Annotated in this window: 409 protein-coding genes, 3 tRNA genes, 1 other RNA gene, 7 pseudogenes and 1 riboswitch; of the genes and pseudogenes, 251 read left to right on the top strand and 169 right to left on the bottom strand. The window is 45.2% G+C overall.

Annotation, left to right across the window (positions count from 1 at the left end):
• Window positions 1–184: 184 nt before the first annotated feature.
• Complete coding sequence (locus ICN11_RS02085; protein WP_216228901.1) at window positions 185–952, bottom strand: fumarylacetoacetate hydrolase family protein; 768 nt, start codon at window positions 950–952, stop codon at window positions 185–187.
• A gap of 56 nt (window positions 953–1,008) precedes the next feature.
• Between ICN11_RS02085 and ICN11_RS02080 the strand changes: the two genes are divergently transcribed.
• Window positions 1,009–1,944, top strand: a complete 936-nt coding sequence (locus ICN11_RS02080; protein ID WP_216228900.1) for a glycine/sarcosine/betaine reductase selenoprotein B family protein — start codon at window positions 1,009–1,011, stop codon at window positions 1,942–1,944.
• On the opposite strand, the gene ICN11_RS02075 is transcribed toward ICN11_RS02080, so the two are convergent.
• Window positions 1,941–2,945 (bottom strand): polyprenyl synthetase family protein, encoded by a 1,005-nt coding sequence (locus tag ICN11_RS02075; RefSeq protein ID WP_216228899.1) that lies wholly within the window; start codon window positions 2,943–2,945, stop codon window positions 1,941–1,943. The genes ICN11_RS02080 and ICN11_RS02075 overlap by 4 nt on opposite strands.
• Before the next feature lie 75 nt (window positions 2,946–3,020).
• Between ICN11_RS02075 and rplU the strand changes: the two genes are divergently transcribed.
• The 4 genes and pseudogenes from rplU to proB form a co-directional block, all read left to right on the top strand.
• A complete protein-coding gene (rplU, locus tag ICN11_RS02070) occupies window positions 3,021–3,332 on the top strand; it encodes a 50S ribosomal protein L21 (RefSeq protein ID WP_041484800.1) in 312 nt (103 codons plus the stop codon).
• Window positions 3,333–3,365: 33 nt separating this feature from the next.
• On the top strand, window positions 3,366–3,626 hold the full coding sequence (rpmA, locus tag ICN11_RS02065; RefSeq protein ID WP_015420374.1) for a 50S ribosomal protein L27: 261 nt from the start codon (window positions 3,366–3,368) through the stop codon (window positions 3,624–3,626).
• Window positions 3,627–3,713: 87 nt separating this feature from the next.
• Window positions 3,714–4,808: a GTPase ObgE gene (obgE, locus tag ICN11_RS02060; protein ID WP_216228898.1), complete on the top strand. Its 1,095-nt coding sequence runs from the start codon at window positions 3,714–3,716 to the stop codon at window positions 4,806–4,808.
• Window positions 4,809–4,837: 29 nt separating this feature from the next.
• Window positions 4,838–5,614, top strand: a pseudogene (gene proB / locus ICN11_RS02055) (glutamate 5-kinase); the annotation flags it as partial.
• A 29-nt stretch (window positions 5,615–5,643) separates the two neighbouring features.
• Here the strand turns inward: proB and ICN11_RS02050 are convergent.
• Both ICN11_RS02050 and ICN11_RS02045 read right to left on the bottom strand, forming a co-directional pair.
• The gene (locus ICN11_RS02050) at window positions 5,644–6,213 is read right to left on the bottom strand and encodes a CNP1-like family protein (protein WP_255539848.1); all 570 of its coding nucleotides are present in this window, start codon (window positions 6,211–6,213) and stop codon (window positions 5,644–5,646) included.
• Window positions 6,210–6,806, bottom strand: coding sequence for an RNA pyrophosphohydrolase (locus tag ICN11_RS02045; protein WP_216228896.1), 597 nt, complete (start codon window positions 6,804–6,806; stop codon window positions 6,210–6,212). The genes ICN11_RS02050 and ICN11_RS02045 overlap by 4 nt, the downstream gene beginning before the upstream one ends.
• A 50-nt stretch (window positions 6,807–6,856) precedes the next feature.
• On the opposite strand from ICN11_RS02045, the gene ICN11_RS02040 reads away from it, so the two are divergent.
• Entirely contained in the window at window positions 6,857–8,599 is a 1,743-nt protein-coding gene (locus ICN11_RS02040) for a proline--tRNA ligase (RefSeq protein WP_216228895.1), read from the top strand.
• A gap of 21 nt (window positions 8,600–8,620) precedes the next feature.
• Here the strand turns inward: ICN11_RS02040 and ffh are convergent, their stop codons facing one another.
• Window positions 8,621–10,003 (bottom strand): signal recognition particle protein, encoded by a 1,383-nt coding sequence (ffh, locus tag ICN11_RS02035; RefSeq protein ID WP_216228894.1) that lies wholly within the window; start codon window positions 10,001–10,003, stop codon window positions 8,621–8,623.
• Between the two features lie 20 nt (window positions 10,004–10,023).
• On the opposite strand from ffh, the gene ICN11_RS02030 reads away from it, so the two are divergent.
• From ICN11_RS02030 to ICN11_RS02010, 5 genes and pseudogenes are all read left to right on the top strand, one after another.
• On the top strand, window positions 10,024–10,872 hold the full coding sequence (locus ICN11_RS02030) for an inner membrane protein YpjD (RefSeq protein ID WP_216228893.1): 849 nt from the start codon (window positions 10,024–10,026) through the stop codon (window positions 10,870–10,872).
• The gene (ampD, locus tag ICN11_RS02025; protein WP_216228892.1) at window positions 10,826–11,692 is read left to right on the top strand and encodes a 1,6-anhydro-N-acetylmuramyl-L-alanine amidase AmpD; all 867 of its coding nucleotides are present in this window, start codon (window positions 10,826–10,828) and stop codon (window positions 11,690–11,692) included. Before ICN11_RS02030 ends, ampD begins: the two co-directional genes overlap by 47 nt.
• Before the next feature lie 273 nt (window positions 11,693–11,965).
• Window positions 11,966–14,932 carry a ribonucleoside-diphosphate reductase subunit alpha gene (locus tag ICN11_RS02020; RefSeq protein WP_216228891.1) on the top strand — a complete coding sequence of 989 codons (2,967 nt, stop codon included), beginning with the start codon at window positions 11,966–11,968 and terminating at the stop codon, window positions 14,930–14,932.
• Window positions 14,933–14,977: 45 nt separating this feature from the next.
• On the top strand, window positions 14,978–16,162 hold the full coding sequence (locus ICN11_RS02015; RefSeq protein ID WP_216228890.1) for a ribonucleotide-diphosphate reductase subunit beta: 1,185 nt from the start codon (window positions 14,978–14,980) through the stop codon (window positions 16,160–16,162).
• Window positions 16,163–16,497: 335 nt separating this feature from the next.
• A pseudogene (locus ICN11_RS02010) lies at window positions 16,498–16,949 on the top strand (histone H1-like DNA-binding protein).
• 81 nt (window positions 16,950–17,030) lie between these two features.
• On the opposite strand, the gene ICN11_RS02005 reads toward ICN11_RS02010, so the two are convergent.
• The 7 genes and pseudogenes from ICN11_RS02005 to ICN11_RS01980 form a co-directional block, all read right to left on the bottom strand.
• Window positions 17,031–17,990, bottom strand: coding sequence for a carbohydrate kinase family protein (locus ICN11_RS02005; protein WP_216228889.1), 960 nt, complete (start codon window positions 17,988–17,990; stop codon window positions 17,031–17,033).
• 57 nt (window positions 17,991–18,047) lie between these two features.
• Window positions 18,048–18,503 carry a DUF3426 domain-containing protein gene (locus tag ICN11_RS10695; RefSeq protein ID WP_370623585.1) on the bottom strand — a complete coding sequence of 152 codons (456 nt, stop codon included), beginning with the start codon at window positions 18,501–18,503 and terminating at the stop codon, window positions 18,048–18,050.
• Between the two features lie 171 nt (window positions 18,504–18,674).
• Window positions 18,675–19,595, bottom strand: a pseudogene (prmA, locus tag ICN11_RS10690) (50S ribosomal protein L11 methyltransferase); the annotation flags it as partial.
• Between the two features lie 27 nt (window positions 19,596–19,622).
• Complete coding sequence (gene accC, locus ICN11_RS01995) at window positions 19,623–20,993, bottom strand: acetyl-CoA carboxylase biotin carboxylase subunit (protein WP_015420389.1); 1,371 nt, start codon at window positions 20,991–20,993, stop codon at window positions 19,623–19,625.
• Between the two features lie 52 nt (window positions 20,994–21,045).
• Window positions 21,046–21,510: an acetyl-CoA carboxylase biotin carboxyl carrier protein gene (accB, locus tag ICN11_RS01990; RefSeq protein ID WP_216228887.1), complete on the bottom strand. Its 465-nt coding sequence runs from the start codon at window positions 21,508–21,510 to the stop codon at window positions 21,046–21,048.
• A gap of 36 nt (window positions 21,511–21,546) precedes the next feature.
• Window positions 21,547–21,996: a type II 3-dehydroquinate dehydratase gene (aroQ, locus tag ICN11_RS01985; RefSeq protein WP_216228886.1), complete on the bottom strand. Its 450-nt coding sequence runs from the start codon at window positions 21,994–21,996 to the stop codon at window positions 21,547–21,549.
• A gap of 250 nt (window positions 21,997–22,246) precedes the next feature.
• Complete coding sequence (locus tag ICN11_RS01980; RefSeq protein WP_216228885.1) at window positions 22,247–22,774, bottom strand: TlpA disulfide reductase family protein; 528 nt, start codon at window positions 22,772–22,774, stop codon at window positions 22,247–22,249.
• A gap of 26 nt (window positions 22,775–22,800) precedes the next feature.
• Between ICN11_RS01980 and mpl the strand changes: the two genes are divergently transcribed.
• Genes mpl through mtgA form a run of 6 tightly spaced genes read left to right on the top strand, consistent with a single transcriptional unit; the run spans window position 22,801 to window position 29,485 of the window.
• Window positions 22,801–24,207: a UDP-N-acetylmuramate:L-alanyl-gamma-D-glutamyl-meso-diaminopimelate ligase gene (gene mpl, locus ICN11_RS01975; protein WP_216228884.1), complete on the top strand. Its 1,407-nt coding sequence runs from the start codon at window positions 22,801–22,803 to the stop codon at window positions 24,205–24,207.
• A gap of 5 nt (window positions 24,208–24,212) precedes the next feature.
• A complete protein-coding gene (gene fabG, locus ICN11_RS01970) occupies window positions 24,213–24,941 on the top strand; it encodes a 3-oxoacyl-ACP reductase FabG (protein WP_216228931.1) in 729 nt (242 codons plus the stop codon).
• Window positions 24,942–24,943: 2 nt separating this feature from the next.
• Window positions 24,944–26,932 (top strand): ribonuclease catalytic domain-containing protein, encoded by a 1,989-nt coding sequence (locus ICN11_RS01965; protein WP_216228883.1) that lies wholly within the window; start codon window positions 24,944–24,946, stop codon window positions 26,930–26,932.
• On the top strand, window positions 26,916–27,776 hold the full coding sequence (locus tag ICN11_RS01960; protein ID WP_216228882.1) for an energy transducer TonB: 861 nt from the start codon (window positions 26,916–26,918) through the stop codon (window positions 27,774–27,776). Before ICN11_RS01965 ends, ICN11_RS01960 begins: the two co-directional genes overlap by 17 nt.
• Before the next feature lie 42 nt (window positions 27,777–27,818).
• A complete protein-coding gene (gene aroE / locus ICN11_RS01955; protein ID WP_216228881.1) occupies window positions 27,819–28,727 on the top strand; it encodes a shikimate dehydrogenase in 909 nt (302 codons plus the stop codon).
• A 17-nt stretch (window positions 28,728–28,744) separates the two neighbouring features.
• Entirely contained in the window at window positions 28,745–29,485 is a 741-nt protein-coding gene (mtgA, locus tag ICN11_RS01950) for a monofunctional biosynthetic peptidoglycan transglycosylase (RefSeq protein WP_216228880.1), read from the top strand.
• A gap of 28 nt (window positions 29,486–29,513) precedes the next feature.
• Here the strand turns inward: mtgA and pyrF are convergent, their stop codons facing one another.
• Window positions 29,514–30,359, bottom strand: coding sequence for an orotidine-5'-phosphate decarboxylase (gene pyrF / locus ICN11_RS01945; protein WP_015420399.1), 846 nt, complete (start codon window positions 30,357–30,359; stop codon window positions 29,514–29,516).
• 73 nt (window positions 30,360–30,432) lie between these two features.
• On the opposite strand from pyrF, the gene corA reads away from it, so the two are divergent.
• Window positions 30,433–31,404 (top strand): magnesium/cobalt transporter CorA, encoded by a 972-nt coding sequence (corA, locus tag ICN11_RS01940; protein WP_015420400.1) that lies wholly within the window; start codon window positions 30,433–30,435, stop codon window positions 31,402–31,404.
• 18 nt (window positions 31,405–31,422) lie between these two features.
• Here corA and ICN11_RS01935 read toward each other — a convergent pair whose 3' ends face one another.
• Genes ICN11_RS01935 through thiL form a run of 3 tightly spaced genes read right to left on the bottom strand, consistent with a single transcriptional unit; the run spans window position 31,423 to window position 33,544 of the window.
• On the bottom strand, window positions 31,423–31,947 hold the full coding sequence (locus ICN11_RS01935; RefSeq protein WP_216228879.1) for a CinA family protein: 525 nt from the start codon (window positions 31,945–31,947) through the stop codon (window positions 31,423–31,425).
• Window positions 31,944–32,525, bottom strand: a complete 582-nt coding sequence (locus tag ICN11_RS01930) for a phosphatidylglycerophosphatase A (protein ID WP_216228878.1) — start codon at window positions 32,523–32,525, stop codon at window positions 31,944–31,946. Before ICN11_RS01930 ends, ICN11_RS01935 begins: the two co-directional genes overlap by 4 nt.
• Window positions 32,522–33,544: a thiamine-phosphate kinase gene (thiL, locus tag ICN11_RS01925; RefSeq protein ID WP_216228877.1), complete on the bottom strand. Its 1,023-nt coding sequence runs from the start codon at window positions 33,542–33,544 to the stop codon at window positions 32,522–32,524. Before thiL ends, ICN11_RS01930 begins: the two co-directional genes overlap by 4 nt.
• Window positions 33,545–33,628: 84 nt before the next feature.
• On the opposite strand from thiL, the gene ICN11_RS01920 reads away from it, so the two are divergent.
• Window positions 33,629–35,956: an NADP-dependent malic enzyme gene (locus ICN11_RS01920; RefSeq protein WP_216228876.1), complete on the top strand. Its 2,328-nt coding sequence runs from the start codon at window positions 33,629–33,631 to the stop codon at window positions 35,954–35,956.
• A 138-nt stretch (window positions 35,957–36,094) separates the two neighbouring features.
• On the top strand, window positions 36,095–36,715 hold the full coding sequence (locus tag ICN11_RS01915) for a barstar family protein (RefSeq protein WP_015420405.1): 621 nt from the start codon (window positions 36,095–36,097) through the stop codon (window positions 36,713–36,715).
• A gap of 55 nt (window positions 36,716–36,770) precedes the next feature.
• On the opposite strand, the gene ICN11_RS01910 is transcribed toward ICN11_RS01915, so the two are convergent.
• Window positions 36,771–37,532 (bottom strand): 16S rRNA (uracil(1498)-N(3))-methyltransferase, encoded by a 762-nt coding sequence (locus tag ICN11_RS01910; protein ID WP_216228875.1) that lies wholly within the window; start codon window positions 37,530–37,532, stop codon window positions 36,771–36,773.
• A gap of 43 nt (window positions 37,533–37,575) precedes the next feature.
• Here ICN11_RS01910 and tkt point away from each other — a divergent pair, with 43 nt between their 5' ends.
• Both tkt and gap read left to right on the top strand, forming a co-directional pair.
• Entirely contained in the window at window positions 37,576–39,570 is a 1,995-nt protein-coding gene (gene tkt / locus ICN11_RS01905) for a transketolase (protein ID WP_015420407.1), read from the top strand.
• 56 nt (window positions 39,571–39,626) lie between these two features.
• On the top strand, window positions 39,627–40,655 hold the full coding sequence (gap, locus tag ICN11_RS01900) for a type I glyceraldehyde-3-phosphate dehydrogenase (RefSeq protein ID WP_015420408.1): 1,029 nt from the start codon (window positions 39,627–39,629) through the stop codon (window positions 40,653–40,655).
• Window positions 40,656–40,760: 105 nt separating this feature from the next.
• On the opposite strand, the gene fur is transcribed toward gap, so the two are convergent.
• Window positions 40,761–41,219 (bottom strand): ferric iron uptake transcriptional regulator, encoded by a 459-nt coding sequence (gene fur / locus ICN11_RS01895; RefSeq protein ID WP_083893734.1) that lies wholly within the window; start codon window positions 41,217–41,219, stop codon window positions 40,761–40,763.
• 43 nt (window positions 41,220–41,262) lie between these two features.
• Here fur and ICN11_RS01890 point away from each other — a divergent pair, with 43 nt between their 5' ends.
• The 10 genes from ICN11_RS01890 to hemL all read left to right on the top strand — a co-directional run bounded on the left by ICN11_RS01890 (window position 41,263) and on the right by hemL (window position 52,142).
• Window positions 41,263–41,898 carry an outer membrane protein assembly factor BamE gene (locus tag ICN11_RS01890; RefSeq protein ID WP_255539847.1) on the top strand — a complete coding sequence of 212 codons (636 nt, stop codon included), beginning with the start codon at window positions 41,263–41,265 and terminating at the stop codon, window positions 41,896–41,898.
• A gap of 153 nt (window positions 41,899–42,051) precedes the next feature.
• Window positions 42,052–42,852: a 4-hydroxy-tetrahydrodipicolinate reductase gene (gene dapB, locus ICN11_RS01885; RefSeq protein WP_216228930.1), complete on the top strand. Its 801-nt coding sequence runs from the start codon at window positions 42,052–42,054 to the stop codon at window positions 42,850–42,852.
• A gap of 51 nt (window positions 42,853–42,903) precedes the next feature.
• Window positions 42,904–45,576: a leucine--tRNA ligase gene (gene leuS / locus ICN11_RS01880; RefSeq protein WP_216228874.1), complete on the top strand. Its 2,673-nt coding sequence runs from the start codon at window positions 42,904–42,906 to the stop codon at window positions 45,574–45,576.
• 34 nt (window positions 45,577–45,610) lie between these two features.
• Window positions 45,611–46,138, top strand: a complete 528-nt coding sequence (lptE, locus tag ICN11_RS01875; RefSeq protein ID WP_041484804.1) for an LPS assembly lipoprotein LptE — start codon at window positions 45,611–45,613, stop codon at window positions 46,136–46,138.
• Between the two features lie 19 nt (window positions 46,139–46,157).
• Entirely contained in the window at window positions 46,158–47,219 is a 1,062-nt protein-coding gene (holA, locus tag ICN11_RS01870) for a DNA polymerase III subunit delta (protein WP_015420414.1), read from the top strand.
• 62 nt (window positions 47,220–47,281) lie between these two features.
• Window positions 47,282–48,568, top strand: a complete 1,287-nt coding sequence (locus ICN11_RS01865) for a glutamate-5-semialdehyde dehydrogenase (protein WP_255539846.1) — start codon at window positions 47,282–47,284, stop codon at window positions 48,566–48,568.
• A 62-nt stretch (window positions 48,569–48,630) separates the two neighbouring features.
• Window positions 48,631–49,056, top strand: a complete 426-nt coding sequence (locus tag ICN11_RS01860) for a CopD family protein (protein WP_216228873.1) — start codon at window positions 48,631–48,633, stop codon at window positions 49,054–49,056.
• Between the two features lie 77 nt (window positions 49,057–49,133).
• A complete protein-coding gene (locus ICN11_RS01855; RefSeq protein ID WP_216228872.1) occupies window positions 49,134–50,600 on the top strand; it encodes a class I SAM-dependent RNA methyltransferase in 1,467 nt (488 codons plus the stop codon).
• 24 nt (window positions 50,601–50,624) lie between these two features.
• Window positions 50,625–50,795 carry a rubredoxin gene (locus ICN11_RS01850; RefSeq protein ID WP_011902084.1) on the top strand — a complete coding sequence of 57 codons (171 nt, stop codon included), beginning with the start codon at window positions 50,625–50,627 and terminating at the stop codon, window positions 50,793–50,795.
• Window positions 50,796–50,849: 54 nt separating this feature from the next.
• Window positions 50,850–52,142 (top strand): glutamate-1-semialdehyde 2,1-aminomutase, encoded by a 1,293-nt coding sequence (gene hemL, locus ICN11_RS01845; RefSeq protein ID WP_216228871.1) that lies wholly within the window; start codon window positions 50,850–50,852, stop codon window positions 52,140–52,142.
• 16 nt (window positions 52,143–52,158) lie between these two features.
• Here hemL and ICN11_RS01840 read toward each other — a convergent pair whose 3' ends face one another.
• Both ICN11_RS01840 and ICN11_RS01835 read right to left on the bottom strand, forming a co-directional pair.
• Window positions 52,159–52,998, bottom strand: coding sequence for a symmetrical bis(5'-nucleosyl)-tetraphosphatase (locus tag ICN11_RS01840; RefSeq protein ID WP_216228870.1), 840 nt, complete (start codon window positions 52,996–52,998; stop codon window positions 52,159–52,161).
• Between the two features lie 36 nt (window positions 52,999–53,034).
• Window positions 53,035–54,525, bottom strand: a complete 1,491-nt coding sequence (locus tag ICN11_RS01835; protein WP_216228869.1) for a deoxyribodipyrimidine photo-lyase — start codon at window positions 54,523–54,525, stop codon at window positions 53,035–53,037.
• A gap of 79 nt (window positions 54,526–54,604) precedes the next feature.
• Here ICN11_RS01835 and ICN11_RS01830 point away from each other — a divergent pair, with 79 nt between their 5' ends.
• The 8 genes from ICN11_RS01830 (at window position 54,605) to ICN11_RS01795 (ending at window position 61,096) form a co-directional block, all read left to right on the top strand.
• Window positions 54,605–55,423 (top strand): YdcF family protein, encoded by an 819-nt coding sequence (locus tag ICN11_RS01830; protein ID WP_216228868.1) that lies wholly within the window; start codon window positions 54,605–54,607, stop codon window positions 55,421–55,423.
• Window positions 55,424–55,582: 159 nt separating this feature from the next.
• On the top strand, window positions 55,583–56,122 hold the full coding sequence (locus tag ICN11_RS01825; RefSeq protein WP_255539854.1) for a YqgE/AlgH family protein: 540 nt from the start codon (window positions 55,583–55,585) through the stop codon (window positions 56,120–56,122).
• A gap of 10 nt (window positions 56,123–56,132) precedes the next feature.
• Window positions 56,133–56,540: a Holliday junction resolvase RuvX gene (gene ruvX / locus ICN11_RS01820; protein ID WP_144050735.1), complete on the top strand. Its 408-nt coding sequence runs from the start codon at window positions 56,133–56,135 to the stop codon at window positions 56,538–56,540.
• A gap of 1 nt (window position 56,541) precedes the next feature.
• Window positions 56,542–57,048, top strand: a complete 507-nt coding sequence (pyrR, locus tag ICN11_RS01815; protein ID WP_216228928.1) for a bifunctional pyr operon transcriptional regulator/uracil phosphoribosyltransferase PyrR — start codon at window positions 56,542–56,544, stop codon at window positions 57,046–57,048.
• Entirely contained in the window at window positions 57,045–58,025 is a 981-nt protein-coding gene (locus tag ICN11_RS01810) for an aspartate carbamoyltransferase catalytic subunit (RefSeq protein ID WP_216228866.1), read from the top strand. Before pyrR ends, ICN11_RS01810 begins: the two co-directional genes overlap by 4 nt.
• Before the next feature lie 18 nt (window positions 58,026–58,043).
• Window positions 58,044–59,411, top strand: a complete 1,368-nt coding sequence (locus ICN11_RS01805; protein WP_255539845.1) for a hypothetical protein — start codon at window positions 58,044–58,046, stop codon at window positions 59,409–59,411.
• 25 nt (window positions 59,412–59,436) lie between these two features.
• Complete coding sequence (locus tag ICN11_RS01800) at window positions 59,437–60,336, top strand: DUF6492 family protein (protein WP_216863122.1); 900 nt, start codon at window positions 59,437–59,439, stop codon at window positions 60,334–60,336.
• 4 nt (window positions 60,337–60,340) lie between these two features.
• Window positions 60,341–61,096 carry a hypothetical protein gene (locus ICN11_RS01795; protein ID WP_216228865.1) on the top strand — a complete coding sequence of 252 codons (756 nt, stop codon included), beginning with the start codon at window positions 60,341–60,343 and terminating at the stop codon, window positions 61,094–61,096.
• Here the strand turns inward: ICN11_RS01795 and ICN11_RS01790 are convergent.
• Complete coding sequence (locus ICN11_RS01790) at window positions 61,071–62,477, bottom strand: hypothetical protein (RefSeq protein WP_216228864.1); 1,407 nt, start codon at window positions 62,475–62,477, stop codon at window positions 61,071–61,073. The genes ICN11_RS01795 and ICN11_RS01790 overlap by 26 nt on opposite strands.
• Before the next feature lie 108 nt (window positions 62,478–62,585).
• Between ICN11_RS01790 and rfbB the strand changes: the two genes are divergently transcribed.
• Genes rfbB through waaC form a run of 5 tightly spaced genes read left to right on the top strand, consistent with a single transcriptional unit; the run spans window position 62,586 to window position 67,199 of the window.
• The gene (gene rfbB / locus ICN11_RS01785; protein WP_216228925.1) at window positions 62,586–63,644 is read left to right on the top strand and encodes a dTDP-glucose 4,6-dehydratase; all 1,059 of its coding nucleotides are present in this window, start codon (window positions 62,586–62,588) and stop codon (window positions 63,642–63,644) included.
• Between the two features lie 7 nt (window positions 63,645–63,651).
• Entirely contained in the window at window positions 63,652–64,614 is a 963-nt protein-coding gene (gene rfbD, locus ICN11_RS01780) for a dTDP-4-dehydrorhamnose reductase (protein ID WP_216228863.1), read from the top strand.
• A gap of 25 nt (window positions 64,615–64,639) precedes the next feature.
• Entirely contained in the window at window positions 64,640–65,563 is a 924-nt protein-coding gene (gene rfbA / locus ICN11_RS01775) for a glucose-1-phosphate thymidylyltransferase RfbA (protein ID WP_216228924.1), read from the top strand.
• The gene (gene rfbC, locus ICN11_RS01770) at window positions 65,560–66,126 is read left to right on the top strand and encodes a dTDP-4-dehydrorhamnose 3,5-epimerase (RefSeq protein WP_216228862.1); all 567 of its coding nucleotides are present in this window, start codon (window positions 65,560–65,562) and stop codon (window positions 66,124–66,126) included. Before rfbA ends, rfbC begins: the two co-directional genes overlap by 4 nt.
• 41 nt (window positions 66,127–66,167) lie before the next feature.
• Window positions 66,168–67,199, top strand: coding sequence for a lipopolysaccharide heptosyltransferase I (gene waaC, locus ICN11_RS01765; protein WP_216228861.1), 1,032 nt, complete (start codon window positions 66,168–66,170; stop codon window positions 67,197–67,199).
• A gap of 19 nt (window positions 67,200–67,218) precedes the next feature.
• Here waaC and ICN11_RS01760 read toward each other — a convergent pair whose 3' ends face one another.
• A complete protein-coding gene (locus ICN11_RS01760) occupies window positions 67,219–68,829 on the bottom strand; it encodes a TolC family protein (RefSeq protein ID WP_216228860.1) in 1,611 nt (536 codons plus the stop codon).
• A gap of 121 nt (window positions 68,830–68,950) precedes the next feature.
• On the opposite strand from ICN11_RS01760, the gene ICN11_RS01755 reads away from it, so the two are divergent.
• The 3 genes from ICN11_RS01755 to trmB are packed head-to-tail and all read left to right on the top strand — an operon-like array spanning window position 68,951 to window position 71,098.
• Complete coding sequence (locus ICN11_RS01755) at window positions 68,951–69,802, top strand: undecaprenyl-diphosphate phosphatase (protein ID WP_216228859.1); 852 nt, start codon at window positions 68,951–68,953, stop codon at window positions 69,800–69,802.
• A 41-nt stretch (window positions 69,803–69,843) separates the two neighbouring features.
• On the top strand, window positions 69,844–70,302 hold the full coding sequence (locus tag ICN11_RS01750; RefSeq protein WP_015420436.1) for a DUF2721 domain-containing protein: 459 nt from the start codon (window positions 69,844–69,846) through the stop codon (window positions 70,300–70,302).
• Window positions 70,259–71,098, top strand: a complete 840-nt coding sequence (gene trmB, locus ICN11_RS01745; protein WP_216228858.1) for a tRNA (guanosine(46)-N7)-methyltransferase TrmB — start codon at window positions 70,259–70,261, stop codon at window positions 71,096–71,098. The genes ICN11_RS01750 and trmB overlap by 44 nt, the downstream gene beginning before the upstream one ends.
• 47 nt (window positions 71,099–71,145) lie before the next feature.
• Here the strand turns inward: trmB and ICN11_RS01740 are convergent, their stop codons facing one another.
• The 4 genes from ICN11_RS01740 to ribBA all read right to left on the bottom strand — a co-directional run bounded on the left by ICN11_RS01740 (window position 71,146) and on the right by ribBA (window position 74,966).
• Window positions 71,146–72,618, bottom strand: coding sequence for an NAD-dependent succinate-semialdehyde dehydrogenase (locus ICN11_RS01740; protein ID WP_216228857.1), 1,473 nt, complete (start codon window positions 72,616–72,618; stop codon window positions 71,146–71,148).
• A gap of 160 nt (window positions 72,619–72,778) precedes the next feature.
• Window positions 72,779–73,273, bottom strand: a complete 495-nt coding sequence (nusB, locus tag ICN11_RS01735; RefSeq protein ID WP_216228856.1) for a transcription antitermination factor NusB — start codon at window positions 73,271–73,273, stop codon at window positions 72,779–72,781.
• Window positions 73,274–73,281: 8 nt separating this feature from the next.
• Window positions 73,282–73,797 (bottom strand): 6,7-dimethyl-8-ribityllumazine synthase, encoded by a 516-nt coding sequence (gene ribH, locus ICN11_RS01730; protein ID WP_015420440.1) that lies wholly within the window; start codon window positions 73,795–73,797, stop codon window positions 73,282–73,284.
• A 17-nt stretch (window positions 73,798–73,814) separates the two neighbouring features.
• Window positions 73,815–74,966: a bifunctional 3,4-dihydroxy-2-butanone-4-phosphate synthase/GTP cyclohydrolase II gene (gene ribBA, locus ICN11_RS01725; RefSeq protein ID WP_216228855.1), complete on the bottom strand. Its 1,152-nt coding sequence runs from the start codon at window positions 74,964–74,966 to the stop codon at window positions 73,815–73,817.
• Between the two features lie 131 nt (window positions 74,967–75,097).
• Between ribBA and ICN11_RS01720 the strand changes: the two genes are divergently transcribed.
• From ICN11_RS01720 to ICN11_RS01695, 6 genes are read left to right on the top strand one after another with little or no spacing between them, the layout of a single operon-like run.
• Window positions 75,098–75,409: a hypothetical protein gene (locus tag ICN11_RS01720; RefSeq protein WP_216228854.1), complete on the top strand. Its 312-nt coding sequence runs from the start codon at window positions 75,098–75,100 to the stop codon at window positions 75,407–75,409.
• Window positions 75,406–76,056: a hypothetical protein gene (locus tag ICN11_RS01715; protein ID WP_216228853.1), complete on the top strand. Its 651-nt coding sequence runs from the start codon at window positions 75,406–75,408 to the stop codon at window positions 76,054–76,056. The genes ICN11_RS01720 and ICN11_RS01715 overlap by 4 nt, the downstream gene beginning before the upstream one ends.
• Window positions 76,053–76,382 (top strand): hypothetical protein, encoded by a 330-nt coding sequence (locus tag ICN11_RS01710; protein ID WP_216228852.1) that lies wholly within the window; start codon window positions 76,053–76,055, stop codon window positions 76,380–76,382. The genes ICN11_RS01715 and ICN11_RS01710 overlap by 4 nt, the downstream gene beginning before the upstream one ends.
• A complete protein-coding gene (locus ICN11_RS01705; RefSeq protein ID WP_255539844.1) occupies window positions 76,379–76,969 on the top strand; it encodes a GspH/FimT family pseudopilin in 591 nt (196 codons plus the stop codon). The genes ICN11_RS01710 and ICN11_RS01705 overlap by 4 nt, the downstream gene beginning before the upstream one ends.
• A 47-nt stretch (window positions 76,970–77,016) precedes the next feature.
• Window positions 77,017–78,132 carry a bifunctional diaminohydroxyphosphoribosylaminopyrimidine deaminase/5-amino-6-(5-phosphoribosylamino)uracil reductase RibD gene (ribD, locus tag ICN11_RS01700; protein WP_216228851.1) on the top strand — a complete coding sequence of 372 codons (1,116 nt, stop codon included), beginning with the start codon at window positions 77,017–77,019 and terminating at the stop codon, window positions 78,130–78,132.
• A 35-nt stretch (window positions 78,133–78,167) separates the two neighbouring features.
• Window positions 78,168–78,785, top strand: a complete 618-nt coding sequence (locus ICN11_RS01695) for a riboflavin synthase (RefSeq protein ID WP_216228850.1) — start codon at window positions 78,168–78,170, stop codon at window positions 78,783–78,785.
• 6 nt (window positions 78,786–78,791) lie between these two features.
• Here ICN11_RS01695 and queC read toward each other — a convergent pair whose 3' ends face one another.
• From queC to pal, 3 genes are read right to left on the bottom strand one after another with little or no spacing between them, the layout of a single operon-like run.
• Window positions 78,792–79,532 carry a 7-cyano-7-deazaguanine synthase QueC gene (gene queC, locus ICN11_RS01690; RefSeq protein WP_216228849.1) on the bottom strand — a complete coding sequence of 247 codons (741 nt, stop codon included), beginning with the start codon at window positions 79,530–79,532 and terminating at the stop codon, window positions 78,792–78,794.
• A gap of 12 nt (window positions 79,533–79,544) precedes the next feature.
• The gene (gene ybgF / locus ICN11_RS01685) at window positions 79,545–80,276 is read right to left on the bottom strand and encodes a tol-pal system protein YbgF (RefSeq protein WP_216228848.1); all 732 of its coding nucleotides are present in this window, start codon (window positions 80,274–80,276) and stop codon (window positions 79,545–79,547) included.
• 5 nt (window positions 80,277–80,281) lie between these two features.
• Window positions 80,282–80,782 (bottom strand): peptidoglycan-associated lipoprotein Pal, encoded by a 501-nt coding sequence (pal, locus tag ICN11_RS01680; RefSeq protein WP_015420453.1) that lies wholly within the window; start codon window positions 80,780–80,782, stop codon window positions 80,282–80,284.
• Between the two features lie 174 nt (window positions 80,783–80,956).
• Between pal and ICN11_RS01675 the strand changes: the two genes are divergently transcribed.
• Together ICN11_RS01675 and ICN11_RS01670 are read left to right on the top strand one after the other, a co-directional pair.
• Window positions 80,957–81,457, top strand: a complete 501-nt coding sequence (locus ICN11_RS01675; RefSeq protein WP_216228847.1) for an antitoxin Xre-like helix-turn-helix domain-containing protein — start codon at window positions 80,957–80,959, stop codon at window positions 81,455–81,457.
• Window positions 81,454–81,942 carry an RES family NAD+ phosphorylase gene (locus ICN11_RS01670; RefSeq protein ID WP_216228846.1) on the top strand — a complete coding sequence of 163 codons (489 nt, stop codon included), beginning with the start codon at window positions 81,454–81,456 and terminating at the stop codon, window positions 81,940–81,942. Before ICN11_RS01675 ends, ICN11_RS01670 begins: the two co-directional genes overlap by 4 nt.
• A 14-nt stretch (window positions 81,943–81,956) precedes the next feature.
• Here the strand turns inward: ICN11_RS01670 and tolB are convergent, their stop codons facing one another.
• Genes tolB through tolQ form a run of 4 tightly spaced genes read right to left on the bottom strand, consistent with a single transcriptional unit; the run spans window position 81,957 to window position 85,166 of the window.
• Window positions 81,957–83,222 (bottom strand): Tol-Pal system beta propeller repeat protein TolB, encoded by a 1,266-nt coding sequence (tolB, locus tag ICN11_RS01665; protein ID WP_255539853.1) that lies wholly within the window; start codon window positions 83,220–83,222, stop codon window positions 81,957–81,959.
• A gap of 45 nt (window positions 83,223–83,267) precedes the next feature.
• Window positions 83,268–84,068 (bottom strand): cell envelope integrity protein TolA, encoded by an 801-nt coding sequence (gene tolA, locus ICN11_RS01660; RefSeq protein WP_216228845.1) that lies wholly within the window; start codon window positions 84,066–84,068, stop codon window positions 83,268–83,270.
• Window positions 84,069–84,087: 19 nt separating this feature from the next.
• Window positions 84,088–84,507: an ExbD/TolR family protein gene (locus ICN11_RS01655; protein WP_015420456.1), complete on the bottom strand. Its 420-nt coding sequence runs from the start codon at window positions 84,505–84,507 to the stop codon at window positions 84,088–84,090.
• A 2-nt stretch (window positions 84,508–84,509) separates the two neighbouring features.
• Window positions 84,510–85,166: a protein TolQ gene (gene tolQ, locus ICN11_RS01650; RefSeq protein WP_041484806.1), complete on the bottom strand. Its 657-nt coding sequence runs from the start codon at window positions 85,164–85,166 to the stop codon at window positions 84,510–84,512.
• Window positions 85,167–85,242: 76 nt separating this feature from the next.
• On the opposite strand from tolQ, the gene glyA reads away from it, so the two are divergent.
• Window positions 85,243–86,487, top strand: a complete 1,245-nt coding sequence (glyA, locus tag ICN11_RS01645) for a serine hydroxymethyltransferase (protein ID WP_216228844.1) — start codon at window positions 85,243–85,245, stop codon at window positions 86,485–86,487.
• Window positions 86,488–86,507: 20 nt separating this feature from the next.
• On the top strand, window positions 86,508–86,954 hold the full coding sequence (gene nrdR, locus ICN11_RS01640; protein ID WP_015420459.1) for a transcriptional regulator NrdR: 447 nt from the start codon (window positions 86,508–86,510) through the stop codon (window positions 86,952–86,954).
• A gap of 18 nt (window positions 86,955–86,972) precedes the next feature.
• On the opposite strand, the gene ICN11_RS01635 is transcribed toward nrdR, so the two are convergent.
• From ICN11_RS01635 to ICN11_RS01625, 3 genes are read right to left on the bottom strand one after another with little or no spacing between them, the layout of a single operon-like run.
• Window positions 86,973–87,149, bottom strand: coding sequence for a hypothetical protein (locus ICN11_RS01635; protein WP_216228843.1), 177 nt, complete (start codon window positions 87,147–87,149; stop codon window positions 86,973–86,975).
• A 14-nt stretch (window positions 87,150–87,163) separates the two neighbouring features.
• Window positions 87,164–87,853: a hypothetical protein gene (locus tag ICN11_RS01630; protein WP_216228842.1), complete on the bottom strand. Its 690-nt coding sequence runs from the start codon at window positions 87,851–87,853 to the stop codon at window positions 87,164–87,166.
• Complete coding sequence (locus tag ICN11_RS01625; RefSeq protein ID WP_216228841.1) at window positions 87,850–88,374, bottom strand: hypothetical protein; 525 nt, start codon at window positions 88,372–88,374, stop codon at window positions 87,850–87,852. Before ICN11_RS01625 ends, ICN11_RS01630 begins: the two co-directional genes overlap by 4 nt.
• A 252-nt stretch (window positions 88,375–88,626) precedes the next feature.
• Here ICN11_RS01625 and ICN11_RS01620 point away from each other — a divergent pair, with 252 nt between their 5' ends.
• Complete coding sequence (locus ICN11_RS01620; protein ID WP_216228840.1) at window positions 88,627–89,391, top strand: hypothetical protein; 765 nt, start codon at window positions 88,627–88,629, stop codon at window positions 89,389–89,391.
• Between the two features lie 77 nt (window positions 89,392–89,468).
• On the opposite strand, the gene adk is transcribed toward ICN11_RS01620, so the two are convergent.
• The 6 genes from adk to ICN11_RS01590 form a co-directional block, all read right to left on the bottom strand.
• A complete protein-coding gene (adk, locus tag ICN11_RS01615; RefSeq protein WP_216228839.1) occupies window positions 89,469–90,134 on the bottom strand; it encodes an adenylate kinase in 666 nt (221 codons plus the stop codon).
• 104 nt (window positions 90,135–90,238) lie between these two features.
• Window positions 90,239–90,994, bottom strand: coding sequence for a 3-deoxy-manno-octulosonate cytidylyltransferase (gene kdsB / locus ICN11_RS01610; RefSeq protein ID WP_216228838.1), 756 nt, complete (start codon window positions 90,992–90,994; stop codon window positions 90,239–90,241).
• A 13-nt stretch (window positions 90,995–91,007) separates the two neighbouring features.
• Window positions 91,008–91,187, bottom strand: coding sequence for a Trm112 family protein (locus ICN11_RS01605; protein ID WP_216228837.1), 180 nt, complete (start codon window positions 91,185–91,187; stop codon window positions 91,008–91,010).
• Window positions 91,188–91,199: 12 nt separating this feature from the next.
• Window positions 91,200–92,291 carry a tetraacyldisaccharide 4'-kinase gene (gene lpxK / locus ICN11_RS01600; protein ID WP_216228836.1) on the bottom strand — a complete coding sequence of 364 codons (1,092 nt, stop codon included), beginning with the start codon at window positions 92,289–92,291 and terminating at the stop codon, window positions 91,200–91,202.
• A 21-nt stretch (window positions 92,292–92,312) separates the two neighbouring features.
• Complete coding sequence (locus ICN11_RS01595; protein WP_216228835.1) at window positions 92,313–92,771, bottom strand: biopolymer transporter ExbD; 459 nt, start codon at window positions 92,769–92,771, stop codon at window positions 92,313–92,315.
• On the bottom strand, window positions 92,768–93,409 hold the full coding sequence (locus tag ICN11_RS01590; protein WP_216228834.1) for a MotA/TolQ/ExbB proton channel family protein: 642 nt from the start codon (window positions 93,407–93,409) through the stop codon (window positions 92,768–92,770). The genes ICN11_RS01595 and ICN11_RS01590 overlap by 4 nt, the downstream gene beginning before the upstream one ends.
• 314 nt (window positions 93,410–93,723) lie before the next feature.
• On the opposite strand from ICN11_RS01590, the gene xseA reads away from it, so the two are divergent.
• Window positions 93,724–94,929, top strand: a complete 1,206-nt coding sequence (xseA, locus tag ICN11_RS01585; RefSeq protein WP_216228833.1) for an exodeoxyribonuclease VII large subunit — start codon at window positions 93,724–93,726, stop codon at window positions 94,927–94,929.
• A gap of 86 nt (window positions 94,930–95,015) precedes the next feature.
• Entirely contained in the window at window positions 95,016–96,065 is a 1,050-nt protein-coding gene (locus ICN11_RS01580; RefSeq protein ID WP_216228832.1) for a GSU2403 family nucleotidyltransferase fold protein, read from the top strand.
• 4 nt (window positions 96,066–96,069) lie between these two features.
• Here ICN11_RS01580 and murB read toward each other — a convergent pair whose 3' ends face one another.
• A complete protein-coding gene (gene murB / locus ICN11_RS01575; protein ID WP_216228831.1) occupies window positions 96,070–97,110 on the bottom strand; it encodes a UDP-N-acetylmuramate dehydrogenase in 1,041 nt (346 codons plus the stop codon).
• Between the two features lie 120 nt (window positions 97,111–97,230).
• Between murB and ICN11_RS01570 the strand changes: the two genes are divergently transcribed.
• The 4 genes from ICN11_RS01570 to xerD all read left to right on the top strand — a co-directional run bounded on the left by ICN11_RS01570 (window position 97,231) and on the right by xerD (window position 99,335).
• Window positions 97,231–97,716 (top strand): YajQ family cyclic di-GMP-binding protein, encoded by a 486-nt coding sequence (locus ICN11_RS01570; protein WP_015420471.1) that lies wholly within the window; start codon window positions 97,231–97,233, stop codon window positions 97,714–97,716.
• Window positions 97,717–97,856: 140 nt separating this feature from the next.
• Entirely contained in the window at window positions 97,857–98,066 is a 210-nt protein-coding gene (locus tag ICN11_RS01565) for a ParD-like family protein (protein WP_216228830.1), read from the top strand.
• Window positions 98,066–98,344, top strand: coding sequence for a type II toxin-antitoxin system RelE/ParE family toxin (locus tag ICN11_RS01560; RefSeq protein WP_216228829.1), 279 nt, complete (start codon window positions 98,066–98,068; stop codon window positions 98,342–98,344). Before ICN11_RS01565 ends, ICN11_RS01560 begins: the two co-directional genes overlap by 1 nt.
• Before the next feature lie 43 nt (window positions 98,345–98,387).
• Window positions 98,388–99,335, top strand: coding sequence for a site-specific tyrosine recombinase XerD (xerD, locus tag ICN11_RS01555; protein WP_216228828.1), 948 nt, complete (start codon window positions 98,388–98,390; stop codon window positions 99,333–99,335).
• Between the two features lie 41 nt (window positions 99,336–99,376).
• Here the strand turns inward: xerD and ICN11_RS01550 are convergent, their stop codons facing one another.
• Window positions 99,377–99,781 (bottom strand): type II toxin-antitoxin system VapC family toxin, encoded by a 405-nt coding sequence (locus ICN11_RS01550; protein WP_015420475.1) that lies wholly within the window; start codon window positions 99,779–99,781, stop codon window positions 99,377–99,379.
• Window positions 99,781–100,020: a type II toxin-antitoxin system VapB family antitoxin gene (vapB, locus tag ICN11_RS01545; protein ID WP_216863121.1), complete on the bottom strand. Its 240-nt coding sequence runs from the start codon at window positions 100,018–100,020 to the stop codon at window positions 99,781–99,783. Before vapB ends, ICN11_RS01550 begins: the two co-directional genes overlap by 1 nt.
• Before the next feature lie 96 nt (window positions 100,021–100,116).
• On the opposite strand from vapB, the gene plsY reads away from it, so the two are divergent.
• From plsY to ICN11_RS01515, 6 genes are all read left to right on the top strand, one after another.
• Window positions 100,117–100,752 carry a glycerol-3-phosphate 1-O-acyltransferase PlsY gene (gene plsY, locus ICN11_RS01540; RefSeq protein ID WP_216228827.1) on the top strand — a complete coding sequence of 212 codons (636 nt, stop codon included), beginning with the start codon at window positions 100,117–100,119 and terminating at the stop codon, window positions 100,750–100,752.
• A complete protein-coding gene (locus ICN11_RS01535) occupies window positions 100,749–101,120 on the top strand; it encodes an MAPEG family protein (RefSeq protein ID WP_216228826.1) in 372 nt (123 codons plus the stop codon). Before plsY ends, ICN11_RS01535 begins: the two co-directional genes overlap by 4 nt.
• A 46-nt stretch (window positions 101,121–101,166) precedes the next feature.
• Window positions 101,167–101,958: a GTP cyclohydrolase I gene (folE, locus tag ICN11_RS01530; RefSeq protein ID WP_216228825.1), complete on the top strand. Its 792-nt coding sequence runs from the start codon at window positions 101,167–101,169 to the stop codon at window positions 101,956–101,958.
• A gap of 14 nt (window positions 101,959–101,972) precedes the next feature.
• Window positions 101,973–102,206, top strand: coding sequence for a hypothetical protein (locus ICN11_RS01525; RefSeq protein ID WP_216228824.1), 234 nt, complete (start codon window positions 101,973–101,975; stop codon window positions 102,204–102,206).
• A 148-nt stretch (window positions 102,207–102,354) separates the two neighbouring features.
• The gene (locus tag ICN11_RS01520; protein WP_216228823.1) at window positions 102,355–102,663 is read left to right on the top strand and encodes a high-potential iron-sulfur protein; all 309 of its coding nucleotides are present in this window, start codon (window positions 102,355–102,357) and stop codon (window positions 102,661–102,663) included.
• A 119-nt stretch (window positions 102,664–102,782) separates the two neighbouring features.
• Entirely contained in the window at window positions 102,783–103,322 is a 540-nt protein-coding gene (locus ICN11_RS01515) for an HPP family protein (RefSeq protein WP_216228822.1), read from the top strand.
• 24 nt (window positions 103,323–103,346) lie between these two features.
• Here the strand turns inward: ICN11_RS01515 and ICN11_RS01510 are convergent, their stop codons facing one another.
• Entirely contained in the window at window positions 103,347–103,493 is a 147-nt protein-coding gene (locus ICN11_RS01510; RefSeq protein WP_216228821.1) for a hypothetical protein, read from the bottom strand.
• 220 nt (window positions 103,494–103,713) lie between these two features.
• Here ICN11_RS01510 and ICN11_RS01505 point away from each other — a divergent pair, with 220 nt between their 5' ends.
• The 4 genes from ICN11_RS01505 to ICN11_RS01490 are packed head-to-tail and all read left to right on the top strand — an operon-like array spanning window position 103,714 to window position 108,415.
• Window positions 103,714–105,222, top strand: coding sequence for a mannose-1-phosphate guanylyltransferase/mannose-6-phosphate isomerase (locus tag ICN11_RS01505; protein ID WP_216228820.1), 1,509 nt, complete (start codon window positions 103,714–103,716; stop codon window positions 105,220–105,222).
• Window positions 105,222–106,214: a GDP-mannose 4,6-dehydratase gene (locus tag ICN11_RS01500; RefSeq protein WP_216228819.1), complete on the top strand. Its 993-nt coding sequence runs from the start codon at window positions 105,222–105,224 to the stop codon at window positions 106,212–106,214. The genes ICN11_RS01505 and ICN11_RS01500 overlap by 1 nt, the downstream gene beginning before the upstream one ends.
• 48 nt (window positions 106,215–106,262) lie before the next feature.
• The gene (gmd, locus tag ICN11_RS01495) at window positions 106,263–107,393 is read left to right on the top strand and encodes a GDP-mannose 4,6-dehydratase (protein ID WP_216228818.1); all 1,131 of its coding nucleotides are present in this window, start codon (window positions 106,263–106,265) and stop codon (window positions 107,391–107,393) included.
• A 50-nt stretch (window positions 107,394–107,443) separates the two neighbouring features.
• Window positions 107,444–108,415 (top strand): GDP-L-fucose synthase, encoded by a 972-nt coding sequence (locus ICN11_RS01490; protein ID WP_216228817.1) that lies wholly within the window; start codon window positions 107,444–107,446, stop codon window positions 108,413–108,415.
• A gap of 29 nt (window positions 108,416–108,444) precedes the next feature.
• Here ICN11_RS01490 and ICN11_RS01485 read toward each other — a convergent pair whose 3' ends face one another.
• Together ICN11_RS01485 and ICN11_RS01480 are read right to left on the bottom strand one after the other, a co-directional pair.
• Window positions 108,445–109,248 carry an alpha-1,2-fucosyltransferase gene (locus ICN11_RS01485; RefSeq protein WP_216228816.1) on the bottom strand — a complete coding sequence of 268 codons (804 nt, stop codon included), beginning with the start codon at window positions 109,246–109,248 and terminating at the stop codon, window positions 108,445–108,447.
• Between the two features lie 52 nt (window positions 109,249–109,300).
• A complete protein-coding gene (locus ICN11_RS01480; protein WP_216228815.1) occupies window positions 109,301–110,320 on the bottom strand; it encodes a glycosyltransferase family 2 protein in 1,020 nt (339 codons plus the stop codon).
• Window positions 110,321–110,602: 282 nt separating this feature from the next.
• Here ICN11_RS01480 and ICN11_RS01475 point away from each other — a divergent pair, with 282 nt between their 5' ends.
• Together ICN11_RS01475 and ICN11_RS01470 are read left to right on the top strand one after the other, a co-directional pair.
• Window positions 110,603–111,553, top strand: a complete 951-nt coding sequence (locus ICN11_RS01475; RefSeq protein ID WP_216228814.1) for a glycosyltransferase family A protein — start codon at window positions 110,603–110,605, stop codon at window positions 111,551–111,553.
• Window positions 111,540–112,556: a glycosyltransferase family 10 domain-containing protein gene (locus ICN11_RS01470; RefSeq protein WP_216228813.1), complete on the top strand. Its 1,017-nt coding sequence runs from the start codon at window positions 111,540–111,542 to the stop codon at window positions 112,554–112,556. The genes ICN11_RS01475 and ICN11_RS01470 overlap by 14 nt, the downstream gene beginning before the upstream one ends.
• Here ICN11_RS01470 and ICN11_RS01465 read toward each other — a convergent pair.
• Genes ICN11_RS01465 through rfbF form a run of 6 tightly spaced genes read right to left on the bottom strand, consistent with a single transcriptional unit; the run spans window position 112,542 to window position 118,436 of the window.
• Entirely contained in the window at window positions 112,542–113,483 is a 942-nt protein-coding gene (locus tag ICN11_RS01465) for an NAD-dependent epimerase/dehydratase family protein (RefSeq protein WP_216228812.1), read from the bottom strand. The two genes, ICN11_RS01470 and ICN11_RS01465, sit on opposite strands and share 15 nt — an antisense overlap.
• Entirely contained in the window at window positions 113,483–114,400 is a 918-nt protein-coding gene (locus ICN11_RS01460) for a transketolase family protein (RefSeq protein WP_216228811.1), read from the bottom strand. Before ICN11_RS01460 ends, ICN11_RS01465 begins: the two co-directional genes overlap by 1 nt.
• The gene (locus ICN11_RS01455) at window positions 114,397–115,215 is read right to left on the bottom strand and encodes a transketolase (RefSeq protein ID WP_216228810.1); all 819 of its coding nucleotides are present in this window, start codon (window positions 115,213–115,215) and stop codon (window positions 114,397–114,399) included. The genes ICN11_RS01460 and ICN11_RS01455 overlap by 4 nt, the downstream gene beginning before the upstream one ends.
• A 14-nt stretch (window positions 115,216–115,229) precedes the next feature.
• Window positions 115,230–116,573 (bottom strand): lipopolysaccharide biosynthesis protein RfbH, encoded by a 1,344-nt coding sequence (rfbH, locus tag ICN11_RS01450; protein ID WP_216228809.1) that lies wholly within the window; start codon window positions 116,571–116,573, stop codon window positions 115,230–115,232.
• Window positions 116,574–116,586: 13 nt separating this feature from the next.
• A complete protein-coding gene (rfbG, locus tag ICN11_RS01445; RefSeq protein ID WP_216228808.1) occupies window positions 116,587–117,666 on the bottom strand; it encodes a CDP-glucose 4,6-dehydratase in 1,080 nt (359 codons plus the stop codon).
• Window positions 117,666–118,436, bottom strand: coding sequence for a glucose-1-phosphate cytidylyltransferase (rfbF, locus tag ICN11_RS01440; RefSeq protein ID WP_216228807.1), 771 nt, complete (start codon window positions 118,434–118,436; stop codon window positions 117,666–117,668). Before rfbF ends, rfbG begins: the two co-directional genes overlap by 1 nt.
• Window positions 118,437–118,900: 464 nt before the next feature.
• Here rfbF and ICN11_RS01435 point away from each other — a divergent pair, with 464 nt between their 5' ends.
• The 16 genes from ICN11_RS01435 (at window position 118,901) to ICN11_RS01360 (ending at window position 133,175) form a co-directional block, all read left to right on the top strand.
• Window positions 118,901–119,770 (top strand): Wzz/FepE/Etk N-terminal domain-containing protein, encoded by an 870-nt coding sequence (locus ICN11_RS01435; RefSeq protein ID WP_216228806.1) that lies wholly within the window; start codon window positions 118,901–118,903, stop codon window positions 119,768–119,770.
• A 114-nt stretch (window positions 119,771–119,884) separates the two neighbouring features.
• On the top strand, window positions 119,885–121,051 hold the full coding sequence (locus ICN11_RS01430) for a nucleotide sugar dehydrogenase (RefSeq protein ID WP_216228805.1): 1,167 nt from the start codon (window positions 119,885–119,887) through the stop codon (window positions 121,049–121,051).
• A 10-nt stretch (window positions 121,052–121,061) separates the two neighbouring features.
• Window positions 121,062–121,436 carry an FdtA/QdtA family cupin domain-containing protein gene (locus ICN11_RS01425; protein ID WP_216228804.1) on the top strand — a complete coding sequence of 125 codons (375 nt, stop codon included), beginning with the start codon at window positions 121,062–121,064 and terminating at the stop codon, window positions 121,434–121,436.
• Window positions 121,437–121,438: 2 nt separating this feature from the next.
• Window positions 121,439–122,542 (top strand): DegT/DnrJ/EryC1/StrS aminotransferase family protein, encoded by a 1,104-nt coding sequence (locus ICN11_RS01420; RefSeq protein ID WP_216228803.1) that lies wholly within the window; start codon window positions 121,439–121,441, stop codon window positions 122,540–122,542.
• Window positions 122,539–122,877 carry an ABC transporter permease gene (locus ICN11_RS10770; protein WP_216228802.1) on the top strand — a complete coding sequence of 113 codons (339 nt, stop codon included), beginning with the start codon at window positions 122,539–122,541 and terminating at the stop codon, window positions 122,875–122,877. Before ICN11_RS01420 ends, ICN11_RS10770 begins: the two co-directional genes overlap by 4 nt.
• Before the next feature lie 72 nt (window positions 122,878–122,949).
• Window positions 122,950–123,405, top strand: coding sequence for an ABC transporter permease (locus tag ICN11_RS10765; protein ID WP_216228801.1), 456 nt, complete (start codon window positions 122,950–122,952; stop codon window positions 123,403–123,405).
• A complete protein-coding gene (locus ICN11_RS01405; protein WP_216228800.1) occupies window positions 123,402–124,700 on the top strand; it encodes an ABC transporter ATP-binding protein in 1,299 nt (432 codons plus the stop codon). Before ICN11_RS10765 ends, ICN11_RS01405 begins: the two co-directional genes overlap by 4 nt.
• On the top strand, window positions 124,700–125,389 hold the full coding sequence (locus tag ICN11_RS01400; protein ID WP_216228799.1) for a bifunctional 2-polyprenyl-6-hydroxyphenol methylase/3-demethylubiquinol 3-O-methyltransferase UbiG: 690 nt from the start codon (window positions 124,700–124,702) through the stop codon (window positions 125,387–125,389). Before ICN11_RS01405 ends, ICN11_RS01400 begins: the two co-directional genes overlap by 1 nt.
• 14 nt (window positions 125,390–125,403) lie before the next feature.
• Complete coding sequence (locus ICN11_RS01395) at window positions 125,404–126,309, top strand: class I SAM-dependent methyltransferase (protein ID WP_216228798.1); 906 nt, start codon at window positions 125,404–125,406, stop codon at window positions 126,307–126,309.
• An 81-nt stretch (window positions 126,310–126,390) separates the two neighbouring features.
• On the top strand, window positions 126,391–127,437 hold the full coding sequence (locus ICN11_RS01390) for a class I SAM-dependent methyltransferase (RefSeq protein WP_216228797.1): 1,047 nt from the start codon (window positions 126,391–126,393) through the stop codon (window positions 127,435–127,437).
• On the top strand, window positions 127,434–128,273 hold the full coding sequence (locus tag ICN11_RS01385) for a glycosyltransferase family 2 protein (RefSeq protein WP_216228796.1): 840 nt from the start codon (window positions 127,434–127,436) through the stop codon (window positions 128,271–128,273). The genes ICN11_RS01390 and ICN11_RS01385 overlap by 4 nt, the downstream gene beginning before the upstream one ends.
• A complete protein-coding gene (locus tag ICN11_RS01380; RefSeq protein ID WP_216228795.1) occupies window positions 128,270–129,394 on the top strand; it encodes a glycosyltransferase in 1,125 nt (374 codons plus the stop codon). Before ICN11_RS01385 ends, ICN11_RS01380 begins: the two co-directional genes overlap by 4 nt.
• 2 nt (window positions 129,395–129,396) lie before the next feature.
• Window positions 129,397–130,209: a class I SAM-dependent methyltransferase gene (locus ICN11_RS01375; protein ID WP_216228794.1), complete on the top strand. Its 813-nt coding sequence runs from the start codon at window positions 129,397–129,399 to the stop codon at window positions 130,207–130,209.
• Window positions 130,206–131,180: a hypothetical protein gene (locus tag ICN11_RS01370; protein WP_216228793.1), complete on the top strand. Its 975-nt coding sequence runs from the start codon at window positions 130,206–130,208 to the stop codon at window positions 131,178–131,180. The genes ICN11_RS01375 and ICN11_RS01370 overlap by 4 nt, the downstream gene beginning before the upstream one ends.
• Window positions 131,181–131,240: 60 nt before the next feature.
• Complete coding sequence (locus ICN11_RS01365; RefSeq protein WP_216228792.1) at window positions 131,241–132,260, top strand: EpsG family protein; 1,020 nt, start codon at window positions 131,241–131,243, stop codon at window positions 132,258–132,260.
• Window positions 132,261–132,416: 156 nt separating this feature from the next.
• Window positions 132,417–133,175, top strand: a complete 759-nt coding sequence (locus tag ICN11_RS01360; protein WP_216228791.1) for a glycosyltransferase family 2 protein — start codon at window positions 132,417–132,419, stop codon at window positions 133,173–133,175.
• A gap of 525 nt (window positions 133,176–133,700) precedes the next feature.
• Here the strand turns inward: ICN11_RS01360 and ICN11_RS01355 are convergent.
• Together ICN11_RS01355 and ICN11_RS01350 are read right to left on the bottom strand one after the other, a co-directional pair.
• On the bottom strand, window positions 133,701–134,783 hold the full coding sequence (locus ICN11_RS01355; RefSeq protein ID WP_216228790.1) for a glycosyltransferase: 1,083 nt from the start codon (window positions 134,781–134,783) through the stop codon (window positions 133,701–133,703).
• A gap of 125 nt (window positions 134,784–134,908) precedes the next feature.
• Entirely contained in the window at window positions 134,909–135,937 is a 1,029-nt protein-coding gene (locus ICN11_RS01350; RefSeq protein ID WP_216228789.1) for a calcium:proton antiporter, read from the bottom strand.
• Between the two features lie 144 nt (window positions 135,938–136,081).
• On the opposite strand from ICN11_RS01350, the gene ICN11_RS01345 reads away from it, so the two are divergent.
• Window positions 136,082–136,444 carry a sirohydrochlorin chelatase gene (locus tag ICN11_RS01345; protein WP_216228788.1) on the top strand — a complete coding sequence of 121 codons (363 nt, stop codon included), beginning with the start codon at window positions 136,082–136,084 and terminating at the stop codon, window positions 136,442–136,444.
• Here the strand turns inward: ICN11_RS01345 and cobA are convergent.
• Genes cobA through ICN11_RS01330 form a run of 3 tightly spaced genes read right to left on the bottom strand, consistent with a single transcriptional unit; the run spans window position 136,367 to window position 139,554 of the window.
• Window positions 136,367–137,215, bottom strand: a complete 849-nt coding sequence (gene cobA, locus ICN11_RS01340; RefSeq protein WP_216228787.1) for a uroporphyrinogen-III C-methyltransferase — start codon at window positions 137,213–137,215, stop codon at window positions 136,367–136,369. The genes ICN11_RS01345 and cobA overlap by 78 nt on opposite strands.
• A 23-nt stretch (window positions 137,216–137,238) precedes the next feature.
• Entirely contained in the window at window positions 137,239–137,787 is a 549-nt protein-coding gene (locus tag ICN11_RS01335; RefSeq protein WP_216228786.1) for a DUF934 domain-containing protein, read from the bottom strand.
• 33 nt (window positions 137,788–137,820) lie between these two features.
• Window positions 137,821–139,554 (bottom strand): nitrite/sulfite reductase, encoded by a 1,734-nt coding sequence (locus tag ICN11_RS01330; protein WP_216228785.1) that lies wholly within the window; start codon window positions 139,552–139,554, stop codon window positions 137,821–137,823.
• 337 nt (window positions 139,555–139,891) lie between these two features.
• On the opposite strand from ICN11_RS01330, the gene ICN11_RS01325 reads away from it, so the two are divergent.
• From ICN11_RS01325 to ICN11_RS01305, 5 genes are read left to right on the top strand one after another with little or no spacing between them, the layout of a single operon-like run.
• Window positions 139,892–140,854: a hypothetical protein gene (locus tag ICN11_RS01325; protein WP_216228784.1), complete on the top strand. Its 963-nt coding sequence runs from the start codon at window positions 139,892–139,894 to the stop codon at window positions 140,852–140,854.
• Window positions 140,855–140,900: 46 nt separating this feature from the next.
• Window positions 140,901–141,587: a hypothetical protein gene (locus ICN11_RS01320; RefSeq protein WP_216228783.1), complete on the top strand. Its 687-nt coding sequence runs from the start codon at window positions 140,901–140,903 to the stop codon at window positions 141,585–141,587.
• Window positions 141,584–143,602 (top strand): DDE-type integrase/transposase/recombinase, encoded by a 2,019-nt coding sequence (locus ICN11_RS01315; protein ID WP_216228782.1) that lies wholly within the window; start codon window positions 141,584–141,586, stop codon window positions 143,600–143,602. Before ICN11_RS01320 ends, ICN11_RS01315 begins: the two co-directional genes overlap by 4 nt.
• A complete protein-coding gene (locus ICN11_RS01310) occupies window positions 143,599–144,603 on the top strand; it encodes a TniB family NTP-binding protein (RefSeq protein WP_216228781.1) in 1,005 nt (334 codons plus the stop codon). The genes ICN11_RS01315 and ICN11_RS01310 overlap by 4 nt, the downstream gene beginning before the upstream one ends.
• 1 nt (window position 144,604) lies before the next feature.
• Window positions 144,605–145,660 (top strand): TniQ family protein, encoded by a 1,056-nt coding sequence (locus tag ICN11_RS01305; RefSeq protein ID WP_216228780.1) that lies wholly within the window; start codon window positions 144,605–144,607, stop codon window positions 145,658–145,660.
• A 135-nt stretch (window positions 145,661–145,795) separates the two neighbouring features.
• On the opposite strand, the gene ICN11_RS01300 is transcribed toward ICN11_RS01305, so the two are convergent.
• From ICN11_RS01300 to ICN11_RS01275, 6 genes are all read right to left on the bottom strand, one after another.
• Window positions 145,796–146,140, bottom strand: a complete 345-nt coding sequence (locus ICN11_RS01300) for an aegerolysin family protein (protein ID WP_216228779.1) — start codon at window positions 146,138–146,140, stop codon at window positions 145,796–145,798.
• 303 nt (window positions 146,141–146,443) lie between these two features.
• On the bottom strand, window positions 146,444–147,223 hold the full coding sequence (locus tag ICN11_RS01295) for an FRG domain-containing protein (protein ID WP_216228778.1): 780 nt from the start codon (window positions 147,221–147,223) through the stop codon (window positions 146,444–146,446).
• A gap of 57 nt (window positions 147,224–147,280) precedes the next feature.
• On the bottom strand, window positions 147,281–148,060 hold the full coding sequence (locus ICN11_RS01290) for a sulfite exporter TauE/SafE family protein (protein ID WP_216228777.1): 780 nt from the start codon (window positions 148,058–148,060) through the stop codon (window positions 147,281–147,283).
• A 4-nt stretch (window positions 148,061–148,064) separates the two neighbouring features.
• Entirely contained in the window at window positions 148,065–149,603 is a 1,539-nt protein-coding gene (gene nadB / locus ICN11_RS01285; RefSeq protein WP_216228776.1) for an L-aspartate oxidase, read from the bottom strand.
• A gap of 481 nt (window positions 149,604–150,084) precedes the next feature.
• A complete protein-coding gene (locus ICN11_RS01280; protein WP_216228775.1) occupies window positions 150,085–150,648 on the bottom strand; it encodes a hypothetical protein in 564 nt (187 codons plus the stop codon).
• 52 nt (window positions 150,649–150,700) lie between these two features.
• A complete protein-coding gene (locus ICN11_RS01275; protein WP_216228774.1) occupies window positions 150,701–151,369 on the bottom strand; it encodes a helix-turn-helix domain-containing protein in 669 nt (222 codons plus the stop codon).
• 87 nt (window positions 151,370–151,456) lie between these two features.
• Between ICN11_RS01275 and ICN11_RS01270 the strand changes: the two genes are divergently transcribed.
• From ICN11_RS01270 to ICN11_RS01225, 10 genes are all read left to right on the top strand, one after another.
• Window positions 151,457–151,714, top strand: a complete 258-nt coding sequence (locus ICN11_RS01270; protein ID WP_216228773.1) for a helix-turn-helix domain-containing protein — start codon at window positions 151,457–151,459, stop codon at window positions 151,712–151,714.
• 72 nt (window positions 151,715–151,786) lie between these two features.
• On the top strand, window positions 151,787–151,987 hold the full coding sequence (locus ICN11_RS01265; protein WP_216228772.1) for a hypothetical protein: 201 nt from the start codon (window positions 151,787–151,789) through the stop codon (window positions 151,985–151,987).
• Entirely contained in the window at window positions 151,984–153,489 is a 1,506-nt protein-coding gene (gene istA / locus ICN11_RS01260; protein WP_216228771.1) for an IS21 family transposase, read from the top strand. Before ICN11_RS01265 ends, istA begins: the two co-directional genes overlap by 4 nt.
• 43 nt (window positions 153,490–153,532) lie before the next feature.
• Window positions 153,533–154,276, top strand: coding sequence for an IS21-like element helper ATPase IstB (istB, locus tag ICN11_RS01255; protein ID WP_216228770.1), 744 nt, complete (start codon window positions 153,533–153,535; stop codon window positions 154,274–154,276).
• A gap of 23 nt (window positions 154,277–154,299) precedes the next feature.
• The gene (locus ICN11_RS01250; RefSeq protein WP_216228769.1) at window positions 154,300–155,241 is read left to right on the top strand and encodes a hypothetical protein; all 942 of its coding nucleotides are present in this window, start codon (window positions 154,300–154,302) and stop codon (window positions 155,239–155,241) included.
• Between the two features lie 242 nt (window positions 155,242–155,483).
• Complete coding sequence (locus tag ICN11_RS01245) at window positions 155,484–155,861, top strand: MbcA/ParS/Xre antitoxin family protein (RefSeq protein ID WP_216228768.1); 378 nt, start codon at window positions 155,484–155,486, stop codon at window positions 155,859–155,861.
• The gene (locus tag ICN11_RS01240; RefSeq protein ID WP_216228767.1) at window positions 155,821–156,528 is read left to right on the top strand and encodes an RES domain-containing protein; all 708 of its coding nucleotides are present in this window, start codon (window positions 155,821–155,823) and stop codon (window positions 156,526–156,528) included. Before ICN11_RS01245 ends, ICN11_RS01240 begins: the two co-directional genes overlap by 41 nt.
• Window positions 156,529–156,771: 243 nt before the next feature.
• Window positions 156,772–157,089: a hypothetical protein gene (locus ICN11_RS01235; RefSeq protein WP_216228766.1), complete on the top strand. Its 318-nt coding sequence runs from the start codon at window positions 156,772–156,774 to the stop codon at window positions 157,087–157,089.
• A 62-nt stretch (window positions 157,090–157,151) separates the two neighbouring features.
• Window positions 157,152–157,610: a helix-turn-helix domain-containing protein gene (locus ICN11_RS01230; RefSeq protein ID WP_216228765.1), complete on the top strand. Its 459-nt coding sequence runs from the start codon at window positions 157,152–157,154 to the stop codon at window positions 157,608–157,610.
• Window positions 157,603–158,427 (top strand): nucleotidyl transferase AbiEii/AbiGii toxin family protein, encoded by an 825-nt coding sequence (locus ICN11_RS01225; protein WP_216228764.1) that lies wholly within the window; start codon window positions 157,603–157,605, stop codon window positions 158,425–158,427. Before ICN11_RS01230 ends, ICN11_RS01225 begins: the two co-directional genes overlap by 8 nt.
• 8 nt (window positions 158,428–158,435) lie before the next feature.
• On the opposite strand, the gene ICN11_RS01220 is transcribed toward ICN11_RS01225, so the two are convergent.
• Window positions 158,436–158,807 carry a hypothetical protein gene (locus tag ICN11_RS01220; RefSeq protein ID WP_216228763.1) on the bottom strand — a complete coding sequence of 124 codons (372 nt, stop codon included), beginning with the start codon at window positions 158,805–158,807 and terminating at the stop codon, window positions 158,436–158,438.
• A gap of 40 nt (window positions 158,808–158,847) precedes the next feature.
• Entirely contained in the window at window positions 158,848–159,075 is a 228-nt protein-coding gene (locus ICN11_RS01215; protein ID WP_216228762.1) for a hypothetical protein, read from the bottom strand.
• A 184-nt stretch (window positions 159,076–159,259) separates the two neighbouring features.
• On the opposite strand from ICN11_RS01215, the gene ICN11_RS01210 reads away from it, so the two are divergent.
• The 4 genes from ICN11_RS01210 (at window position 159,260) to ICN11_RS01195 (ending at window position 162,372) form a co-directional block, all read left to right on the top strand.
• Window positions 159,260–159,838 carry an HdeD family acid-resistance protein gene (locus ICN11_RS01210; RefSeq protein WP_216228761.1) on the top strand — a complete coding sequence of 193 codons (579 nt, stop codon included), beginning with the start codon at window positions 159,260–159,262 and terminating at the stop codon, window positions 159,836–159,838.
• A 30-nt stretch (window positions 159,839–159,868) separates the two neighbouring features.
• Window positions 159,869–160,057, top strand: coding sequence for a hypothetical protein (locus ICN11_RS01205; RefSeq protein ID WP_216228760.1), 189 nt, complete (start codon window positions 159,869–159,871; stop codon window positions 160,055–160,057).
• A 50-nt stretch (window positions 160,058–160,107) separates the two neighbouring features.
• Complete coding sequence (locus tag ICN11_RS01200) at window positions 160,108–161,184, top strand: acyltransferase (protein WP_216228759.1); 1,077 nt, start codon at window positions 160,108–160,110, stop codon at window positions 161,182–161,184.
• Window positions 161,185–161,367: 183 nt separating this feature from the next.
• On the top strand, window positions 161,368–162,372 hold the full coding sequence (locus ICN11_RS01195) for a nucleotidyltransferase domain-containing protein (RefSeq protein ID WP_216228758.1): 1,005 nt from the start codon (window positions 161,368–161,370) through the stop codon (window positions 162,370–162,372).
• 133 nt (window positions 162,373–162,505) lie between these two features.
• Here the strand turns inward: ICN11_RS01195 and yjgA are convergent, their stop codons facing one another.
• The 3 genes from yjgA to ICN11_RS01180 are packed head-to-tail and all read right to left on the bottom strand — an operon-like array spanning window position 162,506 to window position 163,725.
• A complete protein-coding gene (gene yjgA, locus ICN11_RS01190) occupies window positions 162,506–163,033 on the bottom strand; it encodes a ribosome biogenesis factor YjgA (protein ID WP_216228757.1) in 528 nt (175 codons plus the stop codon).
• Window positions 163,034–163,064: 31 nt separating this feature from the next.
• Window positions 163,065–163,382 carry a helix-turn-helix domain-containing protein gene (locus ICN11_RS01185; protein ID WP_216228756.1) on the bottom strand — a complete coding sequence of 106 codons (318 nt, stop codon included), beginning with the start codon at window positions 163,380–163,382 and terminating at the stop codon, window positions 163,065–163,067.
• A 40-nt stretch (window positions 163,383–163,422) separates the two neighbouring features.
• Window positions 163,423–163,725: a type II toxin-antitoxin system RelE/ParE family toxin gene (locus tag ICN11_RS01180; protein WP_216228755.1), complete on the bottom strand. Its 303-nt coding sequence runs from the start codon at window positions 163,723–163,725 to the stop codon at window positions 163,423–163,425.
• Between the two features lie 117 nt (window positions 163,726–163,842).
• Here ICN11_RS01180 and ICN11_RS01175 point away from each other — a divergent pair, with 117 nt between their 5' ends.
• The 6 genes from ICN11_RS01175 (at window position 163,843) to ICN11_RS01150 (ending at window position 171,443) form a co-directional block, all read left to right on the top strand.
• Complete coding sequence (locus tag ICN11_RS01175) at window positions 163,843–165,477, top strand: GMC family oxidoreductase (protein WP_216228754.1); 1,635 nt, start codon at window positions 163,843–163,845, stop codon at window positions 165,475–165,477.
• Window positions 165,470–166,399 (top strand): EamA family transporter, encoded by a 930-nt coding sequence (locus ICN11_RS01170; protein WP_370623583.1) that lies wholly within the window; start codon window positions 165,470–165,472, stop codon window positions 166,397–166,399. The genes ICN11_RS01175 and ICN11_RS01170 overlap by 8 nt, the downstream gene beginning before the upstream one ends.
• Window positions 166,400–166,545: 146 nt before the next feature.
• Window positions 166,546–167,730 (top strand): ABC transporter substrate-binding protein, encoded by a 1,185-nt coding sequence (locus tag ICN11_RS01165; RefSeq protein WP_216178981.1) that lies wholly within the window; start codon window positions 166,546–166,548, stop codon window positions 167,728–167,730.
• A gap of 146 nt (window positions 167,731–167,876) precedes the next feature.
• Complete coding sequence (locus ICN11_RS01160; protein ID WP_216136276.1) at window positions 167,877–168,755, top strand: branched-chain amino acid ABC transporter permease; 879 nt, start codon at window positions 167,877–167,879, stop codon at window positions 168,753–168,755.
• Entirely contained in the window at window positions 168,755–170,683 is a 1,929-nt protein-coding gene (locus tag ICN11_RS01155; RefSeq protein WP_216228753.1) for an ATP-binding cassette domain-containing protein, read from the top strand. Before ICN11_RS01160 ends, ICN11_RS01155 begins: the two co-directional genes overlap by 1 nt.
• Window positions 170,684–170,714: 31 nt before the next feature.
• Entirely contained in the window at window positions 170,715–171,443 is a 729-nt protein-coding gene (locus tag ICN11_RS01150; protein ID WP_216178985.1) for an ABC transporter ATP-binding protein, read from the top strand.
• 79 nt (window positions 171,444–171,522) lie between these two features.
• Here the strand turns inward: ICN11_RS01150 and ICN11_RS01145 are convergent, their stop codons facing one another.
• Together ICN11_RS01145 and ICN11_RS01140 are read right to left on the bottom strand one after the other, a co-directional pair.
• On the bottom strand, window positions 171,523–172,020 hold the full coding sequence (locus tag ICN11_RS01145; RefSeq protein WP_255539843.1) for a hypothetical protein: 498 nt from the start codon (window positions 172,018–172,020) through the stop codon (window positions 171,523–171,525).
• 59 nt (window positions 172,021–172,079) lie between these two features.
• Complete coding sequence (locus tag ICN11_RS01140) at window positions 172,080–172,904, bottom strand: sulfite exporter TauE/SafE family protein (RefSeq protein WP_216228751.1); 825 nt, start codon at window positions 172,902–172,904, stop codon at window positions 172,080–172,082.
• 66 nt (window positions 172,905–172,970) lie between these two features.
• On the opposite strand from ICN11_RS01140, the gene ICN11_RS01135 reads away from it, so the two are divergent.
• Genes ICN11_RS01135 through ICN11_RS01125 form a run of 3 tightly spaced genes read left to right on the top strand, consistent with a single transcriptional unit; the run spans window position 172,971 to window position 174,425 of the window.
• On the top strand, window positions 172,971–173,843 hold the full coding sequence (locus tag ICN11_RS01135) for an MBL fold metallo-hydrolase (protein WP_216228750.1): 873 nt from the start codon (window positions 172,971–172,973) through the stop codon (window positions 173,841–173,843).
• Window positions 173,844–173,850: 7 nt separating this feature from the next.
• Window positions 173,851–174,174, top strand: coding sequence for a metalloregulator ArsR/SmtB family transcription factor (locus ICN11_RS01130; RefSeq protein WP_255539842.1), 324 nt, complete (start codon window positions 173,851–173,853; stop codon window positions 174,172–174,174).
• Between the two features lie 38 nt (window positions 174,175–174,212).
• Window positions 174,213–174,425 (top strand): DUF2892 domain-containing protein, encoded by a 213-nt coding sequence (locus ICN11_RS01125; RefSeq protein ID WP_216228749.1) that lies wholly within the window; start codon window positions 174,213–174,215, stop codon window positions 174,423–174,425.
• 56 nt (window positions 174,426–174,481) lie between these two features.
• On the opposite strand, the gene ICN11_RS01120 is transcribed toward ICN11_RS01125, so the two are convergent.
• From ICN11_RS01120 to ICN11_RS01100, 5 genes are read right to left on the bottom strand one after another with little or no spacing between them, the layout of a single operon-like run.
• On the bottom strand, window positions 174,482–174,913 hold the full coding sequence (locus ICN11_RS01120) for a hypothetical protein (RefSeq protein WP_216228748.1): 432 nt from the start codon (window positions 174,911–174,913) through the stop codon (window positions 174,482–174,484).
• Window positions 174,910–175,737: an FAD:protein FMN transferase gene (locus tag ICN11_RS01115; protein ID WP_216228747.1), complete on the bottom strand. Its 828-nt coding sequence runs from the start codon at window positions 175,735–175,737 to the stop codon at window positions 174,910–174,912. The genes ICN11_RS01120 and ICN11_RS01115 overlap by 4 nt, the downstream gene beginning before the upstream one ends.
• On the bottom strand, window positions 175,734–176,288 hold the full coding sequence (locus ICN11_RS01110; protein ID WP_216228746.1) for an FMN-binding protein: 555 nt from the start codon (window positions 176,286–176,288) through the stop codon (window positions 175,734–175,736). Before ICN11_RS01110 ends, ICN11_RS01115 begins: the two co-directional genes overlap by 4 nt.
• Before the next feature lie 33 nt (window positions 176,289–176,321).
• Entirely contained in the window at window positions 176,322–176,501 is a 180-nt protein-coding gene (locus ICN11_RS01105; protein WP_216228745.1) for a hypothetical protein, read from the bottom strand.
• Window positions 176,502–176,536: 35 nt separating this feature from the next.
• The gene (locus ICN11_RS01100; protein ID WP_216228744.1) at window positions 176,537–177,451 is read right to left on the bottom strand and encodes a DUF6662 family protein; all 915 of its coding nucleotides are present in this window, start codon (window positions 177,449–177,451) and stop codon (window positions 176,537–176,539) included.
• 148 nt (window positions 177,452–177,599) lie between these two features.
• Here ICN11_RS01100 and ICN11_RS01095 point away from each other — a divergent pair, with 148 nt between their 5' ends.
• Complete coding sequence (locus tag ICN11_RS01095; RefSeq protein WP_216228743.1) at window positions 177,600–177,839, top strand: DUF3820 family protein; 240 nt, start codon at window positions 177,600–177,602, stop codon at window positions 177,837–177,839.
• 4 nt (window positions 177,840–177,843) lie between these two features.
• Here the strand turns inward: ICN11_RS01095 and ICN11_RS01090 are convergent, their stop codons facing one another.
• Window positions 177,844–178,863, bottom strand: coding sequence for a DNA/RNA non-specific endonuclease (locus ICN11_RS01090; protein WP_216228742.1), 1,020 nt, complete (start codon window positions 178,861–178,863; stop codon window positions 177,844–177,846).
• A gap of 520 nt (window positions 178,864–179,383) precedes the next feature.
• On the opposite strand from ICN11_RS01090, the gene ICN11_RS01085 reads away from it, so the two are divergent.
• Window positions 179,384–180,367 carry a transglycosylase SLT domain-containing protein gene (locus tag ICN11_RS01085; protein ID WP_216228741.1) on the top strand — a complete coding sequence of 328 codons (984 nt, stop codon included), beginning with the start codon at window positions 179,384–179,386 and terminating at the stop codon, window positions 180,365–180,367.
• 75 nt (window positions 180,368–180,442) lie between these two features.
• Here the strand turns inward: ICN11_RS01085 and ICN11_RS01080 are convergent, their stop codons facing one another.
• Window positions 180,443–180,790, bottom strand: coding sequence for an FKBP-type peptidyl-prolyl cis-trans isomerase (locus tag ICN11_RS01080; RefSeq protein ID WP_216228740.1), 348 nt, complete (start codon window positions 180,788–180,790; stop codon window positions 180,443–180,445).
• A gap of 75 nt (window positions 180,791–180,865) precedes the next feature.
• On the opposite strand from ICN11_RS01080, the gene ICN11_RS01075 reads away from it, so the two are divergent.
• Window positions 180,866–181,882, top strand: coding sequence for a DUF6352 family protein (locus ICN11_RS01075; protein WP_216228739.1), 1,017 nt, complete (start codon window positions 180,866–180,868; stop codon window positions 181,880–181,882).
• Here ICN11_RS01075 and ICN11_RS01070 read toward each other — a convergent pair.
• Window positions 181,879–183,078 carry an MFS transporter gene (locus tag ICN11_RS01070; RefSeq protein ID WP_216228738.1) on the bottom strand — a complete coding sequence of 400 codons (1,200 nt, stop codon included), beginning with the start codon at window positions 183,076–183,078 and terminating at the stop codon, window positions 181,879–181,881. The genes ICN11_RS01075 and ICN11_RS01070 overlap by 4 nt on opposite strands.
• 251 nt (window positions 183,079–183,329) lie before the next feature.
• On the opposite strand from ICN11_RS01070, the gene ICN11_RS01065 reads away from it, so the two are divergent.
• Entirely contained in the window at window positions 183,330–185,564 is a 2,235-nt protein-coding gene (locus ICN11_RS01065) for an NADP-dependent isocitrate dehydrogenase (protein ID WP_216228737.1), read from the top strand.
• A gap of 68 nt (window positions 185,565–185,632) precedes the next feature.
• On the opposite strand, the gene ICN11_RS01060 is transcribed toward ICN11_RS01065, so the two are convergent.
• Window positions 185,633–186,280, bottom strand: coding sequence for an energy-coupling factor ABC transporter permease (locus ICN11_RS01060; protein WP_216228736.1), 648 nt, complete (start codon window positions 186,278–186,280; stop codon window positions 185,633–185,635).
• Window positions 186,281–186,444: 164 nt separating this feature from the next.
• Between ICN11_RS01060 and msrP the strand changes: the two genes are divergently transcribed.
• Genes msrP through ICN11_RS01040 form a run of 4 tightly spaced genes read left to right on the top strand, consistent with a single transcriptional unit; the run spans window position 186,445 to window position 189,545 of the window.
• Window positions 186,445–187,407, top strand: coding sequence for a protein-methionine-sulfoxide reductase catalytic subunit MsrP (gene msrP, locus ICN11_RS01055; RefSeq protein ID WP_216228735.1), 963 nt, complete (start codon window positions 186,445–186,447; stop codon window positions 187,405–187,407).
• A gap of 21 nt (window positions 187,408–187,428) precedes the next feature.
• Window positions 187,429–188,016: a sulfite oxidase heme-binding subunit YedZ gene (locus ICN11_RS01050; protein WP_216228734.1), complete on the top strand. Its 588-nt coding sequence runs from the start codon at window positions 187,429–187,431 to the stop codon at window positions 188,014–188,016.
• A gap of 13 nt (window positions 188,017–188,029) precedes the next feature.
• The gene (locus ICN11_RS01045; RefSeq protein ID WP_216228733.1) at window positions 188,030–188,605 is read left to right on the top strand and encodes a lipocalin family protein; all 576 of its coding nucleotides are present in this window, start codon (window positions 188,030–188,032) and stop codon (window positions 188,603–188,605) included.
• Complete coding sequence (locus ICN11_RS01040; RefSeq protein ID WP_255539841.1) at window positions 188,580–189,545, top strand: MBL fold metallo-hydrolase; 966 nt, start codon at window positions 188,580–188,582, stop codon at window positions 189,543–189,545. The genes ICN11_RS01045 and ICN11_RS01040 overlap by 26 nt, the downstream gene beginning before the upstream one ends.
• A 9-nt stretch (window positions 189,546–189,554) precedes the next feature.
• On the opposite strand, the gene ICN11_RS01035 is transcribed toward ICN11_RS01040, so the two are convergent.
• Window positions 189,555–190,331 carry a hypothetical protein gene (locus ICN11_RS01035; RefSeq protein WP_255539840.1) on the bottom strand — a complete coding sequence of 259 codons (777 nt, stop codon included), beginning with the start codon at window positions 190,329–190,331 and terminating at the stop codon, window positions 189,555–189,557.
• Between the two features lie 109 nt (window positions 190,332–190,440).
• Between ICN11_RS01035 and ICN11_RS01030 the strand changes: the two genes are divergently transcribed.
• Window positions 190,441–191,211 carry an SDR family oxidoreductase gene (locus ICN11_RS01030; protein ID WP_216228732.1) on the top strand — a complete coding sequence of 257 codons (771 nt, stop codon included), beginning with the start codon at window positions 190,441–190,443 and terminating at the stop codon, window positions 191,209–191,211.
• Between the two features lie 6 nt (window positions 191,212–191,217).
• Here ICN11_RS01030 and ICN11_RS01025 read toward each other — a convergent pair whose 3' ends face one another.
• Entirely contained in the window at window positions 191,218–191,757 is a 540-nt protein-coding gene (locus ICN11_RS01025) for a DUF2889 domain-containing protein (protein WP_216228731.1), read from the bottom strand.
• Between the two features lie 101 nt (window positions 191,758–191,858).
• Here ICN11_RS01025 and ICN11_RS01020 point away from each other — a divergent pair, with 101 nt between their 5' ends.
• Both ICN11_RS01020 and ICN11_RS01015 read left to right on the top strand, forming a co-directional pair.
• On the top strand, window positions 191,859–192,593 hold the full coding sequence (locus tag ICN11_RS01020; RefSeq protein WP_216228730.1) for a pseudouridine synthase: 735 nt from the start codon (window positions 191,859–191,861) through the stop codon (window positions 192,591–192,593).
• A complete protein-coding gene (locus ICN11_RS01015) occupies window positions 192,586–192,882 on the top strand; it encodes a 4a-hydroxytetrahydrobiopterin dehydratase (RefSeq protein ID WP_370623582.1) in 297 nt (98 codons plus the stop codon). Before ICN11_RS01020 ends, ICN11_RS01015 begins: the two co-directional genes overlap by 8 nt.
• A 4-nt stretch (window positions 192,883–192,886) precedes the next feature.
• Here ICN11_RS01015 and ICN11_RS01010 read toward each other — a convergent pair whose 3' ends face one another.
• From ICN11_RS01010 to ICN11_RS01000, 3 genes are read right to left on the bottom strand one after another with little or no spacing between them, the layout of a single operon-like run.
• Window positions 192,887–193,105: a hypothetical protein gene (locus ICN11_RS01010; RefSeq protein ID WP_046329638.1), complete on the bottom strand. Its 219-nt coding sequence runs from the start codon at window positions 193,103–193,105 to the stop codon at window positions 192,887–192,889.
• A 58-nt stretch (window positions 193,106–193,163) separates the two neighbouring features.
• A complete protein-coding gene (locus ICN11_RS01005) occupies window positions 193,164–193,706 on the bottom strand; it encodes an isochorismatase family protein (protein ID WP_216228728.1) in 543 nt (180 codons plus the stop codon).
• Window positions 193,707–193,717: 11 nt separating this feature from the next.
• The gene (locus ICN11_RS01000; protein ID WP_216228727.1) at window positions 193,718–194,248 is read right to left on the bottom strand and encodes a GNAT family N-acetyltransferase; all 531 of its coding nucleotides are present in this window, start codon (window positions 194,246–194,248) and stop codon (window positions 193,718–193,720) included.
• A gap of 74 nt (window positions 194,249–194,322) precedes the next feature.
• On the opposite strand from ICN11_RS01000, the gene ICN11_RS00995 reads away from it, so the two are divergent.
• The 4 genes from ICN11_RS00995 (at window position 194,323) to ICN11_RS00980 (ending at window position 197,036) form a co-directional block, all read left to right on the top strand.
• A complete protein-coding gene (locus ICN11_RS00995; protein WP_255539839.1) occupies window positions 194,323–195,132 on the top strand; it encodes a sulfite exporter TauE/SafE family protein in 810 nt (269 codons plus the stop codon).
• A 19-nt stretch (window positions 195,133–195,151) separates the two neighbouring features.
• Entirely contained in the window at window positions 195,152–195,469 is a 318-nt protein-coding gene (locus ICN11_RS00990) for a hypothetical protein (RefSeq protein ID WP_216228726.1), read from the top strand.
• A gap of 48 nt (window positions 195,470–195,517) precedes the next feature.
• Complete coding sequence (locus tag ICN11_RS00985; protein WP_216228725.1) at window positions 195,518–196,336, top strand: peptidyl-prolyl cis-trans isomerase; 819 nt, start codon at window positions 195,518–195,520, stop codon at window positions 196,334–196,336.
• Window positions 196,337–196,472: 136 nt separating this feature from the next.
• The gene (locus ICN11_RS00980; protein ID WP_216228724.1) at window positions 196,473–197,036 is read left to right on the top strand and encodes a phasin family protein; all 564 of its coding nucleotides are present in this window, start codon (window positions 196,473–196,475) and stop codon (window positions 197,034–197,036) included.
• A 5-nt stretch (window positions 197,037–197,041) separates the two neighbouring features.
• Here the strand turns inward: ICN11_RS00980 and ICN11_RS00975 are convergent, their stop codons facing one another.
• The gene (locus ICN11_RS00975; RefSeq protein WP_216228723.1) at window positions 197,042–198,010 is read right to left on the bottom strand and encodes a sodium-dependent bicarbonate transport family permease; all 969 of its coding nucleotides are present in this window, start codon (window positions 198,008–198,010) and stop codon (window positions 197,042–197,044) included.
• Window positions 198,011–198,013: 3 nt separating this feature from the next.
• Window positions 198,014–198,886: a LysR family transcriptional regulator gene (locus ICN11_RS00970; protein WP_216863117.1), complete on the bottom strand. Its 873-nt coding sequence runs from the start codon at window positions 198,884–198,886 to the stop codon at window positions 198,014–198,016.
• Window positions 198,887–199,005: 119 nt separating this feature from the next.
• Here ICN11_RS00970 and ICN11_RS10680 point away from each other — a divergent pair.
• From ICN11_RS10680 to ICN11_RS00930, 9 genes and pseudogenes are all read left to right on the top strand, one after another.
• Window positions 199,006–199,674: pseudogene (locus tag ICN11_RS10680) on the top strand (TerC family protein); the annotation flags it as partial.
• A gap of 93 nt (window positions 199,675–199,767) precedes the next feature.
• Complete coding sequence (locus ICN11_RS10675; RefSeq protein WP_255539850.1) at window positions 199,768–200,277, top strand: universal stress protein; 510 nt, start codon at window positions 199,768–199,770, stop codon at window positions 200,275–200,277.
• 158 nt (window positions 200,278–200,435) lie between these two features.
• Window positions 200,436–200,768, top strand: coding sequence for a hypothetical protein (locus ICN11_RS00960; protein WP_216228721.1), 333 nt, complete (start codon window positions 200,436–200,438; stop codon window positions 200,766–200,768).
• A gap of 315 nt (window positions 200,769–201,083) precedes the next feature.
• Entirely contained in the window at window positions 201,084–202,349 is a 1,266-nt protein-coding gene (locus tag ICN11_RS00955) for a TolC family protein (protein ID WP_216228720.1), read from the top strand.
• Window positions 202,346–203,692: an efflux RND transporter periplasmic adaptor subunit gene (locus ICN11_RS00950; protein WP_216228719.1), complete on the top strand. Its 1,347-nt coding sequence runs from the start codon at window positions 202,346–202,348 to the stop codon at window positions 203,690–203,692. Before ICN11_RS00955 ends, ICN11_RS00950 begins: the two co-directional genes overlap by 4 nt.
• Before the next feature lie 5 nt (window positions 203,693–203,697).
• Entirely contained in the window at window positions 203,698–206,793 is a 3,096-nt protein-coding gene (locus tag ICN11_RS00945) for an efflux RND transporter permease subunit (RefSeq protein WP_216228718.1), read from the top strand.
• Window positions 206,790–207,113, top strand: coding sequence for a P-II family nitrogen regulator (locus ICN11_RS00940; protein ID WP_216228717.1), 324 nt, complete (start codon window positions 206,790–206,792; stop codon window positions 207,111–207,113). The genes ICN11_RS00945 and ICN11_RS00940 overlap by 4 nt, the downstream gene beginning before the upstream one ends.
• A gap of 112 nt (window positions 207,114–207,225) precedes the next feature.
• A complete protein-coding gene (locus ICN11_RS00935; protein WP_216228716.1) occupies window positions 207,226–210,123 on the top strand; it encodes an FAD-binding and (Fe-S)-binding domain-containing protein in 2,898 nt (965 codons plus the stop codon).
• Between the two features lie 90 nt (window positions 210,124–210,213).
• Window positions 210,214–211,574, top strand: a protein-coding gene (locus ICN11_RS00930; RefSeq protein ID WP_216228715.1) for an IS3 family transposase whose coding sequence is annotated in 2 segments (ribosomal slippage) — window positions 210,214–210,673 and window positions 210,673–211,574 — 1,362 coding nt in all. Because the reading frame shifts where the segments join, the coding sequence is not laid out codon by codon here.
• Between the two features lie 71 nt (window positions 211,575–211,645).
• On the opposite strand, the gene ahpF is transcribed toward ICN11_RS00930, so the two are convergent.
• Together ahpF and ahpC are read right to left on the bottom strand one after the other, a co-directional pair.
• Complete coding sequence (ahpF, locus tag ICN11_RS00925) at window positions 211,646–213,190, bottom strand: alkyl hydroperoxide reductase subunit F (RefSeq protein ID WP_216228714.1); 1,545 nt, start codon at window positions 213,188–213,190, stop codon at window positions 211,646–211,648.
• A 120-nt stretch (window positions 213,191–213,310) separates the two neighbouring features.
• Window positions 213,311–213,874, bottom strand: coding sequence for an alkyl hydroperoxide reductase subunit C (gene ahpC, locus ICN11_RS00920; RefSeq protein WP_015420576.1), 564 nt, complete (start codon window positions 213,872–213,874; stop codon window positions 213,311–213,313).
• A gap of 227 nt (window positions 213,875–214,101) precedes the next feature.
• Between ahpC and ICN11_RS00915 the strand changes: the two genes are divergently transcribed.
• Window positions 214,102–214,710 carry a glutathione S-transferase gene (locus tag ICN11_RS00915; protein ID WP_216228713.1) on the top strand — a complete coding sequence of 203 codons (609 nt, stop codon included), beginning with the start codon at window positions 214,102–214,104 and terminating at the stop codon, window positions 214,708–214,710.
• A 101-nt stretch (window positions 214,711–214,811) separates the two neighbouring features.
• Here the strand turns inward: ICN11_RS00915 and ICN11_RS00910 are convergent, their stop codons facing one another.
• The 5 genes from ICN11_RS00910 to ICN11_RS00890 form a co-directional block, all read right to left on the bottom strand.
• Window positions 214,812–215,009 (bottom strand): antitoxin VbhA family protein, encoded by a 198-nt coding sequence (locus tag ICN11_RS00910; RefSeq protein WP_015420578.1) that lies wholly within the window; start codon window positions 215,007–215,009, stop codon window positions 214,812–214,814.
• Between the two features lie 373 nt (window positions 215,010–215,382).
• Window positions 215,383–216,057: a bifunctional 2-polyprenyl-6-hydroxyphenol methylase/3-demethylubiquinol 3-O-methyltransferase UbiG gene (locus ICN11_RS00905; RefSeq protein ID WP_216228712.1), complete on the bottom strand. Its 675-nt coding sequence runs from the start codon at window positions 216,055–216,057 to the stop codon at window positions 215,383–215,385.
• A 37-nt stretch (window positions 216,058–216,094) separates the two neighbouring features.
• Window positions 216,095–217,477: a TolC family protein gene (locus tag ICN11_RS00900; RefSeq protein ID WP_216228711.1), complete on the bottom strand. Its 1,383-nt coding sequence runs from the start codon at window positions 217,475–217,477 to the stop codon at window positions 216,095–216,097.
• Between the two features lie 15 nt (window positions 217,478–217,492).
• Entirely contained in the window at window positions 217,493–217,702 is a 210-nt protein-coding gene (locus tag ICN11_RS00895; RefSeq protein ID WP_062306426.1) for a DUF2892 domain-containing protein, read from the bottom strand.
• Between the two features lie 19 nt (window positions 217,703–217,721).
• The gene (locus ICN11_RS00890) at window positions 217,722–220,940 is read right to left on the bottom strand and encodes an efflux RND transporter permease subunit (RefSeq protein ID WP_216228710.1); all 3,219 of its coding nucleotides are present in this window, start codon (window positions 220,938–220,940) and stop codon (window positions 217,722–217,724) included.
• 100 nt (window positions 220,941–221,040) lie between these two features.
• On the opposite strand from ICN11_RS00890, the gene ICN11_RS00885 reads away from it, so the two are divergent.
• The gene (locus ICN11_RS00885) at window positions 221,041–221,349 is read left to right on the top strand and encodes a metalloregulator ArsR/SmtB family transcription factor (protein WP_216186606.1); all 309 of its coding nucleotides are present in this window, start codon (window positions 221,041–221,043) and stop codon (window positions 221,347–221,349) included.
• A 25-nt stretch (window positions 221,350–221,374) separates the two neighbouring features.
• Here the strand turns inward: ICN11_RS00885 and trxC are convergent, their stop codons facing one another.
• Together trxC and ICN11_RS00875 are read right to left on the bottom strand one after the other, a co-directional pair.
• On the bottom strand, window positions 221,375–221,794 hold the full coding sequence (gene trxC, locus ICN11_RS00880; protein ID WP_216228709.1) for a thioredoxin TrxC: 420 nt from the start codon (window positions 221,792–221,794) through the stop codon (window positions 221,375–221,377).
• 23 nt (window positions 221,795–221,817) lie between these two features.
• Window positions 221,818–222,093: a hypothetical protein gene (locus tag ICN11_RS00875; protein WP_216228708.1), complete on the bottom strand. Its 276-nt coding sequence runs from the start codon at window positions 222,091–222,093 to the stop codon at window positions 221,818–221,820.
• Between the two features lie 324 nt (window positions 222,094–222,417).
• On the opposite strand from ICN11_RS00875, the gene ICN11_RS00870 reads away from it, so the two are divergent.
• A complete protein-coding gene (locus ICN11_RS00870; RefSeq protein WP_062310620.1) occupies window positions 222,418–223,581 on the top strand; it encodes an IS30 family transposase in 1,164 nt (387 codons plus the stop codon).
• Between the two features lie 184 nt (window positions 223,582–223,765).
• Here ICN11_RS00870 and ICN11_RS00865 read toward each other — a convergent pair whose 3' ends face one another.
• From ICN11_RS00865 to ICN11_RS10670, 4 genes and pseudogenes are all read right to left on the bottom strand, one after another.
• On the bottom strand, window positions 223,766–223,963 hold the full coding sequence (locus tag ICN11_RS00865) for a hypothetical protein (RefSeq protein ID WP_015420586.1): 198 nt from the start codon (window positions 223,961–223,963) through the stop codon (window positions 223,766–223,768).
• 2 nt (window positions 223,964–223,965) lie between these two features.
• The gene (locus ICN11_RS00860) at window positions 223,966–224,484 is read right to left on the bottom strand and encodes a zeta toxin family protein (RefSeq protein ID WP_015420587.1); all 519 of its coding nucleotides are present in this window, start codon (window positions 224,482–224,484) and stop codon (window positions 223,966–223,968) included.
• Window positions 224,481–224,678, bottom strand: coding sequence for an antitoxin VbhA family protein (locus ICN11_RS00855; RefSeq protein ID WP_041484814.1), 198 nt, complete (start codon window positions 224,676–224,678; stop codon window positions 224,481–224,483). The genes ICN11_RS00860 and ICN11_RS00855 overlap by 4 nt, the downstream gene beginning before the upstream one ends.
• 104 nt (window positions 224,679–224,782) lie before the next feature.
• Window positions 224,783–224,941 (bottom strand): annotated as a pseudogene (locus tag ICN11_RS10670) (4-oxalocrotonate tautomerase family protein); the annotation flags it as partial.
• Window positions 224,942–225,031: 90 nt separating this feature from the next.
• On the opposite strand from ICN11_RS10670, the gene ICN11_RS10760 reads away from it, so the two are divergent.
• Window positions 225,032–225,301: a reverse transcriptase domain-containing protein gene (locus ICN11_RS10760; RefSeq protein WP_015420590.1), complete on the top strand. Its 270-nt coding sequence runs from the start codon at window positions 225,032–225,034 to the stop codon at window positions 225,299–225,301.
• A 358-nt stretch (window positions 225,302–225,659) separates the two neighbouring features.
• Here the strand turns inward: ICN11_RS10760 and ICN11_RS00845 are convergent, their stop codons facing one another.
• The gene (locus tag ICN11_RS00845) at window positions 225,660–225,866 is read right to left on the bottom strand and encodes a DUF3079 domain-containing protein (protein WP_083893705.1); all 207 of its coding nucleotides are present in this window, start codon (window positions 225,864–225,866) and stop codon (window positions 225,660–225,662) included.
• 206 nt (window positions 225,867–226,072) lie between these two features.
• On the opposite strand from ICN11_RS00845, the gene ICN11_RS00840 reads away from it, so the two are divergent.
• The 4 genes from ICN11_RS00840 to ICN11_RS00825 are packed head-to-tail and all read left to right on the top strand — an operon-like array spanning window position 226,073 to window position 231,331.
• Window positions 226,073–226,498 (top strand): PAS domain-containing protein, encoded by a 426-nt coding sequence (locus ICN11_RS00840; protein WP_015420591.1) that lies wholly within the window; start codon window positions 226,073–226,075, stop codon window positions 226,496–226,498.
• An 11-nt stretch (window positions 226,499–226,509) separates the two neighbouring features.
• A complete protein-coding gene (locus ICN11_RS00835; RefSeq protein ID WP_015420592.1) occupies window positions 226,510–227,664 on the top strand; it encodes an NnrS family protein in 1,155 nt (384 codons plus the stop codon).
• Between the two features lie 45 nt (window positions 227,665–227,709).
• Entirely contained in the window at window positions 227,710–228,930 is a 1,221-nt protein-coding gene (locus tag ICN11_RS00830) for a nitronate monooxygenase family protein (RefSeq protein ID WP_216228706.1), read from the top strand.
• Window positions 228,911–231,331, top strand: a complete 2,421-nt coding sequence (locus tag ICN11_RS00825) for an adenosylcobalamin-dependent ribonucleoside-diphosphate reductase (RefSeq protein ID WP_216228705.1) — start codon at window positions 228,911–228,913, stop codon at window positions 231,329–231,331. The genes ICN11_RS00830 and ICN11_RS00825 overlap by 20 nt, the downstream gene beginning before the upstream one ends.
• Window positions 231,332–231,352: 21 nt before the next feature.
• Here the strand turns inward: ICN11_RS00825 and ICN11_RS00820 are convergent, their stop codons facing one another.
• Entirely contained in the window at window positions 231,353–232,318 is a 966-nt protein-coding gene (locus tag ICN11_RS00820; RefSeq protein WP_015420595.1) for a potassium-tellurite ethidium and proflavin transporter, read from the bottom strand.
• A gap of 17 nt (window positions 232,319–232,335) precedes the next feature.
• Between ICN11_RS00820 and ICN11_RS00815 the strand changes: the two genes are divergently transcribed.
• From ICN11_RS00815 to ICN11_RS00750, 14 genes are all read left to right on the top strand, one after another.
• On the top strand, window positions 232,336–234,186 hold the full coding sequence (locus ICN11_RS00815) for a type IV pili methyl-accepting chemotaxis transducer N-terminal domain-containing protein (protein WP_216228704.1): 1,851 nt from the start codon (window positions 232,336–232,338) through the stop codon (window positions 234,184–234,186).
• 40 nt (window positions 234,187–234,226) lie between these two features.
• Window positions 234,227–234,886 (top strand): response regulator, encoded by a 660-nt coding sequence (locus tag ICN11_RS00810; protein WP_216860525.1) that lies wholly within the window; start codon window positions 234,227–234,229, stop codon window positions 234,884–234,886.
• 128 nt (window positions 234,887–235,014) lie between these two features.
• Window positions 235,015–236,277: a nitrate/nitrite transporter gene (locus tag ICN11_RS00805; RefSeq protein ID WP_216228703.1), complete on the top strand. Its 1,263-nt coding sequence runs from the start codon at window positions 235,015–235,017 to the stop codon at window positions 236,275–236,277.
• Between the two features lie 24 nt (window positions 236,278–236,301).
• A complete protein-coding gene (locus ICN11_RS00800; RefSeq protein WP_216228702.1) occupies window positions 236,302–237,684 on the top strand; it encodes a NarK family nitrate/nitrite MFS transporter in 1,383 nt (460 codons plus the stop codon).
• A gap of 20 nt (window positions 237,685–237,704) precedes the next feature.
• Window positions 237,705–241,478, top strand: a complete 3,774-nt coding sequence (locus ICN11_RS00795) for a nitrate reductase subunit alpha (RefSeq protein WP_216228701.1) — start codon at window positions 237,705–237,707, stop codon at window positions 241,476–241,478.
• A 12-nt stretch (window positions 241,479–241,490) separates the two neighbouring features.
• Window positions 241,491–243,014 (top strand): nitrate reductase subunit beta, encoded by a 1,524-nt coding sequence (gene narH / locus ICN11_RS00790; protein ID WP_216182441.1) that lies wholly within the window; start codon window positions 241,491–241,493, stop codon window positions 243,012–243,014.
• Between the two features lie 8 nt (window positions 243,015–243,022).
• Window positions 243,023–243,700 (top strand): nitrate reductase molybdenum cofactor assembly chaperone, encoded by a 678-nt coding sequence (gene narJ / locus ICN11_RS00785; RefSeq protein WP_370623581.1) that lies wholly within the window; start codon window positions 243,023–243,025, stop codon window positions 243,698–243,700.
• Window positions 243,697–244,398, top strand: a complete 702-nt coding sequence (narI, locus tag ICN11_RS00780) for a respiratory nitrate reductase subunit gamma (RefSeq protein WP_015420604.1) — start codon at window positions 243,697–243,699, stop codon at window positions 244,396–244,398. The genes narJ and narI overlap by 4 nt, the downstream gene beginning before the upstream one ends.
• A 19-nt stretch (window positions 244,399–244,417) precedes the next feature.
• Window positions 244,418–245,092 carry a carbonic anhydrase gene (locus tag ICN11_RS00775; RefSeq protein ID WP_015420605.1) on the top strand — a complete coding sequence of 225 codons (675 nt, stop codon included), beginning with the start codon at window positions 244,418–244,420 and terminating at the stop codon, window positions 245,090–245,092.
• Complete coding sequence (locus ICN11_RS00770) at window positions 245,082–245,672, top strand: nitroreductase (RefSeq protein WP_255532669.1); 591 nt, start codon at window positions 245,082–245,084, stop codon at window positions 245,670–245,672. The genes ICN11_RS00775 and ICN11_RS00770 overlap by 11 nt, the downstream gene beginning before the upstream one ends.
• A gap of 68 nt (window positions 245,673–245,740) precedes the next feature.
• Window positions 245,741–246,289, top strand: a complete 549-nt coding sequence (locus tag ICN11_RS00765; RefSeq protein ID WP_216182467.1) for an HPP family protein — start codon at window positions 245,741–245,743, stop codon at window positions 246,287–246,289.
• A gap of 819 nt (window positions 246,290–247,108) precedes the next feature.
• Window positions 247,109–248,266: an efflux RND transporter periplasmic adaptor subunit gene (locus ICN11_RS00760; RefSeq protein WP_255539838.1), complete on the top strand. Its 1,158-nt coding sequence runs from the start codon at window positions 247,109–247,111 to the stop codon at window positions 248,264–248,266.
• Complete coding sequence (locus tag ICN11_RS00755) at window positions 248,263–249,453, top strand: ABC transporter permease (protein ID WP_216228699.1); 1,191 nt, start codon at window positions 248,263–248,265, stop codon at window positions 249,451–249,453. The genes ICN11_RS00760 and ICN11_RS00755 overlap by 4 nt, the downstream gene beginning before the upstream one ends.
• 1 nt (window position 249,454) lies before the next feature.
• Window positions 249,455–250,147, top strand: a complete 693-nt coding sequence (locus tag ICN11_RS00750) for an ABC transporter ATP-binding protein (protein WP_216228698.1) — start codon at window positions 249,455–249,457, stop codon at window positions 250,145–250,147.
• Between the two features lie 585 nt (window positions 250,148–250,732).
• On the opposite strand, the gene ICN11_RS00745 is transcribed toward ICN11_RS00750, so the two are convergent.
• From ICN11_RS00745 to tsaE, 3 genes are all read right to left on the bottom strand, one after another.
• A tRNA-Lys gene (locus tag ICN11_RS00745) sits at window positions 250,733–250,808 on the bottom strand.
• 86 nt (window positions 250,809–250,894) lie between these two features.
• On the bottom strand, window positions 250,895–252,232 hold the full coding sequence (locus tag ICN11_RS00740; protein ID WP_216228697.1) for an N-acetylmuramoyl-L-alanine amidase: 1,338 nt from the start codon (window positions 252,230–252,232) through the stop codon (window positions 250,895–250,897).
• A gap of 2 nt (window positions 252,233–252,234) precedes the next feature.
• Window positions 252,235–252,765 (bottom strand): tRNA (adenosine(37)-N6)-threonylcarbamoyltransferase complex ATPase subunit type 1 TsaE, encoded by a 531-nt coding sequence (gene tsaE, locus ICN11_RS00735; RefSeq protein ID WP_216228696.1) that lies wholly within the window; start codon window positions 252,763–252,765, stop codon window positions 252,235–252,237.
• Between the two features lie 43 nt (window positions 252,766–252,808).
• Here tsaE and queG point away from each other — a divergent pair, with 43 nt between their 5' ends.
• From queG to ICN11_RS00720, 3 genes are read left to right on the top strand one after another with little or no spacing between them, the layout of a single operon-like run.
• Window positions 252,809–253,903: a tRNA epoxyqueuosine(34) reductase QueG gene (gene queG / locus ICN11_RS00730; RefSeq protein ID WP_216228695.1), complete on the top strand. Its 1,095-nt coding sequence runs from the start codon at window positions 252,809–252,811 to the stop codon at window positions 253,901–253,903.
• A gap of 24 nt (window positions 253,904–253,927) precedes the next feature.
• Complete coding sequence (locus ICN11_RS00725; RefSeq protein WP_216228694.1) at window positions 253,928–254,713, top strand: AzlC family ABC transporter permease; 786 nt, start codon at window positions 253,928–253,930, stop codon at window positions 254,711–254,713.
• A complete protein-coding gene (locus tag ICN11_RS00720) occupies window positions 254,713–255,054 on the top strand; it encodes an AzlD domain-containing protein (protein WP_216228693.1) in 342 nt (113 codons plus the stop codon). Before ICN11_RS00725 ends, ICN11_RS00720 begins: the two co-directional genes overlap by 1 nt.
• Window positions 255,055–255,077: 23 nt before the next feature.
• On the opposite strand, the gene ICN11_RS00715 is transcribed toward ICN11_RS00720, so the two are convergent.
• Together ICN11_RS00715 and ICN11_RS00710 are read right to left on the bottom strand one after the other, a co-directional pair.
• Window positions 255,078–258,170, bottom strand: a complete 3,093-nt coding sequence (locus ICN11_RS00715) for an FAD-binding and (Fe-S)-binding domain-containing protein (RefSeq protein WP_216228692.1) — start codon at window positions 258,168–258,170, stop codon at window positions 255,078–255,080.
• Window positions 258,167–258,850, bottom strand: a complete 684-nt coding sequence (locus ICN11_RS00710; protein ID WP_255539837.1) for a GntR family transcriptional regulator — start codon at window positions 258,848–258,850, stop codon at window positions 258,167–258,169. The genes ICN11_RS00715 and ICN11_RS00710 overlap by 4 nt, the downstream gene beginning before the upstream one ends.
• Before the next feature lie 179 nt (window positions 258,851–259,029).
• On the opposite strand from ICN11_RS00710, the gene ICN11_RS00705 reads away from it, so the two are divergent.
• The 3 genes from ICN11_RS00705 (at window position 259,030) to ICN11_RS00695 (ending at window position 262,117) form a co-directional block, all read left to right on the top strand.
• Window positions 259,030–260,214 carry an alanine--glyoxylate aminotransferase family protein gene (locus ICN11_RS00705; protein WP_216228691.1) on the top strand — a complete coding sequence of 395 codons (1,185 nt, stop codon included), beginning with the start codon at window positions 259,030–259,032 and terminating at the stop codon, window positions 260,212–260,214.
• 73 nt (window positions 260,215–260,287) lie between these two features.
• Window positions 260,288–260,692 (top strand): heme-binding protein, encoded by a 405-nt coding sequence (locus ICN11_RS00700; protein ID WP_216179580.1) that lies wholly within the window; start codon window positions 260,288–260,290, stop codon window positions 260,690–260,692.
• 6 nt (window positions 260,693–260,698) lie between these two features.
• Entirely contained in the window at window positions 260,699–262,117 is a 1,419-nt protein-coding gene (locus ICN11_RS00695) for a DEAD/DEAH box helicase (protein WP_216228690.1), read from the top strand.
• Here the strand turns inward: ICN11_RS00695 and gluQRS are convergent.
• Window positions 262,104–263,057 carry a tRNA glutamyl-Q(34) synthetase GluQRS gene (gene gluQRS / locus ICN11_RS00690; protein WP_370623580.1) on the bottom strand — a complete coding sequence of 318 codons (954 nt, stop codon included), beginning with the start codon at window positions 263,055–263,057 and terminating at the stop codon, window positions 262,104–262,106. The genes ICN11_RS00695 and gluQRS overlap by 14 nt on opposite strands.
• A gap of 15 nt (window positions 263,058–263,072) precedes the next feature.
• Here gluQRS and dnaE point away from each other — a divergent pair, with 15 nt between their 5' ends.
• Window positions 263,073–266,699, top strand: a complete 3,627-nt coding sequence (dnaE, locus tag ICN11_RS00685; RefSeq protein WP_216228689.1) for a DNA polymerase III subunit alpha — start codon at window positions 263,073–263,075, stop codon at window positions 266,697–266,699.
• A gap of 30 nt (window positions 266,700–266,729) precedes the next feature.
• Here the strand turns inward: dnaE and ICN11_RS00680 are convergent, their stop codons facing one another.
• Genes ICN11_RS00680 through ICN11_RS00670 form a run of 3 tightly spaced genes read right to left on the bottom strand, consistent with a single transcriptional unit; the run spans window position 266,730 to window position 269,463 of the window.
• Window positions 266,730–267,887 carry a glycosyltransferase family 9 protein gene (locus ICN11_RS00680; RefSeq protein WP_216228688.1) on the bottom strand — a complete coding sequence of 386 codons (1,158 nt, stop codon included), beginning with the start codon at window positions 267,885–267,887 and terminating at the stop codon, window positions 266,730–266,732.
• 20 nt (window positions 267,888–267,907) lie between these two features.
• The gene (locus tag ICN11_RS00675; RefSeq protein WP_255539836.1) at window positions 267,908–268,732 is read right to left on the bottom strand and encodes a glycosyltransferase family 2 protein; all 825 of its coding nucleotides are present in this window, start codon (window positions 268,730–268,732) and stop codon (window positions 267,908–267,910) included.
• Entirely contained in the window at window positions 268,684–269,463 is a 780-nt protein-coding gene (locus ICN11_RS00670) for a glycosyltransferase family 2 protein (protein WP_216228687.1), read from the bottom strand. The genes ICN11_RS00675 and ICN11_RS00670 overlap by 49 nt, the downstream gene beginning before the upstream one ends.
• A gap of 10 nt (window positions 269,464–269,473) precedes the next feature.
• Between ICN11_RS00670 and msbA the strand changes: the two genes are divergently transcribed.
• Window positions 269,474–271,237 carry a lipid A export permease/ATP-binding protein MsbA gene (msbA, locus tag ICN11_RS00665; protein ID WP_216228686.1) on the top strand — a complete coding sequence of 588 codons (1,764 nt, stop codon included), beginning with the start codon at window positions 269,474–269,476 and terminating at the stop codon, window positions 271,235–271,237.
• Between the two features lie 7 nt (window positions 271,238–271,244).
• Here msbA and rng read toward each other — a convergent pair whose 3' ends face one another.
• The 8 genes and pseudogenes from rng to ICN11_RS00625 form a co-directional block, all read right to left on the bottom strand.
• Complete coding sequence (rng, locus tag ICN11_RS00660; protein ID WP_216228685.1) at window positions 271,245–272,708, bottom strand: ribonuclease G; 1,464 nt, start codon at window positions 272,706–272,708, stop codon at window positions 271,245–271,247.
• Window positions 272,705–273,328, bottom strand: a complete 624-nt coding sequence (locus ICN11_RS00655; RefSeq protein ID WP_216228684.1) for a nucleoside triphosphate pyrophosphatase — start codon at window positions 273,326–273,328, stop codon at window positions 272,705–272,707. Before ICN11_RS00655 ends, rng begins: the two co-directional genes overlap by 4 nt.
• A 7-nt stretch (window positions 273,329–273,335) precedes the next feature.
• Entirely contained in the window at window positions 273,336–273,779 is a 444-nt protein-coding gene (rlmH, locus tag ICN11_RS00650; protein WP_216228683.1) for a 23S rRNA (pseudouridine(1915)-N(3))-methyltransferase RlmH, read from the bottom strand.
• A gap of 13 nt (window positions 273,780–273,792) precedes the next feature.
• Window positions 273,793–274,179, bottom strand: a pseudogene (rsfS, locus tag ICN11_RS00645) (ribosome silencing factor); the annotation flags it as partial.
• Window positions 274,180–274,233: 54 nt separating this feature from the next.
• Window positions 274,234–274,938, bottom strand: coding sequence for an adenylyltransferase/cytidyltransferase family protein (locus ICN11_RS00640; RefSeq protein ID WP_255539835.1), 705 nt, complete (start codon window positions 274,936–274,938; stop codon window positions 274,234–274,236).
• Window position 274,939: 1 nt separating this feature from the next.
• Window positions 274,940–275,851, bottom strand: coding sequence for an oxygen-dependent coproporphyrinogen oxidase (gene hemF / locus ICN11_RS00635; protein WP_216228909.1), 912 nt, complete (start codon window positions 275,849–275,851; stop codon window positions 274,940–274,942).
• Window positions 275,852–275,917: 66 nt separating this feature from the next.
• Window positions 275,918–277,195 (bottom strand): phosphoribosylamine--glycine ligase, encoded by a 1,278-nt coding sequence (purD, locus tag ICN11_RS00630; RefSeq protein WP_216228682.1) that lies wholly within the window; start codon window positions 277,193–277,195, stop codon window positions 275,918–275,920.
• Between the two features lie 48 nt (window positions 277,196–277,243).
• Entirely contained in the window at window positions 277,244–277,963 is a 720-nt protein-coding gene (locus tag ICN11_RS00625) for a YebC/PmpR family DNA-binding transcriptional regulator (protein ID WP_216228681.1), read from the bottom strand.
• 141 nt (window positions 277,964–278,104) lie between these two features.
• Here ICN11_RS00625 and ICN11_RS00620 point away from each other — a divergent pair.
• Together ICN11_RS00620 and ICN11_RS00615 are read left to right on the top strand one after the other, a co-directional pair.
• Window positions 278,105–278,189: transfer RNA gene (locus ICN11_RS00620), tRNA-Leu, on the top strand.
• Between the two features lie 622 nt (window positions 278,190–278,811).
• Complete coding sequence (locus ICN11_RS00615) at window positions 278,812–279,897, top strand: autotransporter outer membrane beta-barrel domain-containing protein (RefSeq protein ID WP_216228680.1); 1,086 nt, start codon at window positions 278,812–278,814, stop codon at window positions 279,895–279,897.
• A gap of 93 nt (window positions 279,898–279,990) precedes the next feature.
• On the opposite strand, the gene ICN11_RS00610 is transcribed toward ICN11_RS00615, so the two are convergent.
• The 3 genes from ICN11_RS00610 to lptF all read right to left on the bottom strand — a co-directional run bounded on the left by ICN11_RS00610 (window position 279,991) and on the right by lptF (window position 283,261).
• Window positions 279,991–280,932, bottom strand: a complete 942-nt coding sequence (locus ICN11_RS00610; RefSeq protein ID WP_216228679.1) for a CysB family HTH-type transcriptional regulator — start codon at window positions 280,930–280,932, stop codon at window positions 279,991–279,993.
• A gap of 62 nt (window positions 280,933–280,994) precedes the next feature.
• A complete protein-coding gene (gene lptG, locus ICN11_RS00605; protein ID WP_216228678.1) occupies window positions 280,995–282,149 on the bottom strand; it encodes an LPS export ABC transporter permease LptG in 1,155 nt (384 codons plus the stop codon).
• On the bottom strand, window positions 282,146–283,261 hold the full coding sequence (gene lptF / locus ICN11_RS00600; protein ID WP_216228677.1) for an LPS export ABC transporter permease LptF: 1,116 nt from the start codon (window positions 283,259–283,261) through the stop codon (window positions 282,146–282,148). The genes lptG and lptF overlap by 4 nt, the downstream gene beginning before the upstream one ends.
• A gap of 124 nt (window positions 283,262–283,385) precedes the next feature.
• Between lptF and ICN11_RS00595 the strand changes: the two genes are divergently transcribed.
• From ICN11_RS00595 to ICN11_RS00570, 6 genes are all read left to right on the top strand, one after another.
• Window positions 283,386–284,981, top strand: a complete 1,596-nt coding sequence (locus tag ICN11_RS00595; protein ID WP_370623584.1) for a leucyl aminopeptidase — start codon at window positions 283,386–283,388, stop codon at window positions 284,979–284,981.
• Window positions 284,982–284,993: 12 nt separating this feature from the next.
• On the top strand, window positions 284,994–285,458 hold the full coding sequence (locus tag ICN11_RS00590; RefSeq protein ID WP_216228675.1) for a DNA polymerase III subunit chi: 465 nt from the start codon (window positions 284,994–284,996) through the stop codon (window positions 285,456–285,458).
• 19 nt (window positions 285,459–285,477) lie between these two features.
• Window positions 285,478–286,275, top strand: coding sequence for a prolipoprotein diacylglyceryl transferase (gene lgt, locus ICN11_RS00585; RefSeq protein ID WP_216228674.1), 798 nt, complete (start codon window positions 285,478–285,480; stop codon window positions 286,273–286,275).
• Window positions 286,276–286,398: 123 nt separating this feature from the next.
• Entirely contained in the window at window positions 286,399–287,709 is a 1,311-nt protein-coding gene (locus tag ICN11_RS00580) for a malonyl-CoA decarboxylase (RefSeq protein WP_255539834.1), read from the top strand.
• A gap of 116 nt (window positions 287,710–287,825) precedes the next feature.
• A complete protein-coding gene (locus tag ICN11_RS00575) occupies window positions 287,826–288,824 on the top strand; it encodes a tripartite tricarboxylate transporter substrate binding protein (RefSeq protein WP_216228673.1) in 999 nt (332 codons plus the stop codon).
• Window positions 288,825–288,863: 39 nt separating this feature from the next.
• Window positions 288,864–290,387, top strand: coding sequence for a malonyl-CoA synthase (locus tag ICN11_RS00570; RefSeq protein WP_216228672.1), 1,524 nt, complete (start codon window positions 288,864–288,866; stop codon window positions 290,385–290,387).
• Window positions 290,388–290,403: 16 nt separating this feature from the next.
• Here ICN11_RS00570 and ICN11_RS00565 read toward each other — a convergent pair whose 3' ends face one another.
• The 8 genes and pseudogenes from ICN11_RS00565 to ICN11_RS00530 form a co-directional block, all read right to left on the bottom strand.
• Entirely contained in the window at window positions 290,404–291,222 is an 819-nt protein-coding gene (locus tag ICN11_RS00565) for a sulfite exporter TauE/SafE family protein (RefSeq protein ID WP_216228671.1), read from the bottom strand.
• A non-coding RNA gene (gene ssrS / locus ICN11_RS00560) (6S RNA) lies at window positions 291,223–291,441 on the bottom strand.
• A 99-nt stretch (window positions 291,442–291,540) separates the two neighbouring features.
• A pseudogene (locus tag ICN11_RS10750) lies at window positions 291,541–291,759 on the bottom strand (cell division protein ZapA); the annotation flags it as partial.
• Entirely contained in the window at window positions 291,740–292,024 is a 285-nt protein-coding gene (locus ICN11_RS00550) for a hypothetical protein (protein WP_216228670.1), read from the bottom strand. The gene ICN11_RS00550 and the pseudogene ICN11_RS10750, both read right to left, overlap by 20 nt.
• Window positions 292,025–292,075: 51 nt before the next feature.
• A complete protein-coding gene (locus tag ICN11_RS00545) occupies window positions 292,076–292,837 on the bottom strand; it encodes an ABC transporter ATP-binding protein (protein WP_216228669.1) in 762 nt (253 codons plus the stop codon).
• Window positions 292,834–293,811, bottom strand: coding sequence for an iron ABC transporter permease (locus tag ICN11_RS00540; protein ID WP_216228668.1), 978 nt, complete (start codon window positions 293,809–293,811; stop codon window positions 292,834–292,836). Before ICN11_RS00540 ends, ICN11_RS00545 begins: the two co-directional genes overlap by 4 nt.
• Window positions 293,811–294,716: an ABC transporter substrate-binding protein gene (locus ICN11_RS00535; RefSeq protein WP_216228667.1), complete on the bottom strand. Its 906-nt coding sequence runs from the start codon at window positions 294,714–294,716 to the stop codon at window positions 293,811–293,813. Before ICN11_RS00535 ends, ICN11_RS00540 begins: the two co-directional genes overlap by 1 nt.
• Window positions 294,717–294,719: 3 nt before the next feature.
• Window positions 294,720–296,657, bottom strand: coding sequence for a TonB-dependent receptor domain-containing protein (locus ICN11_RS00530; protein WP_216228666.1), 1,938 nt, complete (start codon window positions 296,655–296,657; stop codon window positions 294,720–294,722).
• 147 nt (window positions 296,658–296,804) lie between these two features.
• Window positions 296,805–297,020: riboswitch (cobalamin riboswitch) on the bottom strand.
• A gap of 70 nt (window positions 297,021–297,090) precedes the next feature.
• Here ICN11_RS00530 and ICN11_RS00525 point away from each other — a divergent pair.
• The 6 genes from ICN11_RS00525 (at window position 297,091) to ICN11_RS00500 (ending at window position 303,787) form a co-directional block, all read left to right on the top strand.
• Window positions 297,091–297,708: a Crp/Fnr family transcriptional regulator gene (locus ICN11_RS00525; RefSeq protein ID WP_216179112.1), complete on the top strand. Its 618-nt coding sequence runs from the start codon at window positions 297,091–297,093 to the stop codon at window positions 297,706–297,708.
• Between the two features lie 211 nt (window positions 297,709–297,919).
• Window positions 297,920–299,629 carry an oxalyl-CoA decarboxylase gene (gene oxc, locus ICN11_RS00520; RefSeq protein ID WP_216228665.1) on the top strand — a complete coding sequence of 570 codons (1,710 nt, stop codon included), beginning with the start codon at window positions 297,920–297,922 and terminating at the stop codon, window positions 299,627–299,629.
• 72 nt (window positions 299,630–299,701) lie between these two features.
• Complete coding sequence (gene frc / locus ICN11_RS00515; protein ID WP_216228664.1) at window positions 299,702–300,952, top strand: formyl-CoA transferase; 1,251 nt, start codon at window positions 299,702–299,704, stop codon at window positions 300,950–300,952.
• A gap of 95 nt (window positions 300,953–301,047) precedes the next feature.
• The gene (locus tag ICN11_RS00510; protein ID WP_216228663.1) at window positions 301,048–301,470 is read left to right on the top strand and encodes a PAS domain-containing protein; all 423 of its coding nucleotides are present in this window, start codon (window positions 301,048–301,050) and stop codon (window positions 301,468–301,470) included.
• A 135-nt stretch (window positions 301,471–301,605) separates the two neighbouring features.
• Window positions 301,606–302,853 carry a formyl-CoA transferase gene (frc, locus tag ICN11_RS00505; RefSeq protein WP_216228662.1) on the top strand — a complete coding sequence of 416 codons (1,248 nt, stop codon included), beginning with the start codon at window positions 301,606–301,608 and terminating at the stop codon, window positions 302,851–302,853.
• Between the two features lies 1 nt (window position 302,854).
• Window positions 302,855–303,787, top strand: coding sequence for a methionyl-tRNA formyltransferase (locus ICN11_RS00500; protein ID WP_216228661.1), 933 nt, complete (start codon window positions 302,855–302,857; stop codon window positions 303,785–303,787).
• 28 nt (window positions 303,788–303,815) lie between these two features.
• Here ICN11_RS00500 and panC read toward each other — a convergent pair whose 3' ends face one another.
• From panC to metG, 4 genes are all read right to left on the bottom strand, one after another.
• Window positions 303,816–304,667 (bottom strand): pantoate--beta-alanine ligase, encoded by an 852-nt coding sequence (gene panC, locus ICN11_RS00495; RefSeq protein ID WP_216228660.1) that lies wholly within the window; start codon window positions 304,665–304,667, stop codon window positions 303,816–303,818.
• On the bottom strand, window positions 304,664–305,533 hold the full coding sequence (locus tag ICN11_RS00490) for a ScpA family protein (RefSeq protein ID WP_216179124.1): 870 nt from the start codon (window positions 305,531–305,533) through the stop codon (window positions 304,664–304,666). Before ICN11_RS00490 ends, panC begins: the two co-directional genes overlap by 4 nt.
• The gene (locus ICN11_RS00485; protein WP_215299638.1) at window positions 305,526–305,714 is read right to left on the bottom strand and encodes a DUF3460 family protein; all 189 of its coding nucleotides are present in this window, start codon (window positions 305,712–305,714) and stop codon (window positions 305,526–305,528) included. The genes ICN11_RS00490 and ICN11_RS00485 overlap by 8 nt, the downstream gene beginning before the upstream one ends.
• 150 nt (window positions 305,715–305,864) lie before the next feature.
• A complete protein-coding gene (gene metG / locus ICN11_RS00480; protein ID WP_216228659.1) occupies window positions 305,865–307,535 on the bottom strand; it encodes a methionine--tRNA ligase in 1,671 nt (556 codons plus the stop codon).
• A 136-nt stretch (window positions 307,536–307,671) separates the two neighbouring features.
• On the opposite strand from metG, the gene ICN11_RS00475 reads away from it, so the two are divergent.
• The 4 genes from ICN11_RS00475 (at window position 307,672) to ICN11_RS00460 (ending at window position 311,771) form a co-directional block, all read left to right on the top strand.
• A complete protein-coding gene (locus ICN11_RS00475; protein WP_216228907.1) occupies window positions 307,672–308,514 on the top strand; it encodes a formate dehydrogenase accessory sulfurtransferase FdhD in 843 nt (280 codons plus the stop codon).
• Between the two features lie 41 nt (window positions 308,515–308,555).
• Window positions 308,556–309,122 (top strand): dCTP deaminase, encoded by a 567-nt coding sequence (gene dcd, locus ICN11_RS00470; protein WP_041484826.1) that lies wholly within the window; start codon window positions 308,556–308,558, stop codon window positions 309,120–309,122.
• 48 nt (window positions 309,123–309,170) lie between these two features.
• Entirely contained in the window at window positions 309,171–311,438 is a 2,268-nt protein-coding gene (locus tag ICN11_RS00465; RefSeq protein WP_216228658.1) for an arginine/lysine/ornithine decarboxylase, read from the top strand.
• A 108-nt stretch (window positions 311,439–311,546) separates the two neighbouring features.
• Entirely contained in the window at window positions 311,547–311,771 is a 225-nt protein-coding gene (locus tag ICN11_RS00460; RefSeq protein ID WP_216228657.1) for a type II toxin-antitoxin system Phd/YefM family antitoxin, read from the top strand.
• A gap of 24 nt (window positions 311,772–311,795) precedes the next feature.
• Here the strand turns inward: ICN11_RS00460 and ICN11_RS00455 are convergent, their stop codons facing one another.
• The 3 genes from ICN11_RS00455 to argH are packed head-to-tail and all read right to left on the bottom strand — an operon-like array spanning window position 311,796 to window position 315,300.
• Entirely contained in the window at window positions 311,796–313,328 is a 1,533-nt protein-coding gene (locus tag ICN11_RS00455) for a TRAP transporter large permease subunit (protein WP_216228656.1), read from the bottom strand.
• Window positions 313,325–313,876 carry a TRAP transporter small permease subunit gene (locus tag ICN11_RS00450; protein WP_216228655.1) on the bottom strand — a complete coding sequence of 184 codons (552 nt, stop codon included), beginning with the start codon at window positions 313,874–313,876 and terminating at the stop codon, window positions 313,325–313,327. Before ICN11_RS00450 ends, ICN11_RS00455 begins: the two co-directional genes overlap by 4 nt.
• Before the next feature lie 5 nt (window positions 313,877–313,881).
• Entirely contained in the window at window positions 313,882–315,300 is a 1,419-nt protein-coding gene (gene argH / locus ICN11_RS00445; protein WP_216228654.1) for an argininosuccinate lyase, read from the bottom strand.
• 43 nt (window positions 315,301–315,343) lie between these two features.
• Here argH and hemC point away from each other — a divergent pair, with 43 nt between their 5' ends.
• Complete coding sequence (gene hemC / locus ICN11_RS00440; RefSeq protein WP_216228653.1) at window positions 315,344–316,324, top strand: hydroxymethylbilane synthase; 981 nt, start codon at window positions 315,344–315,346, stop codon at window positions 316,322–316,324.
• A 22-nt stretch (window positions 316,325–316,346) separates the two neighbouring features.
• The gene (locus ICN11_RS00435; RefSeq protein WP_216228652.1) at window positions 316,347–317,156 is read left to right on the top strand and encodes a uroporphyrinogen-III synthase; all 810 of its coding nucleotides are present in this window, start codon (window positions 316,347–316,349) and stop codon (window positions 317,154–317,156) included.
• On the opposite strand, the gene ICN11_RS00430 is transcribed toward ICN11_RS00435, so the two are convergent.
• Both ICN11_RS00430 and ICN11_RS00425 read right to left on the bottom strand, forming a co-directional pair.
• Window positions 317,153–317,725, bottom strand: coding sequence for a chorismate lyase (locus ICN11_RS00430; protein ID WP_216228651.1), 573 nt, complete (start codon window positions 317,723–317,725; stop codon window positions 317,153–317,155). The genes ICN11_RS00435 and ICN11_RS00430 overlap by 4 nt on opposite strands.
• 2 nt (window positions 317,726–317,727) lie before the next feature.
• Entirely contained in the window at window positions 317,728–319,281 is a 1,554-nt protein-coding gene (locus ICN11_RS00425; RefSeq protein ID WP_216228650.1) for a DEAD/DEAH box helicase, read from the bottom strand.
• A gap of 192 nt (window positions 319,282–319,473) precedes the next feature.
• Here ICN11_RS00425 and leuE point away from each other — a divergent pair, with 192 nt between their 5' ends.
• Window positions 319,474–320,196 (top strand): leucine efflux protein LeuE, encoded by a 723-nt coding sequence (gene leuE, locus ICN11_RS00420; RefSeq protein WP_216228649.1) that lies wholly within the window; start codon window positions 319,474–319,476, stop codon window positions 320,194–320,196.
• A gap of 21 nt (window positions 320,197–320,217) precedes the next feature.
• Here leuE and ICN11_RS00415 read toward each other — a convergent pair whose 3' ends face one another.
• Window positions 320,218–321,621 (bottom strand): coniferyl aldehyde dehydrogenase, encoded by a 1,404-nt coding sequence (locus ICN11_RS00415; RefSeq protein WP_216863115.1) that lies wholly within the window; start codon window positions 321,619–321,621, stop codon window positions 320,218–320,220.
• Window positions 321,622–321,671: 50 nt separating this feature from the next.
• Here ICN11_RS00415 and msrA point away from each other — a divergent pair, with 50 nt between their 5' ends.
• The gene (gene msrA, locus ICN11_RS00410) at window positions 321,672–322,244 is read left to right on the top strand and encodes a peptide-methionine (S)-S-oxide reductase MsrA (protein ID WP_216228648.1); all 573 of its coding nucleotides are present in this window, start codon (window positions 321,672–321,674) and stop codon (window positions 322,242–322,244) included.
• A gap of 2 nt (window positions 322,245–322,246) precedes the next feature.
• Here the strand turns inward: msrA and pdxH are convergent, their stop codons facing one another.
• A complete protein-coding gene (pdxH, locus tag ICN11_RS00405; RefSeq protein ID WP_216228647.1) occupies window positions 322,247–322,882 on the bottom strand; it encodes a pyridoxamine 5'-phosphate oxidase in 636 nt (211 codons plus the stop codon).
• Window positions 322,883–322,904: 22 nt separating this feature from the next.
• On the opposite strand from pdxH, the gene ICN11_RS00400 reads away from it, so the two are divergent.
• From ICN11_RS00400 to ICN11_RS00375, 6 genes are all read left to right on the top strand, one after another.
• Window positions 322,905–323,687, top strand: coding sequence for a ThiF family adenylyltransferase (locus ICN11_RS00400; RefSeq protein ID WP_216228646.1), 783 nt, complete (start codon window positions 322,905–322,907; stop codon window positions 323,685–323,687).
• Between the two features lie 272 nt (window positions 323,688–323,959).
• Complete coding sequence (locus ICN11_RS00395; RefSeq protein ID WP_304609469.1) at window positions 323,960–325,285, top strand: amino acid permease; 1,326 nt, start codon at window positions 323,960–323,962, stop codon at window positions 325,283–325,285.
• Window positions 325,286–325,295: 10 nt separating this feature from the next.
• A complete protein-coding gene (gene ald / locus ICN11_RS00390; RefSeq protein WP_216228644.1) occupies window positions 325,296–326,414 on the top strand; it encodes an alanine dehydrogenase in 1,119 nt (372 codons plus the stop codon).
• 127 nt (window positions 326,415–326,541) lie between these two features.
• Complete coding sequence (locus ICN11_RS00385) at window positions 326,542–327,117, top strand: TMEM165/GDT1 family protein (RefSeq protein WP_216228643.1); 576 nt, start codon at window positions 326,542–326,544, stop codon at window positions 327,115–327,117.
• Between the two features lie 33 nt (window positions 327,118–327,150).
• Entirely contained in the window at window positions 327,151–329,769 is a 2,619-nt protein-coding gene (pepN, locus tag ICN11_RS00380; RefSeq protein WP_216228642.1) for an aminopeptidase N, read from the top strand.
• Between the two features lie 54 nt (window positions 329,770–329,823).
• Window positions 329,824–330,834: a class 1 fructose-bisphosphatase gene (locus ICN11_RS00375; RefSeq protein ID WP_216228641.1), complete on the top strand. Its 1,011-nt coding sequence runs from the start codon at window positions 329,824–329,826 to the stop codon at window positions 330,832–330,834.
• A 100-nt stretch (window positions 330,835–330,934) separates the two neighbouring features.
• Here ICN11_RS00375 and cphA (ICN11_RS00370) read toward each other — a convergent pair whose 3' ends face one another.
• Both cphA (ICN11_RS00370) and cphA (ICN11_RS00365) read right to left on the bottom strand, forming a co-directional pair.
• Window positions 330,935–333,505 carry a cyanophycin synthetase gene (cphA, locus tag ICN11_RS00370; RefSeq protein ID WP_216228640.1) on the bottom strand — a complete coding sequence of 857 codons (2,571 nt, stop codon included), beginning with the start codon at window positions 333,503–333,505 and terminating at the stop codon, window positions 330,935–330,937.
• Complete coding sequence (cphA, locus tag ICN11_RS00365; RefSeq protein ID WP_216228639.1) at window positions 333,506–335,698, bottom strand: cyanophycin synthetase; 2,193 nt, start codon at window positions 335,696–335,698, stop codon at window positions 333,506–333,508.
• A 208-nt stretch (window positions 335,699–335,906) separates the two neighbouring features.
• Between cphA (ICN11_RS00365) and ICN11_RS00360 the strand changes: the two genes are divergently transcribed.
• The 10 genes from ICN11_RS00360 (at window position 335,907) to ICN11_RS00315 (ending at window position 345,956) form a co-directional block, all read left to right on the top strand.
• Window positions 335,907–338,255: an ABC transporter ATP-binding protein gene (locus ICN11_RS00360; protein ID WP_216228638.1), complete on the top strand. Its 2,349-nt coding sequence runs from the start codon at window positions 335,907–335,909 to the stop codon at window positions 338,253–338,255.
• Window positions 338,252–338,728, top strand: coding sequence for a DUF1854 domain-containing protein (locus ICN11_RS00355; protein ID WP_216228637.1), 477 nt, complete (start codon window positions 338,252–338,254; stop codon window positions 338,726–338,728). Before ICN11_RS00360 ends, ICN11_RS00355 begins: the two co-directional genes overlap by 4 nt.
• A gap of 186 nt (window positions 338,729–338,914) precedes the next feature.
• Window positions 338,915–339,913 carry a tripartite tricarboxylate transporter substrate binding protein gene (locus tag ICN11_RS00350; protein WP_216228905.1) on the top strand — a complete coding sequence of 333 codons (999 nt, stop codon included), beginning with the start codon at window positions 338,915–338,917 and terminating at the stop codon, window positions 339,911–339,913.
• 85 nt (window positions 339,914–339,998) lie between these two features.
• Window positions 339,999–340,526, top strand: coding sequence for a tripartite tricarboxylate transporter TctB family protein (locus ICN11_RS00345; protein WP_216228636.1), 528 nt, complete (start codon window positions 339,999–340,001; stop codon window positions 340,524–340,526).
• 40 nt (window positions 340,527–340,566) lie between these two features.
• A complete protein-coding gene (locus tag ICN11_RS00340; RefSeq protein WP_216228635.1) occupies window positions 340,567–342,066 on the top strand; it encodes a tripartite tricarboxylate transporter permease in 1,500 nt (499 codons plus the stop codon).
• Window positions 342,067–342,163: 97 nt separating this feature from the next.
• Complete coding sequence (locus tag ICN11_RS00335) at window positions 342,164–342,535, top strand: DUF2946 domain-containing protein (RefSeq protein WP_216228634.1); 372 nt, start codon at window positions 342,164–342,166, stop codon at window positions 342,533–342,535.
• 71 nt (window positions 342,536–342,606) lie between these two features.
• Window positions 342,607–342,786, top strand: a complete 180-nt coding sequence (locus tag ICN11_RS00330) for a hypothetical protein (protein ID WP_216228633.1) — start codon at window positions 342,607–342,609, stop codon at window positions 342,784–342,786.
• Window positions 342,787–342,830: 44 nt separating this feature from the next.
• A complete protein-coding gene (locus ICN11_RS00325) occupies window positions 342,831–344,972 on the top strand; it encodes a TonB-dependent receptor (protein WP_216228632.1) in 2,142 nt (713 codons plus the stop codon).
• Window positions 344,973–344,998: 26 nt separating this feature from the next.
• On the top strand, window positions 344,999–345,415 hold the full coding sequence (locus ICN11_RS00320; protein ID WP_216228631.1) for a DsrE family protein: 417 nt from the start codon (window positions 344,999–345,001) through the stop codon (window positions 345,413–345,415).
• 64 nt (window positions 345,416–345,479) lie between these two features.
• A complete protein-coding gene (locus tag ICN11_RS00315) occupies window positions 345,480–345,956 on the top strand; it encodes a copper chaperone PCu(A)C (RefSeq protein ID WP_216228630.1) in 477 nt (158 codons plus the stop codon).
• Window positions 345,957–346,048: 92 nt separating this feature from the next.
• On the opposite strand, the gene ilvD is transcribed toward ICN11_RS00315, so the two are convergent.
• Window positions 346,049–347,737 carry a dihydroxy-acid dehydratase gene (gene ilvD, locus ICN11_RS00310; protein ID WP_216228629.1) on the bottom strand — a complete coding sequence of 563 codons (1,689 nt, stop codon included), beginning with the start codon at window positions 347,735–347,737 and terminating at the stop codon, window positions 346,049–346,051.
• 229 nt (window positions 347,738–347,966) lie between these two features.
• Between ilvD and ICN11_RS00305 the strand changes: the two genes are divergently transcribed.
• The 3 genes from ICN11_RS00305 to ICN11_RS00295 all read left to right on the top strand — a co-directional run bounded on the left by ICN11_RS00305 (window position 347,967) and on the right by ICN11_RS00295 (window position 349,726).
• On the top strand, window positions 347,967–348,593 hold the full coding sequence (locus ICN11_RS00305; RefSeq protein WP_216228628.1) for a response regulator transcription factor: 627 nt from the start codon (window positions 347,967–347,969) through the stop codon (window positions 348,591–348,593).
• A gap of 81 nt (window positions 348,594–348,674) precedes the next feature.
• A complete protein-coding gene (locus tag ICN11_RS00300; RefSeq protein ID WP_216228627.1) occupies window positions 348,675–349,100 on the top strand; it encodes a helix-turn-helix transcriptional regulator in 426 nt (141 codons plus the stop codon).
• 77 nt (window positions 349,101–349,177) lie between these two features.
• Window positions 349,178–349,726: a hypothetical protein gene (locus tag ICN11_RS00295; RefSeq protein ID WP_216228626.1), complete on the top strand. Its 549-nt coding sequence runs from the start codon at window positions 349,178–349,180 to the stop codon at window positions 349,724–349,726.
• A 34-nt stretch (window positions 349,727–349,760) separates the two neighbouring features.
• Here ICN11_RS00295 and glnK read toward each other — a convergent pair whose 3' ends face one another.
• The 4 genes from glnK to trxB all read right to left on the bottom strand — a co-directional run bounded on the left by glnK (window position 349,761) and on the right by trxB (window position 353,475).
• Window positions 349,761–350,099 (bottom strand): P-II family nitrogen regulator, encoded by a 339-nt coding sequence (gene glnK, locus ICN11_RS00290; protein ID WP_015420723.1) that lies wholly within the window; start codon window positions 350,097–350,099, stop codon window positions 349,761–349,763.
• 51 nt (window positions 350,100–350,150) lie between these two features.
• A complete protein-coding gene (locus ICN11_RS00285) occupies window positions 350,151–351,770 on the bottom strand; it encodes an NAD+ synthase (protein WP_216228625.1) in 1,620 nt (539 codons plus the stop codon).
• A gap of 17 nt (window positions 351,771–351,787) precedes the next feature.
• Window positions 351,788–352,324, bottom strand: a complete 537-nt coding sequence (gene ppa, locus ICN11_RS00280; RefSeq protein ID WP_046329807.1) for an inorganic diphosphatase — start codon at window positions 352,322–352,324, stop codon at window positions 351,788–351,790.
• Window positions 352,325–352,518: 194 nt separating this feature from the next.
• On the bottom strand, window positions 352,519–353,475 hold the full coding sequence (gene trxB, locus ICN11_RS00275) for a thioredoxin-disulfide reductase (RefSeq protein ID WP_216228624.1): 957 nt from the start codon (window positions 353,473–353,475) through the stop codon (window positions 352,519–352,521).
• Window positions 353,476–353,589: 114 nt separating this feature from the next.
• On the opposite strand from trxB, the gene ICN11_RS00270 reads away from it, so the two are divergent.
• The 3 genes from ICN11_RS00270 to serS are packed head-to-tail and all read left to right on the top strand — an operon-like array spanning window position 353,590 to window position 357,875.
• Entirely contained in the window at window positions 353,590–355,827 is a 2,238-nt protein-coding gene (locus ICN11_RS00270) for a DNA translocase FtsK (protein ID WP_370623575.1), read from the top strand.
• Window positions 355,787–356,521, top strand: coding sequence for an outer membrane lipoprotein carrier protein LolA (locus ICN11_RS00265; RefSeq protein ID WP_216228622.1), 735 nt, complete (start codon window positions 355,787–355,789; stop codon window positions 356,519–356,521). The genes ICN11_RS00270 and ICN11_RS00265 overlap by 41 nt, the downstream gene beginning before the upstream one ends.
• Window positions 356,522–356,564: 43 nt before the next feature.
• A complete protein-coding gene (serS, locus tag ICN11_RS00260) occupies window positions 356,565–357,875 on the top strand; it encodes a serine--tRNA ligase (RefSeq protein WP_216228621.1) in 1,311 nt (436 codons plus the stop codon).
• On the opposite strand, the gene ICN11_RS00255 is transcribed toward serS, so the two are convergent.
• Together ICN11_RS00255 and ICN11_RS00250 are read right to left on the bottom strand one after the other, a co-directional pair.
• Entirely contained in the window at window positions 357,876–358,298 is a 423-nt protein-coding gene (locus ICN11_RS00255; protein WP_216228620.1) for a type II toxin-antitoxin system VapC family toxin, read from the bottom strand. It abuts the gene before it with no gap.
• On the bottom strand, window positions 358,298–358,543 hold the full coding sequence (locus ICN11_RS00250; protein WP_216228619.1) for an AbrB/MazE/SpoVT family DNA-binding domain-containing protein: 246 nt from the start codon (window positions 358,541–358,543) through the stop codon (window positions 358,298–358,300). Before ICN11_RS00250 ends, ICN11_RS00255 begins: the two co-directional genes overlap by 1 nt.
• Before the next feature lie 144 nt (window positions 358,544–358,687).
• Between ICN11_RS00250 and ICN11_RS00245 the strand changes: the two genes are divergently transcribed.
• Window positions 358,688–358,777: transfer RNA gene (locus ICN11_RS00245), tRNA-Ser, on the top strand.
• Between the two features lie 371 nt (window positions 358,778–359,148).
• On the opposite strand, the gene ICN11_RS00240 is transcribed toward ICN11_RS00245, so the two are convergent.
• A complete protein-coding gene (locus ICN11_RS00240; protein ID WP_216228618.1) occupies window positions 359,149–360,063 on the bottom strand; it encodes a LysR family transcriptional regulator in 915 nt (304 codons plus the stop codon).
• Between the two features lie 100 nt (window positions 360,064–360,163).
• On the opposite strand from ICN11_RS00240, the gene ICN11_RS00235 reads away from it, so the two are divergent.
• The 7 genes from ICN11_RS00235 (at window position 360,164) to ICN11_RS00205 (ending at window position 366,008) form a co-directional block, all read left to right on the top strand.
• A complete protein-coding gene (locus ICN11_RS00235; RefSeq protein WP_216228617.1) occupies window positions 360,164–361,279 on the top strand; it encodes a muconate/chloromuconate family cycloisomerase in 1,116 nt (371 codons plus the stop codon).
• A gap of 33 nt (window positions 361,280–361,312) precedes the next feature.
• Window positions 361,313–361,603 carry a muconolactone Delta-isomerase gene (gene catC / locus ICN11_RS00230; protein WP_216228616.1) on the top strand — a complete coding sequence of 97 codons (291 nt, stop codon included), beginning with the start codon at window positions 361,313–361,315 and terminating at the stop codon, window positions 361,601–361,603.
• A 33-nt stretch (window positions 361,604–361,636) separates the two neighbouring features.
• Entirely contained in the window at window positions 361,637–362,296 is a 660-nt protein-coding gene (locus tag ICN11_RS00225) for a 3-oxoacid CoA-transferase subunit A (protein WP_216228615.1), read from the top strand.
• 14 nt (window positions 362,297–362,310) lie between these two features.
• The gene (locus ICN11_RS00220) at window positions 362,311–362,961 is read left to right on the top strand and encodes a 3-oxoacid CoA-transferase subunit B (RefSeq protein WP_216228614.1); all 651 of its coding nucleotides are present in this window, start codon (window positions 362,311–362,313) and stop codon (window positions 362,959–362,961) included.
• Window positions 362,958–364,169, top strand: a complete 1,212-nt coding sequence (gene pcaF, locus ICN11_RS00215; protein ID WP_304609467.1) for a 3-oxoadipyl-CoA thiolase — start codon at window positions 362,958–362,960, stop codon at window positions 364,167–364,169. The genes ICN11_RS00220 and pcaF overlap by 4 nt, the downstream gene beginning before the upstream one ends.
• Window positions 364,170–364,174: 5 nt before the next feature.
• On the top strand, window positions 364,175–364,954 hold the full coding sequence (pcaD, locus tag ICN11_RS00210) for a 3-oxoadipate enol-lactonase (protein ID WP_216228903.1): 780 nt from the start codon (window positions 364,175–364,177) through the stop codon (window positions 364,952–364,954).
• A 127-nt stretch (window positions 364,955–365,081) separates the two neighbouring features.
• Window positions 365,082–366,008 (top strand): tripartite tricarboxylate transporter substrate binding protein, encoded by a 927-nt coding sequence (locus ICN11_RS00205; RefSeq protein ID WP_216228902.1) that lies wholly within the window; start codon window positions 365,082–365,084, stop codon window positions 366,006–366,008.
• A 270-nt stretch (window positions 366,009–366,278) separates the two neighbouring features.
• On the opposite strand, the gene ICN11_RS00200 is transcribed toward ICN11_RS00205, so the two are convergent.
• From ICN11_RS00200 to ICN11_RS00170, 7 genes are all read right to left on the bottom strand, one after another.
• Window positions 366,279–367,937: a recombinase family protein gene (locus ICN11_RS00200; protein ID WP_216228613.1), complete on the bottom strand. Its 1,659-nt coding sequence runs from the start codon at window positions 367,935–367,937 to the stop codon at window positions 366,279–366,281.
• 11 nt (window positions 367,938–367,948) lie between these two features.
• On the bottom strand, window positions 367,949–368,341 hold the full coding sequence (locus tag ICN11_RS00195) for a DUF2924 domain-containing protein (protein ID WP_216228612.1): 393 nt from the start codon (window positions 368,339–368,341) through the stop codon (window positions 367,949–367,951).
• A gap of 4 nt (window positions 368,342–368,345) precedes the next feature.
• Window positions 368,346–368,741 carry a DUF3489 domain-containing protein gene (locus ICN11_RS00190; RefSeq protein ID WP_216228611.1) on the bottom strand — a complete coding sequence of 132 codons (396 nt, stop codon included), beginning with the start codon at window positions 368,739–368,741 and terminating at the stop codon, window positions 368,346–368,348.
• A 104-nt stretch (window positions 368,742–368,845) separates the two neighbouring features.
• The gene (gene terL / locus ICN11_RS00185) at window positions 368,846–370,276 is read right to left on the bottom strand and encodes a phage terminase large subunit (RefSeq protein ID WP_216228610.1); all 1,431 of its coding nucleotides are present in this window, start codon (window positions 370,274–370,276) and stop codon (window positions 368,846–368,848) included.
• A gap of 3 nt (window positions 370,277–370,279) precedes the next feature.
• On the bottom strand, window positions 370,280–370,777 hold the full coding sequence (locus tag ICN11_RS00180) for a DUF5681 domain-containing protein (protein WP_216228609.1): 498 nt from the start codon (window positions 370,775–370,777) through the stop codon (window positions 370,280–370,282).
• Window positions 370,770–372,116 carry a DNA methyltransferase gene (locus ICN11_RS00175; RefSeq protein ID WP_216228608.1) on the bottom strand — a complete coding sequence of 449 codons (1,347 nt, stop codon included), beginning with the start codon at window positions 372,114–372,116 and terminating at the stop codon, window positions 370,770–370,772. The genes ICN11_RS00180 and ICN11_RS00175 overlap by 8 nt, the downstream gene beginning before the upstream one ends.
• Before the next feature lie 86 nt (window positions 372,117–372,202).
• Window positions 372,203–372,709 (bottom strand): hypothetical protein, encoded by a 507-nt coding sequence (locus ICN11_RS00170; RefSeq protein WP_216228607.1) that lies wholly within the window; start codon window positions 372,707–372,709, stop codon window positions 372,203–372,205.
• A gap of 132 nt (window positions 372,710–372,841) precedes the next feature.
• Here ICN11_RS00170 and ICN11_RS00165 point away from each other — a divergent pair, with 132 nt between their 5' ends.
• The gene (locus tag ICN11_RS00165) at window positions 372,842–373,033 is read left to right on the top strand and encodes a hypothetical protein (RefSeq protein ID WP_216228606.1); all 192 of its coding nucleotides are present in this window, start codon (window positions 372,842–372,844) and stop codon (window positions 373,031–373,033) included.
• Window positions 373,034–373,100: 67 nt separating this feature from the next.
• Window positions 373,101–374,021 carry a DnaB-like helicase C-terminal domain-containing protein gene (locus ICN11_RS00160; protein WP_216228605.1) on the top strand — a complete coding sequence of 307 codons (921 nt, stop codon included), beginning with the start codon at window positions 373,101–373,103 and terminating at the stop codon, window positions 374,019–374,021.
• Here the strand turns inward: ICN11_RS00160 and ICN11_RS00155 are convergent.
• Complete coding sequence (locus ICN11_RS00155; RefSeq protein WP_216228604.1) at window positions 374,013–374,330, bottom strand: helix-turn-helix domain-containing protein; 318 nt, start codon at window positions 374,328–374,330, stop codon at window positions 374,013–374,015. The two genes, ICN11_RS00160 and ICN11_RS00155, sit on opposite strands and share 9 nt — an antisense overlap.
• An 86-nt stretch (window positions 374,331–374,416) precedes the next feature.
• On the opposite strand from ICN11_RS00155, the gene ICN11_RS00150 reads away from it, so the two are divergent.
• From ICN11_RS00150 to ICN11_RS00115, 8 genes are all read left to right on the top strand, one after another.
• The gene (locus tag ICN11_RS00150) at window positions 374,417–374,842 is read left to right on the top strand and encodes a hypothetical protein (RefSeq protein ID WP_216228603.1); all 426 of its coding nucleotides are present in this window, start codon (window positions 374,417–374,419) and stop codon (window positions 374,840–374,842) included.
• Window positions 374,843–374,881: 39 nt separating this feature from the next.
• The gene (locus ICN11_RS00145) at window positions 374,882–375,406 is read left to right on the top strand and encodes a hypothetical protein (RefSeq protein ID WP_216228602.1); all 525 of its coding nucleotides are present in this window, start codon (window positions 374,882–374,884) and stop codon (window positions 375,404–375,406) included.
• Window positions 375,407–375,495: 89 nt separating this feature from the next.
• On the top strand, window positions 375,496–376,467 hold the full coding sequence (locus ICN11_RS00140) for a YafY family protein (RefSeq protein WP_216228601.1): 972 nt from the start codon (window positions 375,496–375,498) through the stop codon (window positions 376,465–376,467).
• Window positions 376,468–376,550: 83 nt separating this feature from the next.
• On the top strand, window positions 376,551–379,550 hold the full coding sequence (locus ICN11_RS00135; RefSeq protein WP_216228600.1) for a type I restriction endonuclease subunit R: 3,000 nt from the start codon (window positions 376,551–376,553) through the stop codon (window positions 379,548–379,550).
• The gene (locus ICN11_RS00130; protein ID WP_216228599.1) at window positions 379,543–380,853 is read left to right on the top strand and encodes a restriction endonuclease subunit S; all 1,311 of its coding nucleotides are present in this window, start codon (window positions 379,543–379,545) and stop codon (window positions 380,851–380,853) included. Before ICN11_RS00135 ends, ICN11_RS00130 begins: the two co-directional genes overlap by 8 nt.
• Window positions 380,850–381,974 (top strand): AAA family ATPase, encoded by a 1,125-nt coding sequence (locus ICN11_RS00125; protein ID WP_216228598.1) that lies wholly within the window; start codon window positions 380,850–380,852, stop codon window positions 381,972–381,974. Before ICN11_RS00130 ends, ICN11_RS00125 begins: the two co-directional genes overlap by 4 nt.
• Window positions 381,971–383,578 (top strand): type I restriction-modification system subunit M, encoded by a 1,608-nt coding sequence (locus ICN11_RS00120; RefSeq protein ID WP_216228597.1) that lies wholly within the window; start codon window positions 381,971–381,973, stop codon window positions 383,576–383,578. Before ICN11_RS00125 ends, ICN11_RS00120 begins: the two co-directional genes overlap by 4 nt.
• A gap of 110 nt (window positions 383,579–383,688) precedes the next feature.
• Window positions 383,689–384,738 carry a DNA cytosine methyltransferase gene (locus tag ICN11_RS00115; protein WP_216228596.1) on the top strand — a complete coding sequence of 350 codons (1,050 nt, stop codon included), beginning with the start codon at window positions 383,689–383,691 and terminating at the stop codon, window positions 384,736–384,738.
• A gap of 395 nt (window positions 384,739–385,133) precedes the next feature.
• Here the strand turns inward: ICN11_RS00115 and ICN11_RS00110 are convergent, their stop codons facing one another.
• From ICN11_RS00110 to ICN11_RS00090, 5 genes are all read right to left on the bottom strand, one after another.
• Window positions 385,134–386,810, bottom strand: coding sequence for an ATP-binding protein (locus ICN11_RS00110; RefSeq protein WP_216228595.1), 1,677 nt, complete (start codon window positions 386,808–386,810; stop codon window positions 385,134–385,136).
• A 167-nt stretch (window positions 386,811–386,977) separates the two neighbouring features.
• Window positions 386,978–387,841 carry a hypothetical protein gene (locus ICN11_RS00105; protein ID WP_216228594.1) on the bottom strand — a complete coding sequence of 288 codons (864 nt, stop codon included), beginning with the start codon at window positions 387,839–387,841 and terminating at the stop codon, window positions 386,978–386,980.
• 558 nt (window positions 387,842–388,399) lie between these two features.
• Window positions 388,400–390,055 carry a recombinase family protein gene (locus tag ICN11_RS00100; RefSeq protein WP_216228593.1) on the bottom strand — a complete coding sequence of 552 codons (1,656 nt, stop codon included), beginning with the start codon at window positions 390,053–390,055 and terminating at the stop codon, window positions 388,400–388,402.
• On the bottom strand, window positions 390,052–390,447 hold the full coding sequence (locus tag ICN11_RS00095; RefSeq protein ID WP_216228592.1) for a DUF2924 domain-containing protein: 396 nt from the start codon (window positions 390,445–390,447) through the stop codon (window positions 390,052–390,054). Before ICN11_RS00095 ends, ICN11_RS00100 begins: the two co-directional genes overlap by 4 nt.
• 4 nt (window positions 390,448–390,451) lie before the next feature.
• Complete coding sequence (locus tag ICN11_RS00090) at window positions 390,452–390,817, bottom strand: DUF3489 domain-containing protein (RefSeq protein ID WP_216228591.1); 366 nt, start codon at window positions 390,815–390,817, stop codon at window positions 390,452–390,454.
• Between the two features lie 537 nt (window positions 390,818–391,354).
• Between ICN11_RS00090 and ICN11_RS00085 the strand changes: the two genes are divergently transcribed.
• Window positions 391,355–392,095, top strand: coding sequence for a glycosyltransferase family 10 domain-containing protein (locus ICN11_RS00085; protein ID WP_216228590.1), 741 nt, complete (start codon window positions 391,355–391,357; stop codon window positions 392,093–392,095).
• Between the two features lie 10 nt (window positions 392,096–392,105).
• Here the strand turns inward: ICN11_RS00085 and ICN11_RS00080 are convergent, their stop codons facing one another.
• On the bottom strand, window positions 392,106–392,315 hold the full coding sequence (locus ICN11_RS00080) for a hypothetical protein (RefSeq protein ID WP_216228589.1): 210 nt from the start codon (window positions 392,313–392,315) through the stop codon (window positions 392,106–392,108).
• 310 nt (window positions 392,316–392,625) lie between these two features.
• Here ICN11_RS00080 and ICN11_RS00075 point away from each other — a divergent pair, with 310 nt between their 5' ends.
• From ICN11_RS00075 to ICN11_RS00065, 3 genes are read left to right on the top strand one after another with little or no spacing between them, the layout of a single operon-like run.
• On the top strand, window positions 392,626–393,663 hold the full coding sequence (locus tag ICN11_RS00075) for an ELM1/GtrOC1 family putative glycosyltransferase (RefSeq protein ID WP_216228588.1): 1,038 nt from the start codon (window positions 392,626–392,628) through the stop codon (window positions 393,661–393,663).
• 24 nt (window positions 393,664–393,687) lie between these two features.
• A complete protein-coding gene (locus ICN11_RS00070; RefSeq protein ID WP_216228587.1) occupies window positions 393,688–394,569 on the top strand; it encodes a hypothetical protein in 882 nt (293 codons plus the stop codon).
• Window positions 394,570–394,616: 47 nt separating this feature from the next.
• A complete protein-coding gene (locus ICN11_RS00065; protein ID WP_216228586.1) occupies window positions 394,617–395,297 on the top strand; it encodes a polysaccharide deacetylase family protein in 681 nt (226 codons plus the stop codon).
• 47 nt (window positions 395,298–395,344) lie between these two features.
• Here ICN11_RS00065 and ICN11_RS00060 read toward each other — a convergent pair whose 3' ends face one another.
• On the bottom strand, window positions 395,345–396,982 hold the full coding sequence (locus tag ICN11_RS00060) for a glycosyltransferase family 39 protein (RefSeq protein WP_216228585.1): 1,638 nt from the start codon (window positions 396,980–396,982) through the stop codon (window positions 395,345–395,347).
• 827 nt (window positions 396,983–397,809) lie between these two features.
• Here ICN11_RS00060 and ICN11_RS00055 point away from each other — a divergent pair.
• Together ICN11_RS00055 and ICN11_RS00050 are read left to right on the top strand one after the other, a co-directional pair.
• Window positions 397,810–398,826 carry a sulfatase-like hydrolase/transferase gene (locus tag ICN11_RS00055; protein ID WP_216228584.1) on the top strand — a complete coding sequence of 339 codons (1,017 nt, stop codon included), beginning with the start codon at window positions 397,810–397,812 and terminating at the stop codon, window positions 398,824–398,826.
• A gap of 23 nt (window positions 398,827–398,849) precedes the next feature.
• A complete protein-coding gene (locus ICN11_RS00050) occupies window positions 398,850–399,962 on the top strand; it encodes a glycosyltransferase (RefSeq protein WP_216228583.1) in 1,113 nt (370 codons plus the stop codon).
• Between the two features lie 36 nt (window positions 399,963–399,998).
• Here the strand turns inward: ICN11_RS00050 and ICN11_RS00045 are convergent, their stop codons facing one another.
• Together ICN11_RS00045 and ICN11_RS00040 are read right to left on the bottom strand one after the other, a co-directional pair.
• A complete protein-coding gene (locus tag ICN11_RS00045) occupies window positions 399,999–401,774 on the bottom strand; it encodes an ABC transporter ATP-binding protein (protein WP_216228582.1) in 1,776 nt (591 codons plus the stop codon).
• Window positions 401,771–402,973, bottom strand: a complete 1,203-nt coding sequence (locus tag ICN11_RS00040; RefSeq protein WP_216228581.1) for a glycosyltransferase family 1 protein — start codon at window positions 402,971–402,973, stop codon at window positions 401,771–401,773. Before ICN11_RS00040 ends, ICN11_RS00045 begins: the two co-directional genes overlap by 4 nt.
• Before the next feature lie 74 nt (window positions 402,974–403,047).
• Between ICN11_RS00040 and ICN11_RS00035 the strand changes: the two genes are divergently transcribed.
• The 7 genes from ICN11_RS00035 to ICN11_RS00005 all read left to right on the top strand — a co-directional run bounded on the left by ICN11_RS00035 (window position 403,048) and on the right by ICN11_RS00005 (window position 410,847).
• The gene (locus ICN11_RS00035) at window positions 403,048–403,986 is read left to right on the top strand and encodes a glycosyltransferase family 2 protein (RefSeq protein ID WP_216228580.1); all 939 of its coding nucleotides are present in this window, start codon (window positions 403,048–403,050) and stop codon (window positions 403,984–403,986) included.
• 43 nt (window positions 403,987–404,029) lie between these two features.
• Window positions 404,030–405,229: a glycosyltransferase gene (locus ICN11_RS00030; RefSeq protein ID WP_216228579.1), complete on the top strand. Its 1,200-nt coding sequence runs from the start codon at window positions 404,030–404,032 to the stop codon at window positions 405,227–405,229.
• Between the two features lie 32 nt (window positions 405,230–405,261).
• Window positions 405,262–406,251 (top strand): NAD(P)-dependent oxidoreductase, encoded by a 990-nt coding sequence (locus tag ICN11_RS00025; RefSeq protein WP_216228578.1) that lies wholly within the window; start codon window positions 405,262–405,264, stop codon window positions 406,249–406,251.
• Window positions 406,251–408,197, top strand: a complete 1,947-nt coding sequence (locus tag ICN11_RS00020; protein WP_216228577.1) for a glycosyltransferase — start codon at window positions 406,251–406,253, stop codon at window positions 408,195–408,197. The genes ICN11_RS00025 and ICN11_RS00020 overlap by 1 nt, the downstream gene beginning before the upstream one ends.
• A gap of 51 nt (window positions 408,198–408,248) precedes the next feature.
• Window positions 408,249–409,118, top strand: a complete 870-nt coding sequence (locus ICN11_RS00015) for a lysophospholipid acyltransferase family protein (RefSeq protein ID WP_216228576.1) — start codon at window positions 408,249–408,251, stop codon at window positions 409,116–409,118.
• A gap of 272 nt (window positions 409,119–409,390) precedes the next feature.
• Window positions 409,391–410,095 (top strand): hypothetical protein, encoded by a 705-nt coding sequence (locus ICN11_RS00010; protein ID WP_216228575.1) that lies wholly within the window; start codon window positions 409,391–409,393, stop codon window positions 410,093–410,095.
• A gap of 5 nt (window positions 410,096–410,100) precedes the next feature.
• The gene (locus tag ICN11_RS00005; protein ID WP_216228574.1) at window positions 410,101–410,847 is read left to right on the top strand and encodes a trypsin-like peptidase domain-containing protein; all 747 of its coding nucleotides are present in this window, start codon (window positions 410,101–410,103) and stop codon (window positions 410,845–410,847) included.
• The last annotated feature ends 363 nt before the right edge of the window (window positions 410,848–411,210 follow it).

Raw genomic sequence — 411,210 nt, 5'->3', positions numbered from 1 at the left:
ACCCTGAGGTAGCCCCCAGACCTTAAATACTCAGTAACCACTTTTAGCTTGAACTGAGTGCTGTGTTTGCTCATGAAGCTGACCCCTTTGAGTTGGATTTAGTGTCCAACTTTTGTGGGTCAGTTCAAATCATGGTGAGGGTTTTTGTTTTAAAGGCCTAGTTTTGATTTGCGAATTAGATAGCTTATTCAAAACGATTATCTAAGCGCCCAACGCCATCAATGATGATGCTGACATTACTGCCGGGCTTCATTGAACCCACTCCAACAGAGGTGCCGCAAGCGATGATGTCGCCAGCTTGTAGTGGAACATCTTGAGATATCAGACTGACCAATTTTGCTGGCGGGAAAATCATGTCAGCGATGGGGTAGTTTTGACGCTCTTGCTCATTCAAAATAGTTTTTATTGTTAGCTTGCTTGGATCTACGTCAGTCGTGATGTAGGGGCCAAAGACGCCAAAGGTATTAAAGCTCTTAGAGCGTGTCCACTGTGCGTATCCAGGATCGCGATTCAAAATTTCAATTGCTGTGACATCGTTAATACAGGTGTAACCAAAAATTGCAGCAGCAGCTTGTGCCTCATCTACTTCATGACAGGCTTTGCCGATGACAATTCCGAGTTCGCCCTCATAAACAACTTTTCCAGAGTAGGACTTTGGAGTGCGAATAGTTTGATTGGCCGCCAAGAAAGAGTTGTTGCCTTTCAGAAAATACAAAGGCTCGGCTGGTACCGCATGCTCCAGCTTAGTGACAAGAGCATGAAAGTTATCCACCATCGCAACCATTTTGGAGGGGATGCATGGGATATCGATAGTGACATCGGATAGTTTTAATGTCTCGCCAGTGGCTTGTGGGTTATTAAATAGATCGCCGGTGTACACGGTAATCCGATCACCCTGTACTTGACCTAAACCGGATTTGCCTTGATGTTGAAATCTGAGCCATTGAGCCATAATGAATTCTCCTGATAGTTAATATTTGATAAGCAATATCTTACAGGGATGAATTGATGACCAAGAATTCTGAATTGCTGTTTGCACCTGAATTGGACCAGCCAGTTCGCTATATTGAGCGCACTCGTAATTACTATCTTGGATTGGGCTATGAGACACCCTATGTTTGGGCCCATTACATCGATGTGCCTTTTGCCTCGTTGCAAAAGCCCCTCAATCAATCGATCCTAGGTTTGGCTACTACCGCAGTGCCCTATGATGCCAACAAAGGCCCCCAGGGGCCTGGCGCAGCGTACAACGCTGCTGCCAAGTTTTATGATCCCTATGTTCGCTCGATTGATGAGGACGCAGACTTACGTATTGCGCATGTTGGTATTGATAGGCGCAATGCCAACATGCAGGACAGCAACTGTTGGTTTCCATTGGATGCTGCGAAACGCGCCGTTACAAAGGGCCGTATTCAATCTCTATCCAAACATTTTTACGGGCTACCAACCAATCGCAGTCAACGTCATACCCTGGAGATTGATGCTCCGTTGATTCTTAGTAAGATGCGTGCAGATCAGGTTGATGTTGCTGTATTGATTCCGAATTGCCCTATTTGCCATCAGAGTCAAAGTTTATTGGCGCGTTATTTGGAGGCTGCCGGTATTCCTACAGTCATCATTGGCACAGCGAAAGATATTGTGGAGTATTGCGGTGTGCCACGCTTGCTCTTTAGCGACTTTCCGCTTGGTAATGCCGCAGCGCTACCTAATAACGTTGAATCGCAAGACTCCAATTTTGAATTAGCTCTACGTTTGCTTGAGGGCGCGCCGGGAGCAAGAACAACAGTGCAGTCCCCTTTAGTTTGGGCTTCTGATCCTGCGTGGAAACTAGATTATTCCAATCTTGAACGACTTAGTGCTGAGGAAATTTCACGTTTGCGTGATGAGGCAGAAAAAGCACGCATCACTGCGCGCGATATCAGGGTAAAAAGTGTTGGTGCTTAGGTCTGTCTAGATAAAGAGTACTTGCACAAGGCGTGTAATGCTGAACTAGCCTCGTTTGCAGGGAAATATTTGAGACATTCAAGTGCTAAGTCAACTTCTCGTTTTGCGGCAGCTTGGGTGTAATCCAAAGCCCCGGAATTTTGAACTGCGCTCAGAATCTGCTGGAACACATCATCCGGTAAATCTTGATTTTGTTCGATTGCGGCGCGAACCAGTAAGCGTTCTTCAGTACTGCCATTTTCAAGCAGGTAAATGAGCGGCAATGTGGGCTTACCCTCCCTTAAATCATCGCCAGCATTTTTCCCCATTTGGGATGCATCGGCGGTGTAATCAAGAAGGTCATCCATTAATTGGAAGGCGGTGCCAATATGGCGACCAAATGCTGCGGACTGCTCTCTTTGTTTGGCATCAGTCCCGGCCAAAATTGCCCCAAGTTCTGTAGATGCTTCAAATAACTTAGCGGTTTTATAGCGAATTACCCGCAAATAGCTTTCTTCGTCTACTTCGGGGTCATTCATGTTGAGGAGCTGTAAAACCTCCCCCTCGGCAATCGTATTAGTTGCATCGGACAGGATTTCCATCACCCGCAGGTCATTGGGCCCAACCATCATCTGAAAGGCCCTAGAGTAGAGGAAATCACCCACCAGCACGCTTGCAGCATTCCCAAATGCAGCATTGGCAGTCTCGCGACCCCTTCTCAGGGTCGATTCGTCGACCACATCATCATGCAGGAGGGTGGCTGTATGGATAAATTCCACTACGGCCGCCAGTTCTAGGGCATGGGGGGTTTCTTTACCGTTGGCTAAGGCTTTGCTTACTAGGAGCAAAAGGGCTGGCCGAACCCGTTTTCCGCCCGCCTGGATGATATAAGTGGAGATTTGGTCGATTAAAGCCACTTTTGAGGCTAATCGTAGGCGAATAACCTCATCTAAGGCCTTGAAATCTAAGGCAATTGGGGCCAAAATTTGGCTTAAGTCATTGGTTTTGACAGTGCTCGTCATGCAAGATATAATAATCGGCTTAGCTCATCCAGGGTGGATTAGCTTAAATGTAGATATTAATTGAGGTTTCAAACCATGTACGCGGTCATAAAAACCGGTGGCAAACAGTATAAAGTTGCTGCAGGCGAAAAATTGAAAATAGAACAGATACCAGCGGAAATCGGCAGCGAAATCACTCTTGACCAAGTCTTAGCCGTAGGCGAAGGCGCTTCACTCAAATTGGGTGATCCATTGGTTAATGGTGCAGCTGTGATGGCCACTGTCGTCTCCCAGGGACGTCACGATAAAGTGACAATCTTTAAGATGCGCCGTCGCAAGCATTATCAAAAGCACCAAGGCCATCGTCAGAATTACACAGAAATTCTGATTAACACGATTAAAGCCTAATTTAGGCTAACGGCTAAATAGCAGGAGAAAGATATGGCACAGAAAAAAGGCGGCGGCTCGACACGAAATGGCCGCGACTCAGAATCGAAACGCTTAGGCGTTAAAGTTTTTGGCGGCGAGCAAATCAACGCTGGCAGCATCATCATTCGTCAACGTGGTACACGAGTACATCCGGGTATGAACGTTGGTATTGGTAAAGATCACACTTTGTTTGCCTTAGTTGACGGACAAGTGGAATTTGGCGTTAAGGGTGCTTTGAAGAAGGCCCAGGTTTCAGTTCTCCCGCGTTCATAAGACGCCTGACTGAGAGACGTTTGATTCAGATTTATTCCGAATTTAACTCTTAGGAACAGGCCTCGCTAAGCGAGGCCTTTTTTATTCATGAAATTTATAGACGAAGCTCGTATTGAAGTCATAGCTGGCCAAGGTGGCGCCGGGAGTGCCTCCATGCGCCGCGAAAAGTTTATCGAATTCGGTGGCCCCGATGGTGGTGATGGCGGCAAAGGTGGAAGCGTTTGGGCTACTGCTGATCGCAACATCAACACATTGATTGACTATCGCTATGCTAAAACGCACACCGCAAAAAATGGTGAGCCTGGTCGCGGTGCTGATTGTTATGGTCGTGCAGGCGACGATATTGAGCTGCGTATGCCAGTTGGCACCATCATTTCTGATTACGAAACTGGTGAGCCGATTGCTGACTTAACTACCCACGGTGAACGTCTTTGTTTAGCGCAAGGCGGTGTTGGTGGTTGGGGAAATATCCATTTCAAAAGTAGCACGAACCGCGCACCTCGCCAAAAGACGAATGGCAAAGAGGGCGAGCGTCGTAAGCTCAAACTTGAATTAAAAGTATTGGCTGACGTTGGTTTGTTAGGGATGCCTAATGCTGGTAAATCGACTTTGATTACTGCGGTATCTAACGCGCGTCCAAAGATTGCAGACTATCCGTTTACAACCTTGCATCCAAATTTGGGTGTGGTGCGTGTAGGTGCTGAGCGTAGCTTTGTGATTGCCGATATTCCAGGATTGATTGAGGGCGCTGCAGAAGGTGCAGGCTTAGGTCATCGCTTCTTAAGGCACTTGCAGCGCACTGGTGTGCTGTTGCATTTAGTCGATATCGCACCATTTGATGACAATATTGATCCAGTGGCAGATGCTGTTGCTATCGTGAATGAGTTACGTAAGTACGATGAAGCTCTAGTTGAAAAGCCACGTTGGTTGGTATTAAACAAAGTCGACATGATTCCCGAGGAAGATCGCAAGAAAGTAGTTGCAGATTTTATTAAGCGGTTTAAGTGGAAGGGTCCTGTTTTTGAGATCTCCGCTTTAACAGGTTTAGGTTGCGATAAGTTGTGCTACTCATTGCAGGATTATTTAGACTCTATTCGCAAGGATAGGGATGATGAGGATGAGCGTGCTGCTGATCCACGTTATCAAGCGCAAGCTCAACCAGAAGATAAAACTCCAGATTAAGTAGTAGTCATTTGGGATCCGCATTTGATATGAATACTCAGAAAGCTAAACGAATCGTAGTGAAAGTAGGTTCTAGCCTGGTTACCAATAATGGTGAAGGCTTGGATCGTGCTGCAATCGGCATGTGGGCAGAGCAAATGGCTGCCTTGTTAGCTGCTGGCCATGAGGTATTGATGGTGAGTTCCGGTGCGATTGCAGAGGGCATGCAACGTCTAGGCTGGAGCAAGCGTCCAACAGAAATTCATCAACTACAAGCTGCGGCTGCAGTTGGCCAGATGGGATTAGTGCAGGTTTATGAAAGTTGTTTTGCGCGCTTTAATTTACGCAGCGCCCAAGTGCTATTAACTAATGCAGACTTAGCGCATGCTGAGCGTAATGCTAACGCCAAGGCAACTTTAGATACATTGTTAAAGCTCGGTGTTGTTCCAATCATCAATGAAAACGATACCGTAGTTACTGATGAAATCAAATTCGGTGATAACGACAGCTTAGCTGCTTTAGTAACGAATCTAATCCATGCGGATTTATTGGTGATCCTGACTGATCAAGGCGGATTGTTTACTGCTGATCCACGTCAAGATACTTCCGCCACTCTTTTAAGTGATGCTATTGCTGGCGATCCTGCTTTAGAAAAAATGGCTGGTGGCGCTGCTAGTGAACTCAGCAAGGGCGGCATGTTGACCAAGGTATTGGCTGCGAAAGTTGCTGCTCAAACAGGTGCTGCAACTGTCATTGCCTCTGGACGTGAGCCTCAGGTTCTCACTCGATTGATGAGTGGCGAAAAAATTGGTACTCATCTGACTGCTGCTTAAGCGTCAAATTCAATCAATCCTTTTTAATTAATCACGCCAAACGAGTTGGTGGGTTTTGTACCGCCAGTAAACCCATTTGGATTCAGTGACTGAATAATATTTTTGATGCTCTTCTCTTGTGAGTTGAAGTTGCAGAATGCACCCTGCGCCAATGCGGCCTGGTAACGATTTGGTGTGTGGTCTTTGATCGGGTTCCAGCTGGAAAGGGGGTTCTCTTTCCAGACATTGGATTCAAAGGTGCCATAGAGGCGCCATTGGAAAGAGTCGCAACGAATACCTTCGTATTGAACTTGGCTGTTGCCATTCGGGCTCGTCAAAATAACGGTGTATCTGGTGATGCCATCGTTACCAATCAAAATAGAGTCGGTATCCACTGCAAACTTAAAAATAGTTTGTTGTGACACATAAAAAGGCTGAATAGTTGCTTTATTGGGAGGGTTGAGTGGCATTGCTGTTGCGCCCTCTTTGAAAACCATCGGCGCAAAAGGATCAACCCCGCTCTCCAGGGGATCGCCCGCACATCCTGTTAGGGCTAAGCTGACAGCCAAGCCAAGAATTGGAAGTCGAAGACTGGAAATAGAGAGTTTCATCATGGCTTATCAGTAGGTTTTGCTTCTTTGGGCTCATCTTCTTCGCCCCCATATAGGGATTGAAATAAATCGAGCGGAGATCCCCAGGCAAGTTGCTGCATACGTATGCCACGAGATAGGTAGCGTGCAAGTTCGGAAAGTGCTAATTGATAGACTTCGCGCTTGAAATCAATCACGGAGTCTAGTTGAATCCAAAAAGGAACCCAGCGCCAGGCATCAAACTCTGGATGCTCTGAGGCACGTAGGTGGATATCGCTGTCTAAACCGACTAAACGTAGCAAAAACCAGATTTGTTTTTGGCCGCGATAACTAGCTCGATGGGTTTTGGAGGTATGTTGACGACGCAAGAACTCCTCTGGGACGTCATAACGAAGCCAGTCCCTAGTTCGTCCAATAATTTGGACATGTTCTGGCAGCAAGCCAACTTCCTCATGCAATTCGCGGTACATGGCCTGCTCTGGGCTCTCACCATGCTGAATCCCGCCCTGCGGGAACTGCCACGAATGCTGCCCAACGCGTTTTCCCCAGAAAACCTCGTTATGGCTGTTGAGGAGGACTATGCCGACATTGGGTCGATACCCTTCACGGTCAAGCATGAGATCGTGCCTCAAATCCTTTAAAATCAATGATTTGATTATATCCATACATGAAAGCTTCACAATCATTTCTCGCCACGCTAAAAGAAGCCCCCTCCGATGCTGAGGTGGTTTCGCACAAACTGATGGTGCGAGCCGGTTTAATTCGCAAGCTCAGTGCTGGCATCTACAACTATTTGCCCTTGGGCTTGAAGTCCATTCGCAAGGTGGAAAACATCATTCGCGAAGAAATGAATCGCGCCGGGGCAATCGAATTGCTCATGCCAATGATTCAGCCTGCAGAGTTGTGGCAAGAAACGGGTCGCTGGGAAAAGATGGGGCCAGAGTTGCTCCGTATTAAAGATCGTCATGATCGTGACTTTTTAATTCAGCCAACCTCTGAAGAGGTGGTGACTGATTTAGCGCGTAACGAAATCAAGAGTTACAAACAGTTGCCGGTAAATTTCTATCAAATTCAGACGAAGTTCCGTGATGAGCGTCGTCCACGTTTTGGAATCATGCGTGGGCGCGAGTTCAGTATGAAAGATGCTTATTCATTCGATCGCGATACCGAAGGATTGAAGAAGTCTTACCAAATCATGTTTGATGCTTACACTCGCATCTTCAAGCGTATGGGTTTGAAGTTCCGTGCAGTGACAGCAGATAACGGCGCCATTGGTGGATCAGGTAGTCAAGAGTTTCATGTGATTGCTGATACTGGTGAAGATGCCATTGTGTATTGCCCGAGCTCGGATTACGCTGCAAATTTAGAGGCTGCTGAATCAGTCTCATTGATTGCAGCACGTGGTGCCGCAACTCAAGCAATGACAAAAGTCGCAACACCAGACCAAACAAACTGTGCTGACGTGGCAAAGTTTTTAAACTTACCACTAGAGCAGACTGTGAAGTCATTACTGTTTGCTGCCGATCAAGAGGAGGGCCCAGCTAAATTATTTATGGTGCTAGTGCGCGGTGACCATGAGCTCAATGAAATCAAAGCAAGCAAGATTCCTGGTATGGCTGAATCCCGCTTTGCAAGTGAGTCTGAGATCAAGCAAGCCTGTAATGCACCAGCGGGCTACTTAGGCCCTGTCGGAACTGCTGCTGATGTAACCATAGTTGCAGATCGTACTGTTGCCAATATGGCTGACTTTGTATGCGGTGCTAATGATGCTGGCCATCATTTAACTGGCGTGAACTGGGGCCGTGATTTACCAGAGCCTTTAGTAATGGATTTACGTAATGCTGTAATCGGCGATCCTTCTCCTGATGGTAAGGGTGTTGTCGATATCTGTCGTGGTATTGAGGTGGGCCATGTATTTCAACTGGGTACGCGTTACTCCGAAGCAATGGGCTGCACTTACTTAGATCAACAGGGCAAAGCGCAACCAATGGTGATGGGTTGCTATGGCATTGGCGTGACGCGTTTGCTGGGTGCTGCAATTGAGCAAGGTAATGACGAGCGCGGAATTATTTGGCCGATTTCAATGGCGCCATTTGAAGTCGTAATCTGCCCAATGGGTTACGAAAAATCCGAAGCTGTCAAAGCTGCCGCAGATCAATTGCATGATGAGTTACTAGCTGCTGGAGTGGATGTAGTGCTCGATGATCGTGGAGAAAGACCGGGCGCGATGTTTGCTGACTGGGAATTAATTGGCGTTCCATTCCGTGTGGTGATCGGCGATCGTGGTCTTGCAGATGCTCAAGTGGAATTTAAAGGTCGCACTGATGCTGAATCAGAAAATATTCCGCTGGCAGAAATTAATGCAAAAGTGATTGCTGCGGTTGATGCTGCTAAGAAACTGGTTTCTTAAGCTAAAAAAAGCCGTTAACTATTATTTTTTAAAGAGGCCGCCAATACCTTTGGCGGCTCCTTTAGCGGCCATGGACGCCATGGTGCGCGCCATCTTGCCACCTTTGAATTGCTTCATCATGGTTTGCATTTGTTCAAACTGCGCCAATAGGCGATTCACTTCCTGAACTTCGACGCCCGCACCAGCAGCAATGCGACGTTTGCGAGTGGCCTTCAGTAATTCAGGTTTCGCACGCTCCTTTGGCGTCATGCTGTCGATGATGCCGCGCATACGCCGAGTTTGTTTATCAGCAGCACTCAAATTGGTTTTGGAGGCTGCTTGTGCCATGTGGTTTGGTAACTTATCCATCAAGCTAGCCATGCCGCCCATTTGTTGCATCTGCGCCAGTTGATCGCGGAAGTCACCCAGATCAAATCCACCTTTAGAAATCTTGCTAGCTAATTTTTCTGCTTTAGCAACATCGACGTTTTGCTGTGCTTGTTCGACCAAGGCAAGAATATCGCCCATACCCAAAATACGGTTTGCCATTCGGTCGGCATCGAATGCTTCGAGGCCATCCATCTTTTCGGCAACACCAATGAATTTGAGTGGAACACCAGTAACTTGACGCACGGAGAGTGCGGCACCACCGCGTGAGTCACCATCTAACTTGGTGAGAATTACACCTGTGAGTGGCAGAGCTTCGTGGAAGGCTTTGGCCGTGTTGACGGCATCTTGACCTAGCATGGCATCAACCACAAACAAGGTTTCAATTGGATTGAGATTAGCGTGCAAGGTTTTGATTTCTTGCATGAGTGCCTCATCAATACCGAGACGACCTGCTGTATCCACTAAGAGCACATCAAAATAATGACGACGTGCCCAATCTAAAGCGGCAGCGGCAATTTCACTGGGTTTTTGATTGATATTGCTTGGGAAGAATTCAGCGCCCACTTGTTTGCTGACGGTTTCTAGCTGCTCGATAGCGGCTGGACGGTAGACGTCACAAGAAACAGTGAGGACTTTCTTTTTCTTCTTCTCTTGCAAAAACTTGGCCAACTTACCAACTGAAGTGGTTTTACCTGCACCCTGCAAACCAGCCATCAGAATTACTGCTGGCGGTTGAGTAGCTAGGTTGAGTTCACCACTTTGGGAAGTATCGCCACGCATGACTTGAGCAAGTTCACGCTGCACAACGCCTACTAGCGCTTGGCCTGGGCTGAGACTGCCAACCACTTCTTCGCCAAGGGCTTTAAATTTAATTTGTTCTAGTAAAGATTTAACGACAGGAAGCGCAACGTCGGCTTCCAATAAGGCCAGGCGGATCTCCCGTAGCATTTCTGCGGTGTTTGCTTCAGTGAGGCGAGCTTGCCCCCGCATTGTTTTAACAACACGAGATAGGCGGTCGGTGAGATTCTCTAGCATTTATCGATTAGACTTTCCAGATGGATATTTTAGGTTACTCAGGCTCGGGATGGCTCCCATCTGCACTTTATTTGCTTCTTTTGGTCTTTTTAGGTTCGCGGCCAAAGGGAAAAATTGAATCCCCAGCTTTTACAGGCTTGGTTCAGGCATTCATCTTATTGATTTTGCTGGTACACGGAATTCAGTTACACGACTCGGTCTTTACGCCCGAGGGATTTGTTTTTGGTTTTGCCCAGGATCTGTCGCTCATCGCTTGGGTTGGCCTCGCTTTTTATTGGTTTCAGTCTTGGTTTTTGCCAATCTCCAGCTTGCGCTGGTTGGTTTTGTGTTTTGCACTGATCTGTTCCGCATTACCCGCCATTTTCTCTGGCACCCTAATTTCTCCAAAAGCCGTCTCTGATCCTTGGTTTAAGGGGCACTTTATTGTTGCCACTATTTCAGTTGGGCTTTTGAGCTTGGCTGCGATGCATGCCATGTTGATGAGTGTTCAGGATCGAGCATTGCATCGCCAGTTGGCCATCATTCCCAATAGCCGTATTGCACATTGGCTGGAGGATTTGCCGCCCTTAATGACAATGGAAAGCTTGCTGTTTAATTTGCTCTATGTGGGTGTGGCACTTCTGACCTTAACTGTATTTTCTGGCCTACTCTTCTCTCAAACATTGTTTGGCAAGCCACTGGTTTTTGATCACAAGACCATCTTTGCATTGATCTCCTGGTTCTTATTTTCTGGCCTCCTAATAGCGCGTTGGCGGGTTGGCTTGCGTGGGCGCGTAGCCGTTCGTTGGGTCTTGAGCGCATATACCGCCTTGCTCCTGGCCTATGTTGGCAGTAGATTTGTTTTGGAAGTCATTCTTCAGAGAGCATGACCTTTTGATTAAATGGCTTCTACTATTTGCTGGCGCAGGCGTTTTGTACCTTTGGATCAAAGGAAAAAAACAGGCAAAGCTCAACACGGATGAGGCTGCCAAGATCAAGGCTCAACGCAGCAAAGTTGCTGAGCCTGAAGTGATTGTCCAGTGCCAGCATTGTTCAGTACATCTTCCAAAGTCTGAGGCAATAAAACAAGAGGATCGCTTTTATTGTTCTCAAGAGCACCTGAGTGGTTTGGATGCTCAGGGTTGGATAGGTTCTGCCGTTTGGCGCAACTCACCCAATCAAGATGTTCGACCAGAAGGCCTTGCGCCGGATTTGGTGGTGATTCATCACATCAGCTTGCCACCTGGTGGTTTTGTTTCCCGTAGTTCCACCCAATTTATTGTGGATTTTTTTCAAAATAAGCTAGATTCATCGCTACACCCTTATTTTGAAGAAATTGCCGATCAAAAGGTATCCAGTCATTTCTTGATTGCACGCAGTGGTGAGGTCTTTCAGTTCGTATCCACCCAAAATAAAGCCTGGCATGCTGGCGTGTCATCCTTTTTAGGTCGTGAAAAGTGCAATGATTTCTCGATTGGGATTGAGTTGGAGGGTGATAGTGATCATCCTTTTGAGGATATTCAGTATTCAGTCCTGGCTAAATTAAGCGCTCAACTAGGCGCCGTTTATCCCAATCTTCAATTTGCTGGCCATAGCGATATTGCCCCTGGCAGAAAAGCAGACCCCGGTATTCAATTTAGTTGGCAAAAATTCCAAGCCAAAACTGGCATTTCAGCCAAAAAAATACCCTTCGGTTTGGACCCTCGTTAGAACTCCAAAGTAGTATGTGAGCACACGCTCACTTTCTTGCCCTTTAGCTAAAAAGGACTAATAATTTCGCACCAAAATAGCTCCTAAATTGTTGGAATACCTAGGAAAAATACTTATAAATATTCATCAGAAATGTCTTACCTAATTCCGAATATTTCCCTATACTTAGTATCAAATGCACTTCGAGACACTAGATGTAGTGTTTGAATACAGCAATACCCTATTGTTTTTTAACGTTTTTTGTCCAAATAACTATATATAAGCAGGAAAAATATGACATATGCCAACCCCCAGACAGCAGGACAGACTGCCGGCACAAATAATCCAGGAATGAATCCTTCTGAAGCCATGAACCAAGCCCCATCTGCTGGCTTTGTTGCTGGTGGAGTAGGCGGCGGCCAAGCCACCCAGTTATCTGACTACAAAATTATTCGCCGCAATGGCTCGGTGGTGGCATTTGAGCCATCCAAAATTGCCATTGCAGTTACCAAAGCATTTTTGGCGGTTAATGGTGGTCAGGGCGCAGCTTCTGCACGCGTTCGCGAACAAGTAGAGCAATTAACTCACTCAGTAGTGCGCGCCTTGTTGCGTAGTCGCCCAAATGGCGGCACTTTCCATATTGAAGATATTCAAGATCAGGTTGAGTTGGCGTTGATGCGAAGTGGTGAGCACAACGTTGCTCGTGCCTATGTTCTTTATCGTGAAAAACGTAATCAAGAGCGTGCAACACAACAAGGCATTGCTCAGGAGACTCTAACTGCAACTCAAGCTGGTGAGTCTGGCATCAAAGTAACTGACAACGGCGTAGAGAAGTGGTTGGATATGGCTGCCTTGCGCACCATTATTGAGGCGGCATGTGAAGGTCTCGGTAACAACATTGATGCAAGTCCAATCATCACTGAAACCATCAAGAATTTGTACGATGGCGTGCCAATGGCTCAAGTGTATGACTCTGCAATTTTGGCATCACGTACTTTGATTGAAAAAGATCCTGCGTATAGCCAAGTAACTGCCCGCATTTTGATGCACGTCATTCGTAAAGAAATTTTAGGTCGCGAAGTATTGCAAGGCGATATGCAAGCTGAGTACAGCACTTACTTTGCTAAGTACATCAACGAAGGTATTTCTGCTGAGTTGTTAGATCCACGTATGCGTGAGTTTGATCTCCCGCGCTTAGCTGCCGCTTTGAATGCCAGCCGTGACTTGCAGTTCAACTACCTCGGTTTGCAAACTTTGTATGACCGTTATTTCTTGCACATTGAAGATCGTCGTATTGAAATGCCACAGGCTTTCTTTATGCGCGTTGCAATGGGCTTATCTTTGAATGAGTTGGACCGTGAGCGTCGTGCGATTGAGTTCTATGAAATCCTTTCTACTTTTGATTTCATGTCCAGCACGCCAACCTTGTTTAACTCAGCGACAACACGTCCACAGTTATCAAGCTGCTATCTAACAACAGTAGATGATGATCTTGATGGCATCTACGAAGCGTTAAAAGAGAATGCGCTCTTGTCTAAGTTTGCCGGCGGTTTAGGTAATGACTGGACTAACGTTCGCGCCTTGGGAAGTCACATCAAGGGTACTAACGGTAAGTCACAAGGTGTTGTGCCTTTCTTAAAGGTGGTGAACGATACAGCGGTTGCCGTGAATCAAGGTGGTAAGCGTAAAGGTGCGGTTTGCGCGTACCTAGAAACATGGCACTTGGATATTGAAGAGTTCCTCGAGTTGCGCAAAAACACGGGTGATGATCGTCGCCGTACGCACGACATGAATACATCTAACTGGATTCCAGACTTGTTCATGAAGCGTGTGATGGAAGGTGGAGAGTGGACATTGTTTTCACCTTCAAATACACCTGACTTGCATGACAAATTCGGTAAGGCTTTTGAAGAGGCATATGTCGCCTATGAGAAAAAAGCAGATGCTGGTGAATTGAAACCATTCCGTCGCATTCCTGCGCAACAATTGTGGCGCAAGATGTTGGGTATGTTGTTTGAAACCGGCCACCCATGGATCACATTTAAAGATCCTTGCAACATTCGTAGCCCACAACAACACATCGGCGTAGTCCACTCTTCTAACTTGTGTACTGAAATTACTTTGAACACAAACGAAAGTGAAATTGCAGTATGTAACTTAGGTTCTGTGAACTTGACAGCGCACATGACTACCGATGCGTCTGGCAAGATGATTTTGGATCACGAGAAGCTCCAGAAAACAATTCGCACTGCAATGCGTATGTTGGATAACGTGATTGATATCAACTACTACGCTGTCGCTAAAGCACGTAACTCCAACTTGAAGCACCGTCCAGTTGGTATGGGCATCATGGGCTTCCAGGATTGCTTGCACATGCAACGCATTCCTTACGCTAGCGATGAGGCAGTGAAGTTTGCGGATTCATCTATGGAAGCAGTGTGCTACTACGCTTACCAAGCCTCTAATGAATTGGCTGAAGAGCGTGGCGTTTACAGCACATACAAAGGCTCATTGTGGGATCGCGGCATCCTTCCACAGGACTCAGTAGCCTTGTTAGCGGCCGAGCGCGGTGGTTACCTCGAAGTGGATAGCTCATCCACAATGAATTGGGATGGTTTACGTGCCCGTATCAAGCAGCACGGTATGCGCAACTCCAACTGTGTAGCGATTGCACCGACAGCAACGATTTCCAACATCATTGGTGTGTCAGCTTGTATCGAGCCAACATTCCAGAACTTGTTCGTGAAATCCAACCTCTCAGGTGAGTTCACTGTAGTAAATGAGTATTTGGTGCGTGATTTAAAGGATCGCGGCCTCTGGGATGAGGTCATGATTGCCGACTTAAAGTACTTTGACGGTACTTTGTCCAAAATTGATCGTGTTCCACAGGATTTACGTGATTTGTACGCTACTGCGTTTGAAGTGGAGCCAAGCTGGTTAGTTGAAGCTGCTTCACGTCGTCAGAAGTGGATTGACCAAGCGCAGTCACTCAACATCTACATGGGCGGTGCATCAGGCAAGAAATTGGATGACACCTACAAGTTGGCTTGGTTGCGCGGTCTGAAAACTACTTACTACCTCCGCACGATGGCTGCAACGCACGTTGAGAAGTCAACCGTTACAAGCGGTCAGTTAAACGCTGTATCCAGTGGTGGTGGTGTGAATGGTACTGATGCTGCAGCTGCACAAGAGGCGGATGGTCCAGTTTGCACAATGCGCCCAGGTGATGCTGGCTTTGAAGAATGTGAAGCATGTCAGTAAGCTATTTGCTAACTGATTTAGAAAAATAAGAATTAGGAGAGAGTTATGTTGAATTGGGAAGAAGAAGTTGCACCGGCACTAGCGAAAGCAGGTCTCGCGCAGCAACCAGTTGTGGCAGAGCTACAGCGCCCACAAGCAGATGAGGTTGCAATTGCCCCTCAAGTTGCTGCACCTGCAGCAGCTGCGAGTGCAGCTTTATCTGGTGGCGCAGCGTTGCGCGTCAACGCTGCTGATAAGCGTGTGATTAATGCCAAGACTGACGTAAATCAGTTGGTTCCATTTAAATATAAGTGGGCCTGGGAGAAGTATCTGGCTGGTTGTGCAAACCATTGGATGCCACAAGAGATCAATATGAATCGCGATATCGCGCTTTGGAAAGATCCGAATGGCTTAACTGAAGATGAGCGCCGCATCATTAAGCGCAATCTTGGTTTCTTCACTACAGCGGATTCTTTGGCGGCTAACAACATTGTTTTGGGTACTTATCGCCACATTACCGCCCCAGAATGCCGTCAATATCTATTGCGCCAGGCGTTTGAAGAGGCGATTCATACTCATGCATACCAATATATTGTGGAATCTTTGGGTTTGGATCAGAGCGAAATCTTTAATGCGTACAACGAAATTGAGTCTATTCGCGCCAAAGATCAGTTCTTAATTCCTTATATTGATGTGTTGACCAACCCAAATTTCAAAACTGGGACATTGGAAGCTGACCAAACATTACTGCGATCACTCATCGTTTTTGCTTGCGTGATGGAAGGTTTGTTCTTTTATGTTGGTTTTACGCAAATACTTGCAATGGGTCGTCAAAACAAAATGACGGGTGCTGCTGAGCAGTATCAATACATCCTTCGCGACGAGTCTATGCACTGCAATTTTGGTATTGATTTAATTAATCAAATCAAGCTGGAGAACCCGCAGTTATGGACTTCTGCGTTCAAAGACGAGATCAAATCTATCTTCGAAAAAGCAGTTGAATTAGAGTACCGTTATGCAGAGGATACGATGCCTCGTGGAGTACTCGGATTGAACGCGCCGATGTTCAAAGGGTACCTAAGATACATCTGTAATCGCAGATGTTTGCAAATAGGACTTGACGCAATGTTCCCAAATGAAGAGAATCCATTCCCATGGATGTCAGAAATGATTGATCTGAAAAAAGAGAGAAACTTTTTTGAGACACGCGTTATTGAGTATCAAACTGGCGGTGCGCTAAGTTGGGAATAAGTAGTTAATTAAAAAGCGCATAGCCGGCTAAATAGGAGATTAGACGGTTGGATAGTTTTAAAAGTCAGCAAAACCAGACTCAAATCCGAAAACCCTTGTCCAAGGGTGTCTGGGCTATTCTCTCTATTTTTTCCAGCAAATTTAAGAAGCCGTTGTCCTTTGGGGCCACGGCTTTTTTTCCAGGATTCATTAGCGTGCAGCACTTAGTATCAAGCCGCGCGCCGATGAATGGCTCGCTCGTCGGCTCCAAGCGGTTGCAAAACCAGGCGGAAATGAATAGGTCGGGTCTTCTTAATCGGTAGTTTGTATTAATCCTCACGTGAAGGAGCATTACTATGGCAATCGCCAAGAAAAAAGTTGCTGCAAAGAAACCAGCTGCAAAGAAAAAAGTAGCTGCAAAGAAGCCTGCTGCTAAAAAAGTAGCTAAGAAGAAGCCTGCTGCTAAGAAAGTAGCTGCTAAGAAGCCTGCTGCTAAAAAAGTAGCTAAGAAGAAGCCTGCTGCTAAGAAAGTTGCTCGCAAAGTAGCTGCTAAGAAGCCTGCTGCTAAGAAAGTAGCTAAAAAAGCTGTTGCTAAGAAGCCTGCTGCTAAGAAAGTAGCTAAAAAAGCTGTTGCTAAGAAGCCTGCTGCTAAAAAAGTAGCTCGTAAAGTAGCAAAAAAAAAGTAAGTAAGCCTGCTGCGAAGAAAGCGGGCAAAGCTGTAAAAAAGCCCGTGGCTAAAAAAGCTGCCGCTTCAACAACGTTGAATCCTGCTGCTGCTTGGCCCTTCCCAACTGGCACACGCCCATAAGCTTTGCTTGTAGACGTGTGAAGTTCAAAGGGATCTCTCACGAGATCCCTTTTTTATTGCTAATCCCAGGAATTATTGGGCTTAGAGTGCAAATCCAAACGCGGATTTGAATTGAGCGGCGATTTCATCTTTGCTCATTTGGTGATTCTGTGGTCCCTGGTGGGCAATTTTGATTGAACCCATTAGGCTGGCAAGTCGGCCAGTGGTTTCCCAGTCCATGCCATTTTCCAATCCAAATAGCAGTCCACCCCGGAATGCATCGCCACAACCAGTCGGATCAATCACTTTTGCTGCTGGCACCGGCGGAATTGCGATGCATTTGCCATCAAAGTAAATATCCGCGCCTTCAGCACCCTTGGTAACAATCAGTGCTTTCACTCTTTCGGCTACTTTTGCCAAGCTCAGCCCTGTTCTTTGGGAAAGCATTTCGCCTTCGTAGTCATTCACGGCAAGGTAGCTTGCAATATCTACGAGTTCTAGCAGTTCTGGACCATTGAACATGGGCAAACCCTGGCCTGGATCAAATACAAATGGAATGCCTGCTTCAGCCAGTTGGTGACAGTGCTCCCACATTCCTTGGCGACCATCTGGAGCAACGATGCCAAACTTGGCTGCGCCCTTGGCATTCTTGCTACGCTCGGCAACCACGGTAGAAACTTGGTTTAGGTGGGATTCACCCATTGCGCCAGGATGAAACGCGGTAATTTGATTATTGGCTTGATCGGTAGTGATCATTGCCTGCGCAGTGAATGCTTGTTCAATTTCACGGATGTGCGTTGCATCAATCTTGAGTTGTTTGAGGCGATCAAGATATGGCGCTGCATCACCGCCTACCGTTGCCATGATGATGGGGTCGCCACCAAGAAGGCTTAGGTTGTAAGCAATATTGCCTGCACAGCCACCGAATTCACGGCGCATTGTAGGGACGAGGAAAGCGACGTTGAGGATATGAATCTGCTCTGGCAGGATTTGATCGGCAAATTTGCCTTCAAAGTTCATGATGGTGTCGTAAGCGATGGAACCGCAGATCAAGCTGGCCATAAATAATTACTTTCTAATAAAAATCAATTGGAATAGGTGTGAATTAGAGTTTGCAGTCTATTTTTCAGGGTAAAAAATTCTGACACGATAGCCAGCAGCATTTTGCGGGAGGGAAATCGGTAACGTGGACGCAAAGATTTCACCGGAGGGAGCGCCATGACGCAAAAAATCCGGATGCGACTCTTGCCAAGCAGTTGGCAACCATTCTTGTGGAGAAAATTGAATCGTTTTAATCTCCGATTCTTCTGCATCAGTGAGAGAAATTTCTAAATTTGGAAATAAAACGGGTATTGCAAGACGATTTTGTATTTCAACTTGCAACACTGATTGATTTAAAGCGTTTTTAAGGCCCTCTCGCGCGTTTTCAGGTGAAAGGGTGACCGATATTATTTTCCAAGCTGCAAAATCGCTTACAGAACGATTTACGCACCCTAGTGCACGACACAATTGCTCATCTAACTTCTGTAAAAGAGAAAAACTACTTGTTGCAATCGCAGAAGAGCTGCCATCCACGCGCGTTGCTAGTGTTGGCAGTAAAGAATTTCTAGAAAGATGCTCGCCAAAAATAATGAGCAAGAGGAAAAAAAGACCAAGAAGGATTAATTTAGGGCTTTTTTTTTGAGCCGGCACCGAAGTGTCTGTGGTTTTGACGTTAGCGCTCGATTTCTCACCTTGCGCAGGTAGCGTGCCATGCAAGCAGACCCAGCCTTCACTTTCTTTCCAAACGGAAAGAGTTAACCACTGGCTATAAGTTGCGATAACTTCCTCTGCTTGGCGAGCAAGAACACCTGAGAGAACAATTTTTCCCCCTGGACGCATCTTGTTTACCAAGGCAGGCGCTAAAACTTGTAGTGGATTGGCTAAAATATTAGCCATCACGATGTCGTATTTGGTTTCTGCAGCAAGTTCTGGCGCATTTTCATTTGGCAGAACAAAGCGAATGGTCGTATTGTTGATTTCTGCATTGCTGCGAGCTGCAACCATGGCTTGTGGATCGATATCGGTACCTACAACTGGTTTGCATCCCAGTTTCGCAGCGGCAATAGCCAGAATTCCGGATCCACAACCGTAATCGAGCAAACTTTGATTCGCAAGCTGTGTATTTTGTTCAAGCCAAAGTAGGCAAAGGTGCGTAGTAGGGTGACTGCCGGTACCAAATGCGAGACCTGGGTCGACTGCTAGGCAAATAGCATTCGGGTCGGTAGGCGCTTCATGCCAAGAGGGCACTACCCAAATACGCTCACCAATTTGAATTGGGGCGAATTGACTTTGCGTTAGGCGAACCCAGTCTTGTTCCTCAACAATCTTTTCTTGCGGAGTTTGAAGATTGAACCCCGCCTCTTTGAGGGATGCGAGGAGCTCGGAGATGAAGTTCACCGCATCCGACTCATCAATCTCTGGATTAAAGAGCGCAGTTACTGAAGAACGATCCCACGCTTGAACTTCAGGTGAGAGTCCTGGCTCGCCATAAAGCGGGTTTTCATCGTAACCACCAGCAGCATCATCTTCAACAGTGACGGAGAGTGCGCCCACTTCCAGCAATGCGTCACCTAAAGGCTCGGCAATTTCTGCTGGTACCGTGAAAACGAGTTCACGATAGGACATGCTTACTCCAAATGGGCATCAATTGACTTAAGACTTCGGGTTGCCACGACTGGCGGCTTGCTCTTCGAGGCGATGCTCTAAGTAGTGAATACTGGTTCCGCCTTCCATGAAGTTCGGATCGAGCATCAACTCACGATGAAGGGGCACGTTGGTTGTAATGCCATCAATCACCATTTCAGAAAGCGCAATTTGCATACGACGAATCGCTTGTTCGCGAGTATTGCCGTAAGAAATCAGCTTGCCAATCATCGAATCGTAATTGGATGGCACAACATAACCACTGTAGGCATGTGAGTCGACACGAATTCCAGGGCCGCCTGGCATGTGGAACGAGCCAATTTTGCCTGGGCTTGGTGTGAACTTAAACGGATCTTCTGCATTCAGGCGACATTCAATGGCGTGACCACGGAAAACAATGTCTTTCTGGCGATAACTGAGTTTTAAGCCTGCAGCAATTCGAATTTGCTCTTGAACGATATCAACACCAGTAATCATTTCAGTGACTGGGTGCTCTACTTGAACGCGGGTATTCATCTCAATAAAGAAGAATTCGCCATCTTCGTATAAGAATTCGAAAGTACCAGCACCACGGTAACCAATTTTTCTACAGGCTTCTGCACAGCGTTCGCCAATCTTCGCAATCAAACGACGATCAATGCCTGGTGCTGGAGCTTCTTCAATCACTTTTTGGTGGCGACGTTGCATTGAGCAATCACGCTCGCCCAGCCAAATGGCATTGCCATGGGTGTCAGCCAAAATCTGGATCTCTACGTGGCGAGGTTTCTCAAGAAACTTCTCCATATAGACTTCTGGGTTACCAAAAGCGCGACCAGCTTCTTCTTTGGTCATATTGACCGCATTCAGAAGGGCGGCTTCGGTATGCACTACGCGCATACCGCGACCGCCACCACCACCGGCAGCTTTGATGATGACCGGATAGCCCACCTTTTTTGCCGTAGTAATAATTTCTTTTGGATTGTCAGGCAATGCGCCTTCAGATCCAGGAACGCAAGGCACGCCCGCTTTAATCATGGCGCGCTTGGCTGAAACTTTATCGCCCATCAGGCGAATTGAAGCGGCAGTAGGGCCAATGAATGCAAAACCGGATTTCTCAACACGCTCAGCAAAGTCGGCATTCTCAGAGAGAAAGCCATAGCCTGGATGGATAGCTTCAGCATCAGTCACTTCTGCTGCTGAAATGATGGCAGGCATATTGAGGTAGCTCAGTGGTGATGGAGCAGGCCCAATGCAGACGGCTTCGTCTGCAAGCTTCACGTATTTAGCTTCTTTGTCTGCGGTCGAATAGACCACTACAGTTTTAATTCCCAACTCGCGACATGCGCGTTGGATACGGAGAGCAATTTCTCCGCGATTGGCAATCAGAATCTTATCGAACATGTCGGCTCTGAGTTAAGTAACGGTGGATTGGAATAGATCTAAGAGAGATCTATTAAGCGATGATGAATAGCGGCTGGTCAAATTCAACACCTTGACCGTTTTCACACAGAATTTGCTTAATGACACCAGCTTGTTCGGATTCGATCTCATTGAGAAGCTTCATCGCTTCAATAATGCACAGCGTTTGACCAACTTTGATCGTATCGCCGACTTTGACAAAGTCTGGAGACTCTGGATTTGGCGCGCGATAGAAAGTTCCCACCATTGGTGAGCGAGCTACAAAACCAGTTTCAGCAGGCGCTTCTTCGGCGGCTGGTGCGGCAACAGCTGGCGCAGCTGCGGGAGCGGCTTGCATTGCCTGAGCCGGTGCTGGATTGGCGTAAACCACTTGACCAGCAGGAGCTGGAGATCCGGCATTCACAATGCGAACACGATCTTCACCTTCATTCACTTCTAGTTCAGAAATTCCTGATTCAGAAACGAGGTCGATTAGGGTTTTTAGTTTTCTCAAGTCCATGGAAAGGCTTCCTCTCTTGTAATTCTTAATTAATCTTTATTTTTGTAAACGTGCAATTGCTGCTTGTAAGGCCAGTTCATATCCAATCGCTCCTAGTCCGCAGATCACACCAGTGGCGATATCTGATAGAAAGGAATGTTTGCGGAATTCTTCACGCTGATGAATATTGGATAGGTGCACTTCTGTGAATGGGATAGCAACCCCAGCCAGGGCATCACGTAAGGCAACGCTAGTATGGGTAAAGGCGCCTGGATTAATGATGATGAAATCCACCCCATCTTGTTTAGCTTTTTGAACTCGGTCAATCAGCTCGCCTTCATGATTGCTTTGAAAGGTAGATAGATCGACTGAGTGCGACTTGGCAATTGCGCCAAGCTTTGTATGAATATCTTCTAGGGTAGTTTTACCGTAAACCTCTGGCTCACGGGTGCCCAACAGATTGAGGTTGGGGCCTTGGATAACGAGAATTGAAGTATTTTTCGACATAAATCGATATTTTTAGAGGAAGTTAAGTTTAATTACGTTAATAAAGCATTTCTCTAAAACCGCTTACTTCATGAAGAATCCTCTTCACCAAGCACAGGGAAAGTATACCCCCAGAATCTACTGGAAAGTCCAAAAAATGGGGGATAAATTAGCTATTTTTTATGATTTTAAGAGCAGATATTGCAAAATTCAGGTAAAGAATGCCCCATTCTTGACCACATGATAGCCATTCAATAGTTCTTAAAAATCCTTATAAAGCTGATTTAATCTCTTTTCTGAGCTCTTCTTCGCTTATCTTCCCTAACATACTGCTAGTGGACTTACCTTGAGCATTAATGATGATGGTGTAGGGAAGGGCTCCCTGGCTATTCCCCATTTGCTTGGATAAATTACTGCCTTCTAGTCCGCCAATCACGATGGGGTAAGAAACTGGGGTTTTTTCTAGGAATTCGCGAATATTAGAGGGGGAATCGATACCGATGCCGACAAATAAGACATTTTGAGTCTTAAATTCTGCTTGTAATTTGTCCAAAGTCGGCATTTCTTCGACGCAAGGTGGGCACCAGGAGGCCCAAAAGTTCACCACGAGGACTTTTCCTCGCCATTGTTCGGTATCAGCTGATTTTCCATCGGGCGTTTGCCATGGGTTGGCAAAAAAGGCATTGATAGCGGGATCACTTGCAAGACCTGTTTTGTAAATCCATTGCGAAGTCAGGACCCCAGCAAGGAGCGCTGCGAGACTAATCGCGATGATGCTAATCCACTGTCTTCGATTCATTGCTACTCCTTAGCTAAAATTCCCCAATGCATATTCATATCTTGGGCATTTGCGGTACTTTCATGGGCGGCATTGCCGCAATCGCTCGGCAGGCCGGACATCGCGTAACTGGCTGTGATGCCAACGTGTATCCACCAATGAGCACTCAGCTTGAGGCGCAGGGCATTGAGCTCATCGAGGGATTCTCGCCCGACCAATTATTACAGTTTGAGACGATGCCGGATTTATTTGTCATCGGCAACGTCGTTTCTCGTGGCAATCCGCTGATGGAGGCCATTCTTAATCAAGGGCTTCCTTACACATCTGGACCACAGTGGTTGGGCGAACAAGTTCTGTTTAGTCGACATGTTTTGGCTGTTGCTGGCACTCACGGTAAAACAACCACCTCTGCAATGCTGGCTTGGATTTTAGAATTTAATGATTACAAGCCGGGCTACTTAATTGGTGGAGTGCCATTGAATTTCACGGTATCCGCTCACTTAGGCGAGAGTAAGTACTTTGTGATTGAAGCAGATGAATATGACACAGCGTTTTTTGATAAACGCAGTAAGTTTGTTCACTATCGTCCGCGTACTGCTTTGTTAAATAATCTCGAGTTTGATCACGCCGATATCTTTGCTGATCTTGCCGCAATCGAAACACAGTTTCATCATTTGGTGCGCACGGTGCCGGGCAACGGTCTCGTTGTGGTGAATGGTGAAGAACCTGCACTAGAGAGAGTCATCGCACGAGGTGCTTGGGCACCTGTTGAAAAGTTTGGCCAAGATAAAAATAATGCCTGGTCTTTAATTTCTCAAGCGGCGGATGGCTTTATCGTTTTGCATGATGGCAAAGAAGTTGCAACAGTCGCTTGGGCCCCAGACTCTGGTGTCATGGGTCGTCATAATCAGCTCAATGCATTAGCGGCGATTGCCTCAGCTAATCACATTGGCATTTCACCGACCGATGCAGCGCGTGCACTTGCCGAGTTTAAGAATGTGAAACGACGTTTAGAAACAATTGGTGTCGCAAATGGGGTGACGGTCTACGATGATTTTGCGCATCACCCTACAGCAATTATTACGACGGTAGATGGTTTACGTCGCCGTGTAGGACAATCTCGCATTTTGGCAGTCTTGGAGCCCCGTTCTAATACGATGAAACTCGGCGTCATGAAAGCACAACTACCAAATAGCTTGGAGGCAGCTGATCAAATTTTTGCTTATGGTGCCAGCACTGGTAAAGATTCTTTGGGCTGGGATTTAAATGAGGTCTTAGCCCCATTAAATGCCAAAGTAAAAGATCGTGCCTTAGCGTTTGATGATTTAAGTGCTCTGGTAAATGCGGTGTCGAAAGAGGCTAAGCCTGGCGATCACATTTTGGTGATGAGTAATGGCGGTTTTGGTGGCGTGCATCAAAAAATATTGACTGCAATACAAGAGAAAGCAAAGTAATGAGTATGAGACTGAAAGATAAAGTAGCCATCATTACTGGAGCCGCAAAGGGGATTGGTTTCGCAACGGCAAAGCGCTTTGCGCAAGAGGGCGCGAAGGTCATGATTGCGGATGTGAATCCCGAGGCGGTTAAGTCTGCAGTTGATCTTATTCCAGGTTCAGAAGCCCATGTGATGAATGTGACTGATCGTGCGAGCGTTGAAGCGGCTGTTGATCAAATCATGCAGCGTCACGGGCGTATTGATATCTTGATTAACAATGCTGGCATCACCCAAGATGCACGCTTAGTCAAAATGACCGAAGCGCAATTTGATTCAGTGATTGATGTCAATTTGAAGGGTGTTTTTAACTGCACGCAGTTGGTAGTGCCGCACATGTTAGAGGCCGGTAAAGGTGCTGTTGTCAACGCTTCGAGCGTTGTTGGAATTTACGGAAATTTTGGCCAGACAAATTATTCTGCCACGAAATTTGGTGTGATTGGTTTCACTAAAACCTGGGCGCGAGAATTGGGTGCAAAAGGCATTCGGGTAAACGCCGTTTGCCCAGGCTTTATTGCTACTGAGATGGTTAAAGCCATGCCAGAAAACATTCTGAAAGATATTGAAAGGCGCAGCTGGCTTGGTCGCTTAGGTACTCCAGAAGAAATGGCAAATGTGTATTTATTCTTGGCTAGCGATGAAGCTAGTTATGTCAATGGCATAGCGCTTGAGGCCAGCGGCGGGATCTCACTCTAAGTATGCATCTTTTATATGAAGAGGGTGGCGACATCAAGGTCGCCACAGTCCAGTCCGCCTCCGGCGCAGGAGATGCTGAGTCATGGCAAGCAACCAGCCTTTCTGGCAAAAAAATTAAGTTAAAGGCGAAAGAAGTTTGGCTTCGTTTTGAAAAGCCAGAGCCACAAGCTTTAATGGATGAAGCTAGTGCTCTATCTAAAGAGATTGATCTGCAATTTTTATGGGACTGTGCACCAGATGAAGAATTTGGTTTGGTGGATGTTGCTCAAGAATACTTTGGTGCGCAAGCCAGCATTCCACAGCAGACTGCATTAGCCATTGCTCTGCAGGGCGCGCCAGTATTTTTTCGTCGCAAAGGGCGGGGGCGTTTTCAAAGGGCGCCGCTGGAGCAATTGCAGGCTGGTTTAGCAGCGCTTGAGCGTAAGCAAAAAGAGCTGGAGCAGCAAGCCGCTTGGCAAAAAGAGCTTGTAGCTGGCGTCTTTCCAGAAATGCTCAAGTCTCAAGCAAATCAACTTTTGTTTTCTCCGGATAAGAACACCTCTGCTTACAAGGCATTGATTGCTGCTTGTACTGAGTCGGGGGAATCGCCTGCCCAATTGATGATCCGCTGTGGTGCGATTGATTCACCTTTGCAATATCACCAGGGCATGTTCTTAAAGGCGCATTTTCCTCAGGGTGCTGCACATGACCGAAGTTTGATGGTTGATCAAGCCGCATTAGATGCTGCTATTGCAGAATTACCTCTGGCTGAAGTGACTGCGTTCTCGATTGACGATTCAGGTACTACTGAAATTGATGACGCCTTATCGGTCACTTCGCTTGAGGGTGGCGGACATCGTATTGGTATTCATATTGCAGCGCCTGGTTTTGTGATTGGTAAGGATGATGCTTTAGATAAGGTAGCGCGTACGCGGATGTCTACGGTGTACTTCCCTGGCGACAAGATTACGATGTTGCCCGACACAGTGATTTCGCAGTTCTCATTGGATGAGGGTGCCGCTCGCCCAGCTTTATCGATTTATGTAGATATCGATTCCGCTGGAGTGGTGGAGAGAGATTCCTTGCAGTTGCGCGCTGAGATGGTTCCGATGGGAGCAAATCTGCGCTTAGAGAATTTGGAGCATCTGGTAACAGAGGAAAGTTTGGCTGATGAATCAGCTGAATATTCGTATCGTCAGGAGCTCAGCGTTTTGTGGGGTGCGGCAAAGTTATTGCATGCAGGTCGCCAGGAGCAACGAGTAGCTAATGGATTACGCGCCGAGCAACTAGGGGTCTTAGATCCCAATGCTTTGGCGAGAGACTTCCATTTTCAAATCAAAGAAGTGGATGGTTCACAGCGGGTAGACATTACTCCGCGCCAGCGCGGTTCAATCCTGGATACCATCGTTGCTGAGTGGATGATTTATTGCAACAGTGCTTCAGGACGTTTGTTGGCAGATCATGGGATACCTGGTTTGTTCCGAACTCAAAAGGGCTGGGGCCCTTTGCGTACTCGTATGCAGACAACCCCTGGTCCGCATGAAGGCTTAGGCTTGGAGTATTACGCTTGGTGTACATCGCCCTTGCGCCGCTATTCAGACTTGGTGAATCAGTGGCAGTTGATTGCGATAGCCAAGCATGGCATTACTGCCAAGATGGTGGCGCCATTCCCGCCGCGAGATGCTGCTTTGATGGGTATCGCTGCTGACTTCGAAGCTTGCTATTCAGCCTATGGTGAATACCAGGATCGCCTTGAGAAATATTGGTGCTTGCGCTGGGTTGCTCAGGATGAGGTGCCTAAGCAAGTCTTTGTGAGACATCTCAAAGAAGGCATGTCCCGGGTTGAGCCCATTCCATTGCATTTACCGGTCCCAGAGTTGGCTACGCATCCTCGTATGACTCGAGCTGAAGTCAGTATTGCTGACGTAGATCTTTTGCAACTGACTGCAGGAGTGCGAGTTCTTCATATAGAAACTCCAGAAGTTCCTGAGAGTGATGCAAGTCCCACCTAAACTCGCTCAATTAGTAGAGCGCTTAGATGGTAGTTGGCGCCGCTACCCATTTGGCTATGCATTGGGCCTCTCTATTCTGGCTCACTTGATCTTCTTATCATTTCGCTGGGGTATTGGTGAAATAGAAAATCGCCGTTTAAATACGCCACTCAGCGTTGTCTTGGTCAACGCTAGTAATCAGGTGGCACCTAAGCAGGCCAATAAATTAGCTCAAGCGGATCTGCATGGAGGCGGCAATACCTCCAATCAAGATGCTAGCGCACTCCATCGCGCAAGACTCGGTGCAGATGCCCGTCTCGAAGTTTTAGAGAAGCAGCAAAAGCAAATGCTGGCAAAGCTCGAAGCAGATCGAGCAATGTCAGGTGGTCGTAAAAGTGGGGATGAGCAAAAAGCCGCATCGCAACTGAACTCCTTAGAGGCCGAGTTAGCAAAGCGTTTACAGGCCAATGGTCGCGAGCCTCGTCGTAAAGTCTTGACTGGAGCTAGTACGAAAGCGGTTGTATTTGCACAGTATTACGATGCAATGCGTCAAAAGATAGAGGCCTATGGGAGTGCATTTTTCCCGCGAGCCAACGGACGTCCCTTGTATGGGAGTTTGGTAATTGTGGTGAGTGTTGATGCTCAAGGACGTATTGCGAATAATGCACAGGGTAAAGATGGATTAAGTATTGGGCGTAGCTCTGGCAATCCTGAGTTAGATCGCCAGGCCTTGGCAATTGTTCGAGCTTCTGCTCCCTTTGGAGTTTTTCCTGTAGAAATGCGTAATCAGATTGATATCTTGGATTGGGTTTCCACTTTTGATTTCACAAGAGATGGATCTGATCGCCTAGATTTGCGCCCTTAATTCAGACATGCGTTACACAATTTCGCTTATCCTGTACCCAATATGAGTCAAGCCACTTCTACTGAGTTGCATACCGACCCCACCCAATTCCCTGGTGTGGATGTCTATGCGGTTGCGGGTCATCCGATCTCACACAGTAAATCACCTGCTATTCATAAACGCTTTGCTGAGCAGTCAAATCAAAAAATGCACTACGGTCGTTTGCAGCCTGCCCTTGATGATTTTAAAACTGCTGCGCAATCTTTCTTTGCTGCTGGCGGCAAAGGCATGAATGTCACCGTACCATTTAAGTTAGATGCTCAGACTCTTGCGGACGTATTAACGCCGCGTGCACAGCTTGCTGGTGCTGTAAATACTTTGCGCATTGAAGATGGAAAAATCTTTGGTGACAATACCGATGGCGCTGGTTTAGTCAGAGACCTATTGGCGCAGGGTATTCAGATTAAAGGCTCTCGAATTCTATTGTTGGGAGCGGGTGGTGCGTCGCGCGGAGTGCTGAGCCCATTGCTAGAGCAGTCGCCGAAAGAATTAATGATTGCCAATCGATCCAATACTAAGGCTGATGAATTGGTTCAATTGTTTGGTCGCTTGGCTAGCTCACTGGGTGTTGCACTACAAGCGGTTTCTTTAAGTGATCTTGAAGATGCTAGTAAGACTACATCTCCTTTTGATCTCATTATTAATGCCACTGCTGCCGGCCTATCCGATGTATCACCGATTGGCGATGCGGCAGCAAGCAATATCTTTATCCCAAAATCTTTCGCCTACGATATGGTCTATGGCAAAGTTACTGCCTTTATGCAGCAAGCATTAAATCGAGGTGCTCGCGTCAGCGATGGCTTGGGCATGCTGGTAGAGCAGGCTGCTGACGCCTTCTTAATTTGGCGTGGTGCCGAGCTTGCTAATGCGATCGATCCTCGCGCTGTATTAACAGAACTTCGTCATTCCTAGTTTCTAGCTGAGCTTTGATGCGCTGGCTTTCTTATCTTCTGAAATGTTTGTTAGGCGGTTTTCTTGCCATGCAAATGTACTTTGTCATTCAGATTGGGTTGTGGGTGGTGCTGGACCCCAGTAGCACTGCTTTTCAGAGGGCTGAGCGCTGGCGCCTTTGCGGCCTGTCCTGGTCTTGCCCAGTGCAGTCAAGTTGGGTTCCTTACGACAAAATCTCTGGCAATCTTAAGCGTGCGGTCTTGGTGAGTGAAGACGATATCTTTTTTCAGCACATGGGTGTGCGAGTAGAGGATATGCAAAAAGCATGGGCTAAAAATTCACAGCTCAGTCAACAGGGCGGTAAATCCAAAACTGCTTTACGTGGTGGTTCCACAATTACACAGCAACTAGCAAAAAATCTCTTTCTCTCATCTGAGCAGAATTATTTTCGCAAAGCGCAGGAGCTGATTATTACTGGCCTGCTTGAGGTAATGCTAACCAAGCAGAGGTTGTTCGAGATTTATCTAAATTCAGTAGAGTGGGGTGAAGGTATTTTTGGAATTGGTGCGGCTTCTCAACATTACTATGGAGTAAAGCCGGCAGCACTTGATCGTGAGCAGGCAGCTGCCTTAGCCTCTGCATTGCCAGCACCGAAATGTTTCGACAAAGCGCAGTATTGCCGTAAGTCCAATATTCATTTCCCTACGCGGCAAGACTTTATTTTGGAAAACATGGATAGAGTGGCTTTAGCACCCACTCCAAAACCAAAGGCGCGTTAGATTTGCTGTAACCCAACCCAATTTCTTTTTATTTGATAGCCGCAGCTCTTAATGCATCTCTCGTGGTGATGGCTACTTTTCTGGCTGCCTCAGCAAAATCATTGCCTGAGCTCGCGTACAGGATTGCTCTGGAAGAGTTAATCATCATGCCGCTACCTGGTTTATTCGGGATACTGCCAGCCTTAACAGTGGCATCGATATCTCCGCCCTGAGCGCCAATACCTGGAATGAGCAAAGGCATCTCGCCCACAATCGCTCGGACCTTGGCAATTTCGTCGGGGAAGGTTGCACCAACCACTAAGCTGATTTGGCCAGAGGCATTCCACTGTTGTGCAGCTAGTTTGGCGACATGCAGGTAAAGTGGCTCGCCCTTGGGTGACACATTCAGAAACTGAAGATCAGAACCTCCAGGATTTGAGGTGCGACATAAAACAATCACACCCTTGCCAGCGTGTTTTAGATAGGGGTCGATGGTGTCAAAGCCCATGTAAGGGTTCACGGTCACCGCATCTGCACCGTAGCGCTCAAAAGCCTCTAAGGCATAGTGATCTGCTGTACTGCCGATATCACCACGCTTGGAGTCCAAGATAACGGGGATATGGGGGTATTTATCTTTGAGGTAGCGAGTGAGTTTTTCTAGTTGAGCTTCAGCTCTTTGGGATGCGAAGTAAGCAAACTGGGGCTTAAAGGAGCAGGCGGTATCCGCAGTGGCATCAGCAATCTCGCGGCAGAACTCAAAAATCCCTTCAGGCTTACCCTGAAATACGGCGGGCAAGCGCTTGGGATCTGGATCGAAGCCCACACACAACATGCTGCCTTGGGAAGCCCATGCAGACTGGAGTTGTTGGGTAAAGGTATTTGGGCTGGAGTTCATTAGGATTAACTTATTTTAGTGAAACTGTCATGATCTATAGGATAAACTAGCGACCATTCCTTAGGAGTTCACCATGATCAACTTGTTCGTCCTGCAAAATGGCCGCCTCTCTCAAGAGCAAGTGGAAGATCGCAATGAATTGTTGCAATACTCCAACCCTATCTGGATTGACGTTGTTGATCCAGAAGAAGAAGAGCTCCTGTGGATTAAAGAGGCTTTTGGCGTTCTTTTGCCTGAATTGGATGATTTGGGCGACTTAGAGGCTTCTGCGCGCTATTTCGAGGCTGATGACGGCCACCTCCACATTCGTACCGATTTCTTATTGGACGAAGAAGAAACTTCTCGCAACGTGCGAGTTGCTTTCGTGATGACCAAGCAAGTTTTGTTCTCTATTCATGATGAAGATTTACCGGTCTTCCGTTTGGTGCGTTTGCGTGCGCGTTTGCGCCCAGGCTCAGTGAGTAACGCGAAAGATGTTTTGCTCGATCTGTATTCCACTGATGCTGAGTATTCTGCCGATGCTTTGGAGGAGGTTTATGAAAACCTCGAGCAAGCAGGCAAGCGCGTTCTGCAAGATGACATTACCGATAACGATGCAGAAGAAGTACTCGAAACCATTGCCAAGGAAGAAGATACCAACGGACGCATTCGTCGTAATGTGATGGATACCCGTCGTGCACTATCTTTCTTAATGCGCAGCAAATTATTGTCTGATGAGCAGCAAGAAGAGGCGCGTCAGATTTTGCGAGACATTGATTCACTAGAAAACCATACTGCGTTCTTGTTCGACAAGATTAACTTCTTGATGGATGCGACGGTCGGTTTTATTAATTTGAATCAAAGTAAGATCATCAAGATCTTCTCGGTGGTATCTGTTGCCTTAATGCCACCTACTTTATTGGCGAGCGTATGGGGTATGAACTTCCGCTACATGCCTGAGCTAGAGCAGACTTGGGGTTATCCGGTTGCCATTATTTCTATGGTGATTTCAGCGATGATTCCATTGGGCTACTTCCGCCACAAGGGCTGGCTAAGCTCACGCTAATTCTGTAGTACTGCCTTATTAGGCGTTTTTAGGTTTAAGAATTTCCAGAAATTGCGAGAGTGCAAAATCACGCGCTTGTTCTCGTACGATTTGACGATCACCCTTGAAATGCTTGGTCATTGTGGCGGTATTGATTACATCAATTCCAGTGGGCTCTTTAATTGTCCAGCCAAAGCAGACCGTACCAACCGGTTTTTCAGGTGAACCACCTGTTGGGCCAGCGATGCCAGTAATGGAGATGGCGGCATTAACGTTCGCATTGTGTAGAGCGCCCTCAGCCATTGCTTTAGCAACGGGTTCACTCACTGCTCCAAAGGATTCAAGCGTTTCTACTGGAACATTTAGGCATTCAGATTTCGCAGCATTGCTATAGGTGATGTAGCCTCTCTCAAGCCAATCACTAGAGCCTGCTAAATCCGTCAGAGTGGCGCAGACAAGACCGCCAGTACAGGATTCAGCCAAGGCAATCTTCCAGCCTCGATTGATTAGTGTCAGCGCTACAGCTCTCGCTAATTCATGCTGGGGATCATTATTATTTTTCATGAGATGTAGCTCAATCCAATATGCAAGAGCGTGATGGTGAGTAAAGTGAAAAATGCTGCAGCCAAATCATCGGCAATGATTCCGAAGCCGCGCCAAAGCATTAAACCAAAATTGGATGGAGAGGAATGATCACCGCCTTCTAAATGTTTAAAGTGTCGATCAATTATTCCGATCGGACCTGGCTTGACGGCATCAAAAAATCGGAAGAGTGCAAATGCCACAATTTGCACCCATAGGCTTGCCGGCATGATGAAGACCAACACGAGCCAAAAAGCGACAACTTCATCCCACACAATTCCACCAAAATCTTTTTTTCCTAACTCTTCGCTGACTTGTCCGCAGATCCAGCAACCCACTAGAACTCCCATACCAATGATCCATAACCATGCTTGGGTAGATAAAAAATACTCGCCTATCAAGAATGCAGCCCAGGCCCACAGAGTTCCCGCGGTACCCGGTGCAAATGGCGCCAGGCCACTGCCCATACCGAAGGCAAGGGCGCGACTAGGTTTACTAAAGACCCACTTAAAGCTGGGGGTCAATATGGGGGCGCTTGGCGAATTGGTTTGGGTATTCATGCAAAGTGGTCAAAAGATTTCAGGAGTAAATCCGATTCTTGAATGTTTAATGCTTTTCCATCGCTATCGATGATGCGTATCTCGGGTGTTGAGTGTTGCATAGATTTGATGCTGCCAATTTGAGTCAGCGGAAGATGGAGATCGGCACTAATTTTGGCAATCACATCCCTTTTGCTGCTTAGTGCGGTAAAGCACAGCTCGTAATCATCTCCACCACGCGCAGCATATTGATTTTGGATGGCTTGCGATTGCTTGAGTAGCGCACTGGATTTTGGAATTCTGTCTAAAAAGATTTCTGCATCTTTGCCTGATTGCTTCAGGGTATGCCTCAGGTCACCCAATAGGCCATCAGAGACATCTAAAGCCGAATTAGCAACACCTCTCAAGGCAAGACCTAAATTCACTCTTGGGGTGGGTTGATGCATTCGTGCCTCAATGTCCGCTAAATCTTCTTTTGACAATTCAATTTCATGACGCAGTGCAGCAAGAGTAAGTCTGGCATCACCAACAAATCCGGATACCCAAATGTCATCACCCGCTAATGCCCCCGATCTACGAATGGCTTTATCTTTCGGAATGCTGCCAAAGGCGGTGATGCAAATATTGAGTGGGCCAGCAGTCGTGTCACCGCCAATAAGTGGGCAAGAAAATTGATTGGCAATTGCAAATAAACCCTTGCTAAAGGCTTCTAACCATGCTGAATTAGGCTCTGGCAATGCGAGTGCCAAAGTAAATCCGACCGGCTGAGCACCCATGGCCGCCAGGTCTGAGAGGTTGACTGCTAGGGCTTTCCAGCCGAGCCACTCAGGATTAGCGTCTGGAAAAAAATGCCGCCCAGAGACCAGCATATCGCTGGTGATCGCAATCTCGCCAGTAGGATCGGTTTTTAGTAGGGCGCAGTCATCTCCTATTCCCAGCTTTACTTGGCCGGGATTATTCGCAAGCATGAGATCTGACTGCGTTTTAAAAAAACGTTGAATCAGGTCAAATTCGCCGAGTGGGGAGGTTTGAGATTGCATGCCCCATTTTATGGCTCTTGGGACTCTTTCATCCGAGAGGAATAGAATTGGAAGCTTGAATACGTCTGATTGATGAGTGAACTGATGAGTAAACCAAGCAATAGCAGCAAAGAACAGCAAATAGCGGATTTAAGAGCAGCCGCTCTCCACTATCACGAGTTTCCTGTTCCAGGAAAAATCGAAATCGCCCCAACAAAGCAGTTAACCAATCAGCGAGACCTCGCATTGGCTTACACGCCTGGTGTTGCCGCAGCCTGCGAAGAGATTGCTAAAGATCCCGCTAATGCATTTCGCTACACAGCGCGTGGCAATTTAGTTGGTGTGATTACTAACGGAACTGCAGTCTTGGGCTTAGGAAATATTGGACCACTGGCAAGTAAGCCAGTGATGGAAGGTAAGGCAGTTCTTTTTAAGAAATTCGCTGGCATTGATGTGTTTGATATTGAAGTCAATGAAAACGATCCAGACAAATTAGTTGAAATTATTGCCGCACTTGAGCCGACTTTTGGTGGTATCAATTTAGAAGACATTAAAGCACCAGATTGTTTTGTAGTTGAGCGCAAGTTACAGGCGCGTATGAAGATCCCGGTCTTTCATGATGATCAACACGGAACTGCGATTGTGGTTGCCGCTGCGATTCTGAATGGCTTGAAAGTCGTTGGCAAAGATGTGAGTAATGTGAAATTAGTTACCTCGGGTGCTGGCGCTGCTGCATTAGCTTGCTTAGATCTATTAGTTGACCTGGGTATTCCACGTAAAAATATTTGGGTTACTGACTTAGCTGGTGTTGCCTATAAGGGCCGCAAAGAACTCATGGATCCAGAGAAGGAGCCGTTCTGCCAGGAGACAGATTTACGCACACTCGATCAAGCAATCGAAGGTGCGGATATTTTCTTGGGCCTATCTGCTGGCGGTGTATTGAAGCAAGATATGGTGAAGAAGATGGCGCCTAAGCCATTGGTCTATGCCTTGGCAAACCCAACCCCAGAGATTCTGCCTGAGGAAGTAAAAGAAGTTCGTCCTGATGCAGTGATGGCTACTGGCCGTACTGACTATCCAAACCAAGTTAATAACGTGTTGTGCTTTCCATTTATCTTCCGTGGTGCATTAGACGTTGGTGCAACCACTATTACACGTGGCATGGAAGTCGCAGCAGTTAAGGCTGTAGCTGAGCTAGCGCAAGCTGAGCAGAGCGAAGTAGTAACCTCTGTATACGGTATTGAAAATTTATCCTTTGGCCCAGAATATTTAATTCCGAAACCATTTGATCCACGTCTGATTACTGTCATCGCACCTGCGGTTGCTAAGGCGGCGATGGATGATGGTGTTGCTCAGCGTCCTATAAAAGACTTTGACGCTTACCGTAATCAGTTGCAACAATTTGTCTACCACTCTGGTACTTTGATGAAGCCACTGTTTAGCATTGCTAAACGTGTGCCTGCCGCACAAAAACGTATCGTGTTTGCCGAAGGCGAAGATGAGCGCGTATTACGTGCAGTACAAATCATTATTGATGAGCATTTAGCGACGCCAATTTTGATTGGTCGCCCAGCGGTGATCGAGCACCGCATTGGTAAATTTGGATTGCGTATTAAAGCTGGTGAAGATTTTGAGATTGTGAACCCAGAGAGTGATTCACGTTTCCGTGATTTCTGGCAAACCTATTTAGCTCTGACAGAACGTAAAGGCGTCACTGAATCTTTCGCCAAGTTAGAAATGCGTCGTCGTAATAGCTTAATTGGTTCAGTAATGATTGCCAAAGGCATGGCTGATGGCATGATTTGTGGAACCGTTGGCAACTTAGCAACGCATTTGAAATATGTTGATGAAGTAGTTGGTCGTGAACCTGGCGCCAATGTTTATGGCGCAATGTCTGGATTGATTTTGCCGGGACGCCAAGTATTTTTATTAGACACTCACGTCAATATCGATCCAACTGCAGAGCAATTAGCTGAATTGACCTTGATGGCTGCAAGTGAAATGCGGAAATTGGGTTTAGCGCCTAAGGTTGCACTCTTGTCGCACTCTAACTTTGGTTCAAGCAGCGCTCCATCCGCAGTCAAAATGCGTGAAGTCTTGGCTTTGATTCAAAAGGCAGACCCAACTCTCGAGGTTGATGGTGAAATGCATGGCGATAGCGCTTTGGATGAAACCATTCGCGCCAGTGCAGTTACTTCATCCCCTCTAAAAGGCGATGCTAACTTGTTGGTCCTGCCTAATATTGATGCCGCTAACATTTCTTATAACTTGTTGAAGACTGCTGCTGGTAATGGCATCGCAATCGGACCATTGCTCTTGGGCGCTGCTAAGCCGATTCATATTTTGACGCCATCAGCTACTGTGCGTCGTATCGTGAATGTCACTACTTTGGCAGTAGTTGAGGCAGCAAGTAATGCTAGGGGCGTAGTCTAAGAGGTAGAGGTGAGCTTATATTTATGTTAGTTAGCAATAACTAACATAAATAATTATTATATAAATCAATAGTTTATATAAAATGCACTGTAATTGGGCTTGATTTGATGGCGTGTTAAGGGTAACCTAGCACCCATCATGAATAATCGCTCTGAAAACGGCACTACAGTAGGCTTCGACGAACATAGTCGGGCTGAGAGTTGGGATAGTAACGATCGACTTGAAACTGAGTCATCTGCTGCCAACATCTATGCTGAGGGTGGTTTATCTCGTTTACAAACCTATGCAGCAAATCAAGTTTCGGGGAAAAAAGTGACAGCTTCTTGGCGTGCCGCTTTGGCCGTTCGCGATGCCGGACCGCCGGCAATGTTGCGCAGTGTGCGCCCTAATATCGTGCAATCTATTCGTGCTTTCCGCACGCCTGACCTTCAGGAAGCGGCTACAGAGCTTGGCCAACATTTCATTTATGCCAATTGTGCAAATGCAATGACTAAAGGCGAAGTGTTGGAGGCGATTGCAATTGCTTACACATTTACAAAGCAACAGGCGAAGAATTTTGATCCTTTGTTGGATGCTTTGACTACTACAGTGGATAAGTCGGGCCCACAACCTGGTTTCGTAGTGGTGCTCGAAGGTTTACCTTGCACACAGAAGTTTGACAAAGAAGCTCGTGAAACTTTGTTAGATGTTTTCCGCGATGCAGTGGATTTCTGGTCTGAGCGCCGCACTCCATATCGCGTATTCTACTCTTTTGCCTAATAACTGGATTGATAACTAGCTAGGCAGGTAAGTAGTACGGAAACACAGATCGCCTCTATTTGAGGCGATTTTGCATTTCTGGACCCCAAATACTGTGAACAGCAGTAATTGCCACAATTCCGGCAGTTTCGGTTCGTAGCACTCGATCACCCAATGAAACCAGTTGATAGCCAGCCGCTTGGGCTTGCGCTTCCTCGTCGGGAGAATGCCCCCCTTCAGGGCCGATCATCAAAATAACATCTTGAGGCGCTTCTTGAATCAGTACTGAATAGAGGCTTTTGTCAGTATCTGGGCTTAAAAGTAGTTTAAGTTTCTCTTTTTGTGGCTTTTGTAGATAACTTTCAAAATTCTGGATAGGTTCCACAGAAGCCAAAACTGTACGATCGCATTGTTCGCAAGCGGCTTGAACAATCCCCTGCCAGTGTAAAAGGCGTTTTTGAGCCCGATCGGCGTCACTAGGGCGCGTTAATTTGATGACCGAGCGCTCACATTGCAAGGGCGCAATGACCTGGGCGCCGGTCTCTATGGCTTTCTCCATCACCCAATCCATCTTGTCTCCTCCAGCCAGGCCTTGAGCCAGTGTGATGGCGTAGGGACTCTCTCGGTGTGTGTCTACGCGAATATCGCTTAATTCGGCTTCTCCAGACTTATTGCCTAGGGAGAGTAGTTTGGCTTTGGCAACTTGGCCTTTGCCATCAAATATGGGGAAGAATTCGCCGACTTGGATGCGGCGGACGCGCAAGTGATGTGCAAGCTCAGGAGTGAGGGTATTTGGCTTTTGGTTTTCCCATGGCCCGGGAAGATAAAATTGAGGCATTACTGAAATATAGCTAATTAATTCTCCAGAGACCAAATTTACGATGTCAAACCTTCAAATTCGTATGGCCAACGCCATTCGCGCTTTATCCATGGATGCAGTTCAACAAGCCAATTCGGGTCATCCTGGAATGCCAATGGGTATGGCTGATATTGCAGTCGGTCTTTGGAATGAGCATCTACAACATAACCCAACAGATCCGCATTGGATGAATCGCGATCGATTTGTTTTATCTAATGGCCACGGTTCGATGTTGCTGTATTCACTTTTACATCTCACAGGTTACGACTTACCAATGAGTGAGTTGAAGAATTTCCGTCAGCTACACAGTAAAACTGCGGGTCATCCTGAGTATGGAATTACTCCTGGCGTAGAGACAACTACTGGTCCTTTAGGCCAAGGTATTTCCAATGCAGTGGGTATGGCGCTGGCTGAAAAATTATTGGCGCAAGAATTTAATCGTCCGGGTCATGACATTGTTGATCACTACACCTATGTATTTTTAGGTGATGGTTGTTTGATGGAAGGCATTAGTCATGAGGTCTGTTCATTGGCTGGCACGCTCAAGCTCAACAAGTTAATTGCGCTGTGGGATGACAACGGTATCTCGATTGATGGCAAAGTCGTTTCTTGGTTTAACGAAGATACGCCAAAACGTTTTGAGGCATATGGTTGGAATGTGATTCGTGATGTTGATGGTCATGATGCTGAGGCAGTGTCTAGTGCAATTGCTCAAGCCAAGAAAAGTGACAAACCTACCTTGATTTGTTGCAAGACAGCGATTGGCCAGGGCTCGCCAAATATGGCTGGTAGCGACAAGGTCCATGGCTCACCTTTAGGCGCAGCTGAAATTGCCGCAACCCGGGTTGCTTTGAACTGGCCGTATGCGCCATTTGAAATTCCAAAAGATATTTATGAAGCCTGGGATTTCAAGAAGCGCGGACAAGCTGCAGAGCATGAGTGGAATAAAGAATTCCAAGCCTATAGAAATAAATATCCAGAACTGGCTTCTGAGTTGCAGCGTCGTATGCAAGGTGAGCTGTCTAAAGACTTCTCCAAGACTTTGGATGCATATTTAAAGACATGTGAAACCAAAGCAGAAACCATTGCTACTCGTAAGGCAAGTCAAAATGCCATCGAAGCATTAGCACCTGCTTTGCCAGAATTTATGGGTGGCTCTGCCGACTTAACGGGTTCTAATTTAACCAACTGGTCTTCATGCAAAGCTGTGCGTGCTGATCAGTGGGGCAACCATATTAACTATGGTGTGCGCGAGTTTGGTATGAGTGCCATCATGAACGGTATCGCTTTGCATGGTGGGTACATTCCATTTGGCGGCACATTCTTAACTTTCTCTGATTACAGTCGCAATGCATTGCGCATGGCGGCATTGATGAAGTTACGTAGCATCTTTGTCTTTACCCATGACTCGATTGGTTTGGGTGAGGATGGTCCTACGCATCAATCTGTTGAGCATGTAGCGAGCCTGCGATTGATTCCGAATTTAATGGTTTGGCGTCCATGCGATACCACTGAGAGTGCGGTTGCATGGGGTGCTGCGATTGAACGTAAGCATGGTCCAAGCGCTTTGATCTTCAGTCGTCAAAACTGCCCATTTGTGTCTCGCAATAGCCAACAAGTAAAAGATATTGCGCGCGGTGGATATGTATTGCGTGATCCAAAGAAGTCGAAGATCGATGCAGTGATTATTGCTACGGGATCTGAGATTGCTTTAGCGTTGCAAACTGCTGAGCGTTTAGAGGGTGAAGGTTTTGGAATCCGCGTAGTGTCGATTCCATCAACGACCGTATTTGATCAACAAGATGCTGCTTATAAAGCAAAGGTTTTGCCGGCTGACGTTCCGCGCATTGCTGTTGAAGCAGGTGTGAGTGATTTCTGGTGGAAGTACGGTTGTGCAGCAGTGCATGGTGTTGATACCTTTGGTGAATCAGCCCCAGCACCGGTGCTCTATGAATACTTTGGTTTAACAGTCGATCAGATTGCTAAAACCGTGAAGCAATGCATCGCAAAGAAATAGACAAGACAAGAAGCAAAGCTTTTATTTAAGAATTCAAAATTAGTAAGGGGAATGGAATGACAATTCGTGTCGCAATCAATGGTTATGGTCGTATTGGTCGTATGGTCTTACGTGCTTTGTATGAAGATCAAGTGAACGGTAAGCCAAGGCGTGATATCAAAATCGTTGCAATTAATGCGATGGGTGATATTGATATCAATGCGCACCTGACGCAATATGACTCTGCGCATGGTCGTTTTCCTGCTGAAGTAAAAGTGGATGGCGATTGCATGGTGGTCAATGGCGATCGCATCAAGATGTTCTCCACCCGCAATCCTTTAGAAACTCCATGGGGTGAGTTGGGTGTGGACTTGGTGCTTGAGTGTTCTGGCAAATTCACTTCAAAAGAAAAAGCCATGGTGCATATCTCCCAGGGTGCGAAGAAGGTATTGATTTCTGCTCCCGGTGAAAAAGATGTGGATGCCACAATCGTTTACGGTGTAAACCAACAAGTTCTCAAGCCAAGCGATATCGTTGTTTCTAACGCGAGCTGCACGACTAACTGTTTAGCGCCATTGGTTAAGCCATTGCTAGAAAAGATTGGTATCGAGTCTGGCTTGATGACCACAATTCATGCATTTACCAATGATCAGGTTCTGACTGACGTCTATCACAAGGATATGCGCCGTGCGCGTTCTGCTGTGACCAGCATGATTCCAACGAAGACAGGCGCTGCAAAAGCGGTAGGCTTGGTATTGCCAGCTTTGGCAGGGCGCTTTGATGGTTTTGCGATGCGCGTCCCCGTCATTAACGTTTCTGTTGTGGACTTAACCTTTGCTGCCAGCCGCGCTACCAGCGTGGACGAGGTGAACTCCATCCTCAAAACAGCGAGTGAGGGCGAATTGAAAGGTATTTTGGGTTTCAACACCCTGCCTTTGGTATCCATCGACTTCAATCACGACCCACGCCCCAGTATTTATGATGCTTCCCAAACTCGCGTCTCAGCGGATGGTAAGTTGGTCAAAGTATTGGCTTGGTATGACAACGAGTGGGGCTATTCAGTCCAAATGCTCAATGCCGCTGAAGCATTAATGGCTGTAAAGTAATGAATTAATCGGGTTTTAAGGCTAAAATCCCTTAAATTCTTGCTTTATATGTAAAAAAGACCTCAATTGAGGTTTTTTTTCAATATCTGCTCTTATCTTCTTAAATTAGAGCTTTGGCTTATTTCGGCAATTCTTCTTTTGGCAGTGACCATACATAGCCAAAGAGTGCTCTTGGAGCTTAAAACCGAGGTTTTTGGCAATATCGCGCTGCCTCTTCTCAATTGCCTCATCGACAAACTCTTCAACATGGCCGCAATCTAGGCAGACTAAGTGGTCATGGTGTTGGCCCTCATTGAGCTCATAAATAGCCCTACCATCACCTTTGCTGGACTCAAAATGACTACGGAGCAAGAGCCCTGCTTGTTCAAACTGGGTGAGTACCCGGTATACCGTAGCCAAGCCAATTTCTTTGTCATCTTTGGCTAAGGCCATAAAGACATCTTCAGCGCTAAAGTGAGTGCCGCCATTTTGATGAAAAAAATCCAAGATTTTCATGCGTGGACCGGTCGCCTTGAGGCCAATATCGCGTAAATCTGCTGGAGTCGGGTTTTGGTTCATATTCATGGGTTTGGGAGCTAAAATCAATGTCTTAATGATACGGCCTGCCATGCAAAATTGCCTTCAACTTTTTACCCGTCTATTGAACTCCATTTTTAGGGTTTTCGACCTCGCTCGGACGGGGTTAATTATTGCTGCACTTGGTTCGGTATTGCTTGCTACTGGCTGTACCAGCGCTGTTGATGACACGCAACGCGCCTGGATGAACAAAGTCTTTAGACCTTATGTGCCGGATGTGGTGCAGGGCAACTTTATTTCGAGCGAACAGTACGCCAAGCTACAAGTTGGTCAGAGTCGCGAGCAAGTTCGCCAAATTCTGGGCACACCTTTGCTCGCTAGTTATTTCCATGCCAATCGCTGGGACTATGTTTTTGAATTTAAGCGCGCTGGCCAGCCAATGAGTAAAGAGCGTCGCGTCACCGTATTTTTCGAGGGTGATAAGTTAGTCAAGTTCCAAGGTGATGCATTACCAACAGATGTAGAGTTGGTCGAGGAAATCGATGGCTACGCAAAATCGAAGAGATCATTCTGGGATGTGATGACGGGGTCGAACAAGCCTCCAGTAACACCGCCTTTGCAGCAACCCGAGTTACTAGTTCCTAGCCCAACTAACAATTTGCCGGCTGGGGCGACTGTGCCTGCGGCTCCTGCTAGCAGTTCTTTTTGGGACTTCTTTAGTTTTTAAAAAAAATCGCCAGATGCCCAGCCAGCGCCTCAACAGTTAGGTCCTGGTGCTCTCAACGTTCCGCAGGCTAGTGAAGTTAAATAAAGATTACTGTTGTGTTGATGTCGAGTGATTTCTTTCGACAACCTTGAATAAGAAACGAAGATACAAATGATGAGAATCGCAATTGCTGGTGCCACTGGCCGTATGGGAAAAATGTTGATCGAGGCTGTACTCAATTGCTCAGATGCTGAGTTGGTTGGCGCCTTGGAGCATGAGTCATGCCCTTTGCTTGGTGAAGATGCTGGTGCGTTTTTAGGAAAAAAAACTGGTGTAGCAATTACGTCTGATATTACAAAGGCTTTAACTGACGCTGAGTTTTTAATTGATTTCACTCGCCCAGAAGGCACGATGGCTCACTTAGCCGTAGCGCAAAAGACGGGTAGCAAAATGATTATCGGCACTACTGGTCTAAGTCCAGAGCAAATTGAAAGCCTTAAGAAAGCTTCCGCCAATTTAGCTATCGTATTTGCTCCCAATATGAGTGTGGGTGTCAACGCGACATTTAAGTTGCTAGAGATTGCTGCCAAGATGTTGAACGAAGGTTATGACATTGAAATCATTGAAGCTCATCATCGTCATAAAGTAGATGCGCCTTCTGGCACTGCACTCAGAATGGGTGAAGTGATTGCAGATGCGCTTGGTGAGAAATTAGACGATGTGGCTGTATATGCCCGCGAAGGTCACACGGGCGAGCGCAAAGTTGGCTCAATTGGTTTTGCCACTATTCGGGGTGGAGATATTGTGGGCGATCATACCGTCCTATTTGCAGGCGAGGGCGAGCGTATTGAGATCAGCCATAAATCTTCTAGCCGCCAGTCTTACGCGCAGGGTTCATTGCGCGCTGCACGCTTCTTACAAGCGCAGAACTCAGGCTTGTATGACATGCAAGATGTTCTTGGCCTGCGCAAGTAAGTAAAGTAATTCAGTGAATTAAATCAGAATAGAAGAAAAGAGTTGTATTGAATGAGTAAGGATTACGATCACCGCAGTATTGAAGCTGCAGCACGAGCTGATTGGGAAAGCGCACAAGCTTATAAAGTAGCCGAGAACGCAGTGGATGCTTCCGGTAAGCCAAGACCAAAATACTATGCCTGTTCCATGTTGCCTTACCCATCGGGTAAGTTGCATATGGGTCACGTTCGTAACTACACCATTAACGATGTGATGGCGAGACAGTTGCGCATGGAGGGCTATAACGTACTCATGCCGATGGGCTGGGATGCGTTTGGTATGCCGGCAGAGAATGCAGCGATTCAGAATAAGGTGCCACCAGCTAAATGGACCTACGACAACATTGCTTATATGAAAAAGCAAATGGCGGCGATGGGTTTGGCAATTGATTGGTCGCGTGAAGTTGCTACTTGCAGTCCTGATTACTATCGTTGGAATCAATGGCTCTTTTTGAAGATGCTTGAAAAGGGTGTTGCTTATCGCAAGACTCAAGTGGTGAACTGGGATCCAATCGATCAAACGGTATTGGCTAATGAGCAGGTGATTGATGGGCGCGGTTGGCGCTCTGGAGCCTTGGTTGAGAAGCGTGAGATTCCTGGTTACTACTTCAATATCACGGCCTATGCAGAACAACTCCTCTCTGGTTTGGATAGCTTGGGTTGGCCTGAACGCGTCAAAACGATGCAGCAAAACTGGATTGGTAAAAGTCGTGGCGTACGTTTTGCGTTCAAACATGAGATTGCTGATGCGCATGGTCACTTTGTTCAAGATGGTCAGCTGTATGTATTTACTACACGTGCAGATACCATCATGGGTGTTACTTTCTGCGCGGTTGCGGCTGAGCATCCATTAGCAACGTTGGCTGCCACAACGAATCCTGAGTTGGCAGCATTTATTGAAAAATGCAAAACGGGTAGTGTGATTGAGGCTGATCTAGCTACTCAAGAAAAAGAGGGCATGTTCACCGGTCTGTATGTGACGCATCCACTCACTAATGAGCCAGTACCAGTTTGGGTTGGTAATTATGTCTTGATGTCTTACGGCGATGGTGCTGTTATGGGCGTGCCTGCACATGATGAGCGCGACTTTGCCTTTGCTCTCAAATATGACTTGCCGATTAAGCAGGTGATTGCCTTGCGCGCTCCTTCAGATATGTTCAACACCAGCCAATGGCAGGATTGGTATGCGCAGAAGGATGATGTTGTTTGTCTCAATAGCGGTAAGTACGATGGTTTGTCGCATGAAGAGGCAGTTGATGCAGTAGCCAAAGATTTAGAGCAAATGGGTATTGGTGAAATCAAAACCACTTACCGTTTGCGTGATTGGGGTATCTCTCGTCAGCGCTACTGGGGTACGCCGATTCCGATTATTCATTGTGGCGATGAGCAGAACCCAGGCTGTGGTGCGGTGCCAGTACCCGAGGCCGATTTACCCGTGGTGTTGCCTGAAGATTGCGTGCCAGATGGTAGCGGTAATCCACTGAATAAACGTGCTGATTTTCTCAATGTGAAGTGTCCAAAATGTGGCAAGCCTGCACGTCGTGAGACTGACACCATGGATACCTTCGTAGATTCATCTTGGTATTTCATGCGTTACACCGGTCCAGATGCCAAAACCATGGTGGATGGCCGTAATGAATACTGGATGCCAATGGATCAGTACATTGGCGGTATTGAGCATGCGATTTTGCATTTACTTTATGCGCGCTTCTGGACTAAGGTCATGCGCGATCTCAATCTCATTACCTTTGATGAGCCATTTCAAAACTTGCTGACGCAGGGCATGGTGCTCAATGAGACTTATTACTCTGAAGAGGCTTCCGGTAAAAAGACTTGGTTGAATCCTTTGGATGTAGAACTCGAGTTAGATGAAAAAGGTCGCCCTCAAAGCGCTAAATTGAAGGGTGATACTTCTGGCACTCCAGTCATTATTGGTGGTGTTGAGAAGATGTCCAAGAGTAAAAATAATGGCGTTGATCCTCAAGCCTTAATTGATCAATATGGTGCCGATACTGCACGCCTCTTTGTCATGTTTGCTGCTCCTCCTGAGCAACAGCTTGAATGGTCTAGCGCTGGTGTTGAAGGCGCTTCTCGTTTCTTGCGTCGCGTATGGATGTATTCCAGCAGTCAGGCTGAAGCGATCCGCGCCGCTAGTGAAGTGTTGCCAAATGATTTGAATGACGCAGAAAAAGAATTACGTCGTGAAGTGCATACCATCCTGAAGCAGGCCAACTTTGACTATCAGCGTCGCCAGTACAACACCGTAGTCTCTGCAGCAATGAAGATGCTGAACGTCTTAGAGCCTGTGAAATTAGGTGATAAGTCTGCGGTGCGACCTGCTGTATTGCGTGAGTGTTTGAGCATTTTGATTCGGGTGCTTTACCCCGTTGTACCTCACCTAACCCATGCCCTCTGGAACGAGATTGGGTACGAGCAATCTTTTGGCACTCTATTGGATGCACCATGGCCCATCGTTGATGAAGCTGCGCTGATCCAAACTGAGTTGACCATCATGTTGCAAATCAATGGCAAGCTGCGTGGAGATATTCGGGTACCTGCGGATGCGACTAAAGAGCAAATTGAGGCCTTGGCATTACAAAGCGAGCCTGCTGTGAAAGCATTAAACGGCGCTGCACCTAAGAAGGTGATTGTGGTGCCAGGCCGCTTGATCAACATTGTTGCTTAGATCCTTGCAAATTACTTTAAATAGAAACTAACAGATGCGCGTAAATCACCTTCGACGTACTATGCTTGGATTTCTGGCACTGGCTCCGGTCAGTGGTTTGATCGCCTGTGGCTACCGTTTGCGTGGCATGGTGGATTTGCCATTTAAGGTAATTGCGATTACTGGTAGCCCATCACCACCCCTGAGAACTGATCTACAAACAGCCATTTTGACGGGTACTGATGCGAAGGTAGCAATCAACCCTAAAGATGCTGATCTTATCTTAGAGATTACAAGCGATCTCAATGGCCGCGAAATCTTGGCGTACAACTCGAATGGTCAGGTCTCTGCCTATCGCTTAAACATGCGGGTTGGTTTTAGAGCGTATGACAATGCCGGAGCAGATGTGGTGCCCGAAGCGGAGATTTATATGACGCGTGATATGGACTTCTCGGTGTCCACAGTTTTAGCAACGGATGTTCAAATGCAGCAATTCTTGTCTTTGATGCGCAGAGATCTTGCAGTACAAATTCTGCGTCGTGTTGCTGCGTCGGCCCGAGCGCCACGGGCTAAAAGCTTTTAAAGAATGACGAGCAAATCGCATGGTTAAGAGCGATGCCCTGCAGATTCATTTGAAGTCACTGAATTCAGCGGCTTCATTAAAGCCTCTCTATATATTTAGCGGTGATGAGCCTCTCCTCATGATGGAGGCGATGGATCAGTTGCGTGCCACTGCAAAAAAAATGGGTTACACCGATCGGGAAGTCTTATTGCAAGAGCGTGGGTTTGATTGGAGCGCTTTACTCAGTGCCGGCCAAACCATGTCTTTATTCGGAGATAAGCGCTGGGTTGAGTTACGTATCCCGACCGGGAAGCCTGGTCGTGATGGTGCGGATGCACTCAAACAATTCTCTGCCCAAATCGAGTCTCAGTCGGTGGGATCTGAGGGACCAGACACTATTTTTTGCATCATCCTACCTAAATTAGATGGCAAGACTAAAACCTCTGCTTGGTTTAGCGCCTTGGATGAAGCGGGCATGGCGATTCAGTTGGATTCCTTAGATCGCACGCAATTACCGCAATGGATTGCTGGGCGCCTGAAGAAGCAGGGTCAAGAAGTGCAGTCAGGTCCAGATGGGCAACGCGCTTTGGCATTCATTGCGGAGCAGGTTGAGGGCAACCTCATAGCAGCTCATCAAGAAATTCAGAAGCTGGGTTTATTGCATCCTGCTGGCGTCCTTACTGAGGAGCAAATTCGATCAGCCATTTTGAAGGTGGCCCGCTATAACGTCTTTGAATTGACTGAAGCGATGTTGGCTGGCGATTTGCCTCGCTTAAATCGCATGTTGGATGGTCTCAAAGGCGAGGGTGAGCCTTTAGTTTTGATTCTGTGGAGCGTGACTGAAGAGCTTCGGATACTATCGAAACTGAAGGCAGCAAGTGATGCCGGGGAGTCTGTACAGAACTTAATGCGTGCTAATCGCATCTGGGGCAATAAGGAGCGCTTATATCCCATGGCCCTAAAACGGGTGCAGCCTTTGAAGTTGCGCAGAGCGATGCAGGTGGCAGCAGGTTTAGATCGTCAGGCCAAAGGGTTGCATGCTGCTGAGTTGCCAGCAGATCCTTGGGATGGTTTGCGTTTGGTAGGTAATTTATTGCGCTAGATAAAACTGGCATGAAAAATCCAACTTAGATACAACAATATTAATTTTGACTTAGTAAATATATGAGTAATTCAACGAACACCATTCAGCAAATGATGCAAGATATCGGCCGACGTGCTCGTCAGGCCTCACGCGCAATGGCGCGGGCATCTAGCGAACAGAAAAATCAGGCTTTATTGCATATCGCGAAGTTGGTTCGTGAACATTCCGAAGAAATTCAGCGTGTGAATGCGCTTGATGTTGCCCGCGCAAAAACGAATGGCCAAGATGCCGCCTTTATCGATCGCCTGACTATGATTCCAAAGACGATTGAGTCCATGGCCTTGGGTTTGGAGCAAATTGTTTCTCTGGAAGATCCAATTGGGAAGATTACAGCTTTGCAAAAACAGGCCTCTGGTATTGAACTCGGTCAGATGCGTGTGCCACTGGGGGTCATCGGCATTATTTATGAGTCTCGTCCAAATGTGACGATTGACGCAGCCGCCCTTTGCTTGAAGTCGGGTAATGCGGTTATCTTGCGTGGTGGTTCAGAGGCAATTGATTCAAATGCCTTGTTGGCGCAATTGATTCAAGAAGGCTTAGATGCTGCTAATTTGCCAATGGATGCGGTACAGGTTGTGACCACTACAGATCGTGCAGCTGTTGGTGAAATGATCACTATGACTGAATATATTGATGTAATCGTGCCACGTGGTGGCAAGAGTTTGATTGCCCGCTTGATGGCGGAGGCACGCGTGCCGATGATTAAGCATTTGGATGGCATCTGCCATACCTATATTGATGCTGACGCAGATATCGCGATGGCGATTAAGGTTTGCGATAACGCTAAGACCCAGCGCTATGCCCCTTGCAATGCGATGGAAACACTCTTGGTCAACAAAACCATTGCACCTCAAGTCTTACCAGCCCTATGCAAAATCTACCAAGATAAGGGTGTGGAGTTGCGTGTTGATAGCCTTACCCGCAATACTTTAGAGGCTGCAGGATTCACAAATTTAGTTAATGCAGTTGAGGAAGATTGGCAAACAGAATATTTGGCACCAATCTTGTCAATTAAGACTGTTGCCGATATCGATGAAGCAATTAGTCATATTGAGCAATACGGTAGTAAACATACTGATGCCATCATTACCAATAATCAAGCACAGGCAAATCGCTTCTTACGCGAGGTCGATAGTGCTAGCGTGATGGTCAATGCCAGCACCCGTTTTGCCGATGGTTTTGAATATGGTTTGGGCGCAGAGATCGGCATTTCCAATGACAAGTTGCATGCTCGTGGCCCTGTCGGCTTAGATGGACTTACTTCACTCAAATATATCGTCATGGGTCATGGCGAAATTCGCACTTAAATGCGCACTTAATCAATCCTGATTAAAGAACGATAAAAACTACAGAACGGGAACTACTTATCATGGGCAACGCATATTTATGGACTAAGACTTTTCACATTGTCTTGATTGCCTCTTGGTTCGCAGGCTTGTTTTATCTCCCGCGTATCTTTGTAAATCTGGCTGATGAAAAAAATCCTGAAGTGTATGCACGTCTACTCGGCATGGCTGATCGCCTTTTTCGTTTCATGACAATTTTGGCAGTACCGGCCGTCTTATTGGGTTTAACCCTTTGGTTGCATTTCAAGATTGGTGCTGGTGAGGTTTGGATGCATGCCAAGATGTTCTTTGTCATCCTGGTTATTGGTTATCACCATGCTTGTTGGAGCTTGCTGAAGAAGTTTCGCAATGGCGTTAATACCCGTTCGGGAGTTTGGTTCCGTTGGTTTAACGAAGTACCTGTCATTCTGCTATTGATCGTGACGGCTGTAGTCGTGATTAAGCCTTAGAGCCGAACAACAGACAACTGTTAACTGTTTAATTGTTTTTATTATTTTTTCTTTACCCTTTTTAGATTGCTAGCCTCATGAGATTTTTTGTTGTTTGTCCAGGCGGACTGGAAGTGCCTCTTGCACAAGAGCTAGCAAGTATTGCGCAGCGCCCCGACTGTAAAGCTTTGGGTGCTTGGGTGATTGATCCTACGCCGACGAGCCCTACAGGTGGAGTGGGTTTGGCGGCACCTATCTCTGCGGCGATGGCATTGAACCTGCATTCACGAATTGCAAGCCGAGTTTTACTGCAGATGGCGGAATCGCCATACCGCCAAGAAGAAGATCTCTATAAGTTGGCTAGTGGCTTGGCTTGGGAGGAGTGGTTTTCTTCCAAGCAAACTCTGCGGGTTGATGTGACTGCACACCGCTCGCCCTTAAAGAGCTTAAATTTTGCAACCTTGAAGATTAAAGACGCGATCGTGGATCGTTTGCGCGATGTGACTGGTGATCGCCCAAGTATTGATACTGCGTTTCCGGATGTGCGCGTTCAGGCTCATCTGACAGCTACTCATGCCACTATTTATTTAGATACGTCTGGTGAGGCCTTATTTAAACGTGGCTGGCGTGATGAAAAAGGTGATGCACCTTTAAAAGAAAATCTCGCCGCAGGAATCCTATCGATTACTGGCTGGAAGCCTGCCCAAACCTTATTTGATCCGATGTGTGGAAGTGGCACTTTTCTAATTGAGGCTGCACAAATGGCTTTGGCTATACCGCCGGGAGCTATTCGGGCGGGGATGTATGGCGATGATGCTAAGCCGAGTCGTTTGGCTTACCGCCCATTGGTTACTTCAGCGCATGGTTTTGGATTTCAAAGATTAAAACCATTTAATGAAGCCACTGAACAAAAGCGCTGGATTTCTCTAAAAGAAGCTGCTCAGGCTGAGATGATGGAAAAGCGCAAGCAATTTCCAGATTCAGAATCTTTAGGTATCAGTGGTGGCGATATTAATGAGCGTTTGGTGGCGATGTTCAAAAGTAACTGGCAGCGTGCACAGTTACCTGGTTTACCTGTCACTCGTCAGATTGATGCCTTGGCTAGTAAGCCGCCAGCGAGTGCTAAAGAAGGCGTGATGCTCTTGAACCCCCCGTATGGTGAGCGTCTCGTGATTAAGGGTGGCCGAGGTCAGGATCGTGCTGCGGGCGGTGATATGGAGCGCGACTCCTATGAGCAAGCTGAAGAGCCAGAAGATCGCTATGCCTTTAATCTGGAAACAGGGCGTCAAAGTGCTAAACGCTCTAGTCGCGAGTCTCTTAAAAAGTTACAAGCCCAAGAAGAACAAGATCCGAAATTTGTGGAGTTCTTGAGGCAGTTTGGTCAGCACCTCAAGGATGCTTTTGGTGGCTGGAATGTATTTGTGCTCACAGCAGATATGGCGTTACCAGGGCAGTTGCGTATTAAAGAGTCTAAGCGTACGCCACTATTCAACGGTCCTCTAGAGTGCAGGCTATTTAAGTTTGAGATGCATCAAAAACGCGATGCTGCAGCGGATTTAAAATAAAAAACATAGATAAGGGAGACGGCGATGGAATTTAAAACATATATGTGCTTAATTTGCGGCTGGGTTTATGACGAAGCTGCTGGCCTACCTGAAGAGGGCATTGCCCCAGGCACGCTATGGAAGGATGTGCCCATGAATTGGACTTGTCCTGAGTGTGGTGCACGTAAGGAAGATTTTGAAATGATGGCGATCTGATCGCCTCAAGTGAATTAACTAATAAAAATACTTTAGCGAAGGCAGGGCGGCATTTTGGGACAAAACGAGATCTTATTTGAGCGTGCGCAAAAGACTATTCCGGGTGGGGTGAACTCACCGGTGCGTGCTTTTCGTCAGGTGGGTGGTACGCCCCGTTTTGTTGCTAAGGCTAAAGGCCCTTATTTTTGGGATGCTGAAGGCACGCGCTATATTGATTTGATTATGTCTTGGGGTCCCATGATTGCGGGCCATGCAAATCCAGAGGTGGTTGAGGCTGTTAAGCAGGCTGCAGAAACTAGCTTTAGCTACGGCGCTCCTACCGCAGGTGAAATCGAATTGGCGGAACGTATTTGCCAGTTGGTTCCTAGCATTGAGCAAGTGCGCATGGTCTCGAGTGGTACAGAGGCAACGATGAGTGCTTTGCGCCTGGCGCGTGGCTATACAGGTCGTGATCTCATTATTAAATTTGAGGGCTGCTATCACGGCCACGCTGATAGCTTGCTCGTTAAGGCAGGCTCTGGCCTTTTAACTTTTGCGGACTCCACCCAGAATGCACCATCTTCTGGCGGTGTTCCTCATGATCTAGTAAAACATACGCTGGTGTTGCCATATAACGATGTAGCAGCGTTGAAGGAAGTTTTTCAGAAGCAGGGCGATCAGGTTGCGGCGGTGATTATTGAGCCTTTTGCTGGCAATATGAATCTGATTAAACCTTCAAAAGAATTTTTATCGACTCTTCGTCAGCATACTAGTGAGCATGGCAGTGTATTGATTTACGATGAGGTGATGACGGGCTTTCGGGTTGCTTTAGGTGGCGCGCAATCCCTGCAGGGCATTACTCCTGACCTCACTTGTCTTGGTAAGGTCATGGGTGGCGGCATGCCGATGGCTGCTTTTGGTGGCAAAAAAGAAATCATGTCTAAGCTAGCTCCGCTAGGTAACGTTTATCAGGCGGGCACCTTGTCAGGTAACCCAGTAGCGGTAGCTGCAGGCTTGAAGACCTTGGAGATTATTTCTAGGGAAGGTTTCTATGAGTGTCTGACTGGTCAAACTGAAAAACTGATGGCAGGTTTAAAGCTCGCTGCCGATGAAGCAGGTGTGCCGTTCGCTGTGGATAGCGTTGGCGGCATGTTCGGCTTCTATTTTGCTAATGAGGTCCCAACTTCCTTCGAGGCGGTGACTAAAACCGATATCGAAGCGTTCAAGAAATTCTTCCACTTGATGCTCGATCAAGGAGTGTATTTAGCGCCTTCTGCTTATGAAGCTGGATTTACTTCCATTGCGCATGACAATGCCGTGCTGGATGAGATCATTGCTGCAGCTAAAACTGCATTTAAAAAGTTATAAGAGCTAGTAGGCAGGATTACATTCTGAGTGGATGGTCGTAACCATCTACTTGGATAATCTTTAGATCCTTGCTTGGCTTGCCTGACTCTGGAATTTCCATGGCGGTGAGTTTGCCACCCCATACGCAACCTGTATCCAGTCCAATGACATTCTCGTGTCGTAGTAGTCCTAGAGTTGACCAGTGCCCAAAGTAAATCAGGGAGTCTTTTGTTTTTCTCTTGGGAGCTTTGAACCAAGGGATATAGCCCTTTGGGCCATCTTCAAAACCTTCTTTGCTTTCAAACTCCATGGTACCTGTGGGCGTGCAAAAACGAATACGGGTTAGCGCATTGGTAATGATGCGTAAACGCTCATACCCTTTTAGGGAATTACTCCACTTATTTGGAGTGTTGCCATACATATTCGCTAAAAAATCTTTATAGGATTTTTTGCGAAGCACTTTTTCTACTTCTTGCGCGCACTCAATTGTTTGCTGCAAATCCCATTGAGGCACGACGCCTGCATGGACGGTCAGTACCTTGCCATTACTTAATGCCATCGGTCGATGGCGTAACCAATGGATTAAGTCAGCTCTATCGGGCGCATCGAGAATAGGTTGAACAGTATCGAGCCCCTTAGTTTTACGAATACCCGCATCGACTGCGAGTAGATGAAGGTCGTGGTTTCCGAGAATGCATTCGACGCGCGCTTCTTCTTGTAATTGCTTGAGATGGCGTAGGGTACCCAAAGAGTCTGGACCTCGATTAACTAGATCGCCTAAGAAAATCATCTTAGACTGTTTTGGGAGTTTTTTGACGAGACTCTTTAATGAGGGCGCACACCCCTGAATATCACCGACGGCATAGATCTTGCTCATACCCTATCTTAAATCGGAACGCACTACAGCCCGTAATTAAGTTGTGAATTCCTCGGGAGTCACTTTTTTAACTACGCTGTAGCGCACCAAGGTCTTTTTGCGCGCTTCATCGTGATTAACAACTGGTAGGGGATAGTCACGACCAAGCAGAATACCAGCAGCCTCCAGTTCAATATGGCCGGCTTCCCAAGGCGCATGAATAGATTTCTTGGAGAGTTTGTCGAGCTGCGGTAAATAGCGACGAATGAACTTTCCTTCAGGGTCAAACTTTTGGGATTGGGTAATCGGATTAAAGATGCGGAAGTAGGGTTGTGCATCGCATCCGGAAGAGGAGGCCCATTGCCAGCCGCCATTATTGGACGATAGCTCGAAGTCATTAAGATGTTTTGCAAAATACATCTCACCCCAGCGCCAATCAATTCCTAGATCTTTGGTCAGAAAGCTCGCAACCACCATCCGTAAGCGGTTATGCATATACCCGCTTTGATTCAGTTGATGCATGGCTGCATCTACTAATGGATAGCCCGTTTTGCCATCACACCAGGCTTTAAATAACTTCTTGGCAATGGCACCGCTTTCCCATTCGATATTGTCATAGTCAGGCTTGAAGGCTGCGCCTTCAGCAAGACGCGGATGGTTCGCCAGAATCATGAAATAAAAATCACGCCAGATCAGTTCGCTCAACCAGATTGTTGCACCCATGCTGCCTGCCAGCATGCGGCGATGTGCTTCTCTTACCAAGCCTCTAATAGATAGCATGCCAAAGCGCAGATGGGTGGATAGATAACTCACACCCTTAATCGCAGGGAAGTCTCGGCCAATTTGATATTGATCGATGCGGTGGAGGAAATCTTCTAAGAAGCTTTGGCCACCTTCAGATCCCGGTGGTAGATAGGTTTCAATACCGGTTGGGCTAAAGCCCATAGACTCTAATGATGGGAGGGGGGATTCCAAAGTGCTTGGGATGGCTGCGAATTGCCCTTTTTTGGGTGTGCAGTCATAGGCCGCAATATCTTTTTCTTGCAGCGTCTTGAGCCAATTATTTTTGTATGGCGTGAAGATTGAGAACACCGTATTGGAATTGGTGAGAATTTCTTTCTTCTCAAAAATGACTTGATCTTTAAAAGTCTCAAAATCAATCCCAAGCTTTTCTAATGAAGCTCCCACAGAGTGATCACGGGCAATCGCTGATGGCTCGTAGTCATGGTTGGTATACACAGTATTGACACCCAAAGTCTCAGCTATCTTCGGAATACACGTAGTGGGCTTACCAAACTGAACAATCAGTCCGCCGCCCTGTTTACGTAACTGTGCATCAATTTGTTGCAAGCCCTGCCAAATGAAATCGACGCGTCGATCGTGCGTTAAACCACCGCTCGCCTGATCATCGACCTTCAGTGGCTCAAGGATCTCAGTATCGAAGATGAAGGTCATCCAGACCTGGGCGTTATTGGTAAGGGCGTGGTGAAGCGCTGCATTGTCATAGAGACGCAGGTCGCGACGGAGCCAAACGAGAGCTTTTTGCATAGCCCCTATATTAGGGCTTATTGGAGACCTTCGCTGGGCTTACGAGTAATATCCTGCTTATTAAATAGACTGATAGCTAATGGATACATTATTTTTCGTATTTTCAAAAGTGGTGCAGTTTTGCATTGAGCCACTTAATTGGTTGATTGTTTTTGTAGTACTCAGCCTGTTATTTCTGAGTCTTAGAAAAACTCATTTGTGCAAACGATTCTTGCTACTCGCTTTGGCAGACTTATTGCTGGTTGGATGGTTGCCCACTTCTGAGGTCCTTTTAAGAACTCTCGAAGATAGCGTGCCCAAGGTTCAGCTTGCGCAGATGTCAGAGGCGGACTTTGGTGGGATCATTATTTTGGGCGGTGCCATTGAGGGCGGTGAGATTGCAGTGGATCGTGGTGAGATATCAATCTATTCCTCGGCTGAGCGTGTCACCAAAGCCTTTGAGCTTATTCGTAAGTACCCCGATCTCCCTTTTATCTTTAGCGGCTTCTCCGGGCGCCTCTCTCCCAAGGGCATTTCAGAGGCGGATGCCTTCAAACAGCTGGTAGCGGAGCAGGGTTTGCCAGATAAAAACGCCCATTATGAAAATCAATCTCGTAATACTTATGAAAATGTCATATTGATGAGGCCCATGATCTTGGAGTTGGGTGCTAAAGCTGCCAAAGAGTCTGATGCACCCCCAAAACCTTGGCTCCTGATTACTTCGGCATCACATATGTTCAGATCGGTAAAGATTTTCCAAAAACAGGGGGTGGAGGTGATTCCGGTTCCGGTGGACTACCAAACTAGTAACCAGCTACGCTGGGGTAAGTTTGACCTGGAGGATGGTGTGCAAAACTGGAATAAGGCGATGCATGAAGGGATTGGTCTTTTAGCCTATTGGATTACCGGAAAGATCTAGCTCAGGCGGGGGAATTCGGTAAAATAAACCCACATGAATATGGCTAAAAAAGCCCCTGTGGGTCAAGCTACAACGCCCGCCCAGACTACCCAAGCTTCTGCTATTGGGTCCTCAATTGCTTATTCCGCTGATCATCTAGCAAACCAATTCTTAATTGCCATGCCAGGCATGGTTGACCCCAATTTTGCGGGTTCCGTCATTTATCTTTTTGAGCATACCGAGCGGGGTGCCATGGGATTGGTGATCAATCGCCCGACCGAGCTTGATATGGGCGCCTTATTTGAAAAAATTGAGGTCAAGCTGGAAGCTGAGCCGGTATCGGATCAGCCGGTCTATTTTGGCGGCCCAGTGCAAATTGAGCGCGGCTTTGTCTTGCATGAGCCCACTACAGAGGTGGCTTATAGCTCTTCCTTAGCGGTTCCGGGCGGTCTAACCATGACTACATCTAAGGATGTGCTTGAGGCGGTGGCAGCCGGTTTTGGACCCAGTAAATTCTTAATGACTTTGGGTTATGCGGGTTGGAGCGCTGGACAGCTTGAAGAAGAGATTACTCTTAATGGTTGGATAAACGTGCCCCTGTCCCAGCAACAAATGATTGAAATTATTTTTAATACGCCTTCTAGCCAGCGTTACGAACGAACGATGAGCCTTTTGGGATTTGACCCCTCTCATTTATCGGGTGAGGCAGGGCATGCCTGAGGGTGCCAAGATGGATAAGGAACTCACCATCATGGCTTTTGACTATGGCACACGGCGCATTGGTATTGCTGTTGGCAATACTCTGACTAAAGCCGGTCAGCCTTTGAAGATGATTGCGGAGCCATCTGAGGATGTGCGTTTTAGAGCTATTCAGGTCCTCATCAAAGAGTGGCAGCCAAATCAGCTGGTGGTGGGAATGCCGTGCCATCCTGACGGTACTGAGCATGAAATGAGTGCCAAGGCCCGTCGCTTTGGTAACCAGTTGCACGGACGCTTTCAGTTGCCGGTCGATTGGGTTGATGAGCGTTATACCTCTGCTGTTTTAGAGGGAGATCCAGACATGCGAGACAATTTGGATGCCGAGTCTGCGGCCTTGATTTTGGAGCAGTATTTTCTTGAAAAGAATTGGATTAGTTGAGATGAATGCAGAGCAGTCCTATCTGAAATTATTAGAGACCTTGAGTCAGCGCATAAAGGCTGGTGATTTATTTGAGTTGGCTGGTCTTGCAATGGGCGGAGCTTGGATTGCAGAACGTTTAGCCGCTGACCTCAATTTGCCTCACTTTGGCGTAATCAATGTAGCGTTTCATCGAGATGACTATGCCGAGAAGGGCATGACAGCGCTCCGTACTGCCAGCACAATGTCCACCCATCTTCCTTTTGAGGTCAATGGCGCAAATGTGATTTTGATTGATGATGTTTTGCTCACTGGCCGCACGGTTCGAGCAGCACTCAATGAGTTGTTTGATTTTGGTAGACCTGCGCAAGTGGAGTTGATGGTTTTGGCGGATCGTGAGAATCGTGAATTACCAATTTCAGCTGACTTTGTGGGAGAGCAAGTGAGCGTTCCTGAAAATCAAATTTTAGTTCTAGAAAAAAATGATGCTGGTAAGTTCAGCTTCCAATTAGAGGAGCGTGCAGAATGAGCGGCATTAATAATTCAGTGATTACTTCAGTAAATCAATTCAATGCCGCTGGTGAGTTAACTCATTTGTTGACTTTAGAAGGTTTACCAAAGGAGCAAATCCTCCATATCCTTGATACCGCCCAGCAGTTTGTGAGCGTTACTGATCTTGCTAGAGAAGTAAAAAAAGTGCCACTATTGCGGGGCAAGAGCGTCTTTAATCTGTTCTTCGAAAATTCCACTCGTACTCGCACTACTTTTGAAATCGCCGCTAAACGCTTATCAGCAGATGTCATTAATTTAGATATCTCCACATCCTCAACTGCTAAAGGCGAAAGCTTGTTGGATACGATTGATAACTTAGTGGCAATGCAAGCAGATATTTTTGTAGTGCGCCATAGCACCTCCAGGGCTCCGATTGAAATTGCGCAGCATGTGCCATCTCATGTGCACGTTGTGAACGCAGGTGATGGTAGCCATCAGCATCCAACTCAAGGTTTATTGGATATGTATACGATGCGCCATTTCAAGAGGGACTTTAGTGGCTTAAAGGTCGCTATCGTGGGCGATATTGTGCATAGCCGAGTTGCCAAATCCAATATCTGTGCTTTGAGAACCTTGGGTTGTACAGATATTCGTGCGATTGGTCCTGAGAGTCTTTTGCCAAGTGATTTAGATATGCTGGGAGTGAAAGTCTTTCACAGCATGGAAGAAGGCCTTAAGGGTGTTGATGTAGTCATGACCTTGCGTATCCAGAAAGAGCGTATGGAAGCTGGTCAGGTCCCAGAGGGTGATGCGTTCTTCAAGCAATATGGCTTAACTTCAGCACGTTTAGCTCTGGCTAAGCCCGATGCCATTGTGATGCACCCAGGCCCTATGAATCGTGGTGTGGAGATTGATTCCGCTGTAGCAGATGGTCCGCAGTCAGTCATCCTCAATCAAGTCACCTTTGGTATTGCAGTGCGTATGGCAGTGATGTCTATCGTTGCTGGTAACTAGTCAGATCGGACATAGCACTTGAGCACTCAAAGCGCCATACAGTTGCCAGCAGTGATCGACAAGAAGCGTTGGCTGATCTTGACCCATGCATTTAATATGGATGGGCGTGCTGCAAGTTTGACTATTACCGACAAAATTCCATATCTTTTGGAGGCTGGTGTCGAGCCCATTGTATTTAGTGCAATTACCGGAATAAAAGACCGGCGTTTCCCACATTACCAATTCATTGCTTGGGGTCCATCAGGATTTCGTTTTGACTTTCGTCACTGGGTTGCCAATAAGTATGGTCGCGGCTTGATTTATAAATTAATGACTAGAACAGTGTCGTTATTACTTTCACCCTTAATTGCAGTTGAGAAGTTATTGCTTGGTTACTCAAGTCAGTGGTCTTGGGCGCTGCCCGCCTTCTTTCATGGATGGCGCTTAATACGTGCTGGTAAAGTAGATGTTGTTTTTTCAGTAGGCAGCGCATGGTCCGCCCACCTCACTGGAGTTTGGTTAAAGAAGGTGACGGGCATTGAGTTGATTTCTGAGGTTCATGATCCTTTGGTAATCCGTAAGAATCCAGAGGATCAGGGTTTTGAAAAGCCTAAAAACCGGGATGCCCGCTTTCGTCACTATTTAGAAAGTCAACTCACTCGGTTTTCTGACAAAGTCTGGTGGTTTACCGATGGGGCTTTGCATTACGCCAAGGTGCGTAACCCAAATCTGAACACCCTTAATAATGCGCATGGTTTTGTAGTGACCCCAGGTGCTGAGCCCCCTGGAAGTCTAGATGCTAATCAATCACACCGTTACACAGAACAACTTAACTTATGTCATTTTGGCTCCTTGGCAAATGACCGCTCACTTTCTACCATTCTTAAGGCCTTGGTGCCTTTGTTAAAAAAATATCCAGAAGCCCGAGATCAGATTCGAGTGCATGCTTATGGCGCGCCATTGGATTCATTATCGATCGATGCAATAAAGCAATTGGGTTTTGAAGATGTTTTACTGGCACATGGTCGTTTGGAAAAAGATCCTGTGACTGGCAAATCTGGTCGTGAGCAGGTGGCTGAAAAAATGCAAGCTGCTGATGTTTTAATCTTGCTGCATGGTAACGATGAGTGGTGTGCTGAATATATCCCATCTAAGTTCTACGATTACCTGTGGACGGCTCGACCAATCTGGGGAATTACCCATCGCAACCCACAGTTAGATCAAATGTTGCTATATAGAGGGGCCTATCTTAGTCCGCAGAGCGAGGCCACCGAGATCGAGATGGCTTTGGAAAAAATCTGGATAGATTGGAGTAATCGGCAGTTGATTCAACCGGTTTGGAAGCCCATTGGGGTAGACCAGGCAGTTTCTACGATTTTGACTCAAGTGCAAAACAGATCTAAATAAACAAAAATAAAGAACAGGAATCCATTTGAACAACTTTGTTCTTTATTGCAAATCCTACTCACGGGATTTCTTGCGCCTGAAGAGGCTCTTAGAGTCGGTCAAGCGACACAACGTTGATCACATTCCTTTTTATATCTCTACACCAGCTTCCGAGAAGGCATTATTGGAAGAAGTAATCGGTAAAGTTGATTACGATTGGGTGGCAGATGAAGAAATCGTTGCCACTAATCCCCGTGCTGATTTAGTTAAATATCGTGAAATGCCTGGAGGGCTTTCTCAGCAAATTGTCAAAGCAGAATTTTGGCGTTTGGGTTTAGCTGAAAACTACCTTTGCTTGGATTCAGATAGCAAATTTGTTCGCGACTTCAAGCAATCTGATTTTGTGACAGATGCTAATGTACCTTATACAGTTTTGCATCAGAATAAAGAGCTATTTCAGCTTGCCACTAATCGTGGTCACCACAAAGTGGAGCATGACCTCAGAGTAGAGGCTGAGCGTGTTCAGAAATTGTTTAATCGAGTTGGCCCTCATTTTTATTGCGCACCAGCTCCATTTAACTGGTCGGCAAAAGTTTGGCAATCTTTAGATCAAGAATACTTACAGCCCAAAAGTATTAGTATTTGGGATCTCATTACACCAGAGCATCCAGAGTCATTAATCTATGGTGAGGCGCTCATGAAATATTGCGCCATTCCCCTGATTGCAATTGAACCCCTATTTAGAACATATCACTATGACTGGCAGTATTTCTTGATGAAGCGTTTAGGTGAAACCGAAGCTAAATTGGCGAAGCACTATTTCGGAGTGATATATCAGTCTGCGTGGGATATGGATGGGCATCTTGGCGCCCCAAACAAATCACTTCCTTCTCGCCTATTGCGAAGAATCAAGCGTTTTGGTAGATTTCTACAGAGTTACCTATAGATTTATGGATAAATTGCCACCAATCCTTCTAACTTCAAGTGTTACTGCAATGGATCAATCCGTTCAGCTGAAGGATGAGAAATTAAGGGTATTCCACACTTTAGAGTCAATTCAAAAGTGGTTGGATATCTCTCCACAAAATAAATATGTGTTGTGTGACGGGTCTGGCTTTGATTTTTCTCTCTTGGTGTTGGAGCGTTTTCCAGGCGCGAACATTGAATGCATCTCTTTTAGTAATGACCCAGATCTGATTCGTTTGCATGGAAAGGGGTATGGAGAGGGGGAAATTATCCGTTACGCCTTAGAGCATTCAAAAACTCTGCTACAATCGCAGTGGTTTGTAAAATGCACGGCTAAACTTTGGGTTGATAATTTTTTAGAATGTATTCAATCTTGGAATGGACATTTCGTATGCCAAGCTTTTTTTTCAAATGTTTTTTCTTTTAAAAAAAGTCAACTGGAGTATGTCGATACAAGGTTTTATATGATTGATAAAGACTTCTATGTCAATCATTTATCAAAAGCCCACATTGGTATTGGAGGGCCATCAGGCATTGGTATAGAGGAAAGGTTTCTTGAGATGGTGACACGAGAAAAGTTGAGCCGTTTTCTCTTTGAAATTCCTCCAGTCGTTTGTGGGATGGGAGGCGGGTCTGGAAAGTATTACAAAGACTCTAGGGTTAGGCGTCTGAAAGAGAGATTTCGGGCTTGGCTTGTTTCTCAAAATTCAGAATTTAAGCTATTGTTTTATAAACATTAGTTCTTTTATTCTCCTTGTATTTGAGACCTTTGGCAATAATTATTCCCAGTAAAAGAGCCAACACAAAAGCCTGCATTTCTAACATCTGATCTCTCTGTGTCGAATCAAGAAGGCCCCTTAAGATCCATAAAAAGGAGCTGGCGAAGAGCGCCATGCCGAATGGAGTGACGGATGGCATGTTCGATATGAGTGCGCCCCATCCTTTACTCAGATAAGTTAAGAGTACCAATAAAAGTAATGCAGAACCTGGGATTCCAATTGCGAGCGCGGTATCTATCCAGGCATTATGTGTATGTGAAATGTATATAGCGGGGGCAATATTACATGATTTTGTAATAGCCTGTTGATAAGACTGTCTTGATTGGTCTATACCCATTGGGTTTTGAATTGTTAGAGAAGCGCCAGATCGCGCAGCCATTATCCGAGCACCATCTCCATCCACAATGCTACTTAAGCCTTTTTGAATTTCGGGAGTAATTGCCACTCCTTTGGATTTGAGGGTTGATTCTAGGGTGCCTATACCTTCGCAATAGAGTTTGTTTGGATCACCCTCAAATCCAAGGGAAACTCTGGAGATAATCCCGCCCCATCTATTTGGATCATTTATTAGTCCAATTTGGTAGGTGGCTGCAATCAGAATAAAAACTGATATAGCCCCTATAAGCTTATTTCTCAGGCTGACTTTATATCCCTCTCCTATAAAGAAGTAGGCGAGGGATATAAAGAGAATTCCAATGAGGACGAATCCTGTTCCCCCTCGGCTAGATGCCAACAGGGGTGAAAATATACATGCGGCAAGAAGAATGATTGTTACCAACTTCAAAAATCTAGATTTCGTTTGATATAGCAAATAGGTAAATAAAAATATCGAGGCTTGCAGAGCTGTGTATCCTAAGTCCCCATGTATCTCATTTATCCCCCAATAACCCCAAGGTATTGAGTTAATCTGGACGCCTTTAATAGATGACAGTATCAGATGAGTGTAAAGGGGTATAGAAAACGCAATGCCAAGAAAGAGAAGGATCTTGGTGGAGCCCCATTTCTCTAGAAGTTGCCCTACGCCTGCGCCAATGATTGAAAACAGAATAAAGTGCATCCACTCAGCGCGAAAGTTATTGAAAGCGATCTCATAATTCTTAGAAAAAAATATGAGCTGTATAAATAAATAAACGAAGAAAAAGGCTAGAGCTTTGTTTGCTAGGAAAAAAGTCTTCCAATCAGATTTATATGTAAAAACTAGAATTAATAGAAATCCTTCGCAGAAATATCTTCCGGCAATCGTGTGTGGGGTATTCCAAAGTGGAATAAGGATAAGAAGCAGAAGAAGCGCTGTAATTTTTTGAAATCGTTGTAAATTTAAGTTCATTTTCTGCTTATCCACACAATATGCCCATGATTATTGCTCAGAATTTGACTTAGACCCTTATTGTGAAGATGTCGAGGGTAAAATCTATTAATATATAAAATCTCATCCTTAGAGAAAATTATGATGATTTTAGTAACCGGTGGCGCTGGCTTTATTGGGGGCAATTTCGTCTTAGATTGGCTAAAAGTGCCAGGCAATGAGGGTATTATTAATCTAGATAAGCTGACCTATGCGGGTAATTTAGCTACCCTTGCATCTTTGAAAGATGATTTGCGTCATATCTTTGTCCATGGTGATATTGGCGATCAAGTGTTGGTTACTAGGTTATTAAAAGAGTACCAACCCCGCGCTATCATTAATTTTGCTGCCGAGAGCCATGTTGATCGCTCAATTCACGGGCCTGCTGAATTTGTGACAACCAATATTGTTGGCACTTTCAATCTCCTTGAATGTGCTCGTGAGTATTGGAGTGGTTTATCTGCATCCTCCAAGAATGCCTTCCGCTTTCATCATGTGTCCACTGATGAAGTTTATGGCTCCTTATCTGCTACTGATCCCGCATTTACAGAAACCAATTCCTATGAGCCTAATAGCCCATACTCCGCCTCTAAGGCTGCTTCTGACCATTTGGTCCGTGCGTGGTTTCATACTTATGGCTTCCCAGTAGTGACGACCAATTGCTCGAATAACTACGGCCCATATCACTTCCCGGAGAAATTAATTCCATTGGTGATTCTCAATGCACTTAATGGAAAACCATTGCCAATTTATGGTGATGGTCAGCAGATTCGTGATTGGCTCTATGTTGGCGATCACTGCTCTGCGATTCGTGAAGTATTGGCCAAAGGCAAGTTGGGCGAGACTTACAACATTGGTGGCTGGAATGAAAAGGCTAATATTGAGGTAGTTAAAACTATCTGCATAATTTTGGATGAGCTAAAACCTCGTATCGATGGCAAGTCATACATAGATCAAATTACTTACGTTAAAGATCGTCCTGGGCATGATCGTCGTTATGCAATTGATGCTGGCAAGATAGAGCGTGAGCTTGGCTGGCGGCCGGCAGAGACCTTTGACACGGGCATTCGTAAAACGGTGCAATGGTATTTAGATAACCCCGTTTGGATTGAGGGTGTAGTCAGTGGCTCTTACCGTGACTGGCTTTCTAAGCAGTACAACTAAAGAGCAAATGAAGATCCTCGTATTTGGCAAGGATGGCCAATTTGGAAAAGCCTTCCAAGAAGAGTTGGGCGTACGCACCTCAACATTACTTGCTAAGCCTGTTGTTCAGTATGCTGGACGCTCCGAATGTGATCTTGCTAATGAGGAAGCGCTTACTCAGCTGCTGAATCAATTTCAGCCACAATTGATTATTAATGCTTCAGCATATACGGCAGTCGATAGGGCGGAGACAGAATTCGATTTAGCTTTTGCTATCAATGCAAAAGCTCCAGAAATCATGGCTCAATATGCTGCTGATCACAATGCGACCTTCTTGCATTACTCCACTGACTATGTGTTTGATGGTGAGAAATATGGTTTTTATCTAGAAGATGATTTACGCAATCCTTTGGGTGTTTACGGTAAAAGTAAAGCCGCAGGGGAAGAGGCCATTACAAAGGTGTTTTCTCAAGCTCAAGGTACTGGGCAATACACTATTTTTAGAACCAGCTGGGTATATGGTGAGGGCAGTAATTTCATTCGCACTATTTTGCGATTAGCGAAAGAGCGTGAAGAGTTGAAAATCATTCATGACCAGTTTGGCGTTCCCACGAGTGCCAATTGGTTAGCGCAGGTGAGTTTGAACTTGGTCCTGGATGAACATGCTCGCTTAAGAAAATTGTCATCGGGCATCTATCATGCGGTTCCTACCGGTGAGACTACTTGGCATGGTTTAGCGTGTTTGGCTGTGCAAGTAGCCCTGGATGCTGGGGCAACACTGAAGACTCATCCAAGCGCTATTAAACCTATTCTTGCTGTGGAATACCCTTTGCCAGCCTCAAGACCCATGAATTCAAGGATGTCCACTGATAAGCTCCATCAGGTGTTTGAGGGTCGGGGTGATATGTCAAAATTGGAACAATTAAAACAGCCTTGGGATGAGGCTCTCCGCTCTTATGTCACTAATTTGGCTAAAGACGGACTTATCTAGAAAGAATGCTATGGCACTAAATCACATGAATCGTAAAGGCATTATTTTGGCGGGAGGCTCTGGCACTCGCTTATATCCAGTGACTCAAGCTGTATCCAAGCAGCTGATGCCTGTCTATGACAAGCCCATGGTTTATTACCCTTTGACAACCCTAATGCTTGCTGGCATTCGGGATATTTTGTTGATTTCTACGCCGCATGACACGCCACGTTTTGCCGAGTTGCTCGAGGATGGTTCTCAATGGGGTCTAAATATTGAGTATTGTGTTCAGCCTTCTCCTGATGGATTGGCTCAAGCTTTTAATCTGGGTAAAAATTTCGTAGGTAATAATCCAAGCGCCTTAGTTCTTGGAGATAATATTTTTTATGGCCATGAATTGGTTGATCAGCTCAACAGCGCTAATGAGCGCGCTAGTGGTGCAACAGTCTTTGCTTATCACGTGAATGATCCTGAGCGATATGGCGTTGTTGAATTTGATAAAGATTACAAAGCATTGTCTATTGAAGAGAAGCCCCTTAAGTCGCGAAGTAGTTATGCAGTAACAGGACTCTATTTCTATGACAATCAAGTGTGCGATATTGCCTCTTCGATTAAACCAAGTGCACGTGGTGAGCTCGAGATTACCGATGTCAATCGCGTTTACCTTGAAAAGAATGAGCTCAGTGTAGAAATTATGGGTCGTGGTTTTGCCTGGTTAGATACTGGAACGCACGATTCTTTATTGGATGCTGCAGGCTTTATTGCCACACTGCAGAAACGCCAAGGCCTTATGGTGGCATGCCCTGAAGAGATTGCCTACCGTCAGGGCTGGATTAGCGCTGAAACAGTACAAAAAGTAGCTGCTCAGTTAAGTAAGAATAGTTATGGCCAATACTTGAGCAAAATATTGAATGAGCTCAACACTTCTGCGCAACCGGTTTCTTTATCTCATAAGAAAGTGGTTGGATGACTGCGTCTTCTAAGCTCCAGATAACGCCGACTGCTATTCATGATGTACTGGTAGTCGAGCCTAAAGTCTTTGGGGATGAGCGCGGTTGGTTTGCCGAGTCCTTTAATGCGCAAGATTTTTCTGCTACTACTAGTTTGAATGTGGAGTTTGTGCAAGATAACCACTCCTTTTCACGCCAATGGACATTACGTGGCTTGCATTACCAGCTAGAGCAAGCACAGGAAAAGCTAGTGAGAGTTGTGGCTGGAAGTGTTTTTGATGTCGCGGTCGATATTCGTAAATCTTCGCCGACATACGGAAAGTGGGTTGGCGTCGAGTTAAGCGCTCAGAACCATAAGCAGTTATGGATACCGGCGGGTCTCGCTCATGGTTTTTTAGTCTTATCTGAAACTGCGGAGTTTCTCTACAAAACTACAGATTACTATCACCCTCAAAGTGAGGCCTGCTTGGCTTGGAATGACCCGACTGTAGCCATCGAATGGCCCTTGCCTAAAGGTGCCACCCCGAATATGAATGCCAAAGATTCTGCTGGTTTATCGTGGGATAACGCTCCTAAGTTTTAAGTAAATTTAGGGCTGCTTTTAAAAGATAAGATAATGCTCGCATGAGCGCTTCCCCCAAAATCCTGTTGGTAAAACTATCCTCTCTCGGGGATGTATTGCATAACTTGCCAATTGTGTGCGATTTGCGTGCACACTTACCAGACGCTCAAATTGATTGGGTGGTGGAAGAAGGCTATGTCCACTTACTTGAGCCCCTATTATCGCGTGATGGTTTTCGGGGGATTGATCACATCATTCCTTTTGGCTTACGTCGCTGGAAGAAAAATCTCTTTAGATTGGCAACATGGAAAAAGTTTTTTTCGTTTCGAAGAGCACTTCAAGCCACCACATATGACGTATTGATTGAAACCCAAGGGCTTCTTAAATCTGCCATCGTATGCTCACTAGCTAAAAAAAGTTCTAGCGCAGTGGTTGCTGGTCTTGCTAATGCCACAGAGTTTTCAGGTTATGAGCCCCTCGCCAGATCTTTCTATAACCAATCAGTACAAGTTCCAACACAGTGCCATGCGGTAGATCGTTCACGTTGGGTAATGTGCTCTGCCTTAGATTGGCCGTTGCTACATAGAAGTGATGCGCCACAGTTTTACCCCAAAGCATTTGTAGAAAGCATTCCAAAAGCTATGGTTGAAGGTTTGAAAACACCTTATATATTGTGTTTCCACTCTACGGCTCGAGAAGCTAAGCGTTGGTCTAATGACAATTGGATTGCGCTGGGTAAAGGCTTATCTGCTCGAGGATGTCAACTGGTTTTCCCTTGGGGGAATGCCACAGAAAAATCTGTTAGCCAATTGCTGGCTGCTCAGATTCCTGGGGCCCTAGTGCCGCCAGCCTTTTCTATTGAAGAGGCATTTTCGGTAATTGCTGGAGCAGCTTTAACTTTGGGGGTGGATACTGGCCTGACCCATTTATCGGCAGTACTTGATAAACCGACTGTCGAAATCTATTGTGACTCACCACGTTGGAAGACTGAAGGTTATTGGTCTAGTCAAATCTGTAACGTGGGCGATATTCAAAATCCACCAAGCGTTCAAGAGGTTCTTAATGCATCTTTAAAGCTTTTAGATCAAGCTTAAATATTTACTGATTATTTTTTTAGCGCAGCAAAGTATTGATAGCAACTAGATCTTCATCTGATAGTGCTGCTGCATGGGCTTTTAGCTTAATGGCATTGAGAATCGTGTTGTAGCGAGCCTGCTGTAATTGTGAGCGGGTGGTGATCACGGTATCTAATGCGATCAACACATCAATGTTGATCAAAGTTCCCACCTGAAATCCGAGCTTGCTAGATTCAAGCGCCGAAGTGGATGAGCGTTCTGCAGCCTCGTAGGCTTTAACACTTGCCAGTCCGCCATAGAAGCCAGTAAATGCTGCACGGGTACTTTGGGCCGCGGTACGGCGTGCATTGTCATAGTTTGCTTTAGCAGCGTCTAGCAATGCTGCGTTTTGACGAATGAGTGAGCTGTTGTATCCACCAGAGACCAATGGGATAGTCATCTGTAAGGCGATCGTGTTGTTATAAATATTTGTTTGTGACGGGGTTAAGCTATTGGCCGTTCCATTGGATGTGTTGTAACCCGCTGTGCCCACGAAATTCAGAGAGGGATAGTTCAGCGCTTGCGAGGCTTTATAAGTACTTTCGGCTAAGTTGACAGATAGTTGGCCAGCAAGCACATTAAAGTTTGCGGTCTCTGCTTGGTTGATCCAGTCTTCCAAAGTTTGCCCTTTGGGTAGCTGAGGATTAACGCTATCTGCAATTGGAATCCCATTGCCATCTTTTGACTTAGAGCGAGGGTCTTTGAGAACCCCATCAATCTTAGCCTCTTTGATAAGTGGCTTTAGAGCGCCGACAGGGTGGCCCACTAATTGCTCTAAGACACCTCTCTTAACAATCAGATCGGCTTGAGCAGCAATTTCTTGAGAGTTAGCAAGGTCTAGGGCTGCTTGTGCGGTATTAACGTCAACAATAGTTGCTAGTCCAGTATCAAACTTGGCTTGAGCAATTTCTAGTTGTTGCTTAATTAATCCTTTTTTATTCCGATAGAGCTCTACGTTATCTTGGCTAGTGAGTGCATCGAAGTAGGCCTGGGATACGCGAATGATTAAATCTTGCTGCGCTAAGTAAAAGCGCATGTCGGCAATTTTGGTATTGAGGTCGCCTTGTTTAAATGCCTCAAATGCTGCCATATTGAAGACAGGTTGAGTGAGGGTGACGGTATAGTTTTTTTGGTCGTACACCCGCGAACCTGAATACGAGTTAGCCGGTTGATTACCTGCGGTATGTTGATAGTAGCGAGTCCCACCAGGAACGGCTGTAGCTTGTGGCAATAAGAGTGACAAACCCTGCCAATAGAGTTCTTTGCTGGCTTGATAGTTAAAGCGCGCAGCATTTAAGACGGGATCGCTAAATGCTGCCTCTTGATAGAGACGAATCAGATCTGAAGCTTGCCCAACGTTGGCAGCATTTCCACTCAGGTTTGAGGGTGCTGGGCTACTGGGTATGGCTGGTTTTGGGGCGATCACCATTTGAGGTGGCATATCTAGGCCCACTAAGGACTGTGCACTCATGGGGGTTGGCAATGAAGGCTTGGCCCCATTAGCGCTTTGTGCAAAGGTGCTTGGTGAGATGAAGCTGAGTCCGAGCGCCTGGCTTAGGAGTAAACCTAAGGTGCTGAGTTTCGAAAGGCGAAAGCGGGGCGGGTTCATCTCATTCAGATACGTTTTTATGTGCCATGAAGTTTAAGGCTTATTTGTGTATAACGCCTTAATTGGTTACCATTTTGCCAAATCCCCTCCAAGGGTTTGATCTATCTATAAAATTGCGATTATGGATCTAATTTTGCTAGGCAAGGCCTTAATACTGGGGGTAGTGGAAGGCTTAACAGAGTTTTTGCCCATCTCTAGCACGGGACATCTCATTTTGGTGGGTGATTTACTCGACTTCAATGACGAACGGGGCAAGGCCTTCGAAGTCATCATTCAGTTTGGAGCCATTTTGGCGGTTTGCTGGGAGTTTCGTGAAAAGCTCTGGAAAGTCGCCTCTACTGTCAAAAGTAGCGCGATTTCCCGTCGTTTTATTCTCAATCTCCTGATTGCCTCCATTCCGGCATTGGGCTTGGCGTTTGTATTTGGCAAGCACATTAAAGCGGTATTGTTTGCTCCTATCCCGGTAGCAAGTGCTTTTATATTGGGTGCGTTGGTCATTTTTTGGGCTGAACGCCGTCAAACCAAACTGATGCATTCGCCGCTTAAGTCTCATATTCAGTCAGTTGATGATTTAACCCCTTCAGATGCGCTGAAGGTTGGCCTTGCTCAATGTGCCGCATTGATTCCGGGAACCTCTCGTTCGGGCGCAACCATTATTGGCGGTATGTTATTTGGTTTGTCTCGTGCAGTGGCGACCGAGTTTTCTTTCTTCCTAGCAATTCCCGTGATCGGTGGTGCAACTGCTTACGAACTTCTCAAGCTTTGGAAAAATCCAGTGTCCTTATCTGGTGACTTTACTTTAGCAATTGTGGTGGGCTTTATCGCCGCCTTTATCTCTGCTTTTATTTGTGTACGCTGGTTGATTCATTATGTCGCTGGACATAATTTCATTCCATTCGCCTGGTATCGAATTGTCTTTGGTGTGCTGGTATTGGTAAGTGCATACACCGGTCTCGTGGCTTGGTCTCACTAATTTAAATCAATGAAATTTAATAGACGTAGATTGGAATAAATATGGATGTATCGATTGACGCTATTACTAATAACATTCAACTGGCATTAGCCCCAGTATTTTTATTAACTGCAGTAGCCACCTTAATTAATGCGATCTCTGCCCGCTTAGCACGATCAGTAGATCGTATGCGCGCTATTCAGCACCGAATTCAGGAGGGCGGAATTCAGGATCCAGACATCCTAAAGCATATGATGAAAGAGGCGAATGAGGCAAAGGTACGCGGTCGTCTTTGTACGGCTGCCATCTTTTTTGATGTCTTAAGTGGTGTATTTATTTCTTTAACAGTCTTAGAGTTATTTTTCTTCCAAGCCGGTGCCGTGCGTTCCTTGCAGGCTACTTATGTGATTTGGACATTTGTGCTTGGTCTCATATCATTCATGACATCCTTATCTATCGTTTTAGGTGAAGTGGTCTATGCCTATCGCTCAGCAGGGTGGAACACTCCATTCCCAAAATAAAGGTATTGCTACAGTGACTTTTCCTAGAACAGATCGTATCCGCTCATTTGTATTGAGGGCTGGCAGAACAACCGCTGGTCAGCAGCGCGCCATCGATGACTTAGGTCCTCAGTTCTTGGTGCCGTTTCAAGATACGGTATTAGATCTTCCGCAGGCATTCAATGGTTCATCGCATCCTAAGATATTAGAGATTGGTTTTGGGATGGGCGAGACGACTGCCAAAATTGCTGCTTTACGCGCTGAAGATGATTTTTTGGCGATCGAAGTACACCCACCGGGTGTGGGTGCTTTGCTGAAATTAATTGGCGAGAACAATCTCACTAATTTGCGATTGATTCGGCATGATGCGGTTGAGGTACTGGAGAAGATGCTTGCCCCAAATTCTTTGGATGGCATTCATATTTATTTTGCAGATCCTTGGCATAAGAAGCGTCATCACAAGCGTCGTCTGATTCAGGCGGAGTTTGTGAAGTTGTTAGTCTCACGCCTCAAGCCTGGCGCCTATTTACATTTGGCTACCGACTGGCATAACTATGCCGAGCAAATGCTCTTGGTATTAAATGCAGAATCAGCCCTTGTTAATACATCTTCCGAGCAAGTGCAGGTAGAGACATTCACAGCGGAAGATGTAGCTAAATCTGAAGATTCAAAAGAATTCAGGCCTACGCTAGAGCAGCTCAGCGCTCAGCATCCGGGATACGTAGAGAGACCCGCTTACCGACCGATTACCAAGTTTGAGAACCGCGGCATTAAGCTGGGTCATGGAGTTTGGGATTTGGTTTACAAAAAGAAATAAAGCCGCTATTAAGCGGCTTGATTGATTTGCTGCCGTAATCCTTGCTCTTACAGTCCCAAGCAAACGTACTTGAGCTCAAGATACTCATCCATGCCGTAGATGCTCCCTTCACGCCCTAAGCCCGATTGCTTTACCCCTCCAAATGGACCCACTTCATTAGAGATGATTCCTGAGTTCACTCCCACAATGCCGTACTCCAATGCTTCAGCCGCCTTCCAGATGCGACCAATATCTCGGCTGTAAAAGTAGGAGGCTAATCCAAATTGGCTATTGTTCGCCAATCTTATTGCTTCCTCATCACTTTCAAAGGCAATGATGGGGGCTACTGGGCCAAAGGTTTCCTCATAAGTAATGAGCATGTCATTAGTGACATTAGACAAAATCGTTGGCTCATAGAAAGTGCCGCCCAAGGAAGATCGCTTTCCGCCGCTAATGAGCTTTGCGCCTTTGCTAAGCGCATCAGCCATATGTTTCTCCACCTTCTCTAGTGCTGCTTGTTCAATCAGCGGGCCTTGAGTAGTGCCGGCTTCCATGCCGTTACCCACCTTAATCACTTGAATGGCTTTAGCAAACTTCTCCACAAATTGATCGAGGACATTCTTGTGTACATAGAAGCGATTTGCGCAAACACAGGTTTGACCAGAATTACGATACTTAGATGCCATTGCACCAGAGACTGCTGCATCGATATCTGCATCTTCAAACACAATGAAAGGCGCATGACCACCAAGCTCGAGTGCTAATTTTTTTACGGTAGGCGCGCACTGCGCCATCAAAATGCGACCCACTTCTGTGGAGCCAGTAAATGAGAGGTGACGCACTACAGGTGAAGCACAGAGCGTTTTACCAATCGCAATCGATTGATCGGCATCTGCCGTCAGAATGTTGACCACGCCAGCTGGGACACCAGCGCGCTGTGCAAGTTCAGCTAGAGCCAAGGCGGACAGTGGAGTTAGCTCAGCTGGTTTGATAACAATCGTGCAACCTGCAGCCATTGCTGGTGCAATCTTGCGGGTAATCATCGCAATTGGAAAATTCCAGGGCGTAATCGCCACGCAGACACCAATCGGTTGCTTCATGACGATGAGGCGTTTATCACTCCATGTCGTACTTGGAATAGAGCCTGCTACGCGTTTTGCTTCCTCTGCAAACCATTCAATAAATGAGGCGCCGTAGGCTACTTCACCGGCTGCCTCCACTAAGGGCTTGCCTTGCTCTAGGGTCATGAGGGTGGCCAGGTCTTGCGTATTTTGAATAACAAGATCAAACCATTTGCGCATGACGCTAGCGCGTTCTTTGGCAGTTTTACTTTTCCATTCTTGGAAAGCGCTCTCTGCAGCCTGGATGGCTAGCTCTGCATCTTTTGGCTCAAGATTGCTTACTTGAGCAATTTCTTCGCCGGTAGCTGGATTGGTCACTGCGAAGGTATTGGCAGTCTTTACCCAACCACCGTTAATGAAGGCCTCTTCTTTAAAAAGGCTTGGATCTTTGAGTAACTTACGAATATCTATCTTTTGCATGACAAAGTCTCCAAAATCGTTCTAGCTATTGATGTTTAGTAGCTTAATGTATTTGATCAATTAATTTTATCCCTCAAGCAAAGGTAATGAAAAACCCCTGGACTCTGAAAGGAGTGCAGGGGTTGGTGGGCTGTCTTTAGACGGATTAGCTCATCTTGACTTAGCCTGCCTGAATCTCTGTACTGCGGAGTTTTTGAGCTAAGAGGTCTAGTACGCCGTTGACGTATTTATGGCCATCGGTACCGCCAAAGGTCTTGGCAAGTTCTACAGCCTCATTGATAGCCACTTTGTATGGCACAGATAAATCCATAGCCAGTTCATACACGCCAATTAACAAAGCGGCATGCTCTACAGGTGAGAGCTCATTAATAGGGCGATCTAGCGCAGGAGTGATGATGCCTTCGAGTTCATCTGTACGTTCTAATACGCCAGCAAAGATGCCCTGAAACAAGTCATGCTGGCAGCGACGAAAGCCAGGATCTTCAGCTAACTGTTTGGCGATGGCTGCGGCATTTGGCAGGCTACCTGCGCGACGCATCACCAGGCTTTGATAGACGCCCTGTAAGGCGTATTCACGAGCACGGCGACGTGGTGTGAGGGAGCGCTTTGGTGCGCTAGCTACAGGGGCTTGTGCAGTTGCAGGGGTTTTAGTCATATCAATCTTTATTCTTCGCTAGGATTGATTTCAAAATCAATGTCTGGTGTGAGGGCTAATGCTAAGTTGGCCATTTCAACTACGGCTTTTGCGCAATCGGCACCCTTTACTTGAACGCGAACCTGAGCCTGCTCATCTGTCTCGCAGGTGAGGACGCCATTCGCGATTGGTAATCCAGACTCTAGGCAAACACGGGTGATGCCAGCACCAGATTCATTCGACACGAGTTCAAAGTGATAAGTCTCGCCACGGATGATGGCGCCTAGCGCAACCAAGCCATCGAACTCACCTGTTTCAGCTAACTTTTGCAGTGCAAATGGAATTTCTAATGCGCCCGGCACAGTGACTAACTTGATATCAGATTGAGAGACGCCTAACTTGATGAGTTCTTCAATACATGCAGTAGTGAGTGCAACGCAGTGTTCTTCATTAAAGCGCGCTTGCACAATGCCAACCCGTAAGTCTTGACCATTTAGATCGCTAGCCAATACGCCTACTGCGGATTCATTGTTTGATGTATTCATGATGCTTTCGGAATAACTTATAAATTCGATTCAAGATTAGATGCAAAAGGGGTGTAGCCAGTCACTTCCAGCTTATATCCAGATAGGCTTGGTACTGGACTTGGATTGGCTAGCAAACGCATTTTTCCTACGCCCAGATCTTTGAGGATTTGCGCGCCGATACCGTAAGTGCGGAAATCGGTTTTGCGAGCCGGCGGTGTCTCGGTATTTTCTGAGTGCGTACCATTGAGCTTGTGAAACTGCGCCAGCCAATCTGCATCGCCGGGAGCGGCAATGCCAGATGCATTGAGTAAAACAGCGACACCAGCCGGTGATGAAGCAAGTTTTTGTAGTGCGTGGGCGAGTGGCCAAGAATGGGTGCTCACATTGGCATCCAAGAAATCTAATGCTGTAAGGGGCTCGTGTACACGTACTAAAGTTTCTGTGCTCTCTGAAGGCTTGCCATGAACCAAAGCTAAGTGAATGCATGAGCTTGGTGTATCGCGATAGACGATGCCTTGGAACTTACCCCAAGGCGTCACAAACTCACGCTCACCTTCGCGCACCACAATGCTTTCATGTTGGCTACGATATTGAATGAGATCTGCAATACTGCCAATCTTTAATTGATGTTCTTTTGCAAACTCTAGCAAATCTGGCAAACGTGCCATGCTGCCATCGTCTTTCATGATTTCGCAAATGACGGCGGTAGGCGAGCAGCCCGCCATGGCGGCTAAATCACAACCTGCTTCTGTGTGGCCAGAGCGAATCAATACGCCACCTGGCTGCGCCATTAACGGAAAGATATGTCCTGGCTGAACTAAGTCATTGGGCTTTGCATTAGCGGCAACCGCAGTTTTGATAGTGTGGGCACGATCAGCTGCTGAGATTCCGGTGGTGACGCCACTAGCTGCTTCAATTGAGACTGTGAAATTCGTGCCCATTGAAGTGCCGTTATCACGCACCATCAAAGGTAGGTTAATTTGTTGGCAACGTTCGCGCGTCAAAGTGAGGCAAATCAGTCCACGACCATGTTTGGCCATGAAATTGACTGCTTCAGGGGTGACATGGTCAGCAGCGAGTACTAAATCGCCTTCGTTCTCGCGATCTTCTTCATCGACCAAGATCACCATCTTGCCGGCTTTCATGTCAGCAACGATTTCTTCGGTGGAGGCGAGAGTATTTTGCATAGCCCTCTATTTTAAGCTGAGGAGGGGTTTTTGGGTCCCACTTGGCATCCTTAGCTCAATATCCAGCTTTTCTGACGACTAGCGCCCATCTAAAGCCTATTTCCACTTGATATGACCTTGGAAAATGGCCCATGCCCAACATTCCGCCTGGATCCGTCAAGAAAGCGAACAAGAGACCCGCTAATGTTCATGAATTAGGTGGACAAAGTCATGGCTTTGTATTGCTAGAGGTCCTGGTGGCAATGACCTTGGTAGTGACCAGTTGGATCAGCTTGGGCAATACCTATCAAAAATTGGTGCTGAGTATGGGGCAATTAAGGGAAAAGCGCGTGCAAATACATCAAGAGTTAGATCAACATGAGATTGCCCAAGCCAAAGCAGCAAAAATTGTTTCAATAACGGATATGCCAAAAGTGCGTTTGCGCACTAAGTCTTTCAAATGAGCTTGTTGGAATGTCTCGTTGGATTCGCGCTATGTCTTATCTTGGTGGGGCCGCTATTAAAAAATAGTGGGGAGCTGATCGCCAAACAAATTGAGCTTGAGAAAACCCAATCACTCGCACTTGAAGCGGATCGCGCTCTGGAATTGATTGGTCGTTCTATTCGGATGGCGGGATATCGGAATGCACCCACTCTAAGCGCCAAGAGAATGGAAAAATCAAAATACAGTTTCATTCAAATTCAGAAGGGCGTGGGATTTCAAAGTTCAGATTCCATTATGGTGAAACATGAAGTTTCTCGAGGGGTGGATTTTGATTGCATTGGTAACGTTATTACTCAAGAGCGTAGCAAGCAGAATTTAGCTCAACATGGATTTATGGTGGATCGACAGGCAAGCATTCCCAAGGGTATGCGTGTGAATGGCGGCTCACTTATTTGCCAGTCTCTGGATCGCCAAGGACGCTTACAAAACACTACCTTAATGAATGGTATTAACCGTTTATCAATCGAGCCTATACAGGCTAGCACACAGACCGTAGTGCCATCTGATGCGGGTGCACAGACATTCAGGGTGAAATTAGAAATGACTGATGGCGCAAAGATTCAGCGCATATTTGAGCGTACTTTTTCTACAAGAAATCTCTCGTGATTATTGCTTGGGTCTTATCTCTATTGATGCTGCTAGCTTCCTTGGTAAACATCTTGGAGCGTTCTGTTGCGCTGGAGCTCATCAGTCTTCATGCTTCAGTCGACTCAGGAAGAAAATTCATTGCATCTGAAAAAGCGCTTTTGGAGTGTGAGGAGTATTTAGGGAATATTGCCGTACTCAATCACTCCGCTTGCCATATTCAATCTGCAGGAAAAAATCTCTGGTTAATTTCAACTAAAGAAAAACCCACACTCCAGATCTTAGTTTCTCTGGATGAAAAGACTAAACAAGCCACCCGCTTAAATTGGCGCCAAGAATTTGAATGAATCGCATGAATGAAAACCAGAATGCAAATGAAGTGAAGTGCTTAGTAAATGAGCGCGGTGGGAGTTTGCTGGAGTTAATGGCTGTGGTGCTATTGATTACGATCATGGCAGTGATGTCGATGCCGACACTTCAGTACTACATGGCCGTTCGAGAAATCGATACTATTGCCCGACGTTTTATTGCGCATGCGCAATTTGCCCGAGGGCAGGCTCTCATTCTTGGTATTCCTATTCAGATTGCGCCTATAAGTGGCAATCTGTGGGATGAGGGATGGGCGGTGAGGAATGCCTGTTCAAACAAGCGCGCCTCATCGGCTTGTGTGGAGCGCAATTGGTTTTCTCAGGGGGATATTGCGCCCATCTACTTTAAGGGTGGGGGTAAACAATTTATAGATCCGCACAGCTCAAAACGGGGGATTTTGTTCAATGCTGCTGGTGCCGCTAAAACTGGGCAGGGCGGCTTTGTGGCTAATCGCCTGGTATTGGGTCATGAGCAAGATGCAAGCTTGGAAAGACAGTTGATTCTGGGTAGTGGTGGCCGCTGGAGAATTTGCGATCCTTATAAGGACTCCAAAGCCTGTAAGTAGGACGGGTAAATTTGCTGCTTCTGCCCACAATCGGTTTTAATAGACCCATGTATACCGCTGTTGACCATCAATTGATGAGTGAAGCCTTGGCTGAAGCTCAAAAAGCCCTTTATCTATCCAATCCCAATCCTCGGGTAGGTTGTGTCATCGTCAAAGATGGACAGGTGATTGGGCGAGGCCATACCCAAAGAGTGGGCGGTCCTCATGCCGAAGTTCAGGCATTGGCGGATGTGAAGGCGAAAGGCTTGGATCCCGCTGGATCGACAGTCTATGTCACCTTAGAGCCATGCAACCATACCGGCAGAACTCCACCTTGTGTTGATGCCTTGATTGAGGCGCAGCCAGCCATGGTGATTGCCGCTATGTCTGATCCAAATCCTTTGGTGGGTGGTAAGGGCTTAGAGCGATTGAAGGCTGCAGGAATTGAGGTGCGTTGTGGTTTGTTAGAAGCAGAGGCAAAAGCGCTTAATCGAGGATTTATTTCTCGGATGATGCGAGGTTTGCCTTGGGTGCGGATGAAAATTGCTGCCAGCTTGGATGGGAAGACGGCACTCCCCAATGGCCAGAGCCAGTGGATTACAGGACCACTTGCAAGAGCCGATGGTCATCACTGGCGCGCTCAAGCTTGTGCCATTTTGACCGGCGTAGGTACCGTTAAAGAGGATGATCCAACTCTCAATGTCAGAGAAGTAAAAACGGAGCGTCAGCCATGGCGGGTAATTGTGGATTCTAAATTAGAGACGCCACTGCATTCCAAGGTGCTCAAGCAGTTGGATCAATCTGGAGTCATTCTAGTTTGCGCCTCATTAGACTCCCCAGTTGCAAAAGAAAAGGCTGCAGCCTTTGACGCCTTCGGTATTGAAGTGATTGCCATGGCCAACGCTCACGGCAAAGTAGATTTACCTAAACTCTTTCAGTACCTCGCTCAAGAACGCCACATGAATGAAATCCATGTCGAGGCCGGATTTAAATTGAATGGTTCTTTGCTCCGCGAACATTGTGTCGATGAGCTACTCCTCTACTATGCCCCCTTCTTTATTGGTGAGGGTATTGGTATGGCAAACATTTCACCCTTGGGGGCATTGGATCAACGTCAAGATTGGCAAATGATCGATCAAGATAGATTTGGCTCTGATATCCGTATACGTCTCATCAAATCCTAATTTTTATTAAAAGTATTACAAGCTAAAATCTCACTATGTTTACTGGAATTATTACTGCCGTTGGCAATATCAAAAGCGCTCAAGAAAAGGGCGATGGCTTACATTTATTGGTAGAAGTGCCGACAGGCTATCTCGATGATGTTGCTTTAGGTGACAGCATTGCTATTCAAGGTGCATGCATGACTGCTACTCAATTGACTAGCAATACTTTTGCATTGGATATTTCTCGCGAGTCGTTAAATAAGACGGTGGGTCTCGATAAAGTGGGCCCTGTAAATCTAGAAAAGGCGCTTCGCCTCAATGATCGCTTGGGTGGTCACCTAGTGAGTGGTCACGTTGATGGTGTCGGTAAGGTAGCGCAGTTTGCTGCCGTGGCTAAAGATGCGTATGGTTCATGGTTGCTGCAGATTGAAGCGCCCAAAGAGCTAGCTTCATTCTTGGCCTATAAGGGCTCGATCGTAGTGAACGGCGTTTCACTGACGGTCAATCAAACGCATGACACTAAAGATGCTTGCTTAGTCGATATCAATATCATTCCGCATACTCTTGAGAACACGACATTAGGTAAGCTCAAGCAGGGTGATGCAGTAAATCTAGAGGTTGATTTGATCGCGCGTTATGTGGCACGAATGCTGGAAGCTCAAATAAAGTAAACCGAATTACTTTTTCTGATAGCGAGTTGGATCATTCAGATTTGCTTGCTTAAAGCCTACCTGCCTTAAGCGACAAGATTCGCACTCACCACAAGCTTCACCTAAGTCATTAGCTTGGTAGCAGGAAACAGTTTGCGAGTAATCCACTCCTAGCGTGGTTCCTAGCTGGATGATTTCCGCTTTGCTCATACTGATGATGGGCGCGTGAACCCGAAAGCGATTGTCATCATTGATAGCTTCAACCCCAGCCTTGGTGGCGAGGTTAGCCATCGTTTCAAATGAGGCAACATATTCTGGGCGGCAGTCAGGGTAGCCAGAGTAATCCACTGCATTAGCGCCATAAAAAATATCTAATCCACCCAATGATTCTGCCCAGCCTAAAGCGAGTGAGAGCAGGATGGTATTACGTGCCGGTACATAAGTGACGGGGATCTCTTGATCCTTGCCGGGAGTAATGGGCACATCAATTGTGGAGTCAGTTAATGCAGAGCCACCAAAACGAGTGAGATCTAAATTCACGACCTCGTGACGAATAACCCCCATTTTTTTTGCGATATGTTTTGCTGCAGCCAGCTCTGAGGAGTGGCGTTGCCCATAGCCTACTGATAAAACATAGGGTGCGTAGCCAAGATCTTTTGCAAGCGCGAGAATCGTGCTGGAATCTAATCCGCCAGAAAACAAAATAACTGCAGGAGCATTTGGTTTGCGGGGAGCAATATTCTGAAACGCGGCAGATAGAAAAGACATGGCGAGCGGAACTTACTTGATTGCAGCGTTCAGCTGCTGAGCATCTTTTGCTGACTCAGTATCTGGGTACTTACTAATGATCTCGCTGAATGTTTTTTTGGCTGCTGCTTTGTTGCCGCTTTCCAATTGCGAATTTCCGAGTGTCAACATCGCAGAGGGAACACGGGGATGAGTTGGATAGCGTTTAATCAAGCTTTGTAACTGCGCAATTGCGCCAGCGTAATCTTTGTTGGCATATTTACTATTACCGCTCCAGAAAAGCGCTAATGGTAAATAAGGGCTTTTCGGATAGCGGTTAGCAAATGCGGAGAATCCTTCATCCGCCTTTTTGAGGTTGCCTGCCTGAAAAGCCTTCAATGCATCGTCGTAGGCTTTTTTCTCATTCGGTTGAACTGTGCCACTAACACCTTCAATCGTGGCGGTGCGAGGCTCAAAATTCCCGAGACGGTTATCTAAATCCTGATAATACGTTTTTTGGCTGGTGCTGATATCTTCACCTTGCTTCTCCAGGCTCTCTACCTTGCCACGTAATTCCGCATTGTCCGCTTTGAGCTTCTCAATTTGGTTTTGTAAATCCATTTGCGTAGTTGCTAGAGACTTACGTAAGTCAAGAATAGCCTTACGCGCATCATCGTCAGCAAAGAGTGCCCAGGCACTGTTGGACATCCCTAGAAAAATAGTGATGGCACTTAAACAAAACGCTCGTGAGAGCGTTTGTTTAAAAGAGTGATTTGGCTTACGCATGAGCATTAGTTCGTGATGTAAACAATATCAGCACGGCGATTCTCTGCCCAGGCGGCTTCATTGTCACCTTCTGCTTTGGGCTTCTCTTTACCAAAGCTCACGGCTTCCATTTGGTCATCAGAGACGCCCATTAAATTAAGTGACTTACGTACTGCGTCTGAACGACGTTGACCCAATGCTAAGTTGTATTCGGCTGTGCCGCGCTCGTCGGTATTGCCTTGAATAATGATTTTCTGCTTTGGGTTAGCCTTCAAGAAGCTGGCATGTGCAGATAATTGTTTCTGATATTTGGTCTGAACAGTGTATTCGTTGAGATCAAAATAGACGCTACGCTGGAAGAGTGGGCTGCTTGGATCATTCCATGGCTGTGAGCCGAAGTTGCCACTGCCACCACCATTGGCGCCATCAACATCATCTAATTTGACGCTTGAGCAAGCGGCCAAAAATAATGCTGTTACACCTACGAGGGTGAATGTTGCGGCACGGCGTGCGATAGAAATCTTCATGATCTTTCCTTTTTCCTACAAACGAGGCTATTAAATAAGCTAATAGCCAATATTATGCCCCCAAGACCGCTGAATTTGAATGGAAATTACCGTGTGCAGTAGCCTAAAGCAGTTGTGGATGCTTTTACTTTTACTCAAATGAGGTAAAATAAATCCTCACATGAGGAATTTAATATGCCTGGCGTAATCCCAAAAAAGACTGCGACGAAAGTGCTTCATAAACCCCAAGCGGGGTTTGATCAACAGGATCTATCTTTTGCCACTATTTATCGAGTTGAGCCTATGGATCGCATCAAGTTGATTCGAGATGGGATTCCCGCCAGATATATCAGCGTCATTTCTGACTCCATGGGAATTACAAAGGAAACCTTATTTAAGTTCTTGAACTTACCGAAGTCGACCATTGATAAAAAATCCGTCGCAAATCAAATGCTGCCGATTGAACAGGGCGAGCGTTTAATTGGTATGGCTAAGCTGGTGGGGCAGGTGGAATCAATGATTGCTGAGTCAGGAAACCCAGATGGCTTTGACGCTGCTAAGTGGGTGGCAAGTTGGCTTGAAAAGCCTTCCCCAGCATTGGGTGGCGAGAAGCCTTCAGCCTATTTAGATACAGTTTCTGGTCAAGAGATGATTTCTGATCTCCTTGCCAAAATTCAAACTGGAGCATACGCATGAGTGTTCAGGCAGTTTGGAGAATCGCGCTCGATGCTCCCATGTTTAAGGCCGATGATCTTAGTGGGGAGGGCGCAAAAAAATCAGGTGGAAGATGGAATAAAAAAGGAACACCCGTCTTGTATACCTCGGAGTCCATCGCACTTGCTTGCCTGGAAACTCTGGTGCATATCAATGCGCAAGGGCTTCCCTTAACCCGCTATCTGGTCCGAATTGATATCCCGACGAGAGTGTGGAATTTGGCTAAGAGCTTGAATGCTAAAACGGCTGGCATTGGTTGGGATGCATTGCCGGCTGGAACTGCCAGCATTGAGAAGGGTCAGAAGTGGCTGCAATCAAACGCAAGTGCCTTGTTATTGGTACCTTCCGTTGTAATTCCACAAGCAAGCAATGTATTAATTAACCCCTTGCATCCAGATATAAAACTGATTAAAGCAAAGAAAATTGAACAGTTTTCTTATGACCCACGTTTAGTGGGTCAGACCTAATACATTCATCAGTCTTAATCCATAAAGGGGCCCCAGGATGGCTGACGCACATCGGATCCTGGAATGCTGAGTACCTGCTTAGAGTTGCCGTCCACAGAGACTGCCGCCAAGACCCGTTTGCCGCCGACTTTGGTGGAATACAGCACATAGCGACCATTTGCAGCGAAGGAGGGGGATTCATCGCTAGTGCCATCAGTAAGGGCTTGCGAGTCGCCTGTAGCGAGGTTAAGGATGTAAAGACGGAATGCCCCGCCAATATTAGCGATATAAGCCAAATACTTGCCATCAGGAGAGATGCGCGGTGAAGTCACAAAGCCTTGCTTATAAGTAATGCGCTTTGCACCTTCAACTTGTTCGCCCTCAGCACTCATACGATAGATTTGTGGATTGCCACCACGATCGCTCGTGAAATAGATGTAGCGACCATCTGCGGAGTACTGTGGTTCAGTATCAATGGTGCGGCCGCGCGTGAGGCGTTGTAGTCCGGTGCCGTCCGCATTAATGCCGTAGATCTGGGTGTTGCCGTCTTTGGAGAGGGATACGGCCAATTTCTTGCCATCAGGCGACCAAGCAGGTGCGCTGTTATTGCCCTTTTGATTTGAGAGAGAAATACGACGACCAGTAGCGAGTTCATGAGCGTAGATGACGGGCTTACGATCTTCAAAAGATACATAAGCTACTTTCTTGCCATCTGGTGACCATGATGGGGAGATGATAGGTTCACCACTATTCATAGCATTGCGAATGTTCTGACCATCCGCATCGGAGATGACTAAGCGATAACGCTTGCCTTCTTTAATGACGTAGGAAAGGCGTGTTGAGAAGATGCCACGCTCACCCAATAATTTGTAGATGATGTCATCAGCAATTTTGTGCGCAGCTGCACGTAAATTATCGGCACTGGAATTAATATTTAAGCCGCCAAGACTCTCGGACTTCCGAACATCAAATAACTTGTAGCGAATCTCAAACTGAGAAGCACCAGTTTGCACTACCGAGCCAAGAACCAAAGCATCCGCACCACGAGCCGACCAGGATTTGTAGTTTGGTGTGCCTTCATCGCTTTCACTCGCATTACCATTTTCAGTATTTTTAAAGTAACCACTGCGCGCTAAGTCTTGGCGAATAATTTCAGTAACACTGGTAGGAAGTTTGTTCTCATCTTTGAAGCGCATCACGGCGATGGGGTAGAGCGATTGCCCTACGCCAGTGATTTCAATATTCATTTGTGCTACAGCGGGTGTGCTCAATCCAGTGATTGACAGCATCACTGTAAACATTGTTACCACTGATAAAAAATACTTTTTAGCTACTTGCCACATGCTTTAGTCCTTGGGTTTAAAGGTCAGCTTAACTTCTCTTTGAGGAATTTTTCCATTGTCGTCTTTTGGCAGGCTCTCCGCACGGGTTAGTGCAAGTAACACTGCGCGATCCCAGCCGGCGTTGCCGCTAGAGGTAATGAGATCGGTGCTTAAGATTGCGCCATCGGGTGCCAGATTGACTTTAACGACTGCCGCAGGATTACCGCTAATGGATTCTGGGTTGAACACAATTAGAGGCTTAACCTTTTTGATAACTTTATCCGTCCATCCTGGAGGTGCATTACCACCGCCACCAACACCACTTCCACTGGTTCCACCGCTGCCACCTTCAGCCCCAGCAGCAGCGCGCAGACGGGCTAATTGGTCGGCACGCACTTTCTCGGCGGCGGCATTGGCTTTAGTTTCGGCGGGGGCAGTTGCTTTCGGGGCTTCAGCCTTTTTTGGTTTCTCTTTTTCCTTCTCCTTAGGTGGAGTCGGTTTCGGTGGCTTAGGGGTTTCTTTCACCACTTCTTTTTTAGGCGGCTCTTTCTCAACCTTCTTTTTCTTGATGGCGATGTCGGCCGCTTCTTCTTTCATTTCCGTTTTGAGTTCTGGCACAACAGGCGTTTCGACTTGCTGACTCGCATCCCAAAGCTCAACTTCTACTCCTGATGGTGTGGAGTTATTCCAACTGATGCCGATGACTAAGAATGCGACTAAACCTAAGTGCGCAGCCAGTGAAAAACTAAAAGCACGTTTAGTACTTTCGTTTTTAGTAGGCCGGCCTCGTGAGAAGCTTGAGTGAAAAGTTTGCGCGCTATTCATGAATGAAAGACAAAGAGACCTATTGGCTCTTCACGGCAAGGCCGACACGTTTCACACCATTTTCTTTGAGCTTGGACATCACTTCCATCACTACTTCGTACTTAATGGATTTATCAGCAGCAAGAACAACGGGTTGCTCGGCGGACTTCTCGGCTTGTGATCTGGCAAAGGCGCCAAGTTCAAATTTATTCAAAGTTTGAACCGGATCACCGTCTTTACGAACAATGACATTTTCATTGGCATCAATCGTTAAAAAGACGGGTGGCAAGGATTGCACTTTTGCACCACCTACAGTAGGCAAATTCACGACACCGGGATTGACCATCGGTGCGGTCACCATAAAGATGACCAGCAATACCAACATCACATCGATATAGGGCACCACATTGATGTCGGCCATTGCCCGACGCTTAGAGGACTTTCTGAGTGAGCCGGCCATGCTTATTTACCTGCAGCTTGACGTTGCAAGATGTTGGTGAATTCTTCTATAAAGGTTTCAAAGCGGATGGATAGGCGATCTACATCGGTTGCCGCGCGGTTGTAAGCCACTACTGCAGGAATCGCAGCAAATAGGCCGATCGCGGTTGCGACCAGTGCCTCAGCAATACCAGGGGCTACTGCCGCCAGGGTGGCGTTTTGAACGTTAGCCAAGCCACGGAACGCATGCATGATGCCCCAAACGGTGCCAAACAAGCCGATGTAAGGAGACACAGAGCCGACCGAAGCTAAGAATGGGAGATTAGCCTCTAGGGCGTCCATCTCACGTTGATAGGTGGCTTTCATGGCACGGCGGGCAGCATCGATTTCACGTACTTTCATGAACTCTTGCATGCCAGCTTCAAAGATATGCTCTAAAACGGCATCGCTACGGGTATTACGCTGCGCTGCCTCCAGAAGGGTGCCAAGGTCGCCGCCAGACCAAAAATCCCGCTCAAAACGCTCGGTATCTTGTCTTACGCCTCGCAAAATAGCCGTTTTCTTAAAAATGATGGTCCAAGAGGCCACAGACATCCCCAGTAATAACAACATTACTAACTGGACTAATAGGCTGGCATTAAGGACTAGGGAGAGGAATGAGAGGTCTTGAGTAGGTGTCATGGTGGATTTTGTATGATGTAGGTTGATTTTACTAAGTTAATTAACGTAGCAATCCAACTTCATTAGGATTATCACCATGTTTGACCGCCAAAACACTTTAGCCAAAACCGACCCAGAATTGTGGGCAGCGATTCAGAATGAAAATAAGCGTCAAGAAGACCATATTGAGCTGATCGCTTCTGAAAACTACACCTCCCCAGCAGTGATGCAAGCTCAAGGCTCACAGTTGACCAACAAGTATGCTGAAGGCTATCCAGGTAAGCGTTATTACGGTGGCTGTGAATTTGTGGACGTGGCTGAGCAATTAGCGATTGATCGTGTAAAAGCGCTATATGGTGCAGAGGCGGCGAACGTACAGCCGCATTGCGGCGCATCTGCTAACCAGGCAGTGTTCTTGGCATTCTTAAAGCCAGGCGATACCTTCATGGGCATGAGCTTGGCTGAAGGTGGTCACTTAACCCACGGCATGGCTTTGAATATGAGCGGTAAGTGGTTTAACCCGATCTCCTATGGCCTTGATAAAAACGAAGTGATCGATTACGAGCAAATGGAGCGTCTGGCGCGTGAGCACAAGCCAAAACTCATTATTGCTGGAGCATCTGCTTATTCATTGGTGATTGATTGGGAGCGAATCGGTAAGTTAGCAAAAGAAGTTGGCGCTATTTTTATGGTGGATATGGCGCATTACTCTGGTTTGATTGCTGCTGGCGTATATCCAAGCCCCGTGCCACATGCTGATATCGTAACTTCCACAACGCACAAGAGTTTGCGTGGTCCTCGCGGCGGCATCATCTTGATGAAGGCTGAGCACGAGAAGGCTATTAACTCCGCAGTATTCCCAGGCTTGCAAGGTGGTCCTTTGATGCATGTGATTGCTGGTAAAGCAGCTGCATTTAAAGAGGCGCAAGAGCCAGGCTTTATTGATTATCAAAAACAAGTGATTGCAAACGCAAAAGCATTGGCCGAGACTTTGATCTCACGCGGTCTACGTATTGTTTCTGGTGGTACAGATTCTCACGTCATGTTGGTTGATCTACGCGCTAAGAAGATGACTGGTAAAGAAGCTGAGCGTGTATTGGGCGAAGCACACATTACTTGTAACAAGAACGGTATTCCAAACGATCCAGAGAAGCCAATGGTGACTAGCGGTATTCGTTTGGGTTCACCAGCTATGACAACCCGTGGTTTCAAAGAAGCTGAAGCGCGTCAAGTTGGTAACTTCATTGCGGATGTTCTAGATAATCCAAATGATGCTGACAATATTGCTAAGGTGCGCGCTCAAGTAGCCGAGCTCACTAAGCGCTTCCCGGTTTACGGCTAAAAGCGTAAAGAGAGCACTCATTGCGCTGCCCCTTTTGTCATAACGACGATACCCAGGTATTAGATACCCGGGTATCGGATGAAGGCGACACTATTCGCCGCCGCCGCCGTTGTGCCAAATGCGATAAACGATTTACTACCTATGAACGTGTAGAGCTGGTGTTGCCGGCAATCGTGAAGAAGAATGGCAGTCGTGTTGAATACAGTCATGACAAGCTCGTGAGCTCAGTCAAGCTGGCATTGCGTAAGCGTCCCGTTTCCTCCGACTCAGTTGATGAGTCAATTGCCCGCATTGAAGAAAAGCTACTCAGTCTGGGTGAAAAAGAAATCCCCAGTGAGCGTGTTGGCGAACTCGTCATGCGTGAACTCAAGCGCTTAGACAAAGTCGCTTACATTCGCTTTGCCTCTGTCTACCGAAGCTTTGCAGATATTGAATCTTTTGAGAGTGCGTTGAAAGAGTTGAAGTAGTTATTTTAGGGCTGCAATTTATCCTTTTTTAGCTTCATCGGTGCTCTTGCAGTGTTTCGTTTTATTTCTGGCCCCCCATATAAATTTTCCAAAATTTTTAGTGAGTATTACAGTTGGCACTTCGCAGCGATCAAGTCCACGTATGGTTTGGTGCATTTCATTAATAATTCTGCTGGTCGATTTTATATTTGTCATGATCAATTCCTTCCTTACATTCCGGCCAGAATTCTTAGTCTCTCAATAATCGTAGCGGCTCGACCTTGTTCTGTTGACGCTGGATTTAGGAGCCACGGAAGTCGATCTATAAAGTCTGGGTCGATTAATAGATGTTCAATCTCCTCGCGGATAAATGATTGAACATCTATGGGAGCAGCCGCTAACTCAATATTCAAATTTGATTTGCCATCAACCAAATTGACGATATCCTCGATGTCATGATGCGTATAGTCGCCATTGCCACGATCATTAAATGATTCAAGTTTGCTTGCAATAAATAGTGGCGCTGAAATATGCCGCAACATCAATCCACTCGGAAGTGTTATAGGAATGGATGTTTGCATTGCAAGCTCGTGCCACCGATTACTAAACCCCAAAATGGCAGGGTCAGTAGGCATGAGGTCGATTAGCACCTCATCTTTTGTCCAGCGGCAGATTGCCTCGCTATTTTCTTTGAAGCCTGCGTTACGTAGAGCCTCGCAAACTTGATAGTACTCTGCTCGATCTGATACTTTTGTCACTAAGTCGACGTCCAAAGTCGGTCTTGCCGGTGGTCGACCAGCGTCAGTAATGAGGATTCCAACTACTGCCCCGCCAACAAGCACAACGCTATTGCGAAATTCACCCAAGGCTTCGGCAACATATTGAATATTTACTAAATTAGGATCGGTTTGTAAGTTCAAAGCCGTTTTCCAATTTCAGAAATTGCCATTTCACGTTCCCGTGCTGCGCCACAGCGAATAGCATCCACAAGGACTAGGAATTCATATAGCCTTGAATCTACTTTTACTGCTTCAGTTACCGAGTGATGGAGGGGTAGCAAAGATTGCCCTCTTACGGATCCATCAGGGGTTGGCCAAACCAAAGGAGCTTCATTAGTCTTCGCAAAATGTTGATTGAGTGGTGCCGCACTCACACTGGTGGGTACACCACGTTCGATCGTGCCAATAACTGCCGGAAACGCATATTTCATACCATGCTCTATAAATTCACGTAAAGCGGATCCGATAAACTCCATCTTTCCACTGGATCTTGAAACAAGGCGGGATTTTTCTGCTCTAAGAAACGCCGCATGGATTTCAGAAATTGACATATTTAACTCCGAGGCCAATTGATTAAAAGTAAATTGGCGCTCTCGATTTGCAGCGATTTTTAATGCAACCACTAAATCTTGAGGTTTAAGTGAGGGTTGTTTAAGGCGCATATTTATATTGTTTGTTAAGTATTCTTTATTCTTGAATTTAGAATTCTACCTAATAAGACTGAAAAAAGACAATTATTCTTTATTCTTGAATTTAGAAAACTTTGCGCTATGCCCTTGATGAACCAGATGATTTGTAAAAAAATGCAATTTTAGTATGTAAAATACTAAAAAAGTATATTTTTTTGTATAATTTCACTCATACTAATAGCTGTATGTATTCATGTAAATAACACTCATTTCAAGGTTATCCATATGGAAGTAAACATCAAAAAAAGAAGTCCTCGTGCGCCAGGGGTGACTCTGAACGAAGCGCTAGAACGCGCATTCCAGATTTATGAGGCAGAAAGATTGCATCCAGCCCCAACTGATGTCGTGGCGCAAGCATTGGGTTATAAGAATGCAAATAATGGTGCCGCACTGGCTCTGATTGCCTCACTTCGCTATCTGGGGTTACTTAGTCGCCCAAAGGATGGATTTTTAGCGGTGACTAAGGAGCTTGAAGCATATAAGTTTGCGCCAGATGAAACCATGAAACGTTCTTTGCTAATTGGTTTTTTACGCCGCCCTCAGTTATATACAGAGTTATTGGAGCGTTATAGCTCGGGGTTGCCATCAGATGCCAATTTAAAGTTTGAGCTTATTCAGCGTGGCTTTGCTCCTAATACGGCGGAAATAGTATTAACGGTTTTTCGTAAATCGGTTGAATTTGCTGGGTACTTTGATGGTGCGAGTAACTCAACCTCAGAAGATATATTAATTGAGGGTGACGGTGAAATACTAAACCCACAAGTCGAATCCGTTGAACGGCAAAAGGTGGAGGCAAGCGCTACTGAAAATATATTTGGGCAGCAAGTTCAGGCGCCCTCAGAGTCGGTCAATATTGATAAGATTCCAGTGCGATTGTCTGGTGGAAGGCGGGCATGGCTACATATCCCAATGCCATTCTACGAGGCTGATAAAAGTCGTTTAAAAGCGCAAATTGATCTATTGATGACAGAAGAGGATGAAATTCAATAGAGAGTTAATGTATATAAGATAAAGGTAGGACTGCAATGCAGTCCTGCTGTCATAGGGTGTTCAGACTAGCCAATGGTTTATTTGAGTTCCGCAAAGATAGAAGCAGTAATGTCATCAACACTACCAGTGCCGCTGACTTTGCGATAGGCGGGTGCCTTTACTTTGTCAGTAGGATTACCTTGAGTGGCCCATGTGGAGTAGTACTCAACTAATGGACGGGTTTGATCGTTGTATACCTGCAAACGCTTGCGGACGGTTTCTTCTTTGTCATCATCACGCTGAATCAAATCTTCGCCAGTCACATCATCTTTGCCTGCCACTTTTGGTGGGTTGAACTTGACGTGATAGGTGCGACCAGAGGCTGGATGAACACGACGACCACTCATGCGATCAATGATGGCATCAAATGGCACATCAATTTCAAGAACGTAATCGATTGGTACGCCAGCATCTTTCATGGCTTGCGCTTGAGGAATGGTTCTTGGGAAACCATCAAACAAATAACCTTTGCTGCAATCGGGCTGAGTAAGGCGATCTTTTACTAGGCCAATGATGATGTCATCGGAAACAAGGCCACCGGCATCCATAATTTTTTTGGCAGCGATGCCAAGTTCAGTTCCCGCTTTCACGGCAGCGCGCAACATGTCGCCTGTCGAGATTTGTGGAATGGCAAATTTTTCGCAAATGAACTGAGCTTGTGTTCCTTTGCCAGCACCTGGTGCACCGAGCAGAATTAACCGCATTGTTTTCCCCTTAGAAGACCCTCATTGTCCCGTATTTTTTCGGGATCCCTTGTAACTAATTCCTAGGATTATCCCCGAGAACCCATGGATAACCAGATTCTTGCTTAGTTGACCAAGATGCGACGGACTCGCTCTAGGTCTTCCGCGGTATCTACCCCTGCTGGCGGGGCTTCGCTGGCAGTATGGACAGCAATACGGTAACCATTCCAAAGGGCGCGCAGCTGTTCAAGGGCTTCTGCCTGTTCAGGTGGGGCTGGTTCTAATCGGGTGTAAGCCTGTAAAAAGTCAGCTCGATAGGCGTAGATGCCCAGATGGCGTAAATGTATTGCTGATTGGGCTAGCCCTGGGTCACGTACAAACGGGATACTTGCTCTGGAGAAATACAGTGCCTCGCCAGAGCGATTGAGAACCACCTTAACAACATTCGGATTGGTGATTTCTGCTTCATCTGTAATGGGCACGGCAACGGTTGAGATAGCGCAAGCTGGATGATCGGCCAAAGTTTGGGCTACTTGGTTAATCAGCTCTGGAGGAATGAGGGGTTCATCTCCCTGCACATTCACAACCAGAGTATCAGCTGGCAGTTTTAGTAATTGGGCTACTTCTGCAATGCGATCAGTTCCCGTTGGATGATCTGAGCTAGTCAATAGACACTCAATGCGGTGCTCATCACAGGCTGCTTGTATTTCTGGGGAGTCTGTTGCGACCACAACGCTTTGCGCCAAAGATTGCTGGGCTCGTTCAGCTACTCGAATCACCATCGGTTTACCACCGATATCGGCTAGTGGTTTGCGTGGCAGGCGAGTTGAGCCTAGTCTGGCTGGAATAACAACTAAAAATTCTGTTGGCTTAGCGCTCATGAATGTAGATCAATTATTGGCACTCATCAGCGGTCAAGCTGCGTGCCTCATCAACCAGCATGACCGGAATGTCATTGCGGATTGGGTAAGCTAAGCGATCTGCTTTGCAAACGAGCTCATGCTTCTCACTATCTAAATGCAAAGTACTTTTGCATAAAGGGCAGACCAAAATTTCGAGTAAGCGCTTATCCATATCTGATCTTTTTTATAGGGTGTATTGATTGGGGTCGGGTCTTTGCAAAATCGATTGCAACCAGTCGGCAAAGGCATTCGGTAGGTCTAAAGTCATTGGCACTACCCAAATGCGTTCATCCTCTATTGAGGAGCATTTTACGGCATCCTTTTCTGTAATGAGGATGCATTCAGCATGAATGGCGGAGAAAAATTCTGGGGTATAGCTAGCATGATCAGCTAAACCAATACATTTGCCTGCAATACCTTGTTTGAGTAAATCATCAAAAAAGCGTTGGGGGTTACCAATGGCTGCTACAGCAGTGATTTTGTTGGGCAGATAGGTATCGGCGATTGAGGCGAGTGACTGAGTATTGGCGGGGTGAATGAGTTGATAGGGCATTCCTAATTGAGTACCCAAAGTAAATGCTCTTCTTCCCGCGAAATACTCATCAACCAGGCTTATGGGCGTGGCAACACCAGTCATGAGGGTTGCATCCCGTTCTCGCGTTGCCAGCTCACGTAGGGGGCCAGCGGGCAACAAGAAGCCATTGCCTTCACCACGCGCATCCCGCACCACCAATTCGATATCACGACCACCTTCTCTAGCTGGCCAACGCGCTAAAGCACGGTGTTGCAAACCATCATCACTGATGATGACATTGACCGAAGGATCTTTCTTGAGAAGAGCACGAATACTCTCGACACGTTTTGGATAGACCCAGATCGGAAATTGATTCTGTGCGCGTTTAGCAATCAGTACCGGCTCATCACCCACGACCGATGGATCTGAATCACTTTGCACCTGAGTAGGTGCCCTTAATCCTACAGCACCATAACCCCTGCTGATAATTCCGGGCTTCCATCCCATGCGAGCTAGGCGTTCAGCTAGAGCAATCACGATAGGTGTTTTGCCGGTACCCCCCACGCGGATGTTACCCACAATAATTACGGGCACTGCTTGTGGTTTGCTGCTACCAATTCCTAGGTCGTTGATGAGATCAAGGGCGCGATTGATTAAACCGTATACCCAAGATAGGGGCCAGAGCACGATGCTGGTAGGGCCACGTCGCTCCCAAAACTGAGGGGCCTTCTTTAGGCTGGCGGAGGATTTTGTGGATGACATTAAAAGTAATTTAAATGCTTTTTACTTCTTTGTCTGACTACTAAAAACAATATTAGATAGATTGGCATCACGAGCAGCTTCTAGCGCGCTCATCACTGCTTGATGGGGTGCTCTCGCATCTGCATCGATATTGATCTGAATACCACCCTCTTTATTAGCGCTGTTCTGATTGAGTAAATTCAGTGCATTGCTAAGTTGGTTGCGGTCAGTCACTTTGCCGTTGATTGCAAAGCGTCCATCGCGACTTACTGCAATATGAATTTGTTTCACCTCGGTCTGACTAGCTGCGCCATTGGCGGTGGGAAGGGTGATAGCGAGTTCTTGGTAGCGCGTAAAGGTGGTGGAGATCATCAAGAAGATGAGTACCACTAAGAGCACATCAATAAAAGGGATGAGGTTAATCTCTGGCTCTACTGGGGCAGATTTAATGCCCAGGGAGAATCGACCCTGATAACCAATGCGATTGTTTAACCAATTCATTTTGAAGTGGTGGAGTTGGGATATAACTTCTTAAACAGCTGACGAGTAAATTCTTCGCACTCATGCTGACGCTGATTGGCCATCGCACGTAAGCCACGCCACGCAGCCAATGCTGGAATGGCAATGAGCAGTCCAAATGCCGTGTTGTAAAGCGCTACAGAAATTCCATGGGCTAGTTGTTGAGGGCTGCCTGCGCCCCCATGAATTGCGCCTTGACTGCCGAAGATCTCAATCATGCCCACCACGGTACCAAAGAGGCCAAGTAAGGGTGCAACTGTCGCAATGGTAGCTAGTGCACCTAAATAACGATCCAGCTTGAGCCACGTGGTCTGAGCTGTTGCTTGCAGCTCCTCTAGAGCGGAGTCTGCTGAGCTGCCAGCTGATTTCTCGCGCAAGATACAAGCAAAGAGCGAGCCTGCGGGGGAAATTTGGCTAACTGCAGTGATTTCGTCCTCAGAAACCTTTTTTTGCCCTGAAATGGCATTAGCCAAGGCAAAAACAGATTCAAGGCTATCTTTAGGAAAAATGTGGATTTGGCGCAAATACCAAGCTCGCTCGAGCATGATGGCGAGGCCAATAATGGAGATGATGAGGAGTGGCCAGATAGGCCAGCCAGCAGACAGTAAGATTGAGTACATAAGCTCAGTACTTTAGCTGAATTAAAAACCCGTTTTCTGAAAGTCAGCCTGTGGATAACTCTGTGCAAAACTTTCTAGGAAATGGCTTGTAAGTCCTTGATTGATGGTAAAGATGTCCGATTTTGGGCAAATACACTCAAAATCGAGAGTGATAATTTATGATATAAATCAAAAGGATAGAGATCATCTGTTGGATTTATGAGACGTTTTGGGTCAGTAATTACTTACTTTTAGCGGTTAAATCGCAGGCGAATGTGCTTCTGTGGATATTTATTGGCCGCTAAGCCAGGTGCTTGTGTAGAAATAGAGAAAAAATGTCGGAAATATCAAGGGAAATTCTGAGTGTTGGCGACCTAAACCGCGCCATTGCGAGCTCTTTAGAGGAGCGCTTTGACACCGTATGGGTGAGCGGGGAGATTTCTAATTTCAAGGCTTATGACAGTGGCCACTGGTACTTTTCTCTCAAAGACGAGGAAGGGCAAATCCGCTGCGTAATGTTCCGGGGTCGTAACGGACAGGTCGGTTTTATGCCCCAGTCTGGTGATTTGGTGGAAGTCAGTGCTCAGCTGGGAATGTATGTTCCCAGGGGGGATATTCAGCTCACAATTCAAACCCTAAGACGTGCTGGTATGGGCGGGCTATATGAAGCCTTCCTCAAACTCAAGGCTAAATTAGCCAAAGAAGGTCTCTTTGATGCTGAGACTAAGCGTGAGATCCCAACCCATCCAAGATCCATTGGCATCATCACCTCGCCACAGGCTGCTGCACTCAAGGATGTGCTCAGCACTTTAGCGAGAAGAGCCCCCCATATTCCGATTGTGATTTACCCAACCCTAGTGCAGGGTCCGGATGCGCCTGCGGGAATTATTTCCGCAATCAAAGCTGCTGAAAAAGAAAATGCTGTTGATGTCATTTTGTTAGTGAGGGGTGGCGGCAGTATTGAAGACCTCTGGGCATTTAATGATGAGAAGCTGGCTTATGTAATTGCCCAATCGCGCATCCCAATAGTCAGCGGTGTTGGTCATGAAACTGATGTCACGATTGCAGACTTTGTTGCTGACTTGCGAGCACCAACCCCAACAGGCGCTGCTGAGTTGGCAGCACCACGTCGTGATCAAATGTTGCAAGAGCTTGATGCCATCATGCAAGCGCTCTTGCAAAGAGTGAGTCAGCGTGTAGAGCGAGAAGCGCAAACTCTAGATCAATTAGCATTGCGCCTAGGCCATGCTTTACCAAACCCTGATCGCATGCGTGAGCAAATTGCGAGCTGGCAACAACGCCTCAATCAAGCATGGGGTGTGCGGGTAGAGAGTTGGAAGCGCAATCAAGGCCACTACCAAGCCCAACTAGAAATGCTCAACCCGCAAAGAACGCTAGAGCGAGGCTACGCAGTCATCTTGAGCAAAGAGGAGCAAGCAATGCATGCAGTACGCAACCCCAAGGAGCTCAACACGAAAGAGGTATTCCAGGTGCAGCTAGCAGAAGGTCAAGTGGAAGTCGAGTTTGCAAATATCAAGTAAGGTGTCGACTGGACTTATCCATTCAAAGTCAGTAACTACTTAATCTTACTGGTTATTATACAATTATTTTTCTGTATAATAACGAGATGAAATCAGATCTATACACCCCTCTATCCTTGTCTGCGCAAACAGCGTATGCGGAGTTGCAAGATCAATTACGAATTCAGAGCATCGATCGATTTCGGATATTACCGGGCGCGTTTCATAAACAAATGCAAAAGGGAAGGCCCTATATCTATTACGGCTATAGGGACCTAGATGGTACTGGTCGGATGGCTTATGTAGGACCAGAGGATGACAGGATTCTCGATTTGATTAAAAAGCATGATGCTGTAAAAGCGGGTGATTTGCAGATCAAAATCAAGGCGCTAGCAAAGTCTGCTGAGGCGCTGGGTTGCGCAAGTGCGCTGACTAAGCATTTTAGAGTAATCAATCGATTGGATCAGTACGGTTTCTTTGGTGCTGGTGGGATATTGATTGGGACCCACGCCTTTTTAGCTATGGGCAATATGCTGGGAGTGAAATGGCTCTCATCAAATTTGACGATGGATGTTGATTTTGCTCACGCAGGTAAGAATGTGTCGATTGCCTTATGTGCGAATGTCAAAATTTCCGTTCACGATGCCTTGAATTCACTTGAGATGGGCCTTTTACCAATCACAGAGTTTTCTGGCAAAACTGGTGCCCAGTATCGCAATCCAAAAGACCCGGAGTTGCGACTAGATTTTGTTACCCCTCAAACTCGTAACGGTGGGCCTGTAGTTTTGCCCGAGCTAGGTCTAGCATTGGAATGCCTGAAGTTTATGGAATTTTCGTTGATCGATACAACGCAAGCAGTTTTGCTTTCCAAAGAAGGAGCTTGTATTGTTAATATTCCTTCGCCTGAACGCTACGCGGTCCATAAATTAATTATTTATGGTGAGCGACCCGTTAGCGAGCGATCAAAGGCAAATAAGGATCTTGGGCAAGCCGCAGCAATTTTTAAGGTGCTTTTTGAGAGTGGTAATGCCAATTTAGTGAGAGATGCATGGTCTGATGCATTGTCGCGTGGTCCAGGATGGATTAAAAGATTAAATCAGGGAAAGCAAGCTTTACTGAGGCAATATCCAGAATTACTTACATTAAATATTGACTAATTTTTTAGAAAATATTCGGCTCAATCTCAAGTTGAACGCCATAGATTTCACGTACTTTGTCTTGAATGGATTTGGCTAAATTAAGAATGTCTTCAGCTGTGCCATCGCCATGATTGACTAGTACCAGAGCTTGGTTTTTGTAAACGCCAACAGAACCAACCGTCTGACCTTTGAATCCGCATTGATCGATGAGCCATCCAGCAGCCAGTTTGCGCATACCTGTTTGGTCTGGATAAGAAACTAATTGCGGATGGACCTGTAGTAAATCCAGGTATTGCTTGTCAGGAACGATGGGGTTCTGGAAAAAACTGCCAGCATTGCCAATCACTTTAGGGTCTGGCAATTTTTGTGAACGAATATTGCAAACGGCTGTGAAAATTTGCTGAGCAGTCGGCTTAGTATCTGCACCAGCAAATTGTCTAGCTAGGTCAGCATATTGAAGTCGTGGTTCCCAGGCTTTGGGGATTTTAAAAGCGACCTTTGTCACGATAAATCGATGGGGATTTTGCTTGAAGTAGCTATCGCGATAAGCAAACTGGCATGCTGCTTTCGGGAGGGTGACAAAGGCATGGGCTGCTGTATCAAAAGCTTCGATGCTGTCGATAAAGTCAGCTACTTCTGCGCCATAAGCCCCGATATTTTGGATGGGAGCTGCGCCAACTGTTCCGGGTATGAGGGCAAGGTTTTCAAGACCTGGCAATTGCTGCTCTATGGTCCAGGAAACGAAGTCATGCCAATTGACCCCAGCGCCTACCGTAATCACCGTATTACTCTCATCAGACCGGGTGATTTCTTGTCCTGGAATGTTCATTAGGAGGGTTACGCCAGGCAAGACTTTGGGCAAAATGACATTACTTCCTCCGCCAAGAACTCGCCAAGGTAATTTCTGCTCTGCAATTTGCTGCATCACCTTCGGAATTTGTTCTGCAGCAGTGATCTCATAGGCTGATTCCGCGCATACCTCAAAGCCAAAGGTGTTGCGGTACTTTAACGCCATATTGGGCGTCAATTTTGGCGAGGTGGGCGCATTTTGTGCGGAGTTCATGCCACAATCTTATTCGCAATCGTATTTTCTGCGGTCTTTCTGCTTCAAAATTACAGAAAGCCCATGAGATTTGCCAGAACAGAATATCCAAGATTACTCAAGATTAACTAAGGAGTTGAAATGCCATCATTTGACGTAGTGTGCGAACCCGACATGATTGAGTTAAAAAACGCGATCGAACAGTCCAATAAAGAAATCACCAATCGCTTCGACTTCAAAGGCTCTGATAGCCGTGTTGAGCAAAAGGACGAGACTTTGATCCTCTTTGGCGATGACGACTTTAAATTGGGCCAAGTGCGCGATGTACTGATTAGCAAGATGGCTAAACGCAATGTGGATGTGCGTTATCTTAAGGATGATAAAACTGAGACTATTGGTGGCGATAAGCGCAAGCAAACCATGAAGATTCAGAAGGGCATTACTTCTGAGTTATCTAAAAAAGTAGTACGCATCATTAAAGATAGTAAGATCAAAGTTCAAGCTAGCATCCAAGGTGATGCGGTTCGTGTTACTGGCACTAAGCGGGATGACTTACAAGAGACGATGGCTTTGCTTAAGAAGGAAGTAACAGAAGCGCCTTTAGGCTTTAATAACTTCCGTGACTAAATTTAGGGCAAGTTCTCGCAAACCCATCCCCCACTCAGAATTGGTGGTGAAGGCATAAAGCTTCTTTAGCCGGATTTAGATAAATTGGTTCCTTTTTGGAACCTATATAGCTATAATGGACCTATCTCAAGGAGAAAAATATGTCTATTAACGTTAAGTTGTCTGAAAGTTTGGTGGAACAGGCTAAAGCTTATGGGCAAATTGAGCACCGCTCGGTGCCTAAGCAGATTGAATACTGGTCGCAGATTGGTAGGGTTGCTCAAGAGAATCCGGACTTACCGTTTTCTATGATTCGAGAGATTTTGATTGCAGATCAAGAGCCAATCATTGGTGAGTATGCGTTTAGTTGATGCGCTTACTTCTGACGGCCTCGTTTGTAAGGGCTATAAAAAAATTACACCCGCAACAAAAATCTGAGTTGGACGGTGCGGTTAGGGCCATTGGTTTAGATCCATCTATTGGGGAGGCTAAGATCGGAGATTTACTGGGCGTGCGAGTTTTTAAGTTTCGACTTTCACAGCAACAGTGTCTGTTGGCCTATCGAATTTTGGATGAAGAAAGTATTAAGTTATTGACCTTTGGCCCGCATGAAAATTTCTATCGTGATTTAAAGCGACAGGATGATTGAATTTCACTTCAATCAAAAATAATTTGAAGAAACATTTGTGCTTATGGCGACTGTTGAACAGGGCTTGACTCTATTGCTTAAGCCGTCGATTGCATTGACAAGCCAAGAAGCCATTGAGCGCTTCTGTGATGCTTGTTGGCTTGAGGATGGATTAGCCCAGAATAGCTTGTCAGCCTATCGTCGCGATCTACTCCTTCTAGCACAGTGGCTTTTTAAAGAATCTGGCGCTGATCTCTACAGCGTTACAGAAAAAGATCTCACAGCCTACATAGCCCATCGTCGTGCGGATAAGGCTACTACTGCTAATCGACGTCTAACAGTTTTCAAGCGCTTTTATCGTCATGCACTTCGTATTAATTTGGTCAAGAGTGACCCTTGCATTGGCTTGCGCGCTGCTAAGCAGGCGCTGCGCTTTCCGAAGACCTTGAGTGAAGATCAGGTTACTGCCTTACTCAATGCCCCTGATATCGATACTCCACTGGGACTGCGTGATCGCACCATGTTGGAGTTGATGTATGCCAGTGGCTTACGTGTCTCGGAGATTGTTACTCTCAAGACGGTGGCGCTTGGCTTAAATGAGGGTGTGGTTCGGATCGTGAATGGTAAGGGTGGTAAAGAGCGCCTAGTGCCTTTTGGCGGAGAAGCAGGGCAGTGGTTGCGTCGTTATCTGACTGAAGCAAGAACGCCATTGCTTGAAGGTAAAACTACAGATGCTGTATTTGTGGGTCGTCATACTGGGACGGGTTTAACGCGTCAAGCCTTTTGGGCTTTAATCAAGCGTTATGCCACGATTGCCAATATTCCTGTGGCCTTATCTCCACATACCCTGCGCCATGCTTTTGCCACCCATTTGCTCAATCATGGGGCGGATTTGAGGGTAGTGCAGCTGCTTTTGGGACATGCTGATATCTCTACTACTCAGATCTATACCCATGTGGCTAGAGAGCGTCTTAAATCGATTCATCAGCAGCATCATCCTAGGGGCTCTTAAGCTACTAATCCAGGGGATATTACTACCGCATGTCTCTAAATTTAGGTCTCAACCCAGTTCTCTAGAGCAAGGTTTGCAACCCTTTTAAATTCACGTAAATTATTCGTTACTAGAATAAGCCCCAGGCTAATTGCATGGGCAGCAATATGTATATCGTTCTCACCAATCGTTTCACCCTTTCTCTCAAGCGTCGCTTTAATTTGGCCGTAGTGTTGAGAAGCTTTTGCGTCATAAGGGAGTACATCTAGATGGCTAATGAATTCCTCTATTGCCTCTAAATTCTTGTCGACGTTGGGACTCTTCTCCGCGCCATAAATTAACTCAGATAAAGTGATGCTTGAAATTGCCATTCGACTCGCATTCGTGTTGAAGATCTTCAACACTTCTGCTGGTCTGCGTTTGAGTACATATATAACAATGTTGGTATCCAGTAAATACTTGAGCATTAAAGGTCTTCTCGCTTAACTGGTTTTTGCTCCCCGCGTTCATTCATAAAGTCACTAGATACGGATGGCCCATTTAGGAAAAAGTTATCCCAAGTGTTTTCAAATGGCGTAATAATTCGCTCTCGACCGCGAATGCGGACAATGACCTTTTTCACCTCATCCGGTAAACGGGCTTCTGCCGGCAATCTAACTGCTTGGCTGCGATTATTGGTAAACACTGTGCTAATTGCTATGGACATAGCGCTCCCCTTATGTATATAGCAATAGTATATAGCATTTGATCCAGGTTTGGTAATCCAAAAATAATTCGTTAGATAAGTGTTTAAGATAGCAGCATGAATTTCACTCTAGACCTGTTGCTCATCCCAATTGCTTACCTCATTGGATCTATTTCATTTGCGGTAGTGGTCAGTAAGTGCATGCGTTTGCCCGACCCCCACTCTTATGGCTCTGGTAATCCTGGTGCTACCAATGTTCTGCGCACCGGCAATAAGCTTGCCGCCGTTCTGACCTTAATTGGCGATGCACTTAAAGGCTTTTTTGCCGTGATGCTCGCCAGAATCCTACTAGGCGATGAATCGCTGACTTCAACACTGAGCTCTTGGTTGTTATGTGGTGTTGTCATCGCTGTGTTCCTGGGCCACTTATTCCCCATCTTCCACGGTTTTAAAGGCGGCAAAGGTGTTGCAACTGCCTGCGGTATTTTGTTTGGCATCAATTGGATTCTGGGCTTAGCTACATTAGGTACCTGGATTATTGTGGCGGCATTCATGCGCTACTCTTCTTTAGCTGCTTTAGCTGCCGCAGTATTTGGTCCGATCTACTTTGTATTCTTATTTGGTTTCCAGCCGATGGGCATTGCGCTGCTTGCAGTTTGTCTTTTGCTGATCTGGCGTCATCGCAGCAATATTTACAATCTCATCAACGGTAAAGAAAGTCGCATTGGCTCCAAGAAGAAGGCGCAATCATGACTATTGCTTATTGGTGTGTGCTGTTCATGGGATTATTTCCCTATGTTGCTGCTGGAATTGCTAAAAAAGGATTTGAGGGTTATGACAATGGCATGCCCAGACAATGGCTTGCGAAGCAGACAGGATTTCGGGCGCGCGCCAATGCCGCTCAAGCTAATCTTTTTGAATCTCTTCCCTTATTTTTCGCCGCTGTCATCATTGCCACTGTAGCCAACGCACCGCAAGCTAGGGTTGATTTATTGGCAATCGGATTTGTTGCTGCACGTATTGCTTATTTAATTTGCTATGTAGCGGATTGGCCAACCACCCGATCAATAGTGTGGCTTGCTGGCTTGGCTTGCGTAGTGGCAATCTTATTCCAGATTTAATAGATCTAAAACTAACTTACAAAATTCACCGAGATAACTAATAGATATGCCCACTAAAAAAACTCCTACGAAGACGGTTGCCAAGGCTCCTGCTAAGAAAACCTCTAGCGTTAAGTCTGCCAAGAATGCCACTCAAAAATCCACTCCAAAAAAGAGCGATGCTGGGACACCATTGTCTGTAGTGATTCGTCGACGCATTGAGGCGCAAAAGGCGCGCTTTCATGCGAATGACAATATTTCTAAATTCATTCAGCCTGGTGAATTAGAGGGCTTGGTGGATGAGGTTGCAGAAAAGATGCAGGCTGTTTTAGAAAGTTTAGTGATTGATACTGAGAGTGATCACAATACGAAGAACACCAGCCAGCGTGTTGCGAAAATGTTTATTAAAGAAGTATTCAATGGCCGTTATGTTGAGCAGCCTACGCTGACTAAATTTCCGAATGTCAGCCGCCTCAATGAGTTGATGATCATTGGCCCGATTACTGTTCGTAGCGCTTGCTCGCATCATCTTTGTCCGATCATGGGTCGTATTTGGATTGGGGTATTACCAAGCAAAGAATCTGCTCTCATTGGTTTGTCAAAGTACTCACGTTTAACTGAGTGGGTAATGTGCCGTCCACAAATTCAGGAAGAGGCAGTAGTTGAGTTGGCCGACATGCTGGAGAAGAAAATCAAGCCGATTGGTGTTGCAATCGTGATGGATGCAGATCACTTCTGCATGCAGTGGCGCGGTGTAAAAGATCGTGACTCGAAGATGGTGAACAGTGTGATGCGAGGCGCCTTCTTAAAAGACTCTAATTTGCGTAGAGAGTTTTTATCTCTTCTCGATAAAAGGTAGGCAATAGCTAGAGCATGACACTATCTAAATTGGGTTGGCATCTGACGGTAGTCACCTTTACATTCGCAGTGGGATCTATTTTGATGGGTTGCTCTTTGTATCCCGACGTCAATACCGATCCAGCCAAAAATAATAAGGCTACTTTTCGCCAAGATGCTCTTGATTGTGCGCAATCCTATCCAGAATCAGGATCAGGTATCCACGTAAAACAGCGTATTGCCTGCATGAATCTCAAGGGCTGGCATTAGAAATTTGCAGTAAATTGATTTTGAGAACAATTCTCAACAAAATAGTCATACAAATCAGATGCTTAGAGTGCCTATAGTCGACTAATTTGATCTGTTTTATGATCCACTCAGATGCAATCTTTGTTCTATTTCACTCTCTGGAGAACGTATGAAAAATAGTCGTCGCCAATTTATGATTTTGTCCGCTGCTGGTGCTTGCACCTTGGCTTTGAACGGTAAAGTTCAGGCTCAAGCCATGGTTGCTGAAACTGATCCACAAGCTGCTGCTTTGGGTTACAAAGCTGATGCCTCAAAAGTAGACAAGGCAAAGTTTGCTAAGTATGCTGCTGGTCAACAGTGCGATAACTGCGCCCTGTACCAAGGCAAAGCTGGTTCAGCTGCCGGCGGTTGCTCTTTGTTTGGTGCCAAACAAGTTGCTGGTAAAGGCTGGTGCTCTGCTTACGCTAAAAAGGCCTAATGCCAGATTAGTTAGGAGTTCAATAAAAAAGCTGCTTCGGCAGCTTTTTTATTGCGTGCGTGGATTTGACTCAATTGTGCGCAGGTTTATGATTGCTTGAGAACATCAATAGATAAAGCATGAGACATCAATACAAGAATCTACTCAAGCACTGCTCCTTTTACTTTGGCGGGGATCAGCCGCATGTGCCTTGGCTTGAGAAAATTCGCTCCGTTGCAGGAGCTTTTATTGGTTTGATGTTAGTACTCACTATCGCCAAGTTCCTTGGCGATTTAAGTGGACTTGATGAGTGGCTGATGGCTTCCCTAGGAGCAAGCGCTTTACTTGTCTTTGCCTTGCCAGGGAGTCCGATGGCTCAGCCCTGGGCTGTAATTGCAGGCAATACCTTATCCGCCTTAATCGGTATTGCAACCATCCACTTAGTTAGTGAGCCCTTATTGGCAATGCCCCTCGCTGCTAGCCTATCGATTTTGGGGATGTTTGTATTGCGCTGTTTGCATCCACCAGCTGCAGCAGTAGCTTTAATTGTGGTCCTGGGGCATGTCATGCACTACCGATACGCTTTTTTCCCAGTAATGGTCGATTCAATATTGCTGGTGATAGCTGGGGCGGTTTACAGTAACTTAACTGGTAAACGCTACCCCAATAGACCAAATTAACTATTTAAAAACAATGACTTGTAATTATTTTTGCTTGGTGGCTGCAATAGAAGCGATGCAATCTTTGATGCCGTAATTGTGATATTTGCCCGCATTTTCCTTTTTCAGGGATTGGGCGCATTCGATAACTGAATTGCGGACGTTGATTTTTGGGATATTGCTTGTAGACATTTTTTGACTCCAATAATTTAATTTCAAAACCAGCTTTAACCGCCTTATATCTTCAAGGCTAGTCAACAACAGTGGACTTTAAGAGTGCTATCTTGCGCTCAATTTAATTCTATTCAATTTCGCAGGATCCGTGTAAACCTTAATAAAGCCCGAATTGGCTCATAAAGCCTATAAAATCATGGATTATTTACAAAAAGCATAAAGGCTTTACCCATTCGATATGGTTCAAGTGATTCCAGCTACCGAAGTAATTCCAGTCATTCTGTGTGGCGGCTCTGGAACTCGTCTGTGGCCCTTATCCCGCTCTGGTTTTCCAAAACAGTTTTTAGTGCTCTCTGGCGATGATTCTGCCAAGAGCCTTTTTCAGCAAGCGGTTGAAAGGTTAAATGCTATTGGCTCACCTGAGATTCAGTTGGGCAGAACAGTTGTGGTCACGAACGAGGAGCATCGCTTCTTAGTTCTTGACCAATTGCGTGAAATTCCCAAGGTTAAAGCAACGCTATTACTTGAGCCAGTGGGTCGCAATACAGCCCCGGCACTGACATTAGCCGCCATGTATGCAGGCGAGCAGTCTGGCGGTGAGGTCGACCCAATTTTGGTGATGACGCCAGCCGATCAAACCATCCAAAATGGTCAAGCTTTTTCTAAAGCGCTGCAAGAATGTATCTCCGTGGTTGCGGCAGATACAGCCAAGAAAACGGTTGCGATTTTGGGTATCACTGCTACTGCACCCGAAACGGGTTATGGATACATCAAAAGGAGTGGCAGCCAGGGTGTCCATGGTGAATATACCGTAGAGCAGTTTGCAGAAAAGCCGGATGTGCAAACAGCTAAATCGTATTTAGAAAACGGTAACTATTTTTGGAATGGCGGTATGTTTGTAGTACGTGCGAGCACTTGGCTTGCTGCCTTAAAAGAATATCGGGCCGATATCTTAGATACTGCCAAAACCGCTTGGGTGGCACGAACGATTGATCAATCGGCCGATACCGACTTCGTGCGCCCTGATAAGGAGCTCTTCAAGGTTATACCGAGCGAATCTATTGACTATGCTGTGATTGAAAAGTGCCCAAGCTCAAGTCAATTTGCGATCAAGATGGTTGAGCTCAATGCTGGCTGGAATGATCTTGGTGCCTGGGATGCAGTGTGGCAAGTAGGTAAAAAAGATGAGTACGGAAATGTTACCAGTGGCGATACTCTGCTGAGCAATACAAAGAACTCATTAGTTCATGCTAGCAGTCGTTTGGTGGGTACAGTAGGCATTGATAACTTAGTCATTATTGAAACCGCTGATGCAGTCTTAGTTGCTGACAGGACCAATAGTCAAGATGTTAAAAGTATCGTCATTCAACTAGAACAACAAAAGCGTGAAGAGAAGAATTTACATCGCAAGGTTGCTAGACCTTGGGGTTGGTATGACAGCGTGGATGAAGGCGAGCGCTTTAAGGTGAAGCGTATTCAGGTAAAGCCTGGGGCAAGCCTGTCATTACAAATGCACCACCATCGTGCTGAGCATTGGATTGTGGTTAAAGGTACCGCAGAGATTACTAATGGTGACAAGGTGATTATGCTTACCGAAAATCAAAGCACGTATATTCCACAGGGGCAAACCCATCGCTTAGCAAATCCAGGAAAAACCCCGCTAGAAATTATTGAAGTTCAGTCCGGCAGCTACTTGGGTGAGGATGACATTGTGCGTTTTGAAGATAACTATGGGCGCTCTAAATAATGAGTGACGCTAATCCAGTGATGAATCAACCCAGCAATTCAAATAAACGTACTGCATTAATTTGTGGGGTCAGTGGTCAAGATGGAAGCTACTTAGCTCAATTGCTTTTGGATAAAGGTTATGTAGTTTTTGGTACTTCCAGGGATGTACAGGGATCCTCCTTCTCAAACCATCAAAAGTTAGGTATTCAGGATCAAATTAGCTACATCTCGATGGTGCCCGAAGACTTTCGGAGCGTCTTAGTAGCATTGCGCAAGGGCAATCCTGATGAGATCTATTATTTAGCGGGTCAGTCATCCGTAGGTTTATCTTTTGAGCAACCAGCTGAAACGATTCAGAGTATTACCTTGGGCACCTTGAATATCCTAGAGGGCTGCCGAATGATGGATAAATCGATCAAAATCTATCACGCAGGCTCTGGTGAATGCTTCGGCGATACCCATGGCGAACCTGCTAACGAGAACACTGCGTTCTACCCCATGAGTCCTTATGCGGTTGCTAAAACCTCTGCCTATTGGTTGGTTAATAACTACCGCGATGCGTATGGCCTATTTGCGTGTACCGGTATCTTGTTCAACCATGAGTCCCCATTACGCCCCGAGCGTTTTGTAACGCAGAAAATTATTCGGGCTGTGAAGCGTATTGCGGAGGGTAGCAAGGAGAAATTAAAACTCGGCCGCTTGGACATCGCAAGAGATTGGGGTTGGGCTCCTGAGTACGTTGAGGCGATGTGGTTGATGTTGCAACAAGATAAGCCAGAGGATTATGTGATTGCTACTGGCACTACCATTACCCTCGAAGAATTTGTGAAGGTAGCATTTGAGCAGGCAAATCTGAATTGGAAAGATCACGTCATTCAGGACCCTAGCTTGTTTCGTCCTACGGACTTAGCTGTGGGTCGCGCCGATCCTGGCAAAGCTCAAAAGGCACTCGCTTGGGAGTCTTCGACTAAAGGTGTTGAGGTTGTTAAAAGCATGTACCAATCTTTATAATCAATTTACAAATACAGATAATTAGCTAAATCGCATTTAGTCAAAAATATGAAAAAAATCCAAAAAGTTGCCCTAATTACAGGCATCACCGGTCAAGACGGTTCTTATCTCGCAGAGTTCTTACTGGAAAAAGGTTACATAGTTCACGGCATTAAACGTCGCGCCTCTTCTTTTAATACTGAGCGCATCGATCACCTGTATCAAGACCCACATGTCAATCACCCTGATTTGATTTTGCATTACGGTGATTTAACAGATACAAGTAACTTGGTCCGCATTATTCAAGAGTGCCAGCCTGATGAGATTTATAACCTAGGTGCTCAGTCACACGTAGCCGTTTCTTTTGAATCTCCTGAGTACACGGCGGATGTCGATGCCATGGGCCCACTGCGAATGTTAGAAGCCATTCGTATTTTGGGATTAGAGAAAAAGACCCGCTTCTACCAAGCCTCGACTTCTGAGCTCTATGGCTTAGTACAAGAAATTCCTCAAAAAGAGACCACACCTTTTTATCCGCGTAGCCCCTATGCCGTAGCTAAGATGTACGCCTACTGGATTACCGTGAACTACCGTGAAGCCTATGGGATGTATGCCTGTAATGGCATCCTCTTTAATCATGAGTCTAAGCGTCGTGGCGAGACTTTTGTGACTCGTAAAGTGACGCGTGGTTTGGCAAATATTTCTCAGGGATTGGAGAAGTGCCTTTTCATGGGTAATATTGATGCGCTACGCGACTGGGGTCATGCAAAAGACTACGTGCGCATGCAATGGCTCATGCTCCAACAAGTCAAACCAGAAGATTTTGTAATCGCCACAGGTGTGCAGTTCACAGTGCGTGAATTTATTATCCGTAGTGCTAAGCAATTGGGCATTACCTTAAAGTTTGAGGGTACCGCCGAGAATGAAAAAGCTGTTGTAGCTTTGATTGAGGGCGATAAAGCCCCGGCACTCAAGGTTGGGGATGTGATTGTCCAGATCGATCCACGCTACTACCGCCCTACAGAAGTTGAAACCCTCTTGGGTGATCCAACCAAAGCCAAAACTAAACTGGGCTGGGTGCCAGAAATTACCTTAGATCAAATGATTGTGGAGATGGTGGCCAATGATTTAGAAAAAGCCAAGCAGCATGCACTTTTAGAAAAGCATGGCTACTCTGTAGCGGTGGGTAAAGAGAATTAAGAATTAGAAGTAATAGCAAGAACTTAGAGCGGATAGAGAAGAGCACAAACATGCCAACAGAGGTAAGCCAAAAGATCTACGTTGCTGGCCATCGCGGTATGGTAGGTTCAGCCATTGTTCGCAATCTACAAGCCAAGGGCTTTAGTAATATTGTCACTCGCACTCATAGCGAATTAGATTTGACTAATCAAGCCGCGGTACAGGCCTTCTTTGAATCAGAGAAACCTGATCAGGTCTATCTAGCGGCAGCTCGCGTAGGGGGGATCCATGCCAACAATACCTTCCCCGCTGAATTTATCTATGACAACTTGATGGTGCAAAACAATGTAATACATCAAGCCTTTCTGTCTGGGGTAAAGAAACTCTTGTTTTTAGGGTCTAGCTGTATTTATCCTAAGCTAGCTCCCCAGCCTATGAGTGAAGATGCATTACTTACCGGTAAATTAGAGCCTACCAATGAGCCCTATGCTGTGGCGAAGATTGCCGGTATTAAGATGTGCGAGAGCTATAACCGTCAGTATGGTCAAAGTCATGGGGTGGATTACCGCTCAGTCATGCCAACCAATTTGTATGGACCTGGCGACAATTACCATCCCGAGAACAGCCATGTCATCCCAGCCCTGATTAGACGATTTCATGAAGCTAAAGTAAGCAATGCGCCAGAGGTTGTGATTTGGGGGACGGGTACCCCTAGAAGAGAATTTCTTTATGTGGACGATATGGCTGCAGCATCAGTATTTGTGATGAACCTTGATAGAGACATCTATGATCAACATACATCTCCAATGGAGAGTCATCTCAATGTAGGTTATGGCAGTGATATCACTATTGCTGAATTAGCTACCGCAGTAGCTAGAGCAACAGGGTATCAGGGAAAGATTAGCTTTGATGCTAGTAAGCCCGATGGAGCCCCAAGGAAGTGGATGGATTCCAAAAAATTAAATGCTTTGGGTTGGTACCCAACCGCATCACTTGAGTATGGTATGAATCAGGCTTACGCTGCCTATCTAAATAGACTCTAATCTCTGTGTAAATTGGTAAGACCTCTTATTTAGGTATATAGCATTTGGAAGTTTCCAAGCCGGTTAATTACTGCTGCAATTTCAACTGAATCCCCCCAGTTTTTGGGTAGAAGTACTACCCCCCTTGTATTGAGGGCTGCAGCAACAAGGCTAAATTGGCTATTTGAGCAAATGAGAACACTCGCCATTCTCATAATACAGTGGGCGGTGATGGCATCAATGCTGTCCAGAAAAATACATTTTTCAAATTTAGAATTAAAGCCATCCTTTAGTTCTTGAGAAATTCTAGAGTCTGAGATGACAACAATCGTTTTGCATAACGAATTGAATTTATTGGCAGCATTCAAGAAAACTTCATTGGGCATGAGGTGGCTAGCTACATTAATGTAGTCTCCACGGCGAATATGAGCGCAGAGATAATCATTTTGACCCAAATCAAAGGTGCTGTTGGTTATATTTTGAATGGAGAAATAGCGTTTAGTCGCATCATTTTCTAGGGCGTTTAGAGCAAGCGAGATTTTATCTGGGCCATCAGCAATTAGATGTTCTTTTAATATATTTCCATTGGTAAAACTTTTAAAGTCTGAGGGATTAATCCCAAAAGGAGTAAGTTGCCATGCCCACTGAGAAATTTGGCCTACTTGTCCTTCGGTAGCTAATTCAGCTGGATTTTCAAAATAACTAAGGTCGGCATAAACCTCATTACCTGAATCCCGCATAGAGAAATAAATTGCTGCACTTAGAATTTGAGCACCCATGCCACCAGTGAAAGTGATAATCACTTTTTTGTTTTTTCTTATTTTAGGAATTAATAATGAGCTGAGATTAAACATGGGATATAAGAAAGTGATCAAGCTGATTTTAAAAAATGAGTTTCTTCTAATATTATTTTCGGAAAAAATCCTTGAACTTTTTTTCGTAGGGACGTAGTTTTGAACTTACCTTTTTTTTATTTATATAGCACCATTTGAATATTGGATCAGGAATCAAAATATAGGGGATCCATTTGAACCAAAGACTTGGCCCATTATGTACGTTAATAAGATCGCGTATTACGAGGTGCCTTTCTTTAATCCCCCAAAATTTTGCGATTGGAATTGATTGAAGGGCGTATTTTCTATCTTGACGAAGATACCAATTAACTAAACTTCGTTCATACCCCATCTGGCGCATCGCCTTATAGAGCTTGCCTGATGCTAGTGCGATTGCAATTCGAGAGTCACCATCACCAATTTTTACTGCTTTTTCACTGCCGTCTCTAACTTTGACGATTGATCTATTGCTGACAAATGAATCGCCCTGTAGAAGTAATTCAAAAAGTCCATAGGCAAATACAACATGTGAACTCAGTGCTGCAGATAAATCCAGAGAATTCCAAGACTCTCTTTTAATAATTAAAGATGAAATTGCACCCCATCGCCCCCTTGAATTTAAATGGAACTCTTTGGCACTTTGACAGTAGGAATCTTTCTCAATTTCAATTCGCTCAATCACATTTTTTAAGGCGGAGTCATATTTATCAAAATTGACCTGTATTGCTTTTAAATTTGGATGACTATCGATCAAACTCAATGCATAATCTATTGCGCCATCACACAACACATCATCATCTCCAAGTAGCCAAACAAATTTTCCAGCCGCCCTCTTGAAAAGCAAATCAATATTTCGATCAAATCCAAAGTTTATTTCATTCTTGTGGTACGAAATTTGCAGGTCATTTTTAGATTCAAATTCTCTAACGATGCTAGCAGTTTTATCGATGGAAGCGTTATCGGAAATCAAAATCTCAACTCGATTTAGGTTAGCGCAATTAATTTGACGACGCACCCCATCCAGGCATTCGGCAAGGTAGGCTTCGCCGTTATATGTAGGGATTCCAATTGTTAGCGCTATTTCAGTTGACATATTTTCATTTGCCTCTTTAAAGCTAATTTTAAAGACGGGGTCATAATTTAATATTTAAGGTCACCATACTATCATTGAGATCAAGCCTTCGAAGGTTCCTTTCTAGCGCTCTATGTGCCATTAAATACCTAGACGATTTGCAAGTTGTTATTGTGGCAGTGCTTGTAAATTCAAGTTTTTGAAAAATATATTACGTCTGCTGAAAGGTCATCACCAAGTTAATTGGCAGTCAGAGTTCTGTAGGGGAATCGCTTAAGGATAAAACAGTGCATACTATCCTCCATGCCTAATGTTTTGGAAATATTCCTCCTTACGCACAATCGTCCTCTACAGGCTATTGAGGCTGTCAGGTCAATTCTGGCTCAATCTGACCAGCGATTCAGGCTAATCGTTTCTGATAATTCAAGTAATGATGGGCTTTCAGTTTTGTTGGGGAGTTTTGGATCTTCTTTGACTTATGTCTATCGGAATAATAGCCAATGCCTTTCTGCTTTTGACCATTTTAATTTATGTATCTCTGAAGTGAATAGTCAATATTTTTCACTTCTTCATGATGATGATCTGGTACTACCTAATTATGTATCTGATTTCTGGGGGGCTAAAAAAGCCTTTCCTAATGCGATTGCTTTTGGCTGCAATGCCAGGGTTCGGCACTTAAACGGAATTGAGCACTCCTCTTTCATTAATAGTAGACGGTATTTTGGGCCAATTACACCCCATGTCTTAGCTTGGCAATATTTTGGTAGGCATAAGCTTGGGATTGCACCTTTCCCCTTTTATATCTATAACAAGGCAGCAATAGGTAGCACTCGTTTCTCAGTTCAAATGGGTAAATATAGTGATGTTGCATGGCTTTTAGACCTGGCTAATACAGGTCAAATGATGTGGATCAATGCCATCATGGGCATTTATCAACTGCATGAAGGAAATGATAGTAATTTTGAGTCAAGACAAGATCGATTACGATTTTTAGCTTATTTAAAGCAACATAAGTTACCAAATCATACTTTGCTAGTAACTTTGTACCGCCAATTTTTATATAAAAAATTGCTACCTTCAGATAGGTTGGTGATTGACTCTAGGCGGTTTGAAATATTACGTCGGTATATGGCCGACCCCTTTTATCGTGCACACACCTCTTTTTATAATCTAATCGCTTTGGTGGCTAAGTGCAAAGTGAAGACTGAGTTATTCATTATGAAGACTTTGGATGGGTTCAATGCGATACGCTAATATTTTTGCTGTGGGACATAGGGATAACTCCCTTTTTAGAGAAACTGATCCCACTCATTTATACAATCCCACCTATTTAATGAGGCGGTTAAGGGCGGAGTTTGAGGTCGTTGGTATAGAAATTAACACCGCAGATAGAGGGGTTTGTCATGATATTGAGTTCGAGCTGTATTTGGAAGGTCAAGCTCTAAGCGAAAAGAAGGTAAACAAATATTTATTGGCCTTAGAAAATCCCCTTATCAATACATTAAATGCTAATAAAGAATATTGCCTTCAATTCGAGCATGTATTTACTTGGAATGAAGAAATCGGTAAGTTGCCCAGCGCTACTGTTTTGATGGTCCCCAATCAAGTTCGAAAACAAACCTTCCCCACTTTTGCGAATCGCCAAATTTTTTCTTGTCTCATTAATGCAAATAAGCGTTTTAAGTCTTCTAGTGAATATGATTTATATGAAGAGCGACTGCGTGTAATTCGCTGGTATGAGTCTCATTACCCAACTGATTTCGAGCTTTATGGTTTGGGATGGGATAAGCCCAGCCCTGCATTTACTCCCTCAGAAAAGCTATTTCGACGCGTTAATAGATTGCGCTCACAAGCGTTTGGTTGTCGCCCATTTCCAAGCTTTGTGGGTCCCATAGCTAATAAAGACGATGTACTTTTGAATGCTAAATTTTCATTTTGCTATGAAAATGTAAAAAATTTACCCAATTATATTACTGAGAAAATATTTGATTCCATGATGGCGGGTTGCGTTCCCATATATTGGGGTGCAAATAACATAGCCAGTTACATTCCTAAAGAGTGCTTCATTGACCGCAGGGCATTCGACAGCATGGAGTCATTGCATGCATTTCTTAAGAAGATTGATTCCATTCAATATCAGTCATATCAAGATGCAATTGCTAAATTTCTGCAGAGTGAGCGGATGCAATTGTTTGATGCAGATCATTATGTTAGGGCTATCGTCCATCAGATTAAATCTGATCTAAAAGTGAGTTAAGCCAGACATGATGGCATGCATTTCTGTCATGATGCCGTTTAAGGATGAGTACTGTGGTACGAAGCCAAGACTGGCTGCCGTCTTATTCAGCGAGTAGTAATTACTCTTATTGCCGGTTAGATTCTGATTTATGCCCAATTTTGTAAACTCAAACTGAAGATTAAATTGCTCGTGTAGCGCATCCAGCAAAGTGAACTTATCAACAGGTGATTGGCTATAGCAATCAAGGGCTATATTGAATGGGGCTGAGCTCAATACTGTGATCAATAGATTGCAAAAGTCTTTTGGGTGAATATAGTCACGTACTATATTATTTTCATTTGTTAGTAAAACTTGTCGATTTTTAATGGCCCTTGCAATATCGGTAATTAAGTAATTAGAAGATAGATTTTGACTGCGGCTAAAGTAATTAAAAACCCTGACATCTACTATGGATAAATGATTGTGTGAGCGATGCCCGCATTCTGCTGCCAGTTTAGCTTTTGAGTACCAGTTCGATGGCGATAGCATGTTATTTTGAAGATTTGCGCGTGATTGGTTATCGACGGGCAATTTAAAGTCTGGACCGAAGATCGAGCCACTACTCAGAAAAATGTATCGGCATTTTGGGAAATGCTCCAGATAGTTGATGACCATATTGTCATAGTGCTGTGTGACATTCAAAATCTCATCACCAATCTGTTCGATCCGCTGAGGATTGCCAGCCCCAATGAAATTAATGATTACATCAAAATGGCGGGAGTGATTGAATTCATCTAGCGCTAGAGATTGAAGTTGCGTCGGTAAATTTAGACTGGAAGCCCATTGAGAGGTATGCTCGGGGCGACGAGAGAATAGGCATAATTCGTATTGTAGGTATCTACCCAAGAAGCTAATAACATCTTTTGCGATTTCGCTAGTAGCGCCTAAAATAGCGATGAGCATCATTATTTTTGACTCAGAAAGCGATTAATTTTTTCAGCAATTGCGCTTTCATCTAAACCATGCTCTTTTAGCAGGTACTCATATGAGCCGCAGTGGGTAGAAAAACGATCCTCCACCCCAATTCTTAAAATATGGCTTGGGCTATGCTCGCTACTGATTTCTGCAATAGTTGAGCCAAGACCACCCAATACGGAGTGCTCTTCCAGGGTAATGATTTGCCGATGTTGTTTGCAAATTTCAATAACCTGATTCGCGTTAATGGGCTTAATGAATGGGGCACTCCACATGGAGGCGCCGGAATATTGGGCATTAGTCAAGGCCAATGCGGTCGAACTCAGCGACCCTGTCGCAATGAAGGCTAATGTTGAATGAGGTATTTGTTTGATTGCTAATAAATCTCCTGTGTTGGGCGATAGTGGTGTAGCGTGCACCTCACCTCGATCTGATTTCCCTATCCGAATGTACACAGCAGAATTGGACTGGTAGGCTGATGTCATGCAAGTAATTAATTCATGAGCATCGGCCGGCGAGTATACCGACAGGTTGGGAATGGCTCTGGTGCAAGCAATATCCTCTGTCGACTGATGACTAGTTCCCAGGTGGCTATAGACAAAGCCAGCACCATCCCCGATGAATACCACTGGTAAATTATCATGCGCTACATCTAACTTAATTTGCTCTATTACGCGCACAGGTATAAAAGCGGCTAAGCCATATACAAAAGGTTTAAATCCAGCTCGGGCTAATCCAGCCGCCATACCCACCATATTTTGCTCTGCAATTCCAGCGTTGATGTACTGATTTGGGCATTCGCGTCTAAATGCATCAAAGAGAGCGTAACCATGATCGCCAGTTAATAACAATATATTTGAATCTGCTTTAGCCAAGGCAACCAAGGTATTTGAAAATGCGTCCCTCATTTATTGGCTCCATTTACTTCCAAGAGTGCTTGCCGATATGCATCTTCACTCAAACGGGTGTAATGCCAAATATTGTCATTCTCCATAAAGGAAACGCCTTTACCCTTAACGGTTTTAGCAATCAATGCTTTTGGACTGGTGGATTGACTGGCCCAAAGTTCAGAAATAGCCCCATCAATAGCAGATTCATCATGTCCATCAACGGTGATACTCTCAAATCCAAAGCTAGCAAATTTTTCCTCAATAGATCCTAAGTTGAGAATCTCGTCGGTAGCACCCATAGCCTGAAACCCGTTCTCATCAACGATGGCCATAAAATTTTGCAATTGATGATGACAGGCAAATAAAGCGCCTTCCCATATTGGACCCTCATTAATCTCACCATCACCCACCAAAGCATAGGTTTTCTGGGCTGTATTGCGAAGTTTTGCGCCAAGAGCCAGTCCTACCCCAACTGAGAACCCATGACCTAATGATCCTGATGTCACCTCTAAACCTGGTATGCGTGAATCGGATAATCCTTTTAAATCGCTACCATTCGAAAAGTATTGAGTAAAAGCCTCTTCTGGCAACCACCCCAGTTCACGCATACACGCATACTGAGCCATCACACCATGGCCCTTACTTAAAACCAAATAGTCACGACCCGCATTTAACGGATTATTTTCAGGGTACTTCAAATATTTCCGGTATAAAACAGCCAAAATTTCAATAATAGAAAAGGCGCAACCTATATGTACGGTTGAGCCTGCATAGGCCATATCCAATACGGTCTTTCTCAATACCTTAGGGTCAAATGCTTTTTCCTGGCTCATATCTGTGTTGGCTATTAAAAATTAACGCCCAAATAGGATTCTATTTTTTCAACAACAAATTCCAACATCTCTTTAGTTAGTGCGGGTTGCACACCAATCCAGAAGGTATTGTTCATGACGTTGTCTGTGTTGGTTAATTCTCCGCTAACGCGATATTGGGCATTCACCATATAAGGTTGTCTTGTCAAATTGCCGGCAAACAACAATCTTGTACCAATCTTATTTTGATCTAAATAAGTAGTTAGATCTAATCTTGAAACGGGCGAACCCTCTTTCACTGTAATCGGAAATCCAAACCAAGAAGGATCTGCCCCCTCTTCAATCACGGGAAGCTGTAAAAATTCTTCACAAGTGCTAAGGCGCTCTTTCAAAAATTTAAAATTGTCTTTACGGGCTTGAATAAATGCTGGCGCTTTTTCTAATTGCGCCAAAGCACAAGCCGCCTGCATATCGCTGATCTTGAGGTTGTAACCCAAATGGCTATAGGTATATTTATGATCGTAGCCTTTAGGCAAATTGCCTAGCTTCCAGCAAAATCGTTTGCCGCATGTATTGTCTTTACCAGGGGGGCAGTAGCAGTCACGCCCCCAATCCCTAAAACTCTCGGCAATTTGTTTTAATTCAAAATTATTGGTGAATACAGCGCCACCTTCACCCATCGTGATGTGGTGCGCTGGGTAAAAACTGAGCGTTCCAATATCGCCAAAGGTGCCCACCATCTGACCCTTATAAGTTGTGCCGAGCGCATCACAGCAGTCCTCTACCAGCCAGAGATTGTGCTTTTTGCAAAGGGCAGTTACAACGTCTAGGTTAAATGGGTTGCCAAGCGAATGGGCCAGCATGATAGCTTTAGTTTTAGGGCTAATTGCCGCCTCAATCTGTGAGGCGGCAATGTTATGGGTGTGCTTATCCACATCTACAAATACTGGAATAGCGCCAAATTGAATAATTGGATTTACGGTTGTGGGGAAGCCGGCGGCTACACCAATCACTTCATCGCCTTGCTTGATCGCACGATCGCCCAACTTGGGTGAGGTTAATGTAGAAAAAGCCACTAAGTTAGCAGATGAGCCTGAGTTCACTGTAATGGCATGTTTAACGCCAATAAATTCCGCCAACTTCTTTTCAAACTGCTCATTAAAACGACCGGTAGTAAGCCAGCCATCTAAAGAGGCATCCACCATGTTTTTTAGTTCTTCTGTGCCAATTAATTTTCCAGATGGAGGGACAACCGTTTGCCCTGGCTCAAATGCCTTTGGAGAAAACTCAATCGCAGCATATTGATCTACCAGCGCAGCAATTTGCTTACGTAATTTATCCTGCTCTAGTTTTCTAGTGTCGATAGTGTGTGTATTCATTGTTGTGTATTTGTTATTTAGAATTCATATAGTTATTAATTTGCGCAAGACTAACTTCTTGCATATTTACTTTTGCTTGAAAGGCTTTTTGCCATTCAACAATTTTTTGCGTGGCTACTTCTAGATTCCATTTGGGAATCCAGTCTAGTTGTCCATGCGCTTTTGAGCAATCCAGCTTTAAAAGTTTTGCTTCATGTGGCTGCTCGGAGCCCTCTTTTTCCCAACGAGCGGAATCACCCCATCCAGAAGTAATAAGCTCGACCACCTCTTGCACAGAACGATTATCTTCATCGCGTGGGCCAAAGTTCCATCCGGAGGCAAACTTCGAATCCTGCCCATATAGCGCTTGAGCCAAAATGAGATAGCCCGAGAGGGGCTCTAAAACATGTTGCCAAGGTCGCGTTGCCAAAGGATTGCGAATCATCAATGGTTTATTTGCCTCAAACGCTTTGATCGCATCAGGAATCAAACGATCTTCAGACCAATCTCCACCACCAATAACGTTACCCGCTCTAGCAGAGGCAATCTGATTGGTTGAATTGGGGCCTGAGAAATAAGACTGGCGGTAAGCGGAAGTTACTAATTCTGCGCAGCCCTTGCTGTTGCTGTAGGGGTCATAACCACCCATGGGTTCATTTTCTCGATAACCCCAAATCCACTCCTTATTCTCGTAACATTTATCGGTAGTCACAACCACAGTGGCACGAACTGTATCAATTGCACGCGTACTCTCAAGTACATGCACGGTGCCCATGACGTTGGTTGCGTACGTCTCTACTGGATTGGCATAGGAATAACGTACTAAGGGCTGGGCTGCCATATGAATTACGACATCAGGCTTTGCCTCAAACATGGCTTTTTGCAGAGTAGCTAAATCACGAATATCGGAGATATAGGATTTCTCAATCAGAGAGCCAATAGCCAATACATCAAACAAATTTGGTGTTGTATTGGGTGCTAATGCGTAGCCCGTTACCTTGGCTCCCATTGATGTAAGCCAAAGCGATAACCAGCTACCTTTAAATCCAGTATGCCCGGTTAGAAAGACTTTTTTGTCTTTCCAAAAAACGGGGTCAACCTGAGCGGGTTGCATTACCAAGATTTCCAGGGAGCATTGCCTGTGGCCCAAAGCTCTTCGAGGTGATTTTTATCGCGTAGCGTATCCATTGGTTGCCAAAAACCTGTGTGCTCAAAAGCGGCAATCTGATGATCGCGAGCCAAAGACTCAAGAGGTCCTTGCTCCCAGACAGTTGAATCATCTTTTATCAGGGTAATGACGCTAGGGGATAAAACAAAGAATCCCCCATTAATCATGCCGCCATCACCCTTAGGCTTTTCTTTAAACGTAGTGACCTTGTGATCCGCAATATCAAGAGCCCCAAATCGACCTGGCGGATAGACTGCGGCCAACGTAGCTGGCACTGCTTGCTTGCGATGAAACTCAATGGAGGCTCCAATGTCAATATCAGAAACACCATCGCCGTACGTAAAGCAAAAAGCCTCTTCACCTTTAACGTATTGAGCCACCCGCTTCAATCGGCCGCCTGTCATCGTATCTTCACCTGTATCTACTAGGGTTACCTTCCAGGGTTCGGCGAATCGTTGGTGAACTTCCATGCTATTTTTTTGCATATCAAAGGTTACGTCCGACATATGTAAAAAGTAGTTCGCAAAATATTCTTTGATGAGATAACCCTTGTAGCCGCAGCAGACAATAAAATCATTAACTCCATGGCTGGAATACATTTTCATGATGTGCCAAAGAATTGGTTTTCCACCAATTTCAATCATTGGCTTGGGGCGCAGGTTGGTTTCTTCGGAAATTCGGGTGCCTAGACCACCGGCCAAAAGAACTGCTTTCATAGAATTATTTCCATCATTAGCTGTGGGTGTTATTTTATCCTTTCCGGGTTGAATAATGGGTGGTGATTAGCGCTCAAAGGGGTATTTTGGGTATTTGGCCGAAATAAGATGACTGGTTCAAAAAAATTTCATCAAAGGAACGACGATGGGGTCAATATCACTACCCTATGGCTGCATCTTTGGAATCTTATTTAATCCCCTACCATTGATAAAAGGGCGAATCACTAAAAACCAACCCAAATCTAGGTTCACAAGCGCATTTCTGGCTAGCTTTTGATTTTAATCTAGCCCATAGGTCTTGGGGCGCTCAAAAAAAAGCAGCTGATGATTGGGTGGATCATCAAGTATCCAATAAGTAGTTGCAGGTAATTAATACCTGTGAATTTTATAATGAGATAATAGGTCTCAATTAACTCAAAATTCAATATAATTAATTATCGAATTTATCTTCGAAAAGATACTGCATGAGCCAGCAAGACAGATCTAGTGGAGTTCACTCTTCGCCTAATGGCCGCGATGATAATGATATCTCCCTCATCGACATCCTGCGCTTTCTCAAAAGTGCCTACAAAGCGATTGCGATCTTCGGGCTTGCCGGAATAGCCCTGTCTATTGCATACCTAGCGATGACCTCCAAGCAATATGAGGCGAGCGTCCAAATCGCCATGGCGCAAATTGGTGCTACAAACAACAACATCAATCCCCCGGGAATCAATATCGAGGAGCCAGCCCTCTTGATATCGCGCCTGTCTTCCCCAACCAGTTATACACCAGAGGTAATAGCGGCCTGCGGATTGCAAGGCCAGGCAAATGCCACCGTATCTCTTAGTAAGTCGATTAAGTTGACACCTGCCAAGGGGGTGGCGAGCGTGGTCGAGCTCAAGACTTTTGGCCTAACACCGCAAGCAGCCCAGGAGTGTGCGCTAGGGGTGTTTGAGTTGATTAAAACCACTCAGGCCCAAATTGTGGCTCCTTATATTGAGGAAGCCAAAATCAAGTTAGCAGATGATCAAGAGCGTCTCCAAAAAGCAAAGGACCTAGTCGCTAGGTCTGACAAGTCAGGCGCTGCGATGAGCGCAAGTTACCTATCAACGCGCGATGAGATCCGCTACTTATTAGACGAGATCACGGCCTTAAAAAATGTCGTAACCAGCAATCAAAATCGGGCCACCCGGATGGTCGCCCCCATCTACGCCAGCGACACACCCATTGCGCCAAAAAAACGCATGGCTTTGGCGGCCGGACTATTGGGTGGGCTCTTTTTAGGATTGCTGATAGCCTTAGCGCGCCAGATGGTGTTAATGCTAAAAAGCGCATCTGTTGGTGTATTGTGATCTTGGGTCTCATGCAGTTATTGGCGTGAGATCGGTCATTAGCGGGCCTCATGCTTAATTAAGTACTAAATAAATCAAAAAATAGCTATCAGCATTTATTAACAGAAAGTCTTCATGAAGATTGCAATTGTCGGAACTGGGTATGTAGGACTCTCTAATGCAATTTTACTTTCCCAGCACCATGAAGTCGTTTCTATAGATATTGTTTCGCAGCGGGTTGATTCTATTAACCGCCGAGTGTCTCCCATCACGGACGCGGAGATCGAAGAGTACCTTCAAACCAAAACCCTCAACTTAAAGGCGACTCTCAGTACAGAAGAGGCTTATGTCGGGGCTGATTTTGTCATTATCGCAACGCCCACTGATTACGATGAGGCGACGAACTACTTTAATACGGGTTCGGTTGAAGTGGTAGCGCGTGATGTAATCGCAATCAATCCCAATGCGCTGATAGTGATTAAGTCGACCATTCCCGTGGGATTTGTGGAGCAACTGCGCAAGAAACTCAAATGTCAAAACATTATTTTTTCTCCTGAGTTTTTGCGGGAGGGCAGAGCGCTTTACGATAACTTGCACCCCTCACGCATTGTGGTGGGTGAGCAGTCTGATCGAGCGAAAGTCTTTGCGGATCTCCTTAAAGAAGGCGCGATTAAGAAAGATATCCCAACCCTCTTTACGAATCCAACAGAAGCTGAAGCAATAAAACTTTTTGCTAATACGTATTTAGCGATGCGGGTGGCTTACTTTAATGAGCTCGATACCTATGCAGCTATTCATGGCCTGGATACCCGTCAAATAATTGAGGGGGTCGGTTTAGATCCACGAGTGGGTCCTCACTACAACAACCCTTCATTTGGATACGGCGGCTATTGCCTGCCAAAAGATACCAAGCAGTTATTGGCGAATTATCAAGATGTGCCACAAAACTTAATGCAGGCGATTGTTAATTCGAATTCGACTCGTAAAGATTTTATTGCACAAGATATTTTGGCTCGCAAGCCAAAAGTGGTTGGCATTTATCGACTCATTATGAAGGCGGGATCGGATAACTGGCGAGCATCGAGTATCCAGGGGATTATGAAACGCCTCAAGGCAAAAGGTGTTGAGGTGATCGTGTATGAACCCATCCTAGGTCAAAAAGAATTCTTTAATTCTGAAGTGCTTGATGATTTAAATGAATTTAAAAAGCGTGCCGAATTAATTGTTTCTAATCGTTTAGTCGATGAGTTAAAGGATGTGAGAGTTAAAGTCTATACACGCGACTTATTTGGTGGCGATTAAGGGGTTATATATGACATCACATTTCATAACGTTACAGTTACCAACATTTACAGATCTGCGAGGTTCGCTGACTGTTTTAGAAAATGCACTACCTTTTGATGTGGTTAGGATGTATTGGATTCATGAGGCAGATGGGCAAATACGTGGGGGTCATCGCCATACGTACACGCGACAAGCACTGATTGCCATGAGGGGGCGCATTTCGATATATATGAATGATGGGGTTAGTGAAGAAGTAATTGAATTATCGCAACCTAATAAATGCTTGTTGGTAGAGCCTAAAGATTGGCACACCATGACATTTGGCCCAGATTCGATATTGATGGTTCTATCCTCTCACACCTATGATCGAAGTGAATATATTGATTTACCTTATGGAGGGTGAGCATGATTGAGTACGAAAGCCTAGTAAATTCAAATGCAGCCTATATGGCTGATCTGGAGTCTGCGGCATCTCGTGTTATTCGTGGTGGCTGGTATGTGCTAGGACAGGAGGTTGGGGCATTTGAAAGTGAGTTTGCACAGTATGTTGGTGCCAAGCACTGCATTGGCGTCGCCAACGGCTTAGACGCCTTGATTCTCACGATTGAGGCGTTGGATTTACCTAAAGGTAGTGAGATTTTAGTCGCTTCAAACACTTATATTGCTACTATTTTGGCTATTGTGCGAGCAGGACATAAGCCGGTTTTGGTTGAGCCGGATATTGAAACTTACAATATAGACCCAGCAAATCTTATGGGAGCAATGACGTCGAAAACGCGTGCGATTTGTGTTACCCATCTTTTCGGCAAAAGCTGCCGTATGGACGCGATTGGAGAATTTGCGAGTTTACATAACCTGAGATTAATTGAGGATTGCGCTCAGTCACATGGAGCCAAACTAAGAGGTCAAATGACGGGTACTTTTGGTGATGCGGGGTGCTTTAGTTTTTACCCTACTAAAAATTTAGGCGCCATTGGGGATGCTGGTGCAGTTGTAACAAACGATGATGCACTTGCTGATCGTTTACTATACTTGCGCAATTATGGCTCTAAACAGAAGTATGTTAATAATTATGTGGGTGTTAATTCACGTTTAGACGAAATACAGGCTGCATTATTGCGCGTCAAGCTGCGCCATCTGGATGAGATGACGCAGCATAAACGCGCCATGGCAGAAATTTACTTCCGAGACCTCCCAAGCTGGTTAAATCTGCCGCGCCGCAGGGATGACGAATACGATGTCTTTCATATCTTCGGTGTGCGCCATGCCCGACGGGACGAATTGCGTGCCTGGCTATTGGAGAATGGAGTTAAGACTGAAGTGCATTACCCAATTCCTCCCCACAAACAAAAAGCGATGCAAGGGACTTTAAGTGGCGATTGGCCGATTGCTGACGAGCTACATGCTACAGAGCTAAGTTTGCCGATTTCAGTTGGCCATACTGAAATCGATATTCATGCTATCTGTGGGGTTCTCAACAAAGCAACATTAAGGTTTCTTCAAGTATGAGTTTAGAGAGTTCATTAAGGGAAAAAGAGTGGGATGTTGTCATCGCACCACGGAGTAAAGTAGTCGACTTAAATCTAGGAAACGTATGGCGTTATCGTGATTTGATATGGATGTTTTTCAAGCGCGATTTTATTGCGTTCTACAAGCAGACTATTCTTGGCCCTCTTTGGTATCTGATACAGCCCATATTAACTGCAATCACCTACTTCGTCATATTCGGGAAAATTGCTAATATTTCTACGGATGGACTGCCTCCGTTTATTTTTTATATTTCCGGCATTGTGGTGTGGACATATTTTTCTGCATGCCTGACCAATAATGCGGAAGTGTTTTAAAAAAATGCCCAGCTTTTTGGTAAGGTATATTTCCCTAGACTTGTAGTACCGATTTCGGTTGCTATCAGCGGCATGGTCGCCTTTGCTATCCAGTTTGCGCTGCTACTGGTTGTGAGTATCGGCTTCCTATTAGCTGGGGCGGAACTAAATTTGTATTGGCAAGCGTTGCCAATTGTTCTTTTACTAGTGTTTTATGTTGCCTGCCTTGGTATAGGTGTGGGGTTGGTCGTATCAGCCTTAACAGTTCGGTTTAGGGATCTTGCTTTCGCCACCGGTTTTGTTATCCAGTTGTGGATGTTTGCCTCTCCGGTTGTTTACCCGTTCAGCCAAATACCGGAGAAGTACCGTGTCTTTTTCCATCTTAATCCCATGACTGCACCCATTGAAAGCCTTAGAGCCCTTATGTTCGGCACGGAAGGCGTTGGCATTACAATCTGGCTTGCCAATATTTCTATTACCTTGGGCTTGTTGATTCTTGGTCTGGTGTTATTTACGCGCGCAGAATCGAACGCAATGGATACGGTATGACGGAAGCAGCCATGGCAAAGGACATAGTCATTCACGCCCACAATATAAGTAAGCACTATAGGCTCGGCGTCATCAATCACGGCACCCTTTATCGTGATTTACAAAGCTGGTGGGCAAAAATCCGTGGCAATCCAGATCCCAATGCAACGGTAGGTGGCGCTTGGAGTCACAGTCAATCGCGCGTTGAAGGGGATTTGTTTCGGGCCCTTGAGGGAATAAGTTTCGATGTTTCCCGTGGCGAGATTATCGGTGTTATTGGTGGCAATGGGGCTGGAAAATCTACCCTGCTTAAAGTGCTTTCGCGAATTACGGCACCCACAGGTGGTTGGATCGGGCTATCCGGGCGGGTCGCTAGCCTGCTCGAAGTTGGTACGGGCTTTCATCCTGAGCTTACCGGACGTGAGAATATTTATTTGAACGGTGCAATTCTCGGAATGTCCTCCCGCGAGATATCACGCAAATTCGACGAAATTGTCGAATTTGCGGAGATCAGTCAATTCATTGACACCCCAGTCAAACGTTATTCTTCTGGAATGTACGTTCGATTAGCATTTTCGGTAGCGGCTCATTTAGAGTCTGAAATTCTTCTCGTTGATGAAGTTCTTGCCGTTGGAGATATCGCTTTCCAAAAAAAATGTCTGGGTAAGATGGAAGACATCGGATCAAGCGGGCGCACAATACTTTTCGTCAGTCACAATATGGCCGCTATTGAAAACCTCTGCACTAAGGCCTTAGTGCTCAAAGATGGGCGAGTCGATTTTCACGGAAACGTTAAGGAAGGTATTGAACACTATCACGCGTTTTTCGGAGAATCTGAGGGCATCAATTTAGAGGGCGCCCCCAGATCGGGAGATGGCAGAGCGAGGATTTCCGATGTCTGGTTTTCAGATACAGAGGGTAACCGACTACCAATCTTAAAGTCGGGTCAAGAGGTGCAGCTACATATCGCCGTAAATCCCGTTGCTGAGAAATGCAGCAATTTGATTCTTGCTGCAGGTATAACTACTCTACAGGGTGAAGGGGTGCTCCATTTATCTACTGAAACAGGTGGACTGCCGCTTCCTAGTCTCGATACCGCTACTGTGTTGACTTGTACAATCCCAAGGTTGACATTGCGCGGAGGTTACTATTCAATGAATCTGTTTCTTTCCGCCAACGGGACAGTAACAGATTGGCTTCAAGGGGGATATAGATTTCAAATTGAAGACGCTGATTTTTATAGAACTGGTAAATTGCCCCCTGAGGGGTACTCAACATTTCTTGCGGATTTTTCTTGGGCCATTGCGAAAGAATAATGTTAAAACGTATCTTAAAGTATAGTCATTGGCAATTGAGTCGCTTAGTTAAAGCGTTAGACCGTGATTCTAAAAAATATCATGACGATTCAGTGCAATTCCAAAAGCTCATGGCGGCCAACACCGAAAGAGTCTTTGAGCAAATGTATGCAGACCCACAACTTTTACAACATTATCTAGTAAAGAGTCGACTCGACTTTTATCGATTGGTTGCTAGTAAAGTAGCCGATCTATTTACTGGAGATAAGGTTGGCGCTGCTTGCGTTGACATAGGATGCGGAACTGGCCACCTACTAGCTGAATTGCGTAAATCCGGCTTTGGAGGTCGCCTTGTCGGGCTTGACTCGGCAACTGCGGCCGGAGATCAGGTTCGATCTCATGGTGCAAATCTGGAATTCTATCCGGGCTATTTATCTGATCAGAAGTGGCGTAAAGAGTTTGATCTAGTTCTCTGTACGGAGGTACTTGAGCATTGTGACTATCCCGCCGAAATTGTCCGGGAAATGATTCAAGTAACAAAAACTGGTGGGATGATCGCAATCACCGTTCCTGATGGCAGAAACGATACTTGGGAAGGGCATATCCATTTTTGGAGCCCAGAAAGCTTTAAGCTCTTTATTGAAGGCTTTCAAATAAATGCTACCTTTGATTATTTCGAAAATACTAATTTTTGCATGCTGCATTGCTGAATCTAGAGATAGATATGCTGAAGAAATTTACAAATAGTATCTTTAAGTTATTCGGTCTTGAGATGCGGCGAGCTGAAAAGCGAAAAAATACATACGTTTCTCGTTCAGCATGGGAGTATCAATCTCTGTACGTTATGCCAAATTTTGGGGGGACTGATCGTGTGATAGATATTGGCTGTGGGGCGGCCCCATCTCCAATAGCCTCAGTGCTCACAGATTTCTTTCCTGATGAAAGCATCCATCGGGCACGGCCGGTGGTGGAGGATCGGCCGTTGATAGTCTGCTCTGCGAATCGAATGCCAATAAGAGATAAGTTCTTTGATTTGTCCATATGCTCGCACGTACTTGAGCATGTGCCAGACCCGGCCAGTGCCGCATCAGAAATAGGCCGTATTTCAAAAAAGGGGTATCTAGAAACTCCAGCCTATGGAAAGGACGTGCTGGTTGGTACAGGTCATCAGCATATCTGGCAGGTAGTTAATGACAACGGCCAGTTCCATTTTTTTCCCTACACACAACGTCAACATCAAGCCCATGCGAATTCGTCTTTTATGTCGATCTGGTGCCAGGATGAATATCACCCATGGCAACCTTTCTTCTGGGAAAGGCAGGACATTTTTAATGCTATTCAATTCTGGGAAAATTCTCCCAATGTTTGTGTTCATGAAATTCAATTTTGCAAGGAAAGACAAGCTGTTTCCGAGTGGCAACCGATTGCAACTGAGCGACTGCCTAGCACTCCATCTGCGCTAAGTCAGGAAGAAATTGCCTTGCTGGAATCTTGTTTAATTTCTCCCGACGGTGGTGGCGCTATGCGATATTTAAATGGTGAGTTCGTTGACGCCACGGGAAGGATTAAATATCCAGTGCGGGGAAAGCGCATTTATTTTGAGATGGCCCCCCTTGTCGAATTGATTTGATAACCCGCTTTAAGCTTATCGTGCAATATCATTATTGCTGGGTAAGTCGATCTTTAGCGCCCAGGAAACAAAGCTTTGCAAATGAAAAAAAATACAAAAGTGAATCGCGCTTTCGGAAAAGGTCTCACATGCTGTCCTGTATGTACCAATATTGAGACGACAACTGTTCGCCCAGTTTTTGACGATCGCTATGGTTGTCCCGACATGTTCTCCCTAGTTCGATGCAATGCCTGCGGCCATATTATGACTTCTCCAGCTTTGCAGGAGGATGAGCTTGGTGGGCTATACAGCACTTATTACCCCCGTAAGAATGTTGTGTCCGCAGACTTGGTTGCAGTAGCCAAGGAAGCCGCAGAACCATGGGCTCGGCTGTACCGTTGGTGGGGTGGAACTAATAACCAAGGTCAATACATGGTGTCTCGCGGTCAAGTCATGCTTGATGTCGGCTGTGGGAGCGGCTTATCGCTTTTGGAAGCTCAAGAGTTAGGAGCGGAGGCCTATGGCATTGAGGCCGATCCCAATATCCGTCGTATTGCAGACGAACTCGGGCTTCGAGTGCATATCGGCAGCCTACATGATCAGCCTTTTCCAGGTGTCAGCTTCGATTTGATTGTGCTCAACCAGGTAATTGAGCACATTCCAGATCCCAGTATTGCCTTGGTCGCTCTGAAGGAGCGGCTAAAACCAACTGGGCGACTCGTACTAGTTTTTCCCAATAGACGTTCTTTTTGGCAAAGACTTTCCGGTGCAAAGTGGATAAATTGGCATATTCCCTATCACCTTCATCACTTTGACGCGAATGGTTTTAAGGTTTTCGCACAACGTCATGGCTTCAGGGTTATTCGCCAAAAAACGATTACCCCGAACATCTGGTCCATTCTTCAGTTGCGGGCAGTGCGCCAATCGCCTGAACCCGGGATGCCGAGTACCATGTGGGAGGTGAAATCAGCTGCGCCAGTCGTTTCCAGCGATCTGGGCAAGTCACTTATTTTGAGCTCGCAACGAATATTGAGAGGGCTGTTGAAGCGGGCGACATTTGTTGGTTTAGCCATCTTGAATCGCGTTTTGGATATGGTTGGACAGGGTGACAGCATCTTGGTCGAGCTCCAGATCAAAGAAACACAATGACAGTCCACGTACTGGTTCCCGTATTTAACCGCCTGGAATTCACTAGGCGAGTGCTTAACTGTTTGAGAATTCAGGTGGTAGATGAGCCTCTCAGGCTAATCGTGATTGATGACGGATCAACTGACGGTTCTGCAGACTTCCTAGATGCTCAACTGGATATTACCGTCCTCAAGGGAGATGGCTCGCTCTGGTGGGGTGGGGCGATCGAGCTTGGTTTGCAGCGTGTGCTTGTGGATTGTCAACTTTCAGACTGGGTTCTGCTTGTTAATAATGATACTCAGTTTGATGCAAATTTTGTCCAGCGACTGGTCGATACAGCCCGTGCCTATGCTCCGGCCGCTGTCGGCAGCGTAATTTGCGACGAGTCAGTTCCCGATCAACTGTTGTCAATTGGTGCGATTTTGGATACTTGGAGACTAAAAGTACGCGACAAGCTGGATCAAACGCGACCCCGCGATACAGCGAAGGGCCCTCACCCTGTCGATGCCTTGAGTGGGCGCGGTACGCTCTATCCCATAGCAGCCTTCCGTAGTGCGGGCACTATGAAGACTACTTGGCTTCCCCACTACTTGGCCGATTACGAACTTGCATTTCGTGTGCGCAATGCCGGCTACAAGCTGTTGGTATCTGAAGCCACAGCGGTTCTTTCGGAAAACGAATACGGCAATTCATATCAGCCTTCTGGATTGCGAGATAAATTTTTCGCAGTTCGCTCTCCCTATTATTTACCTGCCGTTTTGGCTTTCTGGTGGCGAGCCAGTTCTTTAGTGGAATGTTTGACGCTGCTGCCAAGACTTATTTATGTGAGTCTTAAACTTCGCCGGTCTCTTTCATGAAAATTGTTATCGTTGATACCTACTACCCAGCCTTTTTGACTCGCTTTTACGCGCAACAAAATGGATTGGCGGCGACCGACTACTCGACTCAACTACAAGCTCTTTTGAATGCCTGCTTCGGTACTTCGGATTTCTACAGCCGCCATCTGAATTCATTGGGTTGCGAAGCCCAAGATCTAGTAGTAAATTGCATCACGCTGCAACAAGCTTGGGCAAACGCGAATAATCTCCCCTTCTCGCAGTTGGCGTTGAAGATTCCCCATCGCCTGTTTCGTGTGCCCCTATTCGGGAAATTTCTAGCCGACCTCCCCGGCCTAATGGATGTAGCCATCGCCCAGATCAAGGCTGCAAAGCCAGATATTCTTTACTGCCAAGACTTATCTTTTTTCCCGAGCGAGGTTCTATGTGAGCTAAAGCAGCATGTACGCCTAGTCGTTGGCCAGATAGCCTGCCCTCTGCCGCCCGAATCCTTCCTTAAAGGCTACGATCTGATTCTGACGTCTTTTCCGCACTTCGTTGATCGCTTACGCGCGCTTGGTGTTGCATCTGAATATTTTCGCATTGGCTTTGACGAGCGCGTATTGTCATTGCTAGGTAATGTGGACAAGGACATTGACTTTAGTTTTGTCGGTGGCATCAGCCGCCACCACGGCGGGGCAATTCCTTTGCTGGAATATTTGACAGAGCGTACCACGATACGTGCGTTCGGTTATGGTGTCGATAGCCTCCCTTCGTCCTCCCCCATGCGCCAACGACACGGTGGCGAAGTTTGGGGATTGAATATGTACCGCGCACTCGCACGCAGTCGAATTACGTTGAATCGCCATATAAATGTAGCGGAGAATAACGCTAACAATATGCGGCTGTATGAGGCTACCGGGGTTGGGGCCATGTTGCTGACCGACCGCAAGGACAACCTTCATAAACTTTTTGACATTGACCGCGAAGTCGTTGCCTATTCAAGTAAAGAAGAGGCCGCTGAGATGGTCCGTTACTATCTCGATCATCCGGATGAGATGGCGAGCATCGCCCAAGCCGGCCAAGCACGAACCTTGCGTGAGCATACTTATAGGCAGCGGATGCAGGAATTAATGCCCATACTCAAGCGCCACATGAGGTAAAAATGAAAGTTGTCATTATTTCTGTATTAAACCGTTTTCCCAGCCTGAAGCGCGTGCTACGCCGAGTACGCGGCCACCTTTTTCCAGAAGTCGGCGTTTCCTCTAATTATGTCAGCCTTCAGGTTGAAGAGGTCAATGCGGAAGGCCGGCGCCTGCGCAATTCCTGGCAAGATGATGCTTTACCTCAAAGGCAGCGTGAACTGGTAGATCGGCAATTGCTCCAGTATCGATCTGGAGCCCGAATCGATGTCTTCGATATATTCTTAGAGTCTATTCGCGCCTTGCCTAATTTAGATTCGCTCACAACTTTGCTAGAAGTCGGCTGTTCTAGCGGTTTCTATTCTGAAGTCGTTGAAATTTCCGGACTGCCGATCAAATATTCTGGCTGCGATTATTCCGACGCATTTATCCGGTTGGCAAGGGAAAGGTACCTGTCCATAGATTTCGCGGTAGAAGACGCCGCTGCACTACATTACGCCGATAGTAGCTTTGATATCGTGGTGTCGGGCTGCTGCCTGTTGCATATTCCAGAGTATAAAAAAGCCATTGAAGAAACTGCGCGCGTAGCCCGCCGCTACGCAATATTCCACCGCACACCAGTGGTTTGGGGGCAGCCCGATCAGTGGTATCGCAAAAATGCCTATGGTGTTGAAACGGTGGAGATTCATTTCAATGAACCGGAGTTTCTCAATCTGCTAGATAAGCACGGCCTTGAACTGATTGCCACCCATACACTAAGCGAGGAGAGATTGGACGCTTTTAGCAGTCTCGGCCATGCCACCCGCACCTATGTATGCAGAAAGAAAAGCCAATGACCAAACGCTATTTCTGCACGCTGTTCGACAGTGGCTACCTCCTCAAGGGCTTAGCGATGATACGCAGCTTAGCGAAATTTTGTCCCGAGATGAGGATTCATGTGCTGTGTATGGACGATCAGACTAAAATTCTTCTCGAACAGCTAAACATGCCTTTCGTCAATTGCATTTCATTGATAGAAGTTGAGGACAACGAATTACTCAAGGCTAAGGCCGACCGCGGCGTGGCCGAATACTGCTGGACGCTCTCATCATGCTTTACTTGGTACGTAATGCAAAACTACCCAGAAATCGATCTCTTAACCTATGTTGATGCCGATCTTCTGTTTTACTCTGATGTGCAACCCATATTTGACGAGATCGGAGATGCATCCATCGCCATCATCGAACACCGTTTCACCGAGCGCCTTAAAGACAGAGGGGTTAACGGTCGATTTTGTGTCGAGTGGGTCGGTTTCAAACGCGATGATCAAGGGCTGGCTTGCCTCTCGCGCTGGCGTGAGCAGTGTATTGAATGGTGTTACTACCGCCTAGAAGATGGGCGGATGGGAGACCAGAAGTACCTGGATGAATGGCCAAGTCTTTACTCAGGTTGTCATATCATAATGCACCCGGGTGCCGGTATCGCGCCATGGAATTATGCCCAATACCGTTTTGGAAAAGCTTTGAGTGGCAGCCTTATGGTTGAAAGTGCCCCGCTGATCTTTTATCACTTCCATCAATTCCAATTACTTGAAAACGGAAAGTTTGATCGCCTATCTAGTTTTTATACTTCCGAATGCCCGGAACCTTTTGAAATTTATGAAATTTATGAGGAAGAATTAAAAAATCTTCTCTCTAAAGTCAGAGTTATAAGACCTGACTTTAGAGGTGGATTGAAGCAAGCGCATAGGGTTACCTTGCGTAGATTAATTCAACAATATATTCCTGGCGTTGTAAAGAATGTGATTCGTAGATTTGTTCGTATGTAATGCAATTGTTGAAATATTTAGTATCAATCAATGAAAATACGGACTGACACTTCTTTGTATTTGAGTGCCACCCTTCTTTTGGTGTTTGCTCTATCATTTTGGGCGGGCCTAAGGGGTTTGGATGGCGCGGATACTGAGGTATACCTTCTTTTTTATCAAAAGCTGATTGATGAAGGCGTTATTGGGATTCAAAGCTGCCAATCATTCGAGCCTTTATTTTGCGGCCTATCTCTAGTTGCTAGCTACGCCTTAGGTTCTAGTATTTTGACCCAGTATTTTTGGGTGTTTCTGTACTTTTCGGTAACTCTTAGAGCGTTTTCATTACTATATGGTTTGGCGTTTCCAGATAATAAATTTAGATTCGTTGCGGTTTTGTATTTTGCATTTATAGCAATAAATTATATTGATCCGCAAATTGTATTTTTTCTAACCCGACAATATGTTGCAAGTGCTTTTCTTATGTTGGGGTTTGCAAAGATAGCGGGCGAAAAAAATCCGTCAATTAATTTTCTTATAGCAACGCTAATACATTTTGCCGCCTCTCCTATTGCGTTAATCGCATACATCTTCTCAAGAAAATTTGAGTTAAGGTGGCAATATGCAATACCAATTTTCGGTTTGGTATTTTTATTTTTTATGGACAGTTATATCTTTGAAGTATATTTTGAATCATTAAAATATAAAATGATGGAATATTCCGATAAGAATGATGGTGCTGTTACGCTGACTCAGGAGTTAAAGCTTTTTATATACTGGGGATTGTCCATTTGGTTTTTTCTTCGCAGTCGGGTAAGGTTGGTATTAGCGTTAATATTTATTTATTTATTTTATTTAGGGACTGGTTTTAATGAATTATTTCACTTACGTTACTACAAGTACCTTGAGTCGATGTCTTGGCCGAGCGCATTAATGGTTATTTATCTTTTTAAAAGGGAGGCTCCTTGTATTATTGCCGCAGGGCTATCTTTAAGGATTTATAAATACTTAACCTTGATTTCACCTGAGTCTAGTATTTTTTACCTATTAGTATTTCTTGCTGGGCACGTGTTGTCTTTGTCTCTGTCATTGTTAGGATTTTGATATTGTTCCGCGTTGATCCATGCCATTTCTTAGTAACTCTTGAGTCCCTTTATGATTCCAAGCGAGCATTGGGGCGATATCATGTAACTGCGCTATTCAAGGCCAGAGCAATATTGCGCCAGGTACGCTGGCTTCGGTAACTTAAAAGAGAATCTCTTGATTAAAATTTCGGTAATAACAGCTGTCTACAATAGCCGGGACACTTTGGAGCAGGCTCTTGCTTCTATACTTTCTCAAAGTCATCCCGCTGTAGAGTTGATAGTGATCGATGGTGCATCTACTGACGGCTCATTGGATATATTAGAAAGATATAGACAATATTTTGATGTATTCATTAGCGAAAGTGATGATGGAATATACGATGCCCTCAATAAAGGCATCAAGAGTGCAACAGGTGATGTGGTCGGTTTCTTGCATGCTGATGATGTTCTGCAAAATACCGAAGTGCTGTGCAAAGTGGCGGCCGCATTTTCGGACCCTGCGGTTGATGCTGTGTACGGCGATCTCGTGTATGTAGCGCGCAAAAATATCAATCACGTACTTCGTTACTGGCAAGGGGGGGTATATGATGAAAAATCCTTCCAGTGTGGATGGATGCCACCACATCCTACATTTTATGTTCGTAGATCCATTTTTGAACGTCTAGGTGGATTTGATGCGCGGTACCATATAGCTGCCGACTACGATTTGGTCTTACGATTTCTGGCGGTTGAAAAAATTCGTTCTATTTATATTCCTGAGGTTATGGTGCGAATGCGCGTCGGGGGAATCAGCAACCAATCATTAAAATCAATTGTGCGCAAATCTCTGGAAGATATTGATGTCCTGCGGCGTAATAATATTGGCGGGGTCTGGACGTTATTAATAAAAAATATCAGAAAGGTTAGTCAGTTTTGGAGGCGTAAGGTTATGTGAGGATGGAGGGGGATTTTGTCTGTCATCTTCGAGTTGGTGATTATGCGCGAGAAGAGCCCCCTGTTTTCCTCTACATTAGTTAGTTGTGGGTAGCCTCAAGATAGCGAAACTTTTTCTTCTGGATTTATATCTACAAGTAGACATTCTTTCGCTTCTAGTGTCTAAATTATTTCCTTCTGAGTTTATTTTTCGGCATGTCAATTCAAATTCGGACTACTTGCACTTTATGGGTAAACTCACGGCGGGGTTTAGTGTGTAACTGTAGATTGTTGAATCTGGGCCAGCGTATCTGCTATGCTCTAGATATCTCATCACTGTATCCGTTTTTGGCCATCTTCCGCGCTACATAATAATTGGCATACTTGCTCCAGATTTAAATAAATCCTGAGCAGCGCCTACTCGCATAGAGTGGCCGCTGATACCCTAAATTGCCGATTTATCTAATCTAGCCTGCCCCAATTTTGCGGCTTACATCTAGCACGCCGTTTAGGCCACAATACAACAGTATCTCGCTAACTATTCTTGCTATTCGATGTGTATCCACCCCGGGGTTTTGAAGGAAACAATTCTGCTATAGAGCCAAACGTACGTTAAGGTAAAGAGCAGTAGAAATACGATGAGTATGGCGGTATCGCGCCAGAAAATCATTGCTGGAATAACAGATAGTGTCGTCAGGATCCAAAGGTATGGTGAGGTTTTAGCGTTAGCACTAAACCATTCGTTCTCATCTTTGATAACTTTCGAGTTCAGAATTCTTCTGAAGATTAGGGAGTGGAAGTGAATGCCATCGGGTTGTCCCGGACTTTTCCCTTGATGAATTTTTCTGCGGTAGATGGTGAAGAGCGTCTCTAGAATTGGATATCCATTGATCATTAAGGCAAACCAAGGAGACACTTCAGAGTGTCTCGCAACTACCAGCACGCTTAGTGTTGCCACCCAAAATCCAATGAGGTAGGCACCGCCATCCCCAAGAAAGATTAGCCCCCTGGGGTAATTCCAAATAAAGAAGCCCAAGACTGCGCTCGCCATAGTGAAGCTTAAATTGGCGAGCAAGCCATCTCCCAAGACGATGCTGACATACCCCAATGCGATTAAGGTGATGATTGCAACCATGCTGGACAGGCCATTAAATCCATCAATAATGTTGTAAGCATTGGAAACGCCGGTAATAGCGAATATGGTTAACAGGATAGATAGGGCGGGGAGAGTGAGAAGGTAGTCAATGCCCGGAATATCCAGTCGCGGGATTTGGGCTCCGATCATGATCGTAGCCAGTAGAGCGCCGATTGCAGTAAAGAGCAATCTTGTCTTAACGCTAATTCTTTTGCTGAGGTCTTCTGCTAGTCCAATTGCAAAAACGGGAACTGCACATAAAAGTAGGGTGTACTCAAGACTTTGATTGGGGGAGCCTCTCGCGTTGGCAAATATAGCAATGATGATTCCTAAGGCTACTCCAATCCCGCCGATTCTAGGTACGGAATGAGTATGAAATTTCTGGGGCCCATCTAGCAGAGAGTCGCCGGTAAAGCGCCAGTGAAGTTTTTGTGTGCGAATAATGAGTATCGTAATGATGCAGGAAACAAAGAAGGCGATCAGTAAATTACTCATAAGATGATTATAAAATCTATTTATATTAATGCATTAAATTAATTTTTATTTAATTCCTTGCTTTTTCTTAAAGATTGCAGGCTCCTAGGATTTGCGGGAACTTTCGTACTCATATGTCCGGGCGCTTAGGGTACCAAACTCAAGAACAAGTACTCAAAGAAGATAATCAGGTGTACCACGCCCTGCAATAGGGTGGTTCTCCCAATAGCCAATGTGAGTGCACCAATAAAGAATGATAGGTACATCAGCGTCATATTTAAGCTGCTAATACCAAGACTGATTGGTAAGCCAAAAAATATAGCAAATGCAGCTACAGTAGGGATGGTTAAGCCAATACTGGCTAAGGCTGAGCCCAAGGCTAGGTTCAAGCTACTTTGTAAACGATTGGCTCTTGCCGCTCTGACTGCTGCGTAGCCTTCAGGGAGGAGAACGAGCATCGCAATAGCAATGCCCACAACCGTTTTGGGAGCACCAGCCGCATTAACTCCAGCCTCGATTGCTGGGTTTAGAGCTTCAGCTAAACCGACTACAACCGCAAGAGATAGTAGTAGTAGAAAAACACTTACAGCAGTTTTGAGGTTGCTCGGTTCATCTGCATGGACTGCGCTATCTGTCTTCTTGTCTTCTGCATGAGGAAGGTAGTAGTCGCGGTGACTGACTGTTTGGAAAAAGATAAAAGCGCCATACAAAGCAAAAGAAGCAATGCCCGCAAAAGAAAGTTGGCTCTTGGTGAAGTCTGGTCCAGGTGTACTCATAGTAACGATCGGCATTACCAGAATGAATGTTGCTAATGCGGTGAGGACTGCTAGTGCAGAGTTTGTTCCCTCATTGCGGAAAGACATTTCATGATGGTTAAAGCCCCCCATAAAGATACAGATACCAATGACGCCATTCACCACAATCATGACGGTAGCAAAGACGGCATCGCGAGCAATAAATTGCGAGCCCTCATGACCAGCAAACATCATGGCAATAATCAGGGATACCTCAATAATAGTGACGCTAATAGCTAGCACCAATGTCCCGTAGGGCTCACCAGTCTTGTGGGCAATGACCTCCGCATGATGAACTGCGGATAAGACTGCTCCAATTAAAGCGGTAGCCATTAAGGCGATGAACCAAGTTTGGCTCAGTAGTGCGTCCAAAGAGGGCATAAATATTTAGGTCTTTTATGGTGAGAAGTGCAATTGCTCGTTAATATGGAGTGCTAATTAAATAGCTTCCTGAATATAGTTATTTTAAGACGATTTAATTGGGATTATTTAAAGTACTTTGCCATTAGCTCTATAAAGATTGATATGAAAGCCCTTATTCTGTTTGGTCATGGTGCCCGTGATAGCCGTTGGCGTGAGCCGTTTGAGCGTTTAGCCTTGATCTGGAGGGCTCGGCACCCTCAGGTGCGAGTCGAATTAGCTTTCTTGGAGTTAATGCAGCCGAGCCTCGCAGAGGCCGTTACCTCCTTGGTGGGTTCTGGTGCCCGTAATATCGTTGTGGTGCCCGTTTTTTTTGGGCAAGGCGGTCATTTACGCAATGACTTTCCAGTGCTGCTATCTGCTTGCCAGGAAAAATTCCCCGATGTAGTTTTAAGCGCTACGCCTGCCGTCGGTGAAGATGAGGCTGTCTTGCAGGCTATTGTTGATTTTGGCGCTAGAGCTCTGTAAGTCTTCAATTTGTTTGATTATTAGCTTTTCTCGTAAGGCTTCGCCGACCATAATTAGCGCAGGCGAAGCGCTGTCAAACCAGTCATTTGCCTTTCCATTAGCTAGTTCTTCTAGCGTGCTGGACCAATGGCGCTCATTCTTGGTGCTAACTGCTTCCAGAATATGCACTGGTGTATTGCTGGTGTACTGTGAGCTTTTTATCAATTGTTTTGCAATGTTTGCAGCATCTTTGCGACCCATGTAGTACACCAAGGTATCGGCTTGCGGATTTTGAATTGGCAGCTGTGGATCTTCTTGATTTGCAAGATTTTCAGTGCCCTGGGCCAAAGTAACAAAAGCAACGCTACGAGAGACTCCGCGCAGAGTAAGCGATTGTTGAATTGTCGCTGCGCCTGCTAATGCCGCTGTAATACCTGGCACCACTTCTACTTCGATATTGTGATTCTTAAGCGCTTGGATTTCTTCATCGGCACGACCAAACATCATAGGGTCGCCACCCTTTAGGCGGACTATGATTTGATATTTTTTTGCAGCATCAATTAGTCTTTTATTGATAAAGTGTTGTGCAGAGGAAAGCTTTCCGCAACGCTTGCCCACGGGTTCTTTAATAGCTTGCGGGCAGAGCTCCAGCATGGCTGGATCCACCAAGGCATCATGAAACACAATATCTGCCTTTGCTAGCAGATTCGCGCCACGCACGGTGATGAGATCAGCGGCGCCAGGACCTGCGCCAACTAAATACACTTTACCGAGTTTGCTTATATTGCTCATAGTCTGCCTATGCTATTTCCCGTTTAGTTGACTTCGTGGGTGCTGCGTTGATCACGCCAGCTGTTTTGTGTCACTACTGGGAAGAGATTAAATTGCTTGAGGGCAACATCGAGGTTTTGATCAGGACGAAGTTCAAAAGCATCAAAACCCACCCGAGCGCCTTGTAGCAATTGATCAATTAAGACATCGCCAATTGCACGAATTTCACCTTGCCATTCAAAGCGGTCTCTTAAAAGGGCCGCAGTACTAAAGCTTCTACCGTCTCTAAAAATAGGGAAGTGCGCACCAACTACTGGCCATAAGGACTTGCCAGCTTCAATAAGCTCAGCATGCTTGAGGATGTCATCATCGGCAGCGAACCAAACGCCAATTTCACCTTTATTGGCACGTTCAATGACATCGGCATTCTTATGATACGTAATCCACCAATGGAAAGGCGCTAAGACTTGATGCATCGCATGTTCTAGATCGGGAATGCCACCCTCATCGCGCTCACCATCCCATACCTGCCACTCATTTGCGATGAGGGATGGTTTGCCATCTTTTGGAAAAGAAATAATCTGTTTGTTCATAACTTGTAATTTATTTGCCTACTCTTTTGATCACTAGGCTACTGGTTCTTTATGCTTTTCTTTGCTTTGAGCGTTCTTATAAGCAGCCTCTTTAAAGGGGTTTACGCCAAGCCTGCGGTAGGTCTCAATAAAAGGCTCATCTGCAGTTATCTGCTCTACATAGGTATTAATAAGGCTAGTCATCACATCCGGAATCTCATTGGCATAGAAAGAAGGCCCAATGACTTTGCCAATAGATGCATCATTGCCTTGCTCTCCACCTAAGGTGATTTGGTACCACTCTTCACCATCTTTATCGACACCCAGAACGCCAATATTGCCGACGTGATGGTGGCCGCAGGAGTTAATGCAACCAGAAATATTTAAAGTGATATCGCCTAAATCGTGCAAGTAATCCAAATCATCAAAACGTTCTTGAATGGCTTTGGCAATCGGCAGTGATTTGGCATTAGCTAGTGAGCAGAAGTCACCACCAGGGCAGGCAATGATGTCTGTGAGTAAACCAATATTAGGTAATACCAAGTTATAGTTTTTAGCAGCGCGCCACAAATTGAGTAACTCTGCTTGCTCAACATCAGCTAGCACTAAGTTTTGTTCATGGGTGACGCGTAATTCACCAAAACTATAGTGATCTGCTAAATCTGCAATGGCATTCATTTGCGCGCTAGTAGCGTCGCCAGGGGCAGCAGTGCCATGGGGTTTGAGTGACAGAATGACTGAGGCATAACCGGGTACTTGATGGGGTTTGATGTTGCGCTCTAGCCAGCGTGTAAATGCAATCTTCTCATTGGCTTCTAGTTTGGATTCCACATGAGACTGTAATTGTGCATTGCTCAATGCCGGCAAGGTTTTATAGTTTGGCTTAGTGAAGTGTTTAGCAACGCGTTCCCACTCGGCTTGTGTGAAGTTATCTTTACTCTGCTTGGTGTCGTTATGCAGTTGAGCCCATTCTCCCTCTACTTGGCGTGCGAATTCTTCTGGACCTAAGGCTTTCACCAAAATCTTAATGCGTGCTTTATATAAGTTATCTCTTCTACCAAAGCGGTTATACACACGTAGGAGTGCAGTTAAGTAGCTTGGTAGAGCTTGCCAAGGCAAGCCTTGCTTAATTAATGATCCCAGTATCGGTGTGCGACCCATGCCACCACCCGCATAGATGTCTGCAGTCAATTCTCCATTATTGATCTCTGGGTTTTTCTTTAGCTCAATACCGACGTCATGACAAAGCAAAACTGTGCGATCTTCTTTTGCACCATTAATTGCAAACTTGAATTTTCGCGGTAGATGAGCAAACTCGGGATGTAAGGTTGACCATTGACGGAGTAACTCGCAGATGGGTCTTGGGTCGATATATTCATCAGCGGCAACACCAGCAAAGGCATCGCTTGTAATGTTGCGAACACAGTTCCCCGATGTTTGGATGGCATGCATCTCGACTTTGGCTAGTTCTGCCAAGATGTCAGGTGTCTGTTCTAGCTCAACCCAGTTAAATTGAATGTTTTGACGGGTCGTAAAGTGGCCATAACCGCGATCGTATTTATCGGCAATAAAGGCGAGGGTGCGTAATTGCTTGGCACTCAACAAGCCATATGGAATGGCAACGCGCAGCATATAAGCATGGCGCTGGTGGTAGAGACCATTCTGCAGGCGAAGAGGGCGGAATTCTTCTTCGGCTAGCGTGCCGTTGAGGCGTCGCTCAACTTGGTCTCGGAACTGGGTAACCCGTTGATCTACAAGGGTTTGGTCAATGTGGTCATATTTGTACATAGACCCATATTGTCTAGGGCTAATGTTATTCCTACAAATACTTAAATATTGATTCTATATATCAATATATGTATATAAGGATCAAGTTTGATCGAAATTCTCCAGTGATGACCTTGTTGGGATGTGCGTTGACGCATAACTTGCAAGTTTTACCGCATAACCTGCATGTTTTGACCACATAAATTGCAACTCGAAGTTATTAATGGAGGAGCTTTTTTGGTTTTCTGTTGCGCAAGCAATGTAGCTTCTTGTGAGTGACGCCTTGAGTATTGAATTAAATATCACCTTGACAATTTAGGTGTTGCCTGCTACACTTAAAGAAATTGGAAAAGTAAATATGAAAAATCAAAGCCTCAATACTCACCAGATTTTAGAGCTCAGCATGGATGAAGCTAGAGAGTGGCCATCCGTTGCGGCCTATATCTTGGAGGTCGAAAAAAACAACATTTGGAATAAAACCCATCGCAATTTCACTGACTGGTTGGTTGATATTAGTAAAAAATTATCAATACATGAAAGTAACCTATGGCGCTATTACCGAGCGGGAAAGTACTATCCTCAACTGCTTAAGGTGTTGGGTGATAGGGGAATTCAGGCGCCAACTTTTGATTCGATTGCAAATAAGATTAGTGCAGAGAATTTGGATACCCTTGAAAAAATTGAAAGAGCAGCTCCAAAAGAAGTTTTTTTAGATTTGGCAAGCAGGGTGGTCAATAGCAGAATCAAGCGAAACGAATTGAGGGCTGCTTGGGTAGCGTATAGAAAGGTATTGGATGGAAAGACAGCCAGAGGAATCGGAGTCACAAAGCCAAGAGTGGAGCGTGGAAATATAATTCAGGCTCAAAGAAGTGCAGAGGCTCAAGTTTTGATGGCTCTAAATTTAGCACCCAAGAATTGGACGGGTTTTATCAATCCTGAAATATTTGAGGTGATGCCAAATCTTCGGATTCGCCCGAATGATTCTACTCAGAGCGCATTCGACGTGGACGCCGCCATATTGATACAGGGAGATGTGTGTAGTCCGATAAAAATTGGGGTAGTAGAAATTAAATCAAATAATAGGTTAAAAATTAATATTAATACGCTAGATAAGCAGAGGCCCTATTTTGACTTTCAATGGATTGCATTTGAGAATTTCCATCAAAAAAATGGGATCGATAACTTGCCAGCCCATGTTGGGATTTTGAGCTTAAAAAATGGAGTTTTTGAGGTGGTTAGACCGGCATTAGATATGCCATTAGGTGGATCAGAAACGAACGTAACAGCCAAGACAATTTTGGCAAAGTTAATTAGACGCTAATTTTTTTATTTAATTAGGTGTTGCCGGCAATATTAAAGAGGAATAAATGAAAATAAGACAAATTAGATTTCCAGACCAAGGTAAGGATAGGGTAGCCGAGATAGTTAAAAGGTCTAACAGTAAGCCAACTGGAAAGTTTCCAAGTTGGAAGATGGGTCGAATGATGCAGTGGGAGAGCGTTTCCCACCTATGCGCTTTTCGATTGCTAGATTGCGATCCCTTGGTCCAGTCTTTTGCTGAGCGCCCTTTAGAGATTGTTTATGAATACGAAGGGGTAATACAAATCGAGCGACCAGATATTTTGGTAGTTATTAATGGCCAAAAAGAGTTATGGAAAATAGCTCGAGAGTTGGAATGCAAGAATTGGCTTAAAGGTTTGAATATGTTGTCCGAAGAGTTATTGTTTCACGGCTACTTTCTAAAGACGGTGAGTAGTGACGATATGGGGAGTGATCCAAGACTGAAAAATGCAGTCACAATCCTCAAATTTGGTAGGCGTGAAATCAGTCCAGAGGAGCGGGAGCAAGCCCGTTGTTTATTTTTAGCAAGACCGGCGGGTGTTTTGTGGAGTGAGATATTAGGAGGTATTGCTGGCCCCTCTAGTAAAAATGTTATGTGTCGGTTGGTCCTTGAGGGGGTGGTTCATGTTGATCAAGTTAAGTTATGGTGTGGGTCAACATTATTCACATGGGCTGATTCTAGGGATGAACGCATTGGGAGTATTTCGCTGTGAGCTGTTCATCATTTAGGGTCAATACAAACATTCAAATTGGGACCTATAAATACGTCCTCAAATCTAAAATAAATTCCGAGATATGGCAGTTGCAAGACTGTAAAACCCTTTTGCTTAAGGAGTATTCCGAAAAAAAACTACAAGAGTTATATGTTCTAGGGGAGCTGCGGTTCGAGGATGGGCTGGTATCTGGTTCGGATGTTGATGTGAGTAATAGAATTTTGGCGCATGAGTTTAGTGAGAGCGAATGGTGTGCCCTTAAGAGAAAAAGAGCATACGTAGTTAGTGTGCTGAGTATCCCGGCCTCCGAAACTGCTATGAGACCCGTTATTGAGGATGTGGCGTGTCAATTGGGTGAATCTGAAAAGCCACACTGGATAACCGTGTGTCGCTGGAAGAAAAAATATATAGCCTCAGGATCAGATATAAGGTCTCTGGGGGTCAATGAAAAGAAGCGAGGAAATAGGTCTCCAAGATATCCCGGTGAAGTAATTCAACTTGCAAAAGAGGGGATAGATAAGTTCTACATGACCCGTGAACAAAAAAATGTTCAGCAAGTGCTGGATTTAATTCGAGCTCAAATTGCAAGAGAGAATAAGCTTCGGCCGGATTCAATGGTGTTGCCGATCCCGGAATTAAGATTAATTCGTAGATTAATAGATACTATTCCAGCCTTTGATAGATCATTAGCAAGAGATGGAAGGGAGGCGGCTAATAAAAAGTATCGAAGCGTACTATCACATCGCATTACTCAGGCTCCGCTAGAAAGGGCTGAAATTGATCATACTCAACTTGACCTAATGGTTGTCGACGGCAATGGATTTCCGCGAGGTCGCCCATGGCTAACGGTGTGTCTTGACGATTATTCGCGAAGTATATTGGGTATTGTTATTGGATTTGAGCCGCCGAGCTTTCGTACTGTAGCGCAGTGTTTAAAGTCAGCAATTTTGCCAAAGGTGGGATTAAGGAGTGAGTTTCCAGAGATTTTGAATGATTGGCATAGTCATGGTGTTATGCGAGAGTTGGTTGTCGATAATGGGGTCGAATTTCATAGTGCCAGCTTAGAAAATGCATGTTATGCACTCGGAATCGAAATTCATTATTCGGCCAGAAAGACGCCTTGGTTTAAAGGAAAGATTGAGCGATTTTTAGGGACATTAAATTCTCAGGTCGCTCATGGTAATCCTGGCACCACTTTTAGCAATATCTTTGAGAAAGATGATTATGACCCCGTCAAGCATGCGGTTGTGCGGTTTGAAACTTTAAAGTTAGTTATAAACAAATGGGTTGCAGATGTTTACCATCAGGAAACTCATCGAACTTTAGGGGCGAGTCCCTCCTTGGTTTGGGTGAATTCAATAGATTCATCCGACATATTGCTTCCCGACAATATTACTCAACTCGACGCGCTCCTTGGCCACACTGAAAAACGTGTTTTAACCCATAAAGGTATCGAATTTAGCGGGTTGCTTTATAACTCAAGCGAGTTAACTGGGCTCAGAAGACGTCTTGGGGATAAGTTGAAGGTGGATATCAGGGTGGATGAGTCCAATTTAGGATCTATTGTGGTTCTATCTCCTGATAAGAAGCAGATGTTCATCGTACCAGCTCTGCAAGGGGAATATGCAAATGGCTTGTCGACATTTCAACATAGGATGTGTAAGAAATATGCTTGGAGAAATTTTGGTAAAAATGATGATTCATCTTACTTGGAGGCAAAGCTAGTTATTGCCGAAATTATTGAAGGCGAATCAAAATCAGGCAGGAAAAAACAAAGAGCAAAAGTCGCGCGATACCAGGGTGACGGCATATTGAGGCAAGAGGATGCGCCTCTTGTACTGGATGTACCTGCAAAATTTATTCCAGGGGAGTCGGATATTTCCGAGGCAATACCCGGAAAATCTTCTTTTAAAAGTTCTAATGTAGATCGCAAACAGAGAAAGTTTGAGCCAATTGTTCGCGAGCGAACTTCACAACTGAATCAGGTTCACTCTGAGAACAAGGAGAATCTATGATTAAGCCTCAATATATTGTGGAGAGTACATTGGTCCCGCACTCGGCCTTTATTGAGGCAGGCGCTCGAATCGAGCGCTGTATGCACAACACAATTAACAGTCCAGAATCAGCATGTGTTGCGATTGTAGGTGAATCAAGGACTGGGAAAAGTACGGTATTGGATGAGTTTTGTAGAAATCACCTTGAATATAGAAAGGAAGATGGTTTGTATACCCCCGTACTTAAGGTTGTCACACCCTCCAATCCTACTGTAAAGGGTTTAGCTGAGCTGATGCTTGAAAAGATGGGGGATCCTCGTTATGAGTCTGGGACTGAAATTGCCAAAACAAATCGGCTAAAAGTCTTAATGCGAAATTCCAAAACAAATATGGTTGTCATAGATGAGTTCCAGCATTTTTGCAGCAGGCGAAATGGAGTTGTTGCGCACCATGTTGCTGACTGGCTTAAAACTTTGGTTGACGAGAATAGATGTGGTTTGGTTGTTGCTGGATTGCCTAGCGGCCTTGCAGTATTGGAGCAAAACGAACAGCTAGCTGGAAGATTTTTTACGCCCATGCTAATGCCAAGATTTGATTGGAGAATTGATGAGCATCGCGAGGAATTTCTTGGAATACTGGGTGCATTCCAGGGGTCGATTGGCCGATATTTTGATATTCCTAGGCTTGATGAGGAGGATATGGGATTTAGGGTTTTTCGTGCAACCGGTGGTTTAATTGGATATTTAAGTAAATTTTTAAAATATGCAGTGTGGGGCGCAATAGAAGGTGGGCAAAAAGTAATAACTCTAGAGGGGTTGCGAAAGGCGTATCAGGAATCAATTTGGGATCCCAATTCCCCTTCTGATACGGCGAACCCATTTGACAAAAATTATCAGCCTAGACATATTGAGGGGCAAATTGGCATTGCATTAAATATTGGCTGCGCAAAATTACCAAACGTTTTGCCACGCAGGAAAATCCCTTTTAGCTCGGATGATCAGCTGGTTTCGGGTAAATTTTGAAATGAGTGAGCAACTCCCATTGCTCGTTCGCACTCCGACCCCTTTCGAGGATGAGAGTTTATTTGGATATTTACTGCGAATTTCGGAGGCAAATGGATACACCTCTTTAGCAGAAGTTGCCCCTTTAGCAAAGCTATCTGTAAAGCAATTTAATTCAAAGCACTTACCCGTTAAAAAGCTTGCAGGGATTTTGGGGTTTTCTCAAGAGAGTTTGGACCGGTATAAGTACATAGAAACTTCTCAATCATTACATCCAAGAATTCAATTACTTGGCCACGATCTTTCTAGCGCAAATAATGCAAGAAGGTTATCCATTAAATCTAGGGTTTGCCCATTATGCATAGGTAGTAATGGATATATTAGCGCGTTTTGGGATCTATCATTAGCCCTAGTATGCCCACGACACGGAATTATCGCGACAACAAAATGTGCTAAGTGTAAAAACACATTAAGTTGGAACAGGCTTGGGGTAGCAACTTGCAGGTGTGGAGCAGATCTTACTGGTGTGTCTCAGAGGAAGGCTCCATCAAGCTATGTTGATCTAATGCAGATTATTCATTTAAAGCTTGCTCGCATTCCAATCTCTACGCTAAAGCAGAAATCGGGGTTTCCATTGAGTGATTTTGAAAAAATTCCTTTAGGTCAATTTTTGGATATTTTGTTCGCATTTAACTCATTCACCTTGAATAGGAAATACTCCGCAAGTTCTGATTCCAATTATGCGTATCTAAATGTAATAGATACCGCATGTAATATTTTTTCAGATTGGCCAAATGGCCTCAGAACTTTTTTGCGTAGTGACAACAATCGGCATATATATTCCGATAAAAGCTTTTGGACAAGGTTTAAGGGTCTTTATAGAGTGCTAAACAAAAGTCTTTGGTTTGATGCGAATTGCAATTTTATCTCCGATGAAATCATTAAGTTTGGCATAGACGAGATGGGGGAACTTAACGATACTCTTTTTGAAATCAGCCCGATAGCCTTGATTGCGTATTACAGTGAATGTTGCCACTCATTCCAATTCAAAGCTGGCAGTCATTCCATTGGAAAGTAGTCCAGTAATTCCGGTGGGACTCGCCACAATAAACGATGCATTTATTGCAAAAGATGGTTATCCGTAATCTGTGATTGATTTTGACTAAATTCCCATCAGAAGTCGGTCAGCGTAATGTTTAAACAGCCTAAAAGGTTAGACTGATAAATCATTTTTGATGGCTCTTAAAAGATTGTCGAAATGGATGTGGCGGATTTCACGCGGCCCATCATTTGTATCAATTATTCCTTGCACAGCTTTACTAGCTTCTTCTGACCCAAAAATTGATACCCTAGTTTGCCAAAGCGCAAAGGTCTTACTGTTTTCGTCACTTGGGCTGATCGCCGCTATATGCAGGGCATCCAATAACCCAAGATAAGCCTCTCGCTTTTCTTGGTATTGGAGGGCTGACCTATCTTTTTTAGAAGATAGTATTGTGTCAAGTATGGTTTTGATAATTGCGCCAACTCCAAAAGCCCCAAAGAGCGTACTCCAATCCATATTGCCCCCTCCATGAAAAAAACAGTGTCTAATTTTGATTCGGTTTGACGCATGGCGCAGTTACTGTATTAGCCCGCCACATAGAGTGTCGATAAATTATCCCTATTGAAATTTTGATTGGCTATTAAGCAACTCACAAGAAGAATCAAACTCCCCCAGCCTAAATTATTCTAGTTGAAGTCAATCACAGATTGCGGATACCCCAAAAGATTAACTCTTAATTTTCAACAAGACATCATTTTGGGTGATGTTACCAATATTTGTGAAGGATCAATCAACGACTCTGCTGACTAAGAACCAGCCTTAATCGCTCTTATAGCCCACCCATGTCATTTCTAGCTCATAAGCCATCGATCGCGCAAGACCATCTAAGTCAGGGAATAGGGTTGAATGGGTAATATTCATACGATAGAGCGCCTGCATAGCTTCAAAGCGCATGGACTGCGAGAGAATAATTTTCTTAATCAAACTTTGGTCCGCTTGATAGTTGTCAATAATTTGGTCAAGAGTCTTATTTAATACCCCTGGCACCACAAAAGTACCCGACTGGGCTACTAGCCTTCGATCCATTTGCCTAGGCTCGCCAACCCATAGCAATTCATGGGCATTAGGTAAAAAATATTTGGCAAAATTGCCCTTAGCCCTTGGATCAATGGTGGATCTTGTTAGCTCAGGATCTTGCATTGGGGACCTTCTCCAGAGTTTTGGAGTATCCAATGCAAAAACAGCGCAATCATTTTTGGCATCACAGAGCGCAAAAAATGCCGCCACAAAGGGCGACTTGGTAAAATCAAGCATTCGAGTGCGGGCCCCATGGTGCTGCATTAAGGCTAGACAACGCAAATCATCATCCAGCACAGTGGGATCATCTAGAAAATTATGAGCCTTGCGCCTAAAGATACGCAGGGCCCGCTCTTCTCGAATCGGCCACTCCCTTGCGTCGGGAATGTATTGGGCTAGATACCTAGATAAAGAAGAATCTAGCGACCAATTTGCATCTTCTTGACCTCGAAAGACCCACCCGTCAAACTGTGAAATAAGTCCAATAAACTGCTCCCACGTTTGAATGCTAATTGCTTCCATCTAAACCTTAAATATTTAATATCACTACAAAGATCGCCATAGAGCAGGTCTATGAGGCTACACAAGACTGACCACTGCTGTTTTAATCGCCAGCCCAACCATCAATAAGCCAAATGCTTTTCTCAGGTAGGTGGTTGAAATGAGTCCAGCCAATTTCACCCCTATTTTAGAGGCGGGAATTGAGCATAAGCTCATTAACAATAAAGCGTATAGATCAATATAACCCCAGCGCCAATCATGCGGCATTCCCGAGGTGATGCCAAATCCCATCACAGCCCCCAAAGAAATTGGCAAAATAACACCTGTAGCAGTACCTATGGCTTTGCGCAATGGTAAACCCACCTTCATTAAGTAAAACGTCATCACTGAAGCGCCACCCAGGCCTGCTAACGAGTAAGTTGCCCCGGAAAAGAATCCGGCAACAACATAAAAACGTGCAAAAAGCGGTGAGCCTTCCATGTTGCCAGACAGCAACCCCAGAAGCTTTATTCCAAAATAAAAGAGCATTGCCGTAAGCGCGATTGTTAACCATACCCCAGGAATCTGCGTGGCAATCAAAGCCCCAATGAATGCACCAATCCCAGAGGCAAGATAGAGTTTTTTGAACCACCCTAAATCTACATTGCCAGCCTTTAGCTGGCTTAAAAATGATGATAGCCCCGTAAAGGCCATAATCGCTAGAGAGGTGCCAAATGCAAGACGGATAGAGTCGGTTGAACTCATATCGGCAGCCTTATAAACGCCAATTAATACAGGGATCACCAAGGCCCCGCCTCCAATCCCAAACAAACCCGCCAATAAGCCCGCAACAGTTCCGCCAAGAATAAAAATTATCATCTGATTAGCCTTGATAGTAGGATTTATTCACGCCGTCAATCGATGTCTTATTGGGGTGGGATTGACTTGGAAAATCTTCATTAAAGTGCCCGCCCCTAGATTCGTTGCGCGAAATTGCGCTTTGCATAATCAGGCTCGCAGCATCAAATGTATTGCGATTACGCAATGCTTGACCATAGGGCTGTGATTTCGCAGGTCGCATCTCAATTTCTTTAAGCTTGTCTACACCCGAGGCCATTCCATTTGAATTGCGAACAATACCCGCACTTGCCCACAATAGGCTTCTTAGCTCATCAATAATGAATTCGCTTAATGGCGCATTAATCTGACTTGGTATAGCTGGGGTCGGTTTATTACTTCGTCCACCCTCAGATGATTCGATGGATTTAGCGCACTCTCGTCCCATCACGACACATTCCAGCAAGGAGTTGCTTGCTAGTCGATTGGCTCCGTGCAATCCAGAATTTGCAACCTCACCAATCGCATATAAGCCCTTAACGGAAGTGCGTCCAGCCACATCTGCAGCAATACCCCCGCAGGTATAGTGCGCCGCTGGAGAAACGGGAACCTTCGAAGTGGAGAGATCGACCCCATAGGCGTTAGTTAGCTTTGTGAGGTTGGGAAAGTGTTGTTCAACAAATTGAGGCCCTTTATGAGAAATATCCAAAAATACATTGGGGGCATTATGAATTTTCATCTCAGAGTAAATAGCGCGCGAGACAATGTCTCGCGGAGCCAACTCTTTTTGTGGCGAATATTGCTCCATAAATCTAATATTCTGCGAGTTGTATAAATAACCCCCTTCACCCCTGACTGCCTCGGTAATCAGGCTGACAACCTTGCCATCCATAAGAAATGCCGTCGGATGAAATTGAATAAATTCAAGGTTCTCTATAGTAGCTCCAGCCCTCCAAGCTATTGCAATTGCCTCTCCCTTGCCGGCATTCGGATTTGTGGCATATGGATAAAGGCCCGTTATTCCACCTGTTGCAAGCACAATTTTGGTGGAGTAAAAAATTGAGACTTCCCCATCAATTAAGCTTTGAGTAATAACCCCGGAGACTGCCTCACCATCCGTGATTAATTCCAAAACCTCATGCTGCCTTAGCCATGCGATATTAGGTAGTATGCTAACCTTTTGAACGAGGTTTTGCATGATTGCGCGGCCAGTCATATCATCAACGTGCGCAACTCGCCTTTCGCTGTGACCGCCTTCGCGGGTTAGGTGAATTAATCCACCCTCCTTAGTAAATGGTATTCCAGCATCGATTAACCATTGCAGTGCCGATGGGCCATCTGCAATAATTTGCTTAACTACCACTTCATCGCAAATTCCGTCGCCGGCAATCAGCGTATCTTGAACGTGCTTGTCCAGATTGTCTTCCGTCGAGAATACTGCTGAGATTCCGCCTTGCGCATAAAAGCTCGAAGATTCTGAAAATTTATTTCTAGAAATAACACCAATTTTTAAATTGCCTGGCAAATGCAAAATCAGAGAAAGGGCGGCGAGTCCCTCACCAATTATGAGGATGTCAAATTTCAATCTAATGCCTCCGTTGTTTCGTTTGGCAGGGCTAAGTCAAGTTGCCCCAGAAAATACAGGCCCGGAGATATTTGCATCCCATTAAAACAAAGCCTGCCTTGCTCTTGCTGCACTGCATGTTGCATTATGGTCCACCCCCCCCCCCTATAGATTCATCAGTAATTACCCTTGTTTATGAGTTTTTAAAGAAACTTTTTTATAAAAAGATAACTTTCATCATTGAAAAATATAAATTTAATATTTTTATATTCAAGTCAATCCCTTGAACATGGGGCAGCGGAGTTTGCACGAGTTCAAGCAAGCATCATGACTGAAATCTAGGAAGAGGCGCATCGCTAATGACTTCAAGAAAACAATTGCATCCCTATGATGCAATTGTTTGATGAGCGCCATAAAAACATAAACAAGTGCTCTTGATATTTTCTGCTCGAACGACTCTTGACCGCTATTACAGAAAATCTCTCATGCCGCGAAATACCCGCTAGAGAGGTAAATCTTCCCGATCAGCTCCAGATTGTTTTAGGATTCGGCCGGGCAAAATAAATAGGCTAAGTACAACCCAAAGCACAATTGAGAAAATGACATAAGTCAAAATGAGCTGCAAGATGTGCTCTGCGGTTTCTAGCTCTTGATTTTGTGTCAGTGCGTATAGTCTCGCAAATACAACTAACCCAATAAAGACAACATAGGCCCAGCCAAAGATGGTGATCCAGCGAGAAGGTTTTTTCAATATGGCTTTTGTGCGATTAATGACTAGCTGCCCAGAGCGCTTGAGGATGCGGATTTCTTTATCACTCAAATCATATCTTGTGAGCATGTCAATTACTTGCTTGCGCACGGGTGTGGTTGCTTCAAAGCCAAATCGATATTTAAAAAGATAGTTATTGTCTTGTGCCATCTCATTTAAACGCTCACGAGACTGCGTAGCTAGCACCAGCTTGATTGATCCTGGAATGAGCATTTCATAGTAATCGCGACCTGCATTGCGATTGGCTTGCCCTAAATTGAGCTGACTAATATCAACTGATTCTTCGTTTTGTGACATGCTGCAATCCTTTCGGGTTGGTTAGAAGATTTGAAAAGAGTGCTGAGGAAAATTACTTTTCGTGAAAGTCGCGACCCGCATTGCGTGAATTGTGATTCAAATTGATTTGGACTGCTCCACCCTGATGCGCGCGCATTAGTGCTGATAATTTATCTAGGGGCTGTTTGGTTTCAAAATAGGCAATGACCGATTCGAGCAGATCCTTATAACGTGCGCCAGTATCAGCGTTGCCAAGACAGCCGTTATAAAGCCCCAAAGCCAAATCGAGATGGGCATCGTCAGTATCCAATGAGTTCAGAAGGTCCTTATAGTGCGCATCATCATTACTCAGGTCGGTGATGCTTTCATTGCGTAGCAAGTTGAGCAAGCCTTTTGCATAGGGGTTATTGCACTCAATGGCCGCTTGCACAAGGGCAATTTGGAGTTGAATGGTTTTAAATAGCTGCAGATCAATCGGACTTGTCCCTGTTCGAGTGCCTAAGCCAGTAAGCAACCAGTCGATCGAAATACCAAAGACGCTACGCAAAGAAAACAAAAACTCCGTTCCCGGCCTTTTATTTCCCCGGGCGACATCACTTAAGAACCCAGGAGAAACGCCTAGCTTGCCCGCAAATTCTGTTTGATTTAGGCCTGAATGGACAATAGTCTGCGCTATGCGGCCAGCAAAGCCATCCAATGCTAATTGCGATGGCATCGAAAAGTCTTGATTTTCTTTATTCATTAGATTTAAAATTGTCTCAATAGAGAAAATAAATGTATATTTAAAGCAAATATTAACCCATAAATGATGAAAAATCACCTATAAATCATGGATGCTCTTGAAATTGCCTACCGCTTGCGCCTCTTAGGTAAGAGGCAGACGGATATTGCAAAGGAATTAGGAATTTCTCCTCAAGTCGTTCATAGGGTCATTGGTGGCCAGATCACAGCACACACTGTCGCCACGCATATTGCCCTTTTGTTGGGCAGCACCCCCCAAGCGCTTTGGCCGGGGCGCTACGTATTTAAGCCTCGAACATCCATCGCTAAAACCAGAAACGCTATGCAGGAGGATCGCATGACATAAGTACTATGCCAAGCGCCAAATGAAAAACCCCAAAGCGCGAACTTTGGGGTTTAGGCAATGCTGGAGAACTTCATGAAGTCAAATATTGTCCATCAACTTCAGGATTATTTTCTCTCGCACTTCTTTATCTGTCAATACCTTTCATTTGATTGGGGTGGTGTGCGCTATTACGCGCCACCAGCGACGGCATTTGGCCAATACTCGCCCAAGCCCTTAACGGGTTTTCATAATTACATTGGTTTGAATACATGCCCAATTGGAGAATTTGTATGAGAAAAATTAAGGCCGTCTTACGCCTACATTTTGAGGGTGATTTGAGTCAGCGCGCTATTGCTAAAAGCCTTGGCATTTCAAAAGAAGCCGTGCGCGAATATATAAAGCGATTTATTGCAGCAAAAATAGCTTGGCCTCTACCTGAAAATTTAAGCGATGCAGAACTGGAAAGTCACCTATTTCCAGCGGACCCAAATGCACCACGTAAGGCTGAGCCCGATTGGGCTCTAGTGCATTGTGAGATGAAACAAAAAGGTGCCACACTAGCCATACTGCATCAGGAACATCTAGAGCAACATCCAGATGGCATTGGCTATAGCCGCTTTTGTGAGCAATACCGGAAATATACGCTATCGCTCAAACGCTATATGCGCCAAACCTATCCTGCTGGAGAACGCGCATTTGTTGATTATGCCGGCCCCACAATTTCGATTGCCAATATCCAAACGGGAGAAGTGAGAACAGCGCAAATCTTTGTTGCAGTCCTTGGGGCATCAAATTACATCTATGCCAGAGCCAATTGGTCGCAAAGTCTGCCCAATTGGATTGATGCCCACATCAAATTTTTTGAACATATTGGCGCCGTGCCAAAAGTGATTGTGTGCGATAACCTCAAATCGGCAGTAACTAAAGCTTCTCGCACAGAACCCATCATCAACAGTACTTATCAAAACATGGCTGAGCACTATGACACTGCGATTTTGCCCGCAAGAGCATACAAGCCTAAAGATAAAGCTAAGGCGGAAAATGGGGTGCTAATTGTGGAGCGCTGGATTATGTTTGTTTTGCGTAAGCGCTTATTTACGAGCCTTGGCGAGTTAAATGTTGCCATTAGCGAGCTACTAGAAGAAATAAATCGCAGGCCCTTTCAAAAGCAAGACGGCAATCGCAAGCAATTATTAGAAACTGTAGATCGCCCAGCTATGAAATCCTTGCCCGAAAATCCCTATGAGTACGTCGAGTTTCACAGATTGCAAGTTGGCCTTGATTACCATGTACAACTTGATGATTGTCGATATAGCGTACCGCACACTCTGGCACGAAAAGTAGTTGAGGCGCAGTTAACGGTGCGCACCGTTGAAATATTGTATCAAGGCAGGCGGGTAGCTAGCCATGTGCGACAAGATAAAGGCATCATCACCGATGCCGCGCACATGCCGTCAGAGCATCGCTACCTTGCGCAGTGGAATGATGGGTTGGCTCTGGATTGGGCCGGAACGATCGGCATCTGCACTCAGCAATTTCTAGAAAAACTCTTGGCAGAAAAACGCGCGCGCGAGCAAGGTTGGCGTGCTCATCACGCCTTAAAGAAGATATGTGAAGAGTATGAGGCACTGCGACTAGAGGCTGCCTGCAAAATTGCTCTTGAAGCGGGGGTTAGGTCAGTTAGTCGCTTAAGAATCATTCTTGCCAACCAAATGGATCGCAATCCATTGGCAACTGCAGAACAAGAAGCCAATTTTGACCATATCAATATTCGCGGTGCTAACTATTACCACTAAAGCAGGCGCCATCAACTGAGAAATTTTTAAAAGGGGTTACAACATGCTATTACAAGAAACCTTCCGCAAACTCCATGAAATGAAGCTTTTGGGCATTGCCCAGGGGCTGGAGGAGCAGTTACAAAATCCTACAAGCCAAGATCTAGCATTTGAGGAACGTATTGGCTTGCTGGTCGATCACGAGCATACCCACCGAGAAGCTCGGCGACTCAAACGATTGCTAGCAAAGGCTAAGCTGCGCGAGAACGCTTGCCTAGAAAATATGGACTATCGCACGAATCGCGGTTTGGATAAAGGCCTGATTGCCTCGCTTGCCATGGGTGCTTGGATTGAGCAAGGAGCTAACCTGATTATTACTGGCCCCACTGGCGGAGGTAAGACCTGGATTGCTTGCGCACTCGGAAATCAAATGTGCAGACAAGGCAAAAGTGTGATTTTTCAAAGACTCTCGCTCTTGCTAGAAGAGTTTGGAATGTCACATGCAGATGGCACCTTTCGGCAAAAGCTAGCTCAATTAGCAAAAGTAGACTTACTAATACTGGATGATCTGGGTATTTCCACATTGAGCCCAATCAATCGAAGCGATTTACTAGAAGTCATTGAGCAGCGTACAGGCAGAGGCTCAACCCTCATTACCAGTCAAATGCCAGTTGAAAGATGGCATGACTATCTAAGCGGAGGAAATCCTACTGTAGCTGATGCGATTCTCGATAGACTTGTTAGCGGGTCATATCGAATTGATATTAAAGGGGAGTCTATGCGAAAGAAAAATCCGGCAAAAAGTTAGCCCTCTCAGAGGCCCATCATTTGATGGGCTTTTCTTTATTGCTACTGACTACCCCTACTGGAATGAGTGGGCTACTTTCCGCTGGAATGAGTGGCAGGTTTGGACTGGAATCGGTGACGGGTTTGACTGGAATACACACCTTGATCACAAGAACTGGGATTTCTAGCAAATACCTCAAATTAAATGGTTTAAGTAAGGAAAATTTAAATCATGAAAAGCTAATCAACCTTGCTCGGCTAGGATTAATCTTCTCAGAAAAAAAGGCGGCTAGCTATTTGAAGTTGCCAATCAAAGTTTTTGAATTGATTGTGGATGCTGGCGTGCTTGATGAATTTTTAAATTTAGATCCTTCAAAAACACCACTTTTTCCTTGGTCCCGAGAGGAGTTAGATAGAGTAAATAGGGCTGCTGCTGATCTCAAGCCTACGTATTACCAAGAAATAAGCTCGCTTCGTCATGGAGTTGTGTTGAGGAAGGTTGCCAGTCAGGACAACATTGACCTTGATATTAAGGCTGCAATTATTCGTGATGTCTTGGCTAAGAAGTTGGAGGTATTAGATGTTGTCGGGGATTGTTTGGGTGGGGTCATGGTTGATGCGCGGGATGTGATTGACTACGTAGTGAATAGGCAGTTGAATCGTCTTTTGGCGACATCAAAGGATGACGCGGTTGCGCAAATTAATTCCCCGGAATGGGTTATTGACTTGCTTGTGCGCTTGGGTTTTTTGGATTCGATCATGGCCAATAAAGAACCTCAGATTGTTCAGTACTCAATAAATAAATTTACTGAGAGCTATATTAGCGAAATTTCGCTCGCCAATTATCTCGGTATCGAAAGCCATGAGTTAACTTGTAAGGTTGACGAGTTGCGAATCCCAAGCATTAATCTCCCGGACGCTTCAGGGGCAAAACCTTTTTCATTCATCTCAAAATTATTTCTTCCTCGTTTGGAGGGGTCTCATTAAAACCAAGAGGCAGATTTTTTTTGGCCCAAATCTGAAACTTGCAACATATGGTGTTTTTTATAGTGATTAATGCAGTTTATGGGTAGCTTACTTGCAACATATGGGGCAGGGCATTTGCTAACCTATTGATATTATTGAGACTATAGTTGCAGGTTATGTGTTAACGCACAGGATGTATACATTAATTTCAACAGGAATTTATATGTAATAATATTTCATATGAAATTCATTGACTCAAAATCATGACATCAGCGCATCAAATTAGGCCAATTCCAAGTTCCGCCAGCGTATTGGGGAAGGCAGTCATTCGAGCTGCAGATAGATTACAGATTTCTCATGCTTTGTTGTCAAAAGTCCTTGGGCTGAGCCCTCCTACGATTACGCGTCTATACCAGGGGGCGTATCAATTAAAGGAGGGGGGGAAAGAATGGGATTTTTCACTCTTGTTTGTACGTTTATATCGATCACTAGACTCTATCGTGAGTGATGATCAGATTGCCCATCAATGGCTCATCAGTGAGAACCTCGGCCTTCATTCAAGGCCCATCACCCTAATACAAACAACGGAGGGATTGGTACGTGTCGTTCAATACTTGGACTCCTCACGCGGTATCGTCTGAAGCTTTTCCTTGGCGGGAAAGAGTTTGGCGGATTGTTGAGGCACAGCATGTTGCGTCAACAATGAAGTTGGTTGACGACTTAGATGAGCAGCACACCCTAGAAGCATTGCTTGAGGGTAGCAAGCCAATGATGAGGCCTGGCACATCAAGCCTAGATTATTTACTTGCGACTCCATTTCGCTACCACCCTAAAAGAGGGGGCTCAAGATTTCGATCTGAAATAGACCCAGGAGTTTTTTATGGAGCAGAATCTATTCGAACTGCTGGCGCGGAATTGGGATATTGGCGCTGGCGTTTTTTGAGAGATTCTGTGGATCTAGATTGCCTGGGGCCGGTTGCACACACCGTTTTTTGTTCTGAACCATCATGCCAAGTTATAGATATAAGGCGCCCACCTTTTTCCCAGGACGAGGCACTCTGGACTATGCCGGATCGCTATCTCGAGACCCAAGAGATTGCTCGAGTGGCACGAAAGACTGATGTTCAAGCAATCATCTATGAGTCTGTGCGAGATGAGAATCCAGCTTGGTGTGTTGCCATATTGAACCCCGATGTCTTTGGGGATATCAAGCCAAAAATAGATGTGATGGCTTGGTTTTTATCGGTCACTCAAAAGTCGGTTCAGCTGAAAAGTCAGCAAGAATCTTATAGTTACAAATTTAACTAAAGTAATTAATAGTCTAATTTTTAGGTTTATCAAATTTACCTTCTTGACTAAATCAAACCATGTACTAAAGATGGTTTTTACTTCGTTAAAATTTCAATACGAAACAATTTTTAAAGCATGAAGGCCACACCCCGACTCTTCATGGATTGCAGCATTCATTTTTACTTGCTCGCTTCGCTTAAGTCCTAACCACTAATTCTAATAAGGAGATCGACATGACGTAACTATCAAAAGGAGTTTGTTATGTCACGTACATTTAGAAGAAAGAATCAGCAGCATGACTATGAGTGGGTCTTAATCGACTGGAAATCTCGTATTCCAGGAGTCCGATCTCCGCGTCATGATCCACGATCTGTATTGGGTCGAAAAGCGATTGCACACTATCACTCTGACAGTCAGATGACGATGAGCAGTACTGCGCCGCGCTGGTATCGCAAGGTATATGACCATCGACTACGCACACGAAATAATCGACAAATGAGTAAGTGGTTTAGAGATCCAGAATTTGATCCAGTCTTTGAGGTATCTCATCGGCATGATGCTAATTACAGTTGGTGGTAATTCCTTATTTAATGTTTCTTAAAGTTTACAAAATACATAATTTGTATATAATAAGAAACATTATGAACAATTCATTTCTAACTCAGCAGCTTGATTTGGGTACAAAGATTGCCTCCCAAAGGAAGGCATTAGGTGTTCGCGCTCAGTCTGCCGCCAGGTCAGCGGGGATTTCACGGGTGACTTTGCATCGAATTGAAAAAGGTGAGACCTCTGTTAGCTTGGGCGCGTATTTACAGGTGTGTCACGCGCTTGGGCTCCATTTAGGGATCTTGGCTGCTGATGAAGGGCAGCCAACAAATCAATTAACACCTGAAGGCACGCGCATTCGGATTGGCGATTACTCTCAGCTGACAGCTTTGGCCTGGCAGTTAGACGTCAACACACTCATTACTGATGAGCAGGCCAGGGGAATCTATGAGCGTAATAAACGCTTTCTAGATATGCAACAAATTGATAGTCATGAACGAGCTCTAATGCAAAGATTGATTGCGGAAAAAGGAATGGAGAATTTACTTGTTTAAGCGCGAGCACCATCAAAAAATTTTCGAGGTTCTTCAAAGGCTTGATGCCCAAATTCTAAAAAATCATGCATGTTATTTTGGTGGCGGAACTGCAATTGCTTTAATGAATGGTGAGTATCGAGAATCGGTAGATATTGATTTTTTAGTTTCGGACCTTATGGGTTATCGAGCTCTACGTGAATTGCTAACGGGACCAGAGGGAATCGCAGCTATTACAAAAAGCGGTAGAGAGCTGGTTTTGGCTCGTGAAATTCGTACAGATCAATACGGCATTCGAGCTATGCTGCGTGTGGGTGGCATCAATATTAAGTTTGAAATTATTTCGGAGGGGCGTATTGCTTTTGACGCCCCTAATGACAAAGATTGTGTAGGGGATATCGTCACTCTATCAAGAATTGATTTAGTGGCTAGTAAGATTTTGGCGAATGCAGACCGATGGAGCGATGATAGTGTCTTTAGCCGAGATGCAATTGACTTGGCGATGATGAGGGTAAGTAAAAAAGAATTGCATCAAGCGTTTGAAAAGGCAAGGGTGGCATACGGCGATATTGTTATTGTCAGCCTAGAAAAGGCAATCGATCGGCTATTTACAAGAGAGGGTTTGCTGGATGGCTGCATGGCAGCAATGAAGATTTCAGTGCCTAGAGCTGTGCTTTGGCAAAACTTGGAGAACTTAAGAGCAATAGCACTTACCGATACAGTTGGTAGGGGTAAAGAGGTGTCAATTCAGGCCATATCAGACAAAGAGCTTAATTCATTCTTGGAACAAGATTTACCCAAGATAAACGATGTGTTGGGTTATCTCAAGGATAAGTAAGGCTGACCTTAAAGCTGAAATTCTCTGTAATGCCTATATAGATTAGCAATCGATGCAAAGCCCAGGACTACGATCAGAACGGCAAAAAGGTAGTCAATCGTCAGGTAAGTAAATACACCTGTCTGAATGGCAATCGCTGCGGCAATAAAGGCGGCAATTGCACCCAGTACTACTAACTTGAAATTTGGGATAAATGCGCCCAAAGTGATTGCAACAAACAGCAGAATCAGTTCGGAAACCAGCTGATCGGCCATGAAGAAGATCCCGTTGGTGAACTCCGGGTTGGTGATCTTGCCAACGACCGCAAGCACCAGAATGCTTCCCAGTACCGCAAAGTTGAGCTTTGCTTTCTTAAGAATCGTGAGTAGCTGATCATTCATTTTGCGTGGTGTTCCTGGGTTTTTCTTCTTTTAGTTGCTCTTAGTAATTGGGGCTGCCGCTGAATACCAGGCTGATGCCAATCCACAAGAGAATGAAGGCGATCAAAATAGTGAAGCCCAATTTCTTGAGGAAATATCCCAGGGTATCCATATAAGCTTCGTCATTACGACCAAAGTATTGATCAAAGCGCTTCCAGACCAATCGACCCACTACAAGTGGCAATAGCATGGCAACAATGCCAAGAACAACGGTGAGAGTGGTATCCATCTAAATTCAATACTTTCTTATGCTGGCGGCTAGTTACTAGCCATATAAAAGAAGTAAGAATACCCGTTTTTGAATTGGGTTAGCCCTGCCTATGGGGGCTTGGAACTCGATTTATGCTCTAAAACCCTGAGATAATAGAGTTACTAGAGTTTTTAATAGTCAATTTTTCTTCGAAAGCCTGTAAATGACCGATTTATCCCTGACTCAAATTAAAGAGATCCGCGCCGCGGTCCTGGGTGCTGCAGCTAAAGTGCCTGGCACATTGATTGGCATGGGTGTTCTTTTTATTGCCTTGGGCATGATTGGTATTGCTGGTCAGACATTGTTTTCATTTGTCACTATTAATGTATTGGGCGCCTTCTTGATCTTTGGTAGTGCAGTGCAATTTGCCCATGCCCTTAAATCAACCGGCTGGAAGAGTGTTGGTATTCAAGTGGTATTGGCTGTTTTGTATATTGCCGCTGGTGTTTACACTTGGGCCTTCCCAATTCCCGCTCTCGAAGCAATTACCCTCTGGCTTGCTGCAATCTTTTTTATTACCGGCTTTCTGCGTTTAATCTCTGCATTTCAGCATCGCCATTTCCGCGAATGGTTTTGGTTGGTATTGTCTTCTGCGATTTCTATCTTGATGGGTGTTCTCATCATGAATGGTTATCCAGAAAGCAGTCTGTGGTTGCCTGGCTTACTCATCGCCATTGAATTACTCTTGCAAGGTTGGTCATTGTTGTTCTTGGGTCTAGCAGCGGGCTCATTAACTAAGTAATCCTGGGATCTATTTAGGAATTCAATCACCATGACAATGAAAAAAACAGATCTCTACAAGAACCTGGCGTTAACCACGGCACAGCGCATGAAAAATGCTGCTAAGACACCAAAGCCCGGCGCTGCAGAGCGTATTGCGAAAACTAAAAAAGAGCTCGCCAGCAGCAATCCCATGCTGGCCTCTTTGATGGGCAAGGCAAAACCCGAGAAATCCAAATAATTACTCTTGTCAGCACTCTTTATTAATTTGAGTACTGGTCCATTTCTGTTTTGAAGCAAACCCAACCCCTTTTCTTAATTGATCTTCTCAAGGTCTTCGCGGCGCTGTTAATCATTCTGCATCACCTATCTAGTTACGGTCAGATAGCAGAAGATGCGCGCTTAGTCTTGCCTGGCTTGATGACATGGCTCTTTGAGTATGGTCGTTATGCTGTGCAAATCTTTTTGGTGATGGCGGGGTACTTGGCAACTCAGTCACTCACGCGTTTCGCAAATGCTAAATTCAGTGGTCAGAATTTGCTGCGAGTGATCATCAATCGCTATTTACGCTTATTTGCCCCCTACATTGCCGCTTTGATTTTCACGATTCTTTGCGCTTGGATTGCGCGCTTTTGGGTGAATGATGAATTCGTTGGTGAGCAAGAGACGCTGAGCCAATTTATTGCCCACCTATTTTTTCTGCAGGGCATTCTAGGTCTTGACTCGATCTCTGCCGGCGCCTGGTATGTGGCAATTGACTGGCAGCTGTACTCAGTACTGGCTGTATTACTCATTTCTTTTTCTTCTTATCAAGCCTTGATATGGTTGATCAGCATTGTTGCCGTGAGCTCTTTGCTGTACTTCAATCGATCTGCTGAATACGAAGCCTATTTCATTTACTTCATCGGCTCTTATGGCCTTGGCGTGCTGGCTAATCTCGCTAAGAACTTTGCTGATAAGAAGATTCAAGGCTTAGCCAAGTTTGCACTCATTACTATTGGGGTGGTTATTGCGGTTTCCACTTTTCAACAAGTATGGTTGCGTAACTTCTTGGCTTGGTTTGTGGCCTTACTATTATTTGTGTGGGGCAATACTACTTATCCCTCTGTTGGAACTGCAACGCGAGGATTGAAAGTAACAACACTGCGAGCAATTGCTTGGGCCAGTCCCCGCTCTTACTGTGCATTCTTAATTCACTTTGCATTTATCTTGTTAGCAAATACGCTCTACATTGCTTCTGGAATGCACGCTCATGAGAGTGGCCTACTCGCAATGGGACTAATGCTGGGAGTTGTGGTGTGTAGCACTATTTCTGCTAGCTACATGTATCGCTTAGTGGAGATTCCTTCGGCCAAGCTGAAGATTTAATATGTATTTTGCTATTTCTTATGATTTCAAAATTCAATAAAATTCAATAAAATTCAATTAAATCAAATACCTAAAGCTCTTATGGGTGACTCTAGTCAGTAAATAACCCTATATTTTCACAGTAAAAATATAAATTTCAATATTTACTGTGAAAAATAAGATTTATTGATACACTGAGGTCATATGGCTTTTACGGACCTTTCTAACGCCCAGGCGATGCAATTAACCAATGCCTTGCAGGTTTGGCAGGGTGTTGGCTCTGCAAAATCTGCAGCTTATGCTCATCGGGGCTCTATGAAGTGGCGCACCATCAATGGTACGGATTACCTGCTTCATGTATCGCCACTGGGATCTCAGCATAGCTTGGGGCCTCGAGATTCGGGGATGGAAAAGGTGCGCGATAAATTTATGAAGGGCAAGCTCGAGTCTGAGAACAGACTTAAGTCCCTAAAGATGCAGCTGAAGCAGGCTATTGCAGTGAATCGCGCCCTCCGGGTGGGTCGTGCGCCAAATATTTTGATTGATATATTGCATAGTATCGAGAAAGCTGGCCTCAAGGATCACTTTATGGTGATTGGCACCAATGCCTTGTATGCCTATGAAACCCAATGTGCAGCGCGTTTTGATAATGATGTCGTGGCAACTTTAGACTTGGATATTTTGTGGGACTCTAGAAAGTCCATCAAACTCGCCATCACAAAAGCAATCCAAAAGGAAGGGCTGTTGGGTGTCTTAAAGAAGGCAGATAAATCTTTTGAATTAATTGATGATCAAAAATATACCGCCATTAATAGCGAGGGTTATATGGTTGATTTAATAAGGCGCGGTAGGCAAGATTTAACGCTGGACGAGGGTTACCCTAAATCGCTAAGTAGAGCGCCTGATGATATTTGGGCGGTCAAAATTCCGACGGCAGATTGGTTGTTAAGCGCCCCAAAATTTAGAGAGGTAGTTGTTGGCGTCAACGGCAAGATGGCTGAAATGACTACAGTTGATCCAAGGGCTTATGTAATTTATAAAACCTGGTTATCCAAGAAAAAAGATAGAGAAGCTCAAAAGAGGGGTAGAGATTTTGCCCAGGCGAAAGCAGTAGCTGATTTGATTTCCCAAAGAATGCCGCATTTAGATGTGTCGCAAATTCATGCTTTGCCGTTTAATCTGAGGGAGCAAGCCAAAACACATTTTTAAGGTCATCAAGATGTATCGCCGTACTAGATGCGTGTGTGATGTACCCAAAAACAGCTCAAGAATTTATCGAGCTATTAGAGAGGGTTGGCTTAGTGGGTTTTGCTGATAAGTTAAAAGAGGCTGCAGAGCTAATTTAAATGCCCATATCTTTTAAGACGCGGAATATCTCTCTAAAAGCTTTAGGTGGTTTGTTGGCTTCTTTTTCTTTGCGCGCATTACGGATGAGGGTGCGCATATTCTGAATATCCATATCGGGATATTGCTCAATCATCTTGGTGAAAGATTCATCGTTAGCAATCAATCGATCGCGATAAGACTCTAGATGGTGGAGCTTTGCAGTCTCTGCTTTGCTAACGCCCTGAATCGCATCCAAGCGCTTCTGAATCGCATCTAACTCTTCTTCGTCCAAAAAGCGCATGAGTTTGCCAAGGTATTGCTTGTGGCGACGAATTGCCTCAAAACTTTTAATCTTGTTCGTTTCTGCGATGGCGGCCTTAATGGCCTCATCCAATGGGATGGTCTTTAAAGCATCGCTGCTGAGTGCTGCTAGAACCTCGGCCAGCTTTTGGCGCTCAGTCATCTGGCGCTTTAGCTCGGATTTGCTTGGCCCCTCATCAAGATCTTCTTTCTTGGGGGTGCGGTTCTTTTCATTGACATGCATATCTACATTTTAGACGTGTATTGGACTTTAACTACTCTTTATTGATTTTCTGTTTTAGTAGTTTCAGGTCAGTGCTGGAAAATAACTGGCTTCTTCCAATGATTGATGTAGGCTTTAATCTGCCAGACTGTACATACCTTCGTAAAGTAGGAAGTGAAATCTCTAAAAATTCCGCAGCCTCTTCTGCTGAAAAAGTAGCATTCCTGAGGTGTCCAAATACTTGCTCATGCGTGTAGTCAGTCTCTTGGAAGGCATTTATTGCGATTAAAGAGAAAAATTTAATACGTTCTTTTGAGGGCATTTTTCGCACGTGAGCAAAAAGATCCTCTGCAGTCATATATTGAGTCATATGTAGACCTTGCTTTCTTTATTGAAATGGCTTGAAGTTGTCATTTGAAGCGAATAGATTTTTTTAATTGAGTATAAAAATTCTCATGAGGTCCGATTTTGCAAAATTCAATCCAGGTTATTTCAGTTACACCAGCAAAGTGATCAAATTGATATGCCATTAAATATTCTTGTGCATTAAAGCGAAACTTGTAAACGAACACCCCCTGAAGATCCCCCAGCTTTTGCTGACCTATCCTAGGGTTATCGCAAACTTCAGCGACCTTGATTTCAATTACTAACTGCAAAGGTATGGATGCCTTTTTTACAAACTGGGCAAAAGCTTTTTTAAAGGTAGTTCTCATGATCTAATATTAGATCAATAATGACTCTATATCAAATCAACAAAAATGACAAGGAATACCTGATTTTTTGTATTGGTAAATAATAGGATCAAACAAAATCTATCTGTTGCTAAGACTATGACTCAAACAAACACCTACGACTACATCATCATTGGCGCCGGTAGCGCCGGCTGCATGTTGGCCAAGCGTCTAACTGAGAACCCCGCTAAACGCGTGCTCCTGATTGAGGCTGGCAAGAACGATAACTACATTTGGATACATGTTCCGGTTGGCTATTTATATTGCATCGATAACCCTAGGGCAGATTGGCGCTTTAAGACTTCTGCTGAAAAAGGCCTAAACGGCCGTTCACTTCTGTATCCGCGTGGCAGGGTGCTGGGTGGATGCTCATCCATCAATGGCATGATTTACATGCGTGGTCAGGTTGGTGACTATGACTCCTGGGTGGCAGCAACAGGCGATGACTCTTGGTCTTGGCAAAACGCATTACGTCGTTACAAATCATTTGAGGACTATCACGGTGCGGCTAATGAGTGGCACAGCAAAGGTGGTGAGTGGACTGTTTCCAAACAGCGCTTGCGTTGGCCCATCATGGATATCTTTAGGGAGGCAGCGGTACAAGCCGGCATCCCCTCATCGGATGACTTTAATCAAGGCGATAACTTTGGAGTCGGTTACTTTGATGTAAGTCAGCGCAAAGGTTGGCGACTCAATACCTCCAAAGCATTTTTACGTGATGCAGCTAAGCGGCCTAATCTCACAGTAATTACCGAGGCTATAGTTAATAAATTATTAATTGATGGCGTCTCTAAAAATTGCTACGGCGTTCAATATATTAAAGATGGCAAAACAGTAGATGTACATTGCAGTAATCACAGTACTGGTTCTCAAGGAGAAGTAATTTTGAGTGCAGGCGCCATTGGTAGTGTGCAGGTTCTAGAGCGCTCTGGTGTTGGCTCGGCTGCACACCTCAATAAGCTGGGCATTCCGGTGGTTGCTGATTTACCTGGCGTAGGTGAGAATCTGCAAGACCATTTGCAATTGCGCATGATCTACAAGGTCAACAACATCAAGACTTTAAACACTAAGGCCAATTCTTTATTGGGTAAGTTGTTAATTGGTATGGAGTATGTGTTTAAGCGCTCGGGCCCAATGTCGATGGCGCCATCACAGCTGGGTGCTTTTGCATACAGTTCGCCCGATCAGCCTTCGGCAAATTTGGAGTATCACGTACAACCTCTATCGCTGGAAAAGTTTGGCGAAGACCTACATTCTTTCAATGCGATTACGGCAAGTGTTTGTAACTTACGTCCAACATCTCGCGGTAGTGTGCACATCAGCTCAATTGATCCAGAAGCGCCTCCAGTGATTGCACCAAATTATTTATCGACTGATGAAGATCGCAAGGTGGCTGCAGACGCATTGCGACTCACCCGCAAGATTGTAGAAAGCCCAGCACTCAAGCCTTACACGCCTGATGAGTACAAGCCAGGTAAGCAGTATCAAACCGATGAAGAACTTATCAAAGCTGCTGGTGATATTGGTACTACGATTTTTCATCCGGTAGGTACTTGTAAGATGGGGCGCGATGATGATCCGATGGCAGTGCTCGATTCACAATTACGGGTGAGAGGTATTCATCATCTGAGGGTGGTGGATGCCTCTGCGATGCCAACAATTACTTCTGGCAATACTGCGGCTCCAACGATGATGATTGCGCAACGCGCTGCTGAATTGCTAACTAGTGAGTAGTTCAAAAATTCAAGGCGGCTCGCACTCCAATGCTGGGCTCCCAGCAAGTCACTTGCTGTTAGCGCTCGCCATTGTTGCGGTGTGGGGAACCAACTTTGTTGTTATCAAAAATAGTCTGGCATCTTTCCCGCCGTTTTACTTTGCCGCATTACGCTATATCTTTGTTTTATTGCCCTTAGTCTTTTTTATGCCTAGGCCAAAAATAGCCTGGAGCAATCTCTGTATTTACGGATTAGCCACTGGGGTTGGGCAATTTGGTGTCATGTACTACGCAGTGAATAGTCAAATTTCTCCGGGCTTAGCCTCGCTTGTAGTTCAGACCCAAGTATTTTTTACCATTGGCTTTGCCATGCTGTTTGCCAAAGAGGGTCTCAAGCGATATCAGGCAGTCGCAGTTGGTATCGCTTTGCTTGGCCTTGGAATTATTGCGCTGCACACAGATTCAACAACAACATTCTTAGGTTTGGCGCTGGTGGTCTTTGCGGGCCTCTCCTGGGGAATTGCGAACACGGTGAGTCGCCAGGCTGGTTCGATCAATATGCTGTCATACGTAGTGTGGGCTAGCGCCTTCTCGATTCCACCGTTGGTACTGATTGCGCTGATCTTTGAGGGTGGTGTAGCCCACTTGTGGGATGTGACCTTAGCCGCTCCCTTAGGGGCTTGGGTTGGGGTCCTATGGCAGTCTTGGGCCAATACCTTGTTTGGCTATGCCGCTTGGGGTTGGTTGCTGTCAAAACACCCTGCGGCACTGGTAGCCCCAGCACCTTTATTGGTACCCATCTTTGGAATGGGGGCATCTGCTTTCTTTTTGGGGGAGGCTTTGCCACCCTGGAAAGTTGAGGCTGCCAGCTTGGTAATTGCTGGCCTCATCATCAATCTTTTCTGGCCGAGCTTACAAGCTCAAGTTCGTAAGTTTTTTTAAAACGACTTTTATCTTTCAGGGCTAATGTAAAACCCTAATACAAACACCGTTTTTTTGCCCCTACATTAACTGTAAGATGGCTATTCGTTTCAAGTTGTACCTAAAAAAGAATTTATTTAATTAGCATTTTTAGTCATGGAGACTTTATGAATATTCGTCATCACATTTTTGCTGTAGCTGCTGCGGCAATGTTAACAACTGGCGCTTACGCTGCCGATATCAAGCTTGGTGTTTCTGGTCCATTTACTGGCGGCTCCGCATCCATGGGTGTGAGTATGCGTGACGGTGTGCGCTTGGCTGCAAAAGAAATTAATGCCGCTGGCGGTATTAACGGAAACAAAATCGTTTTGGTTGAACGCGATGACGAAGCAAAAAATGAGCGTGGCGTACAAATTGCTCAAGAGTTGATCAATAACGAAAAAGTAGTTGCTACTTTGGGTTACATCAACACTGGTGTGGCATTAGCCTCACAGCGCTTCTATCAAGATGCCAAGATTCCAGTAATGAACAACGTTGCTACTGGTTCAATCTTGACCAAGCAATTCCCTAATGCACCAGAAAACTATGTTTTCCGTAATGCTGCTCCTGACAACATCCAGGCTCCATTAATTGCTAAAGAAGCGGTTGAGAAGCGTGGCTTGAAGCGTGTAGCAATCTTGGCTGACTCTACAAACTACGGTCAGTTGGGTCGTGAAGACTTAGAGAAGGCATTGAAGGGCTATGGCGTAACACCAGTAGCAGTTGAGAAATTCAACATTGGTGACGTAGATATGACTTCACAATTGCTCAAAGCAAAAAATGCTGGTGCTGATGTGATTTTGACTTACGCAATTGGACCTGAGTTGGCACAAATTGCTAACGGTATGGCGAAGTTGGGTTGGAAGAAGCCAATGATCGGTTCATGGACATTGTCTATGGCTAGCTTCATTGATACAGCTGGTAAGAATGGTAACGGCGCAACAATGCCACAAACCTACATTCAAACTCCATCTACAACTGCTAAGCGTAAAGCTTTCCAAGCAGCTTACTTGGCCGAGTTCAAGCCTAAGAACAACAACATTGCATCTCCAGTTTCTGCGGCACAAGGATATGACTCTGTTTACCTCTTGGCAGCAGCGATCAAGCAAGCAAACAGCACTGAAGGACCAAAGATTGTTGCAGCATTGCAAGATCTGAAGACTCCAGTTGATGGCGTTGTTATTACTTACAACAAGCCATTCTCTGCAACTGATCATGACGCTATCAAGATGAAAGACGTAGTGATGGGTGTAGTTGAAAATGGTCGCGTTGAGTTCTTGAATGCTGAGGACGCAACTGCTAAGAAGAAGTAATTCACCTTATCAAGCGGGCAATCTGAATATTTATTTTGCACTGCAGCATTAGTAAACGCAAAGCGCCGCCCAAAAAGCGGCGTTTTGCTTACAATGTCGGATTCGTTAATAAAACAGTTTTAAGTATTTTCTTTTAGGCCAAAAAAATGGACATGCTTGCACAAATCCTCTCAAGCGGTATCGCGGTGGGGATGATCTATGCGGTAATCGCTTTCGGTTTCCAGCTAACTTTTGCCACATCAGGCACTTTGAACTTCGGTCAAGGTGAAGCGCTGATGTTAGGTGCTCTCGTAGGTTTAACCTGCGTAGACACTTTTGGCATGAACTATTGGGTCATGATTCCCGTAGTTTGCTTATTTGGAATGTTGCAGGGTGGCTTTGTTGAGCTCATCGGTGTGCGTCCAGCTATCAAAATTAAATCTGAGTTTGGTTGGATTATGTCCACCATTGCGCTCGGTATTATTTTCAAGAACGTAGCTGAAAATATCTGGGGTCGTGATGCATTGCCATTCCCATCACCATTGCCAATGGAGCCAATGGAATTCCTCGGCGCAAACATTTTGCCAATGGAAATTTTGGTAGTGGTTGGTGCTTTAGTAATGATGATGTTGGTAGAATTTTTTAACCGTAAAACAATTTACGGTAAAGCGGTGGTTGCAACTGCAAACGATCGCGATGCAGCAGGTTTGATGGGTATCAACACTAGTGTGGTGATTACCTTCTCTTATGCGCTTTCTTCCTTAACTGCAGCGTTTGCCGGCGTATTGATTGCACCTCTGACATTGACTGGTGCGAGTATGGGCGGCGCCTTAGGCTTAAAGGCTTTTGCAGTGGCGATTATTGGTGGCCTCTCAAGCGGTATGGGAATCATTGTGGGCGGTTTGATTCTGGGTATCGTTGAGACTGCAACCGGTTTCTATATTTCTACTGGCTACAAAGATGTGCCAGGTTTGATCTTGCTCTTGCTAGTGCTTGCATACAAACCATCTGGCCTCTTTGGTAAATCTGCAATTAAGAAAGTTTAATGATGAAGAAGTCCCTAATACCTCTATTAATTGCGATCGCGGCACTCTTTACCCTGCCGTTATTTATTCACAATCCTTATTACATTCACTTAGTTGAAACCATTCTGATCTACACCATTTTGTTATTTGGTTTGGATATCGTGGTGGGTTATGTTGGTCAGGTTTCCTTAGGTCACGCAGCGCTGTTTGGTATCGGTTCATATACCGCTGGTGTTCTGTACTTCCACTTTGGTTGGACTATCTGGGGAACACTGCCAGCATCTATCGTGGTGACTTCCATCTTCGGCGGTATCTTGGCATTGCCAGCATTGAAGGTAATCGGACCTTATTTGGCGATGGTGACCTTGGCTTTTGGAACGATTGCACAGATTCTCATTAACGAGATGACTTGGTTGACTGAAGGCCCATTGGGTATCAAGATTCCAAAGCCTGATTTAATGGGCGTACCAATGACCAAGGCAGAATACTTCTGGTTGGTTGGCGTCATCTTGATCATTTCCATGATCGTTGTAGACCGTTTTGTGAAGTCACAAATTGGTCGCGCCTTTGAGGCCTTGCGTGATAGCCCAATTGCCTGTGACTGTATGGGTGTTTCCGTATATCGTTTTAAGGTGATCGCATTCGTAATCAGCGCTGGCTTTGCTGGTTTGGCTGGTTGTTTGTATGCTTATTCAGAGCAATACATTTCACCAAATACTTACAACAACGAACTCGCTGTTTTGTTCTTGCTCGGTATCATCATGGGTGGACGTAAGTCTCGCCTCGGCGCCTTGATTGGTGCAGCCATCATTGTGTTGTTGCCTAAGCTCTTGGACGACATCAACTTGTTCCGTATCGTTGCTTCGATCATTGCAGTTGTAGTGCTGGTTGGTGCTGGTATGGCCTTGTCTAAGAAGACAACTACACCGCGTCGCGTTGCTGTACCTATCGCTGGCGTAGTGGGCTTGGCAGCATTCTCATTCTGGCTCAATACGATTTCTGACTGGCGCTTGAGTATTTTCGGCTTCATGATTTTATTGGTCGTGTACTACTTGCAAAACGGTATCGTTGGTTTTGCAAAGAGCTTCTATCAGTCAATCGTTGGCAAAGCTAAAACTACTCGTGGTGGTGATGCTGAAGCAGTGGATGACTCTATTAGCTTCATTAGCAATGTATCCAACGCAGATACTGGTGCTGAGCTCTTGAAAGTTGACTCTGTATTGATGCAGTTCGGTGGCCTGAAAGCATTGAACAACGTTGATCTGAGCATCAAGCGCGGCACTATTCATGGCTTGATCGGTCCTAACGGCTCCGGTAAGAGTACGATGATGAACGTGTTGACTGGTATTTATGTGCCTACAGCAGGTAACGTGTTGTACGCTGGCGAAAGCGTTGTTGGTAAGACATCTTCCGACATCGCCTTATCTGGTATTGCACGTACCTTCCAAAACGTTCAGCTTTTCGGTGAAATGACTGCTATCCAAAATATTTTGGTTGGTTTGCATCACACCTTCAAGTCAAACATGGTGGAAATTGCTTTGAATCTGCCACGCTACAAGCGTGAAGAGGCTGATGCTCATGCTCGTGCAATGGCGCTCCTCAAGTTTGTTGGTTTAGATGACTTAGCTAACGAAGAAGCACGTAACTTGCCATACGGTAAGCAGCGCTTGCTAGAGATTGCTCGTGCCTTGGCATTGGATCCTGAGTTGCTCTTGTTGGATGAGCCGGCAGCAGGCTTGACAGCTCCTGACATTAAAGAACTCTTGCGCATTATTCGTAAGATCCGCGATAGCGGTATTACCTTCATCCTGATTGAGCATCACATGGATGTGGTGATGTCAGTTTGCGATACCGTTTCTGTATTGGACTTCGGTCAGAAGATTGCAGAAGGTAAACCAGCTGAAGTTCAGGCAGACGAGAAGGTGATTCATGCCTACTTGGGTACTTAATCACTAGAACCATATTGAATCGGTAAATACCATGTTATCTATTAAGAATCTTGAAGCAGGCTACGGCAAAGTAAAAGTTCTGCACGGCATCAATATTGATGTTCCTAAAGGACAAGTCATTACTTTGATCGGGTCAAACGGCGCCGGTAAAACAACAACCATGCGTGCTATCACCGGCATGATTAAGCCAACTGGTGGTGAAGTAACCTTGGGTGGCGAAAAAATTGATGGTTACGACTCTCATAAAATCGCCCGCTTAGGTTTGGCTCATAGCCCAGAAGGTCGTCGTGTGTTTACGACTATGTCAGTCAATGACAACCTCTTGTTAGGCGCATTCCCACGCTTTACAGGGAGCCGTCCAAAAGGCGATATCAAGAGCGATCTAGAGCGCGCTCTAGAAATGTTCCCACGCTTAAAAGAACGTCGCAACCAATTGGCTGGAACATTGTCAGGTGGTGAGCAACAGATGTTGGCGATGGCTCGTGCCGTGATGCTCAACCCAGAGATCATTCTCTTGGATGAGCCGTCAATGGGTCTGGCGCCAATTTTGGTTGAAGAAGTATTTAAGATTATTTCTAACCTCAAATCTCAAGGCGTAACCATGTTATTGGTTGAGCAATTTGCTGCCGCAGCTCTGAACGTTGCTGACTATGGTTATGTACTTGAGAATGGCAAGATTGCTACTCATGGTCCAGCCGACAAGTTGATGCATGATCCAGCTGTAAAAGCAGCTTACTTGGGTGGTGCTGGCGGTCACTAAGATTAACAGTACTCAGTTTGTTAAAAAGCCCTCGAAAGAGGGCTTTTTCTATTGAGGTGTAATGAAGTAGTTCACCTGGCTAGCTTTGAAGCAGTGAGATTGCCTCTCGTATCAGTAGGGCGCGATAGCCCATATACATGGCGACACCTACAAAGCCCAGAAGAAATATCTTGGGCACTAAAGCACCCTCAGCCACCAATTCTGAATTGAGAAGACCCACTGCAATAGCCAAGAAGAATATAGCGCCTAGACCTAAGACAATCCAGTTCTCATGCTGACTTACTTTCTGAGTCTGATTGGCATAAGCAAGCACCTGAAAGCCATTGCCTTTTTGATAGCCAGAGACTGTCACAGTATCGCCATCACCCACCACCATAGGCGTTGAGAATTTGGCTTCAATAGCACGGTCACCTAAAGTAAATTTGGATATAAAGAAGCGCTGGTAATACACCGAAGAATGATCGTGAGTAGGCTTTTCGGGGTTTACATATTCTAGAAGCTCATTATTGAGATTGCTGACCGTTCCGGAAATGGTGGCCACGGAGCTAGTTAGAAAAGAGCTGGGTTTCAGAGTCATGAGTAGAGCCCCCATCAGTACGAGAGAGGAAATAAGAAGAAAAGATAGAAGGGGTCGTTTCACAGATTCAAAGTTAGCACACCTTTAATGAGTAGGCTAATTGCAATCGCTAGAGTGAAGATCGAGAAAATGAGTTGGGTATGCGGACCACTTAACTTTTTACCTAAGAGGAGTCCAATCAATAGCCCTCCTAATGCCGCCAGAGCAAATGGTGCCGCTACCAATATATTAAGAGTGCCAGAAGCTGCTGAGAAAATCGCACCTCCACCAGTGATGATGGCAAGTACCCCGAGTGAGGTGGCAACAATGGATTTAATTGGTAAATCGGTATAGCGTTTTAGGGCGGGGACGATGATGAAGCCGCCACCAACACCGAGTAATCCAGATAAGAAGCCAGCGATGCTGCCGGCAAACATCAATGCACGCGCACAGGGCAGGGTCCATTGGAGTTTTCCAATGGCTGGGTTCATTAGGCAGGGAGGCGGCTTTCTGCTTGCTTCGGGGATGCCATTGATTTGATTGCGGGCTTGACTCAATAAGCGGGCAGCTACATATAAGAGAATCAAGCTAAACAGAATCTGTAGTGGTGCATTCGGGATCTGTGGGGCAAGCCAAAGCCCTAGAGGGGATAGCGCCAAACCGAAGAGGGCCATGAATCCTGCCGCCTTGTAGCGCAAGATTTTATTTCTTAACCCCAGGATGGCTCCAACACTGGAGGCTAGGGCAACAGCACAGAGCGCAATCGGCGCTGCCTCTGCAATGGGGAGGCCTAGAAAGAAGACTAGTAAAGGGACCGACAAAATACCGCCCCCGGCGCCGGTGAGGCCCATAAGGACGCCCACTAGGATTCCTAGTGCTGGGCTGATAAGGGTTGAGTAGTCCATTGCAATTTATTTTAGATTAATATAGTATATAAATATATATAATATTTGTTCAATCGAAAGAATATCGTGACGACACAGCAAAACCCGCTCATTAAGGACTTTTTTGATCCAGACACCTGGACCTACACCTATGTGGTCTATGAAGATGATGGCAGTCCGTGCGTCATCATCGATTCGGTTCTGAACTACGACCCTAAGTCAGGCAGAACTAGCACCAAATCAGCTGATGAGGTCATTGCTTTCGTTAAAGAGCACCAGCTTCAGGTAAGTTGGATTTTGGAGACCCATGCCCATGCAGACCATTTAACTGCTGCCCCTTACTTGCAAAGCCACTTGGGCGGTAAATTAGTGATTGGGGATCACATCATCAATGTCCAAACCGTGTTTAAAGGCGTCTTCAATCTGGATGATCGCTTTAAAGCTGATGGCGCCCAGTTTGACTACTTACTTAAAGAGGGTGAGTCACTCGTCTTTGGAAATCTTTCCTTAAAAGCGCTTTTTGTGCCTGGCCATACCCCTGCCTGCATGGCTTATGAAATCGGTGATGCAATCTTTGTAGGGGATACCTTGTTTATGCCAGATGTTGGTACGGCTCGCTGTGACTTTCCTGGTGGCGATGCGAAGACACTCTATCGCTCGATTCAGAAGATCTTGTCTTATCCTGGCCAGACCAAGCTGTATATGTGCCATGACTACCCACCAAATAATCGTCCTGCCACTGGTATGACTACCGTTGCCGATGAAAAAGCTAACAATATTCACGTGCATGATGGTGTCACTGAAGATCAATTTGTACAGATGCGTACAGCGCGAGATAAAACCTTAGAAATGCCAACATTAATTTTGCCTTCTATTCAGGTGAATATTCGGGCCGGGCATTTTCCTGAGCCAGATGCCAATGGCGTTGCGTATCTAAAAATCCCTTTAAACGCACTTTGATTGTGAGATGACTGTGAATATGCCTATCTCAAAAGCAGAGTTAAAAAAGATGCAGTCATCAGCAGATGATGCTTGCAGGCTCATGAAGGTCTTATCCAACCGTGATCGCATGATGCTCTTATGTGAAATTGGCCAGGCTGAAAAGTGCGTTGGGGAGTTAGAAGCTGCATTAGATTTGCATCAACCAACCCTCTCGCAGCAGCTTACCGTGTTGCGCAAGGAAAAGCTGGTCAAAACACGTAGGGAGGGTAAGCAAATTTATTACTCCCTCTCAAGTCAAGTCGCTGTAGCAGTTATGAGCTTGCTATATAAGCACTACTGTAAGAAGTAATTAAAGAATTATTTAATCGTTTTTAAAGGGAGTTCAATATGAAATGTAACGTCGGTGGTATCGATCGTATCTTAAGAATCTCAGTAGGCATTGTGCTGGTTGCGCTTGCAGCTAACGGCATCGTAGGCTGGTGGGGCTGGCTTGGACTAATCCCTTTGGCTACAGGCATTTTCCGTTTCTGCCCAGCTTACCCGCTATTGGGAATGAATTCTTGCGGAACATCTTGCGATAAAGATTCTTGCTGTAAGTAAGTTATATCTTGTGTGATTAAGGCGTATTGAGAGATAAAACTCAATGCGCCTTATTTTCATTTGGAGTAACCTCTTTTTTTTGCATAAACACCGTGCAACAAAAAGATGGTAAAGAATGCGATACCGATCATCCAGTGGGTTGTGATGACGCTATCTCGAATTTCTTCAGGGCCGTAGTACAGCAGGGCGCCTGATATCAATAGAGTAGCTAAAAAAGCCAATTGGCTTAATCCGCTCCACAGCTTCCTCTTGGACTTGAGGCCAGCCTTGAGGTGAAAGGGTAAGACTGAGCCCAAAGCCATCGTAGCCATCATTGCGGCAATGCCATGCCACATCAATATTGAGTGAGCGCCCAATGCAGCAGCTTGAACATGAAATTCATGACCAAGTAAATAGGCTGTGCCGGTAAGCGAGCAACTCAACATACCAACGAGGACGAAATGTCTTTGCCATGACGGCATCTTTCCAAGGCGACTACTATTTTTCATAAGGTGATGGTCTGAGGAATTTTGATCGCGTGAGCAGAGAAATGATTCAAGCAGGGATGTTGGGCGTTACCAGAAATGCTGACTACCTTTGTTAGGGCGTCGGCGTAGACGCATTCATTGGCAATCACTGAGTAAGACTCTGAAAACTCAATATGCTCTTGATTGAGGGGGTTGACCATATAGCTTTTGGCATCAGCGTCGCGCTTTGCAAAGTAGAGGCTGCTAGTCGCAATTGCACCCATCTTCATCTTGCCAATCTGAATGAGCTCATGAGGTTTTGAGGGATTGCGGATTTGAATATCTTGAGTGAGATTTCCAAAGACGCGCATATCACCACCAGCATTAACTGATCCAGATTGGATGTCGTGAGCAAACAAGACTTCTACTGCTTTATCAACTGCATACCCTTTGGCAATGCCACCAAGATCAAGACAGAGTGGGAGTTTGGATTGAACCAAGTTTGGCTCAATAAAGCGAAGATCTTCAATGCCTCCGAATGACTGATCATTCAAGTTGATATGCCTTGGCAGAAGCCCTGCCTCTACCAGGCGATGGCCAATGCCACAATTAAATATGCCTTGAGACTCAAGTTGAATCTCTTTGGCAATGGCCAGCACCTCGGCTGTCCAGGAGTGAATACGAATCGGCTCTAAATGGGATCTAGCATTAATTTGAGAAAGCTCGCTGTCAGGATCATGAAAGCCCATCAGGGATTGAACCTGTTCAATGGCTGTAAATGCCATCTCTATTGCATGGGGTAAATGCTCTCCATCTTCAGTTGAAATTTCAACAAAGGTGCCTAAGAGTGGTTTGCAGCGAATCATTTTGCCTTTGGTGCTTGGGATTGATTTTTGAGTGCAATGTCATAAAGCACTGCAACACGTTTGACGCCATCAGTGAGATGTTTGCAAGAGAGAGTGGCGCCACCAATATTTTGAATATCTTGATTAAGCTTAATAGGGTCCGATGCAGTTTTGCCAACAAACTGATTGCGCCACTGGGCTTCTGCTACTTCATATCCATAGGATTCAACATATTCCAGGATCTCGATGCCGGTGACTGCGCCCGATGGGCTCAGTGCTACGGCATAAGTAATCATTTCGTGTTTACCGACCACCTCATCTACGATGAACCAGCCTCCGTCCGCCGCCCTCCAGATACGATCTCCTTGAAAGGTTTGGCGAACACCTGATGCTGAGCGCATTTTGTCCTGCAGTTCATCTGTAATGATGATGGGATTTTTGACAAGCGGTTTATTGGGTATGAGTATCTTTTGCGCTTGCTCGACGGATACATATATCTTGGCGTGCGCAACTATCGGTGCAGATACTGCGACTAATCCAATAATAAGAAAAGGGTTCGGTTTCCAGTTCATGTTCAAAATTCTTCTGCTAAAGGGTGATATAAATTAATTAGCCAGTAATTCATTGGCCTGAAAGCAAAGCTCATCAAGATCTTCAGTGCTTTCGCCTGTCTGAGCTAAGGCTTCAAACATCATCAAAGCTCGCTCTCTCGCAGTGGCGCAATGGGTTGATTGAAACTTAATTAAATGTATTAGTGCGGCCATTAATAAATTTTGCTTTTCCATAATTACCTTTAAATTAAAAATACGAGAGATCTTGTTCAGTTCAATGGGAAGCCGAATTTGACGATAAATTCATTTACTGAGTGACTATCCCAAACGCGAGCATTGGAGCACTCTGCAGTTCCATCACCCATGCAGTTATTACCTTTGAGTTGATAGCGCCAAGCACCGGTAACCCACCAGTCTTTTTCTGCGTAATGTAAGTTGGGGCCAACAAAGGTAGCTCTTTGCACTTGGTTTTGTAGGTTGTAGCTAGAGTAGTCATTATGAAAACGAGCCTCAACGCCACCAGACCACTTTGGTGCAAATCGATAGCTCGCCCCCACCAGGAAATCCAGCATCGACTCAGGGACATTGCCATTGCCAACGAACTTCAATTGCTCATTAGCGACAACTACGTTTCCAGCCAAAACCAATTTGTCATCTATAAAGTTTGATTGCAGTAGCAAGCGCGCTTCAATTTCATTTTTGTTCTTGCCTATGGTTGGCTCTAAATACAGTCCGACTCCGACTGGAGAGGTGACTGGATTGGTGATGCGATAGATTGCTTCTAAGGACCCACCTTCGATGCCACCTTTTCGGTATGGTGACGCTGGGTTATGTGACTCTGGTACGGGTTGCCCTCCAGTACAAGAAGCGCTGTCGCCACAGGCCTCTGGATTGGTGTAATTTTGATTTGCATTGACGTAATAGGCATTCAGGTAGCCCGCAATCTGAAAGTCATTCGTGACGCCATATTCCAATTCTGATCTAGAGAACCATGCGTTATAGGATCCTGCTGCTTGTTGTTTATTCAGTTGTAAGCGCTGCTCAAACTCGAGCTTCCCTTTTGGCTGTAGATCTAGGGTGTAAATCCACCCAAAAGCACCTTCACCCGCATTGGCGAATGAGAAGTGCAAGGCGGTGGCTAATAGGATGCTAAAGGCAACAAGTCTTTTGATGGTCAGTTTCATGGTGTGAAGGGGCTGGTTAGTAAAAGTAATTGAGAATCATTCGCAATATACAGCAATTGAGAATAATTCTCAATTGAAAAAATGACCCTCTGTGCTTAGGTGTTGAGATTTACCCGGTGCGAATGCCAAGCTTGTAAGATCCATAGCTATGGATTCAGAAGCCCTGGTGAAGCTGGTCACAATGAAGATGCCTTATGGCAAGCATGCTGGTCGTGCGCTCGCGGACTTGCCTGGTAATTACTTGGCCTGGTTCGCTCGCGAAGGCTTTCCTAAGGGCGAGCTTGGTCAGCTCCTGGAGCTAATGCATACCCTTGATCACAATGGATTACGGGGCTTGTTGGCGCCCATTCAGCGGGCCCATGGAATTGCTCCCCGGACTCGGGGATAACAATTTATTTAGTGCGCACTATCGCTATGACGCGATTGTGTTCATAAGTCACATTAGGTGAGTCCGGTGGACTGCTTTGCGAGAGTGTGACCAAGATTGAACTCTGTGCTTCAATCTCTTTTGCTAGGCTTTGAGCCAAATTGAGGTTGCGATCATATTGAAGCTCTATGCTGGCAACTCTTCCTGACTTGATATTGGAGATGAGTGCCGCCACCTTCTCCGGTGAGTATTGGTCAAAAAAGACCGGATACCAGCCGCCCACTAATTGCCTAGGCTCTGAGTTGCCCTTTACAGCAGGTTTGCTGGCCTTGCTCTCGGTGCTCTCTAACGCTAGGTGAAAGTCAATCCCGGTTTTCTGAATCAGATCAGCATAGGAGATTGGCGCGCTCATTTGCGCATCGTCGGTATTCTCGACCCAATAAGCCCAAGCTAATTTTTTGTTGGGGTCATAGACCAGCTTATATAGATGGCTCGGAATAGTGACCTTACTTTTACCAATGCTGCCTGCATTGCCAACCGATCCAGTGAATACATATACATCGCCTTGCGCGCGTTTGATATACATCCTCGTAGGCTCTTCAACCCGTTTTGCCCAGATACCCTGATTGTTTTGCCTGGCTTGCGGCATCATATTTGCCAAGGAGAATGACTGCGCCATCCCCTTTTCGCTTGTCATGTCACCGGCTGGCACGTTGTGGCCACGGTCATACCCACTGCCACGATAGTCTGCCAGTAGGGCGCGTTCATGAAAAGGCAGTCTAGCCTCTTCATAAAACTGATTGGTTCGACGTGGGTGGGGGGCTTGGAGCTGCTCACCATTGAGTTTCTCAATGGTGTAGATGGGTTTTTTATCTGAAGGCGAGTAGTAGATCGCAAAATCATCAAAACAAAGGTCCCGTCCCGCCTGAGTCGTTGTGGGTATTTGCTGGGCTGGGAACAGATCTTTACATTGATCGAAGAGGGCGAACGCACTTAACGGTAGCCAAAGCAGGCTAAGTAAGATGGGTTTGACCAGGAATTTCATTGCATGTCAGTGTAATGAGTGCTGCTATCAACAGGTAAAAGTTTTTCTTCTATCAGGCATTTAAGTTAGCTCTAGAGCTAGTGTAGATGGCGCTTGAGAAGCATTTTGCACGGCTGCTTTGCATCGCTGTAAGGCGCAAAGATTGCAAGAGTCTCAACTTTTGGTGAAGATCATCAGAGCACTACCGGTAGAAAATCTAGCCCACTGGAATACTAGATGTATGGGTCAGGTAGCTCTTTTGAAGTTGAAAAATAGTAAAAAAGTTGGATTTCGAGCACTTTTTTATTATATGAAATAAGTCCCCACTAACTTATTTAAGTCCTTGAAATTAAAGGGTTAAATATAAAAATCAGGGGCTTGATTGGGGATCATCCTTATTTCAAGACCTAAAAGTCATAGAAATAGAGTTCTTTATTCTTGACTTGATATAAGAACCTTCTTAGGATGGCTCATGTTTTTTTACTTATTGCATCGCAACATAAATCAGAAGTTTGATTTTCGGTGTGCTGCAAGACCATGAATGATTAAATGTTTTTCTACCAATTCGAGTGACTTACAACTAGCGCAACCAGCAACGGTTAACGCTAAAGAGTTGTTAGCTCACGCACTGTCCCCTGTGTATCGGGTGATGAATGGTTTATTGATCGTGACTGTTTTCATGATCGTGGGACTCTGGCTCTCCGGCAATGGAACTCAAGCAGGCGCTTTTGATTTGGCTCGCATCCTGGTTCCCGATGAGGCGCGCCATATGGTGTGGCAAAACGGTTTTGGAATGCTCGATCAGTACCAGGATGAAACTCCAAAAGCCATTGCAGATAAAGAAATTGCCAATGTGATCTACGGAAAGGCTTCGGTCAGCCCTAGTAGCGGTCTCATGAGCGCCAAGCAGCAAACAGTTGCCCTCTTGATGCCTTCAGTGGCTCATGCCCAGGTAAAGCCGATTTCTCATTTATCAGATCGCATCCCCGCTTCGAAAATTGATCCTCAGGCGCTCGATTCGAAGTTGATGGTATCCATTCAGAATCAACGTGCAGTTGCTGACTTCTTTGAGAAGAAGTACAAGTTAGATCGTGCCAAGATTGAGGAATACGTTTCCAATACGGTGCTGATTGCAAAAGAAGTCAACATTGATCCAGTTTTGTTGCTTGCCGTAATTTCAGTTGAGTCGAACTTTAATCCGCTGACTAAAAGCCAGGCTGGTGCCGAAGGTTTGATGCAGGTGATGACTACCATTCATAAAGATAAATATGCTTTGTACGGTGGCGCTACTGATGCTGTGAAGCCTGAAGTGAATATTCGGGTAGGCGCTTATATCTTGAAATATTTGATTGCCACTAGTGGTTCATTGCGCAATGGCCTGAAATACTATGTTGGCGCTGCAAATGCGGAGACTGATGGTGGCTATGCTGATAAGGTGATGGCCGAAAGAAATCGTTTGATTGGTTTGTGTCAGCCAGCAATGCAAAATAAATTAACCTTGAATGGAAAAGACTTACGTTCCTAAGATCGATAGTTTTCTCTGGTAAAAAATAAGGCCACTCATCGAGTGGCCTTATTACTTGCAGATGCTAGCTTGGAATTAATTTACTCCGTGTAGCTCTACGTCAAATACCAGGGTTGCATTTGGTGGAATGACACCGCCAGCACCACGTTCGCCATAACCCATCTCAGATGGAATAATGAGAGTGCGTTTGCCGCCAATCTTCATGCCTTGTACGCCTTGATCCCAGCCCTTGATTACATGGCCGGCACCCAAAGGAAAGCTAAATAGTTGGCCACGATCCAAGGAGCTATCAAACTTCTGGCCTTTGTTATCTGGCGCTTTGTCATCAAACAACCATCCGGTGTAATGCACGTCTACATGGTTGCCAGCAGTCGCCTCTTTGCCATCACCAACAACGGTATCTATTTTTTGGAGTTCGCTCACGTTTATCTTCCTCTTTGGCTGAAATTGAAGGGCTAGTATATTCTGAGCGTAATCTTTTTGTTCGAGCAAACTAACATGACAAACTTTTGGCCCCATTCTGCGTATAAAACCCTTGCGGTTGGCTCGGACAATCAGCTGCAGGTGACCGATGATTTTCTGCGCACCTACCTATTGCGCCCAGAGTTAAATCTTGTTCCTGAATCCTGCGATGCAGAGCGTGCACTGCATCAGCGTCTCAGCGAGAATCCTCGAGCAGCCGTTTCAGATCAAGAAATTGCTGCAATGGCGGATCTGGATATTCAAGTGAACTATCAAGTTTGGTTGAGATATCGAGCTAAGCTATTGGCGGCCAGTTCTTTAGAAAACTTCTATATGAGTTTGTTTAAAGGTGATGGTGTAGATGTACCGCCATTATTCATTTCTCAGTTGGCACAAATATTTATTCGACATATCCTGGGTGAAGATTGCCATCCTTTGGATGCGCGTATGGGTGAGATTTTCTTCCGAACTCAAAAGATTACCGTGCTGGAAGATGGCGTTGTGATGGGTGCGGATGATGAGGTGGTAACTCGCAATGCGCAAGCCGGAGAGACTGGCAATATTCTTGATCTTCTGAAGAGTAAGTCGATGTCTATGCGCTCGATCGATTTAGATGTACTGCATGAAGAAAATGCTGATCTGTATTGGGAGAAGAATGAAGATCATGATTTTGCAGTACAGTTCAATTTTGGTCAGCCACCCATCAATCATTTTTGCCGCGTCCTCGAAAAATGGATTCAACATTTTTTAGGCGCTCAAGTGCGCATTACTCCAATGCAGCAAATTAGCGATCCTAAGTGGTCTTGGCATGTTGGCCTAGATGCTGCTGCAACCGATATCCTGAATAAGCTCTATAACAAAGAGCCGGTTGATTCTGATGAGCTTGAGAAGGTGATTTGTTTATTCCGTCTAGACTTTATTGATGAGGCTGCCGTTACCCAGTCTCAGGCTGGCAAGCCGGTGTACATGGGTATTGCCATGAATGATGAAAAGCAACTCAAACTCAAACCGCAAAACTTACTCTTCAATTTACCTCTGGCTAAAGCTTCCTAACCGGACGCTGAGCTAGTCTTTTTACGATTGGCGCTCAGCCAAATTAACGCGCCGGCTGTAACGGCAACAGGAAGCAGTGATCCGATATTTAGGATATTCCAGCCCTGCGAAGTAATGAGTGCGCCGGATCCAAATGAAGTGAAGGCCATGGTGCCAAACACGAAGAAGTTAATTGCTGCCTGAGCTTTGTCACGCTCTTCTGGGCGGTAAGCTGTCATCGCTAATGAGGTCGAGCCAGTAAATAAAAAGTTCCAGCCGACACCCAATAAAAATAGTGCGATTAAGAATTGATGCAAGTCGGTGCCGGATAGTGCAATTGCAATACACAGGAGATTGAGGATCACTCCAACGCCCATGATCTTGAGTGTGCCAAAGCGCTGAATGAGTGAGCCAGTAAAAAATCCAGGTGCGAACATACCAATTACATGCCACTCCAATACCAGTGCCGTCTCGGAAAATGGTAGCCCACAAATCTGCATGGCCAGTGGCGTAGCCGCCATAAGCAGGTTCATTACACCGTAGCCCAGAGAGGCACCAATCACGGCAACCATAAAGACGGGTTGACGAAGAATGGTCTTTAGATCTCTCCCATCAGAAAGTGAGTGTTGGGTTTTGAACTCTTCTGGGAAGTGGATGAACTGCATCACGATAATCCCGATGAAGCCGGCTATCGAGAGGGTGAGGTAAGCACCCAAGAAGGCGGTATCAAAGAAGTCTTTCGTCCACGAGGCAAGGTTAGGCCCAATGACGGCCCCAAGAATTCCTCCAGCCAACACCCAAGAGACTGCCTTATCCCTTTGGCTGACAACGGTTAGCTCGGCAGCTGCAAATCGGTAGAGCTGCCCATTGGCGCTGTAGTAGCCCGCAATAAAGGTTCCCAGCACGAGAAGCCAGAAGTTCTTGGTAATGGCGGCGTAGGCACACAGGAGTGCTGAAAAGACGGCTACCAAGAGGCCCAGTTGAAAGGAGATCTTCCGGCCAAAGTAATTTTGGGTTTTGGCCACAATCGAGGTCGAGAATGCTCCCCCTACAACGTAGCCCATCACCGGCAAGGTAGCCATCCAGGCAACCGGGCTCAGACTGAGCCCAACTAGGCCATTAATGGCAATAAAGGTCACATTATTGGTTAAAAACAAGCCCTGGCAGAGAATCAACAGTACGAGGTTTTTGTTGAGTAGGGGGTGCTTGTTAGTCATGTATCGCAGTTTACGTTGTAAGTGGGCGGGGGATTGGCTTGGTGGATTCCCTTAAATTGGCCAACTTCAGTCAATTTGGTACTGAAAAGCCCTTAAATTACCGGGGGCGATGATTTAAAATAGATGTCTCGGTCCAGTGCGTGAAATTACACCCAAGACAGCCAAAAGCGCCTGAAGTGTTGCGTGCGGAATGCGAGAGTGGTTCGGTATAAGACCGGGCCCTAATATTTATCCATATCGAGGAAACATCAATGGCTTCAGAGAAATCAAAGATCATTTACACGCTGACAGACGAAGCGCCCTTATTGGCGACCTGTGCATTTTTACCAATCATTCGTACTTTTACAGCGCCGGCTGGGGTACAGGTTGTAGAGAGCGACATTTCTGTTGCGGCACGTATCTTGTCAGAGTTCTCTGATTGCTTAACTGCTGAGCAGAAGGTTCCTGATAATTTGGCCGAGCTTGGCCGCATGACTTTATTGCCTGATACCAACATTATTAAGTTGCCTAATATCAGTGCTTCAGTTCCACAGTTGCTCGCCGCTATTAAAGAATTGCAATCTAAGGGCTATAAGATCCCTGATTTCCCAGAAGATCCTAAGGATGATGCGGAAAAATCCATCCGCACTCGTTACTCCAAGTGCTTGGGTAGTGCAGTAAACCCAGTATTGCGCGAAGGTAACTCAGATCGCCGTGCACCTAATGCTGTTAAGCGTTATGCCCGCAAGAACCCACACTCTATGGGTGAGTGGAGTCAAGCTTCCCGTACGCACGTATCCCACATGCATGGCGGCGACTTCTACGCAGGTGAGAAGTCAATGACTATGACTAAGGCATGTGATGTGAAGATGGATTTGGTAACGAAGAGTGGCAAGACAATTGTTCTTAAGCCAAAAGTCTCTTTGCTTGCCGGTGAAATTATTGACAGCATGTACATGAGCAAGAAAGCACTCTGCGAGTTCTATGAAAAAGAAATCGAAGATGCTTATAAGACTGGCATGATGTTGTCCTTACACGTGAAGGCAACCATGATGAAGGTGTCACACCCAATCGTGTTCGGTCACGCTGTAAAGATTTTCTACAAAGATGCTTTTGAAAAGCATGCCAAGTTGTTTGAAGAGTTGGGCGTTAATCCAAACAACGGTATGAGCAGCTTGTACGACAAGATCAAAACTTTGCCAGAATCTAAGCGCGAAGAAATCATTCAAGATTTGCACGCTTGTCATGAGCACCGCCCAGCATTGGCGATGGTGGATTCTGCAAAAGGTATTGCCAACCTCCATTCACCAAGCGATGTGATCGTGGATGCATCCATGCCAGCGATGATTCGTGTTGGCGGCAAGATGTGGGGTGCTGATGGCCGTTTGCATGACACCAAAGCGGTTATTCCAGAAAGTACCTTTGCCCGTATTTACCAAGAGATGATTAACTTCTGCAAGACTCACGGTAACTTCGATCCAACAACGATGGGTACAGTGCCAAACGTGGGCTTGATGGCTCAGCAGGCAGAAGAGTACGGCTCACATGACAAGACTTTTGAGATCCCTGAAGCTGGTGTAGCTCGCATTGTTGCGGATGACGGCACAGTATTGCTCGAGCAGAACGTTGAAGAGGGTGATATCTGGCGTATGTGCCAAGTTAAAGATGCGCCGATTCGTGACTGGGTCAAGTTGGCAGTAAACCGCGCACGTTTATCTGGTACCCCAGCAGTATTCTGGTTAGATGAGTACCGTCCACATGAAGCTGAGTTGATCAAGAAGGTTCAAACCTATTTGAAAGATCATGACTTAACTGGTGTAGATATTCAGATCATGTCTCAGACTCGTGCAATGCGCTTTACATTAGAGCGCATCATTCGCGGTAAAGATACGATCTCTGTGACAGGTAATATTTTGCGTGACTACCTGACTGACTTGTTCCCAATTATGGAACTCGGTACCAGCGCCAAGATGTTGTCTATCGTGCCATTGATGGCGGGTGGCGGTCTCTTCGAAACTGGTGCGGGCGGCTCTGCTCCTAAGCACGTTCAACAGTTAGTTGAAGAGAACCATTTACGTTGGGATTCTTTAGGTGAGTTCTTGGCCTTGGCTGTTTCATTGGAAGATATCGGTGATAAAACCAATAATCCAAAAGTGAAGATTTTGGCTCGCACTCTAGACGAGGCAACCGGTACATTGTTAGACAACAATAAGTCACCATCACCACGCACTGGTGAGTTGGATAACCGTGGTAGCCAGTTCTACCTGGCGATGTACTGGGCTCAAGCCTTAGCTGCGCAAACCGAAGACAAAGAGCTACAAGCTCACTTTGCTCCGATTGCAAAAGCTTTGACTGAGAATGAACAAAAGATTGTTGCTGAGTTCAAGGCAGTACAAGGAAAGCCAGCTGATATTGGTGGCTACTTTATGCCTGATCAAGCCAAGTTCAAAGCAGTGATGTGCCCAAGCACTACGCTCAATGACATCTTGAGTAAAGCAGCAGCTTAAGCTGAGTTAGCTTCACAAAAAAGGCAAACCAAACGGTTTGCCTTTTTTCTTATGTAGAGCTGAAATACTTAAGCGCTCATATATTGCTCTTCTTGGTAGGTGCTAACCCACTGCGGTCTGTATACCAGGAGAATAGCCAGTAGCATTCCTGATAGTGAGCCCTCCATAAAGGAGAGGACAAGCAAGCCTAAAAACCAGCCTAAAGGATCACTAGTTCCGAATGAGCTAATTTGAAAAATTTGCTGCAATCCATAAATCAGTAGACCAGTTGCAAAAGTGCTAATAAAGCCTGCAAGATAGCCATTGCCTAAAATAAGAACAAATAAATGCTTCGGCAAAAATCGATCCACTGCTCGAATGACTAGATAGGCAAAGATTGCTGGAATCACACTCACCATGATGTAGTGACTAGTAGCCTCTACCAAATCCCCGCTGAAAGTAAAAATACCCGCTAGGGCAACGATAAAGAGTAGGGTAATGGCACTCCAGAATCCAAAAAGAGCTACAAGGAGCGAGGCACCAAAAAAGTGGAACGATAAATCAATGAAGTTTTGAAGATTGCTATTGGGCATATGGGCGCGAATATTCCAAGCAATGGCCAATAGGATGATGCAGGAAATAAAAAGATTCCGCAGCCGGGGCTGCAAGAGGACGCCGTCCCGACTCTTAAAGATGCCAAATAGGAAAATGGCGCATGCCAAGAAAATCCAAGCCATATTCATCTCTCAAGGGACTAAAACCATTATTTAACTGCGTAATGTGGCCTGCAGGTATCAGATTTAACCCTATTATCTAGAGAGGGGTTCAGCAATAAATCCTTAAGCGTAGGAGAATAAACATATTCATCGTGTAGTTTGACGACCATCAAAGAGATATTGATATGCCTAAAAATAACCCGAAGTTACTTTCTGAAGAAATTACCCCTAAGGCAGTTTTTGAGAGCCGCCGCGAATTAATTAAGTCTGCAGCGGCGGGGGCATTTGGATGTGCTTTAGCGCCTTGGTTTTCTCGTGAAGCTATGGCGGTCAATCCGCAGAAGTTGGCTGCCACTCCAAGTCCTGCTTTTATGGCAAAAGATGACCCAACTAGCTATAAGTACGTTACTACCTATAACAACTTCTATGAATTCGGGACTGATAAATCTGATCCCGCTGCTTATGCTCACACCCTCCAAACAAGGCCATGGACAGTGAGTATTGAAGGTTTGGTAAAAAAGCCTGTCACTTTGGATATCGATGCTTTATTAAAGTTAGCCCCGATGGAGGAGCGCATCTACCGTATGCGTTGTGTTGAGGGTTGGTCAATGGTAATTCCTTGGGATGGCTACTCTTTATCAAAGCTCTTGAATTATGTTCAGCCACTCGGTTCAGCAAAATATGTGGAATTTATTTCCTTGGCAGATAAAAAACAGATGCCGGGACTTGGGGATAACATTATTGACTGGCCTTACCGTGAAGGCTTGCGTTTAGATGAGGCAATGAACCCACTGACGCTACTCACTTTTGGTCTGTATGGCGAAATGCTACCAAAGCAAAATGGAGCTCCAGTGCGCATTGTGGTTCCTTGGAAATATGGCTTTAAGAGTGCTAAGTCGATTGTCAAAATTCGCTTAACAGAGGAAATGCCTAAAACTAGCTGGGGAAGAATTGCTCCTCGAGAATATGGTTTTTATTCCAATGTAAATCCTTCGGTGGATCATCCGCGTTGGAGTCAGGCTACTGAGCGCCGTATTGGAGACTCTAAAGGAGTTTTCGCTCCGAAGATCAAAACAGAAATGTTTAACGGCTATGGTGATCAAGTGGCGAGCATGTATGCTGGAATGGATCTCAAGAAGCTCTATTGAAGGTGATGAAATAAAGCGTTTATGAAGGTGATAATTTTTTTTCTAGCGCTCTTGCCACTGGATCGATTAATTTGGCTTGGTCTGACGGATGATTTAAGTGCTAATCCGATTGAGTTCATTACACGCTCAACGGGGACATGGGCGCTAGTCTTTCTGTGCTTGACGTTGGCGATGACGCCATTACGTTTGCTGACAAATTCAGTGACATGGATTCGGTATCGCAGAATGTTGGGCTTGTTTAGTTTTTTCTACGCCTGCCTACATTTTGGTATTTGGCTATGGCTGGATCAAGACTTTGACCTAGTAGAGATGCTTAAAGATGTTGCGAAGCGGCCATTTATCACTATGGGATTCATTAGCTTTGCATTGCTCATTCCATTGGCTTTGACTTCTACCCATTGGGCCCAAAGAAAGCTGGGGCGTCGTTGGGCGCAACTTCATCGGCTGATCTATCTCATTGCTTGCACCGTGATCCTGCACTTTTGGTGGCACAAGGCGGGCAAGAACGATCTTGATACCGTAACAATCTATGCAATCGTTTTGCTATTGCTGTTATGTTGTAGGATTCCTTATATCCGCAAGCTCTTGGGCAGGCGATTCATCACTTAACATCACCTCATCTATGACTCTGTTTTCACATTCTCGCGTTTCACTTGTTTCGATATTGGGCGCGCTGCTGATTGGTCTAGGATCATCGCAGGCCACAGCTCAGCAAGCTGAGCAAGCGGTGAAGACTGTAGCCTCTCTAGATGTCCCTCGCTATTTGGGAACCTGGTATGAGATAGCTAAGTTTCCAAACTGGTTTCAGAAAAAATGTGTTTCAAATACCAAGGCCGTATATACCGCTAAGCCTGATGGCAATCTTCGAGTACTCAATAGCTGCAAAACGGCTGGTGGAGAGACTTCAGAGGCAGAGGGCTTAGCTCGTCAAATTGGGGCTAAGGATTCACCAAAATTAGAAGTGCGCTTTGCTCCAGAGTGGCTCTCATTTCTACCGCTGGTATGGGGCGATTACTGGGTGATTGATTTGGATTCGCAATATCAGGTGGCAGCTGTAAGTGATCCGAGAAGAGAGTACCTTTGGGTTTTGTCGAGAACGCCTCAGCTCGATCCTAAAGTCTATGCTGATTTATTGCAGCGTTTGAAGCAGCAGCAATTCGATATTCAAAAGCTTGAGCTTACTTCTCAGAAAAATTAACGTGCCTGAAAAGCGAATTGGCGATTACTTGCTGCCTCCCGGAATCGATATTTTCGAACGTGGGTGGTTATCGGCAAATAATATTTTTCTTTTCGGCGAGGATGATGTTTCCCTGGTTGATACGGGCTATTGCGCCCATCAACAGATGACTGTTGATTTAGTCGCAAATGCGCTTAAGCAGCATGGTTTAAAAAAGCTCAATAAAGTCGTCAATACCCATTTGCACTCAGATCATTGTGGTGGCAATGCAGTCCTGTCAAACGAATTTGATTGCGAGATCTGGATACCAGAAGCCGAGGGAGTTGCTGTACAAAACTGGGATGAGAGTTTGCTCAGCTTTCAGCAGTTGGGACAAGAATGCCCGCGCTTTAGACATCATGCCCTCCTAGTGCCAGGCGAAGAAATCATCTTAGGCCCGTATCGCTGGCAAATTCTTGCAGCTCCTGGGCATGACAACCATTCCATCATGCTCTACCAAGAGCAACATCAAATCTTGATCTCTGCTGATGCGCTTTGGGAGGAGGGCTTTGGAGTCATCTTTCCTGAGCTCTGGGGTGAGGGTGGCTTTGAAGAGGTGGCGCAGACGCTAGAGCTAATTGAAGGGCTCTCAGTTGCCTTGGTTATTCCGGGGCATGGCAAACCTTTTACTGACGTAAAGAAGTCTATTGAGACTGCTAAATCCCGCCTGGATTACCTCTCAAGTGATGCTTATCGCAATGCTCGTCATGGCGCTAAGGTGCTCCTAAAGTACAAATTATTGGAATGGCGTAATCAGGAGCTGACAAAAGTTAACCAGTGGATTTCAGATACGCCAGTGCTGGAAAGTATTCGTCAGCAATTGCATCTCGGTGCTGAAGAGTTTCAAGCTTGGTTAGTGCAGGCTTTAGTGAAATCGAAAGCGGCAACTATCGAAAAGGGTTACCTAGTAAATCTTGATTAATTCTATTAACTAGAAATTAAACGAGAGCTTTCCGTAAAAAGACCAGTCATAAACAGGATAGCTCTGCACTACCTGTTTGCTTGCCCCCACGGCAAATAAGAAGTGTTTGTTGAGTCGATGAGTCACCATGGCATCAAGTGGCACAAACCAGCCACCACCTCCACCAGTGTTCCATGCAATTCCGTTTTCATCCCAAAAACGAATTTGCGTATCGGGAAAAATATTAAATCCTAGCGTTGGAAAAATACTCAGATTGCGAACTAAAGGAGGTTGGCTAGAATTATTGGCAAATGAATTGCCTTTGGTATTAAACCCGTACATATATCGCAGGAGTGGTGAGAAATCTGAGAGCCGCGAGTCAGATCCTTTTTTGGGGACGTATACAGTACCTATCTGGGGCCCAGCTGCCCATTGCCCATAATTACCAAACGGAAAGACTATTCGACCGCCTAAAGTTCCTTCCCAATTTTTTAGAATACTAGGATGGTTTCCCCAGACGGTAAGCATTGTGTTGCCCGCACTATAGGTTCCAGATGATTGCTCTGGAAGTTGAGGTCCATAAGTAGATACATAGGAGGTATCTAGGCGCAAGGTACCTCGCCATTGATCCAGTTGAAGGGGTTGGTAGTAGCGCAACTTCAGGGTGTCGCTTTGAGTTTGCTCTCCGAAGGTGTCGTGATAACCCCAAAATTCGAGAACCCGTTGGCTAGAGTACTGATCAGATGCTTTCTCAAGGTCTAAAAAACCTCCCGAGAACTTACTTTCATCAGCCATCGCTTTTCCCATCAAACCTATCAGGGCCAATGAAAGCAGTAGGTGAGCCATAATCCGCAACAATGTCATATAGGCAGTAATATAAATGACTCAGTCAATTTAGAAGATAAGCAGAGAGAATATGGAACATACAGTATTGGTAACCGGCGCTACAGCTGGCTTTGGAGAGGCAACTGCTAGACGATTTTTAGCGCATGGCCATAAAGTGATTGCTGTAGGCAGAAGGGTGGAGCGCTTAGAGGCATTAAAAGCATCCCTACCTGCAGAGCAACAGAAAAAATTACTCACCTTAGCTGTGGATGTATGTGACAGCGCGAAGGTGGATGGTCTTGCGGCAACATTGCCAGCGGACTTTGCCAGGGTAACGTTGCTGGTCAATAACGCTGGATTGGCTTTAGGCTTAGAGCCAGCACATCAAGCATTCCTCTCGGATTGGGATCAGATGATTGATACCAACATCAAGGGCCTCGTGCATATGACACGCGCTTTCTTACCGGGAATGGTGGAGCGTAAATGTGGACACGTCATTAATCTAGGTTCTGTAGCAGCAAACTATCCTTATCCAGGTGGCAACGTATACGGCGGTACTAAAGCCTTTGTGCAGCAATTTAGCCTGAACCTCAGGGCGGATTTAATTGGCACGCCGGTGCGTGTTACTTGCGTTGAGCCTGGCATGTGCTCTGGAACAGAGTTTTCCAATGTGCGCTTTAAGGGTGATGATGATAAGGCTGGCCAGGTCTATACCGGTGTTAAAGCATTGAGCGCGGATGATGTTGCTGAGGCTATTTATTGGTCCGCCAACTTGCCAAGCCATATGAATATTAATTTAGTCGAGCTGATGCCAGTGCAGCAAGCCTTCAACGGCTTTAATGTTCACCGTGGTGAGTTTTAAGGAAATCTAGACCGTCGGTTTCCACTTGTAAAACTTGGGATAGACGCGCATTACTACTGGTCCATCAAAGTCCCAAGATTTACAGGTTCCCAAATAGAGTGGTGGCTTGTTGTCATCCGGATCAAATAAGGCTCCGGGAATAGATTGGAAGGCCGCTGTTGCAATATTGCTCAGCAGCTCTCGCAAGTGCGTGCACCCTTTAATTCCGCCAAGATGTTCATTGATGGTTTTGCGCCAACCTTTGCCAAGGCGGGCGCCAATTAGCGCATCCATCGGAGGTATGACTTGGGGGCATTCGGGGTGCGGATGACTATCCATTGCCACCTCAATTGCTTGAATGATTAATTCTGTATTGACGGTAATGCGAACCCACATATCGTGAAAAGCTTGGCCAGGCTCCCAGGTCTTTCCACCAGTAGTAAATGGGTGAAATTTGAAATCCCGTAAATGGGCCTCAATGTCCCACAGACCGTCTTCTCGAGCATACCCCTGAAAGGTAATTTCACGGGTATGTAAGGGGTTTCTGGGGGCTGGGGTTGAGAGCATGGCGACAGTAAGTAAGAAGCTAAAAGAAGGTATATATCAATCATAACGGCTTCATTTGAGGGTCGCGTAGTCAGTCTGCTTTGTAGTATTCTCGGCAACATATGGCCAAACCAATTTCTCTCGAAAAAATATTATTTAGCCAAGGATTTGGCACAAGGCGCTATTGCAGCGATTTAGTTTATGCCGACCTAGTCAAGGTCAATGGTGTGTTGGCGGAGGATCCAGAGGAGCGCATTGCGACAGAGGGTTTAATGCTCAATGTGGAAGGCAAGGACTGGGAGTTTCATGAAAAGGCCTATATTGCCTTTAATAAGCCCCCAAACTATGAGTGCTCTCACAAAACTACGCATCATCCAAGCGTCTATAGCTTATTGCCTAAGCCATTTGTAGAGCGGGGCTTGCAATGTGTTGGCCGTTTAGATTTTGATACTACTGGCTTAATTCTGATTTCAGATGATGGCCAGTTTATCCATAAGATGACTACGCCAAAGAAGAATATTGGCAAGGTGTATGAGATCACCACTCCAGAGCCTATTACCCAAAAACAGATCGACCACTTGCTCAATGGTGTCGTGCTGGATGACGATCCAAAGCCTTGTTTTGCCACAGCATGCAAACAGCTCAGCGAAAATGTATTGGCAATGACTATCGTTGAAGGCCGCTACCATCAGGTGAAGCGCATGATGGCCGCAGTAGGCAATCATGTGGCCAAACTACACCGTACTGAAATCGGCCAATACCTGATGCCTGCGGATTTGGCGGAAGGTGAGTGGCGTTGGCTATATCCAGAAGATTTACAAAAGTTATCTAAAAGCGTGGATGCCCCTAGTGCCTAAGCTAGTTGCAAGCGATTTTGATTTTGAAAAAATACTGCCCGAGTGGCAGGTGAATCGGAGCGCTCAGGAGTTAACTCGAGTATTTGAGTTTAGAGACTTTAAAGACGCATTTGAATTTATGACGCTTTGCGCACACTTTGCTGAAGAGCTCGATCATCACCCAGATTGGTCTAATTCTTGGAATAGGGTGTCAGTGCGCCTGAGCACTCATTCGATGAAAGCCTTGACTGAGCTAGACATCACCATGGCAAGCGCTATGGATCAATTTGCCCGTCAAGTCTTGGCCTAGCTATTTACTGAACTTCCTCGTCATCTTCATCTTCGGAAGTAATACTCATGAGGATGGTTGCCAATAGACCATAAACAACTTCGGTTGCGATCATGCCATCTTCATCAAGCTCGTCAATCAGATCATTCAAGCAATCTTCTGTCGGCTCATTTAAGAGTGTCATGGCGCATTCGCACCCATAATCAAAATCTTCGTCGTTTTGGGTTTGAGTGTCGTTTGTCATATGAATCCTTTAAGTGATGATGCAGAATAGCAAATAAAGCCTCACTAGCCCAGCTCTATTATTTCAGTAGAGCAAGAACTTCTTTGAAGGCTGGATTTTGAGCGCTCTTGAGCCACTCAAATCCCAGCATCTCTCCAGTGATCAGTCTGGCCCCAGCGATTCGCAGTCGGTCTAGCGCGATTTGCTTATCGAGTGCTCTGCGTGAGCCAACTCCATCTACCACTACCGATACATCGTAGCCTTCATCGATGAGTTTGAGTGCTGTTTGCATTAAGCAAACATGGGTTTCGCATCCCATCAAAATGCATTGCTGACGATTGCCAGGAATTGCAGCAGTAAGACCATCGGCACAGGCGTTGAAATGCTCTTTGCTAATGGTCGTGCTGCAAAAGGACTTGATGGATTCAATATTGCTTCCCAGGCTATTTGGGCTCTGCTCCGTGCCGATAATCGGAATCTCGAGTAGTTGGGCAATTTTGGCGGTACGAATGCATTGATTTAGTACTGCCTCGCCTTGATCTATTGCGGGCATCAAGCGCCCTTGTAAATCGATCAAGATCAAGATGGATGACTCAGCATGAATTTGATTGGATGTATTCATAGACATTAGGCTCATAGAAGAAGGCTGACAGTTTTAAAGTCGGGGTCGTCATCGAGATTGGAAATCTGAAAACCCAGATCAGAAACAAGGTGCAACATTTTAAGATTCTTACTTAAGACATAGCCTAGCATTTCTTGTAATCCATTTTCTTTTGCATGCGCAATCAGGTCAAGCATCAGATGTGTACCAATACCATGTGCAGTATGGCTATCACTTACGCTCAATGAGAATTCGCAACTACTTTTCTTAGGCGGTGTCACATAACGTGAAATTCCAACAATCTCCTGCATGCCTGAATGATTTGTTATGACTGCAACTAGGGCCATTTCTTTATTATAGTCTAGGTGCAGAATGTCATCCAGAAAATCATCCGGTAATTTGGAGATCGAATGGGCAAATCGAAGGTAGCGACTCTCAGGTGAGAGGTGATTAAAGAGCCCAATGATTCGCTCTCGATCATCCAGCTGAATGGGTCGAATAAGATAGTGCAACCCACCATCAAGCGCATATGTCTTATTGGAAAATGAAATCGGAGTCTTCATGGTTTGGAGATGGACAAGGTTTCATGCTTCAGGATACCTTTTTATGGCTACCTTCATAGTGTTTTAGCTCTAAAATGAGTCTCCAGCTCACCCCATTTAGCAAGCCCCTCATGATTTCTTTGGTTCAGGCATATACCGACCACTCCTCAATCTTCTTTGTATTGGCTGCAATTAGCGTCTTAATCGTAGGGATTTCTAAAAGTGGATTTGGTGCGGGTTTAGGAGTGCTTTCATTGCCGTTGATGGCAAGTCAGTCCAGCATTAATGAAGCCCTGGCAATCTTATTGCCACTCTTGATTGCTATTGATTTGGTCGGATTACGACGTTTTCTAAAAAATGCCGATTGGAGAATACTCAAGCTGATCTTGTTGCCAGCCGCATTTGGAATGTTATTAGGCTGCCTTTTCTTTTCAGCTATTACGCCCAAGATTCTTTCTCTTTCAATTGGCATCTTTACCTTACTCTTTTTAATTCAAAGCTTTGTGATGTCACGCTTGGACCTGAAAGAGGCTAAGCCATTCCCCTGGCTCGGAAGATTGATGGGGGGTGTATCAGGCTTTACCTCTTTTGTTGCGCATATAGGGGGTCCGCCAATCACCATCTATATGCTGAGGGAGAAAGTTTCACCGATGGTGTACACCTCAACATTGGGGATATTTTTTACGGTGATTAATTTTGGCAAATTAGCCCCATATGCCTATCTTGATTTACTGAACTTTAATCAGTTAGCCACCTCAATACTTTTTTTACCTCTAGTGCCGGTAGGGGTATATTTAGGTTTTTATTTGGCCAAGAGGATTTCGGCTAAGTGGTACTACATCATTGTCCAATTTTTCTTATTGGTAGCTAGTATTAAATTAATTGCTGATGGCTTGCTGGCCTAAGTACAACCAAGAAAGATTTATGAATTACTCTATTCGGCTTATAACGTATTTGATCTTCGGAATCACTTTTAGTTTTACATTTCCAGTTGGTGTGAATGCGCAGACATTCTCACCCTATACTCCCAAGCAAATTCAAGAGTTTAATAATCAGCCGATTGCGCCGATGGAAACTCCCTCAGGCCCGGTTTATGTGGATCCACCACCCGTTAGCCAGAAGCCAAAAGTGCCTTTTGATTCACGCTATGTCAAAAATCCAGATGGTGAAGAGCAGGCTGAAGCGCAGGAGACTGAATCCGCTGCGCCTTTTGAGCCAATACCTGCCACCTTTACCTTCTAGTAACACCCAACTGTTAAAATTGCTTCTACATTTTAGAAAAGAGTTCTCATGAAATTACATTCCATTCGTTTGCTTGCAAGCGCTGTAATAGCCCTAGGCTTTGTTACGGCGGCCCATTCCCAAAACTCGCTGCCGATTAATGCAGCTGCCTCTGTTAATGGCTACATTATTTCCAACGACCTTGTTGAGCAAGGTATTCAAGCAGCCTTGTCTCAAGGTCAAAAAGATTCTCCAGAGCTCCGCAAAGCGGTCTTGGCAAAGATGATTGAAATTGCCCTCTTATCACAACAGGCCGATAAAGATGGCCTCGCAAATTCTGATAGAGCTAATAGTCAGTTGGCCATAATTCGTCAAAATTATTTAGCAGACTTAGAGCTATCTACTTATATGTCGAAAAATCCCGTTAGTGATGCGGATGTCCAGGCAGAGTACAACCGTGAGATTGCTTCTTTAGGATCACAGGGCATGATCGTGGAATACAAGGTGAGTGATATTGCTGTTGCTACTGAGGCGGATGCGCAAGCTGCCTTGGCCAGAATTAAAAAAGGTGAGTCTTTCGATAAAGTGGCTAAGAGTGTTTCATTGGCCCCAAATAAGGTTCAGGGTGGTGCTGTAGGTTGGGTACAGGCAGGTCAGACCTTGCCGCAAATTGCCAGTGTTCTGACAACCTTGTCTAAAGGCCAGGTTTCTCCAGCGCCAATTCAGATGCCACAAGGCTGGTACTTAATTAAGCTGGAAGATAAAAAATCCAGCAAGCCGCCAACTTTTGAACAAGCTAAAGCAGCTATTCGTAATGGTTTGATGCAGAAGAAGCAGTTTGAATTCTTGTCCCAATTGCGTCAGGGCGCTACTATCGTCGTACGTTAAATCAGGTCAAATGATTAAAAAGGGCGCCTGAGGGCGCTCTTTTGCATTTCTGCCAGTCTCTAGTGGTATTTCTCTATCTCCTTGCCAATCATTCGGGAGTAGATTGAAAAATCACTGATTAAATAAGGGAGTGCAAATGAGCAAGAATCCGTTTGATTTAGGTGCAATGGCAAATCAGGCAAGGGGAATGAAGGCTGCTCAGGCGGCTGGTCAGGCTGCGCTGACAAGCGCTCAGGAGATCGCCCAATTAAATCAGCGTGCTGCGCAAGAGCTATCTTCTCGATTGCAAGCCAAAGTTGCAGAACTCATGAAAACACAGGATCCAAAGGCGGCTTTTGATTATGTACATGCTGAGGTATTGCAAGAGGCTGCAAAAGAGGTTGCTGACTATCAGGCCCAGCTTTTTCAAGCTTTCGCCAGCGGCAATAAAGAGCTCGCGCAAATTGCTGAGACGATGATTAAAGACTCGCAACATGACTTAATTCATTTTGTGAATGAAGCCACTCAAAATGCTCCGGCTGGAACTGAGCCTTATACCTCTGTGTTCAAAACCTCATTTAATAATGCGCTCCAGAATTTTGAATTGATCCGTGCGGCAATGGCAGACTCATTTGTAAGCTTTGAGAAGAGCGTAGAAAACATGAGTCAGTTTTCATCAGTACAAAAAAGTAGTGATACACCGAAACCAAAAAAGAAATAGCGCTTTTATATTACTAGCTTGGCAAGCATGGCATAGAGAGGAATGCCCAAAATAATATTGAATGGGAAAGTAATACCTAGCGACATGCCCATATAGAGGGCTGGATTCACCTCCGGTAAGGCATGTCGTAAAACAGCTGGCACGGCAATATAGGAGGCGCTTGAAGCAAGGACCATCAGCAAAATAGTATTGCCAAGTGGCAGGCCTATCAACTTGCAGAGTGCTAATGCGATGAGAGCATGTGACAGTGGAGAGGCAATTGCATAGAGGAGGGTGATGGGCGGTTTTCCCTTCAGACCTTTTATATTTCTGGCTGCCATCAAACCCATATCCAGTAGAAAAAATGCGAGCATTCCCTTGAAAAGATCAATGGAAAAGGGTGCCATGAGTTTTTGACCCGCATCTCCACTTACCAAGCCAACTACCATGGATCCAAGCAGTAAAAGTTGTGCGCCATCGGTAAAGGACTCATGCAGTATTTTTGAGATCCCTGTTTGCGTAACTTCAGTTTGAGTTTGTTTTGTGTGTGCAGCCCTCGCTTTATTTGCTAGCACTATCGCCAGAATGATTGCTGGAGATTCCATCAGCGCCATCGCTGCTGCCATATGGCCACCATAGCTGATATTGAATTGATCCAAGTATTGGGTGGCTGTGATGAATGTTACGGCACTGACAGAGCCATAGGTAGCGGCAACAGCCGCTGCATCAAATGCGTTTAGCTTTGTTCTGAGGATTTGATAACCAATGATAGGTACCAGGACGGCTAAAAATATTGCGAGACCAAGTGAGAGGGCGATTTCAGTTGTAAACCCAGATTTGTGTAGTGCGAAACCACCCTTGAGTCCCAATGCCATTAATAGGTAGAGTGACAGAAAGCGGGCGATGGGTTGTGGAATTTCCAGGTTCGATTTCACAGCGCCAGCAAAAGCGCCAAATATAAAAAACAGGATTGCCGGGTCTAAAAAATTTGCCATCGCCTAACGCCTGATAATTGCTTCTACTAGTGGGTGCTGAATTTTCTTCTCCGAGCGAATGGCATAAAAATATTCATATATATCCTCGCACTTACCAATCATTTCGATGTGATAAGTTTCTTGTAAATCTTTCTTGATGCTTTCTCCAGCTGGGAAGACTCCAAGGCCACTGGCTGCAAAGGTTTTCAGTAGGGCGCTATCCTCAAACTCCCCTGCAATATTGGGGTTGATGCCATTTTCAGCAAACCACTGGTCTATCAAATGGCGAACCTTCGAGTGAGAGGTTGGCAGCAGAATGGGTAACTCATTTAGGCAGGCGGGAAAAGCCTTCTTAGAATTTTTGAGTAGTTTCTTGGGGCCAAACCATGCAATGGCTGACTTGATTAATTCTTCACTGTAGACGTGAAGATTTTTGTTGATTGGGGCAGGTCTGTCTGCAAGCACAACATCTAATCTATGAAGTGCTAGGTCTGCCAAGAGATCTTCAAATTCACCTTCATGCGCAATCAGCTGCACATCATTTTTTTCTAAGATCGGTCCTAGCAGCTGTCTAGTGACTAGCTTGGGAAGGCCATCGGATACACCAACTGTAATTTTGGTTTTAGGAGAGCTTGCGGCTTCCCTTACTGCCTCCGGCAAGCGTTCGCCCAAGAGAAAAATTTGATCAGCAATTTCTAGGGCGGCAAAGCCAGACTCAGTGAGGGTGATACCTCGACCCGCAGGCTTAAATAGTAGATATCCCAGTGATTTCTCTAATTCGTGTACTTGGGCGCTAATCGTCTGGATTGCGATATTGAGGCGTTCAGCGGCTTTAGACATACTGCCTTCTTTGGCCACTACCCAAAAGTAGTAAAGGTGACGGTAGTTATAGAGCATTTTAATTATCAGGTTTTTACGAAATTATTATCAATATATCTCTGCTTTTAGTTAAGTGCAAATCAGCCTAAATTAACCCCATAGAAATCCATGGAATTCATGGGTAATTAAATGAGGAGATGAAATTGGAACTATTTAGCCCCGAATTTTTTTCGGCTTTACTGGCAATTATTGTGATTGACTTGGTGCTTGCGGGTGATAACGCCATTGTGATTGCGATGGCTGCTAGAAATCTTCCAGCGCATCTGCAGAAAAAGGCAATTATCTGGGGCGCTGTCGGTGCGATTGCAGTTCGAAGCGCAATGACGCTATTGGTTGTCTACTTACTGAAGATCCCCGGTTTGATGCTGATAGGTGGTTTGCTATTGGTTTGGATTGCCTACCGCTTGCTAAATCCCGAGCAAGAGAATGATGAGCATGGCCAAGCATCCACCACTTTTTGGGGTGCTATGAAAACGATTGTGATTGCCGATGCCATCATGGGCTTAGACAACGTTCTTGCAGTGGCAGGTGCTTCGCACGGTAGCTATGTGCTGGTTGTCCTTGGATTGTTAATTAGCATTCCAGTGGTGATCTGGGGTTCGACACAAATCCTCAAGCTGGTCGAGCGCTACCCTTCAGTTACCTACTTAGGTGCTGGCGTACTGGCGTGGACGGCCGCAAAAATGATGACTTCTGAGCCTCTCTCTCAAGATTGGCTTGCTTCCCAGAGCCCAGCTTTGGAATATGTGATTCAAGTGGCTGTTGTATTGGGTGTATTAACTAGTGGGTTTATTAGAAGTAGGCGTGCGCTTGAAGGTGTGATTGCTCCTTCGGTTGTTGTTCCCGAGTCTGCAAATGTCGTTTTACAAGAGCAGTCCCCTAATTATGGAGAAAGCAAAATGAATAAAATTTTAATTCCTGTGGATGGTTCAAAAAATTCAGAAATGGCAGTAAAGCATGCTGTGAAGACCTATGGCCAGGACCCCAGTGCACATTTTTACTTGTGCAATGTGCAGCCTACCTTATATCGCCACATCGGCAAATTTTTGAGTAAGCAAGATATTAATGAGTGGCATGCTGAACGTGCTGCTCAGGCTGCAGCCTCAGCATCTGCATACCTTGAAAATCGCGGCCTAAACTTTTCCTTTGCTTATGTGTGCGGAGATAAAGGTAGCGCGATTCGTGATGAAGCGGTGCGACTTGAATGCAATCGCATTGTGATTGGTACCTCGAAGAAAAACTCTTTGAGCCGCTTATTTGAAAACTCTACTACCGCTAAGTTGCTTGAAATCAGCGATATTCCAGTGGAGGTAGTAACTGGCAGTTCCTTGCCTGCGCTTGAGCGTTGGGGCATTCCGGCTCTGGGTGCTGGCGCAGCAACTGCACTGATGGCAGTAGTGATCGATTAGTTTTAATCCAGCTGTTCTCTTTTATGCCCTCGATCTGAGGGCATTTTTTTTCTTATCAATATTCAGTTAAATACTGAATTAAAGTCAATTAAATTCTGCTTTATTAGAAGTAAAGATTGTCCTATTCTGAGCTTGTGTTTAACAGAGGAGAGATGCGAATGGATGTGATCTTAGATGCGAAAGAAGTCGTAGAGCCAGAATTAAAGGTCTTCACCGAGAATCGGGTGAAGTTCTCTTTGAAGCGGTTGTTTTGGATGGTTCGAAAAATTAAGATTCGATACTCTGCAGTCCCATCATCAAAGGCGACCTGCAATCAACATTGCATGATTAGCTTAGAGACATTTGACCACCATCAAATCGAAGTGAGCATGACCGCGAGAGATAAGCGTATGGCTCTGGAAATGTGCCTAAAGAAAATTTATAAGCTGATTCAGAAGACGTTTCATAAAAGTCAAAAATATGGGCGATTTTCAAAACACGTCTACGTATGAGAAAGTCGTCCTCAATTCAATTTATTCGTCACAAGTATGATCTAATTACCTCTTTACATGTGGGGAGTAGCCTGCTCAGTCCTCTGAGTCCTATATATCGTCAATTCGGCCTTTGGGCCCGGTATATGGGTGATACATCATCAAGGCAAGACCATTTAAATTTTTATAAATGGTTATCTTTTGAATTTGCAGCCCCAATCAGTGATTTATCTACTCAAAATCGTGCCCATATCCCTTATTTGGGGAATTCCACGTATTTTCTCTTTAATAGGGCGAGATAATGAGAGATCCTACTTATTCTCTAAAATTGTCGTAATGAATCGCTTGTTTCCAGCATTAATACTTACAGTCTGCAGCTTGTTTGCAGGCGGAGCTAGTGCGCAAGCTCAAAAGCCACTTACGCTCAATGAGTTGATTGGCATTGCATTGGAATCGAGCCCCCAAGTATTAGCCGCGCGAGATCAATCGAAGGTAGTCAAGGGTCAACTCTCTACAGCTCGAGCAATTCCAAATCCAGAGTTTGAGTTAAATACCGGACAACAGCGTTCGGTATCGGGTCCATTGACTACAGGTAATGTGTCATCGTGGTCCGTAACGCAACCTTTGGATATGCCGTATACCCGTTTTCCCAGAGTGAATGCTGCCGAGGCGAATGTTCGTGCTGCGGATGCGACTCGCATTGCGTTCGAGATTGAAATGATTTCAAGAGTGCAGCAGCGTTTTTATGAATTGATGCGTCGTGATGCGGAATTAAAAGCTGCTGAAGAAGATTTGGGATTGACCAAGCAAATTCGTGATCGTATGCAAATTCGGTATGACGTTGGTGAGACTGCTCGATTTGAATTAATTCGCGCGCAAACAGAATTTCTGAATGCGCAGATTAATACGGAATCTAGCAAGCTTCGAGTTGAACAAGCCAAAGGGCAACTCAGACAGGTGGTCGGACACAATTTGCCGGCTGACTACGAGGTGGTTTCTCAAGCCTTCAAGATTGAGCCTTTACCTCCTTTACCAACCTTGCTCAGTGAGTTGCACGCCCAGAGTCCTGAGTTACAAAGAGCAAAAGCAGAGGTTGAGGCGACTGAATCTAGGCTCAGTTTTGAGCAGAATTCTCGCTTACCAAAACTATCGATCAAGGCGCAGCAATATAACGACCCTAACTTCACTGACCGCCTCTATGGCTTGGTGGTGAGCATTCCTATCTGGGACTTTAAGGGCGGTCAAATTGCGGAGGCAGAAGCCAATGCATCAAAAGCTAAGAATCAATTGAATGCACAAAGCCAGAGTCTGGAGCAGCAGTTAGAAACGGCATACAAGCTCTATCAAATGACTAGTTATCAGGTAAAGATTCTGGATCAAGATGTAGTTCAGTTGGCCTCAAGTGCACGACGGATTGCGGAGGTTTCTTATCGTTATGGCGAGCGGGGCATGCTCGAGTATTTGGATGCACAAAGAACATTTAGAGTGGCGCGAAATGATTTGATCAAGGCGCGATTTGATTTAGCTTCAGTTGTGACGGAGATTCAGCGTTTAAGGGCAACCCCAGAGTGGATTGCAAAAATTGAGAGTGGAAAGCAATGAAGCAAGAATTCACGGTAATGATGGATAAATTAAAGGGCTTGTACTCCCGCTATATGGCGATTGCAAAAGTCTATGCGCGTGAGTGGATTGCTCTCGTTATTAAAACCCAAAATGATTTATATGTGCTTACCCATGAGTGGTTTAGCACTCATTTACCCCGTGTGGCTCATCAGTACGATAAGAGTCCGCAGTGGACGCAAAAAGGTCTTTTTTACTTTCCTTGGTTTTGTTTATTTCTGATCATCCTAAATTACTTCAACGTATTTGATCGCAGTCCAGCCATCAAGTCTGTGCAAGATCCTAACGTGGTGATCGTAAACAGTGATCTGCGAAATATGATTACAGATGGACGCATCTCTACTGGGTCTTTTGTAGAGGAGCTACGAGCCTCTGGCCGCATTGATTTCAACGAGCTCTTTTTATCCCGCATTGGTGCGAACGTCACGGGTCGTGTTTCCGATATCTTGGCAATCCCAGGACAGGTTGTAAAGCAGGGTGATATTTTGGCGAAGATCACTTCTACTGAATTGACGCAATCCCAGCTGTCTTACTTAAAGGCAAAGAGTGCTAGCCAGTTAGCGGATCAAGCTGCTAATCGCGCCAGAATTTTGTATAAAGAAGATGTGATTGCTTTGGCTGAGCTTCAAAAGCGAGAGGCTGAGGCGAGTAGTGCAAAAGCAGAATATCGTGCAGCAAATGACCAATTACGCGTTCAGGGCATGGATCAGCCAAGTATTGATCGTTTAGCAAAAACAGGCGTGATTGAATCTACCAACAATGTAATTGCCACCATTCCTGGTGAAATTGTGGAGCGTAAGATTAATAAGGGTCAAGTAGTTCAGCCTGCCGATGCCTTATTTACTGTTGCTGACCTGGGCTCACTGTGGGCTGTTTCAGAAATCCCCGAGAGCAATGCTTATTTGATTCATAAGGGTCAAAAAGTAAATCTGATTATTCCTGCCTTAAGGAATGCAGAGATTGAAGGTGTAGTTGCGCACGTAGACTCTATCGTTAATCCGCAAACGCGTACGGTAGTGGTCAGAATGGAAGTGCCCAATAAAGAGGGTCTAATTAAGCCTGGCATGTTAGCAACCATGATGATTGAAAGTCAGCCTACAGAACGATTATTAGTTCCAGCTAGTGCAGTTATTCGTGAAGACAATCATGACCACGTTTTCATACGTGAGGATGACGACACCTATCGCATGGTTACCGTTAAATTGGGCCCAGAGGGTAAAGGTTATCGCCCTGTCGTCTCCGGCCTTAAAGAAGGCCAAGAAATTGCTATTAATGGTGCTTTTCATTTAAATACTGAACGTAAGCGACAGTTGAGTGGTGGCTAGTTAAAATGATTGAAAAAATTGTTCGCCTCTCACTGCAGCAGCGCTTGTTGGTTGTCATCATTGCGTTGGTGTTGTTCGTTGCAGGTTTGCTTGCAACAAAGCGACTATCAGTAGATGCGTTTCCGGATGTCACGAATGTACAGATTCAGATTGCAGCAGAAGCACCTGGCCGCTCACCTGAAGAGGTAGAGCGCTTCGTTACGGTGCCGATTGAGTTGGGCATGACTGGTTTGCCTGGCTTGACTGAAATGCGTTCGCTGAATCGCAACGGCTTATCAGTTATCACCTTGGTATTTACAGAAAAGACCGACCTCTACTTTGCTAGGCAGCTTGTTACTGAGCGTTTGATTGAGGTCGCTTCTGCTATGCCAGTAGGAATCACTCCTGTCATGGCGCCTCCATCAACAGGCTTAGGTGAAATCTACCAGTACACACTTGATCATCCCTCTGATGGCGATAGGCAGCTAACGGTCGAAGAGCTTGAAGAGCGTCGCACGATTCAAGATTGGGTTGTGCGTCCGATGTTGCGCTCCATCCCCGGCGTTGCCGAGATCAATACACAAGGCGGATACGCACGTGAGTACCAGGTCTTAGTCAACCCGGAAAGATTGCGTCACTATCAATTAGGTCTACGCGACATTTACGAAGCCCTAGCTAGAAATAATGCGAATTCTGGAGGCGGGCAGTTACCGACATATGCAGAGCGCTACCTTATTCGCGGCGTGGGTCTAGTTAATAAGCCCGAAGATATTGGAAAGATCATTCTCAAAGAGGTAAAAGGCATTCCGGTCTACGTTAAAAATGTGGCTGAAGTAACCATCGGCAGTGAGATCCGGCAGGGCGCAGCCATTAAGAATGGCTATACCGAAAGTGTTGCTGGCATTATTCAGATGATTCGTGGCGGCAATGCCCGTGAAGTGGTCAATCGCATCAAACTTAAAGTTGCTGAGATTAACGAAGGCAAGTTATTGCCCGATGGCCTGCAGATCGTTCCTTTTTACGATCGCACAGATTTAGTCAATGCTGCAATGTTCAATGTGGCCAAGGTATTAATTGAGGGTGTCATTCTCGTTGTCATCCTCCTGTTTTTATTCCTAGGTGATGTTCGCTCTTCACTCATTGTGGTGGCAACTTTAATTCTGACGCCCTTGCTGACATTCTTGGTGATGAACCGTTACGGCATCTCTGCCAACCTGATGTCACTTGGCGGCCTTGCCATTGCGATTGGCATCATGGTGGATGGATCAGTAGTGGTGGTAGAAAACACCTTCGCCAAGTTAGGTGAAAGACTCAAAACAGGTGAGTCTAAGATTCGTATTATTTTGGAGGCAGCTACTGAGGTGGGTACGCCCGTACTGTTCGGTGTTGGCATCATTATTTTGGTTTTCATGCCCTTACTCTCTTTGGAGGGAATGGAAGGAAAGATGTTTGCGCCAATGGCTATTACGATTGCGATTGCACTAACTATTTCACTAATTCTTTCATTTACTTTATCCCCAGTTCTTTGTTCTTACATCTTGAAGGGTGGGGGTGAAGATGACACCAAAATTGTGGCTCGTTTGCGCGCGCCATATGAGCGCTGGTTGCATTGGTGCCTTGCTAACCCGAAGTTAGTTGTCAAAAGATCTTTAATAGGATTGGTAGCCAGCATTATTGGATTTACCCTGCTTGGAAAAGCTTTTATTCCGGTGATGCAAGAAGGCTCTATTACGCCAGTGATCGTGCGTGCGCCTAATATTTCCCTGGATGAGTCCATCAAACTGGAGTTTGAGGCTATTAAACGCATCATGACTATTCCAGATGTGAAGATGGCTGTATCGCGCCTGGGTAAGGGCGAGTCTCCGGCCGATCCAGGTCAGCCAAATGAATCAGATCCAATTGTGACGCTCAAGCCTATAGGTGATCGCAAGTTCAGTCAGGAGGAGATTGCTCAGCAGATCCGTGACAAGTTAAAAACTTTACCGGGGATTGAGCTCTCTATTTCTCAGCCAATTGCCGCTCGTGTAGATGAGATGGTTTCTGGAGTACGCTCGCAGGTAGCTATCAAGATTTTTGGAGATGACTTGGTAGTTTTGCAAAAGCTAGGCAGCCAGATTAGCCAGATTCTGACCAAAATGAAGGGTAGCAATGACTTACGTATTGAGCAGGCCTCTGGACAAAATTATTTAAATATCAATATCAATCGTGATGCTATCGCGCGCTACGGCATTAATGTTTCTGATGTGAATGAAGTTATTGAAACGGCAATTGGTGGCAAACAAGCCAGTACGATTTATGAAGGTGAGAGGCGCTTTCCATTAGTGCTTCGTTACCCTGGGCCGTATAGAGATAATGTTGATGCAATTAGTAATATTATTTTGCATTCTCCAGATGGAGCCCAGGTCTTATTGCGCGACCTGGCAGATATTTCCCTCGTAGATGGTCCAGCGCAGATTTCTAGAGAATCTGGCAAGCGCCGTCTTGTAGTAGGTGTGAACGTCGATGGTCGAGATCTGGGTGGATTCGTTCAGGAGGCGCAAGAACTTATTGCAAAAGAGGTGGAACTTCCCCAAGGATATTCTTTGCAGTGGGGCGGTCAGTTTGAAAATATGGAACGTGCGATGGCGCGCTTGATGATCATCATTCCAATCACAATTTTGGCAATCTATTTCTTGCTCTTCATGCTCTTTAAGTCGCTACGCTTAGCTGGACTCATTATTTTGGTTTTACCATTTGCTTCGATTGGTGGTGTATTTGGTTTGTTCATCACCGGAGAATATTTATCGGTCCCAGCTGCAGTTGGGTTCATCAATCTCTGGGGTATCGCGGTCCTGAATGGCGTGGTCTTAATCTCATTCATTAAGCAGTTGCGTGAAGATGGCTACTCTATGGAAGATGCTTTGCTACATGGCTGCGGCCACCGCTTTAGGCCAGTCATGATGACCGCCTCAGTGGCGATGTTGGCTCTAGTCCCGATGCTCTTTTCTGGCGGACCTGGTTCTGAGGTAACTCGCCCATTGGCGGCTGTAGTAATCTCAGGACTAATAACCTCAACCGCATTAACATTACTAGTATTACCCGTCTTATATAGATGGTTTGAAGATAAAGAGGTGGAAGCATGATGGAAGTGAAGGCGGTCATTCGCCCAAATAAATTAGCTGCCCTCAGAACGGCGCTCCTAGAGACCCCAGGTTTCCCGGGGATGACGGTAACTAAAGTTGAGGGCTGTAGCGCACCCAATCGCACTGGTAAATTCAATATCAAAGATGAACTTACGGACTACTCTGCGAAAGTGAAGGTTGAAATTGTTTGCAATGATGAGGTCGCACAGGTTTTCATGGACCGGATTGTGACTATTTGCCAAACAGGTCAAGTGGGAGATGGTGTAGTTTGGTGTACCGAGGTTCCCAAGGCATTTTTTATTGCAAAATCCACGCCATAAACGAGTGTAAATTCAGCATATTTGGATAATCTGCCAAGAATCACAAAACGGCAGAAATTGTTAGAATGTACAGTGCCCATTAAAGGGTAAGCGCATCTAACAAGGATTGAATATGGGTGGTATTTCTCAGTGGGAGCAGCTCAACGTTGAGCTCACAGCAGCTCTTGGAAGTTCTGTTCATTTCGATACAGCCCATCAGGCTGTATACGCCTCTGAAGCATCAAACTACCGCCAAATTCCGATTGGGGTTGTCACCCCTAAAAATACCGAAGAATTTGTAAAAGGTATCGAGATCTGTCATCGCAATAAGGCTCCCGTATTGATGCGCGGCGCTGGTACCTCTATGAATGGCCAGACAGTGAATAACGCTGTCGTGTTCGATATCTCTAAGTACTGCAACCACATCCTCGAATTGGATCCAACTGCTGGTAATGCGGTAGTTGAGCCGGGGGTCATTTGTGACTCCCTGCGCGATGCCGCTGAGTTACATGGCTTAACTTTTGCTCCAGATCCATCCACGCACAGCCGCTGCACTTTAGGCGGTATGGTTGCCAATAATTCCTGTGGTGCGCATTCGGTGATGGCGGGTAAGACGCTTGAGAACACCGAGGCTTTAGAAATTCTAACTTACGATGGCGAACGTTTTTGGGTTGGCCCAACATCTGATCAAGAGCTGCAAGAAATTATTGCTGCTGGTGGACGCAAAGGTCAGATCTACCAAGACCTACTTACCTTGCGTAATCGCTATGCCGATTTAATTCGTGCGCGCTTCCCCAATATTAAGCGCCGCGTTTCTGGATATAACTTAGATCAACTCTTACCTGAGAACGGTTTTAACGTTGCGCGTGCATTGGTTGGTACCGAAGGTACCTGTGCACTCACGTTGGCTGCCAAGGTGAGGTTAGTGAAGAGTCCTGCTAAGCGCGTGGTACTGGTTTTAGGTTTCGATGATATCTATTTGGCCGGTGATGCTGTGCCCGAATACCAATCCTTTAACCCTATTGCGATCGAAGGCTTAGATTACAAAATTATTCGTGGCTTGCAAGAGCGTAATTTAGCTAAAGCTGAAATTGATTTACTTCCCCCTGGAAATGCTTGGGTAGTGGTGGAGTTTGGTGATGACACGCTTGAGGGCGCGATAGCTCAGGCTGAAAAAGCACAAGAGTATTTCAAGTCGCGTACTAAGGGGCCTCGCCCATCGACATGGCTCGAGCCTGATCCATTGGTGCAAAAGCGTGTTTGGTCTATTCGTGAGAATGGTGCATCTGCCACCCACCTATCCATTGATCCTAATTCTCCTGACCCAGTAGTGGGCTGGGAAGATGCTGCGGTAGATCCAGCGCGTTTAGGTGAGTATCTACGCGCCTTCCAGGCATTAGTGGACTCTTACGAATATGAAACCTCACTCTATGGGCACTTTGGCGACGGGTGCATCCATGCGCGCATTACCTTTAACTTGCGATCTGCAGAAGGGGTTGCCAAATTTAGATCCTTCATTCGAGATGCTGCGACTTTAGTTGTCGAGTTTGGTGGCTCACTTACTGGCGAACATGGTGATGGCCAGGCTAGAGCAGAATTTTTGCCGATTATGTTTGGTGAAGAGTTGATGGGTGCGATGCATGAGTTCAAGCGTATCTGGGATCCACAAAACAAACTCAATCCCGGTAAAGTAGTGCACCCATATCGCGTAGATGAAAACCTCCGTATGGGTCCGGAATACAAAGTTGTGAATATCAAGACGCGCCTGAATTTCTTGAGCCAAGAGGGTAACGGCTTTCAGAGGGCAGTTGAGCGTTGCGTTGGTATGGGTAAGTGCCGTAGTGAAAAAATCGGCACGATGTGCCCAAGCTATCGCGCTACCAAAGAAGAGCGCTTCTCCACTCGCGGACGCTCACGACTCTTTTGGGAAATGCTCCAGGGCGAGGTGATTAAAGATGGCTGGGAAAGCAAGGAGTTAAAAGAGGCCCTGGATACCTGCCTCTCCTGTAAAGGTTGCAAGTCAGATTGTCCTGCGCACGTGGATATGGCTTCCTATAAGGCGGAGTTCTTATCTCATTATCATGAGACTAATAGCAGGCCACGTCAGGCCCTCACTATGGGGCGTATTGGTGATTGGGCGCCGCTTGCCAGTAAGCTCTCTTGGCTTATCAATGGGGTGATGCAAACACCTGTGATTTCTAGTCTTGCTAAATGGGTTGGTGGCGTAGCGCAAGAGCGTAGCTTGCCTAAGTTTGCAAGCCAATCTTTCAGAAAGCAATTTCAGAAATCCAAGAGCGCAAGTATTGGGCAGAAGAAGGTGATCCTCTGGGTAGATACTTTCTGCGAGCATTTTCATCCTGAGGTCGCTAATGCGGCAGTAGAAGTTTTGGCTCATGCGGGCTTTGAGGCAACTCTGCCAAAGACTCCGCTATGTTGTGGCCGTCCTTTGTATGACTTTGGTTATTTGGATCTCGCTAAGCAAAAACTAGAGAAAATTCTGGAAGCTATTGGAGATGAAATTAACGCAGATCTAAATGCACCTATCGCTGTAGTGGGTCTTGAGCCTGGTTGCATGTCGGTCTTTAAAGATGAGCTATTAAAGTTCTTTCCTCATGATCCAAGAGCGCAACTCTTGGCTTCTAGCACCTATTTGCTTGGAGACTTCCTGCATGAGAAGGGCTACACACCACCACCTCTAGACTGCAATATTTTGGTTCACTCCCATTGTCATCAAAAGTCTTTATTTGGGACCAAAGGTGATGTAGCCTTGTTAGCTGCTTTGGGCGCAAAGGCGAATTACATCGATAGCGGTTGTTGCGGTATGGCAGGTTCATTTGGATTTAATCCTGAACATGTAGAGATATCTAAAGCCGTTGGAGAATTGGTTTTACTTCCAGCTGTCCGAGCTGCCGATCAAGAAACAATCATCCTCACCAATGGCTTTAGTTGCCGAGAGCAGATTGAACAAGAAACTGGCCGTAAGGTAAAGCATTTGGCAGAGCTTTTACAGATGGCACATCAAGCTCAATAACTGCCTCAGTAGTCCAAAAGAATAAAGCCCCAACTAATGAACTGACCCACAAAAGTTGGACACCCAATCCAACCAAAAGGGGTCAGCTTCATGAGCAAACACAGTGCGCAGTTCAAGTTAAAAGTAGTTAATGATTATCTAAGAGGTGGAGGCTACCTGAGGGTAGCTAATCATTACGGCATCAATACCACCGATGTCCGCAAATGGGTTTTGACCCATAAGCTACATGGAGTATCTGCCCTGCAAAAGAGGGGTTATCAACAGTACACCCCACAGTTCAAACTATTGGCGCTCGAGCACATGAGGGCCAACAAAGCATCCCCACGATCCACGTCCGCCCAATTTAATATTGCCTCCCCTAGTACCATTTTGGTTTGGCAGCGCCTCTACAATGAAGGCGGCATTACAGCCTTGCAATCAAAACCTCAGGGACGACCGCCCATGTCAAAGCGCAGTGAGATCCAAGCACTTCTCGCCAAACCTTCAGAACAACTCACGCATGAAGAGCTCTTACTGAAGGCGCAGTATTTAGAGGTGGAGAACGCTTATCTAAAAAAGCTCGAGGCCTTAGCACAGCAAAAGAACTTGGCAAGCAAGAGCAAGCCCAAGTCGTCACTGAGCTAAGGCAGCAATACCCTTTACAAACGATCCTAGGCATTGCCAATATGCCTAGAAGTGTCTATTACTACCAACTGAGCGTAAGCAATAAAACCGATCCCTATCTGGATGTCAAAACTCGGATTGGCGTGATCTACCATCGCCACAAGGGTCGTTATGGCTATCGACGGGTGCAAACAGAGCTCGGGCACGAGAAGTGCCATCTCAACCCTAAGACGGTGCAAAAGCTCATGAGTAAGCTCGGTCTTAAGTCAACCGTTCGCCCTAAGCGCTATCAATCCTATAAGGGGCCTGAAGGCAAAGCAGCGCCAAACTTACTGGAGCGCAAGTTCAATGCAACTGAACCTAATCAAAAGTGGGTGACTGATGTCACGCAGTTCAATATCGCAGGGAAAAAGATATATCTCTCACCCGTCCTAGATCTGTATAACCAAGAGATCATCTCCTATGAGATCGCTGATCACCCCCAAATGAGTATGGTGATGCAAATGCTGAATAAGGCCTTTAAACGCCTTCAACCTAAAGACAAGCTCATGCTGCACTCAGACCAAGGTTGGCATTATCGAATCGCGCCATACCAAATGGCGCTCAAGCAAAAGGGTGTTGCGCAGAGCATGTCAAGAAAAGGTAACTGCTTAGATAACGCCGTCATGGAAAACTGGTTTGGGATCATGAAAACAGAGTTCTTCTACCAAAAGAAGTTTGATGATGTCCAAACATTTAAAACTGAGTTAAAGGAATATATCCACTACTACAACCATGATCGGATCAAGCAAAAACTAAAGGGATTGAGCCCGGTGCAATACCGAACTCAATCCCTTCTGGTAACCTAATCAAACTGTCCAACTTTTGTGGGTCAGTTCAAATTCGGGGCTTTTCTACATTCAGATCTTACTAAGAAGGGTTATGACCGAATCAAGTAATCAAATGCTGAGAGGGAGGCTTTTGCGCCTTCACCCATAGCAATAATGATTTGCTTGTAAGGTACGGTGGTGCAATCTCCTGCAGCAAATACACCAGGCATAGATGTTTCTCCTTTAGCGTCAATAATGACCTCGCCGCGAGGGGATAAATCAATCACGCCTTTGAGCCAATCGGTATTTGGCAATAGACCAATTTGCACAAAGATACCCTCAAGCGCAATGTCATGCATTTGATTATTGGCGCGATCTTCATATCTCAGGGTGGTTACTTTGCCATCAGCACCCAAAACTTCTTTACTCAAAGCGTTGGTAATGATGGTTACGTTAGACATGCTATTTAATTTCTTTTGCAAGACTGCATCGGCACGTAGCTTGGTATCGAATTCAACCAATGTGACATGACTCACAATTCCTGCCAAATCAATGGCAGCCTCAACCCCAGAGTTTCCTCCGCCGATCACTGCTACACGTTTTCCTTTGTAAAGGGGTCCGTCACAGTGCGGGCAGTAAGCCACGCCTTTACCGCGATATTCTTGCTCGCCCGGTACATTCATTTCACGCCAGCGTGCGCCAGTACTCAAAATAACGGTCTTGCTTTTCAGAACTGCGCCATTCTCTAAGGTGATGGCAATTTCATCGCCAGTCTTGCTTAAGTTCTTGGCAGTTTGTAGATTCATTAAATCGACTTCGTATTCCTTCACGTGCTGCTCAAGAGCCATCACTAATTTAGGCCCTTCAGTTTCTTTAACAGAAATGAAGTTTTCAATGCCAACAGTATCTGCAACTTGGCCGCCGAATTTCTGGGCTACTACACCAGTTCTAATGCCTTTACGAGCGGAATAGATCGCTGCTGAGGCGCCTGCTGGACCACCACCAATGATGAGGGAGTCATAAGCAGCCTTACCACTCAATTTTTCTGCATCACGGACTGAAGAGTTGGTATCCAATTTGGCGGCAATTTCTTCAACGCTCATCCGGCCTTGTCCAAACACTTCACCATTCAGAATCACTGTAGGCACTGCCATGATTTGATATTGATCTACCAAGCCCTGGAAGAGGGCGCCATCAATCATTTCATGTTCGATTTCAGGATTCAGTGCAGCCATGAGATTCAAGGCCTGAACGACATCTGGGCAGTTGTGGCAAGACAAAGAGATGAATGTCTGAAAACGCTTCTTACCCTCTAAACCCTTAATACTTTCGATCACATCTTGCTCCACTTTTGGTGGGTAACCACTGCTTTGCAAGATTGCTAAGATGAAAGAAGTCATCTCATGACCCATTGGCAGGCCTGAGAATGCAATGCGGGCAACTTCATTAGCTTTGGCAACAGTAAAGCTCGGAATGTTTTTGCTGCTGCCAGAAGTCTGTACTGTGATCTTGGCAGATTGTTCGGCAACCTCATTTAAAAGCTCCAACATCTGAGCCGACTGAGGGCTGTCATCTAAAGTAGCCTCCAAAACAATGGGGCTCTCAATTTTTTCAAAATAGGTCTTGAGTTGGGCCTTAATGTTGGTATCTAACATGGTGTATTCCTTGATATTGAATCTTGATGAGTCTATTGGGCAGGGCTGCTACTGCTCATCCTGCCCAATAGACTCTCCGAAGAGAGTCTATGGATTGCTAATGCGATGTACTGACTTTGATTAGATCTTGCCTACGAGGTCTAAAGATGGAGTCAATGTTGCTGCGCCTTCTTTCCATTTGGCTGGGCAAACTTCACCTGGGTGAGCGGCTGTGTATTGAGCTGCTTTGAGCTTGCGCAATGTCTCAGAGATGTCACGAGCGATTTCGTTAGAGTGAATTTCAGCTGTTTTGATAACGCCTTCTGGATTGATGATAAATGTGCCGCGCAATGCAAGGCCTTCTTCATCAATATGCACATCAAAACCACGTGTCAATGTGTGTGTTGGATCGCCAACCAATGGGAACTTTGCTTTACCTACTGCAGGTGAAGTCTCGTGCCATACTTTGTGTGAGAAATGGGTATCTGTAGTGACGATGTATACCTCTGCACCCATCTTTTGGAACTCAGCATAGTTATCAGCTGCATCTTCAATTTCTGTTGGGCAGTTGAATGTGAATGCTGCTGGCATAAAAATTAATACAGACCATTTGCCTTTGAGAGACTCGTCGGAAACAGTGACAAACTTACCATTATGGAAAGCCTGGGTTTTGAATGGGATTACTGGTGTGTTGATTAATGACATAGGGTTCTCCTGAAAAAATGAAATAGTTGATTCACAACAGGACTCATTCTAGAGACTATTTATTTATTTGCATAATGAATAATTTAGATATTAATGATCTATTTATTAGATAATTAGCAGATGCCTAGTTGATGCTAAATTCAAGCTGCAATTGAGGGTTTAGATGGCCATGATTTGCTTGAGGTTCCAGTTATCAGATATCAGGGAGCCCGTTATAAACTGTCTTGATGACCCCAGTTTTGTATTCTTACCGACGATGCCCTTATGCCATGCGTGCTCGCATGGCATTAAAGTATGCCGACATTCAGGTTGAGCATCGTGAGATCGATTTCAGAAACAAGCCTCAATCTATGTTGCTTGTTTCACCCAAAGGTACTGTTCCAGTCCTCTGTGTCGATGGAATTATTTTGGACCAGAGTCTGGATATCATGCATTGGGCCTTAGGCAGGTCTGATCCAGATGGTTGGAAGCAGGTCGATAACGTGGTCTCTCAAGCTTGGATTGAGAAAAACGATGGCCCATTTAAGGTGCTGCTAGATCAATATAAATACCCTAATCGGTTTCCAGATCTAAACGAAGGACATGTGCTGAATAGCGCCATAGACCTCATGCTGAAGCCCATGGAGAGTGCTCTTCAATCTAGTAATTATTTACTAGGCAATAAAATATCTTGGGTAGATGTGGCTATTTTTCCGTTTATAAGACAATTTGCTGCAGTCAATCCGAAGCGGTTTGAAGAGCTGCCATTTACCTCAATCAATGCATGGCTCAATCAACATCTGGAGTCAGACTTATTTAACTCGGTGATGGATAAACACCCAACTTGGCTTGATTAATGTTTAGCCTGATGAGAATGATTTTGCCCGTCCATCATTTTCGGCTTACTTGATAATCTGCAAATTTTCAAAGTACGTCTGTACCTAGGTAGCAGTAAGTGTCATCCGCGTCGTAGCGTGACATAACGTTGTTTGGTTTCTTCCAATATCTGGGCAATACTCTTTTTGCCGGCAACGAATTCAGCAAGGTTTTGCTCTAACTGCTTAGTTGGAACAATACCTTCAATCCGAGCAGATGCCACAGCATTGGAAACGTTGTATTGGCGGGATTGAGATTGGGTAGCAAACTTAGTTGGCATCGATCTACTTTAGTGGATTTGGGGCTGATTTCATAGTCAGAATATAGCCCTAAAACATGCTTTAAAGAGCTATCTCGAAGAATGATGTGAGTAATAAAAAAGCCCCGCAAAAGCGAGGCTTAGTATTGCTTGGTGGGTCGGGCGAGATTCGAACTCGCGACCAACGGATTAAAAGAAGTTGTGGCGCTTTTAAAACCGATATAAATCAATGGTCTATACGGCTAAAAAGTAACTGTGCGATTGAGTGTGCGATTGCATAATGACGCATAGTTCGAGTCTGTGGGCCGGACACCAAATTTTGAGCGTTACCTTAAGTAATGGCGCTGACGCTAAAGGCCATTCTTGTAATGGTTGGAAAATAATTCACTGCTGATTATGAAAACATCGGCATCATAATTGCTGATAGGGCGAACTGCCATATCGATACTGGCTTCTTAATTGCCACCACCCCAATTAGTGCTGATGTTCCAGAATGTGCTTTTCCCTCACTTAATTCTGCTTCATAGCTTTTTAAGACTTCAATTTTTGTATTCTTAAGCAAAATATTTATCATTCGTTCTGTGTACAAATTTTCAATCTGACTTGGCCCACCGGTTTTATATTCCAATTGCTTGGGTGTGTAACCCTGCAGGATTAAGACGCCGCCCGGCTTTAATGCTAGTAGCATATCTTTAAATAATCGTGAGCGTTCTTTGGGGTTTGAGAATTGAATGAATATCGCAATGATTGCATCGTAATCGCCCGCCTCCCAATTGATTGACTCGCAATCAGATACAACGTAATTGACCTCTACATTTTTACTGCTCGCAAACTTTTTTGCTTTCTCAATTGCAATATCAGAAAAGTCAAACGCATCAACTTGGTGATTCTGCTGGGCTAGCCAAGTAGAGTTTCTGCCTTCGCCATCTGCAATACACAAAATTCGGGCATTTTCTTTGAGGTGCTTTGGGGCCATCTCTTGTAAAAATGTGTTTGCTTCAGTTCCGAATAGAAAGTCTTCGCTATTAAAGCGCTCATCCCACATTTTTTTAGCTTCTAAATGCCTCATCTGATTTCCTTCGTTCTTTTAAGTTTGCCTTGTTGGATCAATTAAGGTATGCATTTACCATTGAAAGATCCTGCTCTGAGATTTCACCCGTAAGCGCAGCTAGACGTAATCGATTAAGAAGATAGTTCACTTTTTCCATATAAAGCGCATAGTCATTGGCAATGAGGTCGCTTTCAGCTCCCAAAAGTTCCATCGTGGTGCGAGAGCCATTCGAATACCCGACCCGAGTAGAGCTTAACCTTGCTTCCCCAGTCTTTTGGGCGCTTGATAATGCCGTCAGCTTATCCTTTGCGCTATTGAGTGAATACCAAACTGATCTTAAGGTCCTCTCTAGATTCTGCTCAGACTGGTTGTACTCGGCTTTAGTTTTTTCAACTAAAAGCAATAACTCTTCTTGCTTAGCCGTGCGGTAGCCGCCGGTATATAGAGGGATTGAAAGCTGTAATCCAACGAGATAATTATTGGTTGCTGTATTGCTAGCGGGGCCAAAATTGCCAGATCCACTTAAGTTATCTTTGGAGGACTGTGCAACCGCATCCAACTTAGGTGAGGCTGCTGCACCATACTTTTCAGCCTCTTCTTTCGCTACTTTTTCTTGCGTTGAAAGCATTTGCAGTTGGATATTCTGGGACTTAAGCTTTCCTACATGAGTTTCGAGGTTTGGAAGTGATAGTTGCGCAACATTTAAGTTGATTTTTGATTTCTCAATATTAACTACGCCCCCGAATAAGTCCTGTAAGGCAAGTTTTTTGACTGCAAGATTATTGCTTGCATCTAGAGCGCGTACTTTTACCGTGTCCAATCTCTCGTTTGCTTCTTGCATATCAGTTTGACTGGCATCGCCAAGCCTAAAGCGCTTCTCAATTTGTTGGCGCGTATTGGCAATTGCTGCTTCTTGTTTTTTGACCAATCTAACAGACTCTTCGGCACTAAGGACATCGAAATAGCGTTCGGCAACCAACAAGATCAGATTTTGGTTCGCTACTTGAGCACCAAGATTGGAGGCATCGGCTGAGAGATTGAGCTGTCGGCTTTGGGCGAGGCGCTCGCGGTTATAAATTGATTGGGTAGCGCCGACGGTATATCGGTTAACGAAACCATTATTAACTGAGGTATTGAAATTGGCCCCATTAAAAGTGCCCATGCCTGGTGCATAGAATTGCGCGCCAGTAGTTGAGGTGTTGTAGCTCATGCTTCCGGTGAGAGCGGTTAAGTTGATGCTTGGAAGCCATAAGGAAGTTCCCTGATCACGCCTCTTCTCCCCGGCCATCTGCTCATAGCGACTAGCAATGAAATCCGGGTCTCTATTTTGTGCCTCATGCCACACGTCCATTAAGCTTGTTGCCATAGCCGAATTGGATGAAATGGCTAGCAACGCCATAGCAGCGGCTGCAAATGGTTTTATATCGAGAAGTTTCATTGGTAACCTTTGAATTTATGCGCCAGCTTTAGCGCCCAACTTGCGAACAATTGTTTCCATAAGGCACCAGCGAGTTAAACCACTTTGCAAAATGTTGACGCCAACAAAAGCGGTAAAGGCTAAGAACCATTCATTTGCAAACCATGGACTTCCGGGAGCGCCAAGCGCTACTGAGATGAAAATAAATGTGCCTGCAATGATGCGAACAATTTGCCAAGATGTCATGATGAATTCCTTAAATGAATTAATGGGTTGATTGGAGAATTTTGTCTACTCGATGTGCATAAACTGAGTAATAGAGCAGGGGGATTACTACTAAGGTGAGCGCAGTAGATACCAGGATCCCAAAAATTAATGAGATTGCAAGCCCATTAAAAATCGGATCATCTAATATAAAGAATGCTCCCAGCATTGCCGCTAACCCTGTAAGTGCAATAGGCTGGGCTCGCGTGATGGCAGCATCTACCACGGCGTCCTTAAAAGCAATTCCTTGGCGAACCTGAAGGTTAATAAAGTCAACTAGCAGTATCGAGTTACGCACAATGATGCCTGCCAGTGCAATCATGCCAATCATGGATGTTGCTGTAAATTGCGCGCCGAGCAGAGCATGCCCAGGCATTACCCCAATAATCGTGAGGGGAATCGGCGCCATGATGACGAGTGGTGTGAGATAGGAGCCAAAGTGCGCTACAACTAGTAGATAAATGAGTATTAAGCCAACTGCATAAGCAGCGCCCATATCACGGAAGGTCTCATAAGTAACTTGCCATTCACCATCCCACTTGATGGCATAGCTTTGGTATGGGTCACTTGGAGCAGCGGTAAAGAATTCTTCCACTTCTTTGCCGTTTGGATCTTTAATTTCCTTGGTTAGCGATCTGGCCTTAAATAAGCCATATAAAGGGCTATCCACTTTTCCGGCGGCATCTCCGATAACATAGCTTACCGGCAAAAGATCCTTGCGATAGATGATTTGCTCTCGGTCTGCGTCTACGATAGATACTAATTGGCTAAGAGGCACTGCCTCCCGCTGTGAGTTTCTGACAGTCAATTTCAGCAACTCTTTTAATGAGTCCTGTTTATTTTCTGGGAGCCTGATTTCAGTGGGCGCAGGATATTTTGATTCATCATGTAAATAAGCAACGTTTTCTCCAGCAAGTCCAGCCCTTAAGGTTGTCACAATCGCTTGTTGAGAAACGCCCATTAAGCTTGCCTTGCGACGATCAACTAACAGGAACTGCTTTGGCGATTTTGCGATGCTACTGTCATCAATATCGACAATGCCATCGGTTCTCTCAAGAGCGGATCTCACTGATTTACTTACACTCAGTCTGCCCTCTGGGGTAGGGCCGTAGATCTCAGCAACGATTGGTGAAAGGACTGGGGGGCCTGGAGGCACCTCTACCACCTTGACATTGGCGTTATATTTTTTTGCAATCTCTTGCAATGCTGGGCGAATGCGACTTGCAATAAGATGGCTTTGATCTGAGCGATGGTGCTTATCTACGAGGTTAACTTGAATATCGCCTAATGCTGGATTTTGTCTAAAGTAGTACTGGCGTACCAAGCCATTAAAGTTTATCGGGGCGGAAGTGCCTGCATAAATCTGGTAGCTACTTACTTCAGGAGATTTAGATAAGGCTCCCCCCATTTCCCTCAAAACCTCTGAGGTCTTTTCGACCCTAGTACTTGGCGGCATATCCAAGATCACTTGAAATTCTGATTTGTTATCAAATGGCAGCATCTTTAATACTACTAAGCCTGTCATTGGTAGTGAGAGTGAAATCAAGATTGCTCCGATCACCCCACCTGCGAGTAGCTTTCTATTTCTTTTTCCAGATTGATCGCTGAGTAGGGGGTCAAATATTTTCTTAAACTTTGGGCTGATCCACAGAGCGAGATTAAAGTGTGTCTTTTGACTATCTGAATGTTGAGCAAGCCATATTCTTGCCATCCAAGGTGTCACCATGAAGGCAATGGCAAGTGAGAGCAGCATGCCCATGCTGGAGTTAATAGGGATGGGGCTCATGTAGGGACCCATCAGACCGGTAATAAATGCCATGGGTAGGAGTGCAGCAATCACGGTAAGTGTTGCCAAAATGGTGGGCCCGCCAACTTCATCTACTGCGCCAGGAATGATTTCTTTTAAGCTTTTATTAGGGAATAGTAGTTGATGTCGATGAATGTTTTCAACCACCACAATGGCATCATCCACCAAGATTCCAATTGAAAATATCAAGGCAAATAGGGAGACTCTGTTGATAGTAAATCCCCAAGCCCAGGAGGCGAATAGTGTGGCGGCTAAGGTAAGTACAACCGCCGATCCAACAATCATCGCCTCTCTACGACCTAATGCAAAGAAAATTAGAGCCACTACTGACAATGTCGCAAAAATGAGTTTCTGGATGAGTTTGCTAGCTTTTTCATTAGCAGTTTCACCATAATTCCGCGAGACTGCTATCTCGATATCTTTGGGTATTAGGGTGGATCTTAAGGATTGCAATTGGCTGAGTACTTGATTGGAAACATCGACGGCATTCTCACCAGGTTTCTTGGTAACTGAAATCGTGACTGCTGGATGATCTTCAGAGTCTTTATCAGTCACGTCCGTATGCCAAACTAAGCGTCGATTTTGTATCGGCCCCTCAACGACTGCAGCCACATCCTTGACGTAAACGGGGTTCCCTTGGCGAACCCCTAAGGCAATGCTCTCCACATCTTTTAAGTTTCTTAGAAAAGGGCCGGTTTCAATGGCAACGGCTCCTTGTTCTGTAAGAAGATCACCGACTGGCATGCCTAGATTGGCAGTTTCTAGCGCCATTCTGAGTTCTGGAATAGTGACACCCTTGAGTGCCATTTGCTCGGGGCTAACCTCAATTCGGATTGCCCGTTTTGGGCCTCCAATGGTGGCGACTTCTCGTGTCCCTTTTACTCGTTTCAAATCAATTTCAATTTGATTGGCTATTTTTTCCAACTCATACGATGTGATTGAAGGATTTTTTGAAAATAGCGTCAGTGACAGTATTGGAACGTCGTCAATTCCCTTGGGCTTAATGATGGCGGGCATGACCCCGAGATCTTTTGGCAACCAATCTGAATTGGCTGCTACGGTATCGTGCAGCCTTACCAGGGCTTCTGTTCTCGGGACACCAACCTTGAATTGAACAGTGATTACTGAAAGACCTGTTTGAGACATCGACATGACATGTTCAATGCCGGCAATCTGCGAGAGCACTTGCTCAGCGGGAATCGAGACCATTTCCTCTACGTTTTTAGCGCTTGCACCAGGAAAGGGGATGATGACATTAGCCATCGTCACATTAATTTGAGGCTCCTCTTCACGCGGAGTCACGATGATGGCAAATAAACCTAAAAGCAAAGCAAGAATCGCTAGCAGGGGGGTAATTTGTGCCCCTTGAAAGAATGCTGCTATTCGGCCTGAAATCCCTAGTTTTTTATCCATGACTCTGCATTCGGTTATTTAATTTACTTAATTATATTATATAATAAAGTAAAATGAATGAGATGTGCGAATTTGTTCTAAAAAATCTTGGGGGCCTGATATGGCTGTGAATATGGATCTGGAAAGAATGCAGGAGTCTGCAAATGAGGCTTGTAGGCTACTTAAAACGCTAGGAAATAGCGATAGATTGCTATTGTTGTGCCAGATAAGTCAAAGTGAAAAGTGTGTTGGAGATCTCGAGAGTGCCTTAGGAATACATCAACCCACGCTTTCTCAGCAATTAACTGTATTACGCAATGAGGGTTTGGTTCAAACTAGGAGGGAAGGCAAGCAGATTTATTATTCACTATCTAGTGAGGTAGCGCTTGATGTAATGGGTATTCTCTACAAGACCTACTGCAATCACTAGTTAAATTATTGATTTAATGCATTTTTTAAAGTATTCGCAAAATAAACTGATCTAACTGTTGGGCAGAAAGTGCTCCACTCACCCTCTCTATTTCGGCACCATTTTTAAAACCTGCCAAAGTTGGAATTGATCTAATTGAAAATTCCTGACCGATTGCTGGATTTGCTTCGGTATCGAGTTTGATGTGAAGAATACTTTCGCCATGCTTTTTAGCGCTAGATAGAAAGGTGGGGGCAAACATTTTGCAGGGACCGCACCAAGGCGCCCAAAAATCAACAATGACAGGTATTTTACTTAGACTTAAGATTTCCCTAAAGCTTGCTTGATCGGCGTCGATAGTTCCCAAGAGTAAGCTCGATTTACAAATCCCGCAAATGGGCTTTTGATTGATTCGGTCCAGTGGTAAGCGATTAAATTTTTGACAACTAGGGCACTTGATCAGCATTATTTCACCTTTTAATCATTGAATTACTCAATAGATTGATGTACTTGTAGTAGTTTATAAATTGATTCATCAATTGGCCCTGGTAGGGGTTCCATGCCAGAGTCTCTAACCTGAATGCAAATTTGCCCTCTTAAAATGATCAGGCCTTTGAGGGTTTCGCGTTTATGGAAATGATCGTGCGCACGATCAATATCTGCTGTTAAGAACTCATGTAAGTACGCATGATTAGATAAATCCAAATTCAAGGCAAAGGCAAGTCTGACAATTTCACGATTAAGCTCATGAATTGTTTTTTTCATACTCATTTTCTTGTAGTGGGCCTGAAATTGTATTCATAGTTTTTTATTGTAGTGGGCAAATCTTGAATCAATGGAGTATTTGATTAAAGTTCGATCTTCGCAAGTTATCTTCTGTTAAGAGCATAAAGATGTTTTCATTTGATGTTCTTAATGCATTTAATGGAGATGATGCTACTGAACTGTTTTTGAACTAGCCTTGGTCGCAATCGGGATGTAGCTTAACCGCCTCCGGGCAGTTGTTTATTCAAAAGCCTTTTTTTGGTCTTGAATTCAACCGATCGATGCAACACACTACAAACTGCGTAAGCGCAAGGAGTGTTGCTCATGAAACAACGACCTCGAATCTATTACACTGCCACCCAGAAGGCTTTAATGTGGGAGCGGTGGCAAAAAGGCGATAACCTTCATCAGATAGCGCAGTTATTTGATCGGGGTCACTCCTCTATCCAGCGTATTTTGGCTGAAAGTGGTGGCATCAGACCGCCAGAGCGAACTCGATCCGTTTTAGCGCTAACTTTGGCTGAGCGAGAAGAGATCTCCCGCGGCCTAGCAACGGGACAATCCCTTCGCTCCATCGCTCAGCTTTTAGGTAGATCGCCCTCTACGGTTAGTCGGGAGGTTAAGCGTAATGGTGGCGCCAAAGACTACCGATCAGCTGGGGCTGATGGAGCCGCTTGGGATCGAGCACTTCGTCCTAAGACTTGTAAACTGGTCTTGAACAAGCCCTTGGCAACTATCGTGACAGATAAGCTGCAGTTCTTGCAGTGGTCGCCACAACAGATTGCCGGATGGTTAAAGCAAACGTATCCAGATGAGAAAAGCTATCAGGTGTCACACGAGACAATTTATCGCAGCCTCTTTATCCAAGCCCGTGGAGCCTTAAAGAAAGAGCTCGTGGCGCACTTACGTCGCACTCGGATCATGCGCCGCTCACGTCATCACACACTCAAAGATGTCGGCCTTGGCAAGATTGCCAATGCAGTCTCCATTAGAGAGCGGCCAGCAGAAGCAGAAGATCGCGCGGTGCCAGGACACTGGGAAGGCGATCTACTTTATGGGGATGCCAACAGCCAGATCGCTACTCTCGTTGAGCGCCAGACTCGCTATGTAATGCTAGTAAAGGTTGCCCGTAAAGATAGTCAAACTGTCGTCAATGCCTTAATTAAGCATGCGAGAAAATTACCGGACGAGCTTTATAAATCGTTAACGTGGGATCGGGGTAAAGAGATGTCTGAACACAAACGTTTTACCTTAGCCACGGATGTTCAAGTGTACTTTTGTGATCCCCAGCATCCTTGGCAACGAGGATCGAATGAAAATACCAATGGATTATTAAGACAATACTTCCCTAAAGGAATGAGTCTGGCTAACTACTCCCAAGCCAAGCTCAATGCAGTGGCAAGGAAACTAAATGAACGCCCTAGAAAAACACTAAACTATCAAACACCGGCAGAACGTTTTGCTCAATCTGTTGCGTTGACCGGTTGAATCCAAGGTTGTTTGCAGACATTGAGACCTGCGGATACACTAACTGTTACTCTGATTTTGTGACAAGCGGTTTTGTAGGTCGTTTTCTAAAACTATTAATTTCTGCAATGAAAAAGCCCCGCAAAAGCGAGGCTTAGTATTGCTTGGTGGGTCGGGCGAGATTCGAACTCGCGACCAACGGTGTTTAGGCCGTAAGTTGCCGCTGCTTAATGAGTTCTGCGGCAGGGATCCGCACTATCTTGCCATTAACTGTGGTCACGATTGCGGTATTGGTTTGGATTGCCAAGTCTATCGCTGCTTTTCTAGCACGTTTAATAGCGAAGTAGGAGCCTGATATGTCAGGATCTGGTGAATTGAGGATATCTGGAGTTGGAATAATCATTTCTAGCCTTGAGCAATCTTTTCTAATTCCGTTAAATCACCATCAAGCAGTACCCATGAGTTTACAGCTTTTTGATACTTTGGGAGATTCTCTAATCCTGCTCGATAGCGCCTACGAATGACTTCTTCAGGAATATTGTGTCCGCCCTGTGCAACTCGCTCTGCTACTCGAGAGATGGCTAATTCAGGAGAACTTAGGGCAATAAACCAGAGCTTGATTGTGTAGCCCAAGTCTTTCCACTCTTGAATGCGTTGTAGATAATGGGTGCCGGATAACGTGGTTTCAAATGCAAAACTTTCACCTGCTTTGGTGTATTCATCCAACTCATTGAGCATCAAGCGAGCCGCCTTGAATGCAACAGATTCAGGATTAAATGGTGCCAAACCAGCCGCTATAAGATCAGCATTAATAAAACGAAATGTATGAGCTTCTTGCGGTAAGAAGTTTTTGGCAAAAGTAGTTTTACCAGCCCCATTAGGTCCTGCAATGATGATAATTTTTTTATTTATTGCGGACGTCATTTGGGTCGATTTGCGGCATAACGTTGTTTGGTTTCTTCCAGTATTTGTCCGATACTCTTGTTGCCAGTAACGTAATCAGTAAGGCTTAGCTCTAACTGTTTAGTGGGAGTAATACCCTCAATCCGAGCAGAGGCCACAGCGTTAGAGGCGTCGTATTGGCGGACCTGAGATTGGGTTGAAAACTTTGTTAGCACGGATCTATTTTAGTGACTCTAGGTCTATTTTCCTAGAGAATTATGCTCAATTATCTAGTCATAAACCCCTGATATTTCAGAGGGTTATGAGTGTATTTGCTGAATTATTGATGATATCGATATTCCTGGGTCTTGCCACCATACCCATAGCTAGCAGCCCTGACATCTTGTACGTAGATATAGCTTTCTTCATGAAGATTGCCTAGGACACGTTCAAAACTCTCAAATGCTTCCTTGATGTACCGAGCCTTCTCATCTTTGGTACCCTCAAACCTTACTTTGGATATAACTTAAGTAGGGATATTGCAAAACAGTCAACAGTAAGAATCCCAGGACTCCTTGAGCGAAAGTTGATGCTTCCATTTGGCTTTATTCAGTCAGCAATACTGGCTTCTATCTGTCTTGATAAATCTAGCCTAGGGATTTTCTTAAAAAGAATTAAAAGGGATAAATCTTTATCTTTGAGCGTCTATATGGACGATATCTTGATTTCTTCGAATGATCAGCAGAGATTAATTGAGGTAACTGCGGAACTTAAGAGCTATTTTTCTAAATCTCATTGGGTATCGAATGCTGGCAAGGAGGTTAGTCACACAAACGCTCCAACATCGATAAACAGGTGAGGTAATACCTTGAAATCCCAGTGGTTTTCTTTGGATATCCGCCTCATAGCGAAAGTTGTGCCTTATGCGTGGAAACTGCATAAGGGATGGTGTCAAATTCGGAGAAAGCTAAGTTCAGAAATGAATACGCTAACGTCGAGCCAAGCTTCAGTGCGAAAGTGCTATTGAAGGTATAGAGACTAGACGGCAACCATCTAAGTAAGGATGCAAATCTTTATATGATGAATGCATAGTCCATGGAGGAGTGAAAGCCACACAAACCGGAATGCTTTGGCCCCTGGTTCAAGTCCTGTGGGGGCTTTGTCTTTTAAGCGGTGATTTAATTAACCGCGGAGCGACTCTAGCAATAACAGATCGTTCATTTATATTCTGATTTCTTCAGATGATTAAAAGACTTTCGATCATCTAGCCCCCAGCTTTCCCAGCCATCTCCAAAAAGCTCATGGGGATGCTGTGTTCTATCGGATCCATTTCCACATGCCATTGAATTCGACGGGCAATATCTCTCGCATCCCCAGCATACTCGTTCTGGATGTGGTGGGTTGAGGGGAAATTTTTTTAGCATATCAATTTTTATGTGTATTTAAACCTATGTTTATCTCCAAGTATTTGATTTATGGCAAATGAAGTCTGCATTTCAAGCGTTTAAAGAGACCTTATTGTTGGGCATAGTTCTATAGAGCTATTTCAATAACCCATGGTTACGTGGAGAATCCAAAAATCTAAAAACAATAGACCTTTTGATCCCTAGCTTACGGAGTTTGTCTGAATATGAAATACCAAGTTGATTTTGAGAAATTAGCCAACGTGATGGGTGATGGTGTTGTGATTTCAGATGCCAAAGGTGATATTGTTTTTTGGAATGCATCTGCAGAAAGAATTTTCGGATACTCGGCTGCTGAAGCTCTAGGCAAAAGTTTGGACATCATTACGCCAGAGCGTTTTAGATTACGGCACTGGGATGGGTATAAAAAATCCATGGAAACGGGAACGACCCGCTACGGTTCTACCTTGCTCACCGTACCGGCCCTTCACAAAGAAGGCAAAGCTTTATCAATTGCTTTTACAGTGGCAATGCTGATGGATGAAGATGGCAATGTAGGCGCTATCGCAGCCATTGTTAGGGATGATACAGAGCGCTTTCAGACAGATCGTGAACTCAAAAAGCGCATTGCAGAATTAGAGGCGAAGTCTTAATTAAAGTAGATATGACAAAAAAGACCACCCCTCTTTTTGCGCTAGGCTTTAGACCATTTTATTTATTGGCGGCATTTTGGTCTGTAGCGGCTATTTTGGAATGGCTGATGGAGCTTAGTGGTTCAGGCATTCGAGGGATTGGCTCGATTCCTGGAATTCAGTGGCATGCTCATGAAATGATTTTTGGGTTTGCAACAACAGTTGTAGCTGGCTTCTCCCTAACTGCAGTTAGATCATGGACGGGACTTGAGACACCTAAGGGCAGATCGTTAATGCTGCTAGCATTTTTCTGGATTGCGGGACGACTTGGTCCGTTATTTAGTTCGTATTTTGTGATTATTGACATTCTGTTTTTGCCGATCATCGCAATGATTATTGGTAAGTTGATATTACAAAGAAGTATGGTGAGAAATCTTTTCCTGCCTCTTATTCTCAGTGTTTTGGGGATACTGAATGGATTGTTCTATATGTCTGCTTATGGACATATCGGTATTGATAGCAATGTTCCTTTGATCTCATCGTTATTCTTAATTGTGATGATTGAAATCATGATTGGTGGTCGAGTTATTCCAAGCTTTACCGCGAATGCCATTGTGGGAATAAAGCAGTTTCGCAATAAATCATTTGCAACTGTTGTGCTGGCATTCAGTGCGACGTCCTTTTTGCTTTGGATATTCTTTTCAGTCAGCGTTGTTACTGCTCTCATATGCATTCTGACCGGCGTATTACAGTTTATTTTGCTGTTAGGTTGGAAGCCTTTGGCTACACGATCCAAGCCAATCGTATGGATCCTACACGCTGCCTATTTTTGGATTCCTTTAGGTTTTATCCTCCTCGGCTTTTCATCTTTTGGGCTGGTCTCCATGTATATCGCTCTGCATGCTTTTGGTATTGGTGCTACGGGCGGCTTAATTATTGGCATGATTACCAGAACGGCTATGGGGCATACAGGCAGGCTGATTAAGGCAGGGGCAATAGAAGTGAGCTGTTATGTATTGGTGCAGGTGACAGCAGTCATTTGGATGGTTGCGCATTTAACAGTGGGCGTTTGGTTCCATTTTACGATTGGGTTAGCTGGTATCTGCTGGTGTTTGGCTTTCATTCTTTACATCTACAAGTACTTTCCTTGGCTTACCAAGCCCCGCTTGGATGGGCAACCAGGGTAGTGGCGCTATTGAGTTGATAGCGCAGTCTCTTATATGGGTATGCCAATGAATATGATGATTCCTTCCTTTTCAGGAGATCTACTAACTAAGAGCGGGATTACACCGCTAGTCATCAAAGGCAAGACAATTCTTCCTATTGTGCAAGGCGGTATGGGTGTAGGGGTATCAGCTCATCGTCTTGCGGGCGCAGTTGCAAAAAATGGAGGCATGGGAACGATCTCCTCCATTGATTTGAGACGTTTGCATCCAGACTTAATGCAAGAGACCCAACACCTATCTCCTTGTTCGGATAGTCGAGAGGTCATTAATAAAGCGAACATTGAGGCATTAAGGCGGGAAATTACCCAGGCTAAAGTAGATTCTGAGGGATTTGGTTTAATTGCAGTAAATGTCATGAAGGCTGTGAATGAGTATGCCGCCTATGTAAGGTGTTCCTTAGAGAATGGAGCTGATGCCATCGTAGTGGGTGCCGGCTTACCGCTTGATTTACCGGATCTAGCGGCAGATTTTCCGGATGCCATTTTGATTCCAATTCTGTCAGAATCTAGAGGCGTTCAATTATTAGTAAAAAAATGGATGAAGAAAGGGCGTCTTCCTGATGCCATTGTGATCGAGAATCCTAGATTGGCTGGAGGGCATGTAGGGGCATCTAGCGTGGGGGATATTCACAACCCAAAATTTGATTTTGAAAATGTCATCCCTGAGGTGCTTACTTTTTTTAAATCCATCGGAATTGAAGGGCAGATTCCGCTAATTGCAGCTGGCGGAGTTTCTTCCTTACAAGACATTAAGCGCTTGCAGGCACTTGGAGCATCTGGCGTCCAGTTAGGCACTGCTTTTGCGGTAACTTGTGAGAGCGACGCTGACGAGGCATTTAAACATGTGCTGGCTAATGCCAAACAAAAGGATTTAGTTGAGTTTTTAAGTGTGGCTGGACTTCCAGCTAGAGCAGTCAAAACTCCCTGGCTTGGAAAGTATCTAAAGGTTGAGAGCATTCTGCAAGGTACGGCTCGCAAAAAACCACGTTGCACAATGATTTTTGATTGCCTTCATGATTGCGGCTTGCGTGATGGTAATAGTTCATGGGGTCAATTTTGCATTGATAAGGTCCTTGGGAGCGCCCTTACTGGCAATGTACAGAAAGGGTTGTTTTTTCGAGGGGCCGGCGCCTTACCTTTTGGCAATCAGATACGCCCCGTCATCGAATTAATTACCCAATTATTGTCAGAAGTGGAGCCAGAAAATTATGGTTATGCAGCCAATTAGTTTTGATGTATTAGCTGAAAAGTATTTAAAAAATGGTGAAAAAGATGAGCAAACTATTTTTGCAAGGGTGGCAAAAAGTCTCGCCTCAGTAGAAGAGCCGTCTCTACGCGAAGAAGTGGAGAAGAAATTCTTGGAGAATTTCAATGCAGGCGCCATTGGCGCCGGTCGCATTATGAGCTCAGCGGGAACTGGGATTAAGGCAACTCTAATTAATTGCTTTGTGCAGCCGGTTGGAGATTGTATTCAGGACTTAGATGAGGATGGTTACCCTGGTATTTATGAGGCTTTAAAGCAGGCTGCCGAAACTATGCGTCGTGGCGGCGGGGTTGGGTATGACTTTTCTAGAATTCGACCAAAAGGTTCCGAGGTCAAAGGAACCGCCTCAATTGCTTCAGGCCCTTGTAGTTACATCAATGTATTTGATCAATCCTGCTCCACAGTAGAAAGCGCTGGATCAAGACGGGGGGCTCAAATGGGCGTATTGAGAATAGACCACCCAGATATATTGGATTTAATTACGGCAAAAAGAACGCCGGGTCGATGGAATAACTTCAATGTCTCCGTTGGCGTTTCAAATGATTTCATGCGATCGGTTGAAAATGATGGGGAGATGGAGCTAGTACACAAGGCAAAGCCTGGTGAATTATTGATTGCGGATGGAGCTTACCAAAAATCGGATCAAATCTGGGTATACAAGAAAGTAAAAGCAAGAGATGTTTGGGATGCGGTTATGCAATCGGCCTATGATTTTGCCGAGCCTGGAATTTTATTTCTGGACAATATTAATCAGGATAATAATTTGTATTATTGCGAGAGGATTGAGGCGACCAATCCTTGTGGTGAGCAGCCCTTGCCTCCCTATGGTTGTTGTGACCTAGGCCCTATAATTCTCCCCAGATTTATCGTCAATCCTTTCGGGTTTTCAGGTGAACCTTATTTTGATTTCGATAAATTCTCTGAAGTAGTGAAGGTTCAAGTACGCATGCTTGATAATGTCTTGGATGCAACATACTGGCCACTTGAAGAGCAGGGATTAGAGGCCCACTCAAAGCGACGTATTGGCGTAGGCTTTACCGGTCTTGGAGATGCCTTAATTATGCTTAAGCTGGCATACAACAGCGCTCCAGCGAGATTAAAGGCCGCGGAAATATCAGAAAAGTTGCGTGATATTTCCTACGAGGCTTCAATTGCATTGGCTCAGGAGAAAGGGTCATTTCCAGATTTGGATATCGACCAATATCTTTCGGGTGGAAATTTTGCGAGTCGACTTGGTGAGGATTTGAAGAAAAAAATTCGGCAGTTTGGCTTGAGAAATAGCCACCTGTTGTCGATAGCGCCTACTGGAACAGTGAGTCTTGCATTCGCAGATAATGCATCAAATGGAATTGAGCCTCCTTTCTCATGGACATATACCAGAAAGAAAAGAGAGGCTGATGGCTCAACAAAAGAGTATGCGGTTGAGGATCACGCTTGGAGGATGTATAAGGAATTGGGTGGAGACGTCAATGTATTGCCAGAGTATTTCGTAACTGCCTTAGAAATGTCTGCTGAAGATCATATTTTGATGATGGAAGCAGTTCAACCATTTATTGATACCGCCATTTCAAAAACGGTAAATGTTCCGGCAGATTATCCTTATGAGAAATTTAAGGATCTATATCTAACGGCATGGAAGTCCAGGCTCAAGGGAATGGCCACCTATCGACCCAATAGTATTTTGGGTTCGGTATTGCAGGTAACTCCTAGTCCAAACGAGAATCCCTTAAGCGCAGATCTAGATGGCGAGGATTGGAGAAATAGTCCGTCAAAAAAAGTGGTGGATCGCCGTCCTAATGGCGAATTACCTGCGGTGGCTGAGAAAATTAATTACTGGACTCAGGATGGGCAAAAAACGCTGTATTTAATTATTTCCTTTTTGACTGTTGAGGGGGTGGTTGCTGGCAAGAAAGCAAGTGTTGAGAGGGCAATTGAATTTTTTATGCCTGTAGGTCAAAGTGGAGAGTCTCAGCAGTGGATTACTTCGAGTATGCGAATGCTCTCTCTTGCAGCGCGGGGAGGCTTTCTTGCTAGAGCTTTAAGCGATATGAGGAAGGTTGCTTGGGATAGAGGGCCTGTTCGATTAGGAACGAAGAAAAAGCAAGATGGTGCTGTAGCCCCAATGTGGCATGACTCTGAAGTGGCTGCTGTAGCTTTTGCTATTGAGAATATCCTAGCCAAAAGGGGAATTACAGAATTTAAAGCTGCAGAGGAGTTTACGATTGGTGAGCTTGATTCTCAAAAAAGCACGGGCGGGGGCCTAATGGCTGGGAAAAAATGTCCGGACTGTGGCGCTCATGCGATGATAAAAAAAGATGGCTGTGATTACTGCACAAGTTGTGGTTACGTCGGAGCGTGTGGCTAATCATCTGTGGATGCAGTGAGTTCAATATAGTTTTTGTTGAATCAACAAGATTATTGTTCGGGCTAGCAAAAATAGAACAAGCGCAGTAGAAATAGCAATTGCAATCGTCGCAGCTTGATGGGGCCAGCCTCCTCGTATAACCGCCTCAATGACGCAAGAGGTGGTTGCAGCAGCAGGGAATGCAAATGACCAAAATCCAAATGAAAAGGGGACCGCCGTCCAAGACCGCCATCTCGTGAGTACTGCAAAAATAGGACCTGATGCAATACCCAAACCTACCAAGATGGCATCAACTGGAAGGTTTGGCCAAATCGTAATGGCGGTGATGGTGCTAACTGCTGCTGGACCCATTTCAATTCCAATGGTTGGGCGAAATTGCGGTGGCAGAGGGCCTGCAAACAAGCGATGCAAAATGCGCATTTCTAATAACGCCCAACCTCCAAGACCCATTCCCCATACAAGATATCCAAATCCAGGCAATCCAATTGCAGCTAACGCAGCGCCTCCAACTAAGCCGCCAGGAACAATGGGTAGATACAGCGCTGGTGTTACTTGGTCAGTGGGCATATTACCCATTGAGAGCATATGAACCACTCGCCAAGCAATGGTGACTTGAATAATGAGCGCGATAGCAGTTAACGTATAAGCAAACGTAGAGTATTCCGGAAATCTGGGGAATAGTAGAGCGATAGCAAGCATTGTGCTAATAGGAAAATAAGCCATCATTGGGCCTAAAACCGGGTTTAAGAACTTCTCCCTAATCGCTTGAGGATAAAAAATCGCCTTAATACTCCAGAGTATTGTTAGAAAGCATAGAATGAAGATGCCGAGTACAAGAAAAAAACGTTCAATCCAAAAAGTTGAAATTGAAGTGACGTGAGAGTATTTACTCCATGCGAAGGAGAGGCTAAGTAAGCTTAGGGACATGCCAAATAGTCCTGGGTGTAGGCGATGAAGCCAATTGGGCTCTTTGTCTCTTTGTATCATTATTTATATGTTGTGGAATGAAGAATACCGAATTTACCTTAAAAAAGAAACTAATGATCATTGGCACGACACTTTTGGTGTTGGCGATGATTTCTATTAGCTTTACTTTATGGGTTACTTGGAAGCTTGAGGGTGGCGCGGCAGCAATCAATGAGGCTGGCCGCATGAGAATGCAAACTTATCAGTTAGCCCTTCTGGTAAATGAGGGTGATGCTGCGGCAACAACTAAGCTAATAACTAAGTTTGACAACAGCATCATTACCCTTAAATATGGAGATCCAGCTCGGCCGCTATTTGTGCCTTGGAATCAATTAAATAAACAATTGTTTCTAAATATTTCTGGTCAATGGAGCAGCATCAAAGATGATCTACAGACGAGGAAGGCTACCAGTATTTCTGTATCGCGCATTGATAATTTTGTTGCGAATATTGATCGGTTTGTCGGGTCAATAGAAGTCGAGGTTGATTACTGGACAAATATGCTCCATCTATTCCAGTTTGCTATGTTGGCTATCTCTCTTTTTGCCACATTAGTCATCATGTATGTGGGGTATTCCGTTATTTTAGATCCAGTAGAGAAGCTGCGCATTGGTTTTGATGGTGTGAGATCCGGAAAATTAAATACACGAGTTCAAATCGAGGCAAAAGATGAATTTGGTGATTTGGCAATCGGCTTTAATTCAATGACTGAAACTATTAGTGACTTATATAGCGGGTTAGAGGCAAAGGTCCGGGAAAAGACATTCCATTTACAAGAGCGACAAAATCGTTTGCAAGCGCTATATGATTTGAGTTCATTCGTTTCAACAGAAGATAATCTGGAAAGATTGGCTCAAGGATTTTCAAAGCGAATTTTGTCTATAACGGACGCTTCTGCCATCGCGATACGTTGGACAGATCAGGCAAATAAGAGATATTTTTTATTATCTGGCGCAAATTTACCCTCATCCATTGCCGAGGAAGAGCAATGTTTGGTTGCTGGAGACTGTTACTGTGGACAGTCTAGTGGTAATGCAGAAATTCAGGTAATTACATTTGATCCAAAGATAGAGACGGATCGGCATTGCGTAAAGGCAGGTTATAACGCCCTTATTTCGGTTCCGATCCTATTTCAGCAAGATTTACTTGGCGAAATTGATATTTTTTATACTAAGGAGCAGTCGATAGATTCAGATCAGAGGGCCTTGCTAGGGACCTTGGCGCATCATTTGGCTGGGGCAATGGAGGCTTTGAGAATTAAAGCTTTGGAGAAAGAGGCGGCAATTTCTGAGGAGCGCAGTTTATTAGCAAGAGAGTTGCATGATTCAATTGCGCAGTCACTAGCGTTTTTAAAATTACAGGTTGGAATGCTCAGAGATGAGATCGTAGAGCCCGCTACGGAAAAGGCCAAAACTATCCTAGGTGAGCTGGATGAAGGCTTGAGAGAAAGTTATAGTGACGTGCGCGAGCTTTTGTTGCATTTTAGAACGCGTACTAATACCGAGGATATTGAACCTGCGATAAAGACGACTTTACAAAAATTCGAGCACCAATCCGGTATTCATACTGAGCTATCTGTTGAAGGGCAAGGACTTCCTTTAGCGCCAGATGTTCAGATTCAGGTAATGCATGTCATTCAAGAGGCCTTATCAAATATCAGAAAGCATTCGAAAGCGAGCATTGTAAGAGTCGAAGTAGCGCAATCGCCAAAATGGACGTTTAGAGTAATTGATGATGGGATTGGTTTTTCAACAGAGCTAAATACGGTTGATAGCACGCATGTGGGGATGAGTATCATGCAGGAACGTGCCAATAAAATTGGAGCCAAGCTGGAGTTGAGCTCGGAGGCATTGGCAGGAACCTGCATATCGTTAACTTTACCTACGTAGGTGATATTCTGTTATCTCAATATTGAAGGTGTGGAAAAAATTGGAAAAAATCCGGATTCTAGTTGTTGACGATCACACCTTATTTAGGCGAGGTTTGATCGCTTTAATTTCGCAGGCCAGTGACTTTGATGTTGTCGGCGAAGCTGGGGACGCTATTGAGGCGTTGCGCTTATGTAAATCTCTAAAGCCGGATGTAATCTTGCTTGACAATCATTTGCCTGGCGCCAGTGGCATTCAATCGCTCCCTGATATTTTTCATGCATCCCCTGATTCGACTGTCATCATGCTTACAGTGAGCGAAGATGAATCTGATTTAATGCAAGCTTTGCAAAATGGCGCCCAGGGGTATTTGCTTAAAACTAGCGAGAAAGACGAGCTTCTACTTGGCATTCGGAAGGCGTTTGAAGGTGAGTCGGTTATTAGCAAGGAGCTGACTCATAAGCTAGTTAGTGCCTTTAAGACCAATACCAGAAAAGAAGATAAGCCCTCAAATACTTCTTTGGCGGCTACGTTATCACCCAGGGAGATCGATACTGTCCGCTTGATTGCCGTTGGGTCAAGTAATAAAGAAATCGCTCGGCAGCTTGGCATAGCTGAAACTACTGTCAAGATTCACGTACAGCATATTTTGAGAAAGCTCAACTTGACTTCTCGAGTACAGGTGGCAGTGTTTGCCAATGCTGAAGGCATTATTTCGTAAGTACTAGTCCTAAAGAACTATAAGCCACAGCTGCCTATAGTTCGACTGCTTTTTGAAAGTAGTCTTTTGGAGGATATTCTTAATCCCCGTTAGTTTTGATAATTAACTCATGACATTAAGGGGTATTCATGAGTTCGATAGCCAAAACTAGCGCTAAAGCATATTCAGTTTTGATTGTCAGCACATTTGCCTTCACCGTTTGCTTTATGGTGTGGATGATGTTCGGGGTGATTGGTATACCGATTAAAAAATCACTCGACTTAAGTGCAACTCAATTTGGTCTTTTAACAGCTACCCCTATTTTGACTGGTTCACTTGTACGTGTGCCCCTGGGAATCTGGACCGATCGATTCGGTGGTCGCATTGTGATGTTTTTACTGATGCTCTCTACAGTTATTCCTATCTGGATGATGAGTTATGCCAGCCAATATTGGCACTTTCTGGTTATTGGTCTATTCGTAGGCTTGGCTGGCGGATCGTTCTCTGTCGGCACTCCTTATGTAGCAAGATGGTTCCCAAAAAATCGTCAGGGTTTTGCAATGGGCGTCTATGGTGCTGGTAACTCTGGTGCCGCAGTTAACAAATTTATAGCGCCTGCCTTGGTGGTGGCATTTGGTTGGGCTGTAGTACCGCAGGTATATGCAGGCGTTATGTTGGGCGCAGCACTCTTATTTTGGATTTTTAGTGCTAGCGATCCTTCTCATTTGGTAACGAGCAATATTTCCTTTAAAGATCAATTAAAAGCCCTAAAAGACCCGAAAGTATTGCGCTACTGCCAGTACTACAGCATTGTCTTTGGTGGTTATGTTGGCCTCAGTTTGTGGATGGTGCAGTACTACGTCGGTGAGTTTGGTCTGGAAATTCGGACCGCCGCATTACTTGCTGCATGTTTCTCATTACCTGGTGGCGTATTAAGAGCAATTGGTGGATGGTTATCTGACAAATATGGTGCCCATCAGGTCACTTGGTGGGTAATGTGGGTAAGTTGGATTTGCCTTTTTTTACTCTCTTACCCCCAAACCGATTTCACTATCCAAACGATTAATGGGCCTGAGACTTTTCACATTGGCCTAAATATTTATTTGTTTACTGGCCTCATGTTCATCTTGGGCATTGCATGGGCGTTTGGTAAGGCCAGTGTTTTCAAATATATCGGCGACGACTACCCAGAAAATATCGGCACCATTTCAGGAATTGTTGGTTTGGCCGGTGGTTTTGGCGGATTCATTCTGCCGATTATGTTTGGCGCCATTTTAGATATCACAGGGATTCGTTCAAGTGCATTCATGCTGATGTACGGCGTAGTGTGGGTATCGCTTATCTGGATGTATCTCACTGAAGTTCGTAAATCTGAAGTGATGGGTGCTAAATCCATTCCATCGCTTTCTTAAATATCGCAAAGAAAAGGAAACATCATGTCCTCGACCGTAATTTCGCGCTGGGAGCCGGAGAATAAGCAGTTTTGGGAATTTACTGGAAAGCCGATCGCGAAGCGCAATTTATTGATCTCGATTCCGGCATTAACCCTCGCATTTGCAGTCTGGATGGTGTGGTCAGTAGTAGTGGTGAACTTGCCGAATGTTGGATTTAAATTCTCGACGAATCAACTTTTTTGGTTGGCATCCCTTCCTGCATTATGTGGCGCTACTCTGCGAATTTTTTATTCTTTTGCAGTTCCAGTCTTTGGAGGCAGACGCTGGACGGCAATTTCAACGGCATCATTATTAATTCCTGCTGTTGGCATCGGATTTGCAGTCCAGAATCCGGCAACCCCTTATGAGTTTTTCATCTTGCTAGCCTTGTTATGTGGGTTGGGTGGCGGAAATTTTGCTTCCTCAATGGCTAATATCAGCTTCTTTTACCCCAAAGCGCAAAAAGGCACGGCATTAGGCCTTAATGCAGGTCTAGGTAATTTGGGGGTATCTATTGTTCAGTTAGTTGTACCGCTAGTGATTACAGCAGGCGTATTTGGTAGTTTAGGTGGTGACTCCACAATAATTTTAAAAGCCGGTAAAGAAGTTCCAATGTGGCTGCAAAATGCTGGCTTCATTTGGGTGCCTTTTATTGCGGTATCGGCAATTGCTGCCTGGTTTGGTATGAACGATTTGGCTGAGGCAAAAGCCTCTTTTGCTGATCAAGCAGTGATTTTTAAGCGCAAACATAACTGGCTCATGTGCTGGTTGTATTTGGGTACCTTCGGCTCTTTTATTGGCTACTCAGCTGGCTTTCCTTTGCTGATTAAGGGCCAATTTCCTGGCGTTAACGCGCTTAGTTATGCATGGCTTGGACCATTGGTTGGTGCATTAGCAAGACCTATAGGTGGATGGCTGGCAGATAAGCTAGGCGGCGCCAGAGTTACATTCTGGAACTTCATTGCAATGGGTGCTGGTGTACTTGCAGTCTTGAATTATCTGCCTCACAAAGGCGCGGGTGGTGACTTCTACGGATTCTTGTTTGCATTTATGGTGTTGTTTGCAACATCTGGAATTGGCAATGGATCAACTTTCCGCATGATCCCAGTCATTTTCTTGACAGAGCGTCAACGTGCCGCTGGCAATACTCAGGCCGACAAGGACCAAGCAATTCGTGATGCCAATAAAGAAGCTGCAGCAGTGCTCGGTTTTAGTTCTGCAGTAGGTGCTTACGGAGGATTCTTCATTCCCAAGAGTTATGGAAGTTCTATTGCTGCTACAGGCGGTCCTGAAGCTGCCCTGTACTCGTTCATTGTTTTTTACGTTACCTGTACGTTCATTACCTGGTGGTATTACAGCCGTAAGAACGCACCAATGCCTTGCTAAGAAAATATTAAAGGATTGATATGAGTCACTTTTTAGATCGCCTCAAGTTTTTATCTGCAGATAAAGAAGAGTTTTCAGATGGCCATGGTGTGACGGTCGGAGAAGACCGCACGTGGGAAGACGCTTATCGTTCGCGCTGGCAGCACGATAAGATCGTACGTTCAACGCATGGTACCAATTGCACGGGATCATGTTCTTGGAAAATTTATGTCAAAGGCGGCATTGTTACTTGGGAAACTCAGCAAACTGATTACCCGCGCACTAGACCTGACCTGCCTAATCACGAGCCTCGGGGTTGTGCACGCGGCGCGAGCTACAGCTGGTACATGTACAGTGCCAATCGCGTGAAGTATCCAATGATCCGCGGCCGACTGCTAAAGCAGTGGCGTGAAGCAAAGTCGGTCGCCAAATCTCCGGTAGATGCTTGGGCAAATTTAGTTGAAAACACTGCTAAGCGCAAAGAGTGGATGGAGTTACGGGGTAAGGGTGGTTTCGTTCGCAGTTCGTGGGATGAGGTAAATGAAATCATTGCCGCAGCGAATGTCTATACGATTAAAAAGCATGGACCCGATCGGATTATTGGCTTCTCTCCGATCCCAGCAATGTCAATGGTGAGTTATGCAGCTGGATCGCGTTACTTAAGTCTAATCGGTGGCGTATGCATGAGCTTTTACGATTGGTATTGTGATTTGCCGCCAGCTAGCCCCCAGGTATGGGGTGAGCAAACCGATGTGCCGGAATCCGCTGATTGGTATAACTCTACTTTCATCATTGCATGGGGCTCTAATGTCCCTCAAACACGTACTCCCGATGCGCACTTTTTTACTGAGGTGAGATATAAGGGTGCTAAAACGGTGGCAATCACTCCGGACTATGCCGAAATTTCTAAATTAGCAGACATTTGGATGCACCCTAAGCAGGGTACAGATGCTGCGATTGCGATGGCCATGGGGCATGTCATTCTGAAAGAGTTTTATTTCAATAAGCGCACTGAGTATTTTGATGATTACGTACGTCGCTATACAGATATGCCAAATCTGGTGATGCTGGAAGAAAAAGTATTGGATGACGGCAGAAAAGTATTGGTTCCTGGACGCTATGCGCGTTCAAGCGATTTTGATGGCAAGCTTGGCCAGACTAATGGCGCCGACTGGAAAACGGTTGCATTCGATACAGCTGGCAAGCCGGTAGTACCGAATGGGTCCATTGGATTTAGATGGGGTCCGGAAGGACGTAAAGACCAGGGTAAATGGAATCTAGAATCAAAAGAAGCTAATTACGGTAATGATGTGAAATTGAAGTTATCACTAATGGAGGATCAGTCAATACATGATGTTGTCCCCGTTGGATTCCCATACTTTGGTGGTATTGATACACCATATTTTGATGCAAATAAGCAAAGTGATGTTCTTGTTCAGAATATACCTGCTAAGAAAATTATTCTTACTGAGAATGGCGTTGAAAAAGAAGTATTTGTAGCAACAGTTTTTGACTTATTGGCAGGTAATTATGGAATTGACCGTGGATTAGGTGGTGAATGCGCCAAATCTTATGATGACAATGTTCCCTATACTCCAGCATGGCAAGAATCTATTACCGGAGTAAAGCGTGAGCAAGTAATCGCAGTGGCTCGTCAATTTGCAGAAAATGCAGAAAAGACTAAAGGCAAGTCAATGGTCATTATTGGCGCTGCGATGAATCATTGGTATCACTGTGATATGAATTACCGCGGCATCATCAATATGTTAATGATGTGTGGCTGTATCGGCCAGAGCGGTGGTGGCTGGGCTCACTATGTAGGTCAAGAAAAATTGCGCCCACAAACTGGTTGGACCCCCCTGGCTTTTGCACTGGATTGGATTCGTCCACCGCGTCAGCAAAACTCTACCAGTTTCTTTTATGCGCATACCGATCAATGGCGCTATGAAAAACTTGGTATGGAGGAGGTGTTATCGCCCCTAGCAAATAAAGAGGAGTACACGGGCAGCATGATTGACTTTAACGTCCGTGCAGAGCGGATGGGTTGGTTGCCATCAGCTCCCCAGTTAAAGACAAATCCCCTTGAGGTTGTAAAAGAGGCTCTTGCTGCAGGTAAAGATCCTAAGAAATATGTTGTTGATGGCTTGAAGTCTGGAACATTACAAATGAGTTGCGAGGACCCAGATCATCCAAGCAATTGGCCGCGAAATATGTTCGTATGGAGATCTAATATTTTAGGATCCTCAGGAAAAGGGCACGAGTATTTTTTAAAACACCTACTGGGAACAAGTCACGGTGTTCAGGGCAAGGATCTTGGAGCTGATGAGGCAAGACCTTCTGAAGTCGAGTGGCATGATAAGGCGCCTGAAGGCAAGCTTGATTTATTAGTGACCTTAGATTTTCGGATGAGTACTACCTGTTTGTATTCCGACATTGTTCTACCTACTGCTACTTGGTATGAGAAGAATGACCTTAATACTAGCGACATGCATCCATTTATCCATCCGTTATCTACAGCCGTTGATCCCGCTTGGGAGGCTCGTAGTGATTGGGATATCTATAAAGGATTTGCGAAAAAGTTTTCAGAGGTGTGCGTAGGTCATCTGGGTGTTGAAAAAGAGATTGTGATGACTCCCTTAATGCACGACACGCCCGCTGAATTAGCTCAGGCATTTGATGTGCAGGAATGGAAGAAAGGTGAGTGCGATCTCATACCCGGAAAAACTGCGCCTCAAATTGCCGTAGTAGAGCGTGACTATCCAAATACTTATAACCGCTTTACGGCCTTAGGTCCGCTCATGGACAAGGTTGGAAACGGCGGGAAGGGTATTGCTTGGGATACCAAGGTTGAAGTGGAGCAGTTGCGGGAGCTCAATGGTCGTGTTGAGCATGGCGAGATGAAGGGGATGGCAAAAATCTCAACGGATATTGATGCTGCTGAGGTTGTATTAATGCTTGCTCCTGAGACAAATGGTCATGTAGCAGTCAAGGCTTGGGATGCATTATCCAAAATCACGGGCCTTGAGCATGCGCATTTAGCTTTGCATCGCGAGGATGAGAAGATTCGTTTCCGTGATATTCAGGCGCAGCCAAGAAAGATCATCAGTTCGCCAACTTGGTCTGGACTGGAGAGTGAAAAAGTTTCTTATAACGCTTGTTATACAAACGTTCATGAGTACATTCCTTGGAGAACATTGACTGGCCGTCAACAGTTCTATCAGGATCACAAGTGGATGCGGGCATTTGGCGAAGGATTTGTTTCTTATAGACCGCCGGTAGATTTAAAGACCATTATTGAGGTCAAGGGCATTAAGCCTAATGGAAATAAAGAAATTGTTTTGAACTTCATTACGCCGCATCAAAAGTGGGGCATTCATTCCACCTATAGCGATAACTTGATGATGCTGACTCTGAATCGCGGTGGACCAGTCGTTTGGTTGAGTGAAGATGATGCGGTTAAAGCTGGCATTGTGGATAACGATTGGGTTGAGCTATATAACGCCAATGGAGCAATCGCAGCGAGAGCTGTCGTGAGCCAAAGGGTAAATCCAGGAATGGTCATGATGTACCACGCACAGGAAAAAATTATTAATACTCCTGGATCTGAAATTACAGGTATGCGTGGCGGTATTCATAACTCAGTAACTCGAATTGTTCTTAAGCCTACGCACATGATTGGTGGTTACGCACAGCTAAGTTATGGATTTAACTACTACGGAACCATTGGAACCAACCGAGATGAGTTTGTAACGGTTCGGAAGATGCGAAACATAGATTGGCTTGACACTGAAAATGCCAATTCAGTTCAGGCTTAACGGAGAATAAAGATGAAAATTCGCGCACAAATTGGCATGGTTTTAAACCTGGATAAATGTATCGGCTGTCACACATGCTCCGTTACTTGCAAGCAGGTTTGGACGAATCGTCCAGGGATGGAGTACGCCTGGTTTAACAACGTAGAAACAAAACCAGGAATCGGTTACCCAAAAAATTGGGAAGACCAAGAGAAGTGGAAGGGTGGCTGGAAACGTAAGAGCAATGGCAAGATTGAACCCAAACAAGGTGGTAGGTCCAAGATTTGGATGAACTTATTTGGGAACCCTAATTTGCCAGAAATCGACGATTACTACGAGCCGTTTACATTTGATTATGAGCATTTACAAAGCGCTCCCGAATCTAAGGCCACTCCGACTGCTCGCCCAAGAAGCTTGATCACTGGCAAGCGCATGGAGAAGATAGAGTGGGGCCCTAACTGGGAAGAGATTTTGGGCGGTGAATTTGCTAAACGAAGCAAAGATGCTAACTTTGATCAAATGCAAAAAGACGTATGGGGCCAGTTCGAAAATACATTCATGATGTATATGCCACGTCTGTGTGAACATTGTCTGAATCCTGCTTGTGTTGCATCTTGCCCATCAGGTTCTATTTACAAACGTGAAGAGGATGGGATTGTTTTAATTGACCAGGATAAATGCCGTGGATGGCGTATGTGCGTCTCTGCATGTCCGTATAAAAAGATTTATTACAACTGGAAAAGCGGTAAAGCAGAGAAATGCATTTTCTGCTATCCACGTATTGAGGCGGGTCAACCAACAGTCTGTTCGGAAACCTGTGTTGGCCGTATCCGTTATTTAGGTGTCATGCTTTACGATGCCGACCAAATTGAAAGCGCTGCCAGCGTTGAGAACGAAAAAGATTTATATAAAGCACAGTTGAAGGTATTTTTGGATCCAAATGATCCAGAAGTACAGAAACAAGCTTTAGCTGACGGCGTGCCTCCATCTTGGGTGGAGTCTGCCAAAAAGAGTCCTGTATACAAAATGGCGATGGATTGGAAAATTGCATTACCACTTCATCCAGAATATAGAACGCTTCCAATGGTTTGGTATGTTCCACCACTTTCCCCGGTTACTGGGGCAGTAGAGGCTGGTTATGTCGGAGTAAATGGCCATATTCCAGATGTGAAGCAGTTACGTATTCCGGTGCAATATTTAGCCAATATGCTAACTGCTGGAGATGAGGCTCCGGTGATATCCGCCTTAGAAAAAATGTTGGCAATGAGGGCATGGCAGCGAGATAAGCATGTGGATGGCACACGCAATCTAGAGGCATTGAAACAGGCTGGCATCTCTGAGGATCAGGTGGAAGATATGTATCAGACCATGGCGATTGCTAATTATGAAGATCGCTTTGTCATTCCAACATCGCATCGTGAGTATGCAGAAAATACATTCGACATGAAGGGAAGTTGCGGCTTTACTTTTGGAAACGGATGCTCTGATGGCGACTCTGAAGCAAGTCTCTTCGGCGGCACTAAGCGTCGCACCATTCCAATTAAGCCGGCTGTTTAGGAGACATGATGAAACATTCACTACCATTACGAGCGCTTTCTAGATTTCTTCAGTATCCAGATGCAGAGCTTATTCAGCATTCAGCCGAAGTGACTAGTGCGCTATTGGCAATGCCAAAGCTCACTAAAAGGGTTCATGCCGGTTTAGTTGATTTTGTTAACCACCTGGAATCTGCAGATTTGTATGACCTGCAGGAAGAATATGTAGAGTGCTTTGATCGAGGTAGGGCGACATCCCTGCACTTGTTTGAGCATGTTCATGGAGACTCTCGTGAGCGCGGTCAAGCTATGGTCGACTTACTTCAAACTTATAAAGATGGTGGTTTAGAGTTAAGTGCTAATGAGCTTCCCGATCACTTGTCGGTAATTCTCGAGTTTGCCTCAACACTACCCTTAGATCAGTCCAGGCAATTTATTGGGGAAATGGCCCATATCTTGAATGCCGTCTACTCCACTTTAGTTGCTCGTAACAACCGTTACGCATGGTTGATAGCTGCAGCTATAGAGTTCTCCGGTGAAAAATTCAAAATTGTTGAATTGAAGATTGAGGAAGAGTCTATGGATGAAGAGTGGGCAGAGCCTCCAGCATTTGGCGGATGCTCAACCCGTGGCCAATCCAAACCTGGTGAAGAGCAACCGCTTCAATTTGTCAAACGTGCGAAAGAGTTCAAAGGAGTTCAGCCATGAGCTATCTAGATACATTTATTTTTGGAATTTATCCTTATATTTGCCTTGCGGTATTTTTTGTAGGAAGTCTTATTCGGTTTGATAGGGATCAGTACACCTGGAAAAGCGACTCAAGCCAATTATTACGTAAGAAACAATTGCGCATAGGCAGCATCTTCTTTCATATTGGCGTGCTCTTTTTATTCTTTGGCCACTTCTTTGGCATGCTGACACCACATTTCTTGTATGAGCCATTTATTACGGCCGGTCAAAAGCAAGTAATGGCTATGGCTAGCGGGGGAATTGCTGGGGTGTTTGGATTTATCGGCCTAACAATCTTATTGCACAGACGTTTAACTGATGACCGCATTCGCGCGACATCTAGGCCTAGCGATATTTTGATTGCAGTTTTGCTTTGGCTTCAGTTATTTCTTGGCCTTGCAACCATTCCTCTATCTGGCCAACATTTAGATGGTTCGGTCATGATGAAGCTGGCAGGCTGGGCTCAACATATAGTCACCTTACGTGGTGGAGCTGTTGAGTTATTAAGTGGGGTAGATTGGGTATTTAAATTGCACATGTTCTTAGGAATGACAATTTTCTTAATCTTTCCATTTACCCGACTTGTTCATATTTGGAGTGGGTTTGCATCCATCACCTATCTGGTAAGACCATATCAAATTGTACGTAGTAGAAAATTCGGTATGGGTCGTAAGTAAACGATGAGAGCAATTGACGATGCCAGATGAGTTATTAGATCGACTGCGCAAATTTCGGACAGAATATTTCCCGGCGCATCGCCAAGAATTTACAAGCCTTATTCAAAATGGGCAGACACCTAAAACCTTATTTTTAGGTTGTTCTGATTCCAGAATTGTTCCATATTTACTTACCGGAACGGGGCCTGGAGACTTGTTTATTTTGCGCAATGTAGGCGCCATTGTTCCACCTTACGATGGTTCCTATGGTATTCATGGGACGGCTGCAGGAATTGAATTTGCAGTAATGCAACTTAATGTTAGTCGAATTGTTGTATGTGGACATAGTCATTGTGGGGCAGTCAGGTCAGCTTATGAAGGGGTGCCAGAAGAGGCGATTAATTTAAGTGCTTGGCTTGAATTAATTGATGAGGCACTTTTGCCGGTCTGCCAAACCCCTGAGGCACTCCGAAGGGTGGAGCAACGCTCAGTCATCTTGCAGCTAGAACGTTTAATGGAATACCCAATGGTTCGCTCACAAGTTGAAAACAAGGAGTTAACCCTTCACGGTTGGTATTACGTAATTGAAGAGGGTGAAGTGCAGGTATTTGATGTAACTGAAGGAAAGTTTATCCCGGCGCACCATGCAGATAGCTGCGGAACCGGGCCTTACGCTGATGATCATTTTGATGGAGATCCAAAACATGTCGAATAACCAGACTGCAGAAATGGCGGCAGCATTAATTAGCTCAAGACAATCATTTTTGCCTAAAAGGCTATTTCAGCCTGGGCCTACCCCAGAGCAATTGGAAACTATTTTTTCGATGGCTGCGACGGCGCCTGATCATAATTTGACTCGTCCGTGGCGTTTTGTTATCTGCCCTCTTGAGTGCAGGGGGTTATTAGCGGACGCCTTTGCAAAATCATTGCTTGAGCGGGACCCGGGCGCAACTGAGCAACAAGTTCAGGACGCCATGGTTAAAGCCCATAGAGCACCTTTGGTAATGCTAGCAATTGTGAATGCTAGAGGTACGGATTCAGAAGTTCCACCTAGCGAACGAATTATTTCTGCTGGATGTGCCATACAGAACGTCTTTTTAATTTCCCATGCTATGGGATTTGGTGCAAGTCCAACAAGTGGTAAATCAATGTATATGAAGCCGGTAAGGGAGCTATTTGGCCTTCAAGATTACGAGGATCCATTGTGTTTTATTAATATAGGCACCCCAGATAGATCCACCCCTCCAAAGTCACGTATGGTCCCCTCCGAATTTGTGACTACCTTGGAGTTCTAAGCGCCTAATTAACTAATAACCTAAACAAATATAGCTTGAATATTGATTTCTGCTAAATTCTCTAATATATGAGTAATCGTTGGGAAAGCTATCTATCTAGACTTAAAAAGTACATCCCACCAGATCCTTATGGATTTTCTTGGTTAGAAATCCTTAGGATTTGCTTTGGGGTAGATGTGCTGATCATTGCTGTTGTGATGTTTAATGAGCTAGTTGGCGTACCTGAGCAAGCGGTGCCTATCAATGCTGCTTTTTTGGTGATGGCGCTGATGATTTTTCTAATGCCATCTAGCCCGATGTTTCATCCTAAGGCAATTATCGAAGGCAACGTGGTTTCTGCATTACTGGCTGCAGCCAGCGCCTCTATCTTCCCTTCGCCATTTGTGGGAATGCCAGCAGCGGTTGTCGCTTCAGCTTTAGCTATGTATAGTTTAAAGTGCTTTAGCCCAACAGCTTTATTACTGGCAATGTTTATCGCCGCTGGAAATATTAGTAGCTATTACTTTGCGATCTATCCTATTTTTGCGGACTCGTTAGTCCTGGTTGCCGCTGCATATCTGTACGGAAAATTAACCAAGAAACCCTACCCGATTAAGGAACTTAGCAAACAGGGTTAAAAGCAACGCAACATATGTAATTTAGAATAAGTCCTAGTCTTGGGATGCGCTTTAAATTACCTCAATGCAGTATTTTTGACTAAGTGGGGGTGTGTATGGGAAAGAAAGATTCTTGCCCGTTGGACGGAAGCTGGACTCGCGATCATTGCACGGCATATAACGATCGTAAAAAGCATCAAACTCTGTCTGAGTGTGTGCATAGAGATAATTGCACTAATTTTAGGAAAATTATAGAGTCTGATCTGGATGAGTCAGTATCAAGTTCAAAAAAAATTTTATTAAATGGAATTCCTAATATTTTTGAGGATTAATTTCTTTTTTGGAGGCATTAATCGATACACTTGAAAACGCAAAATCTCCAATCTGAAATTAAACTACGAGAACCTTTAAATTTAGTTGGGTTATTTATCTAGGCGTTGCTTTGACTAAGGTTTAAGCTTCAAAAGACTTCGCAAATACCCAAATCTACAATAGAAGGACAGCTATTGCTAGATTAAGCGATCACATATTGGCCATTGAATTCTTATTATCAATGTTGTGTTTTTTGGATTTATCTTCGGGTACAAATAATGCATTTTTAGTTTATTTAATTTTTTTGCTGCCTGAAGATCATTATTCATTATATCTTAAAATATAATGAATAATGATCCAAGAAAAAGCAAAGTAGACAAAAAGCGAGAGTTAACTTTGATTGAGTTGATCTCCTGTGAGATGGGTAATTAAATCGCTATTTGACAACCAAAAGGAGCATCATTAAGGGACACATCTCGTTCACTTAAGTTTATTGATGGTTCGCAAAATATAAACCTAGATTCAAATATGAATACCACAATTAAATTAAAAGAACTTTTTAGTTCACTGCTGCTCCGAATGCGTGAATTGGACATTACCCGTCGTCAATTACTGATGGGTCTCACGCTTACATTTTTATTGGTCGTATTTGGATTTGTTGTTCTAAATTCTGGGCCTTTAGCATCAACTAAAGTGACGATTATTAAAGTTAGCGACCAATCGCTTGCGCCTACGCTATTCGGGGTAGGAACAGTTGAAGCCAGGCGGGCGTATTTGATGGGGCCGGTAGTTGCTGGACGCGTTTTAAACGTATATGTAGATGTGGGCAATTTGGTTAAAGAAGGGCAATTACTTGCCGAGATGGATTCTATTGATCTGAATCAGAGAATGATTGCTGCTCAGGCACAAGTGACTGATGCAAAGGCACGCTTACTGCTGGCTTCTGAAACGTACAAGCGATATGTGGAGTTGGGAAAGAAAAATTTTATTAGCCCAATTGTTGTTGAAGGCAAGTCACAGGAACTCAATTCAGCAAAAGCGATTGTTCAAAAAACAACTGCTGATTTGGCTGGACTTAAACAACAAGAGCTTAATATTAAATTAAGGGCTCCAGTAGATGGGATCATTACATCTAGAGATGCCGAGCCAGGCTCAACTGTTATTGCTGGTCAGGCGGTTTTAAAATTAATCGACCCAACGAGCCTATGGATTAAGACGCGTTTTGACCAAGGTAAGTCAATGGGATTAGCCGTTGGCTTAGATGCAAATGTGATATTGCGCTCTAATCCACATCACCCAATCTCGGGCAAGGTAGTTCGCGTTGAGATGCTCAGTGATAGTGTTGCGGAAGAACGCATTGCCCAAATTGAAATGATAGATATGCCCAAGACTGTTTCAGTTGGGGAGATGGCAGAAGTGACATTGCAATTAGCCCCCAGTGAATATGGCCTTAGCTTGCCCAATGCAAGCATTAAAAAGAGGGGTGATGAAACTGGGGTATGGGTGCTCAAAGATGGCAAGCCCTACTTTGCTCGAGTACAAGTTGGACAAAACGGCTTAAATGGTCAAGTGGTTATTCTGAGTGGACTTAAGAGTGGTGATGAAGTTGTTCTCTATAGCGATGCTGAAATTAAAGAAGGGCAGCGTATTAAGGTAGTTGATTCTTTATTGAAGAAAACACCGTGATTAGCCTAGCAGGTCGTGACATTGCGCATTCTTGGGGTAAGTTTGCTCTAACGGGATTGGGTCTCGGACTGCTAATCGGTGTCACTCTAACAATGGCAGGGGTATATCGAGGCATGGTGGATGATGCCATGGCCCTACTAAACAATAGTGGTGCAGATCTTTGGGTGGTACAAAAAGATACCCAAGGCCCTTATGCTGAAGCATCCAGTATTCGAGATGATTACGTCAGGGGCGTGTTGGGGATGCCGGGCGTTGCACGCGCAGCTAACATCACCTATCTCACAATGCAGGTTCGTAAAGGGCAGAGTGACACTAGAGCCATGGTGGTTGGGGTGGAAAGTGGGCAGCTTGGTGAGCCGGCTTATTTGATTTCTGGTCGACACATAGTCCAATCACACTATGAAGCTTTAGCAGATATCAAAACGGGGTTTGAGCTAAACGACCTGATTCAAATTAAGCGCCATCAGTATCGGGTAGTAGGTTTAACTCGCCGTATGGTTTCATCGGGCGGCGATCCAATGGTATTCATTCCGATTAAAGATGCACAAGAGGCGCAATTTCTAAAGGACAACGATGCGATTCTGAATGATCGCGCCAGAAATACAGCTAATCCAAGTTTGAATCGCCCCATTCCTGGGTTATTGGATGCTATTACGGCATCGCAATCTACCAATCATAGCGTTAATGCCATCCTTGTTCAAATCCAAGAGGGAAGAACTCCGGAGGAGGTGGCTAAACCAATCCGTCGCTGGAAACATCTTGAGGTGTATACAAGGGCGCAGATGGAAGAAATCCTTGTTGCCAAGTTGATCGCAAATTCTGCGAAACAAATTGGTATGTTTCTAGTGATCTTGGCGGTAGTAAGCGCTGCCATTGTGGCTTTCATTATCTACACCATGACCCTAGGAAAGATTAGGGAGATTGCCGTGTTGAAATTGATTGGCACTCAAAATAGTACTATTGGCAGCATGATTCTGCAGCAAGCCCTTGGCTTGGGGTTAATTGGTTTTGTTGTGGGAAAAACTTCTGCTACTTTTTGGGCGCCGCTGTTTCCAAAGTATGTTTTATTAGAGCCTGTAGATGCAATCATCGGATTCATTTTAGTGATGGTCATATGCGCTTTAGCTAGTACCTTGGCGATTAGAGTTGCTTTGCTGGTAGATCCCGCCCAAGCAATTGGAGGCTGATATGAGTACTTACAGCATTCAATTAGAAGGGCTTAGAAAAACTTACGGACATGGTGACGCTGCTGTAGATGCCCTCAAAAATGTCAATATGCAAATTGCTCCAGGTGAAGTGGTGGGGCTTATTGGCCCATCTGGATCCGGAAAAAGTACGCTACTGAAATGTCTAGGGGCAGTCATTGAGCCCACAGCAGGTCGCATGACTTTGGGTGGTGAAGTGATCTACGAGAATGGTTGGAAGATTAAGGACTTAAGAGCTCTGAGAAGAGACAAAATTGGCTTTATTTTCCAGGCGCCTTATTTAATTCCATTTCTGAACGTGACGGATAACGTGGCGCTTTTACCTATGCTTGCGGGGGTGCCAAACAATATTGCTAGAGCGCGCGCTAGAGAGTTGCTAGAGGCTTTAGATGTTGCACATCGGGCTAATGCTAACCCATCAGAATTATCCGGTGGAGAGCAGCAACGCGTCTCTATTGCAAGAGCATTAGCCAATAGACCGCCTGTCATTTTGGCTGATGAACCGACAGCTCCTTTGGATAGCGAAAGAGCCTTAGGAGTGATGGGGATCTTAAATCAAATGGCTAGCCAATATCAGACTGCAATTATTGTGGTTACTCACGATGAAAAAATCATTCCTTTATTTAAGCGGATTTACGCTATTAGAGATGGGCAAACTATTGAGGAATCTAGATAGAAATCCATTATTAATTTCCCAGTCAATAAAAGTCACCTTAGGTCGTTAGTCGCAGTTCACCAAAAAAGCGTTAGTTAAAGTAATGCTTAATAGCCTTGTAAAATTTTTTTGGAGCAACAAGGTGTTCAGAGCGCTGCCCCAAAGCTTTTTGATTTAGAAGGCCAAAGAGTGAGAGAGCGCTTCTTTTGCTTTCATTGAATTAGTCGCACAAATATATACACACGCCGATATTTTGGAGGCTTAACCTCTTGAAATTCTGGTGGCTTTCATTAGATGTATCCTCTCATAATCCTTTGGTGCCGGGTTCAAGTCCTGATGGGCCCACTAAAAAACTCTTAAACCATCTTCGGCTGATTTTGCTAGCTGCCCGTCCCTTATGGGTCGTTAGCTGCCTGCCAGATATCCACATATAAAATGTCGGTTAACCCGACAACCGTCCTGTTTAGAGACGCTCAGTCTCTCCCGGCGCCTGCCATCCTGACTCATCACGGCTCAATAGATTTTCCATTGAGCCCATACAGTGGCCAACGCGTTCCAAACAGCCAAAAGAAAAGGGACCACATTGCTGTGATCCCTTTGTATAACTGGTGGGTCGGGCGAGATTCGAACTCGCGACCAACGGATTAAAAGTCCGCTGCTCTACCGACTGAGCTACCGACCCAGTAAGACTGAAATTATAGCAAGAACTTGGTTTGACTTCCCGCGGTTTGCTGGGTTTTCCCTCTACGCCTTGTAGCTACAAGAGCGTTACGCGTTTGCCCGTCTGGCTACCGGCGGGTTTTTGGAGAAATAGTCCTTAATTCCTCTCAAAATTGCCTCTGCAATACGGTCTTGGTAGGCGTCGTCATTGAGGCGAGCTTCTTCCTGGGGGTTGCTGATAAAGGCAGTTTCTACCAGGATGGATGGGATATCGGGGGCCTTAAGAACCGCAAAGCTAGCTTGCTCAACTTTGGCTTTGTGTAATGGGGCAAACCCACTAATCTGCTTGAGGATCGATGTGCCTACTTGCAGCGAGTCTTTGATCTGGGCGGTGGTCGACATATCTAGCAATAAATTCGCCACCTGCTTATCTTGCGTCTTGATATTGATGCCACCAATTAAGTCGGAAGCATTTTCTTTATTAGCCATCCAGCGTGCGGTTGTGCTACTGGCACCCATTTGGGATAGAGCAAAAACTGATGCTCCTTTTGCTCTGGGTTCAATAAAGGCATCCGCATGAATAGAGACAAAGAGATCTGCCTCTACTCGGCGTGCTTTTTGTACCCGAGTATGTAGCGGTACAAAGTAATCGCCATCTCTAGTGAGGAATGGACGCATGTAAGGATCATTTTCAATCTTGTCACGCAAACGTTTGGCAATCGAGAGCACCACATGCTTTTCTTTGGAGCCCATCGTGCCAATTGCACCTGGATCCTCTCCGCCATGACCAGCATCGATTGCAATAGTAATAAGACGTTTATGTTTTGCTTGAGCGGACGACTCTTTAACGTCCGGAATTGCTTGAGCTACCGGAGCCTTTGGAGCTTCTTTTTCTTTTTTGGTGGCGAACTGTGCAATCAGATCAATTTCTTCATTAGCTTTTTCTAGAGCGCTTTCTTTGCGGGCGCTGCTCTTGACTAATTCCATCAAAGGATCAGGCGGGATTGCTGGGTAAAGATCCAGCACCATGCGGTATTGATATTCCGCAATAGGGTCTAGCGTAAAGAGTTGAGGTTTAACTGGCTCCTTAAGATCAAATACCAAGCGAACCATTCCAGGTTGGAATTGACCCACTCGAATTTGTGAAACATAAGGATCATTCGGTTTGACTTTGGCAACTAAGTCTTTGAGTGTGGAGTTCAATTCCATGCCTTGAACGTCAACCACCAAGCGATCGGGGTTGGTGAGTAGTTGCTGGGTAATGGGTAATGCTTTATCCGACTCGAGGGTGATTCGTGTGTAATCCTCTGCTGGCCAAATACGTACACCCAAGATCTTGGCGCCCCAAGCGATCTCTGCCTCGCTAAAGAAGAGTATGAAACCCAACATCTTTGCTGAAGTCTTGAGATGCTTTCTTCTAGAGGAATTAATCAGGGGCTTGCTCATCTCTATTGGGTTTGCATCTCTTCGATAACGGCTATTCCCTGGCTGGAGCTTGCTTTGAAGCTAATATTTCTGGCACTCTCATCATCACCGGCAATGAGATGAATTTCAATATCAAAAGCGGGGAGGGTGCCTTCGGCTTTTTCTGGCCACTCCACCAAACAAAATCCGGGCTCATCAAAATGTTCTGCAAAGCCGGCTTCTTGCCATTCAAGTGGATCCCGCATGCGGTAGAGGTCGAAGTGGTGGGCTGTGATGTTTGTAGCGGTGGATGGATTGCTACTGTTGATTTGAATAGGATAAGGCTCACACAAGGTATATGTTGGGCTCTTGACGCGACCCTCGAATCCCAAGGCTTGTATTAGATGGCGAGCAAAGGTGGTCTTGCCGGCTCCCAGATCACCCTCTAGGGAGATATTGAGGTGAGTGCTTTGATCTGCTTGGAAAAGATGGCTAAGGCTGCTGGCAAGCTTTTGCGCTAAAGCAGTGGTATCCGCTTCTTGCCTACAATATTGATTAAATGAATTCTGAGCCATTTGCCTAGTTTATTCAATTATTAAGCTACATTCTGTATTCCTAATGACTTCTTCCCAAATACCGAACCCTGTTGATCAGGCCAATCTTCGTGAATGGCTAGATGAACAGTCTCGTACATTGGGTTTTGATGGTTTACGTATCACTGATACCCATCTTGGTTTAGCTACAGAGCGGCTTCACGAGTGGTTAGAGCAGGGTCGCCATGGTCAGATGGAATATATGTCTAGGCATGCCAATGTTCGCTCTGATCCGAGCATGCTGGTTCCAGGAGCTGTCAGGGTCATTTGCGTCACCATGAATTACCTATCACCCACAATTGATTTTGACCCTGAGTGGGATAGATTGAGGGATCCCACTCAAGCTGTGGTCTCAATGTATGCGCGAGGGCGCGACTATCACAAGGTCATGCGTAATCGTTTGCAAGAATTTGCGCAGCTGATAGAAAAGAGAATTGGATCATTTGGTTATCGTGTCTTTACGGATTCAGCACCATTGATGGAGGTCGAGTTGGCTCGTAAGGCTGGCTTGGGTTGGCGAGGTAAACATACATTGCTACTCAATCGTGAATCTGGATCGACATTCTTTTTGGGAGAAATCCTAGTCGATGTTCCGCTACCAATTGATCAAGAAGAAGAATCGCATTGTGGAACTTGCCAAGCCTGTATTGATGTTTGTCCAACACAAGCAATTACTGCGCCTTACCAGTTGGATGCCCGACGTTGCATCTCCTATTTGACGATTGAAAATCCTGATGCCATTCCGATAGAGTTTCGTAGGGCGATGGGTAATCGTATTTACGGATGTGATGACTGCCAATTGATTTGCCCTTGGAATAAATTTGCACAAAGATCTACCCTGCCAGATTTTGCTGAGCGTCATGGTCTTGGTAGGGCAAGCCTCTTGCAGCTTTGGTCTTGGACTGAAGATGAATTTGAAAAGCGCCACGAGGGCAGCGCCATCCGCCGTATCGGTTATTCCCGCTGGCGCAGAAACTTAGCGGTCGCTATGGGTAATGCTCTAGCTGATAGTACTGTTCCTGAGATGGATAAAGATTTGCTACGAGCAGCTTTGTCTGATGTTTTGCCCGTGGCGGATGCCTTGGTGGCCGAGCATATTGTTTGGGCGCTAGGTTCTTAAGTCCATCTCACTTACAATCATTTCATGTCATCAGCCGATCAGCCCTATATAGACCCTAGCGAAATTGCTCTCGAAGGTTCAGCAGCGCAGCGTTTTAAAAATCGCAGCGATGCTTTCTGGACGGGTATTCGGGATGCTGCAGGCGCGCCAGCCATGGTCTTATTTGCAGGCATGGTGGGCTTTGGAGCGATGGGCAAAACCAATGGCGTAGATGCTTGGTTTACTGGAGCGACTAGCTTCTTAATGTTTGCCTTGCCTGGCCAGGTAGTTTTGCTAGAGATGGCGATTACGGGATCATCAGTCTTGGCAATTATTTTGGCCGTCTCCCTAACATCTACTCGCTTCATTACGATGACGGTAACCCTCTTTCCGCAGTTCCATGAAAAAGATCGTAATCATCGCCTCTATGCTTCGGTGCATTTATTGGCAATGACTGCTTGGGCTATCTCGATGCGCGAGTTTCAGACGATGGAAGCAAAGCATCGACTGAGTTACTTTGTTGGCTTGGGATTGTTGTGTTGGCTAATATCTATCCCAGGAACTATCTTGGGATATTTTCTGGCCGGTATGGTGCCCGCAGCCATCACGCTTGGCCTCGTTTTCATTAATCCCCTATTCTTTTTGCTGACCTTTACTGAGGTGAAGCCTTGGATTAATCGGATTGCGATTGGCCTGGGATTTGTGCTCGGACCTTTTTTCTTTATCTTGGACCGCGATACCAGCTTGCTTACTACTGGCTTGGTAGCAGGAACTGCCGCTTACTTCTTTGATCGCAAGGTATTGCGTAAGAAAGCAGGGGTGATCAGTTAATGAATACCGCTCTTCAAGGATGGGGTTTGTGGATCGCTTTGGCTGGCGCCACAGTCGGGACCTACTTCTGCCGCGCAATTGGTGTCTTACTTGCAAAACGCATTAATCAAGATAGCGAGATCTTTCGTTGGCTTGCAGCGGTGACTTATGCGATGGTTGCTGCCCTAGTTGTCAGAATGATTCTGATGCCGATTGGTCTTCTAGCAACCGTCCCCGTATGGATTCGGATTCTCATTTGTGTGCTTAGTATCGGTGTGATGGTTTCTAAGCCAACACGCCGTCTTGTCCCAGCCTTATTGACTGGAACGCTCTTGATGCTCGCTTACGGGGTAATGCGCTAAGTCAATCGCCTCAATAATTTGGTTTAGAGATGGGCTGCCAAAATTTTGGCAATGTGTACGGCGTCTCTTTGTGTGCCATCAGTAATTTGGTGGCGACAGCTTGTCCCATCTGCAACGACCCAACTATCTGGCGCTTTCCGTATTGCTGGCAATAGGCTGGCTTCTGCCATTTGCTTTGACACTTCAATATGTTCAGCTTCATAGCCAAAGCTACCCGCCATACCGCAACAAGAAGACTCAATGAGCTTGGGCTCCGCGTTGGGAATTAACTTTAAGAGTTCCATTGCTGGTGTAACGGCAGCAAATGATTTTTGATGGCAATGCCCATGAAATAACACAGGGCGCGAAGCAGGTTTTAATTGCAGTTGGAGCTTTTCACTCTTTGCTTCGCCAGCTAAGAATTCTTCTAAGAGTTGTACATGCTTGCTTACCGTTACTGCGCGTTCACCAAAACCCATCACCAATGCTTCATCCTTCAAGGTAAAGAGACAGGAAGGCTCGAGACCAATAATCGGGACGCCTTGTTCAGCAAATGGGGCAAGATGGTTAACCAATTCATCCAAGCTAGCTTTAGCCTTATCGACCATGCCGGCAGCTAAATAGGTGCGACCACAGCAGAATTCTTTAGAACAGGTATTTGGTGTTGAGCTTACTTCTGAGTTTTGCTTATCCAAGCGCTTCTGTGGAATATGTACGCGATATCCAGCAGCCTTTAGAACAGCTAATGCGGCTTGTAAGTTTTCATCTTCAAAGTAAGCGTTGAAGGTGTCAGCTAACAGCACAACCCCTTTATTACCATTCGTATCAGCGTGGCTAAGCTCCGCCGGCGTAAATTGATAAGGCGCATTGGCACCCTTGTCGCTCCAGAATGTTTTTGCTTTCCACGTTGGCAAACTTCTTTGTGCAGAAATACCCATGACCCACTCTTGTAATTTAGCAATCGGCGCAATGTGGTTGCGAAGATTAAGTAGGGCGGGGAGTCCAGGAATGCTGCTAATAATTGGCGCATATTTAGGTAGGTAGGCCACCGCTAAATCGCGCAGCGTATGACCAGTTCGCTTCTTATAGGCTGACAAAAACTCAATTTTCATCTTGGCCATATCTACGCCGGTTGGGCATTCACGACGACAGGCTTTGCAGCTAACACAGAGTTCCATTACCTCTTTAATGGCATCGCTTCCGAGAGGCGAGCTTTCATCCTTGACATCTAGCTGATTGGAGAGTGCGAGACGCAGTGTGTTGGCGCGACCACGAGTGAGGTGTTTTTCATCACGTGTAACGCGATAGCTTGGACACATCACTTCAGCGTCGAACTTGCGGCAGTGGCCATTGTTATTACACATCTCGACTGCTTTAGCTAAGCCCATCGCAGGGTCGCCACCAGTGCCAGGCGCACTTGTTTCTTCTGTGACTGGATTATTCTGAACATTCCACGCAGACCAATCTAAAGCCGGTTGTAGTGGAATGACTTTGTAGTTTGGTGGAAAGCGGAAGTTGCTCGCGTCATCCATTTTGGGGGGATTAATGATCTTGCCGGGATTAAATAATCCGTTTGGATCAAATGCATGCTTGATTTCTGCGAGAGCTTCAGTAATCTTGGGGCCAAACTGCCAAGAGATCCATTCGCCACGGCAGAGTCCATCGCCGTGCTCACCGCTATAGGCGCCTTTGTATTTGCGAACAAGTGCTGATGCTTCTTCTGCGACTGCACGCATCTTTTGTGCGCCATCACGACGCATATCTAAGATCGGGCGAACGTGAAGGGTGCCCACTGAAGCATGTGCATACCAAGTACCGCGTGAACCATATTTAGAAAATACATCTGTCAGTGCTTGGGTGTATTCAGCAAGACTTTCTAATGGGACTGCACAGTCCTCAATGAAGCTAACTGGTTTGCCATCGCCCTTGAGGCTCATCATGATGTTCAGACCAGCCTTACGAACTTCCCATAAATTCTTTTGCAAGCCGGCATCAGGCATCGCAACTACTGAACCCGGAAGTCCTAAGTCACCCATGAGGCTTTGCAAAGACTTTAGTTTCTCGAGCAAGGGCGCATGCGCTTCTCCCGAGAACTCTACTAATAAGATGGCTTCAGGTGTTTGGGCGTTAGCATCAATCAGTGCCGTCTCAATAGTTTTCTTGAAACTTGGGTTGTGACGCGCCAAGTCAATCATGGTGCGGTCTACCAACTCAACAGCCGTAGGCCCCAATTTAACGATATGTTGCGCACTATCCATTGCTTTAAAGAAGCTTGCAAAATTCACTACGCCAAGCACCTTGTGTTGCGGTAGGGGTGCTAGTTTCAGTTCAAGCGATTTGAAATAGGCTAAGGTGCCTTCGCTGCCTACTAAGAGGTGCGCTAGGTTGACACTGCCATCCTGTGTGTAAGGGCGCTCGCTTTGCGGATGAAATACATCGAGGTTGTATCCAGCAACACGTCGCAATACTTTAGGAAAGTGCGCTTCAATTTCAGGCTGGAGTGTATTGGCTAGACCTTTTACAAAGTCACCAAGTTGTTTTGCAGCGCCAGAACTATGTGCGTAATTGCCGAAGCTAGCGACCTGCCCATTTGCTAACCAGGCATCAATTCCTAAAACGTTGTGCACCATATTGCCGTAAGCAATCGAGCGGCTGCCGCAAGAGTTATTGCCCGCCATGCCGCCAATCGTTGCCTGTCCTGCGGTAGAGACGTCTACGGGATACCAGAGGCCGTGCGGCTTGAGAGCAGCGTTGAGGTGATCTAAAACAATGCCAGGCTCAACGACTGCCGTCGCTTTTTCTGGATCCGCATGCAAGAGTTTGCGAAAGTATTTGGTGTTATCAATAACGAGTGCTGTACCAGTGGTCTGGCCACACTGACTGGTGCCTCCGCCACGCGGCAAAACTGGGACACCTAGATCGGCTGCAATTTGGATAGCGGTCGCAATATCTTCAGCGGTCTTCGGTACGAAGACCGCAACAGGCATGGCTTGATAGATGGATGCATCGGTTGCATAACGTCCACGACTGGCCATGTCCGTCATGACTTCGCCGGTGGTTTCTTGTTTCAGGCGCTTGGCTAGCTCTGCCTTATTGGCAACGAATTCCGGTAAGGGCAAATCCAGTGGCTTGTTCATGCTGCAACCTTCTCGTTAGATTCTGAGTCAACTAATTGAATAACCACATCACGCTTATTCATGACATGCTGCATCATGACTTTGCGCATACGAACGCTATCGCGCGCCTTTAATGCATCCAACATTTCTTGATGCTCACCTACGGCTTTCTCCCACTTCACGCCATCTTGATTGGAGCGAAAGCGGAGCGCCTCGATGCGCGCGTTAACCTGAGTAAATAGTTGACTTAAGAAGGGGTTGTTCGCTGCGTGATTAATTGCTTGATGAATCTTGAGATTGAGTCGGTAGTAGCTAGAAAGATCTCTACGCGCGTACGAGGCCATCATTTCGTATTGAAGTGCTTCAAGTTCAATGAGTGCTTGATCGCTAATGTTTTGTGCCGCTAGCTCACCAGAGTAGCCCTCTAAATTTGCAATCACATCAAAGGTATGGATGATGTCGTCCCGCGTCAATTGAACTGCGATCGCACCGCGATTGGCGATCAGTTCAACCAGCCCATCGGCAGCCAAGCGACGAATCGCCTCCCGAATAGGGGTGCGCGATACATTGAGTTGCTCTGCTAGCTCGCGTTCATTCAGTTTGCTACCGGGGGTGATTGCACCTTCCACCAATAAGGATCGGAGCTTTTGGAAGGTTGCTTCGTGCAAGTTTTGTGTATTTGGGGGTACTGTGAGCATCATTTGAAATGCCTTAAATTTGTATACATATTTACTATAACCCATCAATAAGCATAAATAACGCTATAAAAGCCTTATTTTTTACTTATTTGATAAATATTTTGCATACAAAATTGTAAATTGCCAAAAAGTACCTTACACTGGTTTGCAAGATTAACTACAAAAACCAAGCGAGACTCAGCATGCTAAAACTAGATAACCACCTCTCAGGACGTCATTTCTTACACATTCCTGGTCCAAGCCCAGTGCCTTCACGCATTCTGCGGGCAATTAGCTATCAAACGATTGATCACCGCGGCCCTGAATTTGGTGCATTTGGTCTCAAGGTTTTGGATGGCATCAAGAAGATTTTTAAGACCGAACAGCCTGTGATTATTTATTCCGCTTCTGGCACTGGTTCTTGGGAGGGCGCTTTAGTTAATGTCCTCAACCCTGGCGATAAGGTGCTCTTTTATGAAACCGGTCACTTCGCAAACTTGTGGCGCGCTCTAGCCAAAAAGATTGGCATTGAAGTTGAGGTAGTAGGTAAAGCAGGTGCGGATACTTGGCGCTGGGGTGTTGATGCATCCGTGATTGAAGAGCGCTTACGCAAAGATACTCAGCATGAAATCAAAGCGGTTTGCGTAGTTCATAACGAAACCTCTACTGGCATGACATCCAATATTGCTGCGGTTCGCAAGGCGATTGATGATGCAAAACATCCAGCGCTATTACTTGTGGATAGCGTATCTGGATTGGGTTCAGCGGACTATGAGCATGACAAATGGGGTGCTGACGTAACCGTTTCTGGTTCACAAAAAGGTTTGATGTTGCCTCCAGGAATTGGCTTCAATGCATTGTCACCAAAAGCGATTGAAGCAAGTAAGCACAGCACAATTCCAAAGGCCTACTTAGCTTGGGATGAAATTTTAGAATCGAATAAAACGGGCTACTGGCCGACTACGCCAAGCACCAATTTGATGTACGGTTTGCATGAAGCCATCGACATGATGCAGACCGAGGGCTTGGATACGATTTTTGCTCGCCATCAACGCTTGGCTGAAGCTTGTCGTCGCGCGGTTGCGGCTTGGGGTCTCGAGAACCAGTGTTTGGATCCAAATGCGTATTCACCAGTATTAACAGCGATTGTGGTTCCGGAGGGAATGGATGCGGATGTACTACGTAAGCATGCTCTGGAAAAGTTCAATCTTTCGCTCGGAACTGGCTTGGGCAAGCTCAAAGGCAAGATTTTCCGTATCGGCCACCTTGGCGATTGCAATGAATTGAGCCTAATGGCTGCATTAAGTGGCGTAGAGATGAGTTTTAGCTCTATTGGCTACAAACCCAAGGCCAGCGGTGTAGTTGCGGCCCAAGAGTACCTAAAGTAAGGCTTGGTCGGCAGACTCAACCTATAATTCACCATATATATCAATAGCATTAGAGACAGAGAGATTAATCATGTTGGCAACTAAACCGTATTTAACCCAGGCTGATGTTCAAAAGATTTTGGATGCAGCAGACAAGCATGCTGCAGCAAATAACTGGGCAGTGACTATCGCCGTTTGTGATGATGGCGGACACGTTTTGGGTTTAACTCGTCGCGATGGTTGCGCTCCTGTCTCTGCTTACATCGCTCAAGAAAAAGCGCGTACTGCTGCAATGGGTAAACGTGAGAGCCGCGTATACGAAGAAATTATTAATAACGGACGTATCTCCTTTTTATCTGCCCCACATATTTCGGGCATGTTGGAAGGTGGCGTCAATATCGAGGTAAATGGGTTTACCATCGGCGCAGTCGGCGTTTCCGGCGTTAAATCGACTGAGGATGCCGAAACCGCGAAGGCCGGCATTGCAGCCATTCTGTAAGTTACCTTGACAAATACTGTTCCTGAAATAAATTCCCCTACCGGCGCTACTGAGAGTAGCGCCACCCCAGCAACAATTACCTTTGCTGACTTTGGATTAGATCCAAAGATTCAAAAAGCGGTATCTGAGCAGGGTTACAACACCCCAACTCCGATTCAAGCGCAATCTATTCCGCACGTTTTGGCGGGAAGCGATTTGATGGGCGCGGCTCAAACGGGTACTGGTAAGACGGCTGCTTTTGTGTTGCCGATCATTCAAAAGATTCTGCGTCACGCGAGTAGTAGCGCATCGCCTGCTCGTCATCCTATTCGCGCCTTGGTGTTGACACCGACACGTGAGTTAGCTGTTCAAGTTGCTGAGAATGCAGCGAGCTATTCCAAGCACACTGATTTACGCGCTGCCGTGGTTTATGGTGGCGTGGATATGAAAGAGCAAGTCGCCACACTGCGTGGTGGCGTAGAAATTTTGATTGCCACTCCGGGTCGCTTGCTTGACCATATTGGCTCCAAAGTAGCCAATCTCTCTCAAGTAGAAATTCTGGTTCTGGACGAAGCAGATCGCATGCTCGATATGGGCTTCTTGCCTGACTTGCAACGCATCATTGATTTGATTCCAGCGCAGCGCCAAACACTTTTGTTCTCGGCAACGTTTTCTCCAGAGATTAAAAAATTAGCGCAAAGTTATTTGCGTACACCGGTCACAGTTGAAGTGGCTCGTCAGAATGCTGCAGCAGATACCGTCAAGCAAGTGGTGCATATGGTGTCTAGTGCGGACAAGCAACGTGCGATTGTGAAAGTGCTTGAAGCGCGGACACGTCAAGGTTTGTCCCGTCAGTGCATCATCTTTACTAATAGCCGTTTGGGTTGTGCTCGATTGGCTCGCTCATTAGAGCGCGATGGTATTAAAGCGGGTGCGATTCATGGCGACAAGAGTCAAGGTGAACGCACTTTAACGCTGGACGCATTCAAGTCTGGCGCGATTGAGGCTCTGGTTGCAACAGACGTAGCTGCACGTGGTTTGGATATTCCTTCGATGCCTTGCGTAATTAATCACGAGCTACCATTTAATGCAGAAGACTTTATTCACCGCATTGGGCGTACAGGTCGTGCGGGCAGCAAAGGTGATGCGATTGCATTGGTCGATGCCAGTGAAAAACGTTTGCTCGACGATATTGAAAAGTTGATGAAACGAAAGCTGGATATTCAGCCGCTACCTGAAGGAAGTCCTAGTTCTGCGCCAAGCAGAAGCTTATCAAGATCAGATGCGCCAGCCAAAATGTCAGATCCATTTTTCTATAAGCCGTATGAGCCTAGCGCTGCAACTAAGCCATCTTCAGAAACTACCAATCCTGAAGAGAAAAAAGTCGGTATCACGCCTGCAAGGCCAGCTGTTGGTGCTTTGCTCGGCGGCTTTAAGAAGAAATAATTTTTCTATTCCAAGCCTGGGTGGCTGCTAAAAGCCACTCAGCAATCGAAGTATCTTTTCCATCCGGAAGATCTCTCAATCCTAAATGTCCTGCAGCTTTACGTAACTCCTGTAAAGCCTGTTGTGCATTCTCAGTTTGAATACCACTCGCTAAAGTTTGCTTGCTAAGCTTTTCACCATGCTCATCCAGCACCAGGGGCAGGTGTAAATAGTTTGGCGTTGAATATCCCAAAACATCTTGAAGATGGATTTGTCTTGCCGTGTTATTAAGTAAATCTGCACCACGCACAATGTGCGTTATTCCTTGCTCGGCATCATCCACCACTACCGCCAGTTGATAGGTGAATACGCCATCTCGACGGCGCAGTACAAAATCTCCCACTTCTCGATTGAGATCCTGGCTTTGTTTGCCTAGAGCTAGATCTTCAAAATGAAGGCTGAGGCCTGGGGGAAGGGCGAGTCTCCAAGCCACCCCATCCAGGAGGACGCTTTCATCGTTGTATGTGGGGATTTCTTGGGGGCGGCAGGTTCCAGGGTAGACCATCTCTTGATTGCGCGGGGTAATGACTCCACGAGCCTCTAGGGTGTTTGCAATGCTTTGCCGGGAGCAGGTGCAGGGATAGACGATTTGGAGCCTATTTAAGCGCTCTAGAGCCCTTTTATAGCGCTCTTGACGCTTGGATTGCCAGGTTGGCTCCTCGTCCCAGCTGAGGCCGCAGGCAATCAATTGGCGCAGGATTTCTTGATCCGCCCCCGGAATGCAGCGAGGGGTATCTAAATCTTCGATTCTGAGCAGCCATTCCCCTTGATTTTGTCGGGCATCTAGCCAGCTTCCCAGGGCCGCAACTAGCGATCCCGCATGAAGCGGGCCAGTAGGCGAGGGGGCAAATCGCCCGCGATAGCCGTCGGCTGGGGGTGAGGGGTTTTTAAGGTTAGGCACAGCTAAAATGATCTCATGGCTTCACCCCGTTTTGTTCATCTGCGCGTCCATTCCGAGTTTTCAATTACGGATGGTGTCGTTCGCATTGACGATGCGGTTGCTGCAGCTGAAAAAGACGGGATGGGCGCCTTAGCGCTCACTGATTTAAGTAATTTATTTGGTTTAGTTCGTTTTTATAGCGCCGCACGTTCTGGCGGAATTAAGCCAATTGCGGGCGCGGATGTTTGGGTGAGCAATCCTCAGGACCCGGATCAGCCCTACCGTTTATTGCTCTTAGTTCAAAACCACTCTGGTTATCTCAATCTATGTCAGCTGCTGAGTAAGGCCTCCCTAGAAAATCAGACGCGTGGTCGCGCTGAAGTGGATCCTAAATGGTTTAGTGAGCCCGCATCTAAGGCTGAAGATAAAGCGGCAAAAAGAACCTTGGCGTATGGATTAATTGCGCTCTCGAGCGGACGTTGGGGTGATGTTGGTGCCGCACTGTTGGCTGGTCAAGAGGATCAAGCTAAAGATGCCGCTAAACGCTGGGCAACATTATTTCCAAACGCTTTTTATATTGAGGTGCAGCGTGGCGGTCATCCTCAGGATGAAAAGCAGCTTCAGCTGGCTTGCCACCTAGCAAGTGAATTGGATTTACCAATCGTTGCCACACATCCTGTGCAGTTTATGCAACGCAGTGATTTCACAGCGCATGAGGCGCGTGTGTGTATTGCTGAGGGTGAGCTCTTAGGTAATCCCCGTCGCACCAAAAAATTTAATGAAGAGCAATATTTCTTATCTCAAGAGGAGATGGAAAAGCGCTTTGCAGATCTACCTGTTGCACTTGCAAATTCAGTAGAGGTTGCCAAGCGATGCAATCTTTCCTTAACCTTGGGTCAGCCACGCTTACCGGATTTCCCAACACCACCTGGTATTACGCTCGACGATTATTTGTTGCAGCAATCGGAGGTTGGCTTGAAGCGCCATATGGAGCGCAACTTCCCCGATCCAGGAGATCGCGCCAAGGAAGAAGCCCGCTATCACGAGCGTCTAGTCTTTGAGGTGAAGACCATTGCTCAAATGGGCTTCCCGGGCTACTTCCTGATCGTTGCGGACTTTATCAACTGGGCAAAAAACAATGGCGTACCAGTGGGTCCTGGCCGTGGATCTGGGGCTGGTTCTTTGGTTGCTTACTCACTTGGTATTACTGACCTAGATCCATTGCGCTACAACTTGCTCTTTGAGCGCTTCTTAAATCCTGAGCGGGTATCGATGCCCGACTTCGATATTGACTTCTGTCAGCATGGGCGCGATCGCGTTATTCAGTACGTAAAGGATAAGTACGGAAAAGATGCGGTCAGTCAGATCGCTACCTTTGGAACCATGGCTGCTAGAGCGGCTATTCGTGATGTTGGTCGTGTGCTGGAGCAAGGCTATAACTTCGTTGATGGTATTGCTAAGTTGATTCCGAATAAGCCAGGTCAGTACATGACGATTGAAATGGCAAAGAAGGAAGAGAAGCAATTAGGTGAGCGCGAAAAGAATGAGGATGAAGTACGCCAGCTTTTATCTCTTGCTCAGCAGTTAGAGGGTATGACTCGCAACGTTGGTATGCATGCGGGCGGCGTATTAATCGCTCCTGGCCGCTTAACGGATTTTTGCCCGCTCTACACGCAAGAAGCAAAAGACTCCAAAGATCAAGAGAGTGGTTCTGTTATTAGTCAGTTTGACAAAGATGACGTAGAGGCTATTGGTCTGGTGAAGTTTGACTTCTTGGGCCTAACAACGCTGACGATTTTGGCGGCTGCTGAAAAATGGATTAAGACATTACATGCCGATCGCAAAGACTGGAATATTGGCGAAATTCCACTCGATGATCAAAAGGCTTTTGAAGTTTTAAAGAATGCAAATACTGTTGCCGTTTTTCAGCTAGAAAGTCGCGGCATGCAAGGCATGCTTCGTGAGGCTAAGCCTGACCGCTTTGAAGATATTATTGCGCTCGTCGCGCTTTACCGCCCAGGTCCAATGGATTTGATCCCAGACTTTATTGAGCGTAAGCATGGGCGTCAAAAAGTAGAGTATCCAGATCCACGTATCGAACCCGTTCTGCAAGAAACCTACGGCATCATGGTCTATCAAGAGCAGGTGATGCAGATGGCCCAGATGATCGGCGGCTACTCACTTGGCGGCGCGGATATGTTGCGTCGCGCGATGGGCAAGAAGAAGCCTGAAGAGATGGCGCAGCATCGTAAGATTTTTAGTGACGGTGCAAAAGCAGGTGGTATTACCGAAGGCAAAGCCAACGAGATTTATGACTTGATGGAGCGTTTTGCAGGCTATGGATTTAATAAGTCTCATGCTGCTGCTTATGCGCTCTTGGCATATCAAACTGCTTGGTTAAAAGCGTACTACCCTGCTGAATTTATGGCGGCCAACTTATCGCTCGCAATGGATGACACCGATAAGGTGAAGATTCTGTATGACGATTGTTTGGTCAATAATATTCGCGTGTTCTCACCTGATATCAATACTGGCGTTTATGTATTTACGCCATTACGTGCCCCAGACGCAGCTCCGGATTCTCCAATCAGTCATATTCGTTATGGCTTGGGCGCAGTGAGAGGCACTGGTGAGGCTGCAATTGAAGTAATTGTGAAGGCACGTGAGTCGGGCGGTCCGTTTAAAGATCTATTTGATTTCTGTGCCCGTGTCGATCGTAGGCAGGTGAATCGTCGCGCGATTGAGGCATTGATGCGTGCAGGTGCTTTTGATAGCTTGTATAAAGACTCCATTCCTGCCGGTGGTAATCCTTACGATATTCGATCTACTTTATTAGCTTCTTTAGCGCGGGCAATCGAGGCGGCCGAACAAGCAGAAGCTTCAATCAACCAAGTGAGTTTGTTTGAGGTAGCAGGCGAAGAAGATCGCCATTTACCTGAGTTAGTGCGCGAACCAGTCTGGTCTGAGAAGAAGCGCCTGCAGGATGAGAAAAGCTCTTTAGGCCTTTGCCTTACAGGACATATGTTCGATGCCTACCGTAATGAGACTGCGCATTTTATTCGCCAGCCACTATCTAAGGTGACCGAGGGCAAAGATCAGTTGATCGCCGGCATCATTACTTCTGCCCGTATGCTGACTGGTCAGCGCGGCCGCATGATGATTGCAACCATTGATGATGGAACTGCTGCAATTGAGGTGACTCTCTATAGCGAGGTGTATGAACCGAATCGTTCTTGGCTCAAAGAGGATGAGTTGCTAGTAGCGAAAGTTAACGTTACGCCTGACAAGTTTTCTGGAGGGGTGCGGATCGTGTCAGAAGCCGTGATGGATATAACGGGTGCTCGTATGCGTTTTGCGCGTAATGTGCATCTATCTATCGATTCAGCGATTGATCTCAAGTCCTTACGTAGCCAAATTGGACCTTACTTAATGAGTAATCGTGTGCGGGATCCCAAGTTGGGGCCTGCAGCAGCCTCTATGCCAAGCACTAGCGAGGGCCTTAAAGGTTTAATGCTGACAGCTGCAGTCACTACGAGTGGTGGAGCTTGTCTAATGCAATTCCCCGAGGAGTTGCGAATCTATCCTGATGATGCTTGCTTGCATGGCTTGAATCAAATTTTGGTCGCCAAGCAATCCAGTACCGTTCAGGTTCAGTACCACTAAATCAGCAGCAGCAAAACTACCCAGAGTGCTTTATTTATTTGTAGCAGCTTGAAGCGCTGCAATCACTTGATTTGGCTCTAAGTGATCCAAGCATTCGCTATTGCTAGTCGCGCGATCTTCACAACCTGCTTTGCGGCAGGGGACGCACTCACCAGGCCCTTGCAAAATCGTGACATTGCCAACCGTCTGCGAAAGAGCTCTCAATTGATAGGGTTGTGTGCCAATAAAGCCATTTGGCCATGGGCCAAAGTTGGTGGGGGGCGTTGGGCCAAATAAGGCAATGGTAGGCGTGTTACATGCTGCCGCAAGATGGGTGATCGAGGTATCGACTCCAACATAGGCTATCGCTCCACGAATTAGTGTGCCCGCTTGAGGGATGGTGAGTAGACCTGCAGTGTCAACAACCTGGCTTCGTGTTTCTTCATCTAGCAATGAAAGAATATCTTTATTGAGTTGTAGATCTTGCTTGGCGGGGGATGCGCTCAATACAACTTGCCAACCTTGTTCTGTAATCCACGTCAGCAAAGATTGCCAATAAGCGAGCGGCCAGCGCTTGTAAGCTGTTAAAGGGCCGGGATGAACCACCACATAGGGGGAGTGAAGTTGAGCGGCAATGCTTGGGGTAATGGGATCGCCAGCGGGAGCTGTTACTGAGACTGGTTTTTTAAATAATCCCAGTGGATTCTGATAAAAGATCTCGAGTAGGCGAAGCTTTTCGGTGATGACATGTTGTACAAAATAATCCACATCAACTGTATGTAAGCTGATGGCCTTTTTCCAGGCGTTTTGCTGATCACTTTTACTTTTCTTTGCTTTATCTTGCTCTGTGAGCCCTTGAGGGTGGCCACCTAATACACCTACGCGTTGATGAGCTGCTACTAAACCATAGAAATAGGCGCGATCACTGGGTTGCGTGACTACTGCTAAGTCGTAACGTTGAAAGAGTTTAAAAAATAAGGAAAGATATTCTTTGAGTTTGGGGCGGTCTGAAGTTTCGATTATCTGGGCAATATCAGGATTGCCTTTGAGCATGTCGAGCTTGCCGCGATAACCCAAGAAGTGGAATTCCGCATCAGGCCATAGTTCACGCGCTTGTGAAATTAGCGGTGTAGTGACAAGGACATCTCCAATCTGGCGAGTCGCAATGAATAAAACTTTTTTCGGCTTTAGTGCTGAGAACGCGGTCATAGGGCTAATGTAACTCAATCCTACTGAGCTTTAGCCAGAATTTTTTCACGGACGCGCCGCGCATTTTCTGCCGCATTGGATTGATCGTTAATGCGATGATAGAGATGGAGTACTTCGGTGGACCAGGATCCAGATTTACGAATCACACCCTTATTTTGTAATCTAAAAACAAAATCAGCATCTTCATGACCCCAGCCTGTCATGGTTTCATCGAAGCCGCCAATAGCCAAAGCATCCGCCTTCCAACAGGCCATATTGCAGCCTTTAATGCGCCGCCAGACAAATTTCTTATAGTCGCGCCAAGCGCCATCCCCTAACTTCAACTTGAGAGGCCAATACTTATTGATGCTGCCAGAGAGGCGATAGTTGAATAAGTTACCAGCAAACTTCTTGAAATCCCAGTGTGACCATGAGAGCAATTGTTTGCTGAGCTCATCGCTAAGCAGGACGCGACTACCAGTTACCAGATGATTAGCTTGGGATAGTCTTCGATGTTGAGCGATAAAGTCTGGCTGAACAACGCAGTCGCCATCTAGAAATATCAAATACTCACCAACAGATGCTTCTATAGCTTGATTGAGAATGCGCGTCTTACGAAAGCCCTGATCCTCTTGCCAGAGATGCGTGATTTTTACTGGGAAATCAACCTGAGTGGCGGCAATCACTTCTTTGGTATCTGAGGTAGAGCCGTCATCAGCAATGATGATTTCAAAATCTAAATCAGTTTGAGTGCTGAGCGACTCAAGACATAGTTTGAGAGCTTGCGGCCAGTTGTAGGTCGCTAACAGTACAGAGATCATTTGCTGTGATGTGGATGATTCGAAGCTTCTTGATGCAATTGCCATAACTTCATGTAGCGATAGTAGGTACCTTGCCCATTGGAGATTGCCAAGGCAAAGCCTTGGGGGCCGTCCAAGAAACCAAGGCGAATGAAATAGGTGCGAATAAAGGCCCAAATGCCATGAAGTACTGCTTTTAAGGGGCTACTCTTTTTCCCTTTAGAAAATGCCTGCTCTGCTGATGCTGTTGAATATCGGTCAAGTTTCTGCAGCACTTGTGAGTAGTTCATAAAACTGAAGTGCAGCATGGGATTTTCTAGCTTCGCTACTTGACCATTTGGGATTAAGCGCTCATGAACGAGATCATCAGAGAAGCGGGCAGTGCCGCGCTTGAATAATCGATCTACATAGTCAGGGCTCCAGCCAGAATGGCGAATAAAGCGTCCGCAATACCAGGAGAGGCGCGGAATCGCAAAACAGTCGACATGAGCCGAATGATGGATTGCCGTCAGAATTTCACTTCTGAGGGCAGGGGTAAGGCGCTCATCGGCATCTAGGGAGAGAATCCACTCACCAGTGGCCAGGTCCAGAGCGCGATTCTTTTGAGGTCCAAATCCAGGCCAATCCACCGGTTGGCTAATGACTGCACCATGGTTATTAGCGATTTCTAGGGTGCTATCGGTGCTGTTGGTATCGACCACCACGATTTGCTGGGCAATCCCCTCCAGGGAGGCCAAACAATCGGCCAAATTGGCCTCTTCATTGCGAGTGATGAGTATGACGGATAAGGTGGGCATAATTCATTATATGAATGCTCAAGACCGTACCGCCCTAAATCGCTTAATCCAGTACCTCAAGCCCCATATTGGCTTAATTATTGGCTCTTTATTGGCTATGGCGCTAGTTGCCGGCGCAGAAACCTCCATTCCAGCCTTGATGAAACCACTATTGGATCGGGGTTTTACTGGGCAGATGAATAGCAAGCTCTGGCAGGTACCGGTTTTCTTGGTGGGTTTAGCGCTTGTCCGTAGCTTGGCTCAGTTCCTATCAAATTATTTACTCACTCGCGTCATTAATTCGGTACTGCTTAAATTACGTGAGCAGATGTTTCAAACGCTATTAAATGCCTCAACTACTTTTTTCCAAAAGAACTCCGCATCAAGTTTAATTAATGCAGTTGTTTTTGAGGTGAACAACGTTCTCTCCATCATGGGTGGCATGTTGATTAGTTTGGTGCGAGATTCGCTCACTGTAGTTGGTTTAATTGGCTACCTTATTTATTTAAATTGGCAACTGACTTTAGTGGTGCTGGTGATCTTCCCTATCATCGCCTTCATTATGAGCAAGATTAACAGGCGTCTGCGAACTTTAAATCGCGAGCAGCAGACCCTGACCAGTGAGTTGGCCTATATCGTTGAGGAATCTGCTGCTGGATACAAGATCGTGAAAGTACATGGCGCAGAAGAATATGAGATGCGACGCTTTATGAATAAGGCAGAGCGCTTACGTCAGTTTGCACTGAAGTCAGCAGTGGCTGGGGGTTTGAATCAGCCCATCACGCAACTGATCGCCTCTATGGCGCTGTCGATCGTCTTGGTGATTGCCTTGATGCAGTCAGCTTCTGAAGGCACTACAGTGGGTGGCTTTGCCTCTTTTATTACCGCCATGATGTTGGTGATTTCGCCGATTAAACATTTGGCCGATATTAATCAGCCATTACAGCGCGGCTTAACTGCTGCAGAGATGATTTTCTCGCTCATGGACCAGCCTTTTGAAGAGGATGAATCTCGCAAAGAGAATATGAAGTCCTTAGGCAAAGCTAAGGGTGGAATTCGATTTGAAGATGTTGGTTTTTCTTATCAGCAAGAAGCTGGGCGTAAAGATGCGCTCACTGGTGTAAATTTAAACATTAAGTCTGGTGAGGTAGTGGCTTTTGTCGGCCCATCTGGCGGTGGTAAATCTACGCTGGTCAATTTATTGCCGCGTTTCTTTAAGCCCACTAGCGGACAAATTTTCTTAGACGATATTCCTCTTGAGGATATTGTCTTGGCTGATGTACGCAAGCAAATTGCTTTTGTAAGCCAGGATGTTATTTTGTTTAATGACAGCATTGCAGCAAACGTAGCCTATGGTGCTGTGGGTCCAGAAGGCATTGACCGTGGGCGCGTGATGGAGGCGCTTGAGGCGGCAAACTTATCCGCGCTCATGAAAGAAATGCCTGAAGGTGTTGATACGCAAATTGGAGATAACGGCAATCGCTTATCCGGTGGTCAACGCCAGCGTTTAGCCATTGCAAGAGCGATTTATAAAGATGCGCCCATCCTGATCTTGGATGAGGCAACTTCAGCCCTGGATTCCGAGTCTGAGCGTCAAGTACAAGATGCCTTGGAGCGCCTGATGGCTGGACGAACTACTTTGGTTATTGCGCACCGCTTGTCTACCATTGAGCATGCGGACCGGATTGTGGTACTCGAGCATGGTCATGTGATTGAGAATGGCTCGCATGAAGAGTTAATCGTTAAGGATGGCATGTATGCCAACTTGCATCGCATTCAGTTTTCAAATGCTTAATCAGTGATTAACTGAGAACAATATCGTATTGCTCTTGGCGGAAGCTACCTTCTGCTTGGAGTTTGATAGGTTTGGCGATAAAGTCGCCTAATTGCGCTAAAAATTGATTTTCTTCTTCAAGGAAGAGGTCGATTACATCGGGTGCAGCAACAATTCTAAATTCACGGGGATTAAATTGGCGATGCTCTCGCACAATTTCCCGCAAAATCTCATAACAAATAGTCTGCGCTGTTTTGACTTCGCCTTTGCCCTGGCAGGTAGCGCAAGGCTCGCAAGTAATGTGGGCGAGGGATTCTCGAGTACGTTTGCGCGTCATCTCCACCAAGCCCAATGAGGAAAAGTCACTCACTGAGGTTCGAGCATGATCACGTTCTAAATTGCGATTGAGTTCGTGCAAAACGGATTCTTGATGGTCTTTGCTCAGCATATCAATAAAGTCAATGATGATGATGCCGCCAAGATTACGTAAACGGAGTTGGCGAGCAATGGCCTGAGCAGCCTCAAGATTGGTTTTAAAAACAGTGTCATCGAGATTGCGTGCGCCCACGTAACTTCCAGTGTTGACATCAATCGTAGTCATTGACTCTGTTTGATCGATCATCAGATAGCCGCCCGATTTGAGGTCAACTCTTCTGCCTAAGGCTTTATTGATTTCAGCATCAACATCAAATAAATCAAATAGGGCGCGCTCGCCACGATGTAGTGTGAGCTTATCCAGGAGATTGGGCATGTAGAGCGTAGCGAAACCTTTGAGCTTTTCAAAGTTCTCCGCGGAGTCAACTCGGATTTGGGTAGTTTCTTCACCAGCAACGTCGCGTAATACCCGTTCAGCTAAGCTGAGATCTTGGTAAAGCAAACTAGGGGCAGCCTTGTGGTTCACTGCCTCTCGGATTTTCTCCCAGGTGGTGCGTAGGTAATGCATGTCGTGCTCAAGCTCAGTATCACTGGCGTCTTGTGCGCTGGTACGCACAATGATTCCACCTTTTTCATCGGCAGGCATGAGTCCGGCAAGGCGCGCCTTAATTGCTTCGCGTTCCTCGGGTTGATCAATTCTTTGGGATACACCAATATATTTCTCGGTGGCTGCATCAGTACCAGCTGGGGGTAGATATACCAAGTTTCGGCCAGCAATACTGAGTTGGGTTGTAAGGCGGGCACCTTTAGTTCCAAGAGGATCCTTAAGAACTTGGACTAAAACATTTTGCCCCTCAAAGAGCAACTTTTCAATTTGAGCTTGAGGATTGTTTTGGGTGATATCGGCAACGTGCATAAATGCAGTGCGCTCTAAGCCGATCTCAATGAAGGCAGATTGCATACCAGGTAGTACGCGCACTACTTTAGCCAAATAGATGTTGCCGACGATGCCTCGTTGACGCGTGCGCTCAATCTGTAGTTCTTGAACGGCGCCTTGCTGAATTAATGCCACCCGTGTTTCTTGGGGTGTAATGTTGATCAGAATTTCTTCATTCATATGCGGGCAACTTTAGCGAAATCCAATAATTGGTTAACTTCGAAAATAGGTAAACCCATGATACCGCTATAGCTACCCTTAACTGAGGGAATAAAAGCCCCTCCAAGACCCTGAATACCATATGCCCCAGCCTTACCAAAAGGCTCACCACTCTGAATGTAGCTATCAATTTGCGCTTCAGATAAGTGGGCAAATTCCACTTCGGATACTTGCACCAAACAAAGGGGGTTGGTTTTGGGGTCGATCGTGAGAACAACTGCAGTAAGTACCTCATGTACCTTACCGCTGAGCATTTTGAGAATACGTACTGCATCGGCGGCATCACTGGGTTTTCCAAGGATCTCGCCGGCAGGATTGCCAGGCAAGCTAACGGTAGTATCTGCGCACAGAATGGGTGCCCAAGATTTGCCGCTGTTTTGCCATCTTGCTAATGCAATGGCGCTTTTGGCAAAGGTGACCCGCTCAACATATTGACGGGCTTTTTCATTGGGGAGGGGCGCCTCAAGGGTCTCTGTATCTTCACCTGGTGCCGCAATCAGCATCTCAAACTGGATGCCAATTTGTTTTAGTAGTTCTTGGCGTCGTGGACTTTGTGAGGCAAGGTAAATATAAGAAAACATCAATGACTTACTCGCGGTGATAAGGATGGCCTTGCAAAATGGTCCAGGCTCGATAGAGTTGTTCGACCAACAAAACTCTTGCCATAGCATGGGGCAAGGTTAGGCTTGAGAGGCGCCACATAGCTTGTGCACCTTCTTTGAGGCTGGCATCAAGTCCATCGGCACCACCAATTAAAAAAGTGATGTCAAAACCTTCTTGACGCCAGTTTGCTAACTGCGTAGCTAAATTTTGTGTAGTTTGATCTTTGCCACGCTCATCCAGCGCAATGACTCGAGAGCCTTTCGGAATGGCAGCTGCAATTTTTATAGCTTCTTTTGCTGGAGTGAGATCGGGTTTAATCTCTTTGATTTCAATACAGCAATCAGCGGGCATGCGCTTAATGTAATCATGGGTTGCAGTTGCAACCCATTCTGGCATTTTGTGACCAACAGAAACAATCGTTAAGCGCATTGCTAAAGCATTACTCTTCGTCGTCAGGTTCGCTTGCTTTCACAAGACCTTTGTCGGCTGCCAATTTGACGCGAACCGGCTTTGCGCCCCACATACCTTCAAGTTGATAGTACGCACGCAATGCAGGTTGCAAAATGTGAACCACGATATCGCCACAATCGACGAGCACCCACTCACCAGTCTCCAAACCTTCGACTGAGATGACTTCGCCGCCTTTAGCATTGACGGCCTCTTTAACTGACATGGCCAAAGATCTGGTCTGGCGATTGGAGGTGCCGGTGGCAATGATCACGCGATCAAAAAGCTCACTGAGCTTAGTAGTGTCATAAACACGAATATCTTGCGCTTTGACATCTTCCAGGGCATCGATCACTACGCGTTGTAATTTAGTTAAGTCCATAGTTTCTTTAATATTTTTCTCAGATTTTTGTATATAGGGGTGATCTTAGCCTGATTACTTATACAGACCTAGATTTGTGATGATTTCTAAGGCGTGAGACGGAATGTGCTCGGAGGCAATGGCGCTACGAGAAGTGCTTTTAAGCTGATTTCGCAACTCGGTTGATGAAAGGTCTACTGAAAGACTGTTATCTAGGTAGATGCGGCCAAATCGGCTTTTTTCAAGGGTGTCTGGGTCCATACATTGATGATTTGCCAATAAAGCCTCAATTTCAGGGCTCATATCCGCAGAAATCTTATGGTGGGGCCTGCTAGCTACTGCGAAATTCACAAAGCCTAGTAATTGATCCCAGGAGTTCCAGGAGGGGAGATTAAGAAGGGAGTCCGCTCCCATTAACCAAGTTAGGTTGATATCAGGCCCAAAGCGCTCCCTCAAGGCTTTTGCAGTGTCGATTGCATAGCTCGGACCTGCACGATCAATTTCGATGCGATCAACGCCAATTTGAGTGGGGATTTGTAAATAGAGAAATGCTCTCGCTAGATCAATACCCGCAGCTTCAGTAAGTTGTAAGCGGATTTCTGCGGGAGTGATGCCAGCATCTTTTTGCCAAGGCTCACCACTAGGGATTAGCAGTAAGGCATCAAGATGCAGGACCTTTGCAAAATGTGTGGCCAGCTTTAGGTGACCAAGATGCGGCGGGTCAAAAGTACCGCCTAAGATGCCAATTCTTTTTGGAGCGTCCAAATGTACTGAGCTCAAGTTAGGCTAGCCAGTCACGCGGCTTAAGGTAGTGGTCGTAGAGCTTGGCTTCTGGCGTACCGGGTTTTGGTTGCCAGTTGTACCACCACTGAACTACCGGTGGCATGGACATCAGAATGGATTCAGTGCGTCCACCTGAGTGCAAGCCAAAAATGGTGCCACGGTCGAATATCAAGTTGTATTCCACATAGCGACCACGACGATATTCTTGAAATGCTTTTTCTTCAGCAGTGAAGCTGTCTTTATAGCGACGCTCCACAATCGGTAAGTAAGCATCAATAAATGCATCACCAACAGCGCGTGTCATCGCAAAGCTTTGCTCAAAACCAAGGCCATTGAAGTCATCAAAAAAGACACCACCAATACCACGGGGTTCTTCACGATGCTTTAGGTAAAAATATTCATCACACCATTTTTTAAAGCGTGGATACAGATCCTCACCAAATGGATCTAAAGCATCTTTTGCTGTTTGATGAAAGTGTTTGCAATCTTCATCAACGCCGTAATAGGGCGTGAGATCAAAACCACCACCAAACCACCAGACCGGCTCTTTATAGGGGGCTTGTGCAATAAAGCAGCGCACATTCATATGGGTAGTTGGTACCTTAGGATTGTTTGGGTGAAACACCAAAGAAACGCCCATTGCTTCAAAGCTGCGCCCTGCAACTTCTGGGCGATGGTGGGATGCTGAAGGCGGCATTTGATCGCCGCGGACATGCGAGAAGCCCACGCCACCTTTTTCTAAAATATTTCCGCCATCCAAAATGCAGGTACGTCCATAACCCTTTAACTTACTATCCTCTGGCTTTTCCCAGGCGTCCACCATAAAGGCTTTGCTATCAAGTGCACTCATTGCAGTGGTGATGCGATCTTGCAGGCCTAAAAAGTAATTCTTTAGGGCTGCAAGATCAATTTGAGTATGTTCGGCAGATGACAAGGATGAAAATTTCTTCGTATGGGGTGATAAGAGTTTGCTTAATTATTTGACTGCGCGATAGCCAATATCTTTGCGATATTGCATGCCATCAAACTGGATCTGAGAGATAGCGTCGTATGCTTTTTGTTGTGCACCACGAACAGTATCTGATAGGCCTACTACACACATCACGCGACCACCCGAGGTGACAAGCTTGCCATCTTGCAGCTTAGTGCCAGCATGAAAGGTCAATTGATCTTCAGTGTCAGCTGGTATGCCAGTAATGACATCGCCATTACGCGGAGTGTCTGGATAGTTGTGTGCTGCGAGCACAACACCTAAAGCGGTGCGACGATCCCAATCCAATTCCACTTCATTGAGTGTGCCATCTACCGCATGATCGAGTGCATTGACTAAATCACTGCGTAGTCGCGCCATGATGGGTTGTGTTTCTGGGTCACCCATACGGCAGTTAAATTCCAAAGTTTTAATCTTGCCGTCTGGAGAAATCATAAGACCTGCATAGAGGAAGCCAGTGTAAGGAATGCCATCAGCCTCCATGCCCTTCACGGTAGGCATGATGACTTCGCGTAAAGCGCGCGCATGAATTTCTGGTGTGACAACCGGGGCGGGGGAGTAAGCACCCATGCCGCCAGTATTAGGGCCTTGATCAGCATCGAGTAAACGCTTGTGATCTTGGCTGGTAGCTAAAGCTAAAACATGTTTGCCATCCACGAGCACAATAAAACTAGCTTCTTCACCGGTTAAAAATTCTTCAATAACAACGCGTGCACCTGCATTACCGAGTTTGTTATCGGCAAGCATCATGTCGACAGCTGCATGCGCTTCTGCTAAATCCATGGCTACAACTACACCTTTGCCAGCAGCTAGACCATCCGCTTTAATGACGATCGGCGCACCTTTGGCATCAATGTAAGCATGTGCCTCTAATGCGTTTGAGAAAGTTTGGTACTCCGCCGTTGGGATGCCGTGGCGTTTCATAAACGCTTTAGAGAAATCCTTTGAGGACTCCAATTGAGCCGCTAGCTGAGTTGGTCCGAAGATGCGCAAACCATTGTTGCGAAATACATCTACGATGCCTGCGGCTAATGGAGCTTCAGGACCCACTACTGTGAGATGAATTTTTTCACGCTTGGCAAAGTCCGCTAACTCTTGAAGACCAGAAATGGGAAGATTTTCAATTCCCGCAGCAGCTTGTTTTGCTGTGGCGGTGCCGCCATTTCCTGGTGCCACATATACGGTTTGCACTTGTGGAGATTGAGCCAGCTTCCATGCCAATGCATGTTCACGACCACCGGATCCAACTAAAAGAATTTTCATGACGAGCTAAGAAATAGGTTAATGAATGGGATTTATAAATTCGATGACTTACAAGGATGCATTCGTAAATACTTCTTGAACATCATCTAAGTTTTCAAGTGCATCCAAAAGTTTTTGCATGCTCTCGGCTTGTTCACCCTCGAACTCGGTTTCGGTTTCTGGGCGCATTGTCACTGTGGCAAGTTCTGCTTTTAAGCCTGCCTGGGTGAGCGCGTCTTGCACTTTAGAAAAGTCAGGCACTGGCGTGAGCACCTCAAGTGATCCATCATCATGGGTGATGACATCTTCTGCGCCGGCATCGAGTGCGATCTCCATGAGTTGATCTTCATTAGTGCCTGGGGCAAACAACATCTGACCGCAGTGCTTAAACATAAAAGCAACTGATCCCTCGGCACCCATATTGCCACCATTTTTATTAAATGCATGGCGCACTTCAGCAACGGTACGTGTGCGGTTGTCGGTTAAGCAATCAACGATGATGGCAGCTCCATTGAGGCCATAACCTTCATAACGAATCTCTTCATAGTTAACACCCTCGAGTGAGCCTGTGCCGCGCTGAATTGCACGCTGCACGTTGTCATTGGGCATATTGGCATCTTTAGCCTTATCGATTGCTAGGCGTAAACGCGGGTTCGTAGCAATATCGCCGCCGCCTAATTTAGCTGCAACCGTGATTTCTTTTATGAGTTTGGTCCAAATCTTGCCGCGCTTTTCGTCTTGACGTCCTTTGCGGTGCTGAATATTGGCCCATTTCGAATGGCCGGCCATACGGGTAAGTCCTTTTGAGTAATGTGGCTTGAAGACCTCATTTTAAGGGCTTCTGAGACCAAGAATGGGGGTGCTACAACTTTTTTGTTACACTCTCACCTCTTAGTAAGCTTCAATGCAGTTTTTCCACTGCAAACACCTGCCCCGGTGATGGAATTGGTAGACGTGCCGGACTCAAAATCCGGTGCCGCAAGGCGTGGCGGTTCAAGTCCGCCCCGGGGCACCAAGTACTTTTCTTTAGTTCTTGAGATCCCCCTTTTCAGATCACGGCTGACAAGCCTGCTTGAATAAGCTTGCGCGCGCATACCCACCGAGCTTGTTCTTTCGCCTACTCGCTGGCCTAGAAAAGCCGCTCTTCAATTGCTGAGCCGTTGTTTTTTTGTTTTAAATATTCAAATTGTTAGTTAATTTGTGATGATTCAGGGAGAATCTCGAGTTAGCCATATGGCTAATAGCCCATCCAACCAATAAGATCCCCATGAATTCGTTCAACCTTAGGAAAACATTTTTCAATGTTTTTACCTCGGCGATATTGTTTAGCTCTATCCAAGCTTATGCCGATTCGACATTTCGATTGGAATGGTCGGGCGCTAGCTTTGGTAATACTGCAACTGCTGTTGGTTCCATCACCTTTAATCCAGCTGGATTAGCATATCTAACAACCGCGAATAGTACGAGTCCTCCGACTTCAGCTATTGGGGTTACAGCCTTCACTATGACCATTAACGGTGCTGGCATTGGAAATCAAACGCTGTCCCTTGCGAATAACGGGGGGGGACTTTACGATTTGGTCTCCATCCCCATTAAATTTGACTAGGCAGTTAATTGGTCAGCCCGTTGGGGGAGGTTTGTTGTACGGTCAAACAACTTCAACTGCCGGTGACTTTAATTACTTCCCGGTAAGCGGCACCACTTCAAGGGGATCTTGGTATTTTACGTATACCGCTGAAGATGGTTCAGCTATGCTCTTGACCTATTTTGGAATTTTCGGCCCCTCCGTCGCCGACACTCAGCAATCTCTAGTGAACACTGCTGCCGTTCTTCAGGGTACGGTTACATTGCAAAACTCTGTGATGGTGAATAGCTTTACTTATGACTGCCCAGTCTTTGATAAGTATGGAGTGTGCGTCTCTGCTGGTGGCCGCAATACAACGGTACAAGCCCAAGGTATAAACAACACAAGTGGCTTGTTGATTGCTTCATATCGTTTGGATGCTAATAATTCTCGCGTTGGCGCTTATGCAGACCAGAACTTGTCCATAAGTGGCCCAGGAACAGTTCAGTTAGGCAATAACACTCCAATGCTCGGTATATTTGGTGTGTGGAGCGAGCGTCCTGACGGGGTTGGTGCTGAAGTAAAAGTTTCAGCTGCCTATGGTCAAAAAAGTACTACTGTGACTCGTCAAGTGGTTGGCACATCTGAAGCAGGCATTGGTGGATCAAACCTCACTAGCCAAGGCGCTCAGGTAATTGCAAGGTATGGATTTGGCGTTGCCGATCAATTAGTCGCATCTCCTTACGTCGGCGTTCGTTATACCCAAAATAATCTTGGTGGCTACACTGAGGCCAGCTCTACTTCGGTTACAGCCCCCTTGAGTTATGGGCAGTTAAATACCAATGCAACGACAGCTCTGGCTGGTGCGGAGTTGAAGTACAGGGGTATTCCGCAAACAACTTTGTTTGCGAGCGCTGGAGTGGAGACCGATACCAACACTGCTAATGGTTCCTATAACGCTAGTAATGCATCTATCGGTACTTTGGCGCCAGTAAATTTCAATCCTAATCCAGTGAAGACTCGTCCAACAGCATCTATTGGTGCTTACTATGATGTTGAAAAGAATCACCGTTTAGGGGTAACTGGCATCTATCGTCAAGAGCCATTCCAGGCTGTCTCTACAACGACTGTAATGGCTACATATACAGTTGGTTTGTAAGTAATCGACTAACTTAAAAAGAAACCCGCTACGGCGGGTTTTTTATTGGATAGTTATTGCGAGAAAACTCTCCCGTAACGCTATTTCAACTCTTTAAATCTCGTAAGTTTCTGACTCGCTATTCATGGCTTGCTCAACAATTTTCTTGGTAAGCGTTGGCGAGAATAGTTCGATGAAGGTATACACAAAAGAGCGTAAGTAGGCTCCCTGCTTAACACCTAAATGCGTTACGTTGTTACCAAACAAGTGCCCAACTGGAATAACTCGTAGATTGCGATCTCGATCTGCATCGTATGCCAATCCAGCCACAATACCCACGCCCATTCCAGTTTCAACGTAAGTCTTAATCACGTCTGCATCGATTGCCTCCAAAATAATATCGGGGCTTAGATTGCGTTGTGCAAATGCAGCGTCAATTTTGCTACGACCCGCAAACGCTTTGTCGTAGGTGATGAGTGGGTACTTTGCAATCTCTTCTAAGGTGATTGTTGATTGATTCAGAAGGGGGTGGCTTAGCGGCACCATGACAACGTGTTGCCATTGGTAGCCTGGAAGTGCCAGTACACCAGGGGTATTGGCAATACCTTCAGTTGCAATTGCAATATCTGCACGATCATGAATCAACAACTCTGCAATTTGACCCGGACTTCCCTGTTGAATGCTCACTCGAACCTTTGGAAAGCGTTTAGTAAATTCAGTAAGCACCTTTGGTAACGCGTAACGTGCCTGCGTATGAGTGGTTGCAATCACAAAGTTGCCTTGATCTTGACTGGCAAAGTCTTTACCAACTCGTCTTAAAGTTTCTACTTCATCCAGAATGCGCTCAATCGAGGCGAGAATGCGTTTACCTGGCTCGGTGAGCGAGCGAATGCGTTTACCGTGGCGTCGGAATATTTCCACGCCCAACTCATCTTCCAGCTCAATGATGGCCTTGGAGACTCCAGGCTGAGAGGTAAAGAGGGCCTTGGCAGCAGTAGTCAGATTGAAGTTCTGTCTTACGGCCTCACGAACAAAACGAAATTGGTGAAGATTCATATGGATTCCATTCTTTATATCAACTGCGATATATGAATGAGATTCTATATGATTTTTAGGTATTAAGCTCTAGATACCCAACGTAAACCCACAATCGCCAAGATGAAATAAAGCAATGGCGGCGTTAGGGCGGTAAGTAGTGCGGGCCAAGAGCCTAGGAGTCCAACATTAGAGAAGAGGGAGTTAAAAAGTTGAAAGCTCATGCCTAGCATGATGCCGCCAAATACCTTGATGCCAACGCTACCGGCGCGCACCTTGAGGTAGGCAAACGGCAGTGCCAATGTCAGCATAACGAAGATCGTAAATGGGTAAATTACTTTTTTCCAGAACGCAATAGAGTGACGCTGAGCATCCTGTTTGTTATCTCTCAAGTGTGAAATAAAACGCCCCAAGCTAAAGATCGACATTTTTTCCGGACTGACTAAAAGTACGCTCAAAATTTGAGGTGTGACTTCGGAATTGAGGCTAACAATTGGATGTACAAAAGTCTGGGCTGAATAGACGGGATTGAGTGGATCACTCTGCTTGGTTTCTTTAAAGCGAGTTTCAGTGACGTCATCCAGAATCCAGGTTCCCGTTTGATCAAAGCGTCCAGATACTGCGCTACGAATAGAAAGTAGACGATACGCATCATCAAACTCATACATGCGAATGTTTTTGATTTCGTTATCTTGTTCAATCTTGCCAACGTTGACATAGCGAACTCCTGGCCTAATAGGACCGCTACCATCTTCATCTCGCAAACGATCTTTTACCCATACCCCAGTTTTGAATTGCGAGCTATAGGAAGAGCCTAAGGCCTTCATGCGAATCTGCTCTGAGAGATTCTCGGTATAGGGCCCTAGCCACTCGCTCATGACGAGCGTCAGAACAACTAGGGGTAATGAAATTTTGGCTAGTGTAGTCAAGCCTCTGCGTATATCTAATCCAGCAATGCGCAAGATCGTGAACTCGGACTGACTAGCTAGCATCGCAAATACATAAATACTTCCAATCAAGCCAGCAATAGGGATGATCTCAGAAATACGACTTGGAGCTTTTAATAAAACATGCAGCAGTGCTAATGGCAGGGTGTATTGACCCTTTACTGAACCAAGCTCGCTGAGGATGTCAAAAAATAAAAACAGTGCTACCAAGGCAAACAGAATGAAGCCAAACGCAGCATAGATCTGCCTGGCTAAGTAGCGTTCAAATATGAAGGGGAATAGATATTTCATCTATTGGCCAAGAATGAAGGTAGTTGACGGCGCCACCACTTCAGCGAAGGGTTGATGCGATTACGAATGAGTAGAAAAGCTATGCCAAATGCCAATATATGAATGGGCCAAACAGCGATAACGGCGTTTACTTTTCCTTGCGCAACGAAACTTTGAGTGAGATTTAATAGGTTGCTATAAATCAAGTAAATCAGTACGGCATAAAACATCGCAGTGTAGTTACCTAGCCTTGGGTTGACGTAGGCCAGTGGAATGGCAATTAACACTAGGCCTAAAGCCATTAGCGGCAATCCAATCCTCCACAGTAGCTCAGCACGATTTTCGTTTAGTTGCTGTGGGTTTTGTTCGTTTAAGAGTTCCGAAACCGTCTTTTCTCGATCGCGAGGTGGTGGTTCTAGAGATTCTTTACTGTGAATGTTTGTAAGGTATTCAGAAAATTCTAGGATCCTAAAGTCCGGTTGCGTGGGGACCCCTTCATACCGACGACCGTTATTCAGAACGATTGATTTACCACCACCCTCTGCGTTTTCAATAAACCCAGTTGAGGCAACGGCGACGCTCAGTCGTCCATTTTTAGTTTCTGCAGCGAAGATATTTTTAACTTCACTTTTATCAACATCCAGCTCTTCAATAAAAAATACGCGCTCCGCTTTGGCGGACTCTCTAAATTGACCGGCAGCAACCATCGAAACGTCACTGCGCTGCTGAAATCTTTGGCTGATGAGGGTTGATTCACGATTGGCCCAAGGCCAAACAAACAAAGCCAATAGGGCGATGATGATGATGAGGGGTGTCGCAAAACGTAGGATTGGTTGAATCAGGCTAGCAATACTGAGGCCACTAGCAAACCAAACAATCATTTCTGAGTCTTTGTACCAGCGCACCAGCACAATTAAGACGGCTACAAATAGGGAGACCGTGAGCAATACGGCCATATAACCAAGAGTGGCCAGAGCTATGAGAACCAGGGCATCTTCTGGGTTTACTGCACCATTTGCCGCAAAGCCCAGAATTCGGATGACTAGGGTGGTAATCATGATGGTTACCAAGACCAAAAAAACACCACCAGTCGTAAAACTGAGTTCGCGGCGAAGGGCTTGGTGAAAAATCATGAGTAGATAATGAATTGGCTGTTATGGGCTCACTCAAGATGTGAACCTGCATCTCGGAGGATAATGGATAAACACCCACTTTTTCCCTTGAATTGACTTAAAAATACCGTAAGACATTATGACTATTCAATTTAGCACCAAGATTTTCGCGCATGCCGATCTAAATAACCCCAAACAACTTAAGGCGAGCCTAAGCACCCTATTGGCGCAGAGCTCCGATTGTCTGGTTTTGGCGTACTCAAAGACAGATTTAGATGCTTTGACGGCGGGTAAATCCAAGTCTGGACTTTTGGTTGAGCTTGATCGTTTGCTTGGTGGTTCGGTGACTCATGCAAATTTGGTAGGCGATCTTGACAGTCAGTCAGCCTCTACCTGCGTAATCCGCGCTGAAAAATCCTGGGCAACGTCTGGCGCAAAGATAAAGCGCATTCTTTTGGTGTCTTTGGGTGATGTTGCTCCTGCTAGCGCACGTAGTCTCAATGCCTATTCAAAAATTGCTCGCGCTGCATTAAAGCAGTTAAGTGGTGGCTCCATCCAAAGCGCTTTGTGGTTTATCCCCAGTTTTGCTTTGGGACACCGCGCTGAGTTCATTGCCGAAGAGGTGCGTCTGACAATTCAATATGCCGGTGATCAGGCATATCGCTTTGGAGTGCGTCAACCTGCCATGAAATTCAAGGCTAAAGATAAGGCTGATACTTTTACTCACCTCATCTTTGCAGGTAACGATACTTGTGCCAAGGAGTTGAAGGCTGCTGTGCCAGAGGGTTCAGCAATGGTTGAGGGTATGAACTTAGCCAAAGATTTAGGTAATTTGCCTCCGAATATTTGTACCCCAACTTATTTGGGTAAAGCAGCGCAAGGCCTAAGCAAAAAGACTGGCCTCAAGGTTGAGGTTTTGGGTCGCAAGCAAATTGAAGCATTGGGTATGGGCTCATTTTTATCGGTAGCCAAGGGTTCAGATACGCCACCACAATTTATTGTGATGCGTCACCAAGGTGGTAAAGCAGGCGAGGCTCCGATTGTGTTGGTGGGTAAGGGAATCACTTTTGATACCGGCGGAATTTCTTTGAAGCCTGGTGAAGCTATGGATGAGATGAAGTACGACATGTGTGGTGCTGCATCTGTCATTGGCACGATGTATGCAACTGCCTTGATGAAGTTGAAAAAGAATGTCATTGGTGTCATTCCAACTTGTGAAAATATGCCCTCTGGTCAAGCTACTCGTCCAGGTGACATTGTGAAGAGCATGTCGGGACAAACAATTGAGATTCTGAATACCGATGCTGAAGGCCGTTTAATTTTGTGTGACGCCCTAACTTATGTAGAGCGCTTTAAGCCTAAGGCTGTGATTGATGTGGCTACTTTAACAGGCGCTTGCATCATTGCATTGGGTCATGTGCATAGCGGCGTGTTCTCTGATGATGAAGGTTTAGTTACTGCACTTACTAAGGCCGGCCATGCTTCTTTAGACACCGTATGGCGTTTACCTTTGGATGCGGCTTACCACGAGCAACTTAAATCCAATTTCGCAGATGTGGCCAATATCGGTGGGCGCCCAGCAGGTAGCGTAACTGCAGCCTGTTTCTTATCGCGCTTCACCGAAAAATATAAATGGGCTCACTTAGATATCGCTGGTACTGCATGGAAAAGTGGTGCCGCTAAAGGCTCAACTGGGCGCCCAGTTCCCTTGCTCGTAAATTACTTGCTAGAGCAAAAGTAGAAGACAGCACTTATGGCCCGTATTGATTTTCATAGCAACGTTAGCGATAAGCTGGAATATGCCTGTCGCTTAACGCGCAAGATCTGGAGTGCGACTCCCGCTGGCGAACCTGTGCGTCATATCGTGATGGTGGGTGAGAAGGCTGATCTCAAGAAGTTAGATGAGCTTCTATGGGCATTTAGCGCAACGGATTTTTTGCCGCATTGTTTTATTGATGATGAGGCAGCAAGCGATACACCTATTTTGCTGACTGATGATTTCTTGTCACCGGCTTTGTCTCAACTCCCTCATGCAGATGTTCTTATTCATCTAGGAATGCGTATGCCTTCTGATGTTCCAGGCTTGCTTGCGCGTTTTCCTCGCATTGTTGAGGTTGTGACTATCAATGAGGCAGAGCGCCTTGCAGGTCGCGAGCGCTATAAAGCCTATCGCGACTTAGGTCATGAGTTACACAACTTCGATCAATCTAAAGCGTGAGTATTAGCCGCCTCCAAGTATGCTGATTCATCCAGAATTTGATCCTGCCGCCATTCGTATTGGCTCGTTTGCCATTCATTGGTATGGCTTGATGTATCTCTTGGCCTTTGCTCAATTTTTGTTGCTGGGCCGTCTGCGCATACGCGCTGCGCGCTATCAATCTTTAGGTTGGTCATATAAAGACCTTGAAGATCTTTTGTTTGCCGGTGTTTTGGGTGTCGTGCTTGGCGGTCGTTTGGGCTACACCCTGTTTTATATGCCCGGCTACTACCTTGCAAACCCTCTCAGCATCTTCAAGATATGGGAAGGCGGCATGTCCTTTCATGGTGGGTTGCTCGGTGTTTTGCTTGCTTTGCTTTGGTTTGCTTATCGTCGTAAGGTTTCTTTCTTTGTTGTGAGCGACTTGGTTGCGCCACTGGTTCCTTTTGGATTGGCATTTGGCCGCTTAGGTAATTTCATTAATGGTGAGTTGTGGGGTAGGCCGACAGACTTGCCTTGGGCCATGGTTTTTCCAATGGTCGACTCCATACCTCGTCATCCTTCTCAGATCTATCAGTTCTTTGGCGAAGGGATTTGCTTGGGCATCGTTCTGTGGATCTATTCCAGTAAGCCACGTCGAGTGGGGCAAGTTTCAGGATTGTTTTTGTTGGGTTATGGGCTTTGCCGCTTTTTGGCAGAGTTTGCCCGTGAGCCTGATGCCTTCTTGGGCCTCTTGGGTCTTGGCCTTTCTATGGGGCAGTGGCTTTCTGTGCCCATGATAATTTTCGGAATTTACCTTATAGTGAGAGTAAATACGAAAAACGGCAGCTATCAGTAGTTAAAAAACGGTTTTTCTGGGTCTTTTGTAGTCAATTCCTTAAAATTGGCCAGATTTCCCATGAAAACATCGACATTTTGCTGAATTTGCCCAATTTCTGACTAATTCCACCTCAATTGAAAGATGTCCATGCTGGAGAAGCTAACAAAAGCTCGAAATTTGTCTAAGGCAAATAACGCCATTAAGCGTTTGATATCTGAGCGGGGGGAATCTAATGCGTTGAGTATGGCTGATGATGTGGTCAATAACTATCGCAAATTAGCAAAAGATCAACACGTCTCATTTTTTACTTTTCTATTTGAGAAGCTCAATCCCCAAGCGGATGCAGTTCTCAAGGCGGCACAAAATTTTGTAGCTGACTCCAGTGCTCGTAATTACATTCAGTTGCAGAAAGTTTCCGAGTCTCCTCGCCAAGAATTTTTTCGCCGCCTCAATCGCGCCAGTCAAGGCACTGCAGCCGTAGTGCAAATGCGTCGCGATTTGCTGCAGCTACTAGATAAAAAACCAGAATTGGCTGCGGTAGATTTCGACATGCGCCACTTACTATCTTCTTGGTTTAATCCGGGCTTCCTCAAAATGCATCAGGTGGACTGGAAGTCCCCGGCAGAGGTGCTTGAGAAGTTAATCCAGCATGAAGCGGTGCACGCCATTGATGGCTGGGATGATTTGCGTCGCCGCCTGCAGCCAGACCGCCGTTGTTTTGCCTTCTTTCACCCGCAACTACCAAGCGAGCCCCTGATCTTTGTGGAGGTAGCGCTCTTGCCTGAAATCCCAACTGTGATCACGCCTTTGGTCGATAAAAAAGCAGAGACAGTGGATCAGGCATCTCAATATAAGGTTGCCGTGTTTTATTCCATTAGTAACTGTGAGTCTGGTCTTCGCGGTGTATCGATGGGTAACTTTTTAATTAAGCGGGTAGCTGAGCAGTTACATGCTGAATTCCCTGGCATAAAAACCTTTGTCACTTTGTCGCCGATTCCAGGATTTATGGATTGGGTTGCCGCAGGTGCCAATTTGGGTGAAGGCGTTCCGGCTGATAGGCTGAAGCCTAACCTCAAGGCAGCAAGAGATGCAGCCTTGGCAGTTCTGAAGCTCGAGAGTCAATCATGGAGTGAGCGATTGGCAGGTGGCTGGCACCCTGATCTCGCTTCAGAAAAAGAAAAAGCAGCTTTGCTGAGCTTGGCAAGTATGTATTTAGGGCTCGCCTCAACTGGCCGCGATGGTAATCCGGTGGCGAAGTTTCATTTGGGTAACGGCGCTAAGTTGCACTTGGTGAACTGGGCTGGAGATTTATCTCGCAAAGGATTACGCCAGTCTGCTGGCCTGATGGTGAATTACCTGTATGACTTGGGAAGTGTTGAAGATAACCATGAACGCTTTGCTAATGGTGAAATTGTGTATTCCAGGGCAGTCGGTCGCTTGATGGCGCCTTAGTATTAACGCTGAGGCTAACTTCTGCTGAAAAGTGGAAGTCCCCTTAGAATAAGGGCTTAGAAATTTGTTGCAAAAATAAACCGACGCAATAGTTGGTAAAAATAAAGGAGACAATCATGTTTACTAAAGCAAGCAGTAATTCCATATTCTCATTAAGTACTTTGAAAAAAGCGCTGTTTTTAATTTGCGCTGCGCCCCTGGCAGTAATAGCTCAAGAGTGGCCAAATAAACCCATTACTTTTGTTGTGCCATTTCCCGCTGGTGGTGGTACTGATGCATTTGCTCGCCCACTAGCAAATCAATTAACTAAGCAATTGGGTAAGCAAATCATTATTGATAACCGTGGTGGCGCAGGTGGCACGGTAGGTGCCTCTATTGCAGCTAAAGCGGCTCCAGATGGCTATAGCTTTTTTGTTGGCGCAGCTCACCATGCAATCGCTCCTTCGATGTATCCAAACTTGGATTACGACATTGAGAAGAGCTTTATTCCAGTTGCAATGATCGCTAGCCCACCGCAAGTCATCGTGGTAAACCCAAAGAATGTTCAAGTTAAAAACTTAAAAGAATTTATTGAGCTCCTGAAAAAGAATCCGGGTAAGTTCAACTACGCAAGTGCTGGTAATGGTTCTTCACATCACTTGGCTGGCGAGCAGTTCAAAATGTTGACCAAAACCTTTATTACCCATATTCCTTATCGCGGTGCAGGCCCAGCTATGCAAGACCTGATTGCAGGCCAGGTGGACGTGGAGTTTGATGGTTTAGGTTCATCAGCAGCACAAATCAAAAATGGTTCAATCGTTGCTTTAGCGGTTGCATCACAGAAGCGTTCTGCGGCATTTCCAAATGTACCTACTGCAGCTGAAGCTGGTTTAGTGGGTTACGAAGTGTCAACTTGGTATGGTTTATTTGCTCCTAAGGGAACGCCTCAGCCTATCGTTGACAAGATGATTTCCGAGGTGCAAAAAGCCCTGAATTCTCCTGAGTTAAAAACTATTTGGGCTAATAATGGTTCAGATACACCAACTTTGACTGGCGATGCTTTCGGCAAATTTTTATCCGCAGATATCAAGCGCTGGGCTGCAGTTGCTAAAGCCTCTGGCGCAAAGCTTGATTAACAATTTGATTTAATTTACTGGTTTGGATTTGAGGCTCTAATGAATTTATATTCCTTATTGGAAAAAGGTTTTCCAAAAGATAAGCAGGCGTGTGCACTAGAAACGCATGATGGGTTGTATTACTCCTGGAGCGATCTAGAACGCGCTACTGCCAAAATGGCAAACCTTCTTAAGAGCCTCAAACTACCTGCAGGATCTCGTATTGCAGTGCAGGTTGAGAAATCACCTGAAGCACTCTTTCTGTATCTAGCGACTATTAAGGCGGGCTACGTTTATCTGCCTCTGAATACCGCTTACCAAGCAGCCGAAATTCAATACTTCTTAGAGAATGCTGAGCCTGCAGTTGTAGTTTGCAGTAGCAAGAATTTCTCTTGGGTATCTAAAGTTGCTTTTAAGGCAGGCACAAAGCATGTCTTTACCTTGGATGAAGATCGCAAGGGCACTTTATTAGAGCGTGCCGCTGGTCAAGGCGATAAATTCAAAACAGTTGCAGTGAAAGATGATGATTTAGCAGCCATCCTGTATACCTCCGGCACAACCGGCCGTAGTAAAGGCGCCATGTTGACCCATAAAAACTTGGGAAGCAATGCGCAAGTGCTGCAGAAGTTTTGGGGTTGGAAAAAGGGCGATGTTTTATTACATGCACTCCCGATCTTCCACGTTCATGGATTATTTGTGGCTGCACATGGCGCATTAATTAACGGCAGCAAAATGATTTGGTTGCCACGCTTGGATACTGCGCAATTAATTCATCACATGCCGAACTCCACTGTGATGATGGGTGTGCCAACCTTCTATGTGCGCCTACTGGCAGATAAAAACTTTAATAAGAAAGTTACGCGCAATATGCGCCTATTTGTTTCTGGCTCCGCACCCTTATTGACTGAAACATTTAATACATTCAAAGAAGTGATTGGCCAGCCGATTCTTGAACGCTATGGCATGAGTGAGACTGTGATGCTGGTTTCCAATCCATACAAAGGTAATCGCGTAGGTGGATCAGTTGGTTTGCCTTTGCCGGGCGTCAAAGTTCGTGTGGTGAATGAAAATAACAAGCCTTGTGGCGTTGATGAAATTGGCAGTATTCAGGTTAAAGGTCCAAATATATTCAAGGGCTACTGGCGCATGCCAGAAAAAACCGCCGAGGAATTTACAAAAGACGGTTGGTTCAAAACGGGTGACGTCGGTCGCTGGGGTGGTGATGCTAATGGTGGTAAAGCCCCTAAGGATTACCTCTGCATCGTTGGTCGCAGCAAGGATTTAATTATTTCTGGTGGCTACAACGTCTACCCAAAAGAGATCGAAAGTTTTATCGACGATATGGACGGCGTAGATGAAAGTGCTGTGATTGGTATTCCACACCCAGACTTTGGTGAGGCAGTAATGGCGGTGGTGGTACCAAAAGCAGGTGCCAAATTAGATGCGCAAGCAATGATTGCCACACTCAAAACCCAAATTGCGAATTTCAAGATTCCAAAGCGTTTAGAGATTGTTTCTGACTTGCCTCGCAACGCCATGGGCAAAGTGCAGAAGAATATTCTGCGTCAGCAATACACCAGCTAACACCAAAAATACTGACTTAGAAACCGAACGCCTTGCGGCTTTCATTAAACATGAAGGCTGCAAGCATAAATAGCATCACACCAAAGATGCGCTTAAGTTGAGCCACATTGAGTTTTCTGGCCATTTTTGCGCCAAGCGGGGCGGTGAAGATGCTTACAGCCACAATGCACAGCACCGCTGGAAGATAGACAAACCCCAGTGAGCCTGCGGGAAGATTGGGATTACCCCAGCTTCCATACATATAACCGATTGTCGCTGCAGCCGCAATCGGAAAGCCTAGGCCTGAAGAGCTTGCCATCGCTGTATGTGGTTTTACATTGCACCAAAGCATAAATGGCACGGTAATAAATGCACCTCCTGCACCAACTAGACTGGCAATCACACCCGTCAATGCTCCGAATGAGAAAAGACCAAGGGTGCCCGGCAACTCTCTTCCGGCCGCAGGTTTTTTATTGATGATCATTTGTATCGAGGTGTAGACGATAAAAATGGCGAAGAATAGAGAGAGCCAGGAGGTATTGATTGCTTCAAAAATCTCACTACCACCAACAAGGCTGCCAATCACTAGACCTGGACTGAGTGATGCCACCAGCTTCCAATCAATGGAGTTGTGTTTGTGGTGCGCCCAGATGGCTGAGGTGGTTGTAAAGAGAATCGTTGCCATCCCAGTTGCAATCGCCATATGTACGATGACATTTTGACCAAAGCCTAAGTGATTGAAGACCACAATCATGAATGGCACCAGAATCATTCCGCCGCCAATACCCAGGAGTCCGGCTAGAAAGCCCGATATACTCCCGCACAACATCAGCATGGCGATATCGGCTATTGACATGAATTCCCCGCCTTAGCCGCTAGGCCGTCATCCTGAACCCTAAGGTTCAAGGTGGAACGGCTACTCTGCTTCGGGTGCATTAAGAAGTTCAGGGAGTGAGCAGCGCGAAGCTGCCACTGTGAAGATTCGAAACGCTCACGCCCACAGTGTAAAGATCGTTCCTGATGCTTGCGCATCGGTTCAAGGAACTATTGGCCTTGGCGAACCAGGCAGGGAAAGGCTTTGCATCAGAGCATCCACTTGATCTTCCAGGGTATGAATTTCATTCTGGAGTCGAGCAATCTCTTCTGGATTGGATGAATGACTCTGAGCTGGAGTTTGCTCAGAAGCGGTTTGCAATTTAATGAGATCACCAGCGATCTTCAGTGCAGCCATCATGCTGGCACGCTCAATGCTGCGATTACCACCATTAATTGCTAATTGAATTTGTTCATCGACTAATGTGCAAGCCGCACGAAGTAATGGCTCATGCTCGGCGCTGGTTGCTAATGTGATCTTTTGACCGGCGAGGGTTACTTCAATGCGTTGTTGGCTCATTGTCATCCTCTGGATTGGTTGGTGTCACGGGCTCGCCGAGTAGGTTCAATTGACGTCCGTCACTTTGTTCTGGAAGGCGACTCAAAATATGTTGAATCCGCTTTTGTGCATCCTCAATTTTGGTTTCTAGCTGACTGCGATCTTGATGCAGCGCTTTAACGGCGTCAGAGATCAGTTGAATTTTCTTGGATAATCTCTGCAGCGATGCAGCTATCGAATCGGATTCAGTAGAGTCGCTCGGGATATGAGGGGTGTACTCGGTCATATAGGCATTGTAGCCTTAGGGAAAAGCTTTGTGAAACCCCTGATTTTGGGCTTAATTGGGTAAAGCCACCCAATCACCACCAAGCTTTTCTAGGCGAATACGGCCATCAAATAAGCTAATGAGGGCTTGATGGGTTGCAGGATCTTGACTTGATCCTTGAAAATGGACTTTGCCCTTATTGAGCATGACTACATGGTCAGCTCTGAGCGCAAAATGAATTTCATGCAACACGGTTACCAAGGTTTTGCCTTGTGCCAGCAAAGTGCCTTGCCATTTTAAGAAATCGGCTTGATGAGGAGGGTCTAAATTAGCTAGTGGCTCATCCATGAGAAGGATATCTGAGCCGACGGCAAGAAGACGGGCCAATAAGACTCGCTGGCGCTCCCCTCCTGATAGCTGCTGTAGTGGGCGTTGGCGTAAATGCCAGGCATCTGTTTGTTGTAAAGCTTGTTCAACTACTGCGTTATCGTTCTGGGAGGGTAGATGTAGCCAGCTTTGATGGGGTAGGCGGCCCAACATGACGGTGTCATACGCGCTAAGAGAGTCGCCAAATTCATCTGAGGTGTTTGAGGCTTGATCAAGCCAAGCTATTTTCCTTGCAAGATCTTTTTGAGTGAGCGCTGAAATATTGACATCATCAACTGTGATTGACCCATCACACTTGAGTAAGCTTGTTATGGCTTGTAGTAGAGAAGATTTACCTGCACCATTGGGACCAATGACACTAGTCCACTTTCCCCGAGGAATATCTACATTCAGGTCAGAGAGGATGGCGCAGGGGCCTCTATATACATTGAGTTGGCGGATTTTCATGAGCGCACTCCAATAGGCGCTCTTCTCAATAGAACCAGCAAATAGATGCCGCCCAAGACTGCTGTCACAACACCAACGGGGATTTCAATCGGTGCAAAGAGGGTGCGTGCAATCAGATCCGAGCTGAGTAATAAGATGCCGCCGCTCAGGCAGGAGAATACAAGTTGAGCTCGTTGCCGCCCACCAGAAAGTTTTCTGACTAAGTGCGGAGCTGCCAATCCAACAAATGCTACAAGGCCAGTTTGCGCAACGGCACATCCAGTAGCAAGAGCAAGAATGCCAATCAATATCAGACGTAGTTGATCTAGTGGCAAGCCTAAGGTGCGGGCGGTATTTTCACCGAGCGATAAGGCGTCAAGCACAGGGCTGATGATGAGGGTGGTGAGTATGCAAATAAACAAAGCAATAGTCATCATCTCGACGCCAGACCAATTCAATAATGTTGTATTGCCCAGCATGAAAGATTGAATGCTTTGAAATAGATCGGGTCGGATGAATGTAAATAACGAATTTGCGGCGCCCAAAATGACGCTGATGACTACTCCAGACAATAAGAGGCGCAAGGAGCTGCGATAGCCGCCAGCTAAAACAAGTGAGGCGAGAACGCCAATCAATGCCCCGAGGAATGCGCCACCATTGAGCCCAATAACTTCCAGCCAAGAGTTACCAAGATAGGCAAAGCATAGAATGCTGCCGACACCAAGTAGCGCGCCAGATGCACTCCCAAGTAAGTAGGGATCAGCTAGGGGGTTACGAAATAAGCTTTGCGCAATACCACCAGCAAGCCCTAATAAAGCGCCAGCAAGATAGGCGCCCAATGATCGCGGAAGTCGAATGTCAAACAAAATAGTTTGATCTGATCCTTGCAAATTCCAGCTAGAGCCCGCGCTTCCAAGCAGGGTCCCAAGCAGCACTAGAACCGCACTCAGAATGAGGAGGCCTGATAACTTGCCAAGAAAATGATTTTTTTGCATTACCGAGATGATGACATCTTCTGTTGAATGCAATTAGAAATGATGAGTGCAGCTTCTCCCATTCGAGGTACCGGTCGAACTAAGACGTCGTTTTGATCGCCAGTAAATGCGCAAATTCGGTTCTTAGCAACTGCTGGAATGGAATTCCATCCAGGACGCTTCCGAATATCAGCCACCGTTGATTCGGTCAGGAGGATGACATCTGGTCTAGCTTGCACCACAAACTCAGGATTGATTTTCGGAAATGGCCCTAGCGCTTTTGGAATGATGTTAAACAAATTTAATTGGGTCAGAATTTCACCAATGAAAGAAGTGCTGCCAGCTGCAAATAGCGCAGGATTCACTTCAAAGTACACGTGAATATTTCCACCTTTAGCAGGTAGTAGCTTGTTGGCACGTAGGATTTCTTTCTGGATTTGATTCCATACTCGACCGCTCTCGGAGGTTCCCAATACAAGATCTAACTTCTGAAGGGCGCGCTCCTCGTCACTCATAGATTTAATATCCAGCGCGAATGTTTTGATGCTCAAGCCATTTAATCGAGCAATCACAGGGGAGGCTTTCTCGAGCAAGACAACATCGGGCTTGAGTTGCACGATGCGCTCGATATTGACATCTCCCATGCCACCAAGCTTAGGCAAGTCTTGAATTGATTTTGGCCAATTGGAGAATCGATCAACACCAACCAAAGCACTGCATTTACCCAGGGCACAAACAGACTCGGTGAGAGAAGGTAGCAAACTCACAATGCGCTGAGGTGGTTTATCAAACACCACTACAACCCCTCGGTCATCAGCTACCGAAACCGGTGCAGCAAAAACGGCTAAGGAGAATCCCAAGAGAAATATAGCAACCCCGACCGCCAAATAGTGCGACCGGGTCGAGGGTTGGGTGAATATTTTCATGAATTACTTCATTGCATAGCGGATGCCGGCAAAGACATTAGAGCCTGGGGTGTTATAGCCATACGTTAGCTGATAATCCTTGTTCATGACATTATTCCAGCGACCAAACAATGTCCAGTCTTTTGAAAATTCATAACTGCCGTATAGATTAAATATTGCGTAACCTCCCATTCCGGCATCTGCAGGATAACTATCGGACCTTCTTCCGGAGAAGGTTCCTTCAACACCTGAAGTTAAAAATCCCTTTTGATATTCAATGCCGGCATTCCCGAATTGTTTTGCGCGTTTAGCGAGGACTGTCCCTGTGCCTTCGTTAACTGGATTTTGTTGGTCAAATGAAGCCCGAAGATTGAAGTGGCCAATTCTTGCAATATTTCCAAACGAGATACCCGTGATTTTTGCTGCCGAGACATTTATAGCGCACCCAGATTGACCCCACGTTCCGGCGGGACAGCCAGTCGCAGAGCTACCTGAACCTTGAATAAGGTTGCTTATAGTGTTGCTATATGCAGCCAGCTTTGATTCAAAAATTCTTGTTTCGTACTGCAGGCCAACCTCTGTATTTTTACTTTTTTCTGCTTGAACGGCTTGATTCCCATAACCTGGATAGTACAAATCATTAAAAGTTGGAGCTCTAAACCCGGTGCCATAGTTAATATTTGCACGCAACTCTTTTGTAAAGAAGTATCCATAAGAAGCGCTGCCTGTATTTTGCGAACCATAGCCTGAAATGTTGTCATTTCTAATTGCAAAGTTAGCTAGATGGGCATTACGTGCGAGTTGATACATTGCTGCAACTGAGTTTGTATTGCGAGTTTGGCTAAAGTCCTCAGGAAGGTAAGATGTATTGTAATTCGGCTGATTAGTAAAAACGCTCTGCACCCTTCTTTCCGCCAGGATTTGCAATGTATCAAAACCAATTTTGAAATCGTTTTGCCAGTTATAGATATTTTGTTTTGTGTTAGCTATCGGATTGCCAGTGGTTGTTATGTCCTGCCCGAGATCATATGATTGCGATGCTTGTAGCAAGCTTTTCCAGTTTTCATTAATTTGATTTTTTGAGAAAAGTGTATATGTGCTCTGGCTGTTTATTTGATTGCCAATTCCGTTGTATCCGGGATATTGGGATCGATTTCTAGCGGCAAAAAATTGAATACCTATTTCTTGCCCTTTTAGATACTCATGGCTAATTTTCCCGGCTGCCCCATCTTTAACATAGCCAGTTCTATATGCAAGAGATGTTGGTGCGTAGTAGCTTCTCTCGGCATTATTTTTTGCAATCGTATTAAACCCCATGGAGATTTCTTGAGTTGCACTCAATGCATATTTTGTGTTTTTGTCAGCCCCAGTGCTTCCAAAAATGCTTGCTTCTGAAATAGATGTTCCGTAAGTCCCATAGCCAGCTGATGCGCCAACTTGCATCGGTCCTTCACCAGTTTTTGTAAATATCTGTACTACACCACCAATTGCATCCGAGCCATAGAGACTGCTTTGTGGGCCAAAAATAACCTCAATATGATCAATGATTGAGAGTGGGATAGCCCACCATGAGGGGCCACCAAGCATCCCCGAGTCAGACCTTACTCCATCGATTAGCAACAAGCTTTGTTGATTACTAGTGCCTCTAAGATAAACGCTGGCAACTGAGCCGGGGCCACCATTATTTGATATTTCAACTCCCCGCTGTCTTTGTAATAACTCAACTAGGCTTGTCTGTCCTGCTTGAGCAATCTCTTCGGAGCCAATGTAGATGTTGTCTGCCAACACATCACTTGCTTTTGTGGGCGTTCTTGTTGCCGTCACAATGATTGGATTCATAGGATTCGGTGAATTGGTTACCGAAACCGTTGAGTTGCTTTGTGGGAATGCTCCTGTACTGAGTGTTATTGCTGCGCCGCAAAGAAGGGCGACTAGGGTTTTACTACTGAACTGCTGTTTCATGATGAACTTTCTGCCTTCGAATCACCTAGCTAACTTCCCCGTAAGCTGGGTCGAACAGAATTTCACTTTTTGAGAGTTCAGGCGTCAATTGGGCATCTAGCCAGCTTGACTAGGGATGCTTCATCGGCGCGCGAAGATCCCCGTCCGCAAAATTCCACCTGTCTTGGCCGGTATCCGGGCTAGCAAATCTCAGAATCTGGCCTTCCCATGCAATTGACACGCACAGTGGCTTACTCAGACTCCTGACACCTTCACCTTGAAGTTAGGGCGCATTTACTTACCGTTGCGGGGGCAGCACACGTTTAGTGTTTCCCGTTTAACTTTATTGCACTGCAATAAAGCACCACGACCCCGCAATTCTATCTCAGAGTGGCTCTGGATCGGCTGAAAAAGCCAAAAAAGCCTACAATACAGGCTCTAGGATTAAGGATTCATGACAGCATTAGACAAGCACCCCGAAAAAAATCTGATTCGTTTGCAACTGAGCCAAAACTCGGTGTTAAAAAGCTTGGATCCTGAGGCAATGGCTGATTTAGAGCGCCATTTAGTTATCTCAGACCTCAAAAAATCAGAAATTCTGCTTCATCAAGGTGATCACCAAATGGAGCAGTACTTTGTTCTGGACGGAATCTTGAAGCGCATTGTTTCTAGTGCTGATGCAAAAGAGATGATTTTGCGTTTTGCTATCGAAAAAGATATCGAGACGAGTTATGCAGCTTGGCGCCTCAAGACCGCAGCTCCATATAGCATTGCCTCGGTAACCAAAGCCCGTGTTGCGCGTATGCCGCTCAAGAAGTGGGCTGAGTTTTTAGATGCCCACAAGCCCCTCAAGGAAAGCTTTGAGTTTGAAGTGATGCGCCTGATGAGCGAGATCATGGCTCATACGATCACCTTGCATATGCTCGATGCTCCAGGCCGTGTAGAGCGGTTTTTACGTAAATACGAAGACTTATTTGAATTACTCCCTAAAAAAGAGCTTGCCGCCTACCTCAACCTCTCCCCAGAGACTTTGAGTCGCTTAAAAACAAAGCATAAAGAGCTCTTCGTCTAATTAGAAACCCCAGTTGTTTCTAGATTTCAGGGGAAATTGACCGAAGTCAATGATGAACCCCATGCCCGAGCCTAAGATTCATCTCAGCCTAAACGGGTATGCTTATAGTTACTCGTGGCATTACTAATAACTTAATTGGAGACAGTTAGCGAAAGCTAAATTGCACTGAACAGCTTGTGGGTTCGGGCGGTGTAATTAACTATAAATTTCTATGACAACAGATAATCAAAATACCCAAGTCACCGATGGCTTCCATCTTGTTATTGATGCCTTAAAAGCAAATGACCTAGATACTATCTTCGGTCTCGTTGGTATTCCAATTACCGACTTGTGCCGCTTGGCTCAAGCTGAAGGTTTGCGCTTCATTGGTTTCCGTCACGAGCAGCACGCAGGTAACGCTGCAGCAATTGCTGGTTACATGACTCAAAAGCCTGGTATTTGCATGACTGTATCAGCACCTGGTTTCTTGAACGGTTTAACAGCATTGGCCAATGCCACTGTGAACTGCTTCCCAATGATTTTGATTTCTGGTTCAAGCGAGCGTGAAATCGTTGACTTGCAACAGGGCGACTACGAAGAGATGGATCAGCTCAACGCTGCTAAGCCATATTGCAAAGCTGCATATCGTATTAATCATATTGAAGATATCGGCATTGGTTTTGCGCGCGCTATTCGTGCAGCTGTTTCTGGTCGTCCGGGTGGCGTGTATTTGGACTTACCTGCACAACTATTGGCTCAAACAATGCCAGTGGAAGAAGCTAAAAAATCCATCTTTAAAGTGATCGATCCAATTCCACGTCAAATCCCTGCAGCCGATGCTGTAGAGCGTGCATTGAATGTATTGAAAGGCGCTAAGCGCCCATTAATCCTCTTGGGCAAAGGCGCTGCTTATGCTCAGGCTGATAAAGAGATTCGTGACTTGATCGAAAAATCCGGCATCCCTTACTTACCAATGTCGATGGCTAAAGGTTTGTTGCCAGATAATCATGCGCAATCTGCTTCTGCAGCACGTTCATTTGTATTGGCTGAAGCTGATGCGGTGATGTTGGTTGGTGCGCGTTTGAACTGGTTGCTTGCACACGGCAAAGGTAAGACATGGGGCAAAGATCCTAAGAAATTTATCCAAATCGATATCCAAGCAAACGAAGTTGATAGCAACGTACAAATCGATGATCCATTGATTGGTGATATTGGCTCTGTTGTTGGTGAGTTATTAAAAGGAATCGCTTCTGTTCCGAAGCCAAGCGCTGAATGGATCGGTGCAATCAATGAGAAGAAAGACAAGAACACAGCGAAGATGGCCGAGACTCTTGCTAAAGAAGCCTCACCAATGAACTTCCACGGTGCTTTGCGTGCGATTCGTGATGTGATTAAGAAGAACCCAGATGTGAACTTGGTTAACGAAGGCGCAAATACACTCGACTATTGCCGTGCAATTGTCGATATGTATAAGCCACGCAAACGTTTCGATTCCGGTACTTGGGGAATCATGGGTATCGGCATGGGTTACGCCATCGGTGCAGCCGTAACAAGCGGCTTGCCAACTGTTGCAGTTGAGGGCGATAGCGCATTTGGTTTTAGCGGTATGGAGTTGGAAACAATCTGCCGATACAACTTGCCAATTACCGTAGTTGTTTTCAATAACAATGGCGTGTATCGCGGTACCGATAAGAACCCAACCGGCGGGGCTGACGTTGCTCCGACTGTGTTCGTTAAGGATGCTCGCTATGACAAGATGATGGAAGCATTTGGTGGGGAAGGTTACTACGTGACCACTCCAGCTGAATTAGAGGCAGCGTTGACTAAAGCAATTGCCGAGGGCAAGCCAGCCTTAATTAATGCAGTGATCGATGAGACAGCTGGTACAGAGAGTGGGCGTTTAACTAACTTGAACCCATCCACTGCTGCTGGTAAGAAGTAATTCGAAGGTAATACGTAATTTTTTAAGAATAAATTTAGCAACACATAAGAAAGACTTTAAGGAGAATCAAATATGACTAAACCATTAGACGGCATTCGCATCATCGACTTCACACACGTACAAGCAGGTCCTGCATGTACTCAGCTATTGGCTTGGTACGGCGCAGACGTGATCAAGGTAGAGCGTCCAGGTGCTGGTGACGTAACTCGTAGCCAGTTACGTGACATCCCTGGAGCAGATGCTTTGTACTTCACTATGTTGAACGGCAATAAGCGCTCTTTGACTTTGGACACTAAGACTCAGGAAGGTAAAGAAGTTTTAGAGAAGATGATCAAAACATCTGACGTTATGGTTGAGAACTTCGGTCCAGGCGCTTTGGATCGTATGGGCTTTAGCTGGGCGCGCATTCAAGAATTGAATCCAAAGATGATCATGGCATCTGTAAAAGGCTTTAGCGATGGTCACTCATATGAAGACTTAAAAGTGTATGAGAACGTTGCTCAGTGTGCTGGCGGTGCCGCTTCAACAACTGGTTTCTGGGATGGTCCTCCAACAGTTTCTGCCGCTGCCTTGGGCGATAGCAACACTGGTATGCACTTAGCGATTGGTATTTTGACTGCACTGATGCAACGTCAAAAAACCGGCAAAGGTCAAAAAGTATCTTGCTCAATGCAAGACGCTGTATTGAACTTGTGCCGCGTGAAGTTGCGCGATCAACAACGTTTGGACAAAATTGGCTACCTCGAAGAGTATCCACAGTATCCACACGGTACATTCTCTGACGTAGTTCCACGTGGCGGTAACGCTGGTGGCGGCGGTCAGCCAGGCTGGGTGTTGAAGTGTAAGGGTTGGGAAACAGATCCTAATGCCTATATCTACTTCACAATTCAAGGTCATGCTTGGGAGCCAATCACACGTGCGATTGGTAAGCCAGAGTGGGCAACTGATCCAGCTTACATGACTGCTGAAGCACGTCAAGACAAGATCTTTGACATCTTCGCAACAATTGAAGAGTGGCTTAAGGACAAAACTAAGTACGAAGCTGTGGATATCCTCCGCAAGTTCGATATTCCTTGCGCACCAGTGCTCTCAATGAAAGAATTGGCTGCTTCACCAGACTTGCGTAAGAGTGGCTCTATCGTTGAAGTTGATCACAAAGTTCGTGGCAAGTATTTGACAATTGGTAGCCCAATCAAGTTCTCTGATTTGGAAATTGAAGTTGGTCCATCACCAGTATTGGGTGAGCACACTGATGAAGTGTTGGCTGACCTTGGTTATAGCGCGGATGACATTGCTAAGTTGCACGCAGCAAAAGCGGTTTAATAAAAATAAGTAGTATTTGTTTTGGTTTCGAAGGCGCTCCTAGTGGGCGCCTTTTTTAATCTTTCAATTCTTGGGAAAGTCTTTAGACTGACAATATGAAAACAAACATAGATTTAAGCCAGCTGCTCGACTGTATTGGCGATGCAGTAGTTGTGGCTGACGCCCATGAAAAAATTGTTCTTTGGAATACCGCAGCCACCAGAATATTTGGCTACTCTGAAGAAGAGGCGCTTGGCAATACTTTGGATCTGATAGTTCCCGAGCGTCAGCGCCAAAAGCATAGCGAGGGTTACAGCAAATCGATGGAGACGGGTACAACCCGTTATGGAACTTCATTATTAAAAGTCCCGGCAAAACACAAAGATGGACGTACTTTATCCATCGCCTTTACGGTGGGTATGTTATTTGATGAGAAACATCAGGCCAATGGTGTGGCAGCAGTGATTCGTGATGAGACTGAGCGTTTTGCTGAAGAAAGGGTGCTTAAAAAGCGACTTTCTGATCTTGAAAACCAATAAATTTGCGCCCAAATAGCTAATATGGGGCATCCCTTGCTTGATGTGCCCAATAAATAGGCATGCCATGTTGCACCGCAATCTGTCGCTGGTAAAATTGGCTCAATTCAAAATTTCAATCTTATTAGGACTTTAATCATGGCAAAAGCATTAGAAGGGGTCAAAATCCTTGACTTCACGCACGTTCAATCTGGCCCAACTTGTACTCAGTTGCTAGCTTGGTTCGGTGCAGACGTAATCAAAGTAGAAAAATCAGGTGAGGGCGATGCCACTCGCGGTCAATTGCGCGATATTCCTGATGCAGATAGTTTGTATTTCACAATGTTGAACCATAACAAGCGTTCAATCACTGTAAATACGAAGACGCCAAAAGGTAAAGAAATTCTGGAGCGTTTGATTAAAGAGTGTGATGTTCTCGTTGAGAACTTTGCGCCAGGTGCATTAGATCGTATGGGTTTTTCTTGGGAGCGTATTCAAGAACTCAATCCAATGATGATCATGGCTTCTGTAAAAGGTTTTGGTCCTGGTCCTTACGAGGATTGCAAGGTTTATGAAAACGTTGCTCAGTGTGCTGGCGGTTCAGCATCTACTACTGGTTTTGATGATGGTCCTCCGATGGTGACTGGTGCTCAGATTGGTGATAGCGGTACTGGCTTACATTTGGCGCTCGGTATTGTGACTGCGCTGTATCAACGTACTCATTCTGGTCGCGGTCAAAAGGTATTGGCAGCAATGCAAGATGCAGTATTGAACTTGTGCCGTGTGAAGTTGCGTGATCAACAGCGCTTAGAGCGCGTTGGTTTGATGCAAGAGTATCCACAGTTCCCGAATGGTGACTTTGGTGACTCTGTACCCCGCGCTGGTAATGCTTCCGGTGGCGGTCAGCCTGGCTGGATTGTGAAATGCAAAGGCTGGGAAACTGATCCAAATGCATACATGTATGTCATTGTGCAGGCTCCAGTTTGGGAGGCAATTTGCAAAGTGATCGGTCGTGAAGATTGGATTACGGATGTGCGTTTTGCTTCACCAATGGCTCGCTTGCCGCACTTGATGGAAATTTTCGGTGAAATTGAAAAATGGACTATGACTAAGTCGAAGTTTGAAGTCATGGACATTTTGAATAAATACGATATTCCTTGCGGCCCAATTTTGTCGATGAAAGAGATCGCAGAAGAGCCAGCATTGCGCGCAACTGGAACAGTTGTCGAAGTAGATCATCCAATTCGTGGCAAGTACCTCACTGTGGGTAATCCAATCAAGATGTCTGATAGTCCAACTGACGTTACACGTTCACCATTGCTGGGTGAGCACACTGACGAGATCCTCCATGAGTTAGGTTATTCAACGGATGAGTTGATTAGTCTTCGTCACGATAAGGTGATCTAAGATGCGTGTTGCGCTGATCGGGAGTGCGGATTTTGGTAAGGCGGCCTTGGAGGCTTTTTTAGATCGCGGCGATGAAGTCGTTGCGGTTTTTTGTCCGCCGGATAATCCCAAATCTAGCAAACCCGAGGTGCTTAAAGAGGCGGCTATTGCAAGAGGTCTAACTCTCTTGCAATTTGCCTCTCTTAAAGGCCCTGAGGCAGCGCAGGCAATGATTGATAGCAAGGCTGATATCTGTGTGATGGCCTATGTGCTTCAGTTTGTACCGCAAGAGCTTTGCAAGATTCCAAAGCACGGCACTATTCAGTATCACCCTTCGCTCCTGCCTAATTACCGTGGTCCAAGCGCCATTAATTGGGCGATCGCATTGGGCGAAGAGCAGACGGGCTTAACTATCTTCCGTCCATCTGATGGCTTGGATGAAGGTGAAGTTATTTTGCAAAAAGAAGTAGCGATTGCGTCTGATGACACTTTGGGAAAAGTCTACTTTGATAAATTATTCCCATTAGGCGTTCAAGCACTGCTTGAAGCTGCCGATCTCGTGGTTGCCAATAAGCATCAAGAGCTTGTTCAAGATGAATCCAAGGCAAATTACGAAGGTTGGTTTGATGCGAATGCTGCTCAAATTCATTGGGCTACTCACATTAGCCAAATCTACAACTTGATTCGTGCATGCAATCCTGCGCCCGGCGCTTGGACAAAGTTTGGCGAGCAAAAGATTCAGATTTATGACTGCCATAAGCATGTGGCGGCTACTTTTGGTGCGGTAAAAGGTAAGCCAGGTGAGGTCACTCAAATCACTCTAGATTCGCTCTTCATTACCTGTCATGGCGGACAAATTGAAGTCCTCAAAGCAAAAGGTGCTGCAGGAAAAGTAACTGGTGCTGAATTAGCTAAAGAGTTGAGCTTGGAAGTGGGTCAGTTCTTTGCGCTGTAATTCACAGCGTAAATCCAATACCTAGAAACTAGATTTCTAGGTTATCAATCAAACGCGTTTTACCAAGCTTGGCAGCCGTCAGAATGACTAACGGCTCGCCTGCCTGCAAGCTTTCATTAGAGGCTGGAGCTAAATCGCTTTGCTGACGAATGGCAATGTAGTCCGGTTGCCAACCGCGGCCAGCAAGAAGATCTACCGCGATTTTTTCAATCTCGATCAGTGAATGCGTATTGCGCTGACTCAAATCTAATACTCGCGTACGAACCTCTTGTAAGGCTCTCTGCAGCTCAGGTGCTTCTGCGCGCTCTTCAATGGAGAGATAGCCGTTGCGAGAGGAGAGAGCGAGGCCATCTTCAGCGCGCACTGTTTCACCTGGAATGATTTCTACAGGGAGAGCAAATTGTTTTGCCATCTGGCGAATAATCATCAGTTGTTGATAATCTTTTTTACCAAATACTGCCACTTTAGGTTGTACGCAAGATAAGAGCTTCAGTACAACTGTGCAAACACCTTTGAAGAATCCAGGGCGGAACTCACCCTCAAGGATATCGCCTAGTTGCTGTGGTGGATCCACTCGGTATTCTTGGGGTTGTGGATATAGGTCACGCTCGGTTGGCGCAAACAAGATGTACACACCTTCTTTTTCCAACTTATCGATATCTGCCTGCATAGTGCGCGGGTAGCTATCAAAATCTTCATTTGGACCAAACTGCAATCTGTTTACAAAGATGCTGGCTACTACCGGATCACCATGTTGTCTGGCAAGGCGCATGAGGGACAAATGACCTTCATGGAGGTTTCCCATGGTTGGCACAAAGGAGGCGCGATTTTGGCCACGTAAGTGGTCACGCAACTCTTGTATATCGCTAATAATTTTCATGCAACAGGGGTGTAGGCGAGTCGGACGTAAATAGGAGCATATGGCTCAGCTTGAGTGATTTCAACTAAGGCTTCGCGTGATAGTTCGAGCATTGCAATGAAGTTGACGATCACTACTGGAATGCCTTTTCCAGATTTGATAGCTTCTTCAAATAGCTCGCCGAACTCTACAAATTTAGTACTTTGCAAGCGACGCAAAATACGTGTCATGAAATCACGTACGGACAGCTCTTCGCGAGTAATGGTGTGGTGTTGGTTTAGTTTTGCGCGGTGAAGCACGTCACGCCAAGCCATTTGTAGATCATCTTGATTAACGTCTGGCCAGGTAACAGCAACAGTCGTATCAACATAGCCATGGGCAATTTGAAAATCACGCCCTTGTTGCGGAATTTGGTCGAGCTCTTGAGCGGCCAATTTCATGCGCTCGTACTCTAAGAGGCGACGAACGAGTTCTGCGCGCGGATCTTCAACCTCTTCATCGCTATCAGCCTTCTTCATTGGCAATAGCATGCGAGATTTAATCTCGATCAACATAGCTGCCATCAGTAAGTATTCGGCTGCTAACTCTAAGTTGTGGTGACGGATTTGATCGATATAGCTCAGGTACTGTTGAGTCACCTGCGCCATCGGAATATCGAGGACGTTGAAGTTCTGCTTACGAATCAGGTAAAGCAGGAGATCAAGAGGACCTTCAAATGCTTCTAGAAAAACTTCTAGCGCATCTGGTGGAATATATAGATCGGTAGGAAGCTTAAATAATGGCTCGCCATAGAGTTTGGCAAAAGCTGAAGACATTCCATCGGTTACCGATGGTGTGCTATCCAATAACTCAGATTGAGCTCCCGGCTCAGCTCCCAACTCAGTCATTCGAGTACACGTAAGCGCGTTGCTTTAATTTGGCTGCCTTAGCGCGACGTTGGTCTTCGGTAGTCAAAGGTTCTTTGTCCCAAAGGAGTGCGCGACCAGCTTGCTGGCCCGCTTCGAGCTCTGGTTTCTCGGATTTGAGCTCATTTAAGAACTGGGTGAATTCGGATGTATATCTAGCCATCATATTTCCTAAAATTCTCAATTAATTCAATAACTTGCAAAAATTACCGTGCAGCAACTGACTGCCTAGCCCATCATTATTAACGATTTTTCCTACAAACCTGCCGACTTTTTGGCTAATTCCTGGAAATTAGCCTATTTAGGGTCGTTTTTAGAGGTTTGCTGCCAATAAAGCCTCGATTTGGGGCGCTTCGACCCGGGTCATGAGGTGTTTGTAGGCCTTAATCGGATTTTGGCTGGAGAGCGGTGTTTTAACGTCATTCCAGGTCATGGCTGGGACTGAGAGGAAGTCCTCAACTCCAGCTGTGACTTGAGGCAGCACTGGCTTGAGATAGAGGCTCAATAAACGGAATGCCTCTAAGGTGATGCTGCAGACTCGCTGTAAGTCAGCTTCACGCTCAGGATCTTTAGCGATTTCCCAAGGCTTGTTTTCATCAACAAAGGCATTGACCTTGTCGGCTAATTCCATGATTGTGCGCAATGCTTTGGCATACTCACGCGCCTCATACAACTCAGCAATTTTTTCACTGGCAGATGCAATCTCAGTCAGTAGTGGATTGTTCATCGCCGCATCAGAAACCACTCCGCCAAAACGTTTCACCAAGAAACCGGCGCTGCGACTTGCGATGTTGATGTACTTACCCAATAGATCACTGTTCACTCGAGCAACAAAGTCTTGAAGATTTAAATCTAAATCTTCCATGCTGTCATTCAGTTTGGTTGCAAAGTAATAGCGGAACCACTCAGGATTAAAGCCAGATTCAATCACGCTGTGTGCGGAAATTAAAGTGCCACGAGACTTACTCATCTTCTCACCATCAACAGTGAGGAAGCCATGAGCAAATACATTGGTTGGGGTGCGATAGCCTGCAAAGTGCAGGGTCGCTGGCCAAAAGAGTGTGTGGAAATACAGAATATCTTTACCGATGAAATGGTACTGCTCGGTAGTCGTATCAGGTCTGACCCATTCCTCAAAGTTCAAGCCTTTGCTTTGGCAGTAGTTGAGGAAGCTGGCGTAATAGCCAATTGGCGCATCAAGCCATACATAGAAGTATTTGCCTGGTGCATCAGGGATTTCAAAGCCAAAGTAGGGCGCATCACGCGAGATGTCCCAGTCTCCAAGCTTGCTATCTCCAGGCTGTCCAACCCATTCTTTCATCTTGTTGCGAGCTTCTGGTTGCAAGGGAGTTTTGACTTGAGTCCACTCGCGCAAGAATGTCTCGCAGCGTGGATCCGATAACTTGAAGAAGTAATGATCAGAAACCTTTTTTATCGGTGTTGCGCCACTCACTACAGAGAATGGATTCTTTAAATCAGTTGGGGAGTAGGTTGCTCCGCATTTTTCGCAAGAGTCACCGTATTGATCTTTAGCGCCACACTTTGGGCACTCACCTTTAATAAAGCGATCCGGTAAAAACATTTCTTTAACGGGATCATATGCTTGCTCAATAGAGCGCATTTCAATTAAACCGGCGTCACGTAGCTTGAGGTAAATGCTTTGAGAGAGTTTTTCGTTCTCAGGGCTATCGGTGGTGTAGTAGTTGTCAAATGAGATTAAGAAATCATCAAAGTCGCGTTTATGTTCTTTCCAAACATTAGCGATAAGTTCTTTGGGGGTGAGGCCCTCTTTTTCGGCGCGCAACATAATCGGCGTGCCGTGGGTGTCATCTGCTCCAACGTAATGGACTTCGTGACCACGCATTCTCTGGAAACGAACCCAAATATCCGTCTGGACATATTCCACCAAATGCCCAATATGAATCTGGCCATTGGCGTATGGCAGGGCGGAGGTAACTAACAGGCGACGTTTGGGGCTACTCATGCGTACTTAAATAGAAATCATTTCAACAAATGGGAATACAAGATTATGGGGCTTGAGCCTTCACTTCAGCAGCAATTTTAGTCTGCGGTTAAAGTTAATACCGATTTGAACCTATTTAAGAGGCGTTTTTATGGCTTTGCCCCACAACATTCAGATGTCCCACGCTTCCGTGCCTTTAGTGCATGAAGTGCAGGTCATGGATGAGGCAGGGCGTATTAAGACCACCCACATTCCTGGGGAGCGCCCTTTAACTATTTATCTGGACAAAAGGGAAGTCGTCACCCTGATGACCTTGGGAAGTGCCCCTGAAGCCCTAGTGCTAGGTTATTTGCGTAATCAACGCCTAGTAGAGTCACCAGACGATATTGCCAGCATTCAAGTGGACTGGGAGACTGATTCGGCGGCGGTTAAGACCCACCGTAGTACGGTAGATATTGATGCCCTCACTAGTAAGCGTGTAGTGACTACGGGTTGTGGGCAGGGCACGATGTTTGGTGGCTTAATTGAGGAGATGGCGGAGATTAGATTGCCAGATGGCCCTCAATTAACCCAAGAGGCAATAGTCGCCCTCATCGACAGTATTCGAGTTCACGACACCATCTATAAGAAATCCGGCTCAGTACATGCTTGTGCAGTATTTGAGAGAGAAGGTAAGGATAGCGTCCGCCTGCTTCACTTTATTGAGGATGTTGGACGTCACAACGCCGTTGACTCTATCTCCGGTCTCATGTGGCTCGCCGACAAGCCTGGCAAAGACCTGATCTTCTTTACTACGGGGCGTCTAACCTCCGAGATGGTCATTAAAGGCGCTCAAATGGGCATCCCATTCCTGATGACCCGCTCTGGCATGACCTTAATGGGTCTGGAGCTTGCCCGCAAGACTAATCTCACCTTGCTATCACGCTGTTCCGGGAAGCATTTTGAGATCTTCAATGCCCCTGATAGGGTGATTTTTACCTCTCCGCCTGCTGTCTCGTAAATTCGTGGGCATACGGCCTGCGATGGTTTTACAATTCGGCCATGACTATTAAATCTGACCACTGGATCCGCCGCATGGGCGAGCAAGGCATGATCAGCCCATTTGAACCTGGGCAGGTCCGCCAAGATGCTGCCGGGCAAAAAATTGTGAGCTATGGCACCTCAAGCTATGGCTATGACATTCGTTGTGCTGATGAGTTCAAGATTTTCACGAACATCAATAGCACTATCGTTGATCCCAAGAATTTCGACGAGCAATCCTTTGTGGATTTCAAGGGTCCGGTTTGCATCATTCCCCCAAACTCTTTTGCTTTGGCAAGAACCGTTGAGTACTTCAAGATTCCACGTAGCGTATTAACTGTTTGCGTTGGTAAGAGTACTTACGCACGTTGCGGAATTATTGTGAACGTCACTCCATTTGAGCCTGAGTGGGAAGGTTATGTCACGCTCGAGTTTTCTAATACGACTCCACTGCCTGCAAAGATTTATGCCGGCGAGGGATGTGCACAAGTTCTGTTCTTTGAAAGCGATGAAGTATGTGGCACATCGTACAAAGATCGTGGCGGTAAGTATCAAGGCCAAGTCGGCGTAACTCTGCCGAAGACTTAATCTGCTTAATCTGCTTCATCGCCATATTGGCGACTCTAAGGGGTACTCATGAAATTTCGTTTTCCAATCATCATTATTGATGAGGACTTTCGCTCTGAAAATATTTCAGGTTCGGGTATTCGCGACCTAGCGGAGGCGATTGAAAACGAAGGCATGGAAGTCATTGGCTTAACTAGCTATGGTGACCTGACATCCTTTGCCCAGCAGGCCTCCCGGGCTTCTAGCTTTATTGTGTCGATCGATGACGAAGAGTTTGTTTCTGACTCTGAAGACCATGACTTACCTGCGCTAAATAACTTGCGCGCCTTTATTACTGAAGTGCGTAAACGCAATGAAGATATTCCAATCTTCTTGTATGGCGAGACTCGTACTTCACGTCATATGCCGAACGACATCTTGCGTGAACTGCATGGCTTCATTCATATGAATGAAGATACGCCGGAGTTTGTGGCACGTCACATCATTCGCGAAGCAAAGGTTTACCTGGACTCATTGGCCCCACCATTCTTCCGTGCGCTGACTAATTACGCCTCTGAAGGTTCTTACTCTTGGCATTGCCCGGGCCACTCTGGTGGTGTAGCTTTCTTGAAGAGTCCAGTGGGCCGTATGTTCCATCAATTCTTTGGCGAGAACATGCTGCGTGCTGACGTTTGTAACGCAGTGGAAGAATTGGGTCAGTTGTTAGACCACACTGGACCCGTATTGCAAAGCGAGCGTAATGCTGCCCGCATCTTTAATGCCGATCACTTGTTCTTCGTCACTAACGGTACCTCCACATCAAACAAGATCGTTTGGCACTCTACCGTTGCCCCTGGCGACGTGGTGTTAGTTGACCGTAACTGTCATAAGTCGGTGATTCATTCGATCACGATGATGGGAGCGATTCCGATCTTCTTGATGCCAACCCGTAATCACCTTGGCATTATTGGCCCGATTCCAAAAGAAGAGTTTGAGTGGAAAAACATCAAGAAGAAAATTGATGCCAACCCATTCATTAAAGACAAGACCGTAGTCCCTCGTGTTATGACGCTCACGCAAAGTACGTATGACGGCATCGTCTACAACGTCGAGATGATTAAAGAGATGCTTGATGGCAAAGTGGATTCATTGCATTTTGATGAAGCTTGGTTGCCGCATGCTGCATTCCATCCTTTCTATAAAGATATGCATGCTATCGGCTCTGATCGTAAGCGTACGAAGAAGAGTTTGATGTTTGCCACCCAATCAACCCATAAGTTATTGGCTGGCCTCTCACAAGCTTCGCAAGTGTTGGTGCAGGACGCAGAAGAGCACAAGCTCGATCGCGACTGCTTCAATGAAGCCTATTTGATGCACACCTCTACTAGTCCGCAGTACGCGATCATTGCTTCTTGTGATGTGTCTGCTGCCATGATGGAGGCTCCAGGCGGCACTACCCTGGTTGAAGAATCTATTGCTGAGGCGATGGATTTCCGTCGTGCGATGCGTGAGGTCGATGATAAGTTTGGCGCAGACTGGTGGTTCAAGGTTTGGGGCCCAGATCATTTGGCTGAAGAGGGTATTGGTGAGCGCTCCGATTGGATTCTGGAGCCTAATGCCAACTGGCATGACTTCGGCAAGGTTGCTCAAGACTTCAATATGCTTGATCCAATCAAGGCGACTGTTGTCACCCCTGGTTTGGATATTGAGGGCAACTTCGGTTCTATGGGCATCCCAGCCAGCATCGTTACAAAGTATTTAGCTGAGCACGGCGTGATCGTGGAGAAGTGCGGTTTGTATTCCTTCTTCATCATGTTTACCATCGGCATCACTAAGGGTCGCTGGAATACTTTAGTAACTGAACTACAGCAATTTAAAGATCACTTTGATAAGAACGCTCCCTTGTGGAAAGTATTGCCAGAGTTTGTTGCTAAACATCCTCGCTATGAACGTGTTGGCCTGAAAGATATCTGCCAGCAAATTCATGAGTTCTATAAGAGTCGCAATGTGGCCCGCATGACTACGGAGATGTACACCTCAGACATGGTGCCAGCGATGATGCCTTCAGAAGCTTGGGCCAAGATGGCACATAAAAAGGTGGATCGCGTTCCTTTGGATCAACTCGAAGACCGCATTACTGCAATGCTAGTAACGCCATATCCTCCAGGTATTCCATTACTGATTCCAGGTGAGCGTTTCAACAAACGCATCATTGACTATCTCTACTTTGCCCGAGACTTCAATGAGCGATTCCCAGGCTTTGAAACTGATATCCACGGCTTGGTTAAAGCCGATATTGATGGACGCAGCGAGTACTACGTTGATTGCGTGAGGCAAGAGCCGGATATCACCCTGTGATCCAGCTTAAGTAAATCATCCTCTAATACCCTGCATTTGCAGGGTATTTTTTTACCTCAGACAGCGTGTATATAGCTGTACTATGCCCAATCTACATTGGAGGTCGTGATGCGAGTAATTCAGTTTTCTGATGCAATCAATCAATTGCATCAAGTGATTAATCAAGTTGTGAGTGATTATGATGTAGCTATTATTTCTTGTAAGGGTGGTGAGGCTGTAGTTCTGATGTCAGGGAGCGCATACAACGGCATCATAGAGACAGTACATTTATTAAAATCTTCGACCAACGCTGAGCATCTGAATACCTCGCTGACTCAATATCGTAAATGCTAGCAAATAGGATGGGTGTCGAACCCTCTATCTACTTGGCTTATCCAATTGAAAGACTACCGGAGCATCTTCATCCACTTTGCTTGAAGATGTCTCCGATTTAGCGTCATCACCCTCAGTGAAATTAAAGTCCTGACTCTGAATGACTGCTGCCGGCTTATCCAAGAAGGTGGTGACTAGTGCTGGGAACGCTGCCACCACAACAACCATGACGAGTTGTAGCGCAACCCAAGGTAACGCACCCCAATAAATATCACTACTTTTGACTTCTTTCGGTGCAACACCACGCAGATAGAACAGCGCAAATCCAAATGGTGGATGCATAAATGAGGTTTGCATGTTCACGCAGAGCATTACGCCGAACCATACCAGTGCAGCGCTAGCTGCAGCTTGAGGATTGCCATTCATGGAGGCAAGTAGCACTGGTGAAAGTAGTTTGACAGCAACTGGTGCCAACATCGGCACAACGATGAAAGCGATTTCAAAGAAGTCTAAGAAGAAGGCTAAGAAGAAAACAAATAAGTTCACAACCACTAAGAATCCAACCCAACCGCCTGGCAGATTGGAAAACAACTCTTCTACCCAGTGGCCACCATCAACACCCTGGAAGACAACTGAGAAGCAAGTTGAGCCAATCAAGATGAAGACCACCATCGCAGTAATGCGCATGGTGTTTTGATATGCCTCTTGTATTAATCCCTTCAGATTGGGAATGCTTGCTCTGCGTATCCAGGCTAAGAGCAATGCACCCATTGCACCCATGGCGCCAGATTCGGTTGGGGTGGCGATGCCAGTCATGATGGTTCCCAGCACTAAGAAAATCAGCACTGCCGATGGAATGATTCCCATGAGGCATTTTTTCCAGAGTGCCCAGCCTGTGAGGGTGAGTTCGTTTTCAGGCGCGGCGGGTAAGTAGTCGGGCCTAAAGCGAGAGAGGAAAAAGGTGTAGAGGGCAAAAAGACCAATTTGCAGTAGGGATGGACCCCAGGCGCCTAAGTACATGCTGCCCACATCCGCACTGCCGCTTTGGGTTTTTAACTGGTCCGCCAGCACAATCAGCACTAAAGAGGGTGGCACTAACTGGGTAATGGTCCCAGAAGCTGCTAAAACGCCCGTAGCGTAGCGCATGTTGTAGCCGTAGCGCATCATCACTGGCAGGGAAATCATCGCCATAGCGATCACCTGAGCCGCTACAGTGCCGGTAATCGCCCCCAGAATAAAGCCCACAATAATCACTGAGTAACCAAGGCCGCCCCGTATGCCTCCAAAGAGTTGACCCATCGAGTCCAGCATTTCTTCGGCAAGACCGCAGCGCTCCAGAATGGCGCCCATGAAAGTGAAGAAGGGAATTGCTAGCAGCAGGTCATTAGCGAGGACACTGCCAAAGATGCGTTGAGGGATGGCTTGTAAAAACGGCATTCCAAAGAAATTCTCAGCAATCGCAATGCCAGCAAAAAATAATCCTGCAGCCATCAGAGAAAAGGCTACCGGAAAGCCGATCAACATAAACACAATGAGTCCGCCAAACATGAGCGGTGGCATCCATTCAAGCGGAATCATTGCATGGGCTTTTCATAATGGAGATCGGCAGCAGGTAATGTTTCTTTGCCTTTGAGTGCGCCAATACGTTTAATGATTTCGGATAAGCCTTGCAGGCTCAACATAAAGAAGCCAAAAGGCACAACAAACTTGATGGGGTAGCGCGACAAACCGCCTGCATTGAGTGAATGCTCTGAGACTAACCATGAGGGATAAAACAAAGTCGTCCAAGATAGCCAGGTAAATAATATGCAGGCTGGCATTAAAAAGACAATCAAGCCAAATAGATCAACGTAAAGACGGCCGCGATCAGAGAGTTGTGAGTAAATTAAGTCGACTCGGACATGTTCATTGCGCTTGAGGGTATACGAGGCGCCTAGCATCACAGCTGCAGCAAATAAATACCACTGCAATTCCAGCGGCCAGTTATTGCTCATGTCTAAGCTATAGCGGAGTACAGCGTTGGCGGCTGACACTACACAAGACAGCAAGATCATAATGCTAGCAATCTTGCCCAGGAATTGATTTAGGCGGTCAATTCCTGTCGAGAGTGTTCCCCAAAAGCCCATGCAGTTTAGAGATCTGCACGACCCCGTTTGATCGCAGCAAGCACTTGCGCTGGGGCGGTGCCACCAGCATGTTGACGAGAGTTAACAGAGCCATCAACAGTCAATAAAGCAAAGACATCATCACCCATCAACTCTGGGCGATTATCTAAGCCACAAGCAAAGCGTAATTCAGGAAGTGTTAAATCGGTGAGCATGCAGTTACGACCAACGCAGGCCTTAACAGCGTGGGCTACTGCTTCATGAGCATCGCGGAAGGCTAAACCTTTTTTTACCAAGTAATCAGCTAAGTCGGTTGCTGTTGCAAAGCCTTCTTCAGCGGCAGCTTTCATCACATCGGCTTTTACCTGAATATGTGGAACCATATCAGCGAAGATACGCAATGTATCTTGTACGGTATCTACCGCATCAAACAAAGGTTCTTTGTCTTCTTGGTTATCTTTGTTGTATGCCAATGGCTGGCTCTTCATCAAAGTTAATAAAGAGATCAAGTCGCCATACACACGACCTGTTTTTCCACGAGCTAATTCAGGAACATCTGGGTTCTTTTTCTGCGGCATGATCGAGCTACCAGTGCAGAAGCGATCTGGCAAATCAATAAAGCCAAAGCGTGGGCTAAGCCATAGCACTAGCTCTTCAGATAGACGAGACACGTGCATCATCAAGATGGATGCAAAGGCGCAGAATTCAATTGCAAAGTCACGATCGGATACGGCATCAAGTGAGTTATTGCAGATGCCATCAAAACCTAGGGTCTTGGCAACTTGCTCGCGATCGATCGGATAGGTCGTGCCGGCTAAAGCAGCTGCACCGAGTGGCAAGCGATTAAAGCGGGCGCGCAAATCAGCTAAGCGGCTTGCATCGCGACTAAACATTTCGTAATAAGCCATCAAGTGATGACCGAAAGTAATGGGTTGCGCTACTTGCAAGTGCGTGTGGCCAGGCATGATTGTGGCAGCGTGAGTTTCTGCAAGATCCAGCAAGGCAATTCGTAAAGTTTTGAGGGTGGCTGCAATTTGATCAACGCTGCCACGTAACCACAGACGTAAATCCGTAGCGACTTGGTCGTTACGTGAACGACCGGTATGAAGACGCTTTCCAGCATCGCCGACCAATTCAGTGAGGCGGGCTTCGATATTGAGGTGCACATCTTCCAGTGCGAGTTGCCAGTTAAATTCACCGGCTTCGATTTCGCCTTTGATTTGAGTCATGCCCTTCTGAATATCGGCCAAATCTTGGGCGCTAATAATCTTTTGGGTGGCCAGCATTTCAGCATGAGCCAAAGATCCAGCGATGTCGACTAAGGCAAAGCGTTGATCAAAGCCAATAGAGGCGGTATAACGCTGAACTAGTTCGTCAACGGGTTCGTTAAAACGGGCCGACCAAGCTTGGGCTTTGTTGGCAAGGGAATTTTTTGATGAGCTCATAAACGCAGTATATTGGTGTAGGTCTTTGATTATTTTAAATGTTATGTCCCAAACCCCCATTTCTAGCTCTACATCCCCTGTATCCGCCGCCCCTCGGCGCCTGGTAATTGCCTCCCGTGAGAGTCGCCTTGCCATGTGGCAAGCGGAACACGTCCGGGATTGCCTTAAAAAGCTCTACCCAGCGTGCGACGTGCAGATCCTGGGAATGACTACCCGGGGAGACCAAATACTGGATAAGGCCCTCTCTAAAGTGGGCGGTAAGGGCTTATTTGTGAAAGAGCTCGAAACTGCCTTAGAAGATGGCCGGGCTGATTTAGCCGTGCATTCCCTAAAAGATGTGCCCATGGTCATGCCTGAGGGCTTTGATTTATCTTGTGTCATGGCGCGAGAAGATGCCCATGATGCATTTGTCTCTAACGATTACGCCAGCCTAGAAGATTTGCCAAAAGGCGCAGTAGTGGGCACCTCTAGCTTGCGCCGTGAGTCGGTCCTGAGATCCAAGTTCCCACATTTAGTGATTCAGCCTTTGCGTGGCAATTTAGATACCCGCATGGGTAAGCTCGATCGCGGTGAATATCAAGCCATCATTTTGGCTGCCGCTGGTCTCAAGCGACTTGGTTTGGAAAGCCGTATTCGCGCGCTACTACCGATTGACCCATACACGCCAGCCGCTGGACAGGGCGCGCTCGGCATTGAAACCCTGAGTAAGCATCCCAACATTAAAGCGTGGCTAGCGCCACTCAATGATTTACCAACCCTCTATGCAGTGACTGCTGAGCGCATGGTGTCGCGCCAATTAGGCGGCTCTTGTGAAGTGCCTTTAGCAGCTTATGCCACTTGGGGTCAAGATCATATGAACATCCGCTCTTTTGTTGCTAGCGTTGATGGCACTGCAAGTTGCTTAGCTAGTGCTCAAGGCGTAGTAAAGAGTTTGGAAGACGCAGAGGCTCTAGGTCTCTCAGTTGCGCGTGATTTGATTTCTCAAGGCGCTGAGCATTTATTGCCTAACGGTTTACCAAAGTAAGTAGCAACAAGGTAATTCGCTCATGAGCAATAAGACCATTGTCATTACTCGTCCCAGCGGACAGGCGCGCCAATTGTCGGAAGCGATGCGGGCAAGTCTAGTAGATAGTGGCTTTACAAAAGAAACCTTCCCCCAGATTATTTCTTTACCTCTACTGACCATTGCTCCTAAGGGCGATGATGTTTTGTTAGCTCAGATCACTGCAATACTCAAGACTGCAGACCTAGCAATTTTCGTTAGTCCAAATGCAATTGAATGCACGATGCGTTTACTCGAGCAATCTTGGCAAGCATTCTCTGACAAGCCCTTGCCTGTTGGAGTTATGGGGGGCAGTAGCATGGCGGCCCTCAAAAATCATGGCATCGGTGTTGAGAGCAATCCCACGACAGTCATTCTTCCTCAGAGTAATACGCAATGGGATTCCGAGGGTTTATGGGCTGAATTGCAGAAGCTGAACTGGGATTGGTTCACTAAGAAAGTAATCATTTTTAAAGGTGAAGGTGGGCGCGATTGGCTGGCTGATACTTTGAAGCATGCTGGTGCGCAAGTTGAAGCATTCTCAGTTTATGCGCGCGTACCTTTAGATTTCAATAGCCCTGCCTGGGATGATATTCATGAGATGGATTTTGCTAAATCGCTTTGGCTTCTCACATCATCCGAGGCGGTGCGCTATCTAGGGCAAGCAAAATTACCACTCGATCTCGCAACAGCCATTTGTCCGCATCACAATATTGCTGATGCTGCCGAGCAAATTGGTTTTGGTGAAGTGTTTACTTGCGAGCCTGGCGATGAGGCTTTGATTGCCGCATCACAAGCTTGGCTATCTATTTAATTATTAGGATAGTTGAGTAGTGCAGGTAGGAATACTTCGCTCACCAGGAGTGGACGCCCTTTAAGTTGATATAGCGTCCGTCTTGCCCAGCTAACTGATGGCAACTCTGGATATTGCTGGAAGCATTTTTTCCATAAAGCGTTTTGCTGATCTAAGCGGGCAATTTCACGGAATGGTTTCTGTTTGGAGTGCATTCGTGTCTTAGCAAAGAGCACGGCACCCAACGGTTTCTTGCCTAGGCGCAAAACCTCATGGTTACTGCCGCTCGAGCTAGTACTGGGGATAATGCTATGCGCCATCACCAATGGAATGCCGTTGGCACAAAGCAATACTTCTCTGATGCGACAACGTTTGATCTTGAAATGAAAATAGCGACTTTCGTCGCTATTGAGATTTTGACGGCAATCTCGCAAAACTAGAACTTCTAGCTTTTGTCCAATTGCGCGTTCAATTTTTTGGGTTAAAGAACCGGTATCGCTGAGCCAAGACTGCCACTTGCGTGGCGCTTGATGCAATTCACCGGAATCGACTCGATTCCATGCAGAACGGAGACGACGACGGTGAATCATTTTTAGCTACCGCTAAAGTTTCTACGTTGACCGCCAGATTTTGGTTTAGCAAAACGTGGACCAGCAGACGGGCGTGAGTCACCAGAGCGATTGCCACCAGCAGGACGTGAGTCGCCAGAGCGTGCAGGGCGTGAATCAGCAAAACGATTGCCACCAGCAGGACGTGAGTCGCCAGATGGACGGGAATCACCAGAGCGAGATTCGAAATGATTGCCTGAGCGATTGCCACCGCCTCCGCCACCAGAACGAGACTCTGAACGAGCACCTGAGCCATAACGACCACCACCGCCACCAGAGCGATTGCCACCGCCAAAGCCACCACCAGAGCGACCGCCACCTGGGCGACCACCGCCACCACCAAAGCTAGGCTTGGCTTGTGGCTCAAGGCCAGCGATAACAGAAGCAACGATGTCTTGCTGTGTAAAGCGTTCGATATTGCGAATCTTGGCGCGATCACGATGTTCAACCAAAGTAATAGCAACACCATTACGACCCGCACGACCAGTACGACCGATGCGATGCGTATAGTCTTCTGGTTTCATTGGCAAGCCAAAGTTAATCACGTGACTAATACGTGGCACATCAATACCGCGAGCCGCTACGTCAGTCGCAACCAAAATCTTGGTGTGACCTTTACGCAAAGACTCAAGACGACGCATACGAACAGCTTGAGGCATTGCACCGTGTAAGGCGCTAGCTTCGTAACCATTGGCACGTAAGGTGTCAGCAATTTTTTCGCTTTCCATCTGAGTGCTTGCAAACACAACCGCTTGATCCAAAGAGGCATCAGCCAAAATGTGCTCAAGCAATTTATGCTTGTGTGACATGCTGTCAGCCCAGTGGAGCTTCTGCTCAATGTTTGCGTGCTTTTCGCCAGCATGAGCAAGCTCAATACGTTTAGCGTTAGTAGTTAACTCATTGGCCAAAGACATAATCTTCGGTGCAAAAGTTGCAGAGAACATCAATGTTTGGGTGCGAGCAGCACAACGCTTATCAATCGCCTCAAGATCATCAGCAAATCCCATGTCGAGCATGCGATCGGCTTCGTCGATAACGAGTTGTTTGACGTCATCTAGGCGAATTGCTTTGCTATCGGTCAGGTCGAGTAAGCGACCAGGAGTTGCGACAACTAACAATGCGCCTTTCAGCGCTTGGATTTGCTTCCCATAAGGCATGCCACCCATGACGGTTGCAATACGGATGCCTTTCATGCCGCGAACTAAGTTCACTGCATCAGCGGCAACCTGCTGAGCTAATTCACGAGTAGGGCAGAGCACTAACACTTTAGGTTGTGCGCGACCTGGTACAGGTGAGCCATTTGGGTTGTCTTCGATGAGTTGATTAATCAAAGGCAATAAGAAGGCTGCGGTTTTACCGCTACCGGTTTGGCTGCTGACCAATAAGTCACCGCCAGCGAGAGCTGCAGGAATAACCTTAGCTTGCACTTCAGTGGCTTGGGTGTAACCCAGTTCAGCAACGTTTTTAAGGAGTGGCGCCGCGAGGGCGAAATTCTGGAAATCATTTCCAGAGGGATTGGTTTCTTTAGAAAAAGTCATGCTATTACACATCCCTTTAAGGGATGTCTCCGTGTATACACTCTTTGTTTTTTTGAGTGTGATGGTCAAAGGCATCGACCATCAGACAGGCGGCAGCGCGTTTTTTGAACTTCGGTGTTTATGACTTCTAAACGGTACGCTGAAATATAGCTGGGGGGCGATGAATCAAATTGCTTTAAAAAGCCTCCCATTATGGCATTTTCAGATGCTAATTACAAGGGTTTTCCCGAATTTAATTATGATGGGCTGATGGATTGGTTTATTTCACCCTCGAGTGTCGGCATTGTTGATTTCCCTACATATCTTCTGGGTGTGATTTTTACCATCCTATTCCCGGGTCCGAATTCTCTTTACGTATTGACGATTGCATCAATCAAAGGCTGGCGTGCAGGAGTATGGGCATCGCTAGGAATCTTTATTGGCGATGCTATTCTGATGATTGGTGTTGTCTTAGGTGCCGCCACTTTACTGAACTCATCGCCCTCGACATTTAATTTCATACGCATTCTGGGCGCCGCCTATTTGGCGTGGATGGGCTATGGTTTTATTCGAGATGGTATCGAGCGCTGGCGCGGTGCTAAGGTAGTTGCAACAGGGGATGGCAGGGCTCATTATCTAAATGCGCTACACCCATCTATAGCTGCGCTAACTTTGTCCTTAACTAATCCTAAGGCAATCTTTTTCTTTGTCTCTTTTTTTGCGCAATTTATACAGCCGGGGTACGCATATCCAATGTATACCTTTTTGTACCTTGCCCTAGTTCTGCAAGTGGTCAGCATGTCTTACTTAACGGGCTTGATTTTTGCGGGACAGTTTTTTCTTAGCTACTTTAAAAAGCATCAACGTTACGCCGCAGCTCTCTGGCTCATCGTTGGAATGCTCTTAATTGGATTTGCCGCAACACTCTTGCTGTAATCCTGAGTCTGGTGTCAGCAATTATTTAATCCAACGCAATAAGCGCTCAACACCAGCGCCGTAGGGCGGCCTCGCCAAGTTGGTGCCACGCAAGAAATTAAGGCCAAAGAAACCGCGAACTTCTAAAACCGATTTGCGATGACTAAAAGCCTCAAAACCTGTTTTGCCATGATAGGCGCCCATACCGCTCGCACCGATGCCGCCAAATGGTAAATCTTCGATAGCTGCGTGCAATAGGGTGTCGTTGATTGTGACGCCGCCAGAGCAAGTCTCATTCAGAATGCGCTGCATCACTTTCTTATCTTTGCCAAACCAGTATAGAGCTAATGGCTTTGGACGTTCATTGATGTAGCGAATTGTCGAGTCGATATCGTTGATTGCCACGATTGGTAGGATCGGTCCAAATATCTCTTCTTGCATGATGAGCGCATCTTCAGAAACATTGAAGAGTGCCACGGGCGTGAATGGCAACTCAGTGTTATCAGCAGAATGGATGAGTGGAATTGCTTGTGCCCCCCGATCTACCGCATCTTGAACTAGTTGCTGCCAACGCGCTAGTTGCTGCTCATCAATCGCACCAGTCAATTCCTCTGGATTGGAGAATTGTTTTTGAGCTGCATTCTGTAGCTCTTGAATAAATACCTCGCAGTCACTTGCATGAACTACTGCGTAATCTGGAGCAATGCAAGTTTGTCCGCCATTCACCAGCTTGCCGTAAATGATGCTAGCGGCAGCATCTTTGAGCTTAGCTGAGGAATCGACAATCGCCGGCGATTTACCGCCTAACTCAAGGGTAATTGGTGTTAGATGATCTGCAGCTGCGCGCATCACTTTCTTACCAATCTCTCCTGAGCCCGTAAAAAAGAGGTGGTCAAAGGGGAGTGCTGCGAAAGATTCGGCAACATCCGTGCCACCAATGCTCACGCAAAATTCGCTAGGGTGAAAATATTCTTGTATCAATGTCGCCAAAAATCCAGATGTGCGTGAACTTCTTTCTGAAGGCTTTAGCCAAACGCGATTGCCAGCTGCAAATGCTGCAATGGCTGGAACCAGCGCCAGTTGCACAGGGTAATTCCAAGGGCTCATGATGCCAACGACACCCATGGATTGCATTTGAGTCCAAGCATGAGATGAGCCTAAGAATCCTGGCGTTGCCACTAGCTGAGGCTTCATCCACTCTTTAAGATGTTTGCGAACATGTTTGCATGCCTGATAAATCATCTGAAATTCTAGAAGTCGACTCTCAATCGAGTGGCGAATACCAAAGTCTGCAGCCAAGACCTTGCAGATTTTTTCTTCATTGGCGGAAATCATTTGCTCAATACGCCCAATTCGTTCAAGGCGAACCTCTAGTGTAGGGTTGGGTTCTGCAGCATAAGCTGCCTTGATTTCATCTAATTGGAGTGTGAAGCGATTTATCGACATGGGGTTTTATGTGGCAAGCAAACGATTGAATAAGGTATTAGGATAAAGGCATGAACGAAACCATCCTAAAAAACCCCCCCAGCCTTGAACGCGCCACTCTGGGAGGTGGCTGTTTTTGGTGTCTAGAGGCGGTTTACCAGCAAATCTCTGGCGTGAGTGCGGTAGTTTCAGGGTACGCAGGAGGGGCGATGTCAAACCCTGACTATGAGTCTGTTTGCTCAGGTCAAACAGGGCACGCTGAAATAGTTGATGTCTATTTTGATCCGGAGCTAGTCTCTTACCGTGATTTATTAGAAATCTTTTTTGTTATTCATGATCCAACTACCTTGAACTATCAGGGTAATGATCATGGTACCCAATACCGTTCAGTGATCTTCACTCATAGCGATAGCCAAAGCAGAACTGCCCATGAGGTAGTTAAAGAGCTGGAGGAGGAGAAGATCTATTCCAATCCAGTGGTGACGCAAATTGATGTGGCGCCGGTTATTTATCCAGCCGAGGATTATCACCAGAATTATTTTCGTCAGCATCCAGGGCAGGGCTACTGCATGGCAGTAGTTGCTCCTAAGTTGGCAAAATTTAGAGCAAAGTTTCAATCTCTGATTGCGCCAGAGTTTCAATAAGTCTAGGGCGCTAGACGAGCAATTCGCCAGCTAGATCCTTCTAGTTGGTAGTGGATGCGATCATGCAGGCGAGAAGGTCGACCTTGCCAAAATTCAATTTCAGTAGGGTGTAAGCGATATCCACCCCAATGCTCTGGTCTTGGTGGATTATCCCCAAAGTCAGCTGCGAAACGTTTTTCAGCTTCTTCAAGAAATTCTCGATTGGGAATCTCGGCACTTTGTGGCGAAGCCCATGCCCCAATACGGGAGGCGGCTGGGCGAGAGTGGAAGTATTCATCGCTCTCGGCGGCGCTAACACGCTCAACTATCCCTTTAATGCGAACCTGGCGCTCTAGTTCGTGCCAATGAAATAACAAGGCGGCTTGGGGGCGAGCAGCCAAATCCTTACCTTTTTGACTTTCGTAATTGGTGAAGAAGGTAAAGCCTGCCTCATCAGCACCTTTTAGTAAGACAATACGAGCTGATGGATTGCCTGCTGTATCTGCTGTTGCCAGAGTCATCGAGTTGGGTTCAGGGCATTCTGCTTTGACGGCCTGATCAAACCAAACTTGAAATAAGCTCAGTGGATTGGGCGGCACCTCGGTCTCTGAAAGCTGGCCAAAGGTATAGTTTTTGCGGAGTTGAGCGATGGAGTCCATTTTTTCAGTATAAAGAGAAGCTATGGCAGAAGACAAGATAGAAGACAGTGTGGGAGATCGTCGCTTTGGGGGTGTAGCACGGCTGTATGGACCAGAGCTGCGTGAGCGTTTTCGTCATGCCACAGTCGTCGTCGCTGGATTGGGTGGAGTGGGTTCTTGGGCTGCTGAAGCTTTAGCTCGTACTGCCATCGGTCATCTTGTCCTGATTGATTTTGATCACATTGCCGAAAGTAACACCAATCGTCAGTTGCATGCGCTTGAGGGCGAGTTCGGTAAGGCAAAAGTACAAGCCATGACTGATCGCATTAGACTCATTAATCCTGAGATCAAGCTCACCACTCATGATGCATTCTTGGAGCCAGAAAATCTAGATTCTTTGATTCCTGAAAATGCGATTGTTTTAGATGCTACGGATTCCGTGCAAACCAAAATTGCTTTAGCAGTTTGGGCAAACAAAAATCAGCGTGCTTTGGTGATGTGTGGAGCGGCTGGCGGAAAATCAGATCCTACATCTGTGAGCTGTGATGATCTCTCTCGAACTGAGCAAGATGCGTTGTTGGCAAAGGTGCGTCAAGGTCTTCGACAGGATCACGGCTTTTCAAGAAATCTCAAAAGAAAAATTGGGATTCGCGCAATTTACTCGCACGAGCCTCGCGCAGGGGTTGCTAGTGGCGGCCTAGCTTGCTCTGGTTATGGTTCTACAGTGATGGTTACTGCTGCCTGCGGTTTGGCTGCAGCCGCCGAAGTTTTAAATCTAATTGCTGACCAACAAGTGATTTCTTCAAATCAGCCAGCAAATCCTTAAGGGGAATCCCTGTAGGAAATTACGGATTCTGATGTCATCCCAAATTAATTAATACCCCATTGAGCTCGTACATTCGTAGAGCGCTCATTTATATCGCATCACATTTATTTATTTAGGAACTTTGCGCATTTCTATCCTCTAGTGCAGAAGCGCAGTCCTCCCTAGACTTTGTCTCGTTGGTGATTTACCAACGACAAATCGAAAGGAGGTCTCTTTTGCAGACTGAACAAACTGGTTTACAGCGTCACCTCAAAGTGCGGCACATTCGCCTCATGGCATTAGGGTCCACTATCGGGGTTGGATTATTTCTAGGCTCTGCAAGTGCGATTCAGATCGCAGGACCTTCAATCTTGTTGGGATATCTGCTGGCCGGCATTGTTGCCTTCATCGTCCTTCGCACTCTGGGTGAGATGGCAGTTCATGAGCCGGTAGCAGGTTCTTTTGCAGCTTATGCCAATACTTATGTGGGACCACTTGCGGGATACATGGTGGGCTGGGGTTATTGGACTTACTGGATCGTTGTTGGAATAGCTGAAGTTACTGCGGTTGGTATTTATATGGGAATTTGGTTCCCTGAAACGCCACAGTGGATCTGGGCTTTGTCTTCCATTCTCATGATGGGCTTAATTAACCTCATAGCTGTGAAAGTATTTGGTGAGTTTGAGTTTTGGTTTGCTCTCATCAAAGTCGTTGCCATTGTGGCCATGATTGCATTGGGTGGTTCAGTCATTTTCTTTGGTTTTACCAATGACTGGAATCCCATTGGCTTTAGTAACTTATGGCAGCACGGCGGCTTCTTCCCAAATGGTATTAGTGGGATGCTACTTTCATTACAGATGGTTTTATTTGCCTACGTTGGTATTGAGATGATTGGTTTATCTGCTGGCGAAGCCGAGAACCCTCGCAAGACTATTCCGATGGCGATTGATTCTCTAGCGTGGCGCATCTTGATTTTCTATATGGGTGCAATCCTCGTGATCTTGGCGATCTTTCCTTGGAATGAAGTTGGTCAACAAGGCAGTCCATTCGTTGTGATGTTTGAGCGGATTGGTTTGCGTGAAGCTGCTGGAATCATTAACTTCGTAGTGATTACTGCGGCATTGTCATCCTGTAATGCCGGCATCTTTAGCGGTGGTCGTCTCTTGTATGCACTCTCAGTTAATGGCTATGCACCTTCACCATTTGCGAAGCTATCCAAATACGGCGTGCCACATCGTGCAGTGATGGCAACGGTGGCGGTTTGTATGACCGGAGTGGTACTCAACTACTTTGTTCCAGATAAGGCATTTCAATACATCATGGCTGCCGTTACCTTCGTTGGTTTGATGGTGTGGATTGCCATTCTGTTTACTCAAATTCAATTCCGTCGCTCACTTACAAAATCCCAGGTTGCCGAGTTGGCATATCGCGCGCCATGGTGGCCCTATTCCTCGTGGTTCGCATTGGCATTTATTGCCCTAGTGGTGGTGTTGATGGGCTTTCATGAGGATGCGCGGATTGCATTGGTTTTAGGTCCGTGCTTATTAGGTGTGTATCTCGCCATGTTCTACATCGTTGGCTTGCATCGCAAAACAAAACTGAGTCGTGAATTCAAATAAGGAGACATAAATGATTGTTGGCGTACCTCAAGAAGTAAAAAATAATGAATTTCGTGTTGGCTTAACCCCAGGCAATGTGAGGGGCTTATGTAAACAAGGTCATTCAGTCTTAGTACAGCGAGGAGCTGGTGAGCAAATTGGTCTGAGCGATGAATCGTATCGTTTAGCTGGAGCCACTTTGATTAATAGCGCTGCTGAAGTCTTTGCAAAAGCAGAGATGGTGGTAAAAGTGAAGGAGCCTCAGCCGCAAGAGTGCGCAATGTTGCGCGAAGACCAAATCCTGTTTACTTATTTACATCTAGCCCCAGATCCACAACAGACTAAGGCGTTGCTTGCCTCGGGTGCGAGTTGTATTGCTTACGAGACCGTAACTTCCTGTACTGGCGCCTTACCGCTATTAGCTCCAATGAGTGAAGTTGCGGGCAGGATGTCGATTCAGGCGGCTGCTACGCATTTGGAAAAAACAAATGGCGGCTTAGGTATCTTGATGGCGGGTGTACCAGGAGTGGCGCCTGCAAAGGTAGTCATATTGGGTGCGGGCGTAGTGGGGCGAAACGCTCTGCAAATGGCCGTGGGTATGGGTGCAGACGTTTGCATTTTCGATCGCAATATTGATTGCTTAAGGCAGATTGACATGCTCTACGGCAATCGCGTGAGAACCTTCTATGCTGACCCACTCTTAGTGGAGCTAGAAGTCTGCGAGGCGGATGTTGTGATTGGTGCCGTATTGTTGCCTGGCGCTGCAGCTCCTAAGCTAGTGACCAGAGAGATGGTGCGCAAAATGAAAGCAGGCGCAGTAGTAGTGGATGTAGCAATTGATCAGGGCGGCTGCTTTGAGACATCTAAAGCCACTACTCACGCAGATCCTACCTTTATCGTAGATGGTGTGCTGCATTACTGTGTTGCGAATATGCCAGGAGCGGTTGCCAGAACCTCCACCTTTGCTTTAACGAATGCAACTTACCCATTCATTGAGGTCTTGGCTAATAGTGGAATGGTGAAGGCGCTCTCTCATAACCATCATCTGCGAAATGGCTTGAGCGTGCATCGAGGTAACCTCACTTCTGAGCCAGTAGCTAAGGCGCAGAAAGTTGACTTTGTAACGGCAGAGGAGTTGTTGGCAGCATAAGAGGTCTTGAGTAACGCTAGCATCCTTTGGGATGCTAGCGTTTGCAGTCAGGTCAAAAGTTGTCATATTTATCCGCTATGATTTCAGTAGATTAAAACTTTTTGTAAATGTGAAGACTGCTGAATTTATGGACTTATCTGCATTAGCACTTTCTACTGGTGTAGTCGCTCTCGCTGAGATGGGTGATAAAACTCAATTACTCTCCTTGATGCTGGCTGCGCGTTATCCAAAACAGGCGCTCGCCATTATTGGCGGTATATTGATTGCGACAATTGCCAATCATGCCTGCGCAGCTTTATTGGGGAGCTGGTTAACTACCTTTATGAGTCCGGATTTGCTTAAGTGGATTTTGGGCTTGAGCTTCTTGGGAATTGGACTTTGGCTCTTGGTGCCGGATCATATAGATGATGCAGCGGGATCCAAGGTGGCTGATAAGGCCTTTCAGGTATTTATGCTGACAGTGGGGCTCTTTTTCTTAGCGGAGATGGGGGATAAGACCCAGATCGCTACGATCGCCTTGGGCGCAAAATATTCCGATGTCTTTTCTGTGACGGTTGGCACCACTTTGGGGATGATGTTGGCTAATGCCCCGGCTGTTTGGATTGGTCAGAAATTCACCAAACGTATACCTATTAAGTGGGTACATGCTGTAGCTGCTGTGACCTTCATCGCTATCGGTATTGCCACCCTTATTTGGGGTTAGGTCGAATTTTTCCATGGGGCTTAAAATTGCCCTATGAAAACTGATCTGCCACAGAGCTTTCGCAGGCTCGAATACCGCGCTCCCAATTACACCTTTTCACAGGTTGAGTTAGACATTGCTTTAGATCCTGCTAGGACGATTGTGAAGAGTCGCCTAGAGGTTCTTCCTGGCGCTGGTCATGAGGCTGGTACGCCTTTGGTATTGCAAGGTCATGAACTTGAGTTTGTGAGTTTGCGTATTAATGGTGAAGCACACCGTCAGTTTGAGTTGACTCCAGAAACATTAACGATTCATGCTCTGCCCAATGAAGGTAAGCAAGTTTTTGTTGTTGAGATCATCTGCGTTTGTGTGCCTGAGAAAAATACCTCCCTCATGGGTCTGTATGTCTCGAATGGCAATTTCTTTACTCAGTGTGAGGCCGAGGGATTCAGAAAGATTACTTACTTCCTCGATAGACCGGATGTGATGGCACGCTATCGCGTAACGCTCCGTGCTCGTGAGGCAGAGTGCCCGGTATTGCTATCCAACGGCAATCTCATTACCACTGAAAAATTACCCAATGGTTGGCATAGCGCTGTTTGGGAAGATCCATTTCCAAAGCCATCTTACTTATTCGCCTTAGTTGCTGGAAAGCTCGAGTGCATTGAAGAAACTATCACCACCAGTAGTGGCGCAAAAAAGTTATTGCAGATTTGGGTTGAGCCACATGACTTGAAAAAGACCCGTCATGCAATGGACTCCTTGATTGCATCTATTCACTGGGATGAAAAGCGCTACGGTCTTGAGCTCGATCTCGAGCGCTTCATGATTGTGGCGGTAGGTGATTTCAATATGGGTGCGATGGAAAACAAGGGTCTCAATGTTTTCAATACCAAGTATGTTCTTGCTCAAGCAGAAACTGCAACGGATGCTGATTTTGCCAACATCGAAAGCGTGGTAGCCCATGAGTACTTCCATAATTGGACGGGCAACCGAGTTACCTGTCGAGATTGGTTTCAGCTATCTCTTAAAGAGGGTTTAACTGTATTCCGTGATCAAGAGTTCTCGGCCGATCAAATGGGTAGTGAATCTGGCAGGGCGGTAAAACGCATTGAGGATGTGCGCTTATTGCGTCAACTGCAGTTCCCTGAGGACGCGGGTCCGATGGCACATCCAATTCGTCCAGACGAGTATCAAGAGATTAATAATTTCTACACTGTGACGGTATATGAGAAGGGTGCTGAAGTCGTGCGTATGTATCAAACCCTATTAGGTGTGGAGGGTTTCCGCAAAGGCATGGATCTGTACTTCAAGCGTCATGATGGCCAAGCAGTTACTTGTGATGATTTCTTGGCGGCGATGGCTGATGCCAATGACCGCGATCTTTCCCAGTTCAAGAATTGGTATAGTCAGGCTGGCACCCCTAAGGTTGAGGTGCAAGAGTCCTACAATGCGGACAAAAAGCAATATCAAATTACTTTGACGCAAAGCCCTGCAGCAAATACGGGGAACAAAGATAGCAAGCCGTTTCATATTCCATTGAAGATGCGCTTATTGACTCCTGCAGATGATCAGGTCGAGACATTATTGGAGTTAACTCAAGATCAGCAAACCTGGACTTTTGATCAAGTGACAAGTCGCCCAGTGCTGTCGATCAATCGTAATTTTTCAGCCCCGATCAATTTAGATTTTGATCAAAGTGAGGCCGACCTACTGACTATGTTCTCGAGCGATGACGATGCTTTTAATCGCTGGGAAGCTGGTCAGAAACTAGCAATGCAAATGATTTTGGCTAATCGCTTACCTGATAAGGAGCTGATTGAGGCTTATCGCACTCTTTTGACTGATCCTGAGTTAGATCCTGCGTTCAAAGAGCTGGCACTGACTTTGCCTGCTGAGACTTATCTATATGAGCAGTGCGCAAGCGTTGATCCCCAACAGATTTATGCTGCCCGTCGCGCTTTCCGTCACGCTATTGCGAGCGACTTGCGAATTGAGTGGGCGGCTCTCTACCAACAGATGCAAACGCCAGGACCATTTAATCCTGATGCAGCAAGTGCTGGCAAGCGCGCTTTGAAGAATCTTGCACTCAGCATGCTGCTTGAAGCCGATCCGTTGATCTGGGCACCTATGGCCGTCAATCAATATCAGAATGCTGACAATATGACTGACCGATACGCCGCCTTAGCTGGCTTAGTGATTCATGGATGCAAAGCGGCTGCAGCTTGTCTGGAAGATTTTTATACCCGATTTGCTGATGATGCTTTGGTGATTGATAAGTGGTTTGCATTGCAATCGAGCAGACCTCCGGTAGCGAACGCTGAATCTACCTTGAGTGAAGTCAAACATTTGCGTGAGCACGAAGCTTTCAAGATGAATAACCCCAACCGGGTTCGTAGCGTGATTCATGCTTTCTGTATGAACAACCCCGCTAGCTTTCATCAAGTGGATGGCAGTGGTTATGCATTTTGGGCTGAATCCGTTCTTGCCTTAGATCCAATCAATCCCCAGGTTGCTGCTCGTTTGGCCAGGGGATTGGATCGCTGGCGTCAGTTTGCCCCGGTTTATCAGGAGCAGATGCTGTCAGCCCTAAGGCAGGTGGCAGCATGCGAAACCCTCTCTGCAGATGTGAAAGAGGTGGTTTCTAAGGCTTTAGGCAATTCAGTCAGCTAGAACAAGGCAAAATAGAGCCCATTCAGAAATAAACCCATCACGGAGAAACTCCTTTTGAGCGCTTCAAGTACTTTTAATACCAATTTCAAGCAATACCTGACTTCTACCAAGGTGAAGGGTGCAGACGTTCCTGCGGGCCTACAAGAGTTGCTATTAGCAGTTGCTGATACTTGCTCAACCTTGAGTCATGAAGTTGCTCAAGGCGCCTTGATTGGCTTGCTGGGCTCTGCTGGCACTGGCAATGTCCAGGGCGAAGTTCAGCAAAAACTGGATGTGATTGCCAACGACTTATTAATTGATGGTGTACAGGGATGTAAATCATTGGCTGGTCTAGCCTCTGAAGAAATGGAGTTGCCGCTCCCGGTTCAAGGTACTGGCGATTATTTATTGCTATTTGATCCATTGGATGGCTCTTCAAATATTGATGTGAATGTATCCATCGGCACTATTTTTTCTGTGCTCAAGAAACAAGATCCTGCAGCGCCATTACAGACGGAAGATTTCTTATTGTCAGGCCGTCACCAGGTGGCAGCCGGTTACGTTGTATACGGCCCACAAACCACTATGGCATTAACTCTGGGTGATGGCGTAGTGATGTTCACCCTCAATAAAGTGACCGGTGAATTTGTCTTGATTAAACATGCTGTCGAGATTGCTCACTCAACCAAAGAGTTCGCTATCAATATGTCGAACATGCGCCACTGGGCTGAGCCTGTCCGTCGCTATGTCGATGAGTGCTTGGCTGGCGTGAGTGGAGAGCGTGATAAAGATTTCAATATGCGCTGGATTGCATCCATGGTTGCTGATGTGCATCGCGTCTTATCGCGTGGCGGTATCTTTATGTACCCTTGGGATCAACGTGAGCCGCATAAGCCAGGAAAGCTCCGTCTGATGTATGAGGCAAACCCAATGAGCTTCTTAGTAGAGCAGGCTGGTGGTGCATCGACCAATGGTGATCAACTGATTATGGATATGGTTCCCACCGAACTACATGAGCGTGTCTCTGTCATGTTGGGCTCCAAGGAGGAGATTGAGCGACTCCAGCACTATCACTCTCAGACATAACTAGCTCCCAATATCTCTTAGTTGGCAGTAAATTAAAAAAGCCCAATCAGTGATTGGGCTTTTTGTATTTCAGATGGTCGCCTGAAAATCAATCACAGGATTAAGGTTGTACCTTCTCTTTAAGGTAGGCCAGAGATTCTTCTACCTGGTCAATCAGGATTAGGCAAATATCGCCAGCAGATAAATCATTGAGGGCGGTGTCAATGGAGAGGAATTCACCGGTAATTTCTTTAACTTGTTTGGCTTTCTTGGTGCCTACCAAACCTTCTTGTAGAAGCTTAAGAACTTCCCCATCTTCTCGACCACGTTGACACTGATCTTGATAGAGGATGACATTGTCAAAGCTATTGCCAAGAATGCGGGTTAAATCACGAATATCTTCATCGCGACGATCGCCGGCACCGCTAATGACGACATGGCTCTTTTTGGGCTTCATAGCCTCGATAGCACTTGCTAAAGCACGCATGGCATCTGGATTGTGACCATAGTCAGCAATCACAGTGGCGCCTTTGTGCTGGAATTGATTGAAGCGTCCTGGTACTGCGTTAGCTGAGCTCTCAAAAGAATGAAGTCCACGTGCAATTTTTTCGGCATCTAGACCTAAAGCCCAGCCAGCACCGATGGAGGCCATTGCATTTTCAATTTGGAAGCCTAAAACACCATTTTGAGTTAACGGAATCTCGCTCACAGGGAAGCGGAACAGTACGCGTGCTCCTTTTGAGCAGACGATATAGGTTCCATCAAAATAGATTACTTTTTTATTCTTGGCGCGATGGGCTGCAATGACGGGGTGGTGTTGATTCTGTGCAAAGAAAATCACGCGACCAGTGCAAACATCGCCCATCTTCACAACTATCGGATCAGCAGCATTCAGAACTGCAGCGCCGGTTGGTGCAACGTTCATCACAATGACGCGTTTCAGAATCGCCAAGTCTTCTACGCTAGTGATGTAGTTAAGACCTAAGTGGTCACCTTCACCAATATTGGTCACAACCGCAACTTCACAGCGGTCAAAGCCAAGGCCTTCACGCAACATTCCTCCGCGGGCTGTTTCTAATACGGCAGCATCGACATCGGGATGCATGAGGACGTTGCGTGCACTCTTAGGGCCGCTGCAATCACCAGAATCAATTAGGCGATGGTTGATATACACACCATCAGTAGTTGTCATGCCAACGCGTAAACCAGTCTCATTCAATAAATGAGAAATCAGACGAACCGTAGTGGTTTTGCCATTGGTACCGGTGACGGCTACCACTGGAATACGACCATCTTCGCCTAGTGGATACATCATATTGACGATATCTTCGCCAACAGGGCGGCTCTTGCCATAGGAAGGCTTGAGATGCATACGTAGACCTGGTGCAGCATTAACTTCAACAATGCCGCCACCTTGAGTCTCTAAAGGCTTATAAATCGCCTCACATAGAATGTCGACACCAGCTATATCTAAGCCAATCATTTGGGCGGCTGCAATTGCGCTGGCAGCTACATCTGGATGAACATCATCAGTCACATCGGTGGCGGTGCCGCCAGTGCTGAGATTGGCATTATTGCGAAGTAAAACGCGCTCACCAGTCTTGGGAACATACTGTGGGCTTAAGCCATTACTTGCTAAATGTGCAAGAGCGATGTCATCAAAACGGATTTTGGTTAATGCAGTTGCATGACCATCGCCGCGCAATGGATTTTTATTTTCTAGTTCAACTAGTTCAGCAACACTATGCCTGCCATCACCAACCACTTGAGCGGGTTCGCGACGTGCGGCAGCGGATAAGCGATTACCAACCACTAGCAAGCGGTAGTCAGCGCCAGGTAGGTAACGCTCAACAATGGTTTCACGTCCGAAGGCTTGCGTAACTACAAAGCCTGCGCGAACCTCTGATTCAGTTTGAATGTTGGCGACAACACCTTTGCCTTGATTGCCGTCTTTAGGCTTAAGAACAATCGGACCGCCAATCTTTTGGGCAGCGCGCCACGCATCATCAGCAGTCGTAACCACTTCGCCAATCGGAACGGATACACCCGCAGCTGCCAACAGATTCTTGGTGAGCTCTTTGTCTTGCGCAATGGCTTCTGCGATTGCGCTGGTGTCACTAGTCTCGGCAGCTTGAATGCGCTTTTGCTTGCTACCCCACCCAAACTGCACCATGCTGCCTTCAGTCATGCGGCGATAGGGAATGTTTCTTTGTACAGCAGCATCTACGATAGATCCGGTACTTGGTCCTAAGCGCACATCTTCATACAAAGCTTCTAATTCGGAGAGGGCGGCCGCTAAATCAAATGGCGCGTCATTGAGGGTCGCTTGAATTAAACCGAATGCAAAGTCAAAGGCCATGCGCCCGACAACTTCTTCGGTGTACTCCACTACGACTTGATAAACACCTACTTCAATCGTTTGCACTGTGCGGCTAAAGGTTACTGGACAACCTGCTTGAGACTGAAGCCCTAAAGCAGCATGTTCTAGAGCATGTGCGAGAGAGAGGATTTCATTATGTCCGCCACGGCGCATGCTACCTAATTGAGGAAAGCGCTCACGAATCTTGATTTCAAACTGTGGGATTGAATCGATGGAGCGTTCTGTTTCGTCGCAAGAAACAATTGCCTCTAGGGCTGTGTGGCGGCTCCATAAATTTGGGCCGCGCAACATGCGAATACGGGTGATTTCCAATTAAGCCCCTGCTGGAATAGTGGCGTCAGAAGCAAAGGTTTCAGCGCCAGCTTCGATTACGTTGAACGGAATATCTAAGGCCCAAGCTGCAGCAATCGCAGCGCCGAGATTCATGGGTTTCCATGGTTCGCTGGCGCTAGACTCCGAGTTGCGTGGCACCGGAATGCTCTTTTGATCGTGCTTTGCAGATTTCAGGGTAATTTGTTGATTACCAATCATCACGACACGACCACCATTCTTAAGATGCTCTTGCGCAATCGGGGATGCAGAGTCTTGGGTAAAGAAGATCACTTCACCATCACACAGCTCTGCCATGTCTGCAACCATAGGATCATCTGCATTGAGAACAGCAACTCCAGTTGGTAGCACTACGTCAACTTGAGTCCTAACAATGCTAAATACTTGATCTTCATCATAGATAGCGTATTGCGGGAAGTTGGCTTTTGGATCGATATTCAAAACAACGCCTACTTGGCAGCGGTCATAAGCTAAGCCTTCTATCAGCATGGATAGATTGTTGTTCTCGATAACGGCCGCTTCAACGGCGCGATTCAATAAAGTGCGACGGGCATTTTCCCAGTTGGCAGCATTGCTCTTTTGGATTGAGCGATGACCAAAAAATAAACCCTTGCTACAAGACAATCCAACATACAAATTAGTGAGTCGCAAGAAGTGGGCAATCATTTCAGCGACAGGAGTTTTACCTCTAGCACCGCAGACGCCTACTACTGGAATGCGGAAATCAGTGCCTGGTGGGAAAAGATGATTTGCAATCTCTTTACCAACAGGTTGAGGTTTACCGCTCGCAGGTTTTAAATGCATCAATAAACCTGGGCCAGCATTCACTTCAACAATTGCGGCATTCTGCTCATCTAATGGCTTGCTAATGTCTTGTGCAACAAGGTCAACACCAGCAATCTCCAGACCCACAACGCGGGCGGCTAGAGCCACTTGGCTGGCTACTTCTGGATGAACTAAATCGGTGACATCAAACGCTACGTTGCCATTACTTTGAATGAGTACTTTTTGCTCCAAGGCCGGAATACTTGCGCCAGTGAGTTTCTGGCGTGCAAGCTCTAATTCCACCGCAGAATCAATGCGCACGGGATTGAGGGGATGCTCTTCAGCAGTTCCTCGACGTGGATCAGAGTTAATCTGAATTTGAATGAGTTCAAGTACGGAATGTTTGCCATCACCGGTAACCCAAACGGTTTCGCCTTTAGCTGCTGCAACCACTTTGTTGCCAACGACCAGCAAACGATGCTCGTCACCAATAATGTGTCGTTCTACTAATACTTCGCTACCTTCATCAATTGCCACGGCATAGGCAGCTTCAATTTCTTGTTGGGTGTATAGATTGATAAAGACACCGCGACCGTGATTGCCATCGATTGGCTTGACTACAACTGGCAGACCGATATCTTGCGCCGCTTCCCATGCGTCATCAGCGCTGGTAACGGTACGGCCTTCAGGTGTAGGAACTCCTGCGCTAGATAGAAGACTCTTAGTAAGATCTTTATCACGAGAAATCGTTTCAGCGATTGCGCTGGTTTGATCTGTTTCAGCTGTCCAGATGCGACGCTGCTTAGCGCCATAACCAAGTTGTACTAGGTTGCCTTCAGACAAGCGAATAGAGGGGATGCCGCGTTCTTCAGCCGCATTCACGATGCAGGCAGTGCTTGGTCCAAGCAATAGATCGTCACCCAGCTCGCGCAGTTCTTCAATGATGGTGCTAACAAGAGCAACAGGATCTTTGGTGTCTTGAGCTAAAGCAAGGTAGAGGTCACGAGCGTATTTGAGCGCAGTGAGAGTAACTTCTTCGTTAATCGCGCTCACCATGACTTTGTAAACGCCACGACGATCACCGTCGCGTGCTTTACCAAAGCCGCCGGGGATGCCAGCTAAATTTTGTAATTCCAAGGTGAGGTGCTCAAGGATATGAGCAGGCCAAGTGCCCTCTTCTACTCTTTTGAGAAATCCACCAGCTTCGCCATAGCTGCAGCGGTGTTCTTGAAGGCTGGGGAGTGCTTTGACTAGGCGGTCATAAAACCCAGGAATGAGGTTAGAGGGGAAATCCTCTAACTCACCGATATCGAGCCAAACCTCAATAACGGGATGGTAGGTCCACATATTGGGGCCGCGGAGATGCTTGACACTCAAGATCTCAATGGTTTTATCTAGTAATTGGGGCATATGTGGAATGGGGTCTCAGCGCCACCTCAGAAGGTGAGGGCGTGGGTGACTCAGACTATCTCTCTGGTTCTAGTAATTATTCAAAATCCACAAAATTAGCAAAAATACACAAAAAAGCCTACTTCGTTAATTTAACGGCTTTCTGCCCTGTAAAGTTGACAGACTTACTAAATCTAAAAAATCTAGCTCCACTATACTTTTAGGACTAATGAAGCCAGAAATTTCCCTAATCGCCCCCACTTTGCCTACACAATGGACTGGCGTTTTAGAGGCACCTCAATCCCCAGTAAAAGACCCTAACTCAATACTGGCATGGGTTGAGTTGGATCTTGATGGTGAGATGCGCTTTGAAAAAAGCCTCCTTTGCCTTATCCCAACGGGCTTATTTTGGACCGATGGCACTCTCTCAGAATTCTGGCCTATTAGCTCTGGGGCGCATCTTTTGCATGGAGATCATGCTGGAGTGGGGCACCTCAAGCTAGAGTCCGAGACCAGTCTGTTGCGGCTTTGGTATTTCACCTTGGCTGTTAATCCTCAGGTATTGCGCCTACAAAGTAGCTTTAAGCGCTTAATAAGGGGTGATCAGGTCACTAAAGAGCCTGAGGCTTCTGAATATGACAAGCAGGTTTGCCCAGTTTGTTTAAGTCCCAAGCCTGCCAATTCAGATGCTTGTCCAACTTGTGACCCAGAGGAGGATGCCCCTCCATCGACTTGGACTTTATTTAAGTTGTGGCGTTTTGCCCGCCCCTACAAAAAGGAGCTTTTACTGGGTTTCGTGCTGACCTTGCTTTCTACCGGTGCCACGCTCATTCCGCCATATCTGACGATGCCTTTAATGGATCACGTCTTGATTCCCTATGAAAAAGGCAATCCGATTGATTTTGCTTTAGCTACTAAATACCTTTTGGCTTTATTTGCTGCGGCAATCGTAGCCTGGGGCTTGGGTTGGTGGAAGACTTATCTACTAGCCTTGGTGAGTGAGCGCATTGGTGCTGATTTGCGCAATACGACTTTTGAGCATCTACTCAAATTGTCTTTAGAGTATTTCGGCGGCAAAAGAACGGGTGACTTAATTGCGCGTATTGGCGCTGAGACTGACCGCATTTGTGTATTCCTATCCCTCTACGCTTTGGACTTTGCTACCGACGTCATCATGATTACGATGACAGCAACAATTTTGGTGTCAATTGATCCTTTGCTCGCATTGGTCACTTTGGCACCATTGCCATTTATCGTGTGGATGATTCATGTAGTGCGAGACAAACTCCGTTTTGGGTTTGAAAAAATTGATCGTGTTTGGTCTGAAGTAACCAATATCTTGGCCGATACGATTCCGGGTATTCGGGTAGTGAAAGCCTTTGCTCAAGAAGATCGTGAGCTCAAGCGTTTTGTCGATTCCAATAAACACAATTTACAAATCAATGATCGCGTCAATCGCGTATGGGGATTATTTTCCCCAACAGTCACACTTCTAACTGAAACGGGCCTCTTGGTAGTGTGGGGTTTCGGCATTTGGCAGGTTGCGCATCAAAAGGTTACTGTTGGTGTGTTGATTGCATTCCTTGCCTATATTGGGCGCTTCTACATTCGACTCGATTCAATGAGTCGCATCGTTTCTCATACGCAAAAAGCAGCTGCTGGGGCTAAGCGTATTTTTGATATCTTGGATCATGTCTCGAGCGTTCCTGAGCCAATCAATCCAGCGCCCTTGGACGAAGTTAAAGGCCGAATCTCCTTGCGGGGCGTTGGTTTCCGCTATGGTAACCGCGCAGTCTCTAAAGGCATTGATCTAGATATTGCTCCTGGAGAAATGATAGGTTTAGTAGGCCATAGCGGCTCTGGTAAAAGTACTTTGGTGAACTTGATTTGCCGCTTCTATGATGTGAGTGCTGGTTCTATTGCATTGGATGGGCGCGATATTCGTAGCATCGGAATTGCTGACTATCGCAAGCGCATTGGCTTAGTTTTACAAGAGCCGTTTTTATTCTTTGGCACGATTGCAGAAAATATTGCTTACGGAAAACCGGATGCAACTCGTGAGGAAATTATTGAAGCAGCACGCGCTGCACATGCCCATGAATTTATTCTTCGCTTACCACTAGGTTATGACTCATTAGTAGGCGAGCGCGGTCAATCACTCTCTGGCGGTGAGCGTCAACGTATTTCAATTGCACGTGCACTCTTAATTAATCCAAGCATTCTGATTTTGGATGAGGCTACTTCATCGGTAGACACCACTACTGAAAAAGAAATTCAGCGCGCTTTGGATAACTTAGTTAAAGGGCGCACCACCATCGCGATTGCCCATCGACTTTCTACCTTAAGAAAGGCAGACCGCTTGGTTGTGCTTGATAAGGGTGAGATTGTGGAGATTGGCTCGCATGATGAGCTCATGGATGCACGGGGCGCTTACTACGCCTTGTATCAAGCGCAGTTACGCCATGCTGCCGAGTTGGTTGAAGGTGGCGCTATTGGTGAAAGCATTGAAGAAAGCAAAAATGAGCGTGAAGAAGAGCGCCTGCAAGTGATCGCTAAAGAAACTGGGGGCGGTGTATGAGTCAACATCAAAAGCCGCATACGCTAGAGCGTGACGCCCTTGGGTGCCTAGTATTGATTGATGCCGCTGGCACACGCCACGTAGGCGTTTATCCCGTCAGAGCCTTCCCGATTACATCACCCAGCACCGGAATCTCCATCATGGATCAGTCGGGTAAAGAGTTATGCTGGTTTGATGGGATCACCGCTATTCCGGAGACTGAGTTAGCTCTGATTAATGAGGAGCTAGCTGCCCGTGAGTTCATGCCTGTGATTGAAAAAATCACCAGGGTGTCTACTTTTGCCACCCCGAGTATTTGGGATATTGAAACTGACCGTGGCCCCACCAGAATTCGTCTCAAGGGCGAGGAAGACATTCGCCGAATTGCTGGCAACACGCTGCTGATTGCAGACTCCAATGGCCTTCAATTTTTGATTAAAGATTCCACTCAATTGGATAAAGTTAGCAAGAAACTTTTGGATCGATTCCGCTAAGAATTTTTCCCAGAAAATTTTTATAGGGTTAGTACTTATAAGCTAGTGTTACCCCTAACTGCCCATTTAACAATTATTGATGGCAATCAAGTATTAGCACCTCTTTTTGGATAAAAATCCACACATAACAAAGAGAAGCCAAAGTAAGATTGGTATTCAAATTTTTTTGGAGGAGCGTTCATGAAGATGAAGTTAAAAGGGGCATTGATTTCCACCGCATTAGCCCTCGGTGCTGCTAGTGTTTCACCTGCTTTTGCTGCTTGGGAACCAACCAAGCCAGTTGAGTTCATTATTCCTGCCGGTCCTGGCGGTGGTGCTGATCAAATGGCTCGTATGATCCAAGGCATCATCACAAAAAATAACTTGATGAAACAGGCAGTGATTCCTGTGAACAAGGGTGCAGGCGCGGGAGCTGAAGGTTTCTTGGCAATGAAAGAAGCTAAGGGCGATCCAAATAAGATCGTGATTACGCTCTCCAACTTGTTTACTACTCCATTAGCAACAGGTGTTCCATTCAACTGGCAGGACATCACTCCAGTGGCGATGTTGGCACTTGACCAATTCGTTTTATGGGATAACGCTGACAAGCCTTACAAAACTGCCAAGGAATATATCGACGCAGCTAAAGCAGCTGGTCCTGGCAAGTTCAAAATGGGTGGTACTGGATCTAAGTCTGAAGACCAGATCATTACTGTAGCGATTGAAAAAGCAACTGGTGCTAAGTTCACATACATCCCATTCAAAGGGGGTGGCGACGTAGCTGTGCAACTCGTTGGTAATCACATTGATTCTTCTGTGAATAATCCAATTGAAGCGGTTGCTCAATGGCGTGCAAACAAATTACGTGCATTGTGCGTATTTGATGACACACGTATGCCTTACAAAGAAAAGATCACTGCAACTCAGTCTTGGAATGATGTTCCAACTTGTAAAGAAGCTGGCGTGTCAACTGACTACGTGATGTTGCGTGGCATTTTCATGGCTCCTGGCGTAACTCAAGAGCAAGTTGATTACTACATCAACGTGTTCAAAAAAGTACGCGAGACACCAGAGTGGAAGAAGTTCATGGCTGATGGTGCATTCAATCAGACATTCATGACTGGTAAAGAGTTCAGAAATTGGCTCACATTAAATGAAGCATTACATAAGCAGTTAATGGCTGAAGCTGGATTCTTGGCTAAGTAATTTTTGAGAAATTAAATAGGACCCCTAAAGCGGGGTCCTATTTTTTGAGCAAGCGTAACTACTAACTTTATTTAAAAATATAAAAATGTCTGAACATACAAACAATACAAATCAAGACTCAGTCATTAGCGTTAGAGCGATGGACATCGTTACATCGATCGTGTTCCTGGCAATTGGCCTGACAGTGATGATTGGTAGTCTGAAGTTGGGTGCTAGCTGGGGTGTTGATGGCCCAGAGGCTGGTTACTTCCCTTTCTACATCAGCTTAATCATCATGTTATCTAGCACGGTTACTTTGTATCAAGCTGCAATCGTGAACAAGAAAAAGAAAACCGAATCCTTTGTTGATAGTGAGCCTTCCAAGCAGGTGATGGCGGTATTGCTGCCGGCGATCATCTTTGTGCTTGGCGTGCAATTGATTGGCATTTATGTTTCTGCGGCCCTCTACATCGCGGTCTTCATGGTGTGGTTAGGTAAATATCCAATTTGGAAGGCAGTTGCTGTCTCCGTTGGAGTGAGCGCGGCTCTTTACCTCATGTTCGAATACTGGTTCCAGGTTCCATTGCCACATGGCTCATGGTTCAATCCACTCGAATTTGTGGGCGTGCAATAAAAACAATAACTATTAAAAAAGATTAAAAAAGGAGTCCAAGTTGGAAGAAATTAACGCTCTATTCAACGGCTTTGCCGTTGCAATGACACCCTTTAACTTGCTGTTAATGCTTGTCGGTGTAACTCTTGGTGTGATTATTGGCGTATTGCCAGGCTTAGGTGGCGCAAACGGTATTGCGATTCTGTTGCCATTAACCTTCACCATGCCACCAACTTCAGCGATCATCATGTTGTCCTGTATTTACTGGGGTGCATTGTTTGGCGGTGCGATTACATCCGTGCTGTTTAATATCCCTGGTGAACCATGGTCTGTTGCGACAACCTTTGACGGTTATCCAATGGCTCGTAATGGCAAAGCTGGTGAGGCGCTGACAGCTGCATTTACATCTTCTTTTGTGGGTGCGTTCTTTGCGATTGTGATGATTACCTTCTTGGCACCGTTGGTTGCGAAGTTTGCTCTCCAATTCGGTCCGCCAGAATTCTTCTCGGTCTACCTCCTGACCTTCTGTAGTTTTGTGGGTATGAATAAAGGTTCGCCATTCAAGACAATTTCAGCAATGATGTTGGGCTTTGCTTTGGCTACCGTTGGTATGGACACAGTGACAGGTCAGTTACGCTTAACTTTCGGTAACCCAGAGTTGATGCGTGGTTTTGACTTCTTGATCGCGGTTATCGGCTTGTTCGGTATTGGCGAGATTCTTCTTTCAATGGAAGAGGGCTTGGCCTTCCAAGGTGCTGCAGCGAAAATTCGCGGTAAGGTTGTTTGGGAAACTTGGAAGCAGTTACCAAAATATTGGGCAACTTCATTGCGCAGCTGCTTGATCGGTTGTTGGATGGGCATCACTCCAGGTGGTGCTACCCCTGCATCTTTCATGGCTTACGGTGTTGCAAAACGCGTATCTAAAGAAGGTGACAAGTTTGGTACTGGAAAAATGGAAGGTATTGTTGCTCCAGAAACAGCAGCTCACGCTGCTGGTACAGCTGCCTTGTTGCCAATGTTGTCATTAGGCATTCCAGGATCACCAACAGCTGCTGTGTTGCTTGGCGGTTTGTTGATCTGGGGCTTACAACCAGGCCCATTGCTCTTCGTTGAGAAACCAGACTTTGTTTGGGGTCTGATCGCGAGTATGTACTTAGGTAACTTGGCAGGCTTGTTTGTTGTATTAACTTGCGTTCCATTGTTCGCCTCAATCTTGAGAATTCCGTTCTCCATCATTGCTCCAGTCATTATTGTGATTTGTGCGGTTGGTGCATACACCGTCCACAACGCGATGTTTGACGTTTGGTTGATGTTGGGCTTCGGTGTGCTGGGTTATGTCTTCAAGAAACTCGATTACCCAATGGCGCCTATGGTCTTGGCCTTGGTGTTAGGTGATCGTGCAGAAGACTCATTCCGTCAATCCATGTTGTTCTCACAGGGAAGCTTAGATATTTTCTTCTCTAACCCATTGGTAGGCGGTATTACAGGTCTTGCATTGCTTTTACTATTCTGGCCATTAATTGGTAAGTTTGTAGGCAAGAAAAAAGCTGCTGCAGCATAAGAGTGAAATCAGCTAGAAATAGCGAATTCATAAGGGAAAAGGGGCGCAAGCCCCTTTTTTCATGCCTAAATTAAAATTCCGATAAAATCTTCCCATCATGAATTTCCGCAAAAATCGCCTCATTCACTGGATTGCCGCTTTAGCAATCGCAATGAGTGCGCTTGCGCCAGCAGTTTCTCAAGCGGTATCGCTAGCAAAGCATGGTCAAGGTTTTGCGATGGAAATTTGTGCAGCTGACGGCACTAAGTTGCAGATCAATATTCAAGGCGAAGATCAAACAGATCGTGCAGAAGCGCAGCCTTGCCCATATTGCATTGCTCATACCGCCATTACGCCAGCATTCAATACAAACCTCACATTCCAAGCGCCGCAAACACTTGCTTTGCTGCCACAGCTTTTCTATCAATCACCCAAGCCTCTTGCTGTTTGGGTAACACCTCCCTCAGCAGCGCCTCCTACACAAGCCTAAATCTTTTTAGGGCATAGCCAAGCTATGCGATAGGCGACAACAAGTTGCCGCAATCTTGTATGGAGAAGTACATGTTTTTATCTGACAAAGTTTCGTCTCGACTAAAGCGAGCCTATGTTGGCATTGCCATGGGCATAGCAATTTGGCTCCTGTATGCCGGCTCGCTCATTCTTTCAAATGCAATTTATACCTATAGTCCCTTGGGTAGCGCGGAGCTTGTGCTCGCGCCAATTGCATCCATTCACAAGTAAAAGAAATTCAATTAATTAGCGATTAAAAAAATTTTGGAGTCAATATGAATGCATTAAAAGTAACGCCGATAGCCTTAGTCGCATCTTTGATGCTCACTAATGCATACGGTCAAACCGCCCCCAATCTAGATACCCTTACTGTGACGGGTATTCAGGAGGCGCCACTCACTCAAACAACACTTGTGGGTAAAGAGCTTAATCAGTCGCGTGTAAATACCCCCAATACTGCAGCTATGCTGCTGAATATCCCCGGTGTAAGCATGTATACCGGTGGAGGTGTTTCTGGATTGCCATCAATCCATGGTTTAGCGGACGACCGGGTGGCAGTCAAAGTTGACGGCTTAGATTTAATCTCATCTTGCCCAAATCACATGAACTCGCCTCTCTCCTATATCAGCCCATCCAATGTTGGTAGCGTTAAGGTGATCACTGGCCTTTCGCCAGTGAGTACGGGTGGTGACAGTTTAGGTGGCGTAGTTTCAGTTCAATCATTACCACCGGTATTTGCTAATAAGGGGGAGACACTCACGCAAGGTGAGGTTGGCGCATCGTACAGTAGTAATGCAAATGCAATTGCGGGTAACTTAAACGTGACTGCTGCGGGCGATGAATTTAGCGTCAACTACACGATAGATTCTGCAAAGGCAGGTAACTACACAGCCGGCGGCAACTTTAAACCTGCGGCAAATGGTTTATCTGGAAACACTGTTGGCGCATCTAAATACATCGCCACCAACCAGCAACTTTCATTGGCCTGGCAGAAGGATAACCACTTGGTTGAGTTTAAGGCGGGATATCAATTCATACCATTCGAAGGTTATTCAAACCAACGTATGGATATGACCAAAAATCAAAGCGAACAATTTAACCTGAAGTACACCGGTAAATATGATTGGGGTACTTTAGAGGCTCAAGCCTATAACCAAATGGTCAACCACCAGATGGATGACAACACTGGCGCGCGAACATCGCCTGCAATGCCAATGCTTGCAACGAGCTCAACCAATGGCGCCGTTATTAAGGGAACACTGCCAATTTCTGAAACACAGCTCGCAAGAATTGGAACTGAGTGGCAGGGCTATAAGTTAAATGACTGGTGGCCACCATCAGGCACTGGAATGATGATGAGTCCAAATACCTTTCAAAATATTAATAATGGCACCAGAGATCGTTTAGCATTATTTAGCGAGTTAGAGCAACAGTGGTCTAAGGAATTGATGGGTTTGGCAGGGGTGCGTGTTGAACAGGTCGCTGCAAATGCAGGAAATGTTCAGGGATATAGCTCTATGTATCAGTCTCAAGCAAATGCGTTTAATGCTCAGAAACATCAGCAAACTGATTACAACTGGGACTTAACAGCGCTTTCTCGATATAAACCAGATAACAATCAAAACTACGAAGCAGGTTACTCGCGCAAGACAAGATCCCCCAATCTTTATGAGCGTTATTCTTGGTCTACCACTCCAATGGCAGCAATCATGAATAACTTTGTAGGGGACGGTAACGGTTATGTTGGACAGGTAACGCTAGCCCCTGAGGTTGCAAATACAGTTAGTTTTGCGAGCGATTGGCATGATGCTAATAAAGAGGTTTGGGGATTTAAAACCAACCCTTATTACACCTACGTGAGCAACTACATCGATGCAGCATGTAATACGACTTGTACTGTTGATAAATTTAATGTCCTTAAGTACGTAAACCAAGATGCGCAACTCTATGGATTAGACCTCTCCGGTAACGTAATGCTTGGCAAGTTGCCGCAGTTAGGTCGTTTCCAAATGACTGGTATAGCGTCATATACTCGCGGTCAAAACGTGACTACTGGTGGAAATTTGTACAACATCATGCCGCTTAATGGAAAAATTGGCTTTGTTCAGTACTTGGGTGCAAATTGGACTAATACTGTTGAAGCACAATTTGTGGCGGCCAAGACAAATCTCAATGCTGTTAGAAATGAGATTGCTACCGGCGGATATTCGCTATATAACTTACGCGCTTCGTATGACGATAAAAAGTATCGCGTCAACTTTGGTATTGAAAACTTATTGAACAAACTCTACGCGTTACCGCAGGGTGGCGCCTACCTAGGGCAAGGCAATACGATGTCTATGAATGGCGTGGCTTGGGGAACTGGGGTTGCAGGCATGGGAAGAACCTTGTATGTCTCAGCAAATATGAAGTTTTAATTAGTTACGAAAAAAGGAGTGTCACCATGTTTTTGAAATCACTTAAATCCGCGGTCATTACCGTATTGGCAACTTTATCTTTATCGGCCTTTGCTGGCGCTAATGACCCACTCTTCATCAATCTTTCAACTGATGAATTACATCGCTCAAGTATGGCGATTAACTTTGGTAAGCATCATTCCGCTAATGGCCACCCATTAACAATTTTCCTAAATGATAAGGCAGTGATGCTGGGCGTTAAGGCTGGAGCCGCCAAGTTTTCGGATCAGCAGCAGGCTTTATCTGAGGTAATTTCTAGCGGCGCTTTGGTGATCATGTGCCCAATGTGTCTAAAGCAGGCTGGCTTTACTGAGGCTGATTTAATCTCTGGCGTCAAATTAGGCGGCCCAAAAATTACTGGTGATGCTTTGTTTAAGGACGGCACAAAGACAATGAGTTGGTAGTAGAGTAAAGGAATTCAAGTCTTCTTGAACATGAGGATTAAAGATTAACTAGGAGGTAGTAAATATGAAAAGCAATACATTATTAAATGCATTATTGGCTGCTGTAGTGAGTTTTGGTTTGGTTGGTTTTGCGCAAGCACAAAATGCCAAAGTGGGTTCTCTGCAAATTGAGAATGCCTATACCCGTGCTACCGTGCCAGGCCAAATGGCTGCTGGCGGTTTTATGAAGATTGAAAACAAAGGCGGCGTAGATTTATTAGTATCAGCTAGCTCTCCAGTGGCTGGCGAGGTCCAATTGCATGAGATGGCCATGGAAGGCAATGTCATGAAAATGCGCCAAGTGAAAGATATCCCTGTGCCAGCAGGTGGTGCAGTGGAATTGAAGCCAGGTGGCTTGCATTTAATGTTCATGAGCATTAAAGCTCCATTAACTGCTGGTGAAACTGTTCCAGTCAAGCTCAAGTTTGCTAAGGCAGGCGAAGTGGAGGTAAAGTTTCCAGTAAATGCAATGGGTGCTCACGGTGGAGCCATGAAGCACTAAGATCTTCTGTGGAATGCATTTAGAGTTGGTAATAAACAAAGCCCCTAGTTTTAGGGGCTTTGTTTTGATGCTTTAGATTTATTGCTTATTTTTTAATCTAAGTTCAGATCGGTTACAGCGCCTTTACTTGCAGTGCTCGCAAGGTAAGCGTATTTAGCAAGCAATCCACGGGTATAGCGTGGTTTAGGTTGTGCCCAAGCAGCGCGACGCTTCGCAATCTCTTCATCACTCACATTGAGTTGAATGAGTAACTTATGAGCATCGATCGTGACTGAGTCACCCTCATGAATAAGGGCAATTACACCGCCCACAAACGCCTCAGGAGCAACGTGACCAACCACCATGCCCCAAGTGCCGCCAGAGAAGCGTCCGTCAGTAATGAGGCCGACTGTCTCGCCTAAGCCTTGACCAACGAGGGCAGAGGTAGGGGCAAGCATCTCACGCATGCCTGGACCGCCTTTAGGACCCTCATAACGAATGACCATAACGTCACCGTCTTTGATCTTTTGCGCCATGATGGCGGCCATTGCGTCATCTTCAGAATCAAATACACGAGCAGGGCCAGTGATGGATGGGTTCTTGAGTCCAGTAATTTTGGCAACGCAACCTTCTGGGGAGATGTTGCCCTTCAGAATGGCTAAGTGACCTTGCTTGTACAGTGGGTTGTCTAAAGTGCGAATCACCTTTTGATCGGCGCGCGGTACTGATGGAACATCTTTCAATGTTTCTGCAACGGTCTTGCCAGTGATCGTCATGCAATCACCATGCAAGAGTCCGCCATCTAGCAAGATCTTCATGACTTGCGGAATACCGCCAGCTTGGTGAAGGTCGGTTGCCAAATATTGTCCAGATGGCTTCATATCCACAATGACAGGAACACGCTTACGGATGCGCTCAAAGTCATCAATAGTCCAGTCGATCTCAGCAGCGCTAGTGATAGCTAGGTAATGGAGAACAGCGTTGGTAGATCCACCAACAGCCATGATCACGCTCACTGCATTCTCAATAGATTTTTTCGTGATGATGTCACGTGGACGTAAATTTTTCTTAATTGCCTCAACCAGGACTAAAGCGGATTCATGCGCACTGGCAACTTTCTCAGCATCTTCGTTAGCCATAGTGGAGGAGTAAGGTAGGCTCATACCCAAAGCCTCAAAGGAAGAGCTCATCGTGTTTGCGGTGTACATACCGCCGCAAGAGCCGCTACCTGGGCAAGCATGTTGCTCTACGCCCTTGAGGTCTGACTCACTCATGCGACCTGAGGTGAATTCACCAACGGCTTCAAATGCAGAAACAATGTTTAGATCCTTGCCCTTGAAATGGCCCGGCTTAATTGTTCCACCATAAACATAGATGCTGGGTACGTTAGTGCGTGCCATCGCCATCATGCCGCCCGGCATGTTTTTATCGCAACCGCCGATAACTACAACGCCGTCTTGCCACAAACCATTAACGCAAGTTTCAATACTGTCGGCAATCACCTCGCGGGAGATGAGGGAGTACTTCATACCTTCAGTACCCATACCAATACCATCGGAGACGGTAGGGGTGCCAAACATTTGCGCTTTTGCACCAGCTTCTTCAAGGGCATTTACCGCTGCATCTGCCAGTTTTTGCAACCCGCTGTTGCAAGGTGTAATGGTGGAATGACCGTTTGCTACACCAACCATTGGTTTAACAAAATCCTTCTCTTGGTAGCCCATCGCGTAATACATTGAGCGATTGGGTGCGCGAGCAACCCCTTCGGTGACATTGCGCGAGCGTTCATTGAGGCGTTTCATGCTGATATGGACTCCAGAAAAGAATTTGTCGAAAAGCTCTATTGTGCCGTGAGACTAGGCGGAACGCAGGGGTTTATGCAGTCTTTCCTATACTCCAGTCATGCACTGCAACAAGCAGATTTCTCTATTGTATTTGCTGATTCAGCCTCATTATTAGCTTGAGAGCTAATATCCTTGGAAAAAAAGCTGCGGTACATTGCCTTATCTATTATTTTTCCTTTTAAATTCAATGACTAAAGTTGGCCATATTTACCTAATCGACGACGATGAGTCGATGCGCACATCTTTAAGCAGAATGCTCAAGGATGTAGGTTATATCGTGGAAGATTTCTCCTCCGCGGTGACATTTTTAGAGTATTCAGTACCAGTGGCGCCCGCAGTCATCTTGCTCGACATGCAAATGCCGGATATGACTGGACTGGATTTGCAGGAAAAATTGGTCCAGTTAGGCCGTAAAACCCCGATTGTATTTGTTAGCGGCCAAAGTCACCCCCATCAAATCGTTAAAAGCCTGAAGCGCGGAGCGGTTGTTTTCCTCTTTAAACCCTTCAATTTAGAGGATTTATTAAAGGCTGTTGCTGATGCCCTGGAGTTTGATAGACGCCAGCTGAAGCGCGTTTCCAAAGAGGTCGAAACTAAGAAAGACTATGCAACTCTCACGCCTAGGGAGAGGGAAGTTTGCTTTTGGCTAGTCAAAGGCTTGCTGAATAAGGATATTGCCGTCAAACTAGGAACGACAGATGCCACGATTAAGGTCCATAAGGCTAGAGTGATGGACAAGATGCATGTGGAATCTGTCCAAACATTAGTAGCAAAGTATCTTGAGTCAGACTTAGAAAACATCCAGAATGGCTAGCTCTTGGGCTAATTTCCCTGGTGTTATATAGGCGCTATGATGAGGCAATATTTTGATAGATAAAGCACTTAAAGCACTTTTGTGACTACAAACGCCAAGCTCCCAGAGATTCGTAAAGAGGCATTTACTAAAGCTAGGGAAAAGCTCGCCCTGAGCGCGAAAGATCTCGGTGGGATGGCTTGTCTTTCACACCATCAAATATCTCAAATTGAAAATGGCGAGTCCAGTTATTTCTATGGAGCCCAGAACAAATTTACTGCTGCTAAAAAAGTAGCAAAGCTTCTCAACTTAAGTGATGAGGAAGCATTCGACTATGGCTCACAAGCCCCAGTAAAAATTAGTGAAGCGTCGAAAGTTGAAGAGTCAATTAAAGCTCCAGCAAAAAAAGCGCAGCCAAAAAAAGAAGCTATAGAAGTCAAAGAGTTGGTGGAGGAGACTCAAGTTCCCGCATTAGTGGCTGAAGTAGAAAAAAAGAGCCAGTCAAAAAATCAGAAGCTACAAAAGTAGAGCCTGCAAAAGTTACCTTAAAGCAAACTCCTTTTTCCGCGACTTCAGCAAGCCCAAAGCCTGCCTCATCAAAGAAGATGTTTCTTTGGCTCAGCGTATTGGCTGCACTGGTTTTCTCGGCAATTAACTTACGCCCACTCTTCTTTGCGGATAAGCCAGAAGAAATCCTTGTTGTCAAAGAAGAAATTATTGAACCGGCTCCTGCAGCAACTCCAGCTGAGCCTGCGCCAGTCGCTCCAGCCGCAGTTGTCCCAGCGGTTGCGACTCCTACGGCTAGTGCTGAGGCTTCAACAGCTTGCCCTGCTGAGGAAGGCATTATTAGTTATAAGCCAGATGCGCCCCGTAAGGCTGCAGACATGGTTTATGTGCAGGTTAAAACTAAGCAAGTCATTTGCGTAAGTGATGCTTCTGGAAAGATGCAGAACAAGATGGTTGAGCCTGGTGCAGGTGCATCTTTTTACGGCAAGCCGCCGTTTAAAGTGCTGACTAGTGGGCTTAATCAGGCGGACGTATTTTTTCAGGGCGCAAAAGTGCGCCTGACAAATTCGAATTACAAAACCTTGGTATTGGAAGCTGCTGAAGTGGTGGCTCTACCCGTAGACCGGACAGATTCTCAGCAGCGCTAACCCTTTAAGGGATTAGCGCATTGAATGCTGATGCTTAAACTGCTGAGTCGTTCGTTTCGCCAGTGCGAATACGAATAGCCTGCTCGATTGGGCTAACAAAAATCTTACCGTCACCAATCTTGCCAGTGCGTGCAGCCTTGGTAATTGCCTCGATTGCTGAATCTACGCGGTCATCGGCAACAACGACTTCAACTTTTACTTTAGGCAAAAAGTCGACTACATACTCAGCGCCACGATAGAGTTCGGTATGACCTTTTTGGCGACCAAAGCCTTTAACTTCAGTAACAGTCAGTCCAGTAACGCCTACTTCAGCTAAGGCTTCACGAACTTCGTCAAGTTTGAACGGCTTAATAATGGATGTGATTAGCTTCATATATTCCCCTTAATACAGTAATCATACCTAGAACTGAAAACGAATGCCCGGTTACGCCCTAAATTGGGATGTAATAGGGTAGCGCCAGTCACGCCCAAAGGCTCGGGTGGTCACGCGAACGCCTGGAGGCGCTTGGCGACGTTTGTACTCGTTGAGCTTAATCAGGCGGGTTACTTTTTCTACACTTTCGGGGTCAAAGCCGGCAGCAATAATCTCGGCGATGGATTGGTTTTGCTCCATGTAGCGCTCTACGATCCCATCCAATACTTCGTAGGATGGCAAGCTGTCCTGATCAGTTTGATCGGGGCGTAATTCTGCGGAAGGGGCGCGCGTCAGAATCCGCTCGGGAATGATTGGAGAAATGCTATTGCGATAAGCGCACAAGCGATAGACCAAAGTCTTGGCAATATCCTTAATCACAGCAAAGCCACCAGCCATGTCGCCATATAAGGTGCAGTAACCCACGGCCATTTCACTCTTATTGCCGGTTGTTAAAACTAGGCGGCCTGTTTTATTGGAGAGCGCCATCAAGAGAGTGCCTCGCACACGTGCCTGAATGTTCTCTTCAGTAGCATCGAGCTTTAAGCCTTTAAATTGCTCAGCCAATGCAAGCTCTAGAGCATCTACAGGTTTGCTAATGGGAATCTCATCGTATTGAACGCCTAGATTCTGAGCCATTTCTCTAGCATCAATCCAGGAGATGTCGGCCGTGTAGCGTGAGGCCATCATTACGGTGCGCACTTTGTCTGCACCTAAAGCATCCACCGCAATCGCTAGTACCAATGCAGAATCCACTCCACCAGACAAGCCAATGATGACGCCTGGAAAGCGATTCTTCTGAACATAGTCGCGCACACCTAAAACGAGTGCTTGATAGGCTTGAGCTTCTACGCTGGAGGATGACACTAGAGTTCCAGGCTCTAAATCAGCTGCTGAATTGACATCAACGTACCCGAGTGCGGTTTCAAACTGCGGCATAGTCATAACTACTTTGCCTGCACTACTTAAAGCAAATGATCCGCCATCAAATACCAATTCATCTTGTCCGCCTACTGCGTTGACATAGACCAAAGGCATCTTACTTACGGCAATCTGTTTACGGAGCACCTCAATACGTAAAGATTCTTTTTGGAGGTGATAAGGCGATGCATTGAGAACTAGCAGCACTTGGGCGCCAGCTGCATGAGCCTGCTTTGTAGGACCTGCATGCCAAGCATCTTCACAAAGAATAAGTCCGTACTGAATGCCGGCGTTTTCAAATACACAGGCTTCATTACCCGGCGTGAAATAACGTACCTCATCAAACACTTCATGATTGGGTAATTCTTGTTTGGCATAGCCAGCAATGACTTTGCCATCACGAATAACGGAGGCATAGTTTTGCAAACCAGCGGCAGTCTTTTTAGGGTGACCAATAATCACGGTCAGCCCCGGAAATTTTTGGAGCTCCAGCATTAAACAACTGAGCTCGCGATCGGCGGCCTCAATAAAAGCAGGGCGCAATAACAAATCTTCTGGAGGGTAGCCAGTGAGCGAGAGCTCTGGCGTAAGAACTATTGATGCGCCGTGTGCATAAGCATCTGCGGCGGCTTGAGAGATGAGCTGCGCGTTGCCAGGCAAATCACCCAAAAGAGGGTTGATTTGCGCTAAGGCGATTTTTTGCGAGCTCACTCCCAATGACTACGAAATTACTTCTGTGACTTAGCGTAACCTTCGATGCCGTCCAAGATTTCTTTATGGGCACCAGCAACACCAGTCCAACCTTTAACTTTTACCCATTTACCTTTTTCGAGATCTTTGTAGTGCTCGAAGAAGTGTTGGATTTGAGCGAGGAGTAATTCGTTTACATCTTCAGGTTTTTGCAAATGCTTGTAGATTGGCAAAATCTTGTCTTCTGGAACGGCCAATAACTTCGCATCTTGTCCGCCTTCATCTTCCATCTCTAACATGCCGATAGCGCGGCAGCTCACTACTGATCCTGGAACTAATGCAAATGGAGTGATAACGAGAACGTCCACAGGGTCGCCGTCACCAGCAACCGTTTTAGGGATGTAACCATAGTTGCATGGGTAGTGCATTGCAGTGCCCATGAAGCGGTCTACGAAGAGGCAGCCAGTTTCTTTATCTACTTCATACTTCACTGGATCCGCGTTCATTGGGATCTCAATAATGACGTTGAATGATTCTGGGATTTTCTTACCTGGGCTGACCTTGTCGTAACTCATAAATACTCCGGTTAGTGATTAATGGATACCTCGATATTAGCAAAGAGGTGTCATAGCGATTATTTTAAAGCTTTCCAGACTCACTTAAAGGCCTGTAATTAGTTAATTTGCTCGGGTAAACCTCTACGGGGGCTGGGCTGAAATAAAAAACGCCCAGCAGGGCCGGGCGTCATCTTGCGTTAGTGAGGCAGCTATTACTCCAAAGTCTCCAAATAGCGCTGAGCATCTAGTGCAGCCATACAGCCTGTACCTGCACTAGTGATCGCTTGACGATAGATATGGTCTTGCACATCGCCCGCTGCAAATACGCCAGGGATATTGGTAGCAGTGGCATTGCCTTCCAAGCCAGAATGAGTCTTTAGGTAGCCGTTATTCATATCTAGCTGACCAACAAACAACTCGGTATTAGGCTTGTGACCAATTGCAATGAAGGCGCCTGTTACAGCAATATCTTCTGTGCTGCCATCGGCTTTTTTGATGCGTACACCAGTAACACCTTTTTCATCGCCAAGCACTTCGTCAAGAGTCGAGTTCAATTTGAGCTCAACTTTACCTTCAGCTACTTTCGCCATGAGGCGGTCATTGAGAATTGGCTCTGCACGGAATTTATCGCGACGGTGAATCACGGTAACTTTTTTAGCAATGCCAGTCAGGTATAGCGCTTCTTCAACAGCGGTGTTACCGCCACCGACTACGCAAACATCTTGATTGCGGTAGAAGAAGCCATCACAGGTTGCGCATCCAGAAACGCCACGACCCATAAATGCCTCTTCACTAGGAAGGCCAATATATTGAGCGGAAGCGCCTGTAGAAATAATGAGGGCATCACAGGTGTAAGTACCTGAGTCACCAACTAAGCGAATCGGTTTTTCAGTCAACACAGCAGTATGAATATGATCAAAGATGATGTTGGTATTAAAGCGTTCTGCATGCTTTAAAAAGCGATCCATAAGCTCTGGTCCTTGGACGCCGTCTGGGTCCGCTGGCCAGTTTTCTACATCGGTGGTGGTCATTAATTGGCCGCCTTGGGCTAGGCCGGTAATGAGGGTTGGGCTCAAATTAGCACGGGCTGCATATACGGCAGCTGTGTAGCCGGCAGGGCCTGAACCCAGAATAAGGACTTTGGAGTGTTTTGGAGTATTTGTAGTCATCTCCAAATTATAGGATTGCTTGATTACAATCGGTAGAACATGGCAAGAACCGCATACCCGAAGTCCAAAACCCCTTTAAGCCCCCAGCCCCCTGAGAATCAAGGGCAGGGTAGGATGCCCCGCCTCTTATTGGAGGCCCGTTGGTTCATCTCTTTTGGTCTTTGTTTGGGCTTATTCGCTATTTTGGTGACCTATTCCAAGGCCGATCCCGCTTGGTCCCATGCTAGTTTTGAGGTTCCCAAGAACCTTGGCGGCCGTTTTGGGGCCTATTTAGCGGATTTATTGCTCTACATCTTCGGTATTTCGGCTTTTTGGTGGGTGGTGCTCTTTGGTCGCCGCGTTCTGAGTGGTTGGCGCGAGCTTTGGAGTATTCCTTTGCCCCCAGATCCCGATGCCAAGCCAGACTCCTTATTGATGCGATGGTTGGGCTTTGGACTGACTTTATTGAGCAGTATGGGTCTTGAGTCTATTCGGATGCATTCGCTTGCCTGGGAGCTTCCAAGGCCTCCTGGAGGCATTTTGGGAGAACTGATTGGCGATCCTTTGCAGATGACCTTAGGTTTTACTGGCTCCACCCTGGTTTTGCTGTTTACCTTGTGTGCCGGACTCTCTTTATTCCTCCATTTTTCTTGGCTAGATGTTGCTGAAAAAGTAGGTCGTTCGCTTGAGCTTGCCTATAACCGCTTGCGTGAACGTCGCGATAGTGAAGAAGATCGCAAGTTGGGTGAAGCTGCCGCTGAAGAGCGTGAAGAATTTGTCGAAGAGTTTCGTGGGCGTGTTGAGATTGCTAAGCCAGTACAGATTGTTCGTGCCCCAGTAGAGGTTGTGAAAAGTGCTCGAGTTGAGCGCGAGAAGCAGCAACCATTATTTGTGGACATTCCGGATTCAGAGTTGCCACCGCTGGCTTTGCTTGATCCTGTGCCAGAAGCGAAAGAAACGATTTCAGCTGATGTATTGGAATTTACTTCCCGTTTAATTGAACGCAAGTTGGCTGAGTTCAATGTGGAAGTGAAAGTCATTGCAGCCTACCCAGGCCCGGTAGTAACCCGTTACGAAATTGATCCTGCTGTCGGTGTGAAGGGCAGTCAGATTGTGAACCTCTCACGTGACTTAGCGCGTTCGCTGGGCGTAGTGAGTATGCGTGTAGTGGAAACCATTCCCGGTAAAACTTGCATGGCTTTGGAGTTACCAAACCCAACACGTCAATCGGTTTACCTCTCCGAGATTTTGAGTTCACAGGTTTACAACGACAGTCATTCCAACTTGACTCTTTCTTTGGGTAAAGATATTTCTGGTAGCCCAATCGTTGCTGACTTGGCGAAGATGCCACACTGCTTAGTTGCCGGTACGACTGGTGCTGGTAAGTCCGTTGGTATCAATGCGATGATTTTGTCCATCCTCTTCAAGGCCAAGCCTGATGAAGTGCGTCTGATCATGATTGATCCGAAGATGCTTGAGATGGCCATGTACGACAAGATTCCACATCTCTTGTGCCCAGTTGTGACAGATATGAAGCAGGCGTATAACGCGCTCAATTGGGCTGTAAATGAGATGGAGCGTCGCTACAAACTGATGAGTAAGTTTGGCGTACGTAACCTGGCTGGCTTTAATAAAAAGATTTTAGAAGCGGAAGAGAAAGGTGAAAAGCTCACCAACCCATTTAGCTTGACTCCGGATGATCCAGAGCCAATTTATAAAGCGCCAGTGATCGTCATTGTGATCGATGAGTTGGCTGACTTGATGATGGTCTCTGGCAAGAAGATTGAAGAGTTGATCGCACGTATTGCGCAAAAAGCGCGTGCTGCTGGTATTCATTTGGTATTGGCAACTCAACGTCCAAGCGTGGATGTGATTACTGGTCTGATTAAAGCCAACGTGCCAACCCGTATTTCATTCCAAGTAAGTTCAAAAATTGATAGCCGCACCATCCTAGATCAACAGGGTGCTGAAGCACTGCTCGGTATGGGTGACATGCTTTACATGGCTCCAGGTACTGGTTTGCCGGTTCGCGTTCATGGCGCCTTTGTTTCGGATGATGAAGTTCATCGTGTGGTGGAGTGGCTCAAAGAGAAGGGCGAAGCCAATTACATTGACGGCGTTCTTGAAGGCGCTGACGAATCTAATATTGATGCACTGACTGGTGAAGGTGGTGGTGAAGCTGATCCTTTGTATGACCAAGCAGTAGCCATTGTTCTAGAAAACAAACGTCCATCTATTTCCTTGGTGCAGCGTCACTTGCGCATTGGTTACAACCGTGCAGCCCGCTTGCTCGAGGATATGGAGAAAGCCGGCTTAGTTTCGAAGATGGGTAATGGCGGCAATCGCGAAATCCTTCATCGTCCTTCTGAATAAGGCGATCCCCTTGCGCAGATTTTTTTCAGCAGCAGCTTTAGGGCTCACAGTTCTTTTATCTTCAGGTTTGACATCAGCCGAGGGTGAAAGTGGTGCAGAACAGTTGCGTCAGTTTGTGCGTAACTCTAAAACCGCTGAGGGTGACTTTGTGCAACAGCAGTTACGTGCACCCAAAGCAAATGAACCACAAGACAAAGGTTTAAAAGTGGTTCGCCAAACACAAGGGCGTTTTGTGTTTCAGCGTCCAGGCCGATTTATCTGGGATACGCAAAAACCGTATGAACAAAAACTGATTGCCGATGGCAAGCAACTTATTTTGTGGGATAAGGATTTAAATCAAGCCACTTTCAGACCTGCTGGTCAGGCTTTGGCTGCTACCCCTGCTGCAATCCTATTTGGTGAAACTTCTCTAGATCAGCATTTTGATTTGGTTGAAGGCGAGGATCGCCTGGGTATGAAATGGGTTGCCCTTGTTCCCAAGAAAAATCCTAATGCCAAAAATGGCAACGACTTGCCGTACACCAAGATCTCCGTAGGTATGGCCAATGGCCTACCTAAAGCGCTAGAGCTGATTGATGGCCTGGGAAGTGTTGTCTTGGTCACGCTGGACAAGATCCAGCTCAACGTGAACCTACCTGCCAATCGCTTTACCTTTGTTCCGCCCGCGGGAGCAGAAGTCTTACGCTTAAACTAGAGCTTCAGTAGCGCCCATTACACCCTAACCAGTAGAGCATTACATGATTGATCCGCAATTACTCCGCAAAGATATCGCAGCTGTTGCTGCCCGTTTAGCTACTCGCAAATTTCAATTGGATGTTGAGAAATTCAACACCCTGGAGTCCGAGCGTAAATCTTTGCAAACGCGTACTGAAGAGCTGCAGGCTAAACGCAATCAATTGGCTAAAGCTATTGGTATGAAAAAAGGTAAGGGCGAAGATGCTGCTGCTGAAATGGCTGAAGCAACCCAGATTAACGTCGATATGGAATCTGGTGCTGCGCGCCTAGCAATTTTGCAAGCCGAGATTGCGGATTTCTTGATGGGTATTCCTAACCTGCCTGATGAAGCGGTTCCAGTAGGTAAAGACGAAACTGAGAACAAAGAGGTAAAACGTTGGGGTCAAGAGTCTATATTTGATTTTGAGATTAAAGATCACGTTGACCTTGGTGGACCATTAGGTCTCGACTTTGAGGTGGCAGCCAAGATTAGTGGCTCGCGCTTTGTAGTTTTGAAGGGGCCTATCGCTCGACTACATCGTGCTTTAGCGCAGTTCATGCTTGATACCCATACCACTCAACATAATTACCAAGAGGTCTATGCACCTTACATGGTGAACGCCGCTTCAATGCGTGGCACTGGCCAATTACCTAAGTTTGAAGAAGATCTATTCAAGGTGCCTCGTCAGATGGGCGGCGAAGATGGATCAGGCGAAGCAAAAATCGAAAACTTTTATTTGATTCCGACAGCAGAAGTGCCAGTTACAAATTTAGTCCGCGATGAGATTGTTAACGCTGATAGTCTCCCTATGAAATACGTTGCACACACTCCATGCTTCCGTTCTGAGGCAGGTAGTTATGGGCGCGATGTACGCGGCATGATTCGTCAACATCAGTTCGATAAGGTCGAGTTGGTGCAAATCACGAAGCCAGAAGATTCAACGCAAGCTTTAGAAGATTTAACTGGCCATGCAGAAAATATTTTGGAGTTGCTGGAGTTGCCTTACAGAAAGGTATTGCTCTGCACTGGCGACATGGGTTTTGGAAGCACCAAGACTTATGACTTAGAGGTATGGGTGCCATCACAAAAAGCCTATCGTGAGATCAGCTCTTGCTCTAGCATGGGTGACTTCCAAGCAAGACGCATGCAGGCAAGATTTAAAGCTGGGCAAGGAAAGCCGGAATTAGTACACACCTTAAATGGCTCCGGTCTTGCAGTGGGAAGAGCCTTAGTTGCCTTGCTGGAAAACAAGCAACAAGCGGACGGTAGCATTGCCATTCCGAAGGCTTTGCAAGCTTACTTGGGTGGTTTAGAGGTTCTCAGGCCAATCTGACTAAATTAATACAGTCTGAATTTTGAGAATGCCCGCATTTTTGGCCAAAACCTTATCAAGCGTTGCCAAGGATTTAGACTTTAGCTGCTTTGCTACGGCAAGGTGAAGGGCGTCGCCGGCCCTCAGATTTGATTTGCTATCAACCACTAAAATTCCGGCCGAATAATAAGCTTTGCTTTCGATCGGCAAGAGTTCGATATCGTTTTGACATAGGGCATCAAACTTTTTCCAGGCTTCTCGACTTTGCTTTTCAGTTATTTGGCTGGTTCTGACCTTAAGACTAAGTGCACTGGAGAATTCGGTAAATGCCCAGGTTGAAGAAAACATCTTTGCTGAGCTGTTTGTGTACCATTTAGCAACATCATCACTCTTTTGCTCTTTTGTGCATAAGGCTACAAAAACGCTTGTATCAATATAAATCATTAATAGCGTGCCTCTGATCGGACTTCATCCATTGCCGATTTGCCCATCTTCAATGTATCCCTGAATGCTTTAAGCTGCGCTGCAATTGCTTTGCGATCCAATTTCTGAGGCCTAATAATTAATGAGCCATCTTTTGACAGAGTTGCCTCAACCTTATCCCCATCTTTGAGTTGAGTTTGCTTAATTAGTGTCGCAGGTATACGCAAGGCTAGACTATTTCCCCATTTCGATATTTGGATGTTCATGGTCGAATCCTTTCTGATATGAATATGGATATACATTAATGTATATCCATAATAATGCGCTATATCAACCATGTCTACTGCATTTCAAAGGCAACATTGGCCTCAGGGGTTTATATATCGGTAGCTATAATTACACCTTGGTTCGGAGAGGTGGCAGAGTGGTCGAATGTACTTGACTCGAAATCAAGCGTAGGGTCAAACCTACCGTGGGTTCGAATCCCACCCTCTCCGCCAGCTAGTCTCTGTATTTCGTTCATACTGAGAGAATAACGAATAAGCCCCACAGTACGCGGGACTTTTTTGTTTTTAAATTCTCTGGGGTTGGTTTGTTCGGGGTATTGGCTTCTGGAATAACATTTCTCTTTGCGGACCAAAATGACGGTTGGTTTGGTCTGCCTCAGGCGGAGTAGTTCAGCTATTTTTGGTAAGAAATAGCTCTTTGATTAATCTCTTAAAATTATTTAGCCATTGGTCGTGTGCTATCGGAGCGGTAATGGATTGCGCTAATAATTTCCATAGCAAATTCAAAAGGCTGGAGCGGCATTTATTAAGTGTGTAATGGAGCGTCGTTTTAAACGACATTCCAAGTATTAGTTGACAAACATTTAGAGATCTTCCCGGGCGTAAGGTATGCTTTCTTCATCATATATTCGGTAGAGCAACTGCAACATTGCATTAATTTCTTCTGATTTGTCCATTGACCTAACACTCATAATGATTGGCGAGTAAGCATGTCTTTCTTTGAGATCAAGGTATGCAACATCATCGCGCTTCATTCCTTGGAGGCTTAAAGGGACTATTGAAACTCCTTCTCCCGCCGCAACCAATCCAATTGCTATTTGTAGCTCCCTTACCTCAATAACTTTTTTAGGGCGCACATTTCTATCTTTGAGTGCATTTAGGACTTCATCTGCATAGCTTGGTCTGGGCTGTTTTGGGTAAATTATGAGATTCTCGTCTGCCAAATCTTTAAATAGAATTGGCTTCTTTGCTTTTGCTAAAGGATGGTCAATTGGTGTAGCTGCAATTAACTTCTCTTCTTGCAGCACAATTCTTCGTATATCTGCATCTTCGTGACGAACGCGTCCAAACCCAATATCAATTTTTCCCTCTTTTAGGGCCTTGAGTTGCTCCATCGTTGTCATTTCGTACATTCGTAGTTCGACAGAGTTAAATTCGGCACGATACTTTCGGATTGTTTTGGGAAGTATTCCGTAGAGCAGGGAGGCAACAAACCCAATATTTAGGATCCGTCCAATGTTGCCCACTCTTTTGGTCATAGCTTTCAACTCACTCGTTTTGGCTAAAACTTGGGTTGCATGTTCATAGAAGAAGACGCCGGCTTTCGTAAGTTTTAGTGGGCGTGAGTCTCTTATGAATAATGTTGCGCCCAATTCAGCCTCTAATTGCTGTATTTGTCTGCTCAGAGGAGGCTGAGCAATGAAGAGTTTTTCAGATGCTTTGGTGAAGCTTTTTTCTTCTGCGACCGCAACAAAGTAGCGTAGATGCCTTAGTTCCATATATATACCTTATAAGTATGAAAATGATACCAAAACAGTGTTGGACTGATGAAATTCCCCAAATTACAGTTTACTATTCCTAATACTATACAAATTAAATATGATTGAAGCCGTAGATACCTTATTGGTGGACGTGCCGACAATACGGCCTCACAAATTGTCGGTTGCAACAATGAATGCACAGGCATTGGTGCTGGTTCGCATACGCTGTTCAGATGGCATTGAAGGCTGGGGTGAAGCAACTACTATTGGCGGCCTTAACTATGGTGAGGAGAGTCCTGAGAGTATCAAAGTAAATATCGATACCTACATAGCTCCACTAATCATTGGCATGAATGCCAATGAAATTGCAAAGGTGATGAATCAGCTCCGAAAGACTATTCAAGGAAATCGATTTGCAAAGTGCGCAATTGAAACTGCACTACTAGATGCAAAAGGTAAGCGACTTGGGATCCCTGTTAGTGAATTGTTAGGTGGTCGCCTGAGGGATGAATTGCCTGTCGCCTGGACATTAGCAAGCGGAGATACAAAGAAGGATATTGCTGAGGCGGAAAAGATGATTGAATTGCGCCGTCACAATATCTTCAAGCTTAAGATTGGATTGAGATCTGTTGGGGCCGATGTTGAACATGTCTTGGCAATTAAACGTGCATTGGGCGCAGATATTAGTGTGCGTGTGGATGTCAATCAAGCATGGAGCGAGTTGCAAGCTATACGTGGTATTGCTGCGCTAGAGGCTGGTGGCATTGATTTAATTGAGCAGCCCGTCAAGGCGATCCATAAGGACAGCATGGCACGCCTAACAAATAAATTTTCGGTTGCAATTATGGCTGACGAGTCATTGCACGGACCTGTGGATGCGTTGGAGTTGGCCAATAAATTTGCTGCAGATGTCTTTGCCATAAAAATTAATCAGTCTGGCGGTTTGTTTCCTGCATTACAGGCTGCAAATATTGCTGAATTATCTGGTATTGATTTATACGGTGGGACTATGTTGGAGGGAGCAGTCGGTACGGCAGCCTCCGCCCATGTATTTTCTACATTTCGTGATTTAGCTTATGGCACTGAATTATTTGGGCCATTATTGCTGACTGAAGAAATTTTGATCGAGCCTCTTGTCTATAAAGACTTTAGCCTTCAAGTTCCCAAGGGTCCCGGTTTAGGAATTAAGTTGGATATTCAAAAAATCAATCACTTAAAGCGCCGATCAAACTAATTCGAATTACTAATTACAAAAGGGGGAGACACCATGTTATTTCACGTAAGAATGAACGTAAATTTACCAACATCTATGCCAGAGGCTGAAGCAACTGCATTAAAGAAAAGAGAAAAGGAAATTGCTCAAGGCCTTCAATCTGAGGGTAAATGGCGTCATCTATGGCGTATTGCGGGTCAATACGCAAATATCAGCATTTTTGATGTTGAAAGCGTCGATGAGTTACACACGCTGATTTCAACTTTGCCACTCTTTCCATATATGCAAATTGAAGTAATGCCGTTGTGCAGACATCCATCGTCTGTAAAGAGTGATGATAGTTAAGCGACTCATGATTACGAGCAATCCAAAATTATTATGATTGATAAAACATCAACGTCTTTATACGACGCCATCAAAAAAATTGGCGATGGCTCTACGGTCATGATTGGCGGATTTGGAACTGCTGGTCAGCCTGCTGAGCTTATAAATGCCCTTATTGAGCATGGGGCTAAAGAGTTGACCGTTGTTAATAACAATGCCGGAAATGGTGACCATGGTTTGGCGGCGTTGTTAAAAGCAGGTCAAGTTAAGAAGATTATTTGTTCTTTCCCGAGACAGTCTGACTCCTATGAGTTCGACAAGCTCTACTTTGCTAAAAAGATAGAATTAGAACTGGTTCCGCAGGGTAATTTGGCTGCGCGCATTCAAGCTGCAGGCGCTGGCCTGGGTGCAATTTATACGCCAACAGGCTATGGAACTCTATTGGCTGAAGGCAAAGAGTGTAAGCAAATCAATGGTAAGGGGTATGTGCTTGAATATCCAATTTACGCAGATTTTTCCCTGATAAAAGCGCACAAGGGTGATAGATGGGGAAATCTTATTTATCGAAAGAGTGCTCGAAATTTTGGGCCCATTATGGCAACTGCTGCCAAATGCACGATTGCTCAAGTCGATGAAGTTGTGCCATTAGGTGAGTTAGATCCGGAGTGGATTGTGACCCCTGGCATCTTTATTAAACATGTTGTTGCTATTTGAAAAGGAAAGCTGAAATGGCATATCAACGGTTAAGTAGAGATCAGATTGTTCAAAGGGTTGCTCAGGATATTCCAGAGGGTTCCTACGTCAATCTTGGAATTGGCCTTCCAACAAAGATTGCCAATTATTTAGACCCAAATAAAGAAGTATTTCTTCAAAGTGAAAACGGTATATTGGGGATGGGTCCAGCACCAACGAAAGGCAATGAAGATCCCGACTTAATTAATGCAGGCAAGGAATTTGTAACGCTACTAAAGGGCGGATCATATTTTCATCACGGAGATTCATTTACCATGATGAGAGGCGGTCACCTGGATATTTGTGTATTAGGGGCGTTTCAAGTTGCCTCTAACGGAGACTTAGCAAACTGGCATACAGGCTCATCAGATGCCATACCTGCAGTTGGCGGCGCTATGGATCTTGCTATTGGAGCTAAAAACGTCTTTATCACCATGGAGCATGTAACAAAGAATGGTGAGTCAAAAATTGTAAGTACTTGCTCGTATCCATTAACTGGTGTGGGGTGTGTAAATCGGATTTATACAGACTTAGCCGTCATTGATGTAACTCCAAAGGGGCTAGTAGTTCTCGAAATGGTCGAAGGTATGCATTTTGATGAACTGCAGGCGCTAACAGGTGCTTCACTGTTGAAGGGCGAAATATGAGTGCGTTGGAGGCGGCATATATATGCGATGCCATTAGAACTCCCTTCGGTAGATATGGCGGATCATTATCTGGGTTAAGGGCTGATGATTTAGCTGCACTTCCAATTAAAGCTTTAATGGCGCGCAACGCTTGTGATTGGACGCAGATTGACGACATTATTTATGGGTGTGCAAATCAAGCAGGCGAAGACAATAGAAACGTTGCGAGAATGGCTGGATTGCTATCGGGCTTGCCAGCAGAAGTGCCTGGCTCTACAGTTAATAGGCTTTGTGGCTCAAGTCTTGATGCAATTGGTATTGCTGCAAATGCAATTAAGGGCGGCGGCAATCACTTGATGATTGCTGGTGGGGTTGAGAGTATGTCGAGAGCTCCATTTGTGATGGGAAAGGCTGAGACGGCTTTTTCTAGATCCGCAAAACTAGAAGACACAACAATTGGTTGGAGGTTTATCAATCCTTTAATGAAGGCGCAATATGGCGTTCACTCAATGCCTGAAACGGCGGAGAATGTTGCTGAGGATTTCAAAATTTCTAGACATGATCAGGATTTGTTCGCTTTTAATAGTCAGCAAAGAACAGCTAAAGCCCAGGCATTAAATATTTTTTCTGATGAAATTGTTTCAGTAGAAATCCCTCAGAAAAAAGGCGATCCAATTATTTTTTCTAAGGATGAGCATCCCAGGGCTAGTACGACTTATGAGTCCCTCTCGGGTCTATCTGGAATCGTCAAGACGGGTGGAACCGTTACAGCAGGAAATGCTTCGGGTATTAATGATGGGGCATGCGCTTTATTGTTGGCCTCTGATTCCGGAATAAAGCAACATTCTTTGATTCCTAAGGCTCGGGTTATTGCTGTTGCAGCAGCTGGAGTAGAACCAAGGATTATGGGTTTTGGGCCTGCGCCAGCAATTAGGAAAGTGCTAATGAAAGCAGGGCTCAAGTTAGAGCAAATGGATGTAATCGAATTAAATGAAGCATTTGCAGCTCAGGCATTGGCTGTAATTCGCGATCTTGGTTTATCTGATAACGCTGACCACATAAACCCAAATGGCGGTGCAATCTCTATAGGGCATCCATTGGGCGCATCTGGCGCTCGCCTTGTAACAACGGCAATGTATCAGTTGATTCGCACTAATGGCCGCTATGCGCTTTGCAGTATGTGCATTGGCGTTGGGCAAGGAATTGCTTTAATTATAGAAAGAGTGTGAACAAAATGAGTATTGCTCATATTGGTGGGGCAGATATCTTTTATCAAGTCGATGGTGACCCAAAGAATCCGCCATTAATTTTTTCCAACTCACTCGGAACTGATCATTCTATGTGGGATGGACAAGTTAGTAGCCTTTCTAAAAATTTTTATCTGATTCGCTATGACACTAGGGGTCACGGTCGGTCATCTTCGCCTAAGGGGCCGTACAGTATTGAGTTGCTGGGAAAAGATGTTTTAGGTTTGCTTGATTTTTTGGGCATTGAAAAAGTATCTTTCTGTGGAATTTCAATGGGTGGAGTAGTGGGGCAGTGGCTTGGTATCAACGCACCGCAAAGGATCGATAAATTAATTTTGGCGAATACAGCCGTTAAAGTTGGGACGGAGGCAGCCTGGACAGAGCGTGCCACTCTCGTAAGAAAAAATGGGCTAAGTCTTATTGCTGATTCAGCTCCTTCCCGCTGGTTTACTTCCGAGTTCTATGCGGCATCACCTTCTGTGGTTAATTCAATGGTGGTAAAGCTAAAAAATGAGAGTACAGAAGGATATGCAAGTTGTTGTGAGGCCTTGGCAGATGAAGATCTCACAGCAAAAGTTTCGGCAATTCAATCCAAAACTTTAATTATTTGCGGCGTGCATGATCCCGTAACCACCATTGCTGACGCACAAAAAATGCATCAGCTTGTGAGCGAATCCACAGTTGTTGAATTGCCTGCATCACACATTTCAAATGTCGAAGCTGGGAATGAATTTAATAGCTCACTAATTCAATTTCTGCAAACTTAATATTATTCCTATAGGGGTATTAACCATGAATAACTGCATTACAAATACGGATAAAGTTGTTGTTGGCTTGCTCGGTAGAATAGCTTCAACAGCTTTTTCAATTCTATTAGCAACTTCACTCTTGCTTATGGGTGGAGCCAATGCAAATGCTCAAGAATGGCCATCGAAGCCGATTCGCTGGATAGTGCCGTTCCCTCCAGGTGGAGCAATGGATGTTATTGCTCGGGCATTAGCTGATAAGTCATCTAAATCTCTCGGTCAGGCAATTATTGTTGAAAATAAGCCGGGTGCGGGCGGCAACATTGGAGCTGAGCTTGTGGCTAGATCGGATGCAGATGGCTACACTATGATTATTACTTCAATTGGCATGGCAACCAATAAATTCCTCTATCCAAAATTGCCCTACGATCCAGTAAAAGATTTCTCCCCGGTGAGCTTGGTTGCTGTTGTTCCAAATGTATTGGTAACCAATGCTACTCAACCCAATGTAAAAACTGTTTCGGATGTAATTGCCAATGCTAAAGCGCAACCAGGTCGCCTTACCTACGCATCTGCAGGAAATGGAACATCAATCCACTTGGCTGGGGAGGTATTTACATCACTTGCAAAGATTGATATGCAGCACATCCCTTATAAGGGAAGCGGCCCCGCAGTAACTGACTTGATTGGTGGCCAGGTGAACTATATGTTTGATAGCATTACTTCTGCAAAGCCGCATATTGCATCTGGGAAAATTCGTGCAATTGGATTGACAACGACTAAACGTTCAAAATCATTGCCAGGGGTACCGACAATTGCTGAATCAGGGCTGCCGGGTTATGACGTAACGCCATGGTTTGCAGTTTTTGTGCCGAGCGGAACGCCCGCTCCAATTATTAAGAAATTAAATAAGGCTTTAGTTTCTAGCTTGGAGTCACCTGAAATTAAGGAAAAGTTTGAAAATATTGGCGCAGAGCCAGTTGGCTCATCTCCAGAAGAGACGGCAAAGTATCTAAATAAGGAAATTGAACGTTGGGGTAAAGTTATCTCCACCAACGGTATCAAAGCAGATTGAATTTAATGTGACGCAGGTAGAAGGCTAAAGGCTTTCTACCTACTTTTAAGTTGAATTGTTTTTGTAAGGTCAAAAAGAAGCTCTCGGAGTGGTATTAGATCGCATCAACAATCATAGCAATTGATTTAATAGGCTAGCCTTGCTGTTCGAGTCTGTGTAACGTAGTGTGGCTGTATTGCCATTATCTGCGGTAGTTTTCTTGTATCTTAAGCTTTGCGAATGAATACTTCGTCAAAGTTGGTTATAGTTTGTTACTTGCCGAAACCTGCTTTACTCAATTCCGAGTAATCTTCGCTGATCTTCCCAGCTCAAGGGGAGTGGGGTATGCTTCTTTAGAAAATCCCCAGTCAAATGGTTTGGTTGAATGCCGCTCATGATTGACCGAATAATATCTGGCGCTAAAAAGGCTCGGTGAATCATATTGGTCACTGCCGTGTTGGTCATGCCCAGCTCAATGGCTAGCTCCCCAATCGATTTCACCTCTCCACCGGTCAATCGCCTCAGCCAGTTCTGACCATTGCGAATTGTTTGAATTAGATTAGCATCTAGCTTTTGATTGATCGATTTGTTGCCCACCATCAATCGCATTGCCATGCCACATCTCTCAATCTTCGCTTGCGCGGTCAATATGATGGGTTCAATGGGGTGGGGGGCATCTTCAAAGAGCGTCTGAGGATCAATCTTAATTTCTACGCTATCCGATAAGACGCTAACCTTCTTGATGAGCCTATGAATAAACTCATAACGCTCTTTGGTGTTTTGATGGATCAGAGCTTGATAATCTTTAATCACAATACTGAGTTCTTGGATCTGGTTGGCCTTGGGATTAAGGATTTTTAATACGGCAGATTCATTATCTAACCAATCTTTTAGTTGGCAAATTACCAGGCTCTCTAATTCTGGTGCCGGGATTCGAATAGCCTCAGGAGCAGACTGCCGATTCTCCATAATGAGGGGTTCGGATACATAGTAGCGATAGCGTTTACTCCGCTTTTGACTGTGTGAAGGAATCAACCAATGACCGCTTTCATCAACAACTAGCCCTAATAACAAGCTATCCGACGGAGTGGATCTACGCTTGGTTTCGCTTTGGCGATTAGATAGCAGCTGCGCTTGGACTTGATCCCAGATATCAATCCCAATAATGGCCGGATGCTGACCTTCATAAATTTGATCGTGGTGCACAATCTTGCCGATATAGACGGGGTTAGTGAGGATCTTGTACAGATGCCCCCTGGAAAAGAGTCTGCCACCAAACTGGCGCTCAGTACTGGTGAAGCGCTTGGGGGTGCTAATGCCTTGTTGGTCTAATTCCTTTTTAAGTAGTCGGACATTGCCAAGCGCTAAGTAGCGCTCGTAGATATGGCAAACCAGACTAGCTTGTTCCTCATTGATCTTCAGAGTTCGTTCATGAGCGATATAACCCATGTGAGGTGTGCCTCCCATCCACATACCTTTGGCTTTAGATGCGGCGATCTTGTCCCGGATGCGCTCACCAGTCACTTCCCGTTCAAACTGGGCAAAGGATAGCAATACATTGAGCGTTAAGCGTCCCATGGAGCTCGTCGTATTAAATTGCTGGGTGACCGAGACAAAGGAAACCCCTTTGGCATCAAACTGCTCCACAATCTTGGCAAAGTCCGCCAAGGATCTCGTTAGACGATCCACCTTATAGACCACGACAACATTAATCTTCTTCTGATCGATATCCTGTAGAAGTTGCTTGAGAGCAGGGCGCTCCATATTGCCACCCGAGTAGCCACCATCATCGTAAAAGGCGGGGATGAGCTTCCAGCCTTCATGCTGCTGACTCTTGATAAAGGCTTCGCATGCCTCTCTTTGGGCGTCGAGTGAGTTAAATCCTTGCTCTAGTCCTTCTTCAGAAGATTTGCGAGTGTAGATGGCGCATCGTAAGATAGCTCTGTTCATGGGTTGATTAGTTATTTAGCTTTCTTGAGTCCGAAGAAGACCGGTCCAGACCAGGGGGTGCCGGTAATGTATTTAGCTATGGCCGATAAGCTCTTCCAGCGCTTGTCTTGATAGAGATACCCATCCTCCAGGACGGTAATTTGATGAGTCTGATCTTGCCACACCCGAATCAGTCTGGTGCCAATACTCGGCTGTGTTGATGGTCTAGTAATTCCCGATTGAATTTGCCGTCTTTCTGCTAAAGAAAGTCCGCCCAGTGCTTGGGTTTGTAGATGCCAGGCAATCGCTTGACGCAATAGTGTTGAGCGAGTCAGATTGGGCGCTGGCACCCCAAAACACTCTTGCCAGCGCTTTGCCAATTGGTCTCGATTCAATATCTTGAGCTCTTCAAGTTGGGCTTGCATGAACTTAAGCTGCAGTTAGGTGCTCAATACGATAGTGCTGGGTACCATCTACTTTGCTGCTGACAATATTCATTCCCAGTTTCTTCTTTAGGACGCCACTAATCACACCGCGAATGGAATGGGCTTGCCATCCAGTAGCTTGCATGAGCATCTTGATGTCAGCACCTTTGGGGTCCTTCAATAATGCAATGAGCTGAGATTGTTTGTTGGGTATTTTTATGGGTGATGGTATTGGGGTGGATGAAGGGGTCTTTACTTGAGTGTTGGGTTTCTCAATCTCAGACTTTGGATTTGGTTTTACGACTTTGCTTGGAGTTATTTTTTTGACGGTAGGCTTGATCGATTTGCTGGTTGATTTATTGGTATTGGCTGATACTTTTTTGTTTGTTGCAGTGCGCATAATTGCTCCTGGTGTTGTTAACCCACTATTGGGATAACAACACCAGTAACGCTCTAAAAGGCAGGCTCATCAAGTCAATTGGGGTAACAGTGGCATAGTTCTGACTATCGCCCCAATTTTTCCCATATTGCCAACTTAGAGTTGTATTTATTCTTGATATATTCCAGCGCTTGAGATGTTGAATCTACCTGATCGTTGTACTTGGTCCCTGGAAAGCCGATTAATTCGGTTCGATAATCATCTAACCACGACGCAACCTTTGGCAGCCATACTTTGCCATCCGCAAACAAATCTGATTGCAATTCTAGACGCGCTCGCTTATCCATGCCGGGAGGTGGTGTGTGGGGTGTGATGCCTAGGATGCCATCTCTTTTGAGATCGTCGATGAGTGAACTACCCGAAGCCTTATCTTCAATGATGAGTTTATCGGGTTTGTGTTTCTTATATTGTTCCTTCACCGCAATTTTTAGATCCGGATACTGAAACCGTCCCCGCAATACATCTAGTAGATAGTATTTGTCTTTTGAAACCGCCCACGTAGTGCAAACACTAAAGTTGCTTTGTGCGGTATCTTTAAGAGCGGTATCCCAACTCTGAATAATTTGGGAGGACTCAAATCGAGTTGGGGGTTCTTCGTAATACTGTAGCCAGTTGATTTTTATGATTGAACCACCCTGAGGTATTGGGGTCTGCTGATACTGACTGAGAAAGTCATAATCCCCAATCGCTGCTCGCATCGTATTTAACGACGAGAGCGATTCCCTGGCGGGATTAAGTAAATCCCCTGTTTTGCGAATGTATTGCTTGGTCCCAAAAGCATTCTCAATGATAAATTCTTCATCTTCAGTGGCAATTGCTGGAAGAGAGACGACGTCCCAGTTTCCTTGCTCTAGGATGTGCCCCACTAAATCATCTTGGTGCAGGCGCTGCATGACCACAATAATGACTCCCTCGTCTTTATTGTTCAGGCGACTAAGAAGGGTATTGTCATACCAGTTATTGCACTTGGTGCGCTGGGGTTCAGATAGGGCGTCTTGGGGTTTAAGAGGGTCGTCAATAATGATCATGTCAGCGCCCCGGCCTGTTAATACACCGCCTACTGAGGTAGAAAATCTTCCCCCGTTTTTGGTGGTGGCAAAGTCATGCAAGGCTTGGCGATCAGAGAGCTTAGCCCCAGGAAAGACCCTTTGATACCAGGGCTGGAGCATGATGGAGCGACAATCTCGTCCAAACTTTTCTGAAAGCTCTTGTCCGTAGCTTGCGCAAATGATGTTTTTATCGGGATGGTTACCTAGATACCAGGCAGTAAAACCGATGGTGACGCAAATGGACTTGAGTTGCCGTGGGGGTACGCAAACAATGAGGCGTTTATTTTCCCCGCGAGCGCAGGCCTGAAGTTTGCTGGCCATCAACTCCAAGTACGGGGCCATGATGAGTTGCGCTTGGGGGTTGAGCTCATAAAAAGTGCGCGTTACAAAGCTCATTAAATCATTGCGCAAAATGAAATCGTATTCTTGGGAAGTGAGTTCAGACATGGTTCACTCCTTCGATACGGTATCGGTCGCATCTGGCGCATCAGATGCGCCAGATGCGGAAAGGGGGCCCTGGTTGCTACTTGCGCCAAGATCCTCGAAGTCTTCTGGGTGAGCCGTTTGGGTTGGCAAGATCATCTGCTGGATACGCTCGACAATACTGCTCATGACTAATTTGTCCTTTGATGAAATGGGCGCAGTCTCTACTCCTTTAGGTCGTTCGTTCTCCTTATCTCGATTGAGCAAAATGGGCAGCATCTTGATATCTCCCATGACCGCTTTATTGGCGAACTGTTTGGCTGATGCATGACTTCTTGGAATGCGTTTATGCTCACCGTGTTCTGTCACCCCGATGACTTTATTCATTTCAATATCCAAGAAGGTGGTAAAGTTTTTAGATCCCTTGGGTCGACCGCTGGGGTTGCCTGATTTGCCTTTTTTGAACTTTCCGGAAGTAGGTGGTTTTTTATAACCGACTTCATAGGCAGGTTTGTTATTACTCATGATGATTTTCCATTTCTTGACTTAATTGATTAAAGGTTTTGCCTGATTGAGTATGAATCGCTGATTCACCCGTAAGACGTTGCCAGCGCATGATCGAAACATCCACATAATGGGGATCAACTTCAATACCGTGACATACACGACCGATACGCTCTGCAGCAAGTACAGTGGTGCCGCTACCTAAAAAGGCATCAAGTACGATTTCATTGCGAGAGGTACAGTCAAGAATCGCATCGGCAATCATCGCCACACATTTAATTGTCGGATGCATAAGTAATAAATTGCCTTCCTCACTTTGCCTAGACATTGTGAGAATGCCGGGATACTCCCAAACGTTGGTGCGATTGCGACCGTATTTGCCTAGCTGGACGTTATTGCGTCGCGGACCTTTGCCATTGACATACACGAGCACGAGCTCGTGCCTGGAGCGGTAAAAACTGCCCATCGCCCCAGAATTTTTTACCCAAACTACGAGATTAATTAATTGATGGTAGGCGCTATTACCGGCTGACATGAATTCTTCTAGATGACGCCAGTCGCAAAATTGGTAGTGAACGGAGTTGTCTACGCTGTATTTAGATTGCAGCCTAAACGCTTGGGTCAAAAATTGTGTGAATTCCTCTTGGCTCATCTCACCTGAAGCAAATTGGAACTCCTTGTGTTTGACCTTGCCATTGCCACCAACATGCCCGTTAATTTTCACGTTAAACGGGCTGTCAGATATCACCATATGGGCCTTGAGCCCATTCATGAGCATTGAATAGGTTGATTCTTCCAAACTATTGCCACAAATAATGCGATGTCTTCCCAACGACCAAACGTCACCAAACCTGCTGATAATGGGACCGCGCTGCTCAATGATTTGATCGGCGGGATCGGGCTTATCTGATTTTTCTTCTAAATGGGAATCGATACGTAAGTCCATCTCCGTAACCGAGAAACCCGTTAACTCCAAGCTAATATCGAGATTTGCATTGGATAGATCTAGAAGAATTTCTGCCAGTAATTCATCGTCCCAGTCACTGTTTTCTACTAAACGGTTATCCGCAATAGAAAAAATACGAGCCTGCTCGGGGGTTAAATGCTCAAGCCTAATGACTGGCACATGAGTGGCGCCCAATAGTTTTGCGGCAGCATAGCGCCCGTGGCCACTAAGAATCTTATTAGACCCGTCGACAACAATGGGTACTACAAAGCCAATTTCTCCAATGCAGTCAGCAATTTGCCGAATTTGCTGTTTGGAGTGTTTTCTGGGATTTCGGTCATCGGGTTTTACAAGTTCAATGGGTTGATTGGTGATCAATAAATTGATCGGTTTGTTTTGATTTCCATGCTTCATTAGCTTCTCCATAAATAACCGTTAAACAACGGCACTTTGAGAAACTAAGCCTGGAAATCTCGCTAGCCCGTTAGCGAGAGGAGTATCTAATTTTCTGTTTTAGCTTTGAGTTGTTTTTTTGCACGACTTAGTCGAGTTCTAATGTTATCCAGGGTTGCAAAACCCGACTCTTTATCGGTTTTTCCCTTAAAGGAAATCCCCTCTGATGTGGCTTCAATGATGGGGGATATGCCTCTTTCAGACTGCAATTGAGAAAATAGATCTTTTAAAGAGATGCTAGGATTTTTTAAAACAATTTCCTGAATTCTGATTGCAAGGTGGTCTGGTCGAGATTTTTGTGCTCTAGCTTGATTGCGAGTACTTTCTCTTTTTATGGCTTTCTCTATTTGGCTTGAGAGGCTTGATTCTTCCAACATCTTTGCGTGATGTAGTCTGTCACCCTCAATGGTATGGGTCACAATTTCTGCTGCATGAGCTACCTCTTCTGGGTGTTTTTCAATAAATCGATCTATCTTCTGATTTAACTTGTCCCAGAATTCATTATTTCGCTCATTAAGTTTATTAATGGCTTTGGCATTTTTAGATTTGCTCATGTGCGCCTTGTGGTTGACTGCAGCAAAGATGTTCTGATGAGTATCTCAGCGCGTCAAATCATCTAACTAGGCTCATTGTATGAGCTTTAGGTATGGCATAGTCAATGCCGAAGATTCTTTTAGGGGTAATACATGGCAATGATCTTATTGCTGGTGGCAATGGCTTTTGGACTCTTGGCAGTTCTCAGGTTGATTGAATTAGTCATTCATTTGATTTGGCCAAAAGCAAAGCCAGTCGCTTTGGAAGGCGACACCACCTTATATGTGCAAATTAGCCCAAAGGCGTCAGCAAATAGCGACAAAGAAGGGCTTTCTTTAAAATAGTTACCGCTAGCTCACTTTATGAGCCTGCCATATGCCACAGTAGGTGCATTCTTTAACGGAGTTATGAATGTCACCGGCTGCAATCAATCAGAATCGACTATTCCAAGAGGGGTCATGCACTATTGGTGATGCTTTGGAGAGCCTGCGGACGCATCTCCAAGGTGCAAGCCAAGGCATTAGCGAGCCCCATTTTCTAAAAATGGGGCTCGCTAATGTTGATGAGTCTTTCGGTGGTTTGGCTTTAGGGGCGGTAACAGTATTAGCGAGTCGACCATCAATGGGGCGCTCTGCGCTGGCTTTAAATATTGCCACTAATGTCAGTCTTTCTCAAAATCGTACTGTGCTCTACATGAGCTTAGGTATGCCAATCTGGCAGTTAGCGATTCGGGTGGCATCTCAAATTGGGGGTATTCAAGCTAGGGCGTTGCAACTGGGCAAGTTATCGCCAGATGAGCAAGGACGCTTTGCATTAGCCATAAAACAATTGCAAGATGCGCCATTGCACCTCATACATTGTTCCTATATTGATATAGATACTCTTTGCCAGAGGGTGAGAGAGTTCGCTAGCCATCAGGCAGTAGAGCATCCTTTGGCTTTGGTGATTGTGGACGATTTAGATCATGCATACCTGCAAAAACAGGAAAAATGCCTGGACGCTGCCTATGAAAAGGTCATGTATTTACTCAAAAAATTAGCCAAAGATCTTCATGTGGCGGTATTGGTTTTATCTGGTGTGAAGCGAACAGCCGAAGAGCGAGAAAATAAGCGCCCCATCTTTACGGATTTACCAAGCGTGGCATTGGCGCAGCAATCCGATGCTTTGCTCTTTTTATATCGAGATGAAGTCTATCACCCGCAAAGCAAGGACATTGGTCGTGCCGAATTAACCATGGTCAGCAATCGCCTAGGATTAACTGGTACGGTGTATTTGCCTACGGATTTGCAGTATGGGCGTTTTGGTGTTGATGCGTATCGGAGCTTAGAGTGACTTGGCGAACTGCAAAACCGCTTTTTTCTGGGAAGCTGATAGTTGCCCATAAAGCGCAATTAATTCTGCAAGCGATTCATCTTCGCAATACAGATAGGCGGTGGGTATGCCCAGGACTTTAGCCAAGGTTTTCGCGGTATTAAAGTCTGGCGCGTGTTTGCCTCGTTCGTATTGGTTAATTCTGGCAGAAGCCGAGAACTCATCAATGCCAGCGCGGACCCCTAGCTCCATTTGGGAGATCTTGATGCGCTCGCGAGCACTTTTGAGTCGCTTGGCAAGGAGGGTGGTGTCTTTAGCAGGGCTAACCATGCCTAAGATAATCTTAGTTTTTACTGGCTATTACACTAAGACTTCCTTAGTATTAATAAGAAGTTCCTATAAAAATGAGGTGAAAAATGGATAGTCTGAAGCTAATAAAGATTGAATATGAAGCATTAAATGCCAGGCAAAAGGAGCAATACAACTTTCAAAAGATATCTGCAGTGTTGGCGGATTATGGTTACGGCACCATTAAGTTATCTGATGATTGGCAAGGGGCGGATTTCATTGCGCAGTCAATGAACGGCGAGAGTTTTCTAAAGGTGCAGCTAAAAGGGCGTTTCACAATTGATCAAAAATACGCAGATAAAGATCTACATATTGCATTTCCATTAAAAGATGCTTGGTATGTATTTCCCCATGATGAAATCGTGAAGGCCTTAAACGATCGAAAAATCTATACCGAAACAGCCAGTTGGCTTGAAAACAAAAATTACAGCGTTTCAGAAATTGCAAACAAAGAGGTTCTGAATTTGCTTGAGCCTTATAAATTGAGTACTTAATGGTTGGTTGGGAATGAGTGCGGTATATATGAGGAAACTATGGCTTTATTAGCAGAAACATTGGTCGAGGAGTGGTTAAATCGCAATCGATTTTTTACGATGCGCGGCATTAAGGTTGGTGTCGATGAAATTGACCTATTGGCAATTTGTAAGACTGATGGCGGTATTGAAGCTCGTCACTATGAAGTGCAGGTCAGCACCAATCCCATCTCATACATCTCCAAATTAACGGCTGAGCAATCCAAAGAGCTTGGCAAGGCCAGAGGATCAGCATTTTCTAGGGAAGACTCGGTATTAGAGAAATCTGTGGAAGAGTGGGTCGAGAAGAAATTTACGAGCAAGAAAAAGAGGGAAGTGCGTGACCATCTTTGTCCTGGAGTTGAATGGAAATATTATTTTGTGCACGGTAATGTGCGGCACCCAACTGAGCTTCAGTTGATTGCTGGGCACCAGATAGAGCTCATCCCTTTTCAGGATGTCCTAAAAGAGTTGTGCGGTAATAAAGAAAGTATGTTTAAGGGTGGGTCAGGATCGGACTTAGTGGAAATCATGTCCTTTTTGTGATCAACATGCTGGCGCATGGGTCATGTAAGGCTCAAGGAATGAGTCACTCAGGTAGACTGATAAGGAATCAATAAATTGAAGAGGTCTTGATGAGTGATATGCAGCGCTTGCACCGCATTACTTACCTTTTGCAGGCAAAAAAGTGTGTTCCGCTTGTCGATTTCTTGAATGAACTGGAAATTTCCAAAGCCACCTTTAAACGAGACTTAGAGTATCTGCGCAGTCGCTTAAATGCCCCGATCGTATTTGATCGCTTTCAAGGCGGTTATCGTTTTGAGAGTCTTGATGATGTTCAGAAGATAGAGTTGCCAGGACTTTGGTTTAGCGAGAAAGAAGCCACAGCTTTGGCCTTAATGCATCAATTACTTGCTTCTTTGGATAAGGGCGGTTTGATTGGTCCTCACATAGAACCACTTTCAACAATCATCGACAATATCTTAGGGCAACATCAAGCATCCGCAAAAGAATTACGTAAGCGAATCAAAGTATTACCCATGGCTCAGCGCAAAACCACCGTTCAAAGTTTTGCTGAGTTGGGTAGCGCCTTGCTCAATCGTCAGCGTTTGCAAATCACGTATTACGCTAAAGTCAAAAATGAAACTACGCAAAGAGAGGTTTCGCCCCAGCATCTCATTTATTATCGAGACAACTGGTATCTCGATGCATATTGCCATCTGCGAGATGGGTTACGTAGCTTTGCGGTAGATGGCATTCATAGTGCGGTTATTTTGAATCAGAAGGCAAAAGAAGTGCCCGAAAAAGAGCTTAAAGACTATTTTGGGGAAAGTTATGGACTCTTTTCAGGTAAGGCCAATAAGCGGGCTAAGTTACGCTTTACCCCCGAGCAGGCTCGTTGGATCTCAACTGAAATCTGGCACCAAGATCAAGTGGGATATTTTGATGGGGAAGGGTATTACATCTTGGAGTTTAATTACAACCAGGATCCTGAGCTTGTCATGGATATTTTGAAGTATGGCTCGGCTGTAGAAGTATTGGCGCCAGTTAGTTTGCGTAAAAAGGTAATTGAGCAATTAGAGGATGCTATTGCTGGCTATAAATAGCCCCACTTCCTTTTAGGCGTGGTTGCTATTACCCCTTATTATTAGGGTGTTTAAAGAAAATAATGCATAAATTAAGGGCTTAAATGACGCTGACGGAAAGTCAAATTGAGAAAGGCTTTATCGAAAAGCTGGAGCAGCTCAAATATACCTACCGGCCGGATATTCGGGATCGGGAAGCTTTAGAGCTAAATTTTCGCTCTAAATTCGAATCCCTGAATCAAGTTAAATTAACTGATTCGGAATTTGCTCGCCTGCGTGATGAAATTACTAATGCAGATGTGTTTGTTGCTGCTAAAACTTTGCGGGAGCGCAATACCTTTATTCGCGAAGATGGTACCCCGCTGCAATTTACTTTGGTGAATATTAAAGATTGGTGCAAAAACGAATTTGAAGTAATTAATCAATTGCGCATTAATACGAATAACAGTCACCATCGTTACGACGTGATTTTGTTAATCAATGGCGTGCCTGTGGTGCAGATTGAACTGAAAACTTATCAGATATCCACACGCCGAGCAATGGAGCAGATCGTTGCTTATAAAAACGATCCCGGTAATGGCTATACCAATACGCTATTGTGCTTTATGCAGCTATTCATTGTGAGTAATCAGAGTAATACACTTTACTTTGCTAATAATCAAAGCCAGCATTTTAGTTTTAATGCGGATGAACGTTTTTTGCCGATTTATCAGTTAGCCGATGAAAATAATCAAAAAATCGCGCATTTGCATGATTTTTCTGAGAAGTTTTTGGCTAAATGCACTCTGGGACAAATGATCAGTCGCTATATGGTCTTGGTTGCTAGTGAGCAGCGGCTAATGATTATGCGCCCTTATCAAATCTACGCGGTTAAGGCGATAGTTGATTGCATTCATGAAAATCGCGGTAATGGCTATATTTGGCATACCACAGGTAGCGGTAAAACACTTACCTCATTTAAGGCGTCAACCTTACTTAAAGACAACCCTGATATTGAAAAGTGTTTGTTTGTAGTCGACCGCAAAGACCTGGATCGACAAACTCGCGAGGAGTTTAATAAATTTCAAGATGGCTGTGTTGAGGAGAATACCAATACTGAAACCTTGGTGCGACGCATGCTGTCAGATGATTATGCCGATAAAGTCATTGTGACCACTATTCAAAAGCTTGGACTTGCCTTAGATGAAAATGGCAGACGTAATCTGAATAACAAATCAAAAGGCGAGCTTACTTATAAAGAACGTCTAGAGCCTCTGCGTAATAAGCGGGTGGTATTTATTTTCGACGAGTGTCATCGATCCCAGTTTGGGGAAAACCATAAAGCCATTAAAGAATTTTTCCCTAAAGCACAATTATTTGGTTTTACGGGTACTCCTATTTTTGAAGAAAATGCTACATACAAGCAAATTGATGGAACTATCGGCGCTTTTAAAACCACTGAAGATATCTTTGAAAAAGAGCTGCACGCTTACACGATTACGAATGCGATTGATGATAAAAACGTCTTAAGTTTTCATATTGATTATTTTGGCAAAGACGATAAAAGCAAGGGCAAGCTCAAGAAAGGGGAAACGCCTCCACCTGAGGCGGTAATTAAAGAAATTCTGAGCAAGCATGATGCTGCTACTAACTCACGTCGTTTTAATGCGGTGTTAGCAACCGCCTCTATTAATGATGCTATTGCCTACTATGAGTTGTTTAAAGCCTTGCAAGCGCAAAAACAAGCTCAGGATGAAGGCTTTACCCCTTTAAATATTGCTTGCATATTTTCGCCGCCGGCTGAGGGCAATAAGGATGTGCAGCAAATCCAAGAAGATTTGCCGCAAGAAAAAATTGACAATGAAAATGCACCAGATGAGAAGAAGAAGGCGTTAACTCAGATCATCTACGATTACAACGTTCAATACGGCACCAATCACACCATTAATGAGTTTGACTTGTACTATCAGGATGTGCAGCAACGTATTAAAGATCAAAAATATTCCAATCAAGATTACGCTCGTAAAAATAAAATTGATATTGTTATCGTTGTAGATATGTTGCTAACTGGTTTTGATTCCAAATACCTCAATACCTTATATGTTGACAAGAATCTCAAATATCATGGCTTGATTCAGGCCTTCTCCCGTACTAATCGCGTATTAAATGACACTAAGCCTTGGGGCAATGTCCTTGATTTTCGGGGTCAGGAAAATCAAGTTGACGAAGCTATTCAACTTTTTTCAGGTAAAGACCAAAATCGAGCAAAAGAAATCTGGTTGGTTGACCCAGCCCCGGTAGTTGTCGATAAGCTGAAAACTGCGGTGACCCAACTTGAGGGTTTCATGAAGTCTCAGGGGTTGGATTGTGTGCCTGCGCAAGTTGCCAACCTTAAGGGTGATAGCGCTCGAGCGCAGTTTATTGATCACTTTAAGGAGGTGCAGCGCCTAAAGACTCAGCTGGATCAATATACCGATTTAGCGGAAGAGAGTAAGGTGGCTGTAGAGCTGCTCTTACCAGAAGAGGTGATGCGTAGTTTTAAGGGTATGTATCTTGAGACTGCCCAGCGCCTTAAGGAAAAACAGAATAAAGATCAGGATATAGGGGAAGAGCTAAAACAGTTAGATTTTGAGTTCGTTCTTTTTTCATCGGCTGTGATCGATTACGACTACATCATGGACTTAATTGCCAAATCAACACAATCCGCCGGTAAGCAAAAGATGACACGTGGTCAGCTGATAGAGCTTATTAGCTCTAGCGCTAATTTAATGGATGAGCGTGAAGATATTATTTCTTATATCAATAGCTTGAAAGTGGGGGAGACTCTTGATGAAAAAGCTATACGAAATGGTTATCAGGAATTTAAAGCAGCCAAGGCCGGCAAAGACCTGGAAAGAATTGCAGAGCTACATGGTCTAAACAGTAAATCCTTGCAGGCATTTGTGCATGACATTATGAGCCGTATGATTTTTGATGGTGAGTATTTAAGCAATTTGCTTTTGCCGTTGGATCTAGGCTGGAAGGCTCGTACCCAAAAAGAACTAGCGCTTATGGAGGATTTGATTCCGTTGTTAAAAAAGTTGGCGCAAGGGCGTGAGATTTCAGGATTAGCAGCATATGAGTGACAAGGGCATAAAACTCATTCCCAAGCTGCGTTTTCCTGGCTTTAATGGGTCGAATGACTGGCAGCTTAAAAGGCTTGAGGATGTTTCTCAAATATTGCGTGGCGGATCACCGCGACCTATAGATGAATTTATCACTACCGATATTGATGGTTTGAATTGGCTAAAGATAGGCGATGTTGATCAAGATGCTAAATATGTAACTCATACAAGAGAAAAAGTACTTGTTACTGCACTAAGCAAAACCAGGGAGGTTAATCCTGGTGATTTGATTATGTCCAACTCGATGAGTTTTGGGCGTCCTTATATTCTGAAAATTAAATCATGCATTCATGATGGATGGATAGCGGTTACAAAAATTGATGAACTGACGAGTAGAGATTTTCTTTATTACTTCATTCTATCTCCGGATAGTCAAAAATATTTTTTAAATTATTCCGCTGGAAGTGGAGTGCAAAATTTAAATGCAGACATTATTAAGTTGTTACCACTTGCGCTTCCCGGCTATACCGAGCAGCAAAAAGTTGCAGATTGCTTGTCGTCAGTAGATGAGTTGATTGCTACGGAAGAAAAAAAACTAAATGGGTTGAAGAATCATAAAAAAGGCTTGATACAAGAGTTACTTCCCACTGAAGGTGAGGGGGCCCCTAAGTTACGTTTTTCTGATTTTAAGAATGCCGCCCCATGGAAAAAAATTAAGCTCATTGATGTCGCTGATAGGGCTAAAAAGTGGAGTTTTATTGGCGGCCCATTTGGCTCCAATCTCAAAGCCTCAGATTACGTAGACGACGGTGTTCGAGTCATTCAATTACAAAATATTGGTGATGGACGGTTTATCAATGATTACCAGATTTTTACTTCGGAAGAAAAGGCAAGAGAGCTTTTAAGCAACAATATATATCCCGGCGAAATTATTCTTTCAAAGATGGGTGATCCAGTGGGTCGCGCCTGCCTGATTCCCGATAATCACCCTAAATACGTAATGTGTTCCGACGGCATTCGCTTGGTGGTGGATGAGCAAAGGCATAGTAAATACTTTATCTACTCATTGATTAATTCTAGCCAATTTCGGGCATTAATTGAAAAGACAGCTACGGGCTCTACCAGAAAGCGTATTGGCCTTGATGATTTGAAAAACTTACCAATGCTAGTGCCAGCTAAAGATGAGCAAGAAAAAATTGCTTATTGCCTGTCTTCTATTGATGAAATAATTGCCGAACAAGATAAAAAGATACGGGTGCTTAAGAGCCATAAAAAATCTTTAATGCAACAATTATTTCCTCTTGTTGATGGGGTTGGGTTATGACCAGCATTTCATTTCTCGATTTGAATGGATTGGTCACTCATTTGCGTGAAAAATTAAAAGACAAGAAGTATGTCTTGCTCTTTGCCTATAACGGTACTGGAAAAACCCGGCTTTCAATGGCATTTAAGGATGCTGGAAGGCGGGAAGATCGGCGCGATACCTTGTACTTCAATGCTTTTACTGAAGATCTATTTATTTGGGATAACGATCTAGGGAATGACGCTCATCGTATTTTGCGCCTAAATCAGGATTCACGTTTTTTCAGTGGCTTGCAAGAGTTGGAAATGGAAAATCGCATACGCCCTTTGTTGCAGAGATATGCTGATTTTGATTTTAAGATTGACTATACAAATTGGACAATTAACTTTACTCGTGAGATTGAAGTTAACGGCACCTTGCAAATGGTAGAGCACATTAAGGTCTCACGGGGCGAGGAAAATATTTTCATCTGGTGTTTCTTTCTGGCTGTGGCTCAGCTTGCTATTGATGAGCAAGAAGCTTACGCTTGGGTAAAGTATCTTTATATTGATGATCCCATCTCTTCGTTGGATGACAATAATGCCATCGCCGTGGCTAGCCACTTGGCGCAGCTGCTTTTTAAACAAGACAATAAAATCAAGGTAGTTATATCATCCCATCACGCTCTCTTTTTTAGTGTGATGTGGAATGAGTTGAATAGGAGAGGGAAAGACAATCCCTTGCAACCTTATTTCTTAAGTTTTGAGAAGGTAACCAATAGATACATTTTGCGTTACACGGATGAAACGCCATTTTTCCATCATGTAGCTTTGCTTAAACAATTAAAAGAGGCCTCTGATTCAGGTGTGCTCTACACTTATCACTTTAATATCTTGCGTAGTATTTTAGAAAAGGCAGCATCTTTTCACGGCTTTAAGAATTTTTCGGCCTGTATTAAACAAGGCAAAGATGATGTGGATGGAATATTGCATACCCGCATGATTAACGTCTTAAGTCATGGGGACTATTCGCTATTTGAGCCAGTCCAAATGCTCGATGAAAATAAACAGTACTTCAAAACCATTCTCAGGGATTTTATGGATAACTACCGATTTAACCCCGAACTTTTTCTTAATGAAACAACAGTAGCGAGCCAAGCATGACCGAGCACGATCAAAAAGAATTAGGTAAAACCCTCTGGGGCATTGCAGATGACCTACGTGGGTCCATGAATGCGGATGATTTTCGCGATTACATGCTCTCCTTTTTGTTCTTACGTTATCTATCGGATAACTATGAGGTGGCGGCCGAGAAAGAGTTGGGCAAAGATTACCCAAAGACGAAAGAAGGCGATAAGCGTCCCCCTTTGGCGATTTGGTATGAAAATAATACCCAAGATGTTGCTGACTTTGAAAAGCAAATGCGCCGCAAGGTGCACTATGTAATTGAGCCGCAATTTCTATGGAGTAGCATTGCTGAGCAAGCTAGGGTGCAAGATGGTGAAATGCTCCATGCCTTAGAACGTGGCTTTAAATATATTGAAAATCAATCCTTTGACAGCACCTTTCAAGGCTTGTTCTCCGAGATAAATCTCAGCTCAGATAAGTTGGGTAAAAACTATACTGAGCGCAATACTCAGCTTTGCAGGATTATTTCTAAAATTGCCGAAGGAATCGCTTGGTTTTCTACTGACAGTGATATTTTGGGTGATGCCTATGAGTATCTGATTGGGCAGTTTGCCGCAGGATCAGGCAAAAAAGCGGGGGAATTTTATACCCCACAGCAAATTTCAAGAATCCTATCTGAAATAGTGACACTCGACAGTCAAAACCCTGCCGCTGGTAAAAAGAAAAAGCTCGATAAGGTATTGGATTTTGCTTGTGGCTCGGGATCTTTGTTACTCAATGTTCGAAAGCAGCTCGGCGCCCATGGTATTGGCAAGATTTATGGCCAAGAATCCAACATCACTACTTATAACTTGGCCCGTATGAATATGCTGCTTCACGGCGTCAAAGATACGGAGTTTGAGATTCATCACGGTGATTCACTTAAGAATGACTGGGATCTATTGAATGAGATGAATCCAGCCAAGAAGCTCCAGTGCGATGCGATTGTGGCTAATCCACCATTTAGCTACCGTTGGGAACCTTCGGAGTCTCTGGGAGATGATTTTCGATTTAAGAGCTATGGCTTAGCACCGAAGTCCGCTGCTGATTTCGCATTTTTACTGCATGGCCTTCATTTTTTAAGCGATGAGGGCACTATGGCAATTATTTTGCCGCATGGCGTCTTATTTCGGGGTGGGGCAGAGGAACGCATTCGCACTAAGTTATTAAAAGATGGCAATATTGATGCGGTTATTGGTTTACCGGCTAACTTATTCTTCTCCACCGGAATTCCGGTATGTATTTTGGTGCTCAAAAAGTGCAAGAAATTTGATGATGTCCTTTTTATCAATGCTGCTGAGCATTTTGAAAAGGGTAAGCGCCAAAATAAGCTTTTGCCAGAACACATTGATAAGATTATTCATGCCTATCAATTTCGTGATCAGGAAGATCGTTATTCAAAGCGCGTCTCAATGGAAGAAATTGAGAAAAATGACTACAACCTTAATATTTCTCGGTATATCAGCACAGTGATACAGGATGAGGAGATTGATCTAGGCCTGGTAAACGCAAATTTGATTGACCTAGAGGCTCAAATTACAAGTGCAAAAAAGGCTCATAATAAATTCTTAAAAGAGCTTGGATTGCCTGAGTTGCCATAGGGGCTTTTTTGAGCCTTATCGTTCAGAAATGTTATCACCTAAAGATGTTAAGTTTGTGAGTTTACTGCAATGTTAATGGTTAGCTGGTTTCTTAGTTTTAAGGGTTTGGAATGCAAAGTAAAAATACAAAAATTAGAGCAATTGATTTATTTTGTGGCGTGGGGGGATTGACCCATGGTTTTTTGCTGGAAGGATTAAAGGTTAATGCTGGAATTGATCTTGATTTAGCTTGCAAGTACCCATATGAAATTAATAATCAGGCCCAATTTATTGGGAAAGATGTCGCAAGTATTTCTGGTAGCGATTTAAATGAGCTGTTTGGAAAATCCAAAATTCGTGTATTGGCGGGTTGTGCGCCATGCCAACCATTTTCAACGTATGCGCAGAAGTATGATGTTAAAAGAGATGATAAGTGGAGTTTATTGAAGCAATTCTCCCGTCTTATAAAAGAGTCATCTCCTGAGATAGTTACCATGGAGAATGTGCCTTCAGTTTACAAACATGAAGTATTTGATTCTTTTGTGCGCTCGTTGAAACGAAGGGGATATTATGTTTGGCATGGAATTGTTGATAGCTCCTTATATGGCGCGCCACAATCTAGAAAGCGGATGGTGCTTTTGGCTTCTTTATTTGGAGAGATTAAATTCATAGATCCCACTCAGAAAAAACAAAAAACAGTGCAAGAGGTGATCGGGAGGCTAGAAAGAATTCAAGCGGGTCGAAGCTCGGCCAAAGACCCTTTACATGCCACAAGGTCGCTATCACAAATTAATTATGAACGAATAAAAGCTTCAAGGCCTGGTGGTACATGGCGTGATTGGCCAAAGCAGCTATTGCTTGAATGCCATAAAGCCGAGTCTGGAAAAACGTTTTCAGGGGTGTATGGAAGGATGGAGTGGCATAAGCCCGCACCAACAATGACTACGCAGTTTTACAGTTTTGGTACTGGGCGATTTGGTCACCCAGAGCAGAATCGAGCAATTTCATTGAGGGAGGGGGCAATATTTCAGGGCTTCCCAAGGGGGTATAAATTTATTCGCAAAGATGATGCGGTGAACTTTACCGCCTTAGGGCGCATGATTGGCAATGCTGTGCCGGTTGATCTTGGGCGTGCAATTGCTAGAAGCATCTTGCAACATGTATCAGAATATTCAACCTGATGTTTCTTTTGCTTAATTTCTAGTGAAGTTAAAGCAATTTACTTATTGCATGAACAACTATTCTTTGGCCCCCCACAATAACCGCAAAATTTTTCATTGGTGAAGTAAGCTGAGGATATGCGAGCATATTGAGTGTGTGATTTGGTTAGATGGTATCCACACATTCGGCAATAGTTATGATGCTGTTGAGCATATTTTTCACATTCATTACATTCCCCGGTATTTTTCATATGTCTCACCTATGCCTATCTGTAAAATTAATAGCCGCAACTCTTTTCAAAACGTAGTTAAATAATTAATTCACATATACCTGTAGATAGTAGACGGCGCCTCTTTTTTGTTATGAAGCTTTTGCGACATGTATGACTAAAAGTGCGCAGGTAAGTTGCAGATCCTCAAAGACCATTTTTAAGAAGGGTCTTGATTCGACCTCTGATATTCTCTTTTACGGTGGAAAGTCGTGTCTTGGCTGCATCTGTTAAAAGAGCTGTATGGGCAACGGCATCTCGCATGGGTTTGAATTCAGTTGCATCTCTGGATAGGGCTGCATCCTTTATTCTGTCATTAGCTTTATCAGCAAGATTTGCAAGAGCTCCCATATCAAGATAGTTCAGGTCATCTTTAGATCGGCGTAGTTCAATGCTTATGTTGGCGCTATTCTTTGCTTCCTGTTCTTTTCTTTTGTATTCCGAAACCTTTTCCTTTGCCTCCTTTGAAAGAATCACTTTCTTTTCTTTAATATACTTCCTGGTTAGATTTTCGGCAATAAAGCATTCTGCATAAGAAGAAAAGTTATATTGGGCATCAGCTCCAAATTCATCAACCCATTTATCTACTTTGGTTTTTCCATGAGACCCTTTGGGTAACTCGAATCCTTTTAACGCTTCGTTGTATAGGCTGCGAGATTTTCTATCAATAGGAGTCATCACCTTATCATTTTCAGGGTCTCCGTCCTGTCTAAGTTTAATGCGCCAAGCATCCCAATCTCCAACGATAGCCAGAAGTTGTGTTCTTAGTTTTGCCAAGAACTTTATGTACTCTTCATCATCAGCCACAATTCCTTCGCGACTGCTGGTAAAGCGATCAACTTTTGGGGTGTCTAACTTGTCGAAGTGAATTTGCCCATACAGGTAGCTTTCTGCAAGTCGAGCCGTTGGAATATGCTTTAGAAGATCTCGCTCCCTCAAGCGCCCATTAACAAATAGATCAATCCCTACGCGATCACCTGTTCCAAGAATATTTAGGTCCCTTGGCTTTTCGACTGAGGCAATAAAGCCGCTGGTATCTGAAATGCTTATTTCTTTTGATTCATGCTGACCTTTTTCTTTTGCAAAAAAATCCTTCTCAAGCCCTGTAACATAAGGATCTTTTCTATTGCCAATTTTCCATAGAAACTGCGTTTTCTTTGCAAGATCATTTAAATGCTTATGTGTTATTTTCTCTCCATTTAAATAAATATTGAATGATTTATCTAGTAAGGAAAACCGAAAATAAAGGGCGATAACCTTTCCGAGAAAATCAAAAGTGCTCCTAATTCCTTCATGAATTTCGTCAAAGAAAATGATCGTTCCGTGAGCATGGTTTTTCGTGTAATTTTTGAATGTGGTTAGCCTAAAGGTCTCCAAAGGATATTGATTGGGGGTTAAATCTTCCGTAATAGCCTTATCCAGACCCTGATTGTTAATGACGCCGCCAACATAATTCCCGCCTTTCATCTTTGAAATAACAGATATTTTCTTGGCGCATGATAAAAGGGCAAGCTTCCCAATTCCCTTTCTACCTATGAAGGGGCGACCAGCCGCTGATTTCTGATGATTATCTTTGCGCTTTGAATATCCAATTCTTAAGAATTTTTCTTGAAAATCCTCAGCGCTCATGCCAATGCCATCATCCTTGATAAAAAATTGACCTTTTTCACGGTCAATAAAGATCCAGACATTTTTCGCGTCAGCATCCCATGCATTCGAGATTGCTTCCCCAAGGACGGTGGCGAAACTCCTGTAAAGGGAGCGCCCCAAATGGTTTAGTACGCTCAGTGAGATATCAAAGGTAAAGGCCTCTTTTTTCGTCATTTTTAACTCCAGCGAGGTATTTAATGGGGCTATTCGATTATTTTTGGGTTGAATGGGAATTCATTCTTAATCATACGTGCAATATGGATGATGATTGTGATGTGAGTTATGATTTTTGTTTTACGCTTTAGAGCGTAATGCTAGATAAATTTGATGTTCAATCAGCATTAGGCAGTTTTTTCCCAAGTGCGCTTAACAAGCGATGCTAATGTTATAAAAATTTCTGAATTTGATTGAATAATGCTTTGGTCTACTGTTATAAGGATTTTTTTAGGTTTCTTTGTAAAGGAAATTTTTGCATTATCTAAAAGGGACTCTGCCTCATCCGCCAGGTGGTCCGCAATTTTAAATCCAAGCAAGGACTTATTTCCGCTACGTTTATGGAGCCAAAAATAATTATTTCTACCGACATTAAGGGCTACATAATTTTTTACGTAGCTAATTTTAGAGTCGGGTAGATGCGAACCAGTGATCTCGAGAAGGGTATCAGCCACATCAACTGTTGATTTGGCTTTCTTATTCCAAAATTCTCTATTAACTTCAATTTCATCAATTGATGAGCCATCATCAACCTCTTCATATGTGTCTAAAACCTTCGTAAAGTAGAGTGATTTATGGTCATTTGACTCGATGATTGCTACCTGGATCGCAATAATTGGTATCGAGTGACTAATAAGATGGATTACATTAAAAAATCGTCTTGTAATGGATTCGGCCACAAGAACTGCATAATGTTGACGTTTTGGCCACCGTCTTTTTTCGTTGTCCCAATACTCTATTGTTCTAATAATATGCGTTTCATCAGTTTCCCCTAGCATAACTTCAACTTCATACATTGAGTCATCTTGGGGGTCTTTAAGAAGAATATCGACACGTCCACCTGAATTTTGAGGCCGCTCTTTCTGGAGCGCATCTAAATCTCCAAGCCCTAGTGATGCTGGATTTGACCAGATTTGATCTTGAAGCCAGTACTCATCAAAACCGGCATCTCTAATGGGGATGTGATTTGCTATTGAAATTTCATGTGACATATGATTATCCGGCGATGTGGGTGAACAAATATTTCCAACGGTGCTTTTATGAGTATACGATTTATAACTAATTTCTCATATCTATTGTTGCTTTATGTGATAGATTGATTTCAGGGGGATGCTGCTCGCTGTAAAGTGCTCAAGAGGAATAATCATGCAAGAAAGCCTGCAAGAGCAACGGATGTTAGATCCATTGGCCTACGCATAATTGGGGATTGTGTAAATTCCCTGTTTTTCCCTGTTCAAAATTAGCGGATCTTTTTAGGAATTGGATGGACACGGGTTTCTCACGCGGTTTTGCTAATAGATGGCCCCAATTTTTGCTAAATACCCTGTAAATTTCCCTGTAAGCAGGGTGGGATGCTGAGACAATATCGGTGGTGACTATGTCCACCGCCATATAGTCTGTAAGTTATTGATTTATATAGGTATTTTGCTAAGAGCCCTGCACACCGCGGGGCTTTTTGGTTTTTACATTCTCTTGGGTTGGTTTGCTGCATGTTTTTGGCCTCTCTTGAGCACTTCTCTCAGCGAGCATGAAAGACGGTTGGCTTTGGCCTACTTCAAACCCAGTAATTGGCGTTGATCTTCCCAATCCAGAGGTAGTGGCCCTTGCTTTTTTAGAAAGTCACCGGTGAGGTGGACTGGTTGTGTGCCGCTCATGATGGATCGAATAATGTCAGGCGCTAAAAAGGCCCGGTAGATCATGTTGGTGACTGCGGTGGTAGTCAGTCCTAATTGAGAAGCAAGCTCGCCAAGGGATTTCACTTTTCCGCTGGTTAACTGCTCTAACCAATGTTGCCCATTACGAATGGTTTGCATCAGATTGGTATCGAGTGTTGGACAGATACGCTTGTTGCCAACGAGCAATCGCATCGCCATACCGCAGCGCTCAATCTGGGTATGGGCAATCAGGGTGAGGGGTTCTTGAGTAGGTAGGGCGTTGAGCAAAATATGGGGTTTAATTGTTAGGTGCACTTGGTTTGGTAAAACACAAACTTGTTCTACGAGTTGATGGATAAAGGTGTAACGCTCAATACCCTCTTGCTTGAGAAGTTCAAAGTGGTTATGAATAGCTCGAGTGAGTTCTTGTACTTGATGAGCTGGTGGATCTAAATATGCCAATACAGTCGATTCGTCTTCTAACCAAGCGGCAAGCTCTTGAATGACCAGTGTTTCGAGTTCGGGCGCGGGGATGCGGATGCCGTCGGGAGTATCTTTGCGACTAGTTTTATTTAATGATTCAGAAATGTAATAGCGATAGCGTTTACTGTGCTTTTGACTGTGGGATGGCACCAATCGCTGCCTTGCTTCATCAAAGACTAATCCCAGCAATAGACTATTCGATGGTGCTGCCTTGCGTTTACGCTCTCCCTGATGATTGCCTTGCAATCGATTTTGTACGGCATCCCAAGTTGCTATGTTGATGATGGCTGGATGCTGTCCCTCATAGACTTTATCAATGTGGACAATCTTGCCAATGTAAACGGGATTGGACAAAATCTTATACAGATGCCCCCTGGAAAAAGGTCTGCCGCCATATTGACGCTCCGTACTAGTCAATCGCTTGGGAGTAGTAATCCTTTCTTGATCAAACTTTTGTTTTAGTAATCTAACGGATTTTAGGGTTAAGTAGCGCTCGTAAATATGGCGAACTAAGTTAGCCTGTTCCTCATCGATCTCTAGGGTGCGCTCTTTAGCAACATACCCAAGGGGTGGTGTTCCACCCATCCACATGCCTTTGGCTTTAGAGGCGGCAATCTTATCCCGGATCCGCTCGCCAGTCACTTCGCGTTCAAATTGCGCAAACGAAAGTAATACGTTGAGTGTCAGTCTGCCCATCGACGAAGTCGTATTGAACTGCTGGGTTACCGAGACAAAAGAAATGCCTTTAGCATCAAACTGTTCGACGATCTTGGCAAAGTCCGCTAGGGACCTCGTTAAACGATCGACTTTATAAACCACGACGACATTGATTTTCTTTTGATCAATATCAAAAAGCAATTGCGTCAGAGCAGGGCGATCCATGTTCCCGCCCGAGTAACCACCATCATCATAGAACGTAGGAATGAGTTTCCAGCCTTCATGCTGCTGCGATAGTACAAAGGCTTCACAGGCCTCTCGCTGCGCATCCAAAGAGTTAAAGCCTTGCTCTAATCCCTCTTCAGACGATTTACGGGTGTAGATAGCGCAGCGTAAAGTTACTTTACTCATTTTGTGGATTTCTTGAGGCCAAAGAACACCGGACCAGACCAAGGTGTGCCCGTGATGTGTTTGGCAACCGCTGACAAACTCTTCCAGGTTTGGTTCTCATAAAGATAGCCGCTTTCTAAAACAGTGACTTGATGTGTCTTGCCTTGCCAGACCCGAACCAGGCGAGAGCCCTTGCTGGGTTTGTTGCTTAGAGTGATTGCATCTGATTTAATTTGACGCTTCTCGAGCAAGCTCAATCCGCCTAAGGCTTTGGTTTGCAGATGCCAAGCAATGGCTTGTTGCATCAGTGGCGTGCGGCAGAGGTGGGGTGCTGGCACCCCAAAGCATTGTTGCCAGCGCGCCATCAACTCAGCTCGGTTCAATTGCATGAGTGCTGCAAGTTGCGTTTGCATGAACTTAAGCTACTTCAATCCGATAGTGCTGTACTCCATCCATCTTTTGACTGATGACGGTAAGACCCAGGCGCTTACGAATCACCCCACTAATGACCCCTCGCACTGAATGCGCTTGCCATCCGGTAGCATTCATCAGTTCTTTAATTTCCACTCCTTGTGGATTCTTAAGTAGGGCAATCAGTTGGGATTGTTTGGACTTGGGTGATCCCGGGGTTGCTGGGGCAGGATTGACCAAAGGGGCTATTGGCTCAATTCCTTTTGTTTTTGCTGCTGCAATTACTTTCTTTGGGGCGGTCTTTTTGGAGATGAATTTGGTAGTAGGTTTTATGGACTTAGTGATGCCTTTTTTGCTTATTGCAGTGCGCATGATTGCTCCTAGTGTTTGTTACCCCACTATTGGGATAACAACACCAGTAACGCTCTGAACGGCTGACACATCAAGTCAATTGTTGGCAACAGATGCGTAAATTGAGATATCCCGGCGAAAGGCAATCTAAGTCTGCTTTAAGCTTGACAAGAGCCGTTCGAAATCAGAAGTTTTAGTGATTTAGGGGGCAGAAAACGGCCAATAGCCGCCAATCGGAGGGTATTTAAAACCCTTGTGTCAGTGGTTCGACTCCCCTCATCCGCTCCAGTTGGTTAGAACAGAGGATTCATAATTCTTTGGCTCCAGCTTCAAGTGCTGATGGGCCCACCAGAAATAAAAGCCACTCCGAAGAGCGGTTTTTATTTGAGTGTTACTTTAGGTAACGGTTAATGCCTAGCTTTTTAAAGGTTGGAATTAATTGAGTATGTTAATGAAATATATCATTAATCCTGGGCCACCTGAGTCCGGTGCAGTTCGCTTAAGTTGGTGCCTACTGAAGCTAGTTCATAATAGTCCTTGCTCGTCCTTATCTTTCATATGAAACGTAAAACCCACATTAACTTCTCAGACTTCTGGCATCCGGATACCCTAGAAGCCAAGCTCAATAACCCGCTCTATAAGTTGCTGTCACAGCGTTTCGATCTGGTAATTTGTGACAATCCAGACTTTTTGTTGTTCTCTTGTTTTGGCGCCAATTTTATTCGCCATAGCGGTATACGGATCTTCTATACGGGTGAGAATGTTCGGCCCAATTATTCTCTGTGCGATTGGGCTTTTAGTTTTGATTATTCCGACGATCCAAGGCACTTTAGATTACCTTACTACGCCATTTGGGATGCATCGCCGCTGCTGCAAACGCGCGATGTTGAAGCCTTGATAACACGTAAAAATCGCTTCTGTGCTTTTATCTACTCAAATGCCAAGGCGAAGGAGCGTATTCAATTTCTTGATAAACTATCTCGCTATAAACCTGTGGATTGTGGCGGCAAGGTTCGCAACAATATCGGCTATCTTGTACCCGATAAAATCGCTTTTCTAATGGATTACAAGTTCAATATTGCTTTCGAAAACGAAAGTTATCCTGGGTATACGACTGAGAAGCTTCCAGAATCGTTCATTGGTAACACCGTGCCTATCTACTGGGGCAATCCGCTTATCGACAAAGAATTCAACGCTGGCGCTTTCATCAACGCCCACGAATTCCGTAACTTGGACCAGGTGGTTGAGTTTGTGGTCGAGTTGGACCGCAATGATCTACTTTATCGGAAATATCTCTAGTCACCTGCATTCATTGACGGTAAGGCGAACGAATTTGTGGATAGGAATCGTATTTTGGATCGATTCGAACAGATTTTCGAATCGCCGCCGGCAATACCACGTGCTCAAACAGTAGTGGGGCGTATCGCAAGTCTAATGTGCGAGCCACGGCGATATCGGCGTCAGATAAAAATTGCAATTCAAGCAGCAAATTTGTTTGGAAGATCGAATGACTAGGCAACCCCACACTTTTAGGATAAATCTAAGATGGCCACATTAAAAGTTCCCATTAAGGTTGGATTTTGTGCCAAGCAATATCAGTCACGCCAATATGTTAGCAAGAACTTTTCTATCCAAGTGCATAACGGAAGAGGGTCTGTTATTGTCTTATGACCCAAGTGTAGTTTCAATTGATGCACGCAGAGATAATAAACCTTCTGGATCTAATGTTACCCTTACTCATAACACCTCCTAATAAACTAAATATCAGGCTGGAAAGCGTCTGCTAAAGTGGTAGCGATTCAGAAATATGCATTACGTATCTATTGATTATGAATATCTTAATATTGGATGATGGCAGAGCAGGACATAGAAAGCAAGCAATGGCTCTATTTGCCCTCACCAATCGTATTTTGGCTAAAAAGGGTATTGGCCAAAAAGAAATAGATTGCAAAATTATTACAACAAATTTTGATAATTTATTGCAAAAAATTGTTTACAAAATAATTTTTGGAAACCTGATTAAATCAGATTACTTATTAAATTTAGTCGCCAAGATTCTGACCCCATCAATAATTTTGGAAATATCAAAATTCTCCCCCGATTTAATTATTAGTTGTGGATATTCCTCATCTTGTATGAGTGCAATATCAAGCAATAAGGATGCTTTGAAAATTGCCATACTTTATCCAGGCGCCAATTATGCAGATAAATTTAGTTTAGTCATTACTCCTCAGCATGACTTGGTCAAGATTGAAGATATTTCTAACATTGTGACAACAAAATTTGCACTAACTGAGGATCTTATTCATTGTGATAGAGGCGCTAAAAAATTAAAATTGGGGTTATTAGTTGGTGGTAATAGCAATACGCACAGTTATACAAAAAAATTCTCAAGGAATATTTGTGAGGGGCTAATCAGTTTTGTAAAGACAAATGATTTAGAGGTTATGTGGACCCCATCCCGAAGAACTCCGCCATATTTTTTGAGTATTTTTGACGATGCTTTAATGAAGAGTGATGGAGTAAGACATTTATTTAAATGTCTTACATCACCGAATGCGTCAGAAGATATCTTAAGGGAGTGCGATTGGGTGCTGGTATCTGCCGATAGTATTTCAATGATCTCTGAAGCCCTTGCAGCGGGGTGTAAGGTTACAGTGTTTAGACCTCCTAGGCGACTAGGTTTTTCGAAAAAAAATCGAGCGTTTATTAATTCTCTAGAAGCGTTAGGGTATATCAGGGTGTGTGAGATTGATGAGATTTCTAGGCAGCAATATCCTATGACACAAGAAAATAGTTATAAACTTTTTTGTGAGGACAGGAATAGCATCGAAAAAAGTATAAGTCAATTACTTCATAGGTTTTGAAGAAATAAATTGTTGAATTTAAAAATGAAGAAAAATTATAAGATCTATGACTGCTTTTTGTTCTACAACGAACTTGATATGCTGGAGCTCAAGTTAACTGAGATGTATGACGTGGTGGATAAGTTCGTGCTACTGGAGTCATGTGAAACTTTTCAGGGCTCTCCCAAAAAATATTTTTACGAAGAAAACAAGCATAGGTATGCTCGTTTTTCTGAAAAAATAATTCATATTAAGCTTGGTCCGCAGAAAAGTTTTAAAAGATACTTTTTTAAGAAATGTGGTAAGAATTGGTCGCGAGAATACTATCAAAGGGATCAGCTAAAGCTAGGCCTGGTAGATGCCCGTCCCAATGATCTTGTGATTATCTCCGATGTCGATGAGATTATTTCTGGAAAAAATTTTCCTAAAATCATCAGCTCTTTCATCAGGGGTGATATTGCCATATTTGAAATGCCATTGTTTCAATTTTCAGTAAATTATGAGTGGATATTTTCTGATAGAAGACTTCCCCAATTTCGATGCCTGGGCCCTAGAATGGTTGAATATAAGGATTTTAAAGGTGCTCAGATGTTAAGGAAAGTTAAGCGAATTTATCCAAATTGGGCAAAGCAATTTTTATTGCTGAGATTATTTTTTAGGATTCTTGGACGCATTAAATATGGGGTTTTTAATCATTTGCAGTATTTTGAGGATGCTGGATGGCACTTTACCTCAATGGGCGATTGGAAATTCTTTAGAAATAAGGTTGAATCATTTGCTCATGAGGACTGGAAAATAGGTGGGCAGTATCTCGATGAAAGTGTTTTTGAGTATTTCACTACAGCCCCCGAAACAACTCGACCATACCCCATTGAAAAACTTCCAAAATTTATACAAGAAAATCGAAATTTATTCCTATTTAGATAGGGGATTGTTGAGAATTTTATATGTTTTTTAAATTGGACCCTTTTAATATGTACTGCCCGATCATTCGCTCTTTAGCGGATCCAGGGGCTAATGAAGTTGCGATTACTATTGATGATGGCCCTAATTCTTGTACCACCTTGGCCTTGCTGGATTTATTAGATGAGCACAAAGGAAAAGCAACCTTTTTCCTATCTGGGTTCAGAGCCATCAAAAATCCAGAATTAGTGGAAGAAATTGTTTTACGGGGTCATGCAATTTATTCGCATGGTTGGGATCATAAGCGTCTTGATAAATTGCCTTATGGTGAATTAAGTCGATCAATGAATCTATGTGAACTTCTTTTGAGGAAATACAGACCAACCCCTTCAATCTATTTGGCAAGAATTCCATTCAATAGTGGGTATAGAAAATTTGCAGTTCACCGTGAACTAAAAAATTGGATTCCACGCTGTCAAATTGCGCATTGGAGTTTGCAAACTCGGGATCATGCATTTTCCGATCGCTTTGGAAATGATGCAAATCCAATTGTTAGAATTCGTGATGAGATTCTCAGGTTATTGCAAATGCAATTAAAGCCTGGGGCTGTGATTTTAATGCATGATCTTCCTATAAAAGATGATCTTATTAATGATTTGGATATTCAATTTACTATATCTACTATGAAATTTTTACTTGAAGAGCTTACTTCTCAAGGCTTCCGGTCTGTTGTTTTGCGTCCAAAAGTTTAGGCGCTACAGGATGAGTAATTTGAAGAATATAGAGTAGGGCTACTTAATCAATTTTCTAATTTTGTGGCAAGAATGATGTCTCCTTGTCGATCAATAATCTTTAAGGAAGGCAGTTCAGGCAGCCGGTCTTCTCGAAGCACTATAAATATGGGTTGACTTCCTTGTAGGCGACTGCTGAGTTCGAGAGACGTCAAAAATAATTCTGGTCTTGGTGCAATACTTAAGCCATTTTCCAATTCACCGACAATGTCTATGAATATAGCTGGTCGATTTAAATAAAAATTAGTATCTAGGATGTAGGTTTTGTAGATGGCGATCGGATGGTTTTGAATGATCGATTTATTGGATAAGATTAAGTGCTTAATAGATTTCGGCTGAATAAGATATGTCCCGTAATTTAGAGAGAATAAAAATGGGAGATAGGCAATAACAATGCGAATATTGTTTCGCCGGGGACTAATCAATTGCCACAGAAAACCCGTTGCAGCTATTAATGCGGCTCCTGATAAGACCCACCTGAAATACCCTAATGTACCAATGTATTGTGCAGAAAAAGGGATGTGGCTTGATAAGGGCCCAGTTAGAAATGCTAGGCTTAGCATGGTGAAAAATGAAATTCCTAGGCCGATTGAATTAATTACCCTATTTTCCGGGCTGGCTTGAATTTTCCCAATCAATATACTTAAGGGCGCTATTAATGGTAAAAAATAGCCAGGAAGTTGAGAGTGAGAGAATGAAAAAAATAGAAATATACTTGCGCTCCATAAAATAAAAAAATTATCAATTTCTGAAAAATTATTCTTGCAACGCCAATTTTTTATTGCATTTTGCACCACCCCATAAAGATATCCTGTCCATGGCAGCATTCCAATGCTTAAGACTATCAGGGGAAACCATGGGGATTGATTGCGATGGTGAATGTTAGTAGTAAAGCGTCGAAAATGCTCGTTGATAAAATAGAACTCAAAAAAGTTTTCATGACGTATTGCAACAAAATAATGCCAAGGAATTGTTATGCTGAAAAATAACATTAAACCTAGACCGCTTATGCAGGCTCGCAACACATCAAGGCGGTGAGTGATGATGCACCACGTCAGGATTACTAAGGAGGGTAAAATTACACCAATGAGACCTTTTGCGAGTACGGCAAGTGCGCAAAATAAATACACCAATATAAAGTAAGTTTTTCTTGATTTTTCACTGGATGTTGCTCCGATCAAGAAGCACATTAGTGATGCTGTAATGAGGCATGAGACAAGTAGATCAATATTAAAAACTTGACCAAAGACGGTGATAAATAGGGTGGTTGCTGCAATCAGACCAGCATTCAATCCCGCAACCCTGCCATAAAATCTTGTTGCCACAAAGGCGCTCAAGGCCGCAATGCTAAGCCCCGATAAAAAGGGCCATATACGTAACCCACCCTCATTTGGCCCAATTAGCCAGATTGATATTGCCCCCAGCCAGTAAAGAAGCGGTGGCTTCTCTAGGTAGGGGACGCCATTCAAGTGAGGAATGATGAAATCATTGCTATTAATCATCTCCAGTGCGATAGCGCCATAACGTGTTTCATCGGGGTTTTGCAGGCCCCGGCCCCAAAGCCATGGAAGAAGGCTAAGTGATAGCAGTAGAGCGGTAGTTAAGCAGGGGCGCTTTTTTACCCAAGAATAGAGTTTGGTAATCATCTATATATTTTCGGGTACCCTAGTTTGTAGTAAATGAATAATTGGGGGAAAAAATTAAGAGTGGGTCTAGCGCTGCAATATGTGGGTAATATTTGCTCATTTAGACAATCTTTAAAGATGCTATTGATGAAGCAACGTAAAAATATAGATGTTATATCCTATCCAACATGAAAATAATTGGATGTTGGAAATATGAATCTATGCGAACTATAACCTCACGTTGGGTATTGGCTCTTGCTACGGCATTTATCATGACGGCATTGATTCTGCTGCCAGAAATCATTTTTTCCCCCAGCGCACTAGCCCGAGATATCCAAAATAAAGAGTATTTTATTTTATTTGGAGTTTGCATATTAATCTGTACTTGTGGCCGCCCTCGTTTTGCTGCAAGTATAGTGTCGATTCTTGGTTTTATGGTTCTTACGGAAATTGGTCATTATATGTATTTTGGGCGCATGCTAAGTCCAATCGCTGTAAGACTAATGTTTCAGGAGTGGGCGGAGATTATTAATACTGGTTTGTCGCTATCGCCATATATTTTTGGATCTTTTTTAGTAATAGTATTGTGCTATGGCGTCATCATAGCAATGGTGTTCAAGTTGCAAGGATATTTGCCCTCACTGCCAAAAATTGGGGTGCCAGCTTTAATCTTGCTCATGATATTACCTGCAGTATTGGTATCGTTGCGCTCTGATAAATTATTTTTTGCTGATAGATCTCACTATCCCATCGTGATTAGGGCGATATTCGCATATTCTATTGGTTTGGAATCTTGGTTTTTAGCGGGGAAATGTGATGCGGTAATTCATCAGATTCCAAGTTTGAAAATGAAGCAACCGCCAGCACGAGATGTGATTATTTTAATGGGTGAAAGTCTGTCTGCCTCGCACATGTCTGTGCTTGGTTATGAAAGAAAGACAACCCCATGGCTCGATGGGCAGCATAGTAATTCATTGGTTGGCTTTAAGGCGGTTTCAGCTATCTCGGCTGGGGTATCTACTCGTGGAGCTTTGCCATTATTTTTTAATGTTGTTAATAACCCAGTTGATAGGATTGCCATAGCTAAAGGAGCGACAAATTTATTTCGTCTTGCTCAGGCCAATGGGTTTGATGCCACTTTTATTACTTCTCAGAACGAGAATGTGATGCAAGGCGTTGACCTCAGTGGAGTAAGGGTGATAGATGTTCAGAAATGGAAAAAAATATGGGAGAAGAAGGGGGACTTAGGTTTGATTGATATGTTGGATAGGGTTCCAGCTTCGTCTCATCGTTTTATCGTCATTCAATTTAGAGCCCCTCATTCGCCTTATAGTGCATATATCAAAAATAGACCGGATTTGCATCGATTTACATCAAGCGATAACAATAGCAGAGGTGCTGAAGTTGATAGCTACGATAGCGCAGTGCTCTTAGTAGATGAGGTTGTCCAGGGTATTGTGGAGCACCTGAAGGTTAGAGAGAATTCCTCCTATCTCATCATGACTAGCGACCATGCAGAGTTATTGGGTGATAAAGGCCGGTGGGGGCATTCACTTTTGGATATTGATGTAGCCCATGTCCCTCTGATTCTGATTGCCCCTAAGAGTGATCGACACTTTTGGAAATGGGCTAACGCTAATTCCATTTATTCCCACTACCAAATAGCCCGTGAGGTGGCTTTCCTATTGGGTGTAACAATGGCGGAGCAGGCTGGCGATAAAAATCTGTTTTTAAACGGAGCATCGCCTTTTGGTGCCGATGGTTATTTGAAGTGGAGGGAGCTGAATGGTCAGGCAGTTGAGGTGGGGCGCGCTGTGAGTGAATGTAGTGAAATGCAGCATGTCAATTTAAAATCTATCTATTAAATAAGCTAATTTTAGAAAAACGCATGATTAGAGTTTTGTATGTTGTCCCAACCTTAAATGCTGGTGGTGTTGAATACGTTATTCATGCTTCTGCGCTAAGATTGAAAAATAAAGGCATTGAGGTAGTTGTGGCTTGTTCCTCGGGTAAGATGTGCCAGAGTCTTCGTGATGCGCAAATTAAAGTTATTAATATTGCCATTCATAGAAAGAATGTTTATCACATCCTTTTGAATGCATTTAAATTAATGCGCATCATACAAAAATACAAAATCAATGTCGTGCATGCTCACTCTAGAGCACCAGCATGGTCCAGTTATATTGCCTGTAAAACTACTTCAACCCATTTTGTAACAACATTTCATAGCTTTTATGGGCATTTTCTTCTAAAAAAAATGTACAGCAAAGTAATGACTTATGGTGACATCGTTATTGTTCCATCGCGGGCTTTGTTAAGGCACGCGATTGATGTATATGGAGTTAATCCCGAAAAGATGAGATATGTGCCCAACTGGGTTGAAAACTCAGACGGTAATACTAGTAAGGCACTAGACGATTTCAAAAAAAATCTTCAAATTAGGGATGGTACGAAGGTGGCATCTGTTATTGCAAGAATAACTCGATGGAAGAGTCTCAATCTGATTTTGCAATCTTGGACCCATTTTCGCCAAGAGAATTGCGTTCTGATCATCGTGGGAAATATAGTTAGTAAAAGATATTTCAAGGAGGTCGTGGAACTTTGCTTGAAGAGCGGTATGAATAATTCAGTAAAATTTATCAGCGGATCTAGAGAGAGCATTGAGAATGTTTTAGCGATAAGTGATCTATTAATTTCTTCATCTAGCTCGAAGCCTGAAGGATTTGGTTTAACTATGCTTGAAGCCGCATCTCGTGGAGTTCCGGTAGTTGCGACCAGTCATGGCGGTGCATTGGATATAGTTGTGGATGGGGTAACGGGATATTTATTCCCTCCCAATGATGTTAGCTCTTTGACTCAATGTATTGCTACAATATTTTCAATGTCAAAAGATGAAAAGGAGAATATGTCAATTTCTGCAATTCGTCATGCAAAAAACTTTAACCCAAGCCAATCCATTGAGAAGCTTCTTTCTGTCTATATGGGATTAATAAAGCACTAATTCATATGTCCAATGCATTTGATGAGATAGTTCTATCTAGACTACGCTGATTTCTTGATCCATAAGATAAAGTTTGGTATAAAGCCCATTATTTTTAAGTAGCTGTTTATGGGAGCCAAACTCAACAATTGCACCTTGATCCATTACCACGATTAAATCGGCATCAATAATGGTGCTAAGGCGATGTGCGATGACAACTCGTGTCGGCTTATTTGGTAAATGAATGATTGCCTGCTTGACGTCTTGTTCAGAAATATTATCCAGTGAAGAGGTTGCCTCATCCAACAGAAGAATCCGGCTGCCTTTAAGGAGCGATCTTGCAATGGAGAGCCGTTGACGTTCACCGCCCGATAATTTAATGCCTCGGGCTCCAATTAAGGTGTCGTAGCCCAGTGGAAGCGAGCTGATAAATTCATGAATAGCAGCAGCTTTTGCTGCATTTTCAATTTCCGCGCGAGTAGCTTTGGGGTAGCTATAGGCGATATTATTGGCCACGCTATCATCAAAAAGAAGCGTTTCTTGGGTAACCATGGCAATGCTATTTCGTAAGGATTTTTGTGTAACGTTTTTGATATCTGTGCCATCGATTAATAACTTCCCGCCAACGGGATCAAAAAATCTTGGAATAAGATTGATTAAACTACTTTTCCCGGCGCCAGATGGACCCACTATCGCTACTGTGCTACCTGCTGGTATTTTTAGATTGATCTTGCGAAGGCATGGTTTATCTTCCGAGTAATGAAAATCAACGTTTTCGAAAACGACTTCACCATTTCCAACTAAGAGCTCATTCGCATCTGGAGCATCTTTTACTTCGGAGTCTAAGTCTAGAATTTCTTTGATGCGTTCGGCTGCAGTAATGCCCTCTTGTATAGAATTTCCAAAATCATCTAAACGTTTTAATGGGCGGTAAGCAGAAATGAGGGCAACTAAGATGGTGGTTAAAGCAGGTAGCGTCATTACGCCTAGATTCGCTCGCCAAGATCCTACTAACATTACAAGAATGATACAGGTGCCAGTTATCACTTCATTAAGTGGGAGTGAGAGAGATCGGGCTCGTAAAGTATCTAAATGTAATTTGGATAAATCTTCAAATGATTGGTGCATTCGATCTGTTTCTCGTTCTTCAGCGCTAAAAATTTTCACTAGACGAACATTGAATAGAGTTTCTGAGATTCGAGATATCAGTTGTGATCTGCTTTCTAGTAATTGACGCATTAATTTTTTTCGACGAACTGAGAGTTGCCCCTTTCCAATTGCAAGCAAGGGAACTGCAATCATCGCTACTAATGCTAATTGCCAATCTTGATAAATAACAATCCCGATAAGAAAGACGAAGGAGAGAGTATCTTGTAAAGAGCCAACAAATATTCTGCCAGTAATATCCCTTACTAATGCGGTTTCCTCCATGCAGATTGCTGATAATTGCCCAACATGGTTTCGCATTAAATAACTTACGTCTAACTTTAATATATGGTTAAATAGATCCCGCCTTAGTTCTGCGACTATATTCAGTCCTGTTTTTTCTAATATGATTGTTTGAACATATTGGCTAATTCCTGCCACTATTGAAGCGAGCATTATGATTATTGCTATCAACATGATTGGCATAGTTGGGTGATTGCCGAATGATGCCTGCAAAGCCGGCTTGATCATCATGATTACTGTGCTTGACGCCATCACGGCAACAATAATGGAGGCCCAAATGATTGCAAAATTTTTGCGATGGGGCCAAATATAGGAACGTATTAGCCATAGAAATGTTTGGCTTTCGACTGTGCTAAAGCCAAATTTGCGAAGTATAAAGTTCATTTGTTCAGGGTCAGCATAATATTGGATAGAAGTGTTCTCAAATCTTCCGAAACCATCGACCAATTTCGAGGTATGTAAGCCCTTTTGATTTTAAGTTCTAAGCTTAACCTCAGTTCATTGTTTTTCACTAAATTGATTATTGTTTCCTTCCAATTTTGATGGTCTAGTGGATCAAGCATTATGGTAAACCCTTCCCCAGCCTCGGGCAGGGAGGAGGTATTGGCGGTGATGCAGATCTTTCCGTAGCCTAGACTTTCAGTTACTGGTAGACCCCATCCTTCATATCTAGATGGATATACAGAGAATAGACAGTTGCCATAAAGCCAAGATAATTCATTGTCAGTCGGAGACTCAATGTGTATAACGCTTTTTTGAAGTCTAGGGTCTAACTTTATACGTTCAATGATTTTATCTGCACCATTACCTTTAGACCCGGCAATAACTAATCCAATTTCACCCATTTTTGAGTTATTGGAGAATTCAGACCATATATTTAGTAAAAGAGCGTGATTTTTTCTATCCGTAATACTTCCTACGCACAACACAAATCTTTTACAAGGTAGCTGATACTGGCTGGGCCGTTCGGTTTGATGAATGGTATCGCAGCCTAGGGGAATTATTGTTAATTTTGGGGGTAATATTTTTGTTTGGTGGCAAAACTCTAAAAAATCATTTTTGGTATTTTCTGAGTTGCAAATTACGGTATCAGCAGCTGTTGCGACTAAAATACCAGATCTAAATCTTTCGACATATTCGTTTGATTTTACCCAGTGTGGAAATTTAACTGGAATCAAGTCATGGCAAAAAGAAACATGATGAAAATTATTTTTTTTACGCACACTTTTAAAGTAGGGCCATCTACCTAAATGTCGTATGGCATCGCATTCCAGATAGATATCGGCATCTTCTAGTCGGATAAAAGGACCAATGGATAGAAGCTTTTGTTTTATTCTCTGAAATTCAATATTTTTAGAATGTACATTAATTTCTGAAGAAGAAAATCTGTTTAAAAAATGCTCTACCCTACTTTTTGAAATTTTCATAAAACCAAATGTGTTTCGACAGACATAGGCCACATCCCACTCATTTGGTGCTTGTAGCAGTGCTCTTATGAAGGCCCTTTCAACTCTGTCTATCCCATTGGGCGTGGTTGAAATGGATCGCACAGTATTGGTGACATCTAAAAATATTCTTGCCATATTAATTGGAATCCCCTTGGTGGATGGGATAATCGACAGTTAAATAAATTATCTTTGTTGAGATGGCTTATATTATGATGAGTAGTCAGGGTATTTCCGTAGTTATTCCAGTTTTTAATCGTGCCTATTGCATTTCTCAAACGTTACAGTCTATTTTTACTCAGAGTGTACCTGTTGATGCGGTGATTGTTGTCGATGACGGCTCTACTGATGGTATTAGGGATGTGATAGAGCGTATGTCATTTATTAGCCCGATTCCATTAATCTTTCATAGGCAGGAAAATTTAGGGCCTGGTAGAGCTAGAAATGTTGGCGTATCAATGGCCCAATCTAATTACATACTGTTTTTAGATTCGGATGATGAGTTGTTGCCAAATTCCATTGAACGTTTTCAAAAGGCAATCGTTGAAAATAACTTTCCAAATATGGTTTTTGGTGGACGCATAACATTACTGCCAAATAGAAAAAGTCATTTGACTTCTCCGCCTCCTTTATCAAAGGATAATTGGATAAACTTTAGAGGTGAATTGCTTAGCCTGCGCCCAACTGTTGGTATTGGTGCAGCTGTTATACAGCGTGAGTTTATTCACCAGCTTCCGTTTCCAGAAACATTTCGAGTTTGTGAGGATTTGGCATTTTATTCATTGATATTATTGCATGGACGATGCGTTAGATTTTCGGAGGCGCAGGTAAGAATAAATCAACGCACACACCATTCTTTTCGAGATGCAAATTTATTACTCATTGAACATGAGAATGCATACGCTTTCCCGCTAAAAAAATTACCAAATACCCCAGAAAAAATTCAGTTACAAAACGAGCTAAGGGCGCTCCCTTTGTTGCGAACATTTCGTGAGCTGCATCGTGCAGGTGCAGATAAAATGGCTCGATCTTATTATTACAGCGCATTTCGTGTTAACCCTTGGGCGGCATTAAACATTAGTTATTTGAGAAAGTTTTTGCGTGGGCTCTTAGGGATAAAACATCCAGCAGCGAACAATACAGGGCGCTAGTGAGTATTGAATTTAGATTTATAAAAATATTCAAATAAATTATATGGCTCGAATCGTACTTGATATAAATCTTATATACCGCTTAAGGGGTAAAACCTTAACTGGGATTCCGCGACTAGAGAGAGCTCTTTTTGAATTTTTGTCGAATGAATTTGCTGGCGATGCTTTATTTTGCATTGGCAAACCTTTTGAGAAGGGGTTTATTCCTGCTTCTAATTATTTTTTAAAGCAGCTTAAGTGTAATAAGCTTCCCTCATCTTGGGATCGATTAAAGAATAGCTTGATCAAGAGGTTGGATGCCATTAAGGGGGCTATGGGAATCAGACGTAGCATTGCTTGGGCTAAGGGGGATTGCTATCTGAATGTCAGTCATTTATGGATGACTATCAACCAAGTAGACTACAAAAAATTTCGTCAAAATACTGATCTGAAAATTATCTTGTTTTGCCATGATTTTGCACCTCTATTGTTTCCTCACTTTTATTCACGTTCAGCGCATAAGAAATTTTCTTCTTCACTAGGAATGCTTGCGAAAGCTGATCTTGTGATATGTAATTCTCAATCCACATTATTGGATTTTCAAAAGTTATGTATTGAATTGGGACAAGAAATGCCTAAAGTAGCTATTGCAACCCTTGGAGCTAATTTATCTCGGGACATAGAGGGGGTGGAGGTTAAAAATTATAACTTTAATTGTGAAAAATTTATTCTTGTGGTTGGTACAGTAGTTGCTCGAAAAAATTATGAATTGCTATGTGATCTTTGGGAAACATTTGCCGATGATGATGTAATGCGGCATGTTGATTTGGTGATCGTTGGAGATCGGGGGTATGGCGCTGAGAGTATTTTAAATCGAATTGCCCGCGATCCAAAATTGGTTAATCGAGTATTTCATTTAAAGGATATCCAGGATTCACAACTTGCTTGGCTTTATAAACATTGCCTTTTCACGCTGTATCCTTCATTTTATGAGGGATGGGGAATCCCCATTTCAGAGTCCTTGGCCTTTAATAAGCTATGTATAGCATCATCTTCCTCGTCCATGCCGGAAGCTTCGCAAGGGTTGGCTATTCACTTAGACCCCCTTGATTTTGTAGCATGGAGGAGCGCGATTAAGTTTTACGTGCTTGATGACGATGCACGTTATAGGGCTGAGTTAAAAATTTCGAATGTATATAAACGCGAAGAATGGCATGAGATTGCATCTAAAATAATCGAATTGATACTGTCTAATAAGCATTAATTCTCAAATACCTATTATCCTGAATAACCAAAATGAAAAAAGTTCTTGTAACCGGCGGTGCTGGTTTTGTTGGTCGACATTTATGTAAGGCTTTACTTGATAGAGGTGATCAAGTGATATGTGTAGATAGTATTGTTCCTCTGACTGGGGGGATATGTCCAAGAGAAAAAGGCTGGCCACTGTATAACCCATTTGATTATTCTAATTTTGAATATATAAAACAGGACTGCAGAAATTACTTTCAAGTTAATTTAGATGCAGATTTTGATGATGTTTTTCATTTGGCGGCAATGGTTGGTGGTCGCGAAATGATTGAATTTAATCCCCTTGCGGTAGCTGAAGATCTAGCAATTGATGCATTATTTTGGAAATGGGCTCAAAAAACAACCCCCCAAAAAATTGTTTGTTTTAGCTCGAGCGCAGCTTATCCAATTGGCCGCCAAGGTCCTGAGAGTTACATCCTCTTGGAAGAGGGGATGATTGATTTTAATGGCGACATAGGTATGCCTGATATGTCTTACGGTTGGGCAAAACTAACTCATGAGTATTTAGCTCGATTGGCTCACAAGAATCATGGATTAAAGTCGGTAACCTATAGACCCTTTTCTGGCTATGGAGAGGATCAAGATGGCGCATATCCATTTCCAAGTATTTGTCGTAGAGCGCTTGATGGGGCTGGAAGCGATACGCTCATGGTTTGGGGTACGGGTAATCAAATGAGGGATTTTATATATATCGATGATTGTATTTTAGGCGTGCTGTCTACTATGGATAAAGTTGATGATGGTTCTGCGATTAACCTTTCCACGGGAATATATACATCATTTAAGGATTTTGCTTTGATGGCGGCCAATGAAGTTGGCTACAACCCTAGGGTAATTGGCACCAGCACGAAGCCTGAAGGGGTTTTTGCTAGAGCGGGGGATACTAAGAAGCAGAGAGAGTTTGGGTTTTCCGCGGATATGACGTTCAAAGATGGCATAGTGAAAGCCTTGAGTTATTTTGAAAAGCGGAGGCGGTAGTGAGCAATTTACCTAAAACCTTATTGGGAAGGTTTGGAGTTATTAAGCTATGGCCTGACATCAAGGTGGCAGAAGATGAAAATATAGAGAGACTTAAAAAGTCTGCCCATAGTTTAGGGTTGGAATGTATCGTGGTTGATTGGCGAGGAAGGCTCATGACACCCCCTTTCACTCAAATGACCCAGAAAGATCTCGATTTTGTTATCCATTTGCATTTTGAAACCCCTAAAGCCTATAACATTTTTTCATTTGTGACCCTATGGAATCCGGAAAAATTTTTCCACGACTGGGGTTACAGGAAATACACGACTAATTTACTTAGTCATGATGACTTTTTAAGTTGCAATGGCACGGGTGCGGACAAAATGATTTCCCGTATGATTTGCAATGACCCGACTCGTTTAAAACCATTTTTCAAAATGTTTTGCTCACTATCTGAGCCAATTATGGAGCCCGGTATAGGGGAGGGTAAATTATTTTATGCAGGCATAAATTGGGAGCGGCTGGGTAAGGGTAAGTCTCGACATCAGGAAGTTCTGAAAATGCTCGATTCGAGCGGTTCAATAAAAATTTATGGGCCACAACTTCTTCATGGTGTAAAGGTGTGGGGTGGTTATAGGGGTTATATGGGGGAGCTACCATTTGATGGGATTTCAATGGTGAGGGCCTTAAATCAAGCTGGAATAGCCTTAGTACTTTCATCAGAGGCCCACTTAGAAAGTGAAATGAGCTCAAATCGATTATTTGAAGCCCTAGCAGCTGGAGTTGTTTCTATTTGTGATGAGAATCCATTTTTCCGAAAATATTTTGGAGATACTCTTCTGTACGTTGATACGTCGCTTCCGGCGAATAAAGTGGTTGATCAAATTAAATCGCATATCAATTGGGTTATACAAAATCCTCCAAAAGCGATTGAGCTGGCTAGAAAGGCTCAGGAAATTTTTCAAAAAGAATTTAGACTTGATTCATCCTTGAAAAATATATACGAAGGGTTGTTGAGCCGAAAGACGGCGCTTGAGGAGCGATGTCTATCAAAGGATATTGTGAGTGAAAAAAAGGTTCATTTATATCTTGTTGTGAAGGAATATGATCGGGAGAATCTTAAGCGACTGTTGAGCAATGCGTGCTCTCAAAACTATCAAAATATTAGATTGGTGCTGGCCGTTGATATTGCGGAGTCTAATGAGGGTGAGGTATTGCAATTAATTAATGAGATAGGTGCTTCTATAGAGCTACGCAAAGTCAATTTTAAAAAATTAAGTGGAGCTAAAAAAGTTTCTTGGCGAAAAATGGGGTCAGTAATCAGGGATATTCTGATTACTGACCCCATGCTCATGGATGGAGATCTCTTTTGTATAAATATGCCAAATGAGACTATATTTGCCGACCATATTAGTCGCTTAGTGGGGGCACTTAATGCAGACCCCGGTAAAAAATATTCTTATTGCCCAGTTTTAATTCCAGAACTTTCAAATAATAAGGGTAATTTTTTCATCTCCTGGGGTGCTGGTCTAACAAATTTAGATCAACATACTCCTGGTTGCTACGCCCAACGATTGTTTGTCTGGAATTCTGATGATCCTATCGTCGATAATTTATTGCCTTATTTAGATCATTTTGCGCCGGTTGCACTATCAGGCTTGATTGATGGCGCTAAATCGCATAAGCCAACCCTTTTAATAGAGTCATTTCAAATAGCTAATTTAAATTCTCAAATTGTAAATATTGAGCAAGAGCGAAATATTATTCGAGATCAGAATCCATTTCTGTTTGATTCATTTGATCGCGCGCAATACCATGGAGAATTGAGCTCGCCTGAATTCGTAAAGCTGCTGAGGCGACTGCCACAAAAACAAAAGCGTCGAATTTTCATTGACTTACTTAGAAATACACTTCTTCCAGGGTTTATTTATAAGAAATTTCCGCGGTTTAAAAAGGCGGAATAATAGTTGCAAAGTCTATTTTTTATTAAGCCAAGTCAATTCAAATAATCTAAGATGCTAGATAAAATTTATGCCCGATCTGCTATTTTAATTTTCTGGCTTTTAAGCTTCCTCCCCCTTTCATGTTTGCATATCTTGGGAACATTTTCTGGGATCGTGATGTGGATTTTTCCAGGAAGATATAAAAGAAGAGCAAGAGAAAATTTTCAACAGGCATTCCAAAATAGAGGCGCATTTGTTGATTGCTTGGTTTTAATTGAAATGATGAAAATGTATTTAGAGCTTCCTTATTTGTGGGCGCCTAGAAATTTTCAAAGACTTAATAAGTTAGTTTCTAGTGGGGATTGGGGTCCAATAGATCGGGCTCTGGCATTGGGTAAGGGTGCAATATTTGTTTCTGCTCACGTTGGTTGTTTTGAAATGCTTTTGCCTTACATAACGCAGCGATATTCTGGAGTTGGTATATTTAAAATACCGCGAAAAAATTGGATCAAACTATTTCTTAGTCGCTTTAGAAAATACCCAAATTTACAAATGGTGCCGGCAAATTCGAGAGGGGTAAAGGAACTCATTGGCACGCTGCAAAAAGGTCGGCCTATTGGGATTTTGGCAGACCATATTCCTCCAGAAGGCGGTGGAGTTTACGCTCCGTTTTTCGGAAGACCTGCCTATACTATGAATCTTATAAAGCGCCTTCAATTGATTCGAGAGAGCCCGATTTTTATAGTTGGTGTGGAACGGCTAAATCGAAGTAAAGGTTACCGATTCCATGCTATAGCACTTGGCGAATTGCTTTCGGATGATCATCAACTTGCAGCAACGCAAATTAATAAGGCTTTGGAGGAACTCATCTCGATAATGCCAAACCAGTATTTATGGGGTTATAACCGCTATAAGCAACCTAGACCCGGTCCAAAATCCTGATAAGTAATTGGTCAATGGTTTCATTTCCTGACTGTGTAATTACCCAAGGGAATTGCTTGCGATAAGTGATTCACGGGGCATTTACTGATGAGTATGGCTGGGCAGCTTGTGGTGCCAGATAGGTTTGTCGGGGAGTGTGTGGATATCTTTGATTTAGCCAATCTCGATGGTCAAAAGTAGGTAGTCGCATAATTGGGGGTTATGTAAATAGATCGCTTGGCTCGAGAATTGATCCGAAGTACCATTAACAGATGCCAGTCAAATACCTCCTTTTGGATACAAATTTAGTAGCTGGCTATTATTTGCCAAGATCTCTTAACTCCATTAGAGCAAAAGAGCGAATTCAAATAATCCTGGATTCGGTTAGATCGAATGAAGCTGACCTCTTTTTATATATTCCCAATTTTTGTATTGCAGAAACCTTTAGCGTTTTTGCAAAACATGCCTTTGGGCACTGGAATAAACACGTTAAAAAGAAGAGAACGATTGATAAGCGGGTTTACGATTCAATTTGCGACCAATTTGTTCGCGATATCCATAATGGAAATTTCTTTTATCACTATGAATTATCTAGATATCATGTTTTGGCGATTGATCTGGTCGCGCCCATTGATCATTATTATCAAATTACAAGGGGCAAGAAGAATCATGCTCCGATGGGGGCTTTTGATCATTTAATTATCGCTATGGGGATTCATTTGGCACACATTCACGGCAATGAGAATGTGTGCATTGTGAGTGCGGATGATCGACTGACAAATGTTTTAGAAAAATGCAAATCAAATATTCCCCCTAATATTATTAAAAAGCTTAAGCTCGATTCTGCCCAGAAAGTGACTGGAAAGGAATTCTCTTCAAAGTTGTTTCCAATGCACCTTAACTTAAAAACAGCTACGAATTTAGAGATGACTCAAGTTTTTGGCTCTTGGCCACTAATGGTCGGCGAACATCAGTCGGCATATCGCTGGGTAAAGTAGCCTATATGTCAGTCATTGCGCAGCCATCGGTTCAGTCGCTCTTTATTGAAATGCAGTTTAATGGGCAGATCCTTTCGACGGCAACAGGATTTCTAGTAAACACTAGTAAAGATACTTATTTAATTACAAATCGTCACAACGTTACAGGGCGAAATCAAGAGACCGGTGATTTACTCTCAAAAACCGGCGGCATTCCAAATCAAATTTCTATACTTCACAATAAAAAAGGCGCTCTTGGACAATGGGTATCTAAGTTGGAGCCTCTTTTGGTGGATGGTGTGCCCCGTTGGCATGAGCACCCAACGCTCGGCGCAACAGCAGATTTTGTTGCTTTGTCTCTAGCTAACCTCGTCGATGTAGAACAAATTCCCTATGATCTGGCTAATCCTGGGCCTGATATTTTTGTTGGTCCAGCTGACTCTATTAGCGTGATAGGCTTCCCTTTCGGAATGGCTGCTGGTGGCGTATTTGGGGTTTGGGCTACAGGATTTCTAGCTTCAGAGCCTGCTATTAACTATGGTGGACTGCCTATTCAGCTTATTGACTGCCGTAGCCGCCAAGGACAATCCGGATCTCCCGTGATTGCGTATAGAAGTGGTGGAATGGTGGCCATGTCAGGCGGAGGGTCTGCTGCATTTGGCGGCCCGGTGTCTAAGTTTATTGGCATTTATAGTGGCCGTATAAATGCTGAGTCTGATATTGGGGTTGTATGGAAGGCTTCAGCAATTAAAGAATTAATTGATTCTTTGTAAAACTCGTAATTCCCTGTTATTCCCTGTTCCCAAATCATGGATTTGGTCAGATGGCTATATATTTAGGGAGTTGGCCGTCTATTTTTAGAAAAATCAGGCCTATTTTTACCAAAATTCCCTGTAAATTTCCCTGTTAGCAGGGTGGGATACAGAGACAATATGGGCGCTGACTACACCCACCGCCAGCCAGATGTTGTATTTGTAAATACAGAGAAGATATTCCTCAAGCCCCGCCATGAACTGACCCACAAAAGTTGGACACTAAATCCAACTCAAAGGGGTCAGCTTCATGAGCAAACACAGCACTCAGTTCAAGCTAAAAGTGGTTACTGAGTATTTAAGGTCTGGGGGCTACCTCAGGGT

It is taken from the genome of Polynucleobacter sp. 78F-HAINBA, from assembly GCF_018882325.1.
Taxonomy (GTDB): Bacteria; Pseudomonadota; Gammaproteobacteria; order Burkholderiales; family Burkholderiaceae; genus Polynucleobacter.
Note: the sequence above shows the minus strand (reverse complement) of the source record. Positions and strands in the feature narration are given on the sequence as shown.

Coding starts and splice junctions, on each gene's coding strand:
- ICN11_RS01325 (WP_216228784.1), top strand. CDS start 139,892: ATGAAAAATCAAAGCCTCAATACTCACCAGATTTTAGAGCTCAGCATG.
- istA (WP_216228771.1), top strand. CDS start 151,984: ATGAGAAAAATTAAGGCCGTCTTACGCCTACATTTTGAGGGTGATTTG.
- cobA (WP_216228787.1), bottom strand. CDS start 137,215: ATGAGCAATATAAGCAAACTCGGTAAAGTGTATTTAGTTGGCGCAGGT.
- ICN11_RS01560 (WP_216228829.1), top strand. CDS start 98,066: ATGCGCTTACTTCTGACGGCCTCGTTTGTAAGGGCTATAAAAAAATTA.
- ICN11_RS01810 (WP_216228866.1), top strand. CDS start 57,045: ATGAGCGGCATTAATAATTCAGTGATTACTTCAGTAAATCAATTCAAT.
- ICN11_RS01400 (WP_216228799.1), top strand. CDS start 124,700: ATGTTAAAACGTATCTTAAAGTATAGTCATTGGCAATTGAGTCGCTTA.
- ICN11_RS01855 (WP_216228872.1), top strand. CDS start 49,134: ATGAGATTTTTTGTTGTTTGTCCAGGCGGACTGGAAGTGCCTCTTGCA.
- ICN11_RS01960 (WP_216228882.1), top strand. CDS start 26,916: ATGCAAGTCCCACCTAAACTCGCTCAATTAGTAGAGCGCTTAGATGGT.
- ICN11_RS01755 (WP_216228859.1), top strand. CDS start 68,951: ATGGATCTAATTTTGCTAGGCAAGGCCTTAATACTGGGGGTAGTGGAA.
- ICN11_RS00315 (WP_216228630.1), top strand. CDS start 345,480: ATGAAAAGCAATACATTATTAAATGCATTATTGGCTGCTGTAGTGAGT.
- ICN11_RS00050 (WP_216228583.1), top strand. CDS start 398,850: ATGATTAGAGTTTTGTATGTTGTCCCAACCTTAAATGCTGGTGGTGTT.
- ICN11_RS01435 (WP_216228806.1), top strand. CDS start 118,901: ATGAGCCAGCAAGACAGATCTAGTGGAGTTCACTCTTCGCCTAATGGC.
- leuS (WP_216228874.1), top strand. CDS start 42,904: ATGAGTAAGGATTACGATCACCGCAGTATTGAAGCTGCAGCACGAGCT.
- ICN11_RS01250 (WP_216228769.1), top strand. CDS start 154,300: ATGGGCTTTTCTTTATTGCTACTGACTACCCCTACTGGAATGAGTGGG.
- xerD (WP_216228828.1), top strand. CDS start 98,388: ATGGCGACTGTTGAACAGGGCTTGACTCTATTGCTTAAGCCGTCGATT.
- ICN11_RS01030 (WP_216228732.1), top strand. CDS start 190,441: ATGGAACATACAGTATTGGTAACCGGCGCTACAGCTGGCTTTGGAGAG.
- istB (WP_216228770.1), top strand. CDS start 153,533: ATGCTATTACAAGAAACCTTCCGCAAACTCCATGAAATGAAGCTTTTG.
- ICN11_RS01245 (WP_216228768.1), top strand. CDS start 155,484: ATGACATCAGCGCATCAAATTAGGCCAATTCCAAGTTCCGCCAGCGTA.
- ICN11_RS01825 (WP_255539854.1), top strand. CDS start 55,583: ATGCCAGGCATGGTTGACCCCAATTTTGCGGGTTCCGTCATTTATCTT.
- ICN11_RS01705 (WP_255539844.1), top strand. CDS start 76,379: ATGAATCGCATGAATGAAAACCAGAATGCAAATGAAGTGAAGTGCTTA.
- ICN11_RS01280 (WP_216228775.1), bottom strand. CDS start 150,648: ATGTCACAAAACGAAGAATCAGTTGATATTAGTCAGCTCAATTTAGGG.
- ICN11_RS01155 (WP_216228753.1), top strand. CDS start 168,755: ATGATGAAGAAGTCCCTAATACCTCTATTAATTGCGATCGCGGCACTC.
- ICN11_RS01350 (WP_216228789.1), bottom strand. CDS start 135,937: ATGCCCTCTTTGGACGCACTACTGAGCCAAACTTGGTTCATCGCCTTA.
- ICN11_RS01185 (WP_216228756.1), bottom strand. CDS start 163,382: ATGACTCAATATATGACTGCAGAGGATCTTTTTGCTCACGTGCGAAAA.
- ICN11_RS00490 (WP_216179124.1), bottom strand. CDS start 305,533: ATGACTGAGTTGGGAGCTGAGCCGGGAGCTCAATCTGAGTTATTGGAT.
- ICN11_RS01625 (WP_216228841.1), bottom strand. CDS start 88,374: ATGCGCCTTAAACAACCCTCACTTAAACCTCAAGATTTAGTGGTTGCA.
- rpmA (WP_015420374.1), top strand. CDS start 3,366: ATGGCACAGAAAAAAGGCGGCGGCTCGACACGAAATGGCCGCGACTCA.
- ICN11_RS01160 (WP_216136276.1), top strand. CDS start 167,877: ATGGACATGCTTGCACAAATCCTCTCAAGCGGTATCGCGGTGGGGATG.
- ICN11_RS00330 (WP_216228633.1), top strand. CDS start 342,607: ATGTTTTTATCTGACAAAGTTTCGTCTCGACTAAAGCGAGCCTATGTT.
- ICN11_RS00550 (WP_216228670.1), bottom strand. CDS start 292,024: ATGACCGAGTACACCCCTCATATCCCGAGCGACTCTACTGAATCCGAT.
- ilvD (WP_216228629.1), bottom strand. CDS start 347,737: ATGAAACGCCTCAATGAACGCTCGCGCAATGTCACCGAAGGGGTTGCT.
- rfbA (WP_216228924.1), top strand. CDS start 64,640: ATGAATCGTAAAGGCATTATTTTGGCGGGAGGCTCTGGCACTCGCTTA.
- adk (WP_216228839.1), bottom strand. CDS start 90,134: ATGCGGTTAATTCTGCTCGGTGCACCAGGTGCTGGCAAAGGAACACAA.
- ICN11_RS00345 (WP_216228636.1), top strand. CDS start 339,999: ATGTCTGAACATACAAACAATACAAATCAAGACTCAGTCATTAGCGTT.
- ICN11_RS00675 (WP_255539836.1), bottom strand. CDS start 268,732: ATGGCAATTGCATCAAGAAGCTTCGAATCATCCACATCACAGCAAATG.
- ICN11_RS01930 (WP_216228878.1), bottom strand. CDS start 32,525: ATGAATACCCAAACCAATTCGCCAAGCGCCCCCATATTGACCCCCAGC.
- fur (WP_083893734.1), bottom strand. CDS start 41,219: ATGAATATGAACCAAAACCCGACTCCAGCAGATTTACGCGATATTGGC.
- cphA (WP_216228639.1), bottom strand. CDS start 335,698: ATGCCCCAATTACTAGATAAAACCATTGAGATCTTGAGTGTCAAGCAT.
- ICN11_RS01635 (WP_216228843.1), bottom strand. CDS start 87,149: ATGACAAATATAAAATCGACCAGCAGAATTATTAATGAAATGCACCAA.
- ICN11_RS01795 (WP_216228865.1), top strand. CDS start 60,341: ATGGATAAATTGCCACCAATCCTTCTAACTTCAAGTGTTACTGCAATG.
- queC (WP_216228849.1), bottom strand. CDS start 79,532: ATGTCTTTTCTATCTGCCGCGTTTCAGAATATTGCTCCCCGCAAACCA.
- ICN11_RS01310 (WP_216228781.1), top strand. CDS start 143,599: ATGATTAAGCCTCAATATATTGTGGAGAGTACATTGGTCCCGCACTCG.
- ICN11_RS00335 (WP_216228634.1), top strand. CDS start 342,164: ATGAATTTCCGCAAAAATCGCCTCATTCACTGGATTGCCGCTTTAGCA.
- ybgF (WP_216228848.1), bottom strand. CDS start 80,276: ATGCGTAAGCCAAATCACTCTTTTAAACAAACGCTCTCACGAGCGTTT.
- ICN11_RS01980 (WP_216228885.1), bottom strand. CDS start 22,774: ATGAATCGAAGACAGTGGATTAGCATCATCGCGATTAGTCTCGCAGCG.
- ICN11_RS01860 (WP_216228873.1), top strand. CDS start 48,631: ATGGGCAACGCATATTTATGGACTAAGACTTTTCACATTGTCTTGATT.
- ICN11_RS00360 (WP_216228638.1), top strand. CDS start 335,907: ATGAAGCCAGAAATTTCCCTAATCGCCCCCACTTTGCCTACACAATGG.
- ICN11_RS02045 (WP_216228896.1), bottom strand. CDS start 6,806: ATGCTTGACCGTGAAGGGTATCGACCCAATGTCGGCATAGTCCTCCTC.
- mpl (WP_216228884.1), top strand. CDS start 22,801: ATGCATATTCATATCTTGGGCATTTGCGGTACTTTCATGGGCGGCATT.
- ICN11_RS01550 (WP_015420475.1), bottom strand. CDS start 99,781: ATGCTCAAGTATTTACTGGATACCAACATTGTTATATATGTACTCAAA.
- ICN11_RS01465 (WP_216228812.1), bottom strand. CDS start 113,483: ATGATGCTCATCGCTATTTTAGGCGCTACTAGCGAAATCGCAAAAGAT.
- ICN11_RS00775 (WP_015420605.1), top strand. CDS start 244,418: ATGCCAGATGAGTTATTAGATCGACTGCGCAAATTTCGGACAGAATAT.
- ICN11_RS00905 (WP_216228712.1), bottom strand. CDS start 216,057: ATGAGGCATTTAGAAGCTAAAAAAATGTGGGATGAGCGCTTTAATAGC.
- ICN11_RS02080 (WP_216228900.1), top strand. CDS start 1,009: ATGACCAAGAATTCTGAATTGCTGTTTGCACCTGAATTGGACCAGCCA.
- ICN11_RS01620 (WP_216228840.1), top strand. CDS start 88,627: ATGGAAGTAAACATCAAAAAAAGAAGTCCTCGTGCGCCAGGGGTGACT.
- ICN11_RS00750 (WP_216228698.1), top strand. CDS start 249,455: ATGAGTACTTACAGCATTCAATTAGAAGGGCTTAGAAAAACTTACGGA.
- ICN11_RS01605 (WP_216228837.1), bottom strand. CDS start 91,187: ATGGATAAGCGCTTACTCGAAATTTTGGTCTGCCCTTTATGCAAAAGT.
- ICN11_RS00165 (WP_216228606.1), top strand. CDS start 372,842: ATGGCAATGATCTTATTGCTGGTGGCAATGGCTTTTGGACTCTTGGCA.
- ICN11_RS00350 (WP_216228905.1), top strand. CDS start 338,915: ATGAAGTTAAAAGGGGCATTGATTTCCACCGCATTAGCCCTCGGTGCT.
- ICN11_RS00435 (WP_216228652.1), top strand. CDS start 316,347: ATGAGCAATAAGACCATTGTCATTACTCGTCCCAGCGGACAGGCGCGC.
- narH (WP_216182441.1), top strand. CDS start 241,491: ATGAAAATTCGCGCACAAATTGGCATGGTTTTAAACCTGGATAAATGT.
- ICN11_RS00145 (WP_216228602.1), top strand. CDS start 374,882: ATGGCTTTATTAGCAGAAACATTGGTCGAGGAGTGGTTAAATCGCAAT.
- ppa (WP_046329807.1), bottom strand. CDS start 352,324: ATGAGTTACGACAAGGTCAGCCCAGGTAAGAAAATCCCAGAATCATTC.
- ICN11_RS01085 (WP_216228741.1), top strand. CDS start 179,384: ATGATTAAATGTTTTTCTACCAATTCGAGTGACTTACAACTAGCGCAA.
- ICN11_RS01235 (WP_216228766.1), top strand. CDS start 156,772: ATGTCACGTACATTTAGAAGAAAGAATCAGCAGCATGACTATGAGTGG.
- ICN11_RS01095 (WP_216228743.1), top strand. CDS start 177,600: ATGGATTCAGAAGCCCTGGTGAAGCTGGTCACAATGAAGATGCCTTAT.
- murB (WP_216228831.1), bottom strand. CDS start 97,110: ATGAACTCCGCACAAAATGCGCCCACCTCGCCAAAATTGACGCCCAAT.
- ICN11_RS01145 (WP_255539843.1), bottom strand. CDS start 172,020: ATGACTCTGAAACCCAGCTCTTTTCTAACTAGCTCCGTGGCCACCATT.
- ICN11_RS01485 (WP_216228816.1), bottom strand. CDS start 109,248: ATGTTTAATCTCAGCTCATTATTAATTCCTAAAATAAGAAAAAACAAA.
- dcd (WP_041484826.1), top strand. CDS start 308,556: ATGACTATTAAATCTGACCACTGGATCCGCCGCATGGGCGAGCAAGGC.
- ICN11_RS01150 (WP_216178985.1), top strand. CDS start 170,715: ATGTTATCTATTAAGAATCTTGAAGCAGGCTACGGCAAAGTAAAAGTT.
- ICN11_RS00995 (WP_255539839.1), top strand. CDS start 194,323: ATGAGTCTCCAGCTCACCCCATTTAGCAAGCCCCTCATGATTTCTTTG.
- accC (WP_015420389.1), bottom strand. CDS start 20,993: ATGTTCGATAAGATTCTGATTGCCAATCGCGGAGAAATTGCTCTCCGT.
- ICN11_RS01565 (WP_216228830.1), top strand. CDS start 97,857: ATGTCTATTAACGTTAAGTTGTCTGAAAGTTTGGTGGAACAGGCTAAA.
- trxC (WP_216228709.1), bottom strand. CDS start 221,794: ATGCTGATCAAGTGCCCTAGTTGTCAAAAATTTAATCGCTTACCACTG.
- ICN11_RS01760 (WP_216228860.1), bottom strand. CDS start 68,829: ATGAACCCGCCCCGCTTTCGCCTTTCGAAACTCAGCACCTTAGGTTTA.
- ICN11_RS00225 (WP_216228615.1), top strand. CDS start 361,637: ATGATTGATAAAACATCAACGTCTTTATACGACGCCATCAAAAAAATT.
- ICN11_RS01675 (WP_216228847.1), top strand. CDS start 80,957: ATGCCTGGCGTAATCCCAAAAAAGACTGCGACGAAAGTGCTTCATAAA.
- pyrF (WP_015420399.1), bottom strand. CDS start 30,359: ATGAACTCCAGCCCAAATACCTTTACCCAACAACTCCAGTCTGCATGG.
- ICN11_RS00800 (WP_216228702.1), top strand. CDS start 236,302: ATGTCCTCGACCGTAATTTCGCGCTGGGAGCCGGAGAATAAGCAGTTT.
- ICN11_RS01115 (WP_216228747.1), bottom strand. CDS start 175,737: ATGATTCGCTGCAAACCACTCTTAGGCACCTTTGTTGAAATTTCAACT.
- ICN11_RS00720 (WP_216228693.1), top strand. CDS start 254,713: ATGAATACCGCTCTTCAAGGATGGGGTTTGTGGATCGCTTTGGCTGGC.
- ICN11_RS00830 (WP_216228706.1), top strand. CDS start 227,710: ATGAATATGATGATTCCTTCCTTTTCAGGAGATCTACTAACTAAGAGC.
- ICN11_RS00195 (WP_216228612.1), bottom strand. CDS start 368,341: ATGCAAGCCCAACTTGAAGAGCTCAAGATATTGAATCGAGACCAATTG.
- ICN11_RS00005 (WP_216228574.1), top strand. CDS start 410,101: ATGTCAGTCATTGCGCAGCCATCGGTTCAGTCGCTCTTTATTGAAATG.
- ICN11_RS01010 (WP_046329638.1), bottom strand. CDS start 193,105: ATGACAAACGACACTCAAACCCAAAACGACGAAGATTTTGATTATGGG.
- ahpF (WP_216228714.1), bottom strand. CDS start 213,190: ATGTTAGATACCAACATTAAGGCCCAACTCAAGACCTATTTTGAAAAA.
- ICN11_RS00820 (WP_015420595.1), bottom strand. CDS start 232,318: ATGATACAAAGAGACAAAGAGCCCAATTGGCTTCATCGCCTACACCCA.
- ICN11_RS01595 (WP_216228835.1), bottom strand. CDS start 92,771: ATGAATTGGTTAAACAATCGCATTGGTTATCAGGGTCGATTCTCCCTG.
- ICN11_RS00240 (WP_216228618.1), bottom strand. CDS start 360,063: ATGGAACTAAGGCATCTACGCTACTTTGTTGCGGTCGCAGAAGAAAAA.
- ICN11_RS01045 (WP_216228733.1), top strand. CDS start 188,030: ATGACTCTGTTTTCACATTCTCGCGTTTCACTTGTTTCGATATTGGGC.
- ICN11_RS01670 (WP_216228846.1), top strand. CDS start 81,454: ATGAGTGTTCAGGCAGTTTGGAGAATCGCGCTCGATGCTCCCATGTTT.
- ICN11_RS00710 (WP_255539837.1), bottom strand. CDS start 258,850: ATGATGCTCACAGTACCCCCAAATACACAAAACTTGCACGAAGCAACC.
- ICN11_RS00985 (WP_216228725.1), top strand. CDS start 195,518: ATGAAATTACATTCCATTCGTTTGCTTGCAAGCGCTGTAATAGCCCTA.
- ICN11_RS00135 (WP_216228600.1), top strand. CDS start 376,551: ATGACGCTGACGGAAAGTCAAATTGAGAAAGGCTTTATCGAAAAGCTG.
- ICN11_RS01470 (WP_216228813.1), top strand. CDS start 111,540: ATGCGATACGCTAATATTTTTGCTGTGGGACATAGGGATAACTCCCTT.
- lptF (WP_216228677.1), bottom strand. CDS start 283,261: ATGATTTTTCACCAAGCCCTTCGCCGCGAACTCAGTTTTACGACTGGT.
- accB (WP_216228887.1), bottom strand. CDS start 21,510: ATGGACTTGAGAAAACTAAAAACCCTAATCGACCTCGTTTCTGAATCA.
- catC (WP_216228616.1), top strand. CDS start 361,313: ATGTTATTTCACGTAAGAATGAACGTAAATTTACCAACATCTATGCCA.
- ICN11_RS00040 (WP_216228581.1), bottom strand. CDS start 402,973: ATGGCAAGAATATTTTTAGATGTCACCAATACTGTGCGATCCATTTCA.
- lgt (WP_216228674.1), top strand. CDS start 285,478: ATGCTGATTCATCCAGAATTTGATCCTGCCGCCATTCGTATTGGCTCG.
- ICN11_RS01420 (WP_216228803.1), top strand. CDS start 121,439: ATGATTGAGTACGAAAGCCTAGTAAATTCAAATGCAGCCTATATGGCT.
- ICN11_RS01865 (WP_255539846.1), top strand. CDS start 47,282: ATGAGTAATTCAACGAACACCATTCAGCAAATGATGCAAGATATCGGC.
- ICN11_RS01505 (WP_216228820.1), top strand. CDS start 103,714: ATGGTTCAAGTGATTCCAGCTACCGAAGTAATTCCAGTCATTCTGTGT.
- ICN11_RS00100 (WP_216228593.1), bottom strand. CDS start 390,055: ATGAGTAAAGTAACTTTACGCTGCGCTATCTACACCCGTAAATCGTCT.
- ICN11_RS00580 (WP_255539834.1), top strand. CDS start 286,399: ATGTCCATGCTGGAGAAGCTAACAAAAGCTCGAAATTTGTCTAAGGCA.
- ICN11_RS01525 (WP_216228824.1), top strand. CDS start 101,973: ATGACACTATCTAAATTGGGTTGGCATCTGACGGTAGTCACCTTTACA.
- ICN11_RS00045 (WP_216228582.1), bottom strand. CDS start 401,774: ATGAACTTTATACTTCGCAAATTTGGCTTTAGCACAGTCGAAAGCCAA.
- ICN11_RS01655 (WP_015420456.1), bottom strand. CDS start 84,507: ATGGCCGGCTCACTCAGAAAGTCCTCTAAGCGTCGGGCAATGGCCGAC.
- ampD (WP_216228892.1), top strand. CDS start 10,826: ATGTTGGCAGTAGATTTGTTTTGGAAGTCATTCTTCAGAGAGCATGAC.
- ICN11_RS01455 (WP_216228810.1), bottom strand. CDS start 115,215: ATGAGCCAGGAAAAAGCATTTGACCCTAAGGTATTGAGAAAGACCGTA.
- pal (WP_015420453.1), bottom strand. CDS start 80,782: ATGAAGATTTCTATCGCACGCCGTGCCGCAACATTCACCCTCGTAGGT.
- ICN11_RS00115 (WP_216228596.1), top strand. CDS start 383,689: ATGCAAAGTAAAAATACAAAAATTAGAGCAATTGATTTATTTTGTGGC.
- ICN11_RS00885 (WP_216186606.1), top strand. CDS start 221,041: ATGGCTGTGAATATGGATCTGGAAAGAATGCAGGAGTCTGCAAATGAG.
- aroQ (WP_216228886.1), bottom strand. CDS start 21,996: ATGTCGAAAAATACTTCAATTCTCGTTATCCAAGGCCCCAACCTCAAT.
- ICN11_RS01430 (WP_216228805.1), top strand. CDS start 119,885: ATGAAGATTGCAATTGTCGGAACTGGGTATGTAGGACTCTCTAATGCA.
- ICN11_RS02050 (WP_255539848.1), bottom strand. CDS start 6,213: ATGATGAAACTCTCTATTTCCAGTCTTCGACTTCCAATTCTTGGCTTG.
- rng (WP_216228685.1), bottom strand. CDS start 272,708: ATGAATGAAGAAATTCTGATCAACATTACACCCCAAGAAACACGGGTG.
- ICN11_RS00760 (WP_255539838.1), top strand. CDS start 247,109: ATGAATACCACAATTAAATTAAAAGAACTTTTTAGTTCACTGCTGCTC.
- ICN11_RS00510 (WP_216228663.1), top strand. CDS start 301,048: ATGAAAACAAACATAGATTTAAGCCAGCTGCTCGACTGTATTGGCGAT.
- ICN11_RS01395 (WP_216228798.1), top strand. CDS start 125,404: ATGCTGAAGAAATTTACAAATAGTATCTTTAAGTTATTCGGTCTTGAG.
- ICN11_RS01005 (WP_216228728.1), bottom strand. CDS start 193,706: ATGAATACATCCAATCAAATTCATGCTGAGTCATCCATCTTGATCTTG.
- ICN11_RS00795 (WP_216228701.1), top strand. CDS start 237,705: ATGAGTCACTTTTTAGATCGCCTCAAGTTTTTATCTGCAGATAAAGAA.
- ICN11_RS00805 (WP_216228703.1), top strand. CDS start 235,015: ATGAGTTCGATAGCCAAAACTAGCGCTAAAGCATATTCAGTTTTGATT.
- ICN11_RS01020 (WP_216228730.1), top strand. CDS start 191,859: ATGGCCAAACCAATTTCTCTCGAAAAAATATTATTTAGCCAAGGATTT.
- ICN11_RS00305 (WP_216228628.1), top strand. CDS start 347,967: ATGACTAAAGTTGGCCATATTTACCTAATCGACGACGATGAGTCGATG.
- tolQ (WP_041484806.1), bottom strand. CDS start 85,166: ATGACACCTACTCAAGACCTCTCATTCCTCTCCCTAGTCCTTAATGCC.
- holA (WP_015420414.1), top strand. CDS start 46,158: ATGGTTAAGAGCGATGCCCTGCAGATTCATTTGAAGTCACTGAATTCA.
- plsY (WP_216228827.1), top strand. CDS start 100,117: ATGAATTTCACTCTAGACCTGTTGCTCATCCCAATTGCTTACCTCATT.
- ICN11_RS00770 (WP_255532669.1), top strand. CDS start 245,082: ATGTCGAATAACCAGACTGCAGAAATGGCGGCAGCATTAATTAGCTCA.
- ICN11_RS01275 (WP_216228774.1), bottom strand. CDS start 151,369: ATGAATAAAGAAAATCAAGACTTTTCGATGCCATCGCAATTAGCATTG.
- ICN11_RS00910 (WP_015420578.1), bottom strand. CDS start 215,009: ATGCCAACTAAGTTTGCTACCCAATCTCAATCCCGCCAATACAACGTT.
- ICN11_RS01460 (WP_216228811.1), bottom strand. CDS start 114,400: ATGAGGGACGCATTTTCAAATACCTTGGTTGCCTTGGCTAAAGCAGAT.
- ICN11_RS00175 (WP_216228608.1), bottom strand. CDS start 372,116: ATGAAGCATGGAAATCAAAACAAACCGATCAATTTATTGATCACCAAT.
- nusB (WP_216228856.1), bottom strand. CDS start 73,273: ATGACTAAAACCCCTGCAACTGCACAAGCCCCTGTAGCTAGCGCACCA.
- ICN11_RS01195 (WP_216228758.1), top strand. CDS start 161,368: ATGGCTTTTACGGACCTTTCTAACGCCCAGGCGATGCAATTAACCAAT.
- ICN11_RS01295 (WP_216228778.1), bottom strand. CDS start 147,223: ATGGAAGCAATTAGCATTCAAACGTGGGAGCAGTTTATTGGACTTATT.
- ICN11_RS01835 (WP_216228869.1), bottom strand. CDS start 54,525: ATGCAAAAAGCTCTCGTTTGGCTCCGTCGCGACCTGCGTCTCTATGAC.
- ICN11_RS00060 (WP_216228585.1), bottom strand. CDS start 396,982: ATGATTACCAAACTCTATTCTTGGGTAAAAAAGCGCCCCTGCTTAACT.
- ICN11_RS01320 (WP_216228783.1), top strand. CDS start 140,901: ATGAAAATAAGACAAATTAGATTTCCAGACCAAGGTAAGGATAGGGTA.
- obgE (WP_216228898.1), top strand. CDS start 3,714: ATGAAATTTATAGACGAAGCTCGTATTGAAGTCATAGCTGGCCAAGGT.
- ICN11_RS01515 (WP_216228822.1), top strand. CDS start 102,783: ATGAGACATCAATACAAGAATCTACTCAAGCACTGCTCCTTTTACTTT.
- ribD (WP_216228851.1), top strand. CDS start 77,017: ATGTATACCGCTGTTGACCATCAATTGATGAGTGAAGCCTTGGCTGAA.
- tkt (WP_015420407.1), top strand. CDS start 37,576: ATGTCAAACCTTCAAATTCGTATGGCCAACGCCATTCGCGCTTTATCC.
- ICN11_RS01140 (WP_216228751.1), bottom strand. CDS start 172,904: ATGGACTACTCAACCCTTATCAGCCCAGCACTAGGAATCCTAGTGGGC.
- ICN11_RS01385 (WP_216228796.1), top strand. CDS start 127,434: ATGACAGTCCACGTACTGGTTCCCGTATTTAACCGCCTGGAATTCACT.
- ICN11_RS00270 (WP_370623575.1), top strand. CDS start 353,590: ATGCCCCGCCTCTTATTGGAGGCCCGTTGGTTCATCTCTTTTGGTCTT.
- ICN11_RS00110 (WP_216228595.1), bottom strand. CDS start 386,810: ATGACGAAAAAAGAGGCCTTTACCTTTGATATCTCACTGAGCGTACTA.
- ICN11_RS01915 (WP_015420405.1), top strand. CDS start 36,095: ATGAATAATCGCTCTGAAAACGGCACTACAGTAGGCTTCGACGAACAT.
- ICN11_RS00980 (WP_216228724.1), top strand. CDS start 196,473: ATGAGCAAGAATCCGTTTGATTTAGGTGCAATGGCAAATCAGGCAAGG.
- ICN11_RS01910 (WP_216228875.1), bottom strand. CDS start 37,532: ATGCCTCAATTTTATCTTCCCGGGCCATGGGAAAACCAAAAGCCAAAT.
- ICN11_RS01000 (WP_216228727.1), bottom strand. CDS start 194,248: ATGAAGACTCCGATTTCATTTTCCAATAAGACATATGCGCTTGATGGT.
- ICN11_RS00220 (WP_216228614.1), top strand. CDS start 362,311: ATGGCATATCAACGGTTAAGTAGAGATCAGATTGTTCAAAGGGTTGCT.
- ICN11_RS01175 (WP_216228754.1), top strand. CDS start 163,843: ATGACTCAAACAAACACCTACGACTACATCATCATTGGCGCCGGTAGC.
- ICN11_RS00485 (WP_215299638.1), bottom strand. CDS start 305,714: ATGGCTAGATATACATCCGAATTCACCCAGTTCTTAAATGAGCTCAAA.
- ICN11_RS01490 (WP_216228817.1), top strand. CDS start 107,444: ATGCCAACAGAGGTAAGCCAAAAGATCTACGTTGCTGGCCATCGCGGT.
- ICN11_RS00725 (WP_216228694.1), top strand. CDS start 253,928: ATGTCATCAGCCGATCAGCCCTATATAGACCCTAGCGAAATTGCTCTC.
- ICN11_RS00975 (WP_216228723.1), bottom strand. CDS start 198,010: ATGGCAAATTTTTTAGACCCGGCAATCCTGTTTTTTATATTTGGCGCT.
- ICN11_RS02030 (WP_216228893.1), top strand. CDS start 10,024: ATGGATATTTTAGGTTACTCAGGCTCGGGATGGCTCCCATCTGCACTT.
- ICN11_RS02040 (WP_216228895.1), top strand. CDS start 6,857: ATGAAAGCTTCACAATCATTTCTCGCCACGCTAAAAGAAGCCCCCTCC.
- ribH (WP_015420440.1), bottom strand. CDS start 73,797: ATGAATACATCAAACAATGAATCCGCAGTAGGCGTATTGGCTAGCGAT.
- ICN11_RS01695 (WP_216228850.1), top strand. CDS start 78,168: ATGTTTACTGGAATTATTACTGCCGTTGGCAATATCAAAAGCGCTCAA.
- ICN11_RS01060 (WP_216228736.1), bottom strand. CDS start 186,280: ATGGCTTGGATTTTCTTGGCATGCGCCATTTTCCTATTTGGCATCTTT.
- ICN11_RS00025 (WP_216228578.1), top strand. CDS start 405,262: ATGAAAAAAGTTCTTGTAACCGGCGGTGCTGGTTTTGTTGGTCGACAT.
- dnaE (WP_216228689.1), top strand. CDS start 263,073: ATGGCTTCACCCCGTTTTGTTCATCTGCGCGTCCATTCCGAGTTTTCA.
- ICN11_RS01500 (WP_216228819.1), top strand. CDS start 105,222: ATGAGTGACGCTAATCCAGTGATGAATCAACCCAGCAATTCAAATAAA.
- ICN11_RS00765 (WP_216182467.1), top strand. CDS start 245,741: ATGAGTAATCGTTGGGAAAGCTATCTATCTAGACTTAAAAAGTACATC.
- ICN11_RS00815 (WP_216228704.1), top strand. CDS start 232,336: ATGAAGAATACCGAATTTACCTTAAAAAAGAAACTAATGATCATTGGC.
- ICN11_RS00840 (WP_015420591.1), top strand. CDS start 226,073: ATGAAATACCAAGTTGATTTTGAGAAATTAGCCAACGTGATGGGTGAT.
- ICN11_RS00085 (WP_216228590.1), top strand. CDS start 391,355: ATGAAACGTAAAACCCACATTAACTTCTCAGACTTCTGGCATCCGGAT.
- glyA (WP_216228844.1), top strand. CDS start 85,243: ATGTTTGACCGCCAAAACACTTTAGCCAAAACCGACCCAGAATTGTGG.
- ICN11_RS01305 (WP_216228780.1), top strand. CDS start 144,605: ATGAGTGAGCAACTCCCATTGCTCGTTCGCACTCCGACCCCTTTCGAG.
- ICN11_RS00075 (WP_216228588.1), top strand. CDS start 392,626: ATGAATATCTTAATATTGGATGATGGCAGAGCAGGACATAGAAAGCAA.
- glnK (WP_015420723.1), bottom strand. CDS start 350,099: ATGAAGCTAATCACATCCATTATTAAGCCGTTCAAACTTGACGAAGTT.
- yjgA (WP_216228757.1), bottom strand. CDS start 163,033: ATGCATGTCAATGAAAAGAACCGCACCCCCAAGAAAGAAGATCTTGAT.
- rfbB (WP_216228925.1), top strand. CDS start 62,586: ATGATTTTAGTAACCGGTGGCGCTGGCTTTATTGGGGGCAATTTCGTC.
- ICN11_RS00960 (WP_216228721.1), top strand. CDS start 200,436: ATGGATGTGATCTTAGATGCGAAAGAAGTCGTAGAGCCAGAATTAAAG.
- gmd (WP_216228818.1), top strand. CDS start 106,263: ATGAAAAAAATCCAAAAAGTTGCCCTAATTACAGGCATCACCGGTCAA.
- ICN11_RS01335 (WP_216228786.1), bottom strand. CDS start 137,787: ATGAACAAACAGATTATTTCTTTTCCAAAAGATGGCAAACCATCCCTC.
- ICN11_RS01265 (WP_216228772.1), top strand. CDS start 151,787: ATGAAGTCAAATATTGTCCATCAACTTCAGGATTATTTTCTCTCGCAC.
- ICN11_RS01050 (WP_216228734.1), top strand. CDS start 187,429: ATGAAGGTGATAATTTTTTTTCTAGCGCTCTTGCCACTGGATCGATTA.
- kdsB (WP_216228838.1), bottom strand. CDS start 90,994: ATGAGCGCTAAGCCAACAGAATTTTTAGTTGTTATTCCAGCCAGACTA.
- ICN11_RS01830 (WP_216228868.1), top strand. CDS start 54,605: ATGGATACATTATTTTTCGTATTTTCAAAAGTGGTGCAGTTTTGCATT.
- ICN11_RS01125 (WP_216228749.1), top strand. CDS start 174,213: ATGAAATGTAACGTCGGTGGTATCGATCGTATCTTAAGAATCTCAGTA.
- ICN11_RS01215 (WP_216228762.1), bottom strand. CDS start 159,075: ATGGATACCACTCTCACCGTTGTTCTTGGCATTGTTGCCATGCTATTG.
- ICN11_RS00845 (WP_083893705.1), bottom strand. CDS start 225,866: ATGCTAAAAAAATTTCCCCTCAACCCACCACATCCAGAACGAGTATGC.
- ICN11_RS00670 (WP_216228687.1), bottom strand. CDS start 269,463: ATGCCCACCTTATCCGTCATACTCATCACTCGCAATGAAGAGGCCAAT.
- pcaF (WP_304609467.1), top strand. CDS start 362,958: ATGAGTGCGTTGGAGGCGGCATATATATGCGATGCCATTAGAACTCCC.
- ICN11_RS01920 (WP_216228876.1), top strand. CDS start 33,629: ATGAGTAAACCAAGCAATAGCAGCAAAGAACAGCAAATAGCGGATTTA.
- narI (WP_015420604.1), top strand. CDS start 243,697: ATGAGCTATCTAGATACATTTATTTTTGGAATTTATCCTTATATTTGC.
- ICN11_RS00070 (WP_216228587.1), top strand. CDS start 393,688: ATGAAGAAAAATTATAAGATCTATGACTGCTTTTTGTTCTACAACGAA.
- aroE (WP_216228881.1), top strand. CDS start 27,819: ATGAGTCAAGCCACTTCTACTGAGTTGCATACCGACCCCACCCAATTC.
- ICN11_RS01065 (WP_216228737.1), top strand. CDS start 183,330: ATGGCTTCAGAGAAATCAAAGATCATTTACACGCTGACAGACGAAGCG.
- ICN11_RS10770 (WP_216228802.1), top strand. CDS start 122,539: ATGAGTTTAGAGAGTTCATTAAGGGAAAAAGAGTGGGATGTTGTCATC.
- ICN11_RS00035 (WP_216228580.1), top strand. CDS start 403,048: ATGATGAGTAGTCAGGGTATTTCCGTAGTTATTCCAGTTTTTAATCGT.
- ICN11_RS01935 (WP_216228879.1), bottom strand. CDS start 31,947: ATGAAAAATAATAATGATCCCCAGCATGAATTAGCGAGAGCTGTAGCG.
- ICN11_RS01270 (WP_216228773.1), top strand. CDS start 151,457: ATGGATGCTCTTGAAATTGCCTACCGCTTGCGCCTCTTAGGTAAGAGG.
- ICN11_RS00575 (WP_216228673.1), top strand. CDS start 287,826: ATGTTTACTAAAGCAAGCAGTAATTCCATATTCTCATTAAGTACTTTG.
- ICN11_RS00465 (WP_216228658.1), top strand. CDS start 309,171: ATGAAATTTCGTTTTCCAATCATCATTATTGATGAGGACTTTCGCTCT.
- ribBA (WP_216228855.1), bottom strand. CDS start 74,966: ATGCAAAATACTCTCGCCTCCACCGAAGAAATCGTTGCTGACATGAAA.
- ICN11_RS00875 (WP_216228708.1), bottom strand. CDS start 222,093: ATGAAAAAAACAATTCATGAGCTTAATCGTGAAATTGTCAGACTTGCC.
- ICN11_RS00160 (WP_216228605.1), top strand. CDS start 373,101: ATGTCACCGGCTGCAATCAATCAGAATCGACTATTCCAAGAGGGGTCA.
- ICN11_RS02075 (WP_216228899.1), bottom strand. CDS start 2,945: ATGACGAGCACTGTCAAAACCAATGACTTAAGCCAAATTTTGGCCCCA.
- msbA (WP_216228686.1), top strand. CDS start 269,474: ATGAATGCTCAAGACCGTACCGCCCTAAATCGCTTAATCCAGTACCTC.
- ICN11_RS00415 (WP_216863115.1), bottom strand. CDS start 321,621: ATGTCGATAAATCGCTTCACACTCCAATTAGATGAAATCAAGGCAGCT.
- ICN11_RS01480 (WP_216228815.1), bottom strand. CDS start 110,320: ATGTCAACTGAAATAGCGCTAACAATTGGAATCCCTACATATAACGGC.
- mtgA (WP_216228880.1), top strand. CDS start 28,745: ATGCGCTGGCTTTCTTATCTTCTGAAATGTTTGTTAGGCGGTTTTCTT.
- argH (WP_216228654.1), bottom strand. CDS start 315,300: ATGAGCTCATCAAAAAATTCCCTTGCCAACAAAGCCCAAGCTTGGTCG.
- lpxK (WP_216228836.1), bottom strand. CDS start 92,291: ATGTCATCCACAAAATCCTCCGCCAGCCTAAAGAAGGCCCCTCAGTTT.
- ICN11_RS00825 (WP_216228705.1), top strand. CDS start 228,911: ATGGTTATGCAGCCAATTAGTTTTGATGTATTAGCTGAAAAGTATTTA.
- ICN11_RS01370 (WP_216228793.1), top strand. CDS start 130,206: ATGACCAAACGCTATTTCTGCACGCTGTTCGACAGTGGCTACCTCCTC.
- ICN11_RS01090 (WP_216228742.1), bottom strand. CDS start 178,863: ATGAAATTCCTGGTCAAACCCATCTTACTTAGCCTGCTTTGGCTACCG.
- trxB (WP_216228624.1), bottom strand. CDS start 353,475: ATGACTACAAATACTCCAAAACACTCCAAAGTCCTTATTCTGGGTTCA.
- ICN11_RS01535 (WP_216228826.1), top strand. CDS start 100,749: ATGACTATTGCTTATTGGTGTGTGCTGTTCATGGGATTATTTCCCTAT.
- ICN11_RS02015 (WP_216228890.1), top strand. CDS start 14,978: ATGTTGAATTGGGAAGAAGAAGTTGCACCGGCACTAGCGAAAGCAGGT.
- ICN11_RS00295 (WP_216228626.1), top strand. CDS start 349,178: ATGTTTCTTTGGCTCAGCGTATTGGCTGCACTGGTTTTCTCGGCAATT.
- ICN11_RS02005 (WP_216228889.1), bottom strand. CDS start 17,990: ATGGCCAGCTTGATCTGCGGTTCCATCGCTTACGACACCATCATGAAC.
- ICN11_RS01840 (WP_216228870.1), bottom strand. CDS start 52,998: ATGAGCAAGATCTATGCCGTCGGTGATATTCAGGGGTGTGCGCCCTCA.
- ICN11_RS01580 (WP_216228832.1), top strand. CDS start 95,016: ATGAAATCAGATCTATACACCCCTCTATCCTTGTCTGCGCAAACAGCG.
- msrA (WP_216228648.1), top strand. CDS start 321,672: ATGAACGAAACCATCCTAAAAAACCCCCCCAGCCTTGAACGCGCCACT.
- ICN11_RS00990 (WP_216228726.1), top strand. CDS start 195,152: ATGAATTACTCTATTCGGCTTATAACGTATTTGATCTTCGGAATCACT.
- ICN11_RS01165 (WP_216178981.1), top strand. CDS start 166,546: ATGAATATTCGTCATCACATTTTTGCTGTAGCTGCTGCGGCAATGTTA.
- rfbF (WP_216228807.1), bottom strand. CDS start 118,436: ATGAAAGCAGTTCTTTTGGCCGGTGGTCTAGGCACCCGAATTTCCGAA.
- ICN11_RS00125 (WP_216228598.1), top strand. CDS start 380,850: ATGACCAGCATTTCATTTCTCGATTTGAATGGATTGGTCACTCATTTG.
- ICN11_RS00900 (WP_216228711.1), bottom strand. CDS start 217,477: ATGAAACTTCTCGATATAAAACCATTTGCAGCCGCTGCTATGGCGTTG.
- ICN11_RS00385 (WP_216228643.1), top strand. CDS start 326,542: ATGGACTTATCTGCATTAGCACTTTCTACTGGTGTAGTCGCTCTCGCT.
- fabG (WP_216228931.1), top strand. CDS start 24,213: ATGAGACTGAAAGATAAAGTAGCCATCATTACTGGAGCCGCAAAGGGG.
- queG (WP_216228695.1), top strand. CDS start 252,809: ATGACTTCTTCCCAAATACCGAACCCTGTTGATCAGGCCAATCTTCGT.
- ICN11_RS00570 (WP_216228672.1), top strand. CDS start 288,864: ATGAATTTATATTCCTTATTGGAAAAAGGTTTTCCAAAAGATAAGCAG.
- ICN11_RS00130 (WP_216228599.1), top strand. CDS start 379,543: ATGAGTGACAAGGGCATAAAACTCATTCCCAAGCTGCGTTTTCCTGGC.
- xseA (WP_216228833.1), top strand. CDS start 93,724: ATGTCGGAAATATCAAGGGAAATTCTGAGTGTTGGCGACCTAAACCGC.
- ICN11_RS10760 (WP_015420590.1), top strand. CDS start 225,032: ATGCTTCCATTTGGCTTTATTCAGTCAGCAATACTGGCTTCTATCTGT.
- ICN11_RS00325 (WP_216228632.1), top strand. CDS start 342,831: ATGAATGCATTAAAAGTAACGCCGATAGCCTTAGTCGCATCTTTGATG.
- ICN11_RS00090 (WP_216228591.1), bottom strand. CDS start 390,817: ATGCGCACTGCAATAAGCAAAAAAGGCATCACTAAGTCCATAAAACCT.
- ICN11_RS01390 (WP_216228797.1), top strand. CDS start 126,391: ATGAAAAAAAATACAAAAGTGAATCGCGCTTTCGGAAAAGGTCTCACA.
- rlmH (WP_216228683.1), bottom strand. CDS start 273,779: ATGCGCTTAACGATTGTTTCTGTTGGTCACAAAATGCCAGAATGGGTT.
- tolA (WP_216228845.1), bottom strand. CDS start 84,068: ATGAATAGCGCGCAAACTTTTCACTCAAGCTTCTCACGAGGCCGGCCT.
- ICN11_RS00065 (WP_216228586.1), top strand. CDS start 394,617: ATGTACTGCCCGATCATTCGCTCTTTAGCGGATCCAGGGGCTAATGAA.
- tsaE (WP_216228696.1), bottom strand. CDS start 252,765: ATGGCTCAGAATTCATTTAATCAATATTGTAGGCAAGAAGCGGATACC.
- ICN11_RS00895 (WP_062306426.1), bottom strand. CDS start 217,702: ATGACATCTTGGCAAATTGTTCGCATCATTGCAGGCACATTTATTTTC.
- ICN11_RS00200 (WP_216228613.1), bottom strand. CDS start 367,937: ATGAACAGAGCTATCTTACGATGCGCCATCTACACTCGCAAATCTTCT.
- ICN11_RS00610 (WP_216228679.1), bottom strand. CDS start 280,932: ATGAATCTTCACCAATTTCGTTTTGTTCGTGAGGCCGTAAGACAGAAC.
- ICN11_RS00095 (WP_216228592.1), bottom strand. CDS start 390,447: ATGCAAACGCAACTTGCAGCACTCATGCAATTGAACCGAGCTGAGTTG.
- rfbD (WP_216228863.1), top strand. CDS start 63,652: ATGAAGATCCTCGTATTTGGCAAGGATGGCCAATTTGGAAAAGCCTTC.
- ICN11_RS00170 (WP_216228607.1), bottom strand. CDS start 372,709: ATGAGCAAATCTAAAAATGCCAAAGCCATTAATAAACTTAATGAGCGA.
- ICN11_RS01230 (WP_216228765.1), top strand. CDS start 157,152: ATGAACAATTCATTTCTAACTCAGCAGCTTGATTTGGGTACAAAGATT.
- ICN11_RS00970 (WP_216863117.1), bottom strand. CDS start 198,886: ATGCTCTATAACTACCGTCACCTTTACTACTTTTGGGTAGTGGCCAAA.
- ICN11_RS00055 (WP_216228584.1), top strand. CDS start 397,810: ATGAAGCAACCGCCAGCACGAGATGTGATTATTTTAATGGGTGAAAGT.
- ICN11_RS01220 (WP_216228763.1), bottom strand. CDS start 158,807: ATGAATGATCAGCTACTCACGATTCTTAAGAAAGCAAAGCTCAACTTT.
- ICN11_RS01425 (WP_216228804.1), top strand. CDS start 121,062: ATGACATCACATTTCATAACGTTACAGTTACCAACATTTACAGATCTG.
- tolB (WP_255539853.1), bottom strand. CDS start 83,222: ATGTTTACAGTGATGCTGTCAATCACTGGATTGAGCACACCCGCTGTA.
- ICN11_RS00940 (WP_216228717.1), top strand. CDS start 206,790: ATGATGGAAGTGAAGGCGGTCATTCGCCCAAATAAATTAGCTGCCCTC.
- ICN11_RS00150 (WP_216228603.1), top strand. CDS start 374,417: ATGGATAGTCTGAAGCTAATAAAGATTGAATATGAAGCATTAAATGCC.
- ICN11_RS00140 (WP_216228601.1), top strand. CDS start 375,496: ATGAGTGATATGCAGCGCTTGCACCGCATTACTTACCTTTTGCAGGCA.
- ICN11_RS01720 (WP_216228854.1), top strand. CDS start 75,098: ATGCCCAACATTCCGCCTGGATCCGTCAAGAAAGCGAACAAGAGACCC.
- ICN11_RS01510 (WP_216228821.1), bottom strand. CDS start 103,493: ATGTCTACAAGCAATATCCCAAAAATCAACGTCCGCAATTCAGTTATC.
- panC (WP_216228660.1), bottom strand. CDS start 304,667: ATGAAAATTATTAGCGATATACAAGAGTTGCGTGACCACTTACGTGGC.
- ICN11_RS00740 (WP_216228697.1), bottom strand. CDS start 252,232: ATGAGCAAGCCCCTGATTAATTCCTCTAGAAGAAAGCATCTCAAGACT.
- ahpC (WP_015420576.1), bottom strand. CDS start 213,874: ATGTCATTAATCAACACACCAGTAATCCCATTCAAAACCCAGGCTTTC.
- ruvX (WP_144050735.1), top strand. CDS start 56,133: ATGGATAAGGAACTCACCATCATGGCTTTTGACTATGGCACACGGCGC.
- leuE (WP_216228649.1), top strand. CDS start 319,474: ATGGCATTTTCAGATGCTAATTACAAGGGTTTTCCCGAATTTAATTAT.
- ICN11_RS01740 (WP_216228857.1), bottom strand. CDS start 72,618: ATGCAAAAGATAGATATTCGTAAGTTACTCAAAGATCCAAGCCTTTTT.
- rfbG (WP_216228808.1), bottom strand. CDS start 117,666: ATGCAACCCGCTCAGGTTGACCCCGTTTTTTGGAAAGACAAAAAAGTC.
- ICN11_RS10675 (WP_255539850.1), top strand. CDS start 199,768: ATGAATAAAATTTTAATTCCTGTGGATGGTTCAAAAAATTCAGAAATG.
- ICN11_RS00460 (WP_216228657.1), top strand. CDS start 311,547: ATGCGAGTAATTCAGTTTTCTGATGCAATCAATCAATTGCATCAAGTG.
- ICN11_RS00155 (WP_216228604.1), bottom strand. CDS start 374,330: ATGGTTAGCCCTGCTAAAGACACCACCCTCCTTGCCAAGCGACTCAAA.
- ICN11_RS02020 (WP_216228891.1), top strand. CDS start 11,966: ATGACATATGCCAACCCCCAGACAGCAGGACAGACTGCCGGCACAAAT.
- ICN11_RS00530 (WP_216228666.1), bottom strand. CDS start 296,657: ATGAAACAGCAGTTCAGTAGTAAAACCCTAGTCGCCCTTCTTTGCGGC.
- ICN11_RS01110 (WP_216228746.1), bottom strand. CDS start 176,288: ATGAACTGGAAACCGAACCCTTTTCTTATTATTGGATTAGTCGCAGTA.
- narJ (WP_370623581.1), top strand. CDS start 243,023: ATGAAACATTCACTACCATTACGAGCGCTTTCTAGATTTCTTCAGTAT.
- ICN11_RS00500 (WP_216228661.1), top strand. CDS start 302,855: ATGCGTGTTGCGCTGATCGGGAGTGCGGATTTTGGTAAGGCGGCCTTG.
- ICN11_RS00950 (WP_216228719.1), top strand. CDS start 202,346: ATGAAGCAAGAATTCACGGTAATGATGGATAAATTAAAGGGCTTGTAC.
- ICN11_RS01520 (WP_216228823.1), top strand. CDS start 102,355: ATGAAAAATAGTCGTCGCCAATTTATGATTTTGTCCGCTGCTGGTGCT.
- pcaD (WP_216228903.1), top strand. CDS start 364,175: ATGAGTATTGCTCATATTGGTGGGGCAGATATCTTTTATCAAGTCGAT.
- ICN11_RS00935 (WP_216228716.1), top strand. CDS start 207,226: ATGGGTGGTATTTCTCAGTGGGAGCAGCTCAACGTTGAGCTCACAGCA.
- ICN11_RS00655 (WP_216228684.1), bottom strand. CDS start 273,328: ATGTTTTCTTATATTTACCTTGCCTCACAAAGTCCACGACGCCAAGAA.
- ICN11_RS00430 (WP_216228651.1), bottom strand. CDS start 317,725: ATGATTCACCGTCGTCGTCTCCGTTCTGCATGGAATCGAGTCGATTCC.
- ICN11_RS01570 (WP_015420471.1), top strand. CDS start 97,231: ATGCCATCATTTGACGTAGTGTGCGAACCCGACATGATTGAGTTAAAA.
- ICN11_RS01750 (WP_015420436.1), top strand. CDS start 69,844: ATGGATGTATCGATTGACGCTATTACTAATAACATTCAACTGGCATTA.
- ICN11_RS10765 (WP_216228801.1), top strand. CDS start 122,950: ATGGTCGCCTTTGCTATCCAGTTTGCGCTGCTACTGGTTGTGAGTATC.
- serS (WP_216228621.1), top strand. CDS start 356,565: ATGATTGATCCGCAATTACTCCGCAAAGATATCGCAGCTGTTGCTGCC.
- pepN (WP_216228642.1), top strand. CDS start 327,151: ATGAAAACTGATCTGCCACAGAGCTTTCGCAGGCTCGAATACCGCGCT.
- ICN11_RS01355 (WP_216228790.1), bottom strand. CDS start 134,783: ATGAGTAATTTACTGATCGCCTTCTTTGTTTCCTGCATCATTACGATA.
- ICN11_RS00320 (WP_216228631.1), top strand. CDS start 344,999: ATGTTTTTGAAATCACTTAAATCCGCGGTCATTACCGTATTGGCAACT.
- lptE (WP_041484804.1), top strand. CDS start 45,611: ATGCGCGTAAATCACCTTCGACGTACTATGCTTGGATTTCTGGCACTG.
- ICN11_RS01105 (WP_216228745.1), bottom strand. CDS start 176,501: ATGGAAAAGCAAAATTTATTAATGGCCGCACTAATACATTTAATTAAG.
- ICN11_RS00625 (WP_216228681.1), bottom strand. CDS start 277,963: ATGGCCGGCCATTCGAAATGGGCCAATATTCAGCACCGCAAAGGACGT.
- ICN11_RS01035 (WP_255539840.1), bottom strand. CDS start 190,331: ATGGGAAAAGCGATGGCTGATGAAAGTAAGTTCTCGGGAGGTTTTTTA.
- thiL (WP_216228877.1), bottom strand. CDS start 33,544: ATGCAATCTCAAACCTCCCCACTCGGCGAATTTGACCTGATTCAACGT.
- ICN11_RS01120 (WP_216228748.1), bottom strand. CDS start 174,913: ATGAAAAATAGTAGTCGCCTTGGAAAGATGCCGTCATGGCAAAGACAT.
- ICN11_RS01890 (WP_255539847.1), top strand. CDS start 41,263: ATGCAAAATTGCCTTCAACTTTTTACCCGTCTATTGAACTCCATTTTT.
- corA (WP_015420400.1), top strand. CDS start 30,433: ATGATCAACTTGTTCGTCCTGCAAAATGGCCGCCTCTCTCAAGAGCAA.
- ald (WP_216228644.1), top strand. CDS start 325,296: ATGATTGTTGGCGTACCTCAAGAAGTAAAAAATAATGAATTTCGTGTT.
- ICN11_RS00915 (WP_216228713.1), top strand. CDS start 214,102: ATGACCCCAGTTTTGTATTCTTACCGACGATGCCCTTATGCCATGCGT.
- ICN11_RS00705 (WP_216228691.1), top strand. CDS start 259,030: ATGCTAAAACTAGATAACCACCTCTCAGGACGTCATTTCTTACACATT.
- rfbH (WP_216228809.1), bottom strand. CDS start 116,573: ATGAATACACACACTATCGACACTAGAAAACTAGAGCAGGATAAATTA.
- ICN11_RS00180 (WP_216228609.1), bottom strand. CDS start 370,777: ATGAGTAATAACAAACCTGCCTATGAAGTCGGTTATAAAAAACCACCT.
- ICN11_RS01375 (WP_216228794.1), top strand. CDS start 129,397: ATGAAAGTTGTCATTATTTCTGTATTAAACCGTTTTCCCAGCCTGAAG.
- ICN11_RS00565 (WP_216228671.1), bottom strand. CDS start 291,222: ATGTCAATAGCCGATATCGCCATGCTGATGTTGTGCGGGAGTATATCG.
- ICN11_RS00400 (WP_216228646.1), top strand. CDS start 322,905: ATGGCAGAAGACAAGATAGAAGACAGTGTGGGAGATCGTCGCTTTGGG.
- ICN11_RS00030 (WP_216228579.1), top strand. CDS start 404,030: ATGGCTCGAATCGTACTTGATATAAATCTTATATACCGCTTAAGGGGT.
- ICN11_RS01070 (WP_216228738.1), bottom strand. CDS start 183,078: ATGACTAACAAGCACCCCCTACTCAACAAAAACCTCGTACTGTTGATT.
- ICN11_RS01205 (WP_216228760.1), top strand. CDS start 159,869: ATGACAATGAAAAAAACAGATCTCTACAAGAACCTGGCGTTAACCACG.
- rfbC (WP_216228862.1), top strand. CDS start 65,560: ATGACTGCGTCTTCTAAGCTCCAGATAACGCCGACTGCTATTCATGAT.
- ICN11_RS00540 (WP_216228668.1), bottom strand. CDS start 293,811: ATGCAAAAAAATCATTTTCTTGGCAAGTTATCAGGCCTCCTCATTCTG.
- ICN11_RS01180 (WP_216228755.1), bottom strand. CDS start 163,725: ATGAGAACTACCTTTAAAAAAGCTTTTGCCCAGTTTGTAAAAAAGGCA.
- terL (WP_216228610.1), bottom strand. CDS start 370,276: ATGTCTGAACTCACTTCCCAAGAATACGATTTCATTTTGCGCAATGAT.
- ICN11_RS00190 (WP_216228611.1), bottom strand. CDS start 368,741: ATGCGCACTGCAACAAACAAAAAAGTATCAGCCAATACCAATAAATCA.
- ICN11_RS00255 (WP_216228620.1), bottom strand. CDS start 358,298: ATGATTTATATTGATACAAGCGTTTTTGTAGCCTTATGCACAAAAGAG.
- ICN11_RS00535 (WP_216228667.1), bottom strand. CDS start 294,716: ATGAAAATATTCACCCAACCCTCGACCCGGTCGCACTATTTGGCGGTC.
- ICN11_RS00105 (WP_216228594.1), bottom strand. CDS start 387,841: ATGTCACATGAAATTTCAATAGCAAATCACATCCCCATTAGAGATGCC.
- msrP (WP_216228735.1), top strand. CDS start 186,445: ATGCCTAAAAATAACCCGAAGTTACTTTCTGAAGAAATTACCCCTAAG.
- ICN11_RS01850 (WP_011902084.1), top strand. CDS start 50,625: ATGGAATTTAAAACATATATGTGCTTAATTTGCGGCTGGGTTTATGAC.
- metG (WP_216228659.1), bottom strand. CDS start 307,535: ATGAGTAGCCCCAAACGTCGCCTGTTAGTTACCTCCGCCCTGCCATAC.
- ICN11_RS00235 (WP_216228617.1), top strand. CDS start 360,164: ATGATTGAAGCCGTAGATACCTTATTGGTGGACGTGCCGACAATACGG.
- ICN11_RS01715 (WP_216228853.1), top strand. CDS start 75,406: ATGAGCTTGTTGGAATGTCTCGTTGGATTCGCGCTATGTCTTATCTTG.
- purD (WP_216228682.1), bottom strand. CDS start 277,195: ATGAAAATTCTTTTAGTTGGATCCGGTGGTCGTGAACATGCATTGGCA.
- ICN11_RS01475 (WP_216228814.1), top strand. CDS start 110,603: ATGCCTAATGTTTTGGAAATATTCCTCCTTACGCACAATCGTCCTCTA.
- oxc (WP_216228665.1), top strand. CDS start 297,920: ATGACAACAGATAATCAAAATACCCAAGTCACCGATGGCTTCCATCTT.
- ICN11_RS00715 (WP_216228692.1), bottom strand. CDS start 258,170: ATGAACAAGCCACTGGATTTGCCCTTACCGGAATTCGTTGCCAATAAG.
- frc (WP_216228662.1), top strand. CDS start 301,606: ATGGCAAAAGCATTAGAAGGGGTCAAAATCCTTGACTTCACGCACGTT.
- pdxH (WP_216228647.1), bottom strand. CDS start 322,882: ATGGACTCCATCGCTCAACTCCGCAAAAACTATACCTTTGGCCAGCTT.
- gap (WP_015420408.1), top strand. CDS start 39,627: ATGACAATTCGTGTCGCAATCAATGGTTATGGTCGTATTGGTCGTATG.
- frc (WP_216228664.1), top strand. CDS start 299,702: ATGACTAAACCATTAGACGGCATTCGCATCATCGACTTCACACACGTA.
- ICN11_RS01100 (WP_216228744.1), bottom strand. CDS start 177,451: ATGAAACTGACCATCAAAAGACTTGTTGCCTTTAGCATCCTATTAGCC.
- folE (WP_216228825.1), top strand. CDS start 101,167: ATGCCCACTAAAAAAACTCCTACGAAGACGGTTGCCAAGGCTCCTGCT.
- ICN11_RS01405 (WP_216228800.1), top strand. CDS start 123,402: ATGACGGAAGCAGCCATGGCAAAGGACATAGTCATTCACGCCCACAAT.
- rplU (WP_041484800.1), top strand. CDS start 3,021: ATGTACGCGGTCATAAAAACCGGTGGCAAACAGTATAAAGTTGCTGCA.
- ICN11_RS02085 (WP_216228901.1), bottom strand. CDS start 952: ATGGCTCAATGGCTCAGATTTCAACATCAAGGCAAATCCGGTTTAGGT.
- ICN11_RS01380 (WP_216228795.1), top strand. CDS start 128,270: ATGAAAATTGTTATCGTTGATACCTACTACCCAGCCTTTTTGACTCGC.
- lptG (WP_216228678.1), bottom strand. CDS start 282,149: ATGAAATATCTATTCCCCTTCATATTTGAACGCTACTTAGCCAGGCAG.
- ICN11_RS00425 (WP_216228650.1), bottom strand. CDS start 319,281: ATGACTTTTTCTAAAGAAACCAATCCCTCTGGAAATGATTTCCAGAAT.
- ICN11_RS00680 (WP_216228688.1), bottom strand. CDS start 267,887: ATGACCGCGTTCTCAGCACTAAAGCCGAAAAAAGTTTTATTCATTGCG.
- ffh (WP_216228894.1), bottom strand. CDS start 10,003: ATGCTAGAGAATCTCACCGACCGCCTATCTCGTGTTGTTAAAACAATG.
- vapB (WP_216863121.1), bottom strand. CDS start 100,020: ATGTCCATAGCAATTAGCACAGTGTTTACCAATAATCGCAGCCAAGCA.
- ICN11_RS00955 (WP_216228720.1), top strand. CDS start 201,084: ATGAATCGCTTGTTTCCAGCATTAATACTTACAGTCTGCAGCTTGTTT.
- ICN11_RS01330 (WP_216228785.1), bottom strand. CDS start 139,554: ATGTACAAATATGACCACATTGACCAAACCCTTGTAGATCAACGGGTT.
- dapB (WP_216228930.1), top strand. CDS start 42,052: ATGAGAATCGCAATTGCTGGTGCCACTGGCCGTATGGGAAAAATGTTG.
- ICN11_RS00590 (WP_216228675.1), top strand. CDS start 284,994: ATGGCCCGTATTGATTTTCATAGCAACGTTAGCGATAAGCTGGAATAT.
- pyrR (WP_216228928.1), top strand. CDS start 56,542: ATGAATGCAGAGCAGTCCTATCTGAAATTATTAGAGACCTTGAGTCAG.
- hemC (WP_216228653.1), top strand. CDS start 315,344: ATGTCCCAAACCCCCATTTCTAGCTCTACATCCCCTGTATCCGCCGCC.
- ICN11_RS00525 (WP_216179112.1), top strand. CDS start 297,091: ATGACAGCATTAGACAAGCACCCCGAAAAAAATCTGATTCGTTTGCAA.
- ICN11_RS01290 (WP_216228777.1), bottom strand. CDS start 148,060: ATGATAATTTTTATTCTTGGCGGAACTGTTGCGGGCTTATTGGCGGGT.
- ICN11_RS00835 (WP_015420592.1), top strand. CDS start 226,510: ATGACAAAAAAGACCACCCCTCTTTTTGCGCTAGGCTTTAGACCATTT.
- ICN11_RS01075 (WP_216228739.1), top strand. CDS start 180,866: ATGACAAACTTTTGGCCCCATTCTGCGTATAAAACCCTTGCGGTTGGC.
- ICN11_RS01965 (WP_216228883.1), top strand. CDS start 24,944: ATGCATCTTTTATATGAAGAGGGTGGCGACATCAAGGTCGCCACAGTC.
- ICN11_RS00265 (WP_216228622.1), top strand. CDS start 355,787: ATGGCGGCAATCGCGAAATCCTTCATCGTCCTTCTGAATAAGGCGATC.
- ICN11_RS00355 (WP_216228637.1), top strand. CDS start 338,252: ATGAGTCAACATCAAAAGCCGCATACGCTAGAGCGTGACGCCCTTGGG.
- ICN11_RS01130 (WP_255539842.1), top strand. CDS start 173,851: ATGACTGTGAATATGCCTATCTCAAAAGCAGAGTTAAAAAAGATGCAG.
- ICN11_RS00455 (WP_216228656.1), bottom strand. CDS start 313,328: ATGATTCCGCTTGAATGGATGCCACCGCTCATGTTTGGCGGACTCATT.
- ICN11_RS00395 (WP_304609469.1), top strand. CDS start 323,960: ATGGCATTAGGGTCCACTATCGGGGTTGGATTATTTCTAGGCTCTGCA.
- ICN11_RS00870 (WP_062310620.1), top strand. CDS start 222,418: ATGAAACAACGACCTCGAATCTATTACACTGCCACCCAGAAGGCTTTA.
- ICN11_RS00250 (WP_216228619.1), bottom strand. CDS start 358,543: ATGAACATCCAAATATCGAAATGGGGAAATAGTCTAGCCTTGCGTATA.
- trmB (WP_216228858.1), top strand. CDS start 70,259: ATGCCTATCGCTCAGCAGGGTGGAACACTCCATTCCCAAAATAAAGGT.
- ICN11_RS01025 (WP_216228731.1), bottom strand. CDS start 191,757: ATGCTCTCAACCCCAGCCCCCAGAAACCCCTTACATACCCGTGAAATT.
- ICN11_RS00450 (WP_216228655.1), bottom strand. CDS start 313,876: ATGGGCTTTTGGGGAACACTCTCGACAGGAATTGACCGCCTAAATCAA.
- ICN11_RS00860 (WP_015420587.1), bottom strand. CDS start 224,484: ATGACGTCCGCAATAAATAAAAAAATTATCATCATTGCAGGACCTAAT.
- ICN11_RS00545 (WP_216228669.1), bottom strand. CDS start 292,837: ATGAAAATCCGCCAACTCAATGTATATAGAGGCCCCTGCGCCATCCTC.
- ICN11_RS01300 (WP_216228779.1), bottom strand. CDS start 146,140: ATGGATTGGAGTACGCTCTTTGGGGCTTTTGGAGTTGGCGCAATTATC.
- ICN11_RS00945 (WP_216228718.1), top strand. CDS start 203,698: ATGATTGAAAAAATTGTTCGCCTCTCACTGCAGCAGCGCTTGTTGGTT.
- ICN11_RS00120 (WP_216228597.1), top strand. CDS start 381,971: ATGACCGAGCACGATCAAAAAGAATTAGGTAAAACCCTCTGGGGCATT.
- ICN11_RS00205 (WP_216228902.1), top strand. CDS start 365,082: ATGGGTGGAGCCAATGCAAATGCTCAAGAATGGCCATCGAAGCCGATT.
- ICN11_RS00865 (WP_015420586.1), bottom strand. CDS start 223,963: ATGATTATTCCAACTCCAGATATCCTCAATTCACCAGATCCTGACATA.
- ICN11_RS00015 (WP_216228576.1), top strand. CDS start 408,249: ATGCTAGATAAAATTTATGCCCGATCTGCTATTTTAATTTTCTGGCTT.
- ICN11_RS00890 (WP_216228710.1), bottom strand. CDS start 220,940: ATGGATAAAAAACTAGGGATTTCAGGCCGAATAGCAGCATTCTTTCAA.
- ICN11_RS01590 (WP_216228834.1), bottom strand. CDS start 93,409: ATGTACTCAATCTTACTGTCTGCTGGCTGGCCTATCTGGCCACTCCTC.
- ICN11_RS01345 (WP_216228788.1), top strand. CDS start 136,082: ATGAAAGCCCTTATTCTGTTTGGTCATGGTGCCCGTGATAGCCGTTGG.
- waaC (WP_216228861.1), top strand. CDS start 66,168: ATGAGCGCTTCCCCCAAAATCCTGTTGGTAAAACTATCCTCTCTCGGG.
- ICN11_RS01210 (WP_216228761.1), top strand. CDS start 159,260: ATGACCGATTTATCCCTGACTCAAATTAAAGAGATCCGCGCCGCGGTC.